The 444,974-nt window shown below is 69.5% G+C and carries 432 protein-coding genes, 7 tRNA genes, 2 other RNA genes, 5 pseudogenes and 4 riboswitches (1 of these 450 cut by a window edge); of the genes and pseudogenes, 233 read left to right on the top strand and 213 right to left on the bottom strand.

Features of this window, described 5'->3' with window-relative positions; all coding sequences use genetic code 11:
* Positions 1–301 carry the 5' end (the start) of a Hint domain-containing protein gene (locus Q1B08_RS03050; RefSeq protein WP_299814486.1) on the bottom strand. The gene continues 446 nt to the left of window position 1, outside the view, so only the first 301 of its 747 coding nucleotides appear in the window; its start codon is at positions 299–301; its stop codon lies off the left edge, out of view.
* Between the two features lie 139 nt (positions 302–440).
* Here Q1B08_RS03050 and Q1B08_RS03045 point away from each other — a divergent pair, with 139 nt between their 5' ends.
* Complete coding sequence (locus tag Q1B08_RS03045; protein ID WP_299814483.1) at positions 441–2,564, top strand: tetratricopeptide repeat-containing sulfotransferase family protein; 2,124 nt, start codon at positions 441–443, stop codon at positions 2,562–2,564.
* Positions 2,565–2,607: 43 nt separating this feature from the next.
* Here Q1B08_RS03045 and Q1B08_RS03040 read toward each other — a convergent pair whose 3' ends face one another.
* From Q1B08_RS03040 to Q1B08_RS03030, 3 genes are read right to left on the bottom strand one after another with little or no spacing between them, the layout of a single operon-like run.
* Entirely contained in the window at positions 2,608–3,336 is a 729-nt protein-coding gene (locus Q1B08_RS03040; RefSeq protein WP_299814480.1) for an alpha/beta hydrolase, read from the bottom strand.
* 31 nt (positions 3,337–3,367) lie between these two features.
* Positions 3,368–4,228 carry a DMT family transporter gene (locus Q1B08_RS03035; protein WP_299814477.1) on the bottom strand — a complete coding sequence of 287 codons (861 nt, stop codon included), beginning with the start codon at positions 4,226–4,228 and terminating at the stop codon, positions 3,368–3,370.
* Between the two features lie 43 nt (positions 4,229–4,271).
* A complete protein-coding gene (locus Q1B08_RS03030; RefSeq protein ID WP_299814474.1) occupies positions 4,272–4,916 on the bottom strand; it encodes a DUF2161 family putative PD-(D/E)XK-type phosphodiesterase in 645 nt (214 codons plus the stop codon).
* Positions 4,917–5,005: 89 nt separating this feature from the next.
* Here Q1B08_RS03030 and Q1B08_RS03025 point away from each other — a divergent pair, with 89 nt between their 5' ends.
* Entirely contained in the window at positions 5,006–5,926 is a 921-nt protein-coding gene (locus Q1B08_RS03025; protein WP_299814471.1) for a manganese-dependent inorganic pyrophosphatase, read from the top strand.
* Between the two features lie 27 nt (positions 5,927–5,953).
* On the opposite strand, the gene Q1B08_RS03020 is transcribed toward Q1B08_RS03025, so the two are convergent.
* Positions 5,954–6,454, bottom strand: coding sequence for an Lrp/AsnC family transcriptional regulator (locus Q1B08_RS03020; protein WP_299814468.1), 501 nt, complete (start codon positions 6,452–6,454; stop codon positions 5,954–5,956).
* A gap of 232 nt (positions 6,455–6,686) precedes the next feature.
* On the opposite strand from Q1B08_RS03020, the gene Q1B08_RS03015 reads away from it, so the two are divergent.
* Positions 6,687–7,511, top strand: a complete 825-nt coding sequence (locus tag Q1B08_RS03015; protein ID WP_299814441.1) for a VWA domain-containing protein — start codon at positions 6,687–6,689, stop codon at positions 7,509–7,511.
* Between the two features lie 64 nt (positions 7,512–7,575).
* Here Q1B08_RS03015 and Q1B08_RS03010 read toward each other — a convergent pair whose 3' ends face one another.
* Positions 7,576–7,923 carry a hypothetical protein gene (locus Q1B08_RS03010; protein ID WP_299814438.1) on the bottom strand — a complete coding sequence of 116 codons (348 nt, stop codon included), beginning with the start codon at positions 7,921–7,923 and terminating at the stop codon, positions 7,576–7,578.
* A 92-nt stretch (positions 7,924–8,015) separates the two neighbouring features.
* On the opposite strand from Q1B08_RS03010, the gene trxB reads away from it, so the two are divergent.
* The 4 genes from trxB (at position 8,016) to Q1B08_RS02990 (ending at position 11,737) form a co-directional block, all read left to right on the top strand.
* The gene (gene trxB / locus Q1B08_RS03005; RefSeq protein ID WP_299814435.1) at positions 8,016–9,029 is read left to right on the top strand and encodes a thioredoxin-disulfide reductase; all 1,014 of its coding nucleotides are present in this window, start codon (positions 8,016–8,018) and stop codon (positions 9,027–9,029) included.
* Positions 9,026–9,307 carry a hypothetical protein gene (locus Q1B08_RS03000; RefSeq protein ID WP_299814432.1) on the top strand — a complete coding sequence of 94 codons (282 nt, stop codon included), beginning with the start codon at positions 9,026–9,028 and terminating at the stop codon, positions 9,305–9,307. The genes trxB and Q1B08_RS03000 overlap by 4 nt, the downstream gene beginning before the upstream one ends.
* 147 nt (positions 9,308–9,454) lie before the next feature.
* Entirely contained in the window at positions 9,455–11,173 is a 1,719-nt protein-coding gene (locus Q1B08_RS02995) for a bifunctional sulfate adenylyltransferase/adenylylsulfate kinase (protein WP_299814429.1), read from the top strand.
* 186 nt (positions 11,174–11,359) lie between these two features.
* The gene (locus tag Q1B08_RS02990; protein ID WP_299814426.1) at positions 11,360–11,737 is read left to right on the top strand and encodes a hypothetical protein; all 378 of its coding nucleotides are present in this window, start codon (positions 11,360–11,362) and stop codon (positions 11,735–11,737) included.
* 1,103 nt (positions 11,738–12,840) lie between these two features.
* On the opposite strand, the gene Q1B08_RS02985 is transcribed toward Q1B08_RS02990, so the two are convergent.
* Positions 12,841–13,071, bottom strand: coding sequence for a DUF1150 family protein (locus Q1B08_RS02985; protein ID WP_299814423.1), 231 nt, complete (start codon positions 13,069–13,071; stop codon positions 12,841–12,843).
* Between the two features lie 20 nt (positions 13,072–13,091).
* A complete protein-coding gene (locus tag Q1B08_RS02980; RefSeq protein ID WP_299814420.1) occupies positions 13,092–13,517 on the bottom strand; it encodes an Hsp20 family protein in 426 nt (141 codons plus the stop codon).
* A 205-nt stretch (positions 13,518–13,722) separates the two neighbouring features.
* On the opposite strand from Q1B08_RS02980, the gene Q1B08_RS02975 reads away from it, so the two are divergent.
* From Q1B08_RS02975 to Q1B08_RS02960, 4 genes are read left to right on the top strand one after another with little or no spacing between them, the layout of a single operon-like run.
* On the top strand, positions 13,723–13,899 hold the full coding sequence (locus Q1B08_RS02975; RefSeq protein ID WP_299814912.1) for a DUF465 domain-containing protein: 177 nt from the start codon (positions 13,723–13,725) through the stop codon (positions 13,897–13,899).
* An 11-nt stretch (positions 13,900–13,910) separates the two neighbouring features.
* Positions 13,911–14,396 (top strand): 5-(carboxyamino)imidazole ribonucleotide mutase, encoded by a 486-nt coding sequence (gene purE / locus Q1B08_RS02970; RefSeq protein ID WP_299814417.1) that lies wholly within the window; start codon positions 13,911–13,913, stop codon positions 14,394–14,396.
* A complete protein-coding gene (locus Q1B08_RS02965; protein ID WP_299814414.1) occupies positions 14,393–15,454 on the top strand; it encodes a 5-(carboxyamino)imidazole ribonucleotide synthase in 1,062 nt (353 codons plus the stop codon). The genes purE and Q1B08_RS02965 overlap by 4 nt, the downstream gene beginning before the upstream one ends.
* On the top strand, positions 15,451–16,161 hold the full coding sequence (locus Q1B08_RS02960; protein WP_299814411.1) for a tRNA (guanine(46)-N(7))-methyltransferase TrmB: 711 nt from the start codon (positions 15,451–15,453) through the stop codon (positions 16,159–16,161). Before Q1B08_RS02965 ends, Q1B08_RS02960 begins: the two co-directional genes overlap by 4 nt.
* A 7-nt stretch (positions 16,162–16,168) precedes the next feature.
* Here Q1B08_RS02960 and Q1B08_RS02955 read toward each other — a convergent pair whose 3' ends face one another.
* Positions 16,169–17,212, bottom strand: coding sequence for an MBL fold metallo-hydrolase (locus Q1B08_RS02955; protein ID WP_299814408.1), 1,044 nt, complete (start codon positions 17,210–17,212; stop codon positions 16,169–16,171).
* A 99-nt stretch (positions 17,213–17,311) separates the two neighbouring features.
* Here Q1B08_RS02955 and aroA point away from each other — a divergent pair, with 99 nt between their 5' ends.
* From aroA to Q1B08_RS02910, 9 genes are all read left to right on the top strand, one after another.
* A complete protein-coding gene (aroA, locus tag Q1B08_RS02950) occupies positions 17,312–18,646 on the top strand; it encodes a 3-phosphoshikimate 1-carboxyvinyltransferase (RefSeq protein ID WP_299814405.1) in 1,335 nt (444 codons plus the stop codon).
* A gap of 109 nt (positions 18,647–18,755) precedes the next feature.
* Positions 18,756–19,163 (top strand): GFA family protein, encoded by a 408-nt coding sequence (locus Q1B08_RS02945; protein ID WP_299814402.1) that lies wholly within the window; start codon positions 18,756–18,758, stop codon positions 19,161–19,163.
* Positions 19,160–19,777 carry a (d)CMP kinase gene (locus tag Q1B08_RS02940; protein ID WP_299814399.1) on the top strand — a complete coding sequence of 206 codons (618 nt, stop codon included), beginning with the start codon at positions 19,160–19,162 and terminating at the stop codon, positions 19,775–19,777. Before Q1B08_RS02945 ends, Q1B08_RS02940 begins: the two co-directional genes overlap by 4 nt.
* 50 nt (positions 19,778–19,827) lie before the next feature.
* The gene (locus Q1B08_RS02935; protein ID WP_299814396.1) at positions 19,828–21,051 is read left to right on the top strand and encodes a DUF2130 domain-containing protein; all 1,224 of its coding nucleotides are present in this window, start codon (positions 19,828–19,830) and stop codon (positions 21,049–21,051) included.
* Positions 21,044–21,727, top strand: a complete 684-nt coding sequence (locus Q1B08_RS02930; RefSeq protein WP_299814393.1) for a dienelactone hydrolase family protein — start codon at positions 21,044–21,046, stop codon at positions 21,725–21,727. The genes Q1B08_RS02935 and Q1B08_RS02930 overlap by 8 nt, the downstream gene beginning before the upstream one ends.
* Before the next feature lie 493 nt (positions 21,728–22,220).
* Entirely contained in the window at positions 22,221–23,900 is a 1,680-nt protein-coding gene (rpsA, locus tag Q1B08_RS02925) for a 30S ribosomal protein S1 (RefSeq protein WP_299814390.1), read from the top strand.
* Positions 23,901–24,229: 329 nt separating this feature from the next.
* On the top strand, positions 24,230–24,514 hold the full coding sequence (gene ihfB, locus Q1B08_RS02920; protein ID WP_299814387.1) for an integration host factor subunit beta: 285 nt from the start codon (positions 24,230–24,232) through the stop codon (positions 24,512–24,514).
* Positions 24,515–24,561: 47 nt separating this feature from the next.
* Positions 24,562–24,909 carry a LapA family protein gene (locus tag Q1B08_RS02915; RefSeq protein ID WP_299814384.1) on the top strand — a complete coding sequence of 116 codons (348 nt, stop codon included), beginning with the start codon at positions 24,562–24,564 and terminating at the stop codon, positions 24,907–24,909.
* Positions 24,910–24,925: 16 nt separating this feature from the next.
* On the top strand, positions 24,926–25,588 hold the full coding sequence (locus Q1B08_RS02910; RefSeq protein WP_299814381.1) for a phosphoribosylanthranilate isomerase: 663 nt from the start codon (positions 24,926–24,928) through the stop codon (positions 25,586–25,588).
* A 154-nt stretch (positions 25,589–25,742) separates the two neighbouring features.
* Here the strand turns inward: Q1B08_RS02910 and Q1B08_RS02905 are convergent, their stop codons facing one another.
* The 3 genes from Q1B08_RS02905 to Q1B08_RS02895 form a co-directional block, all read right to left on the bottom strand.
* Positions 25,743–27,320, bottom strand: coding sequence for a gamma-glutamyltransferase family protein (locus Q1B08_RS02905; protein ID WP_299814378.1), 1,578 nt, complete (start codon positions 27,318–27,320; stop codon positions 25,743–25,745).
* A 75-nt stretch (positions 27,321–27,395) separates the two neighbouring features.
* On the bottom strand, positions 27,396–27,854 hold the full coding sequence (locus tag Q1B08_RS02900; RefSeq protein WP_299814375.1) for an ATP-binding protein: 459 nt from the start codon (positions 27,852–27,854) through the stop codon (positions 27,396–27,398).
* Entirely contained in the window at positions 27,854–28,195 is a 342-nt protein-coding gene (locus Q1B08_RS02895; RefSeq protein ID WP_299814372.1) for an STAS domain-containing protein, read from the bottom strand. Before Q1B08_RS02895 ends, Q1B08_RS02900 begins: the two co-directional genes overlap by 1 nt.
* Before the next feature lie 106 nt (positions 28,196–28,301).
* Here Q1B08_RS02895 and Q1B08_RS02890 point away from each other — a divergent pair, with 106 nt between their 5' ends.
* The 4 genes from Q1B08_RS02890 to pheT all read left to right on the top strand — a co-directional run bounded on the left by Q1B08_RS02890 (position 28,302) and on the right by pheT (position 32,179).
* Positions 28,302–28,781, top strand: a complete 480-nt coding sequence (locus tag Q1B08_RS02890) for a GAF domain-containing protein (RefSeq protein WP_299814369.1) — start codon at positions 28,302–28,304, stop codon at positions 28,779–28,781.
* A 17-nt stretch (positions 28,782–28,798) separates the two neighbouring features.
* Positions 28,799–29,242, top strand: a complete 444-nt coding sequence (locus tag Q1B08_RS02885; protein ID WP_299814909.1) for an MOSC domain-containing protein — start codon at positions 28,799–28,801, stop codon at positions 29,240–29,242.
* Positions 29,239–29,721 (top strand): GNAT family N-acetyltransferase, encoded by a 483-nt coding sequence (locus tag Q1B08_RS02880; RefSeq protein ID WP_299814366.1) that lies wholly within the window; start codon positions 29,239–29,241, stop codon positions 29,719–29,721. The genes Q1B08_RS02885 and Q1B08_RS02880 overlap by 4 nt, the downstream gene beginning before the upstream one ends.
* A 64-nt stretch (positions 29,722–29,785) precedes the next feature.
* On the top strand, positions 29,786–32,179 hold the full coding sequence (gene pheT / locus Q1B08_RS02875; RefSeq protein ID WP_299814363.1) for a phenylalanine--tRNA ligase subunit beta: 2,394 nt from the start codon (positions 29,786–29,788) through the stop codon (positions 32,177–32,179).
* Positions 32,180–32,362: 183 nt separating this feature from the next.
* On the opposite strand, the gene Q1B08_RS02870 is transcribed toward pheT, so the two are convergent.
* The 8 genes from Q1B08_RS02870 to dnaE form a co-directional block, all read right to left on the bottom strand.
* Positions 32,363–33,376 carry a phosphatase domain-containing protein gene (locus Q1B08_RS02870; RefSeq protein WP_299814360.1) on the bottom strand — a complete coding sequence of 338 codons (1,014 nt, stop codon included), beginning with the start codon at positions 33,374–33,376 and terminating at the stop codon, positions 32,363–32,365.
* Positions 33,377–33,434: 58 nt separating this feature from the next.
* Entirely contained in the window at positions 33,435–33,974 is a 540-nt protein-coding gene (gene thpR / locus Q1B08_RS02865) for an RNA 2',3'-cyclic phosphodiesterase (protein ID WP_299814357.1), read from the bottom strand.
* A complete protein-coding gene (locus Q1B08_RS02860; protein WP_299814354.1) occupies positions 33,971–34,612 on the bottom strand; it encodes a hypothetical protein in 642 nt (213 codons plus the stop codon). Before Q1B08_RS02860 ends, thpR begins: the two co-directional genes overlap by 4 nt.
* 11 nt (positions 34,613–34,623) lie before the next feature.
* Positions 34,624–35,085: a hypothetical protein gene (locus Q1B08_RS02855; RefSeq protein ID WP_299814351.1), complete on the bottom strand. Its 462-nt coding sequence runs from the start codon at positions 35,083–35,085 to the stop codon at positions 34,624–34,626.
* A gap of 75 nt (positions 35,086–35,160) precedes the next feature.
* Positions 35,161–35,814: a hypothetical protein gene (locus tag Q1B08_RS02850; RefSeq protein ID WP_299814348.1), complete on the bottom strand. Its 654-nt coding sequence runs from the start codon at positions 35,812–35,814 to the stop codon at positions 35,161–35,163.
* A gap of 117 nt (positions 35,815–35,931) precedes the next feature.
* Positions 35,932–37,098 carry a hydantoinase/carbamoylase family amidase gene (locus Q1B08_RS02845; protein ID WP_299814345.1) on the bottom strand — a complete coding sequence of 389 codons (1,167 nt, stop codon included), beginning with the start codon at positions 37,096–37,098 and terminating at the stop codon, positions 35,932–35,934.
* A 3-nt stretch (positions 37,099–37,101) separates the two neighbouring features.
* Positions 37,102–38,469, bottom strand: coding sequence for a type I secretion protein (locus Q1B08_RS02840; RefSeq protein WP_299814342.1), 1,368 nt, complete (start codon positions 38,467–38,469; stop codon positions 37,102–37,104).
* Between the two features lie 168 nt (positions 38,470–38,637).
* Complete coding sequence (dnaE, locus tag Q1B08_RS02835; RefSeq protein ID WP_299814339.1) at positions 38,638–42,153, bottom strand: DNA polymerase III subunit alpha; 3,516 nt, start codon at positions 42,151–42,153, stop codon at positions 38,638–38,640.
* 174 nt (positions 42,154–42,327) lie between these two features.
* Here dnaE and Q1B08_RS02830 point away from each other — a divergent pair, with 174 nt between their 5' ends.
* From Q1B08_RS02830 to Q1B08_RS02780, 11 genes are all read left to right on the top strand, one after another.
* On the top strand, positions 42,328–43,005 hold the full coding sequence (locus tag Q1B08_RS02830) for a hypothetical protein (protein ID WP_299814336.1): 678 nt from the start codon (positions 42,328–42,330) through the stop codon (positions 43,003–43,005).
* Positions 43,006–43,162: 157 nt separating this feature from the next.
* Entirely contained in the window at positions 43,163–44,521 is a 1,359-nt protein-coding gene (xdhA, locus tag Q1B08_RS02825; RefSeq protein WP_299814333.1) for a xanthine dehydrogenase small subunit, read from the top strand.
* Positions 44,518–46,848 (top strand): xanthine dehydrogenase molybdopterin binding subunit, encoded by a 2,331-nt coding sequence (gene xdhB, locus Q1B08_RS02820; RefSeq protein WP_299814330.1) that lies wholly within the window; start codon positions 44,518–44,520, stop codon positions 46,846–46,848. Before xdhA ends, xdhB begins: the two co-directional genes overlap by 4 nt.
* Positions 46,845–47,729, top strand: coding sequence for a xanthine dehydrogenase accessory protein XdhC (gene xdhC / locus Q1B08_RS02815; protein ID WP_299814328.1), 885 nt, complete (start codon positions 46,845–46,847; stop codon positions 47,727–47,729). Before xdhB ends, xdhC begins: the two co-directional genes overlap by 4 nt.
* Positions 47,726–49,240, top strand: coding sequence for an ABC transporter ATP-binding protein (locus Q1B08_RS02810; RefSeq protein ID WP_299814326.1), 1,515 nt, complete (start codon positions 47,726–47,728; stop codon positions 49,238–49,240). The genes xdhC and Q1B08_RS02810 overlap by 4 nt, the downstream gene beginning before the upstream one ends.
* Before the next feature lie 24 nt (positions 49,241–49,264).
* The gene (locus tag Q1B08_RS02805; RefSeq protein ID WP_299814324.1) at positions 49,265–50,347 is read left to right on the top strand and encodes an ABC transporter permease; all 1,083 of its coding nucleotides are present in this window, start codon (positions 49,265–49,267) and stop codon (positions 50,345–50,347) included.
* A 58-nt stretch (positions 50,348–50,405) separates the two neighbouring features.
* Positions 50,406–51,335 (top strand): ABC transporter permease, encoded by a 930-nt coding sequence (locus Q1B08_RS02800; RefSeq protein WP_299814322.1) that lies wholly within the window; start codon positions 50,406–50,408, stop codon positions 51,333–51,335.
* A 27-nt stretch (positions 51,336–51,362) separates the two neighbouring features.
* Positions 51,363–52,451, top strand: a complete 1,089-nt coding sequence (locus tag Q1B08_RS02795) for a BMP family ABC transporter substrate-binding protein (RefSeq protein ID WP_299814320.1) — start codon at positions 51,363–51,365, stop codon at positions 52,449–52,451.
* A gap of 105 nt (positions 52,452–52,556) precedes the next feature.
* A complete protein-coding gene (locus tag Q1B08_RS02790) occupies positions 52,557–53,495 on the top strand; it encodes an aldo/keto reductase (protein WP_299814906.1) in 939 nt (312 codons plus the stop codon).
* 88 nt (positions 53,496–53,583) lie between these two features.
* Positions 53,584–54,648: an FAD-dependent oxidoreductase gene (locus Q1B08_RS02785; protein ID WP_299814317.1), complete on the top strand. Its 1,065-nt coding sequence runs from the start codon at positions 53,584–53,586 to the stop codon at positions 54,646–54,648.
* 53 nt (positions 54,649–54,701) lie between these two features.
* Entirely contained in the window at positions 54,702–55,298 is a 597-nt protein-coding gene (locus Q1B08_RS02780; protein WP_299814314.1) for a DUF938 domain-containing protein, read from the top strand.
* A 78-nt stretch (positions 55,299–55,376) separates the two neighbouring features.
* On the opposite strand, the gene hisG is transcribed toward Q1B08_RS02780, so the two are convergent.
* From hisG to hisS, 3 genes are read right to left on the bottom strand one after another with little or no spacing between them, the layout of a single operon-like run.
* The gene (hisG, locus tag Q1B08_RS02775; RefSeq protein WP_299814311.1) at positions 55,377–56,069 is read right to left on the bottom strand and encodes an ATP phosphoribosyltransferase; all 693 of its coding nucleotides are present in this window, start codon (positions 56,067–56,069) and stop codon (positions 55,377–55,379) included.
* Positions 56,066–57,169: an ATP phosphoribosyltransferase regulatory subunit gene (locus Q1B08_RS02770; RefSeq protein WP_299814308.1), complete on the bottom strand. Its 1,104-nt coding sequence runs from the start codon at positions 57,167–57,169 to the stop codon at positions 56,066–56,068. The genes hisG and Q1B08_RS02770 overlap by 4 nt, the downstream gene beginning before the upstream one ends.
* A complete protein-coding gene (hisS, locus tag Q1B08_RS02765; RefSeq protein ID WP_299814305.1) occupies positions 57,166–58,737 on the bottom strand; it encodes a histidine--tRNA ligase in 1,572 nt (523 codons plus the stop codon). The genes Q1B08_RS02770 and hisS overlap by 4 nt, the downstream gene beginning before the upstream one ends.
* A 70-nt stretch (positions 58,738–58,807) precedes the next feature.
* On the opposite strand from hisS, the gene Q1B08_RS02760 reads away from it, so the two are divergent.
* Positions 58,808–59,002, top strand: coding sequence for a SlyX family protein (locus Q1B08_RS02760; RefSeq protein WP_299814302.1), 195 nt, complete (start codon positions 58,808–58,810; stop codon positions 59,000–59,002).
* A 247-nt stretch (positions 59,003–59,249) separates the two neighbouring features.
* Here the strand turns inward: Q1B08_RS02760 and denD are convergent, their stop codons facing one another.
* The 3 genes from denD to nth all read right to left on the bottom strand — a co-directional run bounded on the left by denD (position 59,250) and on the right by nth (position 61,970).
* Entirely contained in the window at positions 59,250–60,233 is a 984-nt protein-coding gene (gene denD / locus Q1B08_RS02755; RefSeq protein WP_299814299.1) for a D-erythronate dehydrogenase, read from the bottom strand.
* 78 nt (positions 60,234–60,311) lie between these two features.
* Complete coding sequence (locus Q1B08_RS02750; RefSeq protein WP_299814296.1) at positions 60,312–61,289, bottom strand: adenosine kinase; 978 nt, start codon at positions 61,287–61,289, stop codon at positions 60,312–60,314.
* A 24-nt stretch (positions 61,290–61,313) separates the two neighbouring features.
* Complete coding sequence (gene nth / locus Q1B08_RS02745; RefSeq protein WP_299814293.1) at positions 61,314–61,970, bottom strand: endonuclease III; 657 nt, start codon at positions 61,968–61,970, stop codon at positions 61,314–61,316.
* A 126-nt stretch (positions 61,971–62,096) separates the two neighbouring features.
* On the opposite strand from nth, the gene Q1B08_RS02740 reads away from it, so the two are divergent.
* Positions 62,097–62,972, top strand: coding sequence for a bifunctional helix-turn-helix domain-containing protein/methylated-DNA--[protein]-cysteine S-methyltransferase (locus tag Q1B08_RS02740; protein WP_299814290.1), 876 nt, complete (start codon positions 62,097–62,099; stop codon positions 62,970–62,972).
* 153 nt (positions 62,973–63,125) lie between these two features.
* Positions 63,126–63,773 (top strand): OmpA family protein, encoded by a 648-nt coding sequence (locus tag Q1B08_RS02735; RefSeq protein ID WP_299814287.1) that lies wholly within the window; start codon positions 63,126–63,128, stop codon positions 63,771–63,773.
* 51 nt (positions 63,774–63,824) lie between these two features.
* Here Q1B08_RS02735 and Q1B08_RS02730 read toward each other — a convergent pair whose 3' ends face one another.
* From Q1B08_RS02730 to Q1B08_RS02715, 4 genes are all read right to left on the bottom strand, one after another.
* Positions 63,825–64,214 carry a type II toxin-antitoxin system death-on-curing family toxin gene (locus Q1B08_RS02730; RefSeq protein WP_299814284.1) on the bottom strand — a complete coding sequence of 130 codons (390 nt, stop codon included), beginning with the start codon at positions 64,212–64,214 and terminating at the stop codon, positions 63,825–63,827.
* A complete protein-coding gene (locus Q1B08_RS02725) occupies positions 64,211–64,435 on the bottom strand; it encodes a transcriptional regulator/antitoxin MazE (RefSeq protein WP_299814281.1) in 225 nt (74 codons plus the stop codon). Before Q1B08_RS02725 ends, Q1B08_RS02730 begins: the two co-directional genes overlap by 4 nt.
* Positions 64,436–64,498: 63 nt before the next feature.
* Positions 64,499–66,730: a phosphoenolpyruvate--protein phosphotransferase gene (ptsP, locus tag Q1B08_RS02720; RefSeq protein ID WP_299814278.1), complete on the bottom strand. Its 2,232-nt coding sequence runs from the start codon at positions 66,728–66,730 to the stop codon at positions 64,499–64,501.
* A 330-nt stretch (positions 66,731–67,060) separates the two neighbouring features.
* On the bottom strand, positions 67,061–68,296 hold the full coding sequence (locus tag Q1B08_RS02715) for an aspartate kinase (protein ID WP_299814275.1): 1,236 nt from the start codon (positions 68,294–68,296) through the stop codon (positions 67,061–67,063).
* 205 nt (positions 68,297–68,501) lie between these two features.
* Between Q1B08_RS02715 and Q1B08_RS02710 the strand changes: the two genes are divergently transcribed.
* The 3 genes from Q1B08_RS02710 to Q1B08_RS02700 all read left to right on the top strand — a co-directional run bounded on the left by Q1B08_RS02710 (position 68,502) and on the right by Q1B08_RS02700 (position 71,488).
* The gene (locus tag Q1B08_RS02710; protein WP_299814272.1) at positions 68,502–69,659 is read left to right on the top strand and encodes an alkene reductase; all 1,158 of its coding nucleotides are present in this window, start codon (positions 68,502–68,504) and stop codon (positions 69,657–69,659) included.
* Between the two features lie 119 nt (positions 69,660–69,778).
* A complete protein-coding gene (locus Q1B08_RS02705; protein WP_299814269.1) occupies positions 69,779–71,083 on the top strand; it encodes a PQQ-dependent sugar dehydrogenase in 1,305 nt (434 codons plus the stop codon).
* A 198-nt stretch (positions 71,084–71,281) separates the two neighbouring features.
* Entirely contained in the window at positions 71,282–71,488 is a 207-nt protein-coding gene (locus Q1B08_RS02700) for a cold-shock protein (RefSeq protein ID WP_299814266.1), read from the top strand.
* Between the two features lie 64 nt (positions 71,489–71,552).
* On the opposite strand, the gene Q1B08_RS02695 is transcribed toward Q1B08_RS02700, so the two are convergent.
* Entirely contained in the window at positions 71,553–72,449 is an 897-nt protein-coding gene (locus tag Q1B08_RS02695; RefSeq protein ID WP_299814263.1) for an NAD(P)-dependent oxidoreductase, read from the bottom strand.
* Between the two features lie 259 nt (positions 72,450–72,708).
* On the opposite strand from Q1B08_RS02695, the gene Q1B08_RS02690 reads away from it, so the two are divergent.
* Positions 72,709–73,530 carry a DUF481 domain-containing protein gene (locus Q1B08_RS02690; RefSeq protein WP_299814260.1) on the top strand — a complete coding sequence of 274 codons (822 nt, stop codon included), beginning with the start codon at positions 72,709–72,711 and terminating at the stop codon, positions 73,528–73,530.
* A gap of 544 nt (positions 73,531–74,074) precedes the next feature.
* On the opposite strand, the gene glmS is transcribed toward Q1B08_RS02690, so the two are convergent.
* Both glmS and glmU read right to left on the bottom strand, forming a co-directional pair.
* Positions 74,075–75,877, bottom strand: coding sequence for a glutamine--fructose-6-phosphate transaminase (isomerizing) (gene glmS / locus Q1B08_RS02685; RefSeq protein WP_299814257.1), 1,803 nt, complete (start codon positions 75,875–75,877; stop codon positions 74,075–74,077).
* A complete protein-coding gene (glmU, locus tag Q1B08_RS02680) occupies positions 75,877–77,220 on the bottom strand; it encodes a bifunctional UDP-N-acetylglucosamine diphosphorylase/glucosamine-1-phosphate N-acetyltransferase GlmU (protein ID WP_299814254.1) in 1,344 nt (447 codons plus the stop codon). Before glmU ends, glmS begins: the two co-directional genes overlap by 1 nt.
* Before the next feature lie 81 nt (positions 77,221–77,301).
* Between glmU and Q1B08_RS02675 the strand changes: the two genes are divergently transcribed.
* Entirely contained in the window at positions 77,302–77,973 is a 672-nt protein-coding gene (locus Q1B08_RS02675) for an HAD family hydrolase (RefSeq protein ID WP_299814251.1), read from the top strand.
* Positions 77,974–78,025: 52 nt separating this feature from the next.
* On the opposite strand, the gene Q1B08_RS02670 is transcribed toward Q1B08_RS02675, so the two are convergent.
* A complete protein-coding gene (locus Q1B08_RS02670) occupies positions 78,026–79,921 on the bottom strand; it encodes an ATP-binding protein (protein WP_299814248.1) in 1,896 nt (631 codons plus the stop codon).
* Between the two features lie 151 nt (positions 79,922–80,072).
* Positions 80,073–80,582, bottom strand: coding sequence for a hypothetical protein (locus Q1B08_RS02665; RefSeq protein WP_299814245.1), 510 nt, complete (start codon positions 80,580–80,582; stop codon positions 80,073–80,075).
* A gap of 251 nt (positions 80,583–80,833) precedes the next feature.
* Here Q1B08_RS02665 and Q1B08_RS02660 point away from each other — a divergent pair, with 251 nt between their 5' ends.
* From Q1B08_RS02660 to Q1B08_RS02515, 30 genes are all read left to right on the top strand, one after another.
* Complete coding sequence (locus Q1B08_RS02660; protein ID WP_299814242.1) at positions 80,834–81,277, top strand: DUF1622 domain-containing protein; 444 nt, start codon at positions 80,834–80,836, stop codon at positions 81,275–81,277.
* Positions 81,274–81,768, top strand: coding sequence for a lysozyme inhibitor LprI family protein (locus Q1B08_RS02655; RefSeq protein ID WP_299814238.1), 495 nt, complete (start codon positions 81,274–81,276; stop codon positions 81,766–81,768). Before Q1B08_RS02660 ends, Q1B08_RS02655 begins: the two co-directional genes overlap by 4 nt.
* A 19-nt stretch (positions 81,769–81,787) precedes the next feature.
* Positions 81,788–82,282, top strand: coding sequence for an O-acetyl-ADP-ribose deacetylase (locus tag Q1B08_RS02650; RefSeq protein ID WP_299814235.1), 495 nt, complete (start codon positions 81,788–81,790; stop codon positions 82,280–82,282).
* 122 nt (positions 82,283–82,404) lie between these two features.
* The gene (locus Q1B08_RS02645; protein ID WP_299814903.1) at positions 82,405–83,478 is read left to right on the top strand and encodes a lytic murein transglycosylase; all 1,074 of its coding nucleotides are present in this window, start codon (positions 82,405–82,407) and stop codon (positions 83,476–83,478) included.
* A gap of 42 nt (positions 83,479–83,520) precedes the next feature.
* Positions 83,521–83,886, top strand: coding sequence for an NADH-quinone oxidoreductase subunit A (locus Q1B08_RS02640; RefSeq protein ID WP_299814233.1), 366 nt, complete (start codon positions 83,521–83,523; stop codon positions 83,884–83,886).
* A 400-nt stretch (positions 83,887–84,286) separates the two neighbouring features.
* Entirely contained in the window at positions 84,287–84,820 is a 534-nt protein-coding gene (locus Q1B08_RS02635) for an NADH-quinone oxidoreductase subunit B (protein ID WP_299814231.1), read from the top strand.
* Positions 84,817–85,443 (top strand): NADH-quinone oxidoreductase subunit C, encoded by a 627-nt coding sequence (locus Q1B08_RS02630; protein WP_299814228.1) that lies wholly within the window; start codon positions 84,817–84,819, stop codon positions 85,441–85,443. Before Q1B08_RS02635 ends, Q1B08_RS02630 begins: the two co-directional genes overlap by 4 nt.
* A 57-nt stretch (positions 85,444–85,500) precedes the next feature.
* On the top strand, positions 85,501–85,689 hold the full coding sequence (locus tag Q1B08_RS02625; protein WP_299814226.1) for a hypothetical protein: 189 nt from the start codon (positions 85,501–85,503) through the stop codon (positions 85,687–85,689).
* A 9-nt stretch (positions 85,690–85,698) separates the two neighbouring features.
* Entirely contained in the window at positions 85,699–86,934 is a 1,236-nt protein-coding gene (locus tag Q1B08_RS02620; protein ID WP_299814224.1) for an NADH-quinone oxidoreductase subunit D, read from the top strand.
* 406 nt (positions 86,935–87,340) lie between these two features.
* Positions 87,341–87,718: a hypothetical protein gene (locus Q1B08_RS02615; RefSeq protein ID WP_299814222.1), complete on the top strand. Its 378-nt coding sequence runs from the start codon at positions 87,341–87,343 to the stop codon at positions 87,716–87,718.
* A gap of 67 nt (positions 87,719–87,785) precedes the next feature.
* A complete protein-coding gene (gene nuoE, locus Q1B08_RS02610; RefSeq protein ID WP_299814220.1) occupies positions 87,786–89,162 on the top strand; it encodes an NADH-quinone oxidoreductase subunit NuoE in 1,377 nt (458 codons plus the stop codon).
* A 48-nt stretch (positions 89,163–89,210) separates the two neighbouring features.
* Positions 89,211–90,158, top strand: a complete 948-nt coding sequence (locus Q1B08_RS21985; protein ID WP_366139963.1) for a hypothetical protein — start codon at positions 89,211–89,213, stop codon at positions 90,156–90,158.
* A gap of 70 nt (positions 90,159–90,228) precedes the next feature.
* Complete coding sequence (locus Q1B08_RS02600) at positions 90,229–90,456, top strand: DUF5337 domain-containing protein (protein WP_299814218.1); 228 nt, start codon at positions 90,229–90,231, stop codon at positions 90,454–90,456.
* Positions 90,457–90,461: 5 nt separating this feature from the next.
* Entirely contained in the window at positions 90,462–91,757 is a 1,296-nt protein-coding gene (gene nuoF, locus Q1B08_RS02595; RefSeq protein ID WP_299814216.1) for an NADH-quinone oxidoreductase subunit NuoF, read from the top strand.
* 78 nt (positions 91,758–91,835) lie between these two features.
* Positions 91,836–92,246, top strand: a complete 411-nt coding sequence (locus tag Q1B08_RS02590) for a hypothetical protein (RefSeq protein WP_299814214.1) — start codon at positions 91,836–91,838, stop codon at positions 92,244–92,246.
* A gap of 73 nt (positions 92,247–92,319) precedes the next feature.
* Complete coding sequence (locus tag Q1B08_RS02585) at positions 92,320–92,718, top strand: DUF5333 domain-containing protein (protein ID WP_299814211.1); 399 nt, start codon at positions 92,320–92,322, stop codon at positions 92,716–92,718.
* 102 nt (positions 92,719–92,820) lie between these two features.
* A complete protein-coding gene (nuoG, locus tag Q1B08_RS02580) occupies positions 92,821–94,839 on the top strand; it encodes an NADH-quinone oxidoreductase subunit NuoG (protein WP_299814209.1) in 2,019 nt (672 codons plus the stop codon).
* 8 nt (positions 94,840–94,847) lie between these two features.
* Positions 94,848–95,078 carry a hypothetical protein gene (locus tag Q1B08_RS02575; protein WP_299814936.1) on the top strand — a complete coding sequence of 77 codons (231 nt, stop codon included), beginning with the start codon at positions 94,848–94,850 and terminating at the stop codon, positions 95,076–95,078.
* A gap of 10 nt (positions 95,079–95,088) precedes the next feature.
* Positions 95,089–96,126 (top strand): NADH-quinone oxidoreductase subunit NuoH, encoded by a 1,038-nt coding sequence (nuoH, locus tag Q1B08_RS02570; protein ID WP_299814207.1) that lies wholly within the window; start codon positions 95,089–95,091, stop codon positions 96,124–96,126.
* Position 96,127: 1 nt separating this feature from the next.
* Complete coding sequence (gene nuoI / locus Q1B08_RS02565) at positions 96,128–96,622, top strand: NADH-quinone oxidoreductase subunit NuoI (RefSeq protein WP_299814206.1); 495 nt, start codon at positions 96,128–96,130, stop codon at positions 96,620–96,622.
* Complete coding sequence (locus Q1B08_RS02560) at positions 96,619–97,017, top strand: carboxymuconolactone decarboxylase family protein (protein WP_299814204.1); 399 nt, start codon at positions 96,619–96,621, stop codon at positions 97,015–97,017. The genes nuoI and Q1B08_RS02560 overlap by 4 nt, the downstream gene beginning before the upstream one ends.
* Positions 97,014–97,628: an NADH-quinone oxidoreductase subunit J gene (locus Q1B08_RS02555; protein WP_299814202.1), complete on the top strand. Its 615-nt coding sequence runs from the start codon at positions 97,014–97,016 to the stop codon at positions 97,626–97,628. Before Q1B08_RS02560 ends, Q1B08_RS02555 begins: the two co-directional genes overlap by 4 nt.
* Before the next feature lie 149 nt (positions 97,629–97,777).
* Entirely contained in the window at positions 97,778–98,083 is a 306-nt protein-coding gene (gene nuoK, locus Q1B08_RS02550; protein ID WP_092780793.1) for an NADH-quinone oxidoreductase subunit NuoK, read from the top strand.
* Between the two features lie 5 nt (positions 98,084–98,088).
* Positions 98,089–100,173 carry an NADH-quinone oxidoreductase subunit L gene (nuoL, locus tag Q1B08_RS02545; RefSeq protein ID WP_299814200.1) on the top strand — a complete coding sequence of 695 codons (2,085 nt, stop codon included), beginning with the start codon at positions 98,089–98,091 and terminating at the stop codon, positions 100,171–100,173.
* Between the two features lie 12 nt (positions 100,174–100,185).
* Positions 100,186–101,733 (top strand): NADH-quinone oxidoreductase subunit M, encoded by a 1,548-nt coding sequence (locus Q1B08_RS02540; protein ID WP_299814197.1) that lies wholly within the window; start codon positions 100,186–100,188, stop codon positions 101,731–101,733.
* Positions 101,734–101,745: 12 nt separating this feature from the next.
* On the top strand, positions 101,746–103,176 hold the full coding sequence (gene nuoN / locus Q1B08_RS02535) for an NADH-quinone oxidoreductase subunit NuoN (protein ID WP_299814195.1): 1,431 nt from the start codon (positions 101,746–101,748) through the stop codon (positions 103,174–103,176).
* Complete coding sequence (locus Q1B08_RS02530) at positions 103,177–103,920, top strand: biotin--[acetyl-CoA-carboxylase] ligase (protein WP_299814193.1); 744 nt, start codon at positions 103,177–103,179, stop codon at positions 103,918–103,920. It begins immediately after the preceding gene.
* On the top strand, positions 103,911–104,684 hold the full coding sequence (locus tag Q1B08_RS02525) for a type III pantothenate kinase (protein WP_299814191.1): 774 nt from the start codon (positions 103,911–103,913) through the stop codon (positions 104,682–104,684). The genes Q1B08_RS02530 and Q1B08_RS02525 overlap by 10 nt, the downstream gene beginning before the upstream one ends.
* On the top strand, positions 104,681–106,360 hold the full coding sequence (locus Q1B08_RS02520) for a ribonuclease J (RefSeq protein WP_299814189.1): 1,680 nt from the start codon (positions 104,681–104,683) through the stop codon (positions 106,358–106,360). Before Q1B08_RS02525 ends, Q1B08_RS02520 begins: the two co-directional genes overlap by 4 nt.
* A 26-nt stretch (positions 106,361–106,386) precedes the next feature.
* Positions 106,387–106,929, top strand: coding sequence for a hypothetical protein (locus tag Q1B08_RS02515; RefSeq protein WP_299814187.1), 543 nt, complete (start codon positions 106,387–106,389; stop codon positions 106,927–106,929).
* A 64-nt stretch (positions 106,930–106,993) separates the two neighbouring features.
* Here Q1B08_RS02515 and fdhF read toward each other — a convergent pair whose 3' ends face one another.
* The 3 genes from fdhF to Q1B08_RS02500 form a co-directional block, all read right to left on the bottom strand.
* Complete coding sequence (gene fdhF / locus Q1B08_RS02510) at positions 106,994–109,753, bottom strand: formate dehydrogenase subunit alpha (RefSeq protein ID WP_299814185.1); 2,760 nt, start codon at positions 109,751–109,753, stop codon at positions 106,994–106,996.
* Between the two features lie 105 nt (positions 109,754–109,858).
* Positions 109,859–110,428, bottom strand: coding sequence for a DUF3833 family protein (locus Q1B08_RS02505; RefSeq protein WP_299814183.1), 570 nt, complete (start codon positions 110,426–110,428; stop codon positions 109,859–109,861).
* A gap of 226 nt (positions 110,429–110,654) precedes the next feature.
* The gene (locus Q1B08_RS02500; protein ID WP_299814181.1) at positions 110,655–111,125 is read right to left on the bottom strand and encodes a CreA family protein; all 471 of its coding nucleotides are present in this window, start codon (positions 111,123–111,125) and stop codon (positions 110,655–110,657) included.
* Positions 111,126–111,381: 256 nt separating this feature from the next.
* On the opposite strand from Q1B08_RS02500, the gene Q1B08_RS02495 reads away from it, so the two are divergent.
* On the top strand, positions 111,382–112,038 hold the full coding sequence (locus Q1B08_RS02495) for an RluA family pseudouridine synthase (protein WP_299814179.1): 657 nt from the start codon (positions 111,382–111,384) through the stop codon (positions 112,036–112,038).
* A 69-nt stretch (positions 112,039–112,107) separates the two neighbouring features.
* Positions 112,108–112,761 carry a peroxiredoxin gene (locus tag Q1B08_RS02490; protein ID WP_299814177.1) on the top strand — a complete coding sequence of 218 codons (654 nt, stop codon included), beginning with the start codon at positions 112,108–112,110 and terminating at the stop codon, positions 112,759–112,761.
* A gap of 36 nt (positions 112,762–112,797) precedes the next feature.
* On the opposite strand, the gene Q1B08_RS02485 is transcribed toward Q1B08_RS02490, so the two are convergent.
* From Q1B08_RS02485 to Q1B08_RS02475, 3 genes are all read right to left on the bottom strand, one after another.
* Positions 112,798–113,973 (bottom strand): MFS transporter, encoded by a 1,176-nt coding sequence (locus tag Q1B08_RS02485; protein WP_299814175.1) that lies wholly within the window; start codon positions 113,971–113,973, stop codon positions 112,798–112,800.
* A gap of 181 nt (positions 113,974–114,154) precedes the next feature.
* A complete protein-coding gene (gene ykgO, locus Q1B08_RS02480; RefSeq protein ID WP_068338904.1) occupies positions 114,155–114,280 on the bottom strand; it encodes a type B 50S ribosomal protein L36 in 126 nt (41 codons plus the stop codon).
* A gap of 99 nt (positions 114,281–114,379) precedes the next feature.
* Positions 114,380–114,454: transfer RNA gene (locus tag Q1B08_RS02475), tRNA-Val, on the bottom strand.
* A 146-nt stretch (positions 114,455–114,600) separates the two neighbouring features.
* Here Q1B08_RS02475 and Q1B08_RS02470 point away from each other — a divergent pair.
* Entirely contained in the window at positions 114,601–115,458 is an 858-nt protein-coding gene (locus tag Q1B08_RS02470; RefSeq protein WP_299814172.1) for an N-formylglutamate amidohydrolase, read from the top strand.
* Position 115,459: 1 nt separating this feature from the next.
* Here the strand turns inward: Q1B08_RS02470 and Q1B08_RS02465 are convergent, their stop codons facing one another.
* The gene (locus Q1B08_RS02465) at positions 115,460–116,713 is read right to left on the bottom strand and encodes a DNA polymerase IV (RefSeq protein ID WP_299814169.1); all 1,254 of its coding nucleotides are present in this window, start codon (positions 116,711–116,713) and stop codon (positions 115,460–115,462) included.
* A 102-nt stretch (positions 116,714–116,815) separates the two neighbouring features.
* Here Q1B08_RS02465 and Q1B08_RS02460 point away from each other — a divergent pair, with 102 nt between their 5' ends.
* The 4 genes from Q1B08_RS02460 (at position 116,816) to Q1B08_RS02445 (ending at position 117,919) form a co-directional block, all read left to right on the top strand.
* The gene (locus tag Q1B08_RS02460) at positions 116,816–117,046 is read left to right on the top strand and encodes a hypothetical protein (RefSeq protein ID WP_299814166.1); all 231 of its coding nucleotides are present in this window, start codon (positions 116,816–116,818) and stop codon (positions 117,044–117,046) included.
* Positions 117,043–117,240: a hypothetical protein gene (locus tag Q1B08_RS02455; protein WP_299814163.1), complete on the top strand. Its 198-nt coding sequence runs from the start codon at positions 117,043–117,045 to the stop codon at positions 117,238–117,240. The genes Q1B08_RS02460 and Q1B08_RS02455 overlap by 4 nt, the downstream gene beginning before the upstream one ends.
* 96 nt (positions 117,241–117,336) lie before the next feature.
* Positions 117,337–117,573, top strand: a complete 237-nt coding sequence (locus Q1B08_RS02450) for a hypothetical protein (RefSeq protein WP_299814160.1) — start codon at positions 117,337–117,339, stop codon at positions 117,571–117,573.
* A gap of 115 nt (positions 117,574–117,688) precedes the next feature.
* A complete protein-coding gene (locus tag Q1B08_RS02445; protein WP_299814157.1) occupies positions 117,689–117,919 on the top strand; it encodes a hypothetical protein in 231 nt (76 codons plus the stop codon).
* 63 nt (positions 117,920–117,982) lie between these two features.
* Here Q1B08_RS02445 and pyrF read toward each other — a convergent pair whose 3' ends face one another.
* From pyrF to tsaD, 5 genes are all read right to left on the bottom strand, one after another.
* Positions 117,983–118,735: an orotidine-5'-phosphate decarboxylase gene (gene pyrF / locus Q1B08_RS02440; protein WP_299814154.1), complete on the bottom strand. Its 753-nt coding sequence runs from the start codon at positions 118,733–118,735 to the stop codon at positions 117,983–117,985.
* A 64-nt stretch (positions 118,736–118,799) separates the two neighbouring features.
* On the bottom strand, positions 118,800–119,225 hold the full coding sequence (locus Q1B08_RS02435) for an EVE domain-containing protein (protein ID WP_299814900.1): 426 nt from the start codon (positions 119,223–119,225) through the stop codon (positions 118,800–118,802).
* Complete coding sequence (locus tag Q1B08_RS02430) at positions 119,222–119,497, bottom strand: YciI family protein (RefSeq protein WP_299814151.1); 276 nt, start codon at positions 119,495–119,497, stop codon at positions 119,222–119,224. Before Q1B08_RS02430 ends, Q1B08_RS02435 begins: the two co-directional genes overlap by 4 nt.
* 2 nt (positions 119,498–119,499) lie before the next feature.
* Entirely contained in the window at positions 119,500–120,450 is a 951-nt protein-coding gene (locus tag Q1B08_RS02425) for an NAD(P)H-dependent glycerol-3-phosphate dehydrogenase (RefSeq protein WP_299814148.1), read from the bottom strand.
* Entirely contained in the window at positions 120,447–121,526 is a 1,080-nt protein-coding gene (gene tsaD, locus Q1B08_RS02420) for a tRNA (adenosine(37)-N6)-threonylcarbamoyltransferase complex transferase subunit TsaD (protein ID WP_299814145.1), read from the bottom strand. Before tsaD ends, Q1B08_RS02425 begins: the two co-directional genes overlap by 4 nt.
* Before the next feature lie 58 nt (positions 121,527–121,584).
* On the opposite strand from tsaD, the gene Q1B08_RS02415 reads away from it, so the two are divergent.
* The 5 genes from Q1B08_RS02415 to Q1B08_RS02395 all read left to right on the top strand — a co-directional run bounded on the left by Q1B08_RS02415 (position 121,585) and on the right by Q1B08_RS02395 (position 127,029).
* Complete coding sequence (locus Q1B08_RS02415; protein ID WP_299814142.1) at positions 121,585–122,292, top strand: uroporphyrinogen-III synthase; 708 nt, start codon at positions 121,585–121,587, stop codon at positions 122,290–122,292.
* A 49-nt stretch (positions 122,293–122,341) separates the two neighbouring features.
* Positions 122,342–123,982 (top strand): mitofilin family membrane protein, encoded by a 1,641-nt coding sequence (locus Q1B08_RS02410; RefSeq protein WP_299814139.1) that lies wholly within the window; start codon positions 122,342–122,344, stop codon positions 123,980–123,982.
* A gap of 9 nt (positions 123,983–123,991) precedes the next feature.
* Positions 123,992–125,548, top strand: a complete 1,557-nt coding sequence (locus tag Q1B08_RS02405; protein ID WP_299814136.1) for a heme biosynthesis HemY N-terminal domain-containing protein — start codon at positions 123,992–123,994, stop codon at positions 125,546–125,548.
* Between the two features lie 52 nt (positions 125,549–125,600).
* Positions 125,601–125,676 (top strand) — tRNA-Thr (locus Q1B08_RS02400).
* A gap of 492 nt (positions 125,677–126,168) precedes the next feature.
* On the top strand, positions 126,169–127,029 hold the full coding sequence (locus Q1B08_RS02395; RefSeq protein ID WP_299814897.1) for a DMT family transporter: 861 nt from the start codon (positions 126,169–126,171) through the stop codon (positions 127,027–127,029).
* 108 nt (positions 127,030–127,137) lie between these two features.
* On the opposite strand, the gene Q1B08_RS02390 is transcribed toward Q1B08_RS02395, so the two are convergent.
* From Q1B08_RS02390 to Q1B08_RS02365, 6 genes are read right to left on the bottom strand one after another with little or no spacing between them, the layout of a single operon-like run.
* Positions 127,138–127,680, bottom strand: coding sequence for a PqiC family protein (locus tag Q1B08_RS02390; RefSeq protein WP_299814133.1), 543 nt, complete (start codon positions 127,678–127,680; stop codon positions 127,138–127,140).
* Positions 127,681–127,682: 2 nt separating this feature from the next.
* Positions 127,683–130,412 carry an MlaD family protein gene (locus Q1B08_RS02385; RefSeq protein ID WP_299814129.1) on the bottom strand — a complete coding sequence of 910 codons (2,730 nt, stop codon included), beginning with the start codon at positions 130,410–130,412 and terminating at the stop codon, positions 127,683–127,685.
* Positions 130,409–131,056 carry a paraquat-inducible protein A gene (locus tag Q1B08_RS02380; protein ID WP_299814126.1) on the bottom strand — a complete coding sequence of 216 codons (648 nt, stop codon included), beginning with the start codon at positions 131,054–131,056 and terminating at the stop codon, positions 130,409–130,411. Before Q1B08_RS02380 ends, Q1B08_RS02385 begins: the two co-directional genes overlap by 4 nt.
* Complete coding sequence (locus tag Q1B08_RS02375) at positions 131,023–131,643, bottom strand: paraquat-inducible protein A (RefSeq protein ID WP_299814123.1); 621 nt, start codon at positions 131,641–131,643, stop codon at positions 131,023–131,025. Before Q1B08_RS02375 ends, Q1B08_RS02380 begins: the two co-directional genes overlap by 34 nt.
* Positions 131,643–136,187: a translocation/assembly module TamB domain-containing protein gene (locus tag Q1B08_RS02370; protein WP_299814120.1), complete on the bottom strand. Its 4,545-nt coding sequence runs from the start codon at positions 136,185–136,187 to the stop codon at positions 131,643–131,645. Before Q1B08_RS02370 ends, Q1B08_RS02375 begins: the two co-directional genes overlap by 1 nt.
* Positions 136,187–137,983 (bottom strand): autotransporter assembly complex family protein, encoded by a 1,797-nt coding sequence (locus Q1B08_RS02365; RefSeq protein ID WP_299814117.1) that lies wholly within the window; start codon positions 137,981–137,983, stop codon positions 136,187–136,189. Before Q1B08_RS02365 ends, Q1B08_RS02370 begins: the two co-directional genes overlap by 1 nt.
* A gap of 299 nt (positions 137,984–138,282) precedes the next feature.
* Here Q1B08_RS02365 and Q1B08_RS02360 point away from each other — a divergent pair, with 299 nt between their 5' ends.
* The 21 genes from Q1B08_RS02360 (at position 138,283) to Q1B08_RS02260 (ending at position 159,967) form a co-directional block, all read left to right on the top strand.
* On the top strand, positions 138,283–139,710 hold the full coding sequence (locus Q1B08_RS02360; protein ID WP_299814114.1) for a circularly permuted type 2 ATP-grasp protein: 1,428 nt from the start codon (positions 138,283–138,285) through the stop codon (positions 139,708–139,710).
* A gap of 49 nt (positions 139,711–139,759) precedes the next feature.
* Positions 139,760–140,701 carry an alpha-E domain-containing protein gene (locus Q1B08_RS02355; protein ID WP_299814111.1) on the top strand — a complete coding sequence of 314 codons (942 nt, stop codon included), beginning with the start codon at positions 139,760–139,762 and terminating at the stop codon, positions 140,699–140,701.
* Positions 140,698–141,510, top strand: coding sequence for a transglutaminase family protein (locus Q1B08_RS02350; RefSeq protein ID WP_299814107.1), 813 nt, complete (start codon positions 140,698–140,700; stop codon positions 141,508–141,510). The genes Q1B08_RS02355 and Q1B08_RS02350 overlap by 4 nt, the downstream gene beginning before the upstream one ends.
* A 99-nt stretch (positions 141,511–141,609) precedes the next feature.
* On the top strand, positions 141,610–142,347 hold the full coding sequence (locus Q1B08_RS02345; RefSeq protein WP_299814104.1) for a proteasome-type protease: 738 nt from the start codon (positions 141,610–141,612) through the stop codon (positions 142,345–142,347).
* A 44-nt stretch (positions 142,348–142,391) separates the two neighbouring features.
* Positions 142,392–143,060: an ABC transporter ATP-binding protein gene (locus Q1B08_RS02340; protein ID WP_299814101.1), complete on the top strand. Its 669-nt coding sequence runs from the start codon at positions 142,392–142,394 to the stop codon at positions 143,058–143,060.
* The gene (locus Q1B08_RS02335; RefSeq protein ID WP_299814098.1) at positions 143,057–145,432 is read left to right on the top strand and encodes an ABC transporter permease; all 2,376 of its coding nucleotides are present in this window, start codon (positions 143,057–143,059) and stop codon (positions 145,430–145,432) included. The genes Q1B08_RS02340 and Q1B08_RS02335 overlap by 4 nt, the downstream gene beginning before the upstream one ends.
* Positions 145,422–146,444: a lipocalin-like domain-containing protein gene (locus Q1B08_RS02330; RefSeq protein WP_299814095.1), complete on the top strand. Its 1,023-nt coding sequence runs from the start codon at positions 145,422–145,424 to the stop codon at positions 146,442–146,444. Before Q1B08_RS02335 ends, Q1B08_RS02330 begins: the two co-directional genes overlap by 11 nt.
* Entirely contained in the window at positions 146,437–146,979 is a 543-nt protein-coding gene (locus Q1B08_RS02325; RefSeq protein WP_299814092.1) for a pyridoxamine 5'-phosphate oxidase family protein, read from the top strand. The genes Q1B08_RS02330 and Q1B08_RS02325 overlap by 8 nt, the downstream gene beginning before the upstream one ends.
* 57 nt (positions 146,980–147,036) lie before the next feature.
* Positions 147,037–147,858, top strand: coding sequence for a flagellar motor protein MotB (locus Q1B08_RS02320; protein ID WP_299814089.1), 822 nt, complete (start codon positions 147,037–147,039; stop codon positions 147,856–147,858).
* 98 nt (positions 147,859–147,956) lie between these two features.
* Positions 147,957–149,264 (top strand): flagellar hook-basal body complex protein, encoded by a 1,308-nt coding sequence (locus tag Q1B08_RS02315; RefSeq protein ID WP_299814087.1) that lies wholly within the window; start codon positions 147,957–147,959, stop codon positions 149,262–149,264.
* 23 nt (positions 149,265–149,287) lie between these two features.
* Positions 149,288–150,727: a flagellar basal body rod C-terminal domain-containing protein gene (locus Q1B08_RS02310; RefSeq protein ID WP_299814084.1), complete on the top strand. Its 1,440-nt coding sequence runs from the start codon at positions 149,288–149,290 to the stop codon at positions 150,725–150,727.
* Positions 150,728–150,731: 4 nt separating this feature from the next.
* The gene (locus tag Q1B08_RS02305; protein WP_299814081.1) at positions 150,732–151,730 is read left to right on the top strand and encodes a flagellin; all 999 of its coding nucleotides are present in this window, start codon (positions 150,732–150,734) and stop codon (positions 151,728–151,730) included.
* An 11-nt stretch (positions 151,731–151,741) separates the two neighbouring features.
* Positions 151,742–152,854 carry a flagellar basal body P-ring protein FlgI gene (locus tag Q1B08_RS02300; protein ID WP_299814894.1) on the top strand — a complete coding sequence of 371 codons (1,113 nt, stop codon included), beginning with the start codon at positions 151,742–151,744 and terminating at the stop codon, positions 152,852–152,854.
* A 70-nt stretch (positions 152,855–152,924) separates the two neighbouring features.
* Positions 152,925–153,731 (top strand): S49 family peptidase, encoded by an 807-nt coding sequence (locus Q1B08_RS02295; protein WP_299814078.1) that lies wholly within the window; start codon positions 152,925–152,927, stop codon positions 153,729–153,731.
* Positions 153,732–153,897: 166 nt separating this feature from the next.
* Complete coding sequence (locus Q1B08_RS02290) at positions 153,898–154,824, top strand: calcium/sodium antiporter (RefSeq protein ID WP_299814074.1); 927 nt, start codon at positions 153,898–153,900, stop codon at positions 154,822–154,824.
* Complete coding sequence (locus Q1B08_RS02285; protein WP_299814071.1) at positions 154,821–155,612, top strand: SDR family oxidoreductase; 792 nt, start codon at positions 154,821–154,823, stop codon at positions 155,610–155,612. The genes Q1B08_RS02290 and Q1B08_RS02285 overlap by 4 nt, the downstream gene beginning before the upstream one ends.
* Before the next feature lie 301 nt (positions 155,613–155,913).
* Positions 155,914–157,773 carry an excinuclease ABC subunit UvrC gene (gene uvrC, locus Q1B08_RS02280; protein ID WP_299814067.1) on the top strand — a complete coding sequence of 620 codons (1,860 nt, stop codon included), beginning with the start codon at positions 155,914–155,916 and terminating at the stop codon, positions 157,771–157,773.
* A gap of 34 nt (positions 157,774–157,807) precedes the next feature.
* A complete protein-coding gene (gene pgsA / locus Q1B08_RS02275; RefSeq protein ID WP_299814064.1) occupies positions 157,808–158,476 on the top strand; it encodes a CDP-diacylglycerol--glycerol-3-phosphate 3-phosphatidyltransferase in 669 nt (222 codons plus the stop codon).
* Complete coding sequence (gene moaD / locus Q1B08_RS02270) at positions 158,473–158,724, top strand: molybdopterin converting factor subunit 1 (RefSeq protein WP_299814062.1); 252 nt, start codon at positions 158,473–158,475, stop codon at positions 158,722–158,724. Before pgsA ends, moaD begins: the two co-directional genes overlap by 4 nt.
* A gap of 10 nt (positions 158,725–158,734) precedes the next feature.
* Positions 158,735–159,175: a molybdenum cofactor biosynthesis protein MoaE gene (locus tag Q1B08_RS02265; protein ID WP_299814891.1), complete on the top strand. Its 441-nt coding sequence runs from the start codon at positions 158,735–158,737 to the stop codon at positions 159,173–159,175.
* A gap of 12 nt (positions 159,176–159,187) precedes the next feature.
* A complete protein-coding gene (locus tag Q1B08_RS02260; protein ID WP_299814059.1) occupies positions 159,188–159,967 on the top strand; it encodes an SDR family oxidoreductase in 780 nt (259 codons plus the stop codon).
* A gap of 130 nt (positions 159,968–160,097) precedes the next feature.
* On the opposite strand, the gene Q1B08_RS02255 is transcribed toward Q1B08_RS02260, so the two are convergent.
* The 3 genes from Q1B08_RS02255 to Q1B08_RS02245 all read right to left on the bottom strand — a co-directional run bounded on the left by Q1B08_RS02255 (position 160,098) and on the right by Q1B08_RS02245 (position 163,656).
* The gene (locus tag Q1B08_RS02255; protein WP_299814056.1) at positions 160,098–160,802 is read right to left on the bottom strand and encodes a TspO/MBR family protein; all 705 of its coding nucleotides are present in this window, start codon (positions 160,800–160,802) and stop codon (positions 160,098–160,100) included.
* Positions 160,803–160,846: 44 nt separating this feature from the next.
* The gene (locus tag Q1B08_RS02250; RefSeq protein WP_299814053.1) at positions 160,847–162,313 is read right to left on the bottom strand and encodes an ABC transporter substrate-binding protein; all 1,467 of its coding nucleotides are present in this window, start codon (positions 162,311–162,313) and stop codon (positions 160,847–160,849) included.
* 74 nt (positions 162,314–162,387) lie between these two features.
* Complete coding sequence (locus tag Q1B08_RS02245; RefSeq protein ID WP_299814050.1) at positions 162,388–163,656, bottom strand: acetylornithine deacetylase/succinyl-diaminopimelate desuccinylase family protein; 1,269 nt, start codon at positions 163,654–163,656, stop codon at positions 162,388–162,390.
* Positions 163,657–163,688: 32 nt separating this feature from the next.
* On the opposite strand from Q1B08_RS02245, the gene Q1B08_RS02240 reads away from it, so the two are divergent.
* Positions 163,689–164,099, top strand: a complete 411-nt coding sequence (locus Q1B08_RS02240; protein ID WP_299814047.1) for a hypothetical protein — start codon at positions 163,689–163,691, stop codon at positions 164,097–164,099.
* Positions 164,100–164,121: 22 nt separating this feature from the next.
* Positions 164,122–164,382, top strand: a complete 261-nt coding sequence (locus Q1B08_RS02235; protein WP_299814044.1) for a hypothetical protein — start codon at positions 164,122–164,124, stop codon at positions 164,380–164,382.
* A gap of 9 nt (positions 164,383–164,391) precedes the next feature.
* On the opposite strand, the gene Q1B08_RS02230 is transcribed toward Q1B08_RS02235, so the two are convergent.
* From Q1B08_RS02230 to Q1B08_RS02215, 4 genes are all read right to left on the bottom strand, one after another.
* On the bottom strand, positions 164,392–166,701 hold the full coding sequence (locus Q1B08_RS02230) for an aldehyde dehydrogenase family protein (protein ID WP_299814041.1): 2,310 nt from the start codon (positions 166,699–166,701) through the stop codon (positions 164,392–164,394).
* A gap of 75 nt (positions 166,702–166,776) precedes the next feature.
* Entirely contained in the window at positions 166,777–167,733 is a 957-nt protein-coding gene (deoC, locus tag Q1B08_RS02225; protein ID WP_299814038.1) for a deoxyribose-phosphate aldolase, read from the bottom strand.
* A gap of 76 nt (positions 167,734–167,809) precedes the next feature.
* Positions 167,810–168,604 (bottom strand): inositol monophosphatase family protein, encoded by a 795-nt coding sequence (locus Q1B08_RS02220; protein WP_299814035.1) that lies wholly within the window; start codon positions 168,602–168,604, stop codon positions 167,810–167,812.
* A gap of 70 nt (positions 168,605–168,674) precedes the next feature.
* Positions 168,675–169,604, bottom strand: coding sequence for a LysR family transcriptional regulator (locus Q1B08_RS02215; RefSeq protein ID WP_299814888.1), 930 nt, complete (start codon positions 169,602–169,604; stop codon positions 168,675–168,677).
* A 96-nt stretch (positions 169,605–169,700) separates the two neighbouring features.
* Between Q1B08_RS02215 and Q1B08_RS02210 the strand changes: the two genes are divergently transcribed.
* A complete protein-coding gene (locus tag Q1B08_RS02210; RefSeq protein ID WP_299814032.1) occupies positions 169,701–170,564 on the top strand; it encodes a methylenetetrahydrofolate reductase in 864 nt (287 codons plus the stop codon).
* A 16-nt stretch (positions 170,565–170,580) separates the two neighbouring features.
* Here the strand turns inward: Q1B08_RS02210 and Q1B08_RS02205 are convergent, their stop codons facing one another.
* Positions 170,581–171,306, bottom strand: a complete 726-nt coding sequence (locus tag Q1B08_RS02205; protein WP_299814029.1) for a DsbA family protein — start codon at positions 171,304–171,306, stop codon at positions 170,581–170,583.
* A 133-nt stretch (positions 171,307–171,439) separates the two neighbouring features.
* On the opposite strand from Q1B08_RS02205, the gene Q1B08_RS02200 reads away from it, so the two are divergent.
* On the top strand, positions 171,440–173,467 hold the full coding sequence (locus Q1B08_RS02200) for a protein-disulfide reductase DsbD domain-containing protein (RefSeq protein ID WP_299814026.1): 2,028 nt from the start codon (positions 171,440–171,442) through the stop codon (positions 173,465–173,467).
* Here the strand turns inward: Q1B08_RS02200 and Q1B08_RS02195 are convergent.
* Positions 173,430–173,963: a gamma-glutamylcyclotransferase gene (locus Q1B08_RS02195; RefSeq protein ID WP_299814023.1), complete on the bottom strand. Its 534-nt coding sequence runs from the start codon at positions 173,961–173,963 to the stop codon at positions 173,430–173,432. The two genes, Q1B08_RS02200 and Q1B08_RS02195, sit on opposite strands and share 38 nt — an antisense overlap.
* 43 nt (positions 173,964–174,006) lie before the next feature.
* A riboswitch (glycine riboswitch) is annotated at positions 174,007–174,093 on the top strand.
* Positions 174,094–174,097: 4 nt separating this feature from the next.
* Positions 174,098–174,161: riboswitch (glycine riboswitch) on the top strand.
* Positions 174,162–174,202: 41 nt separating this feature from the next.
* Between Q1B08_RS02195 and gcvT the strand changes: the two genes are divergently transcribed.
* The 5 genes from gcvT (at position 174,203) to parA (ending at position 179,580) form a co-directional block, all read left to right on the top strand.
* On the top strand, positions 174,203–175,312 hold the full coding sequence (gcvT, locus tag Q1B08_RS02190; RefSeq protein WP_299814020.1) for a glycine cleavage system aminomethyltransferase GcvT: 1,110 nt from the start codon (positions 174,203–174,205) through the stop codon (positions 175,310–175,312).
* Between the two features lie 11 nt (positions 175,313–175,323).
* Positions 175,324–175,683, top strand: coding sequence for a glycine cleavage system protein GcvH (gene gcvH / locus Q1B08_RS02185; protein ID WP_299814017.1), 360 nt, complete (start codon positions 175,324–175,326; stop codon positions 175,681–175,683).
* A gap of 117 nt (positions 175,684–175,800) precedes the next feature.
* A complete protein-coding gene (gcvP, locus tag Q1B08_RS02180) occupies positions 175,801–178,629 on the top strand; it encodes an aminomethyl-transferring glycine dehydrogenase (RefSeq protein ID WP_299814014.1) in 2,829 nt (942 codons plus the stop codon).
* A gap of 54 nt (positions 178,630–178,683) precedes the next feature.
* Positions 178,684–178,759: transfer RNA gene (locus Q1B08_RS02175), tRNA-Ala, on the top strand.
* Between the two features lie 182 nt (positions 178,760–178,941).
* Positions 178,942–179,580, top strand: coding sequence for a ParA family partition ATPase (gene parA, locus Q1B08_RS02170; protein ID WP_299814011.1), 639 nt, complete (start codon positions 178,942–178,944; stop codon positions 179,578–179,580).
* Between the two features lie 12 nt (positions 179,581–179,592).
* Here the strand turns inward: parA and Q1B08_RS02165 are convergent, their stop codons facing one another.
* From Q1B08_RS02165 to Q1B08_RS02155, 3 genes are all read right to left on the bottom strand, one after another.
* Positions 179,593–181,560, bottom strand: coding sequence for a capsular polysaccharide biosynthesis protein (locus Q1B08_RS02165; RefSeq protein WP_299814008.1), 1,968 nt, complete (start codon positions 181,558–181,560; stop codon positions 179,593–179,595).
* 1 nt (position 181,561) lies between these two features.
* Positions 181,562–182,701 carry a polysaccharide biosynthesis/export family protein gene (locus tag Q1B08_RS02160; protein ID WP_299814005.1) on the bottom strand — a complete coding sequence of 380 codons (1,140 nt, stop codon included), beginning with the start codon at positions 182,699–182,701 and terminating at the stop codon, positions 181,562–181,564.
* Between the two features lie 81 nt (positions 182,702–182,782).
* Entirely contained in the window at positions 182,783–184,063 is a 1,281-nt protein-coding gene (locus Q1B08_RS02155; RefSeq protein WP_299814002.1) for a capsule biosynthesis protein CapA, read from the bottom strand.
* A 117-nt stretch (positions 184,064–184,180) separates the two neighbouring features.
* Between Q1B08_RS02155 and Q1B08_RS02150 the strand changes: the two genes are divergently transcribed.
* Positions 184,181–184,783 (top strand): riboflavin synthase, encoded by a 603-nt coding sequence (locus Q1B08_RS02150; protein ID WP_299813999.1) that lies wholly within the window; start codon positions 184,181–184,183, stop codon positions 184,781–184,783.
* Between the two features lie 218 nt (positions 184,784–185,001).
* On the opposite strand, the gene Q1B08_RS02145 is transcribed toward Q1B08_RS02150, so the two are convergent.
* Positions 185,002–185,406, bottom strand: a complete 405-nt coding sequence (locus Q1B08_RS02145; RefSeq protein ID WP_299813996.1) for an NUDIX hydrolase — start codon at positions 185,404–185,406, stop codon at positions 185,002–185,004.
* Between the two features lie 75 nt (positions 185,407–185,481).
* On the opposite strand from Q1B08_RS02145, the gene ribB reads away from it, so the two are divergent.
* From ribB to nusB, 3 genes are all read left to right on the top strand, one after another.
* Positions 185,482–186,603, top strand: a complete 1,122-nt coding sequence (gene ribB, locus Q1B08_RS02140) for a 3,4-dihydroxy-2-butanone-4-phosphate synthase (RefSeq protein WP_299813993.1) — start codon at positions 185,482–185,484, stop codon at positions 186,601–186,603.
* Between the two features lie 4 nt (positions 186,604–186,607).
* Positions 186,608–187,150, top strand: a complete 543-nt coding sequence (locus Q1B08_RS02135) for a 6,7-dimethyl-8-ribityllumazine synthase (RefSeq protein ID WP_299813990.1) — start codon at positions 186,608–186,610, stop codon at positions 187,148–187,150.
* An 82-nt stretch (positions 187,151–187,232) separates the two neighbouring features.
* The gene (nusB, locus tag Q1B08_RS02130; RefSeq protein WP_299813987.1) at positions 187,233–187,715 is read left to right on the top strand and encodes a transcription antitermination factor NusB; all 483 of its coding nucleotides are present in this window, start codon (positions 187,233–187,235) and stop codon (positions 187,713–187,715) included.
* A gap of 45 nt (positions 187,716–187,760) precedes the next feature.
* On the opposite strand, the gene Q1B08_RS02125 is transcribed toward nusB, so the two are convergent.
* The 5 genes from Q1B08_RS02125 to Q1B08_RS02105 form a co-directional block, all read right to left on the bottom strand.
* The gene (locus tag Q1B08_RS02125; protein ID WP_299813984.1) at positions 187,761–191,126 is read right to left on the bottom strand and encodes an efflux RND transporter permease subunit; all 3,366 of its coding nucleotides are present in this window, start codon (positions 191,124–191,126) and stop codon (positions 187,761–187,763) included.
* 1 nt (position 191,127) lies between these two features.
* Positions 191,128–192,579, bottom strand: coding sequence for an HlyD family efflux transporter periplasmic adaptor subunit (locus Q1B08_RS02120; protein WP_299813981.1), 1,452 nt, complete (start codon positions 192,577–192,579; stop codon positions 191,128–191,130).
* 103 nt (positions 192,580–192,682) lie between these two features.
* Entirely contained in the window at positions 192,683–193,210 is a 528-nt protein-coding gene (moaB, locus tag Q1B08_RS02115) for a molybdenum cofactor biosynthesis protein B (protein ID WP_299813978.1), read from the bottom strand.
* Positions 193,211–193,283: 73 nt separating this feature from the next.
* Positions 193,284–194,108 carry a glutathione-dependent disulfide-bond oxidoreductase gene (gene yghU / locus Q1B08_RS02110; RefSeq protein ID WP_299813975.1) on the bottom strand — a complete coding sequence of 275 codons (825 nt, stop codon included), beginning with the start codon at positions 194,106–194,108 and terminating at the stop codon, positions 193,284–193,286.
* Between the two features lie 82 nt (positions 194,109–194,190).
* Entirely contained in the window at positions 194,191–194,976 is a 786-nt protein-coding gene (locus tag Q1B08_RS02105) for a uracil-DNA glycosylase (RefSeq protein ID WP_299813972.1), read from the bottom strand.
* A gap of 73 nt (positions 194,977–195,049) precedes the next feature.
* Between Q1B08_RS02105 and Q1B08_RS02100 the strand changes: the two genes are divergently transcribed.
* The 5 genes from Q1B08_RS02100 to Q1B08_RS02080 are packed head-to-tail and all read left to right on the top strand — an operon-like array spanning position 195,050 to position 198,770.
* Positions 195,050–195,985 (top strand): aspartate carbamoyltransferase catalytic subunit, encoded by a 936-nt coding sequence (locus tag Q1B08_RS02100; RefSeq protein ID WP_299813969.1) that lies wholly within the window; start codon positions 195,050–195,052, stop codon positions 195,983–195,985.
* A 59-nt stretch (positions 195,986–196,044) separates the two neighbouring features.
* Positions 196,045–196,584: a hypothetical protein gene (locus tag Q1B08_RS02095; protein ID WP_299813966.1), complete on the top strand. Its 540-nt coding sequence runs from the start codon at positions 196,045–196,047 to the stop codon at positions 196,582–196,584.
* A 47-nt stretch (positions 196,585–196,631) separates the two neighbouring features.
* Complete coding sequence (gene pyrC / locus Q1B08_RS02090) at positions 196,632–197,903, top strand: dihydroorotase (RefSeq protein WP_299813963.1); 1,272 nt, start codon at positions 196,632–196,634, stop codon at positions 197,901–197,903.
* On the top strand, positions 197,896–198,507 hold the full coding sequence (gene plsY, locus Q1B08_RS02085; RefSeq protein WP_299813961.1) for a glycerol-3-phosphate 1-O-acyltransferase PlsY: 612 nt from the start codon (positions 197,896–197,898) through the stop codon (positions 198,505–198,507). The genes pyrC and plsY overlap by 8 nt, the downstream gene beginning before the upstream one ends.
* Complete coding sequence (locus Q1B08_RS02080) at positions 198,504–198,770, top strand: hypothetical protein (RefSeq protein ID WP_299813958.1); 267 nt, start codon at positions 198,504–198,506, stop codon at positions 198,768–198,770. Before plsY ends, Q1B08_RS02080 begins: the two co-directional genes overlap by 4 nt.
* 24 nt (positions 198,771–198,794) lie before the next feature.
* On the opposite strand, the gene Q1B08_RS02075 is transcribed toward Q1B08_RS02080, so the two are convergent.
* The 5 genes from Q1B08_RS02075 to Q1B08_RS02055 form a co-directional block, all read right to left on the bottom strand.
* Positions 198,795–199,061, bottom strand: a complete 267-nt coding sequence (locus Q1B08_RS02075; RefSeq protein ID WP_299813956.1) for a glycine zipper domain-containing protein — start codon at positions 199,059–199,061, stop codon at positions 198,795–198,797.
* Between the two features lie 104 nt (positions 199,062–199,165).
* A complete protein-coding gene (locus Q1B08_RS02070; RefSeq protein WP_299813953.1) occupies positions 199,166–200,536 on the bottom strand; it encodes a glutamate--cysteine ligase in 1,371 nt (456 codons plus the stop codon).
* 28 nt (positions 200,537–200,564) lie between these two features.
* Complete coding sequence (locus Q1B08_RS02065; RefSeq protein ID WP_299813950.1) at positions 200,565–201,098, bottom strand: hypothetical protein; 534 nt, start codon at positions 201,096–201,098, stop codon at positions 200,565–200,567.
* The gene (locus Q1B08_RS02060) at positions 201,095–201,910 is read right to left on the bottom strand and encodes a GNAT family N-acetyltransferase (protein WP_299813947.1); all 816 of its coding nucleotides are present in this window, start codon (positions 201,908–201,910) and stop codon (positions 201,095–201,097) included. Before Q1B08_RS02060 ends, Q1B08_RS02065 begins: the two co-directional genes overlap by 4 nt.
* On the bottom strand, positions 201,907–202,656 hold the full coding sequence (locus Q1B08_RS02055; protein ID WP_299813944.1) for a 16S rRNA (uracil(1498)-N(3))-methyltransferase: 750 nt from the start codon (positions 202,654–202,656) through the stop codon (positions 201,907–201,909). Before Q1B08_RS02055 ends, Q1B08_RS02060 begins: the two co-directional genes overlap by 4 nt.
* An 11-nt stretch (positions 202,657–202,667) precedes the next feature.
* Here Q1B08_RS02055 and ubiA point away from each other — a divergent pair, with 11 nt between their 5' ends.
* Genes ubiA through Q1B08_RS02040 form a run of 3 tightly spaced genes read left to right on the top strand, consistent with a single transcriptional unit; the run spans position 202,668 to position 205,954 of the window.
* Complete coding sequence (ubiA, locus tag Q1B08_RS02050) at positions 202,668–203,609, top strand: 4-hydroxybenzoate octaprenyltransferase (protein WP_299813941.1); 942 nt, start codon at positions 202,668–202,670, stop codon at positions 203,607–203,609.
* A gap of 60 nt (positions 203,610–203,669) precedes the next feature.
* Positions 203,670–205,655 (top strand): OmpA family protein, encoded by a 1,986-nt coding sequence (locus tag Q1B08_RS02045; RefSeq protein WP_299813938.1) that lies wholly within the window; start codon positions 203,670–203,672, stop codon positions 205,653–205,655.
* Entirely contained in the window at positions 205,652–205,954 is a 303-nt protein-coding gene (locus Q1B08_RS02040) for a hypothetical protein (protein WP_299813935.1), read from the top strand. The genes Q1B08_RS02045 and Q1B08_RS02040 overlap by 4 nt, the downstream gene beginning before the upstream one ends.
* Before the next feature lie 670 nt (positions 205,955–206,624).
* Here the strand turns inward: Q1B08_RS02040 and Q1B08_RS02035 are convergent.
* Positions 206,625–207,548 carry a cation diffusion facilitator family transporter gene (locus Q1B08_RS02035; protein ID WP_299813932.1) on the bottom strand — a complete coding sequence of 308 codons (924 nt, stop codon included), beginning with the start codon at positions 207,546–207,548 and terminating at the stop codon, positions 206,625–206,627.
* Positions 207,549–207,588: 40 nt separating this feature from the next.
* Complete coding sequence (locus Q1B08_RS02030) at positions 207,589–208,338, bottom strand: cell cycle transcriptional regulator TrcR (protein WP_299813929.1); 750 nt, start codon at positions 208,336–208,338, stop codon at positions 207,589–207,591.
* A gap of 128 nt (positions 208,339–208,466) precedes the next feature.
* Between Q1B08_RS02030 and Q1B08_RS02025 the strand changes: the two genes are divergently transcribed.
* Complete coding sequence (locus tag Q1B08_RS02025) at positions 208,467–209,099, top strand: ribonuclease T2 (RefSeq protein WP_299813926.1); 633 nt, start codon at positions 208,467–208,469, stop codon at positions 209,097–209,099.
* Between the two features lie 3 nt (positions 209,100–209,102).
* Here the strand turns inward: Q1B08_RS02025 and Q1B08_RS02020 are convergent, their stop codons facing one another.
* The 7 genes from Q1B08_RS02020 to ffs all read right to left on the bottom strand — a co-directional run bounded on the left by Q1B08_RS02020 (position 209,103) and on the right by ffs (position 214,576).
* Complete coding sequence (locus Q1B08_RS02020) at positions 209,103–210,404, bottom strand: GGDEF domain-containing phosphodiesterase (protein WP_299813923.1); 1,302 nt, start codon at positions 210,402–210,404, stop codon at positions 209,103–209,105.
* Positions 210,405–210,510: 106 nt separating this feature from the next.
* Positions 210,511–211,107: a recombination mediator RecR gene (gene recR / locus Q1B08_RS02015; RefSeq protein WP_299813919.1), complete on the bottom strand. Its 597-nt coding sequence runs from the start codon at positions 211,105–211,107 to the stop codon at positions 210,511–210,513.
* Between the two features lie 3 nt (positions 211,108–211,110).
* Positions 211,111–211,455, bottom strand: coding sequence for a YbaB/EbfC family nucleoid-associated protein (locus tag Q1B08_RS02010; protein WP_299813916.1), 345 nt, complete (start codon positions 211,453–211,455; stop codon positions 211,111–211,113).
* Between the two features lie 126 nt (positions 211,456–211,581).
* Positions 211,582–212,064, bottom strand: coding sequence for a DNA starvation/stationary phase protection protein Dps (gene dps / locus Q1B08_RS02005; RefSeq protein WP_299813913.1), 483 nt, complete (start codon positions 212,062–212,064; stop codon positions 211,582–211,584).
* 104 nt (positions 212,065–212,168) lie between these two features.
* Entirely contained in the window at positions 212,169–213,902 is a 1,734-nt protein-coding gene (locus Q1B08_RS02000) for a DNA polymerase III subunit gamma/tau (protein WP_299813910.1), read from the bottom strand.
* Positions 213,903–213,968: 66 nt separating this feature from the next.
* Entirely contained in the window at positions 213,969–214,355 is a 387-nt protein-coding gene (locus Q1B08_RS01995; protein WP_299813907.1) for a DUF202 domain-containing protein, read from the bottom strand.
* Between the two features lie 122 nt (positions 214,356–214,477).
* An RNA gene (ffs, locus tag Q1B08_RS01990) (signal recognition particle sRNA small type) lies at positions 214,478–214,576 on the bottom strand.
* Between the two features lie 106 nt (positions 214,577–214,682).
* On the opposite strand from ffs, the gene nudC reads away from it, so the two are divergent.
* On the top strand, positions 214,683–215,624 hold the full coding sequence (nudC, locus tag Q1B08_RS01985) for an NAD(+) diphosphatase (RefSeq protein WP_299813904.1): 942 nt from the start codon (positions 214,683–214,685) through the stop codon (positions 215,622–215,624).
* Positions 215,625–215,690: 66 nt separating this feature from the next.
* The gene (locus Q1B08_RS01980) at positions 215,691–216,149 is read left to right on the top strand and encodes an SRPBCC family protein (protein ID WP_299813901.1); all 459 of its coding nucleotides are present in this window, start codon (positions 215,691–215,693) and stop codon (positions 216,147–216,149) included.
* On the opposite strand, the gene Q1B08_RS01975 is transcribed toward Q1B08_RS01980, so the two are convergent.
* On the bottom strand, positions 216,146–216,991 hold the full coding sequence (locus Q1B08_RS01975) for a prephenate dehydratase (RefSeq protein WP_299813898.1): 846 nt from the start codon (positions 216,989–216,991) through the stop codon (positions 216,146–216,148). The genes Q1B08_RS01980 and Q1B08_RS01975 overlap by 4 nt on opposite strands.
* Positions 216,992–217,113: 122 nt before the next feature.
* Between Q1B08_RS01975 and Q1B08_RS01970 the strand changes: the two genes are divergently transcribed.
* The 5 genes from Q1B08_RS01970 (at position 217,114) to Q1B08_RS01950 (ending at position 223,396) form a co-directional block, all read left to right on the top strand.
* Positions 217,114–217,623 (top strand): cytochrome c family protein, encoded by a 510-nt coding sequence (locus tag Q1B08_RS01970; protein WP_366139962.1) that lies wholly within the window; start codon positions 217,114–217,116, stop codon positions 217,621–217,623.
* A 109-nt stretch (positions 217,624–217,732) separates the two neighbouring features.
* Complete coding sequence (locus Q1B08_RS01965) at positions 217,733–219,574, top strand: extracellular solute-binding protein (RefSeq protein ID WP_299813895.1); 1,842 nt, start codon at positions 217,733–217,735, stop codon at positions 219,572–219,574.
* 4 nt (positions 219,575–219,578) lie between these two features.
* Positions 219,579–220,664 (top strand): microcin C ABC transporter permease YejB, encoded by a 1,086-nt coding sequence (locus Q1B08_RS01960; RefSeq protein ID WP_299813892.1) that lies wholly within the window; start codon positions 219,579–219,581, stop codon positions 220,662–220,664.
* 3 nt (positions 220,665–220,667) lie between these two features.
* Positions 220,668–221,777, top strand: a complete 1,110-nt coding sequence (locus Q1B08_RS01955) for an ABC transporter permease (RefSeq protein ID WP_299813889.1) — start codon at positions 220,668–220,670, stop codon at positions 221,775–221,777.
* Positions 221,774–223,396, top strand: coding sequence for an ABC transporter ATP-binding protein (locus Q1B08_RS01950; RefSeq protein ID WP_299813886.1), 1,623 nt, complete (start codon positions 221,774–221,776; stop codon positions 223,394–223,396). The genes Q1B08_RS01955 and Q1B08_RS01950 overlap by 4 nt, the downstream gene beginning before the upstream one ends.
* Positions 223,397–223,402: 6 nt before the next feature.
* Here the strand turns inward: Q1B08_RS01950 and Q1B08_RS01945 are convergent, their stop codons facing one another.
* Entirely contained in the window at positions 223,403–224,584 is a 1,182-nt protein-coding gene (locus tag Q1B08_RS01945; protein WP_299814882.1) for a D-alanyl-D-alanine carboxypeptidase family protein, read from the bottom strand.
* Positions 224,585–224,876: 292 nt separating this feature from the next.
* Here Q1B08_RS01945 and hemF point away from each other — a divergent pair, with 292 nt between their 5' ends.
* Positions 224,877–225,779 carry an oxygen-dependent coproporphyrinogen oxidase gene (gene hemF / locus Q1B08_RS01940; protein ID WP_299813883.1) on the top strand — a complete coding sequence of 301 codons (903 nt, stop codon included), beginning with the start codon at positions 224,877–224,879 and terminating at the stop codon, positions 225,777–225,779.
* A gap of 115 nt (positions 225,780–225,894) precedes the next feature.
* Here the strand turns inward: hemF and hemE are convergent, their stop codons facing one another.
* On the bottom strand, positions 225,895–226,926 hold the full coding sequence (gene hemE, locus Q1B08_RS01935) for a uroporphyrinogen decarboxylase (RefSeq protein ID WP_299813880.1): 1,032 nt from the start codon (positions 226,924–226,926) through the stop codon (positions 225,895–225,897).
* A 67-nt stretch (positions 226,927–226,993) separates the two neighbouring features.
* Here hemE and hemC point away from each other — a divergent pair, with 67 nt between their 5' ends.
* A complete protein-coding gene (hemC, locus tag Q1B08_RS01930) occupies positions 226,994–227,932 on the top strand; it encodes a hydroxymethylbilane synthase (protein WP_299813877.1) in 939 nt (312 codons plus the stop codon).
* Positions 227,933–227,935: 3 nt separating this feature from the next.
* Here the strand turns inward: hemC and gndA are convergent, their stop codons facing one another.
* Together gndA and Q1B08_RS01920 are read right to left on the bottom strand one after the other, a co-directional pair.
* Complete coding sequence (gene gndA, locus Q1B08_RS01925; protein WP_299813874.1) at positions 227,936–229,351, bottom strand: NADP-dependent phosphogluconate dehydrogenase; 1,416 nt, start codon at positions 229,349–229,351, stop codon at positions 227,936–227,938.
* Positions 229,352–229,490: 139 nt separating this feature from the next.
* Complete coding sequence (locus tag Q1B08_RS01920) at positions 229,491–229,634, bottom strand: hypothetical protein (protein ID WP_299813871.1); 144 nt, start codon at positions 229,632–229,634, stop codon at positions 229,491–229,493.
* Positions 229,635–229,728: 94 nt separating this feature from the next.
* Between Q1B08_RS01920 and Q1B08_RS01915 the strand changes: the two genes are divergently transcribed.
* From Q1B08_RS01915 to soxB, 7 genes are all read left to right on the top strand, one after another.
* Positions 229,729–230,457 carry a cytochrome c biogenesis protein CcdA gene (locus Q1B08_RS01915; RefSeq protein WP_299813868.1) on the top strand — a complete coding sequence of 243 codons (729 nt, stop codon included), beginning with the start codon at positions 229,729–229,731 and terminating at the stop codon, positions 230,455–230,457.
* A 12-nt stretch (positions 230,458–230,469) separates the two neighbouring features.
* Complete coding sequence (locus Q1B08_RS01910; RefSeq protein WP_299813865.1) at positions 230,470–231,036, top strand: thioredoxin family protein; 567 nt, start codon at positions 230,470–230,472, stop codon at positions 231,034–231,036.
* A 91-nt stretch (positions 231,037–231,127) separates the two neighbouring features.
* Positions 231,128–231,607, top strand: a complete 480-nt coding sequence (gene soxX, locus Q1B08_RS01905) for a sulfur oxidation c-type cytochrome SoxX (RefSeq protein WP_299813862.1) — start codon at positions 231,128–231,130, stop codon at positions 231,605–231,607.
* A gap of 31 nt (positions 231,608–231,638) precedes the next feature.
* Positions 231,639–232,064: a thiosulfate oxidation carrier protein SoxY gene (gene soxY, locus Q1B08_RS01900; RefSeq protein ID WP_299814879.1), complete on the top strand. Its 426-nt coding sequence runs from the start codon at positions 231,639–231,641 to the stop codon at positions 232,062–232,064.
* A gap of 17 nt (positions 232,065–232,081) precedes the next feature.
* The gene (soxZ, locus tag Q1B08_RS01895; RefSeq protein WP_299813859.1) at positions 232,082–232,411 is read left to right on the top strand and encodes a thiosulfate oxidation carrier complex protein SoxZ; all 330 of its coding nucleotides are present in this window, start codon (positions 232,082–232,084) and stop codon (positions 232,409–232,411) included.
* Positions 232,412–232,439: 28 nt separating this feature from the next.
* Entirely contained in the window at positions 232,440–233,282 is an 843-nt protein-coding gene (gene soxA, locus Q1B08_RS01890; RefSeq protein ID WP_299813856.1) for a sulfur oxidation c-type cytochrome SoxA, read from the top strand.
* A 25-nt stretch (positions 233,283–233,307) separates the two neighbouring features.
* Complete coding sequence (gene soxB / locus Q1B08_RS01885) at positions 233,308–234,996, top strand: thiosulfohydrolase SoxB (protein WP_299813853.1); 1,689 nt, start codon at positions 233,308–233,310, stop codon at positions 234,994–234,996.
* A gap of 135 nt (positions 234,997–235,131) precedes the next feature.
* On the opposite strand, the gene Q1B08_RS01880 is transcribed toward soxB, so the two are convergent.
* A tRNA-Met gene (locus Q1B08_RS01880) sits at positions 235,132–235,208 on the bottom strand.
* A gap of 104 nt (positions 235,209–235,312) precedes the next feature.
* On the opposite strand from Q1B08_RS01880, the gene Q1B08_RS01875 reads away from it, so the two are divergent.
* Positions 235,313–236,704, top strand: a complete 1,392-nt coding sequence (locus tag Q1B08_RS01875) for an FAD-binding oxidoreductase (protein WP_299813850.1) — start codon at positions 235,313–235,315, stop codon at positions 236,702–236,704.
* A 212-nt stretch (positions 236,705–236,916) separates the two neighbouring features.
* Here Q1B08_RS01875 and Q1B08_RS01870 read toward each other — a convergent pair whose 3' ends face one another.
* A complete protein-coding gene (locus Q1B08_RS01870; RefSeq protein ID WP_299814876.1) occupies positions 236,917–237,816 on the bottom strand; it encodes a rhodanese-related sulfurtransferase in 900 nt (299 codons plus the stop codon).
* A gap of 65 nt (positions 237,817–237,881) precedes the next feature.
* Between Q1B08_RS01870 and pncA the strand changes: the two genes are divergently transcribed.
* From pncA to Q1B08_RS01855, 3 genes are all read left to right on the top strand, one after another.
* Complete coding sequence (pncA, locus tag Q1B08_RS01865) at positions 237,882–238,478, top strand: bifunctional nicotinamidase/pyrazinamidase (protein WP_299813847.1); 597 nt, start codon at positions 237,882–237,884, stop codon at positions 238,476–238,478.
* A 76-nt stretch (positions 238,479–238,554) separates the two neighbouring features.
* Complete coding sequence (gene pncB / locus Q1B08_RS01860; protein WP_299813841.1) at positions 238,555–239,847, top strand: nicotinate phosphoribosyltransferase; 1,293 nt, start codon at positions 238,555–238,557, stop codon at positions 239,845–239,847.
* 92 nt (positions 239,848–239,939) lie between these two features.
* On the top strand, positions 239,940–241,253 hold the full coding sequence (locus tag Q1B08_RS01855) for a Calx-beta domain-containing protein (RefSeq protein WP_299813838.1): 1,314 nt from the start codon (positions 239,940–239,942) through the stop codon (positions 241,251–241,253).
* A gap of 251 nt (positions 241,254–241,504) precedes the next feature.
* Here Q1B08_RS01855 and Q1B08_RS01850 read toward each other — a convergent pair whose 3' ends face one another.
* The 4 genes from Q1B08_RS01850 to Q1B08_RS01835 form a co-directional block, all read right to left on the bottom strand.
* Complete coding sequence (locus Q1B08_RS01850) at positions 241,505–241,918, bottom strand: hypothetical protein (RefSeq protein WP_299813836.1); 414 nt, start codon at positions 241,916–241,918, stop codon at positions 241,505–241,507.
* Positions 241,915–242,334 (bottom strand): alternative ribosome rescue aminoacyl-tRNA hydrolase ArfB, encoded by a 420-nt coding sequence (gene arfB, locus Q1B08_RS01845; protein WP_299813833.1) that lies wholly within the window; start codon positions 242,332–242,334, stop codon positions 241,915–241,917. Before arfB ends, Q1B08_RS01850 begins: the two co-directional genes overlap by 4 nt.
* A 396-nt stretch (positions 242,335–242,730) precedes the next feature.
* Positions 242,731–243,333, bottom strand: coding sequence for a queuosine precursor transporter (locus Q1B08_RS01840; RefSeq protein WP_299813830.1), 603 nt, complete (start codon positions 243,331–243,333; stop codon positions 242,731–242,733).
* A 59-nt stretch (positions 243,334–243,392) separates the two neighbouring features.
* Positions 243,393–244,427, bottom strand: a complete 1,035-nt coding sequence (locus Q1B08_RS01835; protein WP_299814873.1) for an FAD-binding oxidoreductase — start codon at positions 244,425–244,427, stop codon at positions 243,393–243,395.
* A 61-nt stretch (positions 244,428–244,488) separates the two neighbouring features.
* Between Q1B08_RS01835 and mnmD the strand changes: the two genes are divergently transcribed.
* Positions 244,489–245,145: a tRNA (5-methylaminomethyl-2-thiouridine)(34)-methyltransferase MnmD gene (gene mnmD / locus Q1B08_RS01830; protein ID WP_299813827.1), complete on the top strand. Its 657-nt coding sequence runs from the start codon at positions 244,489–244,491 to the stop codon at positions 245,143–245,145.
* Between the two features lie 4 nt (positions 245,146–245,149).
* Here mnmD and Q1B08_RS01825 read toward each other — a convergent pair whose 3' ends face one another.
* Positions 245,150–247,129, bottom strand: coding sequence for a lytic transglycosylase domain-containing protein (locus Q1B08_RS01825; RefSeq protein WP_299813825.1), 1,980 nt, complete (start codon positions 247,127–247,129; stop codon positions 245,150–245,152).
* Between the two features lie 138 nt (positions 247,130–247,267).
* Between Q1B08_RS01825 and dapA the strand changes: the two genes are divergently transcribed.
* Together dapA and smpB are read left to right on the top strand one after the other, a co-directional pair.
* A complete protein-coding gene (gene dapA, locus Q1B08_RS01820) occupies positions 247,268–248,140 on the top strand; it encodes a 4-hydroxy-tetrahydrodipicolinate synthase (protein ID WP_299813822.1) in 873 nt (290 codons plus the stop codon).
* Between the two features lie 46 nt (positions 248,141–248,186).
* The gene (gene smpB, locus Q1B08_RS01815; protein WP_299813819.1) at positions 248,187–248,663 is read left to right on the top strand and encodes an SsrA-binding protein SmpB; all 477 of its coding nucleotides are present in this window, start codon (positions 248,187–248,189) and stop codon (positions 248,661–248,663) included.
* 48 nt (positions 248,664–248,711) lie between these two features.
* On the opposite strand, the gene Q1B08_RS01810 is transcribed toward smpB, so the two are convergent.
* Positions 248,712–249,893 (bottom strand): alpha-hydroxy acid oxidase, encoded by a 1,182-nt coding sequence (locus tag Q1B08_RS01810; protein ID WP_299813816.1) that lies wholly within the window; start codon positions 249,891–249,893, stop codon positions 248,712–248,714.
* Positions 249,894–249,920: 27 nt separating this feature from the next.
* Positions 249,921–250,724: a tRNA pseudouridine(38-40) synthase TruA gene (gene truA / locus Q1B08_RS01805; protein WP_299814870.1), complete on the bottom strand. Its 804-nt coding sequence runs from the start codon at positions 250,722–250,724 to the stop codon at positions 249,921–249,923.
* 103 nt (positions 250,725–250,827) lie between these two features.
* On the opposite strand from truA, the gene Q1B08_RS01800 reads away from it, so the two are divergent.
* The 3 genes from Q1B08_RS01800 (at position 250,828) to ileS (ending at position 256,717) form a co-directional block, all read left to right on the top strand.
* Positions 250,828–252,240: a YcjX family protein gene (locus Q1B08_RS01800; protein ID WP_299813813.1), complete on the top strand. Its 1,413-nt coding sequence runs from the start codon at positions 250,828–250,830 to the stop codon at positions 252,238–252,240.
* A gap of 14 nt (positions 252,241–252,254) precedes the next feature.
* Positions 252,255–253,331: a TIGR01620 family protein gene (locus Q1B08_RS01795; protein WP_299813810.1), complete on the top strand. Its 1,077-nt coding sequence runs from the start codon at positions 252,255–252,257 to the stop codon at positions 253,329–253,331.
* Positions 253,332–253,681: 350 nt separating this feature from the next.
* Positions 253,682–256,717 carry an isoleucine--tRNA ligase gene (gene ileS / locus Q1B08_RS01790; protein WP_299813807.1) on the top strand — a complete coding sequence of 1,012 codons (3,036 nt, stop codon included), beginning with the start codon at positions 253,682–253,684 and terminating at the stop codon, positions 256,715–256,717.
* A 36-nt stretch (positions 256,718–256,753) separates the two neighbouring features.
* Here the strand turns inward: ileS and Q1B08_RS01785 are convergent, their stop codons facing one another.
* On the bottom strand, positions 256,754–257,035 hold the full coding sequence (locus Q1B08_RS01785; protein WP_299813804.1) for a protealysin inhibitor emfourin: 282 nt from the start codon (positions 257,033–257,035) through the stop codon (positions 256,754–256,756).
* Between the two features lie 51 nt (positions 257,036–257,086).
* Positions 257,087–258,184: a M4 family metallopeptidase gene (locus tag Q1B08_RS01780; protein WP_299813802.1), complete on the bottom strand. Its 1,098-nt coding sequence runs from the start codon at positions 258,182–258,184 to the stop codon at positions 257,087–257,089.
* 43 nt (positions 258,185–258,227) lie between these two features.
* Here Q1B08_RS01780 and Q1B08_RS01775 point away from each other — a divergent pair, with 43 nt between their 5' ends.
* A complete protein-coding gene (locus tag Q1B08_RS01775; protein ID WP_366139961.1) occupies positions 258,228–258,500 on the top strand; it encodes a DUF3253 domain-containing protein in 273 nt (90 codons plus the stop codon).
* Here Q1B08_RS01775 and cobO read toward each other — a convergent pair.
* From cobO to Q1B08_RS01750, 5 genes are all read right to left on the bottom strand, one after another.
* Positions 258,497–259,108 (bottom strand): cob(I)yrinic acid a,c-diamide adenosyltransferase, encoded by a 612-nt coding sequence (gene cobO, locus Q1B08_RS01770; protein ID WP_299813797.1) that lies wholly within the window; start codon positions 259,106–259,108, stop codon positions 258,497–258,499. The two genes, Q1B08_RS01775 and cobO, sit on opposite strands and share 4 nt — an antisense overlap.
* A gap of 70 nt (positions 259,109–259,178) precedes the next feature.
* Complete coding sequence (locus Q1B08_RS01765) at positions 259,179–259,937, bottom strand: phosphotransferase (protein ID WP_366139960.1); 759 nt, start codon at positions 259,935–259,937, stop codon at positions 259,179–259,181.
* 36 nt (positions 259,938–259,973) lie between these two features.
* On the bottom strand, positions 259,974–263,648 hold the full coding sequence (cobN, locus tag Q1B08_RS01760) for a cobaltochelatase subunit CobN (protein WP_299813791.1): 3,675 nt from the start codon (positions 263,646–263,648) through the stop codon (positions 259,974–259,976).
* A gap of 6 nt (positions 263,649–263,654) precedes the next feature.
* A complete protein-coding gene (cobW, locus tag Q1B08_RS01755) occupies positions 263,655–264,755 on the bottom strand; it encodes a cobalamin biosynthesis protein CobW (RefSeq protein ID WP_299813788.1) in 1,101 nt (366 codons plus the stop codon).
* A gap of 75 nt (positions 264,756–264,830) precedes the next feature.
* The gene (locus Q1B08_RS01750; RefSeq protein WP_299813785.1) at positions 264,831–265,508 is read right to left on the bottom strand and encodes an energy-coupling factor ABC transporter permease; all 678 of its coding nucleotides are present in this window, start codon (positions 265,506–265,508) and stop codon (positions 264,831–264,833) included.
* Positions 265,509–265,546: 38 nt separating this feature from the next.
* A riboswitch (cobalamin riboswitch) is annotated at positions 265,547–265,770 on the bottom strand.
* Between the two features lie 169 nt (positions 265,771–265,939).
* Between Q1B08_RS01750 and Q1B08_RS01745 the strand changes: the two genes are divergently transcribed.
* Both Q1B08_RS01745 and Q1B08_RS01740 read left to right on the top strand, forming a co-directional pair.
* The gene (locus Q1B08_RS01745) at positions 265,940–269,401 is read left to right on the top strand and encodes an AAA family ATPase (RefSeq protein WP_299813781.1); all 3,462 of its coding nucleotides are present in this window, start codon (positions 265,940–265,942) and stop codon (positions 269,399–269,401) included.
* A 65-nt stretch (positions 269,402–269,466) separates the two neighbouring features.
* On the top strand, positions 269,467–270,243 hold the full coding sequence (locus Q1B08_RS01740; protein ID WP_299813778.1) for a transglutaminase family protein: 777 nt from the start codon (positions 269,467–269,469) through the stop codon (positions 270,241–270,243).
* A 6-nt stretch (positions 270,244–270,249) separates the two neighbouring features.
* Here the strand turns inward: Q1B08_RS01740 and cbiB are convergent, their stop codons facing one another.
* Genes cbiB through Q1B08_RS01725 form a run of 3 tightly spaced genes read right to left on the bottom strand, consistent with a single transcriptional unit; the run spans position 270,250 to position 272,458 of the window.
* Complete coding sequence (gene cbiB / locus Q1B08_RS01735) at positions 270,250–271,164, bottom strand: adenosylcobinamide-phosphate synthase CbiB (RefSeq protein ID WP_299813775.1); 915 nt, start codon at positions 271,162–271,164, stop codon at positions 270,250–270,252.
* On the bottom strand, positions 271,161–272,096 hold the full coding sequence (locus tag Q1B08_RS01730; RefSeq protein ID WP_299813772.1) for a threonine-phosphate decarboxylase: 936 nt from the start codon (positions 272,094–272,096) through the stop codon (positions 271,161–271,163). Before Q1B08_RS01730 ends, cbiB begins: the two co-directional genes overlap by 4 nt.
* Positions 272,093–272,458: a DUF1636 domain-containing protein gene (locus Q1B08_RS01725; RefSeq protein WP_299813769.1), complete on the bottom strand. Its 366-nt coding sequence runs from the start codon at positions 272,456–272,458 to the stop codon at positions 272,093–272,095. The genes Q1B08_RS01730 and Q1B08_RS01725 overlap by 4 nt, the downstream gene beginning before the upstream one ends.
* A 173-nt stretch (positions 272,459–272,631) precedes the next feature.
* Between Q1B08_RS01725 and Q1B08_RS01720 the strand changes: the two genes are divergently transcribed.
* Positions 272,632–273,060 (top strand): VpsR-related response regulator, encoded by a 429-nt coding sequence (locus tag Q1B08_RS01720; protein ID WP_299813766.1) that lies wholly within the window; start codon positions 272,632–272,634, stop codon positions 273,058–273,060.
* 13 nt (positions 273,061–273,073) lie between these two features.
* Here Q1B08_RS01720 and Q1B08_RS01715 read toward each other — a convergent pair whose 3' ends face one another.
* The 4 genes from Q1B08_RS01715 to argH all read right to left on the bottom strand — a co-directional run bounded on the left by Q1B08_RS01715 (position 273,074) and on the right by argH (position 276,259).
* Positions 273,074–274,048, bottom strand: a complete 975-nt coding sequence (locus tag Q1B08_RS01715) for a glutathione S-transferase family protein (protein WP_299813764.1) — start codon at positions 274,046–274,048, stop codon at positions 273,074–273,076.
* A 102-nt stretch (positions 274,049–274,150) separates the two neighbouring features.
* Positions 274,151–274,621, bottom strand: a complete 471-nt coding sequence (greA, locus tag Q1B08_RS01710; protein ID WP_299813761.1) for a transcription elongation factor GreA — start codon at positions 274,619–274,621, stop codon at positions 274,151–274,153.
* A gap of 85 nt (positions 274,622–274,706) precedes the next feature.
* Positions 274,707–274,862: an argininosuccinate lyase gene (locus Q1B08_RS01705; protein WP_299813758.1), complete on the bottom strand. Its 156-nt coding sequence runs from the start codon at positions 274,860–274,862 to the stop codon at positions 274,707–274,709.
* Positions 274,859–276,259, bottom strand: coding sequence for an argininosuccinate lyase (gene argH, locus Q1B08_RS01700; RefSeq protein WP_299813756.1), 1,401 nt, complete (start codon positions 276,257–276,259; stop codon positions 274,859–274,861). The genes Q1B08_RS01705 and argH overlap by 4 nt, the downstream gene beginning before the upstream one ends.
* 389 nt (positions 276,260–276,648) lie before the next feature.
* On the opposite strand from argH, the gene Q1B08_RS01695 reads away from it, so the two are divergent.
* Together Q1B08_RS01695 and Q1B08_RS01690 are read left to right on the top strand one after the other, a co-directional pair.
* On the top strand, positions 276,649–277,827 hold the full coding sequence (locus tag Q1B08_RS01695; protein ID WP_299813753.1) for a LytS/YhcK type 5TM receptor domain-containing protein: 1,179 nt from the start codon (positions 276,649–276,651) through the stop codon (positions 277,825–277,827).
* Positions 277,828–277,903: 76 nt separating this feature from the next.
* Positions 277,904–278,866 carry an acetyl-CoA carboxylase carboxyltransferase subunit alpha gene (locus Q1B08_RS01690; protein WP_299813749.1) on the top strand — a complete coding sequence of 321 codons (963 nt, stop codon included), beginning with the start codon at positions 277,904–277,906 and terminating at the stop codon, positions 278,864–278,866.
* An 18-nt stretch (positions 278,867–278,884) separates the two neighbouring features.
* Here Q1B08_RS01690 and Q1B08_RS01685 read toward each other — a convergent pair whose 3' ends face one another.
* Positions 278,885–279,118 (bottom strand): hypothetical protein, encoded by a 234-nt coding sequence (locus tag Q1B08_RS01685; protein WP_299813746.1) that lies wholly within the window; start codon positions 279,116–279,118, stop codon positions 278,885–278,887.
* A gap of 105 nt (positions 279,119–279,223) precedes the next feature.
* On the opposite strand from Q1B08_RS01685, the gene Q1B08_RS01680 reads away from it, so the two are divergent.
* A complete protein-coding gene (locus Q1B08_RS01680; RefSeq protein WP_299813743.1) occupies positions 279,224–279,934 on the top strand; it encodes a M48 family metallopeptidase in 711 nt (236 codons plus the stop codon).
* 84 nt (positions 279,935–280,018) lie between these two features.
* Positions 280,019–280,513 (top strand): peptide-methionine (R)-S-oxide reductase MsrB, encoded by a 495-nt coding sequence (gene msrB / locus Q1B08_RS01675; RefSeq protein WP_299813740.1) that lies wholly within the window; start codon positions 280,019–280,021, stop codon positions 280,511–280,513.
* Positions 280,514–280,517: 4 nt separating this feature from the next.
* Here the strand turns inward: msrB and rimO are convergent, their stop codons facing one another.
* Positions 280,518–281,882 (bottom strand): 30S ribosomal protein S12 methylthiotransferase RimO, encoded by a 1,365-nt coding sequence (rimO, locus tag Q1B08_RS01670; protein WP_299813737.1) that lies wholly within the window; start codon positions 281,880–281,882, stop codon positions 280,518–280,520.
* Between the two features lie 89 nt (positions 281,883–281,971).
* Between rimO and Q1B08_RS01665 the strand changes: the two genes are divergently transcribed.
* From Q1B08_RS01665 to pssA, 3 genes are all read left to right on the top strand, one after another.
* Complete coding sequence (locus Q1B08_RS01665) at positions 281,972–283,912, top strand: AsmA family protein (protein WP_299813734.1); 1,941 nt, start codon at positions 281,972–281,974, stop codon at positions 283,910–283,912.
* Between the two features lie 64 nt (positions 283,913–283,976).
* Positions 283,977–284,672 carry a phosphatidylserine decarboxylase gene (locus tag Q1B08_RS01660; protein ID WP_299813731.1) on the top strand — a complete coding sequence of 232 codons (696 nt, stop codon included), beginning with the start codon at positions 283,977–283,979 and terminating at the stop codon, positions 284,670–284,672.
* The gene (gene pssA, locus Q1B08_RS01655) at positions 284,669–285,412 is read left to right on the top strand and encodes a CDP-diacylglycerol--serine O-phosphatidyltransferase (RefSeq protein WP_299813728.1); all 744 of its coding nucleotides are present in this window, start codon (positions 284,669–284,671) and stop codon (positions 285,410–285,412) included. The genes Q1B08_RS01660 and pssA overlap by 4 nt, the downstream gene beginning before the upstream one ends.
* A gap of 10 nt (positions 285,413–285,422) precedes the next feature.
* On the opposite strand, the gene Q1B08_RS01650 is transcribed toward pssA, so the two are convergent.
* Positions 285,423–286,040: a GcrA family cell cycle regulator gene (locus tag Q1B08_RS01650; protein ID WP_299813725.1), complete on the bottom strand. Its 618-nt coding sequence runs from the start codon at positions 286,038–286,040 to the stop codon at positions 285,423–285,425.
* 128 nt (positions 286,041–286,168) lie between these two features.
* On the opposite strand from Q1B08_RS01650, the gene Q1B08_RS01645 reads away from it, so the two are divergent.
* Positions 286,169–286,999, top strand: a complete 831-nt coding sequence (locus tag Q1B08_RS01645; protein ID WP_299813722.1) for an ABC transporter permease — start codon at positions 286,169–286,171, stop codon at positions 286,997–286,999.
* Between the two features lie 14 nt (positions 287,000–287,013).
* On the opposite strand, the gene argF is transcribed toward Q1B08_RS01645, so the two are convergent.
* Both argF and Q1B08_RS01635 read right to left on the bottom strand, forming a co-directional pair.
* Positions 287,014–287,940: an ornithine carbamoyltransferase gene (gene argF, locus Q1B08_RS01640; protein WP_299813719.1), complete on the bottom strand. Its 927-nt coding sequence runs from the start codon at positions 287,938–287,940 to the stop codon at positions 287,014–287,016.
* A gap of 74 nt (positions 287,941–288,014) precedes the next feature.
* Positions 288,015–289,202, bottom strand: coding sequence for an aspartate aminotransferase family protein (locus Q1B08_RS01635; protein ID WP_299813716.1), 1,188 nt, complete (start codon positions 289,200–289,202; stop codon positions 288,015–288,017).
* A gap of 151 nt (positions 289,203–289,353) precedes the next feature.
* On the opposite strand from Q1B08_RS01635, the gene Q1B08_RS01630 reads away from it, so the two are divergent.
* Positions 289,354–290,046 carry a phosphatidylcholine synthase gene (locus tag Q1B08_RS01630; RefSeq protein ID WP_299813713.1) on the top strand — a complete coding sequence of 231 codons (693 nt, stop codon included), beginning with the start codon at positions 289,354–289,356 and terminating at the stop codon, positions 290,044–290,046.
* On the opposite strand, the gene Q1B08_RS01625 is transcribed toward Q1B08_RS01630, so the two are convergent.
* The 3 genes from Q1B08_RS01625 to cobS are packed head-to-tail and all read right to left on the bottom strand — an operon-like array spanning position 290,043 to position 291,857.
* Entirely contained in the window at positions 290,043–290,381 is a 339-nt protein-coding gene (locus tag Q1B08_RS01625) for a hypothetical protein (RefSeq protein WP_299813710.1), read from the bottom strand. The genes Q1B08_RS01630 and Q1B08_RS01625 overlap by 4 nt on opposite strands.
* A 56-nt stretch (positions 290,382–290,437) precedes the next feature.
* Positions 290,438–291,115, bottom strand: a complete 678-nt coding sequence (locus tag Q1B08_RS01620) for a molecular chaperone DjiA (protein ID WP_299813708.1) — start codon at positions 291,113–291,115, stop codon at positions 290,438–290,440.
* A gap of 10 nt (positions 291,116–291,125) precedes the next feature.
* A complete protein-coding gene (gene cobS, locus Q1B08_RS01615; protein WP_299813705.1) occupies positions 291,126–291,857 on the bottom strand; it encodes an adenosylcobinamide-GDP ribazoletransferase in 732 nt (243 codons plus the stop codon).
* 92 nt (positions 291,858–291,949) lie between these two features.
* On the opposite strand from cobS, the gene cobT reads away from it, so the two are divergent.
* On the top strand, positions 291,950–292,951 hold the full coding sequence (gene cobT / locus Q1B08_RS01610) for a nicotinate-nucleotide--dimethylbenzimidazole phosphoribosyltransferase (protein WP_299813702.1): 1,002 nt from the start codon (positions 291,950–291,952) through the stop codon (positions 292,949–292,951).
* A gap of 41 nt (positions 292,952–292,992) precedes the next feature.
* Here the strand turns inward: cobT and Q1B08_RS01605 are convergent, their stop codons facing one another.
* Positions 292,993–293,481 (bottom strand): hypothetical protein, encoded by a 489-nt coding sequence (locus Q1B08_RS01605; protein ID WP_299813699.1) that lies wholly within the window; start codon positions 293,479–293,481, stop codon positions 292,993–292,995.
* 64 nt (positions 293,482–293,545) lie between these two features.
* On the opposite strand from Q1B08_RS01605, the gene Q1B08_RS01600 reads away from it, so the two are divergent.
* Positions 293,546–294,295: an alpha/beta fold hydrolase gene (locus tag Q1B08_RS01600; protein ID WP_299814867.1), complete on the top strand. Its 750-nt coding sequence runs from the start codon at positions 293,546–293,548 to the stop codon at positions 294,293–294,295.
* A 38-nt stretch (positions 294,296–294,333) separates the two neighbouring features.
* Here Q1B08_RS01600 and folD read toward each other — a convergent pair whose 3' ends face one another.
* The 12 genes from folD to Q1B08_RS01540 all read right to left on the bottom strand — a co-directional run bounded on the left by folD (position 294,334) and on the right by Q1B08_RS01540 (position 307,538).
* Positions 294,334–295,224 (bottom strand): bifunctional methylenetetrahydrofolate dehydrogenase/methenyltetrahydrofolate cyclohydrolase FolD, encoded by an 891-nt coding sequence (gene folD / locus Q1B08_RS01595; RefSeq protein WP_299813696.1) that lies wholly within the window; start codon positions 295,222–295,224, stop codon positions 294,334–294,336.
* A 70-nt stretch (positions 295,225–295,294) separates the two neighbouring features.
* Positions 295,295–296,971 (bottom strand): formate--tetrahydrofolate ligase, encoded by a 1,677-nt coding sequence (locus Q1B08_RS01590; RefSeq protein ID WP_299813694.1) that lies wholly within the window; start codon positions 296,969–296,971, stop codon positions 295,295–295,297.
* Between the two features lie 868 nt (positions 296,972–297,839).
* The gene (gene ftsH / locus Q1B08_RS01585) at positions 297,840–299,753 is read right to left on the bottom strand and encodes an ATP-dependent zinc metalloprotease FtsH (RefSeq protein WP_299813692.1); all 1,914 of its coding nucleotides are present in this window, start codon (positions 299,751–299,753) and stop codon (positions 297,840–297,842) included.
* A 74-nt stretch (positions 299,754–299,827) separates the two neighbouring features.
* Entirely contained in the window at positions 299,828–301,069 is a 1,242-nt protein-coding gene (gene tilS, locus Q1B08_RS01580) for a tRNA lysidine(34) synthetase TilS (RefSeq protein WP_299813690.1), read from the bottom strand.
* Positions 301,066–301,893 (bottom strand): tol-pal system protein YbgF, encoded by an 828-nt coding sequence (ybgF, locus tag Q1B08_RS01575; protein ID WP_299813688.1) that lies wholly within the window; start codon positions 301,891–301,893, stop codon positions 301,066–301,068. Before ybgF ends, tilS begins: the two co-directional genes overlap by 4 nt.
* On the bottom strand, positions 301,893–302,411 hold the full coding sequence (pal, locus tag Q1B08_RS01570; protein ID WP_299813685.1) for a peptidoglycan-associated lipoprotein Pal: 519 nt from the start codon (positions 302,409–302,411) through the stop codon (positions 301,893–301,895). The genes ybgF and pal overlap by 1 nt, the downstream gene beginning before the upstream one ends.
* A 10-nt stretch (positions 302,412–302,421) precedes the next feature.
* Positions 302,422–303,747, bottom strand: a complete 1,326-nt coding sequence (tolB, locus tag Q1B08_RS01565; RefSeq protein ID WP_299813682.1) for a Tol-Pal system beta propeller repeat protein TolB — start codon at positions 303,745–303,747, stop codon at positions 302,422–302,424.
* Between the two features lie 82 nt (positions 303,748–303,829).
* The gene (locus Q1B08_RS01560; RefSeq protein ID WP_299813679.1) at positions 303,830–305,041 is read right to left on the bottom strand and encodes a hypothetical protein; all 1,212 of its coding nucleotides are present in this window, start codon (positions 305,039–305,041) and stop codon (positions 303,830–303,832) included.
* Between the two features lies 1 nt (position 305,042).
* Entirely contained in the window at positions 305,043–305,528 is a 486-nt protein-coding gene (locus Q1B08_RS01555; RefSeq protein ID WP_299813676.1) for an ExbD/TolR family protein, read from the bottom strand.
* Positions 305,529–306,227 carry a protein TolQ gene (tolQ, locus tag Q1B08_RS01550; RefSeq protein WP_299813673.1) on the bottom strand — a complete coding sequence of 233 codons (699 nt, stop codon included), beginning with the start codon at positions 306,225–306,227 and terminating at the stop codon, positions 305,529–305,531.
* 228 nt (positions 306,228–306,455) lie between these two features.
* On the bottom strand, positions 306,456–306,836 hold the full coding sequence (gene ybgC / locus Q1B08_RS01545) for a tol-pal system-associated acyl-CoA thioesterase (RefSeq protein ID WP_299813670.1): 381 nt from the start codon (positions 306,834–306,836) through the stop codon (positions 306,456–306,458).
* A gap of 69 nt (positions 306,837–306,905) precedes the next feature.
* Entirely contained in the window at positions 306,906–307,538 is a 633-nt protein-coding gene (locus Q1B08_RS01540) for a hypothetical protein (RefSeq protein ID WP_299813667.1), read from the bottom strand.
* A gap of 94 nt (positions 307,539–307,632) precedes the next feature.
* On the opposite strand from Q1B08_RS01540, the gene Q1B08_RS01535 reads away from it, so the two are divergent.
* Complete coding sequence (locus Q1B08_RS01535; protein ID WP_299813663.1) at positions 307,633–308,517, top strand: 50S ribosomal protein L11 methyltransferase; 885 nt, start codon at positions 307,633–307,635, stop codon at positions 308,515–308,517.
* A 634-nt stretch (positions 308,518–309,151) separates the two neighbouring features.
* On the opposite strand, the gene Q1B08_RS01530 is transcribed toward Q1B08_RS01535, so the two are convergent.
* Positions 309,152–309,346 carry a DUF1127 domain-containing protein gene (locus Q1B08_RS01530; RefSeq protein WP_299813660.1) on the bottom strand — a complete coding sequence of 65 codons (195 nt, stop codon included), beginning with the start codon at positions 309,344–309,346 and terminating at the stop codon, positions 309,152–309,154.
* Positions 309,347–309,599: 253 nt separating this feature from the next.
* Between Q1B08_RS01530 and ruvC the strand changes: the two genes are divergently transcribed.
* From ruvC to Q1B08_RS01500, 6 genes are all read left to right on the top strand, one after another.
* Entirely contained in the window at positions 309,600–310,097 is a 498-nt protein-coding gene (ruvC, locus tag Q1B08_RS01525) for a crossover junction endodeoxyribonuclease RuvC (protein ID WP_299813657.1), read from the top strand.
* Positions 310,098–310,101: 4 nt separating this feature from the next.
* Positions 310,102–310,740: a Holliday junction branch migration protein RuvA gene (ruvA, locus tag Q1B08_RS01520; protein ID WP_299813654.1), complete on the top strand. Its 639-nt coding sequence runs from the start codon at positions 310,102–310,104 to the stop codon at positions 310,738–310,740.
* A gap of 4 nt (positions 310,741–310,744) precedes the next feature.
* The gene (locus Q1B08_RS01515) at positions 310,745–311,641 is read left to right on the top strand and encodes a GIY-YIG nuclease family protein (RefSeq protein ID WP_299813651.1); all 897 of its coding nucleotides are present in this window, start codon (positions 310,745–310,747) and stop codon (positions 311,639–311,641) included.
* The gene (gene ruvB, locus Q1B08_RS01510; protein ID WP_299813648.1) at positions 311,638–312,660 is read left to right on the top strand and encodes a Holliday junction branch migration DNA helicase RuvB; all 1,023 of its coding nucleotides are present in this window, start codon (positions 311,638–311,640) and stop codon (positions 312,658–312,660) included. The genes Q1B08_RS01515 and ruvB overlap by 4 nt, the downstream gene beginning before the upstream one ends.
* A gap of 111 nt (positions 312,661–312,771) precedes the next feature.
* The gene (locus tag Q1B08_RS01505) at positions 312,772–313,419 is read left to right on the top strand and encodes a DsbA family oxidoreductase (protein WP_299813645.1); all 648 of its coding nucleotides are present in this window, start codon (positions 312,772–312,774) and stop codon (positions 313,417–313,419) included.
* Positions 313,416–314,690, top strand: coding sequence for a multidrug effflux MFS transporter (locus Q1B08_RS01500; protein WP_299813642.1), 1,275 nt, complete (start codon positions 313,416–313,418; stop codon positions 314,688–314,690). The genes Q1B08_RS01505 and Q1B08_RS01500 overlap by 4 nt, the downstream gene beginning before the upstream one ends.
* A gap of 688 nt (positions 314,691–315,378) precedes the next feature.
* Here the strand turns inward: Q1B08_RS01500 and mfd are convergent.
* Together mfd and Q1B08_RS01490 are read right to left on the bottom strand one after the other, a co-directional pair.
* A complete protein-coding gene (mfd, locus tag Q1B08_RS01495) occupies positions 315,379–318,864 on the bottom strand; it encodes a transcription-repair coupling factor (protein ID WP_299813639.1) in 3,486 nt (1,161 codons plus the stop codon).
* Between the two features lie 54 nt (positions 318,865–318,918).
* Positions 318,919–319,446, bottom strand: a complete 528-nt coding sequence (locus Q1B08_RS01490; protein WP_299813637.1) for a component of SufBCD complex — start codon at positions 319,444–319,446, stop codon at positions 318,919–318,921.
* Between the two features lie 105 nt (positions 319,447–319,551).
* Here Q1B08_RS01490 and hemB point away from each other — a divergent pair, with 105 nt between their 5' ends.
* Genes hemB through Q1B08_RS01475 form a run of 3 tightly spaced genes read left to right on the top strand, consistent with a single transcriptional unit; the run spans position 319,552 to position 321,494 of the window.
* A complete protein-coding gene (hemB, locus tag Q1B08_RS01485; RefSeq protein WP_299813634.1) occupies positions 319,552–320,550 on the top strand; it encodes a porphobilinogen synthase in 999 nt (332 codons plus the stop codon).
* 59 nt (positions 320,551–320,609) lie between these two features.
* Positions 320,610–320,978: a hypothetical protein gene (locus tag Q1B08_RS01480; RefSeq protein WP_299813631.1), complete on the top strand. Its 369-nt coding sequence runs from the start codon at positions 320,610–320,612 to the stop codon at positions 320,976–320,978.
* 51 nt (positions 320,979–321,029) lie between these two features.
* The gene (locus Q1B08_RS01475) at positions 321,030–321,494 is read left to right on the top strand and encodes a copper chaperone PCu(A)C (RefSeq protein ID WP_299813629.1); all 465 of its coding nucleotides are present in this window, start codon (positions 321,030–321,032) and stop codon (positions 321,492–321,494) included.
* A 36-nt stretch (positions 321,495–321,530) separates the two neighbouring features.
* On the opposite strand, the gene msrA is transcribed toward Q1B08_RS01475, so the two are convergent.
* Positions 321,531–322,181, bottom strand: coding sequence for a peptide-methionine (S)-S-oxide reductase MsrA (gene msrA / locus Q1B08_RS01470; RefSeq protein WP_299813626.1), 651 nt, complete (start codon positions 322,179–322,181; stop codon positions 321,531–321,533).
* A gap of 118 nt (positions 322,182–322,299) precedes the next feature.
* Positions 322,300–323,721: a saccharopine dehydrogenase NADP-binding domain-containing protein gene (locus tag Q1B08_RS01465; protein ID WP_299813623.1), complete on the bottom strand. Its 1,422-nt coding sequence runs from the start codon at positions 323,719–323,721 to the stop codon at positions 322,300–322,302.
* 251 nt (positions 323,722–323,972) lie between these two features.
* Between Q1B08_RS01465 and Q1B08_RS01460 the strand changes: the two genes are divergently transcribed.
* Positions 323,973–325,148 (top strand): hypothetical protein, encoded by a 1,176-nt coding sequence (locus Q1B08_RS01460; protein WP_299813620.1) that lies wholly within the window; start codon positions 323,973–323,975, stop codon positions 325,146–325,148.
* A 63-nt stretch (positions 325,149–325,211) separates the two neighbouring features.
* On the opposite strand, the gene rpsD is transcribed toward Q1B08_RS01460, so the two are convergent.
* The 9 genes and pseudogenes from rpsD to Q1B08_RS01415 form a co-directional block, all read right to left on the bottom strand.
* Complete coding sequence (gene rpsD / locus Q1B08_RS01455) at positions 325,212–325,832, bottom strand: 30S ribosomal protein S4 (protein ID WP_299813616.1); 621 nt, start codon at positions 325,830–325,832, stop codon at positions 325,212–325,214.
* Between the two features lie 361 nt (positions 325,833–326,193).
* Positions 326,194–326,697 carry a lipocalin family protein gene (locus Q1B08_RS01450; protein ID WP_299813613.1) on the bottom strand — a complete coding sequence of 168 codons (504 nt, stop codon included), beginning with the start codon at positions 326,695–326,697 and terminating at the stop codon, positions 326,194–326,196.
* A gap of 2 nt (positions 326,698–326,699) precedes the next feature.
* A complete protein-coding gene (gene pdeM / locus Q1B08_RS01445) occupies positions 326,700–327,365 on the bottom strand; it encodes a ligase-associated DNA damage response endonuclease PdeM (protein WP_299814864.1) in 666 nt (221 codons plus the stop codon).
* Positions 327,366–327,414: 49 nt separating this feature from the next.
* Positions 327,415–329,838, bottom strand: coding sequence for a ligase-associated DNA damage response DEXH box helicase (locus Q1B08_RS01440; protein WP_299813610.1), 2,424 nt, complete (start codon positions 329,836–329,838; stop codon positions 327,415–327,417).
* A gap of 226 nt (positions 329,839–330,064) precedes the next feature.
* Complete coding sequence (locus Q1B08_RS01435) at positions 330,065–330,577, bottom strand: prepilin peptidase (RefSeq protein WP_299813607.1); 513 nt, start codon at positions 330,575–330,577, stop codon at positions 330,065–330,067.
* Positions 330,578–330,581: 4 nt separating this feature from the next.
* A complete protein-coding gene (locus Q1B08_RS01430) occupies positions 330,582–330,893 on the bottom strand; it encodes a hypothetical protein (protein ID WP_299813604.1) in 312 nt (103 codons plus the stop codon).
* Positions 330,894–331,152: 259 nt separating this feature from the next.
* Positions 331,153–331,341, bottom strand: a pseudogene (locus Q1B08_RS01425) (pilus assembly protein N-terminal domain-containing protein); the annotation flags it as partial.
* A 239-nt stretch (positions 331,342–331,580) separates the two neighbouring features.
* Positions 331,581–331,805, bottom strand: a complete 225-nt coding sequence (locus tag Q1B08_RS01420) for a hypothetical protein (protein WP_299813601.1) — start codon at positions 331,803–331,805, stop codon at positions 331,581–331,583.
* Between the two features lie 208 nt (positions 331,806–332,013).
* Complete coding sequence (locus Q1B08_RS01415; RefSeq protein WP_299813598.1) at positions 332,014–332,229, bottom strand: pilus assembly protein; 216 nt, start codon at positions 332,227–332,229, stop codon at positions 332,014–332,016.
* Between the two features lie 394 nt (positions 332,230–332,623).
* On the opposite strand from Q1B08_RS01415, the pseudogene Q1B08_RS21980 reads away from it, so the two are divergent.
* Positions 332,624–333,175, top strand: a pseudogene (locus Q1B08_RS21980) (hypothetical protein); the annotation flags it as partial.
* A 44-nt stretch (positions 333,176–333,219) separates the two neighbouring features.
* On the top strand, positions 333,220–333,363 hold the full coding sequence (locus tag Q1B08_RS01410) for a hypothetical protein (protein WP_299813596.1): 144 nt from the start codon (positions 333,220–333,222) through the stop codon (positions 333,361–333,363).
* On the opposite strand, the gene Q1B08_RS01405 is transcribed toward Q1B08_RS01410, so the two are convergent.
* On the bottom strand, positions 333,360–333,989 hold the full coding sequence (locus Q1B08_RS01405; protein WP_299813593.1) for a 3-oxoacid CoA-transferase subunit B: 630 nt from the start codon (positions 333,987–333,989) through the stop codon (positions 333,360–333,362). The two genes, Q1B08_RS01410 and Q1B08_RS01405, sit on opposite strands and share 4 nt — an antisense overlap.
* Positions 333,989–334,693 carry a CoA transferase subunit A gene (locus Q1B08_RS01400; protein WP_299813590.1) on the bottom strand — a complete coding sequence of 235 codons (705 nt, stop codon included), beginning with the start codon at positions 334,691–334,693 and terminating at the stop codon, positions 333,989–333,991. The genes Q1B08_RS01405 and Q1B08_RS01400 overlap by 1 nt, the downstream gene beginning before the upstream one ends.
* 127 nt (positions 334,694–334,820) lie before the next feature.
* Here Q1B08_RS01400 and Q1B08_RS01395 point away from each other — a divergent pair, with 127 nt between their 5' ends.
* Positions 334,821–335,684: a hypothetical protein gene (locus tag Q1B08_RS01395; protein WP_299813587.1), complete on the top strand. Its 864-nt coding sequence runs from the start codon at positions 334,821–334,823 to the stop codon at positions 335,682–335,684.
* Between the two features lie 83 nt (positions 335,685–335,767).
* Here the strand turns inward: Q1B08_RS01395 and Q1B08_RS01390 are convergent, their stop codons facing one another.
* A complete protein-coding gene (locus Q1B08_RS01390; protein WP_299813584.1) occupies positions 335,768–336,904 on the bottom strand; it encodes a class II histone deacetylase in 1,137 nt (378 codons plus the stop codon).
* 4 nt (positions 336,905–336,908) lie between these two features.
* The gene (gene glyA / locus Q1B08_RS01385) at positions 336,909–338,204 is read right to left on the bottom strand and encodes a serine hydroxymethyltransferase (RefSeq protein ID WP_299813581.1); all 1,296 of its coding nucleotides are present in this window, start codon (positions 338,202–338,204) and stop codon (positions 336,909–336,911) included.
* Between the two features lie 152 nt (positions 338,205–338,356).
* Between glyA and Q1B08_RS01380 the strand changes: the two genes are divergently transcribed.
* The 4 genes from Q1B08_RS01380 (at position 338,357) to Q1B08_RS01365 (ending at position 341,924) form a co-directional block, all read left to right on the top strand.
* Entirely contained in the window at positions 338,357–339,124 is a 768-nt protein-coding gene (locus Q1B08_RS01380) for an NAD kinase (protein ID WP_299813578.1), read from the top strand.
* A 129-nt stretch (positions 339,125–339,253) separates the two neighbouring features.
* Positions 339,254–340,963: a methionine--tRNA ligase gene (gene metG, locus Q1B08_RS01375; protein WP_299813576.1), complete on the top strand. Its 1,710-nt coding sequence runs from the start codon at positions 339,254–339,256 to the stop codon at positions 340,961–340,963.
* A 72-nt stretch (positions 340,964–341,035) separates the two neighbouring features.
* On the top strand, positions 341,036–341,257 hold the full coding sequence (locus tag Q1B08_RS01370) for a DUF3072 domain-containing protein (protein ID WP_299813573.1): 222 nt from the start codon (positions 341,036–341,038) through the stop codon (positions 341,255–341,257).
* A 199-nt stretch (positions 341,258–341,456) separates the two neighbouring features.
* Positions 341,457–341,924 carry an Hsp20 family protein gene (locus Q1B08_RS01365; protein ID WP_299813570.1) on the top strand — a complete coding sequence of 156 codons (468 nt, stop codon included), beginning with the start codon at positions 341,457–341,459 and terminating at the stop codon, positions 341,922–341,924.
* A 150-nt stretch (positions 341,925–342,074) separates the two neighbouring features.
* Here Q1B08_RS01365 and Q1B08_RS01360 read toward each other — a convergent pair whose 3' ends face one another.
* Positions 342,075–342,935, bottom strand: a complete 861-nt coding sequence (locus Q1B08_RS01360; RefSeq protein ID WP_299813566.1) for a hypothetical protein — start codon at positions 342,933–342,935, stop codon at positions 342,075–342,077.
* 125 nt (positions 342,936–343,060) lie between these two features.
* Here Q1B08_RS01360 and miaB point away from each other — a divergent pair, with 125 nt between their 5' ends.
* Entirely contained in the window at positions 343,061–344,383 is a 1,323-nt protein-coding gene (gene miaB, locus Q1B08_RS01355; RefSeq protein ID WP_299813563.1) for a tRNA (N6-isopentenyl adenosine(37)-C2)-methylthiotransferase MiaB, read from the top strand.
* Between the two features lie 9 nt (positions 344,384–344,392).
* Here miaB and Q1B08_RS01350 read toward each other — a convergent pair whose 3' ends face one another.
* Positions 344,393–344,674, bottom strand: a complete 282-nt coding sequence (locus tag Q1B08_RS01350; RefSeq protein ID WP_299813561.1) for a hypothetical protein — start codon at positions 344,672–344,674, stop codon at positions 344,393–344,395.
* Positions 344,675–344,940: 266 nt separating this feature from the next.
* On the opposite strand from Q1B08_RS01350, the gene Q1B08_RS01345 reads away from it, so the two are divergent.
* The 6 genes from Q1B08_RS01345 (at position 344,941) to metK (ending at position 350,378) form a co-directional block, all read left to right on the top strand.
* Positions 344,941–345,894, top strand: coding sequence for a PhoH family protein (locus Q1B08_RS01345; RefSeq protein ID WP_299814861.1), 954 nt, complete (start codon positions 344,941–344,943; stop codon positions 345,892–345,894).
* Positions 345,891–346,223 carry a ribonuclease E inhibitor RraB gene (locus Q1B08_RS01340; protein WP_299813558.1) on the top strand — a complete coding sequence of 111 codons (333 nt, stop codon included), beginning with the start codon at positions 345,891–345,893 and terminating at the stop codon, positions 346,221–346,223. The genes Q1B08_RS01345 and Q1B08_RS01340 overlap by 4 nt, the downstream gene beginning before the upstream one ends.
* Complete coding sequence (gene ybeY / locus Q1B08_RS01335; RefSeq protein ID WP_299813555.1) at positions 346,220–346,756, top strand: rRNA maturation RNase YbeY; 537 nt, start codon at positions 346,220–346,222, stop codon at positions 346,754–346,756. The genes Q1B08_RS01340 and ybeY overlap by 4 nt, the downstream gene beginning before the upstream one ends.
* A complete protein-coding gene (locus Q1B08_RS01330) occupies positions 346,734–347,660 on the top strand; it encodes a hemolysin family protein (RefSeq protein WP_299813552.1) in 927 nt (308 codons plus the stop codon). Before ybeY ends, Q1B08_RS01330 begins: the two co-directional genes overlap by 23 nt.
* Position 347,661: 1 nt before the next feature.
* A complete protein-coding gene (gene lnt / locus Q1B08_RS01325) occupies positions 347,662–349,134 on the top strand; it encodes an apolipoprotein N-acyltransferase (RefSeq protein WP_299813549.1) in 1,473 nt (490 codons plus the stop codon).
* A gap of 7 nt (positions 349,135–349,141) precedes the next feature.
* A riboswitch (SAM-SAH riboswitch) is annotated at positions 349,142–349,189 on the top strand.
* Between the two features lie 4 nt (positions 349,190–349,193).
* Entirely contained in the window at positions 349,194–350,378 is a 1,185-nt protein-coding gene (gene metK, locus Q1B08_RS01320; RefSeq protein ID WP_299813546.1) for a methionine adenosyltransferase, read from the top strand.
* 108 nt (positions 350,379–350,486) lie between these two features.
* Here metK and ribD read toward each other — a convergent pair whose 3' ends face one another.
* From ribD to Q1B08_RS01305, 3 genes are all read right to left on the bottom strand, one after another.
* Positions 350,487–351,566 carry a bifunctional diaminohydroxyphosphoribosylaminopyrimidine deaminase/5-amino-6-(5-phosphoribosylamino)uracil reductase RibD gene (ribD, locus tag Q1B08_RS01315; RefSeq protein WP_299813543.1) on the bottom strand — a complete coding sequence of 360 codons (1,080 nt, stop codon included), beginning with the start codon at positions 351,564–351,566 and terminating at the stop codon, positions 350,487–350,489.
* A 14-nt stretch (positions 351,567–351,580) separates the two neighbouring features.
* Positions 351,581–352,045, bottom strand: a complete 465-nt coding sequence (nrdR, locus tag Q1B08_RS01310; RefSeq protein ID WP_299813540.1) for a transcriptional regulator NrdR — start codon at positions 352,043–352,045, stop codon at positions 351,581–351,583.
* A 105-nt stretch (positions 352,046–352,150) separates the two neighbouring features.
* Entirely contained in the window at positions 352,151–352,567 is a 417-nt protein-coding gene (locus Q1B08_RS01305; protein ID WP_299813537.1) for a secondary thiamine-phosphate synthase enzyme YjbQ, read from the bottom strand.
* Between the two features lie 146 nt (positions 352,568–352,713).
* On the opposite strand from Q1B08_RS01305, the gene Q1B08_RS01300 reads away from it, so the two are divergent.
* Positions 352,714–352,905, top strand: coding sequence for a hypothetical protein (locus Q1B08_RS01300; RefSeq protein WP_299813534.1), 192 nt, complete (start codon positions 352,714–352,716; stop codon positions 352,903–352,905).
* A gap of 57 nt (positions 352,906–352,962) precedes the next feature.
* Here the strand turns inward: Q1B08_RS01300 and rpoD are convergent, their stop codons facing one another.
* The 3 genes from rpoD to Q1B08_RS01285 form a co-directional block, all read right to left on the bottom strand.
* Entirely contained in the window at positions 352,963–354,963 is a 2,001-nt protein-coding gene (rpoD, locus tag Q1B08_RS01295) for an RNA polymerase sigma factor RpoD (protein ID WP_299813531.1), read from the bottom strand.
* A gap of 83 nt (positions 354,964–355,046) precedes the next feature.
* Positions 355,047–356,999, bottom strand: a complete 1,953-nt coding sequence (gene dnaG / locus Q1B08_RS01290; protein ID WP_299813528.1) for a DNA primase — start codon at positions 356,997–356,999, stop codon at positions 355,047–355,049.
* 60 nt (positions 357,000–357,059) lie between these two features.
* Positions 357,060–357,209, bottom strand: coding sequence for a hypothetical protein (locus Q1B08_RS01285; RefSeq protein WP_299813518.1), 150 nt, complete (start codon positions 357,207–357,209; stop codon positions 357,060–357,062).
* Positions 357,210–357,547: 338 nt separating this feature from the next.
* Here Q1B08_RS01285 and Q1B08_RS01280 point away from each other — a divergent pair, with 338 nt between their 5' ends.
* Positions 357,548–358,975: a Glu/Leu/Phe/Val dehydrogenase gene (locus tag Q1B08_RS01280; RefSeq protein WP_299813515.1), complete on the top strand. Its 1,428-nt coding sequence runs from the start codon at positions 357,548–357,550 to the stop codon at positions 358,973–358,975.
* Positions 358,976–358,999: 24 nt separating this feature from the next.
* Here Q1B08_RS01280 and Q1B08_RS01275 read toward each other — a convergent pair whose 3' ends face one another.
* The 7 genes from Q1B08_RS01275 to Q1B08_RS01245 form a co-directional block, all read right to left on the bottom strand.
* On the bottom strand, positions 359,000–360,955 hold the full coding sequence (locus Q1B08_RS01275; RefSeq protein ID WP_299813512.1) for a cation:proton antiporter: 1,956 nt from the start codon (positions 360,953–360,955) through the stop codon (positions 359,000–359,002).
* Positions 360,956–361,306: 351 nt separating this feature from the next.
* Positions 361,307–362,143, bottom strand: a complete 837-nt coding sequence (locus tag Q1B08_RS01270) for a metal ABC transporter permease (protein ID WP_299813509.1) — start codon at positions 362,141–362,143, stop codon at positions 361,307–361,309.
* Positions 362,140–362,976 carry a metal ABC transporter permease gene (locus tag Q1B08_RS01265; RefSeq protein ID WP_299813506.1) on the bottom strand — a complete coding sequence of 279 codons (837 nt, stop codon included), beginning with the start codon at positions 362,974–362,976 and terminating at the stop codon, positions 362,140–362,142. The genes Q1B08_RS01270 and Q1B08_RS01265 overlap by 4 nt, the downstream gene beginning before the upstream one ends.
* Positions 362,969–363,826, bottom strand: a complete 858-nt coding sequence (locus Q1B08_RS01260) for a manganese/iron ABC transporter ATP-binding protein (RefSeq protein ID WP_299813503.1) — start codon at positions 363,824–363,826, stop codon at positions 362,969–362,971. The genes Q1B08_RS01265 and Q1B08_RS01260 overlap by 8 nt, the downstream gene beginning before the upstream one ends.
* The gene (locus Q1B08_RS01255; protein ID WP_299813500.1) at positions 363,823–364,701 is read right to left on the bottom strand and encodes a metal ABC transporter substrate-binding protein; all 879 of its coding nucleotides are present in this window, start codon (positions 364,699–364,701) and stop codon (positions 363,823–363,825) included. Before Q1B08_RS01255 ends, Q1B08_RS01260 begins: the two co-directional genes overlap by 4 nt.
* Positions 364,702–364,851: 150 nt before the next feature.
* On the bottom strand, positions 364,852–366,330 hold the full coding sequence (locus Q1B08_RS01250) for an NAD(P)(+) transhydrogenase (Re/Si-specific) subunit beta (RefSeq protein WP_299813497.1): 1,479 nt from the start codon (positions 366,328–366,330) through the stop codon (positions 364,852–364,854).
* A 10-nt stretch (positions 366,331–366,340) separates the two neighbouring features.
* A complete protein-coding gene (locus Q1B08_RS01245; protein ID WP_299813494.1) occupies positions 366,341–367,918 on the bottom strand; it encodes a Re/Si-specific NAD(P)(+) transhydrogenase subunit alpha in 1,578 nt (525 codons plus the stop codon).
* A gap of 110 nt (positions 367,919–368,028) precedes the next feature.
* On the opposite strand from Q1B08_RS01245, the gene kynU reads away from it, so the two are divergent.
* Together kynU and Q1B08_RS01235 are read left to right on the top strand one after the other, a co-directional pair.
* The gene (gene kynU, locus Q1B08_RS01240) at positions 368,029–369,243 is read left to right on the top strand and encodes a kynureninase (RefSeq protein WP_299813491.1); all 1,215 of its coding nucleotides are present in this window, start codon (positions 368,029–368,031) and stop codon (positions 369,241–369,243) included.
* Between the two features lie 84 nt (positions 369,244–369,327).
* The gene (locus Q1B08_RS01235) at positions 369,328–370,596 is read left to right on the top strand and encodes a DUF3422 domain-containing protein (RefSeq protein WP_299813487.1); all 1,269 of its coding nucleotides are present in this window, start codon (positions 369,328–369,330) and stop codon (positions 370,594–370,596) included.
* A gap of 2 nt (positions 370,597–370,598) precedes the next feature.
* Here Q1B08_RS01235 and argB read toward each other — a convergent pair whose 3' ends face one another.
* From argB to rpmH, 9 genes are all read right to left on the bottom strand, one after another.
* Positions 370,599–371,450 (bottom strand): acetylglutamate kinase, encoded by an 852-nt coding sequence (argB, locus tag Q1B08_RS01230; protein ID WP_299813484.1) that lies wholly within the window; start codon positions 371,448–371,450, stop codon positions 370,599–370,601.
* Positions 371,451–371,467: 17 nt separating this feature from the next.
* Entirely contained in the window at positions 371,468–372,124 is a 657-nt protein-coding gene (gene yihA, locus Q1B08_RS01225) for a ribosome biogenesis GTP-binding protein YihA/YsxC (RefSeq protein WP_299813481.1), read from the bottom strand.
* On the bottom strand, positions 372,121–372,855 hold the full coding sequence (locus Q1B08_RS01220; protein ID WP_299813478.1) for an MOSC N-terminal beta barrel domain-containing protein: 735 nt from the start codon (positions 372,853–372,855) through the stop codon (positions 372,121–372,123). The genes yihA and Q1B08_RS01220 overlap by 4 nt, the downstream gene beginning before the upstream one ends.
* Complete coding sequence (yidC, locus tag Q1B08_RS01215; protein WP_299813475.1) at positions 372,852–374,717, bottom strand: membrane protein insertase YidC; 1,866 nt, start codon at positions 374,715–374,717, stop codon at positions 372,852–372,854. Before yidC ends, Q1B08_RS01220 begins: the two co-directional genes overlap by 4 nt.
* Positions 374,718–374,831: 114 nt before the next feature.
* A complete protein-coding gene (locus Q1B08_RS01210; RefSeq protein WP_299813472.1) occupies positions 374,832–376,379 on the bottom strand; it encodes a GGDEF domain-containing phosphodiesterase in 1,548 nt (515 codons plus the stop codon).
* Positions 376,380–376,446: 67 nt separating this feature from the next.
* The gene (ttcA, locus tag Q1B08_RS01205) at positions 376,447–377,307 is read right to left on the bottom strand and encodes a tRNA 2-thiocytidine(32) synthetase TtcA (RefSeq protein WP_299813469.1); all 861 of its coding nucleotides are present in this window, start codon (positions 377,305–377,307) and stop codon (positions 376,447–376,449) included.
* A gap of 19 nt (positions 377,308–377,326) precedes the next feature.
* A complete protein-coding gene (yidD, locus tag Q1B08_RS01200; RefSeq protein ID WP_299813466.1) occupies positions 377,327–377,545 on the bottom strand; it encodes a membrane protein insertion efficiency factor YidD in 219 nt (72 codons plus the stop codon).
* The gene (rnpA, locus tag Q1B08_RS01195) at positions 377,542–377,922 is read right to left on the bottom strand and encodes a ribonuclease P protein component (RefSeq protein WP_299814859.1); all 381 of its coding nucleotides are present in this window, start codon (positions 377,920–377,922) and stop codon (positions 377,542–377,544) included. The genes yidD and rnpA overlap by 4 nt, the downstream gene beginning before the upstream one ends.
* 17 nt (positions 377,923–377,939) lie before the next feature.
* On the bottom strand, positions 377,940–378,074 hold the full coding sequence (gene rpmH / locus Q1B08_RS01190; RefSeq protein ID WP_012177012.1) for a 50S ribosomal protein L34: 135 nt from the start codon (positions 378,072–378,074) through the stop codon (positions 377,940–377,942).
* A 254-nt stretch (positions 378,075–378,328) separates the two neighbouring features.
* Between rpmH and Q1B08_RS01185 the strand changes: the two genes are divergently transcribed.
* From Q1B08_RS01185 to Q1B08_RS01175, 3 genes are all read left to right on the top strand, one after another.
* Positions 378,329–379,054, top strand: coding sequence for a TVP38/TMEM64 family protein (locus tag Q1B08_RS01185; protein WP_299813463.1), 726 nt, complete (start codon positions 378,329–378,331; stop codon positions 379,052–379,054).
* 4 nt (positions 379,055–379,058) lie between these two features.
* Positions 379,059–380,471 carry an FAD-dependent oxidoreductase gene (locus tag Q1B08_RS01180; RefSeq protein WP_299813460.1) on the top strand — a complete coding sequence of 471 codons (1,413 nt, stop codon included), beginning with the start codon at positions 379,059–379,061 and terminating at the stop codon, positions 380,469–380,471.
* Positions 380,472–380,542: 71 nt separating this feature from the next.
* The gene (locus tag Q1B08_RS01175; RefSeq protein ID WP_299813457.1) at positions 380,543–381,928 is read left to right on the top strand and encodes a HAMP domain-containing sensor histidine kinase; all 1,386 of its coding nucleotides are present in this window, start codon (positions 380,543–380,545) and stop codon (positions 381,926–381,928) included.
* Here the strand turns inward: Q1B08_RS01175 and Q1B08_RS01170 are convergent.
* Positions 381,925–382,398: a hypothetical protein gene (locus tag Q1B08_RS01170; protein ID WP_299813454.1), complete on the bottom strand. Its 474-nt coding sequence runs from the start codon at positions 382,396–382,398 to the stop codon at positions 381,925–381,927. The two genes, Q1B08_RS01175 and Q1B08_RS01170, sit on opposite strands and share 4 nt — an antisense overlap.
* 367 nt (positions 382,399–382,765) lie before the next feature.
* Between Q1B08_RS01170 and Q1B08_RS01165 the strand changes: the two genes are divergently transcribed.
* Positions 382,766–382,842, top strand: a tRNA-Arg gene (locus Q1B08_RS01165).
* Positions 382,843–383,383: 541 nt separating this feature from the next.
* Here Q1B08_RS01165 and Q1B08_RS01160 read toward each other — a convergent pair.
* The 6 genes from Q1B08_RS01160 to Q1B08_RS01135 form a co-directional block, all read right to left on the bottom strand.
* Positions 383,384–383,548, bottom strand: a complete 165-nt coding sequence (locus tag Q1B08_RS01160) for a hypothetical protein (RefSeq protein ID WP_299813451.1) — start codon at positions 383,546–383,548, stop codon at positions 383,384–383,386.
* 3 nt (positions 383,549–383,551) lie between these two features.
* Positions 383,552–384,913 (bottom strand): amidase, encoded by a 1,362-nt coding sequence (locus tag Q1B08_RS01155; protein ID WP_299813448.1) that lies wholly within the window; start codon positions 384,911–384,913, stop codon positions 383,552–383,554.
* A complete protein-coding gene (locus Q1B08_RS01150; RefSeq protein WP_299813445.1) occupies positions 384,903–386,321 on the bottom strand; it encodes a TRAP transporter large permease subunit in 1,419 nt (472 codons plus the stop codon). Before Q1B08_RS01150 ends, Q1B08_RS01155 begins: the two co-directional genes overlap by 11 nt.
* Positions 386,318–386,902 (bottom strand): TRAP transporter small permease subunit, encoded by a 585-nt coding sequence (locus Q1B08_RS01145; RefSeq protein ID WP_299813442.1) that lies wholly within the window; start codon positions 386,900–386,902, stop codon positions 386,318–386,320. Before Q1B08_RS01145 ends, Q1B08_RS01150 begins: the two co-directional genes overlap by 4 nt.
* A 68-nt stretch (positions 386,903–386,970) precedes the next feature.
* Complete coding sequence (locus tag Q1B08_RS01140; protein WP_299813439.1) at positions 386,971–388,101, bottom strand: TRAP transporter substrate-binding protein; 1,131 nt, start codon at positions 388,099–388,101, stop codon at positions 386,971–386,973.
* 205 nt (positions 388,102–388,306) lie between these two features.
* Positions 388,307–389,041, bottom strand: coding sequence for a GntR family transcriptional regulator (locus tag Q1B08_RS01135; protein WP_299813436.1), 735 nt, complete (start codon positions 389,039–389,041; stop codon positions 388,307–388,309).
* 94 nt (positions 389,042–389,135) lie between these two features.
* Here Q1B08_RS01135 and uxuA point away from each other — a divergent pair, with 94 nt between their 5' ends.
* Positions 389,136–390,335, top strand: coding sequence for a mannonate dehydratase (gene uxuA, locus Q1B08_RS01130; protein ID WP_299813433.1), 1,200 nt, complete (start codon positions 389,136–389,138; stop codon positions 390,333–390,335).
* 58 nt (positions 390,336–390,393) lie between these two features.
* Here uxuA and Q1B08_RS01125 read toward each other — a convergent pair whose 3' ends face one another.
* Positions 390,394–390,642, bottom strand: coding sequence for a hypothetical protein (locus tag Q1B08_RS01125; protein ID WP_299813430.1), 249 nt, complete (start codon positions 390,640–390,642; stop codon positions 390,394–390,396).
* Between the two features lie 340 nt (positions 390,643–390,982).
* Here Q1B08_RS01125 and Q1B08_RS01120 point away from each other — a divergent pair, with 340 nt between their 5' ends.
* Complete coding sequence (locus Q1B08_RS01120; protein WP_299813426.1) at positions 390,983–391,375, top strand: hypothetical protein; 393 nt, start codon at positions 390,983–390,985, stop codon at positions 391,373–391,375.
* Between the two features lie 72 nt (positions 391,376–391,447).
* Positions 391,448–391,918 carry a DNA starvation/stationary phase protection protein gene (locus Q1B08_RS01115; protein WP_299813423.1) on the top strand — a complete coding sequence of 157 codons (471 nt, stop codon included), beginning with the start codon at positions 391,448–391,450 and terminating at the stop codon, positions 391,916–391,918.
* A gap of 101 nt (positions 391,919–392,019) precedes the next feature.
* On the opposite strand, the gene Q1B08_RS01110 is transcribed toward Q1B08_RS01115, so the two are convergent.
* From Q1B08_RS01110 to Q1B08_RS01090, 5 genes are all read right to left on the bottom strand, one after another.
* Entirely contained in the window at positions 392,020–392,292 is a 273-nt protein-coding gene (locus Q1B08_RS01110) for a DUF1289 domain-containing protein (RefSeq protein ID WP_299813420.1), read from the bottom strand.
* Positions 392,289–392,528, bottom strand: a complete 240-nt coding sequence (locus tag Q1B08_RS01105) for a hypothetical protein (protein ID WP_366139958.1) — start codon at positions 392,526–392,528, stop codon at positions 392,289–392,291. Before Q1B08_RS01105 ends, Q1B08_RS01110 begins: the two co-directional genes overlap by 4 nt.
* Before the next feature lie 91 nt (positions 392,529–392,619).
* Positions 392,620–393,114 (bottom strand): hypothetical protein, encoded by a 495-nt coding sequence (locus tag Q1B08_RS01100; protein ID WP_299813359.1) that lies wholly within the window; start codon positions 393,112–393,114, stop codon positions 392,620–392,622.
* A complete protein-coding gene (gene hemP / locus Q1B08_RS01095) occupies positions 393,111–393,335 on the bottom strand; it encodes a hemin uptake protein HemP (protein WP_299813356.1) in 225 nt (74 codons plus the stop codon). Before hemP ends, Q1B08_RS01100 begins: the two co-directional genes overlap by 4 nt.
* 174 nt (positions 393,336–393,509) lie before the next feature.
* Positions 393,510–393,893: a hypothetical protein gene (locus Q1B08_RS01090; protein ID WP_299813353.1), complete on the bottom strand. Its 384-nt coding sequence runs from the start codon at positions 393,891–393,893 to the stop codon at positions 393,510–393,512.
* A gap of 117 nt (positions 393,894–394,010) precedes the next feature.
* Here Q1B08_RS01090 and Q1B08_RS01085 point away from each other — a divergent pair, with 117 nt between their 5' ends.
* On the top strand, positions 394,011–394,442 hold the full coding sequence (locus Q1B08_RS01085) for a DUF302 domain-containing protein (protein ID WP_299813350.1): 432 nt from the start codon (positions 394,011–394,013) through the stop codon (positions 394,440–394,442).
* Position 394,443: 1 nt separating this feature from the next.
* On the opposite strand, the gene Q1B08_RS01080 is transcribed toward Q1B08_RS01085, so the two are convergent.
* Complete coding sequence (locus Q1B08_RS01080) at positions 394,444–394,818, bottom strand: rhodanese-like domain-containing protein (RefSeq protein WP_299813347.1); 375 nt, start codon at positions 394,816–394,818, stop codon at positions 394,444–394,446.
* 302 nt (positions 394,819–395,120) lie between these two features.
* Between Q1B08_RS01080 and Q1B08_RS01075 the strand changes: the two genes are divergently transcribed.
* Positions 395,121–395,375, top strand: coding sequence for a hypothetical protein (locus Q1B08_RS01075; RefSeq protein ID WP_299813344.1), 255 nt, complete (start codon positions 395,121–395,123; stop codon positions 395,373–395,375).
* Between the two features lie 82 nt (positions 395,376–395,457).
* Positions 395,458–396,912: a xylulokinase gene (gene xylB, locus Q1B08_RS01070; RefSeq protein WP_299813340.1), complete on the top strand. Its 1,455-nt coding sequence runs from the start codon at positions 395,458–395,460 to the stop codon at positions 396,910–396,912.
* 6 nt (positions 396,913–396,918) lie between these two features.
* On the opposite strand, the gene Q1B08_RS01065 is transcribed toward xylB, so the two are convergent.
* Entirely contained in the window at positions 396,919–398,433 is a 1,515-nt protein-coding gene (locus Q1B08_RS01065) for a CRTAC1 family protein (protein ID WP_299813337.1), read from the bottom strand.
* Between the two features lie 163 nt (positions 398,434–398,596).
* On the opposite strand from Q1B08_RS01065, the gene Q1B08_RS01060 reads away from it, so the two are divergent.
* The 4 genes from Q1B08_RS01060 (at position 398,597) to selD (ending at position 404,138) form a co-directional block, all read left to right on the top strand.
* The gene (locus tag Q1B08_RS01060; protein ID WP_299814856.1) at positions 398,597–399,637 is read left to right on the top strand and encodes a substrate-binding domain-containing protein; all 1,041 of its coding nucleotides are present in this window, start codon (positions 398,597–398,599) and stop codon (positions 399,635–399,637) included.
* A 238-nt stretch (positions 399,638–399,875) separates the two neighbouring features.
* The gene (locus Q1B08_RS01055) at positions 399,876–401,096 is read left to right on the top strand and encodes a sugar ABC transporter permease (protein ID WP_299814854.1); all 1,221 of its coding nucleotides are present in this window, start codon (positions 399,876–399,878) and stop codon (positions 401,094–401,096) included.
* Positions 401,097–401,107: 11 nt separating this feature from the next.
* On the top strand, positions 401,108–401,902 hold the full coding sequence (locus Q1B08_RS01050; protein ID WP_299813334.1) for an ATP-binding cassette domain-containing protein: 795 nt from the start codon (positions 401,108–401,110) through the stop codon (positions 401,900–401,902).
* 67 nt (positions 401,903–401,969) lie between these two features.
* Entirely contained in the window at positions 401,970–404,138 is a 2,169-nt protein-coding gene (gene selD, locus Q1B08_RS01045) for a selenide, water dikinase SelD (RefSeq protein ID WP_299813331.1), read from the top strand.
* 37 nt (positions 404,139–404,175) lie between these two features.
* Here the strand turns inward: selD and mnmH are convergent, their stop codons facing one another.
* The 4 genes from mnmH to Q1B08_RS01025 all read right to left on the bottom strand — a co-directional run bounded on the left by mnmH (position 404,176) and on the right by Q1B08_RS01025 (position 407,850).
* Positions 404,176–405,228, bottom strand: coding sequence for a tRNA 2-selenouridine(34) synthase MnmH (gene mnmH, locus Q1B08_RS01040; RefSeq protein ID WP_299813328.1), 1,053 nt, complete (start codon positions 405,226–405,228; stop codon positions 404,176–404,178).
* A 134-nt stretch (positions 405,229–405,362) separates the two neighbouring features.
* Positions 405,363–407,060: a sensor histidine kinase gene (locus tag Q1B08_RS01035; RefSeq protein WP_299813325.1), complete on the bottom strand. Its 1,698-nt coding sequence runs from the start codon at positions 407,058–407,060 to the stop codon at positions 405,363–405,365.
* Between the two features lie 59 nt (positions 407,061–407,119).
* On the bottom strand, positions 407,120–407,689 hold the full coding sequence (locus tag Q1B08_RS01030) for an RNA polymerase sigma factor (protein ID WP_299813322.1): 570 nt from the start codon (positions 407,687–407,689) through the stop codon (positions 407,120–407,122).
* A complete protein-coding gene (locus tag Q1B08_RS01025) occupies positions 407,686–407,850 on the bottom strand; it encodes a NepR family anti-sigma factor (protein ID WP_299813319.1) in 165 nt (54 codons plus the stop codon). Before Q1B08_RS01025 ends, Q1B08_RS01030 begins: the two co-directional genes overlap by 4 nt.
* A 106-nt stretch (positions 407,851–407,956) precedes the next feature.
* Between Q1B08_RS01025 and Q1B08_RS01020 the strand changes: the two genes are divergently transcribed.
* Positions 407,957–408,769 carry a response regulator gene (locus tag Q1B08_RS01020; protein WP_299813316.1) on the top strand — a complete coding sequence of 271 codons (813 nt, stop codon included), beginning with the start codon at positions 407,957–407,959 and terminating at the stop codon, positions 408,767–408,769.
* Positions 408,770–408,791: 22 nt separating this feature from the next.
* Here Q1B08_RS01020 and Q1B08_RS01015 read toward each other — a convergent pair whose 3' ends face one another.
* The 4 genes from Q1B08_RS01015 to Q1B08_RS01000 all read right to left on the bottom strand — a co-directional run bounded on the left by Q1B08_RS01015 (position 408,792) and on the right by Q1B08_RS01000 (position 412,454).
* Positions 408,792–409,403, bottom strand: a complete 612-nt coding sequence (locus tag Q1B08_RS01015) for a phosphoribulokinase (RefSeq protein ID WP_299813313.1) — start codon at positions 409,401–409,403, stop codon at positions 408,792–408,794.
* Positions 409,400–410,179, bottom strand: a complete 780-nt coding sequence (locus Q1B08_RS01010) for an ATP-binding cassette domain-containing protein (RefSeq protein WP_299813310.1) — start codon at positions 410,177–410,179, stop codon at positions 409,400–409,402. Before Q1B08_RS01010 ends, Q1B08_RS01015 begins: the two co-directional genes overlap by 4 nt.
* Before the next feature lie 85 nt (positions 410,180–410,264).
* Positions 410,265–411,332, bottom strand: coding sequence for an ABC transporter permease (locus Q1B08_RS01005; RefSeq protein ID WP_299813308.1), 1,068 nt, complete (start codon positions 411,330–411,332; stop codon positions 410,265–410,267).
* 102 nt (positions 411,333–411,434) lie between these two features.
* A complete protein-coding gene (locus Q1B08_RS01000; RefSeq protein ID WP_299813305.1) occupies positions 411,435–412,454 on the bottom strand; it encodes a sugar ABC transporter substrate-binding protein in 1,020 nt (339 codons plus the stop codon).
* Between the two features lie 155 nt (positions 412,455–412,609).
* On the opposite strand from Q1B08_RS01000, the gene Q1B08_RS00995 reads away from it, so the two are divergent.
* Positions 412,610–413,809, top strand: a complete 1,200-nt coding sequence (locus tag Q1B08_RS00995; RefSeq protein WP_299813302.1) for an ROK family protein — start codon at positions 412,610–412,612, stop codon at positions 413,807–413,809.
* On the opposite strand, the gene aroQ is transcribed toward Q1B08_RS00995, so the two are convergent.
* The 3 genes from aroQ to Q1B08_RS00980 all read right to left on the bottom strand — a co-directional run bounded on the left by aroQ (position 413,752) and on the right by Q1B08_RS00980 (position 416,140).
* Entirely contained in the window at positions 413,752–414,192 is a 441-nt protein-coding gene (gene aroQ, locus Q1B08_RS00990) for a type II 3-dehydroquinate dehydratase (protein ID WP_299813299.1), read from the bottom strand. The genes Q1B08_RS00995 and aroQ overlap by 58 nt on opposite strands.
* A 168-nt stretch (positions 414,193–414,360) precedes the next feature.
* Positions 414,361–415,767 (bottom strand): type I glutamate--ammonia ligase, encoded by a 1,407-nt coding sequence (glnA, locus tag Q1B08_RS00985; protein ID WP_299813296.1) that lies wholly within the window; start codon positions 415,765–415,767, stop codon positions 414,361–414,363.
* Between the two features lie 34 nt (positions 415,768–415,801).
* Complete coding sequence (locus Q1B08_RS00980; RefSeq protein ID WP_299813293.1) at positions 415,802–416,140, bottom strand: P-II family nitrogen regulator; 339 nt, start codon at positions 416,138–416,140, stop codon at positions 415,802–415,804.
* A 125-nt stretch (positions 416,141–416,265) separates the two neighbouring features.
* On the opposite strand from Q1B08_RS00980, the gene Q1B08_RS00975 reads away from it, so the two are divergent.
* The 4 genes from Q1B08_RS00975 (at position 416,266) to Q1B08_RS00960 (ending at position 419,646) form a co-directional block, all read left to right on the top strand.
* Positions 416,266–417,810, top strand: coding sequence for an NAD(P)H-hydrate dehydratase (locus Q1B08_RS00975; protein ID WP_299813291.1), 1,545 nt, complete (start codon positions 416,266–416,268; stop codon positions 417,808–417,810).
* A gap of 70 nt (positions 417,811–417,880) precedes the next feature.
* Positions 417,881–417,965 (top strand) — tRNA-Leu (locus Q1B08_RS00970).
* Positions 417,966–417,997: 32 nt separating this feature from the next.
* Entirely contained in the window at positions 417,998–419,191 is a 1,194-nt protein-coding gene (locus tag Q1B08_RS00965) for a DUF4147 domain-containing protein (protein ID WP_299813288.1), read from the top strand.
* Positions 419,191–419,646, top strand: a complete 456-nt coding sequence (locus Q1B08_RS00960) for a DUF1499 domain-containing protein (RefSeq protein WP_299813285.1) — start codon at positions 419,191–419,193, stop codon at positions 419,644–419,646. The genes Q1B08_RS00965 and Q1B08_RS00960 overlap by 1 nt, the downstream gene beginning before the upstream one ends.
* Before the next feature lie 5 nt (positions 419,647–419,651).
* Here the strand turns inward: Q1B08_RS00960 and ssrA are convergent.
* Positions 419,652–420,006: a transfer-messenger RNA gene (gene ssrA, locus Q1B08_RS00955) on the bottom strand.
* 150 nt (positions 420,007–420,156) lie between these two features.
* Between ssrA and Q1B08_RS00950 the strand changes: the two genes are divergently transcribed.
* Positions 420,157–420,642, top strand: a complete 486-nt coding sequence (locus tag Q1B08_RS00950; protein WP_299813282.1) for a DUF4142 domain-containing protein — start codon at positions 420,157–420,159, stop codon at positions 420,640–420,642.
* Between the two features lie 43 nt (positions 420,643–420,685).
* Here Q1B08_RS00950 and Q1B08_RS00945 read toward each other — a convergent pair whose 3' ends face one another.
* Positions 420,686–421,717, bottom strand: coding sequence for an extracellular solute-binding protein (locus Q1B08_RS00945; protein ID WP_299813279.1), 1,032 nt, complete (start codon positions 421,715–421,717; stop codon positions 420,686–420,688).
* 214 nt (positions 421,718–421,931) lie between these two features.
* Here Q1B08_RS00945 and Q1B08_RS00940 point away from each other — a divergent pair, with 214 nt between their 5' ends.
* Together Q1B08_RS00940 and Q1B08_RS00935 are read left to right on the top strand one after the other, a co-directional pair.
* The gene (locus tag Q1B08_RS00940) at positions 421,932–422,915 is read left to right on the top strand and encodes an MDR family oxidoreductase (RefSeq protein WP_299813276.1); all 984 of its coding nucleotides are present in this window, start codon (positions 421,932–421,934) and stop codon (positions 422,913–422,915) included.
* Positions 422,916–423,096: 181 nt separating this feature from the next.
* Positions 423,097–424,959 carry a BCCT family transporter gene (locus Q1B08_RS00935; protein ID WP_299813273.1) on the top strand — a complete coding sequence of 621 codons (1,863 nt, stop codon included), beginning with the start codon at positions 423,097–423,099 and terminating at the stop codon, positions 424,957–424,959.
* 49 nt (positions 424,960–425,008) lie between these two features.
* On the opposite strand, the gene gluQRS is transcribed toward Q1B08_RS00935, so the two are convergent.
* The 6 genes from gluQRS to Q1B08_RS00905 form a co-directional block, all read right to left on the bottom strand.
* Complete coding sequence (gluQRS, locus tag Q1B08_RS00930) at positions 425,009–425,830, bottom strand: tRNA glutamyl-Q(34) synthetase GluQRS (protein WP_299813270.1); 822 nt, start codon at positions 425,828–425,830, stop codon at positions 425,009–425,011.
* Between the two features lie 4 nt (positions 425,831–425,834).
* Positions 425,835–427,184, bottom strand: a complete 1,350-nt coding sequence (gene trmFO, locus Q1B08_RS00925; protein WP_299813267.1) for a methylenetetrahydrofolate--tRNA-(uracil(54)-C(5))-methyltransferase (FADH(2)-oxidizing) TrmFO — start codon at positions 427,182–427,184, stop codon at positions 425,835–425,837.
* A gap of 87 nt (positions 427,185–427,271) precedes the next feature.
* Positions 427,272–428,114 carry a LysR family transcriptional regulator gene (locus tag Q1B08_RS00920; protein WP_299813264.1) on the bottom strand — a complete coding sequence of 281 codons (843 nt, stop codon included), beginning with the start codon at positions 428,112–428,114 and terminating at the stop codon, positions 427,272–427,274.
* Positions 428,115–428,208: 94 nt separating this feature from the next.
* Complete coding sequence (gyrA, locus tag Q1B08_RS00915) at positions 428,209–430,965, bottom strand: DNA gyrase subunit A (RefSeq protein ID WP_299813261.1); 2,757 nt, start codon at positions 430,963–430,965, stop codon at positions 428,209–428,211.
* 68 nt (positions 430,966–431,033) lie between these two features.
* Complete coding sequence (locus Q1B08_RS00910; RefSeq protein WP_299813258.1) at positions 431,034–431,522, bottom strand: disulfide bond formation protein B; 489 nt, start codon at positions 431,520–431,522, stop codon at positions 431,034–431,036.
* Positions 431,519–432,097 (bottom strand): YqaA family protein, encoded by a 579-nt coding sequence (locus Q1B08_RS00905; RefSeq protein WP_299814851.1) that lies wholly within the window; start codon positions 432,095–432,097, stop codon positions 431,519–431,521. Before Q1B08_RS00905 ends, Q1B08_RS00910 begins: the two co-directional genes overlap by 4 nt.
* An 84-nt stretch (positions 432,098–432,181) precedes the next feature.
* On the opposite strand from Q1B08_RS00905, the pseudogene Q1B08_RS00900 reads away from it, so the two are divergent.
* The 5 genes and pseudogenes from Q1B08_RS00900 to Q1B08_RS00880 all read left to right on the top strand — a co-directional run.
* Positions 432,182–433,021: pseudogene (locus tag Q1B08_RS00900) on the top strand (neutral zinc metallopeptidase); the annotation flags it as partial.
* Positions 433,022–433,068: 47 nt separating this feature from the next.
* Positions 433,069–433,153, top strand: a tRNA-Leu gene (locus tag Q1B08_RS00895).
* A 368-nt stretch (positions 433,154–433,521) separates the two neighbouring features.
* Positions 433,522–435,510: a Hint domain-containing protein gene (locus tag Q1B08_RS00890; RefSeq protein ID WP_299813255.1), complete on the top strand. Its 1,989-nt coding sequence runs from the start codon at positions 433,522–433,524 to the stop codon at positions 435,508–435,510.
* 66 nt (positions 435,511–435,576) lie between these two features.
* Positions 435,577–436,008, top strand: coding sequence for a hypothetical protein (locus Q1B08_RS00885; protein WP_299813252.1), 432 nt, complete (start codon positions 435,577–435,579; stop codon positions 436,006–436,008).
* Positions 436,009–436,069: 61 nt separating this feature from the next.
* Positions 436,070–437,134, top strand: a complete 1,065-nt coding sequence (locus tag Q1B08_RS00880; protein WP_299813249.1) for an ABC transporter ATP-binding protein — start codon at positions 436,070–436,072, stop codon at positions 437,132–437,134.
* A gap of 69 nt (positions 437,135–437,203) precedes the next feature.
* Here the strand turns inward: Q1B08_RS00880 and Q1B08_RS00875 are convergent, their stop codons facing one another.
* Positions 437,204–437,779, bottom strand: a complete 576-nt coding sequence (locus tag Q1B08_RS00875) for a DUF882 domain-containing protein (RefSeq protein WP_299813246.1) — start codon at positions 437,777–437,779, stop codon at positions 437,204–437,206.
* Positions 437,780–438,430: 651 nt separating this feature from the next.
* On the opposite strand from Q1B08_RS00875, the gene lpxD reads away from it, so the two are divergent.
* Genes lpxD through Q1B08_RS00860 form a run of 3 tightly spaced genes read left to right on the top strand, consistent with a single transcriptional unit; the run spans position 438,431 to position 440,991 of the window.
* Positions 438,431–439,516 (top strand): UDP-3-O-(3-hydroxymyristoyl)glucosamine N-acyltransferase, encoded by a 1,086-nt coding sequence (lpxD, locus tag Q1B08_RS00870; protein WP_299813243.1) that lies wholly within the window; start codon positions 438,431–438,433, stop codon positions 439,514–439,516.
* Positions 439,506–439,772 (top strand): acyl carrier protein, encoded by a 267-nt coding sequence (locus Q1B08_RS00865; protein WP_299813240.1) that lies wholly within the window; start codon positions 439,506–439,508, stop codon positions 439,770–439,772. The genes lpxD and Q1B08_RS00865 overlap by 11 nt, the downstream gene beginning before the upstream one ends.
* A gap of 10 nt (positions 439,773–439,782) precedes the next feature.
* Complete coding sequence (locus tag Q1B08_RS00860; RefSeq protein ID WP_299813237.1) at positions 439,783–440,991, top strand: beta-ketoacyl-[acyl-carrier-protein] synthase family protein; 1,209 nt, start codon at positions 439,783–439,785, stop codon at positions 440,989–440,991.
* Between the two features lie 58 nt (positions 440,992–441,049).
* On the opposite strand, the gene Q1B08_RS00855 is transcribed toward Q1B08_RS00860, so the two are convergent.
* Positions 441,050–441,760, bottom strand: a complete 711-nt coding sequence (locus Q1B08_RS00855; protein WP_299813234.1) for an invasion associated locus B family protein — start codon at positions 441,758–441,760, stop codon at positions 441,050–441,052.
* A gap of 400 nt (positions 441,761–442,160) precedes the next feature.
* Between Q1B08_RS00855 and Q1B08_RS21975 the strand changes: the two are divergent.
* The 4 genes and pseudogenes from Q1B08_RS21975 to Q1B08_RS21960 all read left to right on the top strand — a co-directional run.
* Positions 442,161–442,268, top strand: a pseudogene (locus Q1B08_RS21975) (hypothetical protein); the annotation flags it as partial.
* A 59-nt stretch (positions 442,269–442,327) separates the two neighbouring features.
* The gene (locus tag Q1B08_RS21970) at positions 442,328–442,600 is read left to right on the top strand and encodes a helicase HerA-like domain-containing protein (protein WP_366139957.1); all 273 of its coding nucleotides are present in this window, start codon (positions 442,328–442,330) and stop codon (positions 442,598–442,600) included.
* Between the two features lie 66 nt (positions 442,601–442,666).
* A pseudogene (locus tag Q1B08_RS21965) lies at positions 442,667–442,818 on the top strand (helicase HerA-like domain-containing protein).
* Positions 442,746–443,381, top strand: coding sequence for a helicase HerA-like domain-containing protein (locus tag Q1B08_RS21960; RefSeq protein WP_366139956.1), 636 nt, complete (start codon positions 442,746–442,748; stop codon positions 443,379–443,381). Before Q1B08_RS21965 ends, Q1B08_RS21960 begins: the two are co-directional and overlap by 73 nt.
* A 23-nt stretch (positions 443,382–443,404) precedes the next feature.
* Here Q1B08_RS21960 and guaA read toward each other — a convergent pair whose 3' ends face one another.
* Positions 443,405–444,970 carry a glutamine-hydrolyzing GMP synthase gene (guaA, locus tag Q1B08_RS00845; RefSeq protein WP_299814848.1) on the bottom strand — a complete coding sequence of 522 codons (1,566 nt, stop codon included), beginning with the start codon at positions 444,968–444,970 and terminating at the stop codon, positions 443,405–443,407.
* Between the last annotated feature and the right edge of the window lie 4 nt (positions 444,971–444,974).

Raw genomic sequence — 444,974 nt, 5'->3', positions numbered from 1 at the left:
GGAGGCGGCTGCCGACCCAATCGACGCGTGCGAAACCACCGCCGCGAACGGCGACCCGGTCGCCGGGCGTCACGTCCTCGATCGCCACAGGGCCGGTCCCGTTCTGCAGGAGAGTGCCGCGCCCGAAGCTCGACACCGCGGCGTCGAGGATCGGCGTGGCGGGCAGATGGCGCAGGTCGCGGCAGACCGCGCCCCGGTGGTCGAGCCAGGCGAGATCGTATTCCGCCAGATGTTCCGGCACGCGGACCGGATGGCGGGCGATGGCGGGGTTTATCGCGGGGAATCGCTCGAAAGCACTCATGACGGAGCCGTCCTGTGACAACGGCCCCCACCGCTTCTGCCAGACCTAACGCACGGTCAGCCTGCGATCTACCGCCCCTGCGGAAACAATGCGTTTCACGCGTCTGTTCCGATGACGCCCCCGGTGCTAATGCCGAAACATGACCGCACCCTCCTCCGATCTCCAGACGGCCCGGCGGATGCTCGACCACGGGCAGGCCGCCCCGGCACGCGACCGGCTGCTTCGACTTCTCGAAGGGGATGCGGCGGCGGAGGCCTGGCTTCTGCTGGCGCGCGCGGAGGCGGATCTCGGCGCGGCGGAGGCGGCGCGGACGGCGTTCGCCCGTTGCCTCGCCCTCGCGCCGTCGGAGCCGGTCGCCTGGATGGAGCTCGCGATCTTCGAGGCGGCACAGGGCCGTGGCGGCGATGTGGTGAAGCGGGCGCGGCAGGCCGCACTGCCTTCCGTGCTCCTGACGATGCTGCGGGATGCCGCGGGCGGCACAGGCGCGCGCGCGCTCGGCACTGGCGCGGCGACCAAGGCCGACCTTGCGACCCTGTCGCGCGCCGCGGAGACGGGGGATACGCATGCGGCGGAGCGCAAGGCGCGTCCGCTCCTGCTGAAAGGGGGCGGCGCGGTCCTTTGGGGGCTGCTCGGGCAGGCCCGGACGCGGGCCGGGCAGCCGGACGGCGCGGTCGAGGCCTATGACCAGGGCCTGCGGCTGGAGCCCTATGCCGTGGATCTCCGGCTCGCCCTCGTGCAGGCGCGGCTCGCCTCGGGGGCGGTGCCGGCCGCGCTTCTCGACGCGCGCTTCGCCGCCCGGGCGGCGCCCGGCCTCGCCCGCGCGCAGATTCTGTTCGGACGGACGGCGCTCCGGGCCGGGCAATCCGATCTCGCGCTCGAGATCGCGGAGGCCGCGCTGGCCCGGGGCTTGCGCGACGACGGCCTGCTCGCCCTCGCGGCGGAGGCGGCGATGGAGGCGCGGCAGGGCGATCTCGCCGTCGAGCGGGCGGCGGCGCGGCACCGGGAGGCGCCCGGCCGCGACCTGCTGCTGGCCGCGACGCAGGACCGGGCGGGACGGGTGGAGGCGGCGCTCGACACCTACGGGGCGATCCTCGCGCGGGAACCGGCGAACCGGGACGCGCTGACCGCGCGGGGGCAATTGCTGCAGACGCTGGGACGGGCCGGGGCGGCGGAGGCCGATCTGCGCGCGGCCGTCGCGGCGGACCCGCTCGACGGAACGGCCTTCCGCGCGCTCGCCTATGCAAGGCGGCTCGATCCCGGGGACGAGGCTCTGCGCGCCGCGATGGCGGCGCGGGCGCGGCCGGACCTGCCCGGGGCGGCGGCGCGCACGCTTGATTACGGCCTCGCCCGGGCGCTCGCCCCGCACGATCCCGAGGCGGCGGCCCGGCACCTCGCCCAGGCCAACGCGGCGATGCTGGCGGCCTATCCCCACGACCCGCGTCAGCCTGCCGCGCAGGTCGCGCGGGCCCGCGAGGTGATCTGGCCGGCGCTTCGCACGGCGATGGCGTCCGGTGCCGAAAGTGCCTGCGATGCGGCGCCGATCTTCGTGACCGGCCTGCCGCGCTCGGGCACGACGCTCGTCGAGGCGATCCTCGCCGCCCATCCGGAGGTCGTGGCGGGCGGGGAGCTCGCCGTCCTGCGCCGCGCCGCAACCCCGCTGCACGACGCCATCGCGGGCAATGCGCCGGTGACGTCCGATCTGCTGACCGGGACGGGCGCCGCCTATGTCGCCGCCGCAGACCGGGCCGCTGGCGGGTCGACGGACCGGCGCCGCACCGACAAGTCGATCTTCTCTTTCCTGGAGATCGGCACGATCCGCGCGGCGCTGCCGCAGGCGCGGATCGTCGTCGTCACCCGCGATCCGCGCGACACCGGCTTGTCGATCTGGCGCAACCATTTTCGCGAGGGGACGCATCGCTACGCCGCGTCGCAGGAGGGGATCGCCGACCAGATCGCGGCCTTCCACAACGCGATCGCCTTCTGGCGCGATGCCCTGCCCGACGCCTTCCACACGCTGCGCTACGAGGCGCTGCTGGACGATCCCGAGAAGGAGGCGCGCGCGCTGCTCGCGGCCTGCGACCTGCCGTGGGATCCGGCCGTGCTGTCGTTCCACGAGGCGGCCTCGCCTGTCGCCACGCTGAGCTTCGCGCAGGTGCGCCGGCCGATCTACACGTCGTCCCGCGGCGGCTGGCGGGACAGTGCGGCGGAGATCGCCCCCCTGATCGCGTCGCTGACCCGGAAGGGGCTTCTGCCGGACGAATGAGTCCGGCGCGGGGAACGCCTCGTCGGACGGTGCGGCCCGCGATTCAGTCGGTGAACCGCCCCACCACGTCGCCGAAGGTCAGCGTCCGGTCGAAGCTGCCTTCGGCGAGAAAGGCGAGGACCTGACCGATCACCAGCGGCTGGTTCATCATGAAGGTATGCGTGACCGGCATGGTCAGGTGGTCGTCCATCCCCTCCACACGGGTGGAGGCGACCGAGACCTTGCCGTCGTCCGGGCCCGGCAGGACGGTGGACCAGAACGGCGACAGGCTGCGCGTGCCCGCGATCACGCCGACCCCGGGCCAGACGGGGCCGAGGCTCGGGGGGAGGCCATCGGTGCCGAGCTCGCGCCCCGCCGGGCCGTTCGCCCATTCGAAGGCTGCGAGGTCGCCGAGCAGATCGACGATCTCCGATCCGCCATTGGGCGGCGCGAGCATCACCGTCCGGCCGAGCCGCGGCAGGTCGTGCGCGGCAAGCCACGCGCGCAGGAGGATGCCGCCCATCGAATGCGTCACGAAATGGATCCGGGAGGTCGGGCCGCAGCCCGCGATCGCGCGGGGAAGGGCGGTCGCGGCGATCTCCGCGATGGAGCCGGAGGCGGGGTCGTAATCGCTGTTCGAGACGCGGTAGCCCTCCGCCTCCAGCGCTTCGGCCATGACGAGCATCGACGCATCGCTCCGCGCCAGACCGTGCAGGAGGACGACGCAATCGGGGGCCGCCCGCGCGGAAAGCGGCAGTGCGGCGAGGAGGACGAGAAGCGCGGACCGGATCATCCGTCGGATCTAGGGTCCGTCCGTCCCGACGCTAGGGTGCGGCGCGCCGGGCGGTGTCACGGGTCCGCGACGGCAGGCGCAACGTCGCGAGCGCGATCCCCGCGAGGACGAGGCCCCCCGCCGCGAGTGCGCGGACGTCCGGGATCTCGCCCAGAAGTGCCGCGCCCGCGACCGTCGCGATCACCGGCACGGCGAGCTGCGCCACCCCGGCCGTCGCCACGTCCATCTGCGGCAGGACGCGGAACAGCATGGCATAGCCGATGCCGGACGCGATGGCGCCCGACAGGACCGCCATGATCGCGCCGAAGGCGGTCACGGACGTGCCCCACCACAGCGGCAGCAGAAGCGCGAAGAAGGCGGTGGCCACGACGAAGTTGCCCGCGCTTCCGGCAAGCGGGCGCGGCTCGAACTTGCCGGCGAAGCTGTAGGCCGCCCAGCCGAGGCCCGCGACGATCATCAACGCCGCGTCCACGGGATCGGCCCGCACCCCGCCGCCGGGCAGCAACAGCCAGATCAGCCCGCCCAGCGACACCGCCATCCCCGCAAGCCGGACCGGACCCGTCCGTTCCCCCCGCAGGAGCGACAGCCCGAAAAGGCCCATCTGCACCGTGGCGAACAGGATGAGCGCGCCGAGCCCCGCGTCGAGCGTCCGGTAGGCCAGCGAGAAGCCGAGGAGGTAGATCACGAGCGCCGCCGCCGCGCCCCAGCGGCGCCCCCCGCCCAGCGTCACGCCGCGTCCCGCCGACAGCAGCGCGAGGACGATCGCACCGGCCGCGACGCGGATCGCGGCGAAGGCCATCGGGTCGGTCCCGTCCAGCACGCCCGTGCGCGTGAGCAGCGAGTTCGCCGCGAGAAAGCAGAGGGCGAGGGCGGTAAGCAGGGCGAGGCGCATGGCGCTTGTTGAACCGGGTCGGGGGCGGACGCAATGGCGCGCGTCAGTCGAGCGCGTCGCGCCCCGCCTGCGACAGCGCGTAGGTCCCGGACGCGATACGCTCGAACCAGCCGTAATGGTTGTCGCGCAGGATCGTCGTCGCCCGCGCGATGCCGGTCGCGTCGCGCGCGTCGCGGCCGCGACGCGCCCCGGCCTCCAGCAGATAGGCGGCGAGAAGGCGCGCGTCCTGGCGATAGGCCGTCATCAGCCCGTCCCGCGTCGCGCCCCCTTCGGCGGGGTCGCCGCGTCGGGCCGCGAACTCGCGCAGGAGACGGACCTTCGGTCTGGTCGAGAGGCGCGGGCGGAACGGCGCCGGATCGCAGTGGACCGTGACGGTCCCGCCGGGCAGGCGGATGGTCACGACGCCGAGGCCAAGGCGCCGGGCAAGCTTCAGGTTCGCCCGAAGCGAAGCGAGGCCCCGCCGCCCCGCGATGTCGGGCACGGCGAGGTAGACATGCGGCGTGATCGCCTGCCGATCGATGCCCTGATGGATCAGGGCGAGGCTGAACCCGGTCTTGAGTTCGACGATCACCGGCGGCTCGTCCCCCCGGACCGCGACGACGTCGGCGGGGCCGATCTCGCCTTTCACGACATAGCCCTGCGCCTCGAGGAACGCCTTCACCGGGGCGTAGAGCTCCGTTTCCCGCATGCCGCTGCCCCGTGCCGCCGGGCGTGACATCGCCCCCGGCCGTTGCTAAGGCGCGGCCCGACCCGGATCAACTTCACCACGGATATTCCATGACCACGCTCGTCTTCGGCCACAAACACCCCGACACCGATTCCACCGGCAGCCCGATCGCCTGGGTCTGGTACATGAACGAGGTGCTGGGCACCGAGGCGAAAGCCGTGCTTCTGGGCGAGCCCAACACCGAGGCGGCCTGGATGCTGGAGCGCTGGGGGCTCGAGAAGCCGGAGATCGTCCTCGACGTCGACGACGACCAGCCCTGCGTGATCGTCGACACGAACAACCCCGCGGAGCTTCCCGCCAATATCGGCCGCGCGGACGTGCGGCAGATCATCGACCACCACAAGCTGACCGGCGGGATCGAGACCGTTGTGCCGATCGACGTCACGATCCGGCCGCTCGCCTGCACCGCGACGGTCATGGCGGACCTGATGGGCGGCGCGCTGTCTTCCGCGCCCGAGCCGATCCGCGGCGCGATGCTGACCTGCATCCTGTCGGACACGCTGGAGTTCCGCTCGCCCACGACGACCGACCACGACCGCGCGCTGGCCGAGCGGCTGGCGGGCGATCTGGGCATCGATATCCCGGAATTCGCCGCCGAGATGTTCGCGGCCAAATCCGATGTCTCTGCCTTCTCCGAGGTCGAGCTTCTGAGGATGGATTCCAAGGAATACGAGACCGGCGGCACCAAGTTCCGCGTCTCCGTGCTCGAGACGACGTCCCCCGACGCGATCCTGTCCCGCAAGGACGCGCTGATGGCGGCGATGCCCGAGGTCGCGGCGGAGGACAACGTGCATCAGGTCCTGCTCTTCGTGGTCGACATCCTGCGCGAGGAGGCGACGCTGCTCGTGCCGAACGAGATGACGAAGAAGGTGGCCGAGGCGAGCTTCGGGGCGCGGGTCGCGGGCGACCAGGTCGTCCTGCCGGGCGTGATGAGCCGCAAGAAGCAGATCATCCCCGCCCTGAAGACCTGATCCACCCGGAACACCCGGCCGGCGCGATCAGGCGTCGAGCGCCAGCCGGGCCTCCAGCACCTCGAACGGGATGCCCGGAACCGTCTTCGCGTCGCGGATGACGAGCGAGGTCCGCACGCTTGCCACGTTCTCCGCCGCCGTCAGCTCGCCGGTCAGGAAGGACTGGAACGAGCCGAGGTCGGTCGCCACGCAGCGCAGGATGAAGTCGGTCTCGCCGTTGAGCATGTGGCATTCCCGCACGAGCGGCCAGTCGCGGCAACGCGCCTCGAAGGCCACGAGATCCGACTCCGCTTGACGGCCCAGCGACACCATCGCGTAGACCTGCACCTCGAAACCGAGGGCACGGGCATTCACGCGCGCGTGGTAGTTCTCGATGTAACCCGCCTCCTCCAGCGCGCGGACGCGACGCAGGCAGGGCGGGGCGGAGATTCCCACGCGACGGGCGAGCTCCACGTTCGTCATGCGCCCGTCGGCCTGAAGTTCGGCGAGGATCTGGCGATCGATCGGGTCGAGCGAGGAACGTGGCAAGTCGGCCTCCGGGAATAGCATGACGAGTATGGATTACCTCTCTTGCCGCAATCGAAGACGAGGCGAAAGCTCCGGTCGTCCCTCGGGTTCCTCGTCGCGCTGCGCAGAATGGCAAAGGGTCACCAGGGAAAAAGGTTAATAAAACGTTGACCCGCGCGATTGCCACATCGCAGGTTGGCGAGGTGACGGAAGATCACAGAGTGTTGTTCATTGTCTGGAAGGGTTATTCCAAATGAAAATCCGTAATTTCGCGCTTTCGTTCGCCGTTGGTGTCGTGGCATTAACCGGAGCGGGTTCGGCCGCCGTGATCGATCTCGGCTTCAGCCTCGACAGATCGAGTTCGGTGGGGTCGATCGACTACAACAGCGCGCGCACGGCCTTGTCGCAGGCCTTGGGCAGCATTCCCACCTCCGGCGACAATCAGTACCGTATCGCGGTCACGTCTTTCGCCGGCGGGAGCACAACCATCGTAGCCCCGACGATTGTTTCCGACGCGACGCTGGCCGGTATCCAGAGCGATGTGGCGAATGCGCCATATTCCGGCGGTGGCACGAACATCGCCGGAGCGATTTCGAATCTGTTCGGCCTGTTCCAATCCAGTGCCGATGGCCTCGGGGCGACGACCCTGCTGAACATCACCACCGACGGTGGCAGCAGCGTGACCGCCTCCAAGTCAGTGGCGACCGCTGCACGGACCGCCGGTCTGGACGGGCTCAGCTTCGAGGCGGTCGGCCCCGGCCCCAGGCTGGAAAGCTTGCGCCAGATCGCTGGCCTCGGCACTGTCGGCGACGAGGATAACGGCGTGATTGTCGATCTCGCCGCCGGCGACACGATCCCCGATGCGACCGCGACCGGGTTCGTCGTCAGCGTGAGCGATTTCGATGCCTATGCCGGCGCGATCGGCACCAAGATCAACCAGGTCGTCGATGACACGGGCGGTGAGGTCGACAATCCCACGCCCGGTCCTTCGGTCGTTCCGCTTCCTGCGGGCCTGCCGTTGATCCTGACCGGTCTCGTGGCACTTCTCGGTCTCGGACGGTTCCGCCGTCCGGCCTGATCGTCGAGGCCGGCGCAAGCACGCGACGCCTCCGCACGCGCTTACGCGGCGGGGGCGTCGTCGTTCAGGGCGTAACGCGTGTGATGCGAATCAGTCGATCATCCTCCGCGGTGTCGACACCCATCGAATCCTGAACCTGCTGCGCGGCAAGCCCGTCATGGTTGTGCGGCGCCGTCTCCGGTGCATCCGCGATGTCGGCAAAGAACCGCGCGCCGCAGGGCGTTTTCATGCCGCAGGCCGTGGCGCCGGCATCTGCCAGATCCGCGTCGTTTGCCTTGGCGTTCCAAACAAGGACATGGATTCGCAGGTTTCCGTCGACCTCCCGGCAGGTCGCGTCTGCCCCATCCGTTTGCGCCGCCGCGACCGTGCTCAGCGCGACGGCCGTAGCGAGTGTCAGAAACAGGAACTTCATACGTGATCACGCCTTAAAAACCCGGCGTCGGCACGCTAAGTCGCAACGTCTACGCAGCTAATTCGCCCGCGCACCAACCCGGAGGGGGTACCATGCCCGATCACCGCCACGTCAAGGTTCTCATCATCGGCTCCGGGCCCGCGGGCTACACGGCGGCGGTCTATGCAAGCCGGGCCATGCTGGAGCCGGTGCTGGTGCAGGGGATCCAGCCGGGCGGGCAGCTCACCATCACCACCGAGGTCGAGAACTGGCCCGGCGACATCGAGGTACAGGGCCCGGACCTGATGGCACGGATGGAGGCGCAGGCCCGCGCCGTCGGCACGGAGATCGTGGGCGACCACATCGCCTCGCTCGACCTTTCGAAGCGGCCCTTCACCGCGACCTCCGACACCGGGGCGCGCTATACCTGCGACGCGCTCATCCTCGCCACCGGGGCGCAGGCCAAGTGGCTCGGTCTGCCGTCGGAGGAGCATTTCAAGGGCTTCGGCGTTTCTGCCTGCGCGACCTGCGACGGGTTCTTCTACCGTGGCAAGGAGGTCGCCGTGGTGGGCGGCGGCAACACCGCCGTGGAGGAAGCGCTGTTCCTGACGAACTTCGCCTCCAAGGTGACGCTGATCCACCGGCGCGACACGCTCCGGGCCGAGAAGATCCTGCAGGATCGGCTGTTCAAGAACCCCAAGGTCGAGGTGATCTGGGATCACGAGGTGGACGAGGTGCTGGGCTCGGACCAGCCGCGCGGGGTGGAGGGGCTGCGCCTGACGCATCGGGAGACCGGCGCGCCGCGGGAGATTGCGGTCCATGGCTTCTTCGTGGCCATAGGGCATGCGCCGGCTTCGGAACTGGTCGCGGACTGGCTCGACCTGCATCACGGCGGCTACGTCGTCACCAAGCCCGATTCCACCGAGACGTCGATTCCGGGCGTCTTCGCGGCGGGCGACCTGACCGATCACATCTATCGGCAGGCGGTCACGAGCGCCGGGATGGGCTGCATGGCTGCGCTGGAAGCGGAGCGGTTTCTGGCGCTGCACGGCGAGGATGCCGGACCTGCGCAGGACCAGACGGAACCGCTGGGCTATGGCGCGCCAGTGGACGAGCCCGCGGAATGAGGGGCGCCACGCTTCTCGCGATCGCGCTCCTGTCGGCCTGCGGCGGCGCGTCCGCGCCTGTGACGGAGGCGGCGGGTCCGGGGCTTTGTCCCGACCCGGATCCGGTTCGCGACGGGCCCTACGTCGACGCAATCCGGCAAGGCGATCGCGCGACGGTCGAGGCCGCGCTCGCGCGCGATCCGACCGATCCGCGGGCGCTGGCGGCGCGGGCCATCGTCACCGGACGGGGCCGGCCCGATCCGGCGCAGGCGGACTGCTTCGCGCCCTACCTGTCCTGATCTCCGACGGGCTCCGGGGCGCCGATCGACGCGCCCGCGACCGTCGTTTCCCGCGCCGGCCGGACGAAATCGGCTGACCGGCCTTGATCCCCGTCTTTCTTCGGGTCTAAGGGCGCGCGACCCGAATGCGACGACCCGGAGCCCCGCATGTCCCTCAGCACGCCCAACCTGACGCCCATCCCCGAACTCTATGTCAGCTACGACAGCGCGCAGAAGCTGAAGGCCGAGGCGGCGGAGCTTGCCAGCTGGGACATGACCCCGCGCCAGATTTGCGATCTGGAGCTTTTGATGAACGGCGGCTTCAACCCGCTGAAGGGTTTCCTCGGGCGCGAGGATTACGAAAGCGTCGTGGAGAACATGCGGCTCGCCGACGGGACGCTTTGGCCGATGCCGATCACGCTCGACGTGAGCGAGGCTTTCGCCGAACAGATCGAGGAAGGGCAGGACATCGCGCTGCGTGACCAGGAGGGCGTCATCCTCGCCATGCTCTCGGTCACCGACATCTACCGCCCCGACAAGGCGCGGGAGGCGGAGCGGGTGTTCGGCGCCGATGACCTCGCCCACCCGGCGGTGAACTACCTGCACAACAGCGCCGGTCCCGTCTATGTGGGTGGCGCGATCACCGGCATCCAGCCGCCGGTCCATTACGATTTCCGCGCGCGCCGCGACACGCCGAACGAACTGCGCGCCTATTTCCGCAAGCTCGGCTGGCGCCGCATCGTCGCCTTCCAGACACGCAACCCGCTGCATCGCGCGCATCAGGAGCTGACCTTCCGGGCCGCGAAGGAAGCGCAGGCCAACCTGCTGATCCATCCGGTCGTCGGTCTGACAAAGCCGGGCGACGTGGATCACTTCACGCGCGTTCGCTGCTACGAGGCGGTGCTCGACAAGTATCCGGGCTCGACCACGACGATGTCGCTTCTGAATCTCGCCATGCGCATGGCCGGCCCGCGCGAGGCCGTCTGGCACGGGATCATCCGCCGCAATCACGGCTGCACCCACATGATTGTCGGCCGCGACCACGCGGGTCCGGGCAAGAACTCCGCGGGCGAGGATTTCTACGGCCCCTACGACGCGCAGGAGCTGTTCCGCGAGCACGAAGCGGAGATCGGGCTCGAAATGGTCGACTTCAAGCACATGGTCTACGTGCAGGAGCGCGCGCAATACGAGCCCGCCGACGAGATCGAGGACAATGGCGACGTCACGATCCTGAACATTTCGGGGACCGAGCTGCGGCGCCGCCTGCGCGAAGGGCTTGAAATCCCGGAATGGTTCTCCTTCCCCGAGGTCGTGACCGAACTGCGCCGCACTTCTCCGCCGCGCAGCAACCAGGGCTTCACCGTCTTCTTCACCGGCTTGTCAGGCTCGGGTAAATCGACCATCGCCAACGCGATCATGGTCAAGCTGATGGAGATGGGCGGCCGGCCGGTGACGCTTCTGGACGGCGACGTGGTGCGCAAGCACCTCTCGAGCGAGCTCGGCTTTTCCAAGGAGCACCGCGACATCAACATCAAGCGGATCGGCTATGTCGCGTCCGAGATCACCAAGAACGGCGGCATCGCGATCTGTGCGCCGATCGCGCCCTATACGGCGACCCGCCGGGCCGTGCGCGAGATGGTCGAGGCCTACGGCGCGTTCCTCGAGGTCCATGTCGCCACCAGCGTCGAGGAATGCGAGCGGCGCGACCGCAAGGGCCTCTACAAGATGGCGCGCGAAGGCAAGATCAAGGAGTTCACCGGCATCTCCGATCCCTACGAGGCGCCTGTGAACGCGGAGCTCGTGGTGGACACGGAAGGCTACGAGGTCGATAATTGCGCGCAGCAGGTCCTGCTGAAGCTCGAATCCATGGGGCTCATCTCGGGCTGACCGAAACCTGTCGTATTTCCGCAGCGTTGGCTCCCGGATGACGTGGGAGCGCAACTTCAAGTAGAAATGTCGGAACATCCTGCGGCGCGGGGTCGTTGCTTGGGCACTGGGTCCAACTGGTATTCCAAACGAGCGCCTCGGATCTGGTGCGGTCAGGACGCCCGCGAGGTGATCTGCGAGGCAAGGATGCTGGACGATTGCAATGTCATGCTGGTGGAGGACGAGGCGCTTCTCGCGCTCGACCTGTCTCTGACGCTGGAGGACGAGGGCGCCAACGTGGTCGGCCCCTTCGCAACGGTGGATTCCGCGCTGTCCGCCTGCGATACGGTCGATCTCGCGGTGCTCGACGTGGATCTCTGCGGCTCGAAGGTGTTTCCCGTTGCCGACCGGTTACGGGCCGTCGGCAAGCCGTTCCTGTTTCATACGGGACGTGCGGATCTGCGGGCGCTGGTCGACCGGTACGGCTCGGACGCGCTCGTTCTGGTCAAGCCGGCCCGGGGGGCCGAGATCGTCCGCATCCTGACGTCGCTTCGCGAGGCATCGAAGTTCGAGATCGCGATCTGATCCTGCGATCCTCCTATCGAAAAAGGCCGCCCCGCACGCCTAGCTCCTGACGCTAAAGCGGTTTGTCCCCATCCTGACCTATGGGGGGATTCACGCGGGATCGTTCGTCCGGTTCGCTTTCGGCAGGAGGTGGATCATGGGCGATGGATATTCGCGAACGGATCTTCGACCACATCGCCGCTGGCCATTCGTGTCGGGCGGCAGCGCGGGCCTTCGGGATCCTGAACGGCCGGGGATGCCTGTCCGGCCCGCTTGCGCGCCAGACCCGAACCCGATCGAAACGGCCTTCCCCAAGCCGAAAGATCACCTCCTCCGGATCGGCGCCCGCGCCCACGATCCCTTTCTCCAAGCCCTCGGCGACATCTGCGGCCTGTTCGATCCCGGGGCGGGCCGGAACGTCTTCGGCGCCGCGGGATACGCGCCCGATTGAACGCAAACGGCTTTGAATGCTGAAAGTCGCTTCGGTTTGGCGAACTGCGGCGACTTTTCTCTCATACAGCGCTTGGCTGGTGTCCAAAGGGAGAGAAAAAGGTGTCGAGCGTCCCGAAAACATCTTCGGGGAGCTTGACGAAGCCACGGGTCCGAAGGCTTCCCCTGCCGGTCGCGGGTATCGACCTGAACTTCTGCCGCGACCCGTCATGCGCGACCTGCGGCGTTCTGCCCGATCCGTTCAGACGACCCGAAGGCATGCCACCACCGGCTTCAGGCGTGCACCGGGGCGTGGTCGTGGCAAGGCGCACGACGAACATCGCCGGTGCCCCGTGTGTGGAACAATCTCCCGAGCGAAGAACAACCGTGCGGTCGTGGAGGAGCGTGAGCGGCCACGGACGCACCCGGGGCCGGCATCGCCTCTCCGATCCGTCCGTGCCGGCAAAACCCGTCGACATCCACCGTTGCCACCACACCCGGATGGAGCCGGGCGCAGGCAAGGAAAAGCCCGCAATGCGGATTGGGCCGGCTCACAGGCGGATCCATGAGCAGGATCTGTTGTGATGTCGTCAGGATACGCATTGAAAGACCCGCCGTTTCAGCGGCGGGTCGTCAACATTAGCCGTCAGGGACCGGCCCCGGGGGGGGCGGCCCTTTTCATGTCCAGATGGCGTCTAGTGAACGCTCACCGGCTGCAGATCGTTCTGGATCGCGATGTTGAAGGCGAGGCTGCGATCCCCCACGAGGGCCACCTGTTCGCCATCGGCGCGGTGCAGCGCGTAGAGCTTGTCGAGTCCGCCTTCGCGCGCCTCGTCCTGCACTTCTTCCGGCAACTCATCCATCTCGACGGACCGGACGTAGACGAGCGATCCACCGAGGGCTTCGATATCGGTATGTCGTGACATGGCTATCTCCTTCGGTATGCTCAGCCGTTCGCCGAACCGGTCGTTTCGATCCTGATTGTCTTTACAACGCTCGACGGCGCCGATCGTTGCAGATCCACATGCAGGAGGCCGTGCTCCAGTGTCGCACCCGCGACCTCCACCCCGTCGGCCAGTACGAAAGCGCGCTGGAACTGGCGCGCGGCGATCCCGCGATGCAGGTAAACGCGCTCGCCGTCGTCCTGCGAGCGCCCGCGGATCACGAGCTGGCGATCCTCCAGCGTGATGGCGAGATCGTCCTCCCCGATACCAGCCACGGCCAGCGTGATGCGGAAGCCCGTCTCGCCAGTCTGTTCGATATTGTAGGGCGGGTAGCCGTCGTTGCCCGTCCGCGCCGTGCGCTCCACGAGACGTTCGAGCTCGTCGAAGCCGAGCAGGAAGGGGTGGGTGCCGAAGGTCGGCTTGCTCATGTCTCGGGTCCTTTCGCGAAGCGATCCGATTGTCTGGTCCGACCCTCCAAAGGCGCCGGCTTGCACGATATTTGGGGACCGGGGAGGCGCCTTGCAAGATGGTTGGACTGGCCCGCCCACGCGGTGTAACAGGCCTGCGAACCCTTGCGAGTGCCTGCCTGTGACCGAAGCGCCCGAGAAATTGAGCCACGAGGACATCCTGCGAATGCGCCTCGAGGTGCTGCGACAGGACCACCGCGACCTGGACGTCGCGATCCGCGCGGTGGAGGAGAGCCCGGCGCCCGATCTCCTGGTGATCCGGCGGCTCAAGCGACAGAAGCTGAACCTCAAGGATCGCATCGCGCGGATCGAGGACGAGCTTACCCCCGACATCATCGCCTGAGGGATTCCGGCATGACAGACGCTCCGCCCGTGGGGATCATCATGGGCTCGACCTCCGACTGGCCGACGATGAAGGCCGCGGCCGACATCCTGGACGAGCTCGGCGTGGCCCACGAGGCACGCATCGTCTCCGCGCATCGCACGCCGGACCGGCTCTGGTCCTACGGCCGGGACGCAGCTTCGCGTGGCCTAAAGGTCATCGTGGCCGGGGCGGGCGGCGCGGCGCATCTGCCCGGCATGATGGCGTCGAAGACGCGGATCCCGGTGATCGGCGTGCCGGTACAGACCAAGGCGCTGTCCGGGGTCGATTCGCTCTATTCCATCGTGCAGATGCCCCGCGGCTTTCCCGTGGCGACGATGGCGATCGGATCCGCGGGCGCGGCGAATGCGGGGCTGATGGCCGCGCAGATCCTCGCGCTCTCGGACGCGGATCTGGCGCGGCGCATTGATGAGTGGCGCGCCGCGCTCAGCGCGTCGATCCCGGAGGTGCCGGAATGAGCCTCGCCCCCGGCGCCACGATCGGCATCCTCGGCGGCGGACAGCTGGGCCGGATGCTTTCCGTCGCGGCCAGCCGGCTCGGCTACCGCAGTCATGTCTACGAGCCCGGCGACGCGCCGGCGGCGGATGTGGCGCACGCCCATACCCGCGCGGGCTACGAGGACATGGCCGCCCTGCGCGCCTTCGCCGGGTCGGTCGATGTCGTGACCTTCGAGTTCGAGAACGTGCCCGCGAACGCGCTCGACCTGATCGGCGCGCTGGCCCCGATCCGGCCGGGGGTGGAGGCGCTGGCGGTGAGTCAGGACCGGCTGACGGAAAAGACCTTCCTCGAAGGGCTCGGACTTGGGGTTGCCCCGTTCCGGGACATCCCCGACCTTGCGGCGCTGCGAGCGGCGCTCGACGCGCTCGGGACGCCGGCGATCCTGAAGACCCGGCGGCTGGGCTACGACGGCAAGGGGCAGGTCCGGATCGACGGTCCGGCCGCCGCGCGGGACGCCTTCGCGGAGATGGCCGGGGCCGACGCGATCCTCGAGGGCTTCGTCGCCTTCGAACGCGAGGTCAGCGTCATCGCCGCGCGCGGGCCTTCCGGCGAGGTCGTCTGCTTCGATCCGGGCGAGAACGTCCACGCGGGCGGCATCCTGCGCACGACGACCGTGCCGGCGATCCTGTCCGCAAGCCTCCGCACCGACGCCGCGCTTCTCGCGGGCCGCATCCTCAACGCGCTTGATTACGTGGGTGTGATGGGGGTGGAGCTTTTCGTCACCGGGAACGGCCTCGTGGTCAACGAGATCGCGCCCCGCGTCCACAATTCCGGCCACTGGACGCAGCTCGGCTGCGCCGTGGATCAGTTCGAGCAGCATATCCGCGCCGTCGCAGGTCTGCCGCTCGGCGATGGCGCGCGGCACGCGGACGTGGTGATGGAGAACCTGATCGGGGACGACATGGACCGCCTGCCGGACCATCTCGCCGCGCCCGGACGTCAGGTGCATCTCTACGGCAAGGCCGAGACGCGGGCGGGCCGCAAGATGGGCCATGTCAACCGCCTCGTCGGTCGATGACGGACAGATCCGCGCCCGAGCGCCCGCACCGGAATTTCTACGGCCGCCTGAAGGGCAAGCACCTGAAGGCGAGCCAGCAGGCCTATCTGGAGGAGGACCTTGCCAGCTACGCGCCGGGACCGGTGAGCTGGGAGGCCAACCCGGCGCGGCAGCCGCTCGACCTCGACGTCGTCTTCGGCGGGCGCGAGGTCTGGCTGGAGATCGGCTTCGGCGGTGGCGAGCATCTCGTGCATCAGGCGGCCCGAAATCCCGGGATCGGCCTGATCGGCGCGGAGCCCTACATCAACGGCGTGGCGAAGCTGTTGGGCCTCCTGCGGCAGGCGGAGGCGGGAAACGTCCGCATCCATCCCGACGACGTGCGCGATCTGTTCGACGTGCTGCCGCCTTCGTCGATCGCGCGGGCGTTCCTGCTCTATCCCGACCCGTGGCCCAAGGCGCGCCACCACCGTCGCCGCTTCGTGACGGCCGAGCATCTGAAGCCGCTGGCGCAGGTTCTGAAGCCCGGCGCGATCTTTCGCGTGGCGACGGACATCCCCGACTACGTCCGCCAGACGCTGGAAGAGGTGCCGCGTCACGGATTCACATGGCTGGCCGAGGGGCCGGCGGACTGGCGGGAGCCATGGAAGGACTGGACCCGGACGCGCTACGAGGCGAAGGCCGTCCGCGAGGGGCGGGTTCCGCATTACCTGACCTTCCGGCGGGACTGAGCCGGGGTCAGGCGGGCAGGTCCCAGACCGTGCCGGGTGGGACGGCGCGGAACAGGTCCTCCGCGATCCCCGCCTTCGCCAGTTCCTTGTGCAGCTCGATCACCGGATCGTTGCGCGCCTCGTCGGTCAGCTGGAACGTCCCCCAATGCTGCGCGAGCGCGTAGTCGGCCGAGGACAGGCGGAACCCCGCGACGGCCTCCGCCGGATCCTGATGCTGCGGCGCCATGTACCAGCGCGGCGCGTAGGCCCCGATCGGGATGAGCGCCAGGCGGTAGGGGCCGTGCCGCGCGGCGACCTCGTAGGGGCGCCCACCGTCGAAGGCGGTGTCGCCCATGACCAGCACGCGGCCCGCCGGCGTTTCCACGGCGAAGGAGCACCACAGCGCGTCGCGCCGGTCGCTCAGCCCCCGCGCGCTCCAGTGATGGCATTGCAGGAGCCGCACCGTCGCGCCGCCGACCTGGAACACGTCCTCCCAGTCGCCCACCCGCACGTCGAGATCCGGGATCGCGCCGTGAAGGATCGTGTCGTTGCCGAGCGGCGTCACCACCGGCACGCGGTCGCGTTCGTGCAGGCGGCGCAGCGTCGGCATGTCCATGTGGTCGTAGTGGTTGTGGCTCAGCACGACGAGGTCGATGGGCGGCAGATCCTCGAAGGCCACGCCCGGCGCGGCGACGCGGGCGGGGCCCGCGAACTGCACCGGGCTCGCATGTTTCGAAAGGATCGGATCGGACAGGATGTTGAGTCCGCCCGCCTGGATCAGGCTCGTCGCCTGCCCGATGAAGGTGACGCGCAGGCCCGCGACGCGCGCCTCCGGCACGGTTTGCGTTACGGGCACGTGGTCGGGCCAGTCCTGCCGGCCGCCGGAGGTCTGCCAGCGGAGAAGCTCGCGGAAGCTGCGGGTCCGCATGCCGTCGGGGTTGAAGAACTTCGAGCCGTCGAAATGGTCGCTGACGGGACCGGAATAGTAGCGGTTGCCCGCCGTGACCTCTCTGGCGGCGCAGGCCCCGACGCCGAGCAGGGCGGCGAGACCGAGAAAGGAGCGGCGTCTCATGGGGGGGAAATAGACGGGTTCCGGCCAGAATGCACCTGCGGCGGAATGGACGCGCGGGGCCGCGCGGGATAGGTCGCCTGCGACCCCGAGGAGAGAGACATGAGCCACGGCCCCGCCACGCCCCTCACCGCCGCCACCGCCGGCCCGCTCTCGGGCACGGCGCATGTCCCCGGCGACAAGTCGATCAGCCACCGCAGCCTGATCCTCGGCGCGATGGCCGTGGGCGAGACGCGGATCACCGGCCTTCTCGAGGGACAGGACGTGCTCGACACCGGGCGGGCGATGCGGGCCTTCGGCGCCTCGGTGGAGAAGGAGGGCGAGACCTGGGTCGTCCACGGCGTCGGCGTCGGCGGCCTGATGGAGCCGGAGGGCGTGATCGATTGCGGCAATTCCGGAACCGGCGTGCGCCTTCTCATGGGGGCCGCGGCGACGCACGGCTTCGCGGTGACCTATACCGGCGATGCGAGCCTCCGGAAGCGCCCGATGGCGCGGGTGACCGATCCGCTCGCGAAGTTCGGCGCGGTGGCGCACGGGCGCTCGGGGGGGCGGCTGCCGATGACGGTCGTGGGCGCGTCCACCCCGGTGCCGGTGCGCTACGCGACGCCCGTGCCCTCGGCGCAGGTCAAGTCGGCGGTGCTCCTCGCCGGGCTCAACGCGCCGGGCGAAACGGTGGTGGTCGAGCGCGAGGCCACCCGCGACCACAGCGAGCGGATGCTCGCGGGCTTCGGCGCCGAGATCGCCGTGCGGGACACGTCGGACGGGCGGGAGATCACGCTGGTCGGCCGCCCCGAGCTCGCGCCGCAGACGATCGCGGTGCCGCGCGACCCGTCTTCCGCGGCCTTTCCGGTCTGTGCCGCGCTGATCGTGCCGGGCTCCGACGTGCTGGTGCCGAATATCGGGCTGAACCCGACCCGCGCCGGCCTGTTCGAGACGCTGCGCGAGATGGGCGCGGATCTCGTCTACGAGAACCCGCGCGAGGAGGGAGGCGAGCCGGTCGCCGACCTTCGCGCCCGCTTCTCGCCCGATATGAAGGGGATCGAGGTGCCGCCCACCCGCGCGGCCAGCATGATCGACGAATATCCCATCCTTTCCGTCGTCGCGGCCCATGCGGCGGGGACGACCGTGATGCGCGGCGTGGCCGAGTTGCGCGTCAAGGAATGCGACCGGATCGACGCCATGGCCGCGGGGCTGCGCGATTGCGGCGTGGCGGTGCGCGACGGCGCCGACTGGTGGGAGGTCGATGGCCGCGGCCCGGGCGGCGTGCCGGGCGGCGCCATGGTGGCCGTGCATCTCGACCATCGCATCGCCATGAGCTTCCTGTGCGCCGGCCTCGCCGCGCGGGACCCGATCACCGTGGACGATGCCACCCCTATCGCGACCTCCTTTCCCGTCTTCCGCGATCTGATGGAGACGCTGGGCGCGTCGTTTCGGTAAGCCGTCCGGCGTGGCCCGATCGGAGCGATGGCGTTGCGCCCCGTCGGCCGGGCGTGGACGTGCCCGCGCGTCGCCGCTACCGTGACGATGAGGGTATGGGAGATTGTGAATGGCTCGGACGGGCGGCTGCCTTTGTGGACAGGTCAGGTTCACGGTGACGGGCCGGATGCGCCCCGTCGTCGCCTGCCATTGCGAACAGTGTCAGCGTCACAGCGGCAACTACGTCGCCGCGACCTCGGCCCCCCGGCACGCCATCGCCATCACGGGGGAGGTTCGCTGGTTCCAGTCCTCCGACGTCGCGCGACGGGGATTCTGCCCGACCTGCGGGGCGAACCTGTTCTGGGACGGACCGGGCACGAACCTCTCGATCATGGCGGGCGCGATCGACAAGCCGACGGGGCTGGCGCTGGTCGGACACATTTTCTGCCGACAGAAAGGCGACTGGTACACGATTCCCGAAGAGGAGCGGCAGGTGCCGGAAGGCGACCCGACGCTTACGACAAAGGTGGACACTTGATCTTCACGATCGCGATCGACGGGCCGGCGGCGGCCGGCAAGGGTACGGTAAGCCGGGCGGTGGCCGAGCATTTCGGGTTCCGCCATCTCGACACCGGGCTCCTTTACCGGGCGGTGGGCGCGCGGACGCTGCGGGGCGAGGATCCCCTCGCGGCGGCGGAGGCGCTGTCGCCCGAAGACCTGCTCGATCCCGGGTTGCGGGGGCAGGACGTGGCCGCCGCCGCCAGCCGGGTCGCGGTCCTGCCCGCGGTGCGGGCGGCGCTCGTCGGGTTCCAGCGCGGCTTCGCCCGGTCCGAGGGGGGCGCGGTGCTCGACGGGCGCGACATCGGCACGGTGATCTGTCCGGAAGCCGAGGCCAAGCTCTACGTCACCGCTTCGCCCGAAATCCGCGCCGAACGGCGCTTCGCGGAGCTGGCCGCGCGCGGGGTGGAGGTGACCCGCGCTGAGGTGCTGGAGGACGTGCTCGCCCGCGACGCCCGCGACATGGGGCGGGCCGAGGCGCCGCTTTGCGCCGCGGAGGACGCCGTGCTGATCGACACATCCGAGCTGTCGGCGGCCGACGCGACCCGCGCGGCCATCGCCGCGATCGAGACCCGGCGCACCGGGCGGGTCTGAGCGCGCCTCCTTCGCTTGCTCCCGCTGCGACGCTGGGGCAGCAAGTCGCCATGACCGATCCCAAGATTCTATGCCCGAGTTGTTCCTCCGAGATCCCGCTCACCGAGTCGCTCGCCGGCCCGCTGCTGGAGGCGACCCGCAAGGAAGCCGCCGAGCGGCAGGCCGCCGCGCTCGCCGAGCAGAAACGGTTCATCGAGGCGAAGGCCGTGGAACGCGCCGTGGCGGAGCAGGCCGGCAAGCTGGCGGAGCTGCGCGAGGCCGAGGCGGCGCGCGAGGCCGAGCTTGCCCGGATCCGGGCACGCGAGGCGCAGCGCGAGGCCAAGCTCGTCGAGGCGCAGAAGGCGCAGGCCGCGGCGATGGAGCGCGAGGCGGCACTCGCCGACCGCGAGCGCGAGATGGACCTCACCATCCGGAAACAGGTTGCCGCCGCGACGGAAGCCGCCCGCGTAAAGCTCGCCGCCGAGGCCGAGGCACTCGCCACCGAACGGCTCCGCACCGTCGAGGATGCCGCGCGCCTGAAACTGGTGGAGAAGGACCAGCAGATGGACGTGCTGCGCCGCCAGATCGAGACGCTGCAGAAGAAGATGGAACAGGGCAGCCAGCAATTGCAGGGCGAGGCCGCGGAGGTTTTGCTCGAGGAACAGCTCGGCGCGGCTTTTCCGTCCGACGAGATCGCCCCGGTCGGCAAGGGCGCGCGCGGCGCCGATTGCGTTCAGCGCGTCCGAAGCGTCGCGGGGGAGGCGGGCGCGATCCTGTGGGAGTCGAAGCGCACCGCGAACTTCTCGCGCGACTGGCTGCCGAAGCTGCGGGAGGACATGCGCGCGGCGGGCGCGGATGTCGCCGTTCTGACCTCGCAGGCCCGCCCCGACGGGATCGCGAGCTTCGCCATGCTCGACGGCGTCTGGATCGCCGCGCCCCGCTACGCGGTGCCGCTCGCGCATGTCCTCCGTGAGGGCCTGCTGCGCGTGGCCGAGACGCGGGGCGCGCGGGAAGGACAGGCCACCAAGACGGAGATGCTCTACGACTACCTCACGGGGCCGGAATTCCGCGCCCGGATGGAGGCCGTGGTCGAGCCGTTCGAGGCGATGCAGTCCGCCCTCCTGAAGGAGAAGAAGCAGATGACCGCGCAATGGGCGATCCGCGAGAAGTCGCTGGACAAGGCCATGGCGGCGATGATGGGGATGTACGGCGACGTGAAGGGCATCGCCGGCGCGGCTGTCGCGGAGATCGCGGCGCTGGAGCCCGAACTGCTCGAGGGAGACGAGAATGGGTGAACGCCACGACTACGCGGCCGGGGACCGGCGGATGCTGGGCTACCGCGCCTGGCCGGAAACGCCCAACGGCGCGGCTCTTCTGGTCGTTCCGGCCTTCATGGGGCTGCGGAAGTTCGAGATGGCGCAGTGCGACCGTTTCGCAGGGCTGGGCTACGAGGTGCTCGGCGTCGACTATTACGGCGACGGCTGGACGACCGCCGATGCCGACGAGGCCAGCGCGGCGATGGGCGAGCTGAACGACGACCGCGAGACCCTTCTCCTGCGCACGAAGGCCGCGCTCGACGAGGTGCGGGACCGGGGCGGCAAGGTCGGCGCGATGGGGTTCTGCTTCGGCGGCAAGGCGGTTCTCGACCTCGCGCGGTCGGGCGCGCTCGACGCGGCGGTCTCGATGCATGGGATCTACGACAGGCCCCCCTTCGAGACGCGGTCGATGCCGCCCGTGCTTCTGTGCCACGGCTGGAACGACCCGCTGGCGAAACCGGCCGACTTCGAGGCGATGACCAGGGAACTGGAGGCGAACTCGCCGGATTGGCACGCGCTTTGCTTCGGTCAGACCGGCCACGCCTTCACCGATCCGGCCAATCCCGGTGACGGCGAAGGGATGGGCTATGTCGAGCGGTCCGCGAACCGGACCCGGTCCGCCGTCGACAGTTTCCTCGCCGGCTATCTTACCTGAGGCGTCGGCCGAACTGTTCCCGCGCGCGCGACTGCGAGGCTCGCGGTGACCGCGATCCCGACGAGGTTGGGATCCGGCACCCGGCTTCCGGAAAGATTCCGGTCGAGAGCGAGGCGAGGATCGCGCCGGTCCAAGAGGACTGGATGCCGCGGATGGATCCCGCGGCGCGTCCGTAAGAAGCCGACGGCCGTCCAGAGAAGCAGGCTGCAGCGCTCCGAACGACCGCCACTTTGCATGAAGGCCGCGCCCCTGCTGCGTCCGGCAGGGTCGGGCCGACTGCTGTCGCGTCAGCGAGCGGCCACTTGCCGTCACGGCTCGGGTTCCCCCGGCGCTTGCGCCTCGGGCGCTTTTGTCATAACAGCCGCGCGTCACCCGACAGTGCGATGTCATTCCGGCAGCGGCCGGACCCGTCGCGCTTTCCGACCAATTTCCCAGACCGGCGGAGACAACCGCGCGGCCAGCAACCATGAAGCGTAAGGAATAGACCGGCCATATGGCGCAAAACACATCCATGGAGGAGTTCGAGGCCCTCTTGAACGAAAGCCTCGAAATCGACACGCCGAACGAGGGTTCGGTGGTCAAGGGCAAGGTCATCGCCATCGAGGCGGGGCAGGCCATCATCGACGTCGGCTACAAGATGGAAGGCCGCGTCGATCTCAAGGAATTCGCACAGCCTGGCGAGGCGCCCGAGATCGAGGTCGGCGACGAGGTGGAAGTCTACCTCCGCAACGTCGAGAACGCCCGCGGCGAGGCCGTGATCAGCCACGAGATGGCCCGGCGCGAAGCCGCATGGGACCGTCTGGAGGAAGCCTACGGCAAGGAAGAGCGCGTCGAGGGCGCCATCTTCGGCCGCGTCAAGGGCGGCTTCACCGTCGATCTCGGCGGCGCCGTGGCGTTCCTGCCCGGCTCCCAGGTCGACGTGCGCCCCGTGCGCGATGCCGGTCCCCTCATGGGCCTCAAGCAGCCGTTCCAGATCCTCAAGATGGACCGCCGTCGCGGCAACATCGTCGTTTCGCGCCGCGCGATCCTCGAGGAGAGCCGCGCCGAGCAGCGTGCCGAGGTTATCGGCAACCTTGCCGAAGGCCAGAACGTGGACGGCGTCGTCAAGAACATCACCGAATACGGCGCCTTCGTCGATCTCGGCGGTGTGGACGGCCTGCTGCACGTCACCGACATGGCCTGGCGCCGGGTCAACGACCCCCGCGAGATCCTGTCGATCGGCGAGACCGTGAAGGTGCAGGTCATCAAGATCAACAAGGAGACCCACCGCATCAGCCTCGGCATGAAGCAGCTGCAGGAAGATCCGTGGGACACCGTGGTCGCGAAGTTCCCGCTCGACTCGGTCCATACCGGCCGCGTGACCAACATCACCGATTACGGCGCCTTCGTGGAGCTGGAGCCGGGGGTCGAGGGACTGGTCCACGTTTCCGAGATGTCCTGGACCAAGAAGAACGTCCATCCAGGCAAGATCGTCTCCACCTCCCAGGAGGTCGAGGTCATGGTGCTCGAGATCGACACCGCCAAGCGGCGTGTCTCGCTCGGGCTCAAGCAGACGATGCGCAATCCGTGGGAGGTCTTCGCGGAGACCCATCCGGAGGGCACCCCGGTCGAGGGCGAGGTCAAGAACATTACCGAGTTCGGTCTGTTCATCGGCCTCGAGGGCGACATCGACGGCATGGTGCACCTCTCCGACCTGACCTGGGAAGGCCGCGGCGAGGACGTGATCGGCGACTATCGCAAGGGTGACATCGTCAAGGCGGTCGTCTCCGAGGTCGACACCGAGAAGGAGCGCATCTCGCTCTCCATCAAGGCCGCGGGCGGCGACCCGTATGCGGAGGCGATCGGCGGCGTGAAGCGCGGCTCGATCATCACCGTCGAGGTCACGAAGATCGAGGACGGCGGCATCGAGGTCGAGTACGAGGGGATGAAGTCCTTCATCCGTCGCTCCGATCTGGCACGCGACCGGGCCGACCAGCGTCCCGAGCGCTTCGGCGTGGGCGACAAGGTCGATGTCCGGGTGACCAACGTCGACTCCAAGAACCGCCGGCTGGGCCTGTCCATCAAGGCCCGCGAGATCGCCGAGGAAAAGGAGGCCGTGGAGCAGTTCGGGTCCTCCGATTCCGGCGCCTCGCTCGGCGATATCCTCAGCGCCGCCCTCAAGGGCGACAACTGAGCCCGACCGTCCGGTTCGGACGCATCGTGGAGCCCCGGTCGAACGCCGGGGCTCCTGCCGTGTCGGGGAGGGTCGTTTCGATTTCTTCGTGGCGGGGATCACGGAAGCCGGTCCGTGCCATTGCCATTTTGCGGCATGCCAAGACGCGCAGATGCCCGGGCAATAGGCGGATCTCACCCCTTCCCTCGCGCAACATGCGGTAAAGTTGCACTTTCGGGCTAGCGATCACGGGCTTGTGTGTGTTTACCTTCTTTGGGGCGATCCCGCGTGCGGGATCGGGGTATCTGCGAGCCGGTCGAACGGACCGGGAGCTTTCGCAAGGAATACAGATGATACGATCTGAGCTGATCCAGAAAATCGCGGACGCCAATCCGCATCTCTACCAGCGCGACGTCGAGAAGATCGTGAACACCATCTTCGAGGAGATCGTGGATGCCCTTTCGGAGGGCAACCGCGTCGAGCTTCGGGGGTTCGGCGCCTTTTCCGTGAAGCAGCGCGACGCCCGGATGGGGCGGAACCCCCGTACCGGCGAAGCGGTCGAGGTCGAGGAGAAGCATGTGCCGTTCTTCAAAGCGGGCAAGCTGCTGCGCGATCGCCTGAACGGCCGCGCCTGATGCGCGCCCCGCTGGACAGGCGCGGGCCGCGAGGATAAGTCGAAGACATGAATTTCCTGCGCTACCTGTTTCTCGGGATCCTCGCTCTGATCCTCCTCGTTCTGGCGCTCGCGAATCGCGGCGCCGTGACCCTGCGCCTGCTGCCGGAGGATATCGGCGCCTATCTCGGCACGGGACAGGGGTTCACCGCCCCGCTTTTCGTCGTGATCTTCCTCGCGATGGCGGTCGGCCTCCTGATCGGGTTCGTCTGGGAGTGGATGCGCGAGCACAAGCACCGGGCCGCCGCCCGGTCCGAACGGACCGAACGCGAGCGTCTACAGGACGAACTAACCCGCAGCCGGGCGCGTCGATCCGACCGGGATGAGGTTCTGGCGCTTCTGAACGACCCGTCCTGACGGTGCCGGACTTGCCATGCTTCGCGTGAGCCGCCCCGGAAGCGGCGTCCGCGTCAAGATCTGCGGCCTCCGGACGCCTGACGATGTTGCCGCCGCGGCCAGGGCGAAGGCGGCCTATATGGGCCTCGTGTTCTTTTCGGCCTCCCCGCGGCACCTCGATCCCGCGACCGCCCGTGCGCTCGCGCTTTCCGCACCTGTCGGACTCGCCAAGGTCGCGCTGCTCGTGGACCCCGACGACGCGTTGCTCGAGGAGGTTCTCCGCATCGTCCCGCTCGACATGCTCCAACTGCACGGCCGAGAGAGTCCAGCCCGCGTCGCTGAGATCCGGGCGCGGAGCGGCCTGCCGGTGATGAAGGCGGTCGGCTTGCGCGATGCGGCCGATCTGGCCGCGCTCGACGCCTACGCGGACGTTGCCGACCAGATCCTCGTCGATGCCAAGCCGCCCGAAGGGGCAGCGCTGCCGGGCGGGAACGGGATCGGTTTCGACTGGCGCCTGATCGCCGATCGGACCTGGCAGGTGCCCTGGATGCTGGCCGGCGGCCTGACGCCCGACAATGTCGGGGAGGCGATCCGCCTGACCGGCGCCCGTCAGGTCGACGTCTCATCCGGCGTCGAGGCGGCCCCGGGCGCGAAGGATCCGGCCCGCATCGCCGCGTTCTGCGCCGCCGCGGGCCATTGAACCCAGACGGGCTGACGTCACGGATCCCGGCTCGTGGGGTTCGGGTCTTTTCTGGAAAGAGGCGGCCCCCCGAGCCGTCTCGCGGTTCACGTGGACGAGCCGATGCGTCCTCGCCGAATTGGCGGCCGGAACTCCTTCCGGCCGCCGGAGGGCCTCAATAACCGAGCGCGCAGCCGTCCTTCCGCGGATCGCTCGCCCCTTCGAGGTATCCGCTCGCGTCGATGCGGATCGCCTGCGCGCCGCCGATCGGCTCATCGGGGACGCGAACGTCGTGGCCCATCTCGGCCAGTTCCGCCCGGACGGCGTCGGAATAACCTCGTTCCACCTTCATCACGCCGGCATCCGAGAAGGCACGGGGCGCGTCGATGGCGGTCTGCGGGTCCATGCCGAAGTCGCGCAGGTTCGATACGAAGCGGGCATGACCGGCCGATTGGTAGGCGCCGCCCATCACGCCGAACGGCGTCGTGACCTGACCGTTCTCGCGAAGCATGCCCGGAATGATGGTGTGCATCGGCCGCTTGCCCGGGGCCAGTTCGTTCGGATGCCCCTCGGCCAGCGTGAAGCCGGCACCGCGGTTGTGCAGCAGCAGACCGAACTTGTCGGAGGCGATCCCCGAGCCGAAGGCGTGGAAGATCGAATAGATGAGCGACACCGCCATCCGGTCGCGGTCGATCACGGTGATGTAGATCGTGTCCTTGTGGACCGCCTCCGTCAGCGCCGCCGCCGAGGGCATGGCGCGCAGCGGGTCGATCAGCCCGGCGAGCCGGGCCGCCATGTCGAGGCTCAGCATCGCGTCGAGCCGCGCGGTATGGTCGGGGTCGGCGATGAAGCGGTTGCGCGCGTCGTAGGCGAGCTTCGCGGCCTCCGCCTCCAGATGCGCGCGTTCGGCACCGAACGGATCCATCGCGGCCACGTCGAAATTGGCGAGGATGTTGGCCATCAGGATCGCCGTCGCCCCCTGACCGTTGGGCGGATGCTCGATCAGGTCGAGGCCGCGATAGCTTCCCGAGATCGGTTCGACCCAGTCGCTGGCGACGCCGGCGAATTCCTCCGCGGTGCAGGTCCCGCCCGCCGCCTGCAGCGCGGCGACCATGTCTTCGGCCACCTCGCCGGCATAGAACCCGTCACGCCCCTCCGCCGCAATCCGGCGCAGCACTTCGGCCTGTCCCGGCAGGGCGAAGCGCGTCCCCGCCCCGGGCGCCGTGCCGTCCACCGCATAGGTTGACCGCGCGCCGCCCTGAAGCGCGTCGAAGGAAGCCGCCCAGTCGAAGGCGACGCGCGGAGCGACGGGCACGCCGCGCTCGAAATAGGGGATCACGGGGCCGAGCGTGTCGCCGATGCCGAGCGCGCCGTAGCGCTCCGACAGGGTGCAGAACGCGTCCACCGCCCCGGGCAGCGTCACCGAATGGACCGAGCGCAGCGGGATCGTCGCATGGCCCGCCTCGCGCAGCGCCGCGGCGGAGGCGCCGGCCGGTGCCCGGCCCGAGCCGTTCAGCGCCACCACGTCCTCGGCCCCGGCGGATTTCAGGAGCACGAAGCAATCCCCGCCGAGCCCCGTCATCTGCGGTTCGCAAAGGCCCAGCAGGACCGCGCCCGCGATCGCGGCGTCCACCGCGTTGCCGCCCCGGGCCAGCGTGTCGACCGCGATCTTCGCGGCCAGCGGGTGCGAGGTCGCGCACATGCCTTCGGTGGCGTAGACGGGCGAACGCCCGGGGATGTGGAAATCGCGCATGGTCACCTCTCGTTCGGAACGGCGAGGCTAGGACGGGCGACGGCGGAAGCCAATGACCCTCGCGCGCGACGATGCTCAGGGCGCGGGTTCGGACAGCCGGAAACTCAATCGGTTCGTACCCTCGTCGCGGACATAGACCATTTCGTCGGCCAGCGCATGGATGATGAACCATCCGAACCCGCCTTCCGGCATGTTCACGACATCGACGGCCGTTTCGGGCAGTCGGGCGGAGGTCAGGAGCTGTGGCGGAAGCGGCTCGCCGACATCCTGCGTCTCGACGCAAATGCCGTCCGCATCCCGCGAGACGGCGAGCGCGATCCGGGCGTCGTGTCGGCCGGCCAGCGAATGCTCGACGATGTTGTTGAGGATCTCGCCCAGCAGAATGGCGACGTTCTCCTGCAGCGCGACGCTCGCCCGGGTGCGGCAAAGGCAGACGCGGACGCGGGCGATCTGTTCGCGAACGGCGAGGTCTGTGGCCGGAAACCGGGCGCGGATCAGCTCGTCCGCCGCCGGCTCCGCCGCGGCCCTGGACATCAGGCGGCGTCGCGGGCGGAAACGGCCGCCTCCACGTCGTTGTGCAGCACGAAGATGCGGTCCATCCGCGTCAGGGTGAGCACCTTGCCGACGACCGGACCGCAGCAGGCGAGTTCCAGCGACCGGTTGCGCCCCAGCATCTTCATCACCGCGACCAGCGCGCCCAGCCCGCTCGAATCGAGGAACTCGACGCGGTCCATGTCGATGACGACGGGGCCCTCGTGATCCTCGATCAGGGTCCGGACCTTTTCCTTGAACGCCATCGAACCTGCGGCGTCGATCCGCGCCTCGCGCAGGGTCAGCAACCGGACGTTTCCGCGAAGTTCGCTGTCGATGTCCATCGAAACACCTCGTAGAGATCGCGACGGGTGGTTTGCGGCGCGTTGGGATGGCACGCTAGCCGCCACAGCTTACGGAAGGGTGAACGGGGTCGGGATGCAGGACCGGATGGACGAAGGGGAACGGGGTGCCGCGGCGCGGGTCGACTACGCGGCGCTGCGCCGGGTCTGCGCGTCCCTGACGGAGGGGGAGGACGACGCGGTCGCGTTGATGGCGACGCTCGCCTGTGAGCTTCATCATTCCGACGACCGCTTCGATTGGACGGGCTTTTACCGCGTGGTGGCGCCGGGTCTGCTGAAGATCGGACCGTATCAGGGCGGTCACGGCTGCCTCGTCATTCCGTTCGAGCGCGGTGTCTGCGGGGCAGCGGCGCGGACCGGGGAGGTGCAGCTCGTCCCCGACGTGGAGGCGTTCCCGGGCCATATCGCCTGCGCCGCCTCCACCCGGTCGGAGATCGTGCTGCCGGTTTTCGACGCATCGGGCGCGACCATCGCGGTCCTCGACATCGACAGCGACCGGCCCGACGCCTTCGACGCCGACGACGCGCGGGAGCTCGCGGCTCTCCTGGCGGACACCTTCACGCGGTGAGCGCGCTGCGCGAGCTGATGGCGACGGTGACACGGGACGGCCGGCTGGACTGGATCGGGCTGCGTCCCGCCCGGCGGATGGAGATGGTCGCGGTCGCCGGGGCGGAGCTCGGCCCCGACGGGCTCGACGGCGACCACGCCGCCCCGGGCAAGCGTGCGGTGACGCTTCTGCAGGCGGAGCACCTGCCGGTGATCGCCGCGCTCTGCGACGGCGCGGTTACGCCGAAGGCGCTGCGCCGCAACCTCGTGGTCTCGGGCATCAACCTTGCCGCGCTGAAGGGGCGGGAGGTGCGCGTGGGCGGCGCGGTGCTGCGCCTCACCGGTCCCTGCGCGCCCTGTTCGCGCATGGAGGAGACGCTGGGACGGGGCGGCTATTCGGCGGTCCGCCATCACGGCGGCTGGTGCGCGCAGGTCGTGACGCCCGGGCGTGTCGCCCGGGGCGACGCGGTGGGACCGGCATGATCCGCCCGGCGACCCCCGACGACCGTGCGGCCATCCGCGACCTGCACCTCGCCTCCTGGCAGTCGAGCTACGGCAATGTGTTGCCCGCCAGGTATCTAACGGAGGGCCTGCCTGCCGACATGAACGCGAAATGGGCGGCCCGCAGCTTCGCGCCGCCCGAGCTCGTCCTCGTCGACTACACCGACAGGGAGCTGACGGGCTTCGCCTGCGCGCTCACCGACCGCGATCCGCCGCTCATCGACAACCTCCATGTCCGGCCCGACCTGCGGGGCGGCGGCACGGGAACGGAACTCCTGGCGGCGATCAAGGTCGCGCTGCGCGAAGCGGGCTTCGACCGGGCCTATCTGACGGTGCTGGCAGAGAACGACCGGGCGCATCGCTTCTATCTTCGCCATGGCGGGGTGGATGAGGGGCCGGTGGACGACACGCTCGTCGGCCATCCGGTCGCGGCGCGGCGCATCGGGTTCCGCCTCGCCTGACCGGGCACTTCAATCCGTCCCGCCGATGGGCTAGGCGGACGCGAAATCTGCCGAGGTCTGCGACATGAAGTTCACCCTTTCCTGGCTCAAGCGCCATCTCGACACGGACGCGACGCTGGATCAGATCACCGACGCGTTGACCGATCTCGGGCTCGAGGTCGAAGGCGTCGAGGACCGCGCGGCGAAGCTGCACGATTTCGTCATCGGCCATGTGGCGAGCGCGGCGAAACATCCCGATGCGGACCGCCTGAAGGTCTGTCAGGTGGACACGGACGAGGGCCGCAAGCAGATCATCTGCGGCGCGTCCAATGCCCGCGAGGGGATCACCGTCGTCTTGGCTAAGCCCGGCGTCTACGTACCCGGCATCGACTCGACCATCGGCATCGGAAAGATCCGCGGGATCGAGAGCTTCGGGATGATGGCCTCCGAACGCGAGCTGGGGCTGTCCGACGAGCATGAGGGTATCATCGAGCTGCCGTCGGGCGAGGTGGGCGAGCGGTTCACCGACTGGCTGGCCAGAAACGACCCGGCCAAGGTGGATCCGGTGATCGAGATCGCGATCACGCCGAACCGGCCCGACGCGCTCGGCGTGCGCGGCGTCGCCCGCGATCTCGCGGCGCGGGGTCTCGGCACGCTGAAGCCGCTGGAAACGCCGGCCGTCGCGGGCGCCTTCGCCTGCCCGGTCGGCGTCACCATCGACGAGGACACGGCCAACGGGTGCCCCGTCTTCGCGCTGCGCCTCATCCGGGGGGTGCGGAACGGGCCGTCGCCCGACTGGCTGCAGGATCAGATCCGTGCCATCGGTCTGCGTCCGATCAGCTTCCTCGTCGACGTGACGAACTGGTTCACCTACGACCTGAATCGCCCGCTCCACGTCTTCGACGCCGACAAGGTCCGGGGCGATCTGCGCATCCATCGCGCCCTGGGCGGCGAGACGATCGAGGCGCTGGACGAGCGGACCTACACGCTTCCCGCCGGCGCGATCGCCATCTCCGATGCGGCGGGCGTGGAAAGCATCGCCGGCATCATGGGCGGCGAGGCCTCGGGCGTCACGCCGGAAACGGTGAACGTCCTGGTCGAGAGCGCCTGCTGGGATCCGGTGCAGATCGCGCTGACCGGTCGATCTTTGAAAATTCATTCCGACGCGCGCTACCGCTTCGAACGGGGCGTCGACCCGGCCTTCACGCCGGACGGGCTCGACCACGCCACGGCGATGATCCTGTCCGTCGCCGGGGGCGAGGCGTCGGAGGCGGTGGTCGCGGGCGCCGTGCCCGACACGGCGCGCAGCTACCGGCTCGACACCGACCGGGTCGAGAGACTGGTCGGCATGGCGATCCCGGCGGAAACGCAGCGCGCGACGCTCGAGGCGCTGGGCTTCCGGCTCGAGGGGGACGAAGCCTGGATGCCGTCCTGGCGGCCCGACGTGCAGGGCGAGGCCGATCTGGTGGAGGAAGTGGCGCGGATCGCGTCGCTGACGAAGCTCGAGGGTCGCCCGATGGCCCGTGCCGCGCAGGTGCTGCGCCCCGTCCTCACGCGCACGCAAAGGCGCGAGCGAATGGCTCGCCGCACCGCCGCCGCGTTGGGCTACGACGAATGCGTAACCTACACCTTCATCGACCGCGACGCCGCCCGGCTCTTCGGCGGCGGGACGGACGCCACGCGCCTGGAGAACCCGATCTCCGCGGACATGAGCCACATGCGGCCCGCGCTCCTGCCGGGGCTGCTTCAGGCCGCGGCGCGCAATCAGGCGCGGGGCTTCGCCGATCTGGCGCTCTTCGAAGCGGGGCACGCCTTCTCGGGCGGCGAGCCGGGGGAGCAGCATTTCGCGATCTCGGGGCTTCTTGTCGGCCAGACCGGGCCGCGCTCGGTCCATGGCGACCGCCGCCCGGTCGACGTCTTCGACGCGCGGGCGGATGCCGAGGCGATCCTCGCCGCGATCGGCGCGCCGGCTTCGGCGAAGGTCCTGCGGGGTGCCGAGGCGTGGTGGCATCCCGGCCGGTCGGGCCGCATCGGGCTCGGCCCGAAGAAGGCGTTGGCCGCGTTCGGGGAAATCCACCCCAAGGTGTTGCGGGCGCTGGACGTGAAGGGCCCCGCGGTAGGTTTCACGATCTGGCCCGCCGAGGTGCCGTTCCCGAAGACCGCGGGCGCGTCGCGCGGCGCTCTGCCGCTGTCGGATCTGCAAGCGGTCGACCGCGACTTCGCGTTCGTCGTGGATGCCGAGGTCGAGGCGCAGACGCTGGCGCAGGCGGCGCAGGGCGCGGACAAGGCGCTCATCACGGACGTGCGGGTCTTCGACGAGTTCGCCGGCGGCGCGCTGGGCGAGGGGCGGAAGTCGCTGGCGCTGACCGTGCGAATGCAGCCGCGCGACCGGACGCTGACCGACAAGGAGATCGAGGCGGTCGCGCAGAAGATCGTGGACAAGGTCGAAAAGGCCTCGGGCGGCACGCTGCGCGCCTGATCCCTTTTTTCTTGGCCGTAATACTCCGGAAAGCGCGAGGGGCCAGCCCTTCGCTCCACCCCTGCCGCGCTCGCACCGGTTCCGATCGCAGAAGCCGGCAGGTCAGCGGCGGAGAACACTGCGCCCGTCGATCTGTGCCGCCGACAAGAACCGCTCAGGGGACGACGTCGTCCGATTGGCCGCTCATGTCGCCTCCTCGTCGAAGGCCCAATGCGCCAGCGCGCCGTCGAAATCCGGCCCGTGCCAGCACGGCACGCCCGCGGCTTCGATGGCGGCGATGGCCGCTGCGTCATTGGCACCCGCGCCGGGCACGGGCTCCCGCAGCGCGACGCCGGCGATGCGGCCCGGATGGCGGCGGATCGCGTCGCGGTAGATGACGGCGTCCCGCTGGCCGGTATCGCCCATGAGAAAGGCAGGAAGGTCCGGGTTCGCGGCAAGGATCGCGTCGATGGCCGCGCCCTTGTGGCTGCCGTGACTTGCGCCGATCCCCTCGGCGGTCAGCCCCAGGTCGCGCAGGAACATCGGCCCCCGCGGCACGTCGTTCCGCGCGAAGAGGGCGTCGAGGAAGCGGTGCAGGTTCCACGGCGAGGAGGAGACGTAGAACACCGGATTGCGCCCATCCGCCGTCAACCGCCGCATCAGGCGAACGGCGTCGCGATGCACCATACGCGTGAAGGGGGAGCCGGTGAAGGTCGTCCAGAGGTTCCGCGCCAGGTTGTGCGCGCCGGTCTCGATCATTGTGTCGTCGATGTCGGAGACGACGATGTGGCGCGCGCGCGGGGTCGGCAGGCGCACGGGAAAGGCGACCTCGGTCTCGGGCCGCCCCTCGATCCGCACCGGAACGCCGGCCCACGCCGATCCGGCCGCGAAATCGGCCGCCCGCGGATCGACGGAGAGCGCGACGTAGCCCTCCGCGTCACTGATTGCCCGGGCGCCGCCGCCCTGCACGGGAACGTTCGCCACCTCGTCGGTCAGGAACAGCGACGCCATATGCCGCAGGTTGTCCCATCGCGATTGCGTCGGATCGGGCTTCGTCGCCCGCAGATGGCTCAGCACGCGGCCCCGAAGGATCAACGCGTCGGGGGTGGCATAGCCGCAATAGGCGTCCAGCACGGCGTCGGCGTCGGACCGGGCGCCGATCCGTTCGAGCAGGCGTTCGGCGCGGCGGGCGATCGACAGGGCGATGGAACGGATCATGCGGAACCTGAACTGGGAACGGGACGGGGATGGAAAAAGGTGGCGCTCGTTTCGCAGGCTACCCCCCGAGCGGATAGGTCGCGAGCGGTTCGTAGAGCGGCCCGTCGGGCATGAGCGTCGAGGACCAGAGTGTCGCCAGCCGGACGGGGGTGGGCGCCACCTCGGGCATGCCGATCCCGGCAAGCGCGCGGGGCAGGCGAATTGGGTCGGCCGGGCGGGTGGCGCCGTAGCGCAGGAGCGTCACGTGCGGACGGAAGCGTTCGCGCGAAAGCTCGATCCCGGCCCCACGCGCCGCGCCGCGCACCGCCTCGCGCAACTGCGTCAGCGCCGGGTCGGACGCGAGGTCGAGGACGACGGCGCGCGGCTTCGTGCCAAGCACGGCGAGCCCGGCGGGCCGCAGCACCGGCGCGGGCAGGGAACGGATCTCGAGCGCTTCATGCAGGGCCTCGAGCCGCGCCTCCGGCTGGTCGTCGAGGAAGGCCAGCGTGACGTGCAGATCGTCGGCCTCCACCGCCCGGCCACCGGGCAGGGCCGCCGAGACGCGCATCAGCGGCGTGACCCACGGCTCGGGCACGGATAGGCCGACGAAGGCCCTCACGTCGCGGCGGTCACGGCATCGCGGGGTCCGTCGATCGCGGCCCGGGTCAGCGCCGCCAGAAGCCGTACGAACCGCTCCCGCGCGCCGGCGAGGTCGGCAAGCGCACCCGCGTCCTGCGGCAGGTCCCGCTCCTTCGCCGCGTCGAGCGCCGGGCCGTCCGCGCGCGGGTGGAACGCGTCCCAGACCAGCTGCGCCTCGCGGGCGAAGATCTCGGCACCCGTCGGGCCGAGCCCCTTCGCGCCCTGAAGCGCGTTGAGGATCGCGTCGGCCCCGTCCGCCTCGTCGCGCAGGCCGCGCAGGTCGCCGTCGCATCGCTCCTTCGCCCAGGCGGCGGTGTCCTTCAGATAGCCCGTCGTCACCTCGCGGTAGCGGGTATAACCGCCCTCGGTCAGCACCTCGATCAGACGCTTCTCCGGGGCGTCGAGGATGGCGTCGATCTTGTGCAGCCCGGCCTCGCGCAAGGCCCTGGCGGAGCTGACCGCGTGCGAGGCGTCGATCCGCGCCGAGAGCATGATCGAGCCGACGAGCCAGTGGAACAGCTCCTGCGGCGTATCACGCCCGATGTTCGCCCCCATCTCCTCGGAATAGAGCGTGCCCTGATGCCTGATCAGGGCCTCCACGATGTCGGATCGGCTCATGAGCGCCCCCCTCAGTAGGGCAAAGGCCGTTCGGAGCTCTCGGCCGAGGCGCGGTCGAGGGCCGGCTCCGGCTCGCGCCGGGCGGAACTGCCGCCGTCGATCCCCGGGTTCGGCCCGGCCGCCGCCGGGCAGGTGCAGGCCGAAAGCAGATCCTCCGCCTTTTCCGAGCGCTTGCCCGCGGGCACGGCCTCGAGCGCGGATTTCGCGGCACGCAGGCCCCAGTCGATATCGCCGTCGACATAGGGCGGATGCGCCGCCCCGTCCTCGGACTTGGTCGCGCCGCGCGCGTCGCGTGATTCGTGAGCGGCCCGTTTCATCGCGTCGAACACGGCGCGGCGCTCGTCGATCCGCAACTCCTCCAGATCCTCGGGCCGAAAATTGCCGAGCCGCTGGATCATGTAATCGGGCAGGCCCGCATCCTCACCCAGGATGTCGGCCAGCGTCCGCTTCAGCCAGTCGTGATGGTCGCTCATGCCGGATCTCCTTGTGGTTCGGAGACACCAACGGGGCCGGCCCGTCGATGTTCCGGCCCGGCGCCGGACCGCGCGTCATTCCGCGCCGTTCAGAACTTGGGCCGGATTGAGCCCGCCCGAGCCCGAGAGCGACACGCCGCCGCAATCGGGCGCGCCTGGCCCTTCGGCCGCGGAGGAGCGGAAGAAATCCTCCCCGGGCGTGAAGGTCACGCTGACGATCACCGGGCAGCCTCGGGGGTTGGGATCGGCGGGTTCCGTACGGAGCCGGTCGTGGCCGTCATCCTCCACCGTCGCGCGGCCCTCGGCGACCGCCTCGCGGCGCAGGTCGCGGAACGCGTCGAGGATCGGGGCCGCCTCGGCCCTCGTCAGCGGCGGGGCGCCGCGCGCGACCGAGACCTCGCAGATCGAGCGGCTGCCGGCGCGGGTGGGATAGTCGAGAAGCTGCATCTCGAACCGCCCGTCCCGACGCGCCCAGATGCCGCGCGGGGCGAGCCGCTGCGAGGTGCGCAGGACATCGTATTCGAGGCGCACGCCGAAGGGCGGTTCGGGCACGACGTCGGCGATCAAGGTCGGGGGGCGCTCCTCCAGCCCTTCGGTGTCGAGCGCGGTGCCACGCCGCACGGCCTCGACGCAGCGGCCGTGAAGGTCGCGCCATTCGTCCACCGGCGCGGCCCCGGCGGGGGTGGCGGCGAGAAGGGCCGCGAGGGCCGGGATGATCGCGCGTCGCATGGATTCTCGCCTCCGGGTTCGCGCCATAGCTAAGGCGGGCGGCGCGGACGTCGACGGGGGAGCGTGGTCTGGAAAGGGCAGCCCCGGCCCCCGATCGCCTCGGCCCGGCCGCGACGGTCAGGTCAGGCGAGCCACAGCGTCGGCGAGGATCGACAGGCCCGTCACGAGGTCGGCCTCCGCCGTGTCCTCGGCGAAATCGTGGCTGATCCCGCCGATCGAGGGGGAGAACAGCATCCCCACCGGCATCAGGCGCGACACGTTGGTCGCGTCGTGAAGCGCGCCCGACGGCATCTCCCGCCAGCGGCCCGGCGCCTGCGCCTCCGCGGCGTCCCGAAGCGCCGCGCGCAGGGTCGGATCCATCGCCACCGGGGGCAGGGCCGAGGTCGCCGAAAGCTCGAGGCCGAGGCCCGCCTCCGCGGCGACCCGCGTCAGCGTCGTCCGGATCGCGTGTTCCATCCGGTCGAGCCGGTCCGCCTCCGCATCGCGCCACTGCAACGTGAACCGCGCCCGACCCGGCACGGCGGAGGGCGCGTTCGGGTGCAGCGCGACGTGGCCGATGGTCCAGACCGAGGCGGAGGTGACGAGGGGGGCGAGCGCCTCGCGCAGGGCGCGATCGGCCTCCGACAGCCCGCGGAACGCATCGGCGCGCAGACGCATCGGCGTCGTGCCCGCATGGTTCTGCCGCCCGCATAGCACCGCCTCGATCTGACGCAGGCCGACGATGGCGGTGACGACGCCCGCGACCTCGCCCGCGGCGTCGAGAACCGGCCCCTGCTCGATATGGTGTTCGAGATAGGCGCGGAAGCGGGCGGGATCGGGGGCCGCGCCGGTCGCGGGCAGGGCCCGGCGCGCCGCCCCGAAGGTGAGCCTGTCCAGGTCCGCGAGCGCGTCGGCGGCCTCGGGCGTGAGCGCGCCGGACCAGATCTCCGAGCCGGTGGTCGCGCCGAACCGGCCTTCCTCGTCCTGGAAGCTCACGACCGAAACGCCGGGATTGCCCCGCGCCACCTCCAGCGCGGCGATCACGCCGAGCGCCCCGTCGAGCCAGCCGCCCTCCGGCTGCGTGTCGGTATGGCTGCCCAGCAGAAGCGGACCGCCGAGACCCCAGACGTTGCCGGCCGCGTCGATCCGCGCGTCGAGGCCGGCTTCCGCGAAGCGTCGGGCGAGCCATTGCCGGGCGGTCACGTCGGCCGGATCGAAGGCCCGGCGCACCACGCCCGGACCCGCGGCGCCGATGCCGCGGAGCGTCTTCAGGTCGGCGAGGAATCGGTCGGGATCGAGGCGCATGACTTAGACGAATACGACATCGTCGAGCACATGGCCAAGGACCGGATCGGTTCGGCGATGGAAATCGATCGTCAGGCTGTCGGAATCGTCGAAGTCGAACACGATGCGCTCCCCGCGGATTTCGGCCATTTCGTCCAGGTCGGCCCGACGCAGGCCGCCCATGCCGAGCGCGGCGCGGTCGATCGCGATCGTCTCGCCGTCCTGCCAACCGGCAATCCGGTCGTGGCCTTCGCGGAAGACGAAACGGTCCCGCCCGCCGCCCCCGCGCAGCACGTCGTTGCCCGCGCCGCCGTCAAGCCTGTCGGACCCGGCCCCGCCCTCGAGGCGGTCGCGCCCGCCGCCGCCGCGCAGGTTGTCGTCGCCCCCGCCGCCGCGCAACGCGTCGCGCCCTTCCGCGCCGGACAGGCGGTCCTGCCCGCCGCCGCCGGCGAGCTCATCGTTTCCACGTCCGCCCGAGAGCTTGTCGCGGCCGCCGCCGCCCTTGAGCAGGTCCGCGCCATTGCCGCCGAAGAGGTCGTCGTTGCCCCGCTGCCCGGAAAGACGGTCGTCGTCCGCATAGCCCCGCAATGTGTCCCCGCCGGCCCCGCCGTTGAGGCGGTCCGCATTCTCGCGCCCGTACATCGTGTCGGCTCCGCGTCCGCCCCAGGCGCGGACTTCGCCGCCGGGAACGAGGATCGCGTCGTCGTCGCGGCCGCCCCTGATCTTGAGGAACCCGTCATCGCTCTTGTAGCGGAACGTCCAGTCGTCGGTGTCCTCGGGCCGACCATAGAGATGGCGCAGCGCCTGCCGGTCGAGGGGCAGCAGCGTTTCGGGCGTCTCGGCGCTGCCCCAATGGTAGCTCATCACCGTGTTGTCGTGGTTGTCGAGATGGGGGGATAGCGTGTCCCGGCCTTCGTGGGTGTGCTTCAGCCCGACCGCATGGCCGAGTTCGTGCAGCAGGACGGCGAAACCGGTGCCGCCCGGCGCCCACTGGTCGGAATTGGGGATGTTGATCACCAGATCGCCGCCCGAGGTAATTCGGTCCGTCACGTAGGGGTAGTTCGCGTAGCCCGCATAGGACTCGTTGCGCGCGCCGATCCCGGCGACGCTGTAGGCGTCGATCATCGCCGGGCCGTCGACCTCCACGAAGCGGATGCCGGCCTCGCGCTCGTATTCCTCGGCCGCCAGCCGGAAGGCACGACGTTCCTTCGCGTTGAACGCGGTGACCCCCGTGCCGTCGTAATAGGTCCGGTCGAGTGGGGGCAGGTCCGCACCGTCCAGGAACCGGTAGGTCACGATCACCGGCGTCCCCGCGGGCAGCGTCGCGTTCCAGCGGTATCCCGGATCCTCGTCGGTCGCGAGAAGGGCGTGGTAGGTATCGATGACGGGCATGACAGACTCCGATCCCGGGGCGGCGCCCGGATGTTGTTTCCGGGACATCGGTTGAGGCTTCGCGCATGCCGCGGCATGCGCTCGCGCTCTCACAGCAGAAAAGTGTTTAAGATACGGCTTCCGTCCAGAAAAGTTTGCTAAAGTCGGCGGGCGGATGCAGGCGCCGCCTCAGACGTCCTCCACCATCGCCACGCCGGGCAGCGAGCGCAGCGCGCCCTTCACCCGCGGGTTGACCGGGTAAAGGTCGGGCAGGCGCAGCTCCACCTCGCCGGGCAGGTCGTCGCCCAGGAGGCACAGATGCATCGGCCCGCGTCCCCGCGCCCCCGATTCCCCGGCGAGCCGGTCGAGCAGGCCCCGCAGCGGTCCGATCGCGTCCGGCTCCTCGAGAAAGACGCGCAGGCCCGCCTGCGGTCCGGCCTCCACCGCCTCGTCCATCGGGGTGACGGCGCGGGCGAGGAGCTTGAGCTGGTCGGATTCCTGCGTCGCCTCGACCTGGAGGATCACGCGGCAGCCGGCCTCCAGATGCTCGCGGCTGGCGTCGAGCGTGTCGGAAAAGACCATCGCCTCGTAGGCGCCGGTCGGGTCGGACGCCTGAAGAAAGGCGAAGCGGTTGCCGCGGGCGGACTTGCGCTCCTGCCGGGCGGCGACGATCCCGGCGATCTTGGCCACCATCGGGCCGCGCGCCGTCTGTGCCTGTATCTCCGAAAGCATCATCACGTTCTGGCGTTTCAGGGCCGGCATGTAATCGTCGAGCGGATGGCCCGACAGGTAGAACCCGATGGCCTTGAACTCCTCGCCCAGGCGCTCGGCCGGCAGCCAGTCCTCCCGGAAGGGAAGGCGCGGCTCGGGCAGGTCCTCGCCGGCCTCGCCGAAGAGCGAGACCTGGTTCGAGGCGCGCTGGTCGTGGATCGCGGCGGAATAACCCACCAGCGCGTCGAGCGCGTCGAGCACGCGGGCGCGGTTCGGATCGATCTGATCGAAGGCGCCGGCGCGGGCCAGCATCTCCAGCGGCCGCTTGCCCACGCGCTTCAAATCCACCCGCCGCGCGAAGTCGTAGAGGGTGGCGAAGGGCGCGTCACCCCGCGCGACGCGCACGAGCTTCATCGCCTCCACGCCCACGTTCTTGAGCGCGCCGAGCGCGTAGACCAGCGCACCGTCCCGGACGGTGAAGCATTCCTCCGACCGGTTCACGCAGGGCGGCACGATGACGAGGCCGAGCCCGCCGCGCTCCGCAGACTTGCGCACCTCCTCGGCGTAGATGGCGAGCTTGTCGGTCAGGTGGATGTCGGAGTTCATGATCCCGGCCATGAACTCGACCGGGTGGTTCGCCTTGAGCCAGGCCGTCTGATAGCTGACCACCGCGTAGGCGGCGGCGTGGGACTTGTTGAAGCCGTAATTCGCGAACTTGTCGAGAAGGTTCCAGACCTCCATCGCCTTGGTCTTGTCGACGCCGTTCTTGGCCGCGCCCTCGAGGAAGAGCGGCCGTTGCGCGTCCATCTCCGCCTGGATCTTCTTGCCCATCGCGCGGCGCAGCAGGTCGGCGCCGCCGAGCGAATAGCCCGCCATCTCCTGCGCGATCTGCATCACCTGCTCCTGGTAGACGATGATGCCCTGCGTCTCGTCGAGGATGTGGTCGATGGAGGGATGCAGCGTGTCGCGCGCCGAAAGGCCGTTCTTGACCTCGCAATATTTCGGGATGTTCTCCATCGGACCGGGCCGGTAGAGCGCGACCAGCGCCACGATATCCTCGATGCAGGTGGGCTTCATGCGCCGGAGCGCGTCCATCATGCCCGTCGATTCCACCTGGAACACGGCGACGGTGCGGGCCGCGGAATACAGCGCGTAGGCCGCCGCGTCGTCGAGGGGGATCAGATTGACGTCGTTCTCCGTCCCCGGCGTCGGCTCGTAGAGTTCGCGGCCGTCGGCGGACACGTGCAGCGGCCGCGTCGCGGTGATGAGCTCGACCGCGTTCTGGATCTGCGTGAGGGTCTTCAGGCCCAGGAAATCGAACTTCACGAGTCCGGCCTTCTCCACCCACTTCATGTTGAACTGGGTGGCCGGCATGTCCGAGCGCGGATCCTTGTAAAGCGGCACCAGCCGGTCGAGCGGCCGGTCCCCGATCACCACGCCCGCCGCGTGGGTGGAGGCGTTGCGCAGCAGGCCCTCCAGCTTCTCGGCGTAGTCGAGCAGGCGCTTCACCGGATTCGTGCGCCCGTCGCGGCGGTCCTGCTCACTTTCGCGCGCGGCCTCGCGCAGGCGCGGCTCGTCGGCCATCGCCTTGGTGATCGAGACGGGTTTGACCCCCTCCACCGGAATCATCTTGGACAGCTGGTCGCACTGGAAATACGACATGCCGAGCACGCGACCCACGTCGCGGACCGCGGCTTTCGACAGAAGCGCGCCGAAGGTGATGATCTGTCCGACCTTCTCGCGGCCGTAGCGCTCCTGCACGTAGTGAATGACCTCCTCGCGGCGGTCCATGCAGAAGTCGATGTCGAAGTCCGGCATCGACACCCGCTCGGGGTTCAGGAACCGCTCGAACAGGAGCGCGTAGCGCAGCGGGTCGAGGTCGGTGATGGTGAGGGCGTAGGCCACGAGAGAGCCCGCGCCCGAGCCGCGTCCCGGTCCCACGGGGATGCTCTGGTCCTTCGCCCACTTGATGAAGTCCGCGACGATCAGGAAGTAGCCGGGAAAGCCCATCCCCTCGATGATGCCGAGCTCGTAGTCGAGCCGCGCCTCGTAATCGGCCACCGGCGCCGCGTGTGGGATCACGGCGAGCCGCGCGGCGAGCCCCTCCTTCGCCTGCCGGCGCAGCTCCTCCACCTCGTCCTCGGCGAAGCGCGGCAGGATCGGGGCGCGTCCGTAGGCGGCGAAGGCGCAGCGGCGGGCAATCTCGACACTGTTCTCGAGCGCCTCCGGCAAGTCGGCGAAGAGCGCGGCCATCTCCGACTGGGTGGCGAAGTGGTGGCGCGGCGTGACCCGGCGACGCGGCGCGGCCTGATCGACATAGGCCCCCTCGGCGATGCACAGAAACGCGTCATGCGCCTCGTGCATCGACGCCTCCGGGAAGTAGACGTCGTTCGTGGCCACGAGCGGGATGCCTTTGGCGTAGGCCGCCTCCACGTGGAAGCGCTCCGTCGCCTCGGGCTTGTGGTGGCGCTGAAGCTCCACGTAGAGCCGGTCGCCGTAGATCGCATGGAGTCGGTCGAGCACGGCCTCGGCCTTCGCGACCTGCCCGTCCGCCACCAGCCGTCCGACCGCGCCGTCTGGCCCGCCAGTCAGGCAGATGAGGCCGTCCGCGTTGGCCGCGAGCTCGTCCAGCGTCACCTGCGGCAGCATGTCAGGCCGCGCGAGGTACAGGCAGGAATTGAGCCGCATCAGGCTTTCGTAGCCGGTCTCGTCCTTGGCGAGCAGGACCACGGGGGCGGGCTTCCTCGGCTTCTGTCCGGGCTCCGCGGGATCGTGCATCACGTCGATCTGGCACCCCATGATCGGCTGGATGCCACGCCCCTTCAGCGCCGTCGCCGCCTCGAGCGCGGCGAACATGTTGTTGGTGTCGGTCACCGCGACCGCCGGCATCTCCGCCCGCGCCACGAGGTCCGGAAGCGATTTCAGCCGCACCGCCCCTTCGAGCAGGGAATATTCGGTATGGAGGCGGAGGTGGACGAATCGAGGCTCGGGCATGAAACGGGTCTAGCGCCCACGCCGCCCGTCCGAAAGCGCCGTGCGGGATGAGTCACGGATGATCCGTGACGCCGCGCCGTCCGCCTACAGCTTCCCATTGGTAACGCTGGACATGACAGATTTGTGACATAAGATGCTCCCATTATTTCCCTTTTGTTCGATTACAGATCCGTCATGAAATTGCATGCGCGCTTGCTCGCGATCCTCCTTGCCTTGGACTTGTTCTTCATCGCCGTGACGGGCCTCTGCGGCGTCGCCGTCATGAAAGGATATCTGTCGGCGACGCCGGATTTCCTGAATATCGGACGCGACTGGAGTGCCGGCGAGTGCCTGAACTATGTGAAATGGGCGATCATGGCGGTCGTCCTCGTTGTCGCTTGGCGGCGAAATGGTCATCGGATCCATCTGTCGCTCGCCTTCTTCGTGCTGCTCGTCCTTGCGGATGATTCGCTTCAGTTCCACGAAAGAGGCGCCGAACTGCTGGTGTCGACGTTCCCGATCCTCCGGAACCAGGTCGGGTTCCTCTATGAGATCGTGATCTGGGCCACGATGGGCGTCGTCGGCCTGACTGCCGTGATCATCGGTCTGCGCGATGCGCCTCGGAGCGAACGCGACAAGGTTCGTGTCGCAGCCATCCTGTTCGCAGCGGTCGTCTTCTTCGGAATGCTCGTCGATGTGGCACATGCGTTCGCAGACCCCCGCTCGCTCGTGAGCGGGCTGTTGCTGTTGCTGGAGGACGGGGGCGAGATGATTTCGATCTCGGTGCTCGCAGCCTATGTCGTGGCGGTGTTCAAACCCGCGCAGGTCGGGGCGTCCGCAAGGTTCAGGGGCCACGAGGTGCAGCGGATCTGAACGATCCGGACGCGTCCGGCCTCACGGTCGGGCGGCGGCGCTCCTTCTGCCCCTTGCATTCACCGCGCGGGCGCGCTCCTATCGAGCCCACCCGCCCCCTCTACGCCGCATCGAGGGGGGCTCTTCGGGGCATCCGTAACGCGGCGGACCCTGTGTCATGGAAATCGATTTCCGTCTGAACGGCGAGGACGTCACCGCCACGACCGACAATCCGACTACGACGCTGCTCGACTGGCTCCGGACCGAGGCGGGGCTGCTGGGCACGAAGGAAGGCTGCAACGAAGGCGATTGCGGGGCCTGCTCCGTCATCGTGACCGGCGCGGACGAGGCACCCCGCGCGCTCAACGCCTGCATCCTGTTCCTGCCGCAGCTCGCCGGGCGTGCCGTGCGGACCGTGGAGGGATTGACGGGGCCGGACGGCGCGATGCATCCGGTGCAGCAGGCGATGATCGACCGACACGGCTCGCAATGCGGGTTCTGCACGCCGGGCTTCGTGACCACGCTGGCGGCGGCGCATGCGCGGGGCGCGACCGATCATGCCGATCAGATCGCGGGAAACCTTTGCCGCTGCACCGGCTACGCCCCGATCCTGCGCGCGGCGCAAGACGTCGAGGACGCCTCGGTTCCGGACCACATGCGTGACACGGCGCCCGCGCCGGCGGTCCGGAATGCCCGCACGTTTCATCCGCGGAGCGCCGACGAGCTGGCGGATTGGTATGTCGGGCATCCCGACGCCACGCTCGTCGCCGGGGCGACCGATATCGGCCTATGGGTGACGAAGCAGTTCCGCGCGCTGGACGAGATCGCCTTCCTTGCCGGTTGCGACGACCTGCGCGGCGTCGCGGTGACCGACGACGCCATCGAGATCGGCGCGATGACCGATGCGGAGACGCTGCGCGCGGCGATCGCACCGCACCACCCGTCCTTCGCCGAGCTCCTGCGCCGCTACGGCAGCGTGCAGGTCCGCAACGCGGCGACGATCGGCGGAAATATCGCCAACGGCTCGCCCATCGGGGACTCGCCGCCGCCGCTGATCGCGCTGGGGGCCATGCTGCACCTGCGGCGCGGTGCGGCGCGGCGGTCGATCCCGCTGGAGGACTTCTACCTCGATTACGGCCGGCAGGATCGCCAACCGGGCGAGTTCGTCGCGGGGGTGACGATCCCCCGGCAAGCCGACAGCCTCGTCTGCCACAAGCTGTCGAAGCGGTTCGATCAGGACATCTCGGCCGTTTGCGGCGCGTTCAACCTGTCCGAGGTCGACGGTGCGCTTCGCGGCGTGCGGATCGCCTTCGGCGGAATGGCCGGCATCCCGAAACGCGCGCGGGCCGCGGAGGCGGCGCTCGAGGGGCGGACGCGGAACGCGGAGGCGCTCGCGGCGGCGGCGGAGGCGCTGGCGGAGGACTTTACGCCCCTTTCGGACATGCGCGCCTCGGCGGGCTACCGGTTGCAGGCGGCGCAGGGGATGCTGCGGCGGCTGGCCACGGACGCGCCCTCGATCCTCGCGGTGCGGGCATGAGCGTCGCGAAGCCCCTCCCGCACGAGAGCGCGCGCCTCCATGTCACCGGCACGGCACGCTACACCGATGACATTCCCGCGCCGAAGGGCTGCCTGCATCTGGCCTTCGGGCTGTCGGAGGTGGCGCGGGGGCGGCTCGACGCGCTCGACCTGTCGGCGGTGCGCGCTGCGCCGGGCGTGGTGGCGGTGCTGACGGCCGAGGATCTGGACCCGATGCCGGATTGTTCGCCCTCGAACGGGGACGAGCCGCTCCTCTGCACGGGCGAGATCCACTACGCGGGACAGCCGCTCTATCTGGTCCTCGCCGACACGCATCTCGCCGCCCGGCGGGCGGCGCGGCTGCACGAGGCGCGCGTGACGGAGGCGTCCGCGATTCTCGACATCGAGGCCGCGCTTGCGGCGGAAAGCTGGTTCGACGGCGGACCGCGCCTGTGGACGGACGGGGATGTGGCGGCGGGCCTTGCGGCGGCGGCGCACCGCCTGGAGGGCCGGATCGAGATCGGTGGACAGGAGCATTTCTACCTCGAAGGTCACGCCGCGTTGGCGATCCCGTCCGAGGCGGGGGAGATGCACGTTCTGACATCGACCCAGCACCCGACCGAGATCCAGCACAAGGTGGCCGAGGCGCTGGGCGTGGCGATGCATGCGGTCCGCTCCGAGGTCCGGCGCATGGGCGGGGCGTTCGGCGGCAAGGAGAGCCAGGGCAACGCGCTCGCCGTTGCCTGCGCCGTCGCGGCCGAGCGGACGGGCCGCGCGTGCCGGATGCGCTACGACCGCGACGACGATTTCGTCGTGACCGGCAAGCGGCACGACTTCCGTGTGGCCTACGAGGTCGGACACGACGACGCGGGCCGGGTGCTGGCCGTGCGGTTCCGGCACTGGACGCGCTGCGGCTGGAGCCAGGACCTGTCGCTGCCGGTGGCCGACCGGGCGATGCTGCACGCCGACAACGCCTACGACATCCCCGCCATGTCGATCGAGAGCTGGCGGCTTCGCACAAACACCCAGTCCGCCACCGCCTTCCGCGGCTTCGGCGGGCCGCAGGGCATGCTCGGGATCGAGCGGGTGATGGACCATGTCGCGCATGCGGTCGGGCGCGATCCGCTGGAGATCAGGCGGGCGAACTTCTACGCGGACGCGCGGGGCGCGGGAAGAGCCTCCGGCGGGGATATTTCGAAAGCAAAGACGCCGATGGGCGGGACGGGCCGGACGCATTACGGCCAGGCGGTCACGGATTCCTGCCTTGGCGCGCTGACCGCGCGGCTGGCTGAAAGCTGCGACTATGCGGGGCGGCGCCGGCGTGTGGCCGAATGGAACACGGCGAACCCGGTCCTGAAGCGCGGGATCGCGCTGACGCCGGTGAAGTTCGGGATCAGCTTCACGCTCACGCATCTCAATCAGGCGGGAGCGCTGGTCCACGTCTATGCCGACGGCTCGATCCATCTGAACCACGGCGGGACGGAGATGGGGCAGGGGCTGCATTCCAAGGTCGTGCAGGTGGCGGCCGACCGTTTCGGCTGCGATCTGGCGCGCGTGCGGGTGACGGCGACGGATACGGGCAAGGTCCCGAACACCTCGGCCACGGCGGCCTCCTCGGGAGCGGATCTGAACGGGATGGCGGTGCGCGCGGCCTGCGATACGATCCGCGACCGGATCGCGGCGTTTCTGGCCGAGACGCATCAGGCGGAGACGGCATCGGTCGTCTTCGCGGATGACGCGGTATCGGTCGGCGGCGCGACCTATCCGTTCGAGGAGGCAGCGGCGATGGCCTATGCGGGCCGTGTCTCGCTCTCCGCGACGGGCTTCTACGCCACGCCGGAGATCGAGTGGGACCGGGCGGCGGGCCGGGGGCGGCCGTTCTACTACTTCGCCTACGGCGCGGCCTGCTCCGAGGTGGTGATCGACACGCTCACGGGGGAGAACCGGATCCTCAGGACCGACATCCTCCACGATGCCGGCGCCTCGCTGAATCCGGCGCTCGACCTCGGTCAGATCGAGGGCGGCTTCGTGCAGGGCGCGGGCTGGCTCACGACGGAGGAGCTGGTCTGGGACGCGGCCGGGCGGCTCCGGACGCATGCGCCTTCGACCTACAAGATCCCCTGTGCCTCGGATGTGCCGGAGGTCTTCGAGGTCGCGCTCTGGGATGCGCCGAATCCCGAAGAAACGATCTACCGCTCAAAGGCCGTGGGCGAGCCGCCCTTGATGCACGGGATTAGCGTGTTCCTCGCGCTCTCGGACGCGGTGGCGGCCTGCGGGACGGGCTACCCCGCGCTCGACGCGCCGGCGACGGCGGAGCGCGTGCTGGGCGCGGTGCGGCGGCTCGGGTGAGCCTCGACGCGGCGCGGCTGGGCGCGCTGATCGTGGCGCATGGGCCGGTCGTCCGGATCCTGGTCGCGGAGGCGCGGGGGTCGGTGCCGCGCGGGGCGGGAACGTCGATGGTCGTCTGGGCGGACGGCTTCGACGGCACGATCGGCGGCGGGGCGCTGGAATGGCGGGCGCTCGGACTCGCGCGGGAGGTGCTGGCCTCGGGCGGGCCGCGGGTGGAGCGGATGCCGCTCGGCCCCGCGCTCGCGCAATGCTGCGGCGGCGCGGTGACGCTGGTCTTCGAACGGCTCGACACGGTGCCGGACCTGCCGTGGCTCCGGCGGGTGGAGGGAACGCGGCCGGCGCCCGGACTGCGCGGTTTCGCCTTCGCCGAAGGCTGGTTGCGGGAGGAGGCGGCCCCGGCGGCGCGACCCGTCTGGATCTGGGGGGCGGGCCATGTCGGGGCGGCGCTCGCGGGCGTGCTGGCGCCCCTGCCGGCGCTCGCGATCACCTGGGCCGACGTTGCCGCCGCGCGGTTCGGCACGGTGCCGGATGGGGTTACGCGGCTTGTCGCGGCCGACATGCCGCGCGCGATGGCGCATGCGCCGGGCGACGCGCATCACCTCATTCTGACCTACAGCCATGAGATCGACTTCGCGCTCTGCCACGCGGCGCTGGAACGGGGCTTCGCGTCCTGCGGGCTGATCGGGTCGGCCACGAAATGGGCGCGGTTCCGGTCGCGGCTCGCGGCGCTCGGGCACGAAAGGGAGGCGATCGCGCGCATCCGCTGCCCGATCGGCGACACGCGTCTGGGCAAGCACCCCCAGGCCATTGCCGTGGGCGTGGCGGCGAGTCTACTCTCCGGCGACGCGCCCGCAGAGGCGCACGAGGGGACGCGCGCTTGACCGCACTTCTGGAACTCGAGGGGCTGACCAAGGCCTATCCCGGCGTGGTGGCCAACGACGACGTGTCCTTCGCCATCGCGCGCGGCGGGGTTCATGCGCTTCTGGGCGAGAACGGGGCGGGCAAGTCGACGCTGGTCAAGACGATCTACGGCTTGGTCAAGCCCGACCGGGGGCGGATGCGTCTTGACGGATACCCTTTCGCCCCGACCGAGCCGCGCGAGGCGCGGGCGGCGGGCGTTGCGATGGTGTTCCAGCATTTCAGCCTGTTCGACGCGCTGAGCGTGGCCGAGAACGTGGCGCTCGGCATGGAGACGCCGCCGCCCATCCGCGACCTCGCCCGCCGCATCCGCGCCGTGTCGGAGGAATACGGCCTGCCGCTCGATCCCGCGCGGCGGGTGGGCGACCTGTCGGCGGGAGAGCGGCAGCGGGTGGAGATCGTGCGTTGCCTCCTGCAGGAGCCGCGCCTTCTCATCATGGACGAGCCGACCAGTGTCCTGACCCCGCAGGAGGTGGGGATCCTCTTCGCCACGCTCCGGCAGCTTTCGGCGCAAGGGACGTCGATCCTCTACATCTCCCACAAGCTCGAGGAGATCCGCGCGCTGTGCGACGCCGCCACGATCCTCAGGGGTGGGCGCGTGGTGGGCGGATGCGACCCGCGCGAGACCTCGGCGGCGGAGCTTGCCGAGCGGATGGTGGGCGCGAAGCTCTCCGCGCCGAAGGCGGGCGGGGGGGCGCCTGGGGACACGCTCTTGCGCGTCGAGGCATTGTCGCTGCCGCCCCTGTCGCAATTCGGCATGCCGCTTCGCGAGGTGTCGTTCGAGCTCCGCGCGGGCGAGGTTCTGGGCATCGGCGGGGTCGCGGGAAACGGACAGGACGAGCTGCTGGCCGCGCTGTCGGGCGAGCGCCTCGCGACGCCCGGTTCGGTCGTCTTCGAGGGCGCCGACGTCTCCCGCCTCGGGCCCGTCGCGCGGCGCCGGGCGGGGCTTCTGACCGGGCCGGAGGAGCGGCTGGGCCATGCCGCCGCGCCGGACATGACGCTGACCGAGAACGCGGCGCTGACGGGCGCGGCGCGGAAGGGGATGCTCCGGCGCGGCTTTCTCGACTGGGGCCGTGCGCGGGACTTCGCGGACGAGGTCATCGCCCGCTTCGACGTCCGCACGCCCGGGGCCGGGGTCGCCGCGCGCAGCCTGTCGGGTGGCAACCTGCAGAAGTTCGTGATCGGTCGCGAGGTCCTGCAGGAACCCCGCGTGCTGGTCGTGAACCAGCCGACCTGGGGCGTGGACGCGGCGGCGGCGGGCGCCATCCGGCAGGCTCTGCTCGACCTCGCCGCCGGAGGTGCGGGCGTGATCGTCGTTTCGCAGGATCTCGACGAGCTTCTGGAAATCTCCGACCGCTTCGCCGCGCTGAACGCCGGGCGGCTCGGCACGCCCGTGCCCACGGCGGAGCTGACGATGGAGCGGGTCGGCCTGATGCTGGGCGGGGCGCATGACATGGAGGCGACGCATGCCTGAGCCGTCCGTTCGCGGGGCGCCGGCGTGATCCGGCTGGAGCGTCGCCCGACGCCGTCGCGCGCCTGGGGCGCGGCCTCGCCGCTCCTCGCCGTCGCGCTGACGATGATGGCGGGCGGGCTGATGTTCGCGGCCCTGGGCAAGGATCCGGTGGAGGCGCTGCGCACGATCTTCTGGGATCCGGTCATGGGCGAGTTCGCGTGGTACTTCCGGGCACAGCTTCTGGTGAAGGCCGCGCCGCTCGTCCTCATCGCGGCGGGGCTGGCCATCGGGTTCCGCGCCGGCATCTGGAACATCGGGGCGGAGGGGCAGTACATCGTGGGCGCCATCGCGGGCGCGGCGGCGGGGCTGGCCTTCCATCCGTCCGAGAGCGTGCTGATCTTCCCGCTGATGGTCGTGTGCGGCGCGCTGGGCGGATTTCTCTGGGCGATGATCCCGGCGGTGCTGAAGGTCACGCTCGGCACGAACGAGATCCTCGTCTCGCTGATGCTGGTCTACGTGGCCGACAATCTTCTGGCCTCGGCCGCGGTGGGCTGGCTCCGCAACCCCGAGGCGGTGGGCTTTCCGGGCTCGCGCAACCTCGCGCAGTGGGAGGCATCGGCGAACCCCGAGCTGATCGCGGGGACAGGAATGCACTGGGGCGTGGTCGCGGCCGTGATCGCGGTGATCTTCGCGCATGTGCTAATGACCCGACACCTGATGGGCTTCCACATCCGCCTGGCCGGGCAGGCGCCCCGCGCGGCGCGTTTCGCGGGCGTGGCGCCGGCGCGGCTGGTGCTCTTCTGCCTCGGCCTGTCGGGCCTGCTCGCGGGACTGGCGGGGCTCTTCGAGGTGACGGGCCCGGCGGGACAGATCAGCATCGACTTCGCGAGCGGCTACGGATTCACCGCGATCATCGTCGCGTTCCTTGGACGGCTGAATCCGCTCGGCATCGTCGCGGCGGGGCTTCTGATGGCGGTGACCTATGTGGGCGGCGACAACGCGGCGGCCAATCTCGGCATTCCCGGCGCCGCGATCAGCGCGTTCCAGGGGATGTTGCTGTTCTTCCTGCTGGCGGTGGACGTGCTGTCGAACTTCCGGGTGCGGGTCGGACGGGGGGCGTTGGCATGAGCGGAGCTGTGTGCCCGGCCGCCCGCCGCCGCCCGCGACCACAAGGCGAGCCTGGCTGATGGACCTTTCCGCGATCTCCCCCACGCTTCTCGTCGCCTCGCTCATGGTCGCGGCGACGCCGATCCTGCTCGCGGCCCTCGGCGAGATGGTGGTCGAGAAGGCCGGCGTCCTGAACCTCGGGGTGGAGGGGATGATGATCATGGGCGCCGTGACCGGCTTCGTCGCCGCCATCGAGACCGGCTCGCCCTGGGCCGGGTTCCTCGCCGCGGCGATCGGGGGCGCGGCGATGGCGCTCCTGTTCGGGTTGCTGACGCAGGTGCTGCTGTCGAACCAGGTGGCGACGGGTCTCGCGCTCACGCTGTTCGGGCTGGGGCTTTCCGCGCTGATCGGGCAGGGCTATGTCGGGATCAAGGCGACCTCGCTCGGCCGGATCGACCTCGGCGCGCTCTCCGATCTGCCTTTCGTCGGCCGCGTCGTTTTCGGGCACGACCCGATCGTCTATCTTTCCCTTCTCCTCGTCCTGGGCGTCTGGGCGTTCCTGCGCTTCACCCGTGCGGGCCTGATCCTGCGCGCGGTGGGGGAAAGCCACGACGCCGCCCACGCGCTCGGCTACCACGTGCGCCGGGTCCGGATGCTGGCGATCGCCTTCGGCGGCGCCTGCGCGGGGCTCGGCGGAGCCTACCTTTCGCTCGTGCGGGTGCCGCAATGGACCGAGGGGATGACCGCCGGGGCGGGCTGGATCGCGCTCGCCATCGTGGTCTTCGCCTCCTGGCGGGCGGAGCGGGTTCTGGTCGGCGCCTATCTTTTCGGCGGCATCACGGTTCTGCAGCTCAACCTGCAGACGGCGGGCGCGCGCGTCCCGGTCGAGCTGCTCTCGGCCGCGCCCTACCTTGTCACCATCCTCGTCCTCGTGCTCATATCCGTCCGCGCCGGACGGGGCGGGGCCGCCCCCGCCGATCTGGCCAGACCTTTCCACGCCTCCACCTGAGAGGGGCGATCCAACCGGGAGCTTTCCATGACGTTCAAGACATTCCTCGCCCTTGCGGCGACGCTCGGCCTCGCCGGCCCGGCCATGGCACAGGACGACCCCACCAAGGTCGGGTTCATCTATGTCGGCCCGATCGGCGACGGCGGCTGGACCTATCAGCATGACCAGGGCCGCCTCGCGCTCGAGGAGGAATTCGGCGACCGGGTCGAGACCGTGTACCAGGAATCGGTCCCCGAGGGCGCCGACGCGGAGCGGGCGATCACGCAGATGGCGCTCGGCGGCGCGGACATCATCTTCACCACCTCGTTCGGCTTCGGCGACGCGACCAACGCGGTCGCCGCCAAGTTCCCCGACGTGAAGTTCGAGCACGCGACCGGCTACAAGCGCGAGCATCCGAACGTCTCCACCTACGACGCGCGCTTCTACGAGGGTCGGGCCGTGCTGGGCACGCTGGCGGGCTACCTCACCGAAACGAACAAGATCGGCTATATCGGCTCCTTCCCGATCCCCGAGAACATCCAGGGCATCAACTCGTCCTACCTGCACGCCAGGAAGATCAACCCCGATGTCGAGATGGTCGTGACCTGGGCCTATACCTGGTTCGACCCCGCCAAGGAGGCCGACGCCGCGCGCGCGATGATCGACCAGGGCGTGGACGTCATCCTGCAGCACACCGACTCGACCGCGCCGCAGGCCGCCGCGGAGGAGGCCAACGCGAATGGCGGCCGCGTCTTCACCTTCGGGCAGGCCTCCGACATGGCCGAGTTCAAGCCCGAACCGCGGGTCGCCTCGATCATCGACAACTGGGCGCCCTATTACATCGACCGGGTCGGCGCGGTGATGGACGGGACCTGGAAGCAGCAGGCGAGCTGGGGCGGCATGCCGGAGGGCGAAGTCGTGATCGGGGAGATCACCGACGCCGTGCCCGCGGAGGCCAAGGCCGCCGCCGAGGAGATGATCGCGAACATCTCGGACGGCAGCTACCACCCGTTCACCGGCCCCATCAACAAGCAGGACGGCAGCGAATGGCTGGCCGAGGGCGAGGTGGCCGAGGATGGCGAGCTCGCCGGCATGGATTTCTATGTCGAGGGGATCACGGGCGAAATCCCGAACTGAGTCCGCGTCGGCGGCCCTCGCGGCCGGGCGGACGACCCGTCCCGTCCGCCGGGGCCGCCATGCCGCACCGCCGGGACTTGGCGGATGCGGCCGCGCATGGCACGAATGGGCATGCACACCATCACAGCCTCCGATGGCTCCGCCCTTTCGCCCCTCTGCTTCGGCGCCATGCAATTCGGCGGCAATGCCGACGAGACCGCGTCGCGCGCCATGTACGAAACCTGCCGCGCGGCCGGCATCAATTTCTTCGACACGGCCCACGCCTATACCGGGGGCCGTTCGGAAACGCTGCTCGGCCGCTTCGCCGCCGCCGAGCGCGACGCGCTCGTGATCGCGACCAAGGCCGCCTATTCCGGCGGCGCGTCGCCGGAAAACATCCGCGCGAGCCTCGAGGAAAGCCGCGCGCGCCTCGGCGCCGACGTGATCGACATCCTCTACCTCCATCGCTGGGACGGCGACACGCCGCTCGAGGCGAGCTTCGAGACACTGGCGGAGTTCCGGCACGCGGGCACGATCCGCCACGTCGCGGTCAGCAACTTCGCCGCCTGGCAGGTGATGAAGGCGCAGGCGGTGGCCGCGCGCTTCGACATCCGCATCGACATGATCCAGCCGATGTACAACCTCGTGAAGCGGCAGGCGGAGGTGGAGCTTCTGCCGATGGCCGCGTCCGAGGGCATCGCCGTCGCACCCTATTCCCCGCTGGGCGGCGGCCTCCTGTCGGGCAAGTACGCGCGCGGCGGAACCGGACGGCTGACGACCGACGACCGCTACGCCAAACGCTACGGACCGGAATGGATGCACCGCGCCGCCGTGGGCCTCGCGGAGATCGCGGCCGAGTCCGGGCACCATCCGGCGACGCTGGCCGTGGCGTGGGCCGCGGCCAATCCGGCCGTAACCGCGCCGATCGTCAGCGCGCGGGACGCCGAACAGCTCGCGCCCTCGCTCGCCGCGATGGACCTTGCGCTCGATCCGGCGCTGAAGGACCGGCTCGACGCGCTCGGCCCGACGCCCGCACCGGCCACGGACCGGCTGGAAGAGGCGTGAGAGACCGGACGAGCGGAAACGGGGCGGAACCGGCCGTGCCAGCCGCTGACGGTTGAGACAACAAGGAACGATGTGAAAGGGAGCGGCCGTGGATCGCGATATTCTGATAATCGGCGGCGGCATCGCCGGCGCGGCGGCCGGGGCGGCGCTGGCATCGCTCGGCTCCGTCGCGCTGTGGGAGGCGGAGGACGCGTTCGGATACCACGCCACCGGCCGCTCCGCCGCCCTTTTCGAGGAAAGCTACGGCGCGGCGTCGGTCGTCGCGCTCAACCGCGCCTCGCGCGCCGCCCACGAGGCCGGCGGATGGCTTGGCCCGCGCGGCCTGATGCTGGTCGGGTGCGCGGGGGAGGAAGCGACGTTCGAGCGTGACCTGAATGTCATGGGGCTGCGCGAGACGGATGTGGAAACGGCGCGCGGGATGGTGCCGATCCTGTCGGACGCGGTGACGCGCGTGGCTGTGGATGCGGAGGCCTTCGACATCGACACGGACCGGATGCTGCAAAGCTGTCTCGCGACGATCCGCGCGGCCGGCGAAATCGCGACCGGGCGGCGGGTGGACCGGATCGCGCCCGTGTCCGGCGGCTGGTCGGTCGGCGCAGGCGCCGCGGAGATCACGGCCCGCGAGGTGGTGATCGCGGCCGGGCCCTGGGCCGATTCCGTGGCGGCGCTGGCCGGTCTGGCCCCGCTCGGCCTCGGGCCGCTCCGCCGCTCCATGGCGCGGATCGCGGCGCCCGGGGGGCACGACGTCGCCGGCTGGCCCATGCTGCTTGGCGTGGACGAGGCGTGGTACGCCAAGCCGGATGCCGGTGCCTTGATCGTGTCGCCGGCCGAGGAGGTTCCGTCGGCGCCGATGGATGCCTTCGCGGACGACATGACCCTGGCCGAGGGGCTGGACCGCTACCAGAGGGCGGTGACGGTGACGGTCACGCGTCCGCTTTCGACCTGGGCCGGGTTGCGCACCTTCGCGCCCGACCGCTCGCTCGTGATCGGACCCGCGGCGCGTCCGGGTCTGTGGTGGTTCGCCGGGCAGGGCGGCTACGGCTTCCAGACCGCCCCGGCCGCGTCGGCCCTGCTCGCCGACCTGATGGCGGGGCGGCCGCCCGCGCTCGACCCGCAAACCGTCGCGGCCCTCGATCCGGGGCGCTTCGCGTGATCCGTCGGCTCAGCACGGCGGGAATGGACGCGGAGACGGATGCGGAGGGCCGGATGACGGCGCCATCCGCGGATCGCAACCTCCGACCGATCCTCGACGCGCTGCTGCCGCGCCTGCCGCAAACGGGTCACGTGCTGGAGATCGCGTCCGGAACCGGGCAGCACATCGCCGCGCTGGCCGCGCATCGGCCCGACGTGATCTTCCATCCGACGGAGCCGGACGCCACCCGCCGCGCCTCGATCGACGCGCATTGCCGGGGCCTGCCGAACGTGATGGAGGCGACGGAGCTCGACGCCTGCCGCACCGGCTGGGCCACGCCGGGCTCGGTGGACGCGGTCGTGATCGTCAACCTGCTGCACCTCGTGTCCGACGGCGAGATGTCGGTGCTCCTCGACGAGGCGCACCGCGCGCTCTCGCCCGGCGGCACGATGGCGATCTACGGCCCGTTCCTGCGCAACGGCCGCGCGATCAGCGCCGCCGACCGCGCCTTCGACGCCGGCCTGCGCGCGCAGGACGAGGCCGTGGGCCTGAAGGATATCGCGGTGCTGGAGACCGTGCTGCGCGTGCTGGGCTTCGACGTCGAGGTGGTGGAGATGCCGGCAGGCAACGTCATGGTCTTCGGCCGCGCGGCCGCCGTGCCGGGGCTTTGAGACACTGGACGGGGGAGGCCCGGCGTGCCGCCGGGCGGGGCCGAGAGTCCGGCATGGCGGCTTCGTCGGCCGTCGCGGTCAGTTCGCCGTCCCGAGCCGCGCTCGCAGCGCGTCGAACTCCCGCCGCGCCGCTGCGTCCCACGGGGCGGGGCGCGACCGGAAGAGCGTGGCCTGGCTGGCATGGACGAGCCCGTCGTCGAGCACCTTCAGGTGGTTCGCCCGAAGCGTCTCCCCGGTTGACGTGATGTCGGCGATGGCCTCCGCCGTGCCGTTCAGGACCGTTCCCTCGGTCGCGCCCTGGCTGTCGACGAGGGCATAATCGGCCACGCCGTGCTCGCGCAGGAACTCGCGGACCTGTCGGTGGTACTTGGTCGCGATCCGGAGGCGGTGCCCGTGCGTGGCGCGGAACTGCGCCGCCGCCGCGTCGAGGTCGTCGAGCGTGTCCACGTCGATCCAGACCTGCGGCACGGCAAGGACGAGATCCGCATGGCCGAACCCCATCCGCGCGACCGTCTCCACCTTCGTCTCCCAACGGACGAGCTTCTCGCGAACGAGGTCGCTGCCGGTCACGCCCAGATGGATGCGTCCGGCGGCGAGCTCGCGCGGGATTTCCCCTGCGGAAAGCAAGACAAGCGCGATCTCCGCCCCCTCGACCCGGCCGGCATATTCGCGGTCATTGCCCGTCCGGCTGAGCGTCAGGCCGTGGCGGCCGAACCAGTCGAAAGCCTTGTCCATGAGCCGCCCCTTTGACGGCACGCCCAGCCGGATCATCGCGCGCCCTCCGCGAGGCCGGCCAGCAGGCCCGGCCGCACGACCCCGCCCACGGCCGGCACGCCGCGCCCGCCGCCCAGCACCGCGGTCAGCGCGTCGTAGCGCCCGCCGGTGCCGAGCGGGGCGAGGTCCGGTCGGCCCGCCGCGGAAAGGGTGAAGGTGAATCCGTCGTAATATTCCATCGCCGTCCGGTTCCGCGCCGGCGCGAAGGGCAGGGCGGCGGGGTCGTGGCCGCGCCGGGCAAGCGCCTCCGCGCGCGCCTCGAGCCGGTCGGCGGCGGGACCGAGCGTCGGCAGGTCCACCGCCATGTCGCGCAGCGGGCCGATCGCCGCCGCCATCGACCCCTCCATCGTCAGCAGCGTGTCGAGCACGTCGGCCTCGCTCCGCGCCACCGGCGGCTCCGCGGCGTCCTCGCGCAGCGCGTCGAGCCGTGCCGCGATCTCGCCGCTTTCGCGCAGGCCGACCATCGTGCCGGCCCGCGCGACCAGATCCTCGGGCGGAACGCCTTCCAATGCCGCTAGCAGGGCCGCGCGCTTCGCGGGACGGACGGATCGGCCAGTAAAGCGCTCCATCAGGCGGCGGAACCGCACCGGGCGCCAGATATGCCGGCGCAGGGCCGCGCGCCGCCGCGGGGATGTCGTCAGCCCCGCGACAGCGGCGATCAGGATGCCCAGATCGCCCGTCGCCGCGACCGGCCGCCACGGCGCCAGTACCTCGTGAAGGAGCGCGAAGACCTCCGCATCGGCATCGGCGGGGTCGGCGGCGTCGAAGACCTCGTAGCCCGCCTGCAGGTATTCACGCGGGCGGTCCGGGTCGCTTTCCTGCCGGCGGAACACCTCGCCCGCGTAGCAGTAGCGCGCGGGGTCGGCGGCGCCCGCCATATGCGCCTGCACCACCGGCACCGTGAAGTCGGGGCGCAGCATCATTTCCCCGGCCAGCGGGTCCTGCGTGGTGAAGGCCCGCGCGCGGATGTCCTCGCCGTAAAGGTCGAGCAGCGTGCCGGCGGGCTGCAGGATCTCCGCCGCGACCGGCCGCGCGCCGGCCTCGCGGAACCGCGCGAGGATGGCCGCGGCGCGGTCGCGGTCTTCGGGCGTGATCATTTCAGCAGGCGGCTGAGATGGGTGACGAGCTCATCGAGCGGCACCTCGCTCTGGGACGGGTTCTCCTTCCACTCCTCGACGGTGGCGTCCTGGCTGAGCCGCGTGCCGAGGACGAGGTCCTTGACCTGCACCACGCCGCGCGCGGCCTCGTCGGAGCCCTGGATGATCGCGGCCGGGCTGCCCCGCCGATCGGCGTATTTGAGCTGGTTGCCGAAATTCTTCGGGTTGCCGAGATAGACCTCCGCCCGGATGCCGGCCTGCCGGAGCGTGGCGCAGATCCGCTGGTATTCGGCCATGCGGTCGCGATCCATGACGGTGACGATGACCGGCCCCGCCGCCGCGTCCCCCAGCCGCCCCTTGGCGCGCAGCGCGGCAAGGAGGCGGTCCACGCCGATCGAGACGCCGGTGGCCGGCACGGCCTGCCCGGTGAAGCGGGTCACGAGGTCGTCGTAGCGCCCCCCGCCCGCGACCGAGCCGAACCGCTGCGGCCGGCCCTTCTCGTCGGTGATCTCGAAGGTCAGTTCGGCCTCGAAGACGGGACCGGTATAGTAGCCGAGCCCGCGCACGACGGAGGGGTCAATCGTTATCTGATTTTGATTGTAACCACCAATAGCCACAAGCTCGGCAATCTTCTCAAGTTCTTGAACCCCTTCTTGTCCTTGAGTGCTGTCTCCAACGATGGATTTCAGCTCATTGCAGATTAGCTCGTTCCATCCAGAAGCCGCGGCATCGATCTTTTCCCTCCGCTCGGCACCTTTCTCCCGTTCTGCCAATGTGACGCCTTCACTCAAGAGCAGACGCGCGTTTTTCGCAGACCCGAGAAACGCCGTTATGATGTCTATTTGCCCCTCAGAAAGGCCTGCACCCTTGGCCACGTCGCCGCTCTCGTCAACTCGGCCCTCGCCGAGGAGCGCGCGGACGCCGGCTTCGCCCAGACGATCAAGCTTATCGATGGCACGAAGAACGATGCCCCGCTCAAGGAGGCTCGCGTGAGGATTACTAGGGTCAAGGAGCCCTACGACTTCCATCACACCATTCAGAACCTTACGATTGTTGACTCGGATGGCGTAGTCGCTCCGCGCGATCCCCACCGCCTCAAGCGTATCGGCAAGCATCATGCAGATCTCGGCGTCGGCTGCCACGCTCGCTGTGCCCACCGTGTCCGCGTCGCATTGGTAGAACTGCCGGAACCGCCCCGGCCCGGGCTTCTCGTTGCGCCAGACCGGACCCATCGCGTAGCGGCGATAGGGCGTGGGCAGGTCGTTGCGATGCTGCGCGTAGACGCGGGCCAGAGGCGCGGTCAGGTCGTAGCGCAGCGCCAGCCAGTCCGCGTCCTCCTGCCAGGCGAACACGCCCTCGTTCGGGCGGTCCACGTCGGGAAGGAACTTGCCCAGCGCCTCGACCGTCTCCACGGCGGAGCTTTCGAGCGCGTCGAAGCCGTAGAGATGGTAGACCTCGGCGATCGCGTCGAGCATGGCCTTGCGCTCCACGACCTCGGCGCCGAAATAGTCGCGGAAGCCTTTCGGCGTCTCCGCCCGCGTGCGGCGGGGCTTGTCTTTCCTTGCCATGACCCGGTCCCTCGAATTCGCCCGGTCCATACGTTCCGCGCCCCGCGCGCACAACCCGGAGGCTCTGCCCGTGGAACAACTCGAAGAGCGCATCGCCCACCTGACCCGCACGGTCGAGGATCTCTCCGACGTCGTGGCGCGGCAGGCGGGCGAGATCGCCACGCTGGAACGCCGCGTCCGCCTCCTGATGGAACGCGCGGCGGAAGCGGAGGCCGCGACCGGCGGCACCGTGCCGTTGGCCGATCAGCGCCCGCCGCACTGGTAGGATACCCGCCGTGGCGCACGCCGACGGGTCGGAGCCTCCGGCGGGGATATTTTCGAAGCAAAGACGCCCTTGACCGCCTTTTAATGCCTGACGTGCGAGATCAGCGGCGCGGTACAGGCGGGGACGCCGATGACCGCAAGCGAAGACGGCCCCGTCACCCCTCCGCATGTCGGACCCGGTGGCGGGGCCCCATCGTCTTTGCTTTCCAAATATCCCCGCCGGAGGCCCTGCGGGTCCGGCCGGGTGCTCAGCTCTCGGCGACCGGGATGCGTCCGTCGAGCTCGTCCTCCAAATGCGCCCGGATGATGGCATCCATGTCGGCATCCGCCTCGAAGCCCAGCGCGCGGGCGCGGGCGGGGTCGAACGCCTCGGGCCAGACGGCGACGATGCGCGCGGTCGTCTCGTCCGGCTCGCGGCGGATCAGGGCGGTGGCCGCGGGGCCGGCGATCCGCTCGAGCGCGGCGATCTCGTCGGCTACGGTCGCGTTCACGCCGGGCAGGTTCAGCGCGCGGGACTGACCCATCGGCGCGGTGTCCATTTCGGCCGCGTGAAGCAGGAAACCCACGGCCGCGCGGGGCGAAGCGAACCAGTGCCGGACCGTGTCGGAAACCGGCAGCACCGCCTCCTGCCCGATCAGCGGCTCGCGCAGGATCGAGGAGTAGAAGCCCGACGCCGCCGCGTTGGGCTTGCCCGGCCGGATGCAGATCGTCGGCAGGCGCAGCGACACGCCGTCGAGCCGGCCCTTCCGCGACAGGTCGTCGACCAGCATCTCGCCCATCAGCTTCTGCGTACCGTAGCTCGTCAGGGGCCGGGGCGGCACCGCGTCGTCGATCACTTCCGGCAGGGGGGTGCCGAAGACCGCGATGGAGGAGGTGAAGACGAAGCGGGGGCAGTATTCCGCCTGCGCGACGATCGCCTCGCAAAGCGCGACCGTGCCGTTCAGGTTGACCGCATAGCCCTTCGCCGTGTCCGCCTCCGCTTCGCCCGAGACGATCGCGGCGAGGTGGAAGACGACGTCCGGCCGCGCCTCCATCAGCGCCGGCGCGGCGGCGGGATCGGCGAGGTCCACGGCCATCGCCGCGCCGGGCACGCCGTCGGGCAGGACCGGCGGCTGGACATCGACGAGCGTGAGTCCGGTGATCTTCCGGCCGCGCAGCTCCCCCCGCGCGCAAAGCGCCTGGGTCAGTTTGCGGCCGATCATGCCGGCGGCGCCGGTGACGAGAATATGCATGTGAGGCTCCCCCGATGGTTCGGACGCGACGCTAGGCCCGGATCGGCCCGGCGGAAAGCCCCGACGGCACCGAAGGCGTCAGAGGAGCCCCGCCTCGCGGAACAAGGCGGCGACGTCGGTGGCCGGCCGGGGGCCGATATGGCCGATCACCTCCCGCGCGGCGATCACGCCCATGCGCGCCGCGGTTTCGAGGTCGCGGCCCGAGGAAAGGCCGTAAAGGAACCCCGCGGCGAACTGGTCGCCCGCGCCGGTGGCGTCCACGACCGTCATGGCGGTGACGGGGGCGGTGGCGCGGGTGTCGCCCGAGCGGATCCACACGTCCTCCCCGGACCGGGTGCAGGCGACGATCTCGCAGGCCTCGGCCGCCATTCCGATGGCCCGGTCGAGGTCGTCGGTCTGGTAGAGCGTCGTCCACTCGGCGGCGTTGCCGATGGCGATGTCCATGTCCCCGGCGATCAGGCGCTGGAAGTCGGCGCGGTGGCGGTCGGCGCAGAACGGGTCGGAAATGGTGATCGCGGTCTTGCCGCCCGCCGCCTTCATCTTCGCGGCCGCCTCGGCGAAGGCGGTCTTCCCCTCGTCCTTGTCGAAGAGATAACCCTCGAGGAACAGGATGCCCGGCCCGAACACGTCGGGCACGTCGGCACGGCCCAGATCGGCCCCCGCGCCGAGATAGGTGTTCATCGACCGCTCCCCTTCGGGCGAAACGAAGATCATCGAGCGCGAGGTCGGAAGGTCCACATGCTGCGGCGGATGGGGAAAGGCGGTGCCCGCCCCCTCCATCGTGTTCGCGTAGAAGCGGCCGAGCGCGTCGTCCTTCACCTTGCCGATGAACGCCGTCGACAGGCCAAGCGCGCCGATCCCCGCGAGCGTGTTGGCGACCGAGCCGCCCGGCGCCTCCACCCGCTCGGACATGGACGCGTAGAGCATCTCCGCCCGCTCGCGCTCGACGAGCTGCATGATGCCCTTCTCGATCCCCATCCGGTCGAGGAACGTGTCGGTGGCGGGCGCGATCACGTCGACGATGGCGTTGCCGATGCCGATGACGTCGTAGCTCATGGGATTTGTCCTCGCAGGATGGGGTCAGGCCGACGCTTCGGGCGTCTTGCTCTCGTAGGGGCAAAGGTCGCGGATCGGGCAGGCCGGGCATTTCGGCTTGCGCGCGACGCAGATGTAGCGGCCGTGCAGGATCAGCCAGTGATGCGCGTGGCGCTGGTATTCGGCGGGAACGTTGTCCTCGATGGCGCGCTCGACGGCCTCGACATCCTTGCCGGGGGCGATGCGGGTGCGGTTGCCGACGCGGAAGATATGGGTGTCCACCGCCTGTGCGGGATGACCCCACCACATGTTGAGCACCACGTTCGCCGTCTTGCGGCCGACGCCGGGCAGGGCCTGCAGCGCGGCGCGGCTGGAGGGGACCTCGCCGCCATGCGCCTCCACGAGGATGCGGCTCAGCGACATCACGTTCTTCGCCTTGTTGCGGTAAAGGCCGATGGTGCGGATATGCTCGGTCAGGCCCGCCAGTCCGAGGTCGAGCATCTTCTGCGGCGTGTCGGCCACTTGAAAGAGCGCGCGGGTCGCGCGGTTCACCCCCGCATCGGTGGCCTGCGCGGACAGGGCCACGGCGACGACGAGGGTATAGGCGTTCACGTGCTCGAGCTCGCCCTTCGGCTCGGGCTCCGCCGCGTGGAAGCGCGCGAAGATCGCCTTCTGGGTCGGGTAGTCGAGCGGGCGCGGCATGGCGCCCCTTCTGACGCGGGCGGGGCGGCCTCGCAAGCCCGTGCCGTTGCCGCAGGTTCCGGGTCGCGCGGGGCGGGGCGGGGCGGCTATGGTCGGGCATCGACACTCGTCGCGCCGGAGGCTTTGATGTCACAGACCGCCCTGCAGATCGCCCCCGATGCGGATCCCCCGACGCGCTACCACTACGCCGTCATTCGCCGCGCCATCGACCTGATCGACACGCGCGCGGACGACCCGCCCTCGCTGGAAGACCTGGCCACCGAGATGCGGATGAGCCCCGCGCATTTCCAACGCACCTTCTCGGCCTGGGCGGGGGTGAGCCCGAAACGGTTCGGGCAATACCTGACGCTCGGCCATGCCAAGGCGCTCCTGCGGGAGCGGTTCACGCTTCTGGAGACGGCGGCCTCGACCGGTCTGTCGGGGACGGGGCGGCTGCACGACCTGTTCCTGCGGTGGGAGGCGATGTCGCCCGGCGATTACGCGGCGGGGGGCGGCGGGCTCGCGATTCGCTACGGCTGGCTCGACGGACCCTTCGGGGAGATGCTGGCGATGGCCACGGAGCGCGGGCTTTGCGGCCTGTCCTTCGCGGCGGAGACCGGGCGCGACGCCGCGCTCGCCGATATGGGCGCGCGCTGGCCCGCGGCGCGGCTGGTGGAGGAGCCTTCGGCCATCGCGCCCTTCGCCGAATCCCTGGGCGAGATGCGGGGCGAGGCGCGGCTGCACCTCATCGGCGGCCCGTTCCAGATCAAGGTCTGGGAGGCGCTGATGCGCATTCCCTCGGGCCATGTCACCACCTATGGCGAGATCGCCGGCGCGATCGGCAATCCCGGCGCGGTCCGGGCCGTGGGCACCGCGATCGGGCGCAACCCGGTGGCCTGGCTCATCCCCTGCCACCGGGCGCTCCGGAAGTCGGGCGGGCTCGGCGGCTATCACTGGGGCCTGCCGGTGAAGCGCGCGATGCTCGCCTGGGAAAGCGGGCGGGCGGAGGCGGCACGCGCCTGACGCCCGAGCGATATTGCCTATCGGCGGCGCTCCGGTCATCTGCGGCAGGGCGCCGCCCGCGCGATTCGTCGCCGGGAGCGGGACGGAACAGGCCGTCCGGGCACGCGTTGTCGCGCCGCACGACCCACCAAGGATTCATCTGGAAAGACCGACATGACACGTATCAAGACCCCCGTTCTGGCCGCCCTTGCCGGCAGCCTCGTTCTCGCAGGCTGCGTCGACGCGACCACCGGCGAGCCGAACCGCACTCGCAACGGCGCGCTGATCGGCGCGGGCGTGGGCGCCGCGGCCGGCGCGCTGGCCGGCAGCGGCAGCCGCGCGGACGAGATTGCCGGGGGCGCGCTCGCGGGCGGCCTGATCGGCGGCGCCGTCGGCTCCCGTCTCGACCGGCAGGCCGCCGATCTGCGCAACCAGCTCGGCGACGATCGCATCACCATCAACAACACCGGCAGCGAGCTGATCGTGACGATGCCGCAGGACATCCTGTTCGCGACCGACAGCGCGACGCTCCGTCCCGATCTGCAGGGCGACATCCGCGCGCTCGGCGGCAACCTGCTGCAATATCCGAACACCACGGTGCAGGTGATCGGCCACACCGATAGCGACGGCGAGGCGGCCTACAATCAGGACCTCAGCGAACGGCGCGCGAACTCGGTGGCGAGCGTCCTGATCTCGCAGGGCGTGCCCGCCGCGCGGATCATCCCGATCGGCCGCGGTGAGTCGCAGCCCATCGCGACCAACAACACCGCCGCCGGCAAGCAGCAGAACCGCCGCGTGGAAGTCGTCATCACGCCGGTCTGAACCCGCCCGGTTCCCGGAACGACGCCCGCCGGAGCGATCCGGCGGGGGTTTTCACGCGATCCGCGCGCTGCCCCGTTCGAGCCAGGCGGCGAAGGCCGTTTCCGTCACCGCCCCGGCGGCCAGATCCTCCATCATCCGCACGCCCTCCACGGGGTCGGGCCGGAAGGCCAGGCCGTTGAGGCGCAGAAAGGTGAGCGCGGTCACGAAGGCGGTGCGCTTGTTGCCGTCGACAAAGGCATGGGCCTTGGCGATCCCGTAGGCATAGGCGGCCGCCAGCGCGAAAAGGCTCGGCGTACCGTAGGCGGCGCGGTTCAGCGCCCGCGCCGCGCCCATCTCGAGCAGTCCCGCATCGCGCAGGCCCGGCGCGCCGCCGTGGCGGGCGATCTGTCGGTCGTGGACGATCCGGATCGCCGGCAGCGGCACCCAGACCGGCGCGGTCACGCCAGGGCGGCCAGCAGGTCGCGGTTCTCGTCCATCACCAGTTCGGCCGCCGCCAGCGCCTCGGCCACCGACGGATCGTGCGCCATGATCCGGAGCGAGCCATCGTCGCCGCGGACCACGAACAGCGAATCCCCGGCCTTGGCGTCGAGCATCGCCAGCATCTCGCCGGTCAGGGTCATGACGGCGGAATTGCCGACCTTGCGGATCTTGGTCTCGATCATGGCGGCCTCCGGGGTGTATCCGCCCGTATATACGGCTAGGGCGGCGCGAAGTCCAGCGCGCCCTCAGCGGGCGCGCAGATACTCCATCACCACGTCGCGCACCGTCTGCTCCCCGGCCTCCCGCGCACGGTCGATGACCTCGCGCACCTCCGCCACGTTCGCGCGCAGCAGGATGTGCTTCACCGGCCCGATGCTCGCCGGGCGCATCGAGAAGGAGCGCAGCCCCATCGCCGCGAAGCACAGCGCCTCGACCGGACGCCCCGCATCCTCGCCGCAGAACGAGACCGGCGTGTCCGTCTCCGCGCAGCGCCCGACGATCTGCTCGATCAGGGACAGGTAGCTGACGTTCAGCGTGTCGTAGCGGCGGCGCACGCGCTCGTTCTCCCGGTCGGCGGCGAAGAAGAACTGCTTGAGATCGTTGCCGCCGACGGAGATGAAGTCCGCCTCCTCGAAGAAGCGCCGCGGCGCGAAGGCCATCGACGGCGTTTCCAGCATCGCGCCGACGGTGATCCGGCTGGGGAGCGTATGGCCGAGCACCCTCTCACGCGCGATCTCCCGGCTCAGGTGCCCGCGGGCGTCGATGAATTCCTGCAGCTGCGCGATGAACGGGAACATGACCTTAAGGTCGCGCCCGTTGGCCGCGCGCAGCAGCGCCTGCAGCTGCATCCGCATGACGCCGCGCTTGTCGAGGCCGACGCGGATCGCCCGCCAGCCGAGCGCCGGGTTCGGCTCCTCGGGGCGGTTCATGTAGGGCAGCACTTTGTCGGACCCGATGTCGAGCGTGCGGAAAGTGACCGGCTTGCCGCCCGCCGCGTCCATCACGCCCGAATAGAGCGCGGCCAGCTCGCCCCGCTTCGGCACGACGTTGCGGGCGAGGAACTGCAACTCCGTGCGGAACAGGCCGACGCCCTCGGCCCCCGAGCTCGGCAGCGACGGCAGATCCGCCAGAAGCCCCGCATTCATCATCAGCTCGATGCGCTGCCCGTCCAGCGTGACGCAATCGGTGTCGCGGATCGTGGCGTAGCGCTTCTGCGCCTGCGCCGCCATCTCCAGCTTCTCGCTGAAGGCCTTGCGGACGATCTCATCGGGCCGCAGATGCACGACGCCCTGATCGCCGTCCACGAGGATGCGGTCGCCCGACAGCGCCTCGGTGGTGATCCCCTCCGCCTGGATCACCAGCGGGATCGCCCAGGCCCGGGCCACGATCGCCGCATGGCTTCCGACCGATCCCCCTTCGAGCACCACGCCCCGGAGCTTGCGGCCGTATTCCAGCAACTCCCCCGGCCCGATGTTGCGCGCCACCAGGACGGCCTTGTCGGGCAGGGCGCCGCGGTCGCGCCCCTGTCCGGTCAGCATCCGCAGGAGCCGGTTCGACAGGTCGTCCAGATCGGCCAGCCGGTCGCGCAGGTAGGGCTCCGCCACCCGCATCCGGGCCCGGGCGACGGTCTGCTGCTTTTCCACGGCGGCCTCGGCGGTGAGGCCGGCGTTGATGTCCTCCTCCATGCGCCGGACCCAGCTGCGCGAATAGGCGAACATGCGGAACGCCTCGATCACCTCCTTTTGCGCGCGGTCGCCGCTGGCCTCGCCCAGCATCCGGTCCACGGACATCCGCAGCTCGTCCACCGCGGAATGGAGCCGCACGACCTCCGCCTCGGGGTCGTCGGTGACGGGATTGGTGATGACCACGCGCGGATCGTGGAGGAAGACTGTGCCCTCGCAGGCGCCCTCCTGCCCGGTCACGCCCTTGAACAGGACCTGGCTCGCATGCCGCGGCCGGAGCGCCTCGCCCTCGCCGGTGAAGGCGCCGAGCTCGGTCATCTCGGCCAGCACCATGGCCACGACCTCGAGGGCGTAGATCTCGTCCTCCTTGAACTCGCGGGCATCCTTCGACTGCACCACCAGCACGCCGAGCCGCTCGCCCAGCCGCTGCACCGGCACGCCGAGGAAGCTCGAGAACACCTCCTCGCCGGTCTCCGGCATGAAGCGGTACCCCTTGGTCGAGGGCGCGTCGGCGGTGTTGAGCGGCCCGCGCGAACGCGCCACGCGACCCACGAGCCCTTCGCCCACCCGCAGCCGGGTGACATGCACCGCTTCGAGGTTGAGCCCGCAGGTCGCGCAAAGCTCCAGCGTCTGCTCGTCGCGATGCAGGTAGACGGAGCAGACGTCGGTCATCATCGACGATGCGACAAGCCGCACGATCATGTCGAGCCGTTCCTGCCCCTCGGCCGCCTCGGCCATGACGGCCTGGAGCCGCCGCAGCAGCTTGCGGCTGTCGCTGTCCTTCGGCGCTGCCATGAGCCCCCCGTCCGCGTCCGCACCCTTCTTAGCCGAGGCGCGTCAAGATGGGGAGGGGGCTTGGCGGCCCCGGCCGCGCGTTCGCCCCCGTCAGGGCCGGACGATCAGCGCGGTCGCGTCGCCGGTCAGCGCGGGCAGAAGCAGCAGCACGCCGACGCAGAGCAGGCACCAGAACAGCGAAAGGCGATCGAGGGACGGCATGGCCGCCACATTTATGCCCGATGGCTTAACGTTCCGCTAAGGCAACCGACAGGATCCGCTTGCGGGCCGCCATCGCCCATCCCCGGGGCCGGGCAGCCATCCGTCCGATCTCGTCGAGACGCCGGCCGCTCAGATCTTCTCGAGCTCGAACGTGTCGTGCAGCGCCTGCACGGCGAGCTCCATGTATTTCCGGTCGATCAGCACGCTGATCTTGATCTCGGACGTGGTGATGACCTTGATGTTGATCCCCTCGGCCGAGAGCGCCTTGAACATCCGCGCCGCGACGCCCGCATGGGAGCGCATGCCGATGCCCACGACGGAGACCTTGCTCACCCCCTCGTCGGCGATCAGGTCGTGGAAGTTGATCTCCTCCCGCGCCATCGCGTCGCGCACCGCCTTCTCGGCGTGGGCGACCTGATCGACCGGCAGGGAGAAGGTCATGTCCGTGCGCCCGTCCTCGGCGATGTTCTGCACGATCATGTCGACGTTGACGCCCGCCTCGGCGAGCGGCCCGAAGATCGCCGCGGACACGCCGGGGCGGTCGGCGACCGAGACCAGCGTCATCTTCGCCTCGTCGCGGCTGAAGGCGACCCCGGCGACCACGTTCGATTCCATGATGTCCTCCTCGTCGCAGACCAGCGTGCCCGCATCGTCGCTCATTTCCTCGAAGCTCGACAGCACGCGGAGCTTCACCTTGTAGCGCATCGCCAGTTCCACCGACCGCGTCTGCAGCACCTTGGCGCCGAGCGAGGCGAGCTCCAGCATCTCCTCGAAGGCGATCCGGTCGAGCTTGCGGGCCTTGGACGTGATCCGGGGGTCGGTCGTGTAGACGCCGTCCACGTCGGTATAGATGTCGCAGCGCTCCGCGTCGAAGGCCGCCGCGAAGGCCACCGCCGTCGTGTCCGAACCGCCGCGGCCCAGCGTGGTGATCCGGCCCTCGGGGCTGATCCCCTGAAAGCCCGCCACCACGGCCACGCGCATGCCCTGACGGAATTTCGCGTCGAGGTTGTCGCTGGGGATGGCGCCGATCCGGGCGGAGGAATGCGCGGAGTTCGTCTGCACCGGCACCTGCCAGCCCTGCCAGGACCGCGCGTCGATCCCGTTCTCCTGCAGCGTCAGCGCGAGGAGGCCCGCGGTCACGTTCTCGGCCGAGGAAACCACGGCGTCGTATTCGCGCGCGTCGAAGAAGGCGCCGGTCTCGCCCACCCAGCCCACGAGCTCGTTGGTCTTGCCCGACATGGCGGAAACGACGACGATCACGTCGTAGCCCTTGGCGACCTCGACGCCGACGCGTTTCGCCACCCGTCGGATCCGGTCGAGATTGGCGACGGAGGTTCCGCCGAATTTCATCACGAGTCGCGGCATGCGGGCCTCTGTCCACCGTCGTGGCCTGTTAGGGGAGGGGGCGCGCGAGGGCAAGACGGGCGCCGCCCCGCCGGTCGGCTCGCGCATCGTGAGAGACCGACCTCCGCGCCCGTGCAGGGCCGCCGCCCGTTGCGGCGCGGCGCGCCGGACCTAGCTGCACCGCAGAACGCGCCCGGCCCCTTCCGGGCCATCGAAGGAGCATCCCATGACCGACACCCCGACCCCGACCGCCAACGCCCCCCTCTTCGCGCCGATCGCGTTCGGCGCGACCGCGGCGCGGAACCGCATCGTGATGGCGCCGCTCACGCGGTCGCGATCCGTCGCGCCCGAGAACACGCAGACCGACATGCATGCCGAATACTACGCGCAGCGCGCGGGCGCCGGCCTCATCGTGTCCGAGGCCACGCAGATTTCGCCGGAGGGGCAGGGCTACGCCTGGACGCCCGGCATCTTCACCGATGCCCAGGTCGAGAGCTGGAAGAAGGTGACCGACGCCGTCCATGCTGCCGGCGGGCGCATCTTCTGCCAGCTCTGGCACGTGGGCGCGATCAGCCACAACGTGTTCCAGCCGGACGGCGGCGCCCCGGTCTCCGCGAGCGAATGGACGCCGGAGGGCGAGGCCTTCGTCGGCGACCTGCATCCCGACGGCCCGACCGTGCCGCATCCCGGGGCGCGCGCGCTCGACGTGGACGGGATCGCGCGGATCATGGACGATTACCGCCATGCCGGGGCCTGCGCCCTGCGGGCCGGCTTCGACGGGGTCGAGCTCCACGCGGCGAACGGCTACCTCATCGACCAGTTCATCCGCAGCTCCTCCAACCGGCGGGACGATGCCTACGGCGGCACGCTCGACAACCGGCTGCGCTTCCTGACCGAGGCGCTGGAGGCGCTGTGCGAGGTGATGCCGGCGGAGAAGATCGGCGTGCGCCTGTCCCCCGAGGGCGGGGCGGGCAAGAGCTTCGACGACGATCCGTTGACGACCTATTCCGCCGCGACGAAAGCCCTCGCGGGCCGGGGCCTCGCCTATCTGCACGTCGTGCGGCCGAACGACTTCCTCAGTGCCGGGGCCGACCGGATGCGGGGCGACCGGATCGTGGCGGCCCTGCGCGCGGCCTTCGACGGCCCGTTCGTCGTCAACGGCAACTTCTCGCCCTCGGAGGCGGCCGAATGGGTCGCGGACGGGCGCGCGGACGCCGTGGCGTTCGGGCGGATGTTCATCGCGAACCCGGACCTGCCCGTGCGGATCGCGTCCGGCGGTCCCTACAACGAGGCGGACACGTCGACCTTCTACGGCGGCGGGGCGGAGGGCTATACGGATTATCCCGCTCTCGACGTCTCCGACGTCTCCAACGTCGCGGCCTGAGGCGACCCGCGACCGGGGGCGGCGACGCCCGCCCCCGGTCCCGATCCGGCGCTTGGTCTGCGGAACCGGGGGGCATGTCGTCCGCGTTGAAGCGGAAATCCCCCGCAGGAGCGCCCGCCATGCGTCGCATCGTCCTTCTTCTGGCTTCCACCCTGATCGCCCCGCAGGCGGCGCTGGCCCAGGCCGGCGCCGGCAGCAGTGAGCCCTCCGCCGCCGAAGACCGCGGCCGGCAGGGCGTGGAGATCGTGGGCCACGTCCTGAAACCCGTTCCGCTCGACTGGAGCGAGGAGCGGATGGCCCGCCTCGCCCTGCCCGAGGGCTTCGAGATCTCTGTCTTCGCGCGCGATGTGGAGAACCCCCGCATGATGCGCGTGGCCGAGGACGGCACGCTCTACGTCACCCGCCGGCAGCCGGGCGACGTGATGATGCTGCGCGACACCGACGGCGACGGCACCGCCGACGAGAGGGAGGTCGTCGCCCGGAAGGAGCAGATGCACGGGATCGAGATCGACGGCCGCGACGTCTGGCTGATGACCGTGAACGAGCTCTTCCACACCACGCTGCAGGAGGACGGCACCTTCGGCACGCTGGAGACCGTCGCCGACGACTTCCCGGAGGGCGGGCAGCACCCGAACCGCATGGTCGTGAAGGGCCCGGACGACAAGCTCTACGTGTCCGTCGGCTCGACCTGCAACGCGTGCGGCGAGACCGACGAGGAGAACGCCACCATCGTCTCCCTGAACCCCGACGGCACGGCGCGCACGATCCACGCATCCGGCCTCCGCAACACGATCGGTTACGGGTTCGAGCCGGAGACCGGGCAGCTCTACGGTTTCGACCACGGCATCGACTGGCTCGGCGACAACGAGCAGCACGAGGAGTTCAACCGCATCACGGAAGGCGACCGCTACGGCTGGCCCTATGTCTACGCGATGTCGCGCTTCAATCCGCAGGACACGCCGCCGAACGCGTCCTTCTCCGACTACGCCGCCGGCAGCGAGGAGCCGATCGGCCTCCATACCCCGCATGCCGCGCCCATGCAGATGGCGTTCTACACCGGCGACGCCTTCCCCGAGGAATACCGGGGCGACGCCTTTGTCGCGTTCCGCGGCTCCTGGAACCGTCAGCCGCCCTCCGGCTACGAAGTGATGCGCGTCGATTTCGAGGACGGCCGGCCCGTCGCGATGGAGCCGTTCCTGACCGGCTTCCTGATGGAGGACGCCGAAAGCCCCACGGGTTGGGGCAACATGGGCCGCCTGAGCGGGCTGGCACAGGGGCCGGACGGAAGCCTCTACCTGTCCGACGACACCGGCGGGGTGATCTACCGGATCACCTACGAGGGCGACGCGGCCTCCGATCGTCCGGCGCCGGAATTCACCAACGCCGATACCGGCGCACTGAACCTCGGCCTCGTCGGAGGCTGAGCGGCGGACGCCGGATGCCATTTTCGTGATGTCGGGGGCCTTCGCTCTTGGCATCGCGGCCGACCTGCGGTAAAGGCGACGGGCGAACGTTATTCTATTTCGACACTGTCTCCTTTCACGGCGCTCAGTCTAATCGATCCAGACCGACCACGCCGCGCTGCCGCATCCCGCGGGCAGCACCGAACAGGAGATACGGATATGGCCACCGGCACCGTAAAATGGTTCAACGCAACTAAAGGCTTCGGCTTCATCGCCCCCGATGGCGGCGGAAACGACGTCTTCGTGCACATCTCGGCTGTTGAGCGCGCGGGTCTCTCCGACCTCGCCGACAACCAGAAGGTCACCTTCGACATCGAATCCGGCCGCGACGGCCGCAGCTCCGCGTCGAACCTGCAACTCGCCTGATCCATCCGATCAGTGAGAAGAGCGAAACGCGGCCTCCGGGCCGCGTTTCGTCGTTTCGGGACCCTCAGACGGCCGTGCCGACCTCGTCGCGCCAATCCACCTGCGGCTCGAACCCGAGCAGCCTGCGGGCCTTGTCGATGGAATAGAACGTCTCGTCCGGCGCCATCTCCCGCCGCTGCGGCACGCCCTCGTAGAAGCGCGCGACGACCTCATCGGTGGAGATCGCGACCGAGGAATTCCGGTTCGCCACGTTGAACACCTCGTAGCCCAGCCCGTCCGTGTCGAGGCAGCACTGCACCATCCGCCCGAGGTCGCGCGCGTCGATATAGGCGAAGATGTTGCGCCGGCGCAGGCTCGGGTCGGCGACGAAATCGGGGAACTTCGCGGCGTATTCGTGCGGCTCGAACACGTTGTTGATCCGCAGCCCGTAGATATCCGCGCCCGACCGCTGCTGGAAGCAGCGCGCCGTCGCCTCATTGCAGACCTTCGACATCGCGTAGCTGTCGCCCGGCAGGGTCGGATGCTCCTCGTCCACGGGGATGTATTCGGGCTTGCGCTCGCCATCGGCGAAGCAGATCCCGTAGGTCGTCTCCGAGGAGGCGAAGATCACCTTGCGGATGCCGACGCCCAGCGCCGCCTCGATCACGTTGTAGGTGCTCATGGTGTTGATGCGGTAGGTCTCGTTGTCGGTCCGGATCATGATCCGGGGGATGGCCGCGAAATGCACCACCGCGTCGTAGGGCGGCACGCCCCGCGGCGGCTCCAGGTCGCGGAAATCCGACGGCTGCGTCAGCGCGCCCCAGACCTGACCGGGATCGGTAAGGTCGGCCGTCAGGTTCTCCACCCCCTCGACGTCGAGCGGCACGAGGTCGAGGTTCGTGACCCGGTGCCCCTGCGCCAGCAGATAGGGCACGACGTGCCGTCCCGCCTTGCCGCTCCCGCCCGTGAACAGAATCCGCATGCTCGCTTCTCCGTAATGATCTCCGGGAGATCTAGTCGGCCGGCATGCGGGCGGCCAGCCCCCACACGGAATGTGCCGGGCTTCACGTCGAATGTTGCAGACGCGAGCGGATCGCGGCGTATGGATTCGTGGCGCTTCGGCAACAGTCGAATACCGTTAACGGTCCAGGAATTGTTTGGGGGCGTGGGGGGATTAGATGCCGGATCAGCAGACGATCTGCCCGTACGTCAGTCGTACGAACTTCCTGAAAGGATTGGGAATGAACAAGATTGCAAGCCTTGCCGTCGTCCTCGCGATGACGACCGCACTTCCGGCTTTCGCGCAGACCACCATTACCGGCATCCGCGACCTCGATGACCGCATCGACGACATCGAACGCGACGCGCAGCGCGGCCTCAGCCGTGGCGAGGATGCCGAGCGCTTCGGCGAGAACGACGTCGTCCAGGGCTTCCGCGGTTCGGCCGCGCTGACCTTCTCGGGCACCGACGGCAACACCGAGACCTCCGACCTGAGCTTCGCCGGCCGCATCACCTACGGCGCCGGCAGCTGGAACCACCTTTTCGGCTTCGCGGGCGAATACGGTGAGTCGGACGGAGAAACCGACGACGAGGAAGTCTTCGTCATCTACGAGGGCAGCCGCTACTTCACGCCCCAGTTCTACGCCTTCGGCACCGGCCGGTTCGAGTACGACAGCTTCGGTTCGAACCGTCAGGACGCCTTCGTCGGCGGCGGTCTGGGCTACCGCGTCGTCAACACGTCGGAAGTCGCCTGGCGGGTCCAGGCCGGACCGGGCGTCCGCTACGTCCGCGAGCAGAACGGGGATTCCGAGACCGAAGCCGCCGGCATCGCGTCCTCGCGCCTGTACTACGGCCTGACGGACACCGTCGCGCTGACCAACGACACCGACATCCTGTCCTCGGATGCCGACACGGCGGTGGTCAACGATTTCGGCGTGAACTTCCGGGTGAACGAGACGCTCTCGACCCGCATCAGCTACCGGACGGATTACACCACCGACCCGGAGCCGGGCTTCAAGTCCACCGACAACACGCTGGGCGTTTCCCTCGTCGTCGGCTTCTGAGCCGGCCGGACCGGATTTCGAAAGGGGCGCGGTGCAAGCCGCGCCCCTTTTTTTTTGTCGCAATCCGTGGATGGTGCGGACCGCCCCGGAGGGCGAGGAGCCCCCTTCGCGATACCGTGATCGAAACCCCTCCATTCCGGGTCGCGCCATTTGCGGCCTTGCACGGCCGACACCGGCCCTCGGCGGCGCGGCGATGTCGGGTGGCTCGATCGTGAAGCCCCGACAGGGCTCGATTTCCCTGTCGTCGGAAGCTCACCGGGGACGTGGTGTCGCCCGGCGGCGAATCCGATGCCTCGAAGTTTTTCTTCCGACACCTCTTCGGAACGGTCGCCGCTGCAACAGCGCTGTCGGCCTGCGGATCGTCGCGTCTCACGGGACCGGGATCGGCCGGACGGGCGCGTGACAGCCCCGGCGCGGATGCCCCGGCGCCGACCGGCGCGCGTCCCGTCCGAAGCCGATGTCGTTACGCCGTCCCACAGCTGTGCCACAGCCGTAACACAGCCATAACACGGCCGTGACACACCCCGTGGGGCGCTTCGCGGGCCTACTCGACGGTGACGGACTTCGCGAGGTTGCGGGGCTGGTCCACGTCCGTCCCCTTGTGGACCGCCGTGTGGTAGGCCAGCAGCTGCGCCGGGATCGCATAGAGGATCGGCGCCAGCATCGGGTCGACCCGCGGCAGGACCAGCACCTCGCGCACCCCCCTGCCGCCGCGCTCCGCTCCCTCGGGATCGGTCACCAGCAGCACCTGCCCCTCGCGCGCCATGACCTCCTGCATGTTGCTGACCGTCTTGTCGAAAAGCGCGTCGGTGGGCGCGAAGACGACCACCGGCAGCGCCTTGTCGACCAGCGCGATCGGCCCGTGTTTGAGTTCGCCCGAAGCGTAGGCCTCCGCGTGGATGTAGCTGATCTCCTTCAGCTTCAGCGCGCCCTCATGCGCCAGCGGGTACATCGGCCCGCGCCCGAGGAAGAGGATGTCGGACGCCTCGGCGAGCCAGCCCGCGAGGTCGGCGCAGCGCTCCTCGATGGCAAGGGCCTGACTCACGAGGCCGGGCAGGCGCCGGATCTCGGCGACGAGCTTCGCCTCCTCCGCCGCGTCGATCACCCCCCGCTGCCGTGCCGCGAGGATCGCCAGCATCAGCAGGATGGCGAGCTGGTTGGTGAAAGCCTTGGTCGAGGCGACGGAGACCTCCACGCCGGCGTGGATCGGGAACATCACGTCCCCCTCCCGCGCGATGGAGGACTGGTCCACGTTGACCATCGACAGGATCGCCCCGGCCCGCCCTTTCGCGTAGCGCAGCGCGGCCAAGGTGTCCGCCGTCTCCCCCGACTGGCTGAGGAAGAGCGAGGCGGTGTCCGGGCCGACCGGACCCTCTCGGTAGCGGTATTCGGAGGCCACATCGACCTCGACCGGCATCCGCGCGATCCGCTCGAACCAGTACTTCGCCACCGAGCAGGCGAGGAAGCCGGTGCCGCAGGCGACCATCTGGAGCCGCGCGACCGAGGCGAAGTCGAAACCGGGATCCGCGACCCTGTCCCCGTCGAGATAGGCGTCGACGACGCGGGCGAGCGTCCGCGGCTGCTCGTGGATCTCCTTGGCCATGAAGTGCCGGTGTCCGGCCTTCTCGATCCGCGTCGCCTCCATCCGGATGCGGCGTATCTCGCGGTGGGTCTGGTGCCCCGCGGCGTCGAAGATCTGCGCGCCCGTCCGCGTGACCACGGCCCGGTCGCCCTCCTCGAGATAGGTCAGCCGGTCCGTGAGCGGACCGAGCGCAATCGCGTCGGAACCCACATACATCTCGCCGTCCCCGTGTCCGATCGCGAGCGGGGAGCCGGCCCGCGCGACGACGAGCAGGTCCGGCTCGCCTTCGAACAGGAAGCAGAGCGCGTAGGCCCCTTCGAGCCGGTCGATCGTGGCGAAGGCGGCCTCCCGCGGGGGCAGCCCCTCGTCGAGGAAACGCTCGCACAACCGCACGACGACCTCGGTGTCCGTCTCCGATTCCCAGGGGCCGTCGAGTTCGGCCTTGAGCGCCTGGAAGTTCTCAATGATGCCGTTATGCACGACGGCCACGCGCGCGGCGCGGTGCGGATGCGCGTTGGCGACGCTGGGGGCGCCGTGCGTGGCCCAACGTGTATGGCCGATCCCCGCCCGCCCGGCCAGCGGCTCGTGCACGAGCAGGTCAGACAGGTTGACGAGCTTGCCCACCGCCCGCCGGCGGTCCAGCCGCGCGCCCTCGACGGTGGCGATGCCGGCAGAATCGTAGCCGCGATATTCCAGTCGCTTCAGCGCGTCGAGCATGATTGGAGCGGCCTGGTGGGAGCCGAGGATGCCGATGATCCCGCACATCAGCGTGTCTCCTTCCGTGCGCGGAAGGCCTGCTGCAACCGCTCGGCGTAGCCCGGCTTCGTCTCCTGCCGCGCCCGTCCCATCGCCAGCGCGCCGTCGGGCACGTCGTCCGTCACCACGCTGCCGGACCCCGTCATCGCGCCCGCGCCGATCGTCACCGGCGCGACCAGCATCGTGTCCGACCCGATGAACGCGTCCGCCCCGATGGTCGTGCGGTGCTTGGCCACGCCGTCGTAGTTGCACGTCACCGTTCCGGCCCCGACATTCACGCGCGCCCCGATCTCCGCGTCGCCGATATAGGTGAGGTGGTTGATCTTCGCGCCTTCGTGGATCTGCGCGGCCTTCACCTCGACGAAGTTGCCGATCTTCACCCCTCGGTCGAGTTCCGCGCCGGGGCGCAGCCGGGCATAGGGGCCGACGACGCAATCCGCGGAAACGTGGCAGCCTTCCAGGTGGGAGAAGGCGCGGATCGTCGCGCCGGTCTCGACGGTCACTCCGGGACCGAAGACGACGTTCGGCTCGATTGCCACGTCGCGGCCGATCACGGTGTCATGCGCGAAGAACACCGTCTCCGGCGCGGTCAGGGTCGCGCCGGTGGCCATCGCATCGAGCCGCGCGCGATCCTGGAACGCCGCTTCGGCCCGCGCGAGGTCGGCTCGGGTATTCACGCCAAGCGTCTCGGCCTCGGGGCAGATGACGACGCGGGCGGCGCGCCGCGCCGCGCGGGCCAGCGCCACGATGTCCGTGAGGTAGTGCTCGCCCGCCGCGTTGTCGGCCCCGACCTGCTCGATCAATTCGAAGAGCAGATGCTTGTCGGCCGCGATCACGCCCGAATTGCAAAGGCGGATGGCCAGCTCCTCCGGGGTCGCGTCCTTCGCCTCCACGATGCGCTCCAGACGGTCGTCCTGAACGATCAGCCGGCCGTAGCGGCCCGGATCGGCCGCCTCGAAGCCGAGAACGACCACATCGGCGCCCTCCGCGCGGGCGGCAAGCATCGCGTCGAGCGTTTCGGGTCGGATGAACGGCGTGTCGCCGTAGAGAATGATCGCATCGCCCGAGAAATCCTCCAGCGCCGCGCTGGCCTGCGCGACGGCATGCGCCGTGCCCCGCTGCTCCGCCTGCCGGACGACGACGGCCTCCGGGTCGAGTGCGCGGGTGGCGGCCTCGACGGCCTCGCCACCGTGCCCCGCGACCACCACGACGCGATCGGGTTGCAGAACGCCGCCCGCGCGCAGCGCATGGGCGAGAAGGGGGGCATGTGCCACCCGGTGGAGGACCTTCGGCAGGTCGGATTGCATCCGGCTGCCCTGTCCGGCGGCGAGAACGATCAAAGCAATCGGCATCGGGAGCCCTTTCCCTCGGTCGCCTCCCGTTCTACCCCCGGCGCGACCTGCCGCAACCCGGCATCGCAAAGGATGGCCCCGATGAAACGTTGCGTGATCTTCGATCTCGACGGCACGCTCTGCGACACGTCGGGCGACCTGATCGCGGCGGCCAACGCGGCCTTTGCGATGCGCGGGCACGCGATCCGCCTCGATCCCGCGGGTTCCGAAGACCGGGCGACTGCGCTGCGCGGCGGGCGGGCCATGCTGCGTCTCGGCTTCTCGCGGGCGGGAGAGGTGGACGAGTCGGAGGTGGATGCGGGCTACCGGCCGCTCCTCGACGCCTACGAGCGCGACATCTGCCGGCACACGTCGTTCTATCCCGGCGCCGTCGAGGCGGTTCGCCGTCTGCGCGACCGCGGCGACGCGGTCGGCATCTGCACCAACAAGCCGGAGGGGCTGGCCGAGCAGTTGATGGCGGCGCTCGGCGCGCGCGACCTGTTCGACAGCCTTGTCGGCGCGGACCGCCTCGCCGTCCGCAAGCCGCGGCCGGAGCACCTCGCGGAAAGCGTGCGGGAGGCCGGGGGCGACATGGCGCGGGCCGTTCTGATCGGCGACACGATCACCGACCGACGCACGGCCTTGGCGGCGGGCGTGCCCTGCATCCTCGTGAGCTTCGCGCCCGCCGGAGCCTCCGTCGCGGATCTCGACCCGGACGCGGTGCTCGACGATTACGGGGATCTCGACCGGGTGCTCGACCGCGTTCTCGGCTAGGCGCGCCCCCCGTCCGGACCGCCGGGGGAGAGCTGCGCCGCTTCCGTCCGGGTCAGCGTTTCGCGCCCGCGTTCCGATCCCCGGTGGCGTCCCGCTCGTTGTCCTTCGGTTCGAGTTCCGTCCGTACCAGCCGTTCGAGTTCGACCAGCGGGATCGGCTTTATGATCGTCGTGACGTTGCGGATCGCATCCCTGTGCCCGTCGAGCGCGTCCTTGGGATAGCCCGACATGAGGATGACTCTGGTGTCCGGCCGTTCCTTGCGGCAGGCCAGCATCAGGTCGGCCCCCTGTATCGCCCCCGGCATGACCACGTCGGTCAGCAGAAGGTCGATACGGACGCGGGTCCGCAACGTCTCGAGCGCGGTCGCCCCGTCCTCCGCCTCCAGCACGGTGTAGCCGAGGGTGCGCAGCTGGTGGGCAATGACCGAGCGTACGTCCGCGCTGTCGTCCACGACGAGGATCCGGGCACTTTCGGTCGCCTTGGCCACCGGAAGCTCCGGTTCCGTCTCGGACGTGCCCTGCGCATCGTCGAAGGCCGGGAAGTAGAGACGGATTTGCGTGCCGCGCCCCGGCTCGCTTTCGACCTCGGCGTGGCCGCCCGACTGCTTGGCGAAGCCGTAGACCATGGCGAGACCAAGCCCCGATCCCTCGCCGACCGGCTTCGTGGTGTAGAACGGCTCGAACACCCGGTCGAGATGGTCGGGCGGAATGCCCGTTCCGGTGTCGCGAACGCCGACCATCACGTGGGCGCCCGCATGGGCATCGCCATCCTCGGGCTTCGCCTCGATCACGCTCCCGTCCACGCACCGGACGGAAAGGGTGATCGCCCCGCCCTCCGGCATCGCGTCCCGCGCGTTGATGCACAGGTTGAGGATCGCGTTCTCGAGCTGTGACCGATCGACGCGAACGTGGCAGGCATCCGGCGGCAGGTCGGTACCGATCCGGATGCTCGTCGGCAGCGTGCGTCGCAAAAGCGAATACATCTCGGAGATGACGGTGGCGGGGTTGATGGTTTCGGGCGCGAGCGGCGCCTTCCGCCCGAAGGCGAGAAGTTGCTTCGTCAAGTCCGCCCCCCGCTTCGTCGATGCCAGCGCCGCCTCGATCAACTCCGTCCGCTCCTCGTCCTTCCGGACGATCTGCATGAGTTCCAGATTGCCCATGATCACGGCGAGGAGGTTGTTGAAGTCGTGCGCGACGCCCGCGGTCAGCCGCCCCACGGCGTCGAGCTTCTGGACCTGCGCCAGCCGCGCCTCGGATTCGCGTTGCTGGACGTCGGCTTCGGACCGCGTCTCGTCGAGGAGTTGCGCGATAAGGGCGTTCCTCTCGTCGAGCTCCCTGCGGGTGCGGAACTCCGAGACGAAGATCTGCTCGTGCCGCAGCACACTGCGCGCGACGGCGTAAAAGAACGCGCAGGCGACGGCGATGAAGCTGAGGAATATCGGTTGCCCCGTCAGCGCGAACCCGACGAGGTAGCCGGCCGCGATCACGCCGGAATAAAGGAACGCAGCGGACGGGACGGGGTAAAGCGCGATAGCTCCGCCTGATACCATTCCGGCCGCGAGGGCGACAAGGAAGCCCTGCGTCAGGATACCGGCCTCGGGCAGTACGAAAAGGCCCGGATAGGCCCAGATCGCGCCCAGAACGCCGGCGAACAGAACGACCTTGTTCCGGGTCCGTCGCGACAAGGATTTCGGAAAGGGGCGCCTGAGCCGCCAGAACCACCGCGCCTTGAGCAACACCGCGAAGACGACGCCGACGATGCCCCAGACGATGACCCGGTCCTCGAGCGGACCGTCCTGCGACAGGGCAAAGAGCGTGGCGAGGACGTTCACGACGTTCGCCGTCATCATCACGGGCGTCAGCCGCGAAATCGCGAAGACCTGCTGGGCGATGATCTCGCCCTCCTCCACATCGAGACGTGGCGGAAGGTCGATCCTGGTTTCTTTCATGCCGCACTCCGCATGCGAGACGTAATGCGGACGACACCACCCCCCATGACCGCGTTGCCCACGGCAGCTGTAACCCAAGCCACCTTTCAGGCAAAATCTTTTCCGTACCGGGGAGCGTTACGCCGTTTTATCGCCGATCCGGCCGGTCGTCTCAGGCGTCCGGGCCGCGGGCGCCGCTTCGGAGGTCCGCGCGCGCCGCCCGCCTTGCGGCATGATATGTGTCCGTATGGTCCCGGATCGCGCGCAGGAGGTCGCCCGGCGAATAGGCATGCGGCATGTCGAGGCGCAGGGCATAGGCGATGAGCTCCGAGCAGAACCACCTCTCCCGGTTCCCGCGCCGGAAGTTGAGCAGATGCGTCGTGACGAGCGACCAGAGCTCGTAGGGCGCGCCGAGCTTCTCCATCGCCCGGTCCCACGTCCCGTCCGGCGCCCAGGCGACGTCGTAGATGCACCATTTCGCCGCATCGAGCTCGATCCGCTTGAGCCGCACGCCGCCGTCGCGCCGCGACGCGCTCAGGCACTCGACGCCCGTGCCGAGCTTGGGACGCCTCTCGCTCCGGATCAGCTCGCAATGCGAATATGCGGAACGTGTGGCGAAGCGGACGATCCTGTCGGCCCAGTCCCCCCTGCCGCGGTAGAACGCAACGTAGCATCGCGCCATTTCGCCCACTCCCGTCCTGTATCCGCCCCCCGTCTCGTGCCCGCGACGAGGCTGCCGATCGGATGCCGTAAGGTCAAGTCGGGTATTCCCGACCTCCGTCCCGTGGTGGACGCGGCGGAGAAACGTGCGCAGAGTAAGGTCGGTGATGACGGGCCCGCAAGCGGTCCGCCTCGTCCGCTGCCACGCGCCGCCCCGACGGGGGGCGGCGCGGAATGGCCGGGATGTCGTCCCGGCATGCGAAAGGAGGATCGATGGATCCCGAAGAAGTGCAGGCCGCCGAAGGCGATCAGAACCGGTCGAGCTTTCTCGATTACGTGGCCGATCCTCCGGCATTGCACGAGCAGTTGCACCTGCTCTTCGTCGTCCTCGATTGGGGCGCGACGGTCACCAAGCTTTTCGGCTGCATCATTCTGCTTCTGGGAGCGGCGCGCTTCATCGTCGGGTTCGTCCGTTCCGAGATCCGCGCAAACGGGCATGACGAGCGCATGCAGATCGTCAACGACAACCGCCTGCATTTCGGCCGCTCGATCCTTGCGGGGCTGATGATGCTGATCGTGTCCGACATCATCCACACCGCGTTGAGCCTGCGCATGGGCGATCTGGTCTTTCTCGCCGTTCTTGTCGCCATCCGCTCGACGATCGCGTATTTTCTCGAGCGGGAGCTTCGTGCCGTGAAGGAGGATCTGAACAAATGATGCGTGCCATCCCCCTGATGTTCCTGGCCTGGCCCGCCGCAGCGCAGGACGTGGTCTTCGACGCCTTCGCGACGGAATCCTGTCTTGCGACGGACGCGCCCGCGGAAAGCTGCGTCGGTCTGGCCGCCGATGCCTGCATGCGCGCCACCGAGGGCGGCGACACGACGGTGGGCATGGGCACCTGCCTCGCGGGGGAGGTCGCCTATTGGGACGACAGGCTGAACGCCGCCTACGATGCCCTCCGCGTGCGCACCCGGGTCATCGACGCGGAATCCGCCGATTACGGACATGCGGGTCCGTCGCAGTCAGAGGCGCTACAGGCGATGCAGCGCGCCTGGATTCCGTTCCGCGACGCCGCCTGTGCCTACGAGCGCAGCAAGTGGGGCGGCGGCTCGGGGCAGGGGCCGGCCGGCGCGGCCTGCCTTCTGCGGCAAACCGCGCGGCAGGCTCTGGCATTGGAGCAGGATCTGTCCGAGCGGCAAACCCAATGATCCGCGCCGGGACGGAACGATGATCGAGGTCAGGCAGGCCGACATCACGACGCTCGACGTGGACGCCATCGTGAATGCGGCAAACGCGTCGCTGCTCGGCGGCGGCGGGGTGGACGGGGCGATCCATCGGGCAGCCGGACCGGGGCTGCTCGCGGAATGCCGCACCCTCGGCGGCTGCGAGACGGGCGGGGCGAAGGCGACCAGGGGCTACGATCTGCCCGCCCGCCACGTCATCCATGCGGTCGGGCCAGTCTGGAAGGGCGGCGACGCGGGGGAGGACGACGCGCTGACCGCCTGCTACCGCAACGCGATGGCACGGGCGCGCGAGCTCGGCGCGCGGACCGTCGCTTTTCCGGCCATCTCGACCGGCATCTACGGCTTTCCGCCCGACCGCGCCGCACGGATCGCGGTGCGGACGTTGCACGCGGAAGTGCAAGACGGTCAGACGGTCACGCTCGTCGCCTTCTCCGATCGCGACGCGCGGACGCTCAGCGCGGCCCTGGACGAGGTCTGACAGAGACCTGTCCGAAGTTCCTTGCCGTTACGTCGCCCTTGGCTAGGGTGACGCCGAACGCCCCCATTGAGGACCTTCGGGACATGATGACGCGCCGCACCTTTCTGTCCGCCGCCTTGGCCATGGTCGCGTCCGGCTGCACGGGCGAGCCGACCGTCTCCGGCGTGATCCCCGCGGATCCGGGCCTGCGCCCGCAGGCCGATCCCGGCTGGGACGCCTGGGTCGCCGCGTTCCGGCCGCGCGCCGCGGCGGCGGGCATTCCAGCCGACGTGATCGACGGCGCGTTTCGCGGCGCGGGCTTCCTTCCGGGCGTGGTCGAGCGGGATCGCAACCAGACCGAGTTCCGGCGCAGCTTCGAGGACTACCTCGCCATCGTCGCCCCCGAAGCGAAGGTGCAGGCCGGCCGAGCCGCCTTCGCGCGGCAACGCGGCACGCTCGCGGCGATCGAGGCGCGCTACGGCGTGCCGGCGGAGATCGTCTGCGCGATCTGGGGCGTGGAGAGCAATTATGGCGCACGGCGCGGCGACATCCCGACGATCTCCGCGCTCTCGACGCTGGCCTATGACGGCCGGCGCGGCGCGTTCTTCGAAAGCCAGCTTCTCGCGGCGATGCGCATCCTCCAGGCGGGGGACGTGACGGCGGGCCGGATGGTCGGCTCCTGGGCCGGGGCGATGGGGCATACGCAGTTCATCCCGACCTCCTACCTGCAATCGGCCGTGGATTTCACCGGCGACGGGCGGCGCGACATCTGGGGCGAGGATCCGACCGACGCGCTGGCTTCCGCGGCCTCGTACCTCGCTGGCGCGGGGTGGCAGAGGGGCGGATCCTGGGCGGTCGAGGACCCGGCGGGCAACCTGACGCCCGATGCGGGCGGTCCGAGCTTCCGGACCGGGCCGAACTTTCGCGTCATCAAGCGCTACAACAATTCCGACAGCTACGCGCTCGGCGTCGGGTATCTTGCCGACCGGATCGCAGGGGGCGGACCGCTGCGGCAGGGCTTCGGGCCGGACCGCTACGGCCTGACCATCGACCAGCGGCAGGACCTCCAGCGGCGCCTCACCGCGTCGGGTTTCGATACGGGCGGAACCGACGGCGTGATCGGCCCGAACAGCCGCGCCGCCATTGCCGCATTTCAGGCGAGCCGGGGCCTGCCGGCCACCGGCGATCCGTCGCCGGCCTTGCTGGCGATGCTCTGACGGCCTAGAGATGCCGGGACCGCACGCGACCGGAGGCCCACGATGGAAATCATGCTGCTGGAATACCTGCCGATCCTGATGTTTCTCGGCGTCGCCGTGGGTCTGGGCGTGGTGCTGATCCTTGCCGCCGCCGTCGTCGCGGTGCGCGCGCCCGACCCCGAGAAGGTCTCCGCCTACGAATGCGGCTTCAACGCCTTCGACGACGCGCGGATGAAGTTCGACGTCCGCTTCTACCTCGTCGCGATCCTGTTCATCATCTTCGATCTCGAGATCGCGTTCCTGTTCCCCTGGGCGGTCAGCTTCGCCGGCCTGACGGACGCGGCGTTCTGGTCGATGATGGTCTTTCTGACGGTCCTCACCGTCGGTTTCGCTTACGAGTGGAAGAAGGGCGCACTGGACTGGGAGTGATCGGGTCCGATCCGCGACTGCCGCGCAACGCCGCGTCGGGTTCGAGCGTGTCCGCCAAGAAGAATGCTCGTTGAGCCTTTCTTTAATGGCCGGTGGGTCAGGCTGGAGAGCCGATGACCGCTCGAGGAAAAGCCGACGTGCTTCCGCCCGGCGGGCCTTGTGTGCGGCGTCTCGGACAGCCGGGGTGACCGCGCCTTACTACCTAGCGGAAATACTCTTGCCGAAGGCCTCGCGATCGGGGCGCGCGGGACGGGATGTCGCGGTCGATCCCCCTGCAATTCGTGTTCGTTTCTCCCATATCGAAGGGAAGGGCGCGCGTTGACCCCTCCGGGGGCGCGGGCTACACAGCTTCCCGACCGGACGGGGCCAGCGCCTCGCGACACTCTCAAGGAGCGGCGACATGGGCGTGCAGACCGGACTGAACACTGCGGGCGGCGACAAGGAGCACGGGACGCAGCTTCTGAACCGCGAATTGCAGGACAAGGGCTTCCTGCTGACCTCCACCGAGGACATCATAAACTGGGCCCGCACCGGATCGCTCCACTGGATGACCTTCGGCCTGGCCTGCTGCGCGGTCGAGATGATGCATACCGCGATGCCGCGCTACGATGCCGAGCGCTTCGGGATGGCGCCGCGCGCCTCCCCGCGGCAATCCGACCTGATGATCGTGGCCGGCACGCTTACGAACAAGATGGCGCCGGCGATCCGCAAGGTCTACGACCAGATGCCCGAGCCGCGTTACGTGGTCTCGATGGGATCCTGCGCCAACGGGGGCGGTTATTACCACTACAGCTATTCCGTCGTGCGCGGCTGCGACCGGATCATCCCGGTCGACCTCTACGTGCCCGGCTGCCCGCCGACGGCGGAGGCGCTGCTCTACGGGCTGCTGCAGTTGCAGCGCAAGATACGGCGGACGGGGACATTGGTGCGATGAGAGAGACGTTGCAGGAACTGATCGCGCATATCGAGACCCGCGAGGGCGACCGTATCGCGTCGCACACGATCGAACGCGACGAGCTGACGGTGGAAACGACGCCCTCCGACATTCCCGTGCTCGTCGAGTTCCTCAAGACCGATGAGCAGTGCCGGTTCGCCTCGCTCGTGGATATCACCGCGATCGACTATCCCGGCGACGACCGGCGGTTCTGCCTCGTCTACCACTTTCTGTCGATGTACCGGAACCAGCGCATCCGTCTGAAGGCCTATGCCCGCGAGGACGAGATCTTGCCGTCCATCACCGGCATCTATCCCGCCGCCAACTGGTTCGAACGGGAGGTGTTCGACATGTTCGGCATTCTCTTTTCCGGCCACCCGGATCTGCGGCGCATCCTCACCGATTACGGCTTCCGTGGTCATCCGCTCCGCAAGGACTTTCCGACGACGGGCTATACCGAAGTGCGCTACGACGAGGTGCAGAAGCGCGTTGTCTACGAACCGGTAAATCTGACCCAGGAATACCGGCAGTTCGACTTCGCATCTCCCTGGGAGGGCGCGGACTACGTCCTGCCCGGGGACGAGAAGGGTCGGGCGCAGGTGGACAAGGCGCGGGGCAACTAGTGAGGACGATGCGATCAGCCTTTATGCCGCCGTTTTATGATCGGGGCGGACCGATCGGTGCTTAATCACATGGGCCTGCCGGGATTGTTGTTTATCGTTGTCTGGATCGTGAATATCTGGGCGCTCTGGAAATTGCTGGCACGAAGCGGATCACCGGGCTGGCTTGCGCTGTTCGGACTGTTTCCGGTGCTTTTCTTTGGCTTGCTTTGGTACGCCGCGTTCAAGCGATGGCCAGATCATAAATAAACGGGTGCGATGATGGACGGCGACCTGACCAACCCTCGCGGCTTCGAGGACGCCCTGACCGGCGAGCAGCGGATCCGCAACTTCAACATCAACTTCGGTCCGCAGCATCCCGCGGCGCATGGCGTGCTGCGCCTTGTGCTGGAGCTCGACGGCGAGATCGTGGAGCGGTGCGATCCGCATATCGGCCTGCTCCATCGCGGGACCGAGAAGCTGATGGAAAGCCGGACCTACCTTCAGAACCTGCCCTATCTCGACCGGCTCGACTACGTCGCCCCGATGAACCAGGAGCATGCCTGGTGCCTCGCGATCGAGCGTCTGACCGGGACGCCCGTGCCGCGGCGCGCGCAGCTTATCCGCGTGCTCTACTGCGAAATCGGGCGTATCCTGTCGCATCTGCTGAACGTGACCACGCAGGCGATGGATATCGGCGCGCTGACCCCGCCGCTCTGGGGCTTCGAGGAGCGCGAGAAGCTGATGGTGTTCTACGAGCGGGCGTCCGGCGCCCGCCTTCACGCCGCTTATTTCCGGCCCGGCGGCGTGCATCAGGACGTAACGCCCGACCTTCTCGACGACATCGACGCCTGGTGCGACGCCTTCCCGGCCGTGCTCGACGACATCGACACGCTCCTGACCGAGAACCGGATCTTCAAGCAGCGCAACGTCGACATCGCCATCGTTTCCGAGCAGGAGGTGATGGACTGGGGCTTCTCCGGCGTGATGGCGCGCGGCTCCAACCTCGCCTGGGACCTGCGCCGGGCGCAGCCCTATGAATGCTACGACGAGTTCGACTTCCTGATCCCGACCGGCAAGAACGGCGATTGCTTCGACCGCTATCTCGTTCGCATGGAGGAGATGCGCCAGTCCAACGCGATCATGAAGCAGGCCATCGCCAAGCTGCGCGAGCCGTCGGGGAAAGGCGATATCCTCGCGCGCGGCAAGATGACCCCGCCCTCGCGCGGCGACATGAAGACCTCGATGGAAAGCCTGATCCATCACTTCAAGCTCTATACCGAAGGGTTCCACGTGCCCGCGGGCGAGGTCTATGCCGCGGTGGAGGCGCCAAAGGGGGAGTTCGGCGTCTACATGGTTTCCGACGGATCGAACAAACCCTACCGCGCGAAGCTGCGCGCGCCGGGCTACCTGCACCTTCAGGCGATGGACCATATCACCCGGGGCCACCAGCTCGCCGACGTGGCGGCGATCATCGGCACGCTCGACGTCGTGTTTGGTGAGATCGATAGGTGAGAATCATCGCTGCCGCTCTGGGTCTCGCGGGTCTTTTCGGCCTGACGGGCTGCGTCTCCAACGGTGTCGCGCCTCAATCCGACGAGGGGCGCTTTCTGTCGGCGGTCGAAGCGAGGGGGTGCAGCTTCGAAGCGGACGATCCGCCCATCGTTTCGTTCAGAAACAGCTATGCGCTCAACCCCGGCGTCGAGCGAACCCCGGAGACGGACAGGTCTGGGCTAAGGTGAAAACCCGCAAGCTCGTCGAGGACGGCCACCTGAGGCGGGTCCGGTCGGAGGACGGCACGGAACGCGTCGTATCGAACTTCGGAGCCTGTGCGCCCTGACAGGCCTGATCGGGAAGCGGTTGCCCGACGGGACGACGGATGTCAGTCGTACCTCGAAGCATAGCCGTCGTGAGTCATATTATGAATCATCCTGCCGCATCGCAATTCGACGAGAAACCGGCCGAGACCGCGAGGCGGGCGGTCGGTTGGCTCGCGGCGTTCCTGACGGGTACGACGCTGATCGCCCTGACGGCATCGGCCCAGACCACACTCGAATACGAGCAGGCCGTGCTCGACACGCTGCGCTACGGCGAGTGCCGTTACGACAATTCTGCCGATGGGGCCGAAATGCGGTTTGCCCGTCAGGTGGCGCCGAAACTCGGGCTGACCTCGGTCCAGATCACCGACCGGCGTTCGCCGCACCGGCGGGCGCTTCGCGAAGCGGTCGTCCGGCTCGAAGGGCGCGGTCTGGTCGCGTCCGAGGGCGAGGTGCTCCACCTCGTGGGCTGCGGCGGCTGACCGGCTGCCCTTGCAGCGCCCTGCGGCCCGCGCCTAAAGAGGCCACGACACGACGAAGGGACCCCAGATGCTCCGCCGCCTTTCCGCCGAACAGCCCGAGTCCTTCGCCTTCACGCCGGCCAACCAGGCCTGGGCCGAAGCGCAGATCACGAAATACCCCGAGGGCAGGCAGGCCTCCGCGATCATTCCGCTGCTTTGGCGTGCGCAGGAGCAGGAGGGCTGGCTTTCCCGCCCCGCGATCGAACATGTGGCCGAGATGCTGGGATTGGCCTATATCCGTGCGCTGGAAGTCGCGACCTTCTACTTCATGTTCCAGCTTCAGCCGGTGGGCAAGGCCGCGCATATCCAGATCTGCGGCACGACGTCGTGCATGATCTGCGGCTCCGAGGATTTGATCGCCGTCTGTCGCGAGAAGATCGCGCCGCGCCCGCACGAGATCAGCGCCGACGGGCAGCTGTCCTGGGAGGAGGTCGAGTGCCTCGGCGCCTGTGCGAACGCGCCGATGGCGCAGATCGGCAAGGATTACTACGAGGACCTGACCCCCGAACGGCTGGACGAGATGCTCGACGCGTTCCGCGCGGGCGAGGTGCCGGTTCCCGGCCCGCAGAACGGCCGCTACGCGTCCGAACCCCTCAACGGCGTGACCGCGCTCGGCGCGCATGCGGAGAACCGCGACCACGACCGCAACGCCAGCGTGACGCTTGCCACGACAGTCGGCGATACGGTGAAGCGGATCGACGGAACGGAGGTGCCGCTGCGGACCCCGTGGCACCGCGCCGAGCAGGCCGACCCCGATCCCGAAACCGCCGCCCGCGACCCCAAGCTCGGGCCGGCCGGGCCGACGGGGCGGCAGGGCGGCACGGTTCCGGGCGAGGCGGAGCCCGATCGCACGCGTGGCGATGCGAGCGACAAGGTCTCGAACGTCGAAGGCACGGAGGCCGAAGCCACGGGCCGGCCGGATGAGGGTACGGTCGCGCCCGAGCCGGAGCGCGATGTCGACATCGACGGTGCCTACAAGCCCGGGGGCGACCGCAACGCGCAGCCTGCCGACGAGCCGGTCGACACCGACGGCGAGCCCCGGGGGTCGCAGACGGCGACGGAATCGCTCGCCACGCCCGCCAAGGACACGTCGGAAAGTCCTTCGGACCCGACCGCCGACGGCGCCGGGATCGGCGTGAAACCGCAGACGCTCGACGCCCCGCGCGACGGGCGGGGAGACGACCTGACGCGGCTCCGCGGTGTCGGCCCCAAGCTCGAAGACCTGCTGCATTCGCTCGGATTCTGGCATTTCGATCAGATCGCGGGCTGGTCCGAGGCAGAAGTCGCCTGGGTCGATCAGCACCTCGGAGCCTTCAAGGACCGCGTCAGGCGTGACGAATGGGTCAAACAGGCTAAGGTTCTACTCGAGCGGGGTGGGACCAGCGGCTCGTCCCGCGCCAAGTAAGGAAGCGGGGACCGATTTCGCGCTCCGCATGACACGGGGAGTGATTTCATGGACGACACAACCACCACGGTCTACCGCCATCGCTGGACGATTGCGGGCATCGGGGGCGCGATCGCCTTCGTGCTCTTCTGGCTGTCCATCGGCTGGGGCTTTCTCGGCGCGCTGATCCTCGGGGTCGTCGTCTTCGTGCTTCTGCTGGTCGTCATCGGCATGATCGGCACCGACGAGCCGGAGGCGCAGGGATCGAGCTTCACCGCGACCGCGCCTCCGGTATCGAGCACGGACGATCGAACGGGCATGGCCGGCGGCAGCACGGTGCCGCCAGGCCCGGCCGGCGGCGGGGCCGGTGCGGGAGGCGCCGCGACCGGCGCGACCTCCGACGCGGTGACGGGCACGCCTGCCGGGGAGGGCGCCGGGACGGCCGAAAGGCGCCGGGAAGACGAGATCGCCGCGGCGAACGCCGAGATGTCGGACCCGACCCACGAGACGCCGCCCGTCGTCCCGACCTCGCCCGCGTCCAAGCAGGCGGCCGACGCGGCGGGCGGCAGCGTGGCGCCGGATGCCGAAGCCACGCCGACGCCCGAGCCGGCGCCATCTTCCGACCCGGTCGCCATGCCCCCCGCGGAGCCGATGCCGGAGGACGAGCCCGAGGATCGAACCCTCAGCCCCGACGGCGATCCGTCCGGCGAGGATCCGGCCGCCGAGGCCGTGGCCGATGCGGCGGGCGAGGGGCGCAAGCCCGAAACGCTCGACGCGCCGCGCACGGGCGGGGCCGACGACCTGAAGCGGATCAAGGGCGTCGGGCCGAAGCTCGAAGCCCTCTGCAACCGGCTGGGTATCTGGCATTTCGACCAGATCGCGGGCTGGACGGACGAGGAGGTCGCCTGGGTCGATCAGCATCTCGAGGGCTTCAAGGGCCGCGTCCGCCGCGACGATTGGGTGGCGCAGGCCCGGGCCTTGGACGGCGGACGATCCGGGGGAACGTCGCCGTCCTAGGGACGGGAGGTCGCGGGGGCGCGGCGCCGGCTTGACGCGCTGCCGCCCGCGCTGTTGAAGGGGGCGCGACATGCCTGCCGCACCGGATCATAGCAATACGATCGCCGCGCGCTCCCGTCAGGTGGGCGCGGTGATCGTCATAACGGCGCTGATCTGGATGGCGGCGCAGTTCGCGGGGGCCCGGCTGGGCGTGCCGGTGCGCTGGATGGTCCTGATCGACCTTGCCGCGCTGGCCGCGATGGTCTGGGCGATGATCGTGGCCGCAGGCCTCTGGCGTGCGCGCCGCGACAAGGAGTGAAGAGAATGCTGAAGGATCAGGACCGGATCTTCACCAACATCTACGGGATGGACGACCGTAGCCTGAAGGGCGCGCAGGCGCGCGGCCACTGGGACGGCACCGCCGACCTGATCGGGCTTGGGCGCGACAAGATCGTGGAGATCATGAAGGCCTCCGGCCTGCGCGGCCGGGGCGGGGCGGGCTTCCCCACGGGGCTCAAGTGGTCCTTCATGCCCAAGGAAAGCGACGGCCGCCCGGCCTATCTCGTCATCAATGCCGACGAGTCGGAGCCCGGTACCTGCAAGGACCGGGAGATCATGCGCCACGATCCGCATACGCTGATCGAGGGCGCGCTGATCGCGAGCTTCGCGATGGGCGCGCATGCCTGCTACATCTACATCCGTGGCGAATACATCCGCGAGAAGGAGGCGTTGCAGAACGCCATCGACGAGGCCTACGAGGCGGGCCTGCTGGGGTCCGACGCCTGCGGCTCGGGCTGGGACTTCGACCTTTACCTCCACCACGGCGCCGGCGCCTATATCTGTGGCGAGGAAACGGCGCTGATCGAGAGCCTCGAGGGCAAGAAGGGCATGCCGCGCATGAAGCCGCCCTTTCCGGCAGGGGCCGGGCTCTACGGCTGTCCGACGACGGTCAACAACGTCGAATCCATCGCCGTCGTCCCGACCATCCTGCGCCGGGGCGCGGAATGGTTCGCGGGCTTCGGCCGGCCGAACAACGCCGGCACCAAGCTCTTCGCGATCTCGGGCCACGTGAACCGGCCTTGCGTCGTCGAGGAAGCGATGTCGATCTCCTTCGAGGAACTGATCGAGACGCATTGCGGCGGCATCCGCGGCGGCTGGGACAACCTCAAGGCGGTGATCCCCGGCGGCTCCTCCGTGCCCCTGATCCCCGGCGGGCAGATGCGCGACGCGATCATGGATTTCGACTATCTGAAGGAGCAGAAATCCGGCCTCGGCACCGCCGCCGTGATCGTGATGGACAACTCGACCGACGTCATCAAGGCTATCTGGCGGCTGAGCGCGTTCTACAAGCACGAGAGCTGCGGGCAGTGCACGCCCTGCCGGGAGGGGACGGGCTGGATGATGCGGGTCATGGACCGTCTGGTGAAGGGCGACGCGGAGGTCGAGGAGATCGACATGCTGCTCGACGTCACCAAGCAGGTGGAGGGACACACGATCTGCGCCCTGGGCGACGCTGCGGCCTGGCCGATCCAGGGCCTGATCCGGCATTTCCGCGACGAGATCGAGGACCGCATCAAGCACAAGCGGGCGGGCCGCGTCAGCGCCGTCGCCGCCGAATGACCGGTCGCGCCGCATGATCGCCTCCCCGTTCCTCCGCGATTCTCGGCGTCGGACGCCGTTCGCCGGAGTCCATCCGAAATGAGGTCGATCCGAGGGCCTGTGGCGCGCGTGGCCGCCTTGCTCGTCGGGCTGAGCCTCCTCGCCTCTTGCGGGCGGCTCGAGGGGTTGAGCTCCGGCGCCTCGGGCCTGTTCGACAGGAACGGCGCGGGCGGTCTGCGCGGCGCGCCGACGGAGTTCGGCGGGGTGCGCTACCGGACGCGCATGACGGTCGGGACCGAGGACCGGCGGTCCTTCGCGACGGCCACGACCGGGCCGGGCGCCGCGACGGACGCCGCCGAAGCCGGCCGCGTGCGGGCGGTCGAGTATTGCCTGCGCCGCTTCGGGGGCTCCGATATCGTCTGGAGCGTCGGGCCGGACAGCGTGCCGGTGCGCCCCTTGCGCGACGACCGGGGCGCGCTCGTCCTTCGGGGTGTCTGCATCACACGCTGACCCGGCCGGACGGATATTGAATATCCGGCGATCCGCGACGATTTCGGGCGTGTCCGTCCTTCCGGAGTGCCCCATGTCCGTCCTTCGTCCGCTTCTCCTCTGTGTCGCGCTCGTCTTCGCCGCGCCCGCCGCCGCCGGGCTGGGCGAGGAGCGCGGGATCACGGAAGGGCTGATCAACGTCGGCATCGCCTACGAGATCTCCGAGGTCTGCCCCACGATCGGCGCGCGCCGCGTCCGAGGGCTGCGCTATCTTCTGGCCTTGCGCGGGGCGGCGTCCGACCTCGGCTATTCGCGCGCGGAGATCGAGGCGTTCATCGACGACGACGCCGAGAAGGACCGGCTCGAGGCGATCGCGCGCGACCGCCTGGCCGGACTCGGCGCGGCCCGGGGCGACGTCGCGGCGCATTGTGCGGTCGGCCGGTCGGAGGTCGACCGCGACACACAGGTCGGACGCCTGCTCGCTCCGCGTTGATGCGTCGCTGGCCCGGGCGCCTTGCGCAGGACCCGGCCCGACGGGTAAGCGGGGCGGGAGACAGGATGCCCCTGGCATCCATCGCCATCGGAGGCTGACGCTATGAGTGATCTCAGGAAGGTCGTGATCGACGGCAAGGAGCTCGAGGTCCCGGGCGAGATGACGCTGATCCAGGCTTGCGAGCAGGCCGGCGTCGAGATCCCCCGCTTCTGCTACCATGAGCGTCTGTCCATCGCCGGCAATTGCCGGATGTGTCTCGTCGAGGTCGTGGGCGGTCCGCCCAAGCCCGCCGCCTCCTGCGCCATGCAGGTGCGCGACCTGCGGCCCGGCAAGGACGGTGAGCCGCCGACGGTGAAGACGAACTCCCCGATGGTCAAGAAGGCCCGCGAGGGGGTGATGGAGTTCCTGCTCATCAACCATCCGCTCGACTGCCCGATCTGCGATCAGGGCGGGGAATGCGACCTGCAGGATCAGGCGATGGCCTACGGCGTCGATTTCTCCCGCTACCGCGAGCCGAAGCGCGCCGCCATCGACCTCGATCTCGGGCCCCTCGTCGAGACGCATATGACGCGCTGCATCTCCTGCACCCGCTGCGTGCGTTTCACGACCGAGGTCGCGGGCGTCACCCAGATGGGACAGACGGGGCGTGGCGAGGATTCGGAGATCACGTCCTATCTGGGCGAGACGCTGAAATCGAACCTGCAGGGCAACATCATCGACCTTTGCCCCGTGGGCGCCTTGGTATCCAAGCCCTACGCCTTCACCGCGCGGCCCTGGGAGCTGACCAAGACCGAGACGGTGGACGTGATGGACGCGCTCGGCAGCGCGATCCGCGTGGACACCAAGGGGCGCGAGGTCATGCGCATCCTGCCGCGCAACAACGACGGCACGAACGAGGAATGGATCTCCGACAAGACCCGCTTCGTCTGGGACGGTTTGCGCCGGCAGCGACTGGACCGGCCCTATATCCGACGCGACGGCAAGCTGCGTCCCGCCACCTGGCCCGAGGCCTTCGCGGCGGTGGCCGAGGCGGTGAAGGACCGCAAGGTCGCGGGCATCGTCGGCGATCTTGTCTCCACCGAAGCGGCCTTCGCGCTGCGCCGTCTGATGGACACGATGGGCGGCGTCATCGAATGCCGGACCGACGGCGCGGCCCTGCCGACGGAGCGTGCGGGCTATGCGGGCACCGCGGCGATCGAGGACATCGATACGGCGAAGCGCATCGTCCTGATCGGGACCGACCCGGCCCGCGAGGCGCCGGTGCTGAACGCCCGCATCCGCAAGGCCTGGCTGCGCGGAGCCGATGTCTCGGTGATCGGCGAGGCCGCCGATATGACCTACGATTACGATCATCTCGGCACCGACCGGGCCGCGCTCTCCAAATTGTTCCGTCGCATGCGCGACGAGGGGGAGAGTGACGTGGCGACGCTCGTGATCCTCGGCAACGCCGCGATGACCGGGGCGGACGGGGCCGCCGTGCTCGCCCATGCCCGCGCGATGGCGGAGGCCTCGGGGGGCGGCTTGCTGGTCCTGCATTCGGCCGCCGCGCGCGTCGGCGCGATGGATGCCGGCTGCCACAACGAAGGCGGGATCGACGCCGCGCTCGGCGCCGACGTGGTCTACAACCTCGGCGTCGACGAAATCGACGTTCCGCCGGGGCCGTTCGTGGTCTACCAAGGCAGCCACGGCGACCGTGGCGCGCACCGCGCCGACGTGATCCTGCCCGGCGCCGCCTGGACCGAGGAACAGGGATTGTTCGTCAACACCGAAGGCCGCCCGCAGCTCGCGCTGCGCTCGGGCTTCGCACCGGGCGAGGCCAAGGAGAACTGGGCGATCCTGCGCGCGCTGTCCGCCGAGATCGGTTTTCAGCTGCCCTTCGACAGCCTGGCCGAGCTGCGCCGGGCGCTCGTGGAGGAAGCGCCGCAGCTGACGGAGCTCGACGCCGTGCCGGTCAACGGCTTCGCGCCGGCGGACCCACTGCCCGATCTGGGAGACGGGGCGTTCGGCCTTGCCGTGCGTGACTTCTACCTGACCAACCCGATCGCGCGTGCCAGCGTGCTGATGGCGGAACTGTCGCAGCTTGCGCAGGGCCGCGAGCCGCAACCGATCGCCGCGGAGTGAGCGCGCGCATGGCCGTCCCGGTGACGCTTGCCCCCCGGGCGGTCGCGCCGGTGGCGGCCCTGTCGGCCGCGGGGGATGGACTCGTGCCGGATGTGCGAACAAAGCTGAACCGGGAGGGTGGCGTTCGGCGCCCGGATGCGGTTTACACCGTCTCGCCATCGCTTCCGGGCGGGCACAGGACGATGGATGCCGCGGTGGCCTTCGACGCAGGCCACATCCGGGGCATCCCGACCGTATGAGGACGTGACAATGGCGGAATTTCTGGCCTCACCTTTCGGGATCACGCTCCTGATCCTCGCGCAATGCATGGCCGTCGTGGCCTTCGTGATGATCTCGCTGCTGTTCCTCGTCTACGGCGACCGCAAGGTCTGGGCGGCGGTGCAGATGCGTCGCGGGCCGAACGTCGTGGGCCCCTGGGGCCTGCTGCAGTCGGTCGCGGATGCGCTGAAATACGTCCTGAAGGAGATCGTGATCCCGGCGGGCGCCGACCGCTTCGTGTTCATGCTCGCGCCGCTTCTGTCCTTCGTGCTGGCGATGGTGGCCTGGGCCGTGATTCCGTTCTCCGACGGCTGGGTTCTCGCGGATATCAACGTCGCCGTCCTCTACGTCTTCGCCGTCTCCTCGCTGGAGGTCTACGGCGTGATCATGGGCGGCTGGGCCTCGAACTCGAAATACCCGTTCCTGGGATCCCTGCGATCCGCGGCGCAGATGATCTCCTACGAAGTCTCGATCGGCCTCATCATCATCGGCGTCATCCTGTCGACGGGCTCGCTCAATTTCGGCGACATCGTGCGGGCGCAGGATACCGGCTGGGGCTTCTTCGGCTGGTACTGGCTGCCGCACTTCCCGATGGTGTTCCTGTTCTTCATCTCGTGCCTCGCCGAAACGAACCGCGCCCCGTTCGACCTGCCCGAGGCGGAATCGGAGCTCGTCGCGGGCTATCAGGTCGAGTATTCCTCGACGCCGTTCCTGCTCTTCATGGCCGGCGAGTACATCGCCATCTTCCTCCTCTGCGCCGTCAACTCGCTGCTGTTCTTCGGCGGCTGGCTCTCGCCGGTGCCGTTCCTTCCGGACGGGGCGTTCTGGATGGTGCTGAAGATGGCGTTCTTCTTCTTCCTCTTCGCGATGGTGAAGGCCGTCGTCCCGCGCTTCCGCTACGACCAGCTCATGCGGATCGGCTGGAAGGTGTTCCTGCCGCTCTCGCTCGCCTGGGTCGTGGTGGTTGCATTCCTCGCACGCTACGAAGTGCTCGGGGGCTTCTGGGCCCGCTGGGCCATCGGAGGCTGACATGACGCAGATCGACTGGACCCGCTCGGTCAAATACTTCCTGCTGGCCGACATGTGGTCGGGCCTGAAGATCGGGCTGCGATATTTCTTCGCGCCGAAGGCCACGCTGAACTACCCGCACGAGCGGGGTCCGCAATCGCCGCGGTTCCGCGGCGAGCACGCGCTGCGCCGCTATCCGAACGGCGAGGAACGCTGCATCGCCTGCAAGCTCTGCGAGGCGATCTGCCCGGCGCAGGCCATCACAATCGACGCGGAGCCGCGCGAGGACGGGTCGCGCCGCACGACGCGCTACGACATCGACATGACGAAATGCATCTATTGCGGTTTCTGTCAGGAGGCCTGCCCGGTCGACGCCATCGTCGAGGGGCCGAACCTGGAATTCTCCACCGAGACGCGGGAAGAGCTGATTTACGACAAGCAGAAGCTTCTCGACAACGGCGAACGATGGGAGCCGATCCTGGCCAAGAACCTCGAGCTGGACGCGCCCTACCGATGAGCGAGCCGCAGAACCCCTTCGCCACCTGGATGACGCACATGCAGGACATGGCGCGGACGATGAACCCCGCGCTCGAGCATTTCACGCCGCAGGGCTTCGAGAAGCTCTGGCCGACCATGCCGCGCGACATGATGGAGCAGTTCGCCGGAAAAGGAATGAACCCCGAAGGGCTCGACGCCAAGACCAAGATGCTGCTCACGCTCGCGGGCCTCACCGTCCTCGGCGCGCAGGCGGAGGCGCAGGTGCGTCTGACCGTCCGTCAGGCCAAGGCGCAGGGCGCGACCAAGCAGGAGATCGCCGAGACGATCGGCCTGATGGGCCTGTTCGGCGGGCTGCCGGCGATGAACAAGGCGATGACGCTCGCAACCGAAGCGCTCGAGGAGGACCAGGGATGAGCGTTCTCGACTTCGCCTTCTACCTGTTCGCGATCGTCACCGTGGGCTCCGGCCTCTTCACGGTCGTCTCGCGCAATCCGGTCCATTCGGTGCTCTGGCTCATCGCCTGCTTCCTGTCGACGGCGGGCCTCTTCGTGCTGCTCGGTGCGGAGTTCGTCGCCATGCTTCTGGTCATCGTCTACGTGGGCGCGGTCGCTGTTTTGTTCCTGTTCGTGGTGATGATGCTCGACATCGACTTCGCCGAGCTGAAGGCGGAGATGGCGCGCTATATCCCGCTCGCCGGCCTGATCGGCATCGTGCTCCTGATGCAGCTCGCCATCGCCTATGGCGTATGGGAGGCGGCCGAGGGCGTTGTGGTGGCCGAAGGGCTTCATGCGATTCCCGTTCCGCAGGGGATCAACACCGCCGCGCTCGGCCTGGTGCTCTACGACCGCTACTTCCTGATGTTCCAGCTCGCCGGTCTGATTCTCCTCGTCGCGATGATCGGCGCCATCGCGCTGACGCTTCGCCACCGCAAGGACGTCAAGCGCCAGAACGTGATGCATCAGATGTGGCGCGACCCGGCGACGGCGATGACGACGCACGACGTGAAACCCGGCCAAGGCCTGTAAGGAAGACCCCGGAATGTCCCAGACGACCATCATCATCGTTATCGTCCTGATCGTCCTTCTGATCGGCGGCTACAGCTTCCTCTGAGCCTCCGGGCGCGGAACCACGAACACGAGGGGGCGGCCGGACGCGCGCGCCCCGGAGGAACACGATGATCGGACTTGAACACTACCTGACCGTGGCCGCCGCGCTTTTCGTGATCGGCATCTTCGGCATCTTCCTGAACCGGAAGAACGTGATCATCATCCTGATGTCGATCGAGCTCATGCTGCTCGCGGTGAACATCAACTTCGTCGCCTTCTCGGGCTTCCTCGGCGATCTGACGGGACAGGTCTTCACCCTGTTCGTCCTGACCGTCGCCGCCGCGGAAGCGGCGATCGGGCTTGCCATCCTCGTCTGCTTCTTCCGCAATCGCGGCACCATCGACGTCGAAGACGTCAACGTGATGAAGGGCTGAGCGACATGACCACAATCATCCTCCTCGCGCCTCTTCTAGGCAGCCTCCTGTGTGGTTTCGGCTGGCGCGTCCTCGGCGAGAAGGCCGCGATGGTCACGGCGACCGCGCTTTTGTTCCTGTCGGCGTTCCTGTCGTGGATCGTGTTCTTCGCCCATGACGGCGCGACGCACATCATCCCGCTCATGCGCTGGATCGAGAGCGGATCGCTCCTGACCGACTGGTCGATCCGGCTCGACCGGCTGACGGCGATCATGCTGATCGTGGTGACGACGGTGTCGTCGCTCGTCCACCTCTACAGCTTCGGCTACATGGATCACGATCCGCAATGGCGGAAGGGCGAGACCTACAAGCCGCGCTTCTTCGCCTACCTGTCGTTCTTCACTTTCGCGATGCTGGCGCTGGTGACGTCCGACAACCTGCTACAGATGTTCTTCGGCTGGGAAGGCGTGGGCGTCGCCTCCTATCTCCTGATCGGGTTCTACTGGCGCAAGCCGTCGGCCTCGGGCGCCGCGATGAAGGCGTTCATCGTCAACCGGGTCGGCGATTTCGGCTTCGCGCTCGGCATCTTCGGGCTGTTCTACCTGACCGACTCGATCAATTTCTCCGACATCTTCGCGATGACGCCCGAGATCGCGGAAACGCAGATCCACTTCCTGTGGCGCGACTGGAACGCGGCGAACCTGCTGGCCTTCCTCCTTTTCGTCGGCGCGATGGGTAAGTCGGCCCAACTCGGCCTGCACACCTGGCTGCCCGACGCGATGGAAGGCCCGACCCCGGTTTCGGCGCTGATCCACGCCGCGACGATGGTGACGGCCGGCGTGTTCCTCGTCTGCCGCATGTCGCCCCTGATGGAGTTCGCGCCCGAGGCGATGACTTTCGTCGTGGGGATCGGCGCGGCGACCGCCTTCGTGGCCGCGACGATCGGGCTCGTGCAATTCGACATCAAGCGCGTGATCGCCTACTCTACCATGTCGCAGCTGGGTTACATGTTCGTGGCCGCCGGGCTCGGTGCCTATTCGGTGGCGATGTTCCACCTCTTCACCCATGCCTTCTTCAAGGCGATGCTGTTTCTCGGCGCCGGTTCCGTCATCCACGCGATGCATCACGAGCAGGACATGCGGAACTACGGCGGTCTGCGGAAGAAGATCCCCTATACGTTCTGGGCGATGATGATCGGCACGCTCGCCATCACCGGCGTCGGCATCCCGCTCACCCATATCGGCTTCGCGGGCTTTCTGTCGAAGGACGCGGTGATCGAGGTTGCCTATGCCGGCGCGCCCGGCGCGTTCTGGGCGCTTGTGGTCGCGGCTATGTTCACCAGCTTCTATTCCTGGCGGCTGATGTTCTTGACCTTCTATGGCGCCCCGCGGGGGGACAAGCATACGCACGAGCACGCCCACGAGAGTCCGTCCGTGATGACGGTTCCGCTCGGCGTGCTGGCGCTCGGCTCGGTCTTCGCAGGCATGATCTGGTACAACAGCTTCTTCGGCGACCACCACGCCATCGAGGAGTTCTTCGGCATATCGGGTGGAGAGGTCCACGCTGCCGCGCCTGCCGGCACCGGCGGGCACGCCTCGGGCGCGGACATCACCGAGCTCGGCGAGGCGGAGACATCCGAGCCCGTCGCGATGTCGGTCCCGGGCGAGGGCGCCATCTACATGGGTGCCGGGAACACCATCATCGACGATGCGCACCACGTTCCGGTCTGGGTCAAGATCTCACCCTTCCTCGCGATGCTCGTCGGTTTCGGTGTGGCCTGGTTGGGCTACATCCGGAAGCCGGGCATGCCCGCGCAATGGGCCGCGACGCTTTCGCCGCTGCATCGCTTCCTGTTCCACAAATGGTACTTCGACGAGATCTACGATGCGATCTTCGTGCGCCCGGCCAAGCGGATCGGCTCGTTCCTGTGGAAGCGCGGCGATGGTACCGTGATCGACGGCTCGATCAACGGCCTCGCCATGGGGATCGTGCCGTTCGTCACCCGCGCGCTCAACCGGGCGCAATCCGGCTACATCTTCACCTATGCCTTCGCGATGGTGATCGGGATCGTCGTCCTGATCACCTGGACGACGATCGCCGCCGGAAACTGAGGGCCGAACGTCATGGACAACCTTCTCTCCATCGTCACCTTCACGCCGATGATCGCCGCCGCGATCCTCGCCTTGTTCCTGCGCGGTGACGACGCTGCCGCGCAGCGCAACGCCAAGTGGCTGGCGCTCGGCGCAACGACCTTCACCTTCATCGTCTCGCTCTTCGTGCTGTCGGGCTTCGACGCCTCGAACACGGACTTCCAGCTCGTCGAGGAGCGGGACTGGGTCCTCGGACTGCGATACAAGCTGGGCGTGGACGGAATCTCGGTGCTGTTCGTGATGCTCACGACGTTCCTGATGCCGCTCGTCATCGCCTCCTGCTGGGATGTGACGACACGGGTGAAGGACTACATGGTAGCCCTCCTCGTGCTGGAATCGCTGATGATCGGCGTGTTCTGCGCCCTCGACCTGATCCTGTTCTACCTGTTCTTCGAGGCCGGCCTCATTCCGATGTTCCTCATCATCGGCATCTGGGGCGGGGCGAACCGGATCTACGCATCCTTCAAGTTCTTCCTCTACACGCTGCTCGGCTCCGTTCTGATGCTTGTCGCCATGATCGCGATGTATCTCGACGCGGGCACGACCGACATCCCCACGCTGCTCGCGCACCAGTTCAGCTACGCGCCGCTGAACGTGCTCGGGCTCGAGGTCGTGGGCGGCGCGCAGACGCTCTTGTGGCTGGCTTTCTTCGCGTCCTTCGCGGTCAAGATGCCGATGTGGCCGGTCCATACCTGGCTGCCCGACGCGCACGTCCAGGCGCCGACGGCGGGCTCGGTCGTGCTGGCCGCGATCCTCCTCAAGATGGGCGGTTACGGGTTCCTTCGTTTCTCGTTGCCGATGTTTCCCGTCGGCTCCGAAGTGATGGGGTCGCTCGTCCTGTGGCTTTCGGCCATCGCCATCGTCTACACCTCCCTCGTCGCGATGATGCAGGAGGACATGAAGAAGCTGATCGCCTATTCCTCCGTGGCGCATATGGGCTTCGTGACGATGGGCATCTTCGCCGCCAATCAGCAGGGGATCGACGGCGCCATCTTTCAGATGATCAGCCACGGCTTCGTCTCGGGCGCGCTCTTTCTCTGCGTCGGTGTGATCTACGACCGGATGCACACGCGGGAGATCGCGGCCTATGGGGGCCTCGTCAACCGAATGCCGGCCTATGCGCTCGTCTTCATGCTCTTCACGCTCGCCAATGTAGGCCTCCCGGGCACATCGGGTTTCGTGGGCGAGTTCCTGACGCTGATGGGGGTCTTCCAGGTCAATACCTGGGTCGCCCTCGTCGCCACGACCGGGGTGATCTTCTCGGCCTGCTACGCGCTTTGGCTCTATCGCCGGGTCGTCTTCGGCGACCTCATCAAGGAGAGCCTGCGTTCGATCACCGACATGACGGGGCGGGAGCGGGCGATCTTCGCGCCGTTGGTTGTGGCCACGATCCTGCTGGGCGTGTATCCGAGCCTGATCACCGACATCATCGGCCCCTCGGTCGCCAACCTTGTCGAGACTTACGACATCGCCACCGCCGATCTGGTTCTGGATCGCGCGGTCGCGGATGCCGGACATTGAGAGAGGCCGCCGATGAGCGCTGATCTGACCATCATCCTGCCCGAGATCGTCCTTGCCGTGTACGCGCTCGGCGCGTTGCTCGCCGCCGTCTATACCGGCAAGGACGCGCTGACGCGGCTGCTTATCTGGCTGACCGCTGCGGTCTTCATCGTGGTCGCGTTCTGGATCGGCGTCTCCTCCGAGATCGGGACCGGTTTCTCCGCCATGATCGTGAAGGACGGGTTCAGCCGCTTCGCGCAGGTGACGATCCTCCTGTCCGCCGCCGTCGTGCTCATCATGGGGCAGGACCACATGGCCCGGTTCGGGCTCGAGAAGTTCGAGTATCCGCTGCTGATCACGCTCGCCGTCATCGGCATGATGGTCATGGTCTCGGCGGGCAACCTGCTGACGCTCTACATGGGGCTGGAACTGCAATCGCTGTCGATGTACGTCGTGGCTTCCCTGCGGCGGGACAACGTGAAATCGACGGAGGCCGGGCTCAAGTATTTCGTCCTTGGCGCACTGTCCTCGGGGCTGCTGCTCTACGGCATCTCGCTGACCTACGGCTATGCCGGCTCCACCGAGTTCTCCGCCGTGATCCTCGCTGCGTCCGGCAGCGTTCCGCTCGGCCTTCTCTTCGGGCTCGTCTTCATGCTGGCGGGCCTCGCGTTCAAGGTCTCCGCCGCACCGTTCCACATGTGGACGCCCGACGTTTACGAGGGCGCGCCGACGCCGGTCACCGCCTTCATGGCGACGGCTCCCAAGGTCGCCGCGATCTGCATGTTCGCCCGTGTCACGCACGACGCCTTTGGCAACGTCGTCAGCGATTGGCAGCAGATCATCGCGCTCCTGTCGCTCCTGTCGATGTTCGTGGGCTCCATCGCCGCCATCGGTCAGCGCGACATCAAGCGGCTGATGGCCTATTCCTCGATCGCCCATATGGGGTATGCGTTGATGGGCCTCGCGGCCGGCACCGCGGGCGGGGTGGAGGCGATGCTCCTCTACATGGCGATCTACGTCGTGATGAACATCGGCACCTTCGCCTTCATCCTGTCGATGACGCGCGACGGACTCGAGACCACGGACATCACGTCGCTGAACCAACTGTCGAAGGCGCGTCCCGGCGCGGCGCTTGCGCTGCTTCTGCTGATGTTCAGCCTGGCCGGCATTCCCCCGACGCTCGGCTTCTTCGCCAAGTTCGCGGTGCTGCAGGCGGCGGTGGATGCGGGACTCGTCTGGCTCGCCGTGCTCGGCATGATCGCCTCCGTCATCGGCGCGTTCTACTACCTGCGTATCGTCTACTACATGTATTTCGGCGAGAGCGGGACGCCGCTCGACAACGAGGTGCCGGTCTTCCAGATGGTCGCGCTCGCCGCGTCGGGTGTACTGATGCTGGCGCTGTTCCCGAACCTGCTGGGGCTGGAACCGGCCGCCGCGAACGCCGCCGCCGCGCTGGTCCGGTAAATGGCCGCCCCCTGGCCCGAGGGGGTGGACCGCGTCGTCCTGCCTGAAACCGACAGCACCTCCGCGGAGCTCGCGCGGCGTCGGCCCGCGCGACCGACATGGCTGTTCGCTTGGCATCAGACCGCCGCGCGCGGCCGAAGGGGTCGTGCCTGGGCGATGCCGCCGGGCAACTTTGCCGCTTCGCTGGGCTACACGCTCGCCGACGAGCCGGCCCGCATCGCCTTGCGAAGCTTCGTCGCGGCGCTTGCGCTTCACGATGCGCTCGCGGTCCTCGGCGTCGACGACCTCACGCTCAAATGGCCGAACGACGTGCTTTTTCGGGATGGGAAGCTCGCCGGCATCCTCCTCGAATGTCCCGAGCCCGGCCGCCTGATCGTCGGCATCGGCCTGAATCTCGCCGCCGCGCCGGACATGGGCGCGATTGAGCCGGGGGCCGTGCCGCCGGCCGCCCTGGCCCCCGCAGGCCATGCCATCGAACCGGAACAGCTGCTCGACGCATTGGCACCGGCCTATGCCGCCCGGGAGACCGAACTGCGCGTGGAAGGCTTCGCGCCGATCCGCGCAGGCTGGCTCGCCCGCGCGGCCCGGCTGGGGCAGACCGTTACCGCCCGCACCATGTCACGGACGCGAACCGGCATCTTCGAGGACGTGGATGTGGAGGGCCACCTGATCCTCGCCCAGAGGCCGACGCGTCACCGCATCGCCGCCGCCGACATCTTCTTCGCCGAGGCGCCATGCTCCTGACCGTCGATTGCGGCAACACCAACACCGTCTTCGCCATCTGGGACGGCGCGCGGTTCCTCGCCTCCTGGCGCTGCGCCACGCAGCACCAGCGCACGGCCGACGAGTACTACACCTGGCTCCGCACGCTTATGGCGCTGAACGGGATCGAGATGTCGATCACCGACGTCATAGTGTCGTCCACTGTTCCGCGCGTCGTGTTCAACCTGCGCGTCCTGTGCGACCGGTATTTCGGCACCCGACCCCTCGTCGTGGGCAAGCCGGAAACGAAGCTGCCCGTCGATGTCCGCGTGGATGCCGGCACGCAGGTCGGTCCCGACCGGCTGGTCAACACGGTGGGGGGCTACGACCGTCACGGCGGCGATCTGATCGTGGTCGATTTCGGGACCGCGACGACGTTCGACGTGGTTGAAACCGACGGCGCCTATGTCGGCGGCGTCATCGCGCCGGGCGCCAACCTCTCGCTCGAGGCGCTGCACATGGCGGCCGCGGCACTTCCGCACGTCGACATCACCCAGCCGCAGCGCGTCGTCGGCACGAATACCGTCGCCTGCATGCAGTCGGGGGTGTTCTGGGGCTATGTCGGCCTCATCAAGGAGATCGCGGCGCGCATCCGCGCGGAACGTGATCGCCCGATGAAGGTAATCGCCACTGGAGGGCTTGCGCCGCTCTTCCAGCAGGCCGAAGTGCTCTTCGATGCCTTCGAGGATGACCTCACGATGCACGGTCTGACCGTGATCCACAGATACAACAAGGAAAACGCATGAGCGCCAAGCGCGAGCGGCTTATATATCTCCCCCTCGGCGGGGCCGGTGAAATCGGAATGAACGCCTATGTCTACGGCTACGGACCTGAAGGGCAGGAACGGCTGATCCTCGTCGATCTCGGCATCGCCTTCCCCGACATGGATACCACCCCTGGCGTCGACGTCATCCTGCCCGACATCGCCTGGCTGCGCGAGAACCTCGACCGGCTGGAGGCGATCTTCATCACCCACGGGCACGAGGACCATGTCGGCGGCATCGGCCATCTGTGGCCCGAACTCCGCGTCCCGGTCCATGCCCGCCGCTTCACCGCCAACCTCGCCCGACGCAAGATGGTGGAGAAGGGGCTGGACCCGAACGTAGTGAAGACCGCGGAAACCTTCCCGGCCATGATCGAGGCGGGCCCCTTCCGCGTGGGCTTCCTGCCGGTGTCGCACTCGATCCCCGAAAGCGCGGGCCTCGTCGTCGACACGCCGGCCGGCCGCATCATCCATACCGGCGACTTCAAGATCGATCGGTCCCCCGTCGTGGGCGAGGCGTTCGACCCCGACCTCTGGGCGGAGGCCGCGAGGCCTGGCGTGCGTGCCCTGGTCTGCGATTCCACCAACGTGTTCTCGAAGCATCCCGGGCGTTCCGAATCCGAGGTCGCGCCGAACCTGAAGCCGCTGGTCAAGGCGGCATCGGGCATGTTCGTCGCCACGACCTTCGCCTCCAACGTGGCGCGGCTGAAGTCGCTCGCGGAGGCGGGGGCGGCGGCCGGACGGTCCGTCTGCCTGATGGGCCGGGCCATGCGCCGCATGACGGAGGCCGCGACGGAGGAGGGTCTGCTCACGGACTTCCCGAAGACCGTCTCGCCTGAGGACGCGGTGAACATCCCGCGCGAGAACCTGATGCTGATCGTGACCGGCAGTCAGGGCGAGCGGCGGGCCGCCTCGGCGCAGCTGTCGCGCGGCAAGTATTTCGGCATCGAGCTCAGCGAGGGGGACACGTTCCTTTTCTCGTCGAAGACGATCCCCGGCAACGAGCGCGACGTCGGCATCATCATGAACAACCTCTCCGAGCTCGGCGTGGACGTGGTGACCGACGATGACGGTTTCTACCACGTCTCCGGCCATGCGAACCGGCCGGACCTGGAAACGGTCCATCAACTGGTCGATCCGCAGGTGGTGATCCCCATGCACGGCGAGCACCGGCACCTGCGAGAGCATGCGAAGCTCGCCAAGGCTCTCGGACGGACCGGAATCGTCGCGCCGAACGGGACCATGCTGGACCTGTCGGGCAACGCGCCGAAGGTCGTCGATCATGTCGAGACGGGCCGCACCTATCTCGACGGCGCGGCACTTGTGGGACAGTTCGACGGGGTGATCCGCGACCGGATCCGAATGGCATTGAACGGTCACGTCGTCGTGGCCGTCATGGTCGACGACGACGGCGAGGTGCTCGAGGACACGTGGGTCGATCTGCGCGGCCTGCCTGGACAGGGCAACGGCGCCGCACCGCTGGCCGAAACGATGGAGGATCACCTTGCCGGGATCCTCGCCCGCGTAGACACGCGGACGGCGGACGACGACGAGAAGCTCGAGAACCTGATCGTGCGCGGGATCCGCAAGGTCGCGCAGGACGAAGTCGGCAAGCGCCCCGAGGTCTCGGTCCTGATCACGCGCCTGACGGCGGATTAAAGCCAGACGGCTCCGGCGGTTAACGGATGCGCAACGCGTCCGGCCCCATCAGGGCGAAAACCACCGGAGCCGCGCTCGTGATTCGCCTCGCCCTCGCCCTCCTGGCGCTTCCCGTCCCGGCATCGGCGGGGGAGCGTTACCTCGGCATCATCCTCGGTTCCGAGCATTTCGGCAGCGATGCCTACAACGACATCAATCCCGGCTTGACCCTCGGGAGTCGCTGGCCGCTGGAGCGGGGCCTTACCGAAGCGCATGCCGAGGCGGGCGTCTTCTACAACAGTTACGAAGAGGTGTCCCCCATCGCGGTCGTGGGTTTGTCCCGGCAGGTGGCGAGGCTTGGGCCCGGAGCGGTTCGGATCGGCGGCAGCGTCGGTCTCGCTTATTACAAGGAACTATCGGAGATCCTGGAGGATCGTCACGGCATCCCGAATGTCGGAGGCTTCATTCCGATGGGCTTCGTCAGCGGTACCTACCGCACCGACCGCGTGGAGGTCCGCCTCAATGTCCTGCCTTATATGAGCGACGATGTGGACAGCGTCCTGAACCTGTCCCTCGCGATCCCGTTTTGACACGATCCCGCGGGAATGGGGCCGGGCCCGCCTGACCGGTCGCCGCGCGCATCCCGTTCCGGGCCTATTCCGCCGCCATCGGGGCGCCCGCCTCCACCTTGACCGCAGCGTACTTGAACTCCGGAATCTTGCCCACCGGGTCGAGCGCGGGGTTGGTCAAAAGGTTCGCGGCCGCCTCCACATAGGCGAAGGGCAGGAACACCATGTCCGGCGCCACGGCCCGGTCCGCCCGTGCCATCAGCTCGACGGACCCGCGGCGGGTGGAAAGCCGTACCATGCCGCCCGGCGCGACGCCGAGCTTGCGCAGCGTGGACGGGTGCAGCGAGCAGTTCGCTTCCGGCTCCACCGCGTCGAGTACGCTCGCCCGCCGGGTCATGGAGCCGGTATGCCAGTGCTCGAGCTGTCGTCCGGTCGTCAGGACCATCGGATATTCCGCGTCCGGCGTCTCGTCCGGGGGCACGACGCTCGCCGGAGTGAACCGGGCGCGGCCGTCGGCGCGGGGGAAGCCGTCGCCGAAGACGATGGGCTGCCCCGGATCGGTGGGCGAGAGCGACGGATAGGTCACCGCGTTCTCGCCTTCGAGGCGGTCCCAGGTGATGTTGTCGAGCGACGGCATGACCTGCGTCATCTCGGCGAACACGTCGCGTGGATGGCCGTAGCGCCAGTCGAGGCCGCAGCGGCGGGCCAGCTCCGTGACGATCCACCAATCCTCCCGCGCCTCGCCCGGCGGGGGCAGGGCGGGGCGGCCCATCTGCACCTGACGGTTGGTGTTGGTGACCGTCCCGGTCTTTTCCGCGAAGGCCGAGGCGGGCAGGATCACGTCGGCGTAATTCGCCGTCTCCGTCAGGAAGATGTCCTGCACCACCAGATGGTCGAGCGAGGCCAGCGCCGCGCGGGCATGGTCCACGTCCGGGTCCGACATGGCCGGGTTCTCGCCCAGAATGTACATCGCCCGGATGCCGCCCGCATGGACCGCGTCGAGGATCTCGGTGACCGTCAGGCCCTTCTCGGCATCCGGCGCGTCGCCCCAGAGGCCCGCGTAAAACTGCCGCACGCCGTCGTCGAGGACACTGGCGTAGTCGGGCAGGAACATCGGGATCAGGCCCGCATCGGACGCCCCCTGCACGTTGTTCTGGCCCCTGAGCGGATGCAGCCCGGCGCCGGGGCGGCCCACCTGCCCGGTCATCAGCGCGAGCGAGATGAGGCAGCGGGAATTGTCGGTGCCGTGAACGTGCTGGCTGATCCCCATGCCCCAGAAGATCATCGCGGCGCGCGCCCCGGCGAAGGTGCGGGCGACCTCGCGCAGCGTGGCAGCGTCGATACCGGTCAGGCTCTCCATCTTCTCCGGCGCGAAACCCTTCAGGTGCTCGCGCTCGGCCTCCCAGTTCTCCGTCATCGCCTCGATGTATTGCCGATCGGTCAGCCCCTCCTCGGAGATGACGTGCATGATCGCGTTGAGCAGCGCGACGTCGGCGCCGGGGCGGAACTGGAGCATATGGCTCGCATGCCGCTTCAGCGCCTGCCCGCGCGGGTCCATGACGATGAGCTTGCCGCCGCGCTTCGCGAATTGCTTGAAGTAGGTCGCCGCGACCGGGTGGTTCTCGATCGGGTTGGCGCCAATGACGATGGCCACATCGGAATTCTCGATCTCGTTGAAGGTCGCGGTGACGGCGCCGGAGCCCACGTTCTCGATCAGCGCTGCGACCGACGAGGCGTGGCAAAGCCGGGTGCAATGGTCGAGGTTGTTGTGCCCGAAGCCCTGCCGGATGAACTTCTGGAAGAGATAGGCTTCCTCGTTCGAGCATTTGGCGGAGCCGAAGCCCGCCACCTCGCGCCCGCGGCCGCGGAGCCCGGTCGCAGCCGCGTCGAGCGCCTCCTCCCATGTCGCCTCGCGGAACACGGCGCTGTAATCGCCCGGATCGACGTTCAGGCCCTTCGCCGGCGCATCCTCGCGACGGATGAGTGGTTTCGTCAGGCGGTGCGCGTGATGGATGTAGTCGAAGCCGAACCGGCCCTTGACGCAAAGGCGGCCCTCGTTCGCCGGGCCGTCGATGCCGTCCACCTTGACCACGCGGCCATCCCTCACCTTGAGCGACACCTGGCAGCCGACGCCGCAGAACGGGCAGATCGAGCGCGTCTCGCTGTCATAGGCCGCGCCGTCGCCGACCTGTTCGGCATCCACCATCGTCGCGGGCATGAGCGCGCCGGTCGGGCAAGCCTGCACGCATTCGCCGCAGGCGACGCAGGTTGAGGCGCCCATCGGGTCGTCGAAGTCGAAGATCGGGTAGGCGTCGTGGCCACGGCCGCCCATGCCGATCACGTCGTTGACCTGAACCTCGCGGCAGGCGCGGACGCAGAGCCCGCACTGGATGCAGGCGTCGAGATTGACGCGCATGGCCACATGGCTGTCGTCGAGGAGCGGGATACGCTCGGCCTCGATCGTGGGCAGGCGGCTTTCCGTCACGCCGGTCGCCTCGGCCATGTCCCACAGATGGCTGGAACGGTCGTGCGCGACCGGACGCTCCGGCTGGTCGGCGACCAGCATCTCCATCACCATCTTGCGGGCATGCTTCGCGCGCGCGCTCGACGTGGTGACGACCATGCCCTCGGACGGTTCGCGGATGCAGGAGGCGGCGAGCGCGCGCTCTCCCTCGATCTCCACCATGCAGACGCGGCAATTGCCGTCGGGACGGTAGCCCGGCGCCGGCTTGTGGCAAAGATGCGGGATGACCACTCCGCGGCCGTTCGCGACCTCCCAGATCGTCGTGCCGGGCGCGGCGGTGACGGTCTCGCCGTCGAGGGTGAACGTGATGGCGTCGGACATGGGCAGCACCTCCGCCCGACAGGTTAGGCCCATCGGCCGAGAATGAAAATCCGCCCGCGACCGGGTACCGCCTGTCTCCGACGCCGACTTTCGTCGCGGCCCGGGTCAGGCGTCGCTGTGCTCCTCCGGGGTCATCACGCAGAACAGCTCGGCGACCTTGACGCCCCATTTGCGGAACTGGCTGCGGTTCAGGATCGTTCCGTCGGCCTGCAGGTACATCCAGTCCACGGCGTCGAGCACATGACCGCCATTCTCCCGCGGAAGGCGGATCACGTATTCGAGGCGCAGCGTGTTTCCCGCCACCTGACCATGCCCCGCCCGGATCACGTCGTCGGCCTCCGCCCGGAGCGACCCGTCGCCACCGATCGTCAAGCGCCACTGGCGGGACTGCCGGCTGCCGTCATCGTAGACGAAAAGCTCGTCCATCACGCCGGTCGGCCCGCTCCAGCGTGTCTCCATCACGGCGCGGAACTGCGAGGTGACACGACCGGTCGGCCCGAAGATGATGCCACGGCAATTCATCTGCCCCGTCACGTGGCGTCTGAGGTCGAGGCGGGGCTCGCTCTCACGGTAATCCTCGGATCGCTGCGCCTTGAAGCTCGCGATGCGGCGGATCCCCCAGAAGCCGAGACCGGCAATCGCGATGCCCATAAGCAGAATGATCAGAAAGGGCATCGACGAACCTCGGAGCCGGCACGTTCTGAAGCGCCGACGGTCATGCGATTAACGGCTAAACTTTGTTAATAAACCTACGTTGAGTTAATGCGCGACGGGGGAGGGCGGGTTCCCGTCAAAGTGGTGGTGGCTCGCAAATCCGTTTAATCCGGAGAGACTCCGACCGGCGGCTGCGCATCCGCGACCGGCTGCGCCGGTTTGTCCGTCGCCGCGGTCGCGGCCCGGCTCATTCCGCCATTGCGGCGTCGTAGAGCGGCACCGTCGAGATCGACATCTTCGCCGAGCCCTGGCTCAGCTCCTGCGCGTGGGCGAGGTAGACAAGCGTCTGGTTCGCCTCGTCGAAGATGCGCTTGATGCGGAGTGACTTCAGCACGATCGAGCGGCTTTCGCGGAACACCTGCTCGCCATCCTCCGAGCGGTCGATGTCGCCCAGCCGGATCGGCCCCGTCTGCCGACAGGCGATCGAGGCGTTCGACGGGTCCTCGAACCAGTTGCCCTGGCTCAGCCGGTCGATCAGCGAACGCTCGAAATAGGCGATGTGACAGGTGACGCCTTCGACCTTCGGGTCCTGGATCGCGTCGATGATGATGTCGTTGCCGACCCAATCGACGCCGACTTCGCCGACCTGTTCGGCGGAGGCCGGCGCGGCGAGGGCGAGACTGGTGGCGAGGGCGGCGAAAAGCGGTGTGTGTGTCATGCGGAAAAACGCGGGGTCGTGACGCTTCGTTCCCTCGCGAGGCCGAAACCCGTGCCGGGCCGCATCAACCAGGGCTGAGCGGCCCGCCAGAAGGCGCTGGTGGAGAACGGCAAGCGCTACGAGAGGCAGATTCGGCCGAACGTGAACCACGGCGTTCACAGCGGCGCGCCGGCGTCGCGACGCCGAGGCGACGGAGGCGGCTTGGATCGGCGTCGTGCTGGCTCTTCGCCGCGGGGCAGGGTAGGGCCGGCACGCCATGACGGACGTTTCCACCCCCTACGATCCGCCCGACGGGCCGATCCCCGAAATCTACCGCGACGCGCACCTGCTCGTCGTGGACAAGCCGCACGGGCTTCTCTCCGTGCCGGGTCGCGGGGCGCATCTGGCGGACTGCCTGATCGGGCGGCTGGCCGAGCGCGACCCGGAGGTGCTGCTCTGCCACCGACTCGACCGGGACACGTCGGGTATCATGGTCTTCGCGTTGACCAAGCTGGCGCAGCGCAAGATGGGGCGGATGTTCGAGGTGAAGCGCGTCCGCAAACGCTATGTCGCGCGCGTCTGGGGCGAGGTGGCGGAGGCGTCGGGCACCATCGACCTGCCCCTGATCGTGGACTGGCCGAACCGGCCGCTGCAGCACGTGAACCACGAGCGCGGCAAGCCGGCGGTGACCGACTGGCAGCGCGGCGCCGTCGAGAGCGGCACGACCCGGATGCGGCTGATGCCCCGGACCGGGCGCAGCCACCAGCTCCGCGTCCACATGCGCGAGCTCGGCCACCCGATCCTGGGCGACCCGTTCTACGCCGAGGGGGCCGCGCGGGACTTCCCCCGGATGATGCTTCATGCCGAGGGCCTGAAGTTCGAGCATCCCGTCACCGGCAAGGTTCTGCGGCTCGAAGCGCCCTGTCCGTTCTGAACGGTTCTTTTTCGATCTCGTTCGGCGCATTATGTGGTATTCGAAACGTCAACGCCGGAGGAGGCCGTCATGAGCCTGCGCATCAACCAGACCGTCCCCGATTTCGAGGCCGAGACCACGGAGGGGCCGATCCGGTTCCACGACTGGATCGGTGACGACTGGGCGATCCTGTTCAGCCACCCGAAGGACTTCACGCCCGTCTGCACCACCGAGTTCGGCGCCGTCGCGCAGCTCGACGCGGAGTGGAAAAAGCGCGGGGTCAAGGTGATCGGCGTCTCGGTGGACGACGCGGAGAGCCACCGGGCGTGGAGGAGCGACATCGAAACCTATGGCGGCGCGTCGGTGGGCTTCCCGCTTATCGCAGACGAGTCGCTCGAGGTCTCGAAACTCTACGACATGCTGCCGGCCGACGCCTACCTTCCGGACGAGCGCACGCCCAACGACACCGCCACGGTGCGGGCGGTCTACATCATCGGGCCGGACAAGACGCTGAAGCTGTCGATGACCTACCCGATGAACGTGGGCCGCAACTTCGCAGAGATCCTGCGCGCGGTGGACGCGTTGCAGAAGGCCTCCAAGCACGGCGTAGCGACGCCCGCGAACTGGGAGACGGGACGCGACGTGGTGATTCCCGCCACGGTTTCCGACGAGGACGCCAAGGCGAAGTTCGGCGAGTTCACGACGCACTTCCCGTATCTGCGGATGACCAAGGACCCCGTCTGATCCGTCCGCCGCCCGGTGATCGCGTCCGGGCGGCGCTCAGGCCGCCACGGCGCGTGCCTGGATCGCGCCGGGTCGCAGCATGAGGGCCGTCGCCCCCGGGACGACGGCCGCTGCCGCAAACATCGCGGTCGGCCCGAAGACGCCGGAAACGAAGCCCGCGGCGATGGGCCCGAGCACGCTGCCGGTGGCCACGAACAGGAGCACCGCGGCGAAGCTGAAGGCCGGCAGCGCGGGGAACAGACGTTCCGACCAGAAGGCCAGCACCGCGCTCATCATCATCACGAAGACGCCCTGCAGCCCGGCCGACACGCCGATGCCGATCCACGAGGTCGGCGTCAGCGCCACAAGCAGGAGCGATGCGGTCGAGGCCGCCATCAGCAGCCGCAGCAGGTTCGCGAGCCCGAGCAACGGTTCCAGCCGCCCGGTGCCGAGCCCGGCTAGGCCGACCAAGCCGTAGAGGACGAAGACGATCGCGGCCGAGGCGGCGCCCGGCATTCCGGGCAGGCCGCCCGACGCCGCGACGCGCTCGGCCGCGAAGGAGATATAGATGGCGGAGGTCGTCCCGAAGGACAGCGCGATAATATAGAGGGGGATCGCCGAGCGTTCCCGTAGATCGCGCCATTGCCGCTTCGTCACCGGGGCTTCGGTCCCCGCCCCCCGCGGCAATGCGAGCCAGTTCACCAGCAGGACGAGCGCGCACGCGGCCGCGAAGCCGGTCCATCCCATGCGCCAGGACAGGCCCGCCGCGTTCAGGCCAAGCGCCGTCAGCCCCGCGGCCGCGATCCCGAGACTGGTCCCCGTGCTGATCACGGAGAGCGTCGGCGCCCGCGATCCGTCGGGGATCTCGTCGTGGACGGCGTCGTTGAACGGTGCCCAAGTGAAGCCCGCGCTCGACATGGCGAGGAACACTCCGGCGACGAAGACCGGCAGGCCCGGCGCGCCCGCGATCAGGGCCATGCCCCCCGCCGCGGCGGCGAGCCCCGCGACCACGGCGAATTTCGGCCCGAAGCGCCGCGTGAGGAAGGTCGCGAGCAGCAGCCCCAGCAGGAAGCCGAAGAAGCCGAGGCCGGCGATCAGACCCGCGACCTGGGTCGAGATCGAGAACGTTTCGCGAAAATCCGACAGGAACAGGCCGAACCCCATCCGGGCCGGCCCGTAGGTCATCGCCGTCGCGGCGAAGCCGGCAGCGGGGAGTTTGTAGATCGGTGCCATGGCTTCGTCCTTCCGGAGCAGGAACGGCACGACGTGCCGTTGCGTTCCTGCCGTCCGAAATTCGGTGGCCCGGTTTGAACCGCACGTATTCGGACAGGGTCGTCCGGGGAGATCGCGGCAGGAACCAACGAAAAAGGGGCCGCTCCCGAAGGGCGGCCCCCAAAAACGTCCGGTCGCGGCGTCAGCCCTGGCGCGCCTTGAACTTCCGCTGTGTCTTGTTGATCACGTAGACCCGGCCCTTGCGGCGCACCACGCGGCAATCGCGGTGGCGGTTCTTCAGCGACCGGAGGGAATTGCGAACCTTCATGGGTCGGCTCTCCTTCGTCTCGGCGCGCTAGGACGCCTCGGGTTTCTCTCGTGCCCCGCACGGCGGGACGATGAATTCGTGCCGTCCCGGAGGATGGCGTGGTGGGCGATACTGGGATCGAACCAGTGACCCCTTCGATGTCAACGAAGTGCTCTACCGCTGAGCTAATCGCCCCCCGTTACGTCGAGGGATTCGGATGGAAGTCCGGCCCCCCGTCGATCAGGTGCGCGGTGGATAGAGTCTTTCACCTTGTCGTGCAAGGGGGCTTTCTCGTGTTTCGCGACTGCCTTATCAGGGCGGAACAAGGAGGCCCGGTTCCCATGCTGCGCAAGACCTTCCGCCTGACGGAGCCGGCCGTCGCGACCGCCCCCCTCGTCGTGTCGAGTCCGCATTCGGGACGCGAATACGACTGGGATTTCCTGACCGCGAGCGTGCTGGACGGCGAGCGTATCCGATCCTCGGAAGACGCCTATGTCGACGTGCTGCTCGAGCGGGTGCCGGCGCTCGGCGTGCCGCTCCTGACGGCGGAGATGCCGCGTGCCTTCCTCGACCTCAACCGCGCGCCGGAGGAGCTCGATCCCGCGGTGATCCGCGATCTGCCCCGCGGGCAGACCAATCCGCGCATCAGCTCCGGGCTCGGCGTGATTCCCCGGGTGGTGGCGCAGGGCCGCGCGATCTACGAGGGGAAGATCAGCCACCGGGAGGCGCGACAGCGGATCGACCGGGTCTGGCGGCCCTACCACGCGCAGCTCGAGCAGCTGATGGACGCCGCGCACCGCCGGTTCGGGCAGGCGGTCCTGCTCGATGTCCATTCCATGCCCCACGAGGCGATCGAGGGCGCGGGGCCGCAAGGCGCGACGCCTCAGGTCGTCCTGGGCGACCGGTTCGGGGCCTCCGCCGCCGCCGATCTGATGGACCGGGTCGAAGCCGTGTTCGCCGAGCTCGGCTTCCGGGTGGCCCGCAACACGCCCTTCGCCGGCGCCTATATCGCGCAGACCTACGGACGCCCAAGCGAGGGCCGGCATGCGATCCAGATCGAGATCGACCGGGCGCTCTATCTCGACGAGGTTCGCATCCGGCCCTCCCGATCCTTCGATGAGATGCAGCGGCTTCTTACTGAAGCGCTGGCGCGGATCTGTGCGGAACTCGCCGGGTTGCGCGACATGGCCGCCGAATAGATCAGCGCAGCGCGCGTCCCTTCACGATCGCCGCGGTTCCGAACCGCGCGCGGATCGCGTCGGCGGCGCGTTCGGCCCCCGCGCGGCGGGCGGCGTCCGGGTCGAGCAGGTCGCCTGCCCGGTCCGCCTGATCCGCCGGCACGATATCCGAGAGTCCCACGCCGATGAGACGGGCCGGACCCGTCGGCCCGAGCGCGTCGAAGAGCGCGCGGGCCTCCCGGTAGATGCGGTCGGCCATTTGCGTGGGCTCGAAGAGGACGCGGCGGCGGGTGACCGTCGCGAAGTCTGCTTGCTTTAGCTTCAGCACGACCGTCCGCCCCGCGCGCCCCTTGGCCTTGGCGCGCGCGGAAACCTGTTCCGACAGGCGCCAGATATGGCCGTCGAGGATGTCGCGGTCGGCCGTGTCGTCGTGGAAGGTCGTCTCCTTGGAGATCGATTTTACCGGCCGGTTCGCGCGGACGCTCCGATGGTCCTCCCCCCGGGCGAGATGCCAGAGCCGATCGCCCATCGACCCGAAACGGCGGGCGAGATCGCGCCGGTCCCAGCGGCGCAGGTCGGCGATGGTTTCGATTCCGGCGCGGCGCAACGTTTCCTCGCCCACGAGGCCGATGCCGTGGATGATGCCGACCTTCCTCGGCAGAAGGAACGCCTCGGTCTCTGCCCGTCCGATCACCGAGAAGCCGCGCGGCTTGTCGAGGTCGGAGGCGATCTTGGCGAGGAACTTGTTGTGGCTGAGCCCGATGGAACCGGTGATGCCGATCTCGTCGCGCATCCGCTTGGTCAGCCGCGCCAGAATCAACGCGGGCGGGGCGCCGTGCAGGCGGGCGGTCCCGGTAAGGTCGAGGAACGCCTCGTCGAGCGACAGCGGCTCGATGGCGGGGGTCAGCTCCTCCATCATCGCGCGGACCTGGCGCGACACCTCCACGTAGAGGTCCATGCGGCCCTTGATGATGACGGCGTCGGGGCAGAGCTTGAGCGCCTCGAACATCGGCATGGCCGAGCGCACCCCGCGGATGCGCGCCACGTAGCAGCAGGTGGAGACCACGCCGCGCCGCCCCCCGCCGATGACGACCGGCTTGTCCGCGAGCTCCGGCCGGTCACGCTTCTCCACGCTCGCGTAGAAGGCGTCGCAATCCATATGCGCGATGGAAAGCTCGAAAAGCTCCGGATGCGAGGTGACGCGCGGCGACCGGCAGGACGGGCAGCGCGTCCCCGCCTCGAAGGTGGTCAGGCATTGGCGGCACATCGCGGGCATGGGCGCTGTCTACAGGGTGTGGGCCGGGCGGGGGAACCGGATTCGCGCGGGCCGGGTTGTTCGAGAACAACGATCACGTTCCTGCGACTTGGGAGAGGGCAGATGGCCGCCACCGATCCGAAGACGACGCCGCGCCCGGACGATCCGGCGACCGGGACCCGTCCCGCCGGAACGACCGCGCCCCCCGCCGGTTCCTCCCATTCCGCCGTGGAAACGCCGACCGACCGCAAGAGCCGCAACTGGCTCTGGATCGCGCTGGCGGCGGTGGTGGGCATCCTCCTTGTCGTGTTGCTGCTGTCGATGGGCGCCGATCCCGGCGTGGCCTCGGCATGAGCGACGATCCTACCCGTATCAAGGGCTCGGGCCGGAGCCGCGGCACCATCCTGCTGGTGGTCCTCGCGACCATCATCGTAGTGGTCGTGCTGTGGGCGCTGCTTTTCGCCTCGGAGGCGCCGGTGCTTTCGCCCGAGGGCGCCGATGCAACGGTGATCGACAGCAACGACGCCGAGGGGACGCTCGGCAATTAGGAGCCGAGATACGGCGCTGCGACGCGTCGCGCTTGCCCGGCGGGTCGGAACCTCACCTTGTTGTAGTGTTCACCCATGATCTCGAGGGAGATGAGAATGGCCGACCCGAACCGTACCGACACCACGACCCGGACGAACACGACCACGCCGACGAAGCGGTCGAGCAACAACACGCTCTGGCTGATCATCGGGGCCGTCGTCATCCTGGTGCTGCTGTACTTCTTCGTCTTCGCGGGCGCAGACACGGTAGAAGAGCCCGCCGTGGATGGGGGCGCACCCGTTGTGGACGCCCCGGTCACCGAGGGCGGCACCGTCGAGGGCACCGGGAACTGATCCGCGCATCGCACCGGGGTCCGTCACGGGCACCGGTGCATTCCGCACGGCGCGATCCGATGGAACAGGCGGGTGCCGCGAGCCGTTTTGCTTCGGACATATACGGGAGATGAATATGGTCAGGGAACCCGACGACGCGCCAGTGCCGGAAAAGTCGAAGAAAAACTATTACATCGGCCTGATCATCGCGATCATCGTCGGCGGCGCCTTGGTGCTTTTCGTCCTGCCGAACCTTTATTACGAGACCGACGAGGGCCCGGCGACCGAGAGCGCGGATGGCATCGTCACGCCGTCGCCCGACGGGCTGGACGCGAACGGCGATCCGGTCGCGCCGGTGAGCGACTGATATCGTTCGATCGCGCCTGCCTGTTCGGAGACTGATTGCCTCGGTGGGGGAGCGGGTTCGAACTTACGGTTCACCGGGCGTGCTTCGGACGTCCGGCCGCCTCGCCCGCGGGGAACGCAGTTCGCTCAGGATCGCTCGCGCCGCCGCCGCCGGATCGGCCGCCTGCCAGACCGGCCGACCCACGACGACGTGATCGGCCCCGGCGCGCATGGCGTCCGCCGGCGTCGCGACGCGCTTCTGGTCGCCGAAGGCCGCCCCCATGGGCCGCACACCCGGTGTGACGATCAGCTTGCCCGCCGCTTCGGGCAGCGCGCGGATCGTCGCGGCCTCCTGCGGGGAGGCGATCACGCCGTCCGCTCCGGCGGCGAAGGCACGCCCGGCACGCTCCGCCACGAGGTCGGCCACCTCGCCCGGCGCGATCAGCGCGGCGTCGAGGTCGTCGCGGTCGAGCGAGGTCAGGATGGTCACGGCGAGGATCTTCGTCGTCCCCTTCGCCTGCGCGGCGGCCGCGACGACATGCGGGTCTCCGTGGACGGTCAGAAAGTCGAGTTCGAATTGCGCGAGTCCCCGCACCGCCGCCTCCACCGTCGCGCCGATGTCGAAGAGCTTCATGTCGAGGAAGATACGCTTGCCGTGCTCTGCCTTGAGTTCGCTCGCGAGCGCCAGCCCGCCGCCGGTCAGCATGCCGAGCCCGATCTTGTAGAACGATACCGCGTCGCCGAGTCGCCTGGCCAGCTCCAGCCCCGCCAGCGCGTTCGGCACGTCGAGCGCGACGATCAGACGGTCGTCGGCAGGAGTCTCGGTCGGGTCGGTCATCGGCGCCTCCGCTGCGTTCGGGCGGGGTAGGGGAGGGGGCTGCTCCTGTCCAGAGCGTCCGCTCTCAGATCTCCGGGTCGATCCCGCCCATCGCGCAGATCCGCCGCCATTCCTCCGGCGTGACGGGCTGCACCGAAAGCCGGCTGTTCCGCACGAGCGCCATCTCCGCCAGCGAGGGTTCCGTCTTGATTTTGGCGAGGGTGACCGGCGCGGCGAGCGGCGTCACCGCGCGGATGTCGACGCAGTCCCACCTCTCGTCCTGCGTCGTGCTGTCGGGATGCGCGGCGGCGCTGATCTCGACCACGCCCACCACGGCGCGCGCGGACTGGCTGTGGTAGAAGAAGCCGCGGTCGCCCATGGCCATCTCCCGCATGAAGTTGCGCGCCTGGTAGTTGCGCACGCCGTCCCATTCCTCGCCGGCCGCGCCGCGCGCGACCTGGTCGTCCCAGGACCAGACGGAGGGTTCCGACTTGAAGAGCCAGTACTTCATCCGCCGATGACGCGGTTCCACGTTTCGATCCGGACATCCTCGAACAGGCCGGCCCGCGCGTAGGGGTCGCCTTCCGCGAAGCGCTCGACATGGGCGCGGTCCTCCGTGTCGAAAAGGATGAGCGAACCCGACATCTCGCCCGCCCCGTTCACGAAGGGCCCGGCCTGCGTGACATGGGGATCGGCCTTCAGATAGGCCAGATGCGCGTCGCGGTTCGCCTTGCGAACCTCCAGATGGCCGGGCTTGTCGGTGCAGATGAGGGCATGGAGCATGGTCATTCGTCCTTCAGCTCGCGATCCAGCAAGGACCGCATCGCATCCTCGACATTTGCCCGTCCGGCCACAAGGTCGTCCACCGCCCGCGTCACCGGCAGGTCGATGCCCCGCGGGCGGGCGAGATGCAGGGCGGCGGTCGCTGTCGCCGCGCCCTCCGTGGTCGCTTCGGGCGGTGCCGTGCCGCGTCCGAGGGCGAGGCCCAACGCGAAGTTCCGCGAAGCCGGCGAGGCGCAGGTCAGGGCGAGGTCGCCCAACCCCGACAGGCCCATCAACGTGTCCCGCCGCGCGCCCATCGCTTCGGCGAGCCGCATGATCTCCGCCATGCCCCGCGTCATCAGCGCCGCGCGCGCCGATTCGCCGAGGCCCGCCCCGATCGCCGCGCCGCAGGCGATGGCCACCACGTTCTTGAGCGCCCCGCCCAGCTCCACCCCGGCGACGTCCGTCGTGCGGTAAAGTCGCAGCGTCGGGGTCGAAAGCGCGGCCTGCAGCGCGAGGCCCGCCTCCGGATCCTCGCAGCCCAGCGACAGCGCGGTCGGCAGGCCGCGGGCGATGTCGGCGGCGAAGCTCGGCCCCGAAAGGATGGCCGTACGGGTTTCGGGCCATGCCGCCCGCAGGATCGCGGTCGGCCCATGCAAACGCACCAGATCCACGCCCTTGCAGGCGGCGACGGCATGGCGCGGGGCGCGGGGCAGACCGTCGAGCGCCTCGGCCAACCGCTGCATCGGGATCGCGAGGATCAGCGTGTCGCAGGCGGCGAGGTCGTCCGCCGCGCCGGTCGGGCGCACCGCCTCGGGCAGCGTCACGTCCGGCAGGCGGGACAGACGGCGTGTCCGCGCGGCCTCCGCCATCGTGGCGGCATCGCGACCCCAGAGGCGCACCTCCCGGTCGGAGCGCGCCAGCGTCACGGCCAGCGCGGTGCCGAAGGCCCCGGCCCCCGCGACGCCGATCACGCCTTCGCTCCGCGCTTGCCCGAGCCCAGCATCGGCGCCGCCGCCCGGTCCAGCGGCCAGCGCGGACGGGCGGCGAGGGACAGGTCGTCGAAGGCGCCGGAATCGAACCGCTCCGTTCCGGCCCAGGCGATCATCGCCGCATTGTCGGTGCAGAGCGCGAGCGGCGGCGCGACGAAGGGCACGCCCGCCGCCCCCGCCACGTCTTCGAGCGCCGCGCGCAGGGTCCGGTTCGCCGCGACCCCGCCGGCGACGGCGAAGGCGGTGACGTCCGAGAGGGCGAGCGCCCGGCGGGATTTTTCGGCCAGCACCTCGGCCACCGCCGTTTGGAAGCTGGCGCAGAGATCGGCACGCGCTTCCCGTGGGAGCCCGCCATGCGCCGCCACCGCCGCGTCCCGCGCGCGCAGCACGGCCGTCTTGAGCCCGGAGAAGGACAGGTCGCTGCCTGCCCGGTCGAGCAGCGGTCGCGGCAGCGGAACCGTCGCCCGGCCCCCGGCGGCGCAGGCTTCCACCGAGGGACCGCCGGGTTGCGGCAGGGCGAGCAGGCGCGCAACCTTGTCGAACGCCTCTCCCGGCGCGTCGTCGATCGTGCCGCCGAGCCGTGCAAAGTCGTCCGGCCCCTCCACCCGGAGGAACTGGCAATGGCCGCCGGAAACCAGCAGCATGAGGTAGGGGAAGGCGAGCCCGTCCGTCAATCGTGGCGTCAGCGCGTGCCCGGCAAGGTGGTTCACGCCGAGGAGCGGCAGGCCGGTCGCCGCGGACAGGCCCTTCGCGCACATCACCCCCGCGAGCACCCCGCCGATCAGGCCCGGACCGGCCGTGACCGCGACGGCGTCGCAGCTACCGAGGTGGAGGCCCGCCGCCGCCAGCGCCCGCTCGACGGCGAGGTCGATCTTCTCGGCATGAGCGCGGGCGGCGAGCTCGGGGACAACGCCGCCGAAGCCTGCATGGAGTTCGTCCTGGCCCAGCACGACGTTGGACAGAATCGTGCCGCGCCCGTCGGCGCCGCGCCGGACCACGGCCGCGGCGGTGTCGTCGCAGGAGCTTTCGAGCCCCAGAACCGTCACCTCTTGTGTCATGTTCCGCCCGCGTCCAGTGTCGCGCCCCGTCCCCTAGCGCGGCCCGATGGAGGGAACAATGCAGGCGATGCCGATCCTTCTGATCCGGCCCCGGGACCAGTCCGAGGCGTTGGCGGAGACGCTCCGCGCGGCGGGGGCCGGACGCATCGTGATCGCGCCCCTGATCGCGATCGTCCCGGGCGACAGCCTGCCGGACGTGGCGGGCGGCGCGCTATTGACTTCGGGGAACGCGGTGCGGGCGTGGGTGGCACTCGGCGGGCGGCGGGGCCTGCCCGCCTGGGTCGTCGGGCCGGGCACGGCGGCGGCGGCGCGGGCGGCCGGCTTCGACGTCCGGGGCGTGGTGCCGGACGCGGCGGCGCTGACGGATCGCGTGCCGCGCGACGCGCCGCCGCTCGTCCACCTGCGCGGCGCGGTGCAGCGGGGCGATCTCGCCGGCACGCTTCGCGCACGCGGCCTCGCGGCGGGCGATGCGGTGATCTACCGGCAGGACGCGCTGCCCCTGTCGCCGGAAGCCCGGTCGTTGCTGGCGGAGGGGCCTGCGCTGGTCCCTCTGTACTCCCCCCGCACGGCCGCCATTCTTCGCGCGGAATGCCCGGGGGAACTTCGCGCGCATCTGCGCGTCGTCGCCCTGAGCGACGCGGTCGCGGCGGAATCCCCCGTCCCGCCCTGCGGGATCGCGGAAACGCCGGACGGGTCGGCCATGCTTCGCACGATCCTCGCGAATTTGGGGGCTTCGCCTGTTGAGGGGCGCGGACGCTCGGTCTAGGTATAGCCAATCGACCGGGAACCTCCCGGCCATTGCCGGAGGGGACGTCTTGGCGCGAAGCACGAAGAAACCGCCTGCGAAGACGGGTACCGATCACGCTCTCGACACGCCGGCCCGGACCGATTTCACCATGGGTCCGGAAACCGACGCCTCTGCTGCGAAGGACGACGGCGAGACGACCGGCAAGGCCGACGTGCCCGCGACGACCGACACCGGCGTTCCCGAGACCGGCCGGAAAAAGGCATCGGACGAGGCGTCTCCGGCGGACCAGGCGATCGCGCCGTCGGACGACGAGGTCATCGCGCCGGGTGAGACGACGGCGGGGGACGCAGGTTTGTCGCCGGCCGACGGCACGACCACGGGCGAACCCACGCCGGACGACGCGACGACGTCGAACGGCGCGCCCGCCGCGACCGAAGCCGAAGCGCCGGCCGACGAAGCGGCGGTGGACGCGATCGACCCGTCGTCGGCCCCGGCGACCTCGCGGGCGGCGCCCGACGAGGTCGCGGGGGCGGCGTCCGGGTCTGAGGCTGACGCCGATCCGCGCGCTCCCGGGACTGCCGCGCCGTCGGGCGAAGCCGCCTCCGGGCGGGAGGAGGCACGGCCAGCGGACGGCGCGACCGCCGCTGCCCCCACGCCGCAGCCGCAGATCGCCGAGAAGCGCGGACCGGGCTTCCTGCCCCTCGTTCTGGGCGGTCTCGTCGCGGGGGCGATTGGCTACGCGGTGCCGACCTTTCTGTTGCAGGACGAGCCGCCGAGCGAGGTCGTCCCCCCGGTCGTCGACGACAGCCGCATCGCCGCGGTGGAGGCCGAGATCGCCGAGCTTTCCGCCCGGCCGGCTTCGACGGCCGTGATCGACGAGTCCGATCTTGAAGCGATCCGAAGCGCGCAGAACGATCTGACCGACCGTCTGGGCGCGTTCGATGCGCGGATCGAGGATCTCGAGGCGCAGCCGCTGACGGCGGAGGCGATGGAGGCGTTGCGGGCACAGGTCGAGACGTTGGGCTCCGATGTGGAATCCTTCCGCGCGGACCTTGCCGACCGGATCGACACCCTTTCGGGCGATGTCGATACCCTGTCGGGCAACTTCGAGTCCCTTTCGGGCGAGTTCGAATCCCTGTCGGGGGAGTTCGAGACGCTTCGCGGCGATCTCGGTCCCCGGCTTGACAGCGTGGAGAGCCGGCTGTCGGAGGTGTCGGCGCGGGCCGACGACGTGGAGGCGGATGCCGAAGCGCAGGCCCGCGAGGCGGCGCGCAACCAGATCGCGATCGCGCTGGAATCCGGCGCGGCGTATGCCGAGCCGCTTGCCGTGCTCGGGCCCGCGCCCTGGGCGCTGTTCGACGCGGCCGACAACGGCGTGGCGACGCTGGACGAGCTCCGATCGGATTTCCCGGCCCTGGCCCGCGAGGCGCTGCGCGTCGCGCGTGCCGCGGAGACGGAACCCGGTGTCGCGTCGCTGTTCCGCAACGCGTTCAACGCCCGCTCGCTCGAGCCGCGCGAGGGCGACGACCCCGACGCCGTGCTGAGCCGTGCGGAAGCGGCGGTCCGGGCGGGAGACCTCGAGGCGGCACTGGACGAGATCGCCGCGCTGCCCGAGGATGCACGAGCCGTGCTGTCGGAATGGACCCGGCGCGCACGGACGCGCGCCGAGGCCGTCGCGGCGGCGGACGAATTTCTGAAGGACGGGTGAGGATTCTCGATGCTCTGGTCGCTGTTCAAGATCCTGCTCTTCGTGGCGCTCATCGTGGCGCTGGCCTTCGGCGTACAATGGCTCCTGTCGGTTTCGGGCGAGGTGCTCGTCACCTTCAACAACCAGGAATACGTGCTTCCGCCCCTGATGGTGGTCGTCTGCGCGCTGGCGCTGATGCTGGCGCTCTGGGTGCTGTTCAAGCTGGCGGGATTGCTGATCGCGACACTCCGCTTCGTCAATGGCGACGACACCGCGCTCGGCTCGTATTTCGACCGCAACCGGGAGCGTAAGGGCTACGACGCGCTGTCCGACAGCCTGATCGCGCTGGCCTCCGGCGAGGCGCGCGAGGCGGCAGCCAAGGCACAGAAGGCGGAGCGCTATCTCCAGCGACCCGAAGTGACGACGCTGCTCGTGGCGCAGGCCTCGGAGGCGGCGGGCGAGCGGGACCGGGCGCGCGAGGCCTGGAAGGAGCTCGTCACGCATGACCGCACACGGTTCGTGGGCATCCGGGGCCTGATGCTGCAGAAGCTCGAAGAGGGCGACACGGACACGGCGATGAAGCTCGCCGAGAAGGCCTTCGCGCTGAAGCCGCGCCATGTCGAAACGCAGGACACGCTCCTGCGCCTTCAGGCGCGCGACGAGAACTGGGACGGTGCGCGACGCGTGCTGACCGCCAAGCTCAAGGCCGGCGCGCTTCCGAAGGACGTCTATAAGCGACGCGAGGCGGTGTTGAGCCTTGCCGACGCGCGCGACCAGCTCGCCCACGGCGACGTCGCCAAGGCGCGTGCGGAGATCCTCGAAGCGAACCGCCTGTCGCCCGAGCTGGTCCCCGCCGCGGTGCTCGCCGCGCGCGCGCATACCGAGGCGGGCGAGCGCCGCCGGGCGGCCAAGGTCCTCCGGATCGCCCGAGCGAAGACACCGCATCCCGATCTGGCCGCGGCCTTTGCCGATATCGAGCCGGGCGAAACGCCGACTGCGCGCATCAAGCGGTTCCAGCCGTTCCTGAAGGTGGCGCCCGACGCGCCCGAGACGCGGATGCTCGACGCCGAGCTCCACCTCGCGGCCGAGGATTTTCCCGGGGCGCGGCGGGCTCTGGGCCAAACGTGGGAAACGCATCCGACGACACGCTCCCTGTCGCTGATGGCGGCGATCGAACGGGGCGAAGGGGCCTCCGAGGCGGTGGTTCGCGGCTGGCTCGCCAAGGCGTTGACCGCGTCGCGAGGGCCGCAATGGGTCTGCGACAATTGCGGCACGGTGCATGCGGACTGGCTGCCGGTCTGCACGCATTGCGAGGCGTTCGACAGCCTCGAATGGCGCGAGGTCGGGACCGGCGTGTCCGGCACGGCGACGCTCTCCTCGGAGATGCTGCCGTTGCTGATCGGGCCGTCGGGGGAGGCGGCGTCCGAGGCTCGGGTCGGCCAGCACGGAACGCGCGACGCGGACGCCCCAGTCGATGCGACAGCGCCCCGGCACGATGCGGAGCCGGTCGAGACATTATCGGCCGGGTCTTCGCCGTCGGCACCGCGGGACGAGGCGCCGACGACCTCGGGAACCTCGCGCATGTAGTGAATTCGGGGCTGGAAACGGCCTCGGACCCCTGCTAGGACGCCGCCACGGTGCCGCTGTAGCTCAGCTGGTAGAGCACGTCATTCGTAATGATGGGGTCGGGGGTTCGAGTCCCTTCAGCGGCACCAGTTGACCCGAACGCGCCACGATGGGCCGGTCTTTCGGTGACCTGCCTGTCGAAGGCGAAAAGCGTCGAGGTTGGTGTGACCTCTTCCTCGACGGAAATGCTCATCTTGAATGTCGCGTTCATCTGGTTCCGACCGTCTCGGAGGCGGGTGTCATCCCGAGCCGAGTATTCCACCGCACGGATCCGCTCCGGCGGGAATACGGAACGGGCGGATGGCACCGCTACGCCGAACGTGCCGGCTGACCGATTCGATGGCGGACATGGAAGATTTTTGACACGAGCCTTGAGGGTGTCGAGGTGATTGCGGCACGAGATCCCTCGCGGTAGAGGCAAACGACCCGCATCACCGCGAGTTACGTGACGGATCGTCGAAGCTCTGACCCCCAGCATCCTTGCCGCACCCGTAACGGTGAAGCCCCCGGATCGCTCGAAAGGATCGTTCGTGACCCCCATCGCCGCGGAGTATCGGGACAATCTCCTCGGCGGGGCATACATGATCGGCGCCATGGCCGCCTTCGCCATTGAGGACGCCCTGATCAAGGCGACCGCCGACACGGTGCCGATCGGACAGATCCTGATCCTGTTCGGCCTCGGCGGCGCCCTTCTCTTCGCCGGACTGGCGCGGCTCCGTGCGCAGCCCCTGTTCAGCCCTGGCGTCGTCTCGGGCCCGATGCGGGCGCGAATCGTGTTCGAGATCGCGGGCCGGCTGTTCTACGCTCTCGCCCTTGCCCTGATTCCCTTGTCGACCGCGACGGTGATCCTGCAGGCGACCCCGCTCCTCGTCGTGGCCGGCGCGGCGGCGATCTTCGGCGAACGGGTGGGGTGGCGCAGATGGGGGGCGATCTTGCTCGGGATGATCGGTGTGCTGGTGATCGTGCGGCCCGGAACGGACGAGTTCTCCTCGCTCTCCGTCCTGGCGATCCTGGGCATGATCGGTTTTGCGGGGCGGGACCTCGCGAGCCGCGCGGCGCCGCGGTCGCTCGCCACGCCGATCCTGGGGCTCTACGGCTTTCTCGCCGTTCTCATTGCCGGTGTGCTGTTCTCGGTCTGGCAGGGCGCGCACTTCGTGGTTCCGGACCACAAGGCATCGCTGTGGCTCGCGGCCTCCGTGCCGGTGGGCGTGGCGGCCTATGCTCTCTTGATGCGGGCGATGCGGACCGGCGACGTGTCCGCCGTCACGCCGTTCCGCTACACGCGGCTCATGTTCGGCATCGGACTCGGCATCGCCCTGTTCGGCGAACGACCGGGCGTCATCACGCTCGTGGGCTCCGCCTTCATCGTCCTGTCGGGGCTTGTCATCATCTGGCGCGGGAAAGGGGCGGGGCCGGTTCCCGATCCTGAACATTGCCGATAAGGACCATCCCGCGGCCTTTCCGCGCTGTCTTGCGGAACCTGCACATCGAAGCTCGCCGGTCCCTCGAAACGAGCGTCGCCGCCGACTTTGCGCCCGCCCGGGGCCTCGTCAGAGATCGCGCGCGAGATCGATCGCCAGCTGCAGCCAGGCTGCCTCGTGGGCGGCGATGATCGCAGTGTAGTTTTCGGTATCGGCGACCGGCGTGGCGATCGAGAAGTTCCCGACCCGGTCGCGTCCCGTTTCGGACCGGACGGCGTAGGTTCCGGCGAAGCGCAGAATGCCCGTGGATTGCACGATCATGTCCTCCACGAAAACGGAAACCTCGGCCTCCGGGAAGCCCGAGAGCGGCCAGGGCTCGACCGCCACACGGGCATCCGTGATCATGTTCAGGTGCCGCGCCAACGCGCCCTGCAACGCGCGGTCGGGCAGGTCCGCCCAGAGCCGGTCGGTATTGGTGACGAGGCTGCCGTCCGGCTGCTCGATCGGAATCTCCTGGTTGATCGCGTATTCCGGCATGGACACCTCGTTCACCTGGATCGACTCCGCGGCGACGTTCACGCGGACCTCCGTCGTGGCGGGCGGCGGCGCGAAATACTGCGTTTCGCCGCAAGCGGTCAGGATCAGCAGGAGGGCGGCGAGGGAGGCTCTCATGGTCAACGTCCTAGCAGAAGGGAGTTCGGGTTGCGTTCGATCGTGCGCGACAGGGAGGAGACGTCCTCGGCCGCCCGCGTCGCCGCGCGCAAGGCGCGGTAGAGCTCCGCATTGACGCGGCTGTCCGCACCGTAACCGGCAAGGACGCCGCTCGCGTCGTCGGACAGCGTCGCGAGGCGGTCCACGAGGTCGGGCAAGTCCTGCGCGGCGTCGCGGATGCTGTCGGCAGCCGCCGACGAGGAATCGAGCGTCGCGTTGAGGTTGTCGAGCGTGCCCCCGGTCCGGATCGTCTCGATGGTCAACCGCAGCTCTTCGAGCGTATCGGACAGGACGACCGGCACGTCGTCCGCTTCGTCCGAGGAAAGGAACGCGTCGGCGGTGGTCATCAGATCGGTCGTCGCGTCCACGAGCGCGTCGAGCGCGAGGGCGTTGGCCTTCGCCGAAAGCGTGTTGAGGTTCTGGCCCAGCACCTCCGCTTCGTTGAGGACGCGTTCGGCCGAAGCCGAGAGCTCGGGCAGGTTCTCCGTGCCGATCGCGACCGACTGCGCCGCCTCGGCGGCGGCGTCGAGCGCCGTGGCGAGGCGCGTCGCCGCGTCCTGCTCGCGAAGGTTCTGGACGAGGATGCGGATGTCGGCGCTGGTGGAGGCCAGCTCGGAGACGATCGCCTGCACCTCGGGGCCGGCCACGAGGGCGCGCCCGTCCTCCAGAAGCCCGCGTGCGGCGCCCGGCAGGGCCTGCGTATCGGCCGAGGCGAGAAGCGCGTCGGCGGCGGCCACGATCCCGTCGACCTGCGACCGGAGCGCGGTGAGATCGGCGGTCCCGGCGGCGACGTTCGCGGCCGTTGTGTCGATCGCGGCCAGCGCGCGATCCACGGTCGCCGCGATCGCGGTCCCGTCGAAGGGCGCGACCACCTCCCGGATGTCGGCGCTCGCGGCGGCGAGATCGGAAAGGATGGCGTCGAGCTCGGGGGCCGCGATCAGGTCGCGCGCGTTCCGCAGCGTGTCGGCGGCCAGGCCCGGGATGGCCTGCGTCCCCTCGTCGTCGAGGATCCCGTTCACGCCGTCGAGCGTCGTTCGTGCCGCACCGACCACGGCATCGAGATTCCCGGTTCCGGCGGCGATGTTGCTGGCCGCCGCCTGCGCGGAGACGAGCGCCTCGGAAAGCGTGGCCGCGATGTCGCGCTCGGCGATGTCGGCGGAGACCTGGCGGAGGTTTCCGGAGATCGCCTGGATGTCGCGCAGCGTGGCGGCGATCTCGGGGCCCGACAGGATGGCCTGCCCGTCCTCGACCAGCCCGCGTCCGTCGGTGAGGAGGGCGAGCACCTCGGCCGGAATGGCGCGCGTCGATTCGTCGGCGGCGATGCGGTTGACGTTGTTCAGAAGATCCGTGGCGGAGCCCAGCAACTCCTCCACCGGCAGGTCGTTGATCCGTGCCAGAACGGATTGCGCGCTGGCGGTGATGTCGTCGATCTCGGCCGGGATGGTCGGGATCAGCGGGTTCGCCGCGACGCCGATCTCGAGCCGCGACGGCGCCGCGTCGGGAAGGTCGACCAGTTCGATGGCGAGGCTGCCGCCGAAGATCGAGGTCGAGACGAGCTGCGCGCGCAGGCCCTGCGCCACGAGTTCGTCGATGAAGTCGATTCCGTCGAGTTCGTTGCCGCCTTCCGCGAAGCCCATCCGCTGCGGTTGCAGCGACATCACGGCAAGAAGCTGCACGTCGGTCGGATCGTCGGGGCGGATGAAGCCCGTGATTCCGGTCACAAGCCCGACGCGCACCCCGCGGTAGCGGACGATGGCCCCCTCGGACAAACCGCCCGCGGCCGCGGGGAACAGGGCGGAGATCGTCACGCTCTGTTCGGCGGGCGCCTCGAAGCTGGAGGTGCGGGCGGCGTCCTCGGTTTCGAAGATGTTGTAGACGTAGCCTGGCTCGATGGGCGTGCCGCCGGAGATCAGCGTGTCGAAGTTCACGCCGCCCTCGAGGATCGAGGCGACGGAGCCGATCCGGATGTCGACGCCGCCCGCGCCGAGCGAGGCCGAGACGCCCGAAGCGTCCCAGAACCGCGTGGCCGTCGAGAGCTGCCGGTCGTAAGGCGAGAGGATGAAGGCATCGACGCGCACTTCGGTGCCGTCGGGGGACAGGGTCGGCTCGGAGACCTCGCCCACCTCGATGCCGCGGTAGAGGATCGGCGCGCCGGGACCGAGGCGGGAGCTGTCCTTCGCGCGCAGCACGATCGCCGTCCCCTCCACGCCCGGCGGGATGATGGGCGCGCGCTGGTTGCCGACAAAGGCCGTTTGCGAATCGCCGGCCTGATTGTCCCAGGTCCCCTGGATGTAGGTGCCCGAAAGGATGGTGTTCAGGCCCTGCACGCCGCGCGCGGTCACCTCCGGCTGAACGATCCAGAAGCTGGCGCTTTCGTCGAGAAACGGCGCGATGTCGTTGTTGACGCGGACGTAGACGTTCACCTCGTTCAGGTCGGAGGTGAAGCCTACATCCTCGACGACGCCGACCGTCACCTCCCGGTAGCGCAGCGTCGTCTGGCCGACCGTCACGCCGGACGCGTCGGGGAAGGAGATCGAGATCAGGACGCCGCGATCCGACCAGGACTGGTAGGCGATCGCCAGCGCGATGAGCACGGCCACGACGGGCACGAGCCAGACGGCGGAGACGATGCCGCGACGGCTGCGACGGGTCTGGGACAGGGGAACGGCGGGACGGTTCGGATCGTCGGTCATGCGGGACTTTCGTCGGAGGTCCGACGGATCTGATCCCAGATGCGGCGGCTGTCGAAGCTAATGGCGGCGAGCATGGTGAACACGACCGATAGCGCGAAGCAGACGGCGGCGACACCGGGATTGATCGTCGCAAGCAGATTGAACTGGACGAGGGCGGCGAGGATGGCGACCACGAAGACGTCGATCATCGACCAGCGCCCGATCCACTCCACGACCTCGTAGAGGTGCAGCAACTGGCTGGGCTTGTGGCCGTGCGGGCGGCGCACGATCACGGCAAGGTAGGCGATGGCGATGAACTTGCCCACCGGGATGATGACGCTTGCGAAGAAGACGATAGCCGCCACCCCGTAGGCGCCGTGATGGGCAAGCTCGATCACCCCGCCCACGATGGTCGCGTCCGTCACCTGTCCGACCGTCCGCGTCAGCAGCATCGGGTAGAGGTTCGCGGGGATGTAGGCCATGAGCCCGACGATCCACCACGCCCAGACCCGTTGCATGGAGGTGCGGTCGCGGCTTTCGAGCGAACCGCCGCAACGCGGGCAGGTTTGCGTGCCGATGGGCGAGACGCGCGTGCAATGCCTGCAGCCGACCAGCCCGGCCTCGCGCGCCGTCAGCGCTGCGATGCGGTGTCCAGTGCCGTCCATATTGAATACTTGCTCAGTTGTGTGTCCTGAAGCGCCGTTATGAAGACGATGGCGGCAAAGGACCAGAAGGCCGGTCCCATGGCGAGCGTGGCGAGGTCGCCCAGCTTCACCAGCGCGACCGCCACGCCGATCATGAAGATCTCGGCCATGGCCCAGGGACGAAGCGTTTCGGCGAGGCGCAGCGCGAAGGCCGCCCCGGGGAGGGGCGGGCGGTCGAAGGACAGGGGTCCGAGCGCCCAGACGAAAGAGACGAGGCGCGTCACCGGCAGGACGATGACGAACAGGGTCACGGCGATGGCGAGGGGCGCCATCACCCCCCGGTTGAACGTCATCGCGGTCTCGAAGACCGAGGCGCGGCTGTCGAAGACGCCGTTGCGGAGTTCGAGGAACGGAAAGAAGATCACGATGAACATGAGCACGAGCGAGGTCGTGGCCAGCACGACGATGCGGACGATCGCTTCGGGCCGGTCGACCGCGATCACCGTGTTGCAGCGCACGCAGCGCAGCCGCTTGCCCTCCTCCACGCCATGGATCTCGTGCAGGGTGTCGCAGACCGGGCAGCAGACCAGGTCGTCGGACGGGGTCATCAGTAATCCTTCTCGTAGAACAGCCCGAGCGAGGTGTTTCCCGTCGCGCCGACCGATCCGCGGACCGTCAGGTCGCGGGTGACGTCGAGGTTGAGCGACAGATCGGCCTCCCCGGTCTGGTCGATCTGCACGTCGGTGTAGACGTTGTCGGAAACGTACTTGCCGGCCCGGAGCGCGACGTTGCCCTCGTCGTCGGTGGTCACGTCGAGGTCGTCGAGCCCGGCGCTGCCGCGCAAGTTGTCGAGCAGCCCCCCCTGGGAGCGGCCCGCAAGCACCGCGACGGAGTTCGCGAGCTGCAGGGCCTGCAAAGGCGACAGCTCGCTCAGGTCGCGGCCGAAGAAGATCTGCGCGACGATCTCCTCCTGCGGGATCTCGGGCTGGGATTCGAAGCGGACCTCGATCGCGTCTGCCGGTCCCTCGATGATGATCGAGGCGGTGACGGAATCGGTCTCGGTCACGGCAACGAGGCGGATATAGGGGGTCAGTCCGCCCTGAAAGGTGATCGTGCCCTCGTCGAGGTTGAAGCGCTGCTGCAGGATGTCGAGGCGTCCGCGGACCAGTTCGAAGCCGCCGGTCGTCACCGGGTTTGCGGTGGTGCCGGCAAGGCCCAGCGTCCCGCCGAGTTCCGCGTCGAGGCCGCGGCCTCGGATGAAGATGCGGCCCGGCGCGTCGATGGTCAGGTTCAGCCCGTAGACGGGTCCGCCGCCGCCCCCGGACGCGGAGGTGGCCCCGTCCGAGCCGTCCTGCCGAGCGAGCGCGAGCGTCCGCTGCACGGGGCGGGGCGTGTTGAGGTGGCGGATCTCCGGCAGGTCGCCGAGGGCGGTCAGGCCGGAGGAGGGGACGGCGATCTCCGCGCCGTCGATGCGGATGTTGCCGCCGATCACCGCGCCGCCGGTCAGCGCCCCGTTGATCGTGACGCGGCCGTCCACCTCGGCGGTGTAGAGCTGCGGATCCTCGAGCGTGACGTCGAACTCGGTCACGAGATCGGCGTTGAACGGCGCCGACAGGCCCACCGGGCCGTCGAGCGATATGTTCCCGCCCGATTGCGGCGAGGCGCTGAGCGCGATCCGCGCCTGGCCGTTGCCGAGGTCGATCCGCGCGTCGATGTCGTCGAGCCCGTTCCGGAGCGAGGGCAGGACGAGTGCGGCGTCGTTCGCGGTAATCGTCCCCGAGACCGCGTCGAGTCCCGGCGGGCCGTTCACGTTCAGGTCGAACTGCGCGGTGCCGGCGAGCTGCTGCGGGGCGATCGCCACATTGGCCAGACCGAGCGGCGCCGAACCCGTCACCGACAGGTCGAGATTGCCGTCGGGCTGCACCGAGCCCGCGACGGCGGCATCGGTGCCCGAAGGGCCGTCGAGATCGACATCGACGGCCCAGGCCTCGCCCTGCCGCTCGGCGGTGCCCACGACGTTCAGCGGGCCGGCGATCTCGGGGACGAGCGGGCCGATATCGGGCACCGACAGATCGAAGGCGGCGCGCGGCGCATCCCCGGTCAGCACGCCGTCCGCCGTCAGCGTGGCGCCGAGCGGGCCGCTGGCCTCCACGTCCGCGTTCCATTGACCGTCCTGCTGGAACAGGCGGCCGGACGCGTCGAGCGCGCCCGACAGGCCCGGCACGAAGGGCGACACGTCGCCGGCGTCGAACTGAAAGTCCAGGTCGGCCTCGGGCCCCGTCGCGATGCCCGAAACGCTGGCCGAGAGCGCCTGCGCGCCGTCCACGTTCACGTCGACCCGGAACTGGCCGTCGACCTGCTCCGCCTCGACATCGTAGTTCAGCGGGCCCTGGAGCTGCGGCGCGAGCGCGGAGGAGTCGGGGATCTGCCCCGTGGCCGTGATCGCAGGCACGCCGTCCACCAGATCCACGTTCGCGTCGAGCGTGGCGTCGTAGGGGCCGGTCCCGGCGAGCTCGATGGCGAAGCCCGTCTCCGTCTGCACGGCCTGACCGGCGACCGACAGGCCGCCGGGCACGGGCGCGAGTTCACTCAGGTCGGGCACGTCGGTCGTGAACTCCACGGTGAGCGGCGCCGCGGTCACGACGCTCTCGGCCGTCACGACCGAGGCGTAGGGGCCGCGCGCGGTGATCTCGGCGGCGATGTCCTCGCCGCTGCGCGCGACGTTGCCGTCGATGTCGAGGCGCCCCTCGACGCCCGGCGCGAAATCCCCGAGCTCGGGGATGGTGCCGGCGAAATCGACCGAAAGGGCGTCGCCCGTCACCGGGCCGGAAGCGCGCAGCGTGATGTCGGAGGGCGCGGCAACCGAGGTGTCGATCTCCCACTGGCCGCCGATCTGGCGCAACGTGCCTTCGAGGTCGACCGGACCCTGCAACGCGGGCTGGCTTTCCAGCGCGGGAACGGGGCCGGTGAGGTCGGGCAGGGTGGCCGAGAAGGCAATCTCGGGCGCGTTGCCCGTGACGGTGCCAGCAACCTGCGCCGTCAGGTCCCACGGACCGGACGCCGCCGCGTCGATCGACCAGACGCCGTCCGTCGCCGAGGCCTGCCCCGAAAGCTCCAGCGCGCCCGGCACGCCCTCGGCGAAGGCGGAGATGTCGGGGATGGCGGCGGAGAAGGTCACGTCCGGCGCCGGTCCGGTCAGGACACCTTCGGCCGAGATCGTGACGCCCTCGGGCGCTGCTGCGTCGAGCGTGCCGGACCAGTTGCCCTCGGCATCCTCGGTCACGTCCGCGGCGGCTTCGATCGGCCCGTCGAGGCGCGGGTCGATGCGGGTGCCGTCTTGAATCGTCGCGGAGAAGGTGGCGCGGCTGGCCTCGCCCTCCGCCCGCTCCGGCGCCTCCTCGTCGAGGAGCGCGGCGCTGCCCTCCGCGGAAAGGTGGTCGTTCGCGAGCGTCAGCGCGTCGACGAAGGTGCCGCTCGCGGTGCGGCGCGTGTCGATGGAAAGCGTGGTCTCGCCTTCGAGGATCGCGTCGGCCTGCGGGATGCCGAGCGCGAGATCCTGCGTCACCGCGCCGAGGGACAGATCGAAGGTCGCGGCGACCGGCGCGTAGGTGCCGGTCACGGTCGCCTCCGCCGCGCCGTCGAGATCCTGACCGGACAGACCGGCGAGACGGGAGAGGTCCTCGAAGGTCGAGGCGAGGTCGAGCTCCAGCGTCAGCGGCTGCTCCGGGTCGGTGCCGTCGGCGGTGACGGTCCCGGTGAGGTCGTAGCCCGCCCCGTCGAGCGAAAGGTCGGTGAGCCGGACCGGCGCGCCCGCCTGCCAGTCCACGTTCGCGGCGAGGTCGACCGCGTCGCCCACGGCCTGCTGCAGCGCCGGATCGGTGAAATCGAGCGCCTGCAATGCGGCGGCGATCTCCGCGGACGCGGCCCGGACGGCGCCATCGCTGCGTTCGATCACGCCTTCGGCGTTCAGGGCGGCGGCGCCGAGTTCGAGGGTCGGACCCGTGTAGTCCCGCGCGGACAGATCGAGCGTCCACGTCTCCGACCGGGCCGCGTCGTAGGCCACGTCGAGTTCCGCGCCGAGAAGCTGGCTTTCGGTCGCGGTGGGCAACAGGATCGGCGCGCCGTCCGGGGCGGCGAGCCGTCCCGTCACGTCGACGAAGGTGGGCCAGCCGTCGGTGCCGAGCCGCACCGCGCCGGCAAGTTGCAGCGCCTGCGTGTCGAGCCGGAACGTGTCGAGGTCGAGGCTGCCGTCGTCGCGTTGCAGGCCTTGCGCGACGAGCGCGACGTCGTCGCCGAAGAAGCCCCGGTAGCGCGGGGCGAGCAAGGCGGTGACGTCGCCGCCGAGATCGACGTCGAAGCGGCGTCCTTCCTCGGTGCCGTCGAGCGTCACCCGCCCGCCGATCCGCTCCTCGCCGTTCGAGGCGACGGCGATGTCGGCCGCGAAATCGTCGAGCGGTCCTTCGCCGTTCACCGTCAGCTCGATCGCCGGCGCGCCGGGCAGCTGCAGCAGCGTCGCGGCGATGCCGCCCTCCGCTTCCGCCACGTCGAGGGCGATGTCGAGCGTCTGCGTCTCGGCCGCGTAACTCGCGTCGATCAGAAAGGTGCCTTCCACGCCGTCGAGCCGTTGCCCGTCGAGATGAATCGCACCCGACCCGTCGGCGAGCCGGGCGCTGGCCTGAAGCGTCAGGGCCAGCTCCTGTCCCAGCAACGCCGCGCCGAGCTCGATCCGCTCCGCCCGCAGGCTCTCGACGTTCACGGAGACCGGCAGATCCGGCAGCCCGAAGCCCGAGGCCCCGGCATCCGGCAGCGCCTCCACCCCCTCGGGTGGCAATGGTGCGCGCTCGACGCGGATGAGCGCGGCGGAAAGCTCCTCGACCTCGAGCCGGCCACGCAGCAGGGCGGAGCGGTTCCAGTCGAGCACCACGTCCTCGAGCCGGAGCCACGGCCCCTCGTCGTCGGAGACCTGCAGCACGTCGAGCGTGGCCGCGGAGGAGAGCGCGCCCTCGAAGCCGTCGATGCGGACCGACAGGCCCGGCGCGGAGAGGTTGTCCTCGATGAGGCCGGTCAGGAAGCCGCGGTCGCGCTCCTCCTCGGCGTCCTGCGCGAGGATCGGCGAGGCCACGAGGACGAGGGGAAGGAGATAGCGCAACATCAGAAGGCCTGCCCGATACCGATATAGATTCCGACGCCGCCGTCATCCTCGGGGCCCGAGACGGGGAACCCGAGATCGACGCGGAGCGGTCCGATCCCCGTGTTGTAGCGCACGCCCAGACCCGCGCCAGAGTGGCTGTCCCCGCCGGTGAAATCCGCGTCCGGCGAGACGAGGCCGAAATCCGCGAAGCCGACGATGCCGATGTTCTCGGTCACGTCCTGCCGGATCTCGGCGGACAGGCCGACGAAGGACAGGCCGCCGACCGTGTCGCCGTCATCGAGCTCGACACCCAGGGACTGGTAGTCCTGACCGCGCACGGTGCCCCCGCCGCCGGAAAAGAACAGCGTGCTCGCCGGCACGTCCTCGAGGTCGGGGCCGATCACGCTGCCCAGTTGCAGGCGGCCCGCGAGGACGGTCTGCCGCTCCTCGCCGCCGAAGCCCTTGTAGCCGCGCAGGTCGCCCGTGAAGACGGCGCCCGGGCCGGCGCGGTTCGCGCCGTAGAAGGGACGCAGCCCCAGCTCCGCGTAGTAGCCGTCGACCGGGTCGAGCGCCACGTCGCGGCGGTCGTATTGCGCCGCCAGCGGCAGGGAGAAGATCGAGAAGGAGCGGGTGCCGAGCGCGTCGTCCGTCTCGCTGTACTCGTAGCCGAGACCGTAGGAATATTCGAACGCGTCCGAGACGATGCGTCGCGCCCCGGCATCGATGAAGACGCGGTCCGAGCTGAAGTTCGGCTCGTCGAGGCTTTCCACCCCGCCGTTCACGTAGAGATCGGTTTCCGCGTTGAAGGTCGACGGGCGCAGATAGCCGAAGGTGAGCCCGTAATCGGTGCCGCCGGACACGGTGCCGCCGATCCCGTCGACCGACGCCTCGAGCCGCAGGCTGTCGGCGTATCCGGTAAGGTTGCGGTGCAGCCAGTAGGCCGAGGTCGAGATGCCCTCGTCGGAGGAAAGCTCCGCGCCGAAGCCGAAGCGGCGGGGCAGACGCTCGGCCACGGTGATCGTCATCGGCAGGGTGTTGTTCGGGCCGATCCCCTCGGCCTCCCTGATCGAGACCGAGTCGAAGGTGCCCGTCCGTTGTAGGCGGCTGGCCGAGGTCTGCACCTCGTCGGGGTCGAAAACGCGTCCCTCCCGCAGGTCGGCGATCCGCGCGATGTGACGGGCGCGCACGTCCTCCGCCCCCTCGACGGCGATCGGCCCGTAGCGGAGCCGCGGTCCGGGCGCGAGGCGCAGTTCGGCGTCGAGCCGGTCGGTCGCGTGGTTGGCGGTGATCCTCTGTTCTGCGAGCTCGGCCTTCGCGTGGCCCTCGCCGCGCCAGGCGTCGACGCCGGCCTCCACGGTGTCGCGGATGATCTCGGTGCCCGCCGGCTCGCCCGGCGCGAAGCCGTCGGGGATCTCGGTCTCGGGGGGGACCGGCGCGATCGTGGCGCGGCCAAACATGAACCGCGCGTTCGGCCGCACCTCGATCGCCACCTCTCCCACCGGGTTGCCCGCGCCGATCGTGGGAAGTTCGGCGGCCTCGGTCCCGTCGATGCGGATGGAGATTTCGGATCCGAAATACCCGGCCTCGAACAGCACGGCGAGAAGCCGGGCGTAATCGGCCTGCGCGGCGGCGACGATCTCGCGCCGCGTGGTGTCCTCTTCGCCGATGGCGGAGGCGGTGAGCGAGGCGGCCTGAAGCTGTTCTCCCAGATCGGAGAACGTCTCCGCGTCGCCGGCGATGCGGAAGGTGAGGTTCGCGGCGTTCGTCGCCGCGGTCGAGATCAGGAGGGCCAGGCCCGTGGCGAGGACGTGTTTCAAGGCGGCTCCCATCTATGTAGGCCGGCGGCGTGCCGATCGGCCCCGGATCGCGCGGCCGGGGCCGTCGGGTTTGCTTAACAGGCGTCCCGACACGACAAAAGCGGGCAAAGCCCGGACACGCGGATCTGTGACCCTCCGGCGTCGGAACCCGGTCCGCGAAACGGCGTTGATGCCGCGCCGCCGCCGACGCACCGGACCCAAACCGCGCATCGAGGCGCGACCACCGGTGCCCGGCGGCGCACGCTTCATCATGCCGCTCGGTGTTGCACTTCCGGCAAACCCCCCGCATGACTTGTCTCATGAGCGAGAAGACACCTTTCGACGAGATGACCCGCCTGGACGGGACGATCCGGGATGCCTACAAGGCATTCGAGGCGTGGTTTTCCTCCGAGGAACCCGCGCATCTGCGCGCCAAGGCGCGCGAGGCGGAGGCGTTCTTCCGCCTCACCGGGATCACCTTCAACGTCTACGGGCAGGCCGAGGCCGCCGAGCGGCTGATCCCGTTCGACATCGTGCCGCGCATCATCGCTGCCCGCGAATGGGCGAAGCTGTCGCGCGGGATCGAGCAGCGGGTGAGCGCGCTCAATGCGTTCCTCCACGACATCCACCATCGTCAGGAGATCGTCCGTTCGGGTCGGCTCCCGCGGGAGATGATCGCCAAGAACGACGCCTATCTGAGCCAGATGATCGGGGTCGATCCGCCGGGCGGCATCTACACCCACATCGTCGGCATCGACCTCGTGCGGACCGGGGCGGACCAGTTCTACGTGCTCGAGGACAACGCGCGGACGCCCTCGGGCGTGAGCTACATGCTCGAGAACCGCGAGACGATGCTGCACATGTTCCCCGAGATCTTCGCCAAGAACCGGGTGCAACGCGTGAGCCGCTATCCCGAACGGCTCCATGCGAGCCTGTCGGCCTGCGCGCCGCCGGCCTGCGAGGGCGATCCGGTCGTGGCGGTCCTGACGCCCGGCATCCACAACTCGGCCTATTACGAGCACAGCTTCCTCGCCGACCAGATGGGCGTGGAGCTGGTCGAGGGGCACGACCTGCGCGTGGTCAACGGCCGGGTCGCGATGCGGACGACGCAAGGCTACAAGGCGATCGACGTGCTCTACCGGCGCGTCGACGACGACTTCCTCGATCCGATGAACTTCCGCACCGACAGCTATCTCGGCGTGCCCGGCATCTTCGACGTCTACCGCGCGGGCGGCATCACCATCGCCAACGCGCCCGGAACCGGGGTGGCCGACGACAAGGCGATCTACAGCTACATGCCCGAGATCGTGGAGTTCTACACCGGCGAGAAGCCGCTTCTGGAGAACGTGCCGACCTGGCGATGCTCGGCCCCCGACAGCCTCGCCTACGTGCTCGACAACCTGTCGGAGCTGGTCGTCAAGGAGGTGCACGGCTCGGGCGGCTACGGGATGCTGATCGGGCCGACCGCCTCGAAGAAGGAGCTGCGGGAGTTCCGCCGCAAGCTCGAGGCGCGGCCGGGCAACTACATCGCGCAGCCGACGCTGGCCCTGTCCACCGCGCCGATCTTCACCCGCGCGGGCCTGTCGCCCCGGCACCTGGACCTGCGGCCCTTCGTGCTCGTCTCCCCGAACGGGATCGAGATCACGCCGGGCGGGCTGACCCGCGTGGCGCTCAAGAAAGGCTCGCTCGTCGTGAACTCCTCGCAGGGCGGGGGCACGAAGGACACCTGGGTGCTGGAGGACGATTGATGACCGGCATCGCGACACGACGTCCCGCTTCCAGGGGGAGGGCCAGCCGATGCTAGGCAAGACCGCCGGCGGCCTCCTCTGGATGTTCCGCTACATGGAGCGGTGCGAGAATCTCGCCCGCCTTGTGGAGACCGGGCAGCGCATCGCGTTGACCCGACCCGACCGCGCCGACAGCGAATGGTCGAGCCTGCTCCAGACCGCCTCCTCCCGCGAGGCCTACGACATGCACCACGACGAGGTGACGGGGGAGGCGGTGATCGACTGGCTCCTGCGGGCGCGAGACAACCCGGCTTCGGTGATCAACTGCATCGCGCAGGCACGGATGAACGCCCGTCTCGTGCGCACGGCGATCACCCGCGAGGTCTGGGAATCCGTGAACGAGGCCTGGATGACGCTCGGCAGGGAGCTGTCAAGCCGGGTCTCCATGCGCGACCTGCAGCGTGTCCTCGGCGTGATCCGGCAGCGTTCGGCCTTCGTGCGCGGCGCGCTGCACGGCACCATGCTCCGGAACGATATCTACGACTTCGCCCGGCTCGGCACGTTCATCGAGCGGGCCGACGCCACGGCGCGGCTTCTCGACGTGAAGTACTACGTGCTGCTGCCCTCCGCGGCGGGCGTCGGCTCCTCGCTCGACAACGCGCAATGGGAGGTGATCCTGCGCGCCGTCTCCGCCGAGGGGGCCTACCGGATGGTGCATGGCCGCGTGCGGATGGCCTCCGACATCGCGCGGTTCCTGATGCTCGACAAGCGACAGCCGCGCAGCCTGTCCTTCTGCTACGAGAAGATCGGCGCCAATCTGGAATATCTCGAACGCGACTACGGCGTGCGGATGCCGTGCCACAACATGAGCGAGGCGATCTGCCAGGATCTCGACCGGGCCACGATCCACAGCATCATAGAGACCGGGCTGCACGAGTTCCTGCAGGACTTCCTGCGCCGCAACGCCAGTCTGGCCGCGAAGATCGAGCAAGATTACAGGTTCACCCAATGACCACTTCCCTGCAGATCCGGCACGCGACGACCTATCGATGGGACAGCCCGATCTCCTACGCGCTCCAGCAGCTCCGCCTGACGCCCAAGAACCGCTCCGGTCAGAAGGTCCGCGAATGGTCCACCTGGATCGACGGCGGCAAGGTCGAGGTGGAGTTCGACGACGCTCACGCCAATCGCACGCAGCTCGTCTCCGTCGAGCCGGGGCGCCAGGAGGTCACGATCGTGGCCGAGGGCCGGGTCGAGATCGAGGACGAGAACGGGATCATCGGTCAGCAGGGCGGCTACATGCCGCTGTGGATGTTCCTGCGGCCGACCGACCGGACCCGCCGCGGCCCCGGCACGCTGGCCTTTGCCCGGGAAGTCCGCGACACGACCGGTCAGCTCGAGCAGCTCCATCGTCTGTCGGCCACGATCCGCGAGAAGATCAAGTACGCCACCGGGACGACCGAGGTCACGATGACCGCGGAGGAGGCGGTGCAGAACGGCACCGGGGTCTGTCAGGATCACGCCCATATCTTCGTCACCGCCGCGCGCCTGCTGGACCGGCCGGCGCGCTACGTCTCGGGCTATCTCAAGATGGACGGCGTGGAGCGTCAGGACGCGACCCATGCCTGGGCGGAGGCCTATGTCGACGGCATCGGCTGGGTCGGGTTCGACATCTCCAACGGGATTTCGCCCGACGAACGCTACGTCCGCGTGGCGACCGGACTCGATTACAGCGACGCCGCGCCGATCTCGGGCATCCGCCGCGGCGCCGGAACGGAATCGCTATCCGTCGAGTTGACGGTATCCCAGTCGCAGCAATAGGCCCGTCCGCCCCGGCCCGAACCGCGGCCCAACCGGTATGCCAGCCAGGCGGCCCGCGGCGCCGCGAACGTGCCGCACCATCGAAACGGAACCCACTCCATGACCTATTGCGTCGGCCTGCAACTCGATCGCGGCCTCGTCTTCCTGTCCGACACCCGCACGAACGCGGGCGTCGACAACATCTCCACCTATCGCAAGATGCACACCTGGGAGGTGCCTGGCGAGCGGACGCTGGTTCTGATGACGGCGGGCAACCTCGCTACGACGCAAGCGGTGGTGAGCCTTCTGGACGAGCGCAACCTCGCTGCCGCCGAGCGGACCTCGACGCTGCTGACCGCGCCGTCGATGTTCCAGGCCGCGCGGCTGATCGGCGAGACGCTTCGCGACGTGATCACCGAGCAGGCCGGCAGCGGCGGCAAGCCTGCCTCCACCTTCAACGCGACGATGATCTTCGGCGGTCAGGTCAAGGGCAGCCCGCCGCGCCTCTACCTGATCTATCCCGAGGGCAACTTCATCGAAGCGCAGGCCGACACCCCGTTCTTCCAGATCGGCGAGACCAAGTACGGCCGCCCCATCCTCGTTCGCGCCTATGACCGCGAGATGACGTTCGAACGGGCGGTCAAGCTTCTGATGGTGAGCTTCGACTCGACGATCCGGGCCAACCTGTCGGTGGACGCGCCGCTCGACCTCCAGATCTACCGCAACGACAGCTTCGAGCTCGGCTATTCGCGCCGCATCCTCGACACCGACCCGGATTGGCGGGCGATCTGCGACGGGTGGTCCGACGCGCTCCGCAACGCGTTCGACAGCCTGCAGGACGTGACGCTCTGCCGCTGACGGCGCGCCTTGAAGCCCCCCGGGCGGCGACTACCCTGAAGCGCATGCTTCTCCGAACCCGCGATGTCGACAAGAGCTACGAGACCGCGGGCGGGCGTCAGCCGGTCCTGTCCGACGTGTCCTTCGACCTCGGGGCGGGCGAGACGCTGGCGTTGACGGGGGAGAGCGGTTCGGGAAAATCGACGCTGATGCACCTGCTCGCCGGGCTCGACACGCCGGATCGCGGCACGATCGAGATCGAGGGCACCGACATCGCCGCGCAGGACGATGCCGGGCGGGCGCGGCTCCGGCGGGGCACGGTCGGGCTGATCTTTCAGCAGTTCAACCTTATCCCCTCGCTCGACGTTCGCGACAACCTGTCGTTCCATGCGCGTCTGGCCGGGCGCGATCCGGGCGACGTGGCCGCGCTCGCCGAACGACTCGGCCTTTCGGACCATCTTCGCCGCTATCCCGAGCAGCTTTCGGGCGGGCAGCAGCAGCGGGTCGCCATCGGCCGCACGCTCCTCGCCGCGCCGCGCCTCGTTCTGGCCGACGAGCCGACCGGCAACCTCGACGAAGCGACGGGCGACGCGATGATCGCGCTGATGCGAGAATCGGTGACGCAGATGGGGGCGGCGCTCCTGATGGTGACGCATTCGACCCGGCTCGCGGCGCAGCTCGACCGTCGGCTGCATCTGCGCGCCGGTCGTCTGGCGGAGGACCTGCCCGCATGAACCGCGCCGCGCTCGGCGCCCTTCTCGCGCATTGGCGGCGGCAACCGTTGCAACTGCTGACGCTCGTCGTGGGGCTCGCGCTTGCCACCGGGCTCTGGACCGGGGTGCAGGCGATCAACGCGCAGGCGCGGCTCGACTACGCGGAGGCGGCCGCCACGCTCGGGCAGGACGACCTGCCCCGGATCGAGGGCGACCTCTCGCTCGACGACTTCGCCACACTTCGCCGCGCCGGCTGGCCGGTGACGCCGGTGATCGACGGCACGCCGCCCGGCCCCCGTCTCCGCGTGCTCGGCATCGACCCCTTCACCGCGCCGCAGAACGGCGCGACGCCGGACCTGACCGACACGGCGGACCTGACGGCGTTCCTCGACGGCCGCCTCGTCTTCGCGGCGGAGGGGACGGAGGTGCCCGAAAGCCTGCCGGAGGTGCGGCGGATCGCGAACCTCGCCCCCGGCCTCGTCGTGGCCGACATCCTCGCGGCGCAGGCGATCCTCGGAACCGGACGGATCGACCACATGCTGATTCTGCCGGAGGCGCGAGGCGATCTACCGCCGCTCGCGGAGCTTCTGCCCGATGCGGAGCGGGTGGAGGCGCTTGCAGGGAGCGAGATCGGGCGACTGACCGACAGCTTCCACCTCAACCTCACGGCGTTCGGCCTGCTGGCTTTCGCGGTCGGCCTCTTCATCGTCCACGCCGCGATCGGCCTCGCCTTCGAGCAGCGCCGGCCGCTTTTCCGCACGTTGCGTGCCCTGGGCCTGCCGGCGGCGCGGCTGACGCTGCTGCTCGCGGCCGAACTCGTGGCTTTCACGCTGTTGGGCGGCGCGCTCGGGATCGTGCTGGGCTACGGGATGGCGGCCTTTCTGCTGCCCGGCGTCGCCGCGACGCTATCGGGCCTCTACGGGGCAAGCGTCGAGGGCGGGCTGACGCTCGCGCCGGCCTGGTGGCTCTCGGGTTTCGCGATGGCGGGGATCGGGCTCGCGGTCGCGGGCAGCCAAAGCCTTTGGCAGCTCGCGCGCCTGCCCGTGCTGGCGCCGGCCATGCCCCGGGCCTGGGCGCGGGCGCGGCTCTCGACGCTGCGCCGTCAGGGCGCCGGCGGGCTCGTCCTCCTCCTCGCCGCGGCGCTTGTCGCGATCTTCGGAACCGGGCTCGTCGCGGGTTTCGTCTGCCTCGGCGCGCTTCTTCTCGGGGCCGCGCTCCTGCTGCCGCCGGTCCTGTCGGCCGTGCTGTCCTTCGGGGCGCGGCGCGCGAAGGGCGCACTCGCGCAGTGGCTCTGGGCCGACACGCAGCAGCAACTGCCGGGTTTGAGCCTCGCGCTGATGGCGCTCCTCCTCGCGCTCGCCGCGAATATCGGGGTTGGAACGATGGTGGGCAGTTTCCGCGACACCTTCACCGGCTGGCTCGACCAGCGTCTCGCGGCGGAGCTCTATGTGCGCACCGTGGACGAGGCGCAGGCGACGGAACTGCGTGCATTCCTGGAGGGCCGGGTGGATGCGATCCTGCCCATCGTCGGCACGGAGACCTCGTTCGAGGGCATGCCGGGGGATCTCTACGGGCAGCCCGACGATCCGACCTTTCGGCGGAACTGGCCGCTTCTGGATGCAGGGCCGGAGGTCTGGGACCGCCTCGCCGCCGGCGAGGGCGCGCTCGTCAACGAGCAGCTCGCGCGCCGAACGGGTTTCTGGTCCGGCGCGGAGGTCGACCTCGGTGCGGGCGGACGACGCGAGGTGCTGGGCGTTTACTCGGATTACGGCAACCCGCGCGGTCAGGCGATCCTGACGCTCGACGCGTTCCGCGTGGCGGTGCCGGACATGCCGGAGACGCGCTTCGCGCTGCGGGTTCCTCCGGCGGAGGTGCCGGCGCTTGCCGACGCGATCGCGGCCCGGTTCGATCTGCCCGAGGACGGGCTGGTGGATCAGGCCGCGCTCAAGGGCTTCTCGCTCGACGTCTTTGAGCGGACCTTCGCGGTGACCGCCGCGCTCAACGTCCTGACGCTCGTGGTCGCGGGTTTCGCGCTCTGGGCGTCGCTCACCACGCTCGGCACGATGCGCCTGCCGCAGGTGGCACCGGTCTGGGCGCTGGGGCTGACGCGGCGGGGACTGGCGCTCGCGGATCTCGCGCGCGCCCTGATCCTCGCGGCGTTCACCGCCGTGCTGGCGATCCCGACCGGGGTGGCGCTGGCCTGGGTCCTGCTGGCCGTGGTCAACGTGCAGGCCTTCGGCTGGCGCCTGCCGCTTCTGGCCGATCCCGGCGGCTGGGCGGTGCTGTCGCTCTGGGCGATCGTCGCGGCGGCGCTGGCGGCGGCGCTGCCGGTCTGGCGGCTCTGGCGGATGCCGCCCGCGCAACTGGTGCAGGTCTTCGTGCATGAACGCTAGGGTTCTTCTGCTCGTCCTGTTCCTCCCCGTGTCGGCGCTGGCGCAGGGTTTCGCCGGGCTTGGGCAGGGGGCGGGCGGCTTCACGATGCCGGATCCGGGGCGGGATCTGCGCTTTCCGGCCGATCACGGGGCGCATCCCGATTTCCGCACCGAATGGTGGTACGTCACGGCCGCGCTCTCCGGGGCGGACGGGCGCGAATACGGCGTGCAATGGACGCTGTTCCGCTCCTCGCTCGCGCCGGGCGGACCGCAGGTCTGGATGGCGCATCTGGGCGTGACCACGCCAGAGGCCCATGTTTCCGGCGAACAACTTGCCCATGACGGGACGGGGCAGGCGGGCGTGCGCGTCGCGCCCTTCGAGGCTTGGCTCGACGATTGGCGCCTCTGGTCGGAGGACGGTGGCATCGCCGACCTCCGCCTTGCCGCCGGAACGGCGGAGGCGGGTTACGACCTCGCACTCCGTGCCGAGGGGCCGATCGTGCTGCACGGCGAGAACGGGTATTCGGTCAAATCCGCCTCGGGTCAGGCCAGCCGATACTATTCGCAGCCCTTTTACGCCGTGACCGGCACGCTCCACCTTCCGTCCGGCCCGGTGGAGGTGACGGGGCGGGGCTGGCTCGACCGGGAATGGTCGTCGCAATTCCTCGAGGAGGATCAGGCGGGCTGGGACTGGTTTTCGCTGCATTTCGAGAGCGGCGCGCGGCTGATGGCCTTCGTGCTCCGTGGCCCGGAGCCGTTCCACTACGCCTCCTGGATCGCGCCGGACGGCACGACGACGCCCTATTACGGCGACGCATTGTCCGCCGAGCCTCTGGAGGTCGCGGAGGTGGAGGGACGGGAGGTTCCGGTCCGGTGGCGCCTGCGCCTGCCTGCGCGCGAGCTGAACGTGACGGTGGACGCGGTGAACGCGCAGAGCTGGCAGGACACGCTGTTCCCCTATTGGGAGGGACCGGTCCGCGCGGAAGGAAGCCACCCGGGGCGCGGCTATCTGGAGATGACGGGTTATGAGTGATCCGTTCCACGACCTCGGCGCGTTGCATGCACATGTCTGGGACCGTCTGGCGCAGGGCGCGGCAGAGGCCGGCGATCCGTTCCACGTCGCGATGCTCGCGACCTCGGGTGCGGAAGGTCCGGAGGCGCGGATGGTCGGGTTCCGCCGCGCGGAGCGCGGGACGGCAGAGGTCGAGGTGCAGTCCGACATCCGCACGGCCAAGGTCCGCGCGACCGAGAGGGATCCGCGCGCCGCGCTCCTGTTCTGGGATCCGGAGGCGCAGGTGCAAATCCGGCTTTCGATCGAGATGCGGCTCGTCGCGTCGGACCCGGAACGCTGGCGCGCCCTGCCGGACGCGGCCCGCCTCAACTACGGCACCGATCCCGCCCCCGGCACGCCGGTCCATACCCCCGAAGCCGTGACCCGGACGTCCGACCCCGCACGTCACGTCGCCCTCGTCGGGAGCGTTTGTCGGATCGACGCCCTGTCGCTCGCGCACGATCCGCATCGACGCGCGATCTTCGAGGCCGGGGCGGCCCGGTGGGTCGCGCCTTGACCCGATAACGGTTCCTTCACGCCCGCTGCCTATGCCCCGCCCTGGGAGGTGTCGGACATGGACAACAGCAAGCGCCCGATCATCATCAAGAAGAAGAAGGTCGTGGGCGGCGGTCATCACGGCGGCGCCTGGAAGGTCGCCTATGCCGATTTCGTGACCGCGATGATGGCGTTCTTCATGCTGATGTGGCTCCTCAACGCAACGAGCGAGCAGCAGCGCAAGGGGCTGGCCGACTACTTCAGCCCGACCGTCGCGCTCAGCACGACCTCCGGCGGCGGCGACGGCGCGATGGGCGGCCGGTCGGCTCACGCGGACTCGACCATGGTCCAGATCGGCCGGGGCGGGATCACCTCCTCCGAGAAGCACGGGACGACCGAGCAGGAGGACGCCGAACTCGAGGCGATCGCCGCCTCCGTGATGGGCAAGGGCGGTGACAGCCTGCTCGACGAGGCGATCCTGCGGCACGTCGCCATACGCCTGACGGACGAGGGGCTGGTCCTCGAATTCTTCGACCTGCCCGGCTCGCCGCTCTTCGAGGGGACGACGCCGACCCCGCTTCTGCGGGCCCTTCTGGCCGCCGTGGCCGGCGAAATCCGGCAGACGCCCAAGGCTATCTCGATCGAGGCCTACACGGCCGCCGAACCGCTGGTCACGCGCAAGCCGCGCGCCTGGGAGGTATCTTCGGAGCGCGCACATGCGCTGCGTCGGGCGCTGCCGGCCGCCGGGGTCAGCGACGCGCGCATCGTCCGCGTCACCGGCCATGCCGACCGCCGGCCGGCCGTCGCCGAGCCGACCGCCGTCCGCAACAACCGGGTCGAGATCGTGGTGCTGCGGGATCGCGTCGCGCCCCGCCGCTATGCCGGGCCCGATCGGGAATAACCCCGTTAGCCAGACCTTAACTCCGGGCCGTCAATGGTCGCCCCGACCGGCGGCACGACTCGCTCCGACGACATCACGAGACCCAGAAAGGACCTCTCATGACGATCTCCTCCTCCCTCAACGCCGGTGTGTCGGGGTTGAACGTCAATGCGAGCCGGCTCGCGACGATCTCCGACAACATCGCGAACTCCTCGACCTATGGCTACAAGCGGGCCACGTCGGACTTTCACTCGCTCGTGTCGGGCGACAACCGGGGCACGTATTCGGCCGGCGGCGTCCGGGCGACCACGGGGCGCGACGTCTCGCAGAACGGCTCCCTCGTCACGACGAACAACGCCACCGATCTCGCCGTCACCGGCCGCGGGATGCTGGCCGTGACGCCGATCTCCGCGGTGGAGAATGGCAGGGCGGACCTGCCGTTCCAGATGACAACCACCGGATCGTTCCGCCCGGACAAGAACGGCGTCCTGCGGACCGACAGCGGTCTGGCGCTTCTGGGCTGGCCGGCGGCCAAGGACGGGTCGATCCCCAATGTCATGCGGGACACCCCGAGCAGCCTGGTCCCCGTCCGCGTGGAATTGACCGAGTTCGAAGGCGATCCCACGACCAAGATGTCGCTTGGCGTGAACCTGCCCGCGAGCGCGACGGCGGATGGTGAAAGCGGCGACTCCTATCCGCTGCAGATGGAGTACTTCGGCAACCTGGGCGAGTCGCAGGCTCTCGATATCAAGTTCACGCCGGTCCTTCCGGCGCCGGGCGACCTGCCCACGAACGAGTGGACAATGACCATCGTCGACAAGTTCGATCCGGCCGCGACGCCAAGCACCTTCACGTTGACTTTCGCCGACGGGTCCGGAACGGGCGGCACCCTCGCCGACGTCAAATCGACGCCCGCCGGCCTTTACGACGACACCACGGGCCTCATAAGCCTCAACGTCATAAGCGGTCCGATCGAGATCGAGATCGGCAAGTACAACGACACCAAGGGCCTGTCGCAGCTCGGCGACACCTATGCGCCGGTGGCGGTCAGCAAGAACGGCTCCCCCGTGGGCAAATTAACGTCGGTGGAGGTCGATCCGAACGGCCGCGTGGTCGGCCTCTACGACAGCGGTCTGTCCCGAACGCTCTACAAGCTTCCCGTGGTCGATGTCACGAACCCGGACGGTCTCAAGGCCCTCCCCAACCAGACCTACACGCTCTCCAGCGAAAGCGGCCCGCTCTACCTGTGGGACGCGGGGACCGGGCCCGTGGGCGAGATCATGGGCTATTCGCGGGAGGAAAGCACGACCGACGTGGCCGGGGAGCTCACCAACCTCATCAAGACCCAGCGATCCTACAGCTCCAACGCGAAGGTCATCCAGACCGTCGACGAGATGTTGCAGGAAACCACCAACATCAAGCGCTGATCCCGCCACGCTAGGAGCCGGCCATGAGCATCTCGTCTTCCCTGAACTTCGCCGCGGCCGGTCTCGGTGCGACCGCCCAGCGGGCGGAGAACGTCGCCCGCAACGTGGCGAACGCGGACCATCCGGGCTATGCGCGGCGTGCCAGCGCCGTCGTGGGCACGGGCGTCGGCGCCCCGGGCGCCAGCCTGCAAATCCTGCGCGAGGTCGACCCCCGCCTTGTCCAGCTCCGGCGCGAAGCGCAGTCCCAGGAGGCCGGCGCCTCCGTCGCGCAAGCCTTTCAGGCGCGCCTCGACGCGGAGATCGGCGATCCGGACGCGGCCGGAAGCCTGCAGGACCGTCTGGCCAAGCTCGATGCCGCCTTCGTCGCCGCGGCGTCGAACCCGTCGAGCGCGGCGGGCCTCGCCAACGTCTCGCGCGCCGCGGCGGGCGTCGCCGAGAAGCTGAACGCGCTCGATACCGTGGTGCAATCGTCCCGCCAGAAGGCGGAAACGGATATCGCCAAGACGGTGGAGCAGCTCAACGCCGATCTGGAAGGCGTGCAGCGGCTCAACCGCGACATCGTGCGGCTGGGCGACGGCGGCGGGCAGGACAAGGCCGACCTTCTCGATCAGCGGTCCCTGCTCATCGACCGCATATCGCAGCAGATTCCCGTGCGCGAGTTGACCCGCGACCGCGGCGCCGTCGCGCTGGTCTCCGAGGGGGGCATGCTGCTTCTCGACACGTCGCCGGCCAAGCTGGAGTTCGACGCCCGCGCGCCGATCTCGGCGGACATGACGGTCGGCAACGGGCTCTACGGTCTCGAGATGAACGGTGAGCCCGTCCGGGGCGACCTCTTCAAGGGCGGGCGGCTGGACGCGCTCTTCGCGATCCGCGACGAAACCGCCCCGCTCGCGACCGAGCGGCTGGACTCCCTGGCCGGCGAGCTGATCGGGCGCTTCGGCGACGCCGCCGTCGATCCGAGCCTCGCCGCGGGCGAGCCCGGCCTTTTCACCGACGACGGCGCCGTGCTGAACCCGACGACCTCCGCGGGCCTTGCCGGGCGGATCGAGGTGAACGCGCTCGTCGCGCCCGACCGGACGGATCAGCATTGGCGTCTGCGCGACGGCCTCGGCACGGCGGCAATCCAGGGGACAGGGGCGGAGACCGGGCTGCTGCTGGCCTACGGCTCGGCGCTGGCCGACCATGCCCGTCCGCTCGGAGCGGGCTTGCCGGACGTCGCGGCCGACATGGTCGGTCACACGAGCGCGCTGCGTTCGCTCATCTCGGCCGACCGGCTGCAGGCCGACAACCGGCTCGGCACGGCCTCAACGCTCGCCACCTCGCGGGCGGAGCAGCGCGACGGCGGGGCGGTCGATGTCGACGCCGAGATGCGCCGTCTCATCGAGATCGAGCAGGCCTACGCGGCCAATGCCCGCGTGATCCAGGCCGCCGGCGCCATGATCGACCGCCTGATGGAGCTTTGAGATGATGACGAACAATTCCCTCCTGCCGCTCCTCACGGGCCGGGACCATTCCGGCGCGTCGCGGTCGCGCATCGAGACGATGACGCAGGAGATGGGCACCGGCCGCGTCGCCGATGTGGGCCAGGCGCTGTCGAGCGATTTCTCCGCTCTGTCGCAGATTTCGCACGCGCTTCGCACCACCGATGCCCGAGCCGCCTCGCTGGGCAACGCCGCGATCTGGCTCGACGTGATGCAGGGATCGATGGACCGGATCGAGCAGGCGGGCACGGCGATCCGCGACAAGCTGGTGGCTGCCCTGACGCCGACGGGCTACCTTTCGGTCGACAACCTTTCGGTCGTGGCGCAAGGGGCGATGAACGACATCGTTTCCGCGCTGGGACGTACGCATGACGGGCGCGGCATCTTCACCAACGGCGATCCGGGCGGCCGGGCGCCCGTCGACGTGGATGTGCTGCGCGCCGAGACGCAGGCGCTGGCGGCGGGCGCGACCGACATCGCTTCGCTGATGACAGCGTTTGACGACTATTTCGCCCAGGGCGGCGCTTTCGAGACCAACGCGCTGCGCGCCTTCCCGGCCGACCCGATGCAGTTTCCGATCGGCGAGGGGAAGTCGATCGGCATACCTGTCTCGGCCGGCGACGAGTCGGTTCGCGAGGCGTTGAAGGAAGCGGCGCTTGTCGCGGCGCTGCCCGACCTCGGGTTTCCGGTCGGCGGTATGGAGCTCGCCGAGTTGACCACGATCCTGCCTGCGCGCGCGGCGGCGGCCTCGACCAAGCTGGCGACCAGCCGCGCCGTCATCGGCACGGTCGAGGAGCGGGTCGATCACATCCGCAAGGATCTCGATCAGGAGCGGACGAAACTCGAGACCCGCAGGTCCGACACGATCAGCGCCGATCCCTATGACACGGCGACGCGCCTTCAGAACGAGATGACGCGGCTCGAGACGCTCTACGCGATCACGGCCCGCAAGTCGCGGCTGCGGCTGACGGACTACCTTCGTTGAGCGTGGCCCGCATGATCGCCGTGATCCGGGGGGCCATGCTGCTCGCAGCGCTGCTCCTTGCCGGGTCGCAGGTCGCCGCCCAGTCGATCCGCATCAAGGACCTCGTGGAGTTCGACGGCGTGCGCGGCAACGACCTCGTGGGTTACGGGCTCGTGGTCGGGCTGAACGGGACGGGCGACGGCCTCAGGAACGCGCCGTTCACCGAGGAGATCATGACGAACATCCTCGAGCGGCTCGGGGTGAATGTCACCGGCGAGCAGTTCCGCCCGAAGAACGTCGCGGCCGTGATCGTCACCGCCACGTTGCCGCCCTTCGCGCGCAGCGGAAGCCGGGTGGACGTCACCGTTTCGGCCATCGGCGACGCGGACAGCCTCCTTGGCGGCACGCTGGTGATGACGCCGCTCACCGCGGCGGACGGCGAAATCTACGCCGTCGCGCAGGGTACGATCATCTCGGGCGGCGTGACCGCGAAGGGTGACGCGGCCTCCGTGACCGAGGGGGTTCCGACCGCGGGCGTGGTGCCGGCGGGCGGACGCGTCGAGCGGGAGGTCGATTTCGACTTCACCTCTATGAACCAGATCCGCCTTGCCCTCCGCGAGCCGGACTTCACCACCGCCTCGCGGATCGAGCGGGCCGTGAACGACGAGATCGGCCGCGACGTGGCGCAGATGCTCGATGCCGGCACCGTCTTGCTCGACATCGCGCGGACCGGACGGCGATCGCCCGCCCACGCGCTTTCGGCGATCGAGAACGTCACGATCACGCCGGAGCACAAGGCCCGGGTCGTCGTCGACCAGGCCTCGGGCACGATCGTCATGGGCTCGACTGTTCGGATCTCGGAAGTCGCGGTGTCGCAGAACAACCTGACGCTCCGGATCGAGGAGGCGCCCCTCGTGGTGCAGCCGAACCCGTTCTCCGACGGGCAGACCGTCGTCGTGCCGCGCACCGGCGTGGCCATGCAGGAGGAGGCGGGCCCGGGCCTTGCGCTGGTGCAGGGCGGCACGACGCTTTCGGACGTGATCGCGGGACTCAACGCGCTCGGCGTGTCGGCGCGGGACATGATCGACATCCTCAAGAGCATCAAGGCCGCGGGTGCCCTTCATGCGGAATTCGTCGTCCGCTAGAGGCATCCCGCGCCCGCAATCGGCCGCCCCCGCCTTGTGACGGCAGGGGGCGGCCTATACATCGCCCGTCATGCCCGGACCTCTCCGCCTTCCCTTCGTTTCCCGTGCGCCTCGGGTCACCGTGCTCCGCCTGCGGGGCGTGATCGCGGCCAATGCCTCCCCCGGAAGCCTGAACCACGAGGCGCTGGCCCCGCTGGTCGAGCAGGCGTTCCGCAAGGGCAGGCCGACGGCGGTGGCGCTCGCCATCAATTCGCCGGGGGGCTCGCCCGTGCAATCCTCGCTGATCGCCGCGCATGTCCGCAGGCTCGGCGACGAGCTGTCGATGCCGGTCCATGCCTTTGTCGAGGACGTGGCGGCCTCGGGCGGCTACTGGCTCGCCACGGCGGCGGACGACATCTGGGTCGACGAAAGCTCCATCACCGGCAGCATCGGCGTCATCTCCGCGGGCTTCGGCTTTCCGGACCTCCTGTCGCGGGCCGGGGTCGAGCGGCGCGTGCATACGGCGGGCGAGGACAAGTCGATCCTCGATCCGTTCCGCCCGGAGCGGGCCGAGGACATCGCCCGCCTGAAGGCGATCCAGGCGCGCATCCACGAGTCATTCAAGGCGCAGGTCCGCACCCGGCGCGGCGCCCGGCTCGACACGACGCGCGACCTTTTCACCGGCGAGATCTTCGTAGGCGCGGAGGGCGTCGAGGCGGGGCTCGCCGACGGGATCGGCCATGCGCGCACCAAGCTGCGCGAGCTTTACGGCAAGAACGCGCAGCTTCGCATGATTGCGGTGAAGCGACCGCTCCTGCAACGCTTCGTCCCATCGGTCGCGGCCGAGACGATGGCGGGAATCGAGGATCGGGCCGCCTGGGCCCGGTTCGGCCTCTGATGATCGTGAAAGCCGTCACGCTCTTCCTCATCGTCATGGCCGTCCTCGCGATGTTCGGCCGGCTCCGCCTTCCGCGACCCGGCAGGCGGGTCGGCGGGAAATGTCCGCGCTGCGGCGCGCCGCGGGTCGGGCGCGGTCCGTGCCCCTGCGAAAAGGGGTAGTACCGATGTGGCTCGAGTTCCTGATGGTCGCCGCGGGGCTGGTGATCCTGATCTTCGCTGGCGACGCGCTGGTGAAGGGCGCCGTGAACCTCGCGCTCAGGCTCGGCATTCCGGCGCTGGTCGTGAGCCTGACCGTGGTGGCCTTCGGCACCTCCGCGCCGGAGTTGCTGGTCAGCGTGCAGGCCATGCTGGGCGGGGCGCCGGGACTGGCGCTCGGCAACGTGGTCGGCTCGAACACGGCGAACGTCCTGCTGGTGCTCGGCATTCCCGCCCTGATCGCGGCCATGCGGACCGGCGGCTGCGACGTGCGGCGGGACTATCTTCTGATGATGGCCGCGACCGTGCTCTTCATCGCGCTCTGCCTGACCGGGACACTGCGGTGGTGGCACGGCGTGATCCTGCTTTCCGCGCTCGCCATCACGCTCGTCGTGACGTTCCGCTCCTCCCGCGGGGAGGATGTGCAGGTGGAGGGGGTGGAGCCGGGGCTGCCGGGCACACGGCTGGCGATCTATCTCGGTCTCGGGCTCGTCGGTCTGCCGCTCGGTGCGAACCTGCTGGTCAGCGGCGCGACGGAGATTGCGCGCACCTTCGGCGTCAGCGAGACGGTGATCGGGCTCACGCTCGTCGCCGTCGGCACGTCGTTGCCGGAACTTGCCACGACGGTGATGGCGGCGATCCGGCGACACGCCGACGTGGCGCTCGGCAACGTGATCGGATCGAACCTCTTCAACCTTCTTGCGATCATGGGGATCGCCGTGCTGTTCGGCCCGGTTCCGATCAACGGCACGTTCCTGACGGTGGACCTGCCGGTGATGCTCGGCGCCTCGCTCCTCCTCGTGCCGGTCGTCTTCTTCGGCCGCGACATCACGCGGATCGGGGGCGCGGCGCTCACGACGCTCTACGCGGCCTACCTCTTGGTGGCCCTGTCGTGAGGGCGCTCGTCACGGGGGCCGGCCGGCGGCTCGGCGCCGCGATGGCGGTGGAGCTCGCCCGCATGGGGCATGACATCGCCGTGCACTACGCGGGCAGCGCGGACGGCGCGGCGGAGACCGTCGCCGAGGTCGAGGGCGCCGGGCGTCGGGGCGTCGCGCTGCAGGCGGACCTGCTGGAGCTCGACGCCTGCGAGGGCCTGGTCGGCCTCGCGTCGGAAGCGCTCGGCGGGCCGCTCGACGTGCTGGTGAACAACGCCTCGATCTTCGATCACGACACGCTCGCTTCGGCCACGCGGAACACGTGGGACCGGCATCTGGGCGCGAACCTCCGCGCGCCCTTCGTCCTGACGCAGGCCTTCGCGGCGCAGGCCCCGGCCGCCGGGGAGGCGGACGGCGAAGCGGTGGCGCGGGCCTGCATCGTCAACATCGTGGACCAGCGGGTGTGGAAACTGACGCCCGAGTTCATGACCTATACGCTGGCGAAAGCCGGCCTCTGGACGCTGACGCAGACGGCGGCGCAGGCGCTGGCCCCGGCGATCCGGGTGAATGCCATCGGCCCTGGCCCGACCTTGCGCGCCGCGCGCCAGAGCGAGGCGCATTTCGCCGCGCAGCGGGCGGGCGTGCCCCTCGCGCGCGGGGCCAACCCCGACGAGATCAACGACGCGCTGCGCTACCTCGTCACCTCGAGATCGGTGACCGGGCAGCTTATCTGCGTCGACGGAGGCCAGCATCTCGGCTGGCGGACGCCGGACGTGATCGGGGTGGAAACGCGTCCGGACAAGGCCTAGATCCGCGTCCTGCTTGGGAAATTTCTCCACGCATCGCGGGCAGGGCCGAAAGAAGCTCCGGTCTCGCGCAAAACCGGGATGCGGTGGATCCCGACGCATAATTTCATACGCAGATTCAGGATGATAGCGTCTCAATGTAAATGAACGGTTTGTAAAGCATGTGTGACAAAGGCCCTGATATGTAAGGCCCAATATAAATCGCTCCCAGATCTATCCACAGGCGGAGAGGGGGCCCTTGGGACAACCCGGCCTCTTGCGTTTCGGGGCAATCATCAGGGCGAAATCGGAGAATCACGACGGCATGAGCGAGACGGTCAAGGATACGGGCCCCGAGGTCATCAAGCGCTTCCTCCGGACGCTCGACGGGTCGCCCGGCGTCTACCGGATGCTCGATGCGGAGAACCGCATCCTTTATGTCGGCAAGGCACGGAACCTGAAGAACCGGGTGGCGAACTATGCGCGGCTGCAGGGCCATTCGGGGCGTATCCGGCGCATGATCTCCGAAACCGCGTCGATGATGGTGCTGACCACCAATACCGAGCTCGAGGCGCTGCTGCTGGAGCAGAACCTCATCAAGCAGCTCAAGCCGCGCTACAACGTGCTGCTGCGCGACGACAAGTCGTTCCCCAATATCGAGGTGACGACGGCGCACGAATTTCCGATGATCCGCAAGCATCGCGGGCGGCGCACGAAGGAAAGCCAGTTCTTCGGCCCCTTCGCGAGCGCTGGCGCGGTGAACCGCGTGCTCAACCAGCTGCAGCGCGTGTTTCTGCTCCGGAACTGCTCGGACAGCGATTTCGAGACACGGACGCGGCCCTGCCTGAACTACCAGATCAAGCGCTGCAGCGCGCCCTGTGTCGGCCTGATCGGCGCGGACGACTACGCGTCCTCCGTCCGGGATGCGGAGCGGTTCCTGCGTGGCGAGACGACCTCGATCCAGGAAAAGCTCGCCGCCGAGATGAACGCGGCCTCCGCCGAGATGGAGTTCGAGCGCGCGGCCGCGTTGCGCGACCGGATCAAGGCGCTGACCAACGTGCAGTCGGTGCAGGGCGTCAATCCGCAGGGCGTGCCGGAGGCCGACGTGATCGGCCTGCACATGGAGGGCGGGCAGGCCTGCATCCAGGTCTTCTTCATCCGCGCCAACCAGAATTGGGGCAACAGCGACTTCTACCCCCGCATCTCCGAGGACAACACGCCGTCGGAGGTGGTGGCCGCCTTCCTGGGCCAGTTCTACGAGGGCAAGGAGCCGCCGCGGCTCATCCTTCTCTCCGACGGGATCGAGGAGGGGGACCTGATGGCCGAGGCGCTGTCGGATCGCGCCGGTCGCAAGGTGCAGCTCCTCGTGCCGCAGCGGGGCGAGAAGCACGAGCTGGTGCAGGGCGCGATCCGCAACGCGCGCGAAAGCCTCGGCCGGAAGATGTCGGAAAGCGCGACGCAGGCCCGCCTGCTCGAAGGCATGGCCGCCGCCTTCGACCTCGCCGCGCCCCCCCGGCGGATCGAGGTCTACGACAACAGCCACATCCAGGGCGCCTACGCGGTCGGCGCCATGATCGTCAGCGGGCCGGACGGGCTGGAGAAGTCGCAGTACCGCAAGTTCAACATCAAGGATGCGGAGCTGACCCCCGGCGACGACTTCGCGATGATGAAGGAAGTGCTGTCGCGCCGGTTCAAACGGCTCCTGAAGGAGGACCCGGAGCGCCGGAGCGGGATGTGGCCCGATCTCCTGTTGATCGACGGCGGGGCGGGGCAGGTCTCCGCCGTACGCGAGATCATGCGCGACCTCGGCGTGGAGGACGTGCCGATGGTGGGCGTGGCCAAGGGCATCGACCGCGACCAGGGCAAGGAGGAGTTCCACCGCACCGGACGGCGGCCCTTCGCGCTGCAACGGAACGACCCGGTCCTTTATTTCGTCCAGCGCCTGCGCGACGAGGCGCACCGCTTCGCCATCGGCACGCACCGCGCCAAGCGGGCCAAGGCGTTCACCGCCAATCCGCTCGACGAGGTGACGGGCGTGGGTCCGGGCCGCAAGCGCGCGCTGCTCGCGCATTTCGGCTCGGCCAAGGCCGTATCCCGCGCCGCGCTCGCCGATCTGAAGGCGGTGGACGGTATCTCCGACGCGCTGGCGGAGGCCATTCACCATCACTTCCACGAACGCGGCTAGCGGCCCCCGCGCAGCCGCGCTAGAACGCGGTGCAATGACTTGGACCGTGCCGAATATCCTGACCGTGCTGCGGCTTTTCGCGGCCCCCGGCGTGGCCGTCATGTTCCTGTTCTTCGCGCGTCCCTGGGCCGACTGGTTCGCGCTCGTCCTGTTCGTGACGGCGGCGGTGACGGACTGGTTCGACGGATATCTCGCGCGCGAATGGGATCAGGAAAGCAAGTTCGGCGCGATGCTCGACCCGATCGCGGACAAGGCGATGGTGGTGATCGCGCTTCTGGTCATCACCGGCTTCTCGGGCATGAACCCGTGGATCCTGCTGCCGGCGACGATCATCCTGTTCCGGGAAGTCTTCGTCAGCGGCCTGCGCGAGTTTCTCGGGAACACGGCGGGGCTGCTGAAGGTCACGCCGCTCGCGAAGTGGAAGACGACGGCGCAAATGGTTTCGCTGGCCGTCCTGTTTTCCACCGGTATCTTCGAGCATCATTTCGCCGAACGCATCTTCGGCATGGATCCGGGGACGCTGGGCGCCATCCTGTCGGGCGAGCTGCCGGACGAGCTGAACCTCAACCTGCTGCTGTGGATGCAGGACGTGACATTCTATGCGGGCGTCCTGCTGCTCTGGGTGGCGGCGGCGCTGACCGCGCTGACGGGCTGGGACTACTTCGCCAAGGCGCTCCCCTTTCTGCGAGACAAGACGGCATGAAGGTACAGGTTCTCTACTTCGCGTGGCTCCGCGAGCGGATCGGACAGGGACGGGAGGTCGTGGAGACCGAGGCCGCCACCGTGGCCGACCTCGTCGCGGAGCTGCGCGCGCGGGAGGAGCGCTACGATCTGGCCTTCTCCGACATGGGCGCGATCCGCTGCGCCGTGGATCAGGCGCTGGCGCCCGTCGAGACGCCGCTCGACGGTGTGCGTGAGGTGGCCTTCTTTCCGCCGATGACCGGTGGCTGAATCCTCGTCGATCCGCGTCGTCGTGAGCGAGGCCGATTTCGACCTCGGCGCGGAAGCGGCGCGTCTGGAAGCGGGCGAGGAGACCGGCGCGGTCGTCACCTTCACCGGACGGGTCCGCGGCGGCGGCGGCCTGCGGCGAATGGTGATCGAGCATTACCCGGGCATGACCGAACGGGCGCTGACCGAGATCGCCGGGGAGGCCGCTCGCCGCTGGCCGCTCTCCGGCACGATGATCTACCACCGCCACGGTTCCCTTGCGCCGGGCGACCGCATCATGATGGTCGCCACCGCCTCGCGACACAGGGAGGCGGCCTTCGCGGCGGCTTCGTTCCTGATGGATTACCTGAAATCGCGCGCCCCCTTCTGGAAGAAGGAGGAGACCGACGACGGCGCCGATTGGGTTGCCGCGCGGGACGCCGACGAGGCCGCGCTCGAACGCTGGAACGAATAAAAGGGGAACGACATGGATCTCGGGATCAAGGGAAAGAGGGCGCTGGTCTGCGCCTCGTCGAAGGGGCTCGGCCTCGGTTGCGCCACGGCGCTGGCGGAAGCGGGGGTCGACCTTGTGATGAATGCACGCGGCGCCGAAGCGCTGGAGACCGCGGCGTCGGATCTGCGTGAGCGGTTCGGCGTGGCGGTCGAGACGGTCGCGGGTGACGTGACAACCGAAGATGGCCGGGCGGCGCTGCTGGAGGTCGCGGGATCGCCCGACATCCTCGTGACCAATGCCGGCGGCCCGCCGCCGGGCGTCTGGTCGGACTGGGGCCGCGAGGACTTCATCCGCGCGCTCGACGCCAACATGCTGACCCCGATCGCGCTGATGACGGCGCTGCTGCCGTCGATGATGGAACGGGGCTGGGGCCGGGTGGTCAACATCACCTCGCAATCGGTGAAGGCGCCGATTCCCGCGCTCGGGCTTTCCAACGCGGCCCGGACAGGACTGACGGGCTATGTCGCGGGCACGTCGCGACAGGTCGCGTCCTCGGGGGTGACGATCAACAACCTGCTGCCCGGTATCCATGCGACGGACCGCGCGGTCAGTCTCGACACGGGGGTGAGCCGGCAGCAGGACATCTCCGTCGACGAGGCGCGCGCGCGGCGCGAGGCGACGATCCCCGCCCGCCGCTACGGCACGCCCGCCGAGTTCGGCGCTGCCTGCGCGTTCCTCTGCTCGGAGCATGCGGGCTTCATCGTGGGGCAGAACATCCTGCTCGACGGCGGCGGGACCAACGCAACGATCTGAGGAATGCGGCAACCTTGTTAGAGGCCGGCAGCCTCCGCCAATGGGTCGGAGGCTGCTTGGCGTGCCGCCGGACGACAGGTCGATCGGATCGTCCCACGCCGGTCGGCCGACCGCATCTTCCGGTGCGGGTTCAGACGCGGCGCTTTCGTCCCGGCACGACGGTCAGGGCGGCGATCACGACCGCCGCCGCCATCGCGAACAGCCCCACGAGGTCGAACCCGTTGCGCATTGTCACGGCAAGAAGCGCCCAGACGATCGCCACCCCGAAGGTCGCCCAGGGCCGCGCCCGAAGGATCGCGACGCCGATGCAGAGGGCAAGCCCGAGAAGCGCGATGGCCCAGCCCGTCGCGTCGAAGGGCGGCACGGCGAAACCCGTGAGCAAGACGCCGAGCGACACGCAGGCTGCCGCGCTGAGCCAGCCCGCGTAAAGGCCGACCGGCGTACCGAGCAGCCACCGGTCGCGCCATGGCGCCCGCAGAAGCGCGACGAGCGCGGTCCCCAGCATTGCCCAGATCAGGATCGTCGCCCAGAGCGGCGAGATCATCGCGACCGGAAGCCAGACCGCCCCGATGCCGAGACTCGCGACCAGCGGCCATCGCGTCGCGTCCCAGTCCGCATCCTCCGGCCGGCGCCACAACCCGTAGCCCGCCATCGCGACCAGCCAAAGATAGATCACCCCCCATATCGAGAAGGCGTAGCCCGCCGGGATGATCGGCGGGTCCGACGTGATGGCCGGAAACTGCGACGGGTCGTAGCCTCCGAAGCCCGGATTGAGGAGCGGCGAGACAGCGAAGGCCAGCGCGGCGAGGAGGACGAGAACGGCTTTGAGACGCATGCTCCGCATCTAGGCCGCGCGGGGGGCGCGGCGAGGACCGGGCCTCACTCGGTCCACCGCACCTCGGTCAGGTCGTTCGCCTGCGTCGGCGCGTTCGCCCACAGCCCCTCGATCCTGGCATCCGCCACGCCGGTCTTGGCGAGCTGGAACAGGTAGGCGTTCACGTAATCCGCGGCGATCTTCTCCTGCGCCTCCCTCAGGATCTCGCTGCGCTCCGCGGGCATCGACGTCGCCTCCAGCCGGGTCATCATGTCCTGAAAGCCGGCATCGTCGTAGCCGAAATAGTAGTCCGGCCGGGCGTAGACGTTGATGTCCATCGGCTCGGTATGGCTGACGATGGTGAGATCGAAATCGTGGCCGTTGAACACCTGCTCGAGCCATTGGGCCCATTCGACATTCGTCACCTCCGTCTCGATCCCCACGTCGCGAAACTGGCTTGCCACGATCTCGCCGCCACGCCGTGCGTAGGACGGCGGCGGCAGGGCGAGGCGCAGGGAAAGGTCGGAGGCCCCGGCCTCGGACAGCAGCGCGCGCGCGCGGTCGGGATCGAAGGCCGACATCTCGGTCAGGTCGACGTAGTCGGGATGGTGCGGCGCGAAATGCGTGCCGATCGGCGTGCCGTAGCCGAACATCGCGCCGTCGACGATCGCCTGCCGGTCGATCGCGCGGGCGATGGCCTCGCGCACGCGGGGATCGGGCACGTTGCGGTTGTTGATGGCGAGGATCGTCTCCCCCTCGGTCGAGCCGACGATCACGGAAAAGCGCGGATCGGCCTCGAAATTGGCCAGCGTCTCGGGCGCGGGGAAGTTCGGGAAGGCGTCGATGTCGCCCGCCATCATCGCGGCGAAGGCGGCGTTCGGATCCGCGATGAAGCGAAAGGTCGCGTTCTCGAGCGCCGGCGGATCGCCCCAGTAATCGTCGTAGCGCGCCAGCGTCACGCTGTCGCCCTGCGCCCAGTTCCCGAACCGGAACGGGCCGGTTCCGATCGGGTTCGTGGCGTTGTCCTCGGCGCTTTCGGGCGCGACGATCACCGCGTCGCCCCAGGCAAGGTTGAAGGGCAGGTTTCCGTCGGGCTGCGCCAGCGTGATCCGCACCGTCGCGGGATCCAAAGCCTCGACGCTCTCGATCCCCTCGAACAGCACCTTCTGCGCGTTGGTCGAGTCCGCCGCCCGGGCGCGGTCCAGCGTGAAGACCACATCCTCGGCATCCATCGCCGAGCCGTCGTGGAAGGTCACGCCTTCCACGAGGTCGAAGGTCCACGTGAGCCCGTCCTCGGAAACCTCCCATCCCGTCGCGAGCAGCGGCTCGATCTGGCCGTCGCGCCCGAACCGGGTCAGCCCCTCGAACACGTTGGCGTAGACCACCTCGTCGATGGCCGCCGCCGCGCCGCCGGTCGGGTCGAGGTTCGGCGGCTCCAGCACCATGCCGATGGAGATGTCGGTCTGCTGCGCCAGCGCGGACGTCGCCGTCGTCGCGAGGAGGAGCAGCGTGGCGATGGGTCTGGTGAGCATGGGCATCCCTCTCGTTCCGTCGATGCCACGTTAGGCGCGCGGACGTTCGCGCGGCAAGTCGCCTCTGCACCTCCTCAGTCGAGCAGCGCGTCGAGCGCCAGCGCCATGACGCGGCCGCTGTCGATCATATCGTCCACGCCGATCCATTCGTCCGGCTGGTGCGCGAGGTCGAGGATGCCCGGCCCGTAGGCGATGCAGTTCCGGAGCCGCCCGATCCGGTCGATATGCTTCTGGTCGTAGGTGCCCGGCGAGACGACGAACTCCGCCGCGCTGCCCAGTACCTGCCGCACCGCGTCCCCCACAACCCGCACGACAGGGGCGTCCTCGGGCGTCATCGTCGGCTGAACCTCGAACAGATCGCGAATCTCGTAGCGGAAGCCCGGCCGGCTTTCGCGCACGCGTTCCATCATCGCCGTCACCTCCGCCTTCACCTCGGCGATGTCCTCCTCCATCAGGAACCGCCGGTCGATGGTGAGGATGCAGCGGTCGGGCACACAGGCGGAGGGCAGGCCGGTATACTCCGCCTCCTGCACCGGCTCGCCGCCGTGGATCGCGTTGATGTTGATCGTGGACTGCTTCGCCCCCTCGGGGACGACCGGCATCGCGGTGCGCTTGCCGGCGAGAAGGGGGAACAGCGTCGCCTCCATCTCGTCGAGGACCGCCCCCATGTGGCGGACGGCGCAATCGCCGAGGAACGGCATCGAGCCATGGGCGATGCGGCCCTTGGTCTCGATCTCCGCCCACCACACGCCGCGATGGCCGAGGCAGATGCGGTCCTTGTTGAGCGGCTCCGGGATGATGACGTGCTGCACCCGTGCGGGGTCGAAGAAGCCGTGCTCCGCCAGATACGCGACGCCGCCGTAGCCGCCCGATTCCTCGTCGGCGGTGGCGGAGATCTCGATGGCGCCGCGGAAGTCGGGGCGGGCGGCCGCGAAGGCCTCGGCGGCAACGATGCTGGTGGCGAGGCCGCCCTTCATGTCGCAGGCCCCGCGCCCGTAGACGCGGCCGTCCGCGAGCTCGCCCCCGAACGGATCGCGGGTCCAGCCCTCGCCCACCGCGACGACGTCGTGGTGGCTGTTGAAGTGGACGCATTCGCCGGGGCCGCGACCTTCCAGCCGGCAGACGACGTTCCAGCGTGGATAGCGGTCGCTGTCGCCGAGCGCGCCTGCCGCACGGACCATCTCCACCTGCCAGCCCTGTTGCGACATCCGCTCGCCCACGAGGGCGCAGATGTCGTGGTAGTGCCGCCCCGGCGGGTTCAGCGTCGGCACGCGGATAAGCTCCTGCGTCAGCGCGACCAGATCGTCGCGGCGTGCTTCGATGTCTTGTAACAGCTTGTCCACACCGTGCCTCGTCCGTTGCTCGTGCCGCCATGATGGCGGGCTTCGCCGTTGGCTGCCATGCCATTCCGCCCATCGGCATGGACCTTCCGCCCCGTGCAGCTATCCTGTGCGGGGCATCGTTTCCGGGAGGACATGCGCTGGACCTGATCGCCCCCCTGATCGCGCTCGTCGCCGTGGCATGGCTCGTGCCGTGGCTCATCGGCCGCTGCCTGCCCGAGGGGGCGGGCTGGCTCGTGGTGAACGGCGCGCTCGCGGCCCTCGTGCTGACGGCGATCGCCGGGGTGGCGTTCGTCTGGCTTTACGGGGCGGCGGTGGAGACGGTCTGGCACGCGGCTCCGGGGCATTTCGTGACGCTCGCGCTGCGCTCGGCGCTGATCTGGGCACCGGTCATGGTGCTCTCGCTCGCGAACCTGCCGCGCAACTGGTCGAAGGCGGTCTGGTGAGACGCGCCGGGGGTGGAACGCGATGATCGCGCTCCTGCGCCTTGTGCTGATGATCGTCGTCGGCCTCACGGTGATCGCCGTCTGCCTGTGGTTCTGGTGCCGCGCCGGCGCGCGCGACCGGCTGGAAGCGGAGTGGGCGCGGACCCGGCCGCCCCTGCCGCTGCACCGCTACGTCAAAAACGGGCTCGACGACCGCAAGCCGCGTTTGATCCGCCGCCTGATCTTGGGCGTCTACGTCGCCCCGATCACGCTGCTTGCCGTGCTGGTCTGGACCTTCAACTAGGTCCGGCGCTCAGGTCCCGAACGGAATCCAGATCGTCTGCACCTCGGTCGCGTGGTCGAGCCACGGCCGCGCATCAACGGCGTTCCAGTCGCGTCCGTGGCCATGATTGACCCAGGTCCGCTTCAGGTTGGCCGCCGCCTCCCGCTCGATGCTGGCGGAGATGTCGGCGGAGGAGAAGCTCCACACCGCATCCACGTCCATGTGCCCCGCCGCCTGCGCCGCAAGTTCGGCATGCTCGCCGGTCAGGATGTTGACCACCCCCGCCGGCACGTCCGACGTGTCGAGTACCTGATAAAGGTCCGTGGCCGTCAACGGCGCCGTTTCCGGCGCGATCAGTACCAGACGGTTGCCCACCGACAAGGCCGCGCCGACGATCTGCGCGAGGCCGAGGAGCGGGGCTTCCTCGGGCGCGAAGGCCACGATCGTCCCCATCGGCCGGTTGAGCGCGAGCGTCAGCCCCGCGAGCGGCGTGCCGACCGTGCGGCCGTCGTGCTTGTCCGCCCAGGCGGCCCAGCGGAACAGGTGCCGCACCGCATCCTCCGCCTCCGGTCCGCCCCCCGTCTGCGCGGCGAGCCGGGCATCGAACTCGGCCGCGCGCGCGGCGAGATTCTCGGCGAGGTAGTAAAGGATTTGCGCGCGCAGATGCCCGGGCGATCCGCTCCAGCCCTTCGCGGCGTTCGCCGCCTCGACGGCGTTGCGCAGGTCCTTGCGGTTCGCGATGCCGACCTCGCCCACGATGCCCTTCGGTCCGGCGACAGGGCGGGTATAGCCGCCATCGGGTCGCGCCTGCTTGCCGCCGACATACATCTTCGACGTCCGGTCCACCGCATCCGCCGGTTGGCCCGCGGCCTCGAACCTCGCGGGACGGTCCAGCCGCGGGCCGCGGGCGGGACGCAGATAGGCCTGCAGGCCCGCCATGCCGCCCTCGCGCCCGAACCCGCTCTCCTTCATGCCGCCGAAGGGCGCGGCGGCGTCGAGCATGTTCGCGCCGTTCACCCAGACCACGCCCGCGCGGACCTTCGGCGCGGTGTCGAGCGCAACATCGATGTCCTGCGACCAGACGCTGCCGGCAAGGCCGTAGGCCGTGTCGTTGGCGAGTTGCACCGCCTCGGCGGGCGTGCGGAAGGTCGTCATCGCGAGGACGGGGCCGAACACCTCCTCCTGCATGAGCGGATCGGCCCCGTGCAGGTCGGTCACGAGCGTCGGCGGCAGGAAGCAGCCTTCGGGCGCCGTCCCGCGATGCACGCTGCCGGACGTCCGCGCGAGCAGCGTCTCGATGCGCGCCTTGTGCTCGGCATGGACCAACGCGCCCATGTCCACCGACTTGTCGAGCGGATCGCCCACGCGGATGCGCGCCATGCGGTCCTTCAGCCGCGCGGTGAAATCGGCCGCGATTCCCTCCTGCACCAGCAAGCGGGCGCCGGCGCAGCAGACCTGCCCGCCGTTGAACCAGATCGCGTCGACCAGTCCCTCGATCGCCCCGTCGATATCGGCGTCCTCGAAGACGACGTAGGGCGACTTGCCGCCGAGCTCGAGGGTGAGCCCGATGCCGCGCCCGGCCGTCTCCCGCCGCAGGATGCGCCCCACCTCGGTCGAGCCGGTGAAGGCCAGCTTGTCGATCTCGGCGGCGGTCAGCGCCGCGCCGGTCGCGCCATCTCCCGTCACGACGTTCACGACACCCGGCGGGACGCCCGCGCCCTCGCAGATATCCGCGAAGGCCAGCGCGGTGAGCGGGGTCCATTCGGCGGGCTTCAGGACGACCGTGTTGCCCATCGCGAGCGCTGGCGCGACCTTCCAGGCCAGCATCAGCAGCGGGAAGTTCCACGGCACGATCTGCCCGCAGACGCCCCAGGGTTCCGCCCCGGGCAGGGTCTCGCCGCGCAGCTCGGCATGACCCGCATGGTGGTAGAAATGCCGCGCGGCCAGCGCCACGTCGATGTCGCGCGCCTCCCGGATCGGCTTGCCGGTGTCGAGCGTTTCCAGCACGGCGAGGAGCCGCGTGTGCTTTTGCAGCCCCCGCGCGATGGCGTAGAGCACGCGCGCCCGGTCATGGTCGGCCGTCGCGGCCCAGCCCCGCCCGGCCCGGCGCGCGGCGGCGACGGCCTCGGCGATGTCGGCCTCCGTCCCCTGCGTCACCTCCGCCAGCGTCTCGCCCGTGGCCGGGTTCGTCGTCGCGAAGGTCTCGCCCGGATCGCGGCGCGCCCCGTCGATGTAGTGTCCGAACCTGCGGCCATGCGCCTCGAGCCAGGCATCGGCCTCGGCGCGGCTTTCGGGCGCGGGGCCCCATTCCATGCTTTCGAAAATCTCCGCCACGCTCATATCGTCTTTGCTTTCCAAATATTGCGGGGAACGCGGGAGGTGAGCGGCGCGAACGTGCGCGGCGCCCCCTTGTTCCTAGCCCACCGCATGCCGGTACGCCGCCGAATATCGCCCCGTCACCGCATGCTCCAGCTGCCGCTCGATATCGCCCAGAAGCGAGGAGGCGCCGAAGCGGAACAGATCGGGGCGCAGCCAGCGGTCCCCCAGCTCGTCCTTCAGGAGCGACAGATAGGTCACAGCGTCCTTCGCCTTCGACACGCCGCCCGCGGGCTTGTAGCCGACCTTGTGGCCCGACATCCCCTCATAGGCCCGGATCGCCCGCATCATGGTGAGGGAGACGGGCAGGGTAGCGTTCACGGTCTCCTTGCCGGTGGACGTCTTGATGAAGTCGGCCCCCGCCATCATCGTGACGAAGCTCGCCTTCATGACGTTCCGAAGCGTCTGGAGCTCCCCCGTCGCAAGGATCGCCTTCATATGCGCCGGCCCGCAGGCCGCGCGCATTTGCGCCGTCTCGTCGTAGAGGGCGGCCCAGTCACCGCTCAGCACGTGCCGGCGGGAGATGACGATGTCGATCTCCGTCGCGCCGGCGGCGACGCTCGCCTCGATCTCCTTCAGGCGGATGCCGAAGGGCGACAGCCCCGCCGGAAAGCCGGTGGAGACGGCGGCGACCGGCAGCCGTCCCTGCAAGGCCTCGACCGCGACCGGCACCATCTCGTGATAGACGCAGACCGCGCCGACGGTCAGGTCGGGCAGGCCGATCGACTGGAGGATGTCGCCGCGGACCGGAGCCAACGCCTTGGCGCAGAGCCGCCGCACGCGCCCGGGCGTGTCGTCGCCCGCCAGCGTCGTCAGGTCGATCATCGAGACCGCGCGGGCGAGCCAGGCTGTCTGCCACTCCTTCTTGAGCGACCGCCGCGCGCCGATTCCGCCGGCACGCCGGATCGTGGCGGGGGTGTTCACGCGCACGGCCTCGACCAATGCGGGGTCGAAGGGCAGGCCCGCGTTGCGGGAAAGGTCGGTCGGATGGGTCACGGGGTTTCGGTCGTCCGCAGGCTGGGAAATCGGCGGAACGCTTGCACAGCGACGATCCGTTGACAACCGCACGCGCCTAGTCGCGCTCGCGAATGATCGCGGCGAAGCGGTCGAAGATCGCGCCGGACCCGCAGACGAGTTGCCCGTCCTCGAGCATCGACTGGCCGCTGCGCAGAGGCTCCACGAAGCCGCCCGCCTCGCGCACGATGACGATGCCCGCGGCGATGTCCCAGGGCTTCAGCCCGCGCTCCCAGTAGCCGTCGTAGCGGCCCGCGGCGACGTAGGCCAGGTCGAGCGACGCCGCGCCCCAGCGGCGCACGCCCGCGCAGGCGGGCAGGAGGCGGGCGAGATCCTGCAACGCGGCGGGCAGGTACTTGCCGCCGGCGAAGGGCAGGCCGGTCGCGTAGACCGTCTCGATCATGGAGGTCCGGCCCGACACGCGCAGCCGTGTGCGATTGTCGAGCCAGGCGCCGTTGCCCTTCTCGGCGTAGAAAAGCTCGTCCTTCACCGGGTCGTAGATCACGCCGATTACGATCTCGCCCTTGTGCTCGAGCGCGATGGAGACGGCCCAGTGCGGCATGCCGTGCAGAAAGTTCGTTGTCCCGTCGAGCGGATCGACGATCCAGCGGCGGGTCGGGTCCTTGCCCTCCACCGGCTCGGATTCCTCGCCCAGCCAACCGTAGCTCGGACGCGCGGCGGTCAGATCCTCGCGGATGATCTCCTCGGCGCGGCGATCGGCGCGGCTGACGAAGTCGCCGGGGCCCTTGGCGGAGACCTGCAGGTTCTCGACCTCGCCGAAATCCTTCACGAGGCTGCGTCCGGCCTTCCGGGCGGCCTTGATCATCACGTTGAGGTTCGCGCTGCCCTGCATTCTCTCGCTCCGCTTGGCGTCAGGCGGTGCGTTTAGCGGAGGCGGGCGGAAGGGACCACCCCCGGCGCGTTCAGCCGGCGCGGCGCGCCGCGTCGCCCTCGCGCTGCAGCTTCAGGGGCTCGGTCCGCATCAGGCGCAGCACATGCGCCACGAACGGCTTCGTCGCATCCTCTCCGCGCACGGCGGCGTAGAGGCGCCGGGTCAGTCCGGTGGCGGTCAGCGGACGCGTCACGTAGTCGGAGTTCCAGCGCACGTCACGCACGACCCAGTCGGGCAGCACGGCGACGCCGCGGTTCGACGCCACGAGGAGCAGGATCACCGCCGTCAGCTCCACCTGCCGGACGGTGGCGGGCTCGATCCCCGCGGGGATCAGCAACTGGCTGAATACGTCGAGGCGGCCACGCTCCACCGGGTAAGTGATCAGCGTCTCGCCGGCGAAGTCCGCGGCCTCGACGAAGGGCTTCTGCGCGAGCGGATGCGCGGCGGCCGCGAGAAAGACCGGCGCGTAGTCGAAGAGCGGCGCGAACTCGACGCCGGGCAGATTCTCGGGATCGGACGAGACGACGAGATCCACCTCCCCCTTTTGCAAGGCCGGCAGGGCCTGGAACTGGAGGCCGGGGCGGATGTCCACGTCGACCTCGGGCCAGGCGCGGCGGAACTGCTCGAGCACGGGGAACAGCCATTCGAAGCAGGCATGGCATTCGATGGCGATATGCAGGCGTCCGGTCCGCCCCGACACCATGCCGGCGAAGTCCTGCTCCACCGCCTCGACCTGCGGCAGGACCTGGTCGGCCAGCCGCAGGAGCCGCTGGCCCGCCGCCGAAAGCGTCATCGGCTTGGACCGCCGCACGAAGAGATCCACCCCGATCTGCGCCTCGAGGTTCTTGATCTGGTGCGACAGCGCGGATTGCGTGATGTGGAGCCGGTCCGCCGCGCGGGCGAGCCCGCCGCAATCGTGGATCGCGCGGATCGTGCGGAGATGACGGAATTCGAGGTTCAATCGCATACCCGGCTCATGTCCGTGTTGAACATTATGAGGCTGTCTCACGAAACCGGGTCGTGTCACAAGCGTTCCAACGCCAGAGGATGCCATATCATGCCCATGCCCGCCGTCTCCTTCGAGTTCTTTCCGCCGAAATCGCTGCAGGGCAGCTTCCGTCTGTGGGACACCGTGCAGACGCTCGCACCGCTGGCGCCCGAATGGGTTTCGGTCACCTACGGGGCCGGCGGGACGACGCGGGAGCTGACGCGCGAGGCGGTGGCGACCATCGGTCAGGCCTTCGATCTGCGCGTGGCGGGACATCTGACCTGCGTGGATGCCAGCCGGGAGGAGACGCTGGACGTCGCGCGCGGCTTCCGCAAGGCGGGCGTGGAGGACATCGTGGCGCTTCGCGGCGACCCGCCCAGGGGCACGGACGGGTTCACGGCGCATCCCGACGGATTCGCCAACTCGGTGGAGCTGGTGGCCGCGCTGGCCGAGGAGGGGTTCACATTACGCGTGGGCTGCTATCCCGACAAGCACCCGGAGGCGGCGGACGGGGATGCCGACATCGCCTGGCTCAAGCGCAAGATCGACGCCGGCGCGAAGGAGGCGATCACGCAGTTCTTCTTCGACCCCGAGACGTTCCTGCGCTTTCGCGACCGCGCCGTGGCCGCCGGCATCGATGCGCCGATCGTGCCCGGCATCCTGCCGGTCGAGAACTGGGCCAAGGCCTCGAAATTCGCCGATGCCTGCGGGGCGCTCATCCCCGACGACCTGCGCGCGGCCTTCGACGTGGCGGTGCGCGACGACCGGGCGGACCTGCTCGCCGTGGCGCAGGCGGCGGAGCTCGCCGACACGCTGGTCTGCGAGGGTTGCGAGCAGCTGCATTTCTACACACTGAACCGGCCGGAGCTGACGCGCGACGTCTGCGTCGCGCTCGGGCTCAAGCCGAAGGTGACGCTGAGCGAGGTGGCCTGAGGCTCGCGGGGCGGCGTCAGCCGTCGTCGCGCGCCATCTCGATCATGGCCCGCATCTGCTCGGCGTCGATCAAGCCGGGCGCGCGGTTCTCGCCGATCACGAAGCTCGGCGTGCCGGTGAAGCCCAGCGACTGCGCCAGCGCCATGGACGTGTCGATATGCTCGGCCACCTCCGGCGCCTCCATGTCGGCCCGCAGCTTGTCGGTGTCGAGCCCGACCTCCTCCGCGATCCGCATCACCGCATTCTCGTCGAGCCGCCCCTCGGAGCCGAGCATGGCCTTGTGCAGCTCGGCGTACTTGTCCTGCGCCCGGGCGGCGAGCGCGGCGCGCGACGCGAAGACCGAGCCTTCGCCCAGGATCGGCCATTCCCGGTAGACCACCCGGACGTCGCCGTCGTTCTCGATCAGGGCCGCGACCTCGTCGGCGGCACGGCGGCAATAGGGGCAGTTGTAGTCGAAGAACTCCACCACGGTGACGTCGCCCTCGGGATTGCCCAAGACCGGCGCGTTCGGGTCCTGCTCCAGCGCGGCGCGGTTCTCGCCCAGCGCGGTCTGCGCCTGGTCCGCCGCCGCCTGCGCCTCGCGTTCCTGAAGGATCGCGACGGCGTCCATCACGACCTGCGGGTTCTCCAGGATGGCCTCGAGGGCAAGCTCCCTGACCCGCTCCTCCGTCAGGTCCTGCGCTGGGGCGGGCAGGGTGCCGAGGCACGTCGTGGCGGCAAGGGCGGCGATAAGGCGGGTCATGGCGGATCCTGATTTTCGTGCGGGCGCAGCGTGGCCCGCGGGTTCGCGCAAGGCAAGCGCCTTCGGTCACGTTCCTGTCAGCGCGGGGTCCGGGCCTGTCGCGCGTCCGCCCTCTGGCGTAGACCCGCGGGCGATGCTCCGTTGTCTCGTCATCCTGATCTTCGCGCTTCTCGCCGCACCGCTCCTCGCGGCGCAGTCCGAGGTCGCGCGCGGCAACGCCGTGACCGCGCGGCTGCTGACGGCGCAGGACGGCGTGGGCGCGGGGGTGGCCACGGTGCAGGCGGGGCTCGACCTCGCGCTGGAGCCGGGCTGGCACAGCTACTGGCGCTCCCCGGGGGAGGTGGGCCTGCCGCCCGCGATCTCCTGGGAGGGGTCGGAGAACGTTGCTTCGGTCGAACTGGCCTATCCCGCACCCGAGCGGTTCGAGGCCTTCGACATCCAGAACTTCGGCTATGCCGACCACGTGCTGCATCCGCTTACGGTGACGCTTTCGGAACCGGGCGCGCCGGCGCGGCTGGACCTGCGGGTGGACCTGCTCGTCTGCGCGGAGATCTGCGTGCCCGAAACGCTCGGCCTCGCGCTCGACCTGCCGGCGGGGGGCGGGCTCGACGCCGTCTCCGCCGACCGGCTGGCGGATTGGACGGCGCGCGTGCCCGGATCGGCGGCGGAGGCCGGGATCGAGATCGAGGGCGCCCATCTCGACGACACGGCCCTCACCGTCGCCGCGCGCGCGGCGGAGCCGTTCGCCAATCCCGACCTGTTCCCCGAGCGCGGGGCCTACGCGGCCTTCGGCAAGCCCGAGATCGTCCTTTCCGACGGGGGGCGGCGGCTCTGGGCGCGCATCCCGGTTTCCGGCACGGGGGAGGGGGCGCCGACGCTGACGCTGGTGGACGGCGATCGCGCGGCGACCGTTCCGCTGACGCTGTCGGACACGCCGCCCGCGCGGGCGGACGGGGCGGCGTCCGGCGCGCTCTGGCGCGTGCTCCTCGTGGCGATGCTGGGCGGTCTCCTTCTGAACGTGATGCCCTGCGTCCTGCCCGTCCTGTCGATCAAGCTCGCCTCGGCCCTGCAGGCCCGGGACCGCGCCCCGGCGCGCGTGCGGGCAGGGTTCCTCGCCACCGCGGGGGGCGTTCTCGCCTTCTTCGGCGCACTGGCGCTCGCGGTGATCGGGCTGCGGGGCGCGGGCTACGCGGTGGGCTGGGGCGTGCAGTTCCAGAACCCTGCCTTTCTGGCGCTGATGATCGGGCTGATCACGATCTTCGCGGCCAACATGCTCGGCCTGTTCGAGGTCCGGATAGGCCAGGGGGCGCTGACCGGAATGGCGCGGACGGAGACGCGGGGTGGCTGGGGCGGGGACTTTGCCACCGGGGCCTTCGCCGCCGTGATGGCGACGCCCTGCTCAGCCCCCTTTATAGGAACGGCCGTGACCTACGCGCTGACCGGCGGCCCCGCACTGACGCTCGCCGTGTTCCTCGCCATGGGGACGGGCCTCGCGCTGCCCTATCTGGCGGTCGCCGCGCGGCCCGCGCTCGTCCGGCGCCTGCCGCGGCCCGGGCGGTGGATGCGGCAGGTGCAGGTCGTGCTGGGCGGGCTGCTCCTTCTGACGGCGCTGTGGCTCCTTTCCGTGCTGGCCGGGGCGGCAGGGCTTCGTATGGCGCTCGTCGTGGGCGGACTGGCGGCGGCGATGTTTGTTGCGCTCGCCGTCGGTCGCCGCGCGCGGCTGGCGGGCGGGGCGGGGCTCGCCGCGCTGGTCCTCGCCGCGGCGGTCACCCCGCCGGCCGAGGCGGACCGCGCCGTCGATGCCGGGTGGGAGCCCTTCGCCGAAGCCCGGATCGCCGAGGAGGTGGCGCGGGGCAACACCGTCTTCGTCGACGTCACCGCCGATTGGTGCCTGACCTGCAAGGCGAACAAGAGCCTCGTGCTGACCCGCGACAACGTGGCGAAAGCGCTGGCGGGGACGGTGGCGCTTCAGGCGGACTGGACCCGTCCCGACGACGCGATCGCGGCCTATCTCCGGGCGAACGACCGCTTCGGCATCCCGTTCGACGCGGTCTACGGGCCGGGCGCGCCGGATGGCATCCTGCTGCCGGAGCTCCTGACCGAGGCAGCCGTGCTCGACGCGATCAGCCGTGCGGGACCGCGATCGGGCGCACCCGGCTGAGCCAGTCGTCCACCAGCGCCGCCTCCCGCTCCGTCAGGGTTTGCGCGCGGGGATAGACGGGGGTGGCGCGGTCGTTGCGGATCGGCGCCTCCCAGCCGTCGGTTGTCTCGAAGAAGCGCGCCACGCCCGCCTCGCCGTATTCCCGCAGGTAGCCCTGCACTACCACGTCGAGATAGCTGAGCAGGATCGGCAGTTCCGCCTCCGGGGCGGGATGCAGATCCGGAGGGATGTGGTAGATCGACGGCCCCTCGGGCAGGGCCCGGCGCAGATAGCCCGTTTCCCGCGCGTCGAGCGCCTTCCAGTCGCCGCCGGGCACCTCCGCCGCGAGGCCGTCGATCTCGCTTTCGGGGTCGGGCACGGCGGTCAGGAACGGCGCGTGGTGGAACACCGTGTGCCGCCAGGCGCGCCGCCATCCGCGCACGGTCAGCCGCCGGCCGGCCGGATAGAGATGGGTGCGGCGATTGACGAGCGAGCCGTAGCCGAAGAAGCGATGCATCTTTTCCTCTTGCGCGATGGTCGCCGCGCCACCTATCAGGGTTTCGCGCGGCCCGGGAGACTCTGCCCCAGGCAGGGCCGAAGGAGCAACCGCCCCGGTAAACTCTCAGGCGAACGGACCGGCCGCGAAACGTACTCTGGAGAGAGGTCCCTCGCGGACCCGCCGAAGGGATAGCGATCTCAGGCGCAAGGGACAGAGGGGGCATCGAAACGCGGGCGCGTGACCCGAGGAGATGCCGAATGGACGACCCGATTCCCCTGCCGCTCGACGGCCTGCACACGGAGCTCGGCGGACGCATGGTGCCGTTCGCGGGCTATTCGATGCCGGTGCAATATCCCGCCGGCGTGATGGCCGAACACCTGCACACCCGCGCGAAGGCCGGCCTTTTCGACGTGAGCCACATGGGTCAGGTCGTCATCCGCGGCGAGAACGCGGCCGCCGCGCTCGAAGCCTTGGTGCCGGTCAACGTCGTGGGGCTCGCCGAGGGGCGGCAGCGCTACGGGTTCCTGACCTTTCCCGACGGCGGGCTGGCCGACGACCTGATGGTCGCGAACCGGGGGGACCACCTGTTCCTCGTCGTCAACGGCGCGATGAAGCACCTCGACCTCGAGATCCTGCGGAAGGGCCTGCCCGACCATTCGGTGGAGATGCTGGAGGACCGTGCTCTCCTCGCGCTGCAGGGTCCGTCGGCGGAGGCCGCGCTGGCCGGGCCGGTGCCCGGCGTGGCGGGGATGCGGTTCATGGACGTCGCCACCTTCGACTGGGAGGGCGCGGCGCTCTGGATCAGCCGGTCGGGCTATACCGGCGAGGACGGGTTCGAGATCAGCGTGCCGGTCGACCGGGTCGACGCCTTCGCCCGCGCGCTCCTGTCCCGCGACGGCGTGATGCCCATCGGCCTCGGCGCGCGCGATTCGCTCCGGCTCGAGGCGGGGATGCCCCTCTACGGACAGGACCTGACACCCGAGATCACGCCGGTGGAGGCCGGGCTCGGCTGGGCGATCCAGAAGGTCCGGCGCACGGGCGGCGACCGCGCGGGCGGGTTCACCGGGTCGGAGCGTATCCTGGCGGAACTCGCGGACGGCCCGAAACGCATCCGCGTCGGCCTGCGCCCCGAGGGCCGGGCGCCGATGCGGACGGGCGTGGCGCTCTACCCCGGCGCGGACGCCACGACCCCCTGCGGCACCGTGACCTCGGGCGGGTTCGGCCCTTCGGTGGGCGCGCCCGTCGCGATGGGCTACGTGCCTATTGGCACGGCGGTCGGGTCCGTTCTTTATGGAGACGTGCGCGGCAAGCGGTTGCCCGTGACGGTCGCCGACCTGCCCTTCCACCAGCCGCGCTACCGGCGCTGAAGAGGATCGAGATGAAGTACACCGAAGATCATGAATGGCTCGAGGACACGGACGGTGTCGTCACCGTCGGCATCACCGGACACGCCGCGACGCAGCTGGGCGACGTCGTGTTCGTGGAGCTGCCCGATGTGGGCCGCACGGTCACCAAGGGCGAGGAGATCGTCGTGATCGAAAGCGTCAAGGCCGCCTCCGACATCCTGGCCCCGCTCGACGGCGAGATCGTCGAGGTGAACGAGGCCCTTTCCGACAATCCCGGCCTCGTGAACGAGGACGCCGAAGCCGCCTGGTTCTTTCGCATGACGACCACCACCCCCGAGGAGATGGGCGACATGATGGACGAGGACGCCTACGCCGAGTTCGTGGCGGACTGACGCCCGCGTCCGCGTGACATCTTCGGCAGCGTGACGGTCGCGGCGCGGCCGTCACGCTCGTCCCGACCGGGGCGGGCCTGCCGATCCCCGACCGCGCCGCAGACCGAGGACCGTCTCATGCCCCTGACCGATTACGACACCTACGATTTCGCCAACCGCCGCCATATCGGCCCCTCCCCGGACGAGATGGCGGAGATGCTGGAGGTGATCGGCTGCGACAGCCTCGACGCGCTGATCGAGGAGACGGTGCCCGCCGCCATCCGGCAGGCGGAGCCGCTGCCCTGGCCGCAGATGACGGAGCACGCGATCCTCGCGCGGATGCGCGACCTCGCGGCGCGGAACCGGGTCACCACCGCCATGATCGGGCAGGGCTATTCCGACACGGTCACGCCGCCCGCGATCCAGCGCAACATCCTCGAGAATCCCGCCTGGTACACGGCCTACACGCCCTACCAGCCGGAGATCGCGCAGGGTCGGCTCGAGGCGCTTCTGAACTTCCAGACGATGGTCTCCGATCTGACCGGCCTTCCGGTGGCCAACGCCTCGCTTCTTGACGAGGCCACCGCCTGCGCCGAGGCGATGGTGATGGCGCAGCGCGCGGCGAAGTCGAAGGAGACGCGGTTCTTCGTCCATGCCCGCTGCCACCCGCAGAACATCGAGGTCATGCGCACCCGGGCCGAACCGCTCGGCATCGAACTCGTCGTGGGCGAGATCGACGATCTCGACGCGGCGTCCGTGTTCGGCGCGATCTTCCAGTATCCCGACACGCTGGGCAGCCTGCGCGACCTGACGCCCCAGATGCAGGCGCTGCACGACGCGAAGGCCATCGGCATCGTCGCCACGGACCTTCTGGCGCTCTGCCTCCTGAAGGAGCCGGGCGCGATGGGGGCCGACATCGCCGTGGGCTCCGCGCAGCGCTTCGGCGTGCCGCTGGGCTACGGCGGCCCGCACGCGGCGTTCTTCGCCTGCGCCGAAGCGCTCAAGCGCACCATGCCGGGCCGCATCGTCGGCGTCTCCGTCGACAGCCACGGCAACAAGGCCTACCGTCTCGCGCTGCAAACGCGGGAGCAGCATATCCGGCGCGAGAAGGCGACCTCCAACGTCTGCACCGCGCAGGCGCTTCTGGCGGTGATGGCGAGCTTCTACGCCGTGTTCCACGGGCCGAAGGGCCTCCACCATATCGCCACGCATGTCCATTCCCACGCCGTCGCCCTGCGCGACGCGCTGACGGGGGCAGGGTTCGACGTGGCCACGGGGGCGGTCTTCGACACGCTCACCGTGAACGCGGGGGCGATGCGGGGCGTGATCTGGAACGCCGCGCGGGCGGAGGGCATCACGCTCGGCCGCGTCGGCGACGACTGCCTGCGGATCGCCTGCGACGAACTCACCGACGGCGACGTGCTGACCCGCGTGCTGCGGGCCTTCGGGATCGAGGCGCAGATCGCGGCCACGCGCACCGACATCCCCGAGGCGCTCCGCCGGCAATCGGACTACCTGACCCACCCGATCTTCCACATGAACCGCGCCGAGGCGGAGATGATGCGCTACATGCGCCGCCTCGCCGACCGCGACCTCGCCCTCGACCGGGCGATGATCCCGCTCGGATCCTGCACGATGAAGCTCAACGCCGCGGTCGAGATGATGCCGGTGACCTTCCCCGAATTCGGCCGCATCCACCCCTTCGCGCCGGCCGGGGACGCGGCGGGCTACGCCGAGATGATCGCGGAGCTGTCGGACCGGCTCTGCACGATCACCGGCTACGACGCGATGTCGATGCAGCCCAATTCCGGCGCGCAGGGCGAATATGCCGGTCTTCTGACCATCGCCGCCTATCACAAGGCGCGGGGCGAGGACCGGCGGATCTGCCTTATTCCCACCTCCGCGCACGGCACCAACCCCGCCTCCGCCCAGATGGCGGGGATGAGGGTCGTGGTCGTGAAGGCGGCGGAGAACGGCGACATCGACCTGGACGATTTCCGCGCCAAGGCGGAGGCGGCGGGCGACGACCTCGCCGCCTGCATGATCACCTATCCCTCCACCCACGGCGTGTTCGAGGACAGCGTGCGCGAGGTCTGCGAGATCACGCATCGTCACGGGGGGCAGGTCTATCTCGACGGCGCCAATCTGAACGCGATGGTGGGGCTGTCGAAGCCGGGCGAGATCGGCGCCGACGTGAGCCATCTGAACCTGCACAAGACGTTCTGCATCCCGCATGGCGGCGGCGGCCCGGGCATGGGACCGATCGGCGTGCGCGCGCATCTCGCGCCGCACCTGCCGGGCCATCCGGAGACCGGCGGCACGATGCCCGTCTCCGCCGCGCCCTACGGCTCCGCCTCGATCCTGCCGATCAGCTACGCCTACGTGATGATGATGGGCGGCGCGGGGCTGACGCAGGCGACCAAGGTCGCGATCCTGTCGGCGAACTACATCGCCGCCCGGCTCGAAGGGGCCTACGACGTGCTCTACAAGGGCGGACGGGGCCGCGTGGCGCATGAATGCATCCTCGACACGCGACCCTTCGACCGCGCGGCGAAGGTCACCGTGGACGACGTGGCCAAGCGCCTCATCGACAACGGCTTCCACGCGCCCACCATGTCCTGGCCAGTGGCCGGCACGCTGATGGTGGAGCCCACCGAGAGCGAGCCCAAGCCAGAACTCGACCGCTTCGTCGACGCCATGCTCGCCATTCGCGAGGAGATGGCGGCGATCGAGCGGGGCGAGATCGACCCGGCGAACAACCCGCTCAAGAACGCGCCGCACACAATGGAGGATCTCGTCCGCGACTGGGACCGGCCCTATTCGCGCGAGGCCGCGTGCTTCCCGCCGGGCGCGTTCCGGGTGGACAAGTACTGGCCGCCGGTGAACCGCGTGGACAACGTCGCAGGCGACCGCAACCTCGTCTGCACCTGCCCGCCGGTGGAAGAGTATCTCGAAGCGGCCGAATAGTGCGTCCGGGGGCGGTTGACGCCGCCCCCGACCCCCGCCATATGGGTCGCCGTTGGGGTCGTAGCTCAGTTGGTAGAGCGCGTCGTTCGCAATGACGAGGTCAGGGGTTCGATTCCCCTCGGCTCCACCATCCTCACCTTCCGATCGGATGTCCTCGCCCCGGGTAATGCGTTTTCGTGGGTCGCAGGGCGTTCGCGTTCGAACCCGCTGCCGATGGCTCCGCCATCTCCGCCTCCGTCTGATGGCCAGAGGCGGATTGACGCCGCGGGGCCGGTGCCGCAAGCTCGTGCCGCATCGCAGCGTGAGGACGCCATGGCCACCGTCATCACCTTTGCCCAGCAGAAGGGCGGCTCCGGCAAGACGACGCTGACCGCGAACGTCGGCGCCGAACTGGCGGCGCGGGGGCGAAGCGTCGCGTTGCTCGACAGCGATCCGCAGGGCTCGCTCGGGCGCTGGTTCATGACCCGCTACGAACGGGAGGACGGTCTGCGGGGCGACCTGACCTTCTCCACCTCCTCGGCCTGGGGGATCGGCTACGAGGCGGGGAAGTATCGCGACAGCCACGACTTCGTGCTGATCGACACGCCGCCCAAGATCGACGGCGACCTCCGGCCGGCCTTGAAGGCCTCGGACATGATCGTGGTCCCCGTCACGGCAAGCCAAGTGGATCTCTGGGCGACGGAGGGCGTGCTGGAACTTGCCGCGCGGGAACGGAAGATGCCCTTCGTGGTGCTGAACCGGGCGCGGGCGGGCACGAACCTGACCGCCACCATCCGCGCGGCCCTGTCGGATCTGGAGGCCGAGGCGGCCGACAGCGTCATCGCCAACCGCGTGGCCTATGCCGAGGCGATGGGCACGGGGCAGGGGGTGTGCGAATATCCGGGCGCGAAAATCGCCGCGACGGAGGTATCGGCGCTGGTCGACGAGATCCTCGCCCGACTGGGTCGCTAGGAGCCGGGCACGTCAACGCCAGAGCCGCGCCTGTCCGGCGAGCGTGCCCTGCGCGCGGGCGAGCAGGCGATTGGCCGGGCCGGGCCGCGGGATCGGACCATGGGCGAGGCGGTCGAGTATCACCTCGGGCGGGCAGGCCGCGCCTGTCATCGGATCGTGGTAGCGCGGACATTCGATCAGCGCGGCATGGACAAGGGCGTCGAGCGACGGGCGCGCGCGGCGGCGGGCCGAGACGCGGCCGAGGTCGCGGGTCAGGCCCCAGCCGGCGTAGAACGGCGCGCCGAGCGTGACGACGGGGGTCTCGCGCAGGAGCGCCTCGAAGCCGAGGAGCGAGGTCAAGGTCCAGACCTCGTCCGCCGCGGCGACAAGGGCGAGCGGGTCTGCGTGGCGCGCCACGAGGTCGGCCCCGCCGGCGTCGATCGCCCCGTCGCGCAGGCCGGCCTCCACGTCGGGATGCGGCTTGTAGACGAGGAACGCGCCGGGATTGGCATGTCGCGCCGTGGCGAGCAGGCCGGCATTGTCCGTGACGTCCGACGTGCCGAGGCGGACGGACGCGTCGTCGGCGACCTGACCGGCGACGAGGACGATCCGCGCGGCGGGAAGCGCGGGGAGCGTGCCTTCGAGGTTGTACTTCGTCAGGCCGAGCGCGACGATGCGCCGTCGCAGGTCGCGCGCCCGTCCGAGCGCCTCCGGCGGCATCGCCGCCGCCCGCGCGATGGCCGCCTCGAGGTCGGAAGGGCGCGAGGGGTCGTAATACAGGCCACGCGCGTCGAGCACGAGGGAAAGCGGCGGAACGAGCGCCGCGCCGAGACCCCGGGAGCGCAGGAACCCGTCCTCGGCCCGCGTCGCCCCGGCGGGTGCCTCCGCCGTCCCCCAGACCAGCCGCCGGCGCGCCGGGTCGCCCCGATACGTCACGCGCCCGGACAGGAAACGGCGCATCGGCGCGCGCTTCCACAGCCGCAGATCCGGCGCCGACCAGCCCGCGCGATCCTCCCGCCAGGCGCGGGCGCGGGCCTCCAGCATTCGGATCACGTCGATGGCGTCGCAGAGCCGGTCGCGATGCGGGTCATACCAGCGCGAATAGAGCAACATCGCGCCGGCGAAGAGCTGCGTCCGCGTCAGTCGCCGCTGTCGCCGGTCCACGGGGCGGCGCGCGTCGTCGAGGCCCCAGCCGGACCAGAAGGGCTGACCGAGGCAGACGGGGCGGTGGCCGTGCAGCATCGCCTCGAAGCCGAGCTGGCTGCTCACCGTGTAGACGCGCGTGGCGCCCGCGAAGAGCGCGGCGGGGGGCAGGGATCGCGGCTCCAGCACCGCGCCGTGGACGGCGTCGCCCTCTCCGTAATGCCCGGCCCCGGCGGGATGCGTCTTGAGAACGAGCCGTGCGCCCGGGTTCTCCTCGCGGGCGAGGAGGAGCATCTCGCGAAAGGTCGCGGCCGCGGCGCCGCCGCGGGCGATGGCCGCGTCGCCGCGCCTTTGGTCGACGACGAGGACGTAGCCGGGATCGGGCGGGGCCAGATCGGCGCGCGTGGCGGCGTATTTGGTGACGCCGCTCGCGACCATCTCCCCCATCGCGGTGCGGGCGCGGGCGATGAGGCCGCCGTCGTCGAAAGGGTGCGTCGCGAGAAGCGTTTCGAGGTCGGAGGGCCGGCTGCCGTCGAAATGCGCGGCGCGGCCGTCGATGACGAGGCCGAGGGGCCCGTCCGCCCGGCCGCCCATGCCTGCCGGATGCAGCGAGCGGAGGAACGCGTCCTCGAAGCGCAGGACCGGCGCCTCCATCCTCGCCGCCACCGCCTCGGCCCGGCGGGACGCCCCGGCATGCCCCCAGACCGCGACCCGCTCGCCGGCACGGGGCAGACCGGGGCGCAGGTCGATGCCGGACAGCTCCGCGATGCGGCGCAGGCGGGGCGACAGGAAACCGCCCGTGACGTAACGCGCGGTGATCCGGTCGGGGGCGGGGCCTTCGGCCGCGCCGGTCGTCACCTCAGTTGCCGACCGCCCCGACCGTGTTCGCCGCAGAGGTGAGCTGACCCAGCGAACCGAAGATCGCGGCCACCGAGCGGTTCCACCCGACGATGCCGGCCTCGGTCACGTAGACCGTGTCGCCGTCGCGGATCACGAAATCGCGGGCGTCGAACAGGCCCGTGGGCTCGGTCAGGTCGAGGACGTAGACCATGCGCTGCGTACCGATCAGGTCGTCGCGGCCGAGCACGGCGCGGGCGATCGCCTCGGGCTCGTTGCGGAGCACGAAGACGCCGGTCGGGTTGGCGCGCACCGGGTCGAGTCCGCCGACCTGCGCCAGCGCCTCCACCGCCGAGAGCACCTCGGTCTGGAACTCGAGCCGCCTTTGCCCACCCGTCGCGCCGAGAACGGTGTAGGCGCGGGGATCGGCCTCGATGAAGATCGTGTCGCCGTCGCGGAGCGCGATGTCGGCGCCCGGGTTGCGGTAAAGGTCGGCGAGATAGGCCGTCTCCGTCCGCCCGCCGCGCGTCACGCTCACCCGCGCGATGTCGGGGTCGACCTCCACGCCGCCGGCCGCGGCGATCATCGCGGTCAGCGTCTGTGTCGGCCGCTCGATCGGATAGACGCCCTGGCCGACCGCGCCGCCGACGATGCTGATCGTGGCGCCGTTGCCCGCCACGCGCTGCACCACGACCTGCGGGTCGGGCGTCTGCTCGTCGAGGCGGGCGGTGATGATGCGGCGCAGGGCCTCGGGCGTGTTGCCGGCGGCGCGCAGGCGGCCGGCATAGGGCACGAAGATCATGCCCGAGCTGTCGACCTGCACCTCGTTGATGGCCGAGGCGCCGGTCCCCCCGAGCAGACCATCCTGCACGTTCTCGTAGATGACGAGGCCCAGCGTGTCGCCCGGGCGGATCGTGTCGGTGCCGATCGGGCCGGCCGACCGGAAGGCGGCGCCGAAGCCCAGGGCGGGCGTGACGGCGGTGGCGGCGGTCACGCGGGGATTGACGCCGACCACGAAGGCGTCCCCCTCGCGCAGCACGGAGCCCGCGTAGATCTCGCTCTTGCTGGGACCGGATCGGGGAATGGCGTCGCAGGCGCTCACCCCGCCGAGGACCAATAGGAGGGCGACCGCTTTCGCCCCGCTCGATGCCGATCTGCTCACGTGCCTGCCTCGCTGTCCGCTCGAGCCCGTCCGGGGCGCTGGCCCCCCGGTTTTCCGGTCGTCGGCCGCCGCCAAGTTGTCCTAACCGGACACCAATTTCAAGTTCTGCCGCAGCGCGGGGCGACCTGTTGCCAATCGGTCATAGGGGTCGAGCTCGGACAGCATCATGTCGACGACCTGCCGCAGGAGCTGCCGCCGGCCGCGGGCGGAATAGAAGCCGCCCGCGATCTGGCTCGTCTCGAGGAGATAGTGGCGATAGGCCCGGTAGGCGCGGCTGTCGGGGCGGTCGGGATCGGCGAAGAACTCGGCCACGCCCTGACGGCTGAGGAACTCGGGCTTGTCGTAGACCGACCGGCCGAGCGCGAGCACCGGCAGCCCCCGCCAGAGCGCCTGCTGCGCGGCGGTGGAGTTGACGGTCACGGCCGAGCGCGCCTCGTTCAGGAGCCGGGCGAGCTTGCCGCCGCGCAGGTGATGCACCCGACCCTCCAGCCCGTGCCGTGCGACGAGGGCGCGGATCGTGGCGCGGACGGGCGCGCGGTCGTCCTCGAGCGGATGCGCCTTCAGGACGAGGTGGTGATGCGCGGGAGCCCCCCGGGCGAAACCCTCGATCACGACCTCCAGGAACTCCGTCATGGAGCCGAAGGGCGAATGCGCGCGGAAGCTCGCGTCGTGCTCGAGCTGCAGCAGGGCCAGGTGATAGGGAAAGCCGCCCCGGGTGACGCCGCGCGTCGCGAGGCGCCGCTCGATTGCGGCCCAGGGCATCGTCACGAGCCGCGCCAGATGGAGCCGGAACTCCCGGCCGACGCCGATCTGCCGGTGCGACCGATAGGCGCGATAGCGGTGCGGCGTCGCCAGGATCGCCCCGTGGTACAGCATGCCGTAGAAGACGTGGTGGCGCATGTCGCCCCACCGGGCGGGCGCGTCGGGCAGGTCGAGGTCGAGCGGCGCGATGGCGGCCTGCATCGTGCCGACCGGGATCCGCATCAGCCGCGAATTGGCGTTCGCCCCGTCGCGCTCGTAGCTGACCCATCGGGGGCGCAGGTAGCCCTCCTCGAAGACATGCACGCGGAGGCCCCGGTCGCGGGCCAGCCGGATCGCCTCGGCGTGCAGCGGCCGGGTGTCGCCATAGAGCACGATGTCGGTGATGCCTTCGCCGTCGAGAATTGCGGTGCATGCGCCGGGCCAGCGGTCGAGCGGCGCGTCGAAGGGCAGGTAGCGCGTCCGGTCGGTCCAGAACGCCGCGTCGCCCGCGTTGAAGCCCACGCGCCGGACCTCGCAGCCGGCGGCAAGGAGGAGGTGGCCCAGATGCTGGAAGAACGGCCCATGGGGACCTTGCAGGAAGAGGAACCGGCGCTGGGTCATCGTCGCAGCTATCCATGCGACACTACGTAAGGCCAGAAGAAACCGCGCGCCGGGCGGCCCCCTTGCGGCAGATGTGCCACGGGTCTAGCACGAGCCGACCATCGCGGGGGGCCGTCCATGTTCACAGGCATCGTCACCGATATCGGCACCGTCCGCGCGCTCCACCGGCAGGGCGATCTTCGCGTGCGCCTCGGCACCGCCTACGACACGGATGCCCTCGATCTGGGCGCGAGCGTGGCTTGCGACGGCTGCTGCCTGACGGTGGTGGATCGCGGGCACGACGGCTCGGGCGGCTGGTTCGACGTCGATGTCAGCGCGGAAAGCCTGTCCAGGACGGCGCTCGGCGCTTGGGCGGAAGGTAGCCGGGTCAACCTTGAGCGCGCGCTGCGCGTGGGCGACGAGCTTGGCGGGCACATCGTCTCGGGTCATGTCGACGGCACGGCACGGATCGTCTCCATCACGCCGGAGGGCGAATCCAAACGCTTCGTCTTCGAGGCGCCGGCGACGCTCGCGCGGTTCATCGCGCCGAAGGGCTCGGTCGCGCTCAACGGTACGTCGCTCACCGTGAACGAGGTCGAGGGCGCCCGCTTCGGGGTCAACATGATCCCGCACACGCAGAGCGCGACGACCTGGGGAATGTCGGAGGTCGGGGACCTCGTGAATCTCGAGATCGACACGCTCGCCCGCTACGTCGCCCGGCTCGCCGAGATTCCGGCCTGAGGCGCGCCCCCATGACCCGGATTCCTGACGCCGGACACAATTCGCGACGGGATGTCGATGGCTATGCGCGCCATGCGGTGCGCTGGCGCGAGGCGCGAAAGAGTCTGACTCCGGGGACGGGCCGATAGGGGTTGTGCGGATGCGCGCGCGGCGGGCAGGGCGAGGCGTAACCCCAACGCGGGGGTGCGCAGGACTGGCCGGGGCGGCGTGGAGGCGGCTTAACCGTAGAGCCAGCCCAGCACGCGGTCGACATTCGGCGTGAGCGCGAGGGACGCCATCTCGGCGGGCGCGACCCAGCGGGCGTCCAGCGCGTCGTCGGCGGCGACCGGCTCGCCGGACCGCCAGTCGCAAAGAACGGCGGCGAGGAGGTAGTGGTGGTCGATCCGGTCGCCCGTCCGCGCGATCAGGTCGATATTGCCGAGGTATCGGACCGGCTCCGCCACGACCCCCGTTTCCTCCGCAAGCTCGCGCGCCGCCGCGGCGAGTCCGGTCTCGCCCAGCTCCACATGGCCGCCCGGAAAGCCCCAAAGCCCGCGATTGGGGGATTTCGCCCGCGCGACCAGCAGCACCCGCCCGTCCCGCGGCACGACCGCCAGCGCGCCCAGCTTCGGTTGTGACCTCATGCATGCCTCCCCCTGCCTTGGCGCACTGGCACATCCGGCCCCCCGGCGCTACATGCTCCGCGACTGGAGGTGCACATGCCCGACCCGATCCCCTTCGAGATGCCCGGCCCCGTGGAGTCGGATTTCGGCGACGTCATCTCCTCGATCGAGGAGATCATCGAGGATGCGCGCAACGGGCGGATGTACATCCTCGTCGACCACGAGGACCGGGAGAACGAGGGCGACCTCTGCATTCCCGCGCAGATGGCCACGCCCGACGCGATCAACTTCATGGCGACGCATGGGCGCGGGCTGATCTGCCTGACGCTGACGGGCGAGAGGATCGACGCGCTGGGCCTGCCGCTGATGGCGTCGCAGAACTCCTCGCGCCACGAGACCGCGTTCACCGTGTCGATCGAGGCGCGCGATGGCGTCTCGACGGGGATCAGCGCGCATGACCGCGCGCGCACTGTGGCGGTGGCCATCGACGCGTCCAAGGGGGCGGCCGATATCGCGACGCCGGGCCATGTCTTTCCCTTGCGTACCAAGGAGGGCGGCGTGCTGGTCCGCGCGGGCCATACCGAGGCCGCGACCGACATTTCCCGCCTCGCGGGGCTGAACCCGTCGGGCGTGATCTGCGAGGTGATGAACCAGGACGGGACGATGGCGCGCCTGCCCGATCTCGTCGCCTTCGCGCAACGTCACGGGCTCAAGATCGGCACAATCAGCGATCTCATCTCCTACCGGCGGCGTTACGACAACCTCGTCAACCAGACGACGTCGCGGCCGGTGACGAGCCGGATCGGCGGCGAGTGGCTGATGCGCGTCTTCGCCGACGAGACGCAGGGGGCGGAGCATGTCGTTCTGACCAAGGGCGACCTCGCCGCGCCCGAGCCGGTGCTCGTGCGGATGCATGCGATGAACCCGCTGGAGGATGTGCTCGGCATCGGCGACAGCGATCTGGCCGACGCGATGCGGGTGATCGCGGCGGAGGGGCGCGGCGTCGTCGTGCTCTTGCGCGACACCGACATGAAGCTCGATCAGGCCGGCGGGGTCAGCCCGCAGAAGCTGCGGCAATACGGGCTCGGCGCGCAGATCCTCGCCGCGCTGAACATCCATGACATGACGCTTCTGACCAATTCCGCCCAACCCCGGATCGTCGGGCTCGAGGCTTACGGGCTGTCGATCACGGGCACGCGGTCCATTCCGAAGGAGTGACGACATGGCGGGACATTCCGACAACGAGCTGACCCTGCCGACCTTCGAGGAGGTGCCGCACGTCCTGATCGTGATCGCGCCCTATTACGGGGCGATCTCGGCGGCGCAGCTCGCCTCGGCGCGTGCGGTGCTCGACCGGGCGGGCGCCACGCACGAGATCGTGGAGATGCCGGGGTCGCTGGAAATTCCGACGGCGATCGGCATCGCGCACCGGCAGGGGGAATATGACGGCTACGTCGCGCTCGGCTGCGTGATCCGGGGACGGACCTCGCATTACGACGTGGTGGTGGGCGAAAGCGCGCGCGGGATCGCGACGCTGGGCCTCGCAGGGGCCTGCATCGGCAACGGCATCATCACGGTCGAGAACATGGAACAGGCCGAGGAGCGGGCCGATGCCGCGCGTCTCGACACGGCGGGCGCGGCGGCACAGGCGGCGCTGCACCTGATCGCGCTGCAGAAGCGCATGGGCAAGCCCGAGCGCAGCATCGGGTTCCGGCCGGACAGCTTCCTGCACGACGCCGCGAAGAAGGGGCCGACGGTTGCCTGATCCCCGCACCGCGCCGCGAGACCGAGCGCGCCCCGATCCCAACGCGCTTGACCCCGCCGGGCAGCCCACATAGGTCGCGCGAATGGCCGAAATGACCCCCGATGACAGACGCCTTCTCAAGCGCCGGATGAAGTCCGCCGCGCGTCTCTACGCCGTGCAGGCGCTGTTCCAGATGGAGGCGATGGGGCAGAGCGTGGACAAGGTCCGTGTCGAGTTCGAGACGCACCGCTTCGGGATGGTCACCGAGGAGGGCGAATTCGCCGAGGGCGATGTGGACCTGTTCCGCTCGCTGATCGAGCGGGCGGTGACGAGCCAGGCGAAGATCGATCAGGCGACGGATCGCGCGCTGGTCGCGAAGTGGCCGATCGACCGGATCGATCCCACGCTGCGCGCGCTGTTCCGGGCTGCCGGGGCGGAGTTCCTGATCGGCGCGGCGCCGCCGAAGGTGGTCATCAACGAATTCGTCGAGGTGGCCCGCGCCTTCTTCCCGGAAGGCAAGGAAGCCGGGTTCGTGAACGGCGTTCTCGACCACATGGCCCGCGCGGCGCGTCCCGAAGCGTTCTAGGTCTCGCCCATCGGGCGAGGATATTTGCGGAAACGAAGACGGGGCTCAGGTCGGACGGCGGCGGCCCATCGCGATACCGGCGCCGAGCCAGGTCGCGAGAAGCAGGATCGCCGTTCCCGCGAGGAAGACCGCGAAGGCGGTCGCGGGGCCGCCCGCGGGCAGGAGCGGGGCGAGCGGGCGCCACACCGCGCCGGTGACGAGCTGCATCCCCAGCGTCGCGAAGCCCCACAGGAGGATCGCCGTTCCGAGCGCCAGACCCGCGAGCCCCGCCCCGCCTCCGCGCGCCCGGGCGGGCAGACGCAGCAGCCGTCGCAGCGCCGCGGCCATGCGCGACAGGTCGTGACCCATCACGAGGATCGCGGGTACGAGCAGGAGCACCAGCACCATGCCGAAGCCCAGCCCGTAGCTCAGCGTGATGACGGTGGGCCGCAGGAACTGCGCGTCCGACGAGGTCTCGTATAGAAGCGGCGCGAGGCCCAGCACCGTGGTCAGCGTCGTCAACAGGATCGGGCGCAGGCGGTCGCAAACGGCGTCGACGATCGCGGGGACGAGGGCGCGGTCCTTGGCGTATTCGTCCACGGTCGTAACCAGCACGATGGAATCGTTGATGATGATCCCGGTCATCCCGATCAGACCCACCACCGAGAACATCGACAGCGGCACGTCCCAGAACCAGTGCCCCCAGATCGCGCCGATCAGGCCAAAGGGGATCACCGCCATGATCACCCCGGGTCGCGTCCATGAGGAGAAGATCCAGGCCAGCACGAGGTAAATGCCCAGCAAGCAGCCTGCGAGGCCCAGCGTCGCATCGGTCAGGAACTCGCTCTCCTGCTCGGACAGGCCGCTCAGCGCGTAGGTGACGCCGTAATTCGTGGCGATCTGGGGCAGGATGCTTTCGGCGATGCGCTGGCGGATCTCGTTGGCGCGGGCCGCGTCGTCCTGGGTGATATCGCCGGAAACGGTGACCTCCTGGACGCCGTTGCGGCGCGCGATGCTGGCGAAGCCCCGCTGCACGCGCACGGTCACGATGTCCGACAGCGCGACGTCGCCGCCGAGCGGCGAGGGCAGGCGCACCGTGTCGAGGAAGTCGGCCCGGAGTTCGTCCTCCGGCAGCTCAACCCGGATGGCGCCGGTGCGCGGGCCGACAGGGAAGGTCGCGGCCTCGATCCCGGCCAGCCGGTCGCGCAGCGTCGCGCCGAGCGCGCCCACGTCGAAGCCAAGCGCCTCGCCTTGCGGCGTCAGCGTCAGGATCAGCTCGTCCTTGTCGTAGGGCAGCGTGTCCTCGACGGCGGAAACTTCGGGAAACTCCGACACGGCGATCTTTAGCGCTTCGGAGGCCGCCTTGAGCGTCGCCGAATCCGCGCCGGAGAACTCCACCGACAGCGCGTCGCCGCCGGGGCCGGATCGCCAGCTGCGAAAGCTGATCTCCTCCGTCAGGGGCAGCTGTTCGACGCTTTCCTGCAACCGCTCGACGAACTCGAAGGAGGAATAGGGGCGCAGATCCGCCGCGCTGAGCTCAATCGAGATGGCGCCGAGCTGGTCGGGATCCTTGTCGTCGGCCGAGGCGAGCGCCCGGCCCGAATTGCCGCCGATCTCGGCCAGCACGTAGTCGATGGGGTTGGTGCCGTACTCGGCCTCGTAGGCCGCGCCGAGGGCCTCCGTCGCACGCTGCATCTCGCGCATCTGTGCGATCGTGTCGGCACGGGTGGCCCCGTCGACCGTCGCGAAATTGCCGCTGATCGAGCCCTGCTCCGGCGAGTCGAAGAACCGCCACTGCACGTCGCCCCGCAGAAACAGCGCGAGCTGCGTCGCCAGCAGCAGCACGGCCGCCGCCGCGACGGGGTAGCGCGCCAGCAGCAGGAGACGGACGAGCGGGCGGAACAGCCGTTCGCGGAACCGGTCGAGGCCGCGATTCACCAGGCGCGAGGGCAGGTCGTACCAATGCGCGCGCGCCGAATGCCCGAGCGCGCCCGCCATGTGATGCGGCAGGATCAGGAAGCACTCCACGAGCGAGGCGATCAGGACGACGATCACGGTGAAGGGAATGTCGAGGATCAGTTCGCCGAATCGGCCGCCGATCGCCACCAGGCCGAAGAAGGCGATGATTGTTGTCAGCGTGGCCGAGAAGACCGGCGAGAACATCCGATGTGCCGCCCGTTCCGCCGCTTGCGTCGCCGGCTCGCCCAGGTGACGGGCGCGGAAATCGGCATGCTCGCCCACGACGATGGCATCGTCCACGACGATGCCGAGCGTGATGATCAGCGCGAAGAGCGAGATCATGTTGAGCGAGATGCCCGCCGCCCACATCAGCGCGATGGCCGACAGCATCGCCACGGGGATGCCGGCCGCGACCCAGAAGGCGGTGCGGGCGTTGAGGAAGAGGAACAGCAGGGCGACAACGAGGACGAGGCCCAGGATCGCGTTGTCGACGAGCAGCGAGATGCGGCCGGTGATCGCCTCCGTCCGCGTGCGGATGAGCTCGATGTTCGTCCCCTCGGGGGCGTCGAGGAGAAGTTCGGCGGCCACCGCCTCCACCTGCCGCTGCAGGCCGATCGCGTCGCCGTCGGCGGACCGGTCGACGCGCACCGCGATGGCCGGGTCCGGGCCGACGAAATAGGCCCGCTCGCGGTCGACGCCCTCCGACAGGACGCGGGCCACGTCGCCCACGGTCAGTGCCGAACCGGCGGCCTCGCGCCGCAGGACGATCTCCTCGATCTCGTCGGGTTCGCGCCGTGCCTCGCCGGTGCGGACGCGGGCATTGGCGCCGGAGACGTCGCCCGCCGGGTCGGCCTGCGCCTCCCGGCCGATCGCCGCGGCGATCTCGGCCATGGTGAGGTCGTGCCGCAGCAGGTTCGCCGTCGGCACCTCCACCACCACCTCGGGCGCGGCGACGCCGTTGATCGTGGTGCGGGTGACGCCGGCGGCGAACAGGCGGGTGACGAACTGGTCGGCGATCCGCGCGAGCTGATCGACGCCGAGCGGACCGGTCACGATGACATCGGTCACCCGGTCGCGCCAGCGGCCGAGCCGGACCCTCGGATCGTCGAGCCCGTCGGGCAGGCCGGTCACGCCGTCGATCGCCGTCTGCACCTCGTTGGCGGCGGAGAGCACGTCGTGACCCGGCTCGAACTCGAGCTCGATCCAGGCATTGTTCTCGCGCGACACGGCGTTGGTGTCGTTGACGCCTTCCACGCTGCGCAGCGCCGGCTCCAGCACCTGCACGATGCCGCGGTCCACATCCTCGGCCCCCGCGCCGTCCCAGCCGACCAGCACCTCGATGTCGTCGACGATCACGTCCGGAAAGAACTGTGCCCGCATGTTCGGCAGCGCGAAGAGACCCCCGGCCAGCATCAGGACGAGAAGGAGGTTCGCGGCGGTGCGGTGGCGCGTGAAGTAGCCGAGCAGCCCCATCTCAGCCGCCCATTCGCGATTCGATGCGGGCGACCATGTCGGCCGGCACATCCCCGGATTCGAGCTGGCTCAGCATCCGCGCCTTTTCGTCGGTGGGGATGCGGGTATTGGCGTTCAGGTAGGCCACGATCCGCGCGCGCCGCTCGGGGTCGAGCGTGACGGTGCCGGCCGCGTCCTCCGCCGCCACGCCGGGGCGCAGGGGGCGGACGCGGATGCCCACGCCGAGCGCCGCGGTCCGCTCGGCCACCACCTCGAGACCCGCGATGTCGCCCGCGACGAGCACGTCGTCGCCCTGACGGCGCAGGAGCGTGACCGCGCGTGCCTCGAGCCGCTTCCCCTCGCCCAGAACCAGCACGTCGCTTTGCGGCGACAGGGCGGTGGCGGGCAGGCGGATCGCGTCCGCGATCGCGGGTTCCTCCACCTCCACGCGCACGAAGTCGCCGGGCCGGAAGCCGCGGGCGTCGTGGAGGCGGGCAAAGACGGTGCGTCCGGCCCGGCCCTCGCCGACGGCGGCGGCCTCGCGGGTGACGGTGCCCTCGGCGGCAAGTTCCAGCCCCTGCACGTCGAGGACGGCGCGGACCGGCACGCCGATCAGCGCACCTTCCGCATCGAGCAGGCGCGCGTGCTGCGCGGCGGAGACGCGGAACACGACCTCGAGCTCGGACGGGTCGATCAGTGTGGCGACCATCTCGTTCGCGGAGACGAGTCCGCCGGGCAGGATCGAGACATCGGCGAGCTGACCGGCGAAGGACGCCTCCACGGTGCGGTCCCCGAGATCGCGGGCGGCGTTCTCCACGGCGATGCGGGCGCGGTCGATGGCAAGGCGGGCCGAGTCGATCCGCGCCGCCTCGGCGGCGACGGCCCCGCGCGCAGCCAGGATCGCCTGCTCGGCGGCCGACAGAGACAGCTCCGCGGCCTCCACCGCCGCGGTCGCGCCGACGCCGCGGTCGCTCAGGTCGCGCTGCCGTTGCACCGCCTGCGCCTGCAGGTCGCGCTGCGTCTCGGCCCCCGCGAGCTCCGCCTCCGACAGATCGAGCCCGCGCTCGGCGTCGCGCAGCTCGGCCTCGGCCTCGGTCAGATCGGCGCGGGCGACCGACAGCGCCGCCTCCGCCCCGGCGGGGTCGATCCGCATCAGCACCTGCCCGGCCGCGACTGTCCCGCCATCCTCCATTTCGGGGGCGAGCTCGACGATGCGACCGCCTGTCGGCACGCGAAGCTCCAGGACCCGCCTCGCGCGGATTTCGCCGAATGCCGTCAGGACCGGCGCGATCGTCTCCGGCACCGCCTCGACCACGTTGGCGGCGAGGATGCGCTCGCGCGCGGGCAGGGCCTGCCCGTCGCGGGCCCGCCGCTCCTCCAGCGCGGAAAAGGTGATCTGCGCCGCCCAGGCGAGGAGCCCCGCCGTGAGGGCGAGCAGAAAGAGCGCCGTCAGGCTACGTCCAAGGAAGCGCATCGGATCTCCGGCCGGGATGTGGTCGGAAACATAGGGATATCCCGGCCCTTGCCAATCCTCACCTTCGTCGCACGCGTTTCCGTCGCGCGAAAATGAACGCCGGTCACTTCCGTCGCAGATGCTCGTCGAGTCGCGGCATGATCTCGACGAAGTTGCAGGGCGTGTGGCGGTAGTCGAGCTGCGCGGCGAGGATGCCGTCCCACGCGTCCCTGCAGGCCGAGGGAGAGCCGGGCAGCGCGAACAGGTAGGTTCCCTTCGCGACGCCCGCGCAGGCACGGGACTGCACCGCCGAGGTGCCGATCTTTTCCATCGAGATCATCGTGAAGACCGTGCCGAAGGCGTCGATCTCCTTTTCGTAGACGTCGCGATGCGCCTCCACCGTCACGTCGCGCCCGGTGAGCCCGGTCCCGCCCGTCGAAAGGATCACGTCGATCTCCGCGCTCCCGCACCATGCTTCGAGCTGCGCCGCGATCGCCGCGCGGTCGTCCCGCAGGATCGCGCGGGCGGCGAGGGCATGCCCCGCCGCCGTCAAGCGCTCGACGAGCGCGTCGCCGGAACGGTCGTCCTCCGGCGTTCGGGTGTCGCTGACCGTCAGGACGGCGATGCGGCAGGGCAGGAAATCGCGCGCCACGGGCGCCTCCCTCTTTGCTTTCCAAATATCCCGGGGGGCCGAAGGCCGGGGCGGCGCCCCTCCGCCCGGGGCGTCAGTCGAAATCGGCCGGCGAATGCCGCTCCGGCAGCGGGGCCGGATTCTCGCCCTTGAGCCGGTTGACCCGCTGCCCGCGCCGCACGGCCGGCCGCGCGTCGATCCGCTTCGCCCATTCGACGACGTTCTCGTATTCGTGCACGGCAAGGAACCGGTCCGACCCGTCGTAGAGCCGCCCGCCAAGGCAAAGCTGCCCGTACCACGGCCAGATCGCCATGTCGGCGATGGTGTAATCGTCCCCCGCGATCCACTCCTTGTGGGCCAGCTCACGGTTCAGCACGTCGAGCTGCCGCTTGGCTTCCATCGCGTAGCGGTTGATCGGGTATTCCATCTTTTCCGGTGCATAGGCGAAGAAATGCCCGAACCCGCCGCCGAGGAACGGCGCGCTGCCCATCTGCCAGAACAGCCAGGACAGCATCTCCGGCCGGTCGTCGCCCAGAAACGCGCCGTAGCGCTCCGCGAGATGCAGCAGGATCGCCCCGCTTTCGAAGATGCGAACGGGTTCGGGACCGGTCAGGTCGAGGAGCGCCGGGATCTTGGAGTTCGGATTGATCTCCACGAAGCCGGCGCCGAACTGGTCGCCCTCGCCGATATCGATCGGCCAGGCGTCGTATTCCGCGTCGTGCCCGGCCTCGATCAGTTCCTCGAACAGGATCGTGACCTTCTGCCCGTTCGGCGTCGCGAGGCTGTGGAGCTGGTAGGGATGTTCGCCCCGAGGCAGCGCCTTGTCGTGGGTCGGGCCGGCGACGGGGCGGTTGGTGCTGGCGAACTGGCCGCCGTTCTCGGCGTCCCAGATCCAGACGTCGGGGGGTGTGTAGCTCATCGCAGGTCTCCAGGGTCGGTGTCGGCGAAGCACATAGCGCTCCGCCCGCGCCCGCAACCCTGCGTCCGCGCACAGGCGGGGTTCACGGGTCGAGCCGGGCGGCAAGCTCCAGCAGGTCGGCCCAGGCGTCGCGCTTCGCCGTGGGGTTCCGCATCAGGAAGGCGGGGGGCAGCATCGGCAGGGCCGGGCGGCCGAACCCCTCGGTCCAGGTGCCGCGCAGGCGCGTCAGGCCGCGCTGGCCCAGCACCGCGCCGCAGGGCTGGTTGCCCATGAGGACGAGGATCTCGGGGTTCGCCAACTCCACATGGCGGCGCAGGAACGGCAGCATCATCGCCATCTCCTCTGCCTCCGGCGCCCGATCCGAGGGTAGCCGCCACGGCAGCACGCAGGCGAGGTAGGCGCTCGCGGCGCCTTGCGCGGTCCGCGACAGCCCGATCGCCGCGAGCATCCGGTCCAGCAGCTCGCCGCCCGTGCCCGCGAAGGGATGCCCCGCGCGGTCCTCGTCCCGGCCCGGCGCGTCGCCCAGGATCATCACCCGCGCCGACGGGTCGCCCGACGCGAAGACCGTGTTCGCCGCGCCGAGGCGCAGGTCGCAATAGGGATAGCCGAGGATCGCGTCGTGCAGCTCGGCCAGCGTGGCCGCCGCGGCCGCCCGTCGCGCCGCCTCCGCGACGGCATCGGTGCCCGGGGCCGTGTCCGGCGTCGCCGGCGTGTCCGCTTCGGCCGGCGCGGCCGGCGGCGCGGGCGCGGGCTGCCGCTCGGGCAGCGCGAAGCGGTTCACGGGATGCTCGCAGATCGCCTCGTCGCAGCCCATCTCGATCAGCCATTCCAGCGTCGCCTGCGCGGTGAAGGGGTCGATCTCGGGCATGCCCCTGCCTAGCCCGCCGGCCCCGCGACCGGAAGGGCTTGATCGCCGCCCGCCCGCGCCGCATGGAGACGGCATGTCCTTCCGGCACCGCCACCTTCTCGGGATCGAGCCGCTCCGCCCGGCGGAGATCACGGAGCTTCTCGACCTCGCGCAGCACTACGCGGAGGCCACGCGCAGGGGCGACACGCACGGGACCGCGCTGGCGGGGCTTACGCAGGTCAACATGTTTTTCGAGAACTCGACCCGCACGCAGGCGAGCTTCGAGATCGCGGGCAAGCGGCTCGGCGCGGACGTGATGAACATGGCGATGCAGGCCTCGAGCCTGAACAAGGGCGAGACGCTGATCGACACGGCGCTGACGCTGAACGCCATGCGTCCCGACCTCCTTGTCGTGCGGCATCCGCATTCGGGGGCGGCGAACCTTCTGGCCGAAAAGGTGAACTGCGCCGTGCTGAACGCGGGCGACGGGCGGCACGAGCATCCGACGCAGGCGCTTCTCGACGCATTGACGATCCGCCGCGCGAAGGGGCGGCTGCACCGGCTGACCGTCGCGATCTGCGGCGACATCGCCCACAGCCGGGTGGCGCGGTCGAACCTGATCCTGCTCGGCAAGATGGAGAACCGCGTCCGCCTCGTCGGCCCGCCCACGCTGATGCCGGCCGGGGTGGAGGCGCTCGGCGTGGAGGTCACCGACGACATGGCCGAGGGGCTGCGCGACGCCGACGTGGTGATGATGCTGCGCCTCCAGCGGGAGCGGATGGACGGCGCGTTCATCCCGTCGGAGCGGGAATACTTCCACCGTTTCGGCCTCGACGCCGGGAAGCTGCGCCACGCCAGGCCCGACGCCATCGTGATGCATCCCGGCCCGATGAACCGCGGGGTGGAGATCGACGGCACGCTCGCCGACGACATCAACCGCTCCGTCATTCAGGAGCAGGTCGAGATGGGCGTGGCGGTCCGCATGGCGGCGATGGACATCCTGGCACGGAACCTGCGGGCCGGCGCCTAGGGTCGAACCCGCATGCGTCCACCGCGTTGGTTCCGGAACAGCCAGAGCGGAGCCGCCTCATGACCTTCCCCCTCGAGCCCCGCGATCCGCGGATCCACGTCTTCTCGATCAGCGACGGGAGCCTGCGGCTCGCGCACCGGACCTACCTCTCGCCTGTCGAAGAGGCCCCCGGCACCGCGTCCGTGTCCGACGCGCTCGGCGCTCCCGTCGGGGCCGACCATGTCGAGGTCTTCGCCGTCCGCGACGTCGCCCCGATGGGCCTGCGCTCCTATCTCGCGCAGGCGCACGACGTTCCGCCCGCCGCGATGGAAGGGGATGCGGGGCGTCTCGACGCGCTTTCGGGCGATGTTCTCGTCGTCGCGCCGCGCGCGCTGGACGGCCTCGCGGCGCTCGAGCCGCGCCCCGAGCTCACCCATATCGGCAGTTACGCCCCCGCGGAGGCCGACACGACCCCGCGCGACCTGCCGCCGGCCGCGGAACCGCGGCCCGCGGCGGCGCCCGAGGAGACGGTCGCGGGCAAGCCGCTCGACCGGACCCGCATCCTCTGGATCGTGGTGGCGGCGCTCGTGCTCGCAGGGCTGCTCTTCGCCCTTCTCTGAGTCGCGCTCGATTGCGCCGGGGCCGGGCCGACGCTATCGCGGGGGGCATGGACGCCACGCTCTTCGCCGATGCCCGCCTGATCGATCCCGTTTCCGGCACGGAGCGGCGGGGCGACCTGCGGGTCGCGGGCGGGCGCATCGCCGGGCCCGGGCCGGCGGCGGAGCGGATCGATTGCCGCGGTCGCTGCCTCGCGCCGGGCCTCGTCGATATCGGCGTCAAGGTGGGCGAGCCGGGCGAGCGCCACAAGGAAAGCTTCCGCACGGCGGGCGCCGCGGCGGCGCGGGGCGGGGTGACGACCATGGTCGTCCGTCCCGACACGATCCCGGTGATCGACGCGCCCGAGCTTCTGGAGCAGGCCCGGGGCCGCGCCGCCGAATCCCCCGTCCGCGTCCGGCACATGGCCACGCTGACCCGGGGCCGCGCCGGGCGCGAGATGGTCGAGATCGGCTTTCTGCGCGACGCGGGCGCGGTGGCCTTTTCCGACGGCACCCATGTCGTGCGCGATACCCGCATCCTGAGCCGCTGCCTCACCTATGCCCGCTCGCTCGGCGCGCTCGTGATCGGCCATCCGCAGGATCCGGGCCTTTCCGCCGGGGCCGTCATCACCAGCGGCAAGTTCGCGAGCCTTCGGGGTCTGCCCGGCGTCTCGCCCTTGGCCGAGCGCATGGGGGTGGAGCGCGATCTCGCGCTGGCCGGCGCCACCGGGGTCGCCTACCATCTCGATCAGGTGACCTGCGCGGCCGGCCTTCCGGCGCTCCGGCGGGCCAAGGCCGAAGGGCTCGACGTGACGGCGGGCACCTCGATCCACCACCTGACGCTCAACGTGCTCGACGTCGCCGACTACCGGACCTTCTTCAAGGTGGTGCCGCCGCTCCGGGAGGAGGACGACCGCCTCGCCACGGTCGAGGCGCTGGCCGACGGCACGATCGACGTGATCTCCTCCATGCACACGCCGCAGGACGAGGAATCGAAGCGCCTGCCCTTCGAGGAGGCGGCGCCGGGCGCGGTCGGGCTCGAAACGCTGCTGCCCGCCGCGATGCGCCTCGTCCATGGCGGCCATATCGACCTCCCGATCCTCTGGCGGGCGTTGTCGCGCAACCCCGCGCGCCGGCTCGGGCTCGAGGGCGGCACGCTGGAGGTGGGCGCCCCGGCGGACCTCGTTCTCTTCGACCCGGACGCGCCCTTCGTGCTCGACCGCTGGACGCTCGCCTCGAAGTCCAAGAACACGCCCTTCGACGGCGCGCGGATGGAGGGGCGGGTGATCGGCACCTGGGTCGGAGGCGTGCGCGTCTGGGATCGGGACGCGGCCCATGCCTGATTTCGTGACGCCGGTCCCCGCGCTCCTCGCCGTGGCGCTCCTGGCCTATCTCCTCGGCTCGGTGCCGTTCGGGATCGTGATGGCGCGGCTGTTCCGGCTGGGCGACCTGCGGCAGGTCGGATCCGGCAATATCGGCGCGACCAACGTGCTCAGGACCGGCAACAAGCTGGCGGCGCTTCTGACGCTTCTGGGCGATTCCGGGAAGGGTGCCTTCGCCGCGCTCCTCGCCGGGGCGCTGCTCGGGGGCGACGCGGCGCAGGTGGCGGGGCTTGCCGCGTTCCTTGGCCATGCCTGGCCGGTCTGGCTGCGCTTCCGGGGCGGCAAGGCCGTGGCGACCTTCCTCGGCACGGCGCTGGCGCTCTCCTTCCCGCTCGGCCTCGCGATCTGCGCGTCGTGGCTCGCCGGGGCCTTCGCGACCCGTATCTCCTCCATGGGGGCGATCGTCGCGGCCCTGTCGGCGCCGCTCTGGGCGTGGTGGCTCCACCCGGAGGCGGTGGCGCTGATGGCGTTCTTCGCGGCGCTGATCGTCGTCTTCCACCGCCACAACATCCGGCGCATCCGGGCGGGGGAAGAGCCGCGGATCGGCGCCTCGAAGCGGACGTGACGCAGGCGGCGGAGGCGGCGGCCGCGCTGGAGGCGCTGCCGCTCGGCACGTTCCGGGGGCGCTCCGGCGGCAAGGACTGGCTCGTCAGCCGCACGCTCCATGCCGGCGGCGCGTCGGAAAAGCTGGTGGCCCACGCCCTCGACGGGTCGGACTACGTGAGCCTCAACCTCTACCGGCTCGACGCGGGGCCGCGCCTGCGCCCCTGCGAGATGTCGGCCGCCAAGGTCGTCGCCTTCTTGCTGAACCTCGTGCCCGCCCCCTGAGGGGGCGGGCCGGTCCGCTCCGTCTCAGCGGCAGGTGGCGTAGAAGCGCGAGCCGTCGGGGCGCTCGTAAAGGCAGGAGCCGGGCTGGTTGCGGTCGCGCCCGACATAGTTGCCCGCCGCCGCGCCGATGGCGCCGCCGACCAGTGCGCCGGTCGCGCGGTCGTCGTCGCCCGACACCGCGACGCCGGTTGCCGCGCCGAGGGCCGCGCCGGTCAGCGCGCCCTGGTTCGGCTGCTGGCAACCGGCAAGCGCCGCGGCAAGCGGCAGCGCGATGAGAAACGTACGGATCATGGGATGACCTCCTTTGCAATGTCCGATTCTGCGTTGGACATAGCAGAGGCCCGCCTCGAAGCCGAACGAGATGCGCGGCGCGTTTCAGGCATCCGGCCGCCCGCTCAGTAGCTGCGCTCCGCGTAGATCCGCGACAGGTCTCCCGCCCAGGGGCCGTGATAGTCGTCGAGCAGCTCGTCCGCCGGCGCCTTGCCGGTCTCGACCGATTCCTTCAGAGCGTTGAGGAAATGCGTCTCGTCGGGGACGAGACCGCCGGCGCCGGGCCGCGCGCGGGCTTTCAGCCCCGCCTCGGAGATGGCCACCAGCTCACGGGCGAGATCGTGCATCCGCACGCCGCCCGCCTCCGCCTGCAGCCCGTCGACACTCGCCGCGACGCGCAGGGCAAGGCGTGTCTCCTGGTCCCAGCCCTTCGCCAGTTCCCAGGCCGCGTCGAGCGAGGCGTCGTCGTAGAGAAGCCCGACCCAGAAGGCCGGCAGGGCGCAGAGCCGACGCCACGGACCCCCGTCGGCGCCGCGCATCTCCATGTATTTCTTGATCCGCGCCTCGGGGAACAGCGTCGTGAGGTGGTCCGCCCAATCCGCCATGGTCGGCTTCTCGCCGGGCAGGGCCGGCAACTCGCCGCGCATGAAGTCCCGGAAGGACTGGCCGAGCGCGTCGATATAGGTGCCGTCGCGGTAGACGAAGTACATCGGCGTATCGAGCGCGTAGTCCGTCCAGCGCTCGAAGCCGAACCCGTCCTCGAAGACGAAGGCGGGGATGCCGGTCCGGTCGGGGTCGAGGTCGCGCCAGACCCGGGCGCGCCAGGACTTGTGGCCGTTGGGGCGACCCTCGAAGAACGGCGAGTTCGCGAACAGCGCCGTCGCCACCGATTGCAGCGCCATCGCCACGCGCAGCTTCTTGACCATATCGGCCTCGGAGCCGAAGTCGATATTGACCTGCACGGTGCAGGTCCGGCGCATCATCACCCGCCCCATCGTGCCCACGCGGCCCATATAATCGTCCATGAGCTTGTAGCGGCCCTTGGGCATCAGGGGCATGTCCTCGTGCGTCCATTCCGGCGCCGCGCCGAGCCCGATGAACCGCGCGCCGATCGTGTCGGCGACGGCCTGCACCTCGCTGAGGTGATCGTTCACCTCGTCGCAGGTCTGGTGGATCGTCTCGAGCGGCGCGCCGGACAGTTCGAGCTGCCCGCCGGGTTCGAGCGAGACGTTGGCCCCGTCCTTCTCCAGCCCGATGAGGTGGCCATTCTCCTCGACGGGCGACCAGCCGAACCGGTCGCGCAGGCCCGCGAGCATGGCGTGGATGGAGCGGGGGCCGTCATAGGGAAGCGGCGCATGGGTGTCCTCGGCATAGCCGAACTTCTCGTGCTCGGTGCCGATCCGCCACTGGTCGCGGGGCTTGCAGCCCGACGCCAGATAGGCCGTCAGGTCGTCATGGGACTCGATCGGCCCGCCGCCGGTCTGTGGAATGGACATCGCAGGCCTCCGGTTCGTTCCGCGACCGTCACCTGCTGCCCGGCCCGGTCCAAGTCAAGGCGCGGGGCGCGTTCCGCTGCCAGACCTTGGTCGTATTCGCGCCCCGGCCGCGCACGGCCCGGATCATCGCGCCGGTATCGAAGCCGGGCAGCGGAGCGAGCGCATCGAGCAGGACCTCGGCGTTCGCCGCGCCCTCCGGGATCACCAGCGTCGGGCCGTCCTCCTGCTCGAGCCGCCAGAACGCCTCCCCCGTCGCCGTGCGTCGGAATGTCACCGCGGACAGCGCATCGAGGTCGACCGACCCGCCGAGCATCGGGCCGAGATAGGTGATCCGCCCTTCGTCCACCTCCACGAGCCCCGGTGCCGCGCCCGCCGACCAAAACCGGGCACGGCGGATGCCGGAAAGCACGAGAATGGCGCCGACCGCGACGAGGACGCCGCCGAACAGTGCGAGGAGGCCGAAATTGGTCAGCCACAGCCAGAGGCCGAGCGCGAGCGCCGCCGCACCCGCCAGCGTCTCGCGCCAGCGGGCGAACGCGGCGGCGGCCTCGGGGCGGATCACGGCGCCGCCGAGGGCGGTCGGAGGACGAGCGCGTAATCGCCGATCCGCGCGAAGCCGAGCCCGCGGTAGCAGGCTGCTGCCGCCTCCGACGCCGCGAAGAGCGTCGCCTGTCCCACGCCCGCCGCCCGGGCCTCCGCGAGATGCAGCGCGACCGCGCGGCGGGCCAGACCGCGCCGGCGCCGCTCCGGCGGGACATAGACGCCGCCGACCTGCACGATGTCCGGCAGGCGGGCGTTGAACCCGGTCATCGCCACCGGAACGCCCGCCATCAGCAGGAACCGATGGCTGTCGGCACGGAGCCAGCCGTCGACATCCGCCGCCGCCCGCGCCTCCGCGTCCGGACCGAGCCCCAGCTCCTGGTTGTAATCCTGCCGCCATGCGATGGCGCGGTCCCGGTCGCGCGACAGGGGCGCGAGCGTGCCGTCCCCGTCCGGGATGCGCAGCGCGGCGAGGTCGAGTTGGAATTGCGGCTCGTCGGCATCGTGCCCGGCTGCCGGTCCCTCGAGGCCCAGCGCGCGCATCAGCGGCCGGACCACGCCGCTCGGGCCGGCGAAGCCGGTGATCGACCGGCCGCGCAGCACCGTGGCGGCGGCCTCCGGGTCGGTGTCGAAGGGAAGGACCATGCCGCGATTCGTCAGGCCGAGCACCGCGCGCCGGGGCGGCGCGGCGTCGCCCCAGAAGGCGGTGGCGTTCGGATGCGCGCTTCCGTCCGGGTGATCGCGCAGATTGGAAAGCGCGAACATCGCCGCCGTGGGGCGGGTCCGCAGCAGCGCCTCGATCGCCGGCCTGTCCGCCGCGCCGAGCGGGATCACGTCCAGTCCCCCCGCGCCGCCTGCCACAGCGTCAGCGCCGCCACGGCGGCGGTGTCGGCGCGCAGGATGCGGGGGCCGAGCGCGATGGCGGTGGCTCGCGGATGGGCGCGGAGGCGGGCGCGTTCGTCCGGCGAGAACCCGCCCTCCGGCCCGATCAGGATCGCGGCGGGGGCCGGGGGCAGCGCACCGCCCTGTTGCGTGTCGCCCGCCCAGACGGGGTCCTCCGACAGCGCCTCGTCGCAGAAGACGAGCGCGCGGTCCCCGGGCCAATCGTCGAGGAGGCGGGCGAGCGGCGCGATCTCGGCGACCTCCGGCACGTAGGTCCCGCCGCATTGCTCCGCCGCCTCGACCGCATGGGCCTGAAGCCGGTCGCGACGGATGCGCTCGGAATTGGTGTGATCGGTCGCGACCGGCAGGATGCGCGCGGCGCCGAGCTCGCACGCCTTCTCCACGATGAAATCGGTCCGCGCCTTCTTGATCGGCGCGAACAGGAGCCAGAGATCGGGCGGGTTCCGTTGCGGCGCGACCTGCGCCTCGACCGTGAGCGTGCCGCCGCGCTTCGAGGCCGCCTCGATCCGCGCGCGCCACGCGCCGGAGGTGCCGTCGAACACCGTCAGCGTGTCGCCCGGCGACAGCCGCATCACGCCCGAAAGGTAATGCGCCTGGTCCCGCGTCAGCCCGGCCGGTTGTCCCGGCGCGAGCGGACCGGCTATGTGCAACCGCACGCGACTGTCCCTGCCGTCCATGAGGCCCCCCGATGCAGACGTCCCCCGATCAAGGGCAGGTGGCCGATGCCGTCAAGGGCAACTGGGTCGACCGGCGGGCGCCCGCGGCCTGGCGACCCTATCTCAGGCTGTCGCGCGCGGACCGGCCGATCGGGACGTGGCTCCTGCTCATCCCGTGCTGGTGGGGGCTCACGCTGGCGGTGGCGGCGACGGGGTTCCGCTGGTTCGACCTCTGGATCGCCGGGGGCTGCGCGCTGGGGGCGTTCCTGATGCGCGGCGCAGGCTGCACCTGGAACGACGTCACCGACCGCGACATCGACGCGCGCGTGGCGCGGACACGGTCGCGACCGATCCCCTCGGGGCAGGTCCCGCTCCGCCGGGCGCTCCTGTGGCTCGCGGCGCAATCGCTGGCGGCCCTCGCGATCCTTCTCACCTTCGACCCGGCGGCCATCGCGCTGGGCGTCCTGTCGCTCCTGCCGGTCGCGATCTATCCGTTCGCCAAGCGCTTCACCTGGTGGCCGCAGGTCTTTCTCGGGATCGCGTTCAATTGGGGCGCGCTTCTGGTCTGGGCGGCGCATGCGGGCGCGCTCGGCTGGCCGCCGGTCCTTCTTTATCTGGGCGGGATCGCGTGGACGCTCTTCTACGACACGATCTACGCCTATCAGGACGTCGAGGACGACGCGCTGATCGGGGTGAAGTCGACGGCGCGGCGCTTCGGCGACAGGCCCGGCCCCTGGCTCGCGGCCTTCGCGGTGGCGACGGTTCTGCTTCTCGCGGCGGCCGTGCTCGCCGCGCTGCCTGCGGCGGGCGCGGCCATCGCGCTGCCGGGGGTCGCCCTGATGGGCGCGCATCTGGCGCGGCAGGCGCGGCGGCTCGACATCGCGGATTCGGCGAACTGCCTGCGGGTGTTCCGGTCGAACCGCGCGGCGGGCCTCCTCCTCCTGCCGTTTTTCGCTGCCGCCGCCCTCGTCTGATTGCTCCCGGGCCGGCGTCTGGTTAATCAGGCGCCGCCGTACCAGACATGCCGGGGTCCCATGATCCGTAAACGCACGATCGTCACGTTCGTCGCCTTCACCTTCGCCGTCGCGGCTTCCGCAGGCGGCGCGCTGGTCGCGGCGGATTACCTGGAGGACAGCTCACGCGCGGCCGCCGCCGCCGCGCTCGGAGCCGAAGGGCTCGACTGGGTCGAGGTGGAGACGGACGGGCTGCAGCTCGTGCTCCGCGGCACCGCGCCCGACGAGCCGGCCCGCTTCCGCGCGATCACCGCGGCCGGTGCCGTGGTCGATGCGTCGCGCGTGATCGACCAGATGCAGGTCGCGCCGGCGCGTCCGGTCACGCCGCCACGCTTCTCGCTGGAGATCCTGCGCAACGACACCGGCGTGTCGCTTATCGGTCTCGTCCCGGCGGAGGGTGGGCCGGAGGCGATCGACGATCTGCTCGCGGAGGTCGGCGGCGACGCGCTCGAGGTCACCAACATGGTGGAGACGGCCGATCATCCCGTCCCCGACGACTGGACCGCGACGCTGCGCTTCGCGATGGCCGCGATCGAGGAGATGCCGCGCGCCAAGATTTCGGTCGAACCGGGCCGCGTCACCGTGACGGCGGTGGCCGACAGCGACGCGGCGAAGCGGGCGCTGGAGGGGAAGCTGGAGGCCACGACCCCCGAGGGGGTCGCGCTGACCCTCGACATCGCCGCGCCGCGCCCGGTTATCGCGCCGTTCACGCTGCGCTACGTCATGCCGGCGACGGGCCTGCGCCGTCTGACCGCCTGCGCCGTCGACAGCGCCGAGGCGGAAGCGCGCATCGTCGCGGCGCTGCGCGCGACCGGGTTCGAGGGCAAGACGGATTGCGTCATGGGGCTGGGCGTGCCCTCGGCGAACTGGGGGGAAGCCGCGGCCCTCGGGATCGAGGCGCTGGACCGTCTGGGCGGCGGCTCGCTCACGCTGTCGGACGCGGATGTCTCCCTGGTGACGGAGGAGGGGGTCGCCCCCGATCTCTTCGACACGGTCGCCTCCGAGCTCGAAACGGCGCTGCCGGAGCTCTTCGTGCTTTCCGCCGTCCGGCCCGAGCCGGCGGATGCGGATGGCACGGATGACGCCGAACCCGCCCCCGAATTCGTCGCCACGCTCGCGCCGGAAGGGCAGGTGGAACTTCGCGGGCGGCTCTACGACGAGGCGCAGAAGGCCGCGGTGGTAAGCTATGGGCGCGGCCTTTTCGGCGTGGCGAACACCTACGTCGCCACGCGCGCGGACAGCGATCTGCCGGAGGGCTGGCCCGCCCGTGTCCTGGCCGGAATGGAGGGGCTCTCCCGTCTTGCCAGCGGGACGGCGGTGGTGCAGCCCGATCTGGTCGTGCTGCGCGGCGTCACCGGCAATGCCGAAGCCGAGGCGGAGATCGCGGGCCTGTTGTCCGACAAGCTGGGCGCGGAGGCCGATTACCGGATCGAGGTCACCTACGACGAGGAGCTCGATCCGCTCCTCAACATTCCGACGCCCGAGGAATGCGAGACCCGGCTGAATGCGATCCTGACCGAGCAGAAGCTGACCTTCGCCCCGGGCGAGCCGGTGATCGAGGCGGCCGGCGAGGGGCAGATCGGGCGGCTGGCCGACCAGCTCGACACCTGCAAGCGTGCCTATTTCGAGATCGGTGGCCATACCGACAGTCAGGGCCGCGAGGTCATGAACCTCGAGCTGAGCCAGGCGCGGGCGGAAGCGGTGCGCAACGCCCTCGTCTCCCGGGGCGTGTCGCCCCGGCAGCTTGTGGCCGAAGGCTACGGCGAGACGCAGCCCATCGCCGACAACGGCACCGAGGCGGGGCGCGAGGCGAACCGGCGCATCACGTTCACCCTGCTCGGGCGTCGCGAGCAGGAAGACTGGGCCGCCAGCCCGCGGATCACGGCACCGCAGGCGGGCGAACGCCTCGACGACGCGGCGGTCGAGGCGGCGACGCCCGCCACGCCCGAGGCGGCCGCCGACGCGGCGACGCAGCCGGAGGACGGGACCGAAGGGCGGACGGAATGAATCGCACCGAGTTCGTCGTCGCGATCGCGCTCGTCCTTTTCGTCGCCTTCGTCCTGGGCTGGTTCGCCTCCTGGCTCGTTCACCGGTTCAGCCGGGTGACGGTGTCCGATGTGGCCGAGCTGGAGGGGATGGCGAAGGCGCTGCACGACGCCGAGGAGCAGCGCGACGAGGCGATCGCCTACCTGCATCTGCGCGAACAGGAATTGCTGCGCAAGCTGTCCAGCACCGAGGCGGAGCTGCGCGCGGCGATGGAAGGCCTGCGCGAGGCGCGCCGGGAGGCATCGCAGCTGCGCGGCTAGATCGCGCCGCCGAACGCCGGCGTCGTCGGTCCGGGTCGAGGATCAGCCGGGCGGGCATCGTGAGGGTGAGGCCCGCGCAGGGCGGGCCGTCGAGCGTGACCTCCCGCCATCCGCCCGCGGCGCCTGCCCTCGCCCGGCCGCGCGGGCCCAGCGGATCGATCTTCCGCGACGTTCACGTAATTCGCGGTCTCTGCCTTCGAGGAGGCAGCCTAGAGCGGTTCGAACGTCGTGATATTCCCGCCGGGAAGCAGGGCATTCAGGCAGGGAGCGAGCGCGCTCCGGATCGCGATGGAGATGCCGCCGGAGAGGAACGCGGCAGCCGCGAGAAGCTCGTGACATACCATCTTGCGGTCTCGCGCCGGCTTGCCGGCGCGGCGTCGCAATCGCGGTCAAGAGCCGCGCGCAGAAAGGTCCGGATCGCGTCCCCGCGATCCGCGTATTGTCCCGCCGGCACGAGGCCGTCGATCCTCGACAGGGTCTCGGGGCCGATGGCGGTCGAAAGGCCGGGCGTTCGGAGAACCCGGGCAACGGGTTACGAACATGCTGCCAGCCAGCGCCGGTCGCGGCGGGGCCGGACGCCTATGGCCAAGGGCGGATGCGCCGCGAAATCAAACCTCACGCGATGCCGCCACGCCGCCCGGCAGGGCCCGTCGGCGGGAACGACGCATGCCTAATCGCCTTGGGGCGTCGGCCCGATCAGGACCACGTCGCGCTGATCCGCGTCCTTCGCCTTGTGCTCCGGCTCGACATGGATGGTGACGCTGGCATTCGGGCGCGACTGGTGCAGCCTCGTCTCGATCCGGTCGCAGATCGCGTGCGCCGCGTCGACGCGCATGTCGCCCGGCACGATCAGGTGGAAATCGATGAAGGTGACGCGTCCGTCGCTGCGGGTGCGCAGGTCGTGCGCCTGCACCGCGCCGCCGCCGACCTCGGCGATCTTCGCGCGGATGGCCGCCTGATCCTCGGGCGGCAGGGCCGCGTCGAGCAGGCCGGGCAGCGTCGCGCGGATCACGATCCAGCCGGACCAGAGCACGTTGATCGCCACGGCGACGGCAAGGAGGGGATCGAGCAACCAGACACCGGAAAGGCCGGCCAGGACGATGCCGAGCGCGACGCCGAAGGAGGTGAGGACGTCGGCCATCAGGTGCTGGCCGTCCGCGACGAGCGCCGCCGAGTTCGCCGCCCGCCCGCCGAACAGGAGGATGCGGGCCCAGACAAGGTTGATGAGCGTGGCCGCCCCGTTGACCGCGAGGCCGGGCCAGGGCGCTTCGAGTGCGCGCTCCGTACCCGAGATCAGAACGCCCCCCGCCTCCCGCAGGATCAGGAGGGCGGCGAAGACGATCAAGGCGCCTTCGAGCACGGCGGCGAGGTATTCCGCCTTCTGGTGGCCCCAGGGATGGCTGCGGTCGGCCGGGCGGGCCGCGACGCGGATCGCGGCGAAGGCCGCGCCCGCGGTGACGAGGTTCACGATGCTCTCGAGCGCGTCGGAGAACAGCGCGACCGAGCCCGTCATCCGCCAGGCGACGGTCTTGAGGATCAGGACGAGGACGCCCACGAATAGGCTTCCCGTGGCGAGTCGGGCGGGGGACATCATGCCGGCGTGCCCGACACCGCGATGTTCCGCCCGTCTGGCGTCAATCCTTGTCCTCGTCCTGCTCCCCCTCGGGGATGTTGAAGAAGCTGTCGGCGTCGCGGATGTCGCGCTTGTCGGTTTCCTCCTCGTCGTCCGAGAGGCTGAAGGTCTCCAGCCCGGAGATGTTGGAGGGGATGCGCGGCTCGTCGTCGGCCTCCGCGCCGAGGCTTTGCGCGGTGGAGACGAGCTTGCGGCGCTCGTCGTCGGACATCACCTCGCCCTCGGCCAGTCTCTTCTGCGCGGCCTTCTGGACCACGGTGTCGAGCTCGCTCTGCTTGCACAGGCCGAGCGCGACCGGGTCGATCGGCTGGATGTTCTGGATGTTCCAGTGCGTGCGCTCGCGGATCGACTGGATCGTCGGCTTCGTCGTGCCGATGAGCTTGGAGATCTGCGCGTCGGTCAGCTCCGGGTGGAACTTCACGAGCCACAAGATCGAGGCGGGCCGGTCCTGCCGCTTCGACAGCGGCGTGTAGCGCGGCCCGCGGCGCTTCTCCTCGCCCTGCGCGGCGGCGTTGAACTTCAGACGCAGCTTGTGGCCCGGATTCTTCTCGGCGGTCGCGATCTCCTCGGCGGTGAGCTGGTTGTTGGCGACCGGGTCGAAGCCCTTCACGCCGACGGCCACGTCGCCATCGGCGATGCCCTGCACCTCGAGCTCGTGGAGATCGCAGAAATCGCCGATCTGCTGGAAGCTGAGCGTGGTATTGTCGACGAGCCAGACGGCGGTGGCCTTGGCCATGATGGGTTTGTTCATCGGATCGCATCCTTCAGACATGACTATCGCGTCGCCCGGATCAGGGGCTGCGGCTCTGCCGCGTGTTCTCGCTTTCGGGGAACCTGGCGCGTTGTATACCTATCGCCCGACCAATACGAAAGACCCGAATGATCCGCCTCGCCGCCGCCCTCCTGACGCTCCTTGCCGCCACGCCCGCCCCCGCGCAGCTGCGGGGCGATTTCGATTACTACGTCCTGTCGTTGAGCTGGACGCCGACCTGGTGCGCGCTCGAGGGCGACGCGCGGGGCTCGCCGCAATGCGACGCGGACCGGGGCCACGGCTTCACGCTTCACGGGCTCTGGCCGCAACACGAACGGGGCTGGCCGGAATATTGCGCGACGGCCGCGCGTCCGCCCTCCCACGCTCAGACGGACGGGATGGCCGACATCATGGGCTCCGCGGGGCTCGCCTTTCACGAATGGAAGAAGCACGGAACCTGTTCGGGGCTCGGTCCCGCGGCCTACTTCGCGACGTCCCGCGCGGCCTATGCGTCGATCATGCGGCCGCCGGCGATCCGGGATCTGGGGCGCGAGGTTACGCTGCCGGCGGAGGTGGTGGAGGCGGCGTTCCTTGACGCGAACCCGGACCTGTCGCCGGACGGCGTCACGGTGACCTGCCGGGCGGGACGGATACAGGAGGTGCGGATTTGCCTGACGACGGAACTGGTGCCGCGCGCTTGCGGAGCGGACGCGAGCCGCGATTGCGCGCTCGACGACGCGCTCCTGTCTCCGATGCGGTGAGCGTCAGGCGGAGACCCGGTTGCAGAGCCTGCGCGCCCATTCCGTCGCGGGGGCGGGCCGTCCGAGATGGTAGCCCTGCCCGTACTGCACGCCGAGCTCCGTCAGGATGCGCGCCTGCGCCTCCGTCTCGATCCCCTCGGCGATGAGGTCGAGGCCGAGCCTGTCGCGCAGCGTGACCAGGCCCTCGACGATTGCCTCCTCGCGTCCCGTTTCGCCGAGCCCATTGATGAAGACCCGGTCGATCTTCAGGATGTCGACGGGAAACTGCCGGAGGCGGTTGAGGCTCGACAGGCCGGTCCCGAAATCGTCCAGGGCGATGCGGATGCCGCGAGCCCGGAGCCGCTCGAGAAAGCCGAGCGCGCTTTCGGGCTGCACGATCACAGCGGTCTCGACGATCTCGAGCACGAGCTGCTCCGGCGGCAGGCGCTCCAGCAGGACCGACAGCCAGCGCGTGGCCGGCCCGTCCTTGCCCTCCAGCATCGGACCGTCGACGTTGAAGGTCGTGTAGAAAGACTTGTCGCCCGTGATGAGCGGCCGGGCCGCCTCGATCGCGATGTCCGGAAAAAGCTCCGTCTCGGTCTGCGGCAAGCGCCGCAGCGTGTCGACAAAGTTCATCGGGCCGACGACCTGACCGCCGGGGCGGTTCCAGCGCAACAGCGCCTCCACGCCCACGGCACGCCGGTCGCGCAGATCGACGATCGGCTGCACATGGTATTCCAGCGCGCGTTCGACGATGGCGTTCTCGATCTCCGCCTGGGCCGGGATCAGCGCCGGGACCGGAAGCGCGCGGGTGATCTCGGTCCGGTCGCCGCCGAAACCCTTGGCGCGGGCGAGGGCGGCATCCGCGCGCAGCACCGCCCGCTCGCGGCTTTCCTCCGGATAGGCCGCCACCAGTCCGGCCGACAGGCTGCGCGAGACGATCCCGCGCTCGCTGTCGGCGAGGGCGGTCGAGGCCAGCGCGCGGATGCGCTCCACTATACCGGCGGCGTCGCGCAGGGTCGTGTAGGGCAGCCAGAGAACGAACCGTCCGCCGCTCAGCCGGTCGAAGGTCGCCCCGGCCGGCATCGCACGCCGGATAACCTCCGAGATCGCGTCGAGCAGACGGTCGCCCGTGTCGTAGCAGCGCGTGACGTTGACGTCGCGCAGCTTGTCGACGTCGAACAGGGCGAGCGCGCCCGCGGCGCCGGCGACATCGGCCGGAGACGGTGCATCCTCGCGGTCCGACGCGCCCGCCGGCGGTCGCGGCCAGTAGCACGCCGCAATCGCCACAGCTGTCGCCACGACGACGAGAATCCCCAGTTCCAACAACACGACCTCCGCGTCGACGACACCCGCCGAATGGTTTCCGCAACCGATCTCTTACGCAACTGTGGGGTGAACTGCACCCGTGCGAAAAGGGGAAACTCGCAAATCAGAACGGTTTTCGTGACGATAGGGCCGCGCGAAGGGTTCCGTCATCAAGATAATCGAGCTCGCCGCCCACCGGCACGCCCTGTGCGAGACCGCTGATTCGCACACCGGTCGGTTCCAGCTCGCGGGAGACGTAATGGGCGGTGGTCTGGCCTTCGACCGTCGCGTTCAGGGCCAGGATGACTTCCTCGACCCCTTCGGCGGCGATGCGATCGCGCAGCTTCGGGATGGACAGATCCTCCGGCCCGACATCGTCGAGGGGCGACAGCGTGCCGCCCAGAACGTGGTAGCGCCCGTCGAAGACCTGCGCGCGCTCCATCGCCCAGAGATCGGCCACGTCCTCGACCACGCAGATTTGGCCGTTGGCGCGTTTATCCGCCGCGCAGATGCCGCATATGTCGCTCGTGGCGAGGTTTCCGCAATTGAGGCAGGTCCGCACGGCGCGACCGACCTCCCGCATCAGCTCCGCCAGCGGCAGAAGCTGCGTGTCGCGCCGCTTCACGAGGTGGAGCACCGCGCGCCGCGCCGATCGCGGGCCGAAGCCCGGCAGGCGGGCCATCATGCCGATCAGCGCCTCGATGTCGCGATGCGTCTCCAAAGTTCAGAAAGGCAGCTTCATGCCCGGCGGCAGGCCGAGCCCTTCGGTGATCTTGCCCATCTCCGCCTGCGCCCGCTCGGATGCGCGCGTCTGGGCGTCCTTGATGGCGGCGAGGATCAGGTCCTCCACCATCTCCTTCTCCTCGGGCCGGAAGATCGAGGGGTCGATGTCGAGGCCGATCAGCTCGCCCTTGGCCGTGGCGGTCGCCTTCACGAGGCCCGCGCCGGATTCGCCTGCCACGGTGATCGAGGACAGGCTTTCCTGCATCTCGCCCACCTTGGCCTGCATCTCCTGCGCCTTCTTCATCATGCCGGCCATGTCGCCGAGGCCGCCCATACCCTTGAACATCCCGATCCCCTTTTCGTTTGCGTCGCGTCCCTCCGCAGGTAGCGTCGAGGGGGTGCGCCCGCAAGCATCGCACATGCAAAGGGCCGCCCGAAGGGGCGGCCCGGCCTGGCGTGATTCCATCCCGGTTCAGTTCTGGGCGGCGTTGGCGCCGATGAACCAGGCGTCCTTGTCGATCTCGCGGCTCACCTCGGTGAAGAGGTCGGCGGCGTCCTCGTCCCCGGCCTCGCCGGCCGCGTCGATGGCTTCGCGCAGCTTCGCTCCGTGATCCTTGAAGCGCTCGACGAGCGCGGCGATGTGCTCCTGCACCTCGGTCATCTCGACCGGGTAGGGCTTCAACGTCGTGTTCTTCGACGCCTCCTGCGTGGTTCCCTTGGCGAAGCCACCCATGATGGCCACGCGTTCGGCCATCGTATCCGTCTGCTCCCGCACGCGGTCCGCGACCTCGTCCAGAAGTTCGTGCACGCCGATATAGCCGCGGCCGCGGATATTCCAGTGCGCCTGCTTCACCGCGAGTTGCAGGTCGATCGAGTCGGCCAGCCGCGCGTTCAGGAGGTCGATCATCTGCGACTGCGTCTGTTTCTCGAGGCCTTCGACGAAACTCTCGGGCATGGGGCTCTCCTTGCTGTGCTGTCCGTGTCGCGGGATGAACGGCGGCCGGGCCCATTCGGTTTCATGACGCGGCCGGGCGCCGTCCGCGGGCACGCCGGAGGCGATCAGCTTTCGTCGAACGGATCCCATTCCTCGTCCACTTCGGCCAGCGCCTCCTCCGCGGCATCCCGGGTCAGCGCCTCCCGCGTGCGGACCTCCAGGAGCTCGGCGCCGGGAAAGGCCTCGAGGATCGCCTGCGTCAGCGGATGCGCCAGGGCCTCGGCCTCCGCGCGCCTGAGGTCGTTGTCGCGCGTCTCCGCGATGGTCGGCAGGCCGCCCTCCGCCACGACGGAGGTGATCCAGCGCACACCCGTCCAGCCCTGCAGTCGGCCCGCCAGCCGATGGGCGAGATCGGGCGCGGCGCCGGGGGCCGGCTCGAATTCGATCCGGCCGGGGGAATAGTTCGCGAGCCGCAATCCGGTCTCGACCTCCACGAGGAGCTTCACGTCACGGTTGGCGCGGATCAGGTCGACCACCTGATCGAAGCTCTCGAACCGTGCCAGCGCCTCCGTGACCTGCGCCTCCGCCGAGGGTGAGGAGACCGGCCGCGCCGCGCCCTGCGCCGTCCGCCGCATCGCGGGGCTGCCGCCGGCCTCCGGAGCGGGCCGCGGGGCCGGCGCCCGGGCGGAGGACGGGGGCGTGTCGCGCAGCTTGCGAATGAGCTCGTCGGGGGAAGGGAGGTCGGCCACGTGCGTCAGCCGGATGATCGCCATCTCGGCCGCCATCATCGCGTTGGGCGCGGCCGCGACCTCCTCCAGCGCCTTCAACAGCATCTGCCACATCCGCGTCAGTGCCCGCATCGGCAGGCCGGCGGCGAAGGCCTGCCCGCGGGCACGCTCGTCGGGGCCGATCGTGGGGTCCTCGGCCGCGTCGGGGGTGATCTGCACGACGCTGACCCAATGGGTGATCTCCGCGAGGTCGCGCAGGATGGCGAGCGGGTCCGCTCCCTCGGAATACTGGGCGCCGAGCTCCTCGAGCGCGGCGGCGGCCTCGCCCTTCATGACGAGGTCGAAGAGGTCGAGCATCCGGCCGCGATCGGCGAGCCCCAGCATGGCGCGCACCTCGGCGGCACTCGTCGCCGCGCCGCCCGCGCCGTGGCTGATCGCCTGGTCGAGCAGGGACATCGCGTCGCGCACCGAGCCCTCCGCCGCCCGCGCGATCAGGGCGAGCGCGCCGTCCTCGATCCCCGCGTCCTCCTTCGCGGCGACCCCGCGCAGGTGTTCGATCATCGTTTCGGGCTCGATCCGGCGCAGGTCGAAGCGCTGGCAGCGGGAGAGCACGGTGACCGGAACCTTGCGGATCTCGGTCGTGGCGAAGATGAACTTCACATGCGCCGGCGGCTCCTCCAGCGTCTTGAGAAGCGCGTTGAACGCGCTCGTCGAGAGCATGTGGACCTCGTCGATGATGTAGATCTTGTAGCGGGCCGAGGCCGCCCGGTAATGCACCGAGTCGATGATCTCGCGCACGTCACCGACCCCCGTGTTCGATGCCGCGTCCATCTCCAGCACATCGACATGGCGCCCCTCGGCGATGGCCCGGCAGGGCTCGCACACGCCGCAGGGATCGGTCGTCGGGCCGCCGTTCCCGTCGGGGCCCACGCAGTTCAGCCCCTTGGCGATGATCCGCGCCGTCGTCGTCTTGCCGGTGCCGCGGATGCCGGTGAGGATGAAGGCCTGCGCGATCCGGTCCGCCGCGAAGGCGTTGCGCAGCGTGCGCACCATCGGGTCCTGCCCGATCAGGTCGGCGAAGGTGGCGGGGCGGTACTTGCGGGCGAGCACCTGGTATTCTGTCGCTGTCATGCGGCCCTCCGGATCGGCGGGCATCCTAGGCGGCGCGGCGCCGGGTGGCCAGTGGTCCGCGAACCCTCAGAGCGCCCAGAGAACCCAGCCCGTGGCGAGAGAGGCGAGGGTGAAGAGGATCGCCATGATCGTGAAGATGCGGGTGGGCTGCATCTCCGCGCGGTGCGCTTTGAGGCGGCCCTGCGCCTTGCTGGCATTGCGGCGCGCCGTCCAGAAGATGATGATGGCCACCCCGATGAAGATCGTCGCGACGAGCTTCGGCAGCCAGGTCGGGTCGGCCTCCCGGAAGATCGCGCGGAGCCCGACGGCGATGGCGATGGACGTCATGCCGGTCCGCATCCAGCCCGCGAACGTGCGCTCGTTGGCGAGAATGGTGCGGTCCTCCGCCCAGTCGGTGCGTCGCTCCGCCCAGTCGGTCTTGGTGTCAGCGTCGTTCGGTTGATCCTGCGGCATCCGCCGACAGTAGCGCGCGCGCAGCGGCAGGGAAATGCGCGGGGCGTTGATAATGGTTAGCGCCGCGCATGCCGTGATGGACGGCGCGGAGACCCCTGCGCGGCGCGTACGGAAATGCGGGTGGGTGAGAGGCTGGACGACGACCCAAGCGGGGCTCGTTGTGGCTGCTACCTTCCGGTCCTGACCAGGTTGGCGAGGCGCTTGCCCGCGCCAACCTCTCGATGCCGCAAATAGGACGGGACGGGCCTGGATGCAAGGGGGACGGGCCTTGCCCCGGATGGCCGGATGCCCGAGGCAGGGAAACGCCCCATTGCCAGGAGGAATGTCATGCGGCTTGCGGAATCGGTCACGTTCGGCGGCGGGGCGCTGGATCGGGCGGAGGACCTGCGGCGGGATCCGGACGCGCTCGCCGCGCTGCCGGCGCGGGTGTTGCCGCTCTGGCGGGGCAAGCCGCTCCTCGACGCGGGCCGGGCGGCGCTGGACTGGGTCGCCCCCGACGTCTTCGCGGAGGAGGGGGCGACGGTGCTGCTCGGGCGGGCGGACGGCATGGCCCTCTTTGCGCGCGACGTGTCCGCACTGGACGTCGCCGGCGGCACGGAAGGAGTGGGCGGCTTCGTCGATGCCTCCGAGCAGACCCATCCCGACCTGCCGGCCGGCACGGCCTTCGGCGAGCTGCGGCGCGTGATGACGCGGCTGACGCCGCTCGATGCTGAACTGGCGGCCACGGCGAAGGGCATGCTCGAATGGCATCGGAGCCACGGCTTCTGCGCCAATTGCGGAACGGCGACGCAGATCGGCAAGGCCGGCTGGATTCGGGTCTGTCCGAACTGTGCGCGTTCGCATTTCCCGCGCACCGATCCGGTCGTGATCATGCTGGTGACGCGGGGCAATTCGGTCCTGCTCGGCCGGGCTCCGTCCTGGCCCGAGGGATTCTTCTCCTGCCTTGCCGGGTTTATGGAGCTGGGCGAGACGCTGGAGGCGGCCGTGCGCCGCGAGGTCCGGGAGGAGACGGGGGTGCGCGTGGGCCGGGTGGACTATCTAGCGAGCCAGCCCTGGCCGTTTCCGGGATCCCTGATGCTGGGGGCCTGGGGCCATGCCGAGAGCGAGGCGATCGTCGTCGATCCCGACGAGATCGCCGAGGCGCTGTGGCTTACGCGGGAAGAGATGATGGAGGTGTTCGAGGGGCATCACCCGCGCGTCCAGGCGGCCCGCAACGGGGCGATCGCACGCTTCCTGCTCGAGAATTGGCTCGCGGATCGGCTGGACTGAAGCCCGATTGACCGGACCGGCGGGGGGCGGCTATCGACCTGCGGACCCGTAGATGAGGATGTCTAAATGAAGTTCGTCGCGACCGAAGAGATTGCCGCCCCCGTCGAAGACGTCTGGGCCGCCGTGACCGATTTCGACGCCTTCGAGGCGCGTGCGTCGCAACGCGTGAGTCTCGAGCGGCGGCCGCCGGGGCCTGCCTCGCTCGGGACCGTCTGGGACGGGCAGGCGGAGGTGATGGGCACGTCGCGCGACGTCGAGATGCGGCTGTCGGAACTCAAGGCGCCCCATGTGATCGCGATGACCGGCAAGTCCGACGGCCTCAACCTGTTGGCGAACGCGCAACTCGAGGTGCTGGGGCCGCGGCGGACGCGCCTGACCGTGACGACCGCGGCCGAGGGCAACAGTCTCGGCGCGCGGCTCGTCCTGCAACCGCTGAAGCTCGCGAAGAAGACGCTGCTGCAGCGCTACCGGGGCTACGTCGCGAACTTCGCGCGGCGGATCGAGAAGGGCAGCCGCCGGGCCTAGCGCAGACCGCCGTGGAAATGATCGGGATCGGCGGGATAGACGCCGAGGATGTCGAGCGACGAGGTGAAGTAGTCGAGCTCCTCCAGCGCGCGGGCGACAGGCGGATCCCCGGGGTGGCCCTCGATGTCGGCGTAGAACTGCGTCGCCAGGAATTGCCCGTCAACCATGTAGGATTCGAGCTTCGTCATGTTGACGCCGTTCGTCGCGAATCCGCCCATTGCCTTGTAGAGCGCGGCGGGGATGTTTCGGACGCGGAAGACGAAGGTCGTCTTGGTCGGACCGGCGCCGGCGGCGGAATGCCACGCATCGCGGGACATGACCACGAAGCGCGTGGTGTTGTGGCCGTGATCCTCGATGTCGCGGGCGAGAACGTCGAGGCCGTAGATCTCCGCGGCCAGTTCGGACGCGAGGGCGCCGTCGGTTTCCGCGCCGTTCCGGGCCAGCTCGGCGGCGGCCCCGGCGCTGTCGGCGGCCGTTTCCGCCGTGATGTCGTGCGCGGCGAGGAAGTCCCGGCATTGCGGCAGCAGCACCAGATGGGCGCGCACGTGGCGGATGCGGTCGAGCGTCGTGCCGCGCCGTCCCAGAAGCGCGATGCGGACGCGGACGAACGCCTCGCCCACGATCTTGAGGCCCGATTCCGGCAGCAGCCGGTGAATGTCGGCGACGCGCCCGTAGGTCGAGTTGTCGACCGGCAGCATCGCGAGGTCGGCCCGGCCGGACTGGACCGCGGCGATGGCGTCCTCGAAGGTCCGGCAGGGCAGGGGGTCGTGGTCGGGATGGGCCGCGACGCAGGCTTCGTGCGAATAGGCGCCGAGCTCCCCCTGGAAGGCGATGGCGGGCATGGCGCGATCCGTGGATGTTTCGTTCCGCCGCATCCTCTATCCCTTGCCAGAGGTGGGCGAAACCACATAGATGACGCGCGACCTCGGAACAGGACTTCGAAAGGGTGCCGAAGATGGACACGATGACGATGACCAAGATCGTGGGCGCAGGCTGCGGCGCGCTGCTCGTGTTCCTTCTGGGCGCCTGGGCGGGCGAGGCGATCTACCATGTCGGCGTCGAGTCGCATGGCGACGAGGAGCATGCCGAGGGCTACGCGATCGAGGTCGCCTCGGCCGAGGATGCCGGCGGCTCCGGCGAGCCGGACGTGCCGTTCGAGGAGGTTTACGCCACAGCCTCCGCCGAGGCGGGCGAAGGTCTCTGGCGGCAATGCGCCTCGTGCCACGCGGTCGACGGCACGAACAAGACCGGGCCATATCTCAACGGCGTGGTCGGCCGCGAGCACGGCTCCGTAGAGGGCTACGCCTATTCCGACGCGATCGCCTCAATCGAGGGGCCTTGGACGCCCGAGGAAATCTCGCGTTTCATCGAGAATCCGAAGGAATACGCGCCGGGCACCAAGATGTCCTATCGCGGAATGGACGATGTCGAGGATCGCGCCAACCTGATCGCCTATCTCGAATCCCAGAGCTGATCGGCCGGGCGCCGCCTCCCGGCGCCTCAACCATCGGTGAGGGGGCCTTGCGTCCGAAGGCCCCGGATCGCTAGCTGTCGCCGAACTTCTCAGGGGAGAGCATGGGTTCATGATCAGACGGTTCGCGATCGCAGCCATTCTCGTCGCCGCGCCCGCCATCGCGCAGGAGACGGACACGACGCCGGATCACGGCATTTCGACCTTTCCGGGCGGCGCGCTGAAATACGGGCCCGACTTCGCCCATCTCGACTACGTGAACCCCGACGCGCCCAAGGGCGGCGAGATCAGCGAATGGGCCTTCGGCTCCTTCGACAGCGTCAATCCCTACACGCCGAAGGGCCGGGCGGTCGCGCTGTCCTCCGTGCCCTACGAGTCGCTTCTGTCGGGCACGGCGGACGAGATCGGATCGGCCTATTGCCTGATCTGCGCGTCGGTGGACTACCCCGAGGACCGCGGCGAGGTGACGTTCACCCTGCGCGACGACGTGACCTTCTCCGATGGCACGCCGCTCACCGCCGAGGACGTGATATTCTCCTACGAGGTGCTGCGCGACAAGGGCCTGCCGAGCTTTCGCGCCGTTCTCGCCCGTGACGTGGAAAGTGTCGAGGCGCTGGACGAGCGGACGGTGCGCTACGTCTTCAAGGAGGGCGTGCCGACCCGCGATCTGCCCGTCCGCGTCGGCAGCCTGCCGATCTTCCGGAAGGCCGATTTCGAGGCGCGCGACGTCGATTTCGAGGATAGCACGCTGACCCCGATGATCGGTTCCGGCCCCTACGTCATGGACGAACTCGATACCGGCCGGTCGGTGACCTACCGGCGCCGCGTTGATTATTGGGGCGAGGATCACCCGCTCAATGTCGGGCAGAACAACTTCGACACGATCCGCATCGAGTATTACGGCGACTACGCCGCGGCCTTTGAGGGCTTCAAGGGTGGCAACTACACCTTCCGCAACGAGGCGTCGTCGAAGGAATGGGCGACGAGCTACGACTTTCCCGCCGTCGAGAACGGCGCCGTCGTCAAGGCGGAGCTGCCGGACGGCACGATCTCGACCGCGCAGAGCTTCATCTTCAACCTCCGCAAGCCGAAGTTCCAGGATCCCCGCGTGCGCGAGGCGATCGGGCTCATGTTCAACTTCGAATGGTCGGACGAGACGCTGTTCTACGGCATCTACGACCGCATGACCTCCTTCTGGGAGAACAGCGACCTGAAGGCGGAAGGCCCGCCCTCGGAGGCCGAGCGCGCGATCCTCGAGCCGCTGGTGGAGCAGGGGCTTCTGGACGAGGCGATCCTGACCGAGGACGCGGTCCTGCCCCCCGTCTCGGGCAGCCGGCAACTCGACCGCGGCAACCTCCGGGCGGCGAGCGCGCTTCTGGAGGAGGCGGGCTGGATCGTCGGCGACGACGGGATGCGCCGCAAGGACGGGGAAACGCTGTCGGTCCAGTTCCTCAACGACAGCCAGACCTTCGACCGCGTCATCAACCCCTACGTGGAGAACCTCCGCAGGCTCGGCGTCGATGCCGGCATGGTGCGGGTCGACAACGCGCAGATGACCTCGCGCGAGCGCAGCTACGATTTCGACGTCATCACGCACCAGATGCCGATGGGCTACGTCCCCGGCTCCTCCCCGCGCCAGTATTTCGGCTCCGAAAGCGCGAACGACGTGTTCAACCTCATGGGCCTGCAGGACGAGGCGGTCGACGCGCTGATCGAGAACCTCGAGAACGCGACCACGCAGGAGGGACTCGAGGTCGGGATCGCCGCGCTCGACCGGGTGCTCCGGGCCCGACGCTTCTGGGTGCCGCAATGGTTCAAGCCGGTGCACACGGTCGCCTATTACGACTATCTCCGCTACCCCGAGCCGCTGCCGCCCTACGCGCTGGGCGAGCTGAGCTTCTGGTGGGCGGACGAGGAGGCCTACGAGGATCTGCAGGCCAGCGGGGCGCTGTAGCACCTTGGGCGCCTACATCCTCCGACGCGTCCTGCTCATGATCCCTACGCTGCTGGGAATCATGGTCATCAACTTCGCGCTGATCCAGTTCGTGCCCGGCGGTCCCATCGAGCAGGTTCTGGCGCAGCTCGAAGGGGAGGGCGACGCCTTCTCCAACATCGCCGGCGGTGGCGACGCCGCGGGCGGCGGGGCGCAGCAGGCCGGTGGCGACAGCGGTTATCTCGGCGCGCGCGGCCTGCCGCCGGAATTCATCGAGGAGCTGGAGCGGCAGTTCGGCTTCGACAAGCCCCCGCTCGAGCGGTTCCTCAACATGATGTGGGACTACATGCGCTTCGATTTCGGAGAGAGCTACTTCCGCTCGATCTCCGTCGTCGATCTGGTGCTGGAGAAGATGCCCGTCTCGATCACGCTCGGCCTCTGGTCGACGCTGCTGGCCTACCTCATCTCCATCCCCCTCGGCATCCGCAAGGCGATGCGGGACGGCTCGAAGTTCGACACCTGGACCTCTGGCATCGTGATCGTGGCCTACGCGATCCCGGGCTTCCTGTTCGCGATCCTGCTCCTCGTGCTCTTCGCGGGCGGGTCGTACTTCAAGTGGTTCCCGCTCCGCGGCCTGACCTCGCCCGGATGGGAGGACATGGGGACGCTGCAGCAGATCGGGGATTACCTGTGGCACATCACGCTGCCGGTGCTGGCCTCCACGCTCGCCGCCTTCGCGGGACTGACGCTGCTGACGAAGAACTCGTTCCTCGACGAGATCCGCAAGCAATACGTGACCACGGCGCGCGCCAAGGGCCTGACGGAAAGCCGTGTACTCTACGGTCATGTCTTTCGCAACGCGATGCTGATCGTGATCTCGGGCTTCCCCGCGCTGTTCGTGTCGGTCTTCTTCGGCGGCTCGCTCATCATCGAGACGATCTTCTCGCTGGACGGGCTGGGGCGTCTCGGGCTGGAGGCGGTGGTGACGCGGGACTACCCGGTCGTGTTCGGCACGCTCTTCGCCTTCTCGCTGATCGGGCTGGTGATGGGCCTCATCACCGACCTCACCTATGTCTGGATCGATCCGCGGATCGACTTCGAGCGGAGGTAGCCCGTGGCGCTTTCCCCCCTCAACGCCCGCCGCTGGTCGAACTTCAAGAAGAACGGCCGCGCCTTCTGGTCGCTCTGGCTGTTCGCGCTCCTGTTCGGCCTGTCGCTCTTCGCGGAGCTTCTGGCCAACGACAAGCCGCTTCTGGTGAGCTACCGGGGCGAGCTTCGGCTGCCGATCCTGACCTTCTATTCCGAGACCGATTTCGGCGGCGACTTTCGCACGGAGGCCGCCTACCGCGAGGTCGAGGTGCGCTGCCTCATCATCTCCGGCGGACTCGTGGATTGCTTCGACGACCCCGAGGGCGTGATCGCCAAGGTCGAGGAGACGGGCGCCTTCGCGGGCGAGCCGGTGGAACGGGGCTGGCTCCTCTGGCCGCCGATTCCCTACAGCTACGACACGGTGAACAACATCGACGGCGCGGCCCCGTCGGCGCCGGACGCGGAGCATTGGCTCGGCACCGACGACACGGCGCGCGACGTGCTGGCCCGCGTGATCTACGGGTTCCGCCTTTCGGTCGCCTTCGCGCTCATCACCACGTTCTTCGCCTCCGCGCTCGGCATCGCGGCCGGCGCGGTGCAGGGCTATTTCGGCGGCTGGACCGACCTGCTCCTGCAGCGGTTCGTGGAGATCTGGGGCTCCACCCCGTCGCTCTACGTCATCATCATCGTCGTCGCGATCATCCCGGTGAGTTTCTGGCTCCTCGTGGCGCTCACCGTGCTGTTCGGCTGGATCGGCCTTGTCGGCGTGGTGCGGGCGGAGTTCCTGCGCGCGCGGAACTTCGAATACGTGCGCGCGGCCCGGGCACTCGGCGTGGGCGACGGGACGATCATGTTCCGCCACGTCCTGCCCAACGCGATGGTGGCGACGCTGACCTTTCTGCCGTTCCTCGTGACCGGCGCGATCGGCGGGCTCGCCACGCTCGACTTCCTCGGCTTCGGTCTGCCGTCCTCGGCGCCGTCGCTGGGCGAGCTCACGTTGCAGGCCAAGCAGAACCTGCAGGCGCCGTGGCTCGGCTTCACCGCGTTCTTCACCTTCGCCATCATGCTCTCGCTGCTCGTCTTCATCTTCGAGGGCATCCGCGACGCGTTCGACCCGAGAAAGACCTTCGCATGACCCGTCCCGACCGCGTCCTCGACGTGCGCGACCTGCGCGTGTCCTTCCGGCAGGACGGACAGGACATCCCGGCCGTGCGCGGCGTCTCCTTCCATGTCGACCGGGGCGAGACCGTCGCGCTGGTGGGCGAGAGCGGCTCGGGCAAGTCCGTCACCGCGCTCTCCACCGTCGCGCTCCTGCCCGACAGCGCGCGGGTCGAGGGGACGGTGGAATACGAGGGCGCGTCGATGATCGGCGCCCCCGAGCGGGAGCTGCGGCGGGTCCGGGGCAACGACATCAGCTTCATCTTCCAGGAGCCGATGACCTCGCTCAACCCGCTCCACACGATCGAGAAGCAGCTCGCCGAAAGCCTGTCCCTGCATCAGGGGCTGAAAGGCGATGCGGCGCGGGCGCGCATCCTCGACCTGATGGAGAAGGTCGGCATCCAGGACGCGGAGCGCCGCCTCGGCGCTTATCCACACCAGCTTTCCGGCGGGCAGCGGCAGCGGGTGATGATCGCGATGGCGCTCGCCAACGGCCCGGACCTGCTCATCGCGGACGAGCCGACAACGGCGCTCGACGTGACGATCCAGGCCCAGATCCTGGAATTGCTGGCGCAACTTCAGCGCGACGAGGGCATGTCGATGCTCTTCATCACCCACGACCTCGGCATCGTGCGGCGCTTCGCCGACCGGGTCTGCGTGATGAAGTCCGGTGAGATCGTCGAGGCGGGACCGGTCGCGGAGATCTTCGACGCGCCCCGGCACCCCTACACGCAGATGCTCCTCGCCGCGGAGCCGCAGGGTGCGCCGGACCCGGTGTCGTCGGACGCGCCCGGAATCGCCGCCGCCGAAAATCTCAGGGTCTGGTTCCCGATCCAGACGGGCCTTCTGAAGCGCACGACGGGCCATGTGAAGGCGGTCAACGACGCGACGCTGTCGGTCCGCGCGGGCGAGACGGTCGGCATCGTGGGCGAGAGCGGGTCGGGCAAGACGACGCTGGCGCTGGCGATCATGCGGCTGATCCAGTCGGAGGGACCGATCACGCTTCTCGGCCGGCGCATCGACGGGCTTCCGACGAAGGAGCTGCGGCCGCTCCGGCAGGACATGCAGATCGTGTTCCAGGACCCCTACGGTTCGCTCTCGCCGCGGATGACGGTGGCGGAGATCGTGGCCGAGGGGCTGCGCCTGCACGACACCGGCGACGACCGCCCCCCGCGCGAGCAGGTGGCCGAGATCCTGAGGGAGACCGGGATCGACCCGGCCTCGATGGACCGCTACCCGCACGAGTTCTCCGGCGGCCAGCGGCAGCGGATCGCGATCGCCCGGGCGATGATCCTGCGCCCGAAGCTCGTCGTCCTCGACGAGCCGACCTCGGCGCTTGACCAGACGGTGCAGGTGCAAATCGTGGAGCTTTTGCGCGACCTGCAGCGCCGGCACGGGCTCGCCTACCTGTTCATCAGCCACGACCTGAAGGTGGTGCGCGCGCTGTCGCACAAGGTGATCGTGATGAAGCGCGGCGATGTGGTGGAGGCGGGCGACGCGGCGCAGGTTTTCAACGCGCCGCAGGATCCCTATACACGTGCCCTGATGGCCGCGGCCTTCGACCTCGTCGCCGAGAGCGAGGTCGTCGGGGGCTGAGCCCGATCAGCTCCCGAAGGTGACCGAACAGGCGACCGAGTTTGCCCGCAATCGCGTGCAGGCACGCTGCGCCTCGCGTTCGGACAGGCCCACGAAGCTCGGCTTGAAGCCGCCCTGCACCCGTTCGATCCGGCGCAGCGCGTCGTCGAGCGTGTCGAGCTCCTGCAGGGCGGTGCGCAGCAGCAGCTTGTCGGCCGCCGAGCGCGTGCCCTGGGGGTCGAGCTGTATGCCGTAGTCCCGTCCGGCCGTGGACGCGTTCGTGACCACCCGCGTCTCGCCCCGCACGGCTGAAACCTGCAACGCGAGAAGATAGCTGCGCATCACCGGCCGCATGGAGCGGGCCGGCGCGGTGACGCCGGGCCGCGTCGCGCTGTTGTAGGTCGGAAGCTCCGGCTTGCGCTCCGTCACGCGGGCGGGGGCGTGGGCGAAGCCGTAATCGAGAAGCTCCATGATCCGCGCGTTGCGTGTGGCCGTCGACCGGCCGCCGAACACGGTCGCGATGATCCGCACGCCGCCCCGCTCCGCGGAGGAGACGAGGTTGAAGCCGGCCGCGTTGGTGAACCCGGTCTTGATCCCGTCGGCGCCGCGATAGGCGTTCAGGAACCGGCGGTTGGTGTTGCGGACCTGCGTGATGCTGGCATCGGTGGAGCGCCGGGAGAACAGGTTGTAGTATTGCGGGTAGTCGTAGAACATCCGCCGCCCCATCACGCTCATGTCCCGCGCGGTGCTCAGGTGGCCCGACCGCGTCAGGCCGTGGGCGTTCCTGAAGGTGGAAGCGGTCATGCCGAGCGCCTCGGCCGTGCGGTTCATTCGTTCCGCGAAGGCGTCCTCGGAGCCGGCGATGGCCTCGCCGATCGCGGTCGCGGCGTCGTTGGCGGACTTCACCGCCGCCGCGCGGATCAGATAGCGCAGCGCGATCGTCTGGCCCGCGCGGAGGCCCAGCTTGCTCGGCGGTTCGTTGGCCGCGTTGCGCGAGATGCGGACCTCCGTGTCGAGGGTGATCTCGCCCTTACGCACCGCCTCGAACGCGATGTAGAGCGTCATCATTTTCGTGAGCGACGCCGGATGAAGCCGCGTGTCGGCGTTCGAGGATTTCAGAACCTCGCCCGTCCGGGCATCCATCACGAGTTCCGCGTAAGGCGCGGCCCGTCCCGGAAGCGCGAGAAAAAGGACGACAAAGAAGGGCATCAGGCCCGCGAGGACCCGGTTCGCAAGATGTCTGATCACTGGTCTGCTCGTCTGCCTGTGCGACCCGATCTTTCGCCGGTGACGCCATGAGTTCCTTAACAAAGCGTAACCAGAAAAGGTTAAAAGATCCATAACGGACAGAGGTTGCCTTGAAAATTCCTTACTTCGCCGCGCAGGCCCTGAACGTCTGGCGAGGTGCCGCGGGGTTTCATACAAGACTGGTCGCTGAGCCGAAGCCCGATCGGCGGGCCTGCGCTGCCCGGCTCGACCGATGGAATGGAGTGATTCTGCGATGTCCGATGCCCCTTCCCATGCGCGCGATGCCGCTTCCGGGTGGTTCCGCGACCTTCGCGACGCCATCGTCGCGGCTTTCGAAGCGCTCGAGGAGGCCGGGGCGCCCGGGCCCTTCGCCGGAAATCCCGCCGGCCGATTCGAGGTGACGCCGACGAAGCGCAGCGCCGAGGACGGGTCGGATGCGGGCGGCGGGCTGATGTCGGTGATGCGCGGTGGCCGGGTCTTCGAGAAGGTCGGCGTGAACTGGTCCGAGGTGCACGGCGCGCTCGGCGCCCGGGCGCAGGCGGCGATGGCCGCGCGGGGCGTGCCCGGCATGGCGGACGATCCGCGCTTCTGGGCCAGCGGGATCAGCCTCGTCGCGCATATGCAGAACCCGCACGTTCCGGCCGTGCACATGAACACGCGGATGTTCTGGACGCCGCATGCCTGGTGGTTCGGCGGCGGCGCGGACCTGAATCCCTGTCTCGAATACGACGAGGACACGGCCGCGTTCCACGCCGTCCTGCGGGCGGCCTGCGACGGGCATCCGCCGCTCGACGGGGAGGACCGCTACGCGAGGCTCAAGGCCTGGGCCGACCGCTACTTCTTCATCCCGCACCGGGGTCGGGCGCGGGGCGTGGGCGGCATCTTCTACGACGACCTGAACACCGGCGACTGGGAGGACGATTTCGCCTTCACGCAGGATGTCGGCCGCGCCTTCCTGCCGGCCTTCGTGCCGCTGGTGGAGCGGAGGCGCGCGCAGGGCTGGACCGACGCGGACAAGCAGGCGCAGCTCGTCCATCGCGGGCTCTACGCGGAATACAACCTCGTCTACGACCGGGGCACGAAGTTCGGGCTGGAATCCGGGCACGACGCGAACGCGGTGCTGATGTCGCTGCCGCCCGAGGCGCGGTGGCCGTAGCTCAGGCCCGGACCGCGCCGAACGTCGTGGCTGACCGTCGCCCGCGATCCCGCCCCGTGGCGACCGGCGCCCCTCGTGCCACCGGTCGCCGCGACGTCGAAGCGTTCCGCCTTCGTCACCCGTTCTCGCGCAGCGTCGCGATCATCCGGGCCACGTTGTCCGGGTCGGCGTCGGGCGTGATTCCGTGACCCAGGTTGAAGACATGCGGCCCGCCCGAAAGCGCGTCGCGGATGCGTCGCACTTCCGCGTCGAGCGCCGGGCCGCCCGAGACCATGTGGCGCGAGGCGAGGTTGCCCTGCACGCAGCCATCGGGTTGCACGTTCCGGGCCACCCATTCGGCGTCCACGGAATCGTCGACGGCGACGCAATCGGCGCCCGTGGCCGCGTGGAAGCCGACATAGCCCTGCTCCGCCTGACGCGGGAAGGCGATGACGGGCAGGCCGGGATGGCGGGCCTTGAGCGCGGCGGTGATCGTCCGCGCGGGCGCCACGGCGTAGCGTGCGAAGTCCTCGCCCCGGAGCGAGCCGGCCCAGCTGTCGAAGATCTTCACCACCTCCGCCCCGGCCCCGACCTGCGCCGACAGGTATTCGATCGTCGCCGCCGTCAGCACGTCGATCAGGGCCTCGAACGTCGCCCGGTCCTCCGCGATCAGGCGGTGCGCCGGGCCCTGATCCGGCGTGCCGCGTCCGGCGATCATGTAGGTCGCCACCGTCCAGGGCGCGCCAGCGAAACCGATCAGCGCGACCTCCGGGGGAAGGGCGCCAGCGAGGTTGCGCACCGTCCGGTAGATCGGCGCCAGCGTCTCGTGCACCTCCGCGGCAGGCTTCAGCCGGGCGAAGTCGGCCGCCCCGGTCACGGTCGAGAGGCGCGGCCCCTCGCCGGTGACGAACCAAAGATCGGCGCCGAGGGCCTGCGGCACGAGGAGGATGTCGGCGAACAGGATCGCCGCGTCGAAGCCGAAGCGTCGGATCGGTTGCAGCGTCACCTCGGTCGCGAGTTCGGGATTGTAGCACAGCGACAGGAAGTCGCCCGCGCGCTCCCGCGTGGCGCGGTATTCCGGCAGGTAGCGCCCCGCCTGCCGCATCATCCAGACCGGGGGCACGGGAAGCGTCTCGCCAGCGAGCGCGCGGAGCAGGGGTTTCGTCATCGGGATCCTCCGGGTCTGGACAGCACCTGCCCAGCGGGGCAGGTCGTGTCAACGCGAAGGAGATCCGATGAAACCCGACCCGGACACGCCCTGCCGCATCGGAACCCGTGGCTCCCCGCTGGCGCTCGCGCAGGCGCACGAGACGCGCGACCGGCTCGCCGCCGCGTGGGATCTGCCGGAAGCCGCGTTCGAGATCGTGGCGATCCGCACCACCGGCGACAGGGTGCAGGACCGCGCGTTGCGGGAGATCGGCGGCAAGGGCCTCTTCACCCGCGAGATCGAGGCGGCGCTGCTCGCCGGCGAGATCGACCTTGCCGTGCATTCCATGAAGGACATGCCGACGCTTCAGCCCGAGGGGCTGGTGATCGACACCTACCTGCCGCGGGAGGATCCGCGCGACGCGTTCGTCACCCTCGACGGCCGGGCGATCGCGGATCTCCCCGAGGGCGCGACGGTCGGCTCGTCCTCGCTCCGGCGGCGGGCGCAGCTCGCCCACCGGCGGCCGGACCTGAACCTCGTGGAGTTCCGGGGCAACGTGCAGACGCGGATGGGCAAGCTGCGCGACGGGGTGGCCGACGCGACCTTCCTCGCCATGGCGGGTCTGAACCGGCTCGGCATGGCGGAGGTGCCGCGGGCGCCGATGGACACCGGGGCGATGCTGCCCGCCGTGGCGCAGGGCGCGATCGGGGTGGAGCGGCGGACGGACGACAGCCGCATGGCGGAGATGCTGGCGGCGATCCATGACCATGCGACCGGGCTGCGGCTCGCCTGCGAGCGGGCGTTCCTCGCGACGCTCGACGGCTCCTGCGAGACGCCGATCGCCGGTCTGTCGGACCTCGTCGGCGGCACCATGGCGTTCCGGGGCGAAATCCTGCGGCCCGACGGCTCCGAGGTGCTGACCTGCGCCGGCGAGGCGCCGGTCGAGGACGGCGAGGCGCTCGGCCGCGCGTTGGCGCGCGACCTGCTGGATCGCGCGCCGGTGGGCTTCTTCGACTGGCGGGGCTGAGCCCTAGTTCTTCGGCGATGCGGTCTGCTTCGCCCAGGGCCCGTGCTGCCCGGTCTTGCCGTTTCGATGCTCGAAGCCATGGAGGCCGAAGAAGTCCCGCTGGCCCTGGATCATGTTCGCGGTGCCGCGCGCGGTCCGCATCGCGTCGAAATAGGCCAGCCCGGAGGACAGCGCCGGCGTCGGATGGCCGTGCAGCGCCGCGTCCGCCACGACCCGGCGGAGCGCGCCCTCGTTCTGCCGCAGCAGGTCCGCGAAACGCGGCGTCCACATCAGGTTCCGGTTCGGAGCCTCCGCGAGCGCGGCGGCCATGTCGTCGAGCATGGCCGAGCGGATGATGCAGCCCTCGCGCCAGAGGCGGGCGACCTTCGGCAGATCGACGTCCCAGCCATGCGCCTCGCACGTCGCGGCGATCATCGTGAAGCCCTGCGCGTAGCATAGGATCTTACCCGCGATCAGCGCGCCTTCCAGCGCGTCCTGGTCGAGCGTGTCGAAGGCCCGGGGCGCGGCGCCGAAGATCTTCTCGCCCTCCGTCCGCTCCTCGAGCCGGGCGGAAATGTTGCGCGCGACCACGGCGGCCTCGATGGCGGGGATGGGGGTCAGGAGGTGCTGGCTCTCGATGGCGGTCCAGCGCCCGGTGCCCTTCTGCCCCGCCGCGTCGACGATCACCGACAGGAGCGGCTCGCCGGTGGCCACGTCCTTCGCGCGGGCCACCTTTCCCGTGATCTCGACGAGGTAGGAGGCGAGCGTCCCCTCGTTCCATTCCTCGAAGACGCTGGCGATCTCCTCGGGGCCCATGCCCTGTCCGTCGCGCAGGATGCCGTAGATCTCGGCGATCATCTGCATGTCCGCGTATTCGATGCCGTTATGGACCATCTTGACGAAATGACCGGCCCCTTCCGGCCCGAGCAGGCCGGCACAGGGCTCGCCGTCGTGCTTTGCGGCGATGGCGGTCATGATGTCCTCGACCCGCGCCCAGCACTCGGGATCGCCGCCGCCCATGATCGACGGGCCGTGCCGCGCGCCCTCCTCCCCGCCGGAGACGCCCACGCCGAGGAACGGCCCGTCGCCCGCGCGGCTGCGCCGGTTGGTGTCGTGGAAGTTCGCGTTGCCGCAATCGATGATGAGGTCGTCCGCGTCCAGAAGCGGGCGCAGCGCGGCGATCTGCTGATCCACCGGATCGCCCGCGGGCACCATCAGGATGATCGCGCGGGGCGTCGCGATGGCGGCCACGAACGCCTCGAGGCTTTCGGCGGGTGTGAATCGGGGCGCGAGGTCGCCCGCCTCGGCCGCGAAGTCGCGCGTCACCTCCGTCGTGCGGTTGAACACCGCGATGTCGAAGCCCTTTTCGGCGATGTTGGAGGCGAGCGCCGCGCCCATCGTGCCGAGGCCGATCAGGCCGATCCGTGCTGTTGCATCCATTCTGTTTCCCCCTCGCAATGCCGTGTCGGACGGCGCGTGCGTCGGTGCGGGGTCGGGAACCCCGCCGCCCGGCCACGCCTCGATACGCGAACGGGCGGCCCCGGCGGGGCCGCCCGTTCCGTCTGCAGTCGGGCCCGGATCAGAGGACGAAGCTGACGATGGCAACGACCACGACCACGACGCCGATGATGTAGAAGATAGAGTTCATTGCGGTTTGCTCCTTGTGCGGACGGGACCGGTCCGCGATCCCGTGGTGCGACATCAACGCGGTCGCGCCGATCACGTTCCCGAGACCGTCGCGCGCCGTGCCGCGCGGATGCGCGGTTGCAATGCGGGCGTCCTGCGCGGAGGCTGGGGTCGCTGAGGGAGGATGGCCTATGTTCGACGTGACCATCGCCGGCGCGCTCGCCGCCGGGCTTCTGTCTTTCCTGTCGCCCTGCATCCTGCCGATGGTGCCGTTCTATCTGTCCTACCTCGCCGGCGGCAGCGTGGAGGCGATCGAGGGGGGCGCGGCGCCGGCGGGCGCGCGGCGCCGCGCCGTGATCGGGGCGCTGGCCTTCGCCGCGGGCGTCGCGACGATCTTCGTGGGGCTCGGCGCGACGGCCACGGCGTTCGGGCAGGTCGTGCGGGACTGGCTGGACGTGCTGCGCTGGATCGCGGTCGCCATCATCCTCGCGATGGGGCTGCACTTTCTGGGCCTCGTCCGGATCGGCCTCCTTTATCGCTCCTTCGGGCAGCGGACGGGCGGCCCCGGATCCGGCGGGGTCGTCGCGGGCTACGTGATCGGCCTCGCCTTCGCCTTCGGCTGGACCCCTTGCGTCGGACCGGTTCTCGCGGCCATCCTGTTCATGGCGGGCGCGCAGGAAAGCGTGCCGCGCGGCATGGTGCTGCTTCTGACCTATGCGGTGGGCATGACGGCCCCCTTCGTGCTGGCGGCGGCCTTTGTCGGGCCGTTCATGCGCTGGATGCGGGGGTTCCGGCGTCACCTGCCGAAGGTGGAGCGGGCCATGGGTGCGGCGCTCGTGGTCTTCGCCGTGCTGATCGCGACGCGATCGATGAACGCGATCGGCAACTGGATGCTGCAATACTGGCCGAATATCGGCTGAGGGGAGGACGTGATGCGGGGATGGATCGGAGCGGCCGTGGCCGTGACTTGCCTGGCCTTCGCGGGCGGGGCCGGCGCGGTGGAGCTGAACTCGGACGGGCTTCATGCGGCGCCCTGGATCGAGGAAACGTTCAAGGATCTGCGCGAGGACTTGGCCGACGCGAACGCGGCCGGGCAGCGGCTGATGGTGATCGTGGAGCAGCGCGGCTGCATCTATTGCGAACGGATGCACGAGGAGGTCTTCGTCGTGCCCGACATCGAGGCGTCGCTCACGGAGGATTACTACGTCGTGCGGCTCGACCTCTACGGCGGGGTGGAGGTAACCGATTTCGACGGCGAGGTGCTGTCCGAGAAGGCGGCGGCGCGCAAATGGGGCCTGAACTTCACGCCGACCATGCTGTTCCTGCCCGAGGCGGTGCCCGAGGGCGCGACCGCCGAAACGGCCGCGGTCGCCACCGTGCCCGGGGCATTCGAGGCGGACACGATGCGGCACATGCTGAGCTGGGTCCTCGCGCATGGCTACGAGGGCGAGGAGAGCTTCCAGGAATACCATTCCCGCCGCCTGCGCGCCGGCGAGTGAGGCCCGCGTCGGGTCGCGATCCCGCCGGCCCCGTTGCAAGCGGGGGGTCCGCACACTACCATCCCCGGGGAAGGGAATGGAGAGGCCCGCGATGAAACGAATCCTGACCGGCATCGTCCTGTCGCTCGTCCTCGGCGGGGTGGCCCCCGCGGCCGAGATCGTGCCGCCCGCGGATGTTCCGTTCGACGAATACGGCTCGGTCGAGACCTCGCTTTCCGGCACGCCCGGCGATCCGGAGAACGGCCGCGCGCTGATGAACAAGGGCGCGGGGAACTGCGTCGCCTGCCACCGCGTTTCCGAACTGGAGGAGCTGGGCTTTCTCGGCACGATCGGTCCGGTGCTCGACGGCGCCGCCGACCGCTGGACGGAGGCCGACCTGCGCGGGATCGTGGCGGATGCGAAACGCATCTTTCCCGAGACGATGATGCCGTCCTTCTACAAGACCGGCGGCTATGTCCGGCCCGGCGACGGGTTCACGGGCGAAGCCGCCGAGGGCGAGCTCGCCCCGCTGCTCACGGCGCAGGAGGTCGAGGATCTGGTGGCCTATCTCATGACGCTCCACGAAAGCTGAGGAGCGAACGCTGATGCGGAGGATCGAGACGATGCATGTGACACGACGCGACAGCCTGGCGCTCGGGCTCGGCGCGGCCGCCCTCGCGGCGCTGCCCCTGCGCGCGCAGACGGCCGATGCGAACATCGAGGCGGCGGTTCTCGACTTCACCGGCGATGCCGAACTGAAGGAGGGGGGCGTGACGCTCACCGCGCCCGAGATCGCGGAGAACGGCAACACGGTGCCGATCAAGGTGGAGGCGCCGGGCGCGAGCGAGATCCTCGTGCTCGCCGCCGGCAACCCGAACCCCGAGGTCGGGCGCTTCGCCTTCGGCCCGCTCGCGGCGAGCCAGTACGCCTCCACCCGCATCCGGCTCGCCCAGACGCAGGACGTCATCGCCATCGCCAAGCTCGGGGACGGCAGCTTCGCGCGTACCTCGCAGGAGGTGAAGGTCACCATCGGCGGCTGCGGCGGCTGAACCCAGAGGAGAGAGACATGGCAGACGGCGTGAAACCCCGCGTCCGCGTCCCCGACGAGGCGAAAGCCGGCGAGGTCATCCAGATCAAGACCCTGATCAGCCACCCGATGGAATCCGGGCAGCGCCGGGACGACGACGGCAACCTGATCCCGCGCTCGATCATCAACCGCTTCACGGTGGAGTTCGAGGGCGAGAGCGTGATCGACGTCGCGATGGAGCCGGCGATCTCGTCGAACCCGTATTTCGAGTTCGAGGCGACGGTCCCGTCGTCGGGCAGCTTCGTCTTCACGTGGTACGACGACGACGGCGACGTCTATACCGAGGAAAAGACGGTCACCGTCGCCTGAGCGCCGCGGGATCGTGGGGAGGACCGAGATGAAGACGCGCATGCTTTCGCTGGCGGGCCTGCTGCTCGCGGGCCCGGCCCTGGCCGACCCGGACGACGACACCCTCGTCATCAACGGCGAGATCGAGATCGTCACCAAGGCGCCGGCCCCCGCGCATCTCGAGGACGTGTTCGACACGATCATTTCCGGCTGGCACTACCGCAACGACGAGACGCAGGCGATCGAGGCCGACGATTTCGAGAATCCCGGCATGCTGGGCGTCGAGGCCGCGCGCGACGACTGGTTCGAGGTGGCGGGCACCGGGGAGGAAAGCTGCGCCTCCTGCCACGGCGAGCCGGAGGAGATGGCCGGCGTGCGCCCCGTCTATCCGAAGTGGAACGAGGATGCGGGCGAGGTCCGCACGCTGGCGATGCAGGTCAACGATTGCCGCACCTCCCGCATGGGCGCGGAGCCCTGGAAATACGCCGGCGACGAGATGACCGACATGGTCGCGCTGATTTCCTCGGTGTCGCGCGGGATGCCGGTGGACGTGGCGATCGACGGACCCGCGCAATCCACGTGGGAGGCGGGCCGCGACATCTACTATACCCGCTACGGGCGGCTGGAGCTGGCCTGCGCGAATTGCCACGAGGACAACAACGGCAGCATGATCCGCGCCGACCACCTGAGCCAGGGGCAGATCAACGGCTTTCCGACCTACCGGCTGAAGAACGCCAAGCTGAACGCGGTGCAGTCGCGCTTCAAGGGCTGCATCCGCGACACCATGGCGGAGACGTTCGAGCCGGGCTCGCCCGAACTTGTTGCGCTGGAGCTCTACGTGGCCTCGCGCGGCAACGGCCTGTCGGTCGAAGGGCCGAGCGTCCGAAACTGAGCCCTTCGCGGCGGGGAGACGCACGATGATCGCACGGCGCGACTTCCTGCAGGCGGCGATGGCGGCCTCCGCCATCTGGGGCGGCGGGGCGAACTGGTCGCGGCTCGCCGCGCAGCAGAGGATGACGCAGGACGACCTTCTGGCCTTCGGGACCACGGGCAACGTCACGCTGATTCACGTCACCGACATCCATGCGCAACTCATGCCCGTCTGGTTCCGGGAGCCGGGGGTCAATATCGGCGTGGGCGCCGCCGCGCGAAAGCCCCCACACCTGACGGGCGACGCCTTTTCGCGATACTACGGCATCGAGCCGAACTCGCCCGCCCAATACGCCCTGACATCGGAGGATTTCGTCGCGCTCGCACGCGCCTACGGGCAGATGGGAGGCGCCGACCGGATCGCCACGGTGGTCAAGGCGATCCGCGCCGAACGGCCCGACGCGCTCCTCCTCGACGGCGGCGACACGTGGCAGGGGAGCCTCACCGCGCTGCGGACCGGCGGGGCGGACATGGTGCGTGTGTTCAACGCGCTCGGCACCGACGCGATGACCGGCCACTGGGAGTTCACGCTCGGCCTCGACCGGGTGAACGAGATCATCGGGGGCGAGCTCGACCACCCCTTCCTCGGCGCCAACATCTTCGACGCCGAATGGGACGAGCCCGCCTACGAGCCCTACACGATGTTCGAGCGCGGCGGCGTGCCGGTCGCCGTGATCGGGCAGGCCTTCCCCTACACGCCGATCGCCAACCCGGACTGGCTGTTCCCGGGGCTGAGCTTCGGCGTGCGCGAGGAACGCATGGCCGAGGTGGTGCGGCAGGCCCGGGCGGCCGGCGCGCAGGCGGTGATCCTGCTCAGCCACAATGGCTTCGACGTGGACCGCAAGATGGCGGCGAACGTGCCGGGCATCGACGTGATCCTGAGCGGGCACACCCACGACGCGCTGCCGGAGCCGGTCGTGGTCGGGCGCACGCATGTGATCGCGTCCGGCAGCCACGGCAAGTTCGTGAGCCGCGTCGACCTCGATGTGCGTGACGGGGAGGTGCGGGCCGTCGCGCACAAGCTGATCCCCGTCTTCTCCGACGTGATCGCGCCCGATCCGGACATGGCCGCCCTCGTCGCGGCGGAGCGGGCGCCCTTCGCGGAGGAGCTCGGGGAGGTGATCGGCCGCACCGGGTCGCTCCTCTACCGGCGCGGCAACTTCAACGGCACCTGGGACGACCTGATCTGCCGGGCGCTTCTGGAGGAACGCGAGGCCGATATCGCCCTGTCCCCCGGCTTCCGCTGGGGCGCGAGCCTCCTGCCGGACGAGGACATCACCCGCGAGGACATCTTCAACGTCACCGCGATGACCTATCCCGAAGCGTATCGCACGCAGATGACGGGCCAGCAGCTCCATGCGATCCTCGAGGACGTGGCCGACAACCTGTTCCACCCCGACCCCTACTACCAGCAGGGGGGCGACATGGTGCGGGTCGGCGGCATGGGCTACCGCATCGACATCGCCGCCGCCCCGGGTCGCCGGATCAGCGAGATGACGCTCCTGTCGACGGGCGCGGCGATCGCGCCGTCCGCGACCTACAACGTGGCCGGCTGGGCCAGCGTGAACGAAGGGGTGGAGGGGCCGCCGATCTGGGACGTGGTGGAGCGCTACGTCGCGCGCACGGGCACGGTTTCGGCGGATGCGAGCGACGTCGTGCAGGTCGTCGCGCCCTGATCCCGGCAGGCGCGCGGCCAAGCCGGAGCGCCGTCGGGCCGAACCCCCGGATGCCGCGTTTTTTTTCCGGGGCATGCCGGACGATCCATTCCGGATCGCGGCAACCGATCCGCCGCTTCGGTCCCGGGAAAAGGATGGTGGCGGTGCAGGGACTTGAACCCCGGACACGCGGATTATGATTCCGCTGCTCTAACCAACTGAGCTACACCGCCACTGGCGCGCGGGATACGGTTCGCGGCGGGGGGCGTCAAGAGCCGACGGCACGGCTTTTCAACCCCGCCCCCGCGTGACACATCCGGGGCACGGGAGGCTTCGCATGAAAGACGAACGACAGACCGCGCTCGACGAGCTGCGGGAGGAACTGGGCGAACGGCATGTCCTGACCGGCGGGGAGGTCGAGCGCTTCGGGCGGGACTGGACGGGCAAGTGGCACGCGGCGCCGGTCGCGGTCGTGCGCCCCGCCGACACCGACGAGGTCGTGCGCGTCGTCCGCATCGCCGCGCGCCACGACCTCGCCATCGTGCCGGTCGGCGGGAATACCGGACTGGTCGGCGGCACCTCGAACGAGGGGGCGCTGATGGTCTCGCTCGAACGTCTGACGGAAATCGCCGTCAACCCGGACACCGCGACCATGCAGGTCGGGGCCGGCGTCGTCCTGTCGGACATCCACGACCGCGCCGCCCACCACGATCTCATCTTTCCGCTGACCTTCGGGGCGCGCGGCTCCGCGCGGGTGGGCGGCTTCCTGGCGACCAATGCCGGCGGCTCCAACGTCGTGCGCTACGGCGCGACGCGCGGCCTCGTGCTGGGGCTGGAGGTCGTGCTGGCGGACGGGCGCGTGCTCGACCTGATGAGCCATCTCCGCAAGGACAATACCGGCTACGACCTGCGCGACCTCTTTATCGGCGCGGAAGGCACGCTGGGCATCATCACCGCGGCGGTGCTGCGCCTCGCGCCGCGACCCCGCCATCACGCCGCCGCGCTGGTCGCCGTGCGCGACCTGCCGGCCGCGCTGGCGCTTCTTCGCCGCCTGCAGGCCGCCACCGACGGCGCGGTGGAAGCGTTCGAATACATGCCCCGCGCCTACATGGCCGCCCTGTCCGAGCATCGGCCCGATCTGCGGCAGCCCTTCGCGATCCACGACCACACCGTGATGATCGACCTCGGCGGTCTGTCGCGGCCTCTGGACGAGGCGCTGGAGGACGCGCTGACCGAGGCGGTCGAGGCGGGGCACGTCCTCGACGCGATGATCGCGCAGAACGAGGCGCAGCGCGCGCATGTCTGGGCGATGCGCGAAGCGGCGGCCGAGATCACCTTCACGCGCCTGCCGATCGTCGACAGCGACGTGGCCCTGCCGCTCGACGCGGTGGCGCGTTTTATCCCCGAGATGGAGGCGCGGCTCGCGCGGCTCGACGACGGGGCCGATCACCTGATCGTCGCCCATCTGGGCGACGGGAACGTTCACCTGACGATCTATCCGACGCGGGACGAGCCGGGCCATCTCGACGCGATCCGGGAGATGGTGGAGGACGTGACCGTTGAGATGCGCGGCTCGATCAGCGCCGAGCACGGGATCGGCCTGTCGAAGCTCGCCACCCTTTCGCGCCGCAAGAATCCGGTCGCGCTCGACGTGATGCGGGCGATCAAGGCGGCGCTCGACCCGGAACACCGGATGAACCCCGGCAAGGTCATCCCGTCGAAGCCGTGACGCGGCCGCGCCGGCGGGCGGGCGCCGCCCGGAACGAGGGCACTTGGCGCGCCCCCGCACCGTGCTATTCTGATCCCGAGGTTGCCGTGTGAGGGCTGGCGCATGACCGAATTCTTCCTCCTCTCCGCCCTCGGCTTCGCCCTGTTCGTCGCCGTGAAGTTCCTGACGTTCCGTCCCGCCGAGGAGGAGCCGTCGGACGAGGCGCAGCCGCGCTAGCCGCCGAGGTGCCGCCCGCCCCGCGCGCGGGCCAGCGCGACCTGCCGCATCCGTTCGCGGAAACGGGCCTTGTCCCCGGCATCGAATGTATCGACGCAACGCTGGCAGGACACCCCGGCCTCGTAGTCGGGATGCTCCGTTTCCGCGGGCGACAGGGGGCGCCGGCAGGCATGGCAGAGGACATGCTCCCCCGTTCGCAGCCCGTGCCCGACGCTGACCCGGTCGTCGAAGACGAAGCAGCCACCGCGCCAAAGGCTCTCCGCCTCCGGCACCGTGTCGAGGTAGTTCAGGATGCCGCCGTCCAGATGCACCACGTCCGCCACCCCGTCCGCCCGCAGGAACGCGGTGGCCTTCTCGCAGCGGATGCCGCCGGTGCAGAACATCGCGACGCGTTTGCCGGCATGGGCGTCGCGATTGGCCGCCCACCATCCGGGGAACGCGCCGAACGTCTCCGTCCCGGGATCGACGGCGCCCCGGAAGCTGCCGATGGCGACCTCGTAGGCGTTCCGCGTGTCGATCACGACCGTGTCCGGATCGGCGATCACCGCGTTCCAGTCCCCGGGGGCGACCTTTCGGCCCACCGTCGCGGGGTCGAGGCCGGGCTGCCCCATCGTCACGATCTCCCGCTTGAGCCGGACGCGCATCTTTCCGAAGGGCGGCGTCGCGGTCTCGCTGAACCGCGGGGCGAGGTCGGCGCAGCCGGGCAGGGCGCGCAGATGCGACAGCACGGCCGCCACCCCCCCGGCGGATCCGGCGATCGTCCCGTTGAGGCCCTCCGGCGCCAGCAGCAGCGTCCCCGTCACGCCTACGGCCGCGCAGACCTCCGCGAGCGGACCGCGCAGCGCGGCCGGCTCGGCGACCGGCGTGAAGCGGTACAAGGCGGCGACGGTGAACATGCCCGGCGAATAGGCGATTGCCCCCCGCGCCTCAACCGATAGGCTCGCGGCCAAGGAGGTCCGCCATGACCCATGCCCTCATCGTGATCGACGTCCAGCTCGGCTTCTGCCCGGGCGGCAACCTCGCCGTGCCGGACGGCGACGCGGTGGTGCCGGGGATCAACGCGCTGATGCCGGACGTCCCGCATGTGATCCTGACGCAGGACTGGCACCCCGCCGGCCATTCCTCCTTCGCCGCCTCGCACGAGGGCCGTGCGCCCTACGACGTGATCGACATGCCCTACGGCCCGCAGGTCCTCTGGCCCGACCATTGCATCCAGGGCAGCGCGGACGCCGCCTTCCACCCGGATCTCGACGCCGCCCGCGCCCGCGCCATCGTCCGCAAGGGCATGAACCCCGCCATCGACAGCTATTCCGCCTTCTTCGAGAACGACCGGGAGACGCCGACCGGGCTCGACGGCCTGCTCCGCAGCCTCGGCGTCACCGACCTGACGCTGGTCGGTCTCGCCCACGACTTCTGCGTCAACTTCTCCGCCGTCGACGCCGCGCGGCTGGGCTACGCCGTCACCGTGCGCGAGGATCTGACCCGCGCCATCGACCTCGACGGCTCCCGCGAGGCCGCGCGGGCCGGCATGCGGGCGGCGGGCGTCACGCTCGCCTGACCCCGCCGGGGCGGAACGCGCTTCCCCTTGCGCCCCCGCCTTGCTTTAAGCCGGGACGCAGGGGCCGGAGGATCACATGCAGGACATCGCCACGCGCGTCTGGAACCACAAATGGAAGATCGACCCGATCGTCCGCTCGCTGATCGACACCGACTTCTACAAGCTGCTGATGTGCCAGTCCGTGTTCCGCAACCACCCGGACACGCAGGTCACCTTCTCGCTCATCAACCGCTCCGATCACGTCCCCCTCGCGCGCCTCATCGACGAGGGGGAGCTGCGGGAGCAGCTCGACCACGTCCGCTCCCTGTCGCTGGCGCGGGGCGAATCCACCTGGCTGCGCGGCAACACCTTCTACGGCAAGCGCCAGATGTTCCGCCCCGACTTCATGGAATGGTTCGAGAACCTGGCGCTCCCGCCCTACGACCTGCGGCGCGTGGGCGACCAGTACACGCTCACCTTCGAGGGCGCCTGGCCCGAGGTCATGCTGTGGGAGATCCCGGCCCTCGCCATCCTCATGGAGCTCCGCTCCCGCGCCACGCTCGCCGATATGGGCCGGTTCGAGCTGCAGGTCCTCTACGCCCGCGCCATGACCCGCGTCTGGGAGAAGGTGGAGCGGCTGCGCAACCTCCCCGACCTCCGCCTCGCCGATTTCGGCACCCGCCGGCGCCATTCCTTCCTCTGGCAGGACTGGTGCGTGCAGGCCCTGCGGGAGGGGCTGGGGAAGAACTTCGCCGGCACCTCCAACTGCCTCATCGCCAAGAACCGCGATCTGGAGGCGATCGGCACCAACGCGCACGAGCTGCCGATGGTCTATTCCGCGCTGGCCGACGGCGACGCCGCGCTCGCCCGCGCGCCCTACGACGTGCTGGCCGACTGGCACGAGGAACACGAGGGCAACCTGCGCATCATCCTGCCCGACACCTACGGCACGCCCGGCTTCCTCGCCCGCGCGCCCGACTGGCTGGCGGGCTGGACCGGCATCCGCATCGATTCCGGCGACCCGGCCGAGGGGGCGGAGGCCGCCATCGCCTGGTGGGAGAGCCGGGGCGAGGACCCCGCGACCAAGCTCATCATCTTCTCCGACGGCCTCGACGTGGAACTCATCGAGACCCTCCACACCCGCTTCCGCGGCCGCGTCCGCCTGAGCTTCGGCTGGGGCACGCTCCTCACCAACGACTTCCGAGGACTGGCGCCGGAGGACGGGCTGGCCCCGTTCTCGCTGGTCTGCAAGGCGGTGGCGGCGGAGGGTCGGCCGACGGTGAAGCTGTCGGACAATCCCCGCAAGGCGATGGGGCCGGAGCGGGAGGTGGCGCGCTACAAGCGGGTGTTCGGGGTGGGGGCGCAGGAGGCTTTGGAGGTGGTGGTTTAGGGATTGACATAGAAAGTCGTTTTCTTAGTGTCGAGATATAAGTTTTATAAATTTTGACGATTGTTCAAAATTTTTTGTTTGGAGATTTTCTTGTGTCGGATTTGATTGTGCAGCGTTCGTCAACAACCCGGAACCTATTCGGGTCGGTGGTTTTGGAGCTTGACGGGACGTCATCGAATTCCGCTTCAATTACGGCTCGTGCCTTTCCGGAGGAAGTTACAGGAGGCGATTTATATGACGGGGTCGAGGTCGTCACTTTCGCCCCGGGTCAGAATCGGGCCGAGATTTCGATACGGGGTTACGAAGGTGAAGATGCCCCCGTCATCATCAGCTATTCGAATCCGGAAGGTGTAAGGCTTCCAACGGGTGTCGAAGTTCTGCGGCAAGTTCATTGGATTACCGAATCCTACCGTTATTACAATTCCGATAGTATTGCCGTTTTCGTTTCCGATTACAGGGAAAAGGATCGGGATTTTGGGGGCGAGATAAACGTAAGCCTGTCATACCCACAGACCGAAGAGGTCGTCGTCGAATACAACGTAACGTACGATACGGCATCACGTAACGACATAACTATCCAAGAATCGGGATTTATTACGTTTCTTCCTGGGCAAACCGACCTGGCGATCCCGTTTGAAATCATCGGAGATCAGCGGGACGAGTCGACGGAGAAATTCTTCGTCTCGATTGGGCTGCCCGACGGTTTGACTAGCAATAGCGAAAACATGGTTTTTACAGAGGTCTACATCTCAGACGATGATGGCGGCAGCGGCGGTGGATCAGGAGGGCTGAGACCGACACGCGGAAACGATGAACTCGTTGGCGGAAGAGGTGCCGACCAAATCCGAGGGCTTCAGGGGAACGATCAGATCTCGGGGCGGAAAGGCAACGATGAACTCCAGGGCAATGGCGGCCGAGATCGGCTGAAAGGCAATGCGGGGAACGACAGCCTCGACGGTGGAAAAGGGGACGACATTCTCTTGGGTCAGAGTGGAAACGACGATCTTATTGGCTGGCGGGGGAATGACAAACTTATCGGCGGAAAGGGCGATGACGTTATCACTGATCAAGCCGGACGTAACGTCCTGAAGGGCGGTTCGGGCGATGATTTCGTTTCGGGCGGGACCGACCGCGACATTCTCTGGGGTGGAAGTGGTCAAGACGAATTTTTCTTCCTCGACTCCTTCGGTAGGGATGATGTCCGCGATTTTAGGCCAGTCGACACCTTGGCGTTTCACTCGGATCTATGGCGCGGCGATCTGAACGCTCGTCAAGTTGTGCGTAGGTTTGGAGACGAGCGGAATGATGATTTCGTATTTCGTTTCGGAGATGGCGAGGAACTCGTCATCAAAGACTTTGGATCTGTAAATGGTCTAATTAGTAGTATAGAGATTATAGATCTATAGCGCGGGTAGGACGTCTGGGATCGCTGCTGACACTATCGTCAGAAGTCGGGGTGTTGAACCTACCATCCCTTCAACACATGCCACACGTCCATCCACTCACGTAGCACGCGGATCACCACCATCATTCGCGCCGCTTCGTTTCGGATGAACACCACGTGTCGCTCAACGAGGGTCCATCGCAGCAAACGTAGGGCGGGTTAAAATTTCCGCTGTGATCATTCTTCGAATCGCTCGATTATGCTGGGCATCACCTACCCCACAGTTCCCTCGGTCCTTTTGGCGCTTTTGTCTCGCCTAGCGACGACGAGCTCCGTCCCCCGCCAATCGTGCCGCAACGCCCGCAGCCGCTCCGCTTCCAGCGTCTCCTCCGTGATGCGATAGGGCACGTAAGCCTCAAGGTTCAGCCCGCCCTTCTGCGTCACCACCAGCGACGGCAACGCAGCCGGGGCCCCGGCCGCCGCGAGCCCGTCGAGAAGCCACGTCAGGTATCGCCCCATCCCGCGCTCGATCACGTCCGACCCGCCATCGGCCACCAATCGCCGCCGGAGTTCGCCATAGGTCAGCAGCGCCTCCCGCCGCCGCCCGTCCTGAACCTCGGCCACATGCGCGACCAGCGCCGCGCCCATCCGCGCCGCGATGGCGCTCCGCACTTCGATCCGCATCATTCCTCCACCTCGCCCCGGAGCGCCTTCACCTCGCCCCGCCGCTTCTTCGCCTCCACCCGCTTGCGCTTCTGGTTGGCCGAAACGCGCGTCTTCACCCGCCGCTTCGGCGCCACGCTCGCCGCCCGCAGGAGCGCCGCGAGCCGGTCGCGGGCGATCTCGCGGTTGCGGGTCTGGGAGCGTTCCTCGGAGACCTGGATCACCACCGCCCCGTCCTTGGTCCAGCGCCGCCCGGCCAGCCGCCGCAGCCGCGCCTTGACCGGGCCGGGCAGGGCCGGGGACCGCTCCGCCTCGAAGCGCAGCTCCACCGCCGAGGACACCTTGTTGACGTTCTGCCCGCCCGGCCCGGAGGCGCGCACGAACTGCTCCGTCATCTCCCAGTCCTGGATCTCGATCTGCGGGGTCACGTGAAGCGGCACGGGCGGGGCGAAGTCCTCGGACGGGGGGCAGGGGCGGGGGCGTGTGGCACAGCCATAACACAGCCGTAACACAGCCGTAACACGCCCCGAACACGGGGGAAAAAGGGGGGGGTCGGGGGTCCGGCAGGCGCCCGTCGGGGCGCGGATCGGGGGGGGCCGAAAACGAAAGAAGGCCGCTCCTCGACACGGGAGCGGCCTTCCGAAAGTTCAGGAGGCGGGGTCGGTTAGGTCATTGACCCGCCACGGAAAAAAGTGCCGAGGGGCTGCCCTAGACACGGCCCTCCGAAGTTGTCCCGACCGCATTCTCCACCATCTTTCTAGACACTGGATCACCTCCTTTCGCTGGGTTGCCGATAGGCCGGACCTTGCCATAGATCTCGTACCGGTCAACCCCCCTCATACCACCCGTCGCCGAAACGTCATCGTGACCACACGGAACGGCACCAGCGCCACCAGCGCCACCGCGAGCTTCACCGTCCAGTCCGCCAGCGCCAGCGCCACCCAGAGCGGGCCGAACGCCGTTCCTTCCTGCGCCCATGCCACGTCGCCCCAGCTTGCGGGGAAGGCCAGGAAGCCGGCGAAGGCGATCGAGAAGAACAGCGCCGTATCCACCATGGAGCCGATGAGCGAGGAAGCGAGCGGCGCCACGAACCAGGGCCGGTCGCGGAGGCGCGAGAACACGCCGAGGTCGATGAACTGCGCCGCGAGGAACGCCGTCGCCGAGGCGAGCGCGATGCGCAGGGTCACGAGCGGGCCGAACTCGCCCACGATCTGCGTGCCGACCAGCGAGCAAAGGAGGCCGGTCGCAAAACCCGCGAGCACCACTTTCCGCGCCGCCGCTGGCCCCTGGAGGCGGTTGGTCAGATCGGTGACGAGAAAGGCCAGCGGATAGCTGAACGCCCCCCAGGTGAGCCACCCGTCGGCGATCAGGAACTGCACGCCGATATTGGAAGCGACGACGATAAGGGCCATCGCGGCGATGGCGGGGAGGAGAGACATTCCGGATACCCGTTTTGACATGGTGGTCGGAGACATGGCCCCGCAGGGCGACCCGCCTATTAGTCCGCCCCGGACCGGCGCGCAAGCCCGGCGGTCGAGAACGCCTCTGGAATCGCGTCGTGCCCGTCGAGGATCAGGTTGGCCATCGCCTCCGCGATTTTCGGCGCCATCCCGAAGCCGATCTTGAAACCACCGTTGGCAACGAAGTGCCCCGGCCGCCCGGGCCAGGCTCCGAGGAGCGGCGCGCGCGACCGGGCACGTGGACGGATGCCGGCCCAGCGTCGCAGGACAGGCGCGTCCGCGAGTTCCGGCACCGCCGCGCGGGCGCGGGCAAGGAGGGCGTCGAGCTGATCGTCCGTATCGGTGCCGTCGAAGTCGCGCTCGGTGGTGGAGCCGATCGCCGTAGTTCCGTCGGCATGGGGGACGACGTGGAGCCCGTCCACGAAGAGCTGCGGCCGATCCCGGCGATCGAGGTCGAGGAGGGCGGCCTGTCCCTTCACGCCAACCCCGCCGGACCGACCCTGCGAGTCGGAAAGCGCCGCGAGGCCCCGCCACCCGGTCGCATGCAGCACCGTGCCGCCCGCCGCACCTTCGCGGGCGATCTCCGCGCCTCGTTCGCGCAGCGCCCGGGCAAGCGCGTCGCAGGCGCGGGCGGGATGGATGCGGGCGGAGAGCGTGTCGCGGATCACCCGGAGCGTGCCGGGGGACCAGCTGTCCGGCGCGGGTTCGATCCGCCACGTGGCGGCCCCGCGCCAAAGGGCGCGTGCGCCCTCGGCCCGCTCCGCCGCGAGCGCCTCCGCCGCCGCGTCGGGGATCGGCTGGAGCCGTCCGGCGCGCGCGTAGCCCGGATCGCCGCCGCCCGCCGCCGCGACATCGGCCCACCAGGTTTCGGCCATGAGGAGGCTGTCGAGCTGGAACGCCTTTTTCGCGTTCCACTGCTCGGGCACATGGGGCGCGAGAGCGCCGACGATGCCACCGGACGCGCCGGCGGCGATGCCGTTCGGGTCGATCACCCGCACTCGCGCGCCCCGTCTGACCATCGCCCAGGCGCAGGACAGGCCGAAGATGCCGGCCCCGAGGATCGTCGCGTCGATTGCCAAAGCCGGTCCTTCGCGTCATGCCGTCGGTTCGATCGCATGCGGGATAGGGCAGGGAATGCGCGACGGAAACCCATCGCCGGAGATCGACTGGCGCGACGGCACGCCGGTCGCCCGGCGCTTCGACGATCCGTATTTTTCTCTGGCCGACGGGGTCGCGGAGACGCAGCACGTCTTTCTCGCGGGCAACGGACTGCCGGCGCGCCTCCACGACGGGTTCCACATCGCGGAGCTCGGCTTCGGGACGGGCCTCAACGCGCTCGTCCTGTCGCGGGACTGGACCGGACCTGGACGGCTGCGCTTCACCTCTTTCGAGGCTTGGCCGATGGCGCGGGACGACATGGCCCGGGCGCTCGCAGCGTTCCCCGGGCTCGACGCGACCGCGCTGCTCGATCAGTGGCCGGCGCGCCGCATCGCGCTTTCCGGCATGGACGTGGAGATCGTCGAGGGGGACGCGCGGCAGACGCTCGCCGGATGGGACGGCCGCGCCGACGCCTGGTTCCTCGACGGCTTCTCGCCCGCGCGGAACCCCGAAATGTGGGAGACGGCGTTGATGGCGGAGGTCGCTCGCCATACCGCGCCGGGCGGCACCTTCGCGACCTATACGGCGGCGGGGCATGTCCGCGCGTCGCTCGCCCGGGCCGGATTCGCGGTGGAGCGCTGCGCGGGCTCCGGGCGCAAGCGCCACATGACGCGGGGCGTCCTGCCCACCTGACGGCTCACTCGTTGCGGCTCGACCGGACGCCGTGCCGCGCCAGATCCCCGTAGCCTCCCTTGAGCCAGTCCGGAAGCGGGACGCGATCGACCTCCCCGGTCATGCGCGCGTGGTAGGGCAGCAGGCTTTCGGAGACGCGCATGATGTAGTTCCGGGTCTCCGAGAACGGCACGTCCTCGATCCAGTCGACGACATCGACGCTGGGCAGCCCCGGATGGCCCATCTCGAGCGACCAGAGCCGCGCGCGCGACGGCCCGGCATTGTAGGCGGCCGGCACGAGGATCGGCGAATGCCCGAACTCGACCTCCAGCTCGCCGAGATAGGCCGTGCCGAGGCGCGCGTTGTAGTCCGGCTCCCGCGTCAGGGCGGCCGGCCGGTAGGGCAGGCCGACGAGCCCCGCCATCTCCCGCGCCGTGCCGGGCATGAGCTGCATCAGCCCGGCCGCGCCGGCATGGGACACGACGACCGGGTCGAACTCGCTTTCCCGGCGCGCGATGGAAAGCGCGAGCTCGGGCGCGACGGGGCTGTCCATCGCGGCGAGTTCGGTGACGGGGAAGTAGCCGCGATGCAGCTCGTGCCCGGCCTGCGCCGCGCGCTTGGCGATCAGGAGCGCGACATGCGGGTCCTCCAGCTCGTCGAGCGCGACGTCGATCAGGGTGCCGATCTCCTCGCGCTGCAGGCCTTCGGCCAGATGGGTCAGGAACCGCTCCGCGAGGTTCTGTTCCCCCATCCCGCCGAGAAGGCGGGCGGCGGCGAGAACGGAGCTGTCGGCGAAGGAGGTCTCGTCGAGCGGCGGAAAGGTTTCTGTCCCGGCAAGCCGCGGATCGGCTGGAAGGTTGCCCCGTGCGGCGGCGAGCTGCCCGTAGAAGCTGGTCTGGTATCGCGCGCCGGCGGCATAGGCGGTCCCGGCACCCGCAAGATCGCCGGATGCCTCCAGCGCGCGGCCAAGCCAGTAGCCGGCCCGTCCCTTCGAGATCGGCGAGGCGACGCTCGCATCGAAGGTCCGGAAATGCGCGGCCGCGACCTCGGGCCGGTCCAGAAAGCGCAGCGCGATGTAGCCGGCCAGCCATTCGTTGCCGGCAACCTCCTCCCCGCCCTCCCGCAGGTGGTTCCGCGCGGCGATGCGGTAGGCGTCCGCGTGGTGGCCGTCCTGCATCTGGCCGCGGGCGAGCCGCTCCCGGTGGTCCCCCCACGCAGCGGGGTTTCCGAGCGTGTCCGCGCTCTCGTCGTAGGCGAAGAGCAGCTCCAGCGCATCTTCGGTGCGCCCCTTGTCCAGCCGCCAGCGGAACCGCTCGTAGGCCAGACCGGGATGGTCGCGGTATCCGTCGGGCACGGCGGCGATCAGTGTGTCGACGTTTCCCGCGCCGATCCGAAGCGCGATCCGCGCGCGGGCCAGCGCCGCTTCGGGCCCCGAAACGCGCCGCAACGTCCGCTCCGCCGCGTCGGTCTCCCCCGCCCAGAGAAGCGCGTCGAGCCGCGCCGCGTCGAAGGGGCGGAGCAGCTCGCCGAAAAGCTCGAGAAAGCCCGCCTCCGTGGATGCGGTCATCGGCAGGCCGAGCCAGGCCTCGACCGCGACCACCTCGGCCTCCGCCGGCAGGTCCAGCGCGCGAAGCGCCACGGCGAGGAGCAGCGCGCCCTTGCCGGTCTGCGGGGGGTCGGCGGCGAAGAAGGCGGCGATGCGGTCCGGCTCCGTGGTCACGGGAATGTCGAGTTCCACCCGCGCGCGCAGGAGATCCAGCCCGGGCCAGTCGCCGTTTCGGGCGAGGAACGCCTCGCCCTCGGCGAAGCCGCCCCGCCGCAGGCGCAGCAGGTGCCAGTGCAGGACGTCGCGCGCGACCGGATCGACGATCTCGGACAGGGTGGCGCGGGCCTCGTCCAGCTGGCCGTCGCGCAACGCGGACAAGCCGCGACCGAGCGCGGGATCGGCAGCGGCCGGCAGGGACAGCAGAAGGGCGGCGAGGGGGGCGAGAAAAAATCTGATCATGTCGAGTATCCGCATAGCGCGATTTTCGCCGCCGCGCGACCGACCACAGGAGGAATTTCGCAAGAATGCTTCGCCTTGCCGCGCCGGCAGGCCACGGATAGGAACGGCGCGACGATTTCCCCGCAGGAGGACGACGCGATGTTCAAAGGCTCGATGCCTGCCCTGGTGACGCCGTTCAAGGCCGGCGAGGTGGATTTCGCGACGCTCGACGCGCTGGTCGACTGGCAGATCGCCGAGGGGTCGCACGGGCTTGTCCCCGTCGGCACGACCGGCGAAAGCCCGACCCTCACCCATGCGGAGCACGAGGCCGTCATCGCCGCCGTGGTCAAGCGCGCCGCGGGCCGGATCCCGGTGATCGCCGGCGCCGGGTCGAACAACACCGTCGAGGCGCAGCGCTTCGTCGAGTACGCCCGCAAGGTCGGGGCGGACGCGGCGCTGGTCGTGACGCCCTATTACAACAAGCCGACGCAGGCCGGCCTCGTCAGGCATTTCGCCGCGCTGGCGGAGGTCGGGCTGCCGATCGTCATCTACAACATCCCCGGCCGGTCCGCGGTCGACATGAACCCCGTCACCATGGGCGAGCTCGCGAAGCTGCCCAACATCGTGGGCGTGAAGGACGCGACCGGCGATCTCGCGCGGGTCAGCGCGCAGCGCATCACCTGCGGGCCCGACTTCGTGCAGCTTTCGGGCGAGGACGCGACGGCGCACGGCTTCAACGCGCAGGGCGGGGTCGGCTGCATCTCGGTCACGGCCAACGTCGCGCCGCGCCTCTGCGCGGAGCTTCAGCAGGCCTGCCTCGACGGCAACTATGCCCGGGCGCTCGAGATCCAGGACCGGCTCATGCCGCTGCATCAGTCGATCTTCGCGGAGCCGGGCGTGGTCGGCGCGAAGGCCGCCCTCTCCATGCTGGACCGCTGCTCGGACGAGGTGCGCCTTCCGATCGCGCCGATCACCGACGGCACGCGCGCCCTGATCGAGGCGGCGATGCGCCACGCCGACCTCCTGAGTTGAACCGCGGCCGGTGGACAGCGCCGGCCCGGATGCCTAACTGCTCCCCATGGCCAAGGATACCAAGGACAAGAACTACAAGGTGATCGCCGAGAACCGGCGAGCACGGTACGATTACGCCATCGAGGACGATCTCGAATGCGGGATCATGCTCGAAGGGTCCGAGGTGAAGTCCCTCCGGCAGGGCGGCAGCAACATCGCCGAAAGCTACGCCGAGGTGAAGGACGGCGAGTTGTGGCTGGTGAACGGCTACATCGCCCCCTACGCGCAGGCCAAGACCTTCGGCCACGAGGAGCGGCGGCGGCGCAAGCTCCTGGCGTCGAAGCGGGAATTGTCGCGGCTTTGGAACGCGAGCGCGCGGGAGGGCTACACGATCGTCCCGCTGGTGATGTATTTCAACCACCGCGGGATGGTGAAGCTCAAGGTCGGCGTCGGCAAGGGCAAGAAGGTCCACGACAAGCGCGAGGCCGCGGCCAAGCGCGACTGGCAACGCCAGAAGTCGCGGCTTCTGAAGGAGCACGGCTGAGGCCGTCCGCCGCGCCCCGGAAAGCCGGTCGCGGCGCGGCCCCCCGGCTCAGCCGTTCCGCCGGCAGGGCTCCCACGCCTCGCGGAAGCCCTTCGGGATGAGCAGGTTCTGCGGTCCGACATCGTGGATGTCCTTTTCGCCGCAAAGCGCCATCGTCGTGTCGAGCTCCTTGCGGATCACCTCGAGCGTATGGGTCACGCCCCGCTCGCCCATCGCGCCCAGCCCGTAGACGAAGGCGCGCCCGATATAGGTGCCCTTCGCGCCGAGCGCGATCGCCTTCAGCACGTCCTGACCGGAGCGGATGCCGCCGTCCATGTGGACCTCCACCTCGGAGCCCACCGCGTCGACGATTTCCGGCAGGATGCGGATCGAGGAAAGCGCCCCGTCGAGCTGGCGGCCGCCGTGGTTCGAGACCACGATCGCGTCGGCGCCGACCTGCAACGCCATCCGTGCGTCCTCCGCGTCGAGAATGCCCTTCAGGATCAGCTTGCCGCCCCATTTCTCCTTGATCCGCCGGATCTTGTCCCAGTCGAGCCGCGGGTCGAACTGCTCCGCCGTCCAGGACGACAGCGAGGAGGCGTCGGCGACGCCCTTGGCGTGGCCCACGATGTTGCCGAAGAACCGCCGCTTGGTCCTGAGCATGCCCAGGCCCCACTGCACGCGGGTCATCATGTCGGCGATGGATCTCGCGGTCAGCTTCGGCGGGGCGGACAGGCCGTTCTTCAAATCCTTGTGCCGTTGCCCGAGGATCTGGAGGTCCAGCGTCAGGACGAGCGCGTCGCAGCCCGCCGCCCGCGCCCGCTCGATCAGGCGGTCGATGAAATCCTCGTCCCGCATCGCGTAGAGCTGGAACCAGAACGGCGCCTGCGTCTCGCGCGCCACGTCCTCGATGGAGCAGATCGACATGGTCGAGAGCGTGAACGGCACGCCGAACTTCTCGGCCGCCCGCGCCGCGAGGATCTCCCCGTCCGCGTGCTGCATCCCCGTCAGCCCGACCGGGGCGAGCGCCACCGGCATCGACACGTCGCGGCCGATCATCTTCGTCTTCAGCGACCGTCCCTCCATGTCCACGGCGACGCGCTGGCGCAGGCGGATCAGGTCGAAATCGGTCTCGTTCTCGCGGAAGGTCTGCTCGGTCCAGCTGCCGGACTGGCAATAATCGTAGAACATCTTCGGCACGCGTCGACGGTAGATCTCGTGCAGGTCGTCGACGGTGGTGATGACGGGCATGGCGGCCTCCCAAAGCGCTGAAGCTTGCTAATCCTTCGATGCGGGGCTGTCCACGCGACCGTCGGACGCGAAGGGATCGGCGGGATAGCCGACCCCGGTCAGGACGAGGCCGTCGGGCGGCGCGACCGGCCCGCAGGCGGCGCGGTCGCGCGCCTCGAGCGCGCGGGCCACGCGCTCCGGCACCCAGGCTCCGGCGCCGACGCGTTCGAGCGTCCCGGCGATGGAGCGGACCTGGTTGTGGAGAAACGACCGCGCCCGCAGGTGCAGGCGGATGTCCTGTCCGCCGGGATAGGGCCGTGTCTCCACCGTGATTTCGTCCAGCGTCTTCACCGGCGACTTCGCCTGGCAGATCGAGGCGCGGAAGGTGGTGAAGTCGTGCCGCCCCGTCAGGAGCGCGGCCCCCGCGCGCATCGCCTCCGGATCGAGCGGGCCGATCACGCGCCAGGCCTGCCCGGCCTCCAGCGTCAGCGGCGCGCGGCGGGCGACGATGCGTAAGGTGTAGCGCCGCTCGACGGCGGAGAAGCGCGCGTGCCAGTCCGCCGGTACCCGGACGCAGGCGGTGATCGCGACCGGCGCGGGCTTCAGGTGCCAGTTCACCGCCTCCGACAGGCGGAACGGCGTCCAGTCGCGCGAAAGGTCGGCATGCGCGACCTGCCCCGTGGCATGGACCCCGGCATCGGTGCGGCCCGCGGCGGCGACGGAGGGCATGTCCGGCTCCAGCCGGCGCAGCGCCTCCTCCAGCGTCTGCTGCACGGAGGCGGGGCCGTCCTGCCGCTGCCAACCGGCGAAGGGGCGGCCGTCGTATTCGATGCGGAAGGCGTAGCGCGGCATGGGTGCCAGATAGGTCGGGCCGGCCGGAACAGGCAAGCCGCGGCGCATCGCTTTTCCTCCCGGCGCAGCGCCCTTATCTAGTGTCGGACCGAAGGGGGCGCGCATGGTGATCGGACGGCTGGCGGATGCGGTGACGCGCGGGGTGGGCGACCTCGCCCATGGCGTGACGGAGGCGTTCGACCCGACCCTGCGTCTCGGCGTGACGGGGCTCAGCCGGGCGGGCAAGAGCGTGTTCATCACTTCGCTCGTCGCCAACCTCATTGATCGTGGCCGCATGCCCGGCTTCACCGCCGGATCCCGGATCGAGACGGCGTTCCTCCAGCCGCAGCCCGACGACACGGTGCCGCGTTTCGACTACGAGGGGCATCTCGGCTCGCTCACCGCACGGGCACCGCACTGGCCGGAGGGGACGCGCGCCGTCTCCGAGCTGCGCCTGTCGCTCCGGGTGCGGCCGGCAGGGATGCTCGCGGGGCTGCGCGGGCCGCGCACCGTGCATCTCGACATCGTGGATTATCCCGGCGAGTGGCTGCTCGACCTCGGGCTGATGGAGAAGGATTACGACGAATGGTCGGCGCGTGCGCTGGCGCGGCTCGGATCCTGGGGCGCGACGGATTACGCGGCGGCGATGGCGGCGGTCGATCCGGCCGCGAAGCTGGAGGAGCCGGTCGCGCAATCGCTCGCCCGCACCTACACCGCGGCGCTTCACTCCGCGCGCAAGGCCGGGGCCTACGACCTGACCCCCGGGCGGTTCCTGCTGCCCGGAGAGCTCGAAGGCTCGCCCGCGCTGACCTTCGCGCCGCTGCCGCCCGGGGAGGCGCCGCGTGGCAGCCTGCGCCGAGAGATGGCGCGGCGGTTCGAGGCCTACAAGAGCCACGTCGTCCGGCCCTTCTTCCGCGACCACTTCGCCCGGCTCGACCGGCAGGTGGTGCTTCTCGACGTATTGGGGGCGATCCGGCGCGGCCCGCGCGCGGTGGAGGAGATGCGGGCCGCGATGGCCGACATCCTGATGGCGTTCCGTCCCGGCGCGATCGGCTGGCTCATGTCGCTGCTCGGCGGTCGCCGCGTGGACCGGCTTCTCTTCGCCGCGACCAAGGCCGACCACCTCCACCACACGCAGCACGCGCGGCTGACCGCGCTCCTGGAGGCGATGGTGAAGGAGGCGCGGGCGCGGGCCGATTTCGCGGGCGCCGACACGAAGGCGATCTCGATGGCCGCCCTGCGCGCGACGGTGGAGGAAACGCGCGAGCACGACGGCGAGTCGCTGCCCGTGGTGCGCGGCCGCCTGATGACCGGGGACGGCACGCCGGGGCGGGAGGCCGCGCTTTATCCGGGCGAGCTGCCCTCCGATCCGGCGCACCTTCTGGTGCCGGCGCGGAAGGGGGCCGAGGCCTGGCTCGACGGCGATTACGACCTGATGGAGTTCGCGCCGGCGCCGCTGACGCTTCGCCCGGGGGAGGGGCCGCCGCATATCCGCCTCGACCGCGCGGCCGAGTTCCTTCTGGCGGACCGGCTGTGAGCGGGGAGGACGGCATGAACGACGAGACCGGCGGCACGCGGCGGCGCCGCGCGATCCTCTTCGACGTGGACGAAGGCCCCGCGCCCGAGCGGCGCGAGGGCCGCGTGATTGCCGTACCCGACGGTCCGCTCGACCCGGCTTCCGCCCCGCCGGTGCCCGACGTCGAGGCGGTGCCGCAGGCCTCGGGCCGCGCGATGCAGACGCTGGCGCTGCTGGCGGCGCGCCGCGAGACCGGGCTCGCGCGATGGTTCTGGGGCACGCTCGCGGCCGTGCTGGCCTTCGCGATCTCGGTCGCCGCCTGGGACTTCGTGACGACCCTTCTCGCGACCCGCCCCGTCCTCGGTCTGGTCGCGGCGGCGTTGGTGGGAGCCTTCCTTCTCGTCGCGCTCGCGGTGGCGCTGCGCGAGATCGTGGCGCTGTCGCGGCTCGGCCGCATCGACGAGCTGCGCGACTTGGCGCGGCAGGCGACCGATCTCAAGGCCGCCCGCGCGCTGGCAGATCGGGTGGCCGCCTTCTACGCCGGGCGGGCCGACACACGATGGGGACGGGAGGAGCTCGCCACGCGTCGGGACGACGTGTTCGACGCCGACGGCATGGTCGCCCTGACCGAGCGGACGCTGCTCGCGCCGCTCGACGCCGCGGCGACGCGCGAGGTGGAGGCGGCGGCGCGGCAGGTCGCGATGGTGACGGCCGTCGTGCCGCTGGCACTGGCGGATGTCGCCGCCGCGATGACGAGCAACCTCCGCATGATCCGGCGGATCGCGCTGATCTACGGGGGACGCGGCGGCACGCTCGGCTCCTGGCGGCTTGCGAAGACCGTGTTGACGCATCTGGCCGCGACGGGGGCGGTGGCCGTCGGCGACGACCTCATCCATTCGGTCGCGGGCGGGGGCGTTCTGGCGAAGCTGTCCCGACGGTTCGGCGAGGGGATGGTGAACGGGGCGCTGACGGCGCGCGTCGGCGTCGCGGCGATGGAGGTCTGCCGGCCGCTGCCCTTCGCCCACGAACGGCCGCCACGCGTGACCGGCATCGTCCAGCGTTCGCTGACCGGCCTTTTCGGACCGGGCGAAGCCGGGTCCGATGCACGCTAGCGCCGACGGCTCAGCGGGATTTCGGACCCCTTCGGAGCGGAAGGCACAGCGGGACCAACACGAGGGCGGACGTGCCGAGAAAGGCGACGACGAGCGAAAGCGACATGGGACATCCTCCTTGGCCCCGACTCTGCCTGCGTTGTGTGAAGGTTCTGTTAAGGATGATGCCCGGCGCACCGCGACTTGCCGTCCAGGGTTTCGGGTGCCTATAACGCGCCCGATGACGCAGCGCGCGCGGAGAGCCATCCGAATTACCGCCCCGGCGCCCTGAAATTCGGGGCGGCCGGGCAAAGGTGCCGGCTGGTCCGCACCGAACTCAATTCCTCTGCTGACCCGAAGGACCTCACCCCATGAGCGTCGATGCGCCCGACTACAAAGCCACGTTGAACCTGCCCCGGACCGATTTCCCGATGCGTGCGGGCCTGCCCAAGCGGGAGCCGGACTGGCTGGCCCGCTGGGCGCGGATCGGCGTCTACGACCAGCTGCGGGAGAAAGCGGCCCTCGCCGGGACTGGTGAAGATCAGGAAGGGCGAAAACCGTTCACGCTGCACGATGGGCCGCCCTACGCGAACGGGCACCTGCATATTGGCCACGCGCTCAACAAGACGCTGAAGGACATGGTGGTGCGCAGCCATCAGATGATGGGCTTCGACGCGCGCTACGTGCCTGGTTGGGATTGCCACGGCCTGCCCATCGAATGGAAGATCGAGGAGGCCTACCGCGCCCGCGGCCGCGACAAGGACGCGGTCGACGTGGTCGAGTTCCGCCGCGAATGCCGCGACTTCGCCGCGGGCTGGGTCGACGTGCAGCGCGCCGAGTTCGAACGGCTGGGCATCACCGGCAACTGGGCCGATCCCTACCTGACGATGGATTTCCACGCCGAGGCGGCGATCGCGGGCGAGTTCCAGAAGTTCCTGATGGCCGGGCTCGTCTATCAGGGCTCCAAGCCCGTGATGTGGTCGCCGGTCGAGAAGACCGCGCTCGCCGAGGCGGAGGTGGAATATCACGACCGCCAGACCGACGCGATCTGGGTCGCCTTCCCGGTGATTCACGCCCATTCCGACCTCTACGAGCACGAGACCTCCTACACCTTCGAGGAGGAAACGCAGGAGGCCCGCGCCGACATCGTCGCAGCGGCCGAGAACCGCGAGCGGCAGCTTCTGGCGGCCCGCGTCCTGATCTGGACGACGACGCCCTGGACCATCCCGCAGAACCGCGCGATCTGCTTTTCCCCTGACGTGGCCTACGGGCTCTACGAGGTGACGGGCACGCCCGAGGAATGCTGGGCCGAAGTCGGGCAGACCTACCTCGTCGCCGACGCGCTGGCCGAGGCGACGCTTTCCGCCGGGCGTCTCGAACCGTCGATGTGGCGCCGGCTGCGCGCCGTGCAGACCGAGGAGCTGGCGGCGCTCCGCTGCGCCCATCCGTTGCGCGGTGCGGACGGGGCGGGGGGCGAATGGGACTACGACGTACCGCTCTTCCCCGGTGACCACGTGACCGACGACGCGGGTACGGGCTTCGTGCACACCGCGCCGAGCCACGGCGACGACGACTACCAGATCGGCCTGAAGCACGGCCTGCCGATGACCTACAACGTGGAGGCGGACGGGACGCTGCGCGCGGGCCTGCCGTTCTTCGGCGGCGAGGCGATCATCCGGCCGAACGGCAAGCCCGGTGGCGCGAACAAGGCTGTGATCGACAAGCTGGTCGCGACGGGCGCGCTTCTGGCCCGCGCGCGCATCACCATCTCCGACGCGCATAGCTGGCGGTCCAAGGCGCCCGTTATCCGCCTGAACCGCCCGCAATGGTTCGCCGCGATCGACCGTGCCGTGGGCGACGGGCAGGACGAATACGGCGAGACGGTACGGGCCCGCGCGCTGACCTCGATCGACGAGCTCGTGACCTGGACGCCGAAAACCGGCCGCAACCGGCTTTATTCGATGATCGAGAATCGGCCTGACTGGGTGCTCTCGCGGCAGCGTGCCTGGGGCGTGCCGCTGACCTGCTTCACCAAGGTGGGGGCGAAGGCGGACGACCCGGACTTCCTGCTCCGCGACCCGGCCGTCAACGCCCGCATCGTCGAGGCCTTCGAGGCGGAGGGCGCCGACGCCTGGTACGTGCCGGGTGCGAAGGCGCGCTTCCTCGGCGAGGATCACGATCCCGGCGAATGGGAACAAGTTTTCGACATTCTCGACGTCTGGTTCGATTCCGGCTCCACCCACGCTTTCGTCCTGCGCGACCGGCCGGACGGGACGGCCGACGGCATCGCCGACGTCTATCTCGAGGGCACGGATCAGCATCGCGGCTGGTTCCATTCCTCCATGCTGCAAGGCTGCGGCACAAAGGGGCGCGCGCCCTATCGCGCCGTCGTCACGCATGGCTTCACGCTCGACGCGAAGGGCGTGAAGATGTCGAAGTCCCTCGGCAACATCATCGCCCCGCAGGAGGTGGTGGACCAGTACGGCGCCGATATCCTGCGCCTTTGGGTGGCGCAGGTGGACTACACCGCCGACCACCGGATCGGGCCCGAGATCCTGAAGGGCGTGACCGACGGCTACCGGCGTCTGCGCAACACGATGCGCTTCATGCTGGGCTCCATGACGGACGACACCCCCGTCGATCCGCTGGAGATGCCGGAGCTCGAACGCTGGGTGCTGCACCGCCTGTCCGAGCTCGACGAGAGCGTACGCAGGCACTATGCCGCCTTCGACTTCGCCGCCGTCTGGCAGGCGATCTTCCAGTTCGCCACGATCGACCTGTCGGCCTTCTATCTCGACATCCGCAAGGACGCGCTCTATTGCGACGGGGACACGCCCCGCCGCCGGGCGGCGCGGACGGTGCTGCGGCTGCTGCACGAGCGGCTGACGACATGGCTCGCGCCGATCCTGCCCTTCACGATGGAGGAGGTCTGGCTCGAGGCGCATCCGGGCGAGGATTCCTCGGTCCACCTGCAGGACTTCCCCGCGCCGCGGCCCGGCTGGCGCGACGACGCGCTCGCCGCGCGCTGGACGCGCATCCGGGCGGTGCGCCGCGCGGTGACCGGCGCGTTGGAGACGGCGCGGCAGGACAAGGTGATCGGTTCGTCGCTCGAGGCCGCGCCCGTGGTGCATGTCGATGCCGAAACGGCGACGCTGCTTTCGGAGGTGAACTTCGACGACATCTGCATCGTCAGCGGCGTCACCGTCACCGACGCGGCGGCCCCGGCAGACGCCTATCGGAGCGAGGAGCTCGCCGGGGTGGCGGTCGTGTTCCGGGAGGCCGAAGGCGGCAAGTGCCAGCGTTGCTGGAAGATCCTGCCGGATGTCGGGTTGCACGGACATGACGGCGTCTGCGCCCGCTGCGACGCCGCGCTGTCGGAGGAGCCGGCGCAGATGGACGCACCCTGAACGGAACGGCGCGGCCGGAGCCCGGCCGCGTCTCCGCTACATTGCGTCGATCAGGTCGAGCATCTCCGGCGGCAGGGCGTCCTCGCGCAGCCGGAACACGTGGCGGCGGTTGTCGTCATCGGTCACCGCGATCGTGTAGGTCTGCAGGTCCGCCGCGGAGGGATGCCCCGCCTTGTCGGCCAGTCGCGACAGCGCGTCGGGGTCGAAGGTCTCGCAATAGGGCTGTTGGCTGCTCGGATCGGTCACGTCGAGCTGCTTGCTCATGCCGCCCGCGGCGATACCGCCGAACCCGCCGCTCGAAGCCACCTCGATCATCATAACCGCACATCCCGACGCCAGCATCCCGCATGTCATGCCGAAAAGATAGGCTCAGCACGCGATCCCGACAAGGCGCCATGCCCGGCGCAGCATGACCTGCTCGCAACTGCCCGCGCCGAACAGCGCAATCGCCGCATCCATCGTTTCCGCTGCCCAGTCGTGGAACGTGGCCATCGGGTTGTTGATTTGTTGCAGCGCCCGGTACCAGACCTGTCCCGGTCGCTCCCACGCGTTTCCGCCGAGATACATGCAGTACAGGTAGAAAGCGTGGTTCGGGATCCCGGAATTGATGTGCACCCCGCCATTGTCGTCGGTCGTGTCGACGTAGAGGTCCATGTGGTAGGGTTGCGGGTCCTGACCCAGCAGCGCGTCGTGATAGGCCGTCCCCGGCGCCTTCATGCTGCGCAGGGCGCGTCCATTGATGTCGGGGCCAAGGATGCCGGCCCCCACGAGCCAGTCCGCCGCGTAGACGTCCTGGTCCAGCTTGCGCTGCACCGTCATCGTGCCGAACACATCGGCCACGCTCTCGTTCAGCGCGCCGGACTGTCCTTGGTAGAGCAGGCCGCCGGAATATTGCACGACGCCGTGCGACATCTCGTGGCCGATCACCGAAAGCTCGGTGAAGGTGCGAAAGATCTTCTGGTCTCCGTCGCCATAGGCCATCTGCGTGCCGTTCCAGAACGCGTTGTTGTAGTTCCGCCGGTGGTGCACCGTCGCGGTCAGCGGCACGCCCGCCCCGTCGAGGGAATTCCGCCCGAAGGCCTCGGAATATAGCTCGAAGACCGTTCCCGCCCCGTCATAGGCGCGGTCCACCTCAGGATCGCCGGTCGGGGCGTCGCCCTCGCCGCGCACCAGCCGGCCGGGCAGGGCGGCCTTCCCCTCGCCGTCGTGGATGCGGCGGTCGCAGACATGACGGTCCGGTACGCTCCGCGCCAGCGCGCTCGACACGAAGAGGCCCGATCGCCCGTCCTCGGGCACCAGGCCGCCGGTCATCCGCTCGGCCCGCTCGTCGCGCACCTCTTCGTTCTGGTGCAGGAGGGCGCGCGCCATTTGCTGCACGGAGGCGTCGCCGCGCAGCGCCATGACGCGCAGCATGTGCGGCGGGACGATGCAATGGATCGGGTTGTGGCACTGGGCGGGACCGCACATGTCGAGCTTGCTCCGATAAGAGGTTCGGGGGATCGTAGCACGCATGGCCGGGCCCCCCGTGACGGATAGGACGTTTATGGAGGAGCGACGTATCTTGGAAGAGGTCCGTCGCCCGACGCGGATCCGGGCGCCGGGAACGATCTGCCCGTCGGAGGTCGCCCGCGCGCTCCGGCCGAAGAGCGGGGCTTGGCGCGACCCGATGCCGACGGTCCGTCGCGTGGCCGCCGGCCTGCCGGACGACGTGGCGAGGCAGGGCGGACGGGCCGTCAACGCGGTCACGGCACGCGGGCCGCGCCCCGGGCTGAGGGCCCCCTAGTACTCCACGCCCACCTGCGCCTTGATGCCGGAGCGGAACGGATGCTTCACCAGTTCCATCTCCGTCACCAGATCGGCCAGCTCGATCAACTCCTCCTTCGCATTCCGCCCCGTCAGGACGACATGCGTCATCGGCGGCTTCTCGGCGCGCAGAAAGGCCACGATTTCGGCCACGTCCACATAGTCGTAGCGCAGCGCGATATTGATCTCATCGAGCAGGACCATCCGGTTCCGCTCGTCGCGGATCAGCTCCTTCGCTTTGGCCCAGGCCGCCTGCGCCATCTCGATGTCGCGGGACTTGTCCTGCGTCTCCCAGGTGAAGCCCTCGCCCATCGTGTGGAACTGGCAGATGTCGCCGAACCGGCCGAGGATCAGGTCGCGCTCGCCCGTCGACATGCCGCCCTTGATGAACTGCACCACGGCACAGGGCATCTCGTGCGCGATGCAGCGGAAGATCATGCCGAACGCGGCCGAGGACTTGCCCTTGCCCTTGCCGGTATGGACGATCACCAGACCCTTCTCGTCGGTCTTGGTGGCCATGATCTTGTCGCGGGCGGCCTTCTTCTTGGCCATCTTCGCGTTGTGGCGGGCGCTGTCGTCGTCGGTCATGGGGGCGGTCCTCCGGGAATCCGCCGACCTTCCGTTCTGCGGTCCGGGAGGTCAAGCCGGGGCCGAACGCCTAGGGGCAGGCGCCGTCCGACCAGCGCGCCGGCAGGAATCGCCGCCGCACCGGCCGGCCGGGCCGTGTCATTACCGCGTTCCCCGAGAGGCCCCGGATCGCCAGGACCCGCGCCGTCGCCGCGACCCGTTCGGCCGGCGGCATAGCGATGGCGCGATGGCGCAGCCAGCGCGCGACGAGTAGCTGATCCTCGATCATGTCGAGCAAAGGCACGTCGCAGGCCTCGAGCGCGCCGTAGCCCGCGAAGAACGCCCGCCGGTCCCCCTCGATCGTGCCCGATTGCCGCGCGGAAAAGACTTCCGTCTCGTAGCGGTCGAGCTCTATTGCCGTCAGGAAGCTGGCCGCGTCGTGCAGCGCCAGTCCGGGCTTGGTCAGTCCGAGGTCGAAGCCGACGATGCCCGACGGAGTCGCGAAGAGGTTGCGTGGCTTGAAATCCCAATGCAGCGGCACGCCGGTCCGTGCGACCCGCCCGATCTCGCGCGCGCGTCGGTCCAACGCCTTGAGGAGCGCCTCGGCCTCCACGCCGCGCACGGAGAACGCGAACCGCGTGCGCAGCCGCCCGCAAAGGTTGCGGAAATCGCGGTCCATCCGACGGCACGGCCCGGCGGCGTGGAGGCGGGCAAGCCATTCTCCGGCCTGCCGAAGAGACGCCGTCCGCTGCCCTTCGGACGCGTCGCGCACCAGCGTGTCGACGCGGGGCGCGTCCACCCACGCCATCGCGGTCCAGCCCGATCTTCGCCGCGAGCGCCGCGCGGACATCCGCCACGACGACCTCGGCCGCCGGCGGTCGTCCGGTCATGCCGGTCCCGCCTGCGAGGCCCGTGCGACGCGGTCGATCAGGGCGCGGGCGGAGTTCGACCGGGGTCGCCAGAGCCCGCGATCGATGGCCTCGCGGAGCCGGTCCGCGATATCGGCAAGTGCGGGGGCGTTGGCCTCCGCGATGAAATCCCGGGTCGCCTCGTCTTCCAGCACGGCGGCGTGGACGAGGTCGAAATGGTGGTCGCGCACCGCGCCGGTCGTGGCCGCGAAGGCGAAGAGGTAGTCAACGGTCGCCGCAATCTCGAAAGCGCCCTTGTAGCCGTGCCGCTTCACGCCCGCGATCCATTTCGGGTTCACCACGCGGGACCGTACGACCCGGCCGATCTCGTCCTCCAGCGTGCGGATCACCGGACGCTCGGGACGGGAATGGTCGTTGTGATAGACCGGCCGCCGCGTCCCCTGCAGCATCTCGACCGCCGCGGCGGCGCCGCCCTCGAACTGGTAGTAATCGTCGCTATCGAGCAGGTCGTGCTCGCGGTTGTCCTGGTTCTGGACGATCGCCTCCACCTGCCCCAGACGCTCGCGCAGACCGGCTTGGTCCGCCGTGCCCTCTCCTGTGCCATAGGCGTAGCCGCCCCATTCCAGATAGGCCCGGCCCAGATCGGCGGTGTCGGACCAGAGCCGTTCGTCGATCATCGCCTGCAATCCCGCCCCGTAGGCGCCGGGCTTCGAGCCGAAGACCCGCGCCTGTCCCTCGCCGGCACGGGCGCGGGCGGCGGCGGGGTTGTCGGCCTCCGGCTCGTCGAGCGCCTGCACCGCGCGCGCGGCGGCGTCGACGAGCGCCATCTGCTGCGGAAAGGCATCGCGGAAGAAGCCTGACACGCGCAGCGTCACGTCCACCCGCGGACGTCCGAGCGCGGTGGCGGGAATGATCTCGAACCCGGTCACGCGCCGGTTCGCGGCATCCCATCGCGGCTTCACGCCCATCAGCGCCAACGCCTGTGCGATGTCGTCGCCGCCGGTACGCATGTTGGCCGTGCCCCAGGCCGTCACCAGCATCGCCCGGGGCCAGTCGCCATGGTCCTGCAGGTGCCGCTCCACGAGAAGGGACGCGGACTTCCAGCCGAGCGTCCAGGCGGTGGGGGTCGGCACCGCGCGGCTGTCCACGGAATAGAAGTTCCGCCCCGTCGGCAGTACGTCGGGCCGCCCGCGGGTCGGGGCGCCGGACGGCGCCGGGGCGACGAAGCGCCCCGCGAGGGCGGTAAGGAGCCCCGCGCCTTCCGCCGGACCGCAGGCGCGGATCGTCTCGCGCAGGCGTCCCGCATCCTCGAGCACGGCCCGCGTGCGGGGACCGGGGGGCGGGGCCTCGCCCCGGAGCAGCCGCGCGGAGAGGCCCTCGATCCGTTCCACGGCGTCGCCGGCGCTGCGCCAGACGCCCTCAGCCGCGAGCGCGTCCGGTCGCGGCCCGTCCCAGGGCGTGGCCATGTCGCAATCGAGGGGGTCGAAACCGAGGCCGAGATCCGCGGCGATGGCGCGGGGCAAACTTTCGGACTCGCCCCGCGGCAGGCGGACCAGCGCCTGTAGCAGATCGTCCTGCAGACGGCCCTCGGGCGATTGCCCGAAGACGTGGAGCCCGTCGCGGATCTGCGCTTCCTTCAGCTCGCACAGATAGGCGTCGAGACGGGCGAGGTCGTCCGCCCCCTCCATTCCCGCATCGACGTCGAGCCCGGTCACGCGGGCGAGGCTCAGGATTTCCCGCCGCAGATGGTCGATCCGACGCGGGTCGACGCCCGCGGCCTCGTAATACTCGTCCACCAGGGCTTCCAGGTCGCGCATCGGCCCGTAGCTTTCCGCGCGCGTGAGCGGCGGGGTCAGGTGATCGACGATCACCGCCTGCGTCCGGCGCTTGGCCTGCGTGCCCTCGCCGGGGTCGTTGACGATGAAGGGATAGACATGCGGCATCGGCCCGAGCGCGATTTCCGGCCAGTCGTCCTCGCCGAGCGCCACCGCCCGGCCCGGCAGCCATTCGAGGTTGCCGTGCTTGCCCATGTGCACGATCGCGTCCGCCTCGCGCCGGAGCCATGCGTAGAAGGCCAGGTAGTTGTGCGGCGGGACAAGGTCGGGGCTGTGGTAGCTGGCGGTCGGATCGACGTTGTAGCCGCGCGCGGGCTGAAGCGCGACGACGGCCTTGCCGAAGCGGTGGATGGACAACGCGAAGTGTCCGCCCGGTGTGGCGTCGGGTTCAGGTATCCCCGCGATGAAGAAGGGGTCGTCCTCGGGCGCGCCCCATCGGTCTTCCACGCGCTGCCGGGCGGAAAGCGGGAGCGTCGCGTGGAAGGCGCGGTATTCCGCGAGGCTCAGGCGCTCCCCGCCTTCGCGCGCGGCCCGGTCGGTGAGCCAGTTCGTCGGACCGGCGAGGATCTGCGCCATCAGCGCGGCACTGTCCGGGGGCGGCGCGGTGTCGTAGCCCGCGTCGCGCAGGAGGGCCAGCGAGTGTACCGTGGCGGCGGGCGTGTCGAGGCCGACCCCGTTGGCCAGCCGGCCGTCGCGGTTCGGATAGTTCGCCAGAACGAGCGCGACGCGGCGCTCGCCCGCCTGCATCCGGCGCAGTCGGCACCATCCCGCGACAAGGTCGACCACGAAGGCGATCCGGTCGCCCTGCGCCTTCCAGGTGGCGATCGGGCACTCCGTCGCCGCGTCGAAGAACGCCTCGCCCTTGAAACCGATCGCGCGGGTCAGGATCCGCCCGTCGAGCTCGGGCAGGGCCACGTTCATCGCGATGTCGCGCGCCGACAGGCCGGTCGTGCCCGCCTCCCACGTCTGCTCCGTCCCGCCCGACAGGACGGCCTGAAAGACCGGCGCGCCGTTCGCGAAATCGGCGGCGAGCGGGTTCGCCTCCGCGTCGCCCACCGCGAAACTCGTCAGGTTCACGATCGCGTCCGGGGGCGCCTCGGACAGGAGCGCCTCGAGCGTGGCACGGCTCACCGCCTCCTTCAGGGAGGCGACGAAGACCGGCATGGGGTTCAGCCCGGCCCGGAGCAGGGCCTTCACCATCCGGTTCACCGGATTGAGCCCCGCCCCCTGCAGGAGCGCGCGGTAGAAGACGAGGGGGACCACCGGCGCGGCGTCCCGCCAGTTCGCGCGGATCGCGGCAAGGTCGGCCTCGGCCATCCCGGGCCAGTAGAGTCCCGCGCGCAGGAGCGGGCGGGCCGGCGCGGGGCGCGGGGTGTCGCGGATCATCGCGCGGGCATGGGCGAGAAAGGTCGTCGCGTTCTGCGGCCCGCCCTCGACGAGGCAGGACCAGAGCGCGTCGTAATCCTCGCCGGAAACCGTCGAGAGCTCGCGCAGCTCCGCGTCCGGCTTGTCGTCGCCGGGCAGGGCCGCGAAGGGCACGCCCGCCTCGTGCAGCCGGGCTGCGTATTGCTCGAGCCCGTAGGTCCAGTAGCCGCGTCCGCCGAGGATGCGCGCGACGACGAGCTTCGAGCGGGTCGCGCATTGGTCGAGATGCAGGTCCACCGACATCGGGTGGCGCAGGTGCAGAAGGCTGATCAGCCGCGTCTCCGGTGCGTCCGCCATCGCGGCGCGCGCCTCCGACAATGCGGCGAGCTCCGTATCGGCGGCGGAGACGACGACGAGCGCGGCCGGGGTCTGGCCCGGATCGACGGGCTCGCCCTCGTCGATCGTGCCCGGCTGCGCGGCGAGAAGGTGCATCGCGCGTCAGGCGTAGGTCGGTGCGTCGGCCGTCCGCTGCAGCGCCCGCGAGATCGCCGCGCGGTCGAGCCCGGCCTGTCCGATCACCACGAGCCGCGCCCCGCGCGCATCCTGCCCGAGCGGGCGGTCGAAGTAATGGTCCACCCGTGGCCCGACGGCCTGGATCGTCAGGCGCATCGGCCGGCCGGCGACGGAGGCGAAGCCCTTCAGGCGCAGGATGCCGTGATCGCGGATGATCGCGGAGACGCGCGCGGCGAAGGCGGCGGGGTCGTCGATTTCGGGCGCCTCGACGGTGAAGCTCTCAAAGGCGTCGTGGCCGTGCTCGTGCGCGTGATCGTGGTGATCGTCGTCATCGTCATCGTCATCGTCATCATCGTCGTGGCCGTGATGGTGATGCAGCTCGTGGCGCGCGGCGAGGTCGTCCTCGGCGCCCTGGCCCCGGCCCAGCACCACTTCGACCGGCAGCGCGCCCATCGTGGCGGGGACGACCTGCACGCCGGGGCGCGCCTCGGACCGGATGCGGGCGGCGAGCGCCTCGGTCTCCGCGCCAAGGAGGTCGGCCTTGCCCACCACGATCATGTCGGCGCAGGCGACCTGATCGGCGTAGAGCTCCGAAAGGGGCGTCTCGTGGTCGAGCCCGTCATCGGCGGCGCGCTGCGCATCGACGCGGGCGACGTCGGCGGCGAAGGTGCCGGCCGCCACCGCCGGCCCGTCGAGCACGGTGACGACGCCGTCCACGGTGACGCGGGTCTTCAGGCCCGGCCAGTTGAAGGCGCGGACGAGCGGCTGCGGCAGGGCGAGGCCGGAGGTCTCGATCACGATATGGTCGGGCGGCGTTTCGCGGGCGAGCAGCGCCTCCATGGTCGGGATGAAGTCGTCGGCCACGGTGCAGCAGATGCAGCCGTTCGACAGCTCCACCACGTCGTCCTCCGCACAGCCCTCGATCCCGCAGCCCTTGAGGATGTCGCCGTCCACGCCCAGATCGCCGAACTCGTTGATGATGAGCGCGATCCGGCGGCCGTCGGCATTCTGCAGCAGGTGGCGGATCAGCGTCGTCTTTCCGGCGCCGAGGAAGCCGGTGACGATGGTGGCGGGAATCTTGGGCATGGATCGGCTCCTGGCGGACGCGGGAACGCGGCCTCCGCCGGAGGGAGGCCGCGCGATGTCGTTAGGGTCGGGCGGTCAGGCGGCGTGGAACACGCGCGGCTGGACCAGCGGGCCCTGCAGGCCGCCGCGGCAGCGCTTGGCGAGCGCCAGCACGGCGAGGTCCGCGACTGGCTCGATCACGACGACCACCATGTAGGCCGTGCCGAAGGCGAGGAGCGAGGCGAGCGTCTCGGCCCCGGCGCCCTGGCCGTAGAGGACCCAGAACGCGACCCAGGCGACGACGCCGCCCTGATAAGCGGTCGAGAGCTTCAGCGCCTGCTTGTAGGTGAGGTCGACATAGGCGGTTCCCGCGGGAACGACCTTCCGCGCCAGCGCGGCGATCGCGAGGAGCGGAACGAGCAGGGTCGTCACGTTGACCAGATACATCGGCAGGTCGGTCGGTGCGAAGAGCAGCCCCTGGATCAGGAGGCCCGCCATGAGGCCGATCGCCGCCGGCGCGGTCCCGAGAAGCAGAAGCAGCGTCGTGCCGAGGATGAAGTGCACTTCCGAGACGCCGGCAGCGAAATGCGGCAGCACCTCGAAGAAGACGAGGGTTCCGACCGTGGCGATCGCGCTGCGAAGCGCGAGGGGGGCGGCGCCATGCGCCTTGAGGTCCGCCCAGACGAGCTTCGCCGAATAACCGGCCGCGCCGGCCGCGGTCGCGGACGCCAGCGCCATCTTGGCGCCGTGGACGATTCCGGGTTCAATATGCATCTTCGTTTCTCCGATCTGCCCGTCACACCCGACGGGCCCGTGTTGCGTTGCGGCAGGGCTGGTCTCCTGGCTCGCGGGTCGAAGCTTGGCGCCGCCTTCCCGGGACGCGCAGGCATCCCAGTGGCATCGTGACGCCGCGCTCACCGCTTACAGTCGCGGGGGCGGCTGCGGCTTCGGGTCCCTGATTGGGTCCCCCTCACCGCATTCCCATTTCATCCCCCGATGGCCTTGGGCCGGGGGAACCTTGCCCGTCCGTGATGCGCCGTGCCGCGCGCCGGGGTCAAGCACGTTAACGACCCGGCGGGGCACAGCGGCGACGCGCGGGGCTTTCGACGCGAGTCCCGTCCCGATATCTTGTGGCGCATTGTGCGAACGGGGCCATATCGGCCGTGTGGCTTGACGCCGGGGGCCGGGTTGCGGGATCACGGGCCATGCGGTTCACGCGTCTGCGCCTCAATGGCTTCAAGTCCTTCGTGGACCCGACCGATCTCGTGATCGCGGACGGGTTGTCGGGCGTGGTCGGCCCGAACGGCTGCGGCAAGTCGAACCTGCTCGAGGCGCTGCGATGGGTGATGGGGGAGAACCGTCCCACGGCGATGCGCGGCGGCGGGATGGAGGACGTGATCTTCGCGGGCGCGCGATCCCGCCCGGCGCGGAACTTCGCGGAGGTGGCGCTCGCGCTCGACAATTCCGAGCGGACGGCGCCCGCCGCGTTCAACGCCGCCGAGACGCTCGACGTGGTCCGGCGGATCACGCGTGACGTCGGCTCCGCCTACAAGGTGAACGGCCGCGACGTACGGGCCCGCGACGTGCAGATGCTGTTCGCCGACGCCTCGACCGGGGCGCATTCCCCGTCGCTCGTCCGGCAAGGGCAGATCAGCGAGCTCATCAACGCGCGGCCGCAGCGCCGTCGGCGCGTGCTGGAGGAGGCGGCGGGGATCTCGGGGCTGTATCAGCGGCGGCATGAGGCCGAGCTGAAGCTGAACGCGACGGAGACGAACCTCGCCCGGATCGACGACCTGCTGGAGCAGCTTGCGGCCCGGCTCGCCACGCTGTCGCGGCAGGCCCGGCAGGCCGCGCGCTACCGCGAGATCGGCGCGGCCCTGCGGCAGGCGGAAGGGACGCTGCTCTATTTGCGCTGGCGGTCGGCGCAGGACGCGCGGAGCAAGGCGGAGGACGCGTTGCGCGCGCGGCTGGGTGAGGCTGCGGCGGCGGAGCGGCAGGCCCGCGCGGCGGACGCGACGCAGGCCCGGGCTGAAGGGGATCTTCCGGCCCTGCGCGAGGAGGAGACGATCGCCGTCGCGGTTCGACAGCGTCTGGAGATCGCGCGCGACACGCTGCTCGAGCGGGAGCGGCAGGCCGCGGCGGAGATCGCCCGGCTGAGCGCGCGGATCGAGCAGCTCGACGCGGATATCGACCGCGAAGGCACGCTGAACCGTGACGCGGGCGAGACCATCGCGCGGCTCGAGGCGGAGGCCGCGGAGCTGGGCGCCGCCGGCGAAGGGGAGGGCGACGCACTGGCCGGGGCGGAAACGGCGGCGGCGGAGGCGGCGACGGTGCTGCGCGACCGGGAGGCGGAGCTTGCGGGTCTGACCGAGGAGCTGGCGGGACTGTCGGCCCGGCATCAAACGGTCACGCGTGCAGCCGCGGAGGCCGAGGCCCGCGCGGCCCGGATCGAGACGGAAACGGCGCGTTCGCGCACGGCGGTCGAGGCGGCCGAAGCGGCGCTCGACGCGGCGGCGGATGCCGCGCGTGACGCCACGGAAAGGCAGGCCGCGCTGCAGGACGGCGCCAGGGCGGCGGAGGCCACGCTGAGTGAAGCGGACGCGGCCCGCGAGGCGGCGCAGGATGTCGAGGGCCGCGCACGGTCCGAGCGTGCCGGGGCCGAAGGCGCGGCGCGCACGCTCGGGGCGGAGGTCGCCGCGCTGGAAAAGCTCCGCGCCCGGAACGACGACGCGCGGGATGCGATCCTAGACCGGCTCGAAGTCGAGACCGGGTTCGAGGCGGCGCTCGGCGCGGCGCTCGGCGAGGCGTTGCGATCCCCCGAGATCGGCGGGGCGGCGGGGGACGGGGCGGGCTGGACGACGCTGCCGCCCTTCGAGCCGCCGCCCTCCCTGCCGGAGGGGGCCGCGCCGCTGGCCGGACACGTGACGGTGCCCGCCGCGCTGACCCGGGCGCTGTCGCAGATCGGGCTCGCGGAGCCCGGAGCGGCCGCCCGCCTGGAACCACATCTGCGGCCGGGGCAGGCACTGGTTTCCACCGCGGGCGACCTTTGGCGATGGGACGGGTATCGCGCCCCTTCCGGCGCCACCCCGTCGGCGGCCGCGCTGCGCCTGCAGCAGGCCAACCGGCTCGCGCGGCTGCGAACAGATCTCACCGAAGCGGAAGTGCGGGCTGGGGCCGCGCGGGACGCGCACGAGGAGCGGGCACGCAAGCTGTCGAAGTGCCGGGCGGTCGAAGCCGCGGCGCGTGACGCCCGCCGCGACGCGGATCGCGCCCTGACCGAGGCGGGGCGCGCGCTGACCCGTGCGGAGACCGCGCGCGGGACGGCGGAAACGCGGCTGGAGACGGCGCGGATCGCTCTGTCCCGGTTCGACGACGAGGCGCAGGGCGCGCAGGACGCATTGCGGGCGGCGCGGGCGGCCCGGGCAGAGCTGCCTCCGCTCGACAGGACGCGCGCGACCCTGGAGACGTTGCGCACCAGCGTCGAGGGCGCGCGGATGGCGATGATGGGCCGCCGGGCCGAGGCCGAGACGCTGAAGCGCGACGCGGCGGCGCGGGCCGCGCGGCGTCACACGATCGACGGGGATCTGCGGAAATGGCGTGCCCGGCTCGGTTCCGCCCGTACGCGGCTGGGCGACCTCCATGCGCGCCGCGGAAAGGCCGAGGGAGAACTCGCGGCGGCGCGTGCCGTTCCGGACACGCTGCGGAACGAGTGCGACGAACTCGGGCATGAGATCGAGCGGGCGGATGCGCGGCGGGCCTCGGCGCGGGACGTCCTGTCGGACGGCGAGGCGCGGGCGCGGGCCGCCAAGGGGGCGGCGCGGGAGGCCGAACGCGCGGCGGGCCAGGCACGGGAGGCGCGGGCGCGGGCGGAAACGCGGCGGGATGCGACGGAGGAAACGCGCGCCCTGGCCGAGACGCAGATCGCCGAGGCGCTCGACTGCACGCCGGCGGAGCTTCTCGCCGCCCTCGGCACCGATCCGGAGGCCATGCCCTCGGTCGAGACGGTCGAGGGCAGGGTTGCCGCGCTTCGGCGGCAGCGCGACGGACTCGGCGCGGTGAACCTGCGCGCGGAGGAGGATGCCCGCGAAGTGCGCGAGGAGCACGATCACCTTTCGACGGAGCGGACGGACCTGGACCAGGCCGTGGGCCAGCTCCGCGCCGGGATCGCCGCGCTGAACCGGGAGGGGCGGCAGCGTCTGCTCGACGCGTTCGGGACGGTGAACGACAACTTCGCCACGCTCTTCCGGCATCTGTTCCAAGGGGGCGAGGCGCGGCTGGAACTGGTGGAGAGCGACGATCCGCTCGAGGCCGGGCTCGAGATCCTTTGCCAGCCGCCCGGCAAGAAGCTCTCCACGCTGAGTTTGCTGTCGGGGGGCGAACAGACGCTGACGGCACTCGCGCTGATCTTCGCTGTCTTCCTCGCCAACCCCGCGCCGATCTGCGTGCTGGACGAGGTCGATGCCCCGCTCGACGACGCCAACGTGACGCGGTTCTGCGACATGCTCGACGAGATGACGCGCCGCACCTCCACGCGCTTCCTCATCATCACGCACCATGCGGTGACGATGGCGCGGATGGACCGCCTGTTCGGCGTCACCATGGTCGAGCCCGGGGTGAGCCAGCTGGTCAGCGTCGATCTGCGGAAGGCCGAGACGCTCGTCGCTTGATCGCCGCGCCGCAGAAGGTTAACCGCGGAAGGCGCAATCCGTCGCTGGCGATCGTAGAGGACCGAATGGATCTCATCATCAACGCAGAACTCAGCTACGATTTCGACATGCCGAGCGACGTCCTGCTGCAGGTCGAGCTCGCGCATGTCGCGGGCCAGACCGTCCGCGAGGAGGCGCTGTTCACGACGCCCGTGACGGATTTCAGGCGTATTCCGGGCGAGCAGGCCTTCGGGCAGCGCGCCTGGATGCGGGCCGAGGGGCGGCTCGACATTACCTACAAGGCGCAGGTCGTCGTCGACCGGCCCGACAGCGACTTCTCGCAACTGCAGGCCAGCCCGCCGCGCAGCATGACGGCCGAGGCGACCTCGTACCTGATGCCCTCCCGCTATTGCCCCTCCGACGAGTTCCAGGCCTTCACGGCCGCCGAGTTCGGCAATCTCACGGGCGGGCCGCTCATCGCCGCGATGCGGGACTGGATCGACCGGAACTTCAGCTACGTCTCGGGGTCGAGCAACGTCGCGACGACGGCGCGGGAGACGTTCGTACAGCGGCAGGGCGTGTGCCGGGACTACGCGCATGTCATGATCGCCTTCGCGCGCGCCGCGGGCATCCCCGCACGCATCGCCTCGGTCTACGCGCCGCATGTGGATCCGCCGGACTTCCATGCGGTGGCCGAGGTCTGGCTCGAGGATGCCTGGCACCTCGTCGACGCGACCGGCATGGCCAAGCCGTCGGAGATCGCGATGATCGGCGTCGGGCGCGACGCGGCGGACATTTCGTTCCTGCAATCCTTCGGGATCGCGACCATGGTCCGCCAGCAGGTGACGGTGCGGAAGGCCTGACATCCGTCAGGCGAGATGCCGCAGCGCGCCGAACACGGTCACCACGATCAGGACCAGCGCCCAGACGCGCCACAGCGCGGCGCAGGCCGCGTCGATATCGGTCGAGTTCGCGGTCCGGCGCCCGCCTTCGTTGACCCAAGGGAAATCCTGCATCCGGCCGTCGTAGCTGCGCGGCCCTGCGAGCGCGAGGTCGAGGATCGGCGCCAGCGCCGCCTCGGGCCAGCCGGCACTGGGGGAGCGGTGGCGACGCGCGTCGGCGGGAACGCCCGACAGGTGGTGAAGCGCCCCGTGCCCGGCGAGAAGCGCGAGCGCGGTCAGGCGCGCGGGGATCCAGTTCATCACGTCGTCGAGCCGCGCGGCGGCCCAGCCGAAGGTCGCATGGCGGGGCGTGCGGTAGCCGATCATGCTGTCGGCCGTGTTGACGACCTTGTAGGCCATCATTCCCGGCAGGCCGGCGACGGCGAACCAGAAGACAGGGGCAACCACGCCGTCGGACAGGTTCTCCGCCGCGCTTTCGATGGCCGCGCGGGCGATCTGCGCCGCGTCCATGTCGCGCGTATCGCGCCCGACGATCCGTGCCACCGCCTCCCGCCCGGCCTCGGGCGAGAGGCGCAGGGCGCGCGCCACGGCCCGGACGTGATCGACCAGCGAGCGCTGGGCAAGGAGGATCGCGGCGAAGACGATCTCGCACAGGCCCGCATCGGGGATCGCGGCGATGGTCCGCCCGGCGAGCACGGCGCCCGCGACCAGCAGCAGGATCGCCGCCACGCCCTTGGCCCGCCGTCCCGCCCCGCGGTTCAGCCGGGCGTCGAGGGCGTCGACGGCCCGCCCCATCGTCACCGCGGGATGCGGGAACCGGCGCCACAGCCAGTCGGGCTCGCCCAGCCAAGCGTCGAGCAGCATGGCGAGCGTCAGGATCACGCGAGCGCGGCCTCCAGTCGTGGCCATCCCTCGGTGGGCGGAAGGCCGAGGCGGAGCCACGTGTCCGAATAGGCGAAGGTGCGCGACCAGATGCGGTACCCGGCCAGACGCGCCTGAAACGCCGATGCGTCGGGCAGGGCGTAAAGGCGGAACAGTGGCGTGCCGCCGATGCATGTGCCCCACGGGGCCATCAACGTGTCGAGCCGCCGCGCGTCCCGCGTCAGCCGCGCGCGGGTCTGTTCGGCCCATGTCCCGTCGCGGAGGGCCGCCGTTCCGATCGCGAGCGCGGGGCCGGAAACGGGCCAGGGGCCGAGCGCCTCCGCGAGTCGCGCGATCGTCTCCGGCCGGGCGATGGCGAAGCCGAGGCGGAGGCCGGCGAGCCCCCAGAACTTTCCGAAACTCTTGAGCACGACCGTTCCGGGCCGCGTGGCGAGGCGGACGAGGGACGCCTCGGGGGCGACGTCGCAGAAGCTCTCGTCGATCACCGTGAGCGCGGCGTCGGCCTCCGCGTCGGAATAATGGCGACCGTCGGGGTTGTTGGGGTGGACGAGCACCTTCGCCTTGCCCCCTTCGTCCGTCACTGACCAGCCAGCCGCCCGGAAGGCCGCCTCGTGCTCGTTGTAGGTCGGGCCGGGAATCGCGACCCGACCCGGCGTCGCGAGCATCGGCAGGCGGGCGATCAGGGACGAGGCGCCGGAGGCCGCGATCAGGTCCGCCGCCGGCGGCACGGCCCAGAACTGCCGCGCGGCATCGAGCAGGGCATCCTGCGCCATCCGATCGGGCAGTGCCGTCCAGGCGCGCGGGCAAAGGGACGGAATCGGGTAGGGCTCGGGATTGATGCCCGTCGACAGGTCGATCCATTCCGCCGCCGTTCCGCCGAAGCGTTCGCGCGCCGCGTCGAGGCCGCCGCCGTGATCGCGGGGCGCGCTCACTCGGGAAGGGGCGGATGCCGCGTGATGAAATGACCTTTGATTGCCGCCGGCCAGTCCCGATACGGCACCACCCCGGTCGCGCTCGCGGCGTGCCGCACGGCATAGTCGACGAGACCGGCGGCCGTCTCGGCGGAAGGAGAGAATCCGCCGAGCGTGTAGGCCATCTTCCGCGGCGATTGCAGCGTGACGTTGCACGCGCGGCTGCAGCCCATGAGGCAGGAATGGCGTCGCATCCGGACGTCCGGCACCTCGGCCGTCAAGGCTTCGACCAGCTCGGCCAGCGCCTCTCCGTCGGTGTGGCCCGCGGCGCTGTCCCAATCCTCGCGCTTGCAGGTATCGCAGATGGTGATCGTCGTGGTCATTCCGCCTCCTGAGGCCCCGGGCGGGGATAGACCGTCCGTTCCGGTTCATGCAATGAGCATGAATTTGCCGATACAGCGGCTGACGCACGGAGTTAACCCTTCATTTCCATGCCTGCACGACATTGCGTCGATCGAACGGGTTTCGGTTTGGGCAGCAGCTTGGGGTTGGACGCATGACAGAACGGATGCACCGGGCACTCGTGGTCGGACCGGGCTACGAGGACGGCAAGAAACAGCAGCAGGCGGTCGCGAATCTCGCGCAGGAAGGCGTGGAGATGCATTTCGCGACGAGCCAGCACGAGGCCGCGATCTGGCTCTGCGAGAACGAGCCTTCGGTTGTCCTGATCGACCTTTCGCTGGAGGACGGCAGCCCGTTGGCGGTCGCGAACTTCTGCAGCTACCGCCGGCCGGAGGCCCGCGTCGTCCTGCGGGGCAACGGACAGCTGTTCAGCGACGGATCGATCTTCTCGCTCATCGACAACGTGCACGCGCTCGTCGCCGATCACGCGACGGAGAACGACCTTTCCGCCCTGCTGTCATTCCATGCCACGGCCCGGCGGGGCGGCGTGCGCGACGAGGGTTCCGCCTTCGCGCTGCACTGACCCGCGCGGGGGATTAGCCCCGGCCGTGTGGCGCGTCCCAGTCGATCTCGGGCCCGATCGGAACGATCCGGTGCGGATTTATCGTATCGTGGCTGTAATGGTAGTGCTGCCGGATGTGCTCCATGTTCACCGTCCCTGCCACGCCCGGCACCTGATAGAGTTCGCGGGCCCAGCCCCAAAGGTTGGGGTAGTCGACGATCCGCCGGCGGTTGCACTTGAAATGGCCGTGATAGACCTGATCGAAGCGGATGATCGTGGTGAAAAGGCGCCAGTCCGCCTCCGTCAGCCGGTCCCCGGTCAGGTAGCGTGTCTCGGCCAGGATGCCTTCGATCCAGTCGAGCGCCTCGAAAAGCGCATGAACCGGCGCCTCGTAGGCTTCCTGCGTGGTGGCGAAGCCGGCCTTGTAGACCCCGTTGTTGACGTCGTCGTAGACACGCGCGTTGATCCGGTCGATCTCCCCGCGCAGCTCTCCGGGACAATAGTCGGCGTCGTTGCCCGTCAAGCCGTCAAAGGCCGAATTGAACATGCGGATGATCTCCGCGCTCTCGTTGGAGACGATCGCGTCGGTCTTGGTGTCCCAAAGGACCGGTACGGTCACCCGGCCGGAAACGCCGGGCTCGGCCTTCGTGTAGATGTCCCGCAGGAACGGCAGGCCGAACAGCCGGTCGCCGGTCGCGCCCTCCATGTCGTCGCGGAAGGTCCAGCCTTCCGACAGCATGTGCGCGTGAACGACGGAGACGGGTACGATGTCCTCCAGTCCCTTCAGGGCGCGAAGGATCAGCGTACGGTGCGCCCAGGGGCAGGCCAGCGAGACATAAAGATGGTAGCGTCCGGCCTCTGCCGCGAAGCCGCCGCCGCCGCTCGGTCCCGGCGCGCCGTCGGGCGTGACCCAATTGCGGAACCCGGTTTCGGAGCGGACGAACGAGCCGCCACTCTCCTTCGTGTCGTACCAGACATCCTGCCACTTTCCGTCGACGAGCTTGCCCATGGTTCCCTCCCCTGTTTCACGCCTGACACCTAAAGGGTGGCGACCCGTTGAGAAGGGAACGGGACGCGCAGGCCCTGCGCGGTCCCGAACAGCGGCGCGGGCCTACTTGTAGGCGACGGCGCCGACCTCGTAATCCTTGGTGCCGCCCGGCGTGCGGACTTCGACGCTGTCGCCTTCCTCCTTGCCGATCAGGGCGCGGGCCAGCGGCGAGCGGATATTGAGGAGCCCGTTCTCGATGTCGGCCTCCTGCTCGCCCACGATCTGGTAGGTCTTTTCCTCCTCCGTGTCCTCGTCCACGAGGGTGACCGTGGCGCCGAACTTGATCGGGCCGCTGAGCTTCGCGGGGTCGATCACCTCGGCGCGGGAGATCAGGCCCTCCAGTTCCTTGATGCGCCCTTCCACGAAGGATTGCCGCTCGCGGGCGGAATGATACTCGGCGTTCTCCGACAGGTCGCCATGCTCGCGCGCCTCGGAGATGGCGCGGATGATCGCGGGCCGTTCCTCGGACTTGAGCTTCTTCAGTTCGGACTGAAGCGCGGTCATGCCGCGCGGCGTCATCGGTACTTTGTCCACGGACTTCTCCTCCAGGGACCCGACGGCCCCCGTTCCTTGCGTCGCTCCGACTGTATCAGCGGCCAGCACGGGCGCAACACGCGCGTCAGAAGGTCCGCACGATGCCGGCCGTGGCGGAGCCGGAGATGGTAACGGAGGGCTCGGGGTTGCGCGGCTCGGACCCGACCTCCGAGGGAGGGACGGGCCGGCCGTCGATGCCGCAACCCGCGAGGAGGAGGACGAGCGGCAGGAGGCGGATCATGCGAGCCGCGCCGTCCAGCGGTCGACCTGCGCGCGGACATTCGCGGGCGCCGTCCCGCCGTAGGAGGTGCGCGAGGCGACCGAGTTGCGCACGCCCAGCACGTCGAACACGCCCTCGGTGATCCGCGGCTCGACCGCGTGCATCTGCTCGATGCTGAGCTCGGGCAGGTCGATGCCCGCCGCCTCGGCCAGCTTCACGAGCGCGCCGGTGACGTGATGCGCCTCCCGGAAGGGCAGGTCGAGCTCGCGCACGAGCCAGTCGGCGAGGTCGGTCGCGGTGGAGAAGCCGGAGGACGCGGCGGCCTCCAGCGCCTCGCGGTTGGCGTTCATGTCGCCCACCATCCCCGTCATCGCGGCGAGCGCCAGCATCAGGCTGTCGGCGGCGTCGAAGACCTGTTCCTTGTCCTCCTGCATGTCCTTGGAATAGGTCAGCGGCAGGCCCTTCATCACCATCAGCAGCGCGGTCTGCGCGCCGAAGATGCGCCCGATCTTGGCGCGCAGCAGCTCCGCCGCGTCCGGGTTCTTCTTCTGCGGCATGATGGAGGAGCCGGTGGTCCAACGGTCCGACAGGCGCACGAAGCGGAACTGCGCGGAGGACCAGATCACCAGCTCCTCCGCCAGACGGCTCAGATGCATCGCGCAGATCGTCGCGGCCGACAGGAACTCCAGCGCGAAGTCCCGGTCGGAGACGCCGTCGAGGGAGTTGGCGCAGGGCCGGTCGAAGCCGAGCGCCGCCGCCGTCATGTCCCGGTCGATGGGAAAGGACGTGCCGGCCAGTGCCGCGGTGCCGAGCGGGCATTCGTTCATCCGCCGCCGGGCATCCTCGAAGCGCGACAGATCGCGACCGAACATCTCCGCGTAGGCCAGCATGTGGTGGCCCCAGGTGACGGGCTGCGCCGTCTGCAGATGGGTGAAGCCCGGCATGACCCAGTCCGCTCCGGCGTCGGCTTGGCGCACCAGCGCGCCGATCAGGCGGGGCAGGGTATCGATGGCGGCATCGGTCTGGTCGCGGACCCACATGCGGAAGTCGAGCGCGACCTGATCGTTGCGGGAGCGCGCGGTGTGAAGCCGTCCGGCGGCGGGGCCGACGATCTCCGTCAGACGAGCCTCCACGTTCATGTGGATGTCCTCGAGCGCGGTGGAATACTCGAACCGGCCCTCTTCGATCTCCGCCAGCACGTCGAGCAGTCCCGCCCGGATCGCCTCCGCGTCGGCCTCGGAGACGATGCCCTGCGCGGCAAGCATCGCGGCATGGGCGCGGCTGCCCTCGATGTCCTGCCGGGCCATGCGGCGGTCGAAGCCGATCGAGGCGTTGATCGCCTCCATGATCGCATCGGGGCCTTCCGCGAATCGGCCGCCCCACATCTTGTTCGACTTCTTCTCCGACGGCCCGGACATGCGGCGCCTCCCGTTGTGATCTGCCTTCGCGCTATAGGTCCTGCCCCGGCGCATCGCCACCCCCGGCGCCCGCCCGGTCGTCGTCGCGAAGCCCGGCGCCGCCCGGGACGTCCGCGCCGTCGTTGCCTTGATCACGGCGGTCGGAACGGCGGGGGAGCGGCCGACATGGTTCGGCTTTGGAATCATTGGTGGGGAAAACGGCCTGGACGTCGGGCGCGGTGGTCCATGGGGGACCGGCTCGCGGTCGCGGCCTCGATCCGACGGCCCGGGTCGATCGTTCGGAAATCCGACACGCTCGAGTCAAACTCGCGGCATTCGCAGGACCCTGGCTAATTCCCCGGTAATGCTTTCGGGCGATGCCTCGCTGCATGAGAACAGGAGCGGTGCCGATGATGAACCTCGACGTCATGATGGACTTCGTCGGATCGCTGGCGATCCTCGGCATGCTGGTGGTGGTTTACGGGGCGCTGCGCTCCCGGCTTCCGGGGCAGTTGCTCGCGGGGGTGGTGAAGGGCGCGCTCTTCGGTCTGGTCTCGGTGTTGCAGATGCAATACGCGTTCAGCCCCGCCGAGGGCCTCATCATCGATCTGCGCTGCATGCCCGTCGCCCTGGCGGGGGCGTTTCTCGGCTTCCGTGGCTGTGTCGTATGCGCGGGCATCGCCGTCGCCATGCGATTCCATACGGGCGGTCTCGGGGCCATGTCCGGCGTCGGCGCCATCATTCTGGCGGCGGCGGGCGGATTGCTGTGGAACTGCGCGACGGCGGGCGGCGAGCGGGGCCTGAAAGCGATGCTGGGTCTTGCGGCTATCACGAGCTGCCATCTGATCGCCGTCTCGCTCCTTCCCTACGATGTCGCCGTCTGGTTCCTTCGCGAGGCGGCGCCGACCCTCGTCCTGCTCTATTTTGTGGCGATTCCCGCGGTCGGCCTGCTGATGGAGCGCGAGGGACGCCGTATCCTAGAGGAATCGCGGCTCCGGGCCGAGGCCATCGCGGGACCGGGCGATCGCTTCATGCCACGACAGGCCTTCGAGTGGACGCTCACGCAGGCGGCCACCTCGGGCACACTGCGCGGCGAGGTCGTGGTGATCGCCCTGCACCTCCGACAGCGCAACCTGACGCGGCAGCTCTGGGGCCCGGAGGCCGAGGAGCTGGCGATGCGGGCGATGCGCGTCCGCCTCGACGGGATCATGCCCAAAGGCGCCGTGGCCGGCGCCGTGAGAGAAGACCTCGTCCTGCTGGCGTTGCCCGGCCTGCCGGAACAGAGACTGGATGCGCTTCTCGCCCGGATCCGTCGGGAAATCGCCGAGGAGCCGGTGAATGTCGCGGGCATGGCGTCCTTCCGTCTGATCATGGAGGTGTCGACCCGACGCTACGCGCCGCTCCCGCCGCTCGCCGACGTGGTCGACGACCTGACGGCGCCCGAGCCGCGTCTGCCCGTGGCCGCGCGGAAGCCGGCCGATCCGGTCGCGGCCGACCGGTTGCGGCGCGGTCCGGGCACGGTCGCGGGCCCCGACATGCTCTTCGAGACGTTCGACCGCCTCCATGCCCTGCGCTTCGGATCGGCCTGACCGGCCCGATATTGCATAGGCCCGCCCGCGCCGTCATACCGGGCCGCATGGTTCGAACGGACGGGACGCAGCGGACATGACGCAATATCTCGATTTCGAGAAACCCTTGTCGGAGGTCGAGGGCAAGGCCGAGGAGCTGCGCGCGATGGCGCAGTCCGACTCCAAGGTCGATGTCGAGAAGGAGGCCTCGCAGCTCGACCAGAAGGCGAGCGACATGCTGGCCAACCTTTACCGCAACCTGTCTCCCTGGCAGAAGGCGCAGGTCGCGCGCCATGCCGAGCGCCCGCATTGCAAGGACTACATCGAGCGGCTCTTCACCGAATGGACGCCGCTTGCCGGCGACCGCAATTTCGCAGACGACCACGCGGTCATGGGCGGGCTCGCCCGGCTCGACGGGCGGTCGGTGATGGTGATCGGCCATGAGAAGGGGCACGACACCCGTACCCGGATCGAGCGGAACTTCGGCATGGCCCGGCCCGAGGGCTACCGCAAGGCGATCCGCCTGATGCAGATGGCCGACCGGTTCGGCCTGCCGGTCGTCACGCTGATCGACACGCCCGGCGCCTATCCCGGCAAGGGCGCGGAGGAGCGGGGCCAGTCCGAGGCCATCGCGCGGTCGACGCAGGAATGCCTGCGCCTCGGCGTGCCGCTCGTCAGCGTGGTAATCGGAGAGGGCGGCTCCGGTGGCGCCGTGGCCTTCGCGACGGCCAACCGCGTGGCGATGCTCGAGCACTCGATCTATTCGGTCATCTCGCCCGAGGGCTGCGCCTCGATCCTCTGGAAGAACGCCGAGAAAATGCGCGAGGCGGCGGAGGCGTTGCGCCTCACCGCGCAGGACCTCCTGAAGCTCGACGTGATCGACCGGATCGTAGCCGAGCCGCTGGGCGGCGCGCACCGGGATCGCCATGCCACCATCGCCTCCGTCGGCACGGCGCTCACGGCGATGCTCGCGGAGTTCGACGGGCAGGACGCCGAGGCCCTGCGCAGGCAGCGGCGCGCCAAGTATCTCGGCATGGGCTCCAAGGGGCTCGCCGCCTGATCCCCCGGCGCCGGTCCGTCAGGGCCGCCGGTACACGCCTTCGGGCAGGTTCAGCGCGGTGACGAGATCGCGCAACTGCCCGTTGGTCAGCGTGACCCGGACGGGCTCGCCGCTCCGGGGGTCGAGTTGCGTCAGTGTCACGCATTCCTCGAAGGCGGAAACGACGACGTCCTCCCCGGGCGGCGTGCCCGGCTCACCCTCGTCCACCAGCGTGACCACCGTGGCGTCGAATCCATGTTCGATCGAAAACATCCGTTCTCCGTTCGTTATCCCGTAACCGTGGCTCGACTTTGCGCTGACATCGGTCGCGACGATCTTGTAGACGGTGGGAACGTACCGACATCCGGGGAGAAATCCATGCGCCTTCCTTTCCTCGCCGCGCTGGCGTCGTGCCTTCTTTCGGCCTGTGTCGCGGTCGAGTCGTCCGCCCCCGAGGCCCCTGCCCCCGCGGGGGGGCCGGTGCCCGACCGGGTGTCGAGCGCCACGGCGACGACGAACTTCCGGACCGCGGTCGACCGGGTGGAGCCCGCGGCCGAAGGGCTGTGCCGGCAGCGCCTGCAGGACGTGAACTGCGACTTCCTGATCCGGATCGACCCGAACCCGAGCGCGCCGCCCAACGCGTTCCAGTCCCTCGACAAGAACGGCCGGCCGGTCATCACCTTCACCCGGAGCCTGATCGCGGATGCCCGCAACATCGACGAGATCGCCTTCGTCGTCGGCCACGAGAGCGCGCACCATATCGAGCAGCACATCGCCCGGCAGCAGCAATCCGCGGCTACGGGCGCGCTCGTCGGCGGGTTGATCGCCTCCGTCGCGGGCGCGGACGGGCGCACCGTCAACGAGATCAGCCGGCTCGGCGCCGGGGTCGGCGCGCGGCGCTTCTCCAAGGAGCATGAGCTCGAAGCCGACGCGCTGGGCACGATCATCGTCACGCGGGCGGGCTACGATCCGATCCGGGGGGCGCAATTCTTCACCCGCATCCCCGATCCCGGCGACCGCTTCCTCGGCACCCATCCGCCCAACGCGGACCGCATCGACATCGTTCGGCGGACCGCGGCCGGCCTCTGACCGCCCGATCATAAAATCGTGACTCCGGGGCACACGAGCCCCGATCCGATCCTAGGTCTTCGGCTGAACGAGAGGAGGACCGTGATGATCGACAGGCGCAAATTGCTGTTCGGAGGGGGTGCCGTCGCGGCGCTGGCGGCGGGCGCGGGGCTTTGGCTGCGCAACGACACGGTCGCGCAGGGGACGTTCCCGATCGAGTTGTCGGACGCGGAATGGCGCGAGCGCCTGACGGACGAGGCGTTCGCCGTGCTTCGCGAGGGCGCGACGGAGCGGCCCTTCTCCAGCCCGCTCAACGACGAGGCGCGGGATGGCGTCTTCAGCTGCGGGGGCTGCGCGCAGGAACTCTATCGCTCGGAGACGAAGTTCAAGAGCGGCACCGGCTGGCCTTCCTTCACGCAGGCCATCGATGGCGCCGTGGGCACGAAGCCGGACCGGTCGCTGATGATGGTCCGGACGGAGGTGCATTGCTCGAATTGCGGCGGGCATCTCGGCCACATCTTCGACGACGGCCCGGAGCCCACGGGCAAGCGCCATTGCCTCAACGGCGCGGCGCTTGATTTCGCGCCGGCCACGGCCTGACCGCTCAGACCGGGCGGCCCCAGAGGTCATATTCGCTGGCCTCGTCCACCTCGACGGTGAGCATGTCGCCGGAGGCCAGCGTCTCGAACCCTTCGTCGATGAAGAGGTTGCCGTCGATCTCCGGCGCGTCCGCCTTTGTCCGGCAGGTCGCGCCCTCCGCGTCGACGGCGTCCACGATCACCTCCTGCCGGGTGCCGACCTTCGCCGCGAGCTTCGCGGCCGAGATCGCTTGCGCGCGCTCCATGAAGCGGGCGAACCGCTCCTCCTTCACGTCTTCGGGAACGTGGTCGGGCAGGGCGTTCGACCGCGCACCGGCCACGTTCTCGTAGCGAAAGGCGCCGACGCGGTCGAGCTGCGCCGCGTCGAGCCAGTCGAGCAGCGTCTCGAACTCGGCCTCGGTCTCGCCCGGATAGCCGACGATGAAGGTGGAGCGCAGCGTGATGTCGGGGCAGATCGCGCGCCACTCGGCGATCCGGTCGAGCGTCCGCTCCGCCGCGGCCGGTCGCGCCATGCGGCGCAACGTGTCGGGATGCGCGTGCTGGAACGGCACGTCGAGATAGGGCAGCACCGCCCCCTCCGCCATCAACGGCACGAGGTCGCGCACGAAGGGGTAAGGATAGACGTAATGGAGCCGCACCCATGCGCCGAGCGAGCCCAGATCCCGGGCAAGGTTCACGATATGCGCGCCCGCCCCCGCACGGTCCTTCCAGTCGGTGCCGTAGGCGGAGGTGTCCTGGCTGATCACCAGCAGCTCCCGCACCCCGGCCTCCACCAGCTTCTCCGCCTCGCGCATCACCGCCCGATGCGGGCGCGAGGCGAGCCGGCCCCGCATGTCGGGGATGATGCAGAACCGGCACTTGTGATTGCAGCCCTCGGAAATCTTCAGATAGCTGAAATGCCGCAGCGTGAGGCTCACGCCGGATGCGGGCAGGAGGTCCACGAACGGGTCCGGCGCGGGCGGCACGGTGGCGTGGACGGCGTCCAGAACCTGCTCGTATTGCTGCGGGCCGGTGACGGCGAGCACCTTCGGATGCGCGCCGGTGATGTAGTCCGGCTCCGCGCCGAGACAGCCGGTGACGATCACCCGCCCGTTCTCGCGCAGCGCCTCGCCGATCGCGTCGAGGCTTTCTGCCTTGGCGCTGTCGAGAAAGCCGCAGGTGTTCACGATCACCGCCTCGGCGTCCGCATAGTCCGGGCTGATCGCGTAGCCCTCGGCGCGCAAACGGGTCAGGATACGTTCGCTGTCCACCAGCGCCTTCGGACAGCCGAGGCTGACCATGCCGATCTTCGGCTGGCCGGGCCGGGCGTCGCCGGGCAGGACGGCGCGCGGCGCCAGGTCGGGGCGGAGATCGGGCGGGTTCTGCGACATGGGCCGGCACATAGGCGCACCGGACCCCGGGCGGAAGCCCTTGCGGCTTCGCGGGGTGCGTTTCATCGTCGGCGAAAACGAGGTCGGGCATGAAATGGATCGTTCGGGGCGCCGTCGCGCTCCTTCTCGCGGTGGTGGTGTTGATCGGGCTCGCCTGGACGATCCCGAAGGAGCGGATCGCCCGCATCGCCGCCGACCGGATCGAGGCCGCGACCGGCCGCGCGGTCACGATCGGGGGACCGGTCTCCGCGACGCTCTGGCCCCGGCTCGGCGTCCGGGCGGAGGGGATCGCGCTCGCCAATGCCGCGTGGTCGGAGGCCGGGCCGATGCTGGCGGCGGCGGCGTTCGAGGTCGGCCTGTCGCCCGCCATCCTGCTCGGGGGCGACCTCCGGATCGACAGCCTTGCGGTGGAGGGCGCACGGCTCGTGCTGGAGCGGCGGACCGACGGGACCGGGAACTGGACGTTCGACGTCGCGGACGCGGGCGACACCTCCGGCGGCGGGACCGAACCGGGCAGCGCGATGAAAGGCCTGGCGGTCGGCGCGGCAACACTGGCGGATACGGAGATCGTCTTGATCGACCACGCCACCGCCCGGCGGATCGAGCTGCGGGATGTGAACCTCGAAACCGGCTTCGCCGGGCCCGACATGCCCGTGGAGCTTGCTGGCACCGCCCGGATCGGCGAACGGCCCGTCCGGTTCGACGCGCGCGTCGACGCCCTCGCACCGCTTCTCGACGGGGGGCCCACCGGTCTCTCCGCCGTCCTCGAAGGCGACGCGACGTCGCTCAGCTTCGAGGGACGGCTCGGCCTCGATCCTCTGTCGCTCGCCGGCGCGGCCGAGATCGCCTCCTCCGACGGCTTTGCCCTGTTCGGATCGCTGGGCGTGACGCCGCCGGCGCTTCCGCCGGGTCTGGGCGCGGCGAGGGTGGACGTCGCCGCCGCCGTCACGCTGGCCCCGGAGGGCACGATCCACCTGCGCGACATCGTGGCAGAACTCGACGGCAATCGCATCACCGGCAGGCTGGACCTCGACCCCGCCGGCGAACGCCCGCGACTCGCCGGCGCGCTGGCCGCCGATGCGCTGGCCTTTCCGGGTGCGAAGGCGGGCGGCGCGGACAGCGGCGAGGACGACGAGGGCCGGTCGGCGGAGCCCATCGACGCCTCGGGTCTCTTCGCGCTCGACGCCGAACTGACTGTCGAGACCGGGACCGTCGCCTACGGGGACGTCCGCATCGACGCCCTTTCGGCGGCGCTCGCGCTCGAGAACGGCCGCGCCGTGCTCCGTCTCGACCCGCTCCGCGCCTATGGCGGGGCGGTGACGGGCCGGGTGGTCCTGAACGGGCGCGGCGAGCTGTCGGGCCGGGCCGTGCTCGACATCGCCGGATTGCAGCTGCAGCCGCTCCTCACCGACCTTGCCGGGCAGGACCGGCTCAGCGCCACGGCGGACGCGTCGATCGACCTCTCGAGCTCGGGCGAAAGCGTGCTTGCGCTGATGGCCGGGCTCGAGGGGGAGACATCCGTCCGACTCGGCCCCGGCACCTTCGCCGGGCTCGACATCGCCGGCATGGTCCGTACGCGCGACCTCGGCTATCGGGGCGAAGGGCAGCGGACGGTGTTCGACGCTCTGTCGGCCTCCTTCGACGTGGCGCAGGGCGTCGCGCGCGGTGACGACCTCACGCTCGACGCGCCCTATCTTTCCGCCACGGGTGCAGGGGCCATCGACCTCGGACGGCAAAGCCTCGACTACCGGCTCATCCCGACCCTGCGCGCGGAGGACGACGGCGAAGGGCTTTCCGTGCCCCTCCTGATCGACGGGCCATGGCACGACCCGCGCGTGCGCCCCGATCTGGAATACGTCGCGCGGCAGCGGATCGAAGCGGTGGGCGATCGAGCCGAGGACCGCGTGCGCGAGAAACTGGCCGAGGAGCTCGACCTCGCGCCGGAGCGGCTCGACAGCCGCGAAGCCATCGAGGACGCGATCCGCGAGCGGGTGGGCGACCGGCTCCGCGGCCTTCTGGGCGATCGCTGACGTCCGCCGCTGGACCCGACCCCGCCGCCGCGCTATCTGCGCGTGCAACCCAGAAGGGAAGTCCATGAGCGTCAGCCTCCTCGCCACTTTCGTCAAACCCGTCCACCGTGAGGGCCCGAAGTTCATCGCCGCCTTCGCGGTCGTGACGGCCATCCTGTGGCTCCTGTGGGAGCCGTTGGGGCTTTTGGGCCTCGTGCTGACGGTGTGGTGCTACTACTTCTTCCGCGATCCCGACCGGACCGTGCCGATGGACGAGGGGCTGATCGTCTCGCCCGCCGACGGAATCGTGTCGCTGATCGGGCCGGCCATTCCGCCGGCGGAGCTCGACCTCGGGCCCCAGCCGTTGATGCGCGTCTCGGTCTTCATGTCGGTCTTCGATTGCCATGTGAACCGCGCGCCCGTCGCCGGCGAGGTGACGGAGGTGGCCTACCGGCCGGGCAAGTTCCTGTCCGCTGAGCTCGACAAGGCCTCGGAGGAGAACGAGCGCAACGGCCTCGTCCTCACCATGGCCGACGGCACCCGGCTCGGCGTCGTGCAGATCGCGGGCCTCGTGGCCCGGCGGATCCTGTGCGAGGTGGATACCGGCGCGCAGCTCGAGCGCGGCGACCGGTTCGGCCTGATCCGCTTCGGCTCGCGGCTCGACGTCTATCTGCCGGAAGGCACGGCGCCGCGCGTCTCGGTCGGGCAGGTGATGACCTCCGGGGAATCAGTGCTCGCCGTGATCGGCCGCGACGACACCGCCACCGCGAGGACGGAATGACCGCTCCGCGCGAGCCGCGGGAGACGCCGTTCCCCGTCGTCCTGCTTCTGCCGAACCTCGTGACGATCCTCGGGCTCTGCTTCGGACTGACCTCGATCCGCTTCACCTTCGCAGACCAGTACAGCTGGGCCGCGGGCTTTCTCGTGCTTGCGGCGCTCGTGGACGGAATGGACGGGCTGCTGGCGCGGCGCCTGAACGCCTCCTCGCCCTTCGGGGCGGAACTCGACTCGCTGTCGGACTTCGTGTGCTTCGGCGTGTCGCCCGCGCTGCTCGTCTATAATTTCGGACTGGACGGACTGGCCGGAATGGGCTGGATCGCGGCGCTGACCTTCGCGATCTGCTGCTGCCTCCGGCTGGCGCGGTTCAACGTGAACGCGAAGGCGGAGACGAACTCCAAGGGCTCCTTCACCGGCGTACCGGCACCGGCGGGCGCAATGCTCGGCATCTTCCCCGTCTCGCTGCACCTCGCGGGGTTCCTCGACCTGCGCGACGCGCCGATCCTGATCGCGATCTGGATGATCCTCGTGGGCGGGCTGATGGTCGCGCGGTTCACGACCATCTCGCTCAAGACGGTGCGGATCAGCCGGGAAAACGCCGTCTATGTCCTGATCGGCGCGACGGTGGCGATCGGCTTCATGCTGACGCGGCTCTGGCTGTTCCACGTCCTGATGTCGGTGGCCTATCTCTGCATGCTCCTGCAGGGAGCGGTCGCCCAGCGGCGCCGCCGCCGGGCAGGCTGACCGGACGGGATCAGCGGCGGCGGTCCCGGCGCGAGGACATCGGCTGGAACGCGACGGAGACATGCGCCTCGCAATAGGGCTTGCCCGCCTGGACCTGCAGACCGCAGAACCAGAATTTCTCGGTGGCCGGGTCGCCGATGGGCCATTTGCAGGTCCGTTCGGTCAGCTCCATGAGCGAGATTTTCTTCGCCGTCCTTTCGACCGCGTTCACCTTGGCGAGCGCCTCGGGCGAAATCTCGTTGGCCGAGGGCTGCGGCGGCAGCGGCTGACCGGCCATCAGCGGCTTGCGGAGCGGCGTGACCGACGCGCCGTGCGGCACGGCGGCCATGGTGCGCGGCTCGTCGTCCTCCTCGGGTTCGGGCTCCGCATCCGGCGCGTCCGGAACCGCCTCGGGTTCGATCTCGGGCTCCGCCACCGGCTCGGATCCCAGGTCGGCCTCGGCGACCGGCGCCGCATCCGTGACGGGTTTTTCGCCATCGACGCCGCGGTTCGAAAGGCCCAGACGGTGGACCTTGCCGATCACGGCGTTGCGCGTCACGCCGCCCAGCTCCTTGGCGATCTGCGACGCGGAGGCGCCCTCGGTCCACATGCGCTTCAGCGTTTCGACACGCTCGTCGGTCCAGGCCATCGATGTCTCCTTGTCTGTCCGCTCCGGCCGCCAGCACGCACAAGGGGTGGCGATCCCGGACGAAACGCTATTGTAAGCATCCCGCGGCAGCGCGACAAGGCGGCCCGTCCGAGTTCGAGAGGCAGCAGATGACCGACACGACAGCGATGCAACACGACGCGCAGGCCGCCCGTCACGGCGTGCGCCGGTTCGGCCGGGTCAACTGGCTCGGGCTGCAGACGCTGATCCTGCGCGAGGTGCGGCGCTTCACCACGGTCTGGACCCAGACGCTGCTCGCCCCGCTCGCCACCGCGGCGCTCTTTCTTCTGGTCTTCTCTCTCGCGGTGGGCACGCGGCGCGGCGAGGTGATGGGGCTGCCCTTCGTGCATTTCCTCGCGCCCGGCATCCTGATGATGACGGTGATCCAGAACAGCTTCGCCAACGTCTCCTCCTCCATCGTGATCTCCAAGGTGCAGGGCAACATCGTCGACACGCTGATGCCGCCGCTGTCGGGGGGCGAGCTGGTGGTGGGCTACCTCGCCGGCGGGATAGCGCGGGGCCTCGTCGTCGCGGTGGCCATCGCGGTGCTGATGTTCCCGTTCCTCGGCCTCGGCATTCACAACCCGTTGATGGCGGTGGTCTGGGTGGCGCTCGGCGGCGCGTTCCTGGGCGCGCTCGGGCTCGTCGCCGGGGTGTTCGCCAACAAGTTCGATCAGATGGCGGCGATCACGAACTTCATCATCACGCCGCTGAGCTTTCTGTCGGGAACGTTCTACTCGATCGACGGTCTGCCGCCGGTCATGCGCGCGCTGAGTCACGTCAATCCGGTCTTCTACCTGATCGACGGCCTGCGTTCCGCCGTGCTCGGCGTGTCGGACAGCTCGCCGGTGCTGGGCTTCTTCGTGGTGACCGGCGCCACCCTCGCCGTCGCGACGCTCGGCTGGTGGATGTTCCGGACGGGCTATCGCCTGAAGTCCTGAGCCTTTGGACGGCCCTAAAGGCCGAGGCACCAGCGCATGATCGCCTTCTGGGCGTGAAGCCGGTTCTCGGCCTCGTCGAAGACGACGGATCGCGGTCCGTCGAGCACCTCGTCGGTGATCTCCTCGCCGCGATGGGCGGGCAGGCAATGCATCACCAGCGCATGCTCCGGTGCCGCCGCCATCAGCCGGGCGTTCACCTGATAGGGGCGCAGGAGATTGTGACGTCGCTGGCGCGAGGATTCGGCGTCGCCCATCGACACCCAGGTATCGGTCACCACGAGATCCGCGTCCCGCACCGCCGCATCCGGGTCGCGCTCGATGCGGACCTCGCAACCGGCCTCCCGCGCCGCGCCGACGAGCCCGGCATCGGGGTCGAGCTGCTCGGGCCCGGCAAAGGTGAAATCGAAGCCGAAGCTCGCCGCCGCGTGGAGGAAGCTCTGCGCGACGTTGTTGCCGTCGCCCATCCAGGCGACCCGCTTGCCGGCGATCGGGCCGCGATGCTCCTCGAAGGTCATCACGTCGGCCATGATCTGGCAGGGATGCGATCGGTCGGTCAGCCCGTTTATGACAGGCACGGAGGCATGCTCGGCCATCTCGAAGAGGATGTCCTCTCCGAAGGTGCGGATCATGATCAAATCGACGTAGCGCGACAGGACGCGCGCGGTGTCGGCGATGGTCTCGCCGTGGCCGAGCTGCATCTCCGCGCCCGAGAGGACCATGCTCGTACCCCCCATCTGGCGGACGCCCACGTCGAAGCTGACGCGGGTGCGGGTGGAGGGCTTCTCGAAGATCAGCGCGACCATCCGCCCGGCAAGCGGCAACTCGTCGTCGGGCGTGCCCTTCGGCCGGCCGCCCCGCGCCGCCTTCATGGCACCGGCGCGGCCGAGGATCTCGCGCAGCGCGGCCGGGTCGGTGCGGTGGATGTCGAGGAAATGCGTCATCTGGATCTCCGGTCGGAGAGCGCCGGGGGCTGTCTGCCCCCGGGCCCCCGAGGATATTTCGGAAGCAAAGACGGTCAGGCGTTCGCCGGCTCGGCGATGGCGGCGGCGACCCGGTCGAGTCGCGCCAACGCCTCGCGCAGATCCGCGTCCGCGATGTTGAGCGCGGGAAGGACCCGCACGACGCCGTCTGCGGCCGGGACGAGGCAGACCTGCTCGCGGTAGGCGCCCTCGATCACATCCGTGTTCGGAACCCGGCATTTCAGGCCCAGCATCAGACCCGATCCGCGCACCGCCTCGAACACGTCGGGATGCGAGGCGACGAGCCCTTCGAGACCCTGGCGGAACGCGCCCGCCTTGCGGCGCACCTCCGACAGGAAGTCTTCCGTGGCGACGATTTCCATCACCGCGTTGCCCACGGCGCAGGCGAGCGGGTTGCCCCCGTAGGTGGAGCCGTGCGTGCCCGCCGTAAGCCCGATCGCGGCCGCCTCGGACGCGAGGACGGCGCCAAGGGGGAAGCCGCCGCCGATGCCCTTCGCCACCATCATGATGTCGGGCGCGATGCCCGCCCATTCATGCGCGAAGAGCTTGCCGGTCCGGCCCATGCCGCATTGCACCTCGTCGAGGATCAGCAGCGTGCCGGTCGCATCGCAAAGCTCGCGCAGGCCGCGCAGGCACTGGTCGGGGACCGGTATGATCCCGCCTTCGCCCTGCACCGGCTCGAGAATGATGGCGGCCACGTCGTCGGCCTCCAGCGCCGCCCGGAGCAGATCGTGATCGCCGAAGGGCAGGTGGCGGAAGCCGGGCAGGAGGGGGCCGAAGCCGCGCGTCATCTTCTCGGAGCCGGCCGCGGCGATGCCGGCGGCGGAACGGCCGTGGAAGCTGCCGGTGAAGGCGAGGATCACGTTGCGCTCGGGCTGACCCTTCTCGAACCAGTATTTCCGGGCCATCTTCACCGCGAGCTCGCAGGCTTCCGTGCCCGAATTGGTGAAGAAGCAGGTATCCGCGAAGGTCGACGCCACCAGCCGTTCGGCCAGGGCTTCCTGCTGGGGGATGTGATAAAGGTTCGACGTGTGCCAGAGCGCCTGCGCCTGCTCGGTCAGCGCACGGGTCAGGACGGGATGGGCGTGGCCCAGCACGTTGACCGCGATCCCCGCGCCGAGATCGAGGAAGCGTCGCCCGTCCGCTTCCACCAGCCAGGACCCTTCGCCCGAGACGAAGCTCAGGGGGGCGCGGTTGTAGGTGGGAAGGATGGCGGGGATCATGGCCGGGCCTCTGGGGTTGCGGGTTCAGGCGTCCGGCGTGGCGGAATTACCGGTATCTGTCAATTCGGAGGGCGCGTCCCGAACGCGCCCGGCCCGCAATCGATCGACCGTCCCTCGACATCGCCCGACCGAACGGGCAAGGGTTAACAGCATGTGGCCCCGTACCCGCGCTCTCTCCGTCCATCTCCTGACCGCCACCGGTGCGGTCTTCGCGATGCTGTCGCTTCTGGCGGCGGTGGACGGGGCCTGGTCGGGCATGTTCCTGTGGCTTCTGATGGCGTTGATCGTCGACGGCGTGGACGGCCCGCTTGCCCGCCGCTGGGACGTGACGCTGCACGCGGCGCGGTTCGACGGGGTGCTGCTCGACCTCATCATCGACTACCTGACCTACGTCTTCATCCCGGTCTACGCGCTTTATGCGAGCGGCCTCGTGCCGGGCTGGCCGGGCTGGGGCATCCTGATCGTGGTACCGTTCGCCAGCGCGCTGTATTTCTGCGACACGCGGATGAAGACCCCGGATGCGAGCTTCGAGGGGTTCCCCGGCTGCTGGAACATGGTGGCGCTCGTGGTCTTCGTGCTGGAGCCGAACCCGTGGCTGACGCTCGGCGTGTCGATCGTCCTCTCGGTCGCGATGTTCATGCCCTGGCGGTTCGTCCATCCGGTGCGAACGACGCGCTGGCGGGCGCTTACGCTGGCGATCACCACGGCGTGGATGGTGCTGGCGCTGATCGCGGCCTGGGGCGAGTTCGGGCTGGGCGAAGTACTGGGATGGACCTTCGCAGTTTGCAGCCTCTACCTGCTCTGCGCCGGTCTGGTGCAGCAGGTGACCGAGAAACGAAGCTAGAGGTCGACCGATCCGTCCGGGGTCGCCTCGGGCTCCGGATCGACGGTCAGCGGATCCTTCCGGCGGATCAGGATGTCGCCGTTCTCGAGGATTTCCGGCGCCTCGTAGGCGTCGACATCCTCGACCACGTCGCCCAGGTTGCGCTGCAACTCTTCCAGATAGGGACGCGCCTCCTCGGCCAGTCCCCGGAAACCGCGCAGGGCCGGTTCCACCTCTTCGCGCAGGCCGTCCATGAACAGGCGCAGGCCCCGCTCCATCGAGGAGCCTTCGTCGGGCGGCGTGTCCTGCGCGTGGGCGGGCAGGGCGAGGAGGAGGGCGAACGCGAAGTACCTCATGCCGTGGGAGATGGATCGGGGGCCGGGCGGGTCAAGACCGGCCGGGGTCGCGACGCTCAGACGTTGCCGGCCTGTATCCGCTCCCAGGCGCGGTTGATGGCGACGAGCCGCTTCTCCGCAAGTTTCACCGCCTCCTCGGGCAGGCCCCGCGCCATCATCCGGTCGGGATGCGTTTCCCGCACCGCCTGGCGCCAGGCGGCGCGGATCTCGGGCATCGGCGTGCCCGGCGCCACGCCCAGCACGTCGTAGCAATCGGGCTCGCCCGCGCCGAATCGGGCCCGGAGGGAGCGGAACTCCCGGTCGCTCAGACCGAAGATCGCGGCGACGCGGGCAAGGAAAGCGTCCTCGCCCTCGTGGTAGGTGCCGTCGGCCATGGCGATGTGGAACAACCCGTCCATGAGGTCGCACAGCGTCTCGCGGTCGCTCTCGAACATCCGGCGGATGCGGCGCGCGTAGTCCTCGAAACCGGCGACATCCGTGCGGGCGAGGTCGAAAACGCGTGCGGCGTTGTCCTCCTCCTCGGGCGGGATGGTGAAGACCTCGCGGAACGCGGCGACCTCGGCCCGGCTCACATGGCCGTCGGCCTTGGCCATCTTCGCGCCGAGGGCGATCACCGCGATGGTGAAGGCGACCGAACGCTCGGGCGGGGCGCGCAGGCGGTCGAACAGGTTCGACAACGCCTCGCCCGGGGCAAGGCTCGCGAGCGCGGCGAGGATGCGGGCCCAGAGGGTCATGGCGTGTCTCCTAGCCGCTCGTCAGGGCGACGAGAACGGCGATCTCGGAGAATTGCTGCACCGCGCCCAGCACGTCGCCCGTCTGTCCGCCGATCCGGGTACGGGCGAGGTGGCCGAGCCCCCAAAGCGCGGCCACGACGAGCGCGCCCGCGAGCAGGCCGTGCGCCCCGTGCAGGGCGAGCGCCCCGATCGCCAGTCCAGCCGCCATGTAGGTCGCCCGGGCCGGGGGGCGTCCGGTCCCGCGCGACAGCCCGTCCGCGCGGGCCGCCGGAAGCCACCGCATCGCCACCGCCATCGGCGCGCGGCTGACCAGCGCGGCGGTCACGACGACCGCGAAGAACTGCCCCTGCATCAGTGCCGTCGCCACTAGCGACCAGCGCAGCATCAGCGACAGGACGAGCGCGATCGTGCCGTAGGTGCCGATCCGGCTGTCGCGCATGATCTCAAGTCGTCGCGCACGGTCCCCGCCGCCCCAAAGCCCGTCGGCCGTGTCCGCGAGTCCGTCCTCGTGCAGCGCACCGGAAAGCAGGACGGAGACCGCCACCGTCACCGCCGCCGCCACGGCCTGCGTCGCACCGAACCCCCACACGAGCCAGCCGCAGGCGGCAGCGACGAAGCCGACGAGCAGGCCGATGACGGGCCAGGCCCAGGCGGCGTCGGCGGCGCGCGCGCTCGGCGTGCCCCGGACGGGCAGGCGGGTCAGGAGCATCGCGGCGGCGTCGAGGTCGGATCTCAGGCTCATGTCGCACCCGGCTGGTGAAGGGACGTCCCGTCGCATATCGCTGCCACCGCTGCCGGTAAAGACGGCGACGGACCACGATTGACGGAGCGCCCATGACCGATTTCGCCACCTTCGCCGACCTGCGCGCCGCCCTGGACGACATGCCCGGCCCCGACCTCGCTGCGAGACAGGCCGCCGCAGAGCGCAACGGGCAGCTCACCAAGCCTCCCGGCGCCCTCGGGCGGCTCGAAAACCTGGCGATCTGGTGCGCAGGCTGGGCCGGCGATCCGCGCCCCGCGCTCGACGCGCCGCAGGTGCTGGTCTTCGCCGGCAACCACGGCGTCGCGGCGCAAGGCGTCAGCGCCTTCCCGGCCGAGGTGACGGCGCAGATGGTCGGCAACTTCCGGGCGGGGGGCGCGGCGATCAACCGCCTCTCGGATCTCGCCGGGGCCCGGATGGAGGTGCATGCCCTCGCCCTCGACCGCCCGACCGCGGATTTCACCCGCGGCCCGGCCATGTCGGAGGCGGAGATGTGCGACGCTTTCGCGACCGGCTGGCGCGCGGTGGATCCGTCGGCGGACGTCCTCGTCACCGGCGAGATGGGCATCGGCAACACGACCTCGGCGGCGGCCATCGCTTCGGCGCTTCTTGGCGGAACGGGCTGGGCCGGACGGGGGACAGGGGTGGACGATGCGGGCCTGATGCGGAAGGAGGCGGCGATCGCCGCAGGTCTTGCCGCCAATCCCGCCCGAAGCGGCTTCGAGGTGCTCGCCGCGCTCGGCGGGCGGGAGATCGCGGCGATGGCCGGGGCCATCGCCGGCGCCCGGGCGCACCGCGTGCCGGTGATCCTCGACGGGTTCATCTGCTCGGCGGCGGCGCTGTGTCTGTGGACGGAGGTGCCGGGCGCGCTCGACCACTGCCTCGCGGGTCATCTGTCGGCCGAGGGTTCCCATGCGCGGATGCTCGAGGCGTTGGGCCTCGTCCCGCTCCTCGATCTCGGACTGCGTCTGGGGGAGGGGTCGGGCGCGGCGCTGGCGATCCAGATCCTGCGCGGCGCTCTCGCCTGCCATTCCGGCATGGCCACCTTCGCGGAGGCCGCGGTGTCCGCCGGCTGACGCGGGGCAGGGCGACCGTCCGTGGACGGCTGTCGTCGGGCTTATCCGGCTGGACGCTGCTTGTCCCGTTCCACGATCATCATTGCCAGCGTGTCGGCCATCGACTTCGCCCCGGCACCGCTCGTCACACCCCCCACGCCGACGCGACGCCCCACACGCCACCACATCCCGGGCGTCCAGGCGAAGCCGACGGGGCGCGTCAGGCGAAGCACGAAACCGTTCGACGGCTTGAACGCGAAGACCCCGCGATCCACGGAAGCGATCAGATCGAAGGGCGCGATGACCTCGCCGTTCTCCTGATGCAGGCCCTCCGTGGTCAGAATCAGCGCCTGCGCGGATTCGCACCAGCCCTCGCGGGCAAGGATGACGAGCCCCGTTCCGAAGCCGAGCAGGATCGCCCGCCACGCGAAGGGCATCGTCGCGGACGTCACGGCGATCCACACCAGCATCCCGCCGAGCGCGAGATGGATGGCGAGGCTGGTCGCACGGCGGGGAAGGGACGCGCGGAGGCGTTGGATCGGCTGATTCATGCCCCGACGTAAACTTGCGCCCCCCCCGCTGGCAATCGCGATGGCGCGGGGCTACGCAGCGCTGATGTTGCATTCGATCCGACACGGCGCGCCCACCAAGAAGCCTCCGCTGCTGATCGTGCACGGGCTTTTCGGCTCGGCCCGGAACTGGAACGTCATCGCGCGCCATCTCGCGGCATCGCGCCAGGTCGTGGCCGTCGACATGCGCAACCACGGGTCGAGTCCATGGTTCGACAGCAACGGCTACGCCGACATGGCCGCCGATCTGGCGGAGGTGATCGGCGACGTGCCGCACGACGTGCTCGGCCATTCGATGGGCGGCAAGGCGGCGATGGTCCTCGCTTTGACGGAACCCGCGCACCTGCGCCGTCTGATCGTCGCCGATATCGCCCCGGTGGCCTACGGCCACACGCAGGCGCATCTGATCGCGGCCATGCGGGATGTCGATCTTTCCGCCGTGACCCGCCGCTCCGACGCCGCGGCGCAGCTGGACGACGTGTCCGACACCAGCACCCGCGCGTTCCTGCTGCAATCGCTCGACGTGAAGGCGCGGCGCTGGACGCTCAACCTCGACGTGCTGGAACGGGAAATGCCGAAGATCGTGGGCTTTCCCGAGATCGAGGGCCGGTTCGAGGGTGCCGCGCTCTTTCTTTCGGGCGGGGCGAGCGATTATGTCCGCCCCGCGCATCGCGACCGGATCAAGGCCCTGTTCCCCGCCGCCCGATTCGCGAAGATCCCCGATGCGGGACACTGGCTCCACGCCGAGAAGCCGCGCGAGTTCGAGGCCACGGTGGAGGCGTATCTCGACGCCTGACCGGGTCCGGGCGGCCGCCGGGACCGGCTCCGGCCGCCTCAGGCCGCCAGCCCGTCCGGTTCGGCCAGCCCGTGCGCGCGGCAACATGCGGTCAGCGTGTTGGCGAGGAGACAGGCGATGGTCATGGGGCCGACGCCGCCCGGAACCGGCGTGATCGCGCCCGCGACCGCCGCGCAGCTCTCGAAGTCGCAATCGCCGACGAGCCGCGTCGCGCCGGCCTCGCCCGCGGCGCGGTTGATGCCCACGTCGATCACCGTCGCCCCCGGCTTGATCCAGTCGCCCGGCACCATCCGCGGCCGGCCGACCGCGGCCACGACGATGTCGGCGCGCCGCACGACTTCGCCCAGATCCCGGGTGCGCGAATGCGCGACCGTCACCGTCGCAGAATCGCCTAGCAGAAGCTGCGCCATCGGCTTGCCGACGATGTTGGACCGTCCGATCACCACCGCCTCCAGCCCCGCGAGCGAGCCCAGCTGCGCGCGCAGCATCATCAGGCAGCCGAGCGGCGTGCAGGGGACGAGCGCCTTCTGCCCGGTCGAGAGCAGGCCGACATTCGAGACGTGGAACCCGTCCACGTCCTTGGCCACGTCGATCGCGGCCAGCACCCTGTCCGTCTGGATATGCGCGGGCAGCGGCAGCTGGCAGAGGATGCCATGCACCTTCGGATCGGTGTTGAGCCGGGCGATCAATTCAAGGAGATCCGCCTCCGCCGTGTCGTCGGGCAGGCGGTGCTCGAAGCTCTCCATCCCGACTTCCGCGGTCTGACGGCCCTTGTTGCGCACGTAGACCGCGCTGGCCGGGTCGTCGCCCACCAGCACGACGGCGAGCCCCGGCGTCACGCCGGCCGCCTTCACCCGCGCGACCTCTTCCGCGATCCGTCCGCGCAGGCGCGCGGCGAAAGCCTTCCCGTCGATGATCGTGGCGGTCATGGGCTCTCCTTCGCGGCAATGTCGCGGTCTTCTATACGAAGCCCTGTCCGGGACGCCACCGACGCGGCGATCAGAACAGCCCCTCGACCTCGCCCTCCGCGTTCAGCCGGATGTTCTCCGCGCTCGGCACGCGCGGCAGGCCCGGCATCGTCATGATCTCGCCGCAGATGACCACCACAAAGCCCGCCCCGGCGGACAACCGCACCTCCCGCACCGGAACCGAATGGCCTGTCGGCGCGCCCCGCAGATTCGGATCGGTCGAAAAGGAATACTGCGTCTTCGCCATGCAGATCGGCAGGTGGCCGTAGCCCTGCTCCTCCCATGCGTGGAGCTGATCGCGCAGCTTCTTGTCGGCCAGCACCTCGTCGGCGTGGTAGATGCGTTTGGCGATGGTCTCGATCTTCTGGAAAAGCGGCATCTTGTCAGGATAGAGCGGCGCGAAGTTCGCCGTGCCGGCCTCCGCGATCTTCGCCACCCGCCGTGCCAGCGCCTCGGACCCCTTGGAGCCGTCGGCCCAGTGCTTCGAAACGATTGCCTCCGACCCCTGGCTCGCGACGTAGTTCCGCACCGCGTCGATCTCGGCCTCCGAGTCGCCGGTGAAGTGGTTGATGCAGACGACGACGGGCACGCCGAAACTTTTTACGTTGCCGATGTGGCGGCCGAGATTGGCGCAGCCGGCCTCCACCGCCTCCACGTTCTCCTGCCCGAGATCGCCCTTGGCGACGCCGCCGTTCATCTTCATCGCCCGCACCGTCGCCACGAGCACGACGCAGTCGGGGGCAAGGCCGGCCTTGCGGCACTTGATGTTCATGAACTTCTCGGCGCCCAGATCCGCGCCGAAGCCCGCCTCGGTCACCACGAAATCGGCGAGCTTCAGGGCCGTGGTCGTGGCGATCACCGAGTTGCAGCCATGCGCGATGTTGGCGAAGGGCCCGCCATGCACGAAGGCCGGGTTGTTCTCCAGCGTCTGCACGAGGTTCGGCTGCATCGCGTCCTTCAGGAGCACCGTCATCGCGCCGTCGGCCTTGATGTCGCGGCAATGGACCGGGCTGCGGTCGCGTCGATAGGCCACGATCATGTTGCCCAGCCGCGTCTGGAGGTCGCCCAGATCGGTGGCGAGACACAGGCAGGCCATCACCTCGGAGGCCACGGTGATGTCGAAGCCGGTCTCGCGCGGGAAGCCGTTCGACACGCCGCCGAGCGAGGCCGTGACCTGACGCAGCGCCCGGTCGTTCATGTCGACCACGCGGCGCCAGACGACGCGGCGTGTGTCGATCTCGAGTTCGTTGCCCCAGTAGATGTGGTTGTCGATCATCGCGGCGAGCAGGGAATGCGCGCTGGTGATCGCATGGAAGTCGCCGGTGAAGTGGAGGTTCATTTCCTCCATCGGCACGATCTGCGCGTAGCCGCCCCCCGCCGCGCCGCCCTTCATGCCGAAGTTCGGCCCGAGCGAGGCCTCGCGGATGCAGATCATCGCGCGCTTGCCGATCGCGTTCAGCCCGTCGCCCAGGCCGACGGTCGTGGTCGTCTTGCCCTCGCCCGCAGGCGTAGGATTGATCGCCGTGACGAGGATCAGCTTGCCGTTGGGGCGGTCCTGCACGCTATCGATGAAGCGTTGGCCGACCTTCGCCTTGTCGTGGCCGTAGGGCAGGAGGTCGTCGCTCCCGATCCCGATTGCCGCGCCGATCTCCTGGATCGGCCGCTTCCGCGCCGCGCGCGCGATCTCGATGTCGGTCCTGGGGGCCATGGCGATCTCCTCCGATGGGCTGCGCGCGTTCCTACCGCACTCGTATCGGGGGCCGTCCCGCGATCAAGGCGGAAACCGACATTCCGCCTGCCGCCCGCGTCGCGTGGCGTCGTGTCCGGGGAGCGGTGGATGCGCCCGAAGGTCGCGGAACTCCTGCGGCGAACCGAGGGTTGGCCCGCGACATTTACTGGAACGATCGGCGCATGCACGTCGAGTTACGGATTGGATCGACCATGAACACCGCCAGCCTCCTGATCCATGCCGGCTTCGCCACCGGCGCCGCGCTCGCCCTCGCGGTGGGGCTGGCTCTGGCCTGACGGAACGGCACCGCCCGGATGCGTCTGGTTCGCCGGTCGTAGACGTGATGCGACCCGCCCTCGTCGAGCCGCAAGTTGTTGTCCCGCTCGAACCAATGTGTCGGCGCCGAGCCGCGCGTTTGACGCTTCCAGATTTCCTACGTCTCGCGGACGACGACCGGGTTTCGACCGGTCGATGGCGGGACAGGGCTGAGTTCGCGAATCCCGCCGAAGCCGTCGCGCCGGTTCGGGTCCGGCAATCCCGGTGGACTTCTCGACGAAGACCAAGGCGGCCTGTCACGTCCGCACCTTCGGTCCACGCGGATAGGCCGCGAGCAGCCAGCTGCGGAACGGCCGGTTCGGCCTGCCGTGATTCGTGTCCTTAGGGCCTGCGACGTTGAGCTACGGCGCATCCGCCGCTCTCGATACAAAGACCGCCGCACGGGGGGGCACGATGCCAAGCCTCACGTCAGGCCGACGATGTCCGTTCGCTTCGGTTCCGGCTTGCCGGGCCTACGGCAAACGGCCGGCCCCGAGGGACCGGCCGTGATATGCCGTGATTGTTGCCGCGATCAGGTCGACGGTTCGGGCTTCGGAGCGATGCCCGGACCCTTCGGCTTCGGCTTGGTCTTCGGGATCGCCGTCAGGGACGGCCCGCTGGTGCTTGCCGGACCGTCGTCATCGTCGCGGCCGAGCGGCTCGCCATTGATGACCTTCATGATCTCGGGGCCGGTCAGCGTCTCGTATTCCAGCAAGCCCTGCGCCAACCGCTCGAGGTCGTCGGCCTTTTCGGTCAGGATGCGCTTCGCCGTCTCGTAACCCTCGTCCACCAGCGCGCGGACCTTGTCGTCGATCACCTTCTGCGTCGCCGCCGAATGATTGGTCCCGCCGCCGTAGCCGCCAAGGTAGCTTTGCTGTTCGTTGGCGTAGTCGACGAAACCGAGCTCCTCGGCATAGCCGAACTGCGTGACCATCGCCCGGGCGATCTTGGTCACCTGCTGGATGTCGGAGGCCGCGCCGGAGGTGACGTTCTCCTTGCCGAAGATCAGTTCCTCGGCCACGCGCCCACCCATCGCCATGGCGATCTTGGACGTGTATTTCTGGTAGCTCACCGAGAGCTGGTCCCGTTCAGGCAGGGACAGGACGAGGCCCAGGGCGCGACCGCGCGGGATGATCGTCGCCTTGTGGATCGGGTCGTGCTGCGGAACGTTCAGCCCGACGATCGCGTGGCCCGCCTCGTGATAGGCGGTCAGGCGCTTCTCGTCCTCGGTCATGACCATGGACCGGCGCTCCGCCCCCATCATCACCTTGTCTTTCGCGCTCTCGAAATCGTCCATCGTAACGACCCGTCGGCCGATCCGCGCGGCCATCAGGGCCGCCTCGTTGACGAGGTTGGCGAGATCCGCGCCCGAAAAGCCCGGCGTGCCACGCGCGATGATGCGCAGGTCGACATCCGCCCCGAGCGGCACCTTGCGGGCATGGACGCCGAGGATCTTCTCGCGGCCCTTGATGTCGGGGTTCGGCACCTGAACCTGCCGGTCGAAACGGCCCGGACGAAGCAGCGCGGGGTCGAGCACGTCGGGACGGTTCGTCGCCGCCACGATGATGATTCCCTCGTTCGCCTCGAAGCCGTCCATCTCGACCAGCAGCTGGTTCAGCGTCTGCTCGCGCTCGTCGTTGCCGCCGCCGTAGCCCACGCCACGCGACCGGCCGACCGCGTCGATCTCGTCGATGAAGACGATGCAGGGCGCGTTCTTCTTGGCCTGCTCGAACATGTCGCGCACGCGGGACGCGCCGACGCCCACGAACATCTCCACGAAGTCGGAGCCGGAGATGGTGAAGAACGGCACGCCGGCCTCGCCCGCCACGGCACGGGCCAGAAGCGTCTTGCCCGTGCCCGGGGGGCCCACGAGCAGCGCGCCTTTCGGGATCTTGCCGCCGAGACGGGAGAACTTCTGCGGATTGCGCAGGAACTCGACGATCTCCTCGAGGTCGTCCTTCGCCTCGTCGATACCGGCCACATCGTCGAAGGTCACGCGGCCATGCTTCTCGGTCAGCATCTTGGCCTTGGACTTGCCGAAGCCCATCGCGCCGCCCTTTCCGCCGCCCTGCATCCGGTTCATGAAGAAGATCCAGATGCCGATCAGCACGAGGAACGGCAGCCATAGCGACAGCGCGCTGAGGAAGCCCGACTGCTCCTGACTCTCGGCTACGATGCTCACGTCATTGGCGAGCAGCGTCTCGGTCACGTCCACGTCGGAGGGCTTGATCGTGAAGTTCTCGCCGCCGCCCGAGCCGCGGAACACGATCCGTTCCCCGTCGAGGGTCACGTTCGAGACCGACCCGTTCTCCACCCGGCTGACGAAGTCGGAATAGGGCACCTCGCGCGCCGACAGAGAGGAACCGCCACCGGAGAAGAGCTGGAACAGCGCCATCACCAGAACGAAGAGGACCACCCAGAAGGCGATGTTACGCGCATTTCCCAAGAAAAATCCTCCGAACGGCACGGGTCGGGCCCGCGTTTGGGTCTTTGGGCAAGATAGTCACTTCGCGGTCACGTTCAACGGCTGATCAGGGTCGCGGCAAAGGGGCGACGCGGCGTCGCGGTCCAGCCCTCCGTCAAGCCGGTCAGCGGCGCGGCCACGAGCGCGCCGTCCGCGTCGCGGATCGCGGGCGAGGCCAGGAGGGACCGGCGCGGAAGGCCGCTCGTGCGCCAGGGCGTCGCCGCCACCTCGTCCCCGAGCGCTCCGATTGTCGATCCGCGCCCGGCCGGCCCGTCGAGGCGCCAGCGACCGTCCCAGACCTCTCCGACCGTCACGGGCGGCCCGGCGGCGGCGGCCTCCCGGGCGACGCGCAGGCGATCCTCCGCCTCCGCCCCGATCACGCATCCGGCGAGCGTCCGCGTCCCGCCCTTGCCCAGCCCGTCGAGAAGGCGATCGATCTCCCCCGTGCGCGGCGGGTACCCGCTCCCGCCGATCCAGCGCAGCGCGGCGAGGAGGAGGCGCCGGGCCTGCTCCCGCTCCTCCGCGATCAGGCCGAGCAGGGCGGGGCGGTCGAAAAGCAGATCCCCGCGATCCTCCGCGACGATCCCGCCGGCCAGGTCAGCCGTGCGTCGGGCGAGGCTTCGGCGCGCGTCGTCGAGAAAACCGGCCGTCCGGGCGAGCGTGTCCGCGTCGAGCTCGAGCGCGGCGATTGCCTGACGCACCCGGACGCGCTCGAAGGCCGTGTCCGCGTTGGCCGGATCCTCGATCGGCGTGACCCCGCACTCCGCAAGGTGCCGGCGCAGCATGTCCCGCGTGAGGTGGAGAAAGGGACGCCCGAAGACCGGCGCCGCGCCGAAGCGGGCGGCCATCCGCGCGAGCCCGTCGATCCCCGCGCCGCGGCGCAGCCGCATCAGCAGCGTTTCCGCCACGTCGTCGGCCGTGTGCCCGAGCAGGATGGTGTCCACTCCGTGCCGATGCCCCCAGACGCCCAGCGCGTCGTAGCGCGCCCCCCGCGCCCGCGCCTGAAGGTCCGGGCCGGGTTCGAGATCGGACAGGGTCAGTGTTTCGTGCAGGCAGCCGAGCGAAGCGCAGAGCGTCGCGACCCGCCGAGCCTCCTCCGTCGATCCGGTGCGCAATCCGTGATCGACCGTCACGGCGCGGACGGCCACGCCCCGCAGGCGCCCCCAGTCGAGCGCCGCGAGCAGCAGGGCCGTCGAATCGCCGCCGCCCGAGACGGCCACGGCGGCCGGGCCGGGCGGGCCGTCCGCGAAGAAGTCGTCGAGGGCCGCTCGCAGCCGGCCCGCGACCGCCGCGCTCACGCGCAGCCGAGGCCCGCCCGCGCGGATTGCGCCTGTGCGACCTGTGGCGAATCGGGGAACCGGACCGCGACCTCCGACAGGGTGAGGCAGGCCTCGTCCGTCTGCCCGAGCGCGCCCAGCGCGGTGCCGAGGCCGACCAGCGCCTCGGGCGCGCGCGGACCTTCCGGCGTGGCCGAGAACGTCTCGAGATACGCGCGCGCGGCCTCCGCGTCCTGTCCGGCATTGGCGTAAGCCTGCGCCCGGTAGAAGCGGGCGTCCTCCGACAGCGGTCCGGTGGGGTAGGCGGCGAGGAAGGTCTCGAACGCCGTCGCCGCTTTCGCATCGTCGCCCGCGTCGAAGGCGGCCTTCGCGGCGTCGAACTCCGCCTGCTCGCCCGTGGCCAGCGACGCCCCGCCCGCCGGCGCGTCGTCGGCCGGGGCAGGGGGAGCGCCGGTCCCGGCGTCCGCGCGCTCCGTCGCGCCGCCCAGCGGTCCGGGATTCGGCAGGCTGGCGATGTCGCATTCCGTCGTCAGCTCGCAGAGCTGGAAGCGCAGATCCTCGATCCGGGTGCTGCCGTCCTGCGCGACACGCTCGATGCGGAACGACATTCGCTCGGTCGCCTGCGTCAGCCGCTGCAGCTCCGATTCCATCGCGTTCACCCGGTCGAGCACCGTGGAGCCGCCGACCGAGACGTCGGGCCCGCCGGTCGTGTTCAGCTCGCGCATCAGCCCCTGCATCTCGACCCGGAGCACGGCGAGCTGCTGGCGGATGTCGGCGAGCGTCTCCTCCTGCTGCGCCGCGGCCGGCAGCGCGAGCACGGAGGCGAGGAGGGCGGCGCGCAGCATCACACGCCCGCCCCGGCCGCGAGCACCGTCACCGCACGGCGGTTCTGGCTGTAGCAAGCCTCGGTGGAGCAGATCTGCAGCGGTCGTTCCTTGCCGTAGCTGATCGTGCGCAGACGGGTGGCCGCGACGCCCTGGCTGATCAGGTAGTCGCGCGCCGCGTTGGCCCGCCGCCCGCCGAGGGCGAGGTTGTATTCCCGCGTGCCCTGTTCGTCGGCATGACCCTCGATCAGCGCGGTATAGCCCGGATTGGCGTTGAGCCACTGCGCCTGTCCGGCAAGAACATCCCGCGCCTCGGGCGAAACGGTGGACTGGTCCACGGCGAAAAGCACGCGGTCGCCGATGCTCTGTTGAAAGTACGCGACCGAGGTCGGGTCGCTCGGCCCCCCCGGCACGTAGCCCGCGCCGGTGCCGTAGGGGTCGTAGCCGCCCGCCCCCGCGCCGCCGGCACCGCCGCCGAGCCGGTTGCCGCAGCCGCCGAGCGCGAGCGCCGCCATCAAGATGATCGCCGTCGTCTTCATGTGAAATCCTCTATCGCAGTAGCGGACCCCAGGACGGGTCCGAGGCCGCCGCGGGCGTCGCGGCGCGTTGCAGGTTCCGGCCGGTGATGTCGACCGTGTAGAGCGCGGGCGCGCCGGTCGCGCCGGCCGTCTCGCGGGTGAACATGACGACGCGGCCGTTGGGCGCCCAGGTCGGCCCCTCGTCGAGGAAGGCCCCGGTCAGAAGCCGCTCCTCCGTCCCGTCGGTGCGCATCACGCCGATATGGAAGCGGCCCGCGTTCTGCTTGGTGAAGGCGATGTAGTCGCCCTTGGGCGACCAGACCGGCGTGCCGTAGCGGCCCTCGCCGAAGCTGACCCGCTGCGCGTCGCCGCCTCCGGCCGGCATGATGTAGAGCTGCGGCGCGCCGGAGCGGTCGCTTTCGAAGACGACGCGGCTTCCGTCGGGCGAGAAGCTCGGCGCGGTCTCGATCGAGGGGGCGGTGGTGAGCCGCGTCGTTCCGCCGGCGTTCAGGTCGAGCGCGTAGAGGTCGGTATTGCCCGACACCTCCGCCGAATAGACCACGCGGGAGCCGTCGGGCGAGAATCGCGGCGCGAAGCTCATGTTCTGGTCCACGCCGCCCACGGTCGTCTTCTGGAGCGTGGCCACGTCGATCACGGTCACGCGCGGGAAGCCCGATTCGTAGCCCGTGTAGATGATCCGGCTGCCGTCGGGCGAGAAGCGCGGCGCCAGCACGATCGCGTCCGACGAGGTGAGGTAGGTGACATTGGCGCCGTCGTAATCCATCACCCCGATGCGCTTCTGCCGCGCGTCCTTCGGACCCTGCTCGGAGACGAAGGTGACGCGGCTGTCGAAATAGGGATCCTCGCCGGTGATGCGCGAATAGGCGGCATCGGCCACCTTGTGCGCCATCCGCCGCCAGCCTTCCGCCGTGCCCGCGAATTGCAGCCCGTCGCCCAGCGGCGCCTCGCTGAACACGTCGTAAAGGCGGAACTGCACCACGATCCGCCCGTCGCCCTCGGCGAGGACGGAGCCGGTGATCAGCGCCTGCGCGCCGATCGCCTTCCAGTCCGAGAACTGGATCGGCGCGTCGAAGCTGCCGATCCGGGCGATATGGGCGTCCTGCGGGATCTCGCGGAACAGGCCGGTATTGGCGAGGTCGGCGGCGATGACGCGGGTGATGTCCTGCGCCAGTCCGCCGGCCCCCTCGTTCCTCGCCACGAAGGTGGGCACGGCGAAGGGCAGGGGCTCGATCACGCCGTCGGTGATCTCGATCCGCAGCGGGCCGGGGCTGTCCTGCGCCACGGCCGGGCCGGCGAGGGCCAGCAGGGCGGCGAGGGCCCGGAGGAATGTCGTCAACCGAGGCGTCATGGTCTCCCTTTCGGTATCGCTGTCCCGTATCGCCAAAGCGGCGGGCTTTCTCAATGGGCCGTGTGCGGGATCATCGCATCCGCATCTGTTCGGGGTTGAAGGTCATCTCGATCTCGCGCCACTGCTCGTACTTCTCCGCCGGCAGGTCGAAGCCCATGCGTCCGCATTGCAGGATCGCCCGCCGCCCCGCCTCGTAGGCCTGCTGCGCGGCGGCCTCGGAGCCCCCCGAGAATCCGGCAAGGCGGAGGCTGTCGGTCTGTGGCAGCCCGTCCCGGGTCATCGCCATCGAGATCGTCACCGTCGTTCCCATCGCCTCCGTGGACAGGCTGCCGAGGTTCCAGCATCGGCTGACGGCCACGCGGAGCCCGTCGCGCTCGCCCTGCGTCAGCGGCGGCCCGGAGGGCGCGGGCGGGGCCGACGCGGGCGCGTCCGCCGCCTCGGCCAGCGCGCCGGCGATGGCGTCGGCCAGCGGGTCGGTTTCGGGCTCGGCCGGCTCCGGCTCGGCTTCCGCGACCTCGGGCTCGGGCTCGGGCTCGGGCTCCGGCCCGGGTTCGGGTGTCGGCTCAGGCGCGGGCTCCGGCTTCGACGGCTCGGTCTCTGCCACAACCGGCACGGGCCGCGCGGGCCTGCGGTTCGGGCGCAGCGAGCGGTCGGGCGCGCGGGCGGGCGTCATGTCCTCGGTCACGATCACCGGCGCGGTCGCCTCGGGCGCGGCGGGCGTCGGGGCCGCCTCCGGCGGGGTCTCGGGCTCGGCCGGCGCGGGCGTGGCGGGCGCTTCCGCGACCGGCGCGGTCTCCGTCAGCGGCGGCGGCGCGGGCGTGGGCACGGCCGTCACGATGTCGGCCTCGCGCGGCGCGGGGGAGTCGGAAATCGCCGCGTCCGGCGCGTCGGCGGGCGAGGCCGGGGCATCGGGCACGTCCGGCGCGACCTCCGCCTCGGGGATCGGCGCGAGCTGGCTCGTGTCCGGGACCGCGTCGCGGGCAGCTTCCGCGGGCGCCTCGGGCGGCGGCGCGACCGGAGGCGGCGTCTCCGCCGCGGGCGCGGCGGGGGACGGGGCCGCGTCGCCTCCGGGTTCGACCGGGGCCGCGGGAGCGGGCACCTCCGCGACGGCGGGCGCGTCGGAGACCAGCGCGTCGAACTCCGCCGAGGACACGACCGACACTGCCGCCACGCTCAGGCTGTCCGCGTCGGGCGCCGCGGGGAACAACCCCGCGAACAGCGCCCAGAGCAGCACCCCGCCATGCGCCGTGGCCGAAAGCGCCACTGCCCTGCGGATCTCCACGCTACTCCTCCGCCGTGCCGTCGAGCGTCGGACCCCCGGCATCGGTGACGAGGCCGATATTGCGGAAGCCGCCGGCGTTGAGCGCTCCCATCACGACCATCACGTCGGAATAGGGCACCGTCCCGTCGGCGCGCAGGAACACCTTGTCGCCCTGCCGCTCGCCCGCGATGGCGCGCAGTCGCGGCAGAAGCTCGTCCCGCGGCACCTCCTGGGAGCCGATGAGAACCCTCCCATCGGCTGCGACGGTCAGCGCCAGCGGCTCCTCCTGCTCCTGCGGAAGCGGCGCGGCGGCCGTCTCCGGCAGCTCGATCGGCACGCCCGCGGTCAGGAGGGGGGCGGCCACCATGAAGATGATGAGCAACACCAGCATCACGTCCACGAAAGGCGTGACGTTGATCTCCGACATCGGCCGGGCACCGCTCGCGCCGCGCCGCCGTCGGCGGCCGGTATTACCCCCGCCGCCCGGCTGGATCGTGCCGGCCGCCATTCAGGCGGCGTCCAGCTGACGCGACAGGATGGTGGCGAACTCGTCGGCGAAGGCTTCGTAATTGCCGGTGATCCGGTCGGCGTCGCGGGACAGCTTGTTGTAGAACACGACCGCCGGGATGGCCGCCAGCAGGCCCAGCCCGGTCGCCAGCAACGCTTCGGCGATGCCCGGCGCCACCACGGCGAGGTTGGTGTTCTGGCTGATCGCGATCTGCTCGAAGGCGTGCTTGATGCCCCAGACCGTCCCGAAAAGGCCGACGAACGGCCCGGTGGAGCCGACGGTCGCAAGAAAGGTCAGCCCGGAGCTCAGCCGGTCGCGCTCCTTGGCGATGGCCACGTCCATGGTCCGGTCGATCCGCGACTGCGTGCCCGCGATCAGGCCGCCATCGTCGCGATGACTGCGCGACCATTCCTGCATCGCGGCGGCGAAGATGCGCTCGGAGGCCGATTTCGGCCGGTCGCCGATCTTGTCGTAGAGCTCGTCGAGCGGGTCGCCCGACCAGAACGCCCGGTCGAAGGCCGCGGCGCGGGAGCGCGCCCGGCGGAACTGCATCACCTTCTGGATCAGGATCGCCCAGACCCAGATCGAGGCCGCGAACAGCAGGATCATCACGATCTTGACGATGAACGTCGCGCGCAGGAACAGCGCCCAGATCGAGAAGTCGATCTCGCCGGCTCGCGCCAGTACTTCGGTTTCCATCGGACTGCCCGTCCCTTGTCGTCGGACCGTTGCTCGGTCCCTTGTTTCGAGGTTGCACGCTAGCAGATGCCGGTGGCCTTGGCGAGACGCGCCGCTCGTTCTACGCAAATGTGAGCTTCGTTAAGGCGCCCAGCGCGGAGGGCGATCCGGTTCGCCGGTCCCCGTCGGTCGGTCGGGCCGTTCCGTCGTGCTGATGGATGCACCGGTATCCAACTTGATGGGGGCGAGTTAGAGTCCGGCCATCCCCTCGGGCAGCCGCCGCGGCCGGCCCTCCGTGTCCATGCAGACAATCGTCACCCGTGCGCGGAACAGCTCGACTCCCTCGCGTCGCACCGCCTGATCCAGCGCGAAGCGCGCCCGCGACCGATCCGCGCTCCGCGTCTCGATCTCCAGCATGTCGTCGTAGCGGGCGGGCCGCAGGTAATCCGCCTCCAGCCGCGCGACGGCGAAGACCAGCCCCGCGGCGCGCAACGCGGACTGGTCGATCCCGGCGGCGCGGATCATCTCGGACCGCGCCCGTTCGATGTACCGCAGGTAGTTGGCGTAATAGACGATCCCGGCGAGATCGACATCCTCGTAATAGACCCGGACCGGCCAGAGATGCGTCATCGCGTGACCGTACGCTGTGCGATTTTGCTCATCCCTCGCAAACGATTACCCACGGGTTGACCCGGCCGGTCACTGCCGCTGTCCTGTCCGCGCGGCGAGGCGGAGCGCGTGGCTCGCATGCTGCGACATCGCGGGCAGGACCGGGTCGTAGGCCGCGCGCAGCACCTCGGCGATCTCCGGTCGCAGGACCGTCCGTCCCTCGTGGAGGGCGAGCGGCGAAGTCTCGGCGAAGGCCCGGTCGGACCAGAGCAGCATCGCCTGCACCATCTGGTTGAGCGCCAGCGTCTCCGCCGGCACGTCGGACAGGTGCGCGTCCATTCGAACGAAGGCGAAGCAGGCCCGGATCGCGCCGTCCGCATCGAACCGGAACAGCCGGTACTGGTTCGCCTCCGCCGCTTCGAGCCGACCCAGCAGCGGCGCGAGGTCGGGCACCAGCCGGTCGAGATCGGGCACGCCCGCGAGGTCCGACCACCCGGAGACGAAGAACACCATCAGGTTCGCCCCGAGTTCCGGGTCCGTTTCGGCCATCCGGTGGTCGGTGAGGACACAAAGCGCCTCGATCGCGCCCTTGAGGACCGAGATCGTCTCCTCCGTCACGCCGAACACCACCGGCACGACCGGCCGGCCCCAACGCGCGAAGAGGAACGTGCCGTCCGCGCGGGTGAACAGGGCTTCGACGTCTTCGGGATCGATCGCGTTCATGCGGCAGGGGTGCCATGTCCGTCCGCGGGGATCCACCCGTCTGGACGGCAGGAACGCGGTTGCTTAGGGCAAGGCCTGTCGAATGGAGGCGCCCATGTCCGAGATCACCCCCGCAAGCTGGACCGCGCTGACCACGCTCGAGGACCGCGCGGGGGCGGAGGGGCTGGGCGACGCGCTCGAGCTGCAGCTCGAGCCCGACGGGGTCGGCGTCTTCGAGATGGAGGACGGCTCGGGCCTGTGGGAGGTCGGGGTCTATTTCGCCGAGGCTCCCGACGAGACCGCGCTGGCCCTCCTCGCCGCCGCCTACGGCGCGCGGCCCTTCACGATCTCCGAGGTCCCGCCGACGGATTGGGTCGCGCATGTCCGGCGCGAGCTGCGCCCCGTCGAGGCCGGTCGTTTCTTCGTCTACGGCAGCCACGATGCCGAAAGCGTTCCCGCAGACCGCGTGGCGCTGCTGATCGAGGCGGCGATGGCCTTCGGGACCGGCCATCACGGCACCACGCAGGGGTGCCTGCAAGCCTTCGAGGCGCTGCTGCAAGCGGAGCGCATGCCGGGACCCGTCGCCGATATAGGTGCGGGGACGGCGGTGCTGGCCATGGCCGCGGCGATGGTCTGGGAGGACGTGCCGGTCATCGCCTCCGACATCGACGCCGTGGCGGTCGAGGTGGCGGCGGCCAACGTGGCCGAGAACGGTCTTGCGGGGCGGATCGAATGCGTCGAGGCGGCAGGGTTCGGTCATCCCGTCCTGACCGAGGCGGCGCCTTTCGCGCTGATCTTCGCCAACATCCTGAAGGGACCGTTGATCGACCTCGCCCCCGACCTCGCCGCGCATGCCGCGCCGGGCGGGCACGCGATCCTGTCGGGCATCCTCAACCCGCAGGCCGAGGACGTCATCGCCGCCTACACGGCCGCCGGCTTCGCGCTTGCCGACAGGCTGACGCTCGGCGACTGGACGACGCTGACGCTCCGGCGGAGTTGACGCGAAAAGGCCGCCCCGCGGACCAGCCCCTGACGCCAAAGTGGTTCGCGTTCAATCGGGCGCGTATCCCGCAGCGCTGAAGGCGGTCCGGCCCTCCCCGGGATCGAACAGGCCGCGGATGTCGCCGAGGGCCCGGAGAAGGGGATCGCAGGCGCGTGCGCTGATGCGGCGGAGGCGAGCCTTCGGCCTGAACAAGGCCGTTTCGACCGGGGTCGGGTCTGGCGCGCGAGCGGGCCGGACTGGCCTCCGGCCTCCCTGTCCGTCCCGGATCCCGGCCGCTTTCGAGCCCTCGCGGGTGGAGAGGTTGTCGGGGATCGCGACGGTGCCGGGCGACCGAGCCGGGGCGAGCCCGGCAATGGCGGTCCGCGGCTTCCCGCGTCCGACCGGCGCGGTGCCGAACAGCCGTTCGCCAGCAGCGCTCCGGCCGCGCGGGCGGGTCATGTTCGAGGAAACGCCCGCAATGCGGATCGGACCGGCTCACGGGCGGATCCATGAGCGAGATGTATTGTAACGTCGTCAGGATACGCATCGAAAGACCCGCCGTGTCAGCGGCGGGTCTTCAACATTCGCCGTCAGGCGCTGCCCCGGGGAACAGCCCTTCGCGATCGGGTTCGTAGGTGACGTCCGGACGGGTTCAGGCCCCGCGCGACCAGTGTGCAATGTCGCCGCGCTCGAGTCCGATGTCGTAGAGCTCGCGATCGGTCAGGCGCTCGAGCATGTTCACCGTCACGCGGCGGTCGTTCCACGCGATGATGCGGCCGAGCACGGCGGAGAGAACGTTGGTCGCCGGCGCGGAACGGGCGGTGCGGAAGGTATCGAAGGTGGCCACGGCGGTAATCCTGTCAGATTGTACGGAACGGAAAGTGGCGGTCCTGCCGACCGCCTCTGCTGTGCATCTAGGGCGGGTCAGCAAACCGCACAAATATCATGCAGGCATGGCCGATATGCGTCCGTCGCATGACCGGTAAGCGAAACGTAAAGACATCGCGGGATGGCCGCCGACCGCGCCTCCGTCCGGCGGGTGGCCTGTCGGAGGCGGCTATGCTACGCCATGATCAAATCAAGAACATCGGGCAAGTCGAATGCGTGTGATGGGGATTGATCCGGGGCTTCGCGCCTGTGGCTGGGGCGTCATCGAGACCGAGGGCGCGCGTATCCGCCATGTGGCGAGCGGCACCTGCCGGCCCGAGGGCGTGGCGCTGGGCGACCGGCTCCTGTCGCTCTACACGCTTCTGCGCGCAGTCCTCGTGGCGCAGGCGCCGGAGGCCGCGGCGATCGAGCAGACCTTCGTGAACAAGAACGGACAGGGCACGCTGAAGCTCGGCCAGGCCCGGGGTGTCGCGATGCTCGTCCCCGCTCAGGCCGGGCTCCGCGTCGGGGAATACGCGCCCAATGCCGTCAAGAAGGCGGTCGTCGGCGTGGGCCATGCCGACAAGGCGCAGGTCCTGCACATGGTTCGCCTGCAGCTCCCCGATTGCGACCCGGATTCGGCCGACGCGACCGACGCGCTCGCCATTGCGATGTGCCACGCATTCCACCTGCAATCCTCCGGCCGCCTTGCGGCCGCGATGCGGGCCTGAGCGGGTGATCGGACGCCTGACCGGACGGCTGGACCACAAGGGGGAGGACCACGTCCTTCTGGATGTGAATGGCGTGGGCTATGTCGTCCATTGCTCGGACCGCACCATCGCCGCCCTGCCGCCGGTGAAGTCGCCGGTCGCGCTCTGGACCGAGCTTCTGGTGCGTGAGGATCTGCTGCAGCTCTTCGGGTTCCTGACCCAGGGGGAGCGGGAATGGCACCGCCTCCTCACCTCGGTGCAGGGGATCGGCGCCAAGGGCTCGCTCGCGATTCTCGGTGTGCTGGGGGCGGAGGGCGTGGCGCGGGCGATCGCGCTGGGCGACGCCAACGCGGTCAAGGCCGCGCCCGGGGTCGGTCCGAAGATCGCGCTCCGCGTGGTCAACGAGCTGCGCGGCAAGGCGCCGGCGATGATGCTCAAGGAGGCGGGCGCCGACCCGCTGGTCGAGGTGCCCGCCCCCGCGTCGTCGGGCGAGCTCGCCCCCCCGGGGCAATCCGGCGCGCAGGCGGAGGCCATGTCGGCCCTGACGAATCTTGGCTACGCGCCCGTCGACGCCGCCCGCGCCGTGGCGCAGGCCGCCGACAGCGCGACCGACACGGCCGGCGTCATCCGCGCCGCGCTGAAGCTTCTGGCCCCGAAGGAGTAGGGCGATGTTCACGCTACATGACGTGCTCGACCGGGTCGGGATCGCGCAAATGGATGCGAATGTCATGCTGCATTCGCCGAACCACGGCAATCTCGAGCAGGTTCTGCCGTCCCTCGTGAAGACGCGGCGCCGGGCCATGGAGGTCTTTCAGTCCCTGCACAGCCTGGGTGCGGAATCCGCTCTGAAACGCGGAAGGCCATGGGTCCTGTCCTTCGTCAAGATCGGGCAGGACATCCCTTCGTCCCACAGTCGGATGCTTTCCGTCGGCGCCTACCGGACTCAGGGCTTCCGGCATCGTCCGAAGGAAGAGATCCTCGCGGATCCCGAGATCGTCTTTCTGCGAGAAACGTTCGGCTACCTGAATGAGCTCGAGACCTCCGCCGAGCTTCAGAAGCGCGTCTGGTTCGACCTGCCTCTGGACGACAGGTTGGCTGAGCTTCGGGGACGCCTCGTCGTGTCGGTACGTTTGACGCCGAACGACGTGCGTCGGGCGGAGAACCTGGAAGCGGCGATCCGTGCCATTCACGAAAGCTCGGTCTTCGATGCCGATCCGCCGCACTGGCGCGAATGGGTTCTGCCCACGGCGCAACTGCGCGCCATTCCGCCCGGCTGGGCTTCGAGGCTTCGGGAATGGCGCGGCATCTACCTGATCACCTGCCGTGACGACGGCGCACGCTATGTCGGCTCGGCCTACGGGGAAGCGAACCTCCTCGGACGGTGGCGGGCGCATGTCGCGCGGAATGTGGGCGTGACGGCGAAGCTGGCGGCGCGCGATCCCGCGACCTTCGAGTTCTCGATCCTCGAACGTGTTTCGCCCGACATGCCGGTGGAAGCGATCACGAAGCTGGAGCACGGCTGGATGCAGCGCCTCCATACGCGCACGCATGGATTGAACTCATGATGGACCGCGATCCGATGCTCGATGCCGACGCGCCCGACGAGATCTCCGACGACCGGGCGCTGCGGCCGCAGCGGCTCGACGAGTTCATCGGGCAGGCGGAGGCGCGTGCGAATCTGGGGGTGTTCATCGAGAGCGCGCGGCGGCGGGGCGAGGCGATGGATCACGTCCTGTTCCACGGGCCCCCCGGACTGGGCAAGACGACGCTGGCGCAAATCATGGCGCGCGAGCTGGGCGTGGGGTTCCGCATGACCTCCGGGCCGGTGCTCGCGAAGGCCGGCGACCTCGCCGCGATCCTGACCAATCTCGAGCCGCGCGACGTGCTCTTCATCGACGAGATTCACCGCCTGAACCCCGTGGTGGAGGAAGTGCTCTATCCCGCGCTCGAGGATTTCGCGCTTGACCTCGTGATCGGGGAGGGGCCGTCGGCGCGAACGGTGCGGATCGACCTGCAGCCGTTCACGCTGGTGGGGGCGACCACGCGGCTCGGGCTGCTCACGACGCCGTTGCGCGACCGGTTCGGCATTCCCACCCGGCTCGAGTTCTACACGGTGCCGGAGCTGCATCAGATCGTCACGCGGGGCGCCCGCCTGCTCGGCGCGCCCGCCACGGAGGACGGCGCGCAGGAGATCGCAGAGCGCGCGCGGGGTACGCCGCGGATCGCCGGGCGCCTCCTGCGCCGGGTGGTAGATTTCGCGGTGGTCGAGGGGGACGGGACCGTCACGCGGGAGATCGCGGACAGCTCGCTCACCCGGCTCGGCGTGGACCGTCTGGGCCTCGACGGGGCGGACCGGCGCTACCTGCGGCTCATCGCGGAAAATTACGGCGGCGGGCCGGTCGGGGTCGAGACCATCTCCGCCGCCCTGTCGGAAAGCCGCGACGCGGTGGAGGAGGTGATCGAGCCCTTCCTGCTGCAGCAGGGCTTGATCGCGCGCACGCCCCGGGGCCGCGCGCTCGGCCACAAGGGCTGGACGCATCTGGGGCTGGCGGCGCCGCCGCGGGCGCCGGACCTGTTCTCCTGACGCGCGGCGGTCGCGCCCGGACGGTGCGCGTCCGCGCAGGCCCGTCGCAGGGCGCGGCCTTTCCCCTGCCGTCGGTGAGGCGTAGGGGATCCCGGCAATGCGGGACCTCCGATGATAAAGCTCGATATCCTGTCCGACCCGATCTGCCCCTGGTGCTATATCGGCAAGGCGCACCTGTTCAAAACGCTCGCGCGGCGGCCGGACCATCCGTTCGCGCTCGAATGGCATCCCTACCAGCTGAACTTCGACATGCCGAAGGGCGGCATGGACCGCCGCGCCTATCTGGAGGCGAAGTTCGGCGGGCGCGAGGGGGCCGCCAGGGCCTACGCGCCGGTACTGGAAGCGGCGGAGGCGGCGGGGCTCTCCATCGACTTCGCAGCCATCGAGCGGGTGCCGAACACGCTCGACGCCCATCGCCTGATCCATTGGGCGGGGCTTGAGAACAAGCAGACGCCGGTCGTGCAGGCCCTGTTCGAGGCGTATTTCGAGCAGGGTCGCGACATCGGCGACACGGCGGTTCTTACCGGGATCGGCGCCGGGTGCGGGCTGGACGCGGACATGACGGCCCGCCTGTTTGCCTCCGACGCGGACCGGGAGGATATCCGGACGCGGGACACCCATGCGCGCGAGCGGGGCGTGACCGGCGTGCCGACCTTCGTGATCGGGGAGCAGCATGTCGTGCCCGGCGCGCAGCCGCCGGAGCTGTGGGCGCAGGTGATCGACGAGCTGCTGGCGGCCTCCGGAGGGGAGGGGCGATGAGCGCGCCCCCCGACGCGCCCGTGCGGGCGGTGGCGCCGGAGCGGGCGCGCGCGCTCTCGGAGGTCGAGTTCATCGCCCTGATGGCGATGCTGGTGGCGACCATCGCCTTTTCCATCGATTCCATGCTGCCCGCCCTGCCGGAGATCGGGCGGCAATTGTCGCCCGGAAGCGCCAATGCGGCGCAGCTCGTGATCGTGGCCTTTGTGTTCGGCATGGGGCTCGGTACGCTGTTCGTGGGGCCGATGTCCGACGCGCTCGGGCGCAAGAACGTGATGCTGGGCGGGGCGATCCTCTACTGCGTGGGCGCGCTCGCCGCCTCCGTCGCGCCGAGCCTCGAGACGCTGCTGCTCGCCCGCGTCGTGCAGGGGCTTGGCGCCAGCGGACCGCGAGTGGCCGCGCAGGCGATGATCCGCGACCTTTATGCCGGGCGCGGGATGGCGCGGATCTCGAGCTTCGTGATGATGACCTTCACGCTCGTCCCGGCCTTCGCGCCCCTGATCGGGTCGCTCGTCATCGACGTGGCCGGCTGGCGCGGACTTTTCGCGGCGTTCGTGCTGTTTTCGGCTGTGACCTCGGCCTGGCTCGCGCTGCGCCAGCCGGAGACGCTGCCCCGCGCGATGCGCCGCCCGATGCGGCTGACGCCGCTGCGCCTGTCCTGCCGCGAGGTGCTGGCGCATCCGAACGTGCGGCGCTCGATCCTGATGCAGACGCTGATCTTCGGCGTCCTTTTCGGGACGATCACCTCGGTGCAGCAGGTCTACGACATCTCCTTCCACCGCGCGGAAAGCTTTCCGGTGTGGTTCTGCATCGTCGCGCTGATCTCCGGGGCCGCGTCCTTCGTGAACGCGCGTCTGGTGATGCGGCTCGGGATGTTGTGGCTCCTGCGGCGCGCGTTGACGGTGCATCTGGTCCTGTCGGTCGGGCTGCTGGCGGTCTGGATGCTGGACGTCCTGCCGGCGGATGCACTGTTCGCGGTCTTCCTGCTCTGGCAGATCGGCACCTTCGCCATGGCGGGTCTGACGATCGGCAACCTGAATGCCGTCGCGATGCAGCCGATGGGCCATATCGCGGGCATGGCGTCCTCGGTGATCGCCGCGGTGAGCACGGTGCTCGCTGTCGTGGTCGCCGCCGCGATCGGGCTGTCCTTCGACGGCACGCCGGTCCCGCTCGCGACCGGGGCGGTGATCTGCATCGCGCTGGCGCTCCTGCTCTCCCGCCGGTTGCAGGAGGAGCCGATGGATTCGCCCTCCGAGGGCCGGGCCCCGCACTGAGGTCTGCGTGACGAACGCATCCGGGTCCGGAGCCGTCACGGTCTGCACACGCGAGGCAGCGCCATTTCCGCCTGGATCGCCGTTAGGCCGGGCAGCCCAGACCGGCGGTCGCAGGACGTAAACGGGACAAGCGCGAAGCCGACGTTGCAACACGTTACCTGCTCGCCTGTGCCGGCGTCGATGAAGGTGCCGAGCCGGAGAAGCAGGATGGCGAGCAGGATCCCCTCAGGCGACCCGGCGTCGTGGTGGACGTATTTCCCGTAGCCCTCCTGGTTGGGATGGCATGGGGTCCACCGCGATCAGCGTGACCGGCCTCCAGATGGCGCGCGGCCGTCAGGCCGGGGTCCAGTTCCGCCAGCCGGCTCTCGTGACAAGGGCGCGGCCAGCCACGGCGTGGGAGGTGAGGACGATGAGCTCGGAGGCGTGCTCGATCACGTCCGCCTGACAGCCGCCGGCAAGCCTCCGGTGAGCGGGTGGACGATCCGCATCCCAAGCCCGGCCGGAAGCGCGCCGGCTCGAACGTAGAAGAACGGAAGGTTGAAGACGCGGTGTCGCTGCAGCGCGGGCTGCAATGATAGGCCGAACGGGGCGAGCGCGATGACGATGCGGACGACGTCGTGGCCTTCGATGGTCTCGGGTGTTTGCCGAACCCGGCACCTCCGCGCGGCGCGTCGCGCGAGACCGCCCGTCAGTTCTCGCCGCCCCCGCGCTTGGCCGCGCCGGCATGGACGGCGAGATCGCGGGCGAGCGAGAAGGCACCCTTGATGCGGTCGGCCTCGGCCGGGAAATCGCGCTTCAGGACAAGCTTGTCGCCCTTGATGGAGGCCGCGCCGCGCTCGGACTTGATGAAATCCACCAGCCCCTCGGGCCTGGCGAAGCGGTTGCCGTGGAACTCCACCGTCGCGCCCTTCTCGCCCACGTTCAGCCGCTCGATGCCCGCGGCCTTGCACATCGCCTTGATGCGGACGATCCGCAGCAGGACATTGACCTCGCGGGGGAGGGGGCCGAAGCGGTCGATGAGCTCGGCGGCGAAGCCCTCGAGTTCCACCTTCTTCTCGAGCCCCGCCAGGCGGCGGTAGAGGCCGAGCCGGAGGTCGAGGTCGGTGACGTAATCCTCGGGGATCAGGACCGGTACGCCGAGGTTGATCTGCGGCGACCAGTCGTCGCCGAGCGCGTCGGGCAGGTCTGCCGTGCCGGCCTTCAGCTTGCCGATCGTCTCCTCCAGCATCGACTGGTAGAGTTCCGGCCCGACCTCGCGCATCTGGCCGGATTGCTCCTCGCCGATGATGTTGCCGCCGCCGCGCAGGTCGAGATCCTGGCTGGCGATGTTGAACCCCGCCCCGAGCGCGTCGATGGACCCGAGCGCCTTCAACCGCCGCTCGGCGCTGGTGGTCAGCTTGGTGCGGGGCTTTGTCGTCAGGAACGCGTAGGCGCGTGTCTTGGAGCGGCCGACGCGGCCTCGGATCTGGTAGAGCTGGCTCAGGCCGAACATGTCGGCGCGCCAGATGACCATCGTGTTCGCGGTCGGGATGTCGATCCCAGACTCGATGATCGTCGTGGACAGGAGCACGTCGTACTTGCCGTCGTAGAAGGCGTTCATCCGGCTATCCAGATCGCCGGCGGCGAGCTGCCCGTGGGCGATGACGTAGGAAAGCTCCGGCAGCTGCTCGCGCAGGAAGGCCTCCATGTCGGGCAGGTCGGTGATGCGGGGCACCACGACGAAGGACTGCCCGCCCCGGTAATGCTCGCGGAGCAGCGCCTCGCGCACCTGCACGGTGTCGAACTCGGAGACGTAGGTGCGGATCGCCAGGCGGTCGACGGGCGGGGTGCCGATGATCGACAGGTCGCGCACGCCGGTGAGCGACATCTGCAACGTGCGGGGGATCGGCGTCGCCGAGAGCGTCAGGACGTGCACGTCGGAGCGCATCTCCTTCAGGCGCTCCTTGTGGCTCACGCCGAAATGCTGCTCCTCGTCGATGACCAGCAGGCCGAGCTCGGCGAAGCGCACGCCCTTGGCGAGAAGGGCGTGGGTGCCGATGGCGATGTCCACGGTGCCGTCGGCGATGCCCGCGCGGGTCTCGGCGGCCTGCTTGGCGGGCACGAAGCGCGACAACTGACGGACCACGATGGGCAGGCCGCGGAACCGGTCGGCGAAGGACTTGGCGTGCTGGCGGGCAAGAAGGGTGGTGGGCGCGACGACCGCCACCTGCTTGCCCGACGTGGCGGCGATGAAGGCGGCGCGCATCGCCACCTCGGTCTTGCCGAAGCCGACGTCGCCGACGACCAGCCGATCCATCGGATTGCCGGAGGCGAGGTCGGTCGCGACGTCCTCGATCGCCTGCATCTGATCGTCCGTCTCCTCGTAGGGGAAGCGGGCGGCGAAGGTCTCCCACATGTCGCGGGGCGGCTCGAGGATGGGGGCGCGGCGCAGCGCGCGCTCGGCCGCGATCCGCATCAGGCGCTCGGCGACCTGGCGGATGCGCTCCTTCAGGCGGGCCTTGCGGGCCTGCCACGCGCCGCCGCCGAGCTTGTCGAGCAGTCCCTCCTCCTGCCCGTAGCGCGACAGCAGCTCGACGTTCTCGACCGGCAGGAACAGCCGGTCGCCGCCGGCATATTCGAGCGCCAGGCATTCGTGCGGCGCGCCGGCGGCCGTGACCGTCTCGAACCCGGTGAAGCGGCCGACGCCGTGATCGACATGAACCACGAGGTCGCCCACCGACAGCGCCTGCGCCTCGGTCAGGAAGTTTTCGGCGCGGCGCTTCTTCTTCTTGCCGCGGATCAGCCGCTCGCCCAGCACGTCCTGCTCGGAGATGACGGTGAGCCGTGTCTTGCCGACCGGCCCCTCCCAGCCGCGGTCCAGCGCCCAGACGGCGAGCCCGACCTCGCCCTTCGCGATCTCGTCGAGGCGGCGGACGGCCTTCAGGCCGGTGACGCCCTGATCCTCGAGCAGGCCCTCGAGCCGCTCGCGCGCGCCGCCGGAATAGCTGGCGATCACCACGCCGCCGTCGCCGCGCTTGTCGGCGATATGGGCGGCCAGCGTCTCGAACAGGTTGACGTCCTCGAGCTGCCGCTCGGGCGCGAAGCTGCGGCCGATCCGCCCGCCGGCATCGATGACGCCCGGGCCGGGGGCGGTGGGCAGGGGCGACAGGTGCAGGACGCGGCGCCCCGCGAGCGCGGTCTCGAACGACGGCGGGTCGAGGTAGAGCGTTTCAGGGCGGGCGGGCTTGTAGACGCTGTCGACGCGACCCTTGGCCACCATCGCCTCGCGCCGGTTGTCGTACATGTCGGTGATCTGCGTCCACCGCTCGGCGTAATGCGCGAGCGAGGCCTCGTCGAAGAGGAAAGAGGCGCGGGGCAGGTAATCGGGCAGCGTTTCCAGCGTCTCGTGGAAGAAGGGCAGCCAGTGCTCCATGCCCTGCGCCTTCCGGCCGGCCGAGACCGCCTCGTAGAGCGGGTCGTCGGTGCCCGCCGCGCCGAACTCGATGCGGTAGGTCTGCCGGAAGCGTGTGATGGCCGGGCCGTCGAGGATGACCTCGGAGACGGGGGCAAGCTCGATCAGCTTGAGATGATCCGTCGTCCGCTGCGTGGCGGGATCGAACCGCCGCAGGCCGTCGAGCGTGTCGCCGAAAAGGTCGAGGCGGATCGGCTGCGGCTGGCCCGGCGGCCAGATGTCGATGATGCCGCCGCGGGGCGACCAGTCGCCGGGCTCCGTCACGGTGGGCGTCTGGGTGAAGCCCATGCGGACGAGGAAGTCGCGAAGCGCCTCCTCGTCGATGCGCTGATTCAGCCGGGCGGCGAAGCCCGTGCCCCTGAGCGTGGCGCGCGAGGGGATGCGCTGCGTGACGGAGGCGAGCGTCGTCAGGATCACGAAGGCGCCGTCGAGCCCGTGGGCCAGCGCGGTCAGCGTCGCCATCCGGGTCGCGGCGATCTCGGGCGCGGGCGAAAGACGGTCGTAGGGCAGGCAGTCCCAGGCGGGCACGCGCAGCACGGTGACGCCGGCCTGGTGCGCGCGAAGCGCGGCGGCCATCGCCTCCGCCCGCTTGTCGTCGCGCGCGACATGGACGACCGGCTGGCCCTTTTCGAGTTCCTTCAGGACGACATGCGCGTCGTAGCCCTCGGGCGCGCCGCCGACGCGGATGTGGCCCTGCGGCAAGGGGGAAGTGGCGTCCAGCATGGGGGATGCAGGTAACGACCAAGGTCGCGGTGTCAATGGCGCGGGTCGCGGCCCTCAGTATCCGAGGACGCTCACGTTCAGGTTCACCCACATCCCCCACATGGAGGTCACGAAGATCGACAGGATGCCGATCAGCTGGATCGTGCGCCGCGTGCGCCACAGAAGGTTGCCCAGATCGTTCACGTCCAGACCGGGCACGCGCCGCGCCGCGCGCAGCGTGATCCCGCCCACCAGCGTCATTGGGATCAGGAGGAGAAGCACGGCCTGCGCGAATTCCAGCCCGTAAAGAAACCCCGCCAGCGCCAGCGAGGTTATCGCGAAGCACAGGAGCGCCACGATGACGATGCCGGCACTGTCGGCGATGAAGGCGAGGCGGCGGGCATGGACGCGGGCAAGCGTCTTCATGTCGGCGAGCGCTTCCGTGTCGCCGGACGCGGCGCGGCGTACGAGGTCGAAGGGAACGCCCACGATCCAGTGCGAGGCGGTCGACCACAGCACCGCCAGCGCGATCCAGAACCACAGGTTCGAGAAGGACCGCAGGTCGATGGCCTCGAAGGCCAGTTCCAGAAATCGGAAATCCAACGCCCTCCGCCCCTCCCGATTGCTCCGTGCATGTCGCCCGCGCGAAGGCGGATTGGCAAGCATGCGCCGCTTGCGGGGGGCGGGCATCTGTCGCAAACGTGCATCATGTCCGCCGCCTTTCCCGCCTATCGTCCGCGCCGCCTGCGCCGAACGCCCGCGCTGCGCGCCCTGACGCGCGAGCATCGCCTTTCGACCGACGACCTGATCTGGCCGGTCTTCGTCTGCGACGGGGAGGGCGTCCGCCAGGAGGTGCCGTCGATGCCGGGCGTGATCCGCCGCTCGGTCGACCTGACGGCGGAGGCGGCCGCCGAGGCGCATGGCATGGGGATCCGGGCGATCTGCCTGTTCCCCTATACCGATCCGTCGCTGAAGACCGACGATTGCGCGGAGGCGTGGAACCCCGAGAACCTGTCGAACCGCGCGACGCGGGCGATCAAGCGGGCGGTGCCGGAGATCGCGGTGATGACCGACATCGCGCTCGACCCCTACAACGCGCTGGGTCACGACGGGATCGTGCGCGACGGCGCGATCGTCAACGACGAGAGCGTCGAGGCGCTGGTCCGCATGGCGATGGCGCAGGCCGAGGCGGGGGCAGACATCCTCGGGCCGTCGGACATGATGGACGGACGCATCGCCGCGATCCGCGGCGCGCTGGAGGCGGCGGGGCGGACCGACGTGACGATCATGTCCTACGCCGCCAAATACGCCTCGGCCTTCTACGGGCCGTTCCGCGACGCGGTCGGCGCGTCCGGCGCGCTCCGGGGCGACAAGAAGACCTACCAGCTCGACTTCGCGAATTCCGACGAGGGGCTGCGCTGCGTCGCGCGCGACCTCGGGGAGGGGGCGGACATGGTGATGGTCAAGCCCGGGATGCCGTATCTCGACCTTTGCCGCCGGGTGAAGGACGCTTTCGCCGTGCCGACCTATGCCTATCAGGTGTCCGGCGAATACGCGATGATCCGCGCGGCGGCCGGCAATGGCTGGATCGACGGCGAGCGGGCGATGATGGAAAGCCTGATGGCGTTCCGCCGGGCGGGCTGCGACGGGGTGCTGACCTATTTCGCGCCCGAGGCGGCGGCGCTGATCCGGGCGGGGTGGGAATAGCCGCCGGGTCCGGGGCGATCGCCGTTGCGCGGCGGGGCACGTCGCGACAGGAGGACGGCATGAGACCGCGATCCGATACGGCCCGCTTCGCCGCGCGGCTCCTCGTGCTCTGCGTGGTGGCGGGGCTTCTCCTGCCGCGCATGGGCGCCGCCCTCGCGGATGCGGCGGGGTTCCGTGCGGCCGTGATCTGCCGGGGCGACAGCATCGCGATCCTTCATGTCGGGTCGGACGGCGTGCCCGTGGAAACGGAGCTTTCCGATCACGGACCCTGCGCCGTGCCCGACCTCGTGCGCGGCAGGGCGGCCGTCGCGCCTGTCTGGCATCGCCTCGTTCCGGCCGAACGCCCGGCCATGCGGGCGGGCGCCACGCCGCGCGCCGCCCGCTGGCACGGCCCGCCGCCGAAGCGGGGGCCGCCCCGCCCCGTCTGATCCCCGCCGGGCGAAGCCCGGGCCGCTTTCACGACAGATCAGGACAAGACCATGAAACGCATCCTATTCCTTGCCGCCCTTCTGGGCGCACCCGCGTATGCGCAGGACGACGCGACCAGTTCCGTTGCCATAGCGCATCCCTTCGCCATCGAGACTGTGGGCAACGCGCCCGTCGGCGGCGGGTACATGACGATCAGGAATACCGGCCCGCGCGACGACCGGCTGCTCGCGGTCATCGTCGCGCCGGACGTGGCCGGCGACGCGCAACTGCACGAGATGGCGATGGAGGACGGCGTGATGCGGATGGGTCCGCTGGAGGGCGGCATACCGATTCCGGCCGGCGAAACGGTGACGCTGGCGCCCGGGGGGATGCACGTCATGTTCACGCAACTCGAAGTCGGGCTCAGGGCGGGAACGGAGATCCCCGCCACCCTGGTCTTCGAGGGAGCCGGGCCCGTGGAGATCGTCTTCGAGGTCGAGCCGCGGGGCGGCGCCGGCGGCCGCTCCGACCACTAGGCGGTGCGGGCCGGCGGATCGCCGGCCCGCATCCGTTCAGGCGCCGACGCCGATCGGGCAGGTGACGCCGGTACCGCCGACCCCGCAATAGCCCGCCGGATTCTTCGACAGGTATTGCTGGTGGTAGTCCTCGGCGTGGTAGAAGGCCGGGGCGTCGACGATCTCGGTGGTGATCTCGCCGTAGCCAGCCCCCTTCAGGCGCGTCTGGAACGCGTCGCGGCTGGCTTCCGCGGCGGTCTTCTGCCCGGCTGTGTAGGTATAGATGCCGGAGCGGTACTGCGTGCCCATGTCGTTGCCCTGGCGCATGCCCTGCGTCGGGTCGTGGCCTTCCCAGAAGGTGCGCAGCAGATCCTCGTAGCTGATCCGCTCGGGATCGTAGATCACGCGCACGACCTCGTTGTGGCCGGTCCGGCCTGAGCAGACCTCGTCGTAGGTGGCGTTCGGCGTGTAGCCGCCGGCATAGCCCACGAGAGTCATATGCACGCCGGGCAGCTTCCAGAACATGCGCTCCACGCCCCAGAAGCAGCCCATGCCGAACATCGCCTCGGCCATACCGTCCGGCACGTCGTTCGAAAGCGGCGTGCCGTAGACATGGTGGGTCTTTGCGGTCGGGAGCGGGGCGTCGCGGCCGGGCAGGGCGTCGTCGCGGGCGACCATCTCGGATTTCTTGCGCAGCAGGTTGAACATCGGCTCTCTCCTTGTCGGCCCTGAATATAGGTTCCGGCGGCGCGTCTTACAGGGGGCACGGGACGGCCCGTGCGGGGCCGGGCGGCTTCGATTGCGCCGGGTCGCCCGCCCGGACGGCTCAACTCGCCAGCACGTTGCGGAACTGCCAGGGATCGCTTTCGTCGATATCCTCGGGGAAGTGCTGCCAGCGGTCCTGGAGCGGGGTCCAGTCGGTGTAATGCGCCTCGACGGGCCCGAGATAGGGGGTCTGGATTTCGAGGCAGCGCGCGTGGTTCATTTCGTCGGTCTCGACGATGCCCGCCTCCGGGTTCTCGAGCGCCCAGACCATGCCCGCCAGCACGGCGGAGGTGACCTGAAGCCCGGTCGCGTTCTGGTCGGGGGCAAGGCGCTTCGTTTCCTCGTTCGACAGGCGCGAGCCGTACCAGAGGGCGTTCTTCGCGTGACCGAAGAGAAGCACGCCCAGCTCGTCCACGCCCTCCACGATCTCGTCCTCGGTCAGGATGTGGTGGTCGGCCTGCGTCACGCCGGCGCCGAACATCTCGTGCAGCGACAGGACGGCATCGTCGCAGGGGTGGTAGGCGTAGTGGCAGGTCGGGCGGAACTCCGGTCCCGGACCTTCCCCGACCGTGTAGTAATCGGCGATGGAGATCGCCTCGTTGTGGGTCACGAGATAGCCGAATTGCGGCCCCGGCGTCGGACACCAGCTATGGACGCGGGTGATCGCGCCGGGCCGGTTCAGCCAGATCGCCGACTGGCAGCCGGAGCCGTGGCGGCGGGCGTTCTCCGGGAACCAGGTCTCGTGCGTGCCCCAGCCGAGCTCGGCGGGCTGGAACCCCTCGGCGATGAAGCCCTCGACCGACCAGGTGTTGACGAAGACGTCGCGGGGACGCGGAAGGCGGCGCGCCTGCGTGTCGCGCTCGGCGATGTGGACGCCCTTGACGTCGAGCGACTGCATGAGCCGGGCCCAGCCCTCGCGGGAGGCGGGCGCGGTCGCGTCGGCGCCGGTATCCTCCGCCAGCCGCAGAAGCGCGGCCTTCACGAACCACGACACCATGCCGGGATTGGCACCGCAGCAGGAGACGGCGGTGGTGCCGCCCGGGTTCCAGGCCTTCTCGTCGCGCACGGCCTGACGCAGCGCGTAGTTCGTGCGGGCGGCGTTGTCGTCGGTGTCGAAATAGAACCCCGCCCAGGGTTCGATCACGGTGTCGATATAAGGCACGCGGAGTTCGCGGCAGTACCGCATCAGGTCGAGCGAGGACGTGTCGACCGAGAGGTTGACGCAGAAGCCCCGTCCGGGGGTCAGAAGCTCGCCCAGAACCTCGCGGTAATTGTCGGGCGTCAGCGCGACCTGCCGGTGGGCGATGCCGCGGTCGTCGAGATGGGCGGAAGCGCGGTCGGAGGGGTCGATCACGGTGAGTTGCGCCGGGTCGTAGTGGAAATGCCGCTCGATGAGCGGCAACGTGCCACGGCCGATCGAGCCGAACCCGATCATGACGATGGCGCCGTCGATCCGGGCGTGGATGGGGTGGGTCATCGGCAAGTCCTTTCGTTTCGGCGCCTTGTAGTGGCGTGGGCGTCGTGTCTCCAGTATCGTTCCGACCGGAACGGGCGGGGCCCGCCGCAATCGCCGGGTGTTTGTCCGGGTCGGCCGCTCTGCGGGGGGATTGACGGCGCGGCGCGCGCAGCCACCCTTAGGGCATCGCGGGCTCCGTGAACAATCGCGGCGGTGTCGAGGGTCGGGGGAGACGGATGGGCAAGGCGGTCGGAGATCGGATTCGGGGAGGCGGCGGCGTGCCCTCGACCTCCTCCGATCTGCCCTACGATCCGGGGCATTGGGAGCAGCGTCTCGAGAAGGCGCGGGCCGAACGCGCCGAGGTGCTTCGTCGCCGCCGGAAGGAGGCGGGAGACGAGGAAGCGCCCGCCCCGGGCGAACCCGCGCCCGAAGCCGAACGGCCCGATCCCGTCGCGCGCGTCCTGCGTGCGCCGACGGGGACGCGGCCGGTGCCGGCACCGCCGCCGCCCGTCGTCGATCCGGCCGAGCGTCCGGTGCGCGCGACCGAGCGGCGCTGGAAGGTCATCGCCTTCGGTTGCCTCGGGCTCGCGCTTCTTTGCATCGGCATCGCCATCGGCGCGATCATGGCGGGCCGGCTCGAACCGGTGGCGGAGGCGCCTGCGACTCGGACGATCACGGTGGAGACGGGGCCTGTACCCTCTGCCGATCCCGTCGCCGCAGCTTCGGTCGAGCCCCCGTCGCCGAGCGTCGCGGACCCGTTGGCCGAGGCGGCTCTTGCCCGGCCCGCCGAGCCCGAACCGGAGGAGGGGGTGGCCTCCGCGCCCGAACCGGCGGACGCCGATCCGGCGGCGTCGTCCGAGTTGCAGGCGGACGTGGTCGAGGACGCGACCGCACCGTCTCCGGATTCGGCGGACGAGGACGCAGCGGGCATCGAGATCGTCGTCGAGCCGGAGGCCGGGCCGGAAGCGCAGAGGGCGACGGACGGGACCGCGACGATCGTTGCGGAGGAGGTTGCGCCCGGGGCGGATGTCGCCGCGATGGACGCCGGAATCGACGCCTTGGAGGAGGCGGCGCGGTCGGGCCTGAGGCTGGTCGTGCACGCCCCGCCCAGCGTCGGGACCGAGGGCCGGAACGCCGTCTCGGATGCGCTGCAATCCGCGGACCTTCCGGTCGCCGATCCGATCACGGTGAACCTCACGATCAGCGAGACTCATCTTCGCTTCTATCACGAAGAGGATCGCGCCGCGGCGCAGGCGATCGCCGGACTTCTCGACATTCGGGCGCGGGACTTCACGAGCTACCGGCCGACTCCGCAGGACCGAATCGTCGAGATCTGGATGGAGGGGCGGGGGACGCGCGGCGGACGCCGCACCGCGCAGCCGTCGGGCCGGGCGCCGCAACTGCCCGAGCTCGTCGACCGGATCTCCCGGATACTGCGCGACCGCCTGCAATAGGCGCCGCATGCAAGAAGGGCCGCCCCGGCGGGACGGCCCTCCGCTGTCACGAGATCGCGCGGATCAGTTCTGCGCGTAATATTCGATGACGAGGTTCGGCTCCATCACCACCGCATAGGGCACGTCCGAAAGACCGGGCGTCCGCACGAAGGTGGCGGTCATCTTGGAATGGTCCGCCTCAAGGTAGTCCGGCACGTCGCGCTCCGCCAGGCCAACGGATTCGAGCACGACCGCGAGCTGCTTGGACTTGTCGCGGACGGCGATCACGTCGCCCTCCTTGACGCTGTAGGAGGGAATGTTCACGCGCTGACCGTTCACGGTGACGTGGCCGTGGTTCACGAACTGGCGGGCGGCGAAGATGGTCGCCACGAACTTGGCGCGATAGACCACCGCATCGAGGCGCCGCTCCAGCAGGCCGATGAGCTGCTCGCCCGTATCGCCGCGCTGACGCTCGGCCTCGGCGAAGATGCGGCGGAACTGCTTTTCGGTCAGGTCGCCGTAATGGCCCTTCAGCTTCTGCTTGGCGCGAAGTTGAAGGCCGAAGTCGGACATCTTGCCCTTGCGGCGCTGGCCGTGCTGGCCGGGGCCGTATTCGCGGCGGTTGACCGGGCTCTTCGCGCGGCCCCAGATATTTTCGCCCATGCGGCGGTCGAGCTTGTACTTGGCAGAGGTGCGTTTGGTCACCGTCTGATCTCCTTCGTCGGAACCCCTCGCGGGGCGGGAAGGGCGTTGTCCTCTGACATGCGAACATGTCCGACAGGCATCCCCTCGCGGGGGCCACCAACACCAATGGAAGCCGCCCATTATGCGGCGGATCGGATGCTGTCAACCGGACAGCAGGATGCAACGCGGGCCGACGGGCGGACAGGTCGAAGCCGTCCGCCCGGGCCTGTAGATAGATGATGCAACGACGCCATGACCCGCATGCCGAAGGCACCCCTGCCTCTGGGTTACCGTCTGTTATTATTTCGTATTTCCGGTCACTGCCCGACCGTTGAGATTTGATAGCCCATCGCCGATTCATGCGTCAAATAGTGATTCGTCGTTACTTCGGGTAATCCCCGATGCGACCGGCTGCCGCGGACGTGACGGCGAGCGCGTCGGTCCGGAACCCGTTGAATTCGAGGACGGCGAGCGCGGCCCGCCAACGGTCTTCCGCAACGTAAGGTTGTCGGTCGAGAATGCGCGCGATTCCGCCGTCGGGGCTCGCCAGGATCGCGGTGCGGCCGTCGGCGTCGATCCAAAGCACCCAGAGTTCCGTTCCGTCCGACAAAGCGAGGCGGCCCGGCCCGACAAGCCGCGCGACCCGGCGCCGGCGACCGTCGACGCAGGTTTCGGCGAGACGGAGGCGATGGCCGGCCATGCCCGCGTCCAGCAGGGGGCAGGCGACGGCGCCTTCGAGCCGCGCGATCTCGTGCCAGCGTCCGGCGAAGCGGGCAGCGTCGAAATCCGCTTTGGAAGCGATGGTGACGGCGGGATCGCGGAACGTCTGCACCGGCGTTGACGGGGTGCAGGCGGTCAGCGCGACCAGAAGAACGAGGGCGCGCATGCTCAGCGCGGCATCGGGATCTCGACCATCGGCAGACCGGCAAGGATGGCGCGGGCGCCCTTGTCCATCAGAGCGGCCAGCGCGCGGTCGCGCGAGCGCAGCCCGCCGGTATAGGTGCCGTAGGCGGGCAGGATCAGCCGCCGGTCGTCGCGCAGGAAGCAGGGCCGCGAGATCGCCCGGCCGCGGATGCGGAGCGACGCCTTCGGGTGATAGTGGCCCGAGACCTCGAAAGTGCCGTCGTCGGTCGCGATGTGCCGGAAGGTCATCGGCCCGCAAGCCACCCCCTCCGCCGCATGGCCGCCCAGCCCCGTAGGTCCCGGGTCATGGTTGCCCGTGACCCAGGTCCAGTCGCGCCCGGCGACGAGGCGGTCGAGCCAGTCGCGGAAGGCGGGGGCCAGCCCATCGGCCGCGGCCATGTCGTCGAAGCTGTCGCCGAGCGAGATCACGGCGGCGGGGTCGGTTTCGTGGATGTCCGCCTCGAGCCGGGTCAGCGTATCCACCACCTCGTAGGGCGGCAGGAGCGCGCCACCGTGGCGCGCGATCCGCTCGGACTTGCCCAGATGCAGGTCGCTCACCACCAGAAGACGCGCGGCCGGCCAGTGCAGCGCGCCGGAGGGGCGTGCGATCAGCCGTTCGCCGGCGAAGGTGAAGGTATGGCCGTTCCCCATGTGTTCGGGGTGGATCACGAGGGCCGGTCGGGCGCAAGAGGCCGGACGCTCAGTCCGGCGCGAGCCCCGCCTCCGCGAGCAACCTGGCGGCCTCCTCCTCGATCAGGCGGGACTCGGCGCGGCCCTTGATCGGGACGATGCCGCGCTCGAGGAAGAGCGGCGCGGCGAGGGGGGTGACGCGGTCGAGGTCGATCTGGTCGATGCGGTCGCCCACCGTCTCGAGCAGAAGCTCCACCCGCCCGAAGTCGATGTGGCCGCGCATCGCCTCCTCCTCGGTGATCTTCAGCATCAGATGCTCCGGGTCGTAGCGGTGGAGCGTGTCGTAAAGGATGTCCGAGGAGAAGGTCGCCTGCTTGCCCGAGGATCGCTTGCCCGGGAAGTTCCGGTCGATCAGCCCGGCGACGATGGCGGCGTTGCGGAAGGTGCGCTTCATCACCGCGTTGCCCCGGAGCCAGGATTCGAGCGCGTCCCGCACCCCCTCGTGATGCATGAAGCGGGCCACGTCGGGAACCGGCCGCAACCCGGAGATCAGGGCGGCGTAGTCCGAGCAGACGAAGGAGAGCGGCTCCAGCCCCGCCTCCTCCATTCCCTTGGTGATGAGCAATGCGAGCGTCTGGTGCGCGTTTCGCCCCGCGAAGCCGTAGAGGCAGACATGGTGGCGGCCGTCGCGCGGGAAGGTCTCGATCAAAAGGCGGCCGGGCTCGGGCATGCGCGAGTCGCGGCGCTGCAGGTCGAGCCAGTCGCGGGTATGGGCGGGAAAGGCGGAATAGTCGCCCTCGTGCAGGATGCGTTGAATGCGCTCGGCCAGCTGCACCGAGGTCGTCCACTTGTAGCCGATATAGGTGGCGATCCGCGGCTCCTTCTCGGGCCGGGGGGAGACCTCGACGATCATCTCGCGCATGGTCTCGAAGCGTACGACCTGGCCGCCCATCAGGAACGTGTCGCCGGCGGAGAGCGTGTTCGCGAACCCCTCCTCGATCTCGCCCAGGGGCATGCCGCCCCGGCCCTTCATGCGGACCTTCAGGTTGTCGGTGTCGATGATCGTGCCGATGTTCATGCGGATCTGGCGCGCCGCGCGCGGGTCGCGCAGGCCCCACAGGCCGGGCGCGCGTTCCTTCAGCCGCTGGTAACGGTCGTAGGCGCGCAGCGCGTAGCCGCCCGTGGCGACGAAATCGAGGCATTCTTCGAAGGCCGCGCGGGACAGCGCGGCGAAAGGCCCGACGGACCGCACCTCCGCGAAAAGCGTGTCGGCCTCGAAATCTCCGGCGCAGGCGACGATGGCGATGTGCTGGCAGAGCACGTCGCGCGGCCCGTCGAGCCGCAGGTCGCCGTCGAGGTCGCCCTCGCGCACCGCCTGGAGCGCGGCCACGCATTCCACCACCTCGAAGCGGTTGGCGGGGACGAGGCGGGCCTTGGATGGCGCGTTGTAACGGTGGTTGGCGCGGCCGATCCGCTGAACGAGGTTCTTGACCTTCTTCGGCGCACCGATCTGAATCACGAGGTCGACGTCGCCCCAGTCGATCCCCAGGTCGAGGCTGCCGGTCGCGACGATGGCCTTCAGCTCGCCCCGGACCATCGCCGCCTCCACCCGCTGCCGCGCCTCCTTGGAAAGCGCCCCGTGATGGATGCCGATGGGCAGGTCGTCCTCGTTGGCGAGCCAAAGGTTGTGAAAGAAGATTTCCGCCTGCGCGCGGGTATTGTGGAAGACGAGCGTGGTGGTGTGGCGCGCGATCTCGCGGAGCACGTCCGGGATGGCGTAGCGGCCCCCGGATCCGGCCCAGGGCGGCGCCTCCGTCGTGGGCAGAATGTCGATGTCGGGGGCGGGGCCCGGATCGGCATGCAGGATCGGGCAGGGATCGGGATGACGCGCAAGGTAATGCGCGATCACGCCCGGGTCGTCCACCGTGGCCGAGAGGCCCACGCGCCGCAGGCCGGGCGCGATCGTCTGGAGGCGCGACAGCGCGAGCATCAGCTGGTCGCCGCGCTTGTTCTCGGCGAGCGCGTGGATCTCGTCCACGACGATGCGCTTCAACCCGGCGAAGGTGCGGTGCGCGTCCGGATAGCTGATCATCAGCGCCAGCGATTCCGGCGTCGTCAGCAGGATGTGCGGCGGGTCGGCGCGTTGCCGCTTGCGGACGGTCTGCGAGGTGTCGCCGGTCCGGTCCTCGACCCGGATGGGCAGGTTCGCCTCCTCGATTGGGGTGCGGAGGTTGCGTTTGATGTCGTTGGCGAGTGCCTTGAGCGGGCTGACATAAAGCGTGTGCAGGCCCTCGTGTCCGCTCTCGGCGAGCTCCGTCAGGGTCGGCAGGAACCCGGCCAGCGTCTTGCCGCCGCCCGTGGGCGCGATGAGCAGGAGCGAGGGCGCGTCGGCGCGCGCCAGCATCTCCCGCTGGTGGGGGTGCAGCACCCAATGGCGGCGCGCGAAGAAATCGGCGAGCGGGGCAGGCAGGTCCGGGGGGGCGGGAGCGTCCATCGGGTCTAGCCTAGCGCCGCCGCCGGGTGGGGGAAGGCCTCGGCGACGGGTCCGTTCGGCGCGGAGGACGTCGGCAAGGCGCGCGAGGGTCAGCGCTTCGAGGCTGCGCGGCGGTGCGGGGGCGGACAGGCCGACGTCGGCGGGAGCGAGACGCAGGATCATCCGGCGGCGCTCCGGACGACTCCCCCCCTCGGTAGCCGCCGGGGCGTTCAGATTCCCTGAGGTCTCAGCCGGTCGCCGCGAGGCCCAGATAGACGAGCTGCGTCGCGGCGAGCGCGATCCCCATCGGGAAGTCCTTTGGCTCCGACCAGCTCTTCCAGTGCGGAACGCGGTCGCGGATCGCCGGGACGCGGCGAACGAGGCGATGCAGGAGCCAGGTGACCGGAAGGAGCGCGGCGAAGAGGATAAGAACCTCCCCCAGATCGGGCCACGCGACGAAGGGGGCCATCGCCGCCGCGAACTTCGCGTCGCCGGCCCCGAAGGCGCGCAGGGTCGAAAGCAGGAACCCGGTAATGAGGACGACGACGAAATGCGCGCAGCGCCAGAAGTATTCGCCCACGGGCAGCAGAAAGAGCCCCGCCACCACGAAGACAGCGAGCAGCGCCAGCACCGCCTCGTTGCGGATCTTCATCGCGCTCAGGTCGGTATAGGCGACCCAGAGGCAGATCGGCATCGACAGAAGGCCGAACACCGCGCCCTGCAGCGGCGTGGTCTCGAGGGTCGCGACGAGCGGGTCCACGGTGTCAGACGTCCAGCGCCCGAAGCGCGCGGGCGGTCGCCTCGAACTGGCGCGGATGCGTGCCGATCGCATCGGCGCGGAGAACACACCCGGCATCGAAGTCGCCTTGTCGGGTCGCGGTCAGCGCGGCGGTGTGGAGTGGCTGCGCCCGCGCTTCCTGCCTCATCGAGACCACGCAGAGCGCGAAGCCGCGGCGAACGGCACGGGCGGGGATGAGGTCGTCGTTCGTGGTGAAAAGCGACGGGTCGTGGTTGATCGCGTTGGTGGAAAGGTGCTCGGCCTCCGCGGCCTGCGCGCTCGCCACGGCGTGGGACATGCCGGGCTCCCCCGGTCGGCCGCAGACAGCAAGCGCGAGCGCGCCTTTGAGGAGGATCGGCATGACACGGCAACGTATGGTCGCGTCCTTTCCACCCGGCTCCCTTCGTTTCGTGCGAGCTCCGCCGGGCAGGAACGGAACATAGGTTCCTTCGCGCCGCAGCGAGAGGCTGACGGCGTCTTCCTGCCGCAAATCGTAGACGACCCGTACGAGCCTATCACCGGCAAAGCGCGCCTCCGGCAGAAGAACGAGCTCGAACGATCGGCTCGTCGGGCCGCAGTTCGCGCAGACGCTCCTTGAGCTCGGCGAGGTCCGGGGTGACCTGCACCTCGACATTCGCGATCGGCCGCCCATCGAGGCCGGGCCGCGTCACCGTCGTCCGCCCGGGCTGCTTGCCCGGTACGGAGACGATGCGTGCCGACAGAGTCGCGATGTCGGCGATCCGGGGAGCGTTCGAGCGCATGGCAACATGGCTCGAAGCGGCCCTTTTCGGCCGTGACGGCGAAACCCGCGCGCCCGTGATCGCACGGAATGAGATGTCCGCCGACGATGCGCGTATCCGATCCCTGTCGTGACCGTGCCGCGCGAATGCGGCGCGGTCCGGTCCTCGTGCCTGAATGTGGCGGGAGGATGGTTCGGGGTGTGACGTGCCGACTGCCTCGATTTCGACGGGAGTGTCGTGGCGCGTTACGGAGTGAGAGGACGCGGAACCGCCGGTCCGGTCTCGGTCGCGACGACGCGTTCCTGACTTGGACGCGCCTCCATGCGGGCCTTGAAGTTCTCGTCGAGCCCCTTCGAGATCACGCCCGTCACCGCAAGACCCAGGCCCACGAGGGCGGCCGAGAGGATCACCCAGTCGATCGTCACGGCGCCGCGCTCGGCGGTCAGAAAGGCACGGATGGCGTTGGTCATGGCTCGGTTCCCCTGCTGAAGCTGGCGCGCCGGCGCGAGTCGCGAACGGCTCCGAAAAGCTTGGCGGGGAAAGGCGGCAGGAATGCGTCAAGTTTAGGCGAATGCGAAGCGCCTGCGGCAGGATGGCCACAACCGGACGCGGAAACGCCCAGTGGCTGAGGCTTCGAGGGGCTGAAGCGCCGACTCCGATGACGCCCATTTCTTCAGTTCAGTTGCCGGGACCCTTGGTGAAGTCCTTGTCGCCTGCGGCAACCCGATCCGTTTCCAGCTCTGTCTTCAGCTCAATGGTCAGATTTCCGACGTCGGTCGAAACGACGCCCATCACGGCGAGTCCGAGCCCGACAAGGGCGGCGGTCAGGACGACCCAGTCGATGGACACGGCCCCGTCCTCGGCGTGCAGGAAGGTCTTGATCGAATTCGGCATGTCAAATGGTCCTCGGTTCATTGTCCGTCGGGCAATAGCCCGCTCGATGCGACCGGTCTGACAGGGGAATGCGGCGCAATCTGGATGGGGGCCGGACGGCCGGATGGCCCGTGCCGGCTGTTCATCGCGAATTGTCGGGATCGACGCCTGTCACCGGGCGGTTCCGGGCCGGAACGGAGTAGGGACCGCGCCTGCCAGCGCGGCCCCCTGTCCCTCGGTCCATGGACCGTGGATGCGGTTACGTTTCCCGTTCGGTCCGCTTCGCCAGCTGGCGCCGCGTGAACTGCTCGATTGCCACATGTGATGCCCGGATGATCCGGTGCTTGTTGATCCTCGGCCTCGGGGCGGTCTGCCATCGTCCCGTGCCCGGGATGCCTTCATGTCTGGGCGGTAAATGCGGCAGGATCGTGTCCAATTCGGCATAAATTTGCGGTGCCGTACAAGGCATTCAATTGTCGGAGGTTTTATCCGGCCTCCAACCGCGGCGCCTGCGTTCCGGATGCGCGGTTTGGCGGCGGCATGGCGAACATGTCACAGGGAAGCGCCCGCGTCCCAAGCGGTGGCTGACCCCGAGAGGCGGAAGATGCGGGGCATCGAATATCTCCCTTCCGGATCGAATCGGCGCCGCCGCGCTTGGCGGAGACCGGAGACCGGTTCTTGTCCGCTGTCTCGCCCGCCTCGACGCCGCTTCTCGGGCGCTTCCAGATGGTGTCTGCGTTCGCCGGAAGGCCGGCGGCGGCGAGCGGCGTGGCTGCGCTCTCCTCATCACGCTTATCGCCATGGGCTCTGCAAGCCGCACCGGCGCCGTCTCAAGCCCGGGCTCATGCAGCTCGTTCCCATCGCCGCCCGGTTCGGCGTCGCCGATGCACGCGATCCCGTTCAGAACATCCGGGACGGCGTGGCCTGTCTCGACTGGCTCGTGGGCGCTTTCGGCGGCGACCCGATCCCCGCGTGCCCAAGCTACAATGCCGGGGGGTACGGTGCAGCGGCATGGGCGCGTCGCCCTGTTCGGAAACGCGGTTCTACGTATCGACGGTGCTTGCCGCATGGAACGTGGCCAGGCTTTCGTGCTGCCCGCCGCCCGAGATGCCGGGCGGCGGCTGCGACTTCGACCTGTCGCGGGCCGACAGCTAGGCGACCAGCGTCGCCTCGGTGAGGTCGCGGAGCTCCTGTTCGGAGACGCCGGGGGCGAGTTCGACGATGCGCAGGCCGCCGTCGACCACGTCGAGCACGCCGAGATTGGTGATGATGCGGTCCACCACGCCCGCGCCCGTCAGCGGCAGGGTGCACGCGCGCAGCACCTTCGACTCGCCGGCCTTGTTGGCGTGGTCCATTACCACCACGACGCGGCCCACCCCCGCGACGAGGTCCATCGCGCCGCCCATTCCCTTCACCAGCTTGCCGGGGATCATCCAGTTCGCGAGGTCGCCGTTCTCGGCCACCTCCATCGCGCCCAGGATCGCCATCGCGATCTTGCCGCCCCGGATCATGCCGAAGCTCGTCGCGCTGTCGAAATAGGCAGTCTTGGGAAGTTCGGTGATGGTCTGCTTGCCGGCATTGATGAGGTCCGCGTCCTCCTCGCCCTCGATGGGGAAGGGGCCCATGCCCAGCATCCCGTTCTCGGATTGCAGCGTCACCTCGATCCCCTCGGGCACATGATTCGACACCATGGTCGGAATGCCGATACCCAGATTGACATACATGCCGTCCTCGAGCTCCTGCGCGGCGCGGGCGGCCATCTGATCGCGGGTCCAGGGCATCACACAGCCTCCTTCTGGCGGACGGTCCGCTGTTCGATGCGCTTCTCGTGCGCGCCCTGGATCAGACGGTGCACGTAGATGCCGGGCAGGTGGATCGCGTCGGGATCGAGCGAGCCACGTGGCACGATCTCTTCCACCTCGGCCACGCAGACCTTGCCGCACATCGCCGCGGGTGGATTGAAGTTCCGCGCCGTCTTGCGGAACACGAGGTTGCCGGTGTCGTCGGCACGCCAGGCCTTCACGATCGAGAGGTCCGCGACGAGGGCCCGCTCGAGGATGTAGGTTTCGCCGTCGAAATCCTTGTGCTCCTTGCCTTCGGCCACGATCGTGCCGACGCCGGTCTTGGTGTAGAAGCCCGGGATGCCGCAGCCGCCCGCGCGCATCCGCTCGGCCAGCGTGCCCTGAGGGTTGAACTCCAGATCGAGCTCGCCGCCGAGATACTGGCGCATGAACTCCTTGTTCTCCCCGACATAGGAGGAAATCATCTTCCTGACCTGCCGCGTCTGCAGCAGGATGCCGATGCCGAAATCGTCGACGCCCGCATTGTTGGACGCGAAGGTCAGGTCCTTCGTCCCCGCCCGCCGGATCGCCTCGAGCAGCAGTTCCGGAATGCCGCACAGCCCGAACCCCCCCGCCGCGATGAACATCCCGTCATGCAGCAGACCGTCCAGTGCGGAGGCCGCGTCGTCGTAGATCTTCTTCATGCGTATCCCCAGCGTCCCGAACGCGATCGAGTAAGGCGATATTGTCATTGGGTGTCAAATGGCAAACATCGGCCAGCAGGAACGGTCTAGGCCTGACGCCAGTCTGAATTGTCGCTAACGCTTGCTCATGACCGACTTTCTGCCAAACGCCGATTTGCGAAGCCGCCTGGCCGCGCACCCGATCCACGATCTGCCGCGCGTGCCGGGAGCCTTCATGTTCGACCGCTGGCATCGGGACCGCTTTGCACTGGCCGGATATCGCACCGAAGCGATCAAGTTCGTGCGTGCCTTTCGAAATGGTGGCAATCCTGCGAGAATGATCGTCTACGGTCGACCAAGGTCGGGTACGACCGTGCTGGGCTCGCTGCTGGGTCAGATCGACGGCGTACATGATGCTGGCGAGCGACTCCATAACGGCGTTTTCTCGCCCATCGGTATTCTCGAAAAGTCTGCCCGTACCTGCGGCGCTCGGGCCTTCATAGCAAAGCTTCTGACCTACCAGTTGCTCGAGGTACAAGCGATCCGCGATCCGCTCCAGTTTTTCGAGCGCTTGGTCGACCTCGGATACGAAATCGTGCACCTGCGCCGGGAGACCTACCCGCAAGCCTTGTCGCTCTGCAAAGCGCGTGTTTCAGGAATCTATTTTGATCAGGACGGAACGCTCTCGGCAGGTGCTCCGCGTGAATTACAGGTCGATCCGGTTGCCTTCGAGGCTCAAATCCGTCGCAGCGCTGCGATGTTGGACTACGAAGACATGCTGATGTCGGGCGTGCCGCATCACGTCGTCCAATACGAGAAGGATCTTCAGGATCCGGATCGCCACCAAGCACTTATCGACCGGCTCTGTGACGTTCTGAGGTTGCCGACACAACCTGTCAAAGCGCGGATGAGGCGTACCGGCGGCAAGTCCGGCACGCTGCGCGTCGTGAACGAAAACGAGCTTGACGCTCATCTGCGCGCAGTCGGTCTGGCCACGGAGATCCGGTCCTGACCGCTACGGTCGACATCGCATCTAACGGCAATCTGTCAGACGTCTCTGTTGTCGACTCAAGATATCGCCCCTTGGCGCGTTCCTCATGTTTGTCCAGGTGCGCCTCTCGAAGGGGCTACCGGCTTTCGATCGGGCCGCGCCTCGGCCATCCCGTCGATCAGGCCGCTGGCGAAGGCCTTGAAAGCGGGGCCGGGCTGGCGGGCGGCGAAGGTCGCGGCGAAGGGGTCGGGCGCGACGATCTCGCTGCCGGCAAGGCGCGCGAGCACGGCGTGGCCGCAGAACGGCACGTAGACCTCCGAGTAGCCGCCCTCATGCGCCATGACCACGCGTCCGCCGCAGATGTCGTCCGCGAGCGCCATGATCTGCGCCGTCATCGCGTCGAAGGTCTCCGCCGTAGCGAGCATCCGGCTGAGCGGGTCGAGCGCGGCGGCGTCGAAGCCGCAGGCGACGACGATCGCCTCGGGTTCGTGCGCGCGGATCGCGGGGAGGATCAGTCGTTCCATCGCCTCGAGATAGGTCGCGTGGCCGGCGCCGGCGGGCAGCGGGACGTTCAGGTTGGCGGTCGCATCGGTGTCGAACCCGCCGGTGTCGAGCGGATAGTTCCGCTCCTGGTGGATCGAGATCGTCAGCACGTCCGGATTGTCCCCGAAGATCGCCTCCGTCCCGTTGCCGTGATGTACGTCCCAGTCGAGTACGGCGATCCGGCGGCATTGGCCGCGCGCCTGCGACCGTCGGATCGCGAGCGCGACGTTGGCCAGAAGGCAGAAGCCGTTCGCCCAGTCCGGCAGGCAATGGTGTCCCGGCGGCCGGCTGAGCGCGTAGGCGTTGTCGAGCTCCCCGGCAAGCACCGCGTCCAGAGCCTCCGTCACAAGCCCGGCGGAAAGCCGCGCGATGTCGTAGCCGCCCGGCCCGAACGGCGCGCGCAGGCCGATCTCGCCGCCGCCCGCCGCCGAGGCATCCGCAAAGGCGTCGAGGTAATGTGCCGGGTGCACGCGCAGCAGGTCTTCCCGGTCGAGCGGCGCGGCCGTCCGCACGTCGAGCGCGTCCATGAGGCCCGTGACCCGCATCAGGTTCACCAGCCGCCGCTTCGTCTCGGGATCCTCGGGCAGGCCGCCCCCGCCGGCGATGGGCTGCACCAGCCCGCCGACCGGGGCCATGTGCGCGTAGTTGCCGCCGCCGTGCCAGAGGCAGCGTTCGTCGTGGAAGAAGCCGGTCGCCATCCCCTCAAAGCTCCGGATAGACGGGGAAGCGGTCGCAGAGCGCCTGCACCTTCGCCTTTACGCCGGCCTCGATCTCGCCGTTGCCGTCGGGCCCGTTCCTGGCGAGCCCGTCCACCACTTCGACGATCAGGTCGCCGACCTGCCGGAACTCCGCCTCGCCGAAGCCGCGCGTCGTGCCGGCGGGGGTGCCGAGGCGGATGCCGCTCGTCACCGTGGGCTTTTCATCATCAAAGGGAATGCCGTTCTTGTTGCACGTGATGTGCGCCCGGCCGAGCGCCTTCTCGGTCTCGTTGCCCTTCACGCCCTTCGGCCGCAGATCGACCAGCATCAGGTGCGTGTCGGTGCCGCCGGTGACGATGTCGAGCCCGCCGCGCATGAGCTGGTCGGCCATGGCCTTCGCGTTGGCGATCACCTGCGCCTGATAGTCCCGGAACCCGGGCCGCAGCGCCTCGCCGAAGGCCACCGCCTTGCCGGCGATCACGTGCATCAGCGGCCCGCCCTGGATGCCCGGGAAGATGGCCGAGTTCACCTTCTTAGCGATCGCTTCGTCGTCGGTCAGGATCATGCCGCCGCGCGGGCCGCGGAGCGTCTTGTGCGTCGTGGTCGTGGCGACATGCGCGTGGGGGAAGGGGGAGGGGTAATGGCCGGACGCCACGAGCCCCGCGATATGCGCCATGTCCACGAGAAGATAGGCGCCCACCTCGTCGGCGACCGCGCGCATCTTCGCGAAGTCGATGATCCGCGGAATGGCCGAGCCGCCGGCGATAACGAGCTTGGGTTTGTGCTCGAGCGCGAGCTTTCGGACCTGATCGTAGTCGAGCTCCATGTCCTGCCGGCGGACGCCGTAATGGATCGCGTTGAACCACTTGCCCGACTGGTTCGGCCGCGCGCCGTGGGTCAGGTGGCCGCCCGCGTCGAGCGACATGCCGAGGATCGTGTCGCCGGGCTGGATCAGCGCGGTGAACACGCCCTGGTTCGCCTGGCTGCCCGAGTTCGGCTGCACGTTCGCGTAGGCGCAGCCGAAAAGCTGCTTCGCGCGGGCCATCGCCAGATCCTCGGCCACGTCGACGAACTGGCAGCCGCCGTAATAGCGCTTGCCCGGATAGCCTTCCGCGTACTTGTTCGTCATCACGCCGCCCTGCGCCTCCATCACGGCGCGGCTGACGATGTTCTCCGACGCGATCAGCTCGATTTCGTCGCGCTGGCGGCCGAGTTCCCGGCGCATCGCCTCGGCGATCTCGGGGTCGCTCTCGGCAAGGGCGGCGGAAAAGAAGTTCGGGTCGCGATGCGGGGCGTTCATGGCACAGACTCCTGACGGATGTTGGCGGTCTCATACGCGCTGCCGGCCCCGGATTAAAGCGGGCAAGCGTCGCATCGCAGCATGCGAACGACCCGCGCTTGCCTTTCGGGGGGGCAGGCGACAACCCTTCCGGACCTCGACCGGGACCGGACATGCCGCGCGTCAAGAACATCGCCTTTCTCGCCTCGACCACCCCCGAGGCGCAGTCCGCACGGGAGCGGCTGGTCGCGCGCTACGGGCAGGCGCCGGTGGAGTCGGCGGCGATCATCGTGGCGCTGGGCGGCGACGGCTTCATGCTGGAGACGCTGCACGGCACGATGCATGTCGATGCGCCGGTCTACGGGATGAACCGCGGCACGGTCGGGTTCCTGATGAATACCTACCGGGAGACGGGGCTCACGGGCCGGCTCGCGGAGGCGGAGGAGGCGCGGATCAACCCGCTCCGCATGGTAGCGACGCGCCAGAGCGGCGAGATCGTGGAGGCGTTGGCGATCAACGAGGTCTCGCTCCTGCGGGCCGGCCCGCAGGCCTCGCGGCTCAGCATCTCGGTCGACGGGCGGGTCAGGATGGAGGAGCTCGTCTGCGACGGGGCGCTCGTCTGCACGCCGGCGGGATCGACGGCCTACAACTATTCCGCGCACGGTCCGATCCTGCCCATCGGCTCGGAGGTGCTGGCGCTCACGGCGATGGCGGCGTTCCGGCCCCGGCGCTGGCGCGGCGCGCTTCTGCCCAAGGTCGCGAAGGTCCGCTTCGACGTGCTCGACCCCGGGAAACGGCCGATGATGGCGGAGGCCGACGGCCAGTCGGTGCGCGACGTCGTTTCCGTCGAGGTGGCGAGCGAGCCGTCGGTCTGCCACCGCCTTCTGTTCGATCCGGGCCACGGGCTCGAGGAGCGGCTGCTCAGGGAGCAGTTCACCTGACGGACCCCGCCCGCGGCTGCCGAACGGTCGAGTCTTCACGCCATGAAGAAGACGCGCCGGGCCTTCGGGGCCCCGGTTGCGGGGCGGGGCGGGGCGGGGATAGAAGCGCGCGACACCCGGAGACCGCACATGCCCCGCACGCTCATCACCTCGGCCCTGCCCTACATCAACGGGATCAAGCATCTCGGGAACATGGTCGGCTCGCAGCTGCCGGCCGACCTTTACGCGCGCTACCTCCGGGCGCGGGGCCACGAGGTCATGTTCATCTGTGCCACCGACGAGCACGGCACCCCGGCCGAGATCGCCGCCAAGAAGGCCGGGCAGCCGGTCGCCGAATATTGCGCCGCCATGTGGCAGGTGCAGAAGGACCTTGCCGACGGGTTCCGCCTGTCCTTCGACCATTTCGGCCGCTCCTCCTCGCCGCAGAACCGCCGCCTGACGCAGCATTTCGCCGGGCGGCTCGACACGGCGGGGCTCGTCGAGGAGCGCGCCTCGCGGCAGGTCTATTCCAACGCGGACGGCCGCTTCCTGCCCGACCGCTACGTCGAGGGGACCTGCCCGAATTGCGGTTACGAGCGGGCCCGGGGGGACCAGTGCGAGAACTGCACCAAGCAACTCGACCCGACCGACCTGATCGCGCCGCGCTCGGCCATCTCCGGCTCCACCGATCTGGAGGTGCGCGAGACCAAGCATCTGTTCCTGCTCCAGTCGCGGCTCCGCGACGAGCTCGACGCGTGGATCGACGCGCAGCGTGGCTGGCCGGTGCTGACGACCTCCATCGCGAAGAAGTGGCTCCACGACGGTGACGGGTTGCAGGACCGGGGCATCACCCGCGACCTCGACTGGGGCGTGCCGGTGCAGAAGGGCGACGCGCCCTGGCCCGGGATGGAGGGCAAGGTCTTCTACGTCTGGTTCGACGCCCCGATCGAGTACATCGCGGCGACGAACGAATGGGCCGACGCGAACGGGGGCGACTGGGAGCGGTGGTGGCGCACCGACAGGGGCGCCGACGACGTGCGCTACGTGCAGTTCATGGGCAAGGATAACGTGCCGTTCCACACGCTGAGCTTCCCGGCGACCATCCTCGGCTCGGGCGAGCCGTGGAAGACGGTGGATTACCTCAAGTCGTTCAATTATCTGAACTACGACGGCGGCCAGTTCTCCACCTCCCAGGGGCGGGGCGTGTTCATGGATCAGGCGCTCGAGGTCCTGCCCTCCGATTACTGGCGCTGGTGGCTCCTGTCGCACGTCCCCGAGAGTTCGGACACGGAATTCACCTGGGAGGCGTTCCAGACCGACGTGAACAAGGACCTGGCCGATGTGCTGGGCAACTTCGTGAGCCGTGTGACCAAGTTCTGCCGTTCGAAGTTCGGGGAGGCGGTGCCGGCGGGCGGCGAATGGGGGCTTGGCGAGGAGGCGCTGGCGAAGACGCTCGCGGCACGGCTCGCGGCCTACGAGCGGCACATGGACGCCATCGAGATCCGTAAGTCGGCGGCCGAGCTCCGCGCGATCTGGGTCGCGGGCAACGAATACCTGCAGGAGGCCGCGCCCTGGGCCACCTTCAAGACCGACCCGGACAAAGCCGCGATGCAGATACGGCTGGGCCTGAACCTTGTCCGCCTCTACGCCGTGCTCTCCGCGCCCTTCGTGCCGGACGCCGCCGCGACGATGCTGCGATCGATGCGGGTCGAGGGGGCGGACTGGCCTACGGACGTCGCGGAAGCGCTCGGGGCCCTGCCGGCTGGCCATGGCTTCGAGGTGCCCGAGGTGATGTTCGCGAAGATCACCGACGAGCGGCGCGCGGATTGGGCCGCGCGGTTCGCCGGCGCGCGGGGCTGAGGCGCGGCGCCGCAGCCGGGAACCCGATCCCCCTATGGAACATTGATGGAACACAACCCATAGGAGGCTTCGATGGCCGACATGACCGACACCCCGAAGCAGGACGCCCCCGGCAACGCCGCGAAGGATCCCGACAACTGGACCACCGGCGCCGAGCCGATGACCGGAGCGCAGGCGAGCTATCTGAAGACGCTCAGCGAGGAAGCGGGGGAGGAGTTCGACGCCGAGATGAGCAAGGCCGACGCCTCTAAGCGGATCGACGCCCTGCAGGAGAAGACCGGCCGCGGCGCTTGACCGTACCCGTATCGGCGACCTGACGGATCGGCGCCTCCGGGCGCCGGTTTTTTTTGCGTGCGGGTCCTTGAAGCCCCTGACAGCGCTCCCCAAATCCATGCGTGTCGGATGCCGAAGCAGGGTCCGGCGACAGACCAGAGGCCTTCGTCCCGCGTGGAGAAGGTCCGACGATGTATCGCTTCATGCAAAGGATGCAGACATGCGCACTTACGACTTCACCCCGCTCTACCGTGCCTCCGTTGGCTTCGACCGGATGGCGAGCCTGCTCGACCGTGCGATGACCGCCGATACGGCGACGACGTACCCGCCCTACAACATCGAAAAGCTCGGCGAGAACGAGTACCGCATTTCGATCGCCGTGGCCGGGTTCACCGACGATGAGCTGTCGATCGAATCCCGCGAGAACGCCGTCGTCGTCACGGCCCGCAAGGAAGAGACCGACGAGAGGCGGACCTACCTGCACCGCGGCATCGCGACGCGTGCCTTCGAGAAGAGCTTCCAGCTGGCCGACCATGTGCAGGTGACCGGTGCCCGCCACGCCGACGGCATGCTCCACATCGAGCTCGAGCGTCAGGTGCCCGAGGCGCTGAAGCCCCGTCGCATCGAGATCGCGAAGGGCGCGAGCGCCCCGGCGCTGGAAGGGACCTCCGAGACCGTCGAGGCATGAGCTGAACCCCAGGACTGTGCCTTCGGTTGAAGGAGCGGCGCGCGCCCCGAAAGGGGGGCGCGTCTTTCGTTTCACGGACGCAGTATCGCCCGGCGGGTGCATGGCCGACCGACCCGGACCTTTGCTCCGTCCTGCGGGAATGTTGCCGTCTCAGAACCATTGCCCGGGCTCCATCAGCCCCAGATCGAGCAGTTGCTGCGCGCGCCATTCGAAGCGCACCGACCCGCCCCAGCGAAAGCCGCGGATCGCCGCGCGCGAGCCGGGATTGGTGGCGAGCGCCTTCGCCGCCCGGAACGACGCGATCGACGCCGTCAGCGAATGGTGCCACGGACAGGCATAGGTGTTCATCTCCTCGTCGTTGAGGAGGTGTCCGGGCAGCAGTCGCAAATCCCGCTTGGCGCGAAACAGTGCGACGCGGTCCATCCGGCGGCGCGAGGGCGGCACGTGTTCCTCGAACCGCCAGCGCAGGCCGCCGTGGAAGTCGAGCTGCCGGTCCTTCGGCACCTGCCCGTCCATCCGCGCCAGCGCGAAGTAGCCCGTCGCGTCGAGCCAGGCATCGTCCGGATCCACGCCGTTGGCGCTCCGGTCGAGCGTGCCGGGATAAAGATCGGCGACAAAGGCGACCACGCTGTCGCGCCGCTCCTCGGTGCAGAAGGCGAGCGCCTCGCCGATGCGCCGGCTCTCCGCGAACGGGTGGAACAGGTATTCGGCGTTGTAGAGGTAGCCCGTCCATGACCCGGCCGGGCGGCCCGCAATGAGCGCGTTGACGCAGGCGAGCGTCACATCCTCCGGTCGCGTCCCGAGCGAAAGGCGATGCACACGTTCGGGCAAGGGGTCGGGCACGCGCACGCCCGGCGGCACGGCGAGGAGGATCGCGCCGAACCCCGCGTCGAGATGGTGGCGGATCGTGCCGCGGATCTCGCATTCGTCCTCGCAGATCACCATCAGCGCGGGACCCGCCCCGAGGCGTGCGGCGCGGGCGGTCAGATCCTCCGGCGAGGTGAAGTGCATGGAAATCCGTCCCGGTCGCGTCCGGCGCACCCTTCCGCAACGTCGCCCCGGTCGCAACGGGGCCGCGTTGCGGCAGGGGCGGGCCTGCGGTATTGGCGCAACGCGACGAGACAGGGGCGCATGCCATGACCGCGACGAAAAAGCTGCACATCAAGACCTACGGGTGCCAGATGAACGTCTACGACAGCGAACGCATGGCCGAGGCGATGGCGGCCGAGGGCTACGAGACGACGGCGGATGCGGGCGAGGCGGACCTGATCCTCCTCAACACCTGCCACATTCGGGAAAAGGCGGCGGAAAAGGTCTATTCCGACCTGGGCCGCCTCCGTCCGCTGAAGGATGCGAAGCCCGATCTCCGGATCGGCGTCGCGGGCTGCGTCGCGCAGGCCGAGGGCGGCGAGATCATGGCGCGTCAGCCGCTGGTCGACCTCGTGGTGGGGCCGCAGACCTATCATCGTTTGCCCGCCATGCTGGCCCGCGTCGCGGCGGGCGAGAAGGCGCTGGACACCGAGATGCCGGAGGAGGACAAGTTCGACCACCTTCCGAAACTTCGCACGCCCGCCGCGAAGCCTTCCGCCTTTCTGACGGTGCAGGAGGGGTGCGACAAGTTCTGCGCCTTCTGCGTCGTCCCCTATACCCGCGGCGCCGAGGTCAGTCGGCCGGCCGCGCGTCTCATCTCCGAGGCGCAGGCACTGGTGGACCGGGGCGTGCGGGAGATCACGCTGCTCGGGCAGAACGTGAACGCCTATCATGGCGCGGGCCCGGACGGACGGACATGGTCGCTCGCGGATCTGATCTGGGCGCTCGACGGGATCGAGGGGCTGGAGCGCATCCGGTTCACGACGTCGCACCCGAACGACATGTCGGACGACCTGATCGCGGCGCACGGGGCGTGCGCCAAGCTGATGCCGTATCTGCACCTGCCCGTGCAGTCGGGCAGCGACCGCATCCTGAGGGCGATGAACCGCAAGCACGGGGCGGCGGACTACGTCGAATTGATCGACAGGTTGCGGATTGCGCGGCCCGATCTCGCGCTGTCGGGCGATTTCATCGTCGGCTTTCCGGGCGAAACGGAGGCGGATTTCGAGGCGACGCTCGATCTGGTGCGGCGGGTGCGCTACGCCGCGGCCTATTCGTTCCGCTACTCGCCCCGGCCCGGCACGCCCGCGGCGGAACGGGCGGAGGTGCCCCAGGAGGTCGCGGTCGAACGTCTGCACCGGCTGCAGGCGCTCCTGACGGAGCAGCAGCAGGCGGCGCAGGCGGCGATGGTCGGGCGGGAGACGAACGTGCTGTTCGAGAAGGCGGGGCGGCTGCCGGGACAGCTCGTGGGCAAGTCGGATTACCTGCAGGCCGTCCATGCCGACGCGCCCGAGGCCCTTGTGGGCCGGGTCGCGCGCGTGCGCGTGGTGGCGGCCAAGGCGAACTCGCTGGCCGCGGAACTGGTCTGATGGCCGGGCCTAGCGGGGCGGATTGCTCCGCAGCAGCTCGCGCAGACCGGAAATCATCTCGTCGCCCCCTCCGAGATAGCGCGGATCGCGGCAAAGCGTCGTCGCTACGGCGAGCGCGTCCACCGGGTTGTAGCCGATGGCGCGCAGATCCGTGACGAAGTTGTCGCGCGGCTTGTCCCAGATGATCTCGCTGGAGATGTAGCGGTGGCAGCCGACGCGGATCTGTGCCGGCTCCTGCGCATGGGCACCGGTCGCGGCGAGGCAGGCGGCGAATATTACCGAATTTCGCAAGTTGTGACTCCATCCTTAACGTCAACGCCTTCTTTACCGCGAATGGTTAACGGAAGGTTGCCGGATGGCCACGGACGTCCGTCCGAGCCGCGGCATCTGCGACGCGCCCGTGAAATTTCTCCGGTTCGATCCTACCTGTCTTGCGCGTCCTGCCCGAGGCGGGGCACGCTACAGCAGATTTCGCCCTGAAGGAGCCGTGATTGGCCTCGATCCTCGCACCCGACGACAGCATCGCGCTCCAGCTGGAGTTTCCCGACAACCGCCTGATGATCGACCTTGTCGGTCCGCACGGCGCCCATCTCGCGCAGGTGGAGCAGCTCGTCGGCGTGCAGATCGTCCATCGGGGCAACGCGCTCACGATTCACGGCGAGGCCGCGGCGGAGGCCGAGCGGGTGCTGAACGCGCTCTATGCCCGGCTCGAAGCGGGCAAGCAGGTCGACATGGGCGCGATCGACGGCCTTATCCGCCTGCGCTTCGACGAGGCGTCGGACGGCGCGCAGCAGGGCGACCAGGAAGAGATGTTCCCCGGCCCCGCGCTGGAAATCCGCACGCGCAAGAAGACGATGGAGCCGCGGACCGAGGCGCAGAAAGCCTATACGCAGGCGCTGCTCGAGCACGAGCTGACCTTCGGGATTGGCCCGGCGGGCACCGGCAAGACCTATATCGCGGTCGCGGTCGCCGTCTCGAAGTTCATCACGGGCGAGGTGGACCGGATCATCCTCACGCGCCCCGCCGTGGAGGCCGGCGAAAAGCTGGGCTTCCTGCCCGGCACGCAGGACGAGAAGGTCGATCCCTACATGCAGCCGCTCTACGACGCGCTGAACGACTTTCTGCCGGGCAAGCAGCTCCAGAAGCTGCGCGAGGAAAAGCGGGTGGAGATCGCGCCGCTCGCGTTCATGCGGGGGCGCACGCTGTCGAACGCCTTTGTCATCCTCGACGAGGCGCAGAACGCGACCACCATGCAGATGAAGATGTTCCTGACCCGTCTGGGGCAGGGGAGCCGGATGGCGATCACCGGCGACCGCTCCCAGGTGGACCTTCCGCGCGGGGTGCAATCCGGCCTGCGCGACGCGGAGGAGATCCTGCGCGGGGTGGAGGGGATCAGCTTCAACTACTTCACCGCCACCGACGTCGTTCGCCACCCTCTCGTCGCCAAGATCATCACCGCCTACGAGAAGGACGACGTGCGGCGGGAGGCGGCACGGCTGGAGCGGCGATGAGCTTCGATTTCGACGCGCAGCGCGCCGAGACCGAACGGCTCTGGGCGGAAATGGCGGCGGAACACGACCTGCCGGCGACGGGCTTGCTCGACCTGCATTTCGAGGGCGGGGAGGGTTCGGACGCGACCGAGTTCATGGGCTGGCTCGAGGACGAGGGTTTCGACGTCGAGCATTACCCCGCCGAGGACGACGAACCCGAGACGATCGAGGCGCAGAGCGCGGAGATGCCGCTGTCGCCCGGGACGATCCACGCCGAGGAGCGCCGCACGACCGAAGCCGCCCTGCGCCACGGGTTCCGACCCACGGGCTGGGGGTTCATGGGGGTATGAGCCACGTCGTCGACGTCATCGTGGAGGACGACCGCTGGCAGGAGGCGCTGGAGCGGCTGGCGGGGATCGCCGTGCCCGCCGCGCTCGCCGGGCTGGAGGATTGCGAGGTGGCTGTGATGGGCTGCGACGATGCGCGGATCGCGGAGCTCAACGGGAGCTTCCGCGGCAAGGCGCGCCCGACCAACGTGCTGAGCTGGCCGTCCGAGACCCGTCGCCCGGACGTCGCTCCGCTGGAGCCGGAACTGGGCGACATCGCCATCGCCTACGAGACCTGTGCGCGGGAGGCCGCCGAGCAGGACAAGTCGTTCGAGGCGCATGTGATCCACCTTCTCGTCCACGCCACGCTGCACCTCCTCGGGCACGATCACGGTACGGCATCGGACGCGAAACGGATGGAGGCCGAGGAGGTTCGTATTCTGGGCGGTTTGGGATATGCCGACCCCTACGCATCTGATATGGACGCAGGCGCCGGCAACCGAGCCGGTTCAGGAACGGAGGCCCCAAGGTCCGATGGACAAGGACGGATCGTCTAGCGCCGCGCACGGCGCGCAGGACGAAGACAAGACCAACGACGACAGTACGAGTGTGGACAGTACGATCGTCGACAACGCGAACGCCGATCCCGCGGGATCGCGCCCCGGTTTCATCTCGCGCATGTTGGCGGGATTCGGCACCGAAACTCCCGCCACCCAGACCGCATCCGAGGATGGACCGGCCCCGCGCACCACGCCGGGGCTCCTGAATCTGCGGCTGAAACGGCTGGACGACGTGCTGATCCCCCGCGCGGAGGTGGTGGCGCTGCCGGTGGACATTTCGTTGCCCGATCTGGTCGCGAAGTTCCGCGAAAGCGGAATGACGCGCCTTCCGGTCTTCGAGGGAACGCTCGACGTGCCGCTGGGGATGATCCACCTGAAGGATCTGGCGCTCAATCACGGCTTCAACGGCGACCGCGAGAAGCCGTTCGAGATCAGGCCGCTTCTGCGGCAGCTGATCTACGCGCCCCCCTCCATGCCCATCGGCGTGCTGCTCACCAAGATGCAGACGCAGCGCATTCACATGGCGCTCGTGATCGACGAATACGGCGGCGTGGACGGGCTCGTGACGCTGGAGGATCTGATCGAGCAGGTCATCGGCGAGATCGAGGACGAGCACGACCAGGAGGAGGGCAAGTTCTGGCGGCAGGAAAAATCCGGCTGCTACCTCGCCCTGGCCCGCACGCCGATCGACGACTTCCAGGACGAGATCGGCATGCGTCTCGTCGAGGAGGAGGACGAGGAGGAGATCGACACGCTGGGCGGTCTGGTCTTCATGCTCGCCGGCCGGGTGCCCGCGCGGGGCGAGGTGATCCCGCATCCCTCGGGCGCGGAGATCGAGGTCGTGGATGCCGACCCGCGGCGGATCAAGCGCCTGCGCCTTCGGATGCCGCAGGCCGCCTGACTTGCCCGTCCTTGCTGCCCTGTGGCCCGTCCTGGCGGGGCTCGCCGCCGCGTCGGGACAGGCGCCCTGGGGTCTGTGGTGGCTCGCCTTCGCGGGCTACCTCGTCGGCATCGGCTACATCGCGCGCAGCGGCCACCCGTTCCGGGCGGGTCTCCTTTTCGGAATGGCGCATTTCGCGCTGGCGCTGGTCTGGATCGTCGAGCCCTTCCTGATCGACCCGGAAGCAACGGCCTGGCTCGCGCCCGTCGCCCTGGTCGGCGTTTCGGTCGGGTTCGGCCTGTTCTGGGCGGTGGCGGGATGGGTCGGCGTGCGTTGGCTCGACGGGGCCGTCGGGGTGGCGGTCGCGCTGGGCCTCGTAGAACTCCTGCGTTCCTACGTCCTGTCCGGGTTTCCCTGGGCCCTGCCGGGGCACGTGCTGATCGACACGGGCGCGCTGCCGGCGGCCTCGCTCGTGGGCGCGCACGGGCTCGGGATCGCGGTGCTGCTCGGGGCGGGGCTCATCGCGACGGGGCGGATCGCGGGCGTGGGCGCCGGGGCGGCGCTCTGGGCTCTGCCCTTCGCGGTCGGCGCGTCGCTGCCGCCGGCGCCCGAGGGCGCGGGCCCCGTCCTGCGCCTCGTGCAGCCGAACGCGCCGCAACATCTCAAATGGGATCCGGACTGGCGGGGCGTCTTCTTCCGGCGCGGATTGGAGGAGACGGCCGCCGCGCCCGAGGGGGCGCCGCCGGTGGCGGTGGTCTGGCCGGAGACGGCGCTGCCGGAGGTGCTCGACTACGCCGACGACCTTCGTCCGATCCTCGCGGACGCGGCGGGGGGCGTGCCGTTCCTGATCGGTGTGCAGCGCTACGGGCCGCAGGGGCATCCGCGTAACTCCGTCGCGCTCCTCGAGAGCGCCTCGGGCGAGATCGCGGCGGTCCACGACAAGCACCGGCTCGTGCCCTTCGGCGAGTTCCTCCCGGCGCAGGGCCTCTTCGACCTCGCAGGGATCGGTCCGCTCGCCACCCGCCTCGCCGGGACGTTCGCGCCGGGGGACGGGCCGGCGCTCCTCGACGTGCCGGGGGTCGGGCCCGTTCTCCCGCTCATCTGTTACGAGGCGATCTTTCCGCAGGACATCGCCCGCGTCGCCCGTCCGCGCGCGATCCTGCACCTGACCAACGACGCGTGGTTCGGACGGCGGTTCGGGCCGCAGCAGCATCTGGCCCTCGCACGGCTGCGCGCCGCGGAATCCGGCCTGCCGGTGCTGCGGGCCGCGAACACGGGCATCTCCGCGTCGATCGACGCGCGCGGGACGGTTCGGGCGAGCCTGCCGCTGCAGGTTTCGGGGCATCTGGACGCGGCCGTCCCGCTGGCGCTTCCGCCCACGCCCTATCTCGCGACCGGGGATTGGGCGGCGCTGCTCCTGCTTTCCTTGCTTGCGGCATGCTGTCTCCTCGTCTCCCGACGAATCGGAGTTGTGCGTCTGCCGGTTCGTCCCTAGTCGGAAGCTGCTGCCCCAACGGCTTCCTGACGGGGCGGGACCATCAATCGGAGCACCCCATGAGCAGCCGCAAGAATTACTCCTTCACTTCGGAATCCGTCTCCGAAGGGCATCCGGACAAGGTCTGCGATCGCATTTCCGACGCCGTCCTCGACGCCCTGATCGCGGAGGAACCGGAGGCGCGGGTGGCCGCCGAGACCTTCGCGACCACCGACCGCGTGGTGATCGGTGGCGAGATCGGCCTGTCGGACCCGTCGCGACTCGCGGACATGATGGGCCGGATCGAGGGCATCGCGCGGGACTGCATCCGCGACATCGGCTACGCGCAGGAGAAGTTCCACCACGAGACGGTGGAGGTGACGAACCTCCTCCACGAGCAGTCGGCGCATATCGCGGCTGGTGTGGTGGGCACGAACGAGAAGGAGGAGGGCGCCGGCGATCAGGGGATCATGTTCGGCTATGCCTGTTCGGAGACGCCGGAACTGATGCCCGCTCCGATCCACTACGCCCATGCGATCCTGCGCAAGCTGGCCGAGGCGCGGAAATCGGGCCGTGAGCCGATGCTCGGCCCGGACGCCAAATCGCAGCTGACGGTGCGCTACCGGGACGGCCGCCCCGTGGGCGTGTCGTCGCTCGTCCTGTCGACGCAGCATATCGACGAGGGGCTGACCTCCGCCGACGTGCGCGCCATCGTCGAGCCCTATATCCGCGAGGTGCTGCCCGAGGGCTGGCTCGACGCCTCGACGGAATGGTGGGTCAACCCGACGGGCAAGTTCGTGATCGGCGGGCCCGACGGGGATGCCGGCCTGACCGGGCGCAAGATCATCGTCGACACCTATGGCGGCGCGGCGCCGCACGGGGGCGGGGCCTTTTCGGGCAAGGATCCGACCAAGGTGGACCGCTCCGCCGCCTATGCCGCGCGCTACCTTGCGAAGAACATCGTCGCGGCGGGACTGGCCGAGCGGGCGACGCTGCAGCTCTCCTACGCGATCGGAGTGGCGAAGCCGCTTTCAATCTACGTGGATACGCACGGGACCGGAGAGACTGACAACGCCGCGATCGAGCGGGCGGTAGCGGGGGCAATGGACCTCACGCCGCGGGGCATCCGCACGCATCTGGGCCTCAACAAACCGATCTATCAGCGCACGGCGGCCTACGGCCATTTCGGCCGTGCGCCGGACGCGGACGGGGGCTTCTCGTGGGAGCGGACCGATCTGGCCGAAGCGATCACGTCGCGACTCTAGAGACCGTCGCGATCGCGAGACACAGCGCCTGAAGCGTTCGCCCGGCCATCCGGCCGGGGATCGCCCGTCGCGGCGGCGCGCATGTGCCGCCCTCGTCCGTCCGATGGGTCAGTCGCGCCGCCAGCGATGGAGCAGGTCGGGGCCAAGCCGCTCGGCGCCGGCGAATCGCAGGCGCGGGGCGTCGGCAAGCGTGTCGAGGCCCATCGCGCCGAGCGCCGGAATGCCCTCCGCCCCGATCAGGGACCCGGCGCTGTAGCAGTCGAGCCGGTCCACCAGACCCGCCGAAAGCAGCGCGGCCGCCAGCGTCCCGCCCCCCTCGCAATAAAGCCGGGTCAGCCCGCGACCGCCGAGCGCCGATAGCGCGTCCTCGAGGTCGATCTGTCCCTCCGCCCCGGTCGCGCAGGGGATGAGCGTCACGCCCTTGTCCGAGAACGCGGCCCGCGTCGGGGCCGGGACGCCGGGCCCGTGGAGCATCCAGACCGGCGGACCGCCCCGCGTCAGCGCGGATGCCGCCGGCACGTCGAGGCGGCGCGACAGGACGATCCGCACCGGCTGCGGCCCGGCGGCCTGCGCCGCGCCGAGGCCCCGGACGGTCAGGCGCGGATCGTCGGCCCGGGCAGTGCCGGCGCCGACGATGATCGCGTCGTGGCGTGCGCGTTCGGCGTGGACATGGGCGCGCGCCTCGGGGCCGGTGATCCACCGGCTTTCCCCGCTCGCGGTGGCGATCCGGCCGTCGAGCGTAATGGCGAGCTTCAGCGTCACCATCGGCCGCCCCTGCGTGATGCGGCTGACGAAGCCCGCCTGCAATGTCCGGGCCTCGCCCTCGCGGATGCCCTCCACCACCTCGATCCCGGCCCGCCGCATCCGTTCGATGCCGCCGCCGTCGACCCTCGGATCGGGGTCGCGCAGCGCCACCACGACGCGCGCCACGCCGGCGGCGACAAACGCGTTGGCGCAGGGCGGGGTCCGGCCGTGATGGGCGCAAGGCTCCAGCGTGACATAGGCCGTCGCGCCCCGCGCGGCCGGGCCGGCCTGCGCCAGAGCGAGCGGCTCCGCATGGGGTCGGCCGCCATCGGCGGTGCGCGCCCGACCAAGGACGCGGCCGTCCCGCTCGATCACGCAACCGACGGCGGGGTTCGGCCAGACCCGGCCCAGCCCTCGCGCGGCCAGCGCGAGCGCGTGGTCCATGAACCGGGGGTCGATCACGGATCGGGGGCGGGGGGCCGCAGCTTGTCCACGAAATCCTCGAAATCGTCGGGCGCCTGGAAGTTCTTGTAGACGCTCGCGAAGCGCACATAGGCCACGGTGTCGATCCGGGCGAGGCTTTCCATCGCGATCTCGCCGATCGTGGTCGACTTGATGTCGGTCTCGCCCATGCTCTCGAGCCGGCGCACGATGCCGGAGATCATCTGATCGATCCGTTCCGGCTCGATCGGGCGCTTCTGCATGGAGATGCGGATGGAGCGCTCGAGCTTGCCGCGGTCGAACTCCTCCCGTTTGCCGGAGGTCTTGATGACGACGAGATCACGAAGCTGCACCCGCTCGTAGGTTGTGAACCGACCCCCGCAGGAGGGGCAGAACCGGCGCCGGCGGATCGCGACGTGATCCTCGGCGGGCCGGGAATCCTTTACCTGCGTGTCGACGTTTCCGCAGAAGGGGCAGCGCATTGGCAATCTCCGTAGGGTAGGGGATCGCCATATCTTGTCGACGGGTCCAATCCTAGATGCCGCGCCACTGTGCCGGGCAACGGGTGGTGTGACAAGAGCAGGCCGTCATTCGACCGGGATCAGCATTGCCGCCACCTCCCTCCGGTGGGGGCGGTCGCGATGCTCGACGAGGTAGACGCCCTGCCACGTGCCGAGCGCCAGGCGTCCGTCGACCACGGGGATCGAGAGCGAGGTGGGCAGGAGCATCGCCTTGATGTGCCCCGGCATGTCGTCCGGCCCCTCGTAGGTATGCGTCAGATAGGACATCGCCGGGTCGGTCGTGGGCGGGGCGAGGCGGGCAAGGAAGGCGCGCAGGTCCGTCTGCACCTCCGGATCGGCGTTTTCCTGGATCAGGAGGCTGGCGGAGGTGTGGCGGACCATCAGGGTCAACAAGCCCGTTCGCTCGGGTAGCCAGGACGCGACCTTGTCGGTGAACTCGACAAGGCCCGGCCCCTCCGTCCGGATGGTGAACGTCGTATGCATCGCGCGCCCCTCCTTGGTGCCGCGTCCGGGTTAGTCGATCGCGCAGGGATGGAAAACATGCCGCAGGCCCGTACGGGAACCGGCCCCCGGCTTCGCGGCGTTTCCTCCCGGAAAGCCCCTCGGGCGTGAAGAACGGAGCGATGAGCATGACCGAACGCGACAAACCCGGTGGCACCCCCACGACGGACCGTGACGCGAAGCACAAGACCAGAGCGGACGTGCCGGAGTCCGTCGCGCGGGGCACCACGCACGACCCGAACTCGGTGACGACCGATACGGATATGGAGCCGGAGGACCGGTTCCCGCCGCGCGGTGAGACGGAGTCCGACGACGACTAAAACGCGGAAGGCCCCGGTTTTTGCCGGGGCCGCCGTAACCGATAACGCGTTTCGGACTTATTGGTCGAGGAAGCTGCGCAGCTTCCGGCTCCGGCTCGGATGCTTGAGCTTCCGCAGGGCCTTGGCTTCGATCTGACGGATCCGCTCCCGGGTGACCGAGAATTGCTGGCCCACTTCCTCCAGCGTGTGGTCGGTGTTCATGCCGATGCCGAAGCGCATGCGCAGCACCCGCTCCTCGCGCGGCGTGAGGGAAGCCAGAACACGGGTCGTCGTCTCCTTCAGGTTCTCCTGAATGGCCGAGTCGAGCGGCAGCACCGCGTTCTTGTCCTCGATGAAGTCGCCGAGCTGGCTGTCCTCCTCGTCGCCGATGGGCGTCTCGAGGGAGATCGGCTCCTTGGCGATCTTCATCACCTTGCGGACCTTCTCGAGCGGCATCTGGAGCTTGGCGGCAAGCTCCTCCGGCGTCGGCTCCCGGCCGATCTCGTGCAGCATCTGGCGGCCGGTCCGCACCAGCTTGTTGATCGTCTCGATCATGTGAACCGGGATGCGGATCGTGCGGGCCTGATCGGCGATGGAGCGGGTGATCGCCTGCCGGATCCACCACGTCGCGTAGGTCGAGAACTTGTAGCCGCGGCGGTACTCGAACTTGTCCACCGCCTTCATCAGGCCGATGTTGCCTTCCTGAATGAGGTCGAGGAACTGCAATCCACGGTTCGTGTACTTCTTGGCGATCGAGATGACGAGCCGGAGATTCGCCTCCACCATCTCCTTCTTGGCCTGACGGGCTTCCTTCTCGCCCTTCTGAACCTGGTTCACGATGCGGCGGAACTCGTTGATGTCGACGCCGACATACTGGCCGACCTGCGCCATGTCGGCACGCAGCTCCTCGACCTTGTCGCGGGAGCGCTCAAACAGCGCCTGCCAGCCGCGGCCGGTCTTCTCGGACATGCGGTCGACCCAGCCCGGATCGAGCTCGTGCCCGCGGTATTCCTCGACGAACTCGCGGCGGTTGATCCGCGCCTGGTCGGCCAGCTTCACCATTCCCGAGTCGATCGACATGATCCGGCGGTTGATGCCGTAGAGCTGATCGATCAGCGCCTCGATCCGGTTGTTGTGCAGATGCAGGCCGTTCACCAGCTCGACGATCTCGGAGCGGAGCTGCTGGTAGGCCGCTTCGGACCTGTCGGAGAAGGTGTCGTCCTCGTTCAGCGTGGCCGAAATCCGCAGATCCTGCATCTCGGCAAGTCGGGTGTAGTCGTCGGCGATCCGGTCGAGCGTCTCGAGCACGCGCGGCTTCAGCGCGGCCTCCATCGCGGCGAGCGACATGTTGGCGCCTTCGTCGTCCTCCTCGTCGTCGTCGGTGGCGATGGGGTTGCCGTCCGCGTCGAGCTCGCTTCCCTTCGCGGGCTCGCCGTCGTTGTCGTTGGCGGGCGCGGCCGTGCCGGCGCCGACCAGGGCGGTGTCGCCCTCCTCGTCCATCTGGTCGCCGAAGGTCGTCTCGAGGTCGATCACGTCGCGCAGGAGGATGTCCTCGGACAGCAATTCGTCCCGCCAGATCGTGATCGCCTGGAAGGTCAGCGGGCTCTCGCACAGGCCCAGAATCATGGTGTTGCGGCCGGCCTCAATCCGCTTGGCGATAGCGATCTCGCCCTCGCGGCTCAGCAGCTCGACCGAGCCCATCTCGCGCAGATACATCCGCACCGGATCGTCGGTGCGGTCGAGCTTCTCGTTGCCGCCCTCCGAGGTGGCGACCTCGCCGCCCTTCCTGGACGCGTCGACGACGGCGGTGGAGCCCGCGGGCTTCTCCTCGTCCTCCTCCTCGGCTTCCTCGGCCTCGACGATGTTGATGCCCATCTCGGACAGCATCGACATCACGTCCTCGATCTGCTCGGAGGAAACCTGCTCCGGCGGCAGGACCTGGTTGAGCTGATCGTAGGTGATGTAGCCGCGGGTACGGGCCTCGGCGATCATCCGTTTGACGGCGGCCTGACTCATGTCGAGCGTGTGGTCGGCCTCCTGATCGCGCTGCTTGTCGTCTTCGGTGTCCTTGGCCATCATCGCGCTCCGTCTAGGAAGGGAGGGATCCGTCGTCGTCGATCCGACGAATCAGTAACGTGATTCGTCGCAGCCCGCACCCCGAATCACTTCCGCTCGTGTGTTTTGCCGCCGTCCGTGGTCAGCAGGCTGTCGTAGTAGTCCGCATGGGACCGTTCCGCATGGCGGGCATTCGATTGCAGATCGCCGACCCGGTACGAGTCGTCGCGGCGACGTCCGGCTTGGGCCAGCCGCCAGGTCATCGCCTCGTCCGCATTCGTCTCGAAATCCTCCATCGCTTCGCGGTATTCCCGCTCCGCGCCGTGCCGCGCCTCCAGACGCCCGAGCGCTTCGGATATGCAGGCACGCGTATCCTCGGCATCGCCGCGGCCTGCCGGTGAGTTGCGGACATGGCCACGCGACATCAGTGTTTCAAGAACCTCCGTGCCCAGTTTCTCCGCGACCGCGGCTTGCACGATCTCTGTCGGGTCGCGCGGGTCCTGCGACAGAAGCGTCGCGCCGAGCGCGGCGTTGACCTCGGCCGACCATTCCGCCGCCTCCAACCGGTCGCCGAATGTGGCGATCAGGCCCGGATGCCGGATCAGCCCGGCCAGGATCACCTGCTCGAGGATCGCATCGGGCCTGAGCGCCCCGGAGACCAGAGCGGAAGCCCGGACGGAGGGGGAGGGCTGCGCAGGCGGCGGCCACTTGCCCGCACGGCGCGGGCCGGACCGTGCGCGCGTCGCGTCCGGGGCGCGACGGACGGGCTCAGGCGCCGTTCCGAAGAGTTCCCCCCGCAGGCGAGCGAATTCCTCGCCGTAATGGCGGCGGAGCGAACGGTCCGCGATCCGTTGCAGGATGCCGCGCAGGTCGCGGTCCAGCGCGGCGCGGCGCTCGGGACTGTCGAAGGCACGGCCCTCGGTCTCCCGCTGCCACAAGAGGGCGATGGCCGGTTTCGCCGCGTCGAGCATCGCCTGCATGCCCGCGCGTCCCTTTGCGCGGATCAGATCGTCCGGGTCGCGGCCGTCGGGCAGGATCGCGAAGCGCAGCGCCTGTCCCGCCTCCATCATCGGCAGCGCGAGGTCGATCACGCGCAGGCCCGCGCGCTGCCCCGCCGCATCGCCGTCGAGCGCGACGAGCGGCTCCGGCGCCACGCGCCAGAGCATCTGGAGCTGCCGTTCGGTCACAGCCGTCCCTAGCGGGGCGACCGCGGCCTCGAACCCCGCCTGATGGAGCGCGATCACGTCCATGTAGCCCTCGGCCACGATCAGCGGCTGTCCCTTGCCGGCGGCGGTCCGGGCGGGGCCGAGATTGTAGAGGTTGGCGCCCTTGTCGAAGAGCGGCGTTTCCGGCGAATTGAGATACTTGGCCTTGGCGTTCGGATTCATCGCCCGGCCGCCGAACCCGATGCAGCGCCCGCGCGGATCCCGGATCGGAAAGACGATGCGGTGGATGAAGCGGTCGCGGGCGGGCCGTCCGTCCTCGGGCGGCACGGCGAGGCCGGCGCCGTCGAGCAGGTCGAGCTTGATCCCCTTGCCCTCGAACGCGCGCAGCAGCGCGTCGGAGGCGTCGGGCGCGAAGCCGATCTCGAAGCGTTCCAGCGTCTCGCGCGTGAGCCCGCGCCGTTCGAGATAGGCGCGCGCCTCGGCCGCCGGACCGGTCTGGAGCTGTAGCCGGAACCAGCGGACGGCCTCCTCCGTCACCTCGGCAAGCCGGGTGCGCAGGTCGGACCGCTCGGCGGCCTTCGGGTCGCGCGCGGGCATCTCCATCCCGGCCTCGGCGGCGAGGATCTCCACCGCCTCGAGGAAGCCCACGTTCTCGGTCTCCTGCACGAAGCCGAAGAGGTTGCCCTTCGCCTGGCACCCGAAGCAGTAATAGAACCCCTTGCGGTCGTCGACGTGGAAGCTTGCCGACTTCTCCTGGTGGAACGGGCAGGGGGCCCACCAGTCGCCCTTTGCCTGATTCGTCTTGCGCATGTCCCAGCTCACCTTGCGTCCGACGACCTGGGACAGGCTCAGCCGGTTGCGGAGATCGTCGAGAAAGCTGTCGGACAGGCGCATCGGGGAAATATCGGGTGCCGCATGCGCAGAGTCGAGGGGCCTTCGGCGGAACCGACGCGATCAATTCCCCAGACCGCCGCCATCGGTCTCCGATTTCGCGCTGGTATCCGCGTCCGCGGCCAACACGGCGCGGTCGATCCTGTATCGCGGTTCGGTCCGGTCCGCTCCGGAGCGCATCATGTCGAGCGCCACGCCGGCGGAACGCGGCATGATGCAGAATATCGCCAAGCCGAAGAGTTTGAGGCTTCCCTCCGCGCGCCGCCCGAACGCCGCGCCGGCCCGGAACAGGGCGCGGACGGGTTCGGGGGGCGGAGCAAGACGGCAACTCGTTCATACAGGCTTGGACAGTCGACGCGGCCCAGCTACCCGGAACCGCGCCGCCACGTTGCCCCCCGAGCGCGGCTTTCTTCGGACACCGGCATGGTGGTTCGGTGACAGGGTTAAGCCGGCGGGGGGCAGCCGTGCCGTGACGGGTAGGCATCCGCGTTCCGGGCGCTAGTGTCGAGGTCGATGGTGCCGCGCAGGCATCCAAACCGGAGGAGACGGAGATGAGTGTGCAACATGGCGGGTTCAGGGACTCGGTCAACGCGATGTACGACCGAGCGGTGTCCCTGATGGAACTGTCGCCCGGATTGGTCGAGAAGATCCGCGTTTGCAACGCGACGTATACGGTGCGCTTCGGCGTCCGCCTGCGCGGCCGCATCCACACCTTCACCGGCTACCGCTCCGTCCATTCCGAACACATGGAGCCGGTCAAGGGCGGCATCCGCTACGCGCTCTCGGTCCATCAGGACGAGGTCGAGGCGCTGGCCGCGCTGATGACCTACAAATGCGCCCTCGTGGAAACGCCGTTCGGTGGCTCCAAGGGCGGGCTCTGCATCGACCCGCGCGCCTGGGAGCCGCACGAGATGGAGCAGATCACCCGCCGCTTCGCCTACGAGCTCATCAAGCGCGACCTCATCAATCCCGCGCAGAACGTGCCCGCGCCGGACATGGGCACGGGCGAGCGCGAGATGGCCTGGATCTCCGACCAGTACCAGCGCATGAACACGACCGACATCAACGGCCGCGCCTGCGTCACCGGCAAGCCGCTCAACGCGGGCGGGATCGCCGGGCGCACGGAGGCGACGGGGCGCGGCGTGCAATACGCGCTGCAGGAGTTCTTCCGCCATCCCGACGATGTGAAGGATGCGAGGCTCGACGGCACGCTCGAGGGCAAGCGCGTGATCGTTCAGGGCCTCGGCAACGTGGGCTTCCACGCGGCGAGCTTCCTCAGCCGCGAGGACGGCGCCAAGATCACCGCGGTGATCGAGCGCGACGGCGCGGTCTATTCCGACGAGGGCATCGACATCGACGAGCTCCACATCCACATGCAGCAGAATGGTGGCGTGAAGGGGTTCCCCGGCGCGCAATACGAGCCCGAGGGCGCGAAGCTTCTGGAGGCGGAGTGCGACATCCTCGTTCCCGCCGCGCTCGAAGGAACGATCCATTCTGGCAACATGGCGGGGATCAAGGCCCCGCTCATCATCGAGGCGGCGAACGGGCCGATCACCTCGGAGGCCAACGACTACCTTTCCGGAAAGGGCGTCATCATTATTCCGGACCTCTATGCCAATGCCGGGGGCGTGACGGTCAGCTACTTCGAATGGGTCAAGAACCTGTCGCATATCCGCTTCGGCCGGATGGAGCGTCGGGCCGAGGAGGCACGGCACCAGACGCTGGTGGACGAGCTCGAACGGCTGTCGACCAACAAGGAGGTCGCCTGGACGCTGTCGAAGGACTTCAAGGACCGCTACCTGCGCGGCGCGGGGGAGCTGGAGCTCGTCCGCTCCGGCCTCGACGACACGATGCGCACGGCCTACGGCGCGATGCGCGAGGTCTGGCGCCAGCGCAACGACGTCCCCGATCTACGCACGGCGGCCTACATCGTCTCGATCAGCCGCGTCGCGGCGAGCTACCAGGCCAAGGGCCTCTGACGCGATGCCCCCGGGGCGGCGCGCTCACGCGCCGCCCCGGGCCGGCGTGCCGTCCGGCGGCCCGTCCGTCTTTGCCTGTCCGCTCTCGCGTTCGGCGGCGATCGCCTCGGCATCCTCCCCGAACCGGTTCAGGAGCGCGTTCTCCAGCTCCTTGTTCAGCGCCCGCGCCCGTTCGGCGTATTCGGCGTTCTGCGCGACCGGAACGCCCGGCCGCCACAGCTTTGCCAGTTCGAGCATGGCCTCGCGGTCGTGCCGGAAGAAGGCGTCCCGCGCGTGGTAGGCTTCGCTCTCCGACCAGCCCATCCGCTCCAGGACGTAGCGTCCCGCCCGAAGGCTCGAGTCGAACATCTCCCGCACGATCTGGTCGGCCCCGGCACGGTAGAGTTCGTAGGTGTGGACGCGATCGTAGGCACGGGCGATCACATGGACATCCGGGTTCGTCTGCTTGACGAGGCGCGTGAGCCGCACCGCGTCGCCTTTGGAGTCGAGCGCCACGACCACGATCCTGGCCCGCGCGATGCCGGCGGCCTCCAGAACCTCGGGTCGTGTCGGGTCGCCCAGATAGGTCTTGATGCCGAAGGTGCGTAGAAGCCGGATCGTCTCGATGTCGCGGTCGAGCACCACCGCGTTGAGGCCGGCACCCTGCAGGAGGCGGTGGACGACCTGACCGAACCGTCCGACCCCGGCGATGATGACCTCCGCATGCGTGTCGATGGCGTCGTCGGGTTCCGCGTCCGCCGCGCCGCTGTGTTGCGACAGGCGCTCGTAGGCGATGAAGAGAAGCGGGGTCAGCAGCATCGACAGCGCGATGGACAGAAGCAGCCGCGCCTGCAGATCGCCCGCCACGACGCCGGATTGCGCGGCGACGGAAATCAGCACGAAACCGAATTCCCCCGCCTGCGCGAGGCTCAGCGTGAAGAGGATGCGGTCCCGGCCGTGCAGCCGGGCGACCAGGGCGAGCATGTAGAGGATGGCGCCCTTCGCCAGGATCAGCCCGCTCACGATCACGATGACCATGGTCGGCGCGGCGGCGAGCACGGCGAAATCGATGCCCGCGCCGACGGTGATGAAGAAGAGGCCTAGCAGGATGCCCTTGAACGGCTCGATATCCGCCTTCAGCTCGTGGCGGAACTCGGACCCCGCCAGGACCACGCCGGCGAGAAAGGTGCCGAGCGCGGGCGACAGGCCGACAAGCGACATCAGCACCGCGACGCCGATCACGAAGAGCAGCGAGACGATGGTGCGCATTTCGTGGAGCCGCGCCCGCGCGGCGAAGGTGAAGACCGGGCGGGTCAGGAACTGCCCGCCGAGGATGACAAGCGCGACCGCCCCGAGCGTGGCGAGCGCGGCGCCCCAGTTCGGAAGCTGCTCGATCCAGGTGCTGACGTCTTCGGCGATGCGCGCGCTCTCGCCGTTGCCGATGACGGGTTCCTCCTCGGTCGCGCCGGCCGCGGGCCGCGAGACGATCCCCCCCGTCAGAAGCGGCATCAATGCCAGCATCGGCAGCACGAGGATATCCTGCGTGAGCAGCACCGAGAAGGCCGAGCGGCCGCCCCGCGTCCCGGTCAGCGTCTTCTCCTCGAGCGTCTGCATCACGATGGCGGTCGAGCTCGGGGCGAGGATCATGCCGATGGCGAGCGCGACGGGCCAGGGCTGCCCCAGCAGGATCGCCGCACCGGCAAAGAGCGCGACCGTCAGCCCGACCTGCCCGAGCCCGAGGCCGAGGAGCCGTTGCCGCATGTCCCACAGCGCGCGTGGCTCGAGTTCCAGCCCGATCAGGAACAGCATCATCACGACGCCGAACTCCGCGAAATGCTGCAGCGATTCCGTTTCGGACCCGACAAGGCCCGTGACCGGACCGATGAGGATGCCGGCCACCAGATAGCCCAGCACGGAACCCAGCCCCAGGCGCACGGCGACCGGGACGCAGACCGTCGCGGCGCCCAGATAGATCACGGCCTGAAACAGAAAGGATTCCATGACCCCGCCTGTAGGGCCTCGACGGCGTTTCGCAAAGGTTTTCCCGTGTCCGCAGGGCATGGCGACCGCTCGGCGCGATTCCGGACGAACACGGATTTCGTGGGAACATTCGGGGCGGTCGCCATGTTCTTAACACGACCGCCGCAGGCGCGGACGTCCCTACGGACCATGCGCCGAACCGACCCAGATTGGTCGATCCAGCCTCGACGCTGCCGCGATACGGTCAGCTCGACATGGACTCGACCCACAGAGGCTCCGGACGCTTCCCGGTGGTTGTGCGGTGCGGGGAGTGACCGTTTGAGCGGCGCCTCGGTCCGAAAGGGCCGGGGCGTCTGTCTTTTCGCGGACGGGTCAGGCGGCGCGTCGCGCGGCCGCTGCGATCTCGAGCCGCCGCCGCCCGAACGCCAGAAGGAACATCGCCGTCAGGACGAGCACGATCGTCGGCGCCGACGCGCTGTCGAGCCAGAAGCTCGCGTAAACGCCGCCCACCATCGCCAGGGTGCAGGCGAGGACCGAAACCGCGAGCATCCGTCCGAAGCTGCGCGTCATCAGGAACGCGATCGCCCCTGGCGTGACCAGCAGCGCGACGGCGAGGATCAGCCCCACCGCCGACAGGGTCGACACGACCGTCAGCGACAGCACGGTCAGCAGCCCGTAATGCAGCCACCCCGTCCGAAGCCCCGACGCCTGCGCTTGTGCCGGGTCGAAGGCGTGCAGCAGGAAATCCCGCCACTTCAAGAGCAGGACGGCGCAGATCGGACCGGACAGCGCGAGCGCGGTCCAGAGGTCGCCCGCGCCGATGCCCAGCATGTTGCCGAAGAGGATGTGGTCGAGATGCGCGTCCGACGGAAAGGCCACGAACAGGATCAGCCCGACCGCGAACATGCCCGAGAAGACGACGCCCATTGCCGTGTCGCGCTTCACCCGGCTGTTCTCCGACAGGTAGCCGGTCAGGAGCGCGCAGGACATGCCCGCAGCGAAGGCCCCCGCGATGAGGGGCAGGCCGAGCAGGTAGGCCAGCACGACGCCGGGCAGGATCGCGTGGCTCACCGCGTCGCCCATCAGGGCCCAGCCCTTCAGCACGAGAAAGCACGACAGGAGCGCCGCCGGGGGCGCCACCAGGAGCGCGATCAGGAACGCGTTCGTCATGAACGGAAACCCGAAGGGCAGGAGGGCCGTCTCGATCATGCCGCGGCCCGGACCCGGCGACGCGTGGCGATCAGCCCGTGCCGCGGGGCGGCCACGAAGGCCGCGAGGAAGACCAGCGTCTGCAACGTCACGATCACGCCGCCGGTCGCGCCGTTGAGGAAGAAGGAAAGGTAGGCACCGAGCGCGCTCGTCACGGTGCCGATGGCAACGGCGAGGAGAAGCAGACGCGAAAACCGGTCGCACAGGAGATAGGCCGTCGCCCCGGGCGTCACGACCATCGCGATCACGAGGAACGCACCCACGGTCTGCATGGCCGCCACGACGCTCGCGGAAAGGAGCGTGAAGAAGACGAGCTTCAGGAGGCCGGGCCGCAGACCGACCGAGCGGGCGTGGCTCTCGTCGAAGAACGTGACCATCAGATCCTTCCACTTCGCCAGCAGCACGACGAGGGAGACCACGCCGATGACGGCGAGTTGCAGCGTGTCTTCCGGCGTGATGGCGAGGATGTTGCCCATCGTGATCTGCTGCACCGAGACCGCGATCGGGTCGAGCGACACCATGAACAGCCCCAGCCCGAAGAACGACGTGAAGATGATGCCGATGATCACGTCCGTCTTGAGCCCCGACCGCTCCGTCAGGAACAGCATGGCGAGCGCGGCCAGCCCGCCCGACAGGAACGCGCCGAACGCAAAGGGCAGGCCCAGCATGTAGGCGCCGGCCACGCCCGGGACGACCGAATGGCTGAGCGCGTCGCCGATCAGCGACCAGCCCTTGAGCATGAGGTAGCACGACAGGAACGCGCAGACGCCCCCGACCAGCGCGCTGACCCACATGGCGTTCACCATGTAGCCGTAGGCGAAGGGTTCAAGCATCGTTCTCCACGGGCAAAGGCACGCCGTAGCTGACAAAGGGCCGCTCGTCGTCGGAGATGATGCGGACATCGCCGCCCCCGCCCTGCAGCTGCGCGTCACCGAGGCTGAAATGCCGCAGCACGCCGCCGAAGGCGCGCTCGAGGTTCTGGCGCGTGAACACCGCCTCCGTCCGCCCGTAGGCCAGCACGGTGCCCTTCACGAGCACGGTGTGATCGCAGAATTCCGGGACGGAGCCGAGATTGTGGGTGGAGACGAGCATCACCCGCCCCTCGTCGCGCAGATCGCGCAGCAGCGCGACAATCTGCTCCTCCGTGGTGACGTCGACGCCGGTGAAGGGCTCGTCGAGAAGGATCACCCGTCCGTCCTGTGCCAGTGCGCGGGCGAGGAAGACGCGCTTGCGCTGCCCGCCCGAAAGCTCGCCGATCTGCCGGTGGCGGTACTCGGACATGCCGACGCGGGCCAGGGCGTCGTCGACGGCCGTCCGGTCGGCCGGCCCGGGGCGGCGCAGGAAGCCCATGTGGCCGTAGCGCCCCATCATCACCACGTCCTCGACCAGCACGGGAAAGGTCCAGTCGACCTCTTCCGCCTGGGGCACGTAGGCGACAAGGTTCGACCGCAACGCCTCGCGCACCGTCCGTCCCATCAGCCGGATCTCGCCGGAGGAGGCGGGAACGAAGCCCATGATGGCCTTGAACAATGTCGACTTGCCCGCGCCGTTCACGCCGACCAGCGCGGTGATGGATCCGGGCGGCACGTGGAAGCTCGCGCCGCGGAGCGCGGTGTGTCCGTTGCGGTAGCTGACGGTCACGTTCCGGGCGTCGATCCCGCCGCCCTGCGTCGCGTCGTTCATCGCGCGCCCGTCAGGCCGCGCGCGACCGTCTCCGATGTGACGCGCAGAAGGTCCAGATAGGTCGGCACCGGCCCGTCCGCCTCCGACAGGGAGTCGACGTAGAGCTCACCCCCGTAGGCCGCCCCGGTCTCCCGCGCGACCTGTCGGGCCGGATCGGTATTGACGGTGCTTTCGCAGAAGACGACCGGGATGTCGTGGTCGCGCACGCCGTCGATTACGCGGCGGACCTGCTGCGGCGTGCCGACCGCGTCGGTGTTCATGGGCCAGAGAAACATCTCCCGCAGGCCGAGGTCGCGGGCGAGGTAGCTGAACGCGCCCTCGCAGGTCACGAGCCATCGCCGTTCCTCGGGGATCGCGGCGAGCTCCGCGCGGATCGGCTCCAGCGTGGCGGCGATCTTCGCCTTGTAGGCCTCGGCATTGGCGGCATAGGTTTCCGCGTTGGACGGATCGACCTCGGACAGGGCATCGCGGATGTTGTCGACATAGACCATCGCCGCATCCGCGCCCATCCAGGCATGCGGGTTCGCCCGGCCTTCATAGGCGCCCTCGGCGATCGGGATCGGCTCGACGCCGTCGCTGATTGTGGCGGCGGGAATGTCCCCGAGGTTTTCGAGGAACTGCGCGAACCAGAGTTCGAGGTTCAGGCCGTTCCACAGGATGAGGTCCGCGTCGATGGCCCCGCGCAGGTCGCCGGGCGTCGGGGAATATCCGTGGATTTCCGCCCCCGGCCGCGTGACGGACACGACCTCCGCCGCGTCGCCCGCCACGTTGCGCGCCATGTCGGCGATGACGGTGAAGGTGGTGACGACCTTCAGAGGATCCTGCGCCGCGGCGGGCGTGGCCAGGAGAAGGGATGCCAATACGACGCGGAACATGAAACGGACTTTCCAATTGAGAACAGTTCGCAACATGAGGGTCGCGCCGACGATGTCAAGCCTGTTGCGAGCGGCTCGCAACAAGGGGGCGGCGAGAAAAGAAGGGGCCGCCCCGAAGGGCGGCCCGGTCGTCGCGGAATCGTCGTCGGATCACTCGATCTTCGGGATCAGCGTCTCCAGCGAAGCCTTGGCGTCGCCGTAGAACATCCGCGTGTTCTCCTTGAAGAAGAGGGGGTTCTCGATGCCGGAATAGCCCGTGCCCTGGCCGCGCTTGGAGACGAAGACCTGCTTGGCGTTCCAGACCTCCAGCACCGGCATGCCGGCGATGGGGGAGTTCGGGTCGTCCTGCGCGGCGGGGTTCACGATGTCGTTCGAGCCGATGACGATCACCACGTCGGTCGAGGCGAAGTCCTCGTTGATCTCGTCCATCTCGAGCACGATGTCATAGGGCACCTTGGCCTCCGCGAGCAGCACGTTCATGTGCCCGGGCAGGCGGCCGGCGACCGGGTGGATGGCGAAGCGCACCACCTTTCCGCGGGCGCGCAGCTTGCGGACAAGCTCGCTCACCGCCTGCTGCGCCTGCGCCACCGCCATGCCGTAGCCCGGCACGATGATGATGCTGTCGGCCTCGTTGAGTGAATTGGCCACCCCGTCCGCGTCGATCGCCACCTGCTCGCCCTCGACATCCATGGCCGGGCCGGACGTGCCGCCGAACCCGCCCAGGATGACGTTGACGAACTTCCGGTTCATCGCCTTGCACATGATGTAGCTGAGGATCGCGCCCGAGGAGCCGACGAGCGCGCCGGTCACGATGAGCAGGTCGTTGCCCAGCGTGAAGCCGATCGCCGCGGCCGCCCAGCCGGAATAGGAGTTCAGCATGGAGACCACGACGGGCATGTCCGCCCCGCCGATCCCCATGATCAGGTGCCAGCCGATGAAGCCCGCGATGAGCGCGACGAGGACCATCGTCCAGATGCCGGCCCCGTTGAAGTAGAGAAGCCCGAGCACGATGGCGACGACGAGCGCCGCGGCGTTGAGGAGGTGCCCGCCCGGCAGCTGCGTCGGCTTGCCGTCCACCCGCCCGGCGAGCTTGCCGAAGGCGATCACGGAGCCGGTGAAGGTCACCGCGCCGATGAAGATGCCGAGGAACACCTCGACCCGGAGGATCGCGATCTCCACCGCGTCCTTGATGTAGAGGCGCTGACCGAAGCCCGTGAGCGCCGCGATGTCGTCGAGCACGGCCGGGTCGTCCACGAGCAGGGCGGCGTGCGCCTCCCGCATGGCGAGGACCGATTGCAGCATGATCTCGGCGTTGAGGCCGATGAACACGGCCGCGAGCCCGACGAAGGAGTGCAGCGCCGCGACGAGCTGCGGCATCTCGGTCATCTGCACGCGGCCGGCGACGTAGTAGCCCGCGAAGCCGCCCGCCGCGATCGCGACGAGAATGAGCAGGACGTTGTGGACGCCCGGCCCGAACACCGTCGCCAGCACGGCGATGCCCATGCCGACCATGCCGTACCAGATCGCGCGCTTGGCGCTTTCCTGGTTCGACAGGCCGCCGAGCGACAGGATGAAGAGGATGGAGGCCGCAATGTAGGCGGCCGAGGTGATCCCGGCGGTGAACATCATCGGTCGGCCCTCACGATTTCTGGAACATGGCGAGCATGCGCCGGGTGACGAGGAATCCGCCGACGATGTTGATCGAGGCGATCAGCACCGAGACGAGGCTCAGGGTCACGACGAGCCAGTTGCCCGCCCCGATCTGCAGCAGCGCGCCGAGGATGATGATCCCCGAGATCGCGTTCGTCACCGCCATCAGCGGCGTGTGGAGCGCGTGACTCACGCCCCAGATCACCTGGAAGCCGACGAAGCAGGCCAGCGCGAAGACGATGAAGTGCTGCATGAAGCTTTCGGGCGCGTAGGCCCCGATGAGCAGGACCAGGATGCCTCCGCCGACCAGCAGTCCGACATGGCTCTTGGTCTGGGCGCGGAACGCGGCGAGCTCGGCCGCGCGGCGCTCCTCGGGGGTGAGTTCCTTCGCCTTCGGCCGCGGCTTCTGCGCGGCGATGGCGGCGACCTTGGGTTTGGGTGGCGGCCAGGTGATCTCGCCCCCGCAGGTGATGGTCGCCCCGCGGATCACGTCGTCCTCCATGTCGTGCTTGACCTGTCCGTCCTTCGCCGGCGTCAGGTCGGACATCATGTGGCGGACGTTGTTGCCGTAGAGGACCGAGGACTGCGTCGCCATGCGCGATGGGAAATCGGTGTAGCCGACGATCGTCACGCCGTTTTCGGTGACGATCTTCTCGTCGGGCTTCGTCAGCTCGCAATTGCCGCCCCGCTCGGCGGCGAGGTCGACGATCACGGAGCCGGGCTTCATCGCCTCGACCATGTCGCGTGTCCAAAGGACCGGCGCCTTCCGGTTCGGGATCAGCGCGGTGGTGATCACGATGTCGATGTCGGGGGCGAGCTCGCGGAACTTCTCGAGCTGCTTGGCCTGGAACTCGGGGGAGGAGGGGGGCGCGTAGCCGCCCGTCTCGGCGCCGTCGGGCAGCTCGCTGTCCTCGAACTCGAGAAAGACGAACTCCGCGCCCATCGACTCGATCTGCTCGGCCACTTCGGGGCGCACGTCGAAGGCATAGGTGATCGCGCCGAGCGAGGTGGAGGTGCCGATCGCGGCGAGGCCCGCCACGCCCGCGCCCACGACGAGCACCTTGGCGGGCGGGACCTTGCCTGCGGCCGTGACCTGGCCGGTGAAGAAACGTCCGAAATTGCTGCCCGCCTCGATCACCGCCCGGTAACCGGCGATATTGGCCATCGAGGACAGCGCGTCCATCTTCTGCGCGCGGGAGATGCGGGGCACCATGTCCATGGCGATGGCGGTCGCGCCCCGGGCCTTCACCGTCTCCATCAGCGCCTCGTTGGAGGACGGATAGAAGAACGAGATCAGCGTCTGGTCGGCGCGCAGCCGGCCGGCCTCCTCCTCGGTCGGCGGGCGAACCTTGGCCACGATGTCCGCCGCGGCATAGAGCGCCTCGGCATCCGTGACGATCTCGACATTGGCCGCACGATAGGCATCGTCGGTGAAGCCCGCCTTGCCGCCCGCGCCGCTTTCGACGAGCACGTCGTGGCCCAGCTTCTGAAGATGGACGGCGCTTTCCGGCGTGATCGCCACACGGGCTTCTCCGTCATGGACCTCTTTCGGTGCGCCGATCTTCATTGCATACTCTCCCCGGGACGTTCGCGATGCTGACATCCCTTCTGCGGTCTTCGCGATCCTGATTGCAACATGCGTCGGCGCGGAAGATTGTTTCGTGCGCGGAGGTGCGGATGCGGGATCACGGTACGAGGGGCGGAACGGATTGGGCGGCGCTCCGGGCGCGGTTCCACCTGCCGGACAGCATCGTCTATCTCGACGGCAACTCGCTCGGGCCGCTGCCGCGCGCCGTGCCGGAACGGGTCCGGCGGACGGTGGAGGACGAGTGGGGCGAGATGCTCATCCGCGGCTGGAACGAGGCCGGCTGGATGGAGTGGCCCGCCCGGCTGGGCGACCGGATCGGCCGCCTGATCGGCGCGTCCGGGGGGGCCACGGTGGTGGGCGACACGCTGTCGATCAAGGTCTATCAGGCGCTCGACGCCGCGCTCCGGCTGCGCCCCGGCCGCCGCGTGATCCTGTCGGACAGCGGCAACTTCCCGACCGACCTCTACATGGCCGAGGGGCTGATCGCCGCGCTGGATCGGGGGCACGAGCTTCGCGTCGTCGCGCCCGAGGCGGTGGCCGAGGCCATCGACGGGGACACGGCCGTGCTGATGCTGACGCAGGTGGATTACCGCACGGGCCGGCTGCACGACATGGCCGACCTGACCGCGCGGGCCCATGCGGCGGGCGCGCTGACGATCTGGGACCTCGCCCATTCCGCCGGCGCGCTGGAGATCGACGTGACGGGGGCGGATGCCGACTTCGCCGTCGGCTGCACCTACAAGTACCTCAATGCCGGACCGGGCGCGCCCGCCTTTGTCTATGTCCGCCCCGATCTGCACGACGCGATCGCGCCGGCGCTGTCGGGTTGGCTGGGTCACGCCGCGCCCTTCGCCTTCGATCCGTCCTACCGCCCGGGGCCGGGGATCACGCGGATGCGCGTCGGCACGCCACCCGTGCTCCAGCTCGCCGCGCTGGAGGCCGCGCTCGACATCTGGGACGACGTGGACATGGGGGACCTGCGTGCGCGCTCCCTCGCGCTGTGCGACCGCTTCGTCGGGGGCGTCGCCGCGCGCTGCCCGGATCTCGTGCCCGCCCTGCCGCCGGGCACGGCGCGCGGCAGCCAGGTGAGCTTCCGCCACCCGGAGGGCTACGCGGTGATGCAGGCGCTGATCGCACGCGGGGTGATCGGCGACTTCCGGGCGCCCGACATCCTGCGCTTCGGCTTCACGCCCCTCTTCATCGGCGAGGCGGAGGTCGACGCCGCCGTGGCCGCGGTCGCCGACATCCTCGAGACCGCCGCCTGGGACCGGCCGGAATACCGCACGCGCAAGGCCGTGACCTGAAAGCCGCCATGCCGGCGCATGCCGGATCGTCGCGGTTGCCCGCGCCCTGTCCTCACGCTTCGATCGCCTGACACGGAGGACCTGATGCTGCGCGACCATCCCGAGCGTTACGAGACGGCGAACGAGCTGCATGCGCGGCCCTTTCCCGCCCTTCGCACCCGCTCGGAGGCTGCGTTCCTGGCCATCAAGCGCGCGCATGACGCCGCGAACCGCGACCGTGCGGCGGACCGCGCGCACCTGATCGCGCTGCTCGACCGGTTCGGGGCCGACCATCCCAAGCCGGACGCGACGCATTACTTCGGCGCGCTCGGCCGTCACCGGCTCAAATGGGAGAGCCATACCGAGTTCGTCACCTACACGATCTTCTCCGACACCCTGTCGGAGCGGCCCTTCGACGGCGCGATCTTCGAGGCATTCCCGCGCGACTGGCTCGACGACGCGCCTGGGCTCCGGCTGTCCTCCATCCTGCTGCGCGTCGAGCCCGAGGGCGCGGACATTCCCGCGCGCCTCCACGACTGGTTCGAGGGCGAGAGCCTCGCCGTGAGCCGGATCGTGGACGGTGCCGCGGTGATCGCCGGGGACTTTCGCATCGATGCGCGCGGTCACGCCCGCTTCGCCATCTTCACCGCGCCGGACCTCGGTGAGCGGCGGATCGGGCGCATCGTGCAGCAGCTTTGCGAGATCGAGACCTACAAGACGATGTCGATGCTGGCCCTGCCGCGCGCCCGCGCGCTCGGCGCGCGGCTGACCGGGATCGACGGCGAGCTTTCGGCGCTGGTGGGCGAGCTGCGTTCCGTCGAGCGGACGTCGGACGCCACGCTCGAACAGCTTCTGGCCATCGGCTCGGATCTCGAGACCATGCTCGCCCGCGCCACCTTCCGGTTCGGCGCGACGGAGGCCTATTCCGCCCTCGTCGAGCAACGGATCGAGGTGCTGCGCGAGGCGCGGTTCGGCGGGCGACAGACCTTCGCGGAGTTCATGATGCGCCGCTTCGACCCCGCGATGCGGACCTGCCGGTCGGTGGAGCGGCGGATGGAGGCGCTGGCCGAACGTGCGCGACGCGCCGGCGACCTGCTCTCCACCCGCGTCAGCGTCGAGCGGGAGATGCAGAACGGTCGCCTCCTGCGCTCGATGGACGAGCGCGCGGCGATGCAGCTACGCTTGCAAAAGACGGTGGAGGGCTTGTCGGTGGTCGCGATCGGCTATTACGCGGTGAACCTCGTCACCTATCTGGCCTATCCGTTCGGCGCCCGGTTCGGGCTCTCGAAGGAGTGGCTTGCCGCGCTGGCGGTGGTGCCCGTCCTCGTCGCCGTCTGGTGGGTCGTCCACCGGATCCGCGCGATGGCGGACTAGGCTCAGGCCTTGCGGATCAGGCTGCCCGCGCCGTGGCTGGTGAAGAGTTCCAGCAGGACGGCGTTCGGCACCCGCCCGTCGAGGATGACGACCGCCCGCACGCCCGCGTCGAGCGCTTCGAGCGCCGTCTCGGTCTTCGGGATCATGCCTCCCGCGATCACGCCCGCCGCCGTCATCTCGAGAACCTGCGTTGCCGTCAGCGCGGTGACGACCTCGCCCGAGGCGTCCTTCACCCCGCTCACGTCGGTCAGAAGGAGCAGGCGGTCGGCCTTGAGCGCGCCCGCCACCGCGCCCGCCGCGGTGTCGCCGTTGATGTTGTAGGTCTCGTCCTGCGCGCCGGTGCCGATCGGCGCGATCACCGGGATCATCTCGTCGCGCAAGAGCGTGTGCAGCAGGCGCGGATCGACCTCGGTCGGCGTGCCGACGAAACCCAGCTCGGGGTCGGTCTGCTTGCAGGTGATCATGTCGGCATCCTTGCCCGACAGGCCGACCGCGCGTCCGCCCGCGGTGTTGATCGCCTGCACGATGCGCTTGTTGATCTCACCCGCAAGCACCATCTCCACGACCTGCAGCGTCGCGGCGTCGGTGACGCGCTTGCCGCGCCTGAACTCCGACGTCACGCCCAGCCGCTCGAGCATCGCGTTGATCATCGGCCCGCCGCCGTGGATGATGACCGGATTGATCCCCACCGTCCGCATGAGCACCACGTCGCGCGCGAAGCTCGCCATGCCTTCCTCCGAGCCCATTGCGTGCCCGCCCAGCTTGATGACCACGACGGCGTCGTCGTAGCGCGTCAGGTAGGGCAGGGCCTCGTTCAGGGTCCGCGCGATGGCGGCGTTGTCGCGGGTCGTCATGGTATCCTGACCTTGTGTCACTCGATCCCGGCGATCGTGGCACGTAGGGTCTCGATGCCCCAGCCCTTTTCGCTGCTCGTGACGATCAATTCCGGATAGGCCGCCGGATGGCGGGCGAGGGCCGCGCGGGTGCGGTCGAGCGCGCGCGCCCGGTCCGCGTCCTTCACCTTGTCGGCCTTGGTCAACACCGCCTGAAAGGTCACGGCCGAGGCATCGAGAAGCGACATGATCTCCTCGTCCACGTCCTTCACGCCGTGCCGCGCGTCGATCAGCACGAAGGCGCGCCGGAGCGAGGCGCGCCCGGCGAGATAGGCCTGCAGGAGGGCCTGCCACTTCGCGACGACGGCCACGGGCGCGTTCGCGTAGCCGTAGCCGGGCAGGTCCACTAGGTAGTGGCTCTGCCCGAGGGTGAAGAAGTTGATCTCCTGGGTCCGGCCCGGCGTGTTGGAGGCACGGGCCAATGCGCGGCGCCCCGTCAGCGCGTTGATCAGCGTCGACTTGCCCACGTTGGAACGGCCCGCGACGCAGATTTCCGTCCGGTCGGCGGGCGGCATGCCGGACATCGCGACGACGCCCTTGAGGAACTCGGGCTCGGACACGAAGAGCTTGCGGGCCCGCTCCGCCGCGGCCTCGTCGGGGGCGTCCGCCTCGGGGAAGGGCAGGTTCGCGCTCATGCCAGCACCAGCGTGTCGTCGATCTCGACCCGGCCGGGCGCGACGCAGACGAGGTAGACGCCGAAGTCGCGGTGGCCCCAGCCCGCCTCGAGCGCGCCCAGCGTGTCGCCGTCGATCAGCCCGCTCTCCGGGTCGGCCATCGTGGCGCGGCAGCGGGTGATCCGCTGGACCACGCGGAACCGCGCCGTGCCGAGCGTGGCCTCCCGCCCGATCCAGTCGAACTCGGACCAGGGCGCCGCCCCCTCGATCCACAGGTTTCCGCGCCAGCGATGCCGGCTCAGGTCGCGGCCCATGGCGGCGGCGAGCGCGTCGAGGCTCGCGGCGTTGTTGAGCGAGATCGAGGGGAAGTCGGTGTCGGTGTAGCCGCGATCCGCCGACCGGACGATCCCGGTCGGGGCGGCGCGCGCGGGGTCGAGGAGCGGGGCGATCCAGTCGAGGAAAACGCGGCTGTCCCCGTCCGGGTCGAAGGTGAGGTCGGGCCGGCCGGGGTGGTGGAGCGTGACGGTTCCCGAACCGCTCTCCGCCGTGATCGCCATCAGCGCCGGCAGCTTGGCGCCGCGCTGGAAGTTCGCCGGTGGCACCCATTCGCTGCCGCGTTGCTTGGACGCTTCGTGGGCGACCGCCCAGACGCGGTCGCCGGGAATGGTTCCGCCGGACGCGATGTCGAAGCCCCGGATCGCCTCCCGGCCATGCCCCTTGATCGGGTGCCGCCAGATCTCGGTGAGCCTCATTTCTTCGCCGGGGCCTTGGCGTCGTTGGCCGCCGCGGGCTTCTTGCGGTTCAAACTCGACTTGATGTTGCCGAACAGGTCCGGCTTCGCGCCGTGGCTCCGCATGATCGCGTATTGCTGCAGGAAGGTGATCGTGTTGTTGCCGATCCAGTAGACGACGAGGCCGCTCGCGAACCCGCCCAGCATGAACATGAAGACCCAGGGCAGCCAGGCGAAGATCATCGCCTGCGTCGGGTCGGTCGGCGCCGGGTTCAGCTTCTGCTGCAGCCACATCGAGATGCCGAGCAGGAGCGGCAGGATGCCGATGAACACCAGCGCGAGAATCGTGCCCGGTTCCGGCGCGGCCCAGGGCAGGGCCCCGAACAGGTTGAAGAGCGAGGTCGGGTCGGGGGCCGACAGGTCGCGGAACGGTCCGAAGAACGGCGCGTGGCGCAGTTCGATCGTGACGAAGATCACCTTGTAGAGGCTGAAGAAGATGGGGATCTGCAGCAGGATCGGAAGGCAGCCCGCCGCCGGGTTCACCTTGTTCGTCTTGTAAAGCTCCATCATCCCCTGCTGGAGCTTCTGGCGGTCGTCGCCGGCACGCTCCTTCAGCTTCTCCATCTCCGGCTGAAGCTCCTTCATCCGGGCCATGGAGACGTAGGACTTGTAGGCCAGCGGAAAGAGGATCGCCTTGATGCCGAGCGTCAGGAGGATGATCGCGACGCCCATGTTGCCGATCACGCCGTTGAGCCAGTGCAGGGCGGCGAAGATCGGCTTGGTCAGGAAGTAGAACCAGCCCCAGTCGATCGAATCGACGAAGCCCGCCACGCCTTCCTCGTTCTGGTAGTGCCGGATCGTCTCCCATTCCTTCGCGCCCGCGAAGAGCCGCGACGCGGAGGCGACGGTCGCGCCGGGGGCGACCTCGACCGGGGGCAGACGGGTCTCGGTCTGGTAGATGTCGGCGCCGTCGACATACTTGACGACCTCGGCGAAGGGCGCGCCCGCCGGCGGGATCAGCGTCGTCATCCAGTACTTGTCGGTGAACCCGATCCAGCCGTCCTCGCCCGTCTCGACGCGCTGCACGCGCCCGCCCTCGGCGGCCACCTCGTCGAGATCGGTCATGTCGTCGTAATCGACTTCGATCAGCTCGCCGTCGCTGCGGGCGACGACGCCTTCGTGGAGGATGAAGAAGTTGACCGTGTCGGGCTCCCCGTGCCGCGCGACGAGGCCGTAGGGCGCGAGCCGGACGGGTGCGTCGGTGGTGTTCTCGACGCTCTGCTCGACGTCGAACATGTAATCCTCGTCGACGGAGATCGTGCGCTGGAAGACGAGTCCTACGCCGTTGTCCCAGCTCAGCGTCACCGGCGTCTCGGGCGTGAGCACCGCCCCCTCGGGCGCGGTCCATTCGGTCGTGGCCGAGGGCACCGCCTCGAAATCGAGATCGCCGCCCGGCACCCAGCCGTGCAGCGCGTAATAGGCGCCGGGCCCGCCCGCGGGCGAGAGCAGCGTGACGATCGGGGAATCGTCCTCCAGCGTTTCGCGGTAATCCTTGAGCGAGATGTCGTCGATGCGTCCGCCGGTAAGCGAGATCGAGCCCGTGAGGCGCGGCGTGTCGACGGGGACGCGGGCGGTCGCCGCGACGGCGGCATCCCGCGTCTCCTCGGGCGCGGCGACGACCGCGCCCGGCACGGACGCGATCTCGCCATCCCCGGCCGCAGGCGGCGCGACGGCCCCGTTCGTCGTCTCCGCGATCCCGTCGGAGGTGTCGCCCTCGACGAGGTCGGGCGAGCGTTGCTCCGGCGGAAAGAGGAAAAACCACACCAGAAGCACCAGCGCGCTGAGCACCGTGGCAAGGATCAGGTTCTTGTTCTGGTCGTCCATGACGGGCCTGTCGCGCGAATGTCGGGAGTTGCGCGCCGTTCAACAGACCATGCCGGCCGAGGTCAAGGCGAAAGCGGATCCCGGCAGGGGCCGTCCTCCGCGATCGCGCGATCGTCAGGCGTTGCCCTGCGGATGCATGTTGCGCAACGCCTCGTTCGAGTGGGGCTTCAGGGCGAGGGCCCAGGCCGTCGCCTTCTCGAAGGGCATGGGCCGGGCAATGCCGTAGCCCTGCAGGTGCGGGCAGCCCATCTCGACGAGGGTGGCCTTCTCCTGCGGCGTCTCCACCCCTTCGGCCAGCGTCCCGATCGAAAGGCTGTCGGCCAGCCCGAGGATGGCGCGCACGATTTCGCGCTTGGTGGCGTCGCCGTCGATGCCGGACACGAAGGAGCGATCGATCTTGATGCGGTGGACGCCGAACTTGGCGATATGCGCGATCGAGGCGGCGCCGGTGCCGAAATCGTCGAGATCGAGCCGGAAGCCCGCCTTCCGCAGCGTCATGACGTTGCGCATGATCGTCTCGTCGGCGTCGCGTAGCGTCACGGTTTCCAGAATCTCGATGGCGATGCGGGCCGGGGCGATGTCGTACCGGTCGAGCTGCCAGGCGATGCGTTCGGCCATGCGCGGATCGGCAAGCTGCTCGAGCGAGACGTTGACCCCGACGCAAGGCACGTCGATCCCGGCCGCGTCCCAGGCGGCGATGGCGTCGAGGCTGGCCTTCAGCACCTGCTCGCCCAGCTCCGTGGATTTTCCGGCGGAATGGATCGTCGGCAGGAACTGCGCCGGCGACAGGACGCCGAGTTCGGGATGGTGCCAGCGGACAAGCGCCTCGAAGCCTGCGATGCAACCGGTCCGCGCGTCGATCTGCGGCTGGAACCAGGGGCGGATCTGTCCGCTTTCCAGTGCGTCCTCGATCTGCAGCGCCAGCCGGTAATCCGTTTCGACCCGGGCCTGCAGGTCGGGGTTGAAGGCGCGCACGGCGTCGTCGCCCTGCCGGGAGGCCATCCGGAGCGCGAAGCCGGCGGCGGCGAGCATGGCGGCGCCGGACCGGGCGGGCGCCATCCCCTCGCTGCAGATGCCGATGCAGGCATGGACCCGGATCGACCGCCCCTCGATCGAGATCGGTTGGGCGACGGCGGCCTGGATGCGGTCGACGATGCCCATCACCACGTCGAGATCCGCCCGCCGCGTGGGAGCGAGCACGACGAGTGCGCCGTCGTGGCCGGTGCGCATCACGGTGTCGGCGCCCCGCATCGCCGTGGAGATGCGCTGGATCATGCGATCCATGACCTTCTCGCTGATCTCCGTTCCCCATTCGCCGTCGGCGACGTGAAGGTCGCCGATCTGTGCGTGAAGAACGGCCGTGGTCCGGTCGCGGCGCGTGCAGTCGGCCAAGATCTCGTCGACGACCCGCTGCAGCGCGAGGCGGTCGAGCGGCTGCATGACGACCGGAGGGTCAGGCTGCGCTTTCGGGCGCCGCCAAAGACTGCGGTCCAGCACGACGAGGAGGGGCAGGAGGACGACGAGGGCCATCGTCAGGGCTTCCAGCCCGAGCAGCCAGACCCCGGTGACGAGCGCCGGATAGAGCAGCACCCATTCGACGTTGCGCAATGCCTTGCGCAGACGTGCGAACGGTTTCGGTTCGATCCCGGTCCCGTGCGACATGAGGTACTCCGATTGGCAGACGCGAACCGGTTAATCCTAAAATTGTCACCAGAGACTTAACGGGCTCTCAATCCTTTGCGTCGTTCGCGGGCGAATCGAGCGGTATCCCCGGCGCGAGGGCGGCGAAATCGAAAAGCGCCGGGTCGAGCAGGTGCGACGGGCGGACCTGCGACAGGGCGGAGAACATCTTCGCGCGCCGGCCGGGGCTGCGTGCCTCCCAGCCATCGAGCATCGCCTTGATCGCCTGACGTTGCAGCCCGTCCTGCGAGCCGCACAGGTCGCAGGGAATGATCGGGTAGCCCATGGCCTGCGCGAAGCGCGCGCAATCGGCTTCCGCGACATGGGCGAGAGGTCGCAGAACCGTCAGGTCGCCCTCGTCGTTCAGTAGCTTCGGCGGCATCGTCGCGATCTTGCCGCCGTGGAACAGGTTGAGAAAGAACGTCTCCAGGATGTCGTCGCGGTGATGGCCAAGCACGACCGCCGAGCATCCTTCCTCCCGCGCGACGCGGTACAGATTGCCACGCCGGAGCCGCGAGCAGAGCGCGCAATAGGTCCGGCCGGCGGGGACCTTGTCGGTGACGATGGAATAGGTGTCACGGTACTCGATCCGGTGCGGCACGCCCATCCGTTCAAGGAACTCGGGCAGGACGGTGGCCGGAAAGCCGGGCTGGCCCTGGTCGAGGTTGCAGGCAAGGAGGTCGACCGGCAGGACGCCGCGCCATTGCAGCTCGATCAGCGCGGCGAGAAGGGTATAGCTGTCCTTGCCGCCCGACAGGCAGACGAGCCAGCGGTCGCCGCGCCGGACCATGCCGTAGCGGTCCACCGCCTCCCGCGTTTCGCGGATGATGCGCTTGCGGAGCTTGCGGAACTCCGTCGTCCTGGGTGCGCCCGCGAAGAGCGGATGGATATCGTCGGTCTTGTCGAGCATGGGCGGATCTCCGGAAGCATCAGGGCACGTTGTCGATGCCGGACCCGCCCCACGGGCGGCAGCGCGCGACGCGGCGTGCCGCCAGCCAGCCGCCGCGCAACCCGCCATGCTTCGCGAGCGCCTCCAGCGCATAGGCGGAGCAGGTCGGCACGAACCGGCAATTGTGGCCCACATGCGGGGAAGCCACGGCCCGATAGAGATGGACCGGTCCGGCCAGAATGCGGGCGAGAGGGGTCATTTCCGTGCCTTGGCATGCGCCGTCGCGAGCGCCCGCCGCAAGTCGTCGCGCAGCGCGTCGAACGCGCGCGCGGCCGTCGCGTCCACCCTGCCGATGAGGGCGTAATCCCATCCGGGACGTCCCAGCACGGGAAGCTCGAGACGCGCGATCTCCCGCAGGCGGCGCTTCGCGCGGTTGCGTGCGACGGCGTTGCCGACCTTCTTGGAGCAGGTGAACCCGACTCCCACGCCCGGATCGCCGTCGCCACGGTCCCGCGCCTGAAGCAGGAACGACCCCGCGGGCACACGGACGGCCCGGTTCAGCGCGAGGAACTCGGACCGCTTCCGCAGAACGCGCAAGGACGCCGGAGAGGCGGTCCCCTCCGGCGCCGGATCGATCACGTCGGTCGCGTGGCTCAGGCCGAGAGCGACTTGCGGCCGCGGGCGCGGCGCGCATTCAGGATCTTGCGACCGGCCTTTGTCGCCATGCGCGCACGAAAGCCGTGGCGGCGCTTGCGAACGAGGTTCGAGGGCTGGAAGGTGCGTTTCATGGCCTTCACTCCGTAGGACTTGGGCCGGAATCGAACGTGCGGCCGCCAGAAAAACTTGGAGCCGTCGTCTAGGTCAGCCGTTCGGCGCTGTCAACGGGCGGGGGCCGGAAACACGGGCACAACAATCCCGCGCCATTCGCCCCTTCGCGGCTTGCGTGAGAGGACACGACGGCTCAAGTCGACGTGATCCGCTCTGGGCGTGCATGACGTCCCGGGGCAAGGTTCCTCCCGTTCCCCGCATCACTCGAGGCGTCATGACCGAGCGAACCACAGCAAAGGCACCGCGCGGGTTCGCCCGCTACGGACCGATCCTGCTCATCGCCGTCGTGGCCGTCGCCGGCGCGGTCCTGCTTCGCGACAGGATCGGCTTCGACGTGCTGGCGCAGAACCGCGAGGCTTTGCTCGCGTTCCGGGACGCGAACTATTTCCTGAGCGCGGCGGGGTTCTGTCTGGCCTATGTCGTCGTCGTCGCCTTCTCGTTGCCCGGCGCGGCGATCGCGACGCTGACCGGCGGGTTCCTGTTCGGATTGTTCCCCGGCGTTCTCTACAATGCCGGTTCGGCGACGATCGGGGCGACGGGGATCTTTCTCGCCGCGAAGCACGGCTTCGGCGACAGGCTCGCGGCGCGGATGGACGATGCGGGCGGCGCGGTGCGCAAGCTGCGCGACGGCATCCGGCAGGACGAGACGTCGTATCTCTTCATCATGCGGCTGATCCCCGTGGTGCCGTTCTTCGTGGCCAATCTCGTACCGGCCTTCATGAACGTGTCCCTGCGGAAATACGTGATGACGACGTTCTTCGGCATCCTGCCGGGCAGCCTCGTCTATACCTGGGTCGGCGCCGGGCTAGGCGAGGTCTTCGCGCGCGGCGAGGCGCCCGATCTCGGCATTGTCTTCGCCCCCCACATCCTCGGCCCGATCCTCGGCCTCGCCGCGCTCGCGTTGCTGCCGGTGGTGGTCAGGAAGCTACGGAAGGAATGACGCGATGAAGGAGATAAGGACGGGCGTCCTCGTGCTTGGCGCGGGGTCCGCGGGCCTCAGCTTTGCCGCCGGGGCGAGCCGGATGGGCGCCGACGTGACCCTGATGGAAGGGCACAAGATGGGCGGGGATTGCCTGAACTACGGCTGCATCCCGTCCAAGTCCCTTCTTGCCGCCGCGAAGCATGCCCATGCCATGACCACCGGCGGGCCCTTCGGCATCACCCCGGTCGCCCCCGAAATCGACTACGCCGCCGCCAAGCGCTACGTGAAGCGCGTCATCGAGACCATCGCGCCCGTGGACAGCCAGGAGCGGTTCGAAAAGCTGGGCGTGCACGTCATCCGGGCCGACGGGCGGTTCGTGGACGAGCGCACCGTCGAGGGCGGCGGATACCGGATCACTGCGCGGCGCATCGTCGTCGCCACCGGATCCTCGCCGCTCGTGCCGCCCGTTCCCGGACTGGCGGATGTGCCATACCTGACGAACGAGACGATCTTCGACCTGATGGAGCGGCCGGAGCATCTTCTGATCATCGGCGGCGGCCCGATCGGGATGGAGATGGCGCAGGCGCATGTCCGGCTCGGCTGCCGTGTGACGGTGATCGCGGGCGGCGGCGCGCTGGCCAAGGACGACCCGGAGATGTCCGCGCTGGTCCTCGACCGGCTTCGGGCCGAAGGGGTGGAGATCGTCGCGGGCGCGAAAGCCACGCGGGTCTCGGGCCGGGCCGGCGCGATCACGGTGGCGACGGAAACGGAGGAGCGGACGGGGACGCATCTGCTCGTGGCCGCGGGGCGCAAACCCAATATCGACCGGCTCGATCTGGACAGGGCCGGTATCGAATACGACCATGCGATCAAGGTCGGCGACGACCTCAGGACGACGAACCGCCGGGTCTATGCCATCGGCGACGTCGCCGGCCGGCTCCAGTTCACGCATGTGGCGGGGTATCACGGCGCGACCGTGATCCGCCCGATCCTCTTCGGTCTGCCGGCGAAGGCCCGCACCGACCATATCCCGTGGGTCACCTATACCGATCCGGAGCTCGCGCAGGTCGGCCAGACGGAGGCGCAGGCGCGCGAGGCGCACGGGGACCGGCTTGAGGTGCTGCGCTTCCCCTACGAGGAGAACGACCGCGCGGTCGCCGTCGGGCGGCCGGACGGGCGCATCAAGGTCATGGCCGTTCGCGGCAAGGTCGTGGGCGCCTCCATCGCCGGCGCGGAAGCCGGCGAACTGATCGGGCTCTGGGCGCTGGCCATCGCCAACGGCCTGAAGGTCGGTCAAATCGCTCAGATGGTCGCGCCCTACCCGACGCTGGGGGAGGTTTCGAAGCGCGCGGCGGGGCAATACTACGTCCCGCGCCTGTTCGAGAGCGACGCGGTGAAGCGCGTGGTCCGGCTGGTGCAGCGTTGGGTGCCGTAGCGAAGGGGCCTGTCGCCAAAGTCGGACGCTGACGCTAGGGTCGGTTCCGACCTCAACGATCCGGACCCTCGATGCTGCGATCCCTTTCCGGCCGCTTCCTTGTTCTCACGGTCGCCTTCGTGATGCTCGCGGAGGTGCTGATTTTCGTGCCGGCCATCACCCAGTTCCGGCTCGACTACCTGTCGGACCGCCTCGAGCGGGCACAGATCGCCTCGCTCGCGCTTCTCGGGGCGAACGACATGTTCGACCGGGATCTGGAGAAGGAGCTTCTGCAGAACGCCGGCGTCCTCAACGTCGTGCTGCGGCGCGACGCGTCGCGGCAACTCGTCCTGTCCTCCAATCTGAAGGCGCCCGTGATGGCGACGGTGGACCTGCGCGACGTGAACCGGATCGCGGCCACGCGCGACGCCTTGCGCCGGTTCGTCGTGCCCGGCCCCGAGATCATCCGCGTCATCGCCGATCCCGCGCGCGGCGGGGGCGACCTCATCGAAGCAGCGATCGACACGGAGGATCTCCACCGCGAGATGATCCGCTACGGGCTCAGCCTCCTGGCGTTGAGCCTCGTGATCCTCGTCATCACGTCGCTGGCGCTGTTTCTCGCCGTGCGCCGTCTGATGGTCCGGCCGATCGACGACCTCGTCACGCAGATGAAGCGTTATGCCGCCGCGCCCGAGGATGCGCGCCGGGTGATCGAACCGCGCTCCGGAATCCGCGAACTGCGCGAGGCGGAGACGACGCTGCGCGACCTCGAAACGCAACTGACAGCCTCGTTGCGGCAGAAGGAGCGGCTGGCCCAGCTCGGCGGCGCGGTCGCCAGGATCAGCCACGACCTGCGCAACATCCTGACGACGGCGACGCTTCTGGCGGACCGGATGGAGCGGGTGGACGACCCGACCGTGAAGCGCGTGGCCCCGAAGATCGTCAAGTCGCTGACCCGCGCGGTGAACCTGACGGAGGGCACGCTCGCCTTCGGACGCGCGGAGGAGGCGCCGCCCGCCCTCCAGCGCGTCGAGCTGGCCCCCCTCCTCGACGAGGTGATCGAGGGCGAGCGACTGGCCTACGAGGGGGGCGAGGTCGCCATTCGCCACGACGTTCCACCGGGCACGGTGATCCGGCTCGACCCCGAGCAGATGCACCGCGTGCTGGGCAACCTGATCCGCAATGCCCGACAGGCGATCCAGACGACGCACGCGCCCGGCGAGATCGTCGTGGCGGCGGAGGAGACGGCCGAACTCTGGCGCCTCCGGGTCTCGGACACCGGGCCCGGCCTGCCGCCACGCGCGCAGGAGAACCTGTTCCAGGCGTTTCAGGGCAACGTGCGGAAGGGCGGCACGGGTCTCGGACTCGCCATCGCGGCCGAGCTCGTTCGTGGTCATGGCGGCACGCTCGCGATGGAGGAGACGGGGCCGGAGGGGACGACGTTCCGGATCGACCTGCCGAAGGGCATGGCGAACTAGCGCAGCCCGATCGGCAGGGTCGCGGCGGCGACGATCCCGTTTCGCGAACGGTCGCAGGTCAGCTCGCCGCGGCTCGTGTCGAGCACGCCCCGGTGATCCGCGATTCCATGCCCGTCTTCGCGGGCACGGCGACGGGGGCCGACCATCTTCGACCCGGGCAGTTCGAGGACGTCGCCCTTTCGGCGCCCCGCAATCCTGGCCGTGCCGGAGGTCGCGCTGAAGGCGCCGTACTTCAGCGCGTTCGTCGCCACCTCGTGCAGCAACAGGCCAAGCAGCGTTGCAGCGACGCGCGGCATCTCCACCATCTTTCCGTTCAGGACGATGCGGCGCGACCCATCCTCGCGATAGGGGGGAGTATGGAGGCGGCGGTCGTGCAGATGTCGCTCGTACCCGGTCAGCCTGCTGAAGGCCTCGTTGACATATACCATATAGTGATCGTGCAACGCCGCGTCGGCAATGATGATAGCCATGCACGTTTGCGCCAGAGCGTGTTCGAAGAGCGCTGCCGTGTTCGCGATCATCGCGCCGGGTCGGTTTCGCCAGTCGCGGCATGATTTCCGGAACGGCGCTCGAGATGTTCTTGCGAACGTCACAAGCGGCCTCGGCTTCGCTGTCCCGTTCTGACATGTGCTTCGTGCGCAGGGAGACGGGGGTTCACGATATGTCGCGGCGCTCTCGGGCGAGCGATGCGGGTCGCGAGCGATCCGCCGGGCGGCACGACGCTTGACGTCGGGGCTTTGCGAGGCTGCATTCAGCTTGGCGTGGAAAATGTGGTCTCGGTCGTGGATTTCGGCCCTTGCACCTACCGGCCACGGCGTCTATTTGCGGCGCAGTCGCGCGCTGGTAGCTCAGTTGGATAGAGTACTTGACTACGAATCAAGGGGTCGGGGGTTCGAATCCTCCCCAGCGCGCCATTTCACATTTACCGGTTGCCAACCTACCTAAGGTCTCGAATGGAAAGACTGACTTAGGAGTTGGAGGTTCTCGATCGGCGGACAGAAGATCGAGTTGCTCGGTTCGCGCGGGATACAGGCGCACCGCTACGGCGCGATGCCGGGTATGGTCGCCACCGGAAAGCTCGATCCGGTATAGCTTGTCGGCGCTCGGATCGGTCCACCGGAGGTCGACGAAACGGGGATGAACATGGACAGGTGCCGGTCGGTCGGCGCCACGGTCATTACCCGGTTCTGAGCTATCCGGGACATCGGATGCGACGGCCGTCGGTTCAGGGCGACTGCTGGGGAACGAGGGCGATCTGAGCATCTCCCGGCTTTAATCAGCTGCAATGCCACGCCGGCCATCCCGTTCTCTTCCGACAACTCGCAGTCGTTCGCGGTAAGACGCAGCGGTCTTTCGAACCGCGCTTGCCTTGCCTGAGCCTCGGCCTGTTCTCATCGCCGGTTCCGGGCCTCCAGTTTGGCCCGGCACGACTTGTCATGAGCGCGCCTCGCGCAATCAGTCGTTTCGGTCGCGGCCGCTCGAGGAGACGAAATCGTAGCCGACCAGCGCGACGGTCAGGACGATCACGGCGATGAGATCGCCGCTCGGAACCTCGATGGCAAGAACCGCGAGGAAGCCCGCGAGGGTCGCGAAGGCCGCGAGGGCGAGGAAACGGTCCATATCCTATCCTTCCGTGTCGGCCCAGGTCGTGAGCCAGCGGGCAGTGCGAAGCAGGCGTCCGTCGCCCCCCCGGGGTCCGGTCAGTTGCACGCCGATCGGTAACCCGCTTTCGGATGCGAGAAGCGGCAGGGAGACCGCGGGCGTGCCGGTGAGCGTCCAGAGACCGTTGAAGACCGGGTCGCCCGTCGTCTCGGGCCCCGGCGCGGGGCCGGGCGCGGCGGGGCAAAGGACGGCGTCGCAGCGCGCAAAGATTTCGGAGAGCGCGGCATAAAGGACGTCGGGCCAGTCGCGCGCGGCAAGGTAGTCGTGCGCGGTGACGGCGCGGCCTTCCTCGATGGCGGCACGGATCCCGGGGCCGAGCGTGTCGCGCCCCTCACGCCAGTAACGCTCGTAATGCCGCGACATCTCGGCGAGGTTGATGCGCCGCTGGGCAGGCGCGGCCTCGGCGAAGGCGGCGGGCAGATCGACCTCGAAGACCCGCTCCCCCAGCGCCTCGACGAGTTCCCCGAAGGCCGCATGGAGTTCCGGGTCGGCATCGTCCCAGCCGGGCGGCCGCAGAAAGGCGAAGGTCGGCGCGACCGGTGCTTCCGCCCGCGCGATGTCGAGCAGGCGCGGGACGGGGCCGGGAGCGCTGAGGGCATCGGCCGCGTCGTAGCCCATCAGCGCCTCGGCGAGCATGGCTGCACCGGTCACGTCGGCGGAGAACACGCCCAACGTGTCAAGACTCGGCGATTGGACGAGCACGCCGCGGCGGGGGATCGCGCCGAAGGTCGGCTTGAAGCCGGTTACGCCGCAAAAGGCGGCCGGACGGATGATCGAGCCGCCGGTCTGCGTCCCGATCGCGAGCGGCACCATCGCATCGGCTACGGCCGCCGCCGACCCCGCGGAGGAGCCACCGGGCGTGCGCGACGTGTCGTGCGGATTTCGGGTGGGGCTCGGGTCCATGAAGGCAAGCTCGGTCGTGTGCGTCTTGCCCATGACGATCGCGCCGGCCTGCTTGAGGCGTTCGACCACCCAGGCGTCGCGCGTCGGCACCCGGCCGTCGTCGAGAGCTGTGCCGTTCCCCGTCGGGATCCTGGCTGTGTCGATGATGTCCTTCAGACCGACGGGCAGTCCGTGAAGCGGTCCGATCGGCCGGCCGGCGGCGCGCCAGGCGTCGAGCCGCCGGGCCTGCTTCCGCGCGAAGTCCGCGTCGAAGAAGGCCCAGGCCCGCACCTCAGGCTCGCGTGCCTCGATCCGGGCGATGCAGGCCTCGGTCAGGTCGACTGCCGAGAGCGCGCCCGAGGCCAGCCGGTCGCGCAGCTCCACCGCGCCGAGGCGAAGGAGCGCGGTCGCGTCCGGAACGGGACGGGTCCTAGTTCCCATAAACAAGGTCCGGCAGGTAGAAGACGATCTGGGGGAAGACGTACATCAGCACCATCGACACCAGAACGCAGAACAGGAACGGCATGACGCCCGCGAAAATCTGCGTGAGCCGCACCTCGGGCGGGGCGATGCCCTTGAGGTAATAGGCCGACATCGCCATCGGTGGCGTCAGGAAGCTGGTCTGCAGGTTGAGCGCGACGAGGATGCCGAAGAACAGCGGGTCGATCTCGAAGAACTGCAGCAGCGGCAGGAATATCGGGATGAAGATGATGATGATCTCCGACCACTCGAGCGGCCATCCGAGCAGGAAGATGATGAGCTGCGCGAGGATCAGGAACTGCACCGGCGACAGGTTCAGGGCCTGCACGAACTCGGAGATCACCGTCTCGCCGCCGAGATAGGAGAACACCGCCGAGAACGTGTAGGAGCCGACGAAGAGCCAGCAGACCATCGCCGTCGTCCGCACCGTCAGGTAGACGCTTTCCCGCATCCGCTGCCACGTCATCGCGCGGTAGAGGAAGGCGAGCGCGATGCCGCCCAGAGCGCCGATAGAGGCGGCCTCCGTCGGAGTGGCGAGGCCGAACAGGATCGAGCCGAGCACCGCGAGGATCAGAAAGGCGAGCGGCAGGAAGGAGGTGAGCACCATCACGAGGAGCTTGCCCCCCGGCACGTCCGGCACCTCGTCGTCGGTGGGCCGCGGCGCGGAGGATGGCTGCAGGATCGACCGCCCGATGACGTAGACGAGGTAGAGCCCCACGAGGCAAAGCCCCGGCAGGAGCGCCGCCGCGTAGAGGCGCACAATCGAGACGTTGGTGGCTGCGGCGTAGACGATCAGCATGATCGAAGGCGGGATCAGGATGCCGAGCGTGCCGCCGGCGCAAATGATCCCGCTCGCGAAGGCCGGGTCGTAGCGGGCCTTCAACATGGCCGGCAGCGCGAGGAGCCCCATCAGCGTCACCACCGCGCCGACGATGCCGGTCGCCGTGGCGAAGAGCGCGCAGGTGATGAGCGCCGCGACGCCCATCGAGCCCGGAACGTTCTTGGAGGCGATGTTGAGCGTGGAGAACAGCCGGTCCACGATGTTCGCCCGCTCCACGATGTAGCCCATGAAGAGGAACAGCGGCACCGCGGTCAGCACCTCGTTCGACATGACCGTAAAGGTCTGGTTCACGAAGAGGTCGAAGATGCGGTTGTCGAAATAGCCCTGTATCCAGGCCTGCCAGGATTCCCAGGACCCTGCCGTCTCGTCCAGCCGGTCGAAGACGCGCCACATCCGGCGCTCGTCGTAATAGGCGTAGTAGCCGAACCCGATCCCCATCGCCATGAGCGTGAAGGCGATCGGAAAGCCCAGGAAGACGATGAGGATGAACAGTCCCAGCATCAGCAGGGCGACTTGCGGGTCGGTCATGGATGGGCGTCCCTTTCGGCCTGCGTGGCCTTTTGCAGCAGCAGGTCCTCGGTCTCGAACACGTCCTCGTCGGCCTCGAGCCAGACATTGGTGCGCATGGCGATGATGCAGCGGCAGAGCTGGGCGATGCCCTGCACGAAGAGGAGCAGCCCGGCCGCAACGATCACCATCTTGAACTGGTAGATCGGAACGCCCGCGGGCGAGTTGACCGAAACCTCGCCGTAATCCCACGACCGCGCGGCGTATTTCCAGCCGGCGAGGATCAGCGCGGTGACGCCGGGGAAGAAGAAGACGATGTAGAGGACGAAGTCGATCTTGGCCTGGTTGCGCGGCTGCCAAAGGCGGTAGAGGAAGTCGCCCCGCACATGCCCGCCGCGCGACAGCGTGTAGGCGCCGCCCATCATGAAGAGCGTACCGTACATGATGAAGGACACGTCCAGCGCCCAGGCGGTCGGGCTGTTGAGGACGTAGCGCACGAAGACCTCGTAGCCCGTGCCCACGGCCATCAGCACGATCAGCCAGGCGAAGGCCTTGCCGAACCACGCCGACAGCGCGTCCGCGAAACGTATGAAGCCGATCATCTCACCCCCTCGTCACGAAAGGGCCCCGGAAGCTTGTCCGGGGCCGCCTCGCGTTCTTCAAGTCGTGCTCAGAGCGACAGCTTGCCCGGAAAGAAGTGCTCGTAGGCCAAGCCGTAATCCGGGGCGTTCATCAGCTCGTAGAAGGCGACCTTCTCGGCCCAGGCGCGCTGGCTGTCGACGATCTTCTTGAACATCGGATCCTCTTCCAGCGAGGGCAGGATCTCCGACCAGGCCTCGATCTGCCCCTGCAGGATATCCTGCGGCGTCCTGTGCACGGTGACGCCGGCCTCGTTCTGCAGCCACTGGAGGTCGTCCGAGTAGCGCCGCATCGCCTTCGACGTGTTGGCGGTGGAGGCGGCTTCGACCCCGTGACGCAGGATCGCCTGCAGGTCCGGCTCCAGATCCTCGAAGGTGAACCGGTTGAACAGGAACTCGAACTGCTCGGCCGCCTGGTGGTAGGAGGACAGGTAGTAGTTCTTGGCCACGTCCTGCGCGCCGAAGTCGCGGTCCGAAGAGGGGTTGTTGAACTCGAACGCGTCGATCACGCCGCGTTCCATCGCCGGGACGATCTCGCCGCCCGGAAGCTGCGCCACGGACATACCCATCGTCTGCAGGAGGTCGGCGGCGAGGCCGACGGTGCGGTATTTGAAGCCCTGGATGTCATCGACCGAGTTGATCTCGCCCTTGAACCAGCCGAAGGGCTGCGCGAACATCGGGAAGCCCAGGAGGCCCACCACATCGAGGCCCAGCTCGTCCTGCGTGAGCTCGCGGTAGAGCTCCTCTCCGCCGCCCTCGTAGAACCAGCCGAGCATCGCCTGCGACGACGCGCCGAGGACCGGGCCGGTGCCGAAGAGCGAGGCCGACTTGGACTTGCCGTACCAGTAGGCGGACACGGAGTGCGCCGCGTCGATCACCCCGTCGTTGACGGCGTCCATGACCTGGAAGGCGGCCACGACCGCGCCCGCGGGCAGCACGTCGATCTTCAGGCGGCCGCCGGACATCGCCTCCACGCGGTCGGCGTAGTCCTGCGCGAATTCCTGCCAGATGTTGTTGGCGCCCCAGGACGTCTGCATCTTGAGAACCATCGGCGCCTGCGCGAGCACCGCCGGTGCGGCGAGCGTGGCGCCGGCGGCAGCCCCGCCGCCGATGGCGGTCTTGCGCAGGAACGACCGGCGGCTGAATTTCGACTCGGATTTCATCTATGTACCTCCCTTGGTGCCGACACCGTCTTGCGACCCGGCGACCCCTCCGTGATCGGCCGGATCCGGCGCTGCGGTGCAGCTTACCGAGTGGCCGCCAATTAGCAACCGAAAGGCTGCGTAACGTCAGGGCCGACCTTCGGATCGGCGGGGGCCGATTGTCGCAGAGATCCCCGGCCGGGCCGTCCCGTATTTTTTCTCGGCGTCAATCCCGCAGACGGACAGCCCGGACCGTGTCCGCACCCTCGGGCGCGTCGAAGGATTGCGGATGGGCGGACACGATGCGGGGCAGATCCTGGAGGATGGCGCGCAGATGCAGGCGGGCCGCGCGTTCGGCGCTATCCGGATCGCCCGCGGCAATGGCCTCGACGATGAGGACGTGCTGCGCCACGAGCTTGGGCGCGGGAAGCTGGGCGAAGGACAGGAACCGCACCCGGTCCATCTGCGCCTTCAGGCCCTGCACGCGCGCCCAGATCCCCGCCTTGCCCGCGCCGTCCGCGAGCGCGCGATGGAATGCGTCGTCAGCGGCGATGAAGCCCGGGGCATCGCTCGCCTCGATGGCCTGCTGCCGGTCGATCAGCCGGCGCAGCTCCACGACTGTCGCGGGGGCCGGATCCTCGGCCAGAAGGCGCACGATGTCTGCCTCGATCGCCTCGCGCAGGAATCGTGCGTCGTGAACCGAGGCGAGCGCGATCCGGGCCACCGACGTGCCACGCTGGGGCCGGATGGTAATGAGACCTTCGAGTGCCAGGCGAATGAACGCCTCCCGCACGGGTTGCCGGCTGATGCCGTAGCGCCGGGCGATGTCGGCTTCCGAAAGCCGGTCCCCCGGGCGCAGGTCGTTGCGGATGATGCGCTCGCGCAGAATGATGTGGAGTTGCGGCACGATGGGAGCGGCCCTGTTTATCGCCGTGTCCCGCGCCGCGATCGCATCCCTCATCCCGAGCCTCCCTCGCGGCACATTGCTACCATACTGGCATACCACTAACAATCGCCGCGCCGGGGGCGATTCGGCACGACCAGAGGGTGGCCACATGCGTCAGACATGGAGATGGTTCGGACCGGCGGATCAAGTGCGCATCGACGACGTGCGCGAGGCCGGCGCAGAGGGGATCGTGACCGCGCTCCACCATGTGCCGACCGGCACCGTCTGGAGCGAGGCCGAGATCGCCGCGCGGAAGCGAGCCATCGCCGCGCGCGCGGACGGCCGGCCCTCCGGGCTGACCTGGGACGTGGTCGAGAGCCTGCCGGTCAGCGAGGCGATCAAGATGCGGTCCGGCGAGTGGCGCGCTCACGTCGAGGCTTGGCGCGAAAGCCTGCGCAACCTCGCGGCCGCCGGGCTCGAGACAATATGTTATAACTTCATGCCCGTCCTCGACTGGACGCGGACCGATCTGGCCCACGAGGTCGCCTCCGGCGCGACCTGCATGCGCTTCGACCTCGTCGATTTCGCGGCCTTCGACCTCTACGTGCTGGAGCGCGACGGGGCCGGGGATGATTACGATGCGGTCCTGCAGGACGAGGCGAAGGCGCGGTTCGACGCGATGTCGGAGGAGCGGCGCATGGCGCTCGCCACGAACGTCGTCTTCGGCCTGCCTGGCGCAGCGGAGAATTTCTCGCTCGCCGATGTGCGTGCGCTGCTCGCCGATTACGCTGGCATGGGCGCGGACACGCTGCGCGGGCACCTGATCGCCTTTCTCGAGGACGTCACGCCGCTCGCCGAGGAGCTCGGGATGCGGCTCTGCTGTCACCCCGACGATCCGCCGTTCCCGCTTCTTGGCCTGCCGCGCATCATGTCGACGGAGGGCGACTACCGGCAGGTGCTCGACGCCGTGCCGAGCCGCGCCTCCGGCGTGACCTTCTGCACCGGCTCGCTCGGCGCGCGACCCGACAACGACCTGCCGGGCATGGTCGAGCGGCTGGGCGATCGCATCCATTTCCTGCATCTTCGCAACGTCACCCGCGAGAGCGACGCCGTCCGCGGCTCCTTCCACGAGGCGGAGCATCTGGGCGGCGACACCGACATGGTCGCCGTGATCCGCGCGGTGCTGGCGGAGGAGGCGCGGCGCCGGGACGAGGGGCGCGCCGACTGGTCGATCCCGTTCCGGCCCGATCACGGGCAGAACATCCTCGACGACAAGCGCCGACACGCGCAGCCGGGCTATCCGGCGATCGGACGGTTGAAGGGCCTGGCCGAACTGCGCGGCGTGATGACGGCGCTCTGCGCGCATTGAGTCCGGTCAAGCCGGGCGTCGCCGACCGGTCCCATCTCGCGCCGCGAGCCGATCTCGCTTAGGCCGCGCGGGCAGGCCGCGCCGCCAGTGCGAGGATCGTCGGCAGGCGGCCACCGCTCGCGAACTTGCCGGACTTCGCCGCGAGGAACATCACGTCGAGGCCGATGATGGGGATGACAAGAGGCGCGAGACGGCGCCACCGCCGGACGATTGCCAGCGCCGGAAGGCCGGCCATCGCGTCGACGAAGGCGATGCAGAAATACGTGGCGTTCTCGTGAGAGATCTGCCGGGTCGCGAAAGGCGGCAAGAGGCCTGGCCGGTCGGCGAGACGGTTGGTGACGTATTCCAGCGGCTGGCTGAACGCCTCCGCATCGCCGCGCCGGCGGACGCTGTCCGTGCCGCTCTGGTTCGTCTCGAACCGTTCGGGCGCGTCGTACGTGTCATGGGGGCGTGGCGATTGCCGCTCCCCGCGCGGCCTTTGCCGCGCTGCGTGGCACGATGTTCGGATGCGGCTCCGCGATAGATTGGGCGGAGATAGTCGTGGTGCCGGCAACGAAGGGATGGGCGAAGCGAGTAATCACTTCCGGGATCGCCGCTCTCTGAATATATTGCTCAGGCATCAGGCCCGACCGTGCGAAAGGTGCTTTATGCCTGTCTCGCGATTCATTGCCCTCGACGGACATGAGTTCGTACCGCCGCTGATCGCGCTCCTGCGTCAGGCGGCGTGCGAATGCCGCGCCGCGCCGCGGGCCGACCTTTACGCCTGTGCGGTGCTGGCACCGGAAGCGGGCGCGGAGGATTTCGCGGTCGCTCTGGTCCGTGCGCTCGTCTCAGCGACGGACCGGCGGGTCGTCTTGCGACGACCGGGGGCGGAGGGGCTGTCCTTCGACGAAAGCTGGTTGATGGCCCTTTCGGCCGCGCTGACGCGGGGCGACGCCGACAGCGTGCGGTTCCTCGCAGGTCGTCGCGTGCGGCCGGAGGCGGGTCCCGTCCTGCGGCTTTTGCTGTCGGGATTGGCGCGGAACTTGGAACCGTTCTAAAAAGTCCCATATCGTGAATCGGGCGAGCCGGCATTCCGCCAGCCAGCTTCCATCCATTCGAGGAGACCCGACATGGCACAGACCGCATCCGACCTTTCCGCCGACGCCAGCGTCGAAATTGCCGCTGCCCTGAACCAGGCGCTGGCGGAGACCGTCGTGACCACCATGCTGGCGCAGAACTTTCATTGGAACGTCACCGGCATGTCGTTCGGGCCGCTGCATGAGCTGTTCCAGACGATCTACGAGGATCACTTCACAGCACAGGACGACCTCGCCGAGCGGGTGCGCGCGATCGGCGTGACGGCCGAGGGCAAGCTCGCCGTGCACCTGGAGCGCTCCAAGGTGGCCGAGGGCGACACGAATGCCGAGGATCGCGAGATGATCCGGCATCTCGCCGAAGCGCAGGAGACGATCGGCGCCACGCTTGCGGGGCTTTCCGAGCTCGCCGCGAAGCACGGCGACGTCCGCACCGAGGATCTCGCCATCGAGCGGGGACGCATCCACGACAAGTTCGCCTGGATGCTCCGCGCCCATCTGCGCTGAGGGGTCTGAACCGTATGCCACCGCCAGGCTCCGGCGGTGGCATCTTCGTTTCGGGTTTGTGCCAAGCAGGCGCCGCCTGCCCACCCCGTCCTTTGCGATCGTCAGCCGGCGTCGCGGGCGGCCTTGGGAACGGAGGCGCCCTTTTTCAGGCAACGCTTCAGGTAAGCCGGACGCCAATGCGTGTAGCGCCCCATCGCCTGCTGCTGCGCGACTACCAGCGCGACGAACTCCGCCATCGCGCCCTTTTGCTTCTTCAGGCTCTTGCCGATCTTCTTCTGGCCCTTGGTCATCGAGCAGCCAATGCAATGCGCCCCGGCGGGGCCGGGGCGGCGGAACTTGCATACGTCGATGCAGGGGCTCGGGGTCTTCGTCATGACTGTCCTCCGTCGAATGCCGGATCCTGATCCCGGAGCGGGAATTCGATGGCATGGTCCCCGGTCGCGATATTGGCCTCGGCGCCGTCGGCCTCATGCAGCATGTCGCGCAGCAGGGCCGGGACGATCTCCGTCGGGTCGATTTCACGGCCCGACAGGATGAACGCGACGATGTTGAGCCCCGCGCCGGGATTGGCATCGGTCGCGTCCGTCGGGGCGGAGCCTTCGGCGGCCACGTCGTCGATCAGCCTCTTGTCGAGCGGCCGGAGCCTGCCGGCAGGGCGAACAGGATTGGGGCGGTCAGGATGCGCACGTAGGCTCCGTGGATCAGTGTATGCTTGGAGATGGCGCCGTTGCGGCACGATGGTCGCGACGCCAGCAGGCGGCAAGGCGAAGAAGCGCGATGCCGGCGCGTTCCGCGACGTCTACGGCCGAAAGGAGGCGGTCGCCCGGCACGAGAAGCGACAGGACGAGCATAGCGTCCTCCCGCTCGCCCCGCGCGGCGAGGGACAGGACCTGCGCGACGACAGCCTCGTCCGCCCCAACGCAGCGGCAGGTCATGGCGTGACGCATGACCGGGCGGCGGGTCCGTGCGGTCAGGAGCGCGGAAAGCTCCGCCCATGCGTCGCAGGCCATCGTGCCGGCATCCGGGCCGAACGCCTCGACGAAGACGCCCTCGACGCGCGCGCGGCCTTCGGACCCGGCGAACCAGTCCCGGAACAGCATCACGCAGAGCGCCTGCGCCCCGTCCATCGCCTGAAGGTCCGCGACGGTCGCGGCACCGGGATTGGGCGGCGGGGCAAGGGGATCGTGCAGGCTCATTTCGTCAGGATCAGCTTGCCCGCGCGCGTCAGCCGCAGCAGGTAGGTTTTCTCGCCCAGCAGGATCCGTGCGGTCCGGCTGCAATTCAGCAGATCTTCGGCCCGATGGACGGGACAGGGCGCGCTCGGGGCCGGGGGCTGCGCGGCCTCGCTCATGATGCGCGCCGCGCCCCGGGCGTGCCCTGCGCGGGGGTCGGGATCGTCTCGGTCGGTCCGGTCCAAGTCATCTCGCCTCCAAACTGGCTTGGCCCGTCGCACGGGCTGGATCCGGGCTCGCCTGCGACATCGCCGGCTGGCTGGGATGCTTATTCCTGACAAAACCTATCGGACATTACAAGCCTGTTCTCGGACGGGCCGCATCGCATCGCCCGACCCGCCCGGGGAATGCCTTTCCCTTCAGCGGTCGCGCCAACCTTGGAATGCCGGCGTGGTTTCCGCCGCTCCGTCGAGCATCCGGTCGAGCAGGGCCCAGAAGAACTCCTCGCCGGGATACCCCTCCATCCGGTCGATCTCGGTTCCGTCCTTCACCAGCACGAAGGTCGGGGTGACGACGAGACCGCCGTCGAGGTCGAGATCCGCGGGCATCGGCGCATGGATGTCGACCCGGCGCAGCGGCGCGGCTTGGCCTTCGGGCGACTTCGGATAGATCGGCGCGATCTCGCTGTTCCAGCGCGCGCACCAGATGCAGCCCGCCTCCTCGCCCATCAAGAGCTCGACCTCCGCGCGCGCGGGCAGCGCGGTCAGAACAACAAGCATGATGGAGCGGAGCAAAGTGGGCATTCCGACGAGGTAGGCGCGCGGGGCCGGACCGGCAAGCTGGCGACCGGGCGCTTTCCCGTTTCCGTCGATCCCGCCGGCGGCTAGGGGTGGTCCGGCCCCCGACCGAAAGGACCCGCCATGTTCCGCTCCACCCTTGCCGCCTTCGTCCTTTCCGCGACCGCCGCCGCGGCGCAGGGGATCGTGACCGAACCCTACGACGGCAGCGTCGCCGACGGGGCGTTCGCCGTGGAGAACGCGATCGTCGGCCGGGGGCTCAGGATCGTCTTCACCGGCAATGTGGGCGAGATGCTGGAGCAGACCGGCCAGCAGTTCGGACTCGGGCCCTCGCCTGTGGGTCCGGATGCCAAGACCTTCATGTTCTGCTCGATGACGGCCGGGCGCGATGCCATCGTGGCGGACCCGACCAATCTGGGGAACTGCCCGCTCAGCATCTTCGTGGCCGAGATCGACGGCGAGACGGTGATCGGTCACCGCGTCTACGCCGAGGAGACGATGGCCGAGATGAACGACCTTCTGGACGAGATCGTGACGGAGGCCACCGCCTGGTAGATCAGCTTTCGACCGGCAGCCCCGCCTTCTTCCAGCCGGCCATCCCGCCTTCGATCACCGTGGCGTCGTAGCCCATCCGCCGAAGCGTGACGGCGGCCATCGCCGCCCGGCCGCCCGCGGCGCAGAGCACGTGGACGCGGCCGTTCCCCATTTGCCCGGTCAGGCGCGGCTCCGCGGTTTCGGCCGTGGCGTCGGCGCGCATCTCGAGTGTGCCGCGCGGCACGAGGAGCGCGCCGGGCACCGCGCCGGACTGGCCTAGCTCCGCCGGCTCGCGCACGTCGAGGATGAGCTCGCCCGAGTCCCGCGCGTCCCCGGGCGAAACGGTCGCGACGTTGGCGCGGGCCTCCGCGACAAGGTCCTTCATGGTCGATGGCATGTGTCGTCCCTCCTGTCTGCCGTGAGTCGGGCGAAGGCCCGACGGCTCTTGCCGATATCCTCGCGCCGCTTCGCGTTTTCGCCCCTTCGCGAAACATCCTGCGGCTCGTTTCGTGCGCCGCCTCCCGCACCGCGCGGCATGTCGGGGCTGCCGGCCGTGCCGCTGGCGGTGCTTCGGACCTGCGTGTTCATGAAGGACCCCGTTCGTTCGGTCTACAGCGAAACTGACACGCTCATGCATCGGAGGGCAAATCGTGAGCCGGAAGGGGCGCCGGAAGCGGTCGGGTCCGAAAAGGAGGCCGAGTGGTCCTGTCTGGAAAGGGGTGGTCGCGCGCGGCACTGCTCGACGTGAATTCCGGCGACGGCCGAACCCGCGTCGAGATCGCGACGGAGCTTGAATCTCCAGGCGTGTCGTTCCTTTTCCTGACAGGCCATAGCCCCGACACGGTGGACCTTCCCGCCGGCGTCGCCACGCATCGCAACCTATCCAAGCCCTTCGACGATTCCTTCCCGTGCGTGCTCCACGAGCTGCTGCGTCCGGAGGAGGCGGCGACCTGATGTCCTCCGGTCCGCGTGGCATTGCGGGTAGACGCCGCAAACCGCACGATGCGCCGAAAGGCGGACGATTGAGGGACCGGCAATGTATCTCGGAATGGACTTGGGCACGTCGGGGTTGAAGGCGATCCTGACCGACGGGGACGGCCGCGTTCTGGGCGGCGTGGAGCAGCACTACACCAACCCGCATCCGCATCCCGGTTGGTCGGAGCAGAATCCGGCGGACTGGATCTCCGCCTGCGAGACCGCGATCGACGCGCTGCGGGCGGAGCATCCCGATGCCCTCGCCGCCCTGCGCGGCATCGGGCTCAGCGGGCAGATGCACGGCGCGACGTTGCTCGACGCGGATGACAAGGTGCTGCGGCCCTGCATCCTGTGGAACGACACCCGGTCCGCCGCGGAGGCCGCCGCGCTCGACGCGGCGCCGGGCATCCGCAACATCACCGGCAACATCGTGTTCCCCGGCTTCACCGCGCCGAAGCTCCTCTGGGTGGAGGCGCACGAGCCGGAGATCTTCGGGCGCGTCGCCAAGGTCCTCCTGCCCAAGGACTATCTCCGCCTCTGGCTGACCGGAGGCCATGTCGGCGACATGTCCGACAGCGCCGGCACGTCCTGGCTCGACACCGGCGCGCGGGTCTGGTCGGACGAAGCGCTCGCGGCGGGGCACATGCGGCGCGACCAGATGCCCGATCTGTGCGAGGGCAGCGCGGCGAGCGGCGACCTGCGCGGGACGCTGCGGCAGCGCTGGGGCATCGCGGGGCGCGTGGTGGTCGCCGGCGGGGCAGGCGACAACGCGGCCGCGGCCTGCGGAGCGGGGTGCTTCGCCGAGGGGCAGGGGTTCCTGTCGCTCGGCACGTCGGGGGTGCTTCTGGCGGCGAAAAACAGCTACGCGCCCGACCCGGCCTCGGCCGTGCACACCTTCTGCCATGCGGTGCCTGACCGCTGGTATCAGATGGGGGTGATCCTCGCCGCGACCGATTGTCTGAACTGGCTGTCCCGCAACGTGGGCAGGGCGGCGGGGGAGTTGATGGGCAAGCTGCCGGACACGATCTCGGGCCCCTCCGACATGACGTTCCTGCCCTATCTCTCGGGCGAGCGGACGCCGCACAACGACGCGCGGATGCGCGGCGCCTTCGTCGGGCTCGACGTCGGTCACGACACGACCGACATGACACAGGCGGTGGTCGAGGGCGTGTCCTTCGCGCTCCGCGATTGCCTCACCGCGCTGGAGGGGACGGGGACGAAGCTCGACCGGATCATCGCGATGGGCGGCGGCGCGCGGTCCCGCTACTGGCTCGAGACGCTGGCCAGCGTGCTGGGCCTGCCGCTCGACATTCCGGGCGGGGGCGAGTTCGGGGGCGCGCTCGGCGCGGCGCGGCTCGCCATCGCGGCGGAAACGGGCGCCGATCCGGCCGCGATCATGACACCACCCGAAATCGGCAAGACGATCGAGCCGCGCGCCGACCTGGCCGAGCGCTACAACGCCGCATGGCAGCGGTACCGCGCGCTCTACCCGGCGATCTCCGGCACGACCGGCTGATCCCGGTCACTCCGCGGCGCGGTCCACCCGGTGGATCGCGCCGGCGGCGACTTCGCTCCAGGGCGACGCGGACCCGTCGGGCCAGGTCACGCGCAACTCCGCCCGCTCCGCGGTGCCGAGCCCGAAGTGGAGCGGCACGAGGCTGCCGCTCGCGTGTCCGCCGCCGACCGTGACCTCGCGCGTCTGCACGCCCGCATCGGTCCGGATCTCGACGAACGCGCCGACGGCGAAGGCGTTCGGCCCGTCCTGCCGCAGATCGACCGCCAGCCAGTTGCCCGCTCCCTCGGTCGCGTTCTCCCACACCTCCAGCGGTGCCCGACGGTTCACCACCACGAGGTCGAGGCGTCCGTCCCCGTTCAGATCCGCGATCCCCGCGCCGCGGGCCCGCTCCGTCGTGGCGATCCCCGCGGCGTCGGCCCGCTCCACGAAGGTCCCGTCCGCCTGCTGCATCAGGAGGTTGTTCGGGTCGGCCATCGCCAGCCCCGGCATCTGGTCCACGTTGCCCTTGGCGATGAAGAGGTCGGGACGCGCGTCGTTGTCCATGTCCGCGAACTCCGCGTGCCAGCCGGTGGAGGGCCGCCCGTCGCCGCCGGTGAAGGGCCGCTGCGCGAAGGTGCCAGTTCCGTAGGGCATCGTCTCGAACCGTTTGCCGTCGTTCCGCATCAGCATCTGGTCGCCCATCGAGGTCAGGAACACCTCCGGGAGCCCGTCCCCGGTCAGGTCGCGGCTGGCGATGCCCATGCCCCAAAGCCGCAGCGGCGCCCATCCGTCGTCCGGCCCGAGCTCGCGCAGCGGGTCGAGCGACCACATCTGCTCGTAGCCGTCGCGGACGTAGTATTGCCGGTCATTGGACACGCGCAGCATCGGATGCCCGTCTCGCCGCCAGTCCGAGACAAGCATCGACAACGGACAGAAGCCCGGCGCGAGCGGCACGGGCGTGCCATATCGTGGCCCCTCGGGGCGAAGGAGCCAGTTCATGTCGCAGGTGCCGAACGGCCCCTCGGGGTCGTCCGCGTCGACATAGTTCCCGATGGCCAGCGTCGGGAGCGCGGCGTCCCCCTCCCAGGTCGCGGCGAAGGCGGTCGTCCATTCCGCGCCGGCCGGTATGCCCCATTCCGCGGTCGCGTCGGCGAACGTGCAATCCCCGCTTCCGCGCAACGCCACGTTCGGACCGTTTCGCAGGACCATGAGGTCCATGATCGCGTCGTTGTCGAAATCGAGCGGATAGGCCCCGGTCGCGCCGGGATACGCGGCGACGTTCCCCGGCTCGAACCGGATCGCCCCGCCCGGTTCGGAGACGTTGACGAGAAGCGTCGCGGGCGCCTCGCCCCCGGCGGCGAAAAGGTCCGCGCGTCCGTCCCCGTTGCAGTCGAAGAGCGCGACGCCGCCGCCGACGAAATGCGCCCAGCCGCCGAGATATTCGTGCGCGACGGGCAGCGCGGCCGCGCGGTCGAGGAAGCGCGGCTCCGCGGCGCGTGCCGGCCCGGCGAGGAGGATCGTGATGGCGGCGATGAATGACACCGGGCCGCGGCGCGATTGTCGAGAATCCGGCATCTTCCGCTACGAACGTTCACGGGGTTTCAAATTGACGCATCCGGCTTTCCTGAGCATGGTCTGCGCCGAGGCGAAGAACGCCGCTGCGGTCGAAGCATACCGCGACAGAGTCTGGGAGGACACCCGAATGATGAGAAGAACCGTTCTGGCGAGCGCCACCGCGATCGCCACCCTCGCCACCTCCGGCGCCGTTCTGGCGCAGGACGGTCCGACGATCGGCGTCAGCTGGTCGAACTTTCAGGAGGAGCGCTGGAAGACCGACGAGGCCGCCATCAAGGAAGCGCTGGAGCAGGCTGGCGCGACCTACATTTCCGCCGACGCGCAGGCCTCCGCCGCCAAGCAGCTCACCGATGTCGAGGCGCTGATCACCCAGGGCGCGGACGCGCTCATCATCCTCGCGATGGACAAGGACGCGATCGGCCCGGCGATCCAGGCCGCCGACGACAACGGCATCCCGGTCGTGGGCTACGACCGCCTGATCGAGGACGAGCGCGCCTTCTACATCACCTTCGACAACAAGGGCGTCGGCCGCATCATCGCCGAAACGGTGACCGAGGCGCAGCCGGAGGGCAACTTCGCCATCATCAAGGGCGATCCGGGCGATCCGAACGCGCAGTTCCTGCTCGAGGGAATGATGGAGGTGATCGGCGACGACGTCGATGCCGGCACGATCAACATCGCCTGCGAGTACTTCACCGACGGCTGGAAGCCCGACAACGCGCAGCAGAACATGGAGCAGTGCCTGACCCAGACCGGCAACGACATCGACGCCGTGCTGGCAGAGAACGACGGCATGGCGGGCGGCGTGATCGCGGCGCTGTCCGACCAGGGCATGGAAGGCCTGCCGGTCGGCGGCCAGGACGGCGACCTCGCCGCGCTGAACCGCGTCGCGCGCGGCACGCAGACCGTGTCCGTCTGGAAGAACTCCAACGAGCTGGGACGTCGCGCGGCCGAGATCGCCGTCGCCCTCGCCGAGGGGACGGCCATGGCCGACGTCGAAGGCGCCGAGCAATGGTCCGGCGGTGAGAAGGGCGTCGAGATGAGCGCCATCTTCCTCGAGCCGACGCCGATCACGCAGGACAACCTCGACGAGGTGATCGAGGCCGGTCACATCAGCCGGGAACAGGCCTGCGAAGGCGCCGAAGCGGGCATCGCCGCCTGCGAGGGCTGATCCGCAGGGCCCCGGCGCCGGCGGCGCCGGGGCTCGCCCGCCGGGATCCATCGGCCCCGGCGGGCGCGACCGGCCTCCGGGGCGGTCGGGGGCATGAAAGACGGGACGGGGCATGACCGATCACACCGGCGACACCGCGCGCGACAACGTCGCGGCGCATGGCGGGCAAGGGCCGCGCCGCGGAAACCTCTTCGCCCGCTTCATCGGCGCCACCGAACTCGACACGCGCCTTCTCGGCATGGTCGGCGCGCTCGCACTCATCTGGGTCGGGTTCCACGTCTACGGGGAACTCGCCAACGGGTTCGGCGCGTTCCTGACGCCACGCAACCTCTGGAACCTCACCGTCCAGACCTCGTCGATCGGGATCATGGCCTGCGGCATGGTGCTCGTCATCATCACCCGCAACATCGACCTTTCCGTCGGCTCCATCCTCGGCTTCTGCGCCATCGTCATGGGCGTGGTGCAGGTGAACATCCTGCCGCAATATCTGGGCCTCGGTCATCCGCTGATCTGGATCGTCGCCATCATCTGCGGCCTCCTCGTCGGCACGGCTATCGGCGCCTTCCACGGAGCGCTTATCGCCTATGGCGGCATCCCCGCCTTTATCGTAACGCTGGGCGGCCTCCTCGTCTGGCGCGGCGCGGCCTTCCTCGTCGCCCGCGGCGAGACGATCTCGCCCGTCGATCCGACCTTCTCACTCCTCGGCGGCGGACCCTATGGCTCGATCGGGGCCGCGGGGTCCTGGATCGTCGGCATCCTCGGCTGCCTCGCGGTGCTGGCCCTGATCGCGTTCGGCCGCCGCCAGCGCGTGCGCTTCCATTTCCCGCTCCGCCCCGTCTGGGCGGAGGCGGTGCTGGCCGCGCTGGGCTGCGCGCTCGTGATCGGCGCGGTGCTTCTGGTGAACGCCTATCACTGGCCCCGCGGCATCGTGAACCGCTACGCCGAAGCCGAGGGGATCACGATCCCCGAAGGCGGGCTCGAGATCTCGCACGGCTTCGCCATCCCGGTCCTGATCCTCCTCGCCGTCGCCATCGTCATGTCGGTCGTGATGCGGATGACGCGGTTCGGCCGCTACGTCTACGCGATCGGCGGCAACCCCGAGGCGGCGGAGCTCGCGGGCATCGATTCCCGGATGATGACCGTCAAGATCTTCGCGATCATGGGCTTTCTCGCCGGGCTTTCGGCCGTGGTCGCCTCGGCCCGCCTCAACTCCGCGACGAACGCCCTGGGCGAACTCGACGAACTCTTCGTGATCGCCGCGGCCGTGATCGGCGGCACGTCGCTCGCCGGCGGGGTCGGCACGATCTACGGCGCGATCCTCGGCGCGCTGGTGATGCAGTCGTTGCAGACGGGCATGGTCCTCGTGGGCTTCGACGCCGCCATGCAACGGGTCGTCGTGGGCGGTGTGCTCGTTCTGGCCGTCTGGCTCGACATCCTTTACCGCCGCAGATCGAAATGAGGGACGGACGGATGACCCGGACGCAATCGCAGACATCGCGCCAAGCGGGCGGCACGCCCCTGGTGGAGCTTCGCGACATCTCGATCGCCTTCGGCGGCGTGCAGGCCGTCGATCGCGTGTCGCTCGACCTTTATCCGGGCGAGGTGGTCGGCCTCCTCGGTCATAACGGCGCGGGCAAGTCGACGCTGATCAAGATCCTCTCGGGCGCCTACCGCAAGGATTCGGGGGAAATCCTGATCAATGGCGAACGCGCGGAGATCGACAGCCCCGCCGATGCCCGCCGTTACAACATCGAGACGATCTACCAGACGCTCGCGCTCGCCGACAATCTCGACGCCGCCTCCAACCTCTTCCTCGGCCGCGAGCTCACGACGCCGCTGGGCTTCGTCGACGACGCCAGGATGGAGGCGGAGACGCGCAAGATCCTCGCCAGGCTCAACCCGAACTTCCGCAAGTTCAGCGAGCCGGTCAGCGCGCTGTCCGGCGGGCAGCGGCAATCGGTCGCCATCGCCCGCGCGGTCTACTTCAACGCGAAGATCCTCATCATGGACGAGCCGACCGCCGCGCTCGGCGTGCACGAGACGAAGATGGTCGCCGACCTGATCCAGGAACTGAAGGCGCAGGGGCTCGGCATCTTCCTCATCAGCCACGACACGCGCGAGATGATGGAGCTCTGCGACCGGGTCTCGGTGATGAAGAACGGTCAGATGATCGGCACCGAACGCGTCGAGGACGTGACGGAGGACGACATCCTGTCGATGATCATCATGGGCAGGAACCCGAAGCGCGAGGCCGTCCCCGCCTGATGCGCCGCATTGACGCCGCCCGCCCGCGGCGTCAGGACCGGCCCCGCGCCGTTCGCGAGGGCCAGACATGCATGCCGACATCCCCCTGACCCGCGACCTTCTGCTCGTCGGCGGCGGTCATGCCCACGCGCTGGTGCTGCGCCGTTGGGGGATGGACCCTTTGCCGGGGGTGCGCGTGACGGTGATCAATCCGGGGGCGGACGCGCCCTATACCGGCATGCTGCCCGGCCATGTCGCCGGCCATTACGACCGCGACGCGCTCGACATCGACCTCGTGCGGCTCGCGCGCTTCGCCGGGGCGCGGTTGATCGACGGGGCGGTGACGGGGATCGACGCGGGGGCGCGCGGCGTCATCGTCGCCGGGCGCGGGCGGATCGAATACGACGTGGCCTCGCTCGACGTGGGCATCCATTCCGACATGCCGGACCTTCCGGGCTTCGCCGAACACGGCACGCCGGCCAAGCCGCTCGACCTGTTCGCGCGGGGCTGGCGGGCGCATCTCGCCGCGGCGCGCGAGGGCGCGGCCGCCGACGTCGCGGTGATCGGCGGCGGAGTGGCCGGGGTCGAGCTCGCCATGGCGATGGCCCACGCGCTGCGGACGGCGGACATCCCGGCCCGGGTCACGGTGCTGGAAGCCGCGCCGGACCTGACCGGCTGCGGCGCGCGGGCGCGGCGCCTTCTCCGGGATGCGATGACGAGGCTCGGCGTCACGCTCAGGACCGGGGTGGAAGTCGCCGCGATCCATGCGGATCGTGTCGCGCTCGCCGGGGGCGAAACGATCCCCGCCGTCTTCGTGACCGGCGCGACGGGCGCGCGGCCGCATCCCTGGCTCGCGCAATCCGGCCTTCCGGTGCACGAGGGCTTCGTCCGCGTCGGTCCGACCCTCGCGGTCGAAGGGCATGACGATCTATTCGCGGTCGGCGATTGCACGCACCTGACCCATGCGCCGCGCCCCAAGGCCGGGGTCTACGCCGTTCGCGCCGCCCCGGTTCTCCATCGCAACCTGCGGGCCGCGCTGACGGGCGGCCCCGCGCGCGCCTACCGACCGCAGCGGACCTATCTGAAGCTCGTCTCGCTTGGCGGGAAACGGGCCGTCGCGGAAAAGGCCGCTCTCGCGCTCGCCGCCCCCTGGCTTTGGCGCTGGAAGGACCGGATCGACCGGCGCTTCATGGCGAAGCTCCGCGATCTGCCCGCGATGGCGCGGACCGCGCTGCCGCCCGTGGTGGCCGACGGCGTGCGCGACGTGGCTGGCGACGCGCCGCTCTGCGGCGGCTGCGGATCGAAGGTCGGGGCCGGGGCGCTCGCCGCGACGCTCGCCGCGATGCCACCACCCCTGCGCGACGACGTGCTGTCGCGACCGGGCGACGACGCGGCGGTGCTGCGGGCGGGGGCAGGGCGGCAGGTCTTCACGACCGACCATCTGCGCGCGTTCACCGAGGATCACGCCCTGATGGCGCGCATCGCCGCGATCCACGCCCTGGGCGACGTCTGGGCGATGGGCGCGGCGCCGCAGGCGGCGTTGGCGAGCCTCGTCCTGCCGCGAATGTCGGAGACGCTGCAACGCCGGACGCTGGCGGAGATGCTGTCGGCTGCGGGCGAGGTGCTGCGCGATGCGGGGGCCGAACTCGTCGGGGGGCATACCACGATGGGGGCGGAGCTGACCGTGGGTTTCGCGATCACCGGCCTGCACGGGGGCACGCCGATCGGCCACGACGGCGCGCGGCCGGGCGACGCGCTCCTCCTCACGCGCGCCATCGGCACGGGAACGCTGTTGGCGGGCGAAATGGCGCGCCGCGCGCGGGGGCGCGACGTCATGGCGGTTCTGGCGGCAATGTCGGTTCCGCAGGGCGATGCCGCGGCGATCCTGGCCGGGGCGCGGGCAATGACCGACGTGACCGGGTTCGGGCTCGCCGGGCACCTCACCGCGATCTGTCGGGCGAGCGGCGTCGGGGCGGAGATCGCGCTCGAAACGGTGCCCGTCCATGCCGGCGCGCTCGAACTGGCGGACGCGGGCGTGCGCTCGACCCTCCATCCGTCGAACGTCGCGGCCGCGCCCGTTGCCGGAGCATCAGGACCGCGCGGCGCGCTCCTGCACGACCCGCAGACGGCGGGCGGCCTGCTCGCCGCGGTCGCTCCGGAGGCCGCAGCGGGGTTGCTCGAACGGTTGCGGACGGCCGGGCACAGGGCCGAGCGGATCGGCACGGTCACGGACGACCTCGTTCTGCGCTGCGTCTGAGCCGGTCGCGGGCGGGCGGCCGGACGGCCCGCGAGGGTCACGCGACCGGTGCGAGCTCCGCGATCTCGAGCGCCCGCGCCGCCGCGCGTCGCAGGTCCGCCTCGGACAGCGCCCCGAGGTCGATACGTCCGATATCCGTCCTGTGGCTCGAATTGTCGCGGTAGCGTCGGTCGTAATGCCGCTCGATCAGGTCCCGCGCCATCTCCGCGTGGCGGCCCTCCCGCGCCATCGCGTGCCAGGCGGCGATCTGTTCGCGCGAGTGGTAGGGACGCAACGTCTCGATGCGCCGCGCGAGGAGATCCGCGTCGGCGGTAAGGTCGGGATAGGTCGTCGTCAGAAACCGGCCGCGGGCCTCCGGGCTCGCGTCCAGCCGGATCGTCTCCGCACGCCCCATCGCCGTCCAGAGCGAAGGTGGCAGGCGCACGTGGCCGATGGCGTTGCTTTCCGCCTCCACGAAGACGGGCCGCGTCGGGTCGAGCCAGTCGAGTTCCCGCACCAGACGCGACTCGAACATCTTCTGCGCCGGCTGCCCGCCCGGCATCGCCCCGAAATTGGATCCGCGATGCCGCGCGAGCCCCTCGAGGTCGACGACCTGACCGCCTTCCGCCGCGATCCGGTGAAGAAGCTCGGTCTTGCCCGACCCCGTGCCGCCGTCGACGACAACGAGACGCAGGCCGAGCGGCGTCTCGTAGAGCCTCTGCGAGACCAGCCGGCGATAGCTGCGGTAGCCGCCGTCGAGCACCTCCACCCGCCAGCCGATCTGCGCGAGGATCGAGGCGAAGGAATTCGACCGCTGCCCCCCGCGCCAGCAATAAAGGAGCGGACGCCAGCCACCGCCCCGGTCTGCGAGCGGTCCCTCCAGATGCGCCGCCGCGTTCCGCGCCACCAGCGCCGCGCCGATCTTGCGGGCGAGGAAGCGGTCCTGCTGCACATAGATCGTGCCGATCCGCGCGCGCTCCGCGTCAGAGAGGACCGGCAGGTTGACCGCGCCCGGCATGTGATCCTCGGCGAATTCCTGCGGCGCGCGCACGTCGATCACCTCGTCGAAGGGCGGGCCGTCGGGCATCAGCTGAGTCAGGGTCCAGGACATCGGCGGCCTTCTAGCCGGACCGGGCCGCGGAGGCGAGGGGGGCCGGATGTTCCTCTGTCGCGTGCGTCACCGGACGACAGGGCAAGGCGCGGCGGCACACCCGCCGACGGTGCGGTTCTCCGTGCATCGTGGCTTCAGAACGTTCCGGGCGCGGGCGAGAACTCGGAGGCCTTGAACTCCACCGTCAAGCGGTAGACCCCGTCGTGCTCCTGCGCGTCGATCTTGGCGCCGAGCTGCGTGGCGAAGGCGCGCATGAGCTTGCGGCCCATCCCCTTGCTCTGCGGCCGGGGGCCGTCATCCTCGAGCGTGGTGTTGGAAAGGCGGAACAGGCAATTTCGCTCCGCGTCCTCGCGCAGCTCGACCTCGATCCGGCGACGTATGCCGGGCGTGCCGAGCGGCGGCATATGCTTGATCGCGTTGATGACAGCCTCGGATGCCAGAAGCGACATCGGAACCGCCTGGTCGGGAAAGAGCCGGATGTCGTCGGTCTGAAGGTCGAGCTCGATGCTTTCGCCGTCCGGCGCGGTTTCGATCGACTTGGTGACCACCTCGTGGACGAGATGCGTGACATCGACGAGGCCGGTCTCCGAGGTCTGGTAGAGGTCGCGGTGGATCGTCGCCATGCTGAGCACGCGGTCCTGCGTCTGGCGCAGAGCGTGCTTCGCCTCGCTCCCCTCCACGGTACGGATCTGCAGGCTGATGATGGAGGAGATCAGCTGCAGGTTGTTCTTCACCCGGTGGTGGATTTCCTTGACCAGCACCGACTTCTCGCGGACGGCGTTCTCCAGCGACGCCTCGTCGCGGATCAGCGCGTCCGTCATCTCCAGAAAGGCCCGCTGGATGCGCTGGATCTCGGTCGGCGGCGTCTCGCTCGGCGTTTCGGCCGGAAGCCGCCGGGCCGCCGCGAAAAGCGCCATCTGGCGCCCGAGCCGTGTCAGGTGACGCAGGACGAGGGTATGGACGGCGAAGAGCGCGACCCCGAGGCTGACCACCCACATGAGGGCCGGGAACAGGGTGCTCAACGCGGTCCCGTCCGTTTGCCGCGCGAGGCTGGCCTGCCCGTCCCATATCCCCATCACGTAGAGCCGGTTCCGCTCGATCGGCGCGACGGTATAGATCCGCGCGTCGCCGTCGCGGTCGCTCTCGCTCGTGGCGCGGGACTCGTTCCGGGTCATGTCGGCCAGCCTCGTTCCGGCGGGCAGCATGTTCTCGACGGCTTCGGGCGAATTGCTCGAACTGAGGATCATGCCACGAGCATTGAACGTCACCAGGTCGAGAAGCGCGTCGTTGAGCGCCGTCTCCGTTCCGATCAGCTGCTCGTCCCCGGCGCCCGAATGCGGGATGGAGATCAACACAAAGCCGAGGAGGCGGATCTCGCCGGTTCCGCTATCGGTGAAGACCGGGGTGATGACGCTCAGGACCGCGCCTCCCGACATCTGCGCGAAGGGCGTCGCCGTGACGAGCCTGCGCGGCTCCACCACCAGCTCCTGGAATTCCTCGCTGGCTGACAGATTGCGGGCCTGACCGTCGGAGGCGCATTCGAGGCGCCCCTCCGCCGTTACGAAGCCCGCATATTCGAACCGCTGGTTGGCATCGGTGATCGAACGCATGAACCGGACGCAGCGCGCCGTGTCCGTGGCGAGGTCGGGCAAAAGCAGTGCCAGCACCGCTTCCGTTCCGAACGCCTGATTGATCGCGAGACGTTCCTGCATCGCGGCCTGCTCGGTCAGGGCGAGGAGCGCGAGTTCGACATTGACCCGTGCCTTGGACGCGACGTTCTGTGCCTGCAGGACGGCGATCACCCCGATCGGCAGGAGCGCCAGCGACAACATGGCGACCAGCCGGACCTTCAGGCTCTGATACCAGGGATCGGGTATCTTGCCGCTCGGTGTCAGCGCAGAACGCTCCCGCCGCCCGCGACGACGGCCATTGTCGCGTTGTCCGTCATCTCGATGGGCGAGTTTCCGTCGAGGCCGAGAAGTTCGGTCAGCCGGGCGCGTCCCCGGTTGGCGCGGCTCTTGATCGTGCCGATCGCGACGCCGCACATATCCGCGGCCTCCTCGTAGCTGAAGCCGGACGCGCCCACGAGAATGAGCGCCTCGCGCTGCTCGTCGGGCAACGTCTCGAAGACCTTCTTGAAATCCGTGAGGTTCAGGTGGCCGTCGTGGTCGGGCTTGACCGAAAGCCCGGCGACCATCGTCCCCTCGGGGTCGGCCACCTCCCGGTTCAGCTTCCGGCGGCTGGAATAGTAGGTATTGCGCAGGATCGTGAAGAGCCAAGCCCGCATGTTCGTTCCCGGCTGGAACTTGTCCATGTTCGTCCAGGCCTTGACCACGGTGTCCTGCACCATGTCGTCCGCCGTCGCACCGTTCCGCGTGAGGCTGAGCGCAAAGGCACGCAGCGCCGGCAGGTGATCGAGCATCGCGTCGCGAGGATCGCTCCCCTTCTTTGGTCTGTTCATGATTTGCCGCCTGACTCCGTATCCTGTGCCTTGAGGACCGCGAGAAGGTCCTTGAACCGGTCAGGTAGGTCTTCCTTCACGAGGTCCGAATAGACGAGCCTTAAATTTTGATCGATCAAGGCGGCGACACGATCGCGCTCGTCCTGTTTCGGCTTGGTCATGGTGTCTTGCTATCCTGAGTCGTGGGCGAGATAATCGCACGTGTCTCGGAACCGAACGACCGCTATTCGGTTTTGTTCCGGAAAAAGTAAGCGAAAGCGTGACTACATGACGACGACCGACGGGACAGCCGACCTCTCCGACCGCATCGCCAGCGAACTCCCTTATCTTCGCCGATACGCCCGGGCCCTGACCGGCTCCCAGACGAGCGGAGACAATTACGCCGTCGCGACGCTCGAGACCATTCTGGAGGACCGGTCCGTCTTCGACGCCGAGCCCAGAACCCGTGTGGCGCTGTACAAATGCTTTCATGCCATCTGGGGTTCCGCAGGGGCGCCGGTTCCCGAAGACGAGGGCGGCTCGATGGGCCGCGCGCAGGCCATCATGAAGACGCTCGGGCCCAACACGCGCGAGGCGTTGCTGCTGTCGACGGTGGAGGAATTCTCGATCGAGGAGATCGCCACGATCATGGAGGTGGACCGTGACGAGGTGCGCCACCTGATCGCCACCGCGCGCTCCGACATGGAGGCGTCGACCAGCGGCCGGATCATGGTGATCGAGGACGAGCCGATCATCGCCGCCGACCTGAGCGCCATCGTGGAGGAGCTGGGCCATTCCGTCACCGGCGTCGCCCGCACGCGGCAGGAGGCCGTCGAGCTCGGCGCGAGCGAGCGGCCGGACCTGATCCTCGCCGACATCCAGCTCGCGGACAATTCCTCGGGCATCGACGCGGTGAACGACATCCTTGTCGCGATGCCGGACATGCCGGTCATCTTCATCACCGCCTTCCCGGAGCGTCTGCTCACCGGAAACCGGCCGGAGCCGGCCTTCCTGATCTCCAAGCCCTACAAGGAGGATCAGGTCCAGTCCGCGGTCAGCCAGGCGATGTTCTTCGCGTCCACCGAGACGCTGCGCGCCTGATCCCGCGCGCGGGGTGGCGGCGTCAATCCCGCAGAACGATATCGGCCGCGCGCGATCGCGCGACCGCGAGATGTGCGTTCGGCAGGTCGTTGCCCTCCGCCTTGACCCGGGCCTCGGCCGCGTCGAAGCCGTGGTCGCGCCAGCGACGAAGCAGCCGCTCGCGCAGCACCGCGTCCGGCACGTCGAGCCAAAGGGTGAGATCCCAGAACGGGTGCAGCCCGCGCCAGGGCACCGTGTCGAGAAGCAGATAGTTCCCCTCGAAGATCGCCACCTCCGCGTCGAGCCGCCCGCCAAGGGGGACGACTGCGTCGGCCGTGCGATCGAAGGTGGGGAAGGGCTGGGACCCGCCCGTCCGCACCGCGCGCACGAGCGACAGCAGGCCCGCGACGTCGAAGGTCGCGGGCGAGCCTTTTCGCGCCCGAAGCCCCCGCGCTTCGAGCGTGTCGTTGTCGATGTGGAAGCCGTCCATCGGAACGACCTGCGCGGTTCGGCCACCCGCGCGGACCGCGTTTGCCAGCGCCTCGGCCCGCGTGGACTTGCCTGCGGCCGGCGGACCGACAAGGGCGACCAGCCGGCGCCCGTGCGGAAGGTCGAGGATGAGGCGGACCGGATCGGGCCCGGGATCCGCGATCACACGATCACGTCCGCACCTTCGGGCGCCTTCGCACCGGTCATGAACGCGACCGCGTCCGACATCGAATAGTCTTTCGGATCGATCACCGTGAGTCTCCGCCCGAGGCGGTGGACATGGATGCGGTCGGCCACCTCGAAGACATGCGGCATGTTGTGGCTGATCAGGATGATCGGAATGCCGCGCGATTTCACGTCGAGGATCAGGTCGAGCACCTTGCGGCTTTCCTTGACGCCGAGCGCCGCCGTCGGCTCGTCGAGGATGATCACCCTGGAGCCGAACGCCGCGGCCCGCGCCACGGCCACGCCCTGCCGTTGCCCGCCGGATAGCGTCTCGACCGGCTGATTGATGTTCTGGATCGTCATCAGCCCCAGATCGGAAAGCTTGCGGCGCGCGAAACTCTCCATCGCCGTCCGGTCCAGCATCCGGAACACCGAGCCGAGCACGCCCTTGCGGCGGATCTCGCGGCCCATGAATATGTTGTCGGCGATCGACAGCGCCGGCGACATGGCGAGCGTCTGATAGACCGTCTCGATCCCCGCCTCGCGCCCCTGCGTCGGGTTGGTGAAGCGCACTTGACGCCCCTCGAGCCGAATCTCGCCCGCATCGGGCACGACCGCGCCGGAAAGCGCCTTGATGAGCGAGGATTTACCCGCGCCGTTGTCGCCGATCACCGCGAGGATCTCGCCCGGCATCAGGTCGAAGTCGCAGCGGTCGAGCGCGGTGACGCGGCCGTAGCGCTTGATGAGCCCGCGCGCTTGCAGGATGGGTTCGGTCATGCCGGGATCCTCCGGTTCCACTGATCTGCGGACTGCTTCGCCGCCCCGGTCGAGTTCGAACACGACTTGCGATTCGTCGGATGGGTCACACCGAGATCCTCCGGATCCACTGGTCGAGCGCGACGGCGAGGATGATGAGGCAGCCCGACGCGAAAAGCACCCATTGCGGGTTCGCCCCCGCGAGCTTCAGCCCGGTCGCGAAAACCCCGACCGTGAGCGCGCCGAACAGCGTGCCGAGGATCGTGCCGCGTCCGCCGAAGAGCGAGGTGCCGCCGATCACCACCGCCGCGATGGAATCGAGGTTGGCCTCCGCGAAGCTCGACGGCGAGATCGACCCGACCCGGCCGATCGCGGCCCAGGCCGCCAGTCCGACGATCGCGCCGGCGACGACGTAGACCGACAACAGGACCTGGTCGGCGCGCACGCCGGCCAGCTCCGCCGCTTCCCGGTCGTCGCCCACCGCATAGACGTGCCGGCCCCAAGCGGTGCGGTTCAACACGTACCAGAAGGTCGCGAAGAGCGCGACGACGAGGATCACCGCCCAGATCGTCGGCGCGCCCATGATCCGGATGGGCCAGTCGCCGACCTCCACCCGCGCCCCGAAGACCTTGAGGAGCGGTGCGTCCGCGTCGATGTCCTGACTGCGGATCGACTGCGACCCGGTATAAAGGTAGACTGTCGCCAGCACGATCTGCCACATGCCCAGCGTCACGATGAAGGGCGGAAGGCGCACGCGCGTCACCAGAAGTCCGTTCACCGCCCCGAGCGTCATCGTGAGCAGCATTCCCGCCAGCACGGCGAGGGGGGCGGGCACGCCGTAGGTGACGCCCAGATGGCCCATGCAGACATAGCCCAGCACCATCACCGCGCCGACCGACAGGTCGATCCCGGCGGTCAGGATGATGAGCGTCTGCGCGCAGGCGAGGATGGCGACGATCGCCGTCTGCTCCAGCGTGATCTTGATGGCGAGGCCGCTCAGCAGCCGCCCGTCGGTCGCGATCGCGAAGGCGATGACCGACAGCGTCAGGATGATGATGGGCACCAGCGTCGGCACGTTGTGCAGCAGGTGCTGCAACTGCGCGAGCGGGCCGTGCCGGCCATGCTCGATCTCGGCGATGCTTTCCTCGGCGCGGGCTTCGGCGGTATCGGCCATATGGGTCCCCCTCGAATGGCGTCCGGGGGCGCGTGTGGCACCCGCCGGATCCCGGTGAATAAGGGGGCGACCGGTGTCCGGCCGCCCGTCAGGGCCGGGCCGTCAGCCCCAGCAGCGGTCCTGCCCCTCGGCGACGGAGATCGACTCGACGCCCTCGACCGGGGCATCGGTGACGAGGTTCACCCCCGTATCGGTGAAATCGAGCCCCTCGGACGGCTCCGGCACGGTGCCATCCTCGATATACGTCGCGATCGCCTCGATCCCGAGGGACGCCATGTCGAGCGGGTATTGCTGCGACGTCGCGCCGATCACGCCGTCGGCCACGTTCTGGACCCCCGGGCAGCCGCCGTCGACCGAGACGATCAGCACGTCGTCCTCCCGGCCGAGCGCACGGATCGCCTCGTAGGCGCCGGCGGCGGCGGGCTCGTTGATCGTGTAGACGACGTCGATCTCCGGATCCTGCAGCAGCAGGTTCTCCATCGCCCGACGGCCGCCCTCCTCGTTGCCCTGCGTCACCTCGTGGCCGACGATGCGCGGATCGTCCTCGTCGCCCCAGCGGTCCGGATCGCCCAGATCGATGCCGAAGCCCTCGAGGAAGCCCTGGTCGCGCAGGACGCCCACGGTCGGCTGGCTCTCGTTCAGGTCGAGCATGGCGATCTTCGCGTTCTCCGGATCCTCGACCGCCGCCGCAGCCCAGGCGCCGATCAGGCGGCCGGCCTCGAAATTGTCGGTGGCGAAGGTCGCGTCGGCGGCGTCGATCGGCTCGAGCGGCGTGTCGAGCGCGATGACGAGGATGCCCTGGTCGCGCGCGCGCTGCAGCGGCTCGACGATGGCGGCGGTGTCCGAGGCGGTGATCAGGATACCCTTGGCGCCGGCGGCGATGCAGGTTTCGACCGCGTCCACCTGCGCCTCGTGGTCGCCATCGACCTCGCCCGCATAGGATTGCAGGTTCATGCCGAGCCTGTCGGCCGCCTGCGTCGCACCCTCCCGCATCTTCACGAAGAACGGATTGATGTCCGTCTTGGTGATCAGGCAGGCAGTCGCGCCCTCGGCCGATTGCGCGAAGGCCGCGCCCGTGGCGGCAAGGGCGGCGAGCGCCGTTCCGGCGAACAGTTTCTTCATGATCTTCCTCCCGTCTGTCCCGCGCCTTCCCGGCACGGATTGGCGAAAGGATTGCCCGACGGGAAACCGTCCGTCAATAAATAAACTTGCTTGATTAATCCCGCCGCTCCGGCATCCTGCGCGGTGCGCGGTGCGCGTCGCATCGGAGAGGACAGATGCCGGACGATCCCGACAGGCCCGATATTCCGACCGGCCCGCGCAGTGCGACCGAGCGGGCATTCCTGTCCGTCGTGCAGCGGCAGGGGCCGATCGCCGCGGGCGAGGTCGCGCGCGCTCTGGGCCTGTCGGCGCAGGCGGGCAGCGTCCTCAGCCGGGCGCTGGAAACGGACGGGTTCCTTCTGCGTGGCGCGCCGGTCCGCGGCCGTGTGGGCAAGCCGTCGATCCCGCTCGCGCTCGCGCCGGACGGCCTGTTCTCGCTCGGCCTCCGGATCGGGCGGCGGCGGGCGGATCTCGTGCTGATGGACTTCACCGGCGGCGTCCGCGGCGCCGAAGCCCTGAGCTATGCCTGGCCCACGCCGCAGCGCGTGGAAGCCCTTGTCCGGGACGCCGCCCCACGCCTGACCGGCCGGCTCGCGGACGGCGCGCGCATCGCTGGGCTCGGCATCGCGGCGCCATTCGAGCTGTGGACCTGGCTCGAACAGCTCGGGGCGCCGAAGGCGGAAATGGAGGTCTGGCGCGATACCGACCTCGCCGCGCGGATGGCCGCGATCACCGGCCTCGCCGTCACGGTGGGCAACGATGGCACGCTCGCCTGCTGCGGCGAGCAGGTCTTCGGCCGGGGCCGTGACCTGAGCAACTTCGCCTATTTCTTCGTCGGCGCTTTCGTCGGCGGCGGCGTCGTCCTCGACGGCCGCCTGTTCGAAGGGGCGAACGGCAATGCCGGCGCCTTCGGCTCATTGCCGGTGGAGCGGGAAGGGCGGCGCGGGCATCAGCTCATCGACCACGCCTCGCTCTACCTGCTGGAGCGCCAGCTGGTCGAGGCCGGCCGGATCGGACGCGGCGACGACCTCGCGACGGCGGAATGGGACGGCTTCGGCGGCATCCTCGACGACTGGCTCGACCGGACCGCCCGGCACCTCGCTTCTGCCGCGATCGCCGTCACCGCCGTGCTCGCCGTGCCGGCGGTCGTGCTCGACGGGAGCCTGCCGCCCGCGATCCGCACCCGCCTCGTCGAGCGGGTCGCCCGTCGGATGCGGGGCATGGAGACGCGCGGCCTGACCCCGCCCGAGATCGTGGAGGGCAGCCTCGGCCGAATGGCCGGCGCGCTCGGCTCGGCCTACCAGCCCATCGTCCGCGACTACCTTACGCCCGAGGCTTCCAGCCGTCCCGCGATCCAGCGCAGCGCGGCGCGGTAGCCCTCCGTCCCGAGCCCCGCGATCACCGCATCCGCCCGCGCGGAAACGTAGGAATGGTGGCGGAACGGCTCCCGGCGGTGGATGTTGGAGATATGCACCTCCACCACCGGGCCGTCATAGGCGTTGAGCGCGTCGAGGATGGCGACGGAGGTGTGGCTGTAGGCGCCCGGATTGATGACGACGCCGTCCGCCGCCCCGCGCGCCTCCTGTATCCAGTCGACGAGTTGCCCCTCGTGGTTCGATTGCCGGAACGTGATCGCGGCCAGGTCGAGCGCCCGGCAGGACGCCTCGACATCGGCCAGCGTCTCTTGCCCGTAGATCTCCGGCTGCCGCTGCCCGAGCAGGTTCAGGTTCGGACCGTTGAGAATGGTGATCCCGGCCATGCGCGCCTCCCGATATGGTCCCCATCCGGGGATAGCGCGCGGCCCGGGTCCGGGCCAGCCCCGCCGCGGCGTCTTTGCTCCCCGATATCCTGGCCGGGGGCGCCGCTGCCGTGATCCGAAACGACGAAGGGCGCCCGAAGACGCCCTTTGCCAGGCTGAAACGTCGTCTCAGCAGCTGTAGTACATCTGGTACTCGATCGGGTGCGGCGTGTGCTCGTAGGCGTGCACCTCGCCCCATTTCAGCTCCATGTAGCCCAGGATCTGGTCGCGCGTGAACACGTCGCCGGCCAGCAGGAACTCATGGTCCTTTTCCAGCTCGTCCAGAGCCTCGCGCAGCGAGCCGCACATGGTGGGGATGGAGGCCAGCTCCTCCGGCGGCAGGTCGTAGAGGTTCTTGTCGTAGGGCTCGCCGGGATGGATCTTGTTCCTGATTCCATCGAGGCCGGCCATCAGAAGGGCCGAGAAGGCGAGGTAGGGGTTCGCCGCGGGGTCTGGGAAGCGGGCCTCGACGCGCTTGGCCTTCGGGCTTTCCGTCCACGGGATGCGGACGCAGCCCGAGCGGTTGCGGGCCGAGTAGGCGCGCAGGACGGGCGCCTCGAAGCCGGGGATCAGGCGCTTGTAGCTGTTGGTCGCCGGGTTGGTGAAGGCGTTGAGCGCCTTGGCGTGTTTCAGGATGCCGCCGATGAAGTACAGCGCCTCGATGGACAGGTCGGCATATTGATCGCCCGCGAAGAGCGGCTTGCCGTCCTTCCAGATCGACATGTTGACATGCATGCCCGAGCCGTTGTCGCCCGCGATCGGCTTCGGCATGAACGTCGCGGTCTTGCCATAGGCGTGCGCCACGTTGTGGATCACGTACTTGTACTTCTGGATCTCGTCGGCCTGCTTCGTGAGCGAGCCGAAGATCAGGCCGAGCTCGTGCTGGCAGGAGGCGACCTCGTGGTGGTGCTTGTCGACCTTCATGCCGATGCGCTTCATCGTGGAAAGCATCTCGGAGCGCAGGTCCTGCGCCGCGTCGGTCGGGTTGACCGGGAAGTAGCCGCCCTTGACGCCGGGCCGGTGGCCCATGTTGCCCATCTCGTACTCGGTGCCCGAGTTCCAGGCCGCGTCGGCCGCGTCGACCTCGAAGCCAACCTTGTTCATGCTGTTGGAGAACCGCACGTCGTCGAACAGGAAGAACTCGGCCTCGGGACCGAAGAAAGCGCTGTCGCCGATGCCGGACGCCTTCAGGTAGGCCTCGGCCTTCTCGGCGGTCGCCCGCGGGTCGCGGTCGTAGGCCTCGCCGGTATCCGGCTCGGAGACGGAGCAATGCACGCAAAGCGTCTTCTCGGCGTAGAACGGATCGATGTAGACCGACGCCGGGTCGGGCATCAGCTTCATGTCGGATTGCTCGATCGACTTCCAGCCGCCGATGGACGAGCCGTCGAACATGAAGCCTTCCTCGAGGAAGTCCTCGTCGATCTCGTCGACGATGATGGTCAGGTGCTGGAGCTTGCCGCGCGGATCGGTGAAGCGGATGTCGACGTATTCGACCTCTTCGTCCTTTATCAGCTTCAGTACGTCGCTGTTGGTCATGGCATTCCCTCGTTTTTCCTGTCTGGAAGTTCGGTCAGATGGCGTCGTCGCCGGCTTCACCGGTGCGGATGCGGATCGCCTGATCGACAGGCGAGACGAAGATCTTGCCGTCGCCGATCTTGTCGGTCCGGGCCGCCGCGACGATGGCATCGACCGCCTGCTCGACCTGATCGTCGGGCAGCACGACCTCGACCTTCACCTTCGGCAGGAAGTCCACGACGTATTCGGCGCCGCGGTAGAGCTCCGTATGTCCCTTCTGGCGTCCGAAGCCCTTCACCTCGGTGACCGAGAGGCCCTGGATGCCGATGTCCTGCAGGGCCTCCTTCACCTCGTCCAGCTTGAACGGTTTGATGATGGCCTCGATCTTCTTCATGGCGTGCATACCTCCCGATCGTCCCGACGCTGATTGCAGGCTGGACCCGCGACCACAATCACCTAGCCTCCCGCTATATGCGGCAATGGCGGGGAAACCGGCCGGCAGATCATGGATTGGGCAGTGTGATCAAAAAAGAGGCAGATGGCGAAGTCGACTGCCCAGCGGTCCTGACGTCGCAGCAGATGCGGACCGCCGAGGCGTCCGCGATGGACGCCGGATCGGTGACGGGACGTCAGCTGATGGAGCGCGCGGGCGAGGGCGCCGTCGCGGCGATCCTCGCGGAATGGCCCGATCTGGCGAACGGCTCCCCGCGCGCGGCGGTGCTCTGCGGGCCGGGCAACAACGGGGGCGACGGATTCGTCGTGGCCCGGCTGTTGCGCGACCGGGGCTGGAACGTGGAGCTGCGCCTTCTGGGCGATCCCGCCGCCTTGCCGCCCGACGCGCGAGCGAATTGCCTGCGCTGGTCGGAGGGCGGGGGGGTGCCTCCGCTCGACGTGGCGGACCTGCGGTCGACGGATGCCTTCGCGGATTGCAGCATCGTCGTCGACGCGCTGTTCGGGATCGGCCTTTCCCGCCCCGTCGAGATGCCGCTCGACGCGTTGTCCGCCACCCGTGTCGTGGCGCTCGACATACCGTCCGGCCTTTGCGCCGACAGCGGACGGCGGATCGGCCGCGCGGTCGTGCGGGCCGATCTGACGATCGCCTTCCACGCGCCGAAGCCCGGCCATTACCTCGCCGACGGACCCGCGCAATGCGGAAGGCTGCGGGTCGTCGATATCGGACTTGTCGAGACGCCGCCCGAAGGGGCGACGCAACTCGTCACGGAACCCGCGGGGTGGAACAAGCGGGCGGGTCACAAATACGATCATGGCCACGTGCTGGTCCTGACCGGCGGAATGGCGCGGACCGGGGCCGCCCGGATGTCGGCGCGGGCGGCCCTGCGGATCGGGGCGGGCCTCGTGACGCTGGCCGTGCCCGGTGCCGCGATCATGGAATGCGCCGCTCAGGTGACCGCGCTGATGGTGCGGCGCTGCGACGATGCCGCGACATTGCGGTCGTTGCTGGAGGACGACCGGCTGAACGCGCTTTGCCTCGGGCCGGGGCTCGGCACGGATGCGCGGGCGGCGGGGCTTGTCGGCGCAGCGCTCGAGAGCGGGCGTCAAGCGGTGCTCGACGCCGACGCGCTGACGCTGGTCGCGGGCTCGGACGCGCTGCGCGACGGGCTCCACGACGCCTGCATCCTGACCCCGCACCCCGGCGAGTTCGCGCGGCTGTTCCCCGATCTGGCGGAGCGGTTGCAGGGCGAGGTCGCGGCCGGTCCGGCCTATTCCCGGCTCGATGCGGTCCGCGATGCGGCCGGTGTCGCGGGTTGCACGCTACTGCTGAAGGGCCCGGACACGGTGATCGCGGCACCGGACGGACGCACGGCGATCCACCCGGCGGTCTACGGGCGGGCGGTCCCCTGGCTTGCGACCGCGGGGTCGGGCGACGTGCTGGCCGGGATGATCGCGGGGCTGCTGGCGCGAGGGCCGGGACCGTTCGAGGCCGCATGCTCGGCCACCTGGCTGCATGTCGAGGCGGCGCGCCGCTTCGGGCCGGGCCTGATCGCGGAGGACCTGCCGGAAACGCTGCCGCAGGTCTTCGCCGCTCTCGCGGCCGCGCCGTGACGCCCGCCCGCGGGGGCCGGACGCGGCAGGGCTTTCTGTCGTCGCGGCGGAATGCTAGGAGCGCGTCGGAGCGGGTGTGGCGGAACTGGTAGACGCACCAGATTTAGGTTCTGGCGCCGCGAGGCGTGGGGGTTCGAGTCCCTTCACCCGCACCATTCCCCGGTTCCCGGCTGGACAGGGAGGGGCCATGCGCAAGGCGCTGACCGACATTTTCGCGGCTGGGTTGCGGCGCGCCGATCCGGGCCCGGCCGTAGCGGACGCGCTGGGGGGCGCCGCGCCGCCGCGCGTGATCGTGGCGCTCGGCAAGGCGTCGCTGGCCATGGCCCGCGCGGCGCTCCTCCGGTTTCCGGGCACGCCCTGCCTCGTCGTCACCAACGCGGAGAACGGGGGCGACCTGCCCGGCGCGCGCGTCCTCGTGGGCGAGCATCCGGTCCCCGGGACCGGCTCCGCCGCGGCGGGCGAGGCCGCGCTGGCGGCGGTCGCGGAGCTCGGGGCGGAGGACCGCGCGCTTGCGCTGATCTCGGGCGGAGCCTCCGCGCTGGCCGTCGCGCCGGTCGAGGGCGTGACGCTGGCCGACAAGGCGGACGTGTCGCGCCTCCTTCTGGCCTCCGGGCTCGATATCAAGGCGATGAACCTCGTGCGGCAGAACCTGAGCCGGCTGAAGGGCGGCGGGCTTGCCCGCGCGGCCGCTCCGGCGACGATCGAGACGCTGATCCTGTCCGACGTGGTGGGCGACGACCTTTCCGTGATCGCCTCCGGCCCGACCGTGCCGCCGGCGGGCGGACCAACGGCGGCCCGTGCCTTGCTTCGGGCAGAAGGGCTCTGGGACGATATGCCGGAAAGCTGCCGGACGGCGCTGTCGCGGCCGGGGCCCGGCGCGACGCCGGAGGGGCCTGTCCGACTCGTCGGGTCGAACCGGCTTTCGGCGGAGGCGATGCTGGCCGCCGCCCCCGGGGCCGCGCTCGAGGACAGGGCGCTGACGGGCGACGTGGAGGCGGCCGCCGCCCGGATCGCGGAGACGGCCCGGCGCGGCGTGGGAACGACACTCTGGGGCGGGGAGACGACGGTGCGGCTGCGCGGCGCGGGGCGGGGTGGCCGCAATCAGGAGCTGGCGCTGCGCGTGGCGCTGGCGTTGCGCGATCTCGACCGGCCCTGGGTTTTCCTGTCGGGCGGCACGGACGGGCGCGACGGGCCGACCGACGCGGCGGGCGGGCTTGTCGACGAGGGCACGCTCGCGCGGATCGCGGCGGCGGGGCTCGACTTGGAGGCGGTGCTGGCCGAGAACGACAGCTACACCGCGTTGAAGGCGGCGGGGGACCTCCTGATGACCGGCGGAACGGGCACGAACGTGGCGGACCTGCAGATCCTGAAGGTCGGCTGATGCGCCTTCTCGCCCTCTTCGCGCTGACGGTTCTGCTCGCGGGCATGGCCTATGTCCGGCTCGCGCCGATGCGGGCGTCGGACTGGCACGTGGCGCCCGATCCCGCCCGGCGGACGGGCAAGCCGAACGAATACCTCGTCGTCGAAGGCGGCGACCGCGCGACGGTGCTGCGACCGGAGCCGCCCGCGGAGCTCATCTCGAGGATCGACCTGATTGCCCTGTCGGAGCCCCGGACGATCCGCCTCGCGGGAACGCCGCGTGATCGCTTCGCCACCTACGTCCAGCGCTCGCTCCTGATGGGCTACCCGGACGCGATTTCGGTCCGGGCCGAGCCGGAGGGCACGGGCAGCCGGCTCACCATCTGGAGCCGGTCGCGCTTCGGGCACGGCGATCTGGGCGTGAACCGCAAGCGGGTCGAACGCTGGCTCGCGAAGCTCGACGATCCGGAGATATAGGGAGAAGTGCAGGCTTCTGTTGCCAGGTGCCTGCGAACCCCGCCTTACGCCGCTAAGCGCAAGGACTTAAGTTTTCGATAGTTCCGGTCGCTTACGCGGCCATCGCCATCGGAGCACGGTTGTTATTGGCAACTGTACATTGTGAACCGATAACGGTGGTATCTCACCGAGCGAAAGCTAACCCCTTTAGACGTCCGTCGATCCTGTTTCGACCCCATGCTCCGCCAATAACGGAAGGTTGGTGGAGTCGCCGGGTACCGCCCCCGGGTCCGAACCGCTTATTACGGGCGCGTTTATCGCCATAGCCCCCCAAGGGGGAACGACTCGAAGATAGGGGAGGCGGTGCGGCGTTTCAACCCTCGCGACGGGTTGGAAGATCGACCGGCATCGGGGTTTCGCGAGCCTCGTACCCGGAAACCCGCCGGTCGTCGTGAATGTCGCATGAGCCGGAGGAACCCCCGTCGAACGGCCGGGTTTGGCCGTACCCGCCTGCAAACAAGGGAACACACGATGTTGAGACGACAGATGCTCGGTGCCGGGGCCGCCCTCGCGGTCGCGCCGCTGATGATTTCCCGCGCCTACGCGCAGGATCTGGCCCCCGAGAAACAGCCGATGATCGCGCTCGGAACCTACTCCAAACTGACGAGCGAGGCCGCGCTGGAACGGTCGGGCGCGACGTCGGTCCAGACCTTCGCTGGGCTGGAGGTGGCCGAGCAGAACGCCATCGCCGAAGCCTTCGGGGCCGCCGACGTGCCGCCACTCCTGACGCAGGAGCAGAGCGAAAAGCTCGAGACGCTGCGCGCCGCGGACGATGCGTCCTTCGACATGATGTATGTTGACGGGCAAATCGAGGCGCACGAGCAGGGGCTTGCCATCGCGCGCGACTATTCGGCGTCGGGCGGCGACCCGATGGCGCGGGGCGCGGCGATGATCGCGGTACCCAGCATCGAGACGCATCTCGTGATGCTGCGCAGCATCCGCGCCTCCATGGCCTGATATCGATCGGGCCGCCGGTCGTTCCGGCGGCCCTTCCGCGAGGTCAGAATCCCGCCTTGATCCGCTCGAAGGCTTCCGCCTGCCGCTGGCGGAGCTGGCCGTCCATCGGGAGCTGCGCGAGGACGGGCGCGTCGATCTGGCCCAGACCGGACGCTTCCAGTGCCGCTTCGCCCTGATCCTGCATCGCCACCTGATTGGATTGTCCGAACCCGGAGGCGAGGAGCGGCTCGGTCGCGGAAGGGTCGAGCATCGCGTTCAGGTAGTCGTAGACCAGATCCTCCTCGCCGTCCGCCTCCACCATGTTGACATAGCCGCAGAGCCAGAGGGACGAGCCTTCCTCGGCCTCGCGCTGGAAGCCGATGGGGAAACCCTCGGCGGCCATGGCAGGCAGCGTCTCGTTCCACGCCCAGGCGATCAGAACCTCGCCCGAGGACAGCAGCTGCGCCAGCTCCGCGGGATCGGTCCAGTAAGTGCGGAGGTTCGGATGAACCCGTCGGAGCCAATCGCTCGCCGCCTCGAACTCGGCGTCGGTCACCTCGGACCAGTCGGTGACGCCGGTCGCGAGATAGGCCAGCGCATAGGCGTCGTCGACATTGTCGGGCAGGGCCATGCGACCCTGGTACTTCGGGTCGAGGAACACGTCGAGCGACGCCACGTCCTCGGCGGGCACCGCCTCCGTGTCGTAGGCGATGGCGGTGGAGCCGTAATCGGTGGGGACGAAGTAGACCTCCCCGGCCGATGAGACGTCCTGCCCGGTCAGGTCGCGGTTCAGGTTCTCCCAGTTCGGGATGCGCGACAGGTCCCACGGCTCGAGCAGGCCGGATTCCTCGAACTTGGTGACGGAGCCCGCGCAGATATGGGTCGTGTCGGCGCGGAACCCGGAGGCGAGCTTCTGGAACGCCTCCTCCTCGTCGCCGAAGAAGGCGAAGTCCGGGCTTTCGCCGTGCTCCTCGATATAGGCCGCGTGGAACTCGGGATCCTCGAATCCCGCATAGTCGAACACGGTCATCTGCGCGGCGGCGGGCAGGGCGGCCGCGGTCGCGGCGCCGGCGAGCAGAAGGGCGCGTAGGGTCATTCGGTCGTCTCCCGGTTGGCACTTTTGCCGCCGACGTTAGGGCGCGTGGCGGGAGACGTCCAGCCGGGCGGCACAGGGATGCACGTTGCCTCAGCGGCAGCGCGGATCCGGGTGCAATCCGCCGGGCGGACGGCCCGGTGGACGAGAGCGGTGGTTGACCTGCGCGGTGTGGGATACACCGATGGGCACAGGTTGCTGAAGGGGGATCGACGCAATGAGCTTCAAGGCGCTGCTGGTCGAGAAGACCGGGGACGAGACGCGGGCGTCCGTGCAGGAGATCGACGAGGGCCGTCTGCCGGAGGCCGGGGTCACGGTCGCGGTCGAGTATTCGACGGTGAACTACAAGGACGGGCTCTGCATGGGGCCGGGGGGCGGGTTGGTGCGGAGCTATCCGCACGTGCCCGGCATCGACTTCGCCGGCACCGTCGAAGCCTCCGACGACGACCGCTACAAGCCCGGCGACAAGGTCGTCCTGACCGGCTGGCGCGTGGGCGAGGCGCATTGGGGCGGCTACGCGCAAAAGGCGCGGGTGAAGGCCGACTGGCTGGTGCCGCTCCCGGGCGGGCTGACCACGCGGCAGGCGATGGCGGTCGGGACGGCGGGCTTCACCGCGATGCTCGCCGTTCAGGCCCTGGAGGATCACGGCCTCAAGGCGGGGCCGATCCTCGTGACCGGCGCGGCGGGCGGGGTGGGCTCCGTCGCCGTCGCGCTTCTCGCCGCGATGGGGCGGGAGGTCGCGGCGGTGACCGGACGGCCGGAGCAGGCGGACTACCTCCGGGACCTCGGCGCAACCCGGATCGTTCCGCGCGAGGATCTGGCCGAGACGGTCAAGCGTCCACTCGAGAGCGAGGCGTGGGGCGGCTGCGTCGATGCGGTGGGCGGCGCGATGCTGGCGCGGGTGCTCGGGCAGATGGAATACGGCGCGTCGGTCGCCGCCGTCGGCCTCGCCGGCGGCGCCGATCTTCCCGCGAAGGTCATTCCGTTCCTTCTGCGGGCGGTGAACCTCCTCGGGATCGATTCGGTCCTGCAGCCCTACGAGAACCGCGTTCGCGCGTGGGACCGCCTCGCACGGCTGCTGCCGATGGAGAAGCTCGAGTCGATGGTCGTGCCCGCGACGCTGGAGGATTTGCCGAAGCTCGGCGCGGACATTCTCAAGGGGCGCGTGCGGGGGCGCGTCGTGGTCGATGTCGGCGGCTGACGGGCTCCGGCGCTGTGCCGGTCGGGCGACAAGGTTGCCGAAATACCGTGTCCGGGCTGGCCAACGCGGGCTTTGACGTTAACCTAGGGGCGAGACCGGCAGCAGAACGCGCGCTTGGCGACCGATGTTGCCCGCTTGTAACGGCGATGACGGCGTAACGGCAATGACGACGGGGACGACGATGACAGACACCACAAGCCAGGGCATACCCGCCCCGGACGGAGAGGCCGACACGATCGACACGGACTACAACGTCGGTCAGGACAACGTCGGCGGAAATCTCGGGCCGTTCGGCTTCGACATTCACAACCCGGTCTTCGTTGTGTCGGGGCTAGTGATCATCGCGTTCACGTTCTACACGCTCGCCCTTCCCGATCAGGCAAGCAGCCTCTTCACCTACCTGTTCGGGGCGGTGACCAAGGGCTTCGACTGGTTCTTCCTTCTGTCGGCCAACATCATCGTCCTGTTCTGCCTGCTGCTGATCATCACGCCGATGGGGTCGATCCGGCTGGGCGGCGTGGATGCGCGTCCCGATTACGGCTATGTCGCATGGTTCGCGATGCTCTTCGCGGCCGGCATGGGCATCGGCCTGATGTTCTACGGCGTGTCCGAGCCGCTCACGCATTTCTCCACGGCGAACGGCGACCTGTCCTATGGCGTGGCCTATCTGGGCGAGGACGACCCGACCCCGTTCGGGGACGCGCTCGGCATCGTCGCGCCCTCGCAGGAGGCCGTCGAGGCCGGACTGGACGAGGCGGGGCTCGGCGACGCGCGCGCCGATTTCGCCGCGGCGACCGCCCGATCCGACTGGGCCCCGCTCGGCGCGGCGACCGGCAACGAGGTGGAAGCGGTGCGCCTCGGCATGGCGGCCACGATCTTCCACTGGGGCCTGCACCCCTGGGCGATCTATGCGGTCGTGGCGCTGGCGCTGGCGCTGTTCAGCTACAACAAGGGCCTTCCGCTCACGCTCCGCTCCGCTTTCTATCCGCTCTTCGGGGAACGCGTCTGGGGCTGGGCCGGACACGTCATCGACATCCTCGCGGTCTTCGCGACGCTGTTCGGCCTCGCGACCTCGCTGGGCTTCGGCGCGACGCAGGCGGCCAACGGCCTGACCTATCTCTTCGGATCCGGCGACGCGGCGGAGGGCACGCGGACGTTCCTCGGCATGGCCTTCGGTAACACGGAGGAGAGCGGGACGGAAAATTCGGGGGCGCTGCTGGTGCTGCTGATCACCGCCATCACCGGCGTCGCGCTGATTTCGGTGCTTCGCGGTCTCGAGGGCGGGGTGAAGGTGCTCTCGGAGATCAACATGGGCCTCGCGGTGGTGCTCTTGCTGTTCGTGTTGTTCGTGGGACCGACCCTCGCCATCCTCACCGGGTTCCTCGACAGCCTTCTGGCCTACGTGACCTACCTGCCCGCGCTGGCGAACCCGTTCGGACGCGAGGACGTGAACTTCAGCCAGGGCTGGACCTCGTTCTACTGGGCATGGTGGATCTCCTGGTCGCCCTTTGTCGGCATGTTCATCGCCCGCGTCAGCCGCGGCCGCACCGTGCGGGAGTTCCTGGTCTGCGTCCTGCTCATCCCGTCGCTGGTCTGCGTGCTCTGGATGAGCGTGTTCGGCGGCACGGCAATCCAGCAGGTGATCGTCGACGGCTATACCGGTGCGCAGGACGCGGCGCTGGAGCTCCAGCTCTTCCGGATGCTGGAGGAGTTGCCGCTCGCGACACTGACCTCGCTCATCGGGATCATCCTCGTGATCGTGTTCTTCGTCACCTCGTCGGATTCCGGCTCGTTGGTGATCGACACGATCACCGCCGGCGGCAAGATCGACGCGCCGGTGCCGCAGCGGGTGTTCTGGTGCATCTTCGAGGGTGCGGTGGCGATGGTCCTGCTGCTGTCGGCGAGCGGGCTCGGGGCGCTGCAATCCATGGTCATCTCCACGGGCCTGCCGTTCACGGTCGTGCTTCTGCTGATGTGCGTCGCGATCTGGAAGGGGCTCGCGTCGGAACGGGCCGCGATCCGGCAGGCGAAGCCGGCCGAATAGACACCGCGACAGAGCGGATCGCGGGGGCCTTCGGGCCCCCGTTCGGCGTTCAGGGGGCGATCCGGCTTTCCCGCAGGTGCGCGCGGAGCGCCGCCGCCGACCACCCCGCGGCCCGGTAGCTCGCTAGGCTGCGCGCATCATCGCGTTTGGCCAGTCGCTTGCCCGCCGCGTCGCGGACGAGGTCGTGGTGGTGGTAGGCCGGGTTCGGCAGCGCGAGCAGGCGTTGCAGCGCGACGTGGATCGGGGTCGCCTCGGTCAGGTCGGCGCCCCGGGTAACGAGGTCGATTCCCTGGGCCGCGTCGTCCACCGCGACGGCGAGATGGTAGGACGTGCCGAGATCGCGCCGGGCAACGACCACGTCACCGATCGTATTCGCGAAGGTGCGCGCATCCATCGACCGGGGCAGGTCCGTCTCCGTCCAGGCAAGATCGGGCACCGCGCGGGCGTCGAGCCGAAGCGCGACCCCCTCGGGTCGCGGGCCCGCGCGCGAGGCGCCGCGGCAGGTGCCGGGGTAGACCACGCCGTCGGGGCCATGGAGCGGTGCTCCCTCCTGCGGCGCGGCGGCAGCGGCGAGGATGTCCCGGCGATTGCAGATGCAGGGAAACAGCAGGCCCGCCGCCCAAAGCCGGTCGAGCGCATCGAGATAGGCCGCCATCCGGTCCGACTGCCGCAGCACCGCGCCCGTCCAGCCGAGGCCGAGCCAGCGGAGGTCGTCCCGGATCGCCGCCTCCCATTCGGGCTTCGAGCGCTGCCGGTCGATATCCTCGATCCTGAGGCGCATCTCGCCCAGATCGTGCGCCACCATCGCGGCCCAGGCATGGCCCAGATGCAGCGGGCCCGTGGGCGACGGTGCGAAGCGGGTGACGGGCACGGCCCTATTCGGCCGCCTGGCGCAGCCCCAGCCAGCCCGTCCAGTCGGCCTTGGCCCGGTCGGTGTACATCTTGTAGCGGGCCGGACGCCCGCGGCGCCCGCCGCGCGCCTCGACCGGGGGGAACAGGCCGAAATTGACGTTCATCGGCTGAAAGGTCCTGGCCTCCGCGCCGCCGGTGATGTGGGTGACGAGCGCGCCCGTCGCCGTGGTCTGCGGCACGGGCGGCAGCTTCTCGCCGCGCATCTCGGCCGCCGCGAGGCGCCCCGCGAGGAGGCCCATCGCCGCGCTCTCCACATAGCCCTCGACCCCGGTGATCTGGCCCGCGAAGCGGACGTTCGGCCGCGAACGCAGGCGCATCTCGTCGTCGAGCAGGGTGGGCGAGTTGATGAAGGTGTTGCGATGGATGCCGCCGAGACGGGCGAAGCGGGCCTCCTCCAGCCCCGGAATCATCGCGAACACGGCCTTCTGCGAACCGTATTTCATCTTCGTCTGGAAGCCGACGATGTTGTAAAGTGTGCCGAGCGCGTTGTCGCGGCGTAGCTGGACGACCGCATGCGCCTTCACGTCGGGCTGGTGCGGGTTTGTCAGGCCCACGGGTTTCATCGGCCCGTGGCGGAGCGTCTCGCGGCCGCGTTCGGCCATGACCTCGATGGGCAGGCAGCCGTCGAAATAGCCCGCCGTCTCGCCGTCGTGGAACTCGGTCGTCTCCGCGGCGAGCAGGGCGTCGATGAACGCGTCGTAGGTGTCGCGGTCCATCGGGCAGTTGATGTAGGCCGTGCGCTCCGCCTCCGTCGCGCCCTTGTCGTAGCGCGATTGCCGCCACGCGCGCGTCATGTCGATCGAATCGGCATGCACGATGGGGGCGATGGCGTCGAAGAAGGCGAGCGCGTCCTGCCCGGCCTCGGCGGCGATGGCGGCGGCGAGCTTCGAGCCGGTGAGCGGCCCCGTCGCGACGATCCACCGCCCCTCGCGGGGCAGCTCGGCGACCTCCTCCTCGACTACTTCGATGCGCGGATGGGCGCGGATGCGCGCCGTCACCGCCTCCGCGAAGGCGTCCCGGTCCACGGCCAGCGCGCCGCCCGCGGGCAGCCGATGCGTCTCGGCCATCGCCATCAGGAGACCGCCCGCCGCGCGCATCTCCCAATGAAGGAGGCCCACGGCGTTCTGCTCGTCGTCGTCGGAGCGGAAGGAGTTGGAGCAGACCATCTCAGCCAGCGCGCCGGTCCGGTGCGCGAAGGTGCCGACGCGTGGCCGCATCTCGTGGATCACGACGGGCACGCCGGCCTCGGCGGCCTGCCAGGCGGCTTCGCAGCCGGCCATGCCGCCGCCGACAATATGAAGGGTCTCGGTCATGGCCCCTGACCTACGCGCGCAGGCGGTCGAGGGGAAGGGCGGGCGGTTTCACGATCGCCGGACCGAACGCGGTTCGCGCCCGGCCGCTCAGGGTCCCGTGCCGTTCGCCGGCGCGCCGCAGAACCAGTCCACCACGGCGCGGAGATTGGCGTCGCCATGCCGCGTCTCGTGGTAGGTGATCCAGAGTTCGCCGGGCCGGTCGTTGTTTGGCAGGTCGGCGAGGACGAGCCCGTCCTCCGGCCCGACCAGGAAGTCGGGCAGCAATCCCGGCAGGCCCGTGGCGAGGATCATCTCCTTGGCCATCGGCATCTCTTCCACCCGGTAGCGGGGTTCCGCGTGGGCGCCGCCATAGATCGCGAGCGCGGCATCGGCGTCCGGGTAGCGGTGCGACAGGCCGATCCATTCGCCGTTCAGGACGTGGTCCCGGCCGTGATAGACCCGCAGGGAATAGTCCCGGAACTTGCGCGCCTTGAGCCGGCCACCTTGCGGACGGCCGATGCGCACCTGGATGTCGGCCTCGCCCAGACCTTGTGCGTAGACTTTGTCGGTCAGGGTCAGCATGATCTGCGGCAGCGCGTGCGACAGCTCCGCGGTGCGCGGCAGGATGAAATGCGCGTGTACCGCGGGCGGGGCGGATATCTCGATCCCGACGCGGTCGCCCGCCCCGCCGCCGCGCAGGTTGCCGAGCTCCCCCCGCAGGCGCTGGTCGAGCTCCTCCGCGACCTCGGCGAGCCGTTCGGCGGCACGCGTCGCCTTGAAGGTCGCTCCGCGCTTCTCGAAGAGCGGCACGCCAAGGTCGTGGCTCAGACGGTCGATCCGGCGCGAAACGGTGGCGACGTTGGTATTCAGGTAGCGGGCCGCGGCGGACATCGTGCCGTGCCTGTTCATCGCGAGGACGAACTTGAGGTCGTCCCAGTTGTCGAGATCCATCGCATTCCCCCGCCGGTTCGCAACCCTCTCTCCGGCGTCGCCCCAACGCTAGCGCCGGGGCGACGCGAACGCCATCCCGGACTTGCAGGATTCGTCAGGCTTCCGGCTCATCCGTGTCCGCGGCACTGCTGTCGGCCACCCGTGCGACCGACACGACCTTCTCGCCGCCCCGCGTGTCGAACACCCGCACGCCGCCGGCGGAGCGCGACCGGAAGCTGATGCCGTCCACCGGGCAGCGGATCGACTGTCCGGTCGACGTCGCGAGCATGATCTGGTCATCCATCTCCACCGGAAAGGCCGCCACGATCGGGCCGCCGCGCGCGGCGCGGTCCTGCGCGCCGACACCCATGCCGCCGCGTCCGCGCACCGGGTAGTCGTGCGAGGAAGAGAGCTTGCCGGCGCCGGATTCGGTGATCGTCAGGATCAGGTCCTCGGCCGCCGACATCTCCGAATAGCGCTCCGTCGAGAAGTTCGGATCGGCCGGCGCCTCCTCCTCGTCGCCCTCCGCCTCGTCGGCGAGGCCGGCCATGGCCCGACGCATCTTGAGGTAGGCCGTCCGCTCCTCCGAGGTGGCGTCGAAATGCCGGATCACGGCCATCGAAACGACCGCGTCGTCCTCGCCCAGGCGGATGCCGCGCACGCCGGTCGAGGCGCGGGAGTTGAAGACGCGGACGTCGGTCGCGGGGAAGCGGATCGCCCGGCCCGACCGGGTGACGAGCATCACGTCGTCGTCGTTCGAGGCGATGCGGGCGTTGATGAGGTGCCACCCCTCGCTTTCGCCCTCGAACTTCATGGCGATCTTGCCGTTGCGCATGACGTTGGCGAAGTCCGACAGCGCATTGCGCCGGACCGTTCCGTGATCGGTGGCGAAGACCACCTGAAGGTCGCCCCAATCCTTCTCGTCGCGGTCCACCGGCATGATGGCGGCGATCCCGGTGCCCGAGGTGATCGGCAGGAGGTTGACGAGCGCCTTGCCCCGCGCCGTGCGCCCGCCTTGCGGCAGGCGCCAGGTCTTGAGCTTGTAGACCATCCCGTCGGTCGTGAAGAACAGCAGCGGCGTATGCGTGTTGGCGACGAAGAGCGTGGTGACCACGTCCTCCTGCTTCGTCGACATGCCCGCCGTGCCCTTGCCGCCGCGCTTCTGGGCGCGGAACTCCGCGAGCGGCGTGCGCTTGGCGTAGCCCGAGGCGGTGATCGTGACGACCATGTCCTCGCGCTCGATCAGATCCTCGTCGTCCATGTCGCCGGACCAGTCCGAGATCTCGGTGCGGCGCGGCACGGCGAATTGCTGGCGGACCTCGCGCAGCTCGTCCTCGATGATGGAGAGGATGCGGGCGCGGGAGCCGAGGATGTCGAGGTAGTCCTTGATCTTTCCCGCCAGCTCCTCGAGCTCGTCGGTCACCTCTTTGACACCGAGCTGCGTGAGGCGCTGGAGCTGCAACGCCAGGATCGCGCGGGCCTGCGTTTCCGACAGGTTGTAGGTGCCGTCGTCGTTCATCTTGTGGGTCGGGTCGTCGATCAGGCGGATGAACGGCGCGATCTCCTCGGCCGGCCAGCGGCGCGTCATCAACGCCTGGCGCGCGGCGGCGGCGTCGGCGGAGGCGCGGATCGTGCGGACGACCTCGTCCACGTTCGACACCGCCACGGCGAGACCGCAGAGGACGTGACTGCGCTCCCGGGCGCGGCGCAGCTCGTAGGCGGTGCGGCGGGCGACGACCTCCTCGCGGAAATCGACGAAGGCGGTAAGGAAACCGCGCAGCGTCAGCTGCTCCGGACGGCCGCCGTTCAGCGCCAGCATGTTGCAGGCGAAGGAGGTCTGCATCGGCGTGAAGCGGAACAGCTGGTTCAGCACCACCTCCGGCGTGGCGTCGCGCTTGAGCTCGACCACCACCCGCACGCCGACGCGGTCGGATTCGTCCTGCACATGCGCGATCCCCTCGATCCGCCGCTCCTTGGCGGCCTCGGCGATGCGCTCGACCATCACGGCCTTGTTCACCTGATAGGGGATCTCGTCGATGACGATGGCGAAGCGGTCCTTCCGCGTCTCCTCCACCCGGGTCTTGGAGCGCATGATCACGGAGCCGCGCCCCTCGAGATAGGCCTTCCGGATGCCGGAGCGCCCGAGGATGGTGGCGCCGGTCGGAAAATCCGGGCCGGGCACGATCTCCATCAGCGCCTCGGACGACAGGTCGGGGTTCTCGATCAGCGCGAGGCAGGCGTCGATCACCTCGCCCAGGTTGTGAGGCGGAATGTTGGTCGCCATGCCGACGGCGATGCCGCCCGCGCCGTTGACGAGCATGTTCGGAAAGCGCGCGGGAAGGACCGTCGGCTCGGTGTCCTTGCCGTCGTAGTTCGGGACGAAGTCGACGGTCTCCTTGTCGATGTCGGCCAGAAGCGCGCCGGCGGACTTTGCCATCCGCACCTCGGTGTAGCGGAAGGCGGCGGCGTTGTCGCCGTCCATGGAGCCGAAGTTCCCCTGTCCGTCGAGAAGCGGCAGGGACATCGAGAAGGGCTGCGTCATCCGCACCAGCGCCTCGTAGATCGCGCTGTCGCCGTGCGGGTGGTAGTTGCCCATGACGTCGCCGACCGGGCGGGCAGACTTGCGGTAGGGCTTGTCGTGGGTGTTGCCGGTCTCGTGCATCGAATACAGGATTCGGCGATGCACGGGCTTCAGCCCATCCCGCAGGTCGGGGATCGCGCGGGAAATGATCACCGACATCGCGTAGTCGAGGAACGAGGTCCGCATCTCGTCGACGATGGAGATCTGCGGCCCCGCATGGGCCATCACCGTACGCCCGTTGCCCTCCGGCTCGCCGTCCGTGATCTCAGGGTCTTGCGGCTCGTCGGTCATGCACAGCTCCACCCCGGGCAGGGTCCAGATTTAGTCGTGTCTTCCCATAGCATCCGCTGCATATGGGCTCAACCTCGGGGGTATCCCTGGGTTTGCGGCCGCTGCGGCCGCGTCGCCGCCAGGATCCAGAGGGCGGCCAGCGCAAGCGACAGGACCGCGTTCCAGCCGGCCATCGTGAGGCCGAATCGCCAGACGATGTCGTCGCACAGCACGAGCGTCTCGGGGATGTCGGTCGAAAGGAGGTCGCCGCCGGACATGCCGGACAGCCCCGCGCCGGAGCCGGTGCAGGAGGCGGGGCCCGGCCACCAGCCCTGCTCCACGCCTGCGTGGAAGGCGCCGATACCCGCGGTCGCAAGCGCGGCGAGCGCCGCGAGGGCGGCCATCGCGCGCGGCGGGAGCCCGGCCAGCGCCGCGATGCCGAGCGCGATGGCGGCGGCATGCGGCCAGCGCTGCCACAGGCACATCGCGCAGGGCGCGTAGCCCGCGAGCTGGAACAGGAACGCGCCGCCCAGCAGTCCGACATGACCGGTCGTGGCGAGGGCGACGAGGCGCCTCATACGTACCTCAACAGAAACACCGCGCCGACGAGGAGCACGCAGAACAGCGTGAAGACGAGGCCCAGCCGTCGCTCGATGAAATCCCGCACCGGCGGCCCGAAGCGCCACAGCAGCGCGGCCACGAGAAAGAAGCGCAAGCCGCGTGCGACGATGGAGGAAACCACGAAGACCGGGATCGACAGGCCCGTCGCGCCCGACAGGATGGTGATGACCTTGAAGGGAAAGGGCGTGATCCCCGCGATCAGCACGGCCCATGCGCCCCATTCGTTGTAGCGCAGGCGGAACGGCTCGAAATTGTCGCCCTTTCCAAGCGCGCTCAGGATGGGCTCGCCCAGCGACTCCCAGGCGAAGTAGCCGATCGCGTAGCCGAGAAGCGCGCCCGCGACGCTGGCGACGGTGCAGACCCCCGCGATGATCCAGGCGCGATGCGGCGCGGCGAGCACCATCGGGATCAGCAGAACGTCCGGCGGGATCGGAAAGACGGAACTCTCGATGAAGCTCACGACGGCAAGGACCCAGATCGCTTGCGGATGTGCCGCCCAGGACAGGGTCCAGTCGTAGAGCTTTCGGATCATGGCGTTGCCGGTCACATGGAAAACGGGCAAGGTCAAGCGTGAAGCCTTCGGGGGAACAACCACATGCAGTGACGCGGACGCAGGGGTAGCGGGAACATCGTGGATCGGCGGGGACGGCGCGGCGGGGCGGGACTCGCCGGCGGCGTCGGCGGCGTCGGATTGATCGCGGTGGTCGTCATCGGCTGGTTCCTCGGCATCGACCTGACGCCGCTTCTGCAGGGCGGCGGCGGCGGCTATACCGACACGGCGGGAGAGACCCGCTCCCTGAGCGAAGCGGAACGGGCGGAGGGCGAGTTCGTTTCCGTCGTCCTCGCGGATACGGAGGAGGTCTGGGCCGACGTGTTCGACGCGCAGGTGAGCGAGGCCTATCGACCGCCGGTCCTCGTCCTTTACTCGGGGGTTACGCAAAGTCCCTGCGGCGGCGCAAGCGGCGCGACGGGGCCCTTCTACTGCCCCTCCGACAACCGCATCTATCTCGACACCGCGTTCTTCACGACGCTGGAAGAGCGTCTGGGCGCGGGCGGCGACTTCGCGGCCGCCTATGTCGTGGCCCACGAGGTCGCTCATCACGTTCAGGACGAACTCGGCGTCCTCGGTCAAGCCAACCGCATCCGCGCACAGAGCACGCAGGAACAGTCGAACGCGATCTCGGTACGCATCGAGCTTCAGGCCGATTGTTTCTCCGGCATCTGGGCGCGGCAGGCGCAGGTACGGTTCGGCTCGCTCGACCCGGGCGATCTCGAGGAGGCGGTGAACGCGGCGCGCCGGATCGGCGATGACGTGCTGCAGGAACGGGCGGGGCAGGTGCCGATGCCGCACACCTTCACGCACGGCACGTCGGAGCAGCGCGCACGCTGGTTCCGAACCGGCTATGAATCGGGCGAGATTCCCGCCTGCGACACGTTCTCGGCGCGGGGTCTGTGATTGACGCGCCGATGGCACGGGTCTAGGTCGGCGCTGTCCATCGCGCGGCCCGTGTGGCGGAATTGGTAGACGCAGCGGATTCAAAATCCGCCGCCGCAAGGCTTGCCGGTTCGAGTCCGGCCACGGGTACCAGACCTCTCCGGGTGGCCGGGGAGCGACATTCCAGGGCCGAATGACCGGCCCTGCAGTAACGCGTTGCGATTTTCCGAAAATTCGATACAAAGCCGGCACGCCCGGTGGGGGGCGGCAGAGGCTTCCGGGGGGCGGCCGCGGGTGAACGCATCCGGTCGGATGCCGGTCACGGTCCCGTCGTGCGTCCTTCGGGATTGCCGCCGCGGGCCTTGCCGGTGCCGAACCCCCGTCGTCCCGCGTCCGCCGCACCAGATGTCCGCGCCGCCTGATCCGACCGGAAGGGCATCGGTTGAGCGGAGACAGGCAATGACGGAATTCGGAACGACGTCGGGGCGGCACGCGGTGTCGCGGACGCGCGCGGTGGCGCGATGACCGACCGCACGCGGATCGACTTCAACGACCTTGGCGCCGGGACGATCGTGTCGGACCAGTACGCCTCCCGCGGGGTGCGGATCGATTCCCTGGGCGCCGACGGCGCGCCCGACGGGCGTCACCCGGTCATGGCTTTCGATACCGCCCGGCCGACCGGCGGCGACCGGGACCTCGCGACCCCGGACCTCCGCAAGGTCCTGATCCTGTCGGAGGACCGGGACCGCTCCGACCCCGACGACAACGCGGATGGCGGCGTCATCGCCTTCGTGTTCGACCGCCTGGCCTTCCTTCACTCGCTCCTGTTGCTCGACATCGACGCCGGCGCGACGGTCGAGCTTTTCGACCCGGACGGCCGCAGCCTGCTGACGCGGGACGCGCAGACCGGGAATGGCGGCCGGGTGGAACTTTCCCTCGACACCGCGAACGTGAAGTCGATGACGGTCACGCTGAACGGATCGGGCGCGGTCGACAACCTCGTCTTCACCGCCGGACTCGTGTCGAGGCCGGACGGCATCGTCGACGGGACGGATGGCGGCGACCTCATCGCCGCAGGCTATGTCGATGCGGACGGCGATAGCATCGACGGCAATGACGCGTTCCTGCCCGGTGAGCGCGGCGACGACGATATCGTGCGCGCGGGGGCCGGCGACGACACGATCCGGGGCCTCGCCGGCGACGACGAGATCGCGGCGGGCGCGGGTCGGGACGTGGTCGAGGGCGGCGCCGGCAACGACGTGATCGACGGGGAGGCCGGCGCGGACAGCATCGGCGGGGGCGAAGGCGACGATTCCCTCCTCGGCGGGTCCGGCGACGACACCGTGACGGGTGGCGTCGGCTTCGACACGGTCGAAGGCGGCGAGGGCAACGACGCCATCGACGGCGGCGAGGGCTCGGACCGCCTCTTCGGCGGTGGCGGCAACGACACCCTGTTCGGCGGAATCGGAAACGACCTGCTGGACGGCGGCGACGACAACGACGTCCTGGATGGCGGGGAGGGCCGCGACATCCTTCGCGGGGGCGGCGGCGACGATCTGCTGTCCGGCGGAGCGGACGCGGACACGCTCTTCGGCGGCACCGGGAACGACGGCCTCGCAGGCGGCGACGGCGACGATGTGCTTTCGGGAGAGAGCGGCGACGACGTATTGCGCGGCGCCGCGGGGAATGACCGGCTGACCGGCGGGGCAGGACGCGACGACATCTTCGGCGGCGACGATCGCGACATCATCTTCGGCGCGACGCCCGGGGACCGCATCGATGGCGGGAGCGGCGGCGACGATTACGACATCCTCGACCTGCGCGGCTCGGATGTCAGTTCCATTTCCTATGACCGCGGCGATCCGGAATCCGGGATCGTCCGGTTCGAGGGCGGCGGCTCCGCCCGCTTCGAAGAGATCGAGCGCGTCGTGCCCTGCTTCACGCCCGGAACGCGTATCGCCACCGAACGGGGGGAGGTCGCGGTCGAGCGCCTTCGCCCCGGGGACCGGGTGCGGACACGCGACGATGGGTTGCAGCCGATCCGCTGGATCGGGCACCGCGATCTGTCGGCGGCGGACCTCGCGATGGACGAAACCCTCTGCCCGGTGCGGATCGCGAGGGGGGCGCTCGGGGGCGGCCTGCCGGAGCGGGAGATGCGCGTCTCGCCGCAGCATCGCGTTCTCGTGGCCGATGGAATGACGAGCCTTTATTTCGGCATCGACGAAGTGCTCGTCGCAGCGCGACATCTGGTCGGCCGGCCCGGCATCGCGCACGATGCCGCGGGAGCTGTGAGCTACATCCACCTCCTCTTCGATCGGCACCAGCTCGTCCTGTCCGACGGGGCCTGGACCGAGAGCTTCCAGCCGGGGCCGCATTCGCTTGCCGGGCTGGCATCCGGAAGCCGGGTCGAGATCCTGCGGCTGTTTCCCGAACTGGCACGGAAGGCCGATGTCTATCCAGCGGCGCGGCCGGCCCTGAAACGGCGCGAGGCGGCCTTGCTGCGCTTCTGACCCATTCCCGTTTGTGCCCTCCGGTTTTCATGATAACCGGTGCGGACGAGGACGCGCGGAGGGTTTATGCGGCGCTGGCATTTCTACGTCATGGGTTGGATCGCGCTGATCTACGGACTTCTTGCGGCAGCGGAGTACGTCCTCGTCTCCTACGAGCTAAAGATCGCCTGGCTCCACCTCTACCCACAGGTCCAGATCGTGTGGCTGGAAACGCTGCCGAACTGGGTGCACGGGGTCTGGGCGGGACATTCGCTGCTGGCGCTCGTCGGCGCGCTCTGCCTTCTCGCCCGTGTCCGGGCGGCGGTCTGGATGCTGGCCTTCGCATTCCTGACGCTTCTCGTCCTGGCGATCTGGGCGCTGTTCTTCGCGGAGCCGACGATGGTCGCGCTGACGGGAGGAGGCGTGCTCGTCTGGGTCACGACGGGGCTCGTTCTGCTCCTGAGCTTCCTTCTCTACCTCTACGTGCGTCAGGAGAAAGTCGCCGGCGAAGTGTTCTGAAGTGGTTTACCCGCCCGGGGCGGGTTGCTAGGTCGCTCCGACCATAAGGCTCGGACTTTCGATGACATCTCGGCTGGAGATCCAGGGTCTCGTTCGCCGCCTGGGCGGGCGGGCCGTGGTCGACGACATCTCGCTTTCGGTTCCAGCCGGTCAGGTGACCTGCCTCCTTGGGCCATCCGGCTGCGGCAAGTCGACGACGCTGCGCCTCATCGCCGGGGTCGACCGGCAGGATGCCGGCTCCATCGCGCTCAACGGCCGGGTCGTGTCCGACGGCGCGGTCCACGTCCCCCCCGAGGCGCGCGGCGTCGGCCTGATGTTTCAGGATTTCGCGCTCTTCCCGCACCTGAACGTGATGCAGAACGTGGCCTTCGGCCTGCCGCGCGGCGGGCATTCCGCGGCGCGGGTGGCGGAACTCCTCGAACGCGTTGATCTCGCGGGTTACGACGGAAAGCATCCGCACGAGCTTTCGGGCGGCGAGCAGCAGCGCGTGGCGCTCGCTCGCGCCTTGGCGCCGCGTCCGGGCATCATGCTGATGGACGAGCCGTTTTCCGGTCTCGACAACCGTCTGCGCGACGAGATCCGCGACGCGACCTTGAGCGTGTTGAAGGAGGAGGGGACCGCCGTACTCCTCGTCACGCACGAACCAGACGAGGCGATGCGGATGGCCGACGAGATCGCGCTGATGCGAAACGGACGGATCGTGCAGCATGCCGCGCCCTACAACATGTACAACGCCCCCGTGGACCGTGCGGCGGCGGCCTTCTTCAGCGACATCAATACGCTGACCGGCACCGTCCGCGGCGCGCTGACCGACACGCCCTTCGGACAGTTCCTCGCCCCCGGACGGCCCGACGGCACCGAGGTCGACATCGTGTTCCGGCCCCAGCACGTCCGCATCGACTTCGACCGGGGCGGCCGTGGACCGCACCCGACCGCGGCCGAGGGCACACCTGCACGCGGCACGGTGAAGCGTGCGCGGTTCATGGGGAAGGAAAGCCTCGTCGACTTCGCGATGGACGACGGACAGACGGTGACGGCCACGGTACCTGCGGTGTTTTTGCCGAAGCCGGGCACGGTGCTGTGGCTGTCGATCCGTCGGGAGCGTTGCTTCGTGTTCCGCCGCTGACGCATTCCTGAAACGAACGACGCCGCCGCGAGGGTCGCGACGGCGTTCGAAACGCGATCTGTTAGGACGTCAGGCGCCCCAGCTTCGGACGTTGCCGCAATCGATATGGGTGAAGTTCGAGCGGCTGTACTTGCCGACGCCGCCCGCCGAGCAGGCCGCCGCCGCACGCGCCACCTGACTGACGGACCGCGAGTTCAGCCGCAGATCCGCGGCCTGTCCCTGGAGATGCAGCGAATGCTTCGCCACGCCTCTCGAGCGGGCGCGCAGCATCGCGTTCGTCGCCGGCGAACGATAGCCCGAAAGCAGCATGAACGGCTCGCGCACGTCCACAAGCCGATGCGTCGCCGCGATGATGTCGAGCGTCCGGTTGTCGATCGCGTGGACCTCGTTGCGACGCCAGTCCCGGAAGAAGACGTTGATCTCGTTCATCGCCTCGCGGATGTAGCGGCCATCGACCCAGTAGATCGTGTCCATGGCCTCGCCGGTCCGTGGATTGTGCATCTTGATGCGGCGAATGTCGCCGCCGCCCCGGAGGAACCCGGCGGCGTTCGTATAGGTGGGTGCGGCCGCCACGGCGGTTGCCGCGAACGCACCGAGAAGCCCACGCCGAGAGATCGACGTGCCTGCACACGTTTCATTGGTCACAATACTGCCCCGTCCACTGCTTGGACCGTCTGTCGCGGCCTCAGGTGTCTCATCCCCATGTGACAGGCTTCGTTTCGCACAATTCATCCGATTCTCGAACATTGTTCCTGCCACGACGAGACATAGGCAGAAATCCGCCAAGTGTGCCGCGTTCCGCGATCCGCCGGGAATGTTGCCGGTTTGCCCGCCCGACGAGTTTTCGGGTTCGATTGACGCCTTCGTGGACACGTCCGGTTGATTTCGTCGCGCAGCTCTTTGTCGTGACATCCGGAAACGCCTCGTCGTGCCATCGTTCTCCCTGCTGATGTGTCGCAGGGCAGGTTGCGGCCGCGCGCCACGGGAGCGGGGGCGTCGCCCCCCGGGACTGACCGATGTGGCTGGGGTATCCGGCACGCATCGCGTCCGCCGACTTCGACGCGCGATTGATAGCGGCGCTGTAGGCGTTTCGAAATGATAAAGGCTAGCGCGTCGATGGGCAGGCCGGCCCGGCGACCCGTACCGTATCGAACGCCCCGGTGAAGGACCCGCTCGGTCGGATCCTCGTCGGGCTTCAACGGCTGCGCTAGATGAGCGAGCCGCCGGGGTGGAACTGACGGCAGAGCGCAGTTAAGTCCCAAAGCGGGGCGTCGGGGCTCCCGCCGGAGGCATAGCATGTTCACCCTGTCCGAAATCGCCGAGACGCTGGGCCGCCCCGTGGAGGGTGACGGCACGCTGCGTTTCCTGCGCGCGTCGGAACCGGGGGCGGCAGGGCCCGACGATCTGGCACTGGCGATGTCGCCCGCCTATGGCGACGCGCTTCGCGAGGGGCGGGCGCGGGGGGCCATCCTTTGGGACGGGGCGGATTGGCGCGGTATGGGTCTCGAAGGCGCGGTTCTCGTCCCGCGCGCCCGCCTGGCGATGGCGGGAATCACCTCGGCCCTCGACGCCGGGCCGCGCATCGCCCCGGGCGTGCATCCGACCGCGCTTGTGGAAGACGGGGCGGAGATCGGACCGGACGCCGCAATCGGGCCCTACGTGGTCATCGGCGCCGGGGTCCGCATCGGGGCGCGCGCTCGGATCGCCGCCCATGCGACGGTGGCGGAGGACGCGGTGCTGGGCGACGATGTCCTGCTGATGCAGGGGGTTCGTATCGGGGCGCGCGTGCGCATCGGGCATCGGGTCATCGCCCAGCCCAATGCCGTGATCGGCGGCGACGGCTTCAGCTTTGTGACGCCCGAGGAATCCGGTGTGGAACGGGCCCGGAAATCTCTGGGCGATCAGGGCGAGGTCCGCGAACAAGGCTGGACGCGCATCCATTCGCTGGGCTCGGTCGAGATCGGCGACGATGTCGAGATCGGCGCCAATTCGACGATCGATCGCGGCACGATCGCGAACACCGTGGTCGGGCGGGGCACCAAGATCGACAACCTCGTGATGATCGGCCACAACGACCGCATCGGCGAGGATTGCCTGTTCTGCGCACATGTCGGTGTCTCGGGCGGCACGACGATCGGCAACCGGGTCGTCCTGGCCGGCAAGGTCGGCGTCAACGACAACATCACCATCGGCGACGACGTCGTCGCGGGCGGCGGGACCAACATCTATACCCGCGTGGCTTCGGGCGAAGTCGTGATGGGTTCGCCCGCGGTAAAGATGGAGACCAACATGGCGATGTACCGCGCGCTCCGCCGGCTGCCGCGCGCGCTCGAGCAACTGGCGGATCTGCGCAAGCGCGTTGGAGGCGGCAATGGCGGCTGACCTGCGCGCGCGCGTCCAGGCCATCCTGGCCGAGCAGGCCATGGTCGACGCGGCCGACGTGACCGACGATCAGTCGCCCGCCGATCTGGGCATCGACAGCATGGGCGTGGTGGAGGTGATCTTCGCTATCGAGGAGGCGTTCGACATCCAGGTGCCGTTCAACGCGAACGAGCCGGGGGCGAGCGGGTTCGACATCGCCTCCGTCGGCGCCATCGCCGCGGCGGTCGAACGTCTCGTCGCCGAGCAGCACGGCTGATCCGGGACCGGTGCGCCGTGTCGTCATCACCGGCAGGGGCACGGTCAACGCGCTCGGCCGCGACGTGCCGGAAACGCTCGCCGCGATGCGCGCCGGGCATTCGGCCATCGGCACGCTGGAGCTGCGCGACCTCGACCGCCTCTCGATCCGGATCGGCGCGCAGGTGCGGGGCTACGACGAGACGAAGCATTTCGGTCGGGCGGAGCTGACGTTTTACGATCGCGCGACGCAGTTCGCCATCCTGTCGGCCCGGCAGGCGGTGGCCGAAGCCGGGCTGGAGAACGACCCCGACCTCGCTGATCGGGCCGGCGTCGTCCTCGGCACGTCGGGGGGGGGGCTGACCACGCAGGACGAGAACTTCCGCGCGGTCTACGAGGCCGGCAAGAACCGGGTGCACCCCTTCGTCGTGCCCCGGCTGATGGCGAACGCGGCGGCCTCCCATCTGAGCATGCTTCACGATCTCAGGGGGCCGGCCCTCACCGTCTCCACGGCCTGCGCGAGTTCGAACCATGCCATCGCGCAGGCCGCGCAGATCATCCGCGCCGGAATGGCCGACGTGATGCTGACCGGCGGGGCGGAGGCGATGCTCTGCTTCGGTGGCGTGAAAGCCTGGGAGGGATTGCGGGTGCTGTCCTCCGATACCTGCCGGCCGTTCTGCGCGACGCGGTCGGGCATGGTGCAAGGCGAAGGAGCCGGCGTGTTCGTTCTGGAGGATCGCGACCGCGCGTTGGCCCGCGGCGCGACCGTGTTCGGAGAGATCGTCGGCGTGGCCATGAACGCGGACGCCGCCGACATCGTTGCGCCGTCCCGCGACGGCGCCGCCCGCGCGATGATGGCCGCGCTGCGGGATGCAGGCCTGCCTGCGGGCGAGATCGGCTACGTCAATGCCCACGGCACGGGGACCGCGGCGAACGACAGGACGGAATGCGCGGCCATCCGCGATGTTTTCGGCCACGCGGCGCAGGATGTGATCGTGTCCTCGACGAAATCCATGCACGGGCATTGCATCGGCGCGACCGGGGCGATCGAGTTGCTGGCCTGCCTCATGGCGCTCGACGAGGGCGTGGTGGCGCCGACGGCGAACTGGCGCGCCGCCGACCCGGAGTGCGACCTCGATGTGGTCCCGAACGTCGCGCGCAAGATCCCGGTGGCGGCCTGCCTTTCGAACGCCTTCGCCTTCGGCGGCATGAACGCGGTGGTCGTTCTGGCAAGGCCGTGACAGCGGAAGGGCTCCGGGTGCCCCCGGGGCCCGCGCGCGACACGGATCAGTTGTCGCCCTATTCCGCGTTCGGAAGCTCGATCGCCGCAAGACCGGCCGTGAAGCCCGACAGGGACATCGTGAGCTCCGCCGCCTGATCGGGGGCGAGCGCCGGAACCACGACGAGCGTGGCGCTCGATCCGCGCTTCAGCGCGGCGACGTCCTCGGCGGTGAAGCCCATCCGGGAATAGCAGCCGGACTGGTCGCAGAAGCTGAACGGGTAGCGCCGCGGCGCGCTGCCGTCGATGGTCATCGTCACCTGCGCGGTCAGCAGCGTCTGCAACGGCGTCAGGATCGTCGCACCGACCGCGATGTCACTGTCGTCGGGTACGTCGAAGACGTTGACGTCGGCCGTCGGATTGCCGTTCTGATCCGCCAGCCGCTGATAAAGCTGGCACGGATCTTCCTGCCCCTCGGGCGCGCGGAGGCAGCGGACCTGCCAGGAGCCGTGCTCCTCGCGAACGTAGATCTCGGGACCGCCGCCGAGGGCTTCGCCGACATCCTGTCCGACCGCGAGATCGCCGCCCGGGACGACGGGTCCGGCCCCGGCGGCGGTCGCGTCGCCATCCGCCGCAGGCGCGCCGGCCCCGGATGCGTCGGGCGCCGGAACGGTTTCCTCGACGGCGGGCGCGTCGGTTTCGGGTGTGTCGGCGTCCTGCGCGAGAGCGGGGGTGGCGAGCGCCAGCGTCAGCGCGAGCGATGCGGACAAGCGGAACGGAAAAGCAGGCAAGGCGAGTCTCCTGTCGAGGTTTCGCGCGCCGATTACCACGCGAACCGGAGGATGTGCAGGGGGTTGGATCGGGCTGCGTCGCTGTCGCGGAACACGCCTTTGCGAACGGATGGTGCGACATAAAAAAGGGGCCTCGAACGAAGGCCCCTTCCGATTGTTTGTTCTCTCCCCGTCGGACTGGCCGACTTGATGCGCAGGACCATAGGCAGCACGATTTGAACCGTCAACAGGCGAAATCAGGGGAAACCGGGACGAAAAAAGCCACGCGGTGGGGGCCGCGCGGCCAGTTCGACAGGGAGACAGACCGGAGCGGACGACACTGTGCGCCCCGGTCTCCCGCTGTTATGGCGGAGTGGTTCTAAAATGCGGTTAACGGCGGGGTGTAAAACCGATTGACGTCGTGGAGGCGATATTTGTCGGCGGCGCGGACCGGGTTGAGCCGCAAGGTCTTCGCCTCGACCACGCGAATCGTCACGGGGTCATCGCCGGGGCGGCGGGCACGAGCAAGACGGCGACCCTGCAAATCCTGTCGCGGGGTTCCTCGGAGGCCGGCGTGCCGGTCTTGCCATGCCTAGCTCCGGGGTGCACGACCTGCATCCGGCGTTTGTCGAACGGGCAACGCGGATCGGGCTCGACCTGCCCTATGCCGCGGCGCCGGTCACGTTCCGGGATCTCTGGGACGAGGCCGGACATCCGGTGCGCAAGACGATCCCGGAGATGGGTCCGCTCTTGTTCGCCCGGCTGATGGAGCTGACGGACGTACAGGAAGGCGTGCTCGACATCGCGTTCCGGGCGGCCGACGCGGAGGGGCTGGGACAGCTTGATCCGAAGGACTTGTAGTCGCTGCTGGTCTGAGTGGGAGAGCGCCGCAAGGACCTGTAGCTCCTATCGGAACTCTTCGAGCGACTGCCCGAGGTAGGCGATGCCGGAAAGTCGAAGCTTGTCTTCTTCTTCGACGAGGCCACCTGTTCCTCGACGACGCGTCGTGCGCGCTGATCGAAAAGGTCGAGCAGGTGGCGCGGCTGATCCGGTCCGGGGGCGTCGGCGTCTATGCGTGACGCAGAATCCGGAGGATATTCCGGGGCAGCTTGGCAGTCGCGTGCAGCACAGGCTGCGCGCAATCACGGCTAAGGATCGGCGCGTCTCGGCGCAGGTGGTGCAGAACTATCGCGCGAACCCGGACTTCGGCATCGCGGAGACGATCCGCGAGGTCGGCAAGGGCGAGACGGTCACGTCCTCCCTCGAACGCAAGAGCATCCCCGGTATGGCGGAGCGGACGCTGATCCGCCCGCTGGCGTCGCGCCTCGGCCCGATCATGCTAGCGGAACGGGCTGCGATCGTCGCAGCGTCCCCGGTGGCGGGACGCTACGACACGGCGGTGGACAGCGAGAGCGCCACGAGATCCTCGCGAAGCGCGCAGCGGAGTCGTCCCGCGTCGAGGCTCCGGGCGACGAGTGGACCCAAAAGTTCGTTCGGCGCTATACGGGGTCGTTGCGCAGCGGGTCCTCGCGGGGGACACCGTCGGGGAGACGTTCGCCAAGTCCTTCGCCAGGTCCCTCGGCACGCAGGCCGACAGGACTATCATGCGCGGGGTTCACGGAGACTGTTTCGCGGTTGGTGACAATGGCACCTAGCTGGTATTCGTCATTCCCATTCGATCGTGCCCGGCGGCTTCGAGGTGATGTCGTAGGTCACTCGGTTGATGCCCGGCACCTCGTTGATGATCCGCGTCGCGGTCTCGCCGAGGAAGTCGTGGCTGAACGGGTAGTAATCGGCCGTCATCCCGTCGACGGAGGTCACGGCGCGCAGCGCGCAGGCGAAATCGTAGGTCCGCCCGTCGCCCATCACACCGACCGTGCGGACGGGCAGGATGGCGACGAAGGCCTGCCAGATCTCGTCGTAGAGACCATGCCGCCGGATCTGATCGATATACACCGCGTCCGCCTTGCGTAGGATATCGAGCTTGTGCCGGGTGATCTCCCCCGGGCAACGGATGGCAAGGCCGGGGCCAGGGAAAGGATGGCGCCCGATGAAGCTCGGCGGCAAGCCCAGCTCCCGTCCGAGCTCGCGCACCTCGTCCTTGAAAAGTTCGCGTAGCGGCTCGATCAGCTTCAAGCCCATCTTCTCAGGCAGGCCACCGACATTGTGGTGCGACTTGATCGTCACCGACGGGCCGCCCGAAAAGCTGACGGATTCGATGACGTCTGGGTAAAGCGTGCCCTGCGCGAGGAACTCGGCGCCGCCGACCTCGGCCGCATGCTTCTGGAAGACGTCGATGAAGAGGCGGCCGATCGTCTTCCGCTTCGTTTCCGGATCGGAAACACCGTCGAGCGCGTCGAGGAACAGGTCCCGCTCGTCCGCGTGAACGAGCGGGATGTTGTAGTGGTCGCCGAACATCCGCACGACCTCGTCGGCCTCGCCCTGCCGGAGAAGGCCGTGATCGACAAAGACGCAGGTGAGCTGGTCGCCGATCGCCTCGTGGATCAGCACGGCCGCCACGGAGGAATCGACGCCGCCCGACAGGCCGCAGATGACCTTGCCGTCGCCGACCTGTTCCCGAATCGCCGCGATCGCCTGATCGCGGTAGCCCGCCATGGTCCAGTCGCCCTCGAACCCGGCAATACGCACGAAATTCTCGAAGAGAAGCCGGCCCTTGGGGGTATGGTGCACTTCGGGGTGGAACTGCATCCCGTAGAAGTGCCGCGACGCGTCGGCGACGACGGCGAAGGGCGCGCCGGGCGAAGTGGCATAGACTTCGAATCCCGACGCAATACGGTCCACATGGTCGCCATGCGACATCCAGACCTGCTCGCGGCCGGTCGATTCGAGACCGTCGAACCAGCCCTCGAGGAGGTCGAGTTTCGTTTCGCGGGTCACGAAGGCGCGGCCGAACTCCGCGCTGCCCTCGCCGCGCACGACCCGGCCGCCGAGCATCTGCATCATCACCTGTTGCCCGTAGCAGATGCCGAGAACGGGCACGCCGAGTTCGAAGATCTCCGCCGGCGGGCGCGGACTGTCGGTGTCGGGGACCGAGGCCGGGCCGCCCGACAGGATCACCGCCCTGGGCGCACGCTCGCGAAGCAGATCGAGGGTGACGTTCTGAAAGGGGTGTATCTCGCAATAGACGTTCAGCTCGCGCAGGCGTCGCGCGATGAGCTGCGTCACCTGGCTACCGAAATCGACGATGAAGAGGCATTGATGCTTGGGCAGATCC

Origin of the sequence: uncultured Jannaschia sp., assembly GCF_947494025.1 — a bacterium.
In the GTDB taxonomy this organism is placed as follows: Bacteria; Pseudomonadota; Alphaproteobacteria; order Rhodobacterales; family Rhodobacteraceae; genus Jannaschia.
The sequence above is the reverse complement of the archived record's forward strand: the minus strand, read 5'-3'. Positions and strand labels throughout refer to the sequence as shown.

Bases quoted from the DNA above. Each gene is read 5' to 3' on its own strand.
- Q1B08_RS03045 (WP_299814483.1), top strand. From the start codon at position 441: ATGACCGCACCCTCCTCCGATCTCCAGACGGCCCGGCGGATGCTCGAC.
- Q1B08_RS03040 (WP_299814480.1), bottom strand. From the start codon at position 3,336: ATGATCCGGTCCGCGCTTCTCGTCCTCCTCGCCGCACTGCCGCTTTCC.
- Q1B08_RS03035 (WP_299814477.1), bottom strand. From the start codon at position 4,228: ATGCGCCTCGCCCTGCTTACCGCCCTCGCCCTCTGCTTTCTCGCGGCG.
- Q1B08_RS03030 (WP_299814474.1), bottom strand. From the start codon at position 4,916: ATGCGGGAAACGGAGCTCTACGCCCCGGTGAAGGCGTTCCTCGAGGCG.
- Q1B08_RS03025 (WP_299814471.1), top strand. From the start codon at position 5,006: ATGACCACGCTCGTCTTCGGCCACAAACACCCCGACACCGATTCCACC.
- Q1B08_RS03015 (WP_299814441.1), top strand. From the start codon at position 6,687: ATGAAAATCCGTAATTTCGCGCTTTCGTTCGCCGTTGGTGTCGTGGCA.
- Q1B08_RS03010 (WP_299814438.1), bottom strand. From the start codon at position 7,923: ATGAAGTTCCTGTTTCTGACACTCGCTACGGCCGTCGCGCTGAGCACG.
- trxB (WP_299814435.1), top strand. From the start codon at position 8,016: ATGCCCGATCACCGCCACGTCAAGGTTCTCATCATCGGCTCCGGGCCC.
- Q1B08_RS03000 (WP_299814432.1), top strand. From the start codon at position 9,026: ATGAGGGGCGCCACGCTTCTCGCGATCGCGCTCCTGTCGGCCTGCGGC.
- Q1B08_RS02995 (WP_299814429.1), top strand. From the start codon at position 9,455: ATGTCCCTCAGCACGCCCAACCTGACGCCCATCCCCGAACTCTATGTC.
- Q1B08_RS02990 (WP_299814426.1), top strand. From the start codon at position 11,360: ATGCTGGACGATTGCAATGTCATGCTGGTGGAGGACGAGGCGCTTCTC.
- Q1B08_RS02985 (WP_299814423.1), bottom strand. From the start codon at position 13,071: ATGTCACGACATACCGATATCGAAGCCCTCGGTGGATCGCTCGTCTAC.
- Q1B08_RS02980 (WP_299814420.1), bottom strand. From the start codon at position 13,517: ATGAGCAAGCCGACCTTCGGCACCCACCCCTTCCTGCTCGGCTTCGAC.
- Q1B08_RS02975 (WP_299814912.1), top strand. From the start codon at position 13,723: ATGCGCCTCGAGGTGCTGCGACAGGACCACCGCGACCTGGACGTCGCG.
- purE (WP_299814417.1), top strand. From the start codon at position 13,911: ATGACAGACGCTCCGCCCGTGGGGATCATCATGGGCTCGACCTCCGAC.
- Q1B08_RS02965 (WP_299814414.1), top strand. From the start codon at position 14,393: ATGAGCCTCGCCCCCGGCGCCACGATCGGCATCCTCGGCGGCGGACAG.
- Q1B08_RS02960 (WP_299814411.1), top strand. From the start codon at position 15,451: ATGACGGACAGATCCGCGCCCGAGCGCCCGCACCGGAATTTCTACGGC.
- Q1B08_RS02955 (WP_299814408.1), bottom strand. From the start codon at position 17,212: ATGAGACGCCGCTCCTTTCTCGGTCTCGCCGCCCTGCTCGGCGTCGGG.
- aroA (WP_299814405.1), top strand. From the start codon at position 17,312: ATGAGCCACGGCCCCGCCACGCCCCTCACCGCCGCCACCGCCGGCCCG.
- Q1B08_RS02945 (WP_299814402.1), top strand. From the start codon at position 18,756: ATGGCTCGGACGGGCGGCTGCCTTTGTGGACAGGTCAGGTTCACGGTG.
- Q1B08_RS02935 (WP_299814396.1), top strand. From the start codon at position 19,828: ATGACCGATCCCAAGATTCTATGCCCGAGTTGTTCCTCCGAGATCCCG.
- Q1B08_RS02930 (WP_299814393.1), top strand. From the start codon at position 21,044: ATGGGTGAACGCCACGACTACGCGGCCGGGGACCGGCGGATGCTGGGC.
- rpsA (WP_299814390.1), top strand. From the start codon at position 22,221: ATGGCGCAAAACACATCCATGGAGGAGTTCGAGGCCCTCTTGAACGAA.
- ihfB (WP_299814387.1), top strand. From the start codon at position 24,230: ATGATACGATCTGAGCTGATCCAGAAAATCGCGGACGCCAATCCGCAT.
- Q1B08_RS02915 (WP_299814384.1), top strand. From the start codon at position 24,562: ATGAATTTCCTGCGCTACCTGTTTCTCGGGATCCTCGCTCTGATCCTC.
- Q1B08_RS02910 (WP_299814381.1), top strand. From the start codon at position 24,926: ATGCTTCGCGTGAGCCGCCCCGGAAGCGGCGTCCGCGTCAAGATCTGC.
- Q1B08_RS02905 (WP_299814378.1), bottom strand. From the start codon at position 27,320: ATGCGCGATTTCCACATCCCCGGGCGTTCGCCCGTCTACGCCACCGAA.
- Q1B08_RS02900 (WP_299814375.1), bottom strand. From the start codon at position 27,854: ATGTCCAGGGCCGCGGCGGAGCCGGCGGCGGACGAGCTGATCCGCGCC.
- Q1B08_RS02895 (WP_299814372.1), bottom strand. From the start codon at position 28,195: ATGGACATCGACAGCGAACTTCGCGGAAACGTCCGGTTGCTGACCCTG.
- Q1B08_RS02890 (WP_299814369.1), top strand. From the start codon at position 28,302: ATGGACGAAGGGGAACGGGGTGCCGCGGCGCGGGTCGACTACGCGGCG.
- Q1B08_RS02885 (WP_299814909.1), top strand. From the start codon at position 28,799: ATGGCGACGGTGACACGGGACGGCCGGCTGGACTGGATCGGGCTGCGT.
- Q1B08_RS02880 (WP_299814366.1), top strand. From the start codon at position 29,239: ATGATCCGCCCGGCGACCCCCGACGACCGTGCGGCCATCCGCGACCTG.
- pheT (WP_299814363.1), top strand. From the start codon at position 29,786: ATGAAGTTCACCCTTTCCTGGCTCAAGCGCCATCTCGACACGGACGCG.
- Q1B08_RS02870 (WP_299814360.1), bottom strand. From the start codon at position 33,376: ATGATCCGTTCCATCGCCCTGTCGATCGCCCGCCGCGCCGAACGCCTG.
- Q1B08_RS02860 (WP_299814354.1), bottom strand. From the start codon at position 34,612: ATGAGCCGATCCGACATCGTGGAGGCCCTGATCAGGCATCAGGGCACG.
- Q1B08_RS02855 (WP_299814351.1), bottom strand. From the start codon at position 35,085: ATGAGCGACCATCACGACTGGCTGAAGCGGACGCTGGCCGACATCCTG.
- Q1B08_RS02850 (WP_299814348.1), bottom strand. From the start codon at position 35,814: ATGCGACGCGCGATCATCCCGGCCCTCGCGGCCCTTCTCGCCGCCACC.
- Q1B08_RS02845 (WP_299814345.1), bottom strand. From the start codon at position 37,098: ATGCGCCTCGATCCCGACCGATTCCTCGCCGACCTGAAGACGCTCCGC.
- Q1B08_RS02840 (WP_299814342.1), bottom strand. From the start codon at position 38,469: ATGCCCGTCATCGATACCTACCACGCCCTTCTCGCGACCGACGAGGAT.
- dnaE (WP_299814339.1), bottom strand. From the start codon at position 42,153: ATGCCCGAGCCTCGATTCGTCCACCTCCGCCTCCATACCGAATATTCC.
- Q1B08_RS02830 (WP_299814336.1), top strand. From the start codon at position 42,328: ATGAAATTGCATGCGCGCTTGCTCGCGATCCTCCTTGCCTTGGACTTG.
- xdhA (WP_299814333.1), top strand. From the start codon at position 43,163: ATGGAAATCGATTTCCGTCTGAACGGCGAGGACGTCACCGCCACGACC.
- xdhB (WP_299814330.1), top strand. From the start codon at position 44,518: ATGAGCGTCGCGAAGCCCCTCCCGCACGAGAGCGCGCGCCTCCATGTC.
- Q1B08_RS02800 (WP_299814322.1), top strand. From the start codon at position 50,406: ATGGACCTTTCCGCGATCTCCCCCACGCTTCTCGTCGCCTCGCTCATG.
- Q1B08_RS02795 (WP_299814320.1), top strand. From the start codon at position 51,363: ATGACGTTCAAGACATTCCTCGCCCTTGCGGCGACGCTCGGCCTCGCC.
- Q1B08_RS02790 (WP_299814906.1), top strand. From the start codon at position 52,557: ATGGGCATGCACACCATCACAGCCTCCGATGGCTCCGCCCTTTCGCCC.
- Q1B08_RS02780 (WP_299814314.1), top strand. From the start codon at position 54,702: ATGACGGCGCCATCCGCGGATCGCAACCTCCGACCGATCCTCGACGCG.
- hisG (WP_299814311.1), bottom strand. From the start codon at position 56,069: ATGATCCGGCTGGGCGTGCCGTCAAAGGGGCGGCTCATGGACAAGGCT.
- Q1B08_RS02770 (WP_299814308.1), bottom strand. From the start codon at position 57,169: ATGATCACGCCCGAAGACCGCGACCGCGCCGCGGCCATCCTCGCGCGG.
- hisS (WP_299814305.1), bottom strand. From the start codon at position 58,737: ATGGCAAGGAAAGACAAGCCCCGCCGCACGCGGGCGGAGACGCCGAAA.
- denD (WP_299814299.1), bottom strand. From the start codon at position 60,233: ATGCATATTCTCGTCACCGGCGCCGCCGGCATGATCGGCCGCAAACTG.
- Q1B08_RS02750 (WP_299814296.1), bottom strand. From the start codon at position 61,289: ATGAGCTACGACGTCATCGGCATCGGCAACGCCATCGTCGACGTGATC.
- nth (WP_299814293.1), bottom strand. From the start codon at position 61,970: ATGCCGCGCCCGCTCGACTACCCGACCCAGAAGGCGATCTTCGCGCGC.
- Q1B08_RS02740 (WP_299814290.1), top strand. From the start codon at position 62,097: ATGTCACAGACCGCCCTGCAGATCGCCCCCGATGCGGATCCCCCGACG.
- Q1B08_RS02735 (WP_299814287.1), top strand. From the start codon at position 63,126: ATGACACGTATCAAGACCCCCGTTCTGGCCGCCCTTGCCGGCAGCCTC.
- Q1B08_RS02725 (WP_299814281.1), bottom strand. From the start codon at position 64,435: ATGATCGAGACCAAGATCCGCAAGGTCGGCAATTCCGCCGTCATGACC.
- ptsP (WP_299814278.1), bottom strand. From the start codon at position 66,730: ATGGCAGCGCCGAAGGACAGCGACAGCCGCAAGCTGCTGCGGCGGCTC.
- Q1B08_RS02715 (WP_299814275.1), bottom strand. From the start codon at position 68,296: ATGCCGCGACTCGTGATGAAATTCGGCGGAACCTCCGTCGCCAATCTC.
- Q1B08_RS02710 (WP_299814272.1), top strand. From the start codon at position 68,502: ATGACCGACACCCCGACCCCGACCGCCAACGCCCCCCTCTTCGCGCCG.
- Q1B08_RS02705 (WP_299814269.1), top strand. From the start codon at position 69,779: ATGCGTCGCATCGTCCTTCTTCTGGCTTCCACCCTGATCGCCCCGCAG.
- Q1B08_RS02700 (WP_299814266.1), top strand. From the start codon at position 71,282: ATGGCCACCGGCACCGTAAAATGGTTCAACGCAACTAAAGGCTTCGGC.
- Q1B08_RS02695 (WP_299814263.1), bottom strand. From the start codon at position 72,449: ATGCGGATTCTGTTCACGGGCGGGAGCGGCAAGGCGGGACGGCACGTC.
- Q1B08_RS02690 (WP_299814260.1), top strand. From the start codon at position 72,709: ATGAACAAGATTGCAAGCCTTGCCGTCGTCCTCGCGATGACGACCGCA.
- glmS (WP_299814257.1), bottom strand. From the start codon at position 75,877: ATGTGCGGGATCATCGGCATCCTCGGCTCCCACCAGGCCGCTCCAATC.
- glmU (WP_299814254.1), bottom strand. From the start codon at position 77,220: ATGCCGATTGCTTTGATCGTTCTCGCCGCCGGACAGGGCAGCCGGATG.
- Q1B08_RS02675 (WP_299814251.1), top strand. From the start codon at position 77,302: ATGAAACGTTGCGTGATCTTCGATCTCGACGGCACGCTCTGCGACACG.
- Q1B08_RS02670 (WP_299814248.1), bottom strand. From the start codon at position 79,921: ATGAAAGAAACCAGGATCGACCTTCCGCCACGTCTCGATGTGGAGGAG.
- Q1B08_RS02665 (WP_299814245.1), bottom strand. From the start codon at position 80,582: ATGGCGCGATGCTACGTTGCGTTCTACCGCGGCAGGGGGGACTGGGCC.
- Q1B08_RS02660 (WP_299814242.1), top strand. From the start codon at position 80,834: ATGGATCCCGAAGAAGTGCAGGCCGCCGAAGGCGATCAGAACCGGTCG.
- Q1B08_RS02655 (WP_299814238.1), top strand. From the start codon at position 81,274: ATGATGCGTGCCATCCCCCTGATGTTCCTGGCCTGGCCCGCCGCAGCG.
- Q1B08_RS02650 (WP_299814235.1), top strand. From the start codon at position 81,788: ATGATCGAGGTCAGGCAGGCCGACATCACGACGCTCGACGTGGACGCC.
- Q1B08_RS02645 (WP_299814903.1), top strand. From the start codon at position 82,405: ATGGTCGCGTCCGGCTGCACGGGCGAGCCGACCGTCTCCGGCGTGATC.
- Q1B08_RS02640 (WP_299814233.1), top strand. From the start codon at position 83,521: ATGGAAATCATGCTGCTGGAATACCTGCCGATCCTGATGTTTCTCGGC.
- Q1B08_RS02635 (WP_299814231.1), top strand. From the start codon at position 84,287: ATGGGCGTGCAGACCGGACTGAACACTGCGGGCGGCGACAAGGAGCAC.
- Q1B08_RS02630 (WP_299814228.1), top strand. From the start codon at position 84,817: ATGAGAGAGACGTTGCAGGAACTGATCGCGCATATCGAGACCCGCGAG.
- Q1B08_RS02620 (WP_299814224.1), top strand. From the start codon at position 85,699: ATGATGGACGGCGACCTGACCAACCCTCGCGGCTTCGAGGACGCCCTG.
- Q1B08_RS02615 (WP_299814222.1), top strand. From the start codon at position 87,341: ATGAATCATCCTGCCGCATCGCAATTCGACGAGAAACCGGCCGAGACC.
- nuoE (WP_299814220.1), top strand. From the start codon at position 87,786: ATGCTCCGCCGCCTTTCCGCCGAACAGCCCGAGTCCTTCGCCTTCACG.
- Q1B08_RS21985 (WP_366139963.1), top strand. From the start codon at position 89,211: ATGGACGACACAACCACCACGGTCTACCGCCATCGCTGGACGATTGCG.
- Q1B08_RS02600 (WP_299814218.1), top strand. From the start codon at position 90,229: ATGCCTGCCGCACCGGATCATAGCAATACGATCGCCGCGCGCTCCCGT.
- nuoF (WP_299814216.1), top strand. From the start codon at position 90,462: ATGCTGAAGGATCAGGACCGGATCTTCACCAACATCTACGGGATGGAC.
- Q1B08_RS02590 (WP_299814214.1), top strand. From the start codon at position 91,836: ATGAGGTCGATCCGAGGGCCTGTGGCGCGCGTGGCCGCCTTGCTCGTC.
- Q1B08_RS02585 (WP_299814211.1), top strand. From the start codon at position 92,320: ATGTCCGTCCTTCGTCCGCTTCTCCTCTGTGTCGCGCTCGTCTTCGCC.
- nuoG (WP_299814209.1), top strand. From the start codon at position 92,821: ATGAGTGATCTCAGGAAGGTCGTGATCGACGGCAAGGAGCTCGAGGTC.
- Q1B08_RS02575 (WP_299814936.1), top strand. From the start codon at position 94,848: ATGGCCGTCCCGGTGACGCTTGCCCCCCGGGCGGTCGCGCCGGTGGCG.
- nuoH (WP_299814207.1), top strand. From the start codon at position 95,089: ATGGCGGAATTTCTGGCCTCACCTTTCGGGATCACGCTCCTGATCCTC.
- nuoI (WP_299814206.1), top strand. From the start codon at position 96,128: ATGACGCAGATCGACTGGACCCGCTCGGTCAAATACTTCCTGCTGGCC.
- Q1B08_RS02560 (WP_299814204.1), top strand. From the start codon at position 96,619: ATGAGCGAGCCGCAGAACCCCTTCGCCACCTGGATGACGCACATGCAG.
- Q1B08_RS02555 (WP_299814202.1), top strand. From the start codon at position 97,014: ATGAGCGTTCTCGACTTCGCCTTCTACCTGTTCGCGATCGTCACCGTG.
- nuoK (WP_092780793.1), top strand. From the start codon at position 97,778: ATGATCGGACTTGAACACTACCTGACCGTGGCCGCCGCGCTTTTCGTG.
- nuoL (WP_299814200.1), top strand. From the start codon at position 98,089: ATGACCACAATCATCCTCCTCGCGCCTCTTCTAGGCAGCCTCCTGTGT.
- Q1B08_RS02540 (WP_299814197.1), top strand. From the start codon at position 100,186: ATGGACAACCTTCTCTCCATCGTCACCTTCACGCCGATGATCGCCGCC.
- nuoN (WP_299814195.1), top strand. From the start codon at position 101,746: ATGAGCGCTGATCTGACCATCATCCTGCCCGAGATCGTCCTTGCCGTG.
- Q1B08_RS02530 (WP_299814193.1), top strand. From the start codon at position 103,177: ATGGCCGCCCCCTGGCCCGAGGGGGTGGACCGCGTCGTCCTGCCTGAA.
- Q1B08_RS02525 (WP_299814191.1), top strand. From the start codon at position 103,911: ATGCTCCTGACCGTCGATTGCGGCAACACCAACACCGTCTTCGCCATC.
- Q1B08_RS02520 (WP_299814189.1), top strand. From the start codon at position 104,681: ATGAGCGCCAAGCGCGAGCGGCTTATATATCTCCCCCTCGGCGGGGCC.
- Q1B08_RS02515 (WP_299814187.1), top strand. From the start codon at position 106,387: ATGCGCAACGCGTCCGGCCCCATCAGGGCGAAAACCACCGGAGCCGCG.
- fdhF (WP_299814185.1), bottom strand. From the start codon at position 109,753: ATGTCCGACGCCATCACGTTCACCCTCGACGGCGAGACCGTCACCGCC.
- Q1B08_RS02505 (WP_299814183.1), bottom strand. From the start codon at position 110,428: ATGCCCTTTCTGATCATTCTGCTTATGGGCATCGCGATTGCCGGTCTC.
- Q1B08_RS02500 (WP_299814181.1), bottom strand. From the start codon at position 111,125: ATGACACACACACCGCTTTTCGCCGCCCTCGCCACCAGTCTCGCCCTC.
- Q1B08_RS02495 (WP_299814179.1), top strand. From the start codon at position 111,382: ATGACGGACGTTTCCACCCCCTACGATCCGCCCGACGGGCCGATCCCC.
- Q1B08_RS02490 (WP_299814177.1), top strand. From the start codon at position 112,108: ATGAGCCTGCGCATCAACCAGACCGTCCCCGATTTCGAGGCCGAGACC.
- Q1B08_RS02485 (WP_299814175.1), bottom strand. From the start codon at position 113,973: ATGGCACCGATCTACAAACTCCCCGCTGCCGGCTTCGCCGCGACGGCG.
- ykgO (WP_068338904.1), bottom strand. From the start codon at position 114,280: ATGAAGGTTCGCAATTCCCTCCGGTCGCTGAAGAACCGCCACCGCGAT.
- Q1B08_RS02470 (WP_299814172.1), top strand. From the start codon at position 114,601: ATGCTGCGCAAGACCTTCCGCCTGACGGAGCCGGCCGTCGCGACCGCC.
- Q1B08_RS02465 (WP_299814169.1), bottom strand. From the start codon at position 116,713: ATGCCCGCGATGTGCCGCCAATGCCTGACCACCTTCGAGGCGGGGACG.
- Q1B08_RS02460 (WP_299814166.1), top strand. From the start codon at position 116,816: ATGGCCGCCACCGATCCGAAGACGACGCCGCGCCCGGACGATCCGGCG.
- Q1B08_RS02455 (WP_299814163.1), top strand. From the start codon at position 117,043: ATGAGCGACGATCCTACCCGTATCAAGGGCTCGGGCCGGAGCCGCGGC.
- Q1B08_RS02450 (WP_299814160.1), top strand. From the start codon at position 117,337: ATGGCCGACCCGAACCGTACCGACACCACGACCCGGACGAACACGACC.
- Q1B08_RS02445 (WP_299814157.1), top strand. From the start codon at position 117,689: ATGGTCAGGGAACCCGACGACGCGCCAGTGCCGGAAAAGTCGAAGAAA.
- pyrF (WP_299814154.1), bottom strand. From the start codon at position 118,735: ATGACCGACCCGACCGAGACTCCTGCCGACGACCGTCTGATCGTCGCG.
- Q1B08_RS02435 (WP_299814900.1), bottom strand. From the start codon at position 119,225: ATGAAGTACTGGCTCTTCAAGTCGGAACCCTCCGTCTGGTCCTGGGAC.
- Q1B08_RS02430 (WP_299814151.1), bottom strand. From the start codon at position 119,497: ATGCTCCATGCCCTCATCTGCACCGACAAGCCCGGCCATCTGGAGGTT.
- tsaD (WP_299814145.1), bottom strand. From the start codon at position 121,526: ATGACACAAGAGGTGACGGTTCTGGGGCTCGAAAGCTCCTGCGACGAC.
- Q1B08_RS02415 (WP_299814142.1), top strand. From the start codon at position 121,585: ATGCAGGCGATGCCGATCCTTCTGATCCGGCCCCGGGACCAGTCCGAG.
- Q1B08_RS02405 (WP_299814136.1), top strand. From the start codon at position 123,992: ATGCTCTGGTCGCTGTTCAAGATCCTGCTCTTCGTGGCGCTCATCGTG.
- Q1B08_RS02395 (WP_299814897.1), top strand. From the start codon at position 126,169: ATGATCGGCGCCATGGCCGCCTTCGCCATTGAGGACGCCCTGATCAAG.
- Q1B08_RS02390 (WP_299814133.1), bottom strand. From the start codon at position 127,680: ATGAGAGCCTCCCTCGCCGCCCTCCTGCTGATCCTGACCGCTTGCGGC.
- Q1B08_RS02385 (WP_299814129.1), bottom strand. From the start codon at position 130,412: ATGACCGACGATCCGAACCGTCCCGCCGTTCCCCTGTCCCAGACCCGT.
- Q1B08_RS02380 (WP_299814126.1), bottom strand. From the start codon at position 131,056: ATGGACGGCACTGGACACCGCATCGCAGCGCTGACGGCGCGCGAGGCC.
- Q1B08_RS02375 (WP_299814123.1), bottom strand. From the start codon at position 131,643: ATGACCCCGTCCGACGACCTGGTCTGCTGCCCGGTCTGCGACACCCTG.
- Q1B08_RS02370 (WP_299814120.1), bottom strand. From the start codon at position 136,187: ATGTTGCGCTATCTCCTTCCCCTCGTCCTCGTGGCCTCGCCGATCCTC.
- Q1B08_RS02360 (WP_299814114.1), top strand. From the start codon at position 138,283: ATGAGCGAGAAGACACCTTTCGACGAGATGACCCGCCTGGACGGGACG.
- Q1B08_RS02355 (WP_299814111.1), top strand. From the start codon at position 139,760: ATGCTAGGCAAGACCGCCGGCGGCCTCCTCTGGATGTTCCGCTACATG.
- Q1B08_RS02350 (WP_299814107.1), top strand. From the start codon at position 140,698: ATGACCACTTCCCTGCAGATCCGGCACGCGACGACCTATCGATGGGAC.
- Q1B08_RS02345 (WP_299814104.1), top strand. From the start codon at position 141,610: ATGACCTATTGCGTCGGCCTGCAACTCGATCGCGGCCTCGTCTTCCTG.
- Q1B08_RS02340 (WP_299814101.1), top strand. From the start codon at position 142,392: ATGCTTCTCCGAACCCGCGATGTCGACAAGAGCTACGAGACCGCGGGC.
- Q1B08_RS02335 (WP_299814098.1), top strand. From the start codon at position 143,057: ATGAACCGCGCCGCGCTCGGCGCCCTTCTCGCGCATTGGCGGCGGCAA.
- Q1B08_RS02330 (WP_299814095.1), top strand. From the start codon at position 145,422: ATGAACGCTAGGGTTCTTCTGCTCGTCCTGTTCCTCCCCGTGTCGGCG.
- Q1B08_RS02325 (WP_299814092.1), top strand. From the start codon at position 146,437: ATGAGTGATCCGTTCCACGACCTCGGCGCGTTGCATGCACATGTCTGG.
- Q1B08_RS02320 (WP_299814089.1), top strand. From the start codon at position 147,037: ATGGACAACAGCAAGCGCCCGATCATCATCAAGAAGAAGAAGGTCGTG.
- Q1B08_RS02315 (WP_299814087.1), top strand. From the start codon at position 147,957: ATGACGATCTCCTCCTCCCTCAACGCCGGTGTGTCGGGGTTGAACGTC.
- Q1B08_RS02310 (WP_299814084.1), top strand. From the start codon at position 149,288: ATGAGCATCTCGTCTTCCCTGAACTTCGCCGCGGCCGGTCTCGGTGCG.
- Q1B08_RS02305 (WP_299814081.1), top strand. From the start codon at position 150,732: ATGACGAACAATTCCCTCCTGCCGCTCCTCACGGGCCGGGACCATTCC.
- Q1B08_RS02300 (WP_299814894.1), top strand. From the start codon at position 151,742: ATGATCGCCGTGATCCGGGGGGCCATGCTGCTCGCAGCGCTGCTCCTT.
- Q1B08_RS02295 (WP_299814078.1), top strand. From the start codon at position 152,925: ATGCCCGGACCTCTCCGCCTTCCCTTCGTTTCCCGTGCGCCTCGGGTC.
- Q1B08_RS02290 (WP_299814074.1), top strand. From the start codon at position 153,898: ATGTGGCTCGAGTTCCTGATGGTCGCCGCGGGGCTGGTGATCCTGATC.
- uvrC (WP_299814067.1), top strand. From the start codon at position 155,914: ATGAGCGAGACGGTCAAGGATACGGGCCCCGAGGTCATCAAGCGCTTC.
- pgsA (WP_299814064.1), top strand. From the start codon at position 157,808: ATGACTTGGACCGTGCCGAATATCCTGACCGTGCTGCGGCTTTTCGCG.
- moaD (WP_299814062.1), top strand. From the start codon at position 158,473: ATGAAGGTACAGGTTCTCTACTTCGCGTGGCTCCGCGAGCGGATCGGA.
- Q1B08_RS02260 (WP_299814059.1), top strand. From the start codon at position 159,188: ATGGATCTCGGGATCAAGGGAAAGAGGGCGCTGGTCTGCGCCTCGTCG.
- Q1B08_RS02255 (WP_299814056.1), bottom strand. From the start codon at position 160,802: ATGCGTCTCAAAGCCGTTCTCGTCCTCCTCGCCGCGCTGGCCTTCGCT.
- Q1B08_RS02250 (WP_299814053.1), bottom strand. From the start codon at position 162,313: ATGCTCACCAGACCCATCGCCACGCTGCTCCTCCTCGCGACGACGGCG.
- Q1B08_RS02240 (WP_299814047.1), top strand. From the start codon at position 163,689: ATGGCGGGCTTCGCCGTTGGCTGCCATGCCATTCCGCCCATCGGCATG.
- Q1B08_RS02235 (WP_299814044.1), top strand. From the start codon at position 164,122: ATGATCGCGCTCCTGCGCCTTGTGCTGATGATCGTCGTCGGCCTCACG.
- Q1B08_RS02230 (WP_299814041.1), bottom strand. From the start codon at position 166,701: ATGAGCGTGGCGGAGATTTTCGAAAGCATGGAATGGGGCCCCGCGCCC.
- Q1B08_RS02220 (WP_299814035.1), bottom strand. From the start codon at position 168,604: ATGCAGGGCAGCGCGAACCTCAACGTGATGATCAAGGCCGCCCGGAAG.
- Q1B08_RS02210 (WP_299814032.1), top strand. From the start codon at position 169,701: ATGCCCATGCCCGCCGTCTCCTTCGAGTTCTTTCCGCCGAAATCGCTG.
- Q1B08_RS02205 (WP_299814029.1), bottom strand. From the start codon at position 171,306: ATGACCCGCCTTATCGCCGCCCTTGCCGCCACGACGTGCCTCGGCACC.
- Q1B08_RS02200 (WP_299814026.1), top strand. From the start codon at position 171,440: ATGCTCCGTTGTCTCGTCATCCTGATCTTCGCGCTTCTCGCCGCACCG.
- Q1B08_RS02195 (WP_299814023.1), bottom strand. From the start codon at position 173,963: ATGCATCGCTTCTTCGGCTACGGCTCGCTCGTCAATCGCCGCACCCAT.
- gcvT (WP_299814020.1), top strand. From the start codon at position 174,203: ATGGACGACCCGATTCCCCTGCCGCTCGACGGCCTGCACACGGAGCTC.
- gcvH (WP_299814017.1), top strand. From the start codon at position 175,324: ATGAAGTACACCGAAGATCATGAATGGCTCGAGGACACGGACGGTGTC.
- gcvP (WP_299814014.1), top strand. From the start codon at position 175,801: ATGCCCCTGACCGATTACGACACCTACGATTTCGCCAACCGCCGCCAT.
- parA (WP_299814011.1), top strand. From the start codon at position 178,942: ATGGCCACCGTCATCACCTTTGCCCAGCAGAAGGGCGGCTCCGGCAAG.
- Q1B08_RS02155 (WP_299814002.1), bottom strand. From the start codon at position 184,063: ATGACCCAGCGCCGGTTCCTCTTCCTGCAAGGTCCCCATGGGCCGTTC.
- Q1B08_RS02150 (WP_299813999.1), top strand. From the start codon at position 184,181: ATGTTCACAGGCATCGTCACCGATATCGGCACCGTCCGCGCGCTCCAC.
- Q1B08_RS02145 (WP_299813996.1), bottom strand. From the start codon at position 185,406: ATGAGGTCACAACCGAAGCTGGGCGCGCTGGCGGTCGTGCCGCGGGAC.
- ribB (WP_299813993.1), top strand. From the start codon at position 185,482: ATGCCCGACCCGATCCCCTTCGAGATGCCCGGCCCCGTGGAGTCGGAT.
- Q1B08_RS02135 (WP_299813990.1), top strand. From the start codon at position 186,608: ATGGCGGGACATTCCGACAACGAGCTGACCCTGCCGACCTTCGAGGAG.
- nusB (WP_299813987.1), top strand. From the start codon at position 187,233: ATGGCCGAAATGACCCCCGATGACAGACGCCTTCTCAAGCGCCGGATG.
- Q1B08_RS02125 (WP_299813984.1), bottom strand. From the start codon at position 191,126: ATGGGGCTGCTCGGCTACTTCACGCGCCACCGCACCGCCGCGAACCTC.
- Q1B08_RS02120 (WP_299813981.1), bottom strand. From the start codon at position 192,579: ATGCGCTTCCTTGGACGTAGCCTGACGGCGCTCTTTCTGCTCGCCCTC.
- yghU (WP_299813975.1), bottom strand. From the start codon at position 194,108: ATGAGCTACACACCCCCCGACGTCTGGATCTGGGACGCCGAGAACGGC.
- Q1B08_RS02105 (WP_299813972.1), bottom strand. From the start codon at position 194,976: ATGCCCGAGATCGACCCCTTCACCGCGCAGGCGACGCTGGAATGGCTG.
- Q1B08_RS02100 (WP_299813969.1), top strand. From the start codon at position 195,050: ATGTCCTTCCGGCACCGCCACCTTCTCGGGATCGAGCCGCTCCGCCCG.
- Q1B08_RS02095 (WP_299813966.1), top strand. From the start codon at position 196,045: ATGACCTTCCCCCTCGAGCCCCGCGATCCGCGGATCCACGTCTTCTCG.
- pyrC (WP_299813963.1), top strand. From the start codon at position 196,632: ATGGACGCCACGCTCTTCGCCGATGCCCGCCTGATCGATCCCGTTTCC.
- plsY (WP_299813961.1), top strand. From the start codon at position 197,896: ATGCCTGATTTCGTGACGCCGGTCCCCGCGCTCCTCGCCGTGGCGCTC.
- Q1B08_RS02075 (WP_299813956.1), bottom strand. From the start codon at position 199,061: ATGATCCGTACGTTTCTCATCGCGCTGCCGCTTGCCGCGGCGCTTGCC.
- Q1B08_RS02070 (WP_299813953.1), bottom strand. From the start codon at position 200,536: ATGTCCATTCCACAGACCGGCGGCGGGCCGATCGAGTCCCATGACGAC.
- Q1B08_RS02055 (WP_299813944.1), bottom strand. From the start codon at position 202,656: ATGGACGGCAGGGACAGTCGCGTGCGGTTGCACATAGCCGGTCCGCTC.
- ubiA (WP_299813941.1), top strand. From the start codon at position 202,668: ATGCAGACGTCCCCCGATCAAGGGCAGGTGGCCGATGCCGTCAAGGGC.
- Q1B08_RS02045 (WP_299813938.1), top strand. From the start codon at position 203,670: ATGATCCGTAAACGCACGATCGTCACGTTCGTCGCCTTCACCTTCGCC.
- Q1B08_RS02040 (WP_299813935.1), top strand. From the start codon at position 205,652: ATGAATCGCACCGAGTTCGTCGTCGCGATCGCGCTCGTCCTTTTCGTC.
- Q1B08_RS02035 (WP_299813932.1), bottom strand. From the start codon at position 207,548: ATGATGTCCCCCGCCCGACTCGCCACGGGAAGCCTATTCGTGGGCGTC.
- Q1B08_RS02030 (WP_299813929.1), bottom strand. From the start codon at position 208,338: ATGAACAAACCCATCATGGCCAAGGCCACCGCCGTCTGGCTCGTCGAC.
- Q1B08_RS02025 (WP_299813926.1), top strand. From the start codon at position 208,467: ATGATCCGCCTCGCCGCCGCCCTCCTGACGCTCCTTGCCGCCACGCCC.
- Q1B08_RS02010 (WP_299813916.1), bottom strand. From the start codon at position 211,455: ATGTTCAAGGGTATGGGCGGCCTCGGCGACATGGCCGGCATGATGAAG.
- dps (WP_299813913.1), bottom strand. From the start codon at position 212,064: ATGCCCGAGAGTTTCGTCGAAGGCCTCGAGAAACAGACGCAGTCGCAG.
- Q1B08_RS02000 (WP_299813910.1), bottom strand. From the start codon at position 213,902: ATGACAGCGACAGAATACCAGGTGCTCGCCCGCAAGTACCGCCCCGCC.
- Q1B08_RS01995 (WP_299813907.1), bottom strand. From the start codon at position 214,355: ATGCCGCAGGATCAACCGAACGACGCTGACACCAAGACCGACTGGGCG.
- nudC (WP_299813904.1), top strand. From the start codon at position 214,683: ATGCGGCTTGCGGAATCGGTCACGTTCGGCGGCGGGGCGCTGGATCGG.
- Q1B08_RS01980 (WP_299813901.1), top strand. From the start codon at position 215,691: ATGAAGTTCGTCGCGACCGAAGAGATTGCCGCCCCCGTCGAAGACGTC.
- Q1B08_RS01975 (WP_299813898.1), bottom strand. From the start codon at position 216,991: ATGCCCGCCATCGCCTTCCAGGGGGAGCTCGGCGCCTATTCGCACGAA.
- Q1B08_RS01970 (WP_366139962.1), top strand. From the start codon at position 217,114: ATGACGATGACCAAGATCGTGGGCGCAGGCTGCGGCGCGCTGCTCGTG.
- Q1B08_RS01965 (WP_299813895.1), top strand. From the start codon at position 217,733: ATGATCAGACGGTTCGCGATCGCAGCCATTCTCGTCGCCGCGCCCGCC.
- Q1B08_RS01950 (WP_299813886.1), top strand. From the start codon at position 221,774: ATGACCCGTCCCGACCGCGTCCTCGACGTGCGCGACCTGCGCGTGTCC.
- Q1B08_RS01945 (WP_299814882.1), bottom strand. From the start codon at position 224,584: ATGCCCTTCTTTGTCGTCCTTTTTCTCGCGCTTCCGGGACGGGCCGCG.
- hemF (WP_299813883.1), top strand. From the start codon at position 224,877: ATGTCCGATGCCCCTTCCCATGCGCGCGATGCCGCTTCCGGGTGGTTC.
- hemE (WP_299813880.1), bottom strand. From the start codon at position 226,926: ATGACGAAACCCCTGCTCCGCGCGCTCGCTGGCGAGACGCTTCCCGTG.
- hemC (WP_299813877.1), top strand. From the start codon at position 226,994: ATGAAACCCGACCCGGACACGCCCTGCCGCATCGGAACCCGTGGCTCC.
- gndA (WP_299813874.1), bottom strand. From the start codon at position 229,351: ATGGATGCAACAGCACGGATCGGCCTGATCGGCCTCGGCACGATGGGC.
- Q1B08_RS01915 (WP_299813868.1), top strand. From the start codon at position 229,729: ATGTTCGACGTGACCATCGCCGGCGCGCTCGCCGCCGGGCTTCTGTCT.
- Q1B08_RS01910 (WP_299813865.1), top strand. From the start codon at position 230,470: ATGCGGGGATGGATCGGAGCGGCCGTGGCCGTGACTTGCCTGGCCTTC.
- soxX (WP_299813862.1), top strand. From the start codon at position 231,128: ATGAAACGAATCCTGACCGGCATCGTCCTGTCGCTCGTCCTCGGCGGG.
- soxY (WP_299814879.1), top strand. From the start codon at position 231,639: ATGCATGTGACACGACGCGACAGCCTGGCGCTCGGGCTCGGCGCGGCC.
- soxZ (WP_299813859.1), top strand. From the start codon at position 232,082: ATGGCAGACGGCGTGAAACCCCGCGTCCGCGTCCCCGACGAGGCGAAA.
- soxA (WP_299813856.1), top strand. From the start codon at position 232,440: ATGAAGACGCGCATGCTTTCGCTGGCGGGCCTGCTGCTCGCGGGCCCG.
- soxB (WP_299813853.1), top strand. From the start codon at position 233,308: ATGATCGCACGGCGCGACTTCCTGCAGGCGGCGATGGCGGCCTCCGCC.
- Q1B08_RS01875 (WP_299813850.1), top strand. From the start codon at position 235,313: ATGAAAGACGAACGACAGACCGCGCTCGACGAGCTGCGGGAGGAACTG.
- Q1B08_RS01870 (WP_299814876.1), bottom strand. From the start codon at position 237,816: ATGTTCACCGTCGCCGCCTTGTACCGCTTCACGCCGGTCGCCGAGCCG.
- pncA (WP_299813847.1), top strand. From the start codon at position 237,882: ATGACCCATGCCCTCATCGTGATCGACGTCCAGCTCGGCTTCTGCCCG.
- pncB (WP_299813841.1), top strand. From the start codon at position 238,555: ATGCAGGACATCGCCACGCGCGTCTGGAACCACAAATGGAAGATCGAC.
- Q1B08_RS01850 (WP_299813836.1), bottom strand. From the start codon at position 241,918: ATGATGCGGATCGAAGTGCGGAGCGCCATCGCGGCGCGGATGGGCGCG.
- Q1B08_RS01840 (WP_299813830.1), bottom strand. From the start codon at position 243,333: ATGTCTCTCCTCCCCGCCATCGCCGCGATGGCCCTTATCGTCGTCGCT.
- mnmD (WP_299813827.1), top strand. From the start codon at position 244,489: ATGCGCGACGGAAACCCATCGCCGGAGATCGACTGGCGCGACGGCACG.
- Q1B08_RS01825 (WP_299813825.1), bottom strand. From the start codon at position 247,129: ATGATCAGATTTTTTCTCGCCCCCCTCGCCGCCCTTCTGCTGTCCCTG.
- dapA (WP_299813822.1), top strand. From the start codon at position 247,268: ATGTTCAAAGGCTCGATGCCTGCCCTGGTGACGCCGTTCAAGGCCGGC.
- smpB (WP_299813819.1), top strand. From the start codon at position 248,187: ATGGCCAAGGATACCAAGGACAAGAACTACAAGGTGATCGCCGAGAAC.
- Q1B08_RS01810 (WP_299813816.1), bottom strand. From the start codon at position 249,893: ATGCCCGTCATCACCACCGTCGACGACCTGCACGAGATCTACCGTCGA.
- truA (WP_299814870.1), bottom strand. From the start codon at position 250,724: ATGCCGCGCTACGCCTTCCGCATCGAATACGACGGCCGCCCCTTCGCC.
- Q1B08_RS01800 (WP_299813813.1), top strand. From the start codon at position 250,828: ATGGTGATCGGACGGCTGGCGGATGCGGTGACGCGCGGGGTGGGCGAC.
- Q1B08_RS01795 (WP_299813810.1), top strand. From the start codon at position 252,255: ATGAACGACGAGACCGGCGGCACGCGGCGGCGCCGCGCGATCCTCTTC.
- ileS (WP_299813807.1), top strand. From the start codon at position 253,682: ATGAGCGTCGATGCGCCCGACTACAAAGCCACGTTGAACCTGCCCCGG.
- Q1B08_RS01785 (WP_299813804.1), bottom strand. From the start codon at position 257,035: ATGATGATCGAGGTGGCTTCGAGCGGCGGGTTCGGCGGTATCGCCGCG.
- Q1B08_RS01780 (WP_299813802.1), bottom strand. From the start codon at position 258,184: ATGTGCGGTCCCGCCCAGTGCCACAACCCGATCCATTGCATCGTCCCG.
- Q1B08_RS01775 (WP_366139961.1), top strand. From the start codon at position 258,228: ATGGCCGGGCCCCCCGTGACGGATAGGACGTTTATGGAGGAGCGACGT.
- cobO (WP_299813797.1), bottom strand. From the start codon at position 259,108: ATGACCGACGACGACAGCGCCCGCCACAACGCGAAGATGGCCAAGAAG.
- Q1B08_RS01765 (WP_366139960.1), bottom strand. From the start codon at position 259,937: ATGTCCGCGCGGCGCTCGCGGCGAAGATCGGGCTGGACCGCGATGGCG.
- cobN (WP_299813791.1), bottom strand. From the start codon at position 263,648: ATGCACCTTCTCGCCGCGCAGCCGGGCACGATCGACGAGGGCGAGCCC.
- cobW (WP_299813788.1), bottom strand. From the start codon at position 264,755: ATGCCCAAGATTCCCGCCACCATCGTCACCGGCTTCCTCGGCGCCGGA.
- Q1B08_RS01750 (WP_299813785.1), bottom strand. From the start codon at position 265,508: ATGCATATTGAACCCGGAATCGTCCACGGCGCCAAGATGGCGCTGGCG.
- Q1B08_RS01745 (WP_299813781.1), top strand. From the start codon at position 265,940: ATGCGGTTCACGCGTCTGCGCCTCAATGGCTTCAAGTCCTTCGTGGAC.
- Q1B08_RS01740 (WP_299813778.1), top strand. From the start codon at position 269,467: ATGGATCTCATCATCAACGCAGAACTCAGCTACGATTTCGACATGCCG.
- Q1B08_RS01725 (WP_299813769.1), bottom strand. From the start codon at position 272,458: ATGACCACGACGATCACCATCTGCGATACCTGCAAGCGCGAGGATTGG.
- Q1B08_RS01720 (WP_299813766.1), top strand. From the start codon at position 272,632: ATGACAGAACGGATGCACCGGGCACTCGTGGTCGGACCGGGCTACGAG.
- Q1B08_RS01715 (WP_299813764.1), bottom strand. From the start codon at position 274,048: ATGGGCAAGCTCGTCGACGGAAAGTGGCAGGATGTCTGGTACGACACG.
- Q1B08_RS01705 (WP_299813758.1), bottom strand. From the start codon at position 274,862: ATGATCCGCCTCCTGCCGCTCGTCCTCCTCCTCGCGGGTTGCGGCATC.
- argH (WP_299813756.1), bottom strand. From the start codon at position 276,259: ATGTCCGGGCCGTCGGAGAAGAAGTCGAACAAGATGTGGGGCGGCCGA.
- Q1B08_RS01695 (WP_299813753.1), top strand. From the start codon at position 276,649: ATGATGAACCTCGACGTCATGATGGACTTCGTCGGATCGCTGGCGATC.
- Q1B08_RS01690 (WP_299813749.1), top strand. From the start codon at position 277,904: ATGACGCAATATCTCGATTTCGAGAAACCCTTGTCGGAGGTCGAGGGC.
- Q1B08_RS01685 (WP_299813746.1), bottom strand. From the start codon at position 279,118: ATGTTTTCGATCGAACATGGATTCGACGCCACGGTGGTCACGCTGGTG.
- Q1B08_RS01680 (WP_299813743.1), top strand. From the start codon at position 279,224: ATGCGCCTTCCTTTCCTCGCCGCGCTGGCGTCGTGCCTTCTTTCGGCC.
- msrB (WP_299813740.1), top strand. From the start codon at position 280,019: ATGATCGACAGGCGCAAATTGCTGTTCGGAGGGGGTGCCGTCGCGGCG.
- rimO (WP_299813737.1), bottom strand. From the start codon at position 281,882: ATGTCGCAGAACCCGCCCGATCTCCGCCCCGACCTGGCGCCGCGCGCC.
- Q1B08_RS01665 (WP_299813734.1), top strand. From the start codon at position 281,972: ATGAAATGGATCGTTCGGGGCGCCGTCGCGCTCCTTCTCGCGGTGGTG.
- Q1B08_RS01660 (WP_299813731.1), top strand. From the start codon at position 283,977: ATGAGCGTCAGCCTCCTCGCCACTTTCGTCAAACCCGTCCACCGTGAG.
- pssA (WP_299813728.1), top strand. From the start codon at position 284,669: ATGACCGCTCCGCGCGAGCCGCGGGAGACGCCGTTCCCCGTCGTCCTG.
- Q1B08_RS01650 (WP_299813725.1), bottom strand. From the start codon at position 286,040: ATGGCCTGGACCGACGAGCGTGTCGAAACGCTGAAGCGCATGTGGACC.
- Q1B08_RS01645 (WP_299813722.1), top strand. From the start codon at position 286,169: ATGACCGACACGACAGCGATGCAACACGACGCGCAGGCCGCCCGTCAC.
- argF (WP_299813719.1), bottom strand. From the start codon at position 287,940: ATGACGCATTTCCTCGACATCCACCGCACCGACCCGGCCGCGCTGCGC.
- Q1B08_RS01635 (WP_299813716.1), bottom strand. From the start codon at position 289,202: ATGATCCCCGCCATCCTTCCCACCTACAACCGCGCCCCCCTGAGCTTC.
- Q1B08_RS01630 (WP_299813713.1), top strand. From the start codon at position 289,354: ATGTGGCCCCGTACCCGCGCTCTCTCCGTCCATCTCCTGACCGCCACC.
- Q1B08_RS01625 (WP_299813710.1), bottom strand. From the start codon at position 290,381: ATGAGGTACTTCGCGTTCGCCCTCCTCCTCGCCCTGCCCGCCCACGCG.
- Q1B08_RS01620 (WP_299813708.1), bottom strand. From the start codon at position 291,115: ATGACCCTCTGGGCCCGCATCCTCGCCGCGCTCGCGAGCCTTGCCCCG.
- cobS (WP_299813705.1), bottom strand. From the start codon at position 291,857: ATGAGCCTGAGATCCGACCTCGACGCCGCCGCGATGCTCCTGACCCGC.
- cobT (WP_299813702.1), top strand. From the start codon at position 291,950: ATGACCGATTTCGCCACCTTCGCCGACCTGCGCGCCGCCCTGGACGAC.
- Q1B08_RS01605 (WP_299813699.1), bottom strand. From the start codon at position 293,481: ATGAATCAGCCGATCCAACGCCTCCGCGCGTCCCTTCCCCGCCGTGCG.
- Q1B08_RS01600 (WP_299814867.1), top strand. From the start codon at position 293,546: ATGTTGCATTCGATCCGACACGGCGCGCCCACCAAGAAGCCTCCGCTG.
- folD (WP_299813696.1), bottom strand. From the start codon at position 295,224: ATGACCGCCACGATCATCGACGGGAAGGCTTTCGCCGCGCGCCTGCGC.
- Q1B08_RS01590 (WP_299813694.1), bottom strand. From the start codon at position 296,971: ATGGCCCCCAGGACCGACATCGAGATCGCGCGCGCGGCGCGGAAGCGG.
- ybgF (WP_299813688.1), bottom strand. From the start codon at position 301,893: ATGCTGCGCGCCGCCCTCCTCGCCTCCGTGCTCGCGCTGCCGGCCGCG.
- pal (WP_299813685.1), bottom strand. From the start codon at position 302,411: ATGAAGACGACGGCGATCATCTTGATGGCGGCGCTCGCGCTCGGCGGC.
- Q1B08_RS01555 (WP_299813676.1), bottom strand. From the start codon at position 305,528: ATGGCGGCCGGCACGATCCAGCCGGGCGGCGGGGGTAATACCGGCCGC.
- tolQ (WP_299813673.1), bottom strand. From the start codon at position 306,227: ATGGAAACCGAAGTACTGGCGCGAGCCGGCGAGATCGACTTCTCGATC.
- ybgC (WP_299813670.1), bottom strand. From the start codon at position 306,836: ATGACGCATCTCTGGCCGGTCCGGGTCTATTACGAGGATGTCGATCTC.
- Q1B08_RS01540 (WP_299813667.1), bottom strand. From the start codon at position 307,538: ATGAACGCGATCGATCCCGAAGACGTCGAAGCCCTGTTCACCCGCGCG.
- Q1B08_RS01535 (WP_299813663.1), top strand. From the start codon at position 307,633: ATGTCCGAGATCACCCCCGCAAGCTGGACCGCGCTGACCACGCTCGAG.
- ruvC (WP_299813657.1), top strand. From the start codon at position 309,600: ATGCGTGTGATGGGGATTGATCCGGGGCTTCGCGCCTGTGGCTGGGGC.
- Q1B08_RS01515 (WP_299813651.1), top strand. From the start codon at position 310,745: ATGTTCACGCTACATGACGTGCTCGACCGGGTCGGGATCGCGCAAATG.
- ruvB (WP_299813648.1), top strand. From the start codon at position 311,638: ATGATGGACCGCGATCCGATGCTCGATGCCGACGCGCCCGACGAGATC.
- Q1B08_RS01505 (WP_299813645.1), top strand. From the start codon at position 312,772: ATGATAAAGCTCGATATCCTGTCCGACCCGATCTGCCCCTGGTGCTAT.
- Q1B08_RS01500 (WP_299813642.1), top strand. From the start codon at position 313,416: ATGAGCGCGCCCCCCGACGCGCCCGTGCGGGCGGTGGCGCCGGAGCGG.
- mfd (WP_299813639.1), bottom strand. From the start codon at position 318,864: ATGCTGGACGCCACTTCCCCCTTGCCGCAGGGCCACATCCGCGTCGGC.
- hemB (WP_299813634.1), top strand. From the start codon at position 319,552: ATGTCCGCCGCCTTTCCCGCCTATCGTCCGCGCCGCCTGCGCCGAACG.
- Q1B08_RS01480 (WP_299813631.1), top strand. From the start codon at position 320,610: ATGAGACCGCGATCCGATACGGCCCGCTTCGCCGCGCGGCTCCTCGTG.
- Q1B08_RS01475 (WP_299813629.1), top strand. From the start codon at position 321,030: ATGAAACGCATCCTATTCCTTGCCGCCCTTCTGGGCGCACCCGCGTAT.
- msrA (WP_299813626.1), bottom strand. From the start codon at position 322,181: ATGTTCAACCTGCTGCGCAAGAAATCCGAGATGGTCGCCCGCGACGAC.
- Q1B08_RS01450 (WP_299813613.1), bottom strand. From the start codon at position 326,697: ATGCGCGCCCTCGTTCTTCTGGTCGCGCTGACCGCCTGCACCCCGTCA.
- pdeM (WP_299814864.1), bottom strand. From the start codon at position 327,365: ATGGGGAACGGCCATACCTTCACCTTCGCCGGCGAACGGCTGATCGCA.
- Q1B08_RS01440 (WP_299813610.1), bottom strand. From the start codon at position 329,838: ATGGACGCTCCCGCCCCCCCGGACCTGCCTGCCCCGCTCGCCGATTTC.
- Q1B08_RS01430 (WP_299813604.1), bottom strand. From the start codon at position 330,893: ATGTCCCACGCCGTGGCGAGCGCGCAGGCCGCGGAGGCCGAGCACCTT.
- Q1B08_RS01420 (WP_299813601.1), bottom strand. From the start codon at position 331,805: ATGACCAACGCCATCCGTGCCTTTCTGACCGCCGAGCGCGGCGCCGTG.
- Q1B08_RS01415 (WP_299813598.1), bottom strand. From the start codon at position 332,229: ATGCCGAATTCGATCAAGACCTTCCTGCACGCCGAGGACGGGGCCGTG.
- Q1B08_RS01410 (WP_299813596.1), top strand. From the start codon at position 333,220: ATGGGCGCGTCGCCCTGTTCGGAAACGCGGTTCTACGTATCGACGGTG.
- Q1B08_RS01405 (WP_299813593.1), bottom strand. From the start codon at position 333,989: ATGCCCTGGACCCGCGATCAGATGGCCGCCCGCGCCGCGCAGGAGCTC.
- Q1B08_RS01400 (WP_299813590.1), bottom strand. From the start codon at position 334,693: ATGAAGAAGATCTACGACGACGCGGCCTCCGCACTGGACGGTCTGCTG.
- Q1B08_RS01395 (WP_299813587.1), top strand. From the start codon at position 334,821: ATGACCGACTTTCTGCCAAACGCCGATTTGCGAAGCCGCCTGGCCGCG.
- Q1B08_RS01390 (WP_299813584.1), bottom strand. From the start codon at position 336,904: ATGGCGACCGGCTTCTTCCACGACGAACGCTGCCTCTGGCACGGCGGC.
- glyA (WP_299813581.1), bottom strand. From the start codon at position 338,204: ATGAACGCCCCGCATCGCGACCCGAACTTCTTTTCCGCCGCCCTTGCC.
- Q1B08_RS01380 (WP_299813578.1), top strand. From the start codon at position 338,357: ATGCCGCGCGTCAAGAACATCGCCTTTCTCGCCTCGACCACCCCCGAG.
- metG (WP_299813576.1), top strand. From the start codon at position 339,254: ATGCCCCGCACGCTCATCACCTCGGCCCTGCCCTACATCAACGGGATC.
- Q1B08_RS01370 (WP_299813573.1), top strand. From the start codon at position 341,036: ATGGCCGACATGACCGACACCCCGAAGCAGGACGCCCCCGGCAACGCC.
- Q1B08_RS01365 (WP_299813570.1), top strand. From the start codon at position 341,457: ATGCGCACTTACGACTTCACCCCGCTCTACCGTGCCTCCGTTGGCTTC.
- Q1B08_RS01360 (WP_299813566.1), bottom strand. From the start codon at position 342,935: ATGCACTTCACCTCGCCGGAGGATCTGACCGCCCGCGCCGCACGCCTC.
- miaB (WP_299813563.1), top strand. From the start codon at position 343,061: ATGACCGCGACGAAAAAGCTGCACATCAAGACCTACGGGTGCCAGATG.
- Q1B08_RS01345 (WP_299814861.1), top strand. From the start codon at position 344,941: ATGATCGACCTTGTCGGTCCGCACGGCGCCCATCTCGCGCAGGTGGAG.
- Q1B08_RS01340 (WP_299813558.1), top strand. From the start codon at position 345,891: ATGAGCTTCGATTTCGACGCGCAGCGCGCCGAGACCGAACGGCTCTGG.
- ybeY (WP_299813555.1), top strand. From the start codon at position 346,220: ATGAGCCACGTCGTCGACGTCATCGTGGAGGACGACCGCTGGCAGGAG.
- Q1B08_RS01330 (WP_299813552.1), top strand. From the start codon at position 346,734: ATGGACAAGGACGGATCGTCTAGCGCCGCGCACGGCGCGCAGGACGAA.
- metK (WP_299813546.1), top strand. From the start codon at position 349,194: ATGAGCAGCCGCAAGAATTACTCCTTCACTTCGGAATCCGTCTCCGAA.
- ribD (WP_299813543.1), bottom strand. From the start codon at position 351,566: ATGGACCACGCGCTCGCGCTGGCCGCGCGAGGGCTGGGCCGGGTCTGG.
- nrdR (WP_299813540.1), bottom strand. From the start codon at position 352,045: ATGCGCTGCCCCTTCTGCGGAAACGTCGACACGCAGGTAAAGGATTCC.
- Q1B08_RS01305 (WP_299813537.1), bottom strand. From the start codon at position 352,567: ATGCATACGACGTTCACCATCCGGACGGAGGGGCCGGGCCTTGTCGAG.
- Q1B08_RS01300 (WP_299813534.1), top strand. From the start codon at position 352,714: ATGACCGAACGCGACAAACCCGGTGGCACCCCCACGACGGACCGTGAC.
- rpoD (WP_299813531.1), bottom strand. From the start codon at position 354,963: ATGATGGCCAAGGACACCGAAGACGACAAGCAGCGCGATCAGGAGGCC.
- dnaG (WP_299813528.1), bottom strand. From the start codon at position 356,999: ATGCGCCTGTCCGACAGCTTTCTCGACGATCTCCGCAACCGGCTGAGC.
- Q1B08_RS01285 (WP_299813518.1), bottom strand. From the start codon at position 357,209: ATGCCGCGTTCCGCCGGCGTGGCGCTCGACATGATGCGCTCCGGAGCG.
- Q1B08_RS01280 (WP_299813515.1), top strand. From the start codon at position 357,548: ATGAGTGTGCAACATGGCGGGTTCAGGGACTCGGTCAACGCGATGTAC.
- Q1B08_RS01275 (WP_299813512.1), bottom strand. From the start codon at position 360,955: ATGGAATCCTTTCTGTTTCAGGCCGTGATCTATCTGGGCGCCGCGACG.
- Q1B08_RS01270 (WP_299813509.1), bottom strand. From the start codon at position 362,143: ATGATCGAGACGGCCCTCCTGCCCTTCGGGTTTCCGTTCATGACGAAC.
- Q1B08_RS01265 (WP_299813506.1), bottom strand. From the start codon at position 362,976: ATGCTTGAACCCTTCGCCTACGGCTACATGGTGAACGCCATGTGGGTC.
- Q1B08_RS01260 (WP_299813503.1), bottom strand. From the start codon at position 363,826: ATGAACGACGCGACGCAGGGCGGCGGGATCGACGCCCGGAACGTGACC.
- Q1B08_RS01255 (WP_299813500.1), bottom strand. From the start codon at position 364,701: ATGTTCCGCGTCGTATTGGCATCCCTTCTCCTGGCCACGCCCGCCGCG.
- Q1B08_RS01250 (WP_299813497.1), bottom strand. From the start codon at position 366,330: ATGATGTTCACCGCCGGGATCACCTCGGCCGCCTACATTGCGGCCTCC.
- Q1B08_RS01245 (WP_299813494.1), bottom strand. From the start codon at position 367,918: ATGAAGATCGGCGCACCGAAAGAGGTCCATGACGGAGAAGCCCGTGTG.
- kynU (WP_299813491.1), top strand. From the start codon at position 368,029: ATGCGGGATCACGGTACGAGGGGCGGAACGGATTGGGCGGCGCTCCGG.
- Q1B08_RS01235 (WP_299813487.1), top strand. From the start codon at position 369,328: ATGCTGCGCGACCATCCCGAGCGTTACGAGACGGCGAACGAGCTGCAT.
- argB (WP_299813484.1), bottom strand. From the start codon at position 371,450: ATGACGACCCGCGACAACGCCGCCATCGCGCGGACCCTGAACGAGGCC.
- yihA (WP_299813481.1), bottom strand. From the start codon at position 372,124: ATGAGCGCGAACCTGCCCTTCCCCGAGGCGGACGCCCCCGACGAGGCC.
- Q1B08_RS01220 (WP_299813478.1), bottom strand. From the start codon at position 372,855: ATGAGGCTCACCGAGATCTGGCGGCACCCGATCAAGGGGCATGGCCGG.
- yidC (WP_299813475.1), bottom strand. From the start codon at position 374,717: ATGGACGACCAGAACAAGAACCTGATCCTTGCCACGGTGCTCAGCGCG.
- Q1B08_RS01210 (WP_299813472.1), bottom strand. From the start codon at position 376,379: ATGTCGCACGGGACCGGGATCGAACCGAAACCGTTCGCACGTCTGCGC.
- ttcA (WP_299813469.1), bottom strand. From the start codon at position 377,307: ATGCTCGACAAGACCGACGATATCCATCCGCTCTTCGCGGGCGCACCC.
- yidD (WP_299813466.1), bottom strand. From the start codon at position 377,545: ATGACCCCTCTCGCCCGCATTCTGGCCGGACCGGTCCATCTCTATCGG.
- rpmH (WP_012177012.1), bottom strand. From the start codon at position 378,074: ATGAAACGCACCTTCCAGCCCTCGAACCTCGTTCGCAAGCGCCGCCAC.
- Q1B08_RS01185 (WP_299813463.1), top strand. From the start codon at position 378,329: ATGACCGAGCGAACCACAGCAAAGGCACCGCGCGGGTTCGCCCGCTAC.
- Q1B08_RS01180 (WP_299813460.1), top strand. From the start codon at position 379,059: ATGAAGGAGATAAGGACGGGCGTCCTCGTGCTTGGCGCGGGGTCCGCG.
- Q1B08_RS01175 (WP_299813457.1), top strand. From the start codon at position 380,543: ATGCTGCGATCCCTTTCCGGCCGCTTCCTTGTTCTCACGGTCGCCTTC.
- Q1B08_RS01170 (WP_299813454.1), bottom strand. From the start codon at position 382,398: ATGGCTATCATCATTGCCGACGCGGCGTTGCACGATCACTATATGGTA.
- Q1B08_RS01160 (WP_299813451.1), bottom strand. From the start codon at position 383,548: ATGGACCGTTTCCTCGCCCTCGCGGCCTTCGCGACCCTCGCGGGCTTC.
- Q1B08_RS01155 (WP_299813448.1), bottom strand. From the start codon at position 384,913: ATGGGAACTAGGACCCGTCCCGTTCCGGACGCGACCGCGCTCCTTCGC.
- Q1B08_RS01150 (WP_299813445.1), bottom strand. From the start codon at position 386,321: ATGACCGACCCGCAAGTCGCCCTGCTGATGCTGGGACTGTTCATCCTC.
- Q1B08_RS01145 (WP_299813442.1), bottom strand. From the start codon at position 386,902: ATGATCGGCTTCATACGTTTCGCGGACGCGCTGTCGGCGTGGTTCGGC.
- Q1B08_RS01140 (WP_299813439.1), bottom strand. From the start codon at position 388,101: ATGAAATCCGAGTCGAAATTCAGCCGCCGGTCGTTCCTGCGCAAGACC.
- Q1B08_RS01135 (WP_299813436.1), bottom strand. From the start codon at position 389,041: ATGAGGGATGCGATCGCGGCGCGGGACACGGCGATAAACAGGGCCGCT.
- uxuA (WP_299813433.1), top strand. From the start codon at position 389,136: ATGCGTCAGACATGGAGATGGTTCGGACCGGCGGATCAAGTGCGCATC.
- Q1B08_RS01120 (WP_299813426.1), top strand. From the start codon at position 390,983: ATGCCTGTCTCGCGATTCATTGCCCTCGACGGACATGAGTTCGTACCG.
- Q1B08_RS01115 (WP_299813423.1), top strand. From the start codon at position 391,448: ATGGCACAGACCGCATCCGACCTTTCCGCCGACGCCAGCGTCGAAATT.
- Q1B08_RS01110 (WP_299813420.1), bottom strand. From the start codon at position 392,292: ATGACGAAGACCCCGAGCCCCTGCATCGACGTATGCAAGTTCCGCCGC.
- Q1B08_RS01100 (WP_299813359.1), bottom strand. From the start codon at position 393,114: ATGAGCCTGCACGATCCCCTTGCCCCGCCGCCCAATCCCGGTGCCGCG.
- Q1B08_RS01090 (WP_299813353.1), bottom strand. From the start codon at position 393,893: ATGCCCACTTTGCTCCGCTCCATCATGCTTGTTGTTCTGACCGCGCTG.
- Q1B08_RS01085 (WP_299813350.1), top strand. From the start codon at position 394,011: ATGTTCCGCTCCACCCTTGCCGCCTTCGTCCTTTCCGCGACCGCCGCC.
- Q1B08_RS01080 (WP_299813347.1), bottom strand. From the start codon at position 394,818: ATGCCATCGACCATGAAGGACCTTGTCGCGGAGGCCCGCGCCAACGTC.
- xylB (WP_299813340.1), top strand. From the start codon at position 395,458: ATGTATCTCGGAATGGACTTGGGCACGTCGGGGTTGAAGGCGATCCTG.
- Q1B08_RS01060 (WP_299814856.1), top strand. From the start codon at position 398,597: ATGAGAAGAACCGTTCTGGCGAGCGCCACCGCGATCGCCACCCTCGCC.
- Q1B08_RS01055 (WP_299814854.1), top strand. From the start codon at position 399,876: ATGGTCGGCGCGCTCGCACTCATCTGGGTCGGGTTCCACGTCTACGGG.
- Q1B08_RS01050 (WP_299813334.1), top strand. From the start codon at position 401,108: ATGACCCGGACGCAATCGCAGACATCGCGCCAAGCGGGCGGCACGCCC.
- selD (WP_299813331.1), top strand. From the start codon at position 401,970: ATGCATGCCGACATCCCCCTGACCCGCGACCTTCTGCTCGTCGGCGGC.
- mnmH (WP_299813328.1), bottom strand. From the start codon at position 405,228: ATGTCCTGGACCCTGACTCAGCTGATGCCCGACGGCCCGCCCTTCGAC.
- Q1B08_RS01035 (WP_299813325.1), bottom strand. From the start codon at position 407,060: ATGTTGTCGCTGGCGCTCCTGCCGATCGGGGTGATCGCCGTCCTGCAG.
- Q1B08_RS01030 (WP_299813322.1), bottom strand. From the start codon at position 407,689: ATGAACAGACCAAAGAAGGGGAGCGATCCTCGCGACGCGATGCTCGAT.
- Q1B08_RS01025 (WP_299813319.1), bottom strand. From the start codon at position 407,850: ATGACCAAGCCGAAACAGGACGAGCGCGATCGTGTCGCCGCCTTGATC.
- Q1B08_RS01020 (WP_299813316.1), top strand. From the start codon at position 407,957: ATGACGACGACCGACGGGACAGCCGACCTCTCCGACCGCATCGCCAGC.
- Q1B08_RS01010 (WP_299813310.1), bottom strand. From the start codon at position 410,179: ATGACCGAACCCATCCTGCAAGCGCGCGGGCTCATCAAGCGCTACGGC.
- Q1B08_RS01005 (WP_299813308.1), bottom strand. From the start codon at position 411,332: ATGGCCGATACCGCCGAAGCCCGCGCCGAGGAAAGCATCGCCGAGATC.
- Q1B08_RS01000 (WP_299813305.1), bottom strand. From the start codon at position 412,454: ATGAAGAAACTGTTCGCCGGAACGGCGCTCGCCGCCCTTGCCGCCACG.
- Q1B08_RS00995 (WP_299813302.1), top strand. From the start codon at position 412,610: ATGCCGGACGATCCCGACAGGCCCGATATTCCGACCGGCCCGCGCAGT.
- aroQ (WP_299813299.1), bottom strand. From the start codon at position 414,192: ATGGCCGGGATCACCATTCTCAACGGTCCGAACCTGAACCTGCTCGGG.
- glnA (WP_299813296.1), bottom strand. From the start codon at position 415,767: ATGACCAACAGCGACGTACTGAAGCTGATAAAGGACGAAGAGGTCGAA.
- Q1B08_RS00980 (WP_299813293.1), bottom strand. From the start codon at position 416,140: ATGAAGAAGATCGAGGCCATCATCAAACCGTTCAAGCTGGACGAGGTG.
- Q1B08_RS00965 (WP_299813288.1), top strand. From the start codon at position 417,998: ATGCGCAAGGCGCTGACCGACATTTTCGCGGCTGGGTTGCGGCGCGCC.
- Q1B08_RS00960 (WP_299813285.1), top strand. From the start codon at position 419,191: ATGCGCCTTCTCGCCCTCTTCGCGCTGACGGTTCTGCTCGCGGGCATG.
- Q1B08_RS00950 (WP_299813282.1), top strand. From the start codon at position 420,157: ATGTTGAGACGACAGATGCTCGGTGCCGGGGCCGCCCTCGCGGTCGCG.
- Q1B08_RS00945 (WP_299813279.1), bottom strand. From the start codon at position 421,717: ATGACCCTACGCGCCCTTCTGCTCGCCGGCGCCGCGACCGCGGCCGCC.
- Q1B08_RS00940 (WP_299813276.1), top strand. From the start codon at position 421,932: ATGAGCTTCAAGGCGCTGCTGGTCGAGAAGACCGGGGACGAGACGCGG.
- Q1B08_RS00935 (WP_299813273.1), top strand. From the start codon at position 423,097: ATGACAGACACCACAAGCCAGGGCATACCCGCCCCGGACGGAGAGGCC.
- trmFO (WP_299813267.1), bottom strand. From the start codon at position 427,184: ATGACCGAGACCCTTCATATTGTCGGCGGCGGCATGGCCGGCTGCGAA.
- Q1B08_RS00920 (WP_299813264.1), bottom strand. From the start codon at position 428,114: ATGGATCTCGACAACTGGGACGACCTCAAGTTCGTCCTCGCGATGAAC.
- gyrA (WP_299813261.1), bottom strand. From the start codon at position 430,965: ATGACCGACGAGCCGCAAGACCCTGAGATCACGGACGGCGAGCCGGAG.
- Q1B08_RS00910 (WP_299813258.1), bottom strand. From the start codon at position 431,522: ATGAGGCGCCTCGTCGCCCTCGCCACGACCGGTCATGTCGGACTGCTG.
- Q1B08_RS00905 (WP_299814851.1), bottom strand. From the start codon at position 432,097: ATGATCCGAAAGCTCTACGACTGGACCCTGTCCTGGGCGGCACATCCG.
- Q1B08_RS00890 (WP_299813255.1), top strand. From the start codon at position 433,522: ATGACCGACCGCACGCGGATCGACTTCAACGACCTTGGCGCCGGGACG.
- Q1B08_RS00885 (WP_299813252.1), top strand. From the start codon at position 435,577: ATGCGGCGCTGGCATTTCTACGTCATGGGTTGGATCGCGCTGATCTAC.
- Q1B08_RS00880 (WP_299813249.1), top strand. From the start codon at position 436,070: ATGACATCTCGGCTGGAGATCCAGGGTCTCGTTCGCCGCCTGGGCGGG.
- lpxD (WP_299813243.1), top strand. From the start codon at position 438,431: ATGTTCACCCTGTCCGAAATCGCCGAGACGCTGGGCCGCCCCGTGGAG.
- Q1B08_RS00865 (WP_299813240.1), top strand. From the start codon at position 439,506: ATGGCGGCTGACCTGCGCGCGCGCGTCCAGGCCATCCTGGCCGAGCAG.
- Q1B08_RS21970 (WP_366139957.1), top strand. From the start codon at position 442,328: ATGCCTAGCTCCGGGGTGCACGACCTGCATCCGGCGTTTGTCGAACGG.